The following is a 325,197-nucleotide window of genomic DNA, read 5'->3' on the forward strand; positions in this document are numbered from 1 at the left end:
ACGCAGACCACAATCCCCACCTCCGGCAGTTCGAACGCCCAGCAGGACAGCGCCAGCGCCTTCCTGTGTTTTGCACCCGGCAGCATGATCGCGACGCCGGACGGCAATCGCGCGGTCGAGACCTTGGGGATCGGTGACACCATCCTGACGCAGGACGGTCGCCCTGTGCCGGTCCGGTGGATCGGGAGACAGGCCGTTTCGGTGGCAACCGCTGGCGCACGGATGCAACCTGTCCGCCTGCGCGCAGGGTGCCTGGGAGGCGGGCTGCCGGAACAAGACCTGACCGTCACCGCCGACCACGGCATGGTGATCGACGGGCTGGTCGTCAACGCCTCGGCGCTGGTAAACGGGTCGACGATCGACTGGCTCCCTGCCTCGGAACTGCCGGAACAACTGACCGTCTACCATGTCGAGACAGAGGCCCATGACGTGATCCTGGCCAATGGCGCGCCCACGGAGACCTTTATCGACTATCGTGACCGCCAGTCCTTCGACAACTACGGCGAATACCTGGACCTCTACGGCTGTGAGCGGATCATCCCCGAGATGCCTCGCCCACGGATCTCGTCCCGCCGTCAGTTGCCCACCGCGATCCGCGAACGGCTTGACCAGGGCATTGCGGCGCAAAGGGATGACAGAGAAACACGGCGCGCCTGACAGAACTGTGCGATTGGCGGTAGGGCCTGCCAATGTCCCCCGAACCTTGGGTAACGAGAGGACGTAAAGGTCATGGGAACCTTCCAGTTTCAAAGCTCGGGGTTTTACGCGGGCACCTCCGGGACCGTCACCTTGGGCGGATCGGGCACGGAACCCAGCCTGCTGGAAGTGGTCGAGCTGGAGGTCGATGACAGCTTTGAGACCGGGGATACGCTGATCTACCGGGTCAATGGCGTCAACAACAGCAATTGCACCTATCTTGGCAATGTCGACGTGGCCAAGGCCGGGGGCGGCACGGTGAACCTGCCGGTCTTTGCGCTGAGCAACGGGTTCAGTTTCATTCCGATTCCGCTGACCGACAATATCGCCGACTACACCTTTCCCAGCCCGCTAAACCTCGACACGCTGGATACCAGCGACTACCCCGACTGTTTCGCGCCCGGCACCATGATCACTACCACAGACGGCCCCGTCGCGGTCGAGACCCTGCAGATCGGCGCCCGTTTGCCGACCGCCACGGGCGGGGTCGCGCGGGTGCACTGGATCGGTCGGCAAAGGCTGGCCGCCCCTCACAGGGGGCAGTGGCTGGTGCGCATTGGTGCAGGCGCCCTTGGCGCCGGGCTGCCTTTGGCGGACCTCACCGTGACAGCCGACCACGGCATGATGATCGACGGGCTGATCATCAATGCCTCGGCGCTGGTGAACGGGGGAACGATCGACTGGGTGCCGTTGCGGGACCTGCCGGACAGCCTGACCGTCTACCATGTCGAGACGGAGGCCCATGAGGCGATCCTGGCCAACGGCGCGCCCTCGGAGAGCTACATCAACTACCGTGACCGGCAGCGGTTCGACAATTTCGACGAATACCTGGCGCTCTATGGCTGCGAACGGATCATCCCCGAGATGCCTGCGCCTCGGATCTCTAGCGGACGCCACCTGCCAGCGGACATCGCGTCACGCCTGGGCCTCCGGAGACAGACCCGCTTTGCAGGAGATCTGCCAGCCTCGGCACGTTGTCGCTAATGAGCCCAAGTCAGGCATGGCGACTGGCTCAGCGCAAGTGGCTCAGCGCAAGACCCACACTTCGATTGGCAAGTAATCGTCCCCTTGGCAGGATGATGTGGCGGGCGCCCGTTCTTGACGCGGTCGATGATGTCCCTCGTCGAGACGTCTGTCCGAAGGGGCACCCTGGGCTGTTCTTGTAGGCGTTGGCTCATGAGCCGGTATCTAAACCGACCTATCCGTCTGAAATTTCCTCTCCCCGCCTGAAACTGGGGCTCGCACCGCGAATGCGGCCAGGATGCTATGCCTTTTTTTCATTGATCCCCTTCACAAGAAGCCACGTATACCCGATAAGATTCAAAAAATCAAATACAATCCCTGATTGCCACTAGGTTTTCAACGATCAAGGTCACGCTCCGGCACAGCCAACAAGGCGTGAGATGTGCCCACCTTAGACGGCGTGTCAGATTTCCACATACTCCAACTGAAGCAAAAAATTTATGAATATTTTGCAACATTAAACATCAATAGACCCAACTGCCTCTTTAGTGAACACAGACCTTAGTACCAATAAACTATCAAACTAAGATACACCTATAAGATTGACCGCGTGAAGACCACTGGGTAATTCTTCTTATGCGGGAGCGAATCTTTGCCACTCCGAAGGTGCCAGCACAATCTTCGGGATGTGTATCGGCGTGTCTGCGGGACAGGTCTCTTCGGGGCCCTGCGCTTTCTGGTGTGACGTATAGGAGAATTTCATGTCCACAATCGACCTTAACAACGTGCACGAGTATACGGGCGCCGTAGCTCTTTCCGTCGGCGGCGTCCTGGACGTCGGTCTGCTGCCTTACGGTCCTGAACTGGGCACGGCCACATTCGTCGACGATGACGACACATTCGAAACCGCCGATACCGCCACGTTCAATGGCAGCGGCTTTTCCTACATCGGTCAAGGCACCGCAGCGACAATCGGCATTGGCGGTATCGAGCTCGACTCGAAACCCGTGGTGGCCTTCTCGCAGGGTGGGACGACATACCTTTGGTACCCCGAAGGCGAGCCGCTCGCGGGGATTCTGACCTCGACCATCAACCTGACCAGCGACGCACCTTACGCCTACTGCTTTGCAGAAGGCACCCTGATCGACACCGCACAGGGTGAGCGCCCGGTCGAGGAACTGGCCATCGGCGACACGATCCGGACGGCAGACGGATCCGAAACGACGGTCAAGTGGGTGGGCGTCCAGACCCTGAGCAGCCTCTTCAGCGAAACCGGCAAGCAGATGGTGCGCATCACCGCGGGCGCGCTTGGCGACGGTCTGCCCCACAGCGACCTGACTGTCACCGCGGATCACGGCATGATCCTGGACGGGCTGGTCGTGAATGCATCGGCCCTGGTCAACGGTTCGACCATCGACTTCGTGTCGGCCACGGAACTGGGTGGCCGTTTCAAGGTCTACCATGTCGAGACCGAGAGCCATGAAGAGATCATCGCCAACGGCGCGGCGGCGGAAACCTTCGTCGATTACGCAGCGCGCAAGAACTTCGACAACTACGACGACTATGTGGCGCTTTACGATGGTGTGGAACGCCTGATCCCGGAAATGACGAAGCCGCGCGTTTCGTCAAGCCGCATGCTGCCTGCACACCTGCGCGCGCAACTGGGCATGACTACCCCCGTCCCCCAGTTCCGCAAGAGCGCCTGATCCCCAGAACGCCCTAGTCTTCCGAGGCGCGTTTCGTACAACAGGCACTCTGGACGGGCCCTGCGATTTTCGCAGGGCCCGCTTCTCTTTCATCGTAGCCGAATGCCAGAACCTGCAACTGGCCCGATGCTCCGGCAGGTGCGCCCCCCCGGGAGATAGGCCAAAGGATGCTCATTTCCCGGACATGGTTGCAGGTTTCCGCGCAAATCACGCGCACTGGCGGATTTCCTGACCTGCGCGGCGTCCAATTCCCCCTGTAAATCAGCCTCGAGATCCCATGTCTTGGACAGAAAGACAAAAGAGGCAGACCCATGAAAACCCTGACCATTCTTCAGGCCGCGGCCTTGCTGATGCTGGCAGTGATCGGCGCCTATGCCGGGCAGGACGCCGCCGCACAGCCCTGCGCCGCCCCCCAGCAACTCACCGCACCGGCAGAGGCCTGCGATCTCTGACCGACAGGCCCCTTTCACCGGTTTGACGGCCCCGTTCAGCCCGCGTCGGGCAGCGGCGGCAGGCTGCGCAGGTAGAGGATGATGGCCGAGAGGTCATCCCCCGTCATCTGCGACAGGTATCCGTAGGGCATCGGCGGCATCATCGGGCTGCCGTCGGGCCGCATCCCCTTCGTGATCATGTCAGCCAGTTCGGCGTCGGTATATCCCGCCAGACCATCCTCGTGCGAGGTCAGGTTGGCGGCGACAGACGTCCCCCAGGGGCCGTGGAACTCGAACCCACCGGCGCCCAGGCGGCTGTCCAGCATCGGCCCCTTCTCTCCCATCGGGGTATGGCATTCCATGCAATGCGCCACTGGCCCGGCCAGGTAGGCGCCGTATTCGACGCTCACCGCCTGCTCGGGATGCGGCACGCTGTCGATGGGCGGGCCATAGGCTGGCGGCAGCGGGATGTTGTAAGTGCTTTTGCCCGGGTCGTTCTCGACCGCGGGCAAGGTGCGCAGATACATGACAATGCTCATCACGTCGTCATCCGACAGGCCGCGGTACATGGGGAATGGCATCGGCGGACCGATGATCGTGCCGTCGGGGCGCAGTCCTTCGCGGATGGCTCGTGCCAGTTCAGCATCGGACCAGCCCGCAACAGCCCCGGCGGGCGTGATGTTGGGGGCAATGGCGGTAAAGGCAGGGTTCTTGTCCACCAGCCGTCCGGCTAGGTTCTGGTCCATTACCGGACCCTGCGGCCCCATCGGTGTATGGCAATTGCCGCAGCCCGCCGGTCCTTCGACCAGGTAGCGTCCGCGGTCAAGGCTCGGTTCCGCATACGCCGTGGCGCCGGCCATCGCCAGCCCCAGGCATAGCCCTGTCAGTCGTGGAAACATGTCCCTCTCCCTGAAAAATCGCTTCTTTTTGTAGACATTCGACTCGCACGCAGGGGCGAGTGTAGCGCCTTCCAAAGAAGTTCCTCAGGGAAATCTTTCAGCGGCCCAGAGCCTCGTTCAGTTCGGGCAGGAACCGCTGTTCGTAATCCGACCCCACCAGGGGGCCGACGAACTTGAACAGGACGGTGCCCTCGCCGTCCAGGATAAAGGTCTCCGGTGGGCCGGTCACGCCCCAGTCGATCGCCGTGCGCCCGGCAGGATCGAAGGCCACCGCCATGAAGGGATTGCCATCGTCGGCCAGGTACTTGGTGGCATTGCCCGCCTGGTCCTTGATGTTGACGCCGACAAGGCGGATGCCCTCCTCGCGCATTTGCAGCAGGACAGGGTGTTCGGCGCGGCAAGGCGGGCACCAACTGGCCCAGAAGTTGACCACCGTCACCTCTCCGCCGGCCAGCATCTCTGGCGTGATGGCCGCATAGCCCGGCAGTGCGGCCTCGGTCATCGCCGGGGCAGGTTTGCCCTCGAACATGGATTCCAGCTTGTCCGGGTCCTCGCGCCCAAGGCCGAAGTAGAACAGCGCGCCAAGTGCCGCAAAGATCAGCGGCGGCGCCACCATGAGGGGAGAAACCTTAGCCATTCTTCTTCTGACGCTCCTCGATGCGCTGCAACTCGGCCTTGATCCGGCGGGACCGCAGGACGCTGACCACGATCAATAGGACAATCAGGACCAGCGAGACCGCGTAAGAGGACAGCACCGTGCCCGCGTATTTGCCCAGTTCCGGCATCATGCGCTGCGCTCCCGTGCCAGCAGAGCGCGCGACCGGCGTGCCCGGATTTCCGTCTGCGTCCGCAGCAGGACCAGCGCCAGGAACAGCAGGACGAACCCGATCCCGGAGACCAGCAGCGGCATGAAATAGACGTTCGAGACCTTCTCGGTGGTGTCCACCCCGGTCACCGCCCCCGCGCGCAGCACCGACGATCCCTGGTGCAACCCCTGGTTCCAGAACTGCACGGCATAGCGGCTGAGCAACGCAAAGACCGATCCGACAAGGCAGAGGATCGAGGTCAGGTCGGCGGCGGTATCGTCATCCTCGATCGCCTCCCAGAGCGCCATGTACCCCAGGTAGAAGAGGAACAGGATCAAAAAGACCGTCAGGCGCGGGTCCCAGGCCCACCAGGTGCCCCACATGGGCTGGCCCCAGATCGCGCCGGTGACAAGCCCGATCACCGTCATTGTGGCGCCGATGGGCGCGGCGGCACGGGCGGCCAGCGCGCTGACATGATGGCGCCGCACGATCCAGATCAGCGAGGCGATCAGCATCATCAGCCAGGCGTTGATCGCCATCATCGCCGCCGGCACATGCAGGTAGATGATCTTGACGGTCGAGCCTTGCCGGAAATCCTCGGGCGTGAAGAAGAAGCCCCAGACCAGCCCGGTGACCAAACAGATCACCGCAGCCACCGTCACCCAGGGCAAGAGCACATCCGCGGTGCGGATGAACTTGACCGGATTGGCATATTCCCAGATCGACATGGTCCTTGGCCTCCCTTTCGCAGGGTTACAGCGCAAATATCGTGCGGGCGCAATACGTCACGGGCGCGCGCTCACCGGAGGTTGATCCGCAGGACCGCCGCGCTGGCAAAGGGCAAGAGCGCCGCCACCCCGAAACTGATCCCCGCCAACATCAAGAGAGGCGTCTGCACCGCCAACCCCTCGGCTCCGCGCCGCGCGACCTCGGCGCCGAAGATCAGCGTGGGGACATAAAGCGGCAGCACCAGCAACGACATCAGCAGGCCGCCGCGCTTCAGCCCCACGGTCAGCGCCGCGCCGAAGGTGCCGATCACCGACAGCGCGGGCGTCCCCAGCGCGAGGCTGACGAACAGCCACAGGTATCCCGGCCCGGCCAGGTTCAGCAGCACCCCCAGCACCGGCGCCGCCAGCACCAGCGGCAAGCCGGTGGTGATCCAATGCGCCAGCGCCTTGACGCTGACGATGCCCTCCATCGGCAGGGGCGCGGTCGCCAGCAGGTCAAGCGAGCCGTCCTCCCAATCCAGCGCAAAGATCCGATCAAGCGAGAGCAGGCAGGCCAGCAGCGCGCCGATCCAGAGGATGCCCGGCGCGATCCGGGTCAAAAGGTCGGTCTGCGGGCCGACCCCAAAGGGCACCAGCACCGTCACGATCAGGAAGAAGGCCAGGCCAAGGCCGAACCCACCGCCGGCGCGCACCGCCAGCCGCAGATCCCGTGTCAAAAGCGCGATCACAGAAAGGCCTCGTCCCGAAGCGCCCCGCGCGGTGTCGCGCGATAGGGCGTCACGTCGAAATCATCCGCCTCCGGAATGCCAAGGTCGATATGGGTGGCCATCAGCGCCGATCCCCCCTGCCCCAGATGCGCGCGCACCGCCTCGGCAAAGAGCGCAACAGAGGCAGTGTCTAGCGAGACGGTCGGTTCGTCCAGCACCCAGACGGGGCGCCCCGTCACCATCAGCCGCGCCAGTCCCAGCCGGCGTTTCTGCCCGGCAGACAGCGTCCCTGCCAGCCGCTCCTCCAGCGAGTCGAGATTGAAGGCGGACAGCGCCGATCCAATCCCCTCGGTGCCAAAGACCCGCGCCCAGAACTGCAGGTTCTCCGCCACGCTGAGCATGGATTTCAACCCGTCCGCGTGCCCGGCATAAGCGATGCGTTCACCGGCGCCACTGACCTCTCCGGCCATCGCGGGCTGCAATCCCGCCACGGTGCGCAAGAGCGTGGTCTTGCCCGCGCCATTGGGGCCGCGCAGCACCAGCGCCCGGCCCGGCGCCAGCGCAAAGCTCACCCCGTCCAGTACCGGCACGCCGCCCCGGGCCACCGTCAGATCGCTTGCCGTCAGTTCCATGTCTTCGCTTACCGCAGCGACCGCGCGGGAAAAAGCCCCAAGCGCCCGCCGCGACGCGATGCCCCCGGCTGCGCGGAACCGCTGCTTCTTTGGTTTGAAAAATACCTCGGGGGTGAATGGTCCCGGACTTGATCCGGGATCAGAGGGGGCAGCGCCCCCTTTCGGCATTCGCCGCTCAGACCGGCAGTGCGGCCAGCGCCACGCGGCGGCCTTCGCTGAGCAGAACATTATAGGTGCGGCAGGCCGAGGGCGAGTTCATCGCCTCGACGCCAAGTCCCGCCTCTTCCAGCCGGTCACGCAGGTCCTTGGGCAGATGGGCGGTTTCGGCCCCCGTGCCGACAAAGATCACGTCGACGAAGCCGATCATGCTCAGCAGCGTCTCGTGATCCTCCAGCCCGCCCCAGTCGGCGCGGCCCCGGTCCCAGATCAGCAGCGCGCCCTCGTGAACCTCGCCGCCGACACGGAAAAAGCCGGGGCCATAGCCGTCGACCGGCAGCGCATCGGTGAATGTGATCTCGTTCAGTCGCATGGCTGCTACCTACTCCCAAATGGGCAGGCCGGACAAGGCCGCCAGTGCGATCAGGACATAGGCGATGCCGCGGTAGAAATGCTCCTGCTCCGGTCGGAACAGCCATCCCCCCACCATGTTGCCCGCCATGTTCGGCAGCGCCATGAGCAGCCCCAGAAGGGCAAAGCCTGGCTCCAGCCGCCCGAAGGCCCCCATGTAGCCCACCAGCAGCACGTCATAGGAGAGGAGAAACAGCAGGATCGTCGCGCGGATGATCCGGACCGGCAGCGGCCGCGACATGTAGAACAGGATCACCGGCGGCCCCGGCAGGCCGGCCACGCCGCCCAATGCGCCGGCCGCACCGCCGATCCCCGTCACCATACGCCGACTGACCGTGCCGCGATACCGCAGCCCAAGCGACAGGATGCCCAGCATCGCAAGTGCCAGCAGACCCACGGCAAGCTGAAACACCTCGGGCGGGATGCGGGTCAGCGCCCAAAGTCCCAGCGGCAGACACAAGATGCAGCCAAGCACCAACCGCCCCAGGTCGCCGCGATCAACGTCGCTCCAGGCGCGGCGCAGGATCGGCAAGGGACCGAACAGGTCCATCAGCGTCATCGTGAGGATTGCACCGAAGGGCGGCAGGACCTGGGCCGCAACCGGCAGAAAGACCAGCCCAGAGCCAAAGCCCGTAAAGCCACGCACCAACCCGGCGAAAAAAGCCGCCAGGACGATCCAGCCCGTCTCCATCGGAGACAGGCTGAACCAGGCATCAGGCATCGATGTCGCCGAACTGGTTGCCGGTGGTGTCCGTCGGCTTGGACCAGTCGCGTTTCACGCCAAGGCGCAGCAACATGACCGAGGCCACGAAGATCGAGGAATACGTGCCGACGATCACGCCCCAGGTCATCGCAAAGACAAAGCCCCGGATCACGTCGCCGCCCAGCACCAGCAGCGCGATCAGCGCAAGCAGGGTGGTGGCCGAGGTCATGAAGGTCCGGCTCAGCGTCTCGTTGATCGAGAGGTTCAGGACTTCCTTGAGGTCCTTGGACTTGTACTTGATCAGGTTCTCGCGCACGCGGTCAAAGACGACGACCGTGTCGTTCAGCGAATAGCCGACGATGGTCAGCAGCGCCGCGATGATCGCCAGGTCAAACCGGATCTGAAGTTCCGAGAAGATGCCGATTGTCAGGATCACGTCATGCACCAGCGCCACAACGGCGCCGAGGGCGAACTGCCATTCGAAGCGCAGCCAGATGTAGATCAGCACGGCGCCGATCGCCAGCGCCACGGCAATGGCCGCGGTCCGGATCAACTCTCCCGAGACCTTGGGCCCGACGGATTCGACCGAGACGAACTTGATGTCCGGTGAGATTTCCAGCAGCGCGGCCTCGGCGATTTCGATCACCTCGGTGCTCACCGCCTCCTCCCCGTCCTGCGCGCCGATACGGATCATGGCGACGTTCTGTTCGGGGCCAAAGTTCGGGTCGAAGACCTCGGAGATCACCACGTCGCCCAGTTCCAGCGCCGCCAGCGCATCGCGGTAGGCGCCCACGTCCACCGGCTGCGCGCTTTCGGTCCGGATCGTGGTGCCGCCGCGAAAGTCGATGCCGTAGTTCAGCCCGCGCAGCCCGAAGCTGCCAAGCGCCAGCAGGATCAGGACCGCCGAGATGCCCAGCCAGAGCACCGGCCGCGAAAAGAAATCGAAGTTGGTCTGTTGGGGTACCAGTCTCAGGCGCATGTCAGACCTCGATCGTTTTCGGACGGCGGCGTTCGAACCAGATGACGATCAGCAGCCGCGTGACAAAGATCGCAGTGAAGACGGAGGTCAGGATGCCGAAGCCAAGGGTCACGGCAAAGCCGCGCACCGGGCCCGAGCCCATGACATATAGGATCACCGCCGTGATGAAGGTGGTGATGTTCGCATCGACGATCGCCGACAGGGCCTTTTCATAGCCCAGTTCGATCGCCCGTGCCGGCCCGCGCGCAGTGCGCAGTTCCTCGCGGATCCGTTCGAAGACCAGCACGTTTGCGTCGACCGCCATACCCACGGTCAGCACGATGCCCGCGATACCCGGCAGGGTCAGAGTGGCCCCGATCATCGACAAGAGGCCAAAGATCAGCGCGATGTTCAGGATCAGCGCGACGTTGGCGAAAAGACCGAAGAGACCATAGCTGAGCGCCATGAAGACCAGTACCGCGACAAAGGCCACCATCGTGGCGATCTTGCCTGCGTCGATGCTGTCCTGACCCAGTTCCGGCCCGATGGTCCGTTCCTCGAGGAAGACCAGTTCCGCCGGCAGGGCGCCGGCACGCAGGAGCACCGCCAGCTGGGTCGATTCCTCGACCGTGAAATTGCCGGTGATGATGCCCGAGCCGCCCGCGATATGGGCCTGGATGACGGGGGCGGAAATCACCTCGTCGTCCAGCACGATGGCAAAGGGAGAGCCGATGTTCTGCGCGGTATAATCGCCAAAACGCCGCGCGCCCGAGGGGTTGAAGCTGAAGTTCACCGCCGGGCGACCGTTCTGGTCAAAGGCGGGCTGGGCGTTGGTCAGGTCCTCGCCGGTGACGACGGGCGCCTGTTCGAGGATGTAGTAGACACCCTCCTGGTCCAGCGCGGGCACCAGTTCGTTGCCGACGCCGGGGCGTTCGCTGCTGTCGGAGGTCCGGCTGACCACGGGCTGAAAGGTCAATTGCGCGGTGGTGCCGATGATCTCTTTCAGTTCGGCGGCAGAGCCGATGCCCGGCACCTGGATCAGGATGCGGTCAAAACCCTGGCGCTGGATCGTCGGTTCGCGGGTGCCGACCTCGTCGATGCGGCGCCGGATAATCTCGAGGCTCTGCTGCATGGTGCGGTCGTCAAGCGCCTGGCGCTCGGCCTCGGACAGGGTGATGACCAGCACGTCATCCTCGCCCCGCACTTCCAGGTCCGTCGATCCGGCCCCGGTGAGAGAGACCACCGGCTGTGCCAGGGTGCGCACCAGTTCGATGGCGCGATTCATGCCGGCGGGTTCGGAAATCTTGATGCGCAGTTCGCCCAAGGGGGCGTTTGGCTGCAGGCGGATGGTGCCGACCTCGTCCCGCGCATCGCGCAGCAGATCGCGTACTTCGGGCCAGAGCGATTCCATCCGTGCCTCGTAGACGTCCTGTACCTGGACCTCTGCCAGCAGGTGCGCACCACCGCGCAGGTCCAACCCCAGGTTCACCAGCCCCGAAGGCAGGTAAGAGGGCCAACCGGCGGCAAGGTCACGGTTTTCAGAGGTGTCGAACCCCGCCTCGATGGCCTTGACGGCATCGTTGTGGGTTTCGACCCGCGAATAGAATGCGTTGGGCATGGCGAGCAGCAGGCCGACCACGACGGTGGCCCAGATCAGCACGCGCTTCCAGAGATCGACCTGCAGCATGCCCGATCAGCTTTCGGCGGGTTCGGTCTTGGACAGGACCTGCGCGATGGTCTGCTTGACCACGCGCACCTTGACGCCCTCGGCCAGTTCGACCTCGATTTCCTTGTCGTCCTTGACCTTGGCAACCTTGCCGATCAGGCCGCCCTGCGTAACCACCTGGTCGCCACGGCGCAGGGCGCCGACCATCTTCTGATGTTCCTTCATCTTTTTCTGCTGCGGACGGATCAGCAGGAAATACATGATCGCGAAGATCAGGATGAGCGGAAGAAACTGGCCGATTGCGCTTGCGTCCATTGGGGATGCTCCTGTTGGAATACGGCGGGGCATCCCCCGCGAAATTTGGCCGGAACCTATGCGCGGTACTGGCCAGATGCAAGAAGGCCGGGCACCCTGCGTTGATTTGTTCATCTGCCCCATTTGTTTCGTTTCACCGCGGCGCCGGTCGCAGAGGTCCGCCCGTACAGGGCCCGACGGGTGCAACCTGCCTTGCCCAGGCGCTGCGCAAAGCCTACCGTGCGCCTTGCGAACAGGGCCAAAGCGAAAGGCCCGCTCATGCTGCGCATGGCTCTGACCCTGATTTTGCTCCCCCTGCCCCTTCCGGCCGGGGAGCCCTCGATCGGGCGGTTGAACACCGCCGGTTACCGCATGACCGAGATGTGCACCGCCACGCTGATCGCCCCCGACCTGGCCCTGACTGCCGCCCATTGCGTCACCCGGCCAGAGGACGGCTATCTCAAGCGGATCACGGACATGGTCTTTGTCGCTGGCTGGGACGGCGAGGAACACACCGGCGCCGCCCGCATCCGTGAGGTCCGCGTGCACCCCGGGGCCTTTGCCGAAGGCCGGTTCGACCTGCGCCATGACATTGCCGTGGTCAAACTGGAAGACAGGCTGACCCCGCCGCCGCTGGCCCTGGGCAACGCGGCCCTGCCCGGCCCCCTGACGCTGATGGGCTATCGCCGCTCACGGCCGCACAGGCTGACGGTGACACCGCTCTGCTACGGGGACGCCTATCGCGGCATCTGGCGGATCGGCTGCCGGGTGGAGCCGGGTCAAAGCGGCGGGCCGGTCATGGCGGGCGAAGGCGCGGCACGGCGCATTGTCGCGGTGATCGTCGCCGTCACCCGCGACGAAGAGGCGCTGGCCGTGCCCGTCGACGGCTGGCTGCGGCGGGAATTCGCGGCAGCGGGCCGGGATTGACACACAAGCCCCGCAGCCCCTCTACCTTCCTTAACCAAGATGGGGCATAACCCCCGCGACTCACACTACCTTCTGGAGGATACGATGCACGACATCCGCGCCATCCGCGAAAACCCCGCCGCCTGGGATGCGGCACTTTCCCGTCGCGGGGTTGATGCGATGTCGTTGCAGGTCCTCGACCTGGACCGCGCGCGCCGCGCCGCCATCACCGCCGCCGAAGAGGCGCAGGCCGAACAGAACCGCGCCTCCAAGGAAGTCGGCAAGGCAAAGGCCAGCGGCGACGAGGGTGAGTTCGAGCGGTTGCGTGCACTTGTCGCCGCCAAAAAAGCCGAGGTCGGCGAGATGCAGGAAAAGGCCAAGGGCCTGGACGCCGAGCTGGACACCCTGCTGGCCGGCATCCCTAACCTGCCGCTCGACAGCGTCCCCGAAGGCGCCGACGAGAACGACAACGTCGAGATCAAACGCTGGGGCACGCCCCGCAGCTTCGATTTCACCCCGAAAGAGCATTTCGACCTCGACGGCGTGAAACCGGGCATGGATTTCGAGGTGGCCGCGAAACTTTCGGGCAGCCGCTTCGTCGTGCTCTCTGGCGCGGTCGCGCGCATTCACCGGGCGCTGGCGCAGTTCATGATCAACACCCATGTCGACGAGAACGGCCTGACAGAGACCTGGGCCCCCGTGCTGGTGCGCGAGGAGATGATGTATGGCACCGGCCAGCTGCCCAAGTTCGGCGAGGACAGCTACAAGACCACGAATGGCTGGTGGCTGATCCCCACCTCCGAGGTCACGCTGACCAATATTGTCAACGGGCTGATCGTGGACGAGGATTACCTGCCCCGCCGCTACACGGCGCATTCGCAGTGCTTCCGCTCCGAGGCCGGCTCGGCGGGCAAGGACACCTCGGGCATGTTGCGCCAGCACCAGTTCGAGAAGGTCGAGATGGTCTCGGTCACCCATCCGGACAAGTCGCTGGAAGAACACGACCGCATGACGGCCTGCGCCGAGGGCATCCTGGAAAAGCTGGGCCTGCCCTATCGCACGGTTGTGCTCTGCACCGGCGACATGGGGTTCGGCGCGCAGAAAACCCATGACATCGAGGTCTGGCTGCCGGGTCAGGACACCTACCGCGAGATCAGCTCGGTCTCAACCTGCGGCGATTTCCAGGCCCGGCGCATGAACGCCCGTTTCCGTCCCTCCGCCGGCGGCAAGCCGGAGTTCCTGCACACGCTGAACGGCTCGGGCCTCGCGGTGGGGCGCTGCCTGATCGCGGTGCTGGAAAACGGCCAACAGGCGGACGGCTCGGTCGACCTGCCCGAGGCGCTGCATCCCTACCTTGGCGGCAAGACCCGGCTGACTGCCGAGGGTACGCTGGCATGAGCCGGACGCCCCCCTGTCCGGAGGCGGTCTCTTGACCCGCCTCTGGGCCCTTCTCTGTTTCCTGGCCGCGCTCTGTTTCGCGGCCGCGCCCTGGCTGGTGCCCGGGTTCAACGGATATGAGCCGTCGCAATTCCCCGTCGTCCTGGAAGATCCCCCGGTTCAGCCGGCGGGCTATGCCTTTGCGATCTGGGGCTTGATCTATGCCTGGCTGGTGGTCGGCACGGGCTTTGGCCTGTTGCGGCGCAGCGATGACGTGGATTGGGCGCCGATGCGCCCGCCGCTTTTCGCCAGCCTCGCGGTGGGGGCGATCTGGTTGCCGGTGGCGCAATGGTCCCCGGTGCTGGCCACCCTGCTGATCTGGGTCATGCTGGGCACCGCGCTGGTTGCGCTCTGGCGGGCGGGCGACACGGACCGTTGGCTGCAACAGGGTCCGGTGGCAGTCTATGCCGGCTGGCTTTCGGCGGCGGCCTGCGTCGGCACCGGCGTGGTGATCGGCGGCTACGGCTGGATGCCGCCCACCCCGGCGGCGCTGCTGTCGCTCTCGGTCTGCATGGCGCTCTCGGTGACCATCCAGTACCGACTGCACCGGGCGCCGGAATACGGCATGACGGTGATCTGGGCCCTGGTCGGCGTGGTGGTGGCCAATGGCCAGCCCTTCAACGCCGCCGTGACCGGGCTTGCCCTGGTGGGCATGATCGCCATCCTCGGCGTGCGCGGCACCGACACCGAGTAGCGCGCGGCGGGCCTCTCCGTTCTGGACAGGGGTCCGCCCCGGGCCTAGGCTCCGCGCATTCGTTTCAAGAGGTTTCCACAATGCGTGCCCTGCTTCTCTCCGCCTGCCTTCTCTCGCTGCCGTTTCTCCACGGACCGCTCACCGCCCAGGAAAGCCTGCACCTCGAAGCGGGGGCCGACATCACCGGCGCCTACCGCGTCGCGGGCCGCAACCCGGATGGCTCCGCCTATACCGGCACACTGGAGATGACCGCCAACGGCGCCCAGTACCAGCTGGCCTGGACCATCGCCGGCCAGGTCTTTCGTGGTACCGGACGGCTGGAGGGCCGTATCCTGACGGTTGACTGGCAGGGCGACAGCAACCCGGTGGTCTATGTCCTGATGCCCGACGGCGCCCTGCACGGCACCTGGGCCGACGGCCACGCGCTCGACCGCCTCGAACCGCTCCGCTAGCCCCCGGCACCGCCCCCACCAGAATCGTCCCGCGCCCCAGCCTGTTCCCCGGAGCCCTCACTCGCTTGAGGCCGATCAGAGTCGGACGACGCCGAGTCGCAAGGGGGCGCAGCCCCGCGCTTTGCGCGGCTTGCCCTTGCGACTCGGGGACGGCTGGCTCAGGCCCTCAAAAAGCGAGGGAGGACTCAGGGGCGCAGGCGATGCGTGTTCCCTGGTGACTCATGAAGCAAAAAACAGGCGCAGCCTGTCCAAGGGGTTGGCGGGCGGGCGCCTTTGCGGCGCAAGCCGCAAACAGTCCCGTCCCGGCGCCCCCGCCTCAGTCCTTCTTCGACTGCAGCTTGCCCAGGTGCTTCTTCAGCGCGCCCGCGTTCTTCTTCTTGCGCCCCTTGTAAGGGTTGCGGTCGCCCTGCCCGCGCATGGTCAGGCGGATCGGCGTGCCCGGCATGTCGAAATCCTCGCGCAGCCCGTTCACCAGGTAGCGCGAATAGCTCTCAGGCAGCTTGTCGGGGTGCGAACACATCACGACAAACCCCGGCGGCCGGGTCTTGGCCTGAGTCATGTAGCGCAGCTTGATGCGGCGGCCCTGCGGCGCGGGGGGCGGATGGCGGCTCACCATGCCTTCCAGCCAGCGGTTCAGCTGCGCCGTGGGCACGCGGCGGTTCCAGACGTCATAGGCCTGCATGATCGCGGCCTGCAGCCGGTCCAGACCCTTGCCCGTCCGGGCGGAAATCGTCACCAGAGGCGCACCGCGCAGCTGCGGCAGGACATGCTCGAACTGCTCGCGCAGCCATTTCAGCTTGTCCTGTTTCTCGTTCTCCACGTCCCACTTGTTGACCGCCACGACCACGGCCCGCCCCTCGCGCTCGGCAAGGTCGGCAATCTTCAGGTCCTGGGTCTCGAAGGGGATGGCCGCATCCAGCAGCACGACGACCACCTCTGCGAATTTCACCGCCCGGATGCCATCCGAGACCGACAGTTTTTCCAGCTTGTCCTGGACCTTGGCCCGGCGCCGCATCCCTGCCGTGTCGAAAATCCGCATCGGCACGCCGCCCCAGTCCATCTGGACCGAGATCGCGTCGCGCGTGATCCCTGCCTCAGGCCCGGTCAGCAGCCGTTCCTCGCCCAGGATCGCGTTCACCAGCGTCGACTTGCCCGCGTTCGGGCGCCCGACCACGGCGATCTGAAGGGGCTTGTCCCGCGTCGGCAGGCGCATGTCGCCCTCGCCCGCTTCAGCCTCTTCCTCGCTCAGCGTGACCTCGACTTCCGGCGCCTCGGCGGCGGCCCGCTCCGCGAACCCTTCGGACAGGGGCAGAAGTGCGGCATAAAGCTCGTTCATGCCCTCGCCATGCTCGGCCGACAGGCGGATCGGCTCGTCCAGGCCCAGAGAATAGGCCTCGATCACGCCCGCATCCGCCGCGGACCCCTCGGCCTTGTTGGCTGCAAGGATGACGTGTTTCGCCCGCTTGCGCAGGATCTCTGCAAAGACCTCGTCATCGGGCAGGATGCCGGCGCGCGCGTCGATCAGGAACAGGCAGATGTCCGCCTCGTCCACGGCCCGTTCGGTCAGCCGCCGCATCCGCGCGGGCAGCGACTCGTCGGTTTCGTTCTCAAGCCCGGCGGTGTCGACGACGGTGAACCGCAGGTCGCCCAGCCTGGCCTCGCCTTCGCGCAGGTCACGGGTCACGCCCGGCTGGTCGTCGACCAGCGCCAAGCGCCGCCCGACGAGACGGTTGAACAGGGTCGACTTGCCCACGTTTGGGCGGCCGACGATGGCAAGAGAGAAACTCATGGCCCGGCTCCAAGGATCAAGGGCGCCGCTTAACGCATTTCAAAGCAGGGGGAAAGGGGCATCCCGGCGCCCCGGTTCACACCGGGGGCCATTGTGCCCGGTCCGCTGGCGCAGGGATCGGAGATCGGACGGCGGAATCCTAGCGGTAGGCGTGCAGAACGCCCTTGCGGGACACGACGTACAGCGTGCCGCCCGCCACCACGGGGCGCGTCGTGGCGCCGCCGGGGATCGCGATTTCCTGCAGCAGATTGCCGTCCACCGGGTTGAAGGCCCTGATCTTGCCATCCGAACTGGCCACGATCAGGCGCCCCCCCGCCAGCACCGGTCCGTGGTTGGCATAGGCGCCGTCGCGGCGGCGGTTCGGGTTGCGCGTCGGGCGATAGCCCGGCAGGTCACGGCTCCAGATTTCCTGGCCCGTGCCCGCGTCCAGCCGCACCAGCTGGTTGAGATCCGAGACGAAGAACACCGAATCGCCGGCGGGCCACATCGGACCCAGAGCACCGTTCTTGGCAGTCCAGATGCGCTCTCCGTTGTAGACCGACAGCGCCACCGCGCGCCCCGAGTGGTTGCCGGCAAAGACGCGGTCGCCCGCGATCACCGGATCGCCGGTGATATCGTTGATGCCCGCGATGGTGACGCCGGTCCGGCGGCCCAGCAGCTCGGCATTCCAGACCTGCAGCCCGCCCTGCCGGAAGGCCGCAGACACAGCGCCCGATCCGAAGGCGAAGACAACGTACTTGTCGTCAATCGCGGGGGCGGGCGCCCCGGCGATGTTGTTGAAATCCTTGGTGCCGTCGAACTGCCAGCGGACGCGGCCATCGTCGCTTTCGATCGCCCATGCGGTGCTGTCACCCGAGACGACGTAGACCAGCCCGTCGCGATAGCTTGGCGCGCCGGTGGCGGTGTTCTTGAGGTCCTGCTCCCAGAGCTTGCGCCCCGTGGCCGGGTCCAGCGCGGTCAGCATGCCGAAACCGGACGAGACGAACAGCTTTCCCTCGCCGTAGGCCAGCCCGCCGCCCTGTCCTTCGGGCGCCTTGTCGCGCTGCGGGACAAGGGTCGCGGACCACAGTTGCTGACCCGAGGTCGCGGTTGCCCGGACCTGGTGGTTGGCGTCCATCGTGAAGATGCGGCCGCCCGCGACGATCGGATCGGCATTCAGCCGCGTCTTGCGCCCATCGCCCGCGCCGATCCCGACCGAAAACAGCGGCTTCAGCGCCTGTCCCAGGGCCGGGTTGGTGACCCGGACCATCGGCGACACGGGGCTTTGCGCCCAGTCGGTGTTGGTCACGCTGGCAGGTGTGGAAAAGGCGCGGGCCTGCGGGCCGGTCGATGCCGGGGCGGCGCCGTCATCGTAACCGCCTGTCAGCACGTCCCGGACGTTCAGACGTTCCCCCGGAAGGATCTGCTCGCTCTTGGCACAGGCCGTCAGCGCCAGCGCGGCCAGCGAAATCAGCAGAGAGGTCTTGCGCAGCATCACCATGCCCCTTTTCGTCACTACCCGGGGCCCTGCCCCCCGCCGTGCGCCCCGCCTGCGCGGGCTCAGTTTCCGGGCGCGTCGCCGCCCAGTGCCACAATCAGTTGCCCGGCCCGGCGCTGCAAGCCCTGCGTCGCCTCGGCATCTTCTGCCAGGCGTTCCAGCCGTGCAATCGCGGCGTCACGCTCGCCGGTTTCGATCTCGATCAGGGCCAGTTGCTCTTCGGCCAGCAGGCGCAGCGGTTGCCCCGGCACGGCCAGCGCCTCGAAGCCCGCGCGGCGCTCGTCGACCGGCAGGACGGATGCGCCGCGGGTCAGGGCCTTGTAGCTGGCGATCTGGCGATAGATGGCCGGGATCTCGGTATTGTCGGCCACCGCCTGCAGGCGGGCGACCGCCTCGGCGTCATCGCCTGCGGTGCCTTCCTCGGCAGCGGTCAACATCGACAGAATCGCCGCGGCGCCGGTCGAGGGCGCGTCGATTGCGGTCAGGGCGTCGATACGCTGCGCCGGTTCCTCTGCATCCAGCGCGTCAAGCACGCTGTCGCCAAAGGCCTGAGCCCGGGATTCGGCCGAGGCGATGCTCCATTCACGCCAGGCGGTGCCGCCGACGATAAGAAGCACGATGACCACGCCAACCCAGCCCCACTTGCGCAAAGTGGCGAAAAGACGGTCGCGTTTGACCTCTTCGGTCACCTCGTCGATAAAACTGTCGGCGTCGCTCAAACGGGCCCCCTCCGGTTGGTTTTCTCCCTCTTACATGTCCCGCCGCGCAGTGCCAAGGCGAGAAGGCATACCGGCAAGGGCCCTTTGCAGGCCCCAAACCGGACCAGCGAATTGTCGCGTAGATGCCCGTTAATCGCGAAACTCTCGCAGAATTGTCGAAAAACCGCCGCTTTGCAGCGCAAAAACCGGCCCCGTGCTTGAAGCCTCCGTCGCGGCACCCTAAAACTGAACGGAACAGTTCAGCCCGGAGTCGCCCGGGTCGCGGGGTTCGGGTCGGCTCGGCAACGTAACGATTAACAGGATGTGCGGCGGGCCACGTGGCTCGGCGCCGAAGGGACGAAGACGATGCGCATCATGTCTATCCTGACCGCCTGCCTTGTGGCCGCGGTCCTATACGGGGTTGTGTTCGAACGGGACCGACTGCTGGAATTCTCCCGCGAGGTGGCCCCGGCAGCGCAGGGGAACGTTGCGGATGGCGGGCCTGATCCTGCCGATGGCGCGGACCCGGCGCTAGAGGCCGGTGCCCCCGATGCCCTGCCCGAAGGCGCGGTGCGCGTGATGGCCAAGCGGTCGGTGGCGCAGGTTGTCGACAGCGAGGTGATCCTGCGCGGCGAAACCCAGGCCGTTCGCCAGGTCGAGGTGCGGGCCGAAACCTCGGGCAAGATCGTGTCCGAACCGCTGCGCAAGGGATCGCTGGTCGAGGCCGGGCAATTGCTGTGCGAGATCGACCCGGGCACCAGCCAGGTTTCCCTGCAAGAGGCGCTGGCCCGCCTGGCCGAATCCAAGGCGCGCCTGCCCGAGGCCAAGGCCCGGCTGGCCGAAGCGCAGGCACAGCTTCCCTCTGCCCAGGCGCGCATCCTTGAGGCCGAGGCTGCCGTGCCCGCCGCCGAGGCACAGCTGGCCGAGGCCCGCGCCAACATACCCGCCGCCGAGGCCCGGCTGGCAGAGGCCAGGGCACGGGTGCCAGAGTTCGAGGCCCGGCTGGAAGAGGCAGAGGCCCGCGTCCCCGAGGCCGAGGCCCGGCTGGCAGAGGCGAAGGCTGCTGTGCCCGCCGCCGAGGCCCGCCTGAAAGAAGCCGAGGCCGGTGTCCCCGCCGCAAAGGCCCTTCTGGCCGAGGCGGAGGCCCGCGTGCCCGAGGCCGAGGCGCGGTTGAAACAGGCCCAGGCGCAGGTGCGCGAGGCGGAAATCAACCTGCGCGCCTCGCAGGAACTGGCCCGCGACGGTTTTGCCGCGCAGACCCGGCTGGCCGGGGCCGAAGCCGCCTATGAAACCGCGCTGACCGCCGTGCAGACCGCGCAACTGGGGCTGAAATCCGCCGCCTCCGGCATCGAGGCGGCCAAGTCTCAACTCCAGGGGGCGCTGGCCGCCGTCCAGACCGCCAAGAGCCAGGTCGAGACGGCAAAGGCCGCCGTGCAGGCGGCCCAAAGCGGCATCCGCAATGCCAGCGCCGGGGTGATCTCGGCCAAGGCGCAGATCCAGAACGCCCTGGCCGGCGTGCAATCCGCGCAAAGCCAGCTTCAGGGGGCCAAGGCCGCCGTGGCCTCGGCCCTGTCCGGCGTCGAAGGCGCCAAGGCGGCGGTCATCGCCGCCCGCGCCCAGCTTGAAACCGCGACGGCGGGCATCCAGTCCGCCAGGACCGGCGAAGAAAGCGCCTTGAGCGCGATCCAGTCCGCCGAGGCCGCCGTGGCCTCGGCCCGGCGCGAGATCGACCGCCTGAAGGTGCACGCCCCCTTTGCCGGGCTACTGGAGACCGACACGGCGGAACTGGGCGCCTTGCTGCAGCCCGGATCGGCCTGCGCCACCGTGATCCAGCTGAACCCGATCAAGATTGTCGGCTACGTGCCCGAAACCACCGTCGCGCGCGTTATGGTGGGCGCCAAGGCGGGCGCCCGGCTGACCAACGGGCGTATCGTGCAGGGTGAGGTCACTTTCGTGTCGCGCAGCGCCGATCCGACCACCCGGACCTTCCTGGTGGAACTGACCGTCGACAACGCCGATCTGTCGATCCGCGACGGCGAGACCGCCGAGGTCGCCATCGAGGCCGAGGGCGCCAAGGCGCATCTGCTGCCGCAATCCACCCTGACCCTGAACGACCAGGGCAAGCTGGGCGTGCGCACGGTCAAGCCGGACGACAGCGTGCAGTGGATGGATGTCTCGATCCTGCGCGACACCCGCGACGGGGTCTGGATCACCGGCCTGCCGGATGAGATCAACGTGATCACCGTCGGCCAGGAATATGTCACCAACGGCGTGACCGTGGTTCCGAGTTACGAGGATATCATACAATGACCGGCATCATCGACTGGGCCGCCGCACGGGCCCGAATGATCATCGCCTTCATCGTGCTCAGCCTCGTGGTCGGGGCCTATGCCTATGTGTCGTTGCCCAAGGAGGGCGAACCGGACATCGAGATCCCGGCACTTTTCGTCTCGGTCCCCTTCCCCGGCATTTCGGCCGCCGACTCTGAAAAGCTGCTGGTCAAGCCGATGGAGACAGAGCTGTCGGACCTCGACGGGCTGAAGAAGATGACCGCCACCGCCGCCGAGGGCTATGCCGGTCTGGCGCTGGAGTTCGAGTTCGGCTGGGACAAGACCAAGATCATCGCCGACGTGCGCGACGGCATGAACAACGCCGAGGCCGAGTTCCCCGAGGGCGCCGAGAAATACTCGATCAACGAGATCAACTTCTCGGAATTCCCGATCCTGATCGTCAACCTGTCCGGCCCGGTGCCGGAACGCACGCTGAACAAGGTGGCCAAGGACCTGCAGGACCGGCTCGAAGGGCTCGATTCGGTGCTGGAGGCCGGGATCGCGGGCAACCGCGACGAGATGCTGGAAGTGGTGATCGACCCGCTCAGGCTCGAAAGCTACAACGTCACCGCCGACGAGCTGATCCGCGTTGTCCAGAACAACAATCAGCTGATCGCCGCGGGCGAGGTTGAAACGGAAAACGGCGCCTTTTCGGTCAAGATTCCGTCCAGCTTTGACGATGCACGCGATGTCTATGACCTGCCGGTCAAGGTGAACGGCGACCGCGTGGTGACGCTGGGCGACCTGGCCTCGATCAACCTGACCTTCGAGGACCGCAAGGGCACGGCGCGCTTCAACGGCGCGCAGACCGTGGCCCTGCAGGTGGTCAAGCGCAAGGGCTTCAACATCATCGACACCGTGGCGCAGGTGAAGGCCGAACTGGCCACAGCGCAGGAGACCTGGCCCGACGAGCTGCGCGCGGTGCTGGACGTGGGCACCTCGAACGACCAGAGTCGGCAGGTGGCCAGCATGGTCAGCCAGCTCGAAGGGTCCGTTCTGACGGCCATCGCGCTGGTGATGATCGTGGTGCTGGCAAGCCTGGGCCTGCGGCCCGCGCTGCTGGTGGGCTTTGCCATTCCGACCTCTTTCCTCTTGTGTTTCGTGCTGCTGGCGATGATGGGGGTGACGATCTCGAACATCGTGATGTTCGGGCTGATCCTGGCCGTGGGCATCCTTGTCGACGGCGCCATCGTGGTGGTGGAATACGCCGACAAGCGCATCGCCGAGGGCACCGGCCCGATGCATGCCTATGTCGAGGCCGCGCACCGGATGTTCTGGCCCGTGGTTTCGTCCACCGCGACGACGCTTTGCGCCTTCCTGCCGATGCTGTTCTGGCCCGGTGTTGCGGGCGAGTTCATGGGCATGTTGCCGATCACGATCATCTTCGTGCTGACCGCCTCGCTGGTGGTGGCGCTGATCTACCTGCCGGTCATGGGCGGCGTCTCGGGGCGGTTCTCGCGCAACGTGCACCGTGCGGGCGACTGGCTGCGCGCGCGCCTGCACTGGAGCCTGCGCATCCTGCTGGTGCCCGTCGCGATCCTGGGGCTGTTCACCGGCGCCATGATGGTCCTCAACCCCAGCTACCTGGGCCCGACAGAGGCGACCGGCTGGGGCGCGCACATGCCGGGCGTCGTGGTCTTCGTGCTCTTTGCGGTGATCTCTTCGGTGGTGATGGACGCCGCCGAAATCCGGCGCAAGCCCAAGCGCGTCGACGCCCGCAGCCGCCGGACCTTCTTCGGGAGTTTCACCAAGCTGATCGCCGGCAACCCGATCATGCCGCTGGTGACGGTCTTTGCCGTCGTCGGCTTTGTCATCAGCGTCTTCGCCTATTACGGCGAGAACAACAACGGCGTGGACTTCTTCGTCGAAAGCGAACCGGAGCAGGCCATCGTCTATGTCCGCGCGCGCGGCAACCTGAGCCTTGCGGAAAAAGACGCGCTGGTGAAGCGGGCCGAACAGATCGTCCTGACCCATCCCGGCATCCTCAATGCCTTCTCCTTTGCCGGTGAAGGCGGGCTGGACAACAACACCGGCGGCGCCGCGGCGCCCAAGGACACCATCGGCCAGGTCCAGTTCGAGACGATTTCCTGGGACAACCGCCCCGCCTATGCCCGTGCCAACGGCATCCCGCTGGCACAGCTGGACGGCGACGTTATCCTCGACGACCTGACCGAAAAGCTGGAGCGCATTCCCGGCGTCGAGATCGAGATCCTGGCCCAGGCGCGTGGCCCGGCCAGCGCCAAGCCGGTGCACCTGCAACTGCGCGGAGACGACTGGACCGCGCTGCTGGAGGCGGCTGGCGTCGTGCGGGCCAAGTTCGACAGCACCCCCGGCCTGACCCTGGTCGAGGACACGCGCCCCCTGCCCGGCATCGACTGGCAGATCGACGTGGACGTGGAAAAGGCGGGCCGCTACGGCGCCGACGTGGCCACCGTGGGCGCGATGGTGCAGCTGGTGACGCGCGGGCTGGCCATCGGCAGCTATACCCCCGGCACCTCGGACGAGGAAATCGACATCCGCGTGCGCCTGCCCGAGGAAAACCGCGTGCTGTCGACGCTGGACAGCCTCAAGGTCCGCACCCCGGACGGGCTGGTGCCGCTGGTGAATTTCATCACCCGCGAGCCGGTGGCCAAGCTGGCCGAGATCGAGCGTGTAGACCAGACGCGCTTTTTCGACGTCAAGGCGGGTGTCCGCGAAAGCCTGATGGAGATCGGCTGGGACGTGACGACGACCGGCCCCGACGGTACGGACAAGACCGAGTTCGTGCCGTTGATGACCGGCGTCGAGCTGGATCCGGAAACCTCCGATATCTCGGCCGCGGACTGGAGCCATGACTTTGGCCGCTCGTCGGGGTTCTTCGAATGGCTGATGGGGGACAACCTCCGCCACTTCGGCGACGTGCGCTGGCTGACCGACATGTCGCCCGAGGAGGTCGCCGCCCGGGCGGGCACCGGCGAGATGTCGCGGCTGAAGGTCGTGCCGGTGACGGGGACGGAACGGATCGAGGTGCTGACCGAATGGCTGCAGACCGATCCCCTGCCCGCGGGCATCGAATGGGAATGGACCGGCGACCAGGAGGACCAGGAGGAAAGCCAGGCCTTCCTGCAATCGGCCTTTGGCGGCGCGCTGTTCCTGATGTTCATCATCCTGCTGGCGCAGTTCAACAGCTTCTACAACTCGGTGCTGGTGCTGCTGGCTGTGATCCTGTCCACGACGGGCGTGCTGATCGGCATGTTGGTGATGGATCAGTATTTCTCGATCATCATGACCGGAACGGGGATCGTGGCGCTGGCGGGGATCGTCGTGAACAACAACATCGTGCTGATCGACACCTACCAGGAGTATTCGCGCTTCATGCCGCGGATCGAAGCCATCGTGCGCACCGCGCAGGATCGCATTCGCCCCGTCCTGCTGACCACGATCACCACGATGGCAGGCCTTGCGCCGATGATGCTGGGGCTCAGCCTGGATTTCTTCAACGGTGGCTATTCGATCGACAGCCCGACCGCGCTGTGGTGGAAGAACCTGGCAACAGCCGTGGTGTTCGGCCTGGGGATCGCGACCGTGCTGACGCTGGTCTTTACCCCCGCGATGCTGGCGATCCGGGTCTGGTTCACGACCTACGTGCTGTGGTTCGCGCGCCTGCTGGCAAGGTTGAGTTTTGGCCGTGGCAGTCGGGCGGCGCGCGACTGGGCGCTGAACCGAGCGGCACGCCAGGTGAAATCGCCCGAGATCATCTGGGAAGATGCGCCCGCGACCACGATGGAACTGACGCCGGACCTGCGCGCGGCGGAGTGACGTGACATGGTGTCGGCCCGCTGACGCGGGCCGATCCGCGCGCCTTGCGGCGCGCAAGCGGGGGCGCTGCCCCCGTCGCGCAAAGCGCGACTCCCCCGAGGTATTTCAAGCCCAAAGAAACACTGTGCCGGTCAGGGCCGGCCCGCGTCCTCCTTGGCGGATTTGCGGGTACGGCGGCAGCGATCGGAGCAATAGCGCACCTGATCCCAGACCCTTTCCCATTTCCTGCGCCAGGTGAACGGGCGACCGCAAGTGGCGCAGGTCTTGACCGGCAGGTCGCCCTTGCGGGTGCCGCGCGGCATCAGAAATCAAAGCTCTGCTGGCGGCTGTCGTTGGCGGGGCGCCGTTTGCGCGGCGCGCGGTCGTTGACGAAATGGCGTTGTGGATCCTTGCGCGAGGCGTGCTTGTGCAGGACCCGGGCCGCCTCGTCGCGGAACCCCTCCTCCTTGCGGACCGACCAGATGGCCTCGCGGGCCGCCTTCGCCGCCTGTTTCACATCGACGATTGGCGGCGGATAATCGGCCTGCCCGTCCCAGCGCCAGGGTTCCTGCAGGTATTGGTCCGGCACATCCGCCAGGTCCGGGCACCAGCGGCGGGTGAAGACGCCGGTCGGATCCTGATCGTGGCCCTGTTTGACGGGATTGTAGATGCGCAGGCTGTTGATCCCCGTGGTGCCGGACTGCATCTGGACCTGGCTCCAGTGGATGCCCGGTTCGTAATCGGTAAAAAGCCGGGCCAGATGCTGACCCGTGCGCTGCCAGGGCAGCCAGAGATGGTAGGAGGCGACGCTCATCAGCATCGAGCGCATCCGGAAATTGAGCCAGCCGGTGGCAATGAGCGAGCGCATGCAGGCGTCGACGAAGGGCAGCCCGGTTTCACCCTTTTCCCAGGCGGCAAGACGGGCGGCATCCGGTTCGGCGGGGCGCAGGCCCTCGTAGGCGCGATGCAGGGCGCGCCATTCCAGGTCCGGCTCGTCCTCCATTTTCTGGATGAAATGGTCGCGCCAGGCGAGGCGGGACTGAAAGCTCTTCAGGCTGCCGGACCAACCCGTCCGCGTGCCCTTGACCGCGCGTTGGCGGGCGGCGGTGGCGCGCACCGCCTCGCGCGGGCTGAGTGCCCCGAGGGCCAGGTGAGGCGACAGCCGCGAACAGGCGCTTGCGCCCTCCAGCGGGGTCGACATGGCCTTGCGATAGGTCTGGCCACGCTCTGTCAGGAAGCTGTTCAGCAGGGCCTCGGCCTTGGCGCGGCCGCCATGCTGGCGCCCCGGGCAGGGATCGGCCCCCAGCCCAAGGGCGGCGGCATCCGGCAGGGGATCGGAGCACAGGGGGACCGGCGGCAGCGCCGGGGGCGCCGGCAGCAGATCCTGCGCCATCAGCCGGTTGCGGTGCGCGGCCCAGCCGTCGCGATCATGCCGCCCGCGCCGCACCGCCGACTGCGGCAGTTCCTGCCAGCGTACCCCCTGCCCCGCGGCCCAGGCGGCCACGGCCCTGTCGCGGGCAAAACTCCAGGCGTTGCCGGTTTCCTCGGTGCTGACCAGCCGCTCTGCCCCGGTTTCCCGGCGCAGCGCCTCGAGCACCTCGACCGCCGCGCCGACCCGGATCACCAGGTCGCTGCCCAGAGCACGCAGGTCCGCGCGCAGCCCTTGCAGCGTTTCGCAAAGAAAGGCGTACTGCCGGGCAGAGGCGTCGGGCTGCGCCCAGAGCCCCGGTTCGACGATGTAGAGCGGCAGAACATCCCCGAGTTCGCAGGCGCGCAACAGCGCCGCGTTGTCGGTCACGCGCAGATCGCGCTTGAACCAGAGGATCACGGGCATCGGCTCTCCTTTCCGCTGCGCTGCCATTGCAGCCCCCTCGGCTCCGACCTAGGGTCACGGGCAAGAGCTTCCAGCCCCGCGAGGACCCGATGAAAGACGCCGCCCCCGAGACCATCTATCTCAAGGACTACACCCCCTTCGGCTGGCAGGTCAGCGACGTGCACCTGACCTTTCGCCTTGCGCCCAAGTCGACGCGGGTGATCTCGAAGATCCATTTCGCCCCCAACCCCGAGGCCCCCGTGCAGGAATTCTTTCTGCACGGTGAGGACCTGAAGCTGATCCGCGCCACCATCGACGGGGTCGAGGTGACGCCGGAGGTCACGCCCGAGGGTTTGCGCTATGCCGTGCCGGACGGCCCCTTTCTGTGGGAGGCAGAGGTGGAAATCGCGCCCGAGGACAATACCGCGCTGGAGGGCCTTTACATGTCCAGCGGCATGTATTGCACCCAGTGCGAGGCCGAGGGCTTTCGCAAGATCACCTATTATCCCGACCGCCCCGACGTCATGAGCGTGTTTTCCGTGCGGATCGAGGGCGATCTGCCGGTGCTTTTGTCCAACGGCAACTCGGTCGACCGGGGTGAGGGCTGGGCCGAATGGCACGATCCCTGGCCCAAGCCGGCGTACCTCTTCGCGCTGGTGGCGGGCGACCTGGTGAATTTTCCGGATCGGTTCACCACCCGGTCGGGCAAAGAGGTCAAGCTGAACATCTGGGTGCGTCCCGGCGACGAGGGCAAATGTGCCTTCGGCATGGAGGCCCTGAAGACCTCGATGAAATGGGACGAGAATGTCTATGGCCGCGAATACGACCTGGACGTCTTCAACATCGTCGCCGTGGACGATTTCAACATGGGCGCGATGGAGAACAAGGGGCTGAACATCTTCAACTCCTCCTGCGTCCTGGCCTCTCCGGAAACCTCGACCGACGGCAATTTCGAGCGCATCGAGGCGATCATCGCGCATGAGTATTTCCACAACTGGACCGGCAACCGCATCACCTGCCGTGACTGGTTCCAGCTCTGCCTCAAGGAAGGTCTGACCGTCTTCCGCGACCAGCAGTTCACGGCGGATGTACGCTCGGCCCCGGTGGCGCGGATCGAGAACGTGGCGCAGTTGCGCGCGCGTCAGTTCCCCGAGGACCAGGGGCCGCTTTCGCACCCCGTCCGGCCCGAAAGTTTCCAGGAGATCAACAACTTCTACACCGCCACGGTCTATGAAAAGGGCGCCGAGGTGATCGGCATGCTCAAGACGCTGGTCGGGGATGAGGCCTATGCCAAGGCGCTGGACCTCTACTTTGACCGTCACGACGGCGACGCGGCGACGATCGAGGACTGGCTCAAGGTGTTCGAGGATGCCACGGGCCGCGACCTGACGCAGTTCAAGCGCTGGTATTCGCAGGCCGGTACGCCGCGCGTCGAGGTGACGGAGGACTGGGCCGACGGCACCTATGCGCTGACCTTCAAGCAGCACACGCCGCCCACGCCTGGGCAGGAACAGAAGGAACCTCAGGTGATCCCGATGGCGGTGGGGCTGCTCAACCCCAACGGCGACGAAGTGGTGCCGACCCGCGTGCTGGAGGTCACCGAGGCTGAGCAGACCTTCACCTTTGACGGTCTGGCCTCGCGCCCCGTGCCCTCGATCAACCGCGGATTCTCGGCGCCGGTGGTGCTGGACCGCGCGTCGAGCCGCGAGGAGCGCGCCTTTTTGCTGGCCCATGACACCGATCCTTTCAATCGCTGGGAGGCGTCGCGCCTGCTCGCCCGCGAAAGCCTGATCGCGATGATCTGCGAGGATGCCGGCCCGGACGAGGCCTGGCTTGACGGGCTGGAACGGCTCTTGCGTGACCGCGACCTGGACCCGGCCTATCGCGCGATGATGATGGGCACGCCGACGGAGTCGGAACTGGCGCAGGTTCTGTTCGAACGCGGGCAGACGCCGGACCCGGATGCGATCCATGCCGCCAAGGAGGTGCTGGCCCAGGTCAAGGCCGAACGCTGGGCCGACCTGCTGCCCGGGCTGGCCGCCGAGGGAACGGTGGACGCACCTTTTGCGCCGGACGCGGAACAGTCGGGCAAGCGCGCGCTTGGCGCGGCGGTTCTGGCCCTGACCTCGCGGCTGGATGGTGGCAAGGCGGCGCGGGCGCAGTTTGCCAGCGCCGACAACATGACGCTGCAACTGTCGGCCCTTGCCCAGATCATCCGCGTGGGCGAGGATGCCGAGGCCCTGGCCGCCTTCGAGATCCAGTGGCGGCATGACCGTCTGGTCATGGACAAGTGGTTCGGCCTGCAGGTCGGAGCAACGGCACCGGAAAACGTGGTGCCCCGGGCCGAGGCCCTGACCCGGCATGCCGATTTCGACTGGAAGAACCCCAACCGCTTCCGCGCGGTGATGGGCGCGCTGGCGATGAACCACGCAGGGTTCCATCGCAAGGATGGGTCGGGCTACCGCCTGCTGACGGACTGGCTGATCAAGCTGGACGACCTGAACCCGCAGACGACGGCGCGCATGACCTCGGCCTTCCAGACCTGGAAACGCTACGACGCCGAGCGCCAGGTGCTGATGCGGGCGGAACTGGAGCGGCTGCAAGCGAAACCCAAGCTGAGCCGGGACACCGGCGAGATGGTGGCCCGCATCCTGGGCGCCTGACCCCGAGCGGCGGCTGAAACGGCAAACGCCTGCAAGAACGGCGCCGGGCACGCAAGCAATCTTGTGGCCCGCGCCGAAACCGCGATAGCCTGAGGCCGAACCACTCCGGAGACCGCGATGCGCCCTGACCTATCCTTCGCCGGCCGCTGGCCGTGCCTGTCCCTTTGCGCATGGGCCCTCTGCACATGAACGGCGTGCTGATCATCACCGGCGCAAGCGCCGGGATCGGCGCGGCCACCGCGCGCATGGCGGCCTTTTCCGGATGGCAGCGGATTGTCATTCACTACGGCCAGGACAAGGCCGGGGCCGAAACGACGGCGGCAATGGTCGAAAGCATGGGCGCGCAGGCCTACCTGCTGCAGGCCGATGTCTCCAAGCCCAAGGCAATCGAAAAGATGTTCGCCAAGCTGCGCGAGCTGAAACCCGGCCCGGTCGGGCTGGTCAACAATGCGGGCATCGTCTCTCCCCACGGCAGCATAGGGGACCTGACCCCGGAAAGGGTGCAAAAGGTCTTTGCCGTCAATGTCTTCGGCGCGATCGAGGTGGCACGACAGGCGGTCGGCCTGATGCGTGACTGGGGCCAGGGCGGTGGCATCGTCAATGTCTCGTCTGCGGCTGCACGACTGGGGTCGGCCCACCAGTACATCGATTATGCCGCCAGCAAGGGGGCTATCGACACCTTCACCCTGGGGCTTGCCGATGAACTGGCGCCCGAAGGTATCCGCGTGAACGCCATCCGCCCCGGCCTGATCGAGACGGAAATCCACGCCAAGGGCGGCCAGCCCGACCGGCTTGAACGGCTGGCGCCGACCACGCCGATGGGCCGTGCGGGCACGACCGAGGAATGCGCCGAGGCGATCCTCTGGCTGCTGTCGGAACGCGCCTCTTATGTCACGCGCTCGATCCTCGACGTATCGGGGGGGCGGTGAGCGCCCCGCTCGAACATGCCTCCTCGGGCCGGTCGCTGCGGGCCTTCCTGGTTCTGATGCTGGTCTGGCTGGCGGCCATGACGCTGTGGTTCGCTCTGCAGGCTTCTGTCTGGATCGTCGGCGCGCTGCTTCTGGTCAGCCTGCCCGCGCTGATCGATTTCAGCACCGGGCGCAGCGCCTGGTTGCGGCTGGACGACAGGATGCTGCGCTGGGGATCGGGCGGCGCGACGGGCGAGGTTGCCTTGACTCGGATCGCGCTGGCCCGCTTCGAAACGCGACTCGATTTCTCGATCCGGGTGCGGCTGGTGCTGGACGACGGGCGCCGCATCACTCTGCCGCAGGACAGCCTGCCGCCGCATCCCCGCCTGCAAGAGGCCCTGCAGGCGCGGGACATCAAGACAGAGCGACATCATTTCGGCTTGATCTGAGATCAGGCGCGCGCGCCAGATAACCCGCTGTTTAAAAACACATTTCAAAAGAAAAAGACCGCCGAGGCAGTACCTTGACATGCCTTTTGTCACGGTAGAACCGCCCGAAACGGCCCCGGCCAGAAACCCGTTTTGTCCCGCGAATGGCAAGCCATCGCCGAAAGCCTACGTCAGAGGCGTGCACCCGCCGCGCCGGTGGTGTAAACTGCCTATGGAAGAGGCGCGCCCGTCATGGAAGTGTCACGAAATTATGATCTTGGGGCTAGAATGAAAGACCGCATCGACCCGCTGATCGCCGAACGCGCGCCCTGGTTGTTTTCCAGTTCCCCGGTTGTCCGGCCTGCCCGGGCCGTGCTGAACCGCATGCTGGGATATGAAAAGACCATCGAGATCGGGACGCTGGTCAAGGACATGAGCGCTGACCAGATCATGCAGGTCATGGCGGAAATGCTGGCCAAGGACCTTGAGGTCACGGGCCTGGAACACCTGCCACGGCAGGGGCCGGCGCTGATCGTGTCGAACCACCCGACCGGCATCGCCGACGGGATCATGCTGCATCACGTCATCGGACAGATCCGGCGCGACACCTACTACTTTGCCAACCACGACATCATGCGTGTCCTGCCGCAATACGCCGAGATGATTGCCCCCGTCGAATGGCGCAAGGAAAAGCGCAGTCACGGCAAGACGCGTGAGACGATGGCTTATACCCGCAAGGCGGTGGACGAGGGTCGGCTGGGCGTGATCTTTCCGTCGGGCCGGCTGGCGAAACGCCGTGGCCTGTCGCTGCATGAACGCCCCTGGATGGCCAGCGCGGCGATGATCGCGCGCAAGTTCGACTTGCCGGTGATCCCGGTGAACATCCGGGCGCGCAACTCGGTCCTGTTCTACCTGTTCGACCTGCTGCACCCGACGCTGCGCGACATTACCCTGTTCTACGAGACGCTGAACAAGGCCCGCCAGCCCTACCGCATCACCGTGGGCGAGGCGATCTCTCCCAAGGCGCTGCCGGCCAAGTCCGAGGACGGTATCGAGATGCTGCGCCGGGCAACCCTGGCCCTGGGCGGCCCCAAGGCACCGGCGGTGTCGCTGCTGGATGCAACGCGCCGCCCCAGCTGGCTGAAGGCCTGAGGTTCAGTCCTCTGCCGCCACCGGGGCGTCCGCGACGTCCTGGGCGGGGCCCAGTCCCTCTGGGCGCAAGACCGGGCGCAGCGACCGCGCAAGGCCCGTGCAATAGGGCTGCGACCGGGTCCAGGCCATGATGTCCTCGCGCTTGCGCCGGGAATGGAACGGTCCCCAGTCCGCGGCCACGCCCCGCATTCCGCGGCTGATGACCTTGTCGCGCGGCACCGTGACCGCCATGATCCGCAGCGCGCAGGACAGGTTGTCCTCGGGATCCTTCAGCGCCGCGCCACTGCGCGCCTTGCACTTGTAGAAGCGCGCGGTCGGCGGATAGATCTGCACCAGCCCGAACCAGCGCCCGCCCCCGCCCACGGCCCAGGGGCGATGCGTGCTTTCATGCCAGGCAAGGGACGAGATCAAGCCCACCCAGAAGGCCTCTCGCTGCACACGGCCCGCACTGGGATAGGCGGGGCAATAATCGGCGATATCACGCGGCACGAGGTCCGGCAGGTGGTTGGCCTGCGCACGCAAACCGCGCAGGGCCGCGATGCTCCAGCTGCGGCTGCCCTCGATATTGTCCCAGCGCGCCTTGGGCACGACGATTTTCTTGCGGGCCTTGGGCCGCAGGGACACCGGCACCGCGAGGCGCGAGATCTCTGCCGCGGGCGGGCTGACCGGCGGATGCAGGGCAACGGCCCCGGCGGGATCGGGATTGGCGAAAGCGGCCTGGCCCGCGAGGGCGAGACCGCAAAGAAGGGCGGCAGCTTTTTTCATTTGTCCTGAAATTTCGCCCGTGACCCCGAACGATGCAAGCGTCGCTGCCGCCGCAGGGCCATGAACCGCCAATGACAAGGCGGAACTCTGCCAATCGCCCCAGTCTTGGCGATGCATTGTTCGTCCGCCCGCAACATGTTGTCCCCTGCGCGGCATCAAAGCCGGACCTTCGCCGGGAGAAAGACAGCGCAATTCCCGCAAGCCGCCGGATTTTGGCCCCGAATCGCGGGCAGATTGAGGTCATGACGATACGTAATCTGTTTCCCTCGATGCGCGCCGTAAGTGCACGTTTGTCCTCTCGCCCGGCGGTTCCCGTCGGGACCTCTGTCGCGCCAACACCGGCGCCCCGGCACGCACCGGTGGACATCCCCATCTGCGACCCCGGCCCGGATGCCCTGGCCTGTGAGACGCTGCGCGCTCGCGGGCAGTTCCTGGCGCGGCAGGACGACTGGGAACAGCTGGCCAAGGAAATCGCCACGGCCGAGGCCGCACGGCAACAGACGCCGGGCCTGCGCTCGGCCGCGTCGATGCTGGCCGAGGGCGCCCGACGCGACATGACAACGGCGATCGCCGAGGCCGTGGCCCGGGGAAAACCGCGCGAGGTGCAGGCCGCCGTCGCGGCGCTGGAACCGCTGCTGGCCGAAATGCCCGCCTGCCCCGTGATCGCCCAGATCATCGCGATGGTCCATGTCGAGACGGCCCGCGCCTGGCGCGCGGCCCCGGACACAGGCCTCCCCGCCTCGGACCGTCAGGCCGCCTTTGCCCGGCACATGGCCGCCGCGACGCGGCTGAACGACCGGTTCGACCCGTTCGAACATCAGTCACCGCTCTGGGCGGTGGTGCGGTGTGCGGTGCTGGAGGCGGACCCGGCGCCACAGGACCGCGTGGCCGACGATTTCGAGGACCTCATCGACCTCGACCCCGGCAACCCCTGGCACATGTGGCAGTTCGGCAAGGCCCTGCGTCCGGCGCGTTTCGGCAGTTGGGAACAGCTGGACGCACAGGCGCGGCGCACGGCGGCGCGGACCGGCGATCTCTGGGGCAGCGGCGGCTATGCCTGGATCTACCTTGGCGCGCTCTGCGAAGAGGCGGGCGCCTTTGCCCGGCTGGATGCCGAGCTCTTCGTGGAGGGGCTGCACGATATCCTGACACGCCACCCCACGCAGGACATGGCGAACCGGATGGCTGCCTTGGTCGGGCACACGCTGGGCGGGCCGACCAGGGCGGGCAGCACGCGCCGCCGGGTAGCCGATTGCCTGGGCTGGATCGCCCAGGACCACTTGCGCGAATTGCACCCGCAGGTCTGGGCCGAAGCGCCCGAGCGCAGCCCTGGCGCAAGGCTGGATTGCAGCGCGGCCAAACCGGGCGAAGTGCGCGCGCTGGACTGCCTGACAGAGTTCTATGCCCCCGCGCTGGAGGCCGGTCGCCGGCTGCGCTTCGGTCCCGATGGAATGCGGATGATCAAGGGCGACTGACGGGCGGGCCTTGCCCCCTGCCCCGCGCTGTTCTAGACCGCTCGGCAACCCGTTTTCCGATGAGGACCGCCATGCTGGATCTGACCTATGAAGCGCCCAAACCCAAGGTGATCGCCGGGGCCAAGCACGACTGGGAGCTGGTCATCGGGATGGAGGTGCACGCGCAGGTGGCCAGCCAGGCCAAGCTGTTCTCGGGCGCCTCGACCAAATTCGGCGCCGAGCCGAACTCGAACGTGTCGTTCGTGGATGCGGCGATGCCCGGCATGCTGCCCGTCATCAACGAATACTGCATCGAGCAGGCGGTGCGCACCGGGCTTGGCCTGAAGGCGGACATCAACCTTGTCAGCGCCTTCGACCGCAAGAACTATTTCTATCCCGACCTGCCGCAGGGCTACCAGATTTCCCAGCTTTATCATCCGCTTGTGGGCGAAGGTGAGATCATCGTCGACATGGAGCCGGGGATTGCACGAAAGGTACGCGTCGAACGCATCCACGTCGAACAGGACGCGGGCAAGTCGATCCACGACATGGATCCGCACATGTCCTTCGTCGATCTGAACCGGACCGGCGTCGCGCTGATGGAAATCGTCAGCCGCCCCGACATCCGTGGCCCCGAAGAGGCCGCCGCCTATATCGCAAAGCTGCGCCAAATCCTGCGCTACCTGGGCACCTGCGACGGGAACATGCAGAACGGCAACCTGCGCGCCGACGTCAACGTCTCGGTCTGCCTGCCCGGACAGTACGAGAAGTACCAGGAAACGCAGGACTTTTCGCATCTCGGCACGCGCTGCGAAATCAAGAACATGAACTCCATGCGGTTCATCCAGCAGGCCATCGACTACGAGGCCAAGCGCCAGATCGGCATCCTCGAGGCCGGCGGCAAGATCGACCAGGAGACCCGGCTCTACGATCCGGACAAGGGTGAAACGCGGTCGATGCGGTCCAAGGAAGAAGCCCACGACTACAGGTACTTCCCCTGCCCCGACCTGATGCCGCTGGAGATCGAAAAGGGCTGGGTCGATGACATCGCCGCCAGCCTGCCGGAACTGCCGGACGAGAAGAAGGCGCGCTTCGTCAAGGACTTTGGCTTGTCGGAATACGATGCCAGCGTGCTGACCGCCGAAGTGGTGAACGCCGCCTATTTCGAGGAGGTGGTGACCGCCTCGGGCGACGGCAAACTCTCGGCCAACTGGGTCATCAACGAGCTGTTCGGTCGCCTCAAGAAGGACGACACGGAGATCACGGACAGCCCGGTGAACCCGAGCCAACTGGCTGCGATCATTAAACTAATCAAGTCCGATGCCATCAGCGGCAAGATCGCCAAGGACCTCTTCGAGATCGTCTATACCGAGGGCGGAGACCCGGAAAAGATCGTCGAAGAACGCGGCATGAAGCAGGTGACGGACACAGGCGCCATCGAGACGGCGGTGGACGAGATCATCGCCGCCAACCCGGCACAGGTGGAAAAGGCCAAGCAGAACCCGAAACTTGCGGGCTGGTTCGTGGGCCAGGTCATGAAGGCCACCGGCGGCAAGGCAAATCCCAAGGCGGTGAACGAGATCGTCAGCGCCAAGCTGGGCCTCTAAGGGGCCTTCCGCCTCCTCGGGGTCTTGTACAAAACGTACGTTTTGTACGGCTTTTCCAGCATTTTGTACAAAACACGCGACGCGGCCCCCAAGGGCCGCGTTTCGTCTGTCTGCGCGCGAGTCCGACCGAAGATTTGACCCGAGCCGTTCCCTGCCCTGACCCAAGGTAAGGAATCCCTGACTGCCGCAGCGTCAGCGCAATTTGTTAACGTTCTGTTACCGGGGGTTGCTAGATCTCCAGAGCGTCAGGATTGATCGGCGCGACACGCAAAAGATTGAAACGGGGGCTTTCATCCGTTTGTTCACAGAAAGTCGGGGCGCGGTCCGCATGGACCACGCCCCTTTTTCTGCCAAAGGGCGTCAGTTGGTACCGCTGGTCGAACTCGTTGAAAAAATCTGCGACAGGACGCCGCTTGCCACGGTGGAACGCGGCGGCTCTGGCACCTGGTTTCCGGACGGAACGCCCTTACCGGGCGCGGCGCCGGATACGAAACCGCCAAAGCCAAGGCCTTTGCCCTTGTGCGCCCCCTGCACCACCGGAAACGGATCGTCTGCCTGCACGGCAGTTGCCGCAAGGATGACCGCCGCGACGGTACAGGTGAGTCTGGATAGTGACATAAGTTCGCCTCCTTTGAACCGGGCACGATGCCCGTGCACCTCATGTCCAAAGTTGAGCCGAAACTTACAACATCACCTTAAAGGGGAAGCAGAATCCGGTCCAAACCCGCCGGTTGGGCCGGATGCCGACGGTCATTTCCCGCCGACATCCGAGCCCGGCAATGTTACGCCTGCACATCAAGCGACAATGCGTGGATTTCCGCCACAAGGTCCGGCCCCAGGGCCGCGTGAACGGCCCGGTGCCGGGCGATGCGGCTTTGGCCCTCGAAGGCGGGCGCGCGCAGCATTACGTGGAAATGGCTTTCCCCGCTGCCATCGTCGCCCGCATGGCCGGCATGGCGCGCGCTGTCGTTGCGCACCTCGATCAGGCTGGGCTCGAAGGCCGCCTCTAGTTTCATCTGGATTTCATCGGCTCGCGACATTTTTCGCAGGACCCCCTGTATCTCGTTCCGCGATAGTCTATGCTCCGGTGTCCGAGTCGAGAAGAGGTGCGAGATGAGCAAACCTGACCCCTTCGGTTTCGACATGTCCGTTAAGTCCGCGAAAAAGAAAAACCCGCGCGGACGGAAGGGCATGACTGGCGCACAGGAGACATCCACGCGCATCTGCGACCATGACGGTTGCGAGGAACCGGGCAAATTCCGCGCGCCCAAGGCGCCTGACGTGCTGGATGATTATTTCTGGTTCTGCAAGGACCACGTCCGGGAATACAATGCCAAGTGGTCCTTCTTCGACGGCAAGACCGAGGCGGAGATGAACGCCCAGGAATCCTCGGACAAGGTCTGGGAGCGCAAGACCAAGGACTGGCGCGACCCTGAGGCCAAGGCCTGGGCGCGGCTGGGCATCGAGGACCCGCACCAGGTGCTGGGCGACAAGGCCACGCGCAATCCCGGGCGCAAGCAGGGCGGCGGGCGCAAGCTGCCCCCGACCGAGCGCAAGGCGCTGGATATTCTCGAGGCCGAGGATCACATGTCCAAGGCCGAGATCCGCAAGGTCTACAAGTCGCTCATCAAGGTGCTTCACCCGGACATGAACGGCGGCGACCGCAGCCAGGAAGAACAGCTGCAGCAGGTCGTCTGGGCCTGGGATCAGATCAAGGACAGCCGCAGCTTTAAGTAGACAGCGCGGGGCCGGGTAACAGGCCGGACATGTTCAGGAATTAATGGCTGGGTCCGGGTATTCCGGACCCATTTTTGTCCCGGTTCCGGTGATAGGCTGGGTCAAACCGCCAGGAGTTCGATTCGCATGTTTGCCACCCGCCGTTTGACCCTTGCCGTCCTTGCCGCCTGTTCCCTTGCCCTGCCCCTGTCGGCGCAGGAGTTGCCATTGGGGCCGCGGTCGGATTTCGGCAAGGTGGTGCTGACGAACAAGCAGGTCTCCGGCGGCGGCGTGCAGGCGGTGAATTTCGTCGCCGGTTACGTCGAGAACGGCGTGACGGAGAACACGCGCATCTACTCGGTCAACCCGGACCCGGTCGAAATCAGCCCGGCGGCGGACCTGGATACCCCCGTGACGCTGCGGATTTCGCTGCAGGGCTTTACCCGAACGATGACACGGGTTTCCACGCTGAATTGAGCCGCCTTGGCCGGACACGTCCGTAAGGTTGCGAAACCCTCTGGACAGACAATCCGACGCGACCTAACGTCAATTTCGGGCAATTTTTCGACCCGTTCGACCCACCAAAGGAAACGGGCGCGTGGCCCTAGTCCAGCCACACGCCCGTTTTTCTTTGTGTTTCCCGCCCGTCAGGCCGGGCGGAATGTCAGGCTGACACCGTTGATGCAATGGCGCTTGCCCGTGGGCGGCGGCCCATCGTCAAAGATGTGCCCCAGGTGCGAACCGCAGCGGCGGCAATGGCATTCCGTCCGGGTCACGAAGAGCTTGCGGTCGGGCTTGGTCTCGATGGCGTTCGGCAGGGCCTGGTAGAACGAGGGCCAGCCGGTGCCGCTGTCGAACTTGGTCTCCGAAGCGTAGAGCGGCAGGTCGCAGCCCTTGCACAGGAACGTGCCTTTCCGCTTTTCGTCGTTCAGCGGCGAGGTAAAGGCGCGTTCGGTGCCCTCTTCGCGCATGACGCGGTATTCCGCGTCGCTCAGCATGGCGCGCCATTCCGCCTTGCTGCGGGTGATCTCAAAATTGCCACCGGCGGCCAGGGCGCTGCGCGTGAAGAACGGCAGCACAGCCCCGGCGGCGATAAAGTTGCGTCGTTTCATCGGGGCCTCCTCTTATCTCGGGGAAAGGATGCGCACCCAGGCCTGCGGGGGCAAGCACAGGATGCGCACGATTGCGCGAGGCTCGAACTGGGGGTTACTTTACCTCGCGCAACCGATCACATTACTGCTTGGGCAGCAGGACGCGGTCGATGACGTGGATGACGCCGTTCGACTGTTTGACGTCCGCGATGGTGACGGTCGCGGTGCGCCCGTTCTCGTCGGTCAGGGTAATCTCGTCCCCGTCCATTTTGGCCTGCAGGGTGCAGCCGCCCACGGTCGGCACGGGGTGCATGCCGCCGTCATCGGCGATCATCCCGGCAATGGCGTCGGACATGGCATTGGCCGCCACCACGTGACAGGTCAGGATCGTGGTCAGCTGATCCTTGGCCTCGGGCTGCAGCAGCGCGTTCAGGCTCTCGGGCTTGATCATGCCGAATGCATCGTCGGTCGGTGCGAAGACGGTGAAGGGACCTTCACTGGACAGAGTGTCGACGAGGCCGGCGGCCTTGACCGCGGTCACGAGGGTTTCGTGGTCGGCCGAGTTCACGGCGTTTTCGACAATGGTCTTGTCCGGGAACATCGCGGCGCCACCGACCATCGGGTTGCCGGTGTCGGAATGGCTGGCCGCGAAGGCGGCGCCGGACACGGTCACGAGGGCAACGGCTGCGAAAGTCTTGAGGGGTTTCATTTGGTGGTCCTTCCTGTTTGTCTGTCGGTTCAGGCTGCACCTCTTTGGTGCGGCTGACCGGAGTCACGCGACAGGCGGTCGAAAGTTTCGCCCCGGACAGTCACAAGCCGTTCACGGAGTCGTGAGCGCCCAAGGGTCAAGCGCGCCTTTGGCAGACGTCATGTCGTTTTCGGCGTCGGCATCGCGCGGGCGCTGCGCTACATGAGGCACAAGAATAAAGGGAGCGCAGATGTTTCTTTCGGTCTTCGAGATGTTCAAGGTGGGGATCGGCCCGTCGTCCTCGCACACGATGGGCCCGATGGTCGCGGCGGCCCGCTTTCTGGACAAGCTGCGGGCGGCGCCCTTTGCGGTGCACGGGCTGCGCGCCTCGCTGCATGGGTCGCTGGCCTTTACCGGCGTCGGCCATGCCACCGACCGCGCCACGGTGCTGGGGCTGGCCGGTTTCGTGCCGGAAACCTACGACCACGAAAAGGCCGAGGCGGCGCTGGCCGAGATCGCGAAGACCCACAGAGTGACGCCCGACGGCCTGCCCGCGCTGCAGTTCGATCCGTCCAGGGACCTTGTCTTTGACTACGACGAGTCGCTGCCCGGCCATGCCAACGGGATGATCCTGCGCGCCACGGACGCCCAGGGCGACGTGATCCTGCAAGAGGTCTATTACTCGGTCGGCGGCGGTTTTGTCCTGACAGAGGCGGAACTGGCCGCCGGCAAGGACACGGATGAGGGTGCCCCCGTCCCCCACCCCTTCAAGAGCGCCACGGAAATGCTTGAGATGGCAAAGAAATCCGGGCGCAGCATCGCCGAGATGAAACGCGCGAACGAGGTGTCGCGCGGCTGTGCCGACAGCCTGGAAAAGGGCGTGGCACGGATCTGGCAGGTGATGGAGGATTGCATCGACCGGGGCCTGACCTCGGACGGGGTGCTGCCCGGCGGGCTGAACGTGAAACGCCGCGCCAAGAACATCCACGACCAGTTGCAGGCCGAGCGGGGCATGAACCAAAGCGCCCCGCACACGATCAACGACTGGATGAGCGTCTACGCGATGGCGGTGAACGAGGAAAACGCCGCCGGGGGCCAGGTGGTCACCGCGCCCACCAATGGCGCGGCCGGTGTCGTTCCGGCGGTGATCCGCTACTGGCTGGACCATGTGCCCGGGGCAACGCGCGCCCGCATACCCGAATTCCTGCTGACCGCCGCCGCGATCGGCGGGCTGGTGAAATACAATGCCTCGATCTCGGGCGCCGAGGCCGGCTGCCAGGCAGAGGTCGGCAGCGCCAGCGCTATGGCGGCGGCAGGTCTGTGCGCGGTCATGGGCGGGACGCCGGAACAAGTTGAAAACGCCGCGGAAATTGCGTTGGAGCATCACCTTGGCATGACCTGCGACCCGGTCAAGGGGCTGGTCCAGGTGCCCTGTATCGAGCGCAACGGATTGGGCGCGATCAAGGCGGTTTCGGCGGCCTCGCTTTCCCTGCGGGGCGATGGCACGCACCTGGTCCCGCTTGATGCCTGCATCGAGACCATGCGCCAGACCGGCCACGACATGAGCGAAAAGTACAAGGAAACCTCGCTGGGCGGGCTGGCCGTCAACGTGCCGAATTGCTGACCCGGAAAAGGGGCGTCACGCTCAGCTGGTGACACTCACCAGCATGAATTTCGCCCCCTGCCCGCGATCCGTGACCAGCCGCACCTCGCCGTGTTCGCGATAGCGCAGCGAGTCCCCGGCGCCGAGGTTATAGCCCGATCCGTCCAGGCTGACGTGCAGATAACCGCTCAGCAGCACGATATGATGCTCCTGCCCGACGACCTCGGGCGACTCCTGCACCATCTCGGAATTGGGCGTCATCTTGCATTCCACGACCTCGCCCGCCAAGGCCGATGCCGCCGGAGAGACAAAGCGTTTGGCCAGCCCGGTCTCGCCGTCGCGCCAGACGGCCTGTTCCTCGCGCGTGACATGGGCGGAGAACCCGTCCTCGATCATGGCAAAGAGGCGGGACAGGGACATTTCATGCGCCGCCGCCAGGCGCGAAAGGACATCCGCCGAAGGACTGACCTCGGCATTCTCGAGCCGCGACAGCGCCGCGCGGCTGACACCGCTGGCAGCGGCGAGTTGATCCAGCGTCCAGCCACGGGCAGCCCGTAGCGCCGACAGGCGCCCGGCGAGGCGGACCGTCAGATCGCTCTTCATTTCTATCCCCCCGGGAAACTATCCCGTATCTCGAATTAGATACAGATTCCCGCTGAAACGCAAGAATTGCAGGGCTGCGGGCCTGTTAGAATTTGGCATATATCCAATCGAGCCGCCCTGTCCCGCAGACGCCAATTGCGGAATTTCCAGTGTTTCCAGAGACCAATCCGGCAAAGCTCAGGCAGAGTGTCAGGCGTTCCAGCGGATCTTGCCAAGCTCCGCGATGTCATAGCCACCCAACCGGGCAGCCTGTTCGCGCAGGGCATCGCCGGTGCAGAAGTTCAGAAGCGCCTGGATCGGTGCCTCGAAATACTGCCGCCGGTCGATCAGCAGGTCAAAGAACTCTTCGATGAGGGGCAGGAATTGCAGGCCGAAATCGCGGGCCAGCGTCTCCAGCCCGAAGGTCGCGTCGGCTTCGCCCCGGGCCACGGCCTGCACGGCCTCGGTCTCGGTCCGGGACACCGGCGCAAGATCAAGCGCCGCGTGGTCCAGCCCGGCCTCTTCTGCCAGGTCTCCGAACAGCTTGGCCGTGCCCGAGAGCGGCTGGCGTGGCGCAAAACGGCGTCCGGCGAGATCCTCCAGCCCGGTGATACCCGTCTCGTCCGGGCGCACCACCAGCCCGCGACGGCGGCGGGCAAACCCCACCAACACGGCATCGCGAGTCTTGTCGACGCTGGGCACGTTCCAGTCGCTGGTCTCGGAATGATAGACATGCAGCCCGCAGGCCACGCCTTCGCGGGCCTTGAACCTGTCCAGCCCATCAAGAGACCCGTCGAAATAGGTGGCAAGGCCGCAGCGGCTTTCGCGGACGGCCCAGTCCAGCAGCGGATCGTGGCTGCCCAACAGGATCGGCGGGCGGGCCTCGGTCTCTTGCGGGCCGGTGGTATGCGAGGCGATCCAGGCATAGACGTCGCGCGCGGGAAACAGCAGCTTGCCTGTGGCGCGCGAACAGGGAACCCCGCCTGAGGCGGCGAGGTCGTAGATCTTGCGTTCTTTCAGTCGCAGCAGCTCTGCCAGCTCTGCGACAGTAAAATATTCAGGCGTATTGACGCTGGACATCGGGCCTCCTGGCCCAAAGATCTAGTGTATGCGGGCCGCCTGGCGAATTGTCCTAGATCAATCCGGGGCGTTCGGGAAGAAGAGTTGTTGCCCGTCGACCTCATAATCGGCGATGGCGGCCTGGCCGTCATCCGACAGCAACCAGTCGGCAAAGGCCTGCGCGCCTTCGATGTTCACTGACGGGCATTTCTCGGCGGAAACCGGGATGACGCCGTACTGGTTGAACAGGTCCGCATCGCCTTCGACCAGGATCTTGTAATCCTGCTTGTTCTTGAAGCTGATCCAGGTGGCGCGGTCGGTCATGACATAGGCCCCCATGCCGATGCCCGCGTTCAGCGTCGCGCCCATGCCCGAGCCGGTTTCACGATACCAGTCGCCCGAGGCATTGGCCGGATCGACCGAGGTGGCGCCCCAGAGAGAAACCTCTTTCTTGTGGGTGCCGGAATCATCCCCGCGCGAGGCGAACAGCGCCTGCGCCGCGGCGATCTTTTCCAGCGCCGGCTGGACATCGTCCATGCCCGCCACGGCGGCCGGATCTTCCGCGGGGCCGACGATGACAAAATCGTTGTACATCAGGTCTGTACGTGACGCGCCGAACCCATCGGCGACGAATTTCTCTTCCGCCGGCTTGGCATGGACCAACAGCACGTCACCGTCGCAGTTGCGGGCGTTGCGGATCGCCTGGCCAGTCCCCACGGCCACCACGTTGACCTGGATGCCCGTCGCTTCGGCAAAGATCGGCAGCAGGTGATCGTAGAGCCCCGAGTTCGCGGTCGAGGTGGTCGACTGCACAAGGATGTCATCGGCCAGCGCCGCAGAGGGCAGCGACACGGCGCAGAGCAGCGCCGCAAGATGAAGCGGTTTCATGGAATATCTCCTCCGTAGGGTATTGAGTGAGGTCAGAGCACGAGGCCGCCCGAGACATGGGCCCGGGCCGCCGGCGTTCGGGGGCCTGCGAAAAAGCGGTCGGCGGCGGCCTGTTCGGCCACCCGTCCGCCATGCAGAAAGACGATCTCATCGGCCAGCCGGCGGGCCTGTCCGATATCATGTGTCACGAGAATCACGCGGGTGCCGTTGCGCACGGCCTTCAGCACGATTTCCTCGATTCGGTTGACGGAGGCCGGGTCGAGGCTGGCGGTGGGTTCGTCCAGGAACAGAACCTCGGGCTCCGTTGCCAGCGCACGGGCCAGAGCAAGGCGCTGCGCCTCGCCACCGGACAGCAGTCGGGCGGGCTGTCGCGCCTTGTCGCCCAGGCCGACGTGATCCAGCAGGGCATGGCGGCGGGCACGCGGCAGGTTGCGCGACTTCAGCACGAAATCGACGTTCGCGGCGACCGACCGGCGCAGCAGAACGGGTTTCTGGAACACCAGCGCCTGTCGCGAGGTGACCTGCCCGGGCGCGGCGCCATTCCAGTCGACCTCTCCCGCGTCGGGTTCAAGAAGACCATGCAAAACCTTGAGGAGTTGCGTTTTTCCCGCCCCGTTCGGCCCCAGAAGGACGGTGCAGCCCGCCGGTCCCAGGTCCAGGTCCAGGCTGTTCAGGATACGGCGCCCGCCCAGTGTCAGGCACAGGCCCCGCACCCGCAGGGGAAGCAGGTTGGAGGCCGGGACAGCGCCCGCTGTCAGGGCCTCGGGTCCGTGGATGATGGCTTCACGCATAGGCTTGTCTCACGGCGGTCAGGCGCAGGCTGTGGACCAGGGCGTTGACCCCCAGCGCCAGGACCATCAGCACGATGCCCAGCCCCAGGGCCAGCGGCAGGTCCCCCTTGGAGGTCTCCAGCGCGATGGCGGTTGTCATGACACGGGTCATGTGGTCGATGTTGCCACCGACGATCATGACGGCGCCCACCTCGGCCACGGCGCGACCAAAGCCGGCCAGCGCCACGGTCAGCAGCGCGTAGCGCGCATCCCAGAGCAGCGCCTGCACGGTCTGGCGGGTGTTCAGGCAGAGAGAGCGGAAGTGGTCGGCATATTCCGCATGCATGTCCTCGATCACCTGGCGCGACAGCGCGGCCACGATGGGGGCGATCAGGATGGTCTGGGCGATGATCATGGCGGCGGGCGTATAGAGCAGCCCCAGGAACCCCAGCGGCCCGGCCCGCGACAGGTGCAGGTAGACGATCAGCCCCACGACCACGGGCGGCAGGCCCATCAGCGCGTTCATCACCACCAGGACCGCCCCCCGCCCCGGAAAGCGGTTGGTGGCGACCAGCGCGCCGATCGGCAGGCCGATGGCACAGGCGGCGACCGTGGCGGTCAGGCTGACACGCAGCGACAGTCCGACGATCTCGACCAGGTCGCCATCGCCCGAGAGGACAAGCGTCATCGCGACGGCAAGGGCCTCTCCCATGTCCTGCATGTCATCTCCTGCAAAATTTCCGGGGCATACGCCCCGCTCTGTTCAGAAGGTATGAAAAGACAAGCCCCACCCGCAAGGAGAAAAGCGAGACATATTGGCCATAGCCTCAAGAAAACAAGGGGGCTGGCAGGTCAGATTGACCCGCCAGCCCATATGTAAATTATGCTTAATTTTGCAACCACCAGAGGACGTGTTCCACTGGGTTCACTCGCCCCAGGTTGCGACCTTGCGATCCACGGTCTTGCGCGAAACGCCCAGCCGCCTTGCGGCTTCGGCCCGGTTGCCGCCGGACAGTTCCAGGACATGCATGATGTGCCGCTGCATCACCAGATCGAGGTTCTCGATGGCCTGCACGCCGGTGACAGACCCGCTGCCGGCGAAATCCTCGGGGAAACTGCCCAGGATGACCGAGCGTTCCACGAGGTTGCGCAGTTCACGCACGTTGCCGGGCCAGGGATAGCGGCTGAGTTTCAAGAGCGTCTCGTCGTCCAGTTTCAGTTCCGGCAGGCCAAGCGCGCGGGAGAAATGCTGGATGAACAGCGCGGCAAGCTCGACGATGTCCTCGGATCGGTCGCTCAAGGGCGGCATCTCGATCCGCAGCACGTTGATGCGGTGATAGAGGTCCGCGCGGAACCGCCCGTCGTCAACCGCCTTGTCGAGATCGGTATTGGTGGCAAAGGTCAGGCGCAGATCCAGCGGGATCTCGCGTTCGGCGCGCAGGGGGCGGATGCGCTGATCCTCGATCACCCGCAACAGGGCCGCCTGCAGGGTTTCCGACATCTGTGCGACCTCGTCGAGGAACAGGGTGCCGCCATCCGCCAGCAGGAAAAGACCCGGGCGCAGGCGGTCCCCCTCGACCTCGCCAAACAGTTCGGCCGCGATGCGGTCCGGCGCGATGGCGGCACAGTTCACCGCCACGAAGGGCCGTTCCGCCCGGCCGCCCATCTGGTGCAGCGTGCGCGCGGCCAGTTCCTTGCCCGTGCCGGTCGCGCCGGTGAACAACACCGGCGTCGGCAGCGGCGCCAGCTTTTCCAGCATGGCGCGCACCGCCTGCATCGGCGCCGAGCGGCCCAGCAGGCGGGTTTCCCCCTCGGCCTGAAGGGCATGGCGCAACAGCCGGTTGTCACGGCGCAGCGCGCCGCGATCCAGCGTCCGCGCCACGGCGCCGATCAACTGGTTGGCCCGAAAGGGTTTAAGGACGAAATCGCTGACCCCGGCCCGCAGCGCGGCAATGGCGGTTTCCAGGTCGGCATAGGCGGTGATCAGCACGGTTTCGGCATAAAGCCCCTTGCGCCGCTGTTCCCTGACCCAGTCAATGCCAGACCCGCCCGGCATCTTGTTGTCGACCACGATGACGTCGAACTGCGCCTCGTCCAGCCGCTCTGTCGCCTCGCGCGCCGATCCCGCCTCGGCCACGGTCTTGACCCGGGGGCCCAGCGTCTTGGCCAGGAAGTTGCGCATGCCCGGTTCGTCGTCGACGACCAGCACCGAGGCACCGCTGAGGGCCTGTCCATAATCATCCAGTGGGCTCATGGCTGACAGTCTAACCCGCCCGCCGGATCAGTCGAGCCGCACGTTGACGCCGGTCTGCTTGTCGGCGCTCGAGAATTTCATCTCGTTCAGCCCGTACCAGGCGCCGACGGCCAGCAGGATCATCGCGGCGAACCCCGAGAGCATGGCTTTCATTTGCTGTTTCCTTCACTTGCGGATTTGAGAAAGGCGATCAGGTCGGCCCGGTCCGAGCCTTTGGCGATCACCTGCATGGGCATCTTGGAGCCGGGAATGTAGTGGTCCGGGCCTTCGTCGAACAGGGCGTCTATGGTCTCTTCCGTCCATGCGAAGCCGGCTTCTGTCAGGGTGTCGGAATAGCTGTAGCCCGGCAATGTCCCGGCTTGGCGGCCAAAGACACCGTGCAGAGACGGCCCCGCCTTGCGCGACGGCCCCGGGGTCAGTGCGTGGCAGATCGAGCATTTGCGCATGAATTGCCGTTCGCCGTTGGACATGGTTTCGGGGTCGCGCAGAAAGCTGCGCTGGCCCGAGCCTTCGGGCGCGTCGAGTTCGTCCAGCAGGGCCACGGGCCAGGCATAGACGACGTCGTCCAGCCCCCCCGCGTAGATCACCTGCCCGTCCGGGGCAAAGGCCAGCGCCCAGACCGGCCCATGCCGCATGGCGCGGAAATCGCGGGTGATGCGCCATTGCTCCGTGTCGACCATCATGATGTAGCCATGCCCGTCCCCGACCGCCAGTTGCGCCGTTTCGGCGTGCCAGGAGAGGGCGAGGATCGGGCGGCGGTCGAGCGTGAAGTCGGCGATCTGCACGCCGGTCGCCGCGTCGATCACGCGGGTGCCGCCATCCACGGCACCATAGGCGATCCAGCCGGGGCCAATGACCAGCCGGTTGATGCCAAAACCATGTTCGACCAGCGGCAGGGGCGATCCGCCCGTGTCGAGGTTATATTGCAGCAGCACACCCTTGGAGGTCGCCGCATAGAGGAAACGCCCATCCGGCGAATGCGCCACGGCGTTCACGCCCGCACCGGGATAGGGCAGTTCCCCCGCCCTGGCCGCCTCTGTCAGTGGCCAGAGCCTGATGCTGCCGTCCCAGCTGCCACTGGCGGCATGGCTGCCGTCGGGCGCGACGGACAGCGACGTCACCTTGCCCATGTGTTTGCCCAGCAGGCGGTCAACCGGGCGCCATTGGCGCACCGCGAAATCGTCGCTGCCAGAGACCAGTGCGCCCCCCGCCCCCCAGGTCAGCGCGGTGACCGCGGCCGCGTGTCCTTCCAGCCAGGTGGGCGCGCGCCCCGACCACAGCCCGACCGAGTTGTCGAAGCTGGCGCTTGTCACCTCACCGCCGGGAGAGATCGCCAAGGCCATGACGGGGCCGCCATGCCCCTTGAGCGTGGTGAATTCCTCCGCGCCCGCGGGCAAGGCCGCGAGCGCGAGGGCGAGCAGCGCGGCCCGCATCATTCCGCCGGGGTGGCCCCGGACTCCGGGGTCTTGCCGTCCTTCGCCTGGCGCGCCTTGACCTCATCGAGCCAGAGCGAGTGGTGTTGATGCGCCCAGGCCTCGTCGACCTCGCCCGAGCCCATCGCGTCAAAGGCGCCCTTCATTCCGATGGAGCCGATGTAGATATGCGCGATGATGATCGCCATCAGGACAAAGGCCACGATCGCGTGCCAGAGCTGTGCCAGCTGCATTTCTTCCTGCGGGGCCAGATCGGTCGGCAGAGCGCCATAGCCCAACCACTGGGGGATGCCGGTCTGGTTGACGATGCCAAAGGTCTTGGCAAAGAGCGGCAATTCGAACGGAAAGAGCAGCGACAGGCCCGACAGAGAGATCGAGGCGCCCAGCAGGATCACCGACCAGAAGATGATCTTCTGCCCGCCGTTGAATTTCTTGGCCGGCGGGTGGTTCTTGCCGATGATGCCGCCCGCCTGGGCGAACCATGTGATGTCGGTGCGGTCGGGGATGTTGTGCCAGACCCACATGACAAAGACCATGACCAGCCCCAGCATGAAGGGCCAGGCCAGGTTGTTGTGCACGAATTTCGACGCGATCAGCAGCTGCGAGTTCAGCTCGGGGCCAAAGGTCGGCAAGATGAAGAAGCGCCCGAAGAGCGTCAGCAGGCCGGACAGGCCCAAGAGGACGAAGGACCCCGCCAGCAGCCAGTGCGCAAAACGCTCGATCGCCTGGAACCGGGTCACGGTGCGCCCGGTCATCGGCTCGTCGATGCCGATCCGGCCGCGCAACAGGTAAAAGACGGCCAGCGCGACGATGGTGCCGATCAGCAGCCAGCCGCCATAGGTGGCCAGCGGCCCCTTGCGGAATTCGTACCAGGCCATGCCGCCATCCTGCACCAACACCTTGGCCACGTCCCCGCCGGCGGAGACGTTCACATCCGCCGCGTCATAGCGCAGCGCGCGCCACAGGTCGGGGTCCGAGGCGCCTCCAAGCGGGGCCAGCGCCAGCGGTGCATCCGGATCGGCGCCCGGCTGGCCGAACTCGCGCCGAAAGCTGAGATCGACCTCTTCGCCCCGTTGCCGGGCCAGGATGTCCTCCAGCGTCTGGGCGCCGCCGGTGGCCTTGCGCGCCTCGGCCAGGGTCGCCGGGTCGGTGCCCGTCTCTGCCGGCGCGGGCGGCCGGAAAATGAAGGTCAGCACGGCAAGGCCGGCCACCAATAGAATGAACCATCCGAAACCGCTGGAGCGTTGTGACATGACTGTCCCCGTCGAAAAGACACGCCGTGGACGCGGCAGCCGAGTTGGCGGCGCCGGAGGCCCGAGGCGTCATATTCTGCCATTGGCCAGAGGCCCGTGGATCACGGGCCCCTGCCATGAGATGGAATGATAGGGCGGGACAGGGCCCCGCCCAAAGGAGGCGTCAGCCGCCTTTCTGGTCGTAGGCGGTGCCCCAGCCCCAGGCGCCCGAGCCGAAGCCACGGGCGACCACGCGTTCGCGGTAGATGCCCGAGACCACGTCGCCGTCACCGGCAAGCAGGGCCTTGGTGGAACACATCTCGGCGCAGATGGGCAGCTTGCCCTCTGCGATCCGGTTGCGCCCGTACTTGGCGAACTCCGCGGTCGAGTGGGTTTCCTCGGGGCCGCCGGCACAGAAGGTGCATTTGTCCATCTTGCCGCGCGAGCCGAAGTTGCCCGCCTGCGGGAACTGCGGCGCGCCGAAGGGGCACGCGTAGAAGCAGTAGCCGCAGCCGATGCAGAGGTCCTTGGAGTGCAGGACCACACCTTCTTCGGTCTGGTAGAAGCAATCCACCGGACAGACGGCCATGCAGGGCGCGTCGGAACAGTGCATGCAGGCCACCGAGATCGAGCGTTCGCCCGGCGTGCCATCCTGGATCGTCACCACGCGGCGGCGGTTGATCCCCCAGGGCACCTCGTGTTCGTTCTTGCACGCGGTCACGCAGGCGTTGCACTCGATACAGCGCTCGGCGTCACAGAGGAATTTGGATCTTGCCATGTCTGTTTCTCCTTACGCTGCGGTGATCTTGCACAGGGTACATTTGGTTTCCTGCATCTGGGTCACCGAGTCGTAGCCGTAGGTCTGGGCGACGTTGGTGGATTCCCCAAGCACATAGGGATCCGCGCCGTCCGGGTACTTGGACCTCAGGTCTTCGCCCTGGAAGTGGCCGCCGAAGTGGAAGGGCATGAAGGCAACACCTTCGCCCACCCGCTGGGTGACCATCGCCATGACCTTGACCTTGCCGCCCTCGGGGCCTTCGACCCAGACATCCGAACCGTCGCGGATACCCAGGTTGTTGGCGTCCCGCGGGTTCACCTCGACGAACATGTTCTGCTGCAGTTCGGCCAGCCAGGGGTTCGACCGGGTCTCGTCCCCGCCGCCCTCGTACTCTACCAGTCGGCCGGAGGTGAGGATGATCGGGTAGTCCTGGCTGAAGTCCTGCTTCTGGATCGACGCATACATGGTCGGCAGACGGTAGAACTTGCGGTCCTCGTAGGTCGGGTAGTCGGCCACGAGGTCGCGGCGGTTGGTGTACAGCGGTTCGCGGTGCACCGGGATCGGATCCGGGAAGGTCCAGACGACCGCACGGGCCTTTGCGTTTCCGAAGGGGGCGCAGCCATGCTTGATCGCGACCCGCTGGATGCCGCCCGAAAGGTCGGTTTTCCAGTTGGTCTTGGGCCCGGCGATGCCGTCGATCGCCGCGCGCTCTTCCTCGGTCAGGTCACCGTCCCAGCCAAGATCCATGAGCATCTGCATGGTGAACTCGGGATAGCCGTCCTGGATTTCGGATCCCACCGAGTAAACGCCATCGGCCAGCAGGTTGTCGCCGTTACGCTCGACACCGAAACGCGCCCGGAAGGTCAGACCGCCCTCTGCGACAGGCTTGGACATGTCGTAGAGATTGGGCGTGCCCGGGTGCTTCATGTCGGCTGTGCCCCAGCTTGGCCAGGGCAGACCGTAATAGTCGCCGTCGGCCGGGCCACCCACCGCCTGAAGGGTGGTGCGGTCAAAGGTGTGCTGGTTCTCCATGTGCAGCTTCAGCCGCTCCGGAGACTGGCCGGTATAGCCGATGGTCCACATGCCCTTGTTGATCTCGCGCAGCGTATCCTCGACATTCGGCGTGATGCCGTCGTCCTCCAGCGCGATGTTGCGGAACATGCGATCATGAAAGCCGAACTTCTTGGCGAAGAGACCGATGATCTCCTGGTCGGGCTTCGACTCGAAGAGCGGATCGACAACCTTCTGACGCCACTGCAGCGAGCGGTTGGAGGCGGTCACCGACCCGTAGGTCTCGAACTGCGTGGCTGCGGGCAGCAGGTAGACACCATCCTCACGGTCATGCAGCACGGCGGAAACGGTGGGATACGGGTCGACGACGACCAGCATGTCCAGCATCTCCATCGCCTTCTTCATCTCGACCATGCGGGTCTGAGAGTTCGGCGCATGGCCCCAGAGCACCATGGCCCGGACCGTGTTCGGCTGGTCCATGTTCTCGGGGTCTTCAAGGACACCGTCGATCCAGCGGCTGACCGGGATGCCGGTCTCGAACATCAGGTTCTTGTCCTTGCCGTCCGCGCCCTTGAGCGTGTCGAACTGGGCCGAAAGCCAGTCGAAGTCTTCCTCCCAGACGCGCGCCCAGTGCTGCCACGATCCCTTGGCCAGGCCGTAGTAGCCGGGCAGCGTGTGCGACAGAACGCCGAGATCGGTCGCGCCCTGCACGTTGTCATGGCCACGGAAGATGTTGGTGCCGCCTCCAGAGGTGCCCATGTTGCCCAGCGCGAGCTGCAGGATGCAGTAGGCGCGGGTGTTGTTGTTGCCATTGGTGTGCTGGGTGCCGCCCATGCACCAGATCACGGTGCCGGGACGGTTGTTGGCCAGCGTCCGGGCCACGCGGCGCAGCTGCGAACCGGGCGTTCCGGTGACGCGTTCGACCTCTTCGGGGGTCCACTTGGCCACTTCCTCGCGGATCTGGTCCATGCCCCAGACACGGGTGCGGATGAACTCCTTGTCCTCCCAGCCGTTCTCGAAGATGTGCCAGAGGATCCCCCAGACCAGCGCCACGTCGGAACCGGGACGGAAGCGGACGTATTCATCCGCATGGGCCGCCGTGCGGGTGAACCGCGGGTCGCAGACGATCAGCGGCGCATTGTTCATCTCCTTGGCGCGCAACACGTGCAGCAAGGACACGGGGTGCGCCTCGGCGGGGTTGCCACCGATGATGAAGATCGCCTGGCTGTTGTGGATGTCGTTGTAGGAGTTGGTCATGGCGCCGTAGCCCCATGTGTTCGCAACACCCGCAACCGTGGTCGAGTGGCAGATCCGCGCCTGGTGGTCGACGTTGTTCGTGCCCCAGTAGCCGGCGAATTTGCGGAACAGGTAGGCCTGTTCGTTGGAATGCTTGGCCGAGCCCAACCAGTAGACAGAGTCAGGTCCGCTTTCCTCGCGGATCTTCATCATGCCGTCGCCGATCTCGTCGATGGCCTGCTCCCACGAGATGCGGACCCATTCGCCGTTCTCTTTCTTCATCGGGTACTTCAGGCGGCGCTCGCCGTGGGCGTGTTCGCGCACAGAGGCCCCCTTGGCGCAATGGGCGCCCAGGTTGAACGGGCTGTCCCAGCCGGGCTCCTGCCCGACCCAGACGCCGTCGCTGACTTCGGCGATGACGGTGCAGCCCACGGAACAGTGGGTGCAGACGGATTTCTTGAGCTCCACCGCGCCGAGGGCGGCGGCAGAGGCGGCGCTGGCCTGTTTCACGGTGCCGCCGGTGGCGGCAATGGCGGCAATCCCGCCGATGGCCAGACCCGAGCCGCGCAGAAAGGCGCGGCGGTCAACCGAGGCGTTGGCGGCCTCGGAAAGGATACTTGTCCGCTGGGGGCGTCGCGCAACCCCGTTGGTCTTTTTCCTCAACATGGTTTTCTCTCCCTTGCGCGCCTTTTGAGGGGCGCGGGACTCTGACGATGGCCTGGGGCAGTCGGGCGTCACGCAACCAGTCGCCTTGGGCCGTTACATGCTTTGACCGGACGCTGCCGGACAGAGCGGGCGCCGCCTCAGAAGCGGGCGCTGTCGTAGAAGGCGCGTGTATGCGCCGTGTCCTGCATCTTTTCCGAAGTCAGGTCAGGCTCGGCGGGACCGGCTTCGGCCGCCTGGCCGCTGGCGATCGCAACCGCGGCCGCGGGGGCCGAGACGCTTGCCAGCTTGAGGAAATTCCGGCGCGAGGCCTTGGGTTCCTGGGTCATGAAAGTTACTCCTTTCACGGGTTGAGGGACGGTCACCCGCCCCGGGATGGGTGCGTATCCGAACGCACCCGGCGAAATCCTCACTCGCCGCTCATGCGGAACCCCTCGGACTCGATCTCCATGAAGAGCCGTCCGACGGTACCCACGGGGGCGTAAAAGACAGAGTTCTTGGCGCCTTCGAGGTCGGCGTAGAAATGCCCCGCCCAGGGGCCGATGTGCTTGTTGAAGAACTGGCGCTGCGCATCCAGGCTGGCCGGCGCGCCAAAGCGCCCCACGATCATCGCGCCCATCATCTCCATCAGCGAGGCGATGTTGTCCTCGGGTTCGAACACGTTGTCGGCGCGTTCCAGCCCCTGCCGCACCATGTCCTGCCGAAGCAGAGCCAGCGGTTTCTCGTTCAGGAAGCCGGTCAGGTAATAAGAGGCGTAGGGCAGCAGTTCGCCCCGGCCCAGGCCGATGAACAGCTTGTTGTATTCGCTGGTCGCGGTCTTGGGTTTTGTCACCTTGGCCAGTTTCGCCAGGGTGCCGATGGCCTGCCCCATCTCTGTCGCGTCGCCGGACAGGCCGGCGGTCTGCGCCAGCAGCATTTCGTCCGGCGGCCCGGCCAGTAGCAGCCCGAGGAAATTGTAAAGATCGGCGCGAAGCCGGTCTTCTTCGGCGATCTGGCGGGTTTCGGCGGTGTTTGTCATCTGGTCCTTGTCGGTCGTCATGTGCTGGTCTCGAAGCGAAAGCGCATCCGGCGCGGGGCGGCGGCATAGGTCTCTGGTTCAACTTTCGGTTCGGAATGGGCCAGAGGCGCCGGTTCGGGGGCCGGGGCCGGTGGTGCCACGTTGGCATCGCTGTCATCGCTGTCGTCGGCGTCTGTGGCGACCGCGTCCCGGACCTGATCCGGCGACTCGTCGATCGCATCCCTGTCGGCATTGGCGGCGCGGGCCTCTGCCTCGGCCTGTTCCACCGCCTTGTCGAACATGCCCTTGCCGACCTGGTAGAGCGATTGCAGGTTCTCGACCACGCGGGCGGCATCGGTGAAGTCATCGCCGTAATCGACCAGCCCATCGACATTGGCCAGCACCGGGTTCAACCGCCACAGCCGCCGCAGGGCGCGGGTCTTGAGCCGTTGCGGCGCCACCGCCTTGAGCAGCGCCTGCACCTGGGCGGGATCCTCCATGTCTTCGGGGGCGGGCAGGTTCAGCTCGGCAAGGATCTCCTCGTCCGGGCGGTCCTCCAGCGCGCGCTGCTGCTCGGCCTCGGCGGCCTGCTGTTCGGCCCGGGTCTCGGCCCTGTCCTCGGCGGCAACGGCTGCGCGGCGGCGCGACCAGAAATCTGCGGGCGACCGGCTCAATTCATGCGCCTCCGTTGCTGCGCGGGCGAGGCATAGACATCCTCCAGCTTGCCGATACGCGGATCGCCCACGCCATCCTCGACAAGGTCGATGCGCTTCTTGTCCCGCTTACGCTTGATGAAGATCTCTTCCTCGTGGAATTCCTCGACGAAGTTGGCCACCAGCGCATAGAGCGCGGGCGGCATCGGGACCTTCTCGATGATTTCCTCGCCGCTGTCGGAATAGTCCTGCGCCTCGTAGGGCGAGGCGGTCACGGTCAGCACCTCCAGCGGGGCCTCTCCCTCTGTCGCCTCGCGCAGGATGACGTAGACGCTGGGCTGCTTGGCCGAGAGTTCGTGCAGGTAGGCGTCCGTATCGGCGCCGTGCAGTTCCAGCGGCACGGTCGCGGCATGGTACTCGGTCACCTCGCCCTCGGTGCGCAGGACGCGCCAGTCGGCTTCGCCGGCGCCGGGCATGACGGCGGATGCGGTCCAGACCCACTTCGCCCATCGAGTCACGCCAGGGGCGCGTCTCAGCACGATGCCCAGCGGCATGGTCCGGTACGCCTTCGGATTGTGGATCACGGTGGTCCTCCCTTGACAGGAGTTTGATCCGGCAACCTTGCCGAACGAAAGCGAAAAACGGCGTACCGCGGTATTCCGCGCCCGAAACGGTCAATTTGGGCAGCCCCGACAGGGGCGCCACCGGGCCACGGACGTTTTGTCCAACCTGACATTTTTGCTCGGAAAAGCGGCGTTTTGAGAATGCTCGAATCAGCCGCAGCGCAGCATCCCGAATGCGTCCGTTTCGGCGGTTTGGCTGACCGGGATAAACGGTTGTGGAGGGCCGCGAATCATGGCTAGGCTCCACCGGCGCAGCACGAAACAGGCACCGTCAAGCGTGCTTTGAGGGGAGGGCAAGACAATGGTCAAGTCATTGATAACATGCGACTGCCTGGGGACGCAGCAAGTCGATTCCCAGGCCCTGTCACGGACCACCGGGCTGGAGGTATCCCCACCCTGTTCGGCCCTCTGCACCAGCCAGATCGACCGGGCCGCCGCCGCCCTGCAGGGGGGTGACACGATTTTTTGCTGTACCCAGGAGTCCCGGATTTTCGAGGCCCTGGCAGAGGAAATGGACCTGCCGGCGCCGCCGGTACTGGACCTGCGCGACCGGGCCGGGTGGAGCGCGGAGTCCGCCTCTGCAGTACCCAAAATGTCCGCCCTGATCGCAGAGGCATTGCTGCCCGCCGCGCCGGAAAAGACGCTCGACGTGATTTCAGAGGGGCTGTGCCTGGTCCTCGGGGCGCCGGATGTCGCCCTGCCTGCCGCCGAACAGCTGGCGCCGCATCTGGGGGTGACGGTGCTCTTGCCCGAGGGATCGGAAGTTCCCGACAGCCGCGCCTATGACGTGGTGACGGGCCGCCTGCGGCAGGCACAGGGCGCGCTGGGGCAATTCCGCGTGGTGATCGACGCCCTGCGGCAAGTCGAACCGGGCGGGCGCGGTGCCTTTGTCCTGACCGATCCGCAAGACGGCGGCGCCTCGGACTGCGACGTGATCCTCGACCTGCGGGGCGACACCCCGCTGTTCCCCGCGCATGAAAAGCGCGAGGGTTACCTGCGGGCAGATCCATCTCACGCCCCCTCGGTGGCGGCGGCGGTCATGGCCGCGTCGCACCTTGTCGGCACCTTCGAAAAGCCGCTGTACGTGCGCACGGAGTCGCTGCTCTGTGCCCATTCGCGGGCCGGGCAGACGGGCTGTACCCGCTGCCTCGACCTGTGCCCCACCGGCGCGATCTCGCCCGAGGGCGATCACGTGACGGTCGATCCGATGATCTGCGCGGGCTGCGGTGCCTGTTCGGCGGTCTGCCCCTCGGGCGCCATCAGCTATGACGCGCCGCCGGTCGACCTGACCTTTCGCCGGGTGCAGACACTGGCCAAGGCCTACCTGGATGCGGGCGGCAGCGCGCCGCGCCTCTTGGTGCATGACGCGCATGGGGCAGAGATGATCCGCCTCTCCGCCCGGCACGGGCGCGGACTGCCGCGCGACGTGATCCCGATGGAACTGCCCGTCGTGGGCGCCTTCGGACATGCCGAAGCCGTGGCCGCGCTGGCGGCGGGCTTTGCGTCAGTCACCTTGCTGTCCGGAGCGGGGGCGGACCGCGATGCCCTGGCGGCGCAGCTGGCGCTGGCCCAGGCAATCGCGGGCGGGAACCGGGTGCACCTGCTGGACACGCCCGACCCCGACGCGATGAGCGATGCACTTTATGACGAAACCGCCCCTGCCCCGGTGGCAGAGCCGGTGCGCCCCCTTGGCACCCGGCGGCAGGTGACACGGCAGGCTGCCCGCGCACTGCACGGCGACCAAGCGCAGTTGCCCCTGCCCCAGGGCGCCCCCTATGGCGCCGTGCTGGTGGATACGGATGCCTGTACGCTCTGCCTGTCCTGTGTTTCGCTCTGCCCCTCTGGTGCGCTTGGCGACAACCCGGACCTGCCGCAGCTGCGCTTTCAGGAGGACGCCTGCCTGCAATGCGGGATCTGCGCCACGATCTGCCCGGAAACGGCCATCACGCTGGAACCACGCCTGGACCTGACCGAGACGGCCCTGCGGCAAGAGGTGCTGAACGAGGAAGAGCCCTTTGCCTGCGTCGACTGCGGCACGCTCTTCGGGTCGAAATCCGCCATCGACCGGATCACCGAGAAACTCTCGGGGCACGCCATGTTCCAGGATCCGGAGAAGCTGCGGATGATCCAGATGTGCGACGATTGCCGGGTCAAGGCGCAGATGGGCGCTTCGGACAATCCCTTTGCGATGGGAGAGCGGCCCAAGGTCCGCACGACCGAGGATTACCTGTCCAAGCGCCGGGATCACTGACCGTGACGGACCCCGCCCTGCCCCGGACGCTACTGGAACTCCAGCGGCGCGCCCAGGTCCGCGGCCTGAATCGCGGCGACATAGGCGACGATGGCCTCGACCTCGTCCAGCGTCATGCGGACCGGCGCGATGGGCGAGGGCCGGTTGTCGGGAAAGGGCAGTGTCACCCCCTCGACCACGGTGAAGGCCGGGTGCGGATTCAGCGCGTAGAAGGCATAGAACCGATCCTCCCAGTCCGGCAGCGCCCGCAGCACCATGAAACTGGGGGTCGAGCCGATGCCGAAGCCGCGCGTCTTTTCGTCGATCACATGGCAGCGGACGCATTTGGCGCGGCTGACCCTGTGCCCCAGTTTCGCGTCGCCGTCGATCACCACGGTCTCGACATCTCCGGTCTCGTCCGGCGGCGGGCCGAACAGCGGCGCACCGTCGGGTGCGAAACTTGCCACCGTGTTGAGGCCGACCTCGGATGTCAGCCAGTCCGCGAAACGCCCGGTGCCCGCGTGATCCGCAGAGCTCACCTCAAGGTGCCAGACCTGTTCCGGCCCCGCGAACAGCGGATCCCCCGTTGCGCCCAGCACGATATCGGCCTTTTCCGGGTCCTCGACCAGTTCCACCCGCACCCGCGTCTTGAGCGTGAAGCGCGGAAGGATATGTTGGACAAGACCGCTGTCGACAAGTGCCGCGGGCGCATGCAGGCGGACGGGGCGCGGGTCGTCCTGGGCGACAAGCGCGAGGGGAACAAGCGACAGGCCAAGCGCAAGTGCGCTGGAAATGAAAGAAAGACGCAGGGTCATCGGGTCATGCTAGGCCCCCGCCCTGCCATGCGTCAAATGAAAGGGACCAGACCATGAGCGAAGACTTCAACATGTCGATGCGCAAGTTTCTGAAGCAGGTCGGCGTGACCTCGCAGCAGGCCATCGAGGAAGCGATGCGCAATACCGATACCGCCGGCAAGACCTATGCCGTCAAGGCCGTCGTGACGATCCCCGAACTGGGCCTGAGCCATGAGGTCACCGGCGAGATCAAGGGCCAGGAATGACCCGGACGACGCTTGGACGCGACGCCGTCCTGGAAGTGCTGAAAACCGTCGCCGACCCGGTTGCGGGCGGCAACATCGTGGCCAGTGGCGTCATGCGAGCTCTGAATGTCGAGGATGGCAATGTCCGCTTCGTCATGGAAATCGCGCCGCAACACGCCGAGGCCTATGGCAAGGTCAAGGCCGAGGCAGAGGCCCGGCTGGGCGCGTTGGACGGGGTCGAAAAGGTCGCCATCGTGCTGACCGGCCACTCCGAGAAGGCGCCGCCGGACCTTGGGATGAAGAAAAAGGCCGAACCGCAGGGCCCGCAGAAGATCCCCGGGGTGGACCACATCATCGCCATTGCCAGCGGCAAGGGCGGCGTGGGCAAATCCACCGTCTCGTCGAACCTCGCCTGTGCGCTGGCCGCGCAGGGGCGGCGCGTCGGCCTGCTGGACGCGGACGTCTACGGGCCGTCGCAGCCGCGGATGCTGGGCGTCTCGGGGCGGCCTGCCTCGCCCGACGGCAAGACGATCCTGCCCCTGCGCAATCACGGCGTCACCATGATGTCGATTGGCCTGATGACCAACGAGGACCAGGCCGTGGTCTGGCGCGGGCCGATGCTGATGGGCGCGCTGCAACAGATGATGATGCAGGTGCAATGGGGCGCGCTGGACGTGCTGCTGGTGGATCTGCCGCCGGGCACCGGCGACGTGCAGATGACGCTGAGCCAGAAGGCGCATGTCGATGGCGCGATCATCGTCAGCACGCCGCAGGACGTGGCGCTGCTGGACGCGCGCAAGGGCATCGACATGTTCCGGCAGCTAAATGTCCCGATCCTTGGTATGATCGAGAACATGAGCACGCATATCTGTTCCAACTGTGGACATGAGGAACATGTCTTTGGCCACGGCGGCGTGGCGGCCGAGGCCCAAAAGCTGGGCGTGCCCCTCTTGGCCGAGGTGCCGCTGGACCTGCAGATCCGGCTGGCAAGCGACGGCGGCGCGCCGATCGTGACCTCGAAGCCCGACAGCGCCCAGGCGCAGGCCTTCCACGCCATCGCCAGCGCGCTGGTGGCAGAGGGCGTCGCATGAGCGGGATCACCGAGCCGCTGACCTTCCCGCCCGCGATGAGCGGCGAGGAGGTCGGCGGCGATCCCTTTGACGGCGCGGTGATGCGGGCGATCCGGGGCTGCGACGCGGGCCTTGTCTGCTACCGCATCGCCGCGGACCGCATGGGCGCGGCGCTGGTGATGACGCCAGAGGTGCCGCTGCAACAGGCGATGGTCATGCTGCCGCTTTGCGGCGTGGGGTTCCAGAACGCGCTTGGCGCGCTGGCCCCGCCCGAGGTGGCGGTGCACCTGGCCTGGGCGGGCGGCATCCTGGTCAACGGCGCCGCCTGCGGCGCCTTCCGAGCCTGTGCCTCGACCCAGGACCCGGAGGCAGTCCCGGACTGGCTGGTGGTCGGGTTCGAACTGCCCCTGACCCTGGCCGCCATTCCGGGCGAGGTGCCCGACCAGACGGCCCTGTTCGAGGAAGGCTGCGCCGAGGTCGCGCCCGAACGTCTGGTCGAGGCCTGGGCGCGGCACACGCTGAACTGGATTGCCCGCTGGGAAGACGAAGGCGCCAAGGCGCTGCATTCGGAATGGCGTGGTCTTGCGCATGGATTGGGGGAAACCGTGGTGCAGGACGGCTGGCCCGGCACCTTCCTGGGCGTGGACGAGGCGTTCGGGATGCTCCTGCGCGACAGCGAGACCACCCATCTGATCCCCTTGACGACCCTTCTGGAGGAGGCCCCATGAAACTGGCCCGTGCCATCCATTTCGACGAAAGCGACCAGCATGTCTTTGCCAGCCCCGCGCGCACAGGCGAGTGGTGCATCTCCGGCGGGTTCGAGTTTTCCAACTGGACCGAGGGCGACCTGGCCGGCAAGGCACGGCAGGCCTTTGCCAACGGCTGGTTCGGGCTGGAAACCGGCGGGCGGGCGACATTCGTCGCCGTGACCGAGGCCGAACCGGCAGAGGTCAATGCCTTGACGGACCTGCTGGCACAGCATTTCGTGACCTACTACGGCGCGCCCTCCGTCGAGGCGGCACGACCCGTCGCACAGGACGAGATTGCCCACATGGCCGATCTCTGCGAGGACCACCCGGCCAATACCCTGCTGACCGTCGCCCGTGAACTGACCGACTCCGGCGTGCGCGAGGCCTATCGCGTGATCGAGGCGCAGGCGGCCGGGCTGGAACAATTCGCGATTCATGGATCGCTCGACGAGTAATCAGCCAAGGCGCGGGCGCGTGCCCGCGCTGTCGGTGCGCCTGCGCCTCCTGGTGCTGGCGCTGGCACCGCTGACGGTGCTGATGCCGCTGTTGCTGGTGCTGGGCATGACGCGCTGGACCAGTGACTACGACGAACTGCTGATCGCCAACGTCGAATCCGACCTGCGCATCGCCGAGCAATACCTGGCCCGCATCATGGAGACGACCGGCGATGAGCTGACCGGCGTCGCCGAAAGCGCCGAGTTCGGGCGCGTTCTGGCGGCCAGCGGCCCGGCGCTCGACAGCTACCTTGCCGAAAAGCGCGAGGCGCTGGAACTGGATTTCCTCTATTACCTGTCAGAGGAGGCGACGCTGGGCGATGCCTCGCGCTGGCCGGTGATCGTGGCGGCGCTGGATGGCCGCCCCGCGACCGAGATCGACATCCTCTCCGGCGCGGACCTGTCCGCCCTGCCCGGTCTGCTGGATGCCCGCGCCCGTATCCCGCTGATCGAGACGGAGGCCGCCGTCCCCACCGAACGCGAGGTCGAGGATCGCGGGATGGTGGTGCACTCCGCGGCGCCGGTCCTGCTGGACGGTCATCATGGCGTGCTGGTGGGGGGCATCCTCTTGAACCGCAACCTGCAGTTCATCGACACGATCAACGCGCTGGTCTACCTGAATGCCGTGACCGGCGGCGAACGCCAGGGCACGGCGACGCTGTTCCTGGACGATGTGCGTGTCTCGACCAACGTGCGGCTGTTCGAGGACGTGCGCGCGCTGGGAACGCGGGTGTCGGCGGTGGTGCGGCAACAGGTTCTTGGCGAGGGCAAGACCTGGCTGGACCGCGCTTTTGTCGTCAACGACTGGTATATCTCGGGCTACCTGCCGCTGACCGACAGTTTCGGCGAGCGCGTGGGAATGCTCTACGTCGGCTTTCTGGAGGCGCCCTTCGCAGCGGAAAAACGCGACGCGATCCTGTGGATGCTGGCGGCCTTCGTCGGCGTTCTGGTCCTGTCGGTGCCGCTGTTCCTGACCCTGGCGCGGGGCATCTTTGCGCCGCTGGAACGGATCACCCGCACCATGCAGCGCGTGGGCCGCGGCGACCTCTCAGCCCGCTACGGCGATGTGGGCGCGCGCGACGAGATCGGCCAGGTGGCGGCGCATCTGGACGACCTGCTGGGCCAGGTCCAGGACCGCGACAAGCGCCTTCGCGCCTGGGCGGATGAGCTGAACCAGCGTGTCGAGGAACGCACCGCCGAACTGCGCGAGGCCAATGCCAAGCTGGAAGAGACCTATCGGCAACTGGTCATGAACGAGAAACTCGCCTCGATCGGGGAAATCACCGCTGGCGTCGCGCATGAGATCAACAACCCCGTCGCGGTCATCCAGGGCAATGTCGACGTGATCCGCGAGACGCTGGGCGACAAGGCGCAACCTGTCAAGACAGAGCTGGACCTGGTCGACCGGCAAGTCGCGCGCATCGACGCGATGGTGGGCAAGCTGCTGCAATTCGCCCGCCCCGGAGAATTCCACGCCTACGAGGACTCTGTCTCGCTTGGCCCGCTGGTCGAGGATTGCCTACTGCTGGTCGAACACGTCCTGTCCAAAAGCGCCATCCGGGTCGAGACCGATTTTCACGAAGCGCCCGAGGTGCATGTCGATCCCGGCGAGATGCAGCAGGTCATCATCAACCTCGTCATGAACGCCACGCAGGCGATGGGCCATGACGGCACGCTGACCCTGACCCTGAGCGCCGAAGACAGAGACGGCAGGCCGGGCGCCTGCCTGAGCGTGCAGGACAGCGGCCCGGGCCTGTCTGAAGGCGCGATGGAGGCGGTCTTTGACCCGTTCTTCACCACCAAGCAGGGCGAAGGCACCGGGCTGGGCCTGTCGATTTCTCAGACACTGGTGCAGCGGGCGGGCGGGCTGATCACGGCAACCAATGCCCCCGAGGGCGGCGCCCTGTTCCGGGTCTGGCTGCCCGCGGCATGAGCCCCGCGTATTTCACCAAAGCGGCCCTTTGCGGCCCTGTACCCGCCACTTTCCCGCGCCATGACGGGTCCAGGACATGCGCAAGGATCGCGGGATGACAGGACAGGCCAGCCTTCCCCAAGGCACCCTGCCGGGTGCGACCAGCCCCGCCGGGGCGCTGGCCGCCGACCTGCGCACCCTGACCGCCTTTCGCTTTTTCGCCGCCTTCTGGGTCTTTCTGTTCCATGTTCGCGTGCGGATCGAACCGGGCACGGGGCTGGGCTGGGACATCGTCGAGAACGGCGCGCGGGGGGTGGATTTCTTCTTTATCCTGTCGGGGTTCATCATCGCCCATGTCTACGAAGGGCAGATCACCTCAGGGCGGTTCTCTTTGCGGCGGTTCCTGTGGAAACGCTTTGCGCGCATCTATCCGCTGCACCTGGCGATGCTGCTGATCTTCCTGGCCCTGGCGGTGCTGGGCAACAACCGGCATGACGGGGTCGTCGCCTCTGTGCTGATGCTGCACAGCTGGGCGCTGACAGAGGGGCTGGTGCTGAACGGGCCCAGCTGGACGATCTCGGCCGAGATGTTCGCCTACCTGCTTTTCGGCCTGCTCGCGGTGCGCCGCTACCCGACATGGGCGCTGCTGATCGCCCTGGCGCTCAGTGCTGTCGGGGTGCATCTCTTTGCGCTCAGCCTGGGCAAGACGGCATTCCTGCACCTGACCTGGGATTTCGGCGCCCTGCGCATCCTGCCCCTGTTCATCCTGGGCATGGTGTTGCGCCGGATCGCGCCGCAGGTGTCGATGCGGCTTGGGCTTGTCGCCGGAGCGGTCGGGCTGCTGACGCTGCCCCTGCTGGCCGGCCAGCGCGACCCTGGATATGAGTTGCTCCTGCCCTTCTGCCTGCTGATCGTGGCGGGCGCGCGTCTGTCCGAGGCACCCTGGCTGCCCACAAACAGCCGGGTCATGGTCTACCTCGGAGAGATTTCCTACTCGACCTACATGATCCACGTCCTGGTGATCAAAGCCTGCTATGACTACGCGCCCAAGCTGGGGCTTGCGACCCCCGGCTGGCCGCTGGTGGGGGTGATCGTGATCGCCGGATCGGCGCTCAGCTACCACCTGATCGAACGCCCCGCGCGCCGGTTTCTCAACCTTTTCCTATGAACACCGCTGCCGGGGCATCCCGGTGGAAACCGCACTGATTCCGTGGGGTTGCCCGCGGGCTTTTATCCGACCAAAATTGTCGGATTGACAAAACATACAGAAATAGTCAGCTTTAAGTCATCCCAGCCAGCCCCTCGAATCCGGGCCAAGCCAACGATGTATTCCGGCACGCGGAGACCCATGATGCTGAATGCCAGCGACATTGCCGCAGATCCCCGGACGCCCGGCGAGGGCGACCGGCGGCCCGTGACCCTTGGCTTTTCCACCCTGTTTTCCCTCGAACGCCTGTTCGACCGGATCGAAGGCAAACCGGAGGGACGGACATGGGCCTGAGCACAGCAACCGACACCGGGCAGGCGGACCCCCTGCCCGTCTATGACGCCCGAGACCTGACCGAGGGCGGCGACCTGGCCCGCATCCGCCTGGCCGATCAATTGTACATCCTGCGCATCACCCGCGCCGGCAAACTGATCCTGACGAAATGAGCGGCATGGTCGAAAGAGGCGGCGCGCCGGTCGGTTACCTGTCAGAGCTTGGCCCGGTCGAGGCAGGCGCGGTCCTGTACCTGCGGCTGTGGAACGACGGCGATGCCGCCCGCACCGAGGTCTGGAGCGATTTCGCCCGACACCTGGGCAGCACCGAGGGCCGCCATGCCCTGGGCGTCTTCGAGGACCTCTGTGCGCTTTGCGCGCGCCATTGCCGGCGCCCGCTGATGCGCCACCACGTCACCTGCAAATGCCTGGGCGCCGACGAGTCCTGCTTTGCCACCTTCATCGGATACGCCAGCGAAGGCCAGCGCGAGGATGCGCTGTTGCTGGCGATGACGCTGGTGCGGCCCGACATCGCCCCGATCCTGGCCGCGTTGGCCGAGGATTTCGGCCTGGCGCTGCGCCGCATGACCAGCCGAACCCCCGCCGGGACACCGCGCAAAGCGGGCCCCAACGCTCCGCGGACACTGCACTAGCAAACGCCAAGAGGACAAAGACAGTGAAGATCAAGACCACCCGGACCCTTGCGACCAGCGCGCTGGCGCTGACCCTCGCCGCCGGTTCCGCCCTTGCCGAGGTTTCCAGGACCGAGGTTCTGGACAATTACGCCGATATTGCCGAGGCCATCTACGGCGACAGCCTAATCGCTGCCCAGCGCCTGCAATCGGCCGTCGATGCATTGATCGCCCAGCCTTCGGCGGACACCCTTCAGGCGGCGAAATCCGCCTGGCTGGCCGCCCGCGTCCCCTATCAGCAGAGCGAAGTCTACCGTTTCGGCAATGCAATCGTCGACGACTGGGAAGGCAAGGTGAACGCCTGGCCGCTGGACGAAGGCCTGATCGACTACGTTGACGTGACCTATGGCGGCCCGACCGACGAAAACGCGCTGGCCGCGCTGAATGTCGTCGCCTCGCCCTCGCTGACCATCTCGGGCGAGACCGTGGATGCGGCCGAGATCACCCCTGCCCTGCTGTCCGACACCCTGCACGAGGCCGACGGCGTCGAGGCCAACGTGGCCACTGGCTATCACGCCATCGAGTTCCTGCTCTGGGGCCAGGACCTGAACGGCCATGCACATGGCGCCGGCAACCGCCCCTGGACCGACTATGCCCGGGGCGAGGCCTGCACCAACGACAACTGCGACCGCCGCGGAGACTACCTCAAGGCCGCGACCGACCTGCTGGTCTCGGACCTCGAATGGATCACCGCGCAATGGGCCGAGGGTGGCGAGGCCCGCAGCACCCTGATGGCGGACGAGGCTGCCGGGATCACGGCGATGCTGACCGGCATGGGCTCGCTCTCTTACGGGGAACAGGCAGGCGAACGCATGCGCCTGGGCCTGATGCTGAACGACCCCGAGGAAGAGCACGACTGTTTCTCGGACAACACGCACAACAGCCACTACTACGACGGATTGGGCATCCAGAACGTCTATCTTGGCGAATATGTCCGCATCGACGGCACGCTGATCAGCGGCCCGTCCCTGGCCGACCTCGTCGCCGAAACCGATGCCGCGCTGGACGCCGAGATGCAGGGCAAGCTGGCGCATACGATGATGGCACTTGGCCGGATCAAGTCCGCCGCCGAGGCCGGGTTCAGCTATGACATGATGCTGGAACGCGGATCCGAGGCCGGTGAGGCGCTGGTCATGGGCGGCGTCAACGGGTTGATCGACCAGACCCGCAGCATCGAACGCATCGTTGCCCTGCTGGGCGCCGAGGGCACCGCCATCGAAGGCTCGGACAGTCTCGACGACCCCGACGCCGTCTTCCAGTAAAACCAACCGGATCCGCCGCCATGATCATCTGTCATTGCCAGAACATCACCGATCACGACATTCATTCCGCCATCGACTGGATGCGGGCGGCGGACCCTGAAACCCTCATCACACCGGGCAAGATCTATCACGCATTGGGAAAGGCCGCGGATTGCGGCGGTTGCATGCCGCTTTTCCTTGGCACCATGCGCAAGAATCAAAACTTGGAAGTCCCCATGCACCTCCGTACCCTCAGGGATGGAGCAACACAGGAAACCCGACCATGCAAGGCGACCCGAAAGTCATCGACTACCTGAACCGCGCCCTTCGCAGCGAGTTGACGGCGATCAGCCAGTACTGGCTGCATTACAAGCTGCAAGAGGACTGGGGCCTGGGCCACATGGCCAAGAAGAGCCGCGAGGAAAGCATCGAGGAGATGAACCACGCGGACAAGCTGATGGAACGGATCGTCTTTCTGGAAGGCCACCCCAACCTGCAAAAGCTGGACCCGCTGCGCATCGGCCAGACGCCCAAGGAGACGCTGGAATGTGACCTTGCCGCCGAACAGGAGGCACGCGCTCTCTACAAGGAGGCCCGCGAATACTGTCACGAGGCCGGCGACCACGTCACCAAGGAGCTGTTCGACCAGCTGCTGGCCGATGAAGAAGGTCATATCGACTTTCTCGAAACCCAGCTTGACCTGCACGACCGTGTCGGCGCCGAGAATTATGCCCACCTCAACGCATCGAAGATGGATGAAGCCGAGTAAGCTGGCCTGTCTTGCTGTCCTCATCGGGCCCGCCGCAATGGCGGGCCCGCTTGATGAACCGCATCTGAACTTCACGCCGCGCACCCCGGCCGAGGCCGCGCGCATCGCCAAGGTGCTGGCGCCGCCCCCGGGTTTCGACGCGCCGGAACGGTTCGAGTACAAGCCCGCCGGCGCCGCGACGGTGCGGGTGACGCCGGATGCCAACGCCTTTTCCCTGCCTTCCGCCAGCCTCGATTTCGAGGATGAGCTGACCTTCAAGGTCGGCAACGGGCTGTTCCGCAAGATCTGGGTGTCTTCGCCCTCGTCCACGCTGGCCTCGGACGGGTTGGGGCCGCTGTATAACGCGCGCTCCTGCCAGCGCTGCCACATCAAGGACGGGCGCGGCCATCCCCCCGAAAGCCACGACGACAGCGCAGTGTCGATGTTCCTGCGGGTCTCGGTGCCCGGCGGTCCCGACGACATGATCCCCGAGATCGAGGGCTATATCGCCAGCGCGCCAGAGCCGACTTACGGCACGCAGTTGCAGGATTTCAGCCTGCCGGGCCATGCTGCCGAATACCGCCTGCAGGTGGATTACAAAGAGATCACCGTGCCATTGTCGGGGGGCGAAACCGCCACCCTGCGCAAACCGACTTATACCGCCGCCGACCTGGGCTATGGACCGCTGCACCCAAAAGCCATGCTCTCGCCCCGCGTCGCGCCGCAGATGATCGGACTGGGCCTGTTGGAGGCGATCCCGGCAGCGGAGATCCTGGCCAGGGCCGATCCCGGTGATGCCAATGGCGACGGCATTTCGGGGCGGGCGAATATCGTCTGGTCGGTCGAATTCGACATGCCGATGCTGGGCCGGTTCGGCCACAAGGCGGGCAATCCGACGATCCTGGAACAGACGGCGGCGGCCTTTGTCGGCGACATCGGCATTTCCAGCCCCCTGTTCCCGGCGGGCGCGGGCGAATGCACCGACCTTCAGGCCGACTGTCAGGCCGCGCCGCATGGCGGCGGCGACGCGCGCGGTTTCGAGGTGGACGCCGAGGGGCTGGAACTGACCGCCTTCTACAGCCGCAACCTGGGCGTACCCGCGCGCCGCAACATGGATGACCCTCAGGTGCTGCGCGGCAAACAGGTCTTTTATGACACGGGTTGCGCCGCCTGCCACAGGCCGAAATTCGTGACCCACCGCCTGCCCGACCGGCCGGAACACAGTTTCCAGCTGATCTGGCCCTATACCGACATGCTCTTGCACGACATGGGCGCCGGTCTGGCGGACGGTCGGCCAGAGGCGCGGGCCACGGGCCGCGAATGGCGGACCGCGCCGCTCTGGGGGATCGGTTTGACGGAACAGGTCTCGGGGCATACCACATTCCTGCACGATGGCCGCGCGCGGTCCCTGCTGGAGGCGATCCTCTGGCATGGGGGCGAGGCGCAGGCACAACGCGACGCCGTCACCCGGATGCCGCCGCCTGACCGCAACGCCCTGATCGCCTTTCTGGAAAGCCTCTGACATGCGCAACAGCCTTTTCGCACTCGTGTTTGCCGCCTCGCCGGCCTTGGCCCAGGCGCCCGACGTCAGTGCCATCGTCGATGCTCATATCCTGCCCGGCTACCATGCGCTGGCCGAGAGCACCGCCGCGCTGGCCACCACGGCAGAGCAGCACTGCTCGACAGACGATCCCAAGCTGCAAGAGGCCTATGGCGCGGGGTTCGACGCCTGGATCGCGGTCAGCCATCTACGGTTCGGCCCCTCCGAACAGGGCGACCGGGCCTTTGCCCTGGCCTTCTGGCCCGATAGCCGGGGCGCCACGCCCAAGGCGCTGGGACAGTTGATCCGGGACGAGGACCCGGTGGTTCAAAGCCTCGACAGTTTCCAGAACGTCTCGATCGCGGCGCGCGGCTTTTACGCGATGGAGTTCCTGCTCTACGACGACCAGTTCAGCGCCGCGGGCAGCGAGGCCTACCGCTGTGCGCTGGTCCAGGTCATGAGCGCGGATATCGCAGCCACTTCGGCGGCGATCCTCGCGGACTGGGAAACCGGCTATGCCGACCTGATGCGCCAGCCCGGCAACGAAACCTACCGCACGGCGGAAGAAGCAGCGAAACAGCTGTTCACCGCGTTGGCTACGGGCCTCGAATTCACCGGCGACACGCGGATCGGGCGCCCGATGGGCAGTTATGACCGCCCCCGCCCGATGCGCGCCGAGACCCGCCGCTCTGGCCGGTCGCTGCGCCATGTCGTGCTATCGCTGGCGGCGCTGCGCGACCTTGGCGCGCGGCTGTCCGGTGGGGACAAAGCGCTCGACACTGCCTTTGCCCGCGCCCTGACCCGCGCCGACAATCTGGACGATCCGGTCTTTGCCGGGGTCAGCGATCCGCAAGGCCGCATCCGCATCGAGGCCCTGCAACAACGCATTTACGAGATTCGCGAGATCGTTGCGCAGGATCTTGGCCCCCGGCTGGGCATCGCGGCCGGGTTCAATTCCATGGACGGGGACTGAAATGGCCAACCGACGCCACTTTCTGGCCGGGTTGCTGGCCGCCACCGCCTGCCCGCGCCCGACATGGGCCGAGGCGGGTTCGCCCGCCTTTCTCTCGGCGGCGATGACCCGCGACGGGCGCTACCAGCTGTGCGGGCTGAGCGCCGCAGGTCAGATCACCTTTGCCTGCCCCCTGCCCGACCGAGGCCATGCCGCCGCCGCCCATCCGGAACAGCCCCTTGCCGTCGGGTTCGCCCGCCGTCCGGGGCGATTTGCGGTGGTGCTGGATTGTGTGACCGGCAACGAAATCGCCCGGTTCGACGCCCCCGAGGGGCGGCATTTCTACGGCCACGGCGCCTTTTCGCCCGACGGCACGAGGCTCTATACGGCGGAAAACGACTATGCCGCCGCGCGCGGCGTGATCGGCGTCTGGTCGCTGGACGGCAAGCGGCTGGGTGAGTTCGACAGTCACGGCACCGGGCCGCATGACATCCGCCTGATGCCGGACGGCCAGACGCTGGTGGTGGCAAACGGCGGGATCGAGACCCATCCCGACGCCGGACGGACCAAGCTGAACATCCCGCTGATGGAGCCTTCGCTCGCCTTCCTGTCGCTGGAGGGCGCGTTGTTGGACCAACAGCGGCTGGAGCGGTCCCTGCACAAGAACTCGATCCGTCACCTGGCGGTCGGGCCGGACGGCACCGTGGCCTTCGCGATGCAATGGCAAGGCGATCTGTCCGAGGACCCGCCGCTGATCGGTGTCACCAGACGGGGCGGCACCCCGCGCCTTTTCACCGCCCCGCCCGAGCGGGCCACGCGGATGCAGGGCTACGCGGGCAGCGTGGCGCTGTTGGCCGATACCCAAGAAGTTGCCATCACCTCTCCGCGCGGCGGGCTGGTACAGGTCTTTGACCTTGGCAGCGACGCGCTGAAACGAACAATCGACATGGTGGATGTCTGCGGCGTGGCCGCGAGCGGCACGGGCTTTTTGCTGACCTCCGGCACCGGAGAGGTGCGGGGCGAAACCCATTTCACCCACGACCTGCATTGGGACAACCACCTGGTCCCGATCTGAGAGCGGTCAGGCGGCCCCCAGATCCATCGCGGCGCGGGCGATCACCAGTTCCTCGTTGGTGGGGATCACCAGTACCCGCACCCGCGACATGTCAGAGCTGATGACCGTCTCGTTGGCCACGTTGCGCGCCTCGTCCAGCTCGATCCCGATCCAGCGCAGCCCCCGGCAGACCTGCGCCCGCACCGGCGCGGCGTTCTCTCCGATCCCGCCGGTAAAGACCACCGCGTCCAGCCCTTCCAGCGCGGCGGCCAGCCCGCCCAGTTCCCGCCGGATGCGAAAGCAGAAATAGTCCACCGCCTCGCGGGCACGCGGATCATCCGAGGCCAGAAGCGTTCGCATGTCGCTGCTGATGCCCGAAAGGCCCAGCAGGCCAGAGCGTCGGTAAAGCAGCTCGGATATCTCCGCCGCGTTCATCCCCTCGCTGTCCATCAGGTAGAGCACGACACCGGGGTCGAGTTGCCCCGACCGTGTCCCCATCGGCAAGCCGTCCAGCGCCGAAAATCCCATCGACGAGGCAATGGACCGCCCGCCAAGCAGCCCGCACATCGAGGCGCCATTACCCAGGTGCGCGACCACCACCCGGCCCGCGTGCAGCGTCGGCGCCATCTCGGCCAGAGCGCCCGAGATGTAGTCATAGCTCAACCCGTGAAAGCCGTAGCGCCGCACGCCCTTTTCGTAATAGGCGCGCGGCAGGGCGAAAGTGTCGTTCACGAAGGGATGGTTGCGGTGAAAACCGGTGTCGAAACAGGCCACCTGCCGCGCCTCGGGAAAGGCCCTGAGCGCGGCCCGAATGCCGGCAAGGTTGTGCGGCTGATGCAAGGGCGCAAAAGGTTCCAGCCGCTCCAGCGCGCGCAGGACCTCGGGCGTGATGCAGGTCGGCGCGGCAAACTCCATGCCGCCATGCACGACGCGATGCCCAACGACACCGATTTCGGCCTCGGGAAAGCGCCCCTTGACCTCGTGCAGGACAGCGGACAGCGCCCCGGCGTGATCGGCGGCGGCATGGCCCGGAAGGGCCGTATCCGCCAGTGCGGTGCCATCGGCATCCCGCAGATGCAACTGCGCCGCGCCGCCGATGCGTTCGACCTGGCCGCGCGTCACCAGTTCCGGGTGGCGTCCGCGGAATAGCCCGAATTTCAGCGAGGACGACCCGGCGTTCAGGACCAGCGCATGCGCCATCACCGCGTCCCCGTGATGCGGGCATGGTGCAGCGCCGCCACCGCGCAGGAGGCCAGCCGGGACATGTCGTCGTCGGCGCGGCTGTTGAGGATGATCGGCACGCGCGCGCCCAGCACCAGCCCTGCCCCCTCGGCATGGCTGATGTAGGTCAGTTGCTTGGCCAGCATGTTGCCCGCGTCGATATCCGGCACCACCAGCACCTCGGCCCGGCCCGCAACCGGCGAGGAAATCCCCTTGGTCCGCGCGGCGGCGATGTCGACCGCGTTGTCCATCGCCAGGGGGCCGTCCACCAGCCCGCCGGTGATCTGTTTGCGCTCGGCCATCTTGGACAACAGAGCCGCGTCCACCGAGGATGGAATATCGGGATTCACCATTTCCACCGCCGACAGCACGCCGACCTTGGGTTCCTCGATGCCGATGCTGATGGCCAGGTCGATGGCGTTCTGGACGATGTCCTTCTTGGCCTTCAGGTCGGGCGCGATGTTGATCGCCGCATCCGTCACCAGCAACGGATGCGCCAGCCCGGGCACGTCCATCACGAAGACATGGGTAAAGCGCCGCCCGGCGCGCAGGCCGGTCTGCTTGTCCAGGGCCGCGCGCAGCAGGTCATCGGTGTGCAGGTGACCCTTCATCAGCGCCCCCGCCCGACCCTCTGTCACCAGCGCCACGGCGCGGCGGGCGGCAGTGGCGTGGTCCGGTTCGGCCACGATTTCGACCCCGTCAAGGCTCTGCCCCAGCTCTGCCGCCGTGGCCCCGATCTTGTCCGGGCAGCCGACAAGGATCGGCGTGATCAGCGTTTGATCGCGCGCCAGCAGCGCCCCGCCCAGCGAGTTCGGCTCTTCGGGTGCGATCACCGCCGTCACCAGCGGCGGCAAGGGCGCGGCACGGGCCAGCAGTTTCTCGAAATGCCGATGACGCTGGACGATCAGCCCCGGCAGATCGTGGCTGGAATAGCTGATCTTGCGGCGCGGCGCCTCGACCTCTGCCACACCGGAGAGGATCAGCGCGCCATCCGCCGGACGCGTGACCTCTGTCGCAAGGGTCACGATGCCGGTCTGTTCATTGCGGTCGGTGACGGTGACGCGGCTTTCCAGTTCGTCCCCGGCATGGGCGCGGTTGTGAAAGACAAGGCTTTGCGCGTGGTACAACGTCCCCGCCCCGGGCAGCATGTTGCCCAGCACCGCCGAGACCAGCGCGCCGACGAACATGCCGGGCGCAACGGCCTCGGGCGCACCGTCGCCATCGCCGTCCACGTTGAACACATGCATCGGGTTGTGATTGCCGGAGACATTGGCAAAGACGATCAGGTCGTCCTGCGTACACAGACGCCGCAACGAGGCCGTGTCCCCCGGCTGCAACTCGTCGAATGTCCTGTTTTCAATCTTCATGGCCTGCAATCCCTTTCCTCGAACCGCCCACGGACCGGCCCAGACCTAGAGGAGGTGGCGCCCCGCGACATGACGCAAGTCAATACCGGCCCAATGTGACGGGAGTTTCCGCAGGCGCGCAACCAGAGGGGCACAGGAAAAAGGCCCGGCACATGTGCCGGGCCTTTTAACGGTCTTTCGCGATGACTTACCGCAAGTCGTCTGGCAGGAGGGCGTCGGGGAGGTTCTGGTAGCAGACCGGGCGCAGGAAGCGGCGGATGGCCAGGGTTCCGACCGAGGTCGCGCCGAAGTTGGTCGAGGCCGGGTAAGGCCCGCCGTGGACCATCGCGTCGGCCACCTCGACCCCGGTCGGAAAACCGTTCACCAGCAGCCGCCCGGCCTTGCGCTCCAGCACCGGCATCAGGCGTTGCGCAAGCCCCGTGTCGCCCTCGTCCATGTGCAGCGTGCAGGTCAGCTGGCCCTCGAACCCGCGCGCCAGCTGCGCCATCTCGTCGGGGCCGGACACCCGCACGACAAGGCCCAGCGGGCCAAAGACCTCTTCGCCAAGCGCATGATCCTGCAGGTAAGTCTCGGCGTCCGTCTCGTAGAGATTGGGCGAGGCATTGCGCCCCTCGCTCTCCGTCGTCAGCACCGGGCGCACCGGGTTGCGGGTGTCGAAGCGCTGTTTACCGTTCTTATACGCATCGGCGATACCCTCGGTGAGCATGCACTGGGTCGTGACGCCCTTCAGCGCCTCGGCGGCGGCTCTGACAAAGGCGTCGCCGGCCTCTCCCATCTCGACCACGGCGATGCCGGGGTTGGTACAGAACTGCCCGGCGCCCATGGTCAGCGAGGCGGCCCAGCCTTCGCCGATCGCCGCGCCGCGGGCCTTCACGGCCTCGGGCAAAAGGAACATCGGGTTGACGCTGCCCAGCTCGCCGAAGAAGGGGATCGGTTCGGGGCGCTGCGCGCAGAGGTCGAAAAGCGCCCGGCCCCCGCCCAGCGAGCCGGTGAAGCCCACGGCGCGGATCAGCGGGTGCTGGACCAGCGCCTGGCCCACGTCGCGCTTGCCGCCCTGGATCAGGCTGAAGGTGCCGGGGTGGACGCCGGTCTTCGTGATGGCCGCATGGATGGCCTCGGCGACGATCTCGCCGGTGCCGGGATGGGCCGAATGGCCCTTGACCACGACCGGGCAGCCCGCCGCCAGGGCGCTGGCGGTGTCGCCGCCGGCGGTGGAAAAGGCGAGCGGGAAGTTCGAGGCACCGAAGACCGCGACCGGGCCGATCGGGCGCTGCACCATCTTGAGGTCCGGGCGCGGCAGTGGCTGGCGGTCGGGCAGCGCCTCGTCGTGGCGGCGGTCGAGGTAGGCGCCGTCCAGGATGTGGCTGGCAAACAGGCGCAGCTGGCCGGTGGTACGGCCGCGCTCGCCCTGCAGGCGCGCCTCGGGCAGGCCGGTCTCCTGCGTGCCGATCTCGGTGATCTGTTCGGCGCGGGCCTCGATCTCGTCGGCGATGGCGTTGAGGAAGGCGGCCCGGGTCTCGCGGCTGGCATAGCCGTAGGACCAGAAGGCCTCCTCGGCGGCCTCGCAGGCCCGGTCGACCAGCGCCGGCGTGCCGACGCTGTAGTCATGCGCCGGGCCATGCGCCGGCTCAGAGGTGAAGGTCGTCTCGCCAGAGACCCACTCCCCTGCGATCAGGTGACGGCCGTGCGGCGTGAAGGTGGATTTGTCGAGCATGTCGAGAACTCCTTTACTTGCCCCATTTCAGGGCGATGAGGTCCAGGTCGCCTGCGAGTTGCAACAGGCGCTCCCGCGTGCGCGGGGTCATGGGTTTCAACGGATGGCGGACGTGATCGGATCCGATCACGCCGCCCTCTTTCATCACCACCTTGCAGGCGCGCAGCCCGCACTGGCGGTTTTCATGGTTGATGAGGGGCAGGCACTTCGTCCACTGCGCAAGGGCCGCGTCCTTGTCACCGGCAAGATAGCTGCGGATGATGACGCCGATATGCTCGCACTGCAGGCCCGAGGTCATGGTGCCGGTACACCCGGCGTCGAGATCGGCCAGCAGCGTCACCGCCTCTTCACCATCGAAGGGGCCGATGATGTCCTTGCCCCCGGCCTCGATGAGCGCTGCCAACTTGTCGGCGGCAAAGGGCATTTCCATCTTGAAATAGCTGACGTTTTCCAGCTCGCGCGCCATGCGCGCCAGAAGCGGCACAGACATCTGACAGCCCGACAGCGGGGCGTCCTGCACCATGATCGGGATCGAGATCGCGTCGGAGACCGCCCGGAACTGCTCATAGATCCCGGCCTCGGAGGGGACCAGCCCGACACCGTGATAGGGTGGCATCATCATGACCATCGACGCGCCCAGGGCCTGCGCGGCCTTGGCCCGGTCGACCACGATGCCGGTGCTGAAATGGCTGATCGTGACGATCACCGGCACCCGGCCCGCGACATGTTCCAGGCTGATCCGCATCAGCGTGGCGCGTTCCTCGTCCGACAGCACGAACTGTTCCGAATAGTTGGCGAGGATGCAGATCGCATCAACCCCCTGGTCGATGATGCAGTCCAGAACACGGCGCATCCCCTCTTCGTCGACGCGGCCGTCATCATGGAAGGGCGTGGGGGCAACAGGAAGAATGCCGGTCAGCGGCGTTTTCATGGCGGGTCCTTTCTAGGTATCGGATGCGCGCAGGCGCTTATTCGTGGAAGGGGGCGACGGTCTCGCGCCGGCCCAGCAGGAAGGCATCGGCCACATGGCGCATGGGCGAGAGATCCACATCGCTGCCGCCCGAGGCGACAAGCTGTGCCATGCGGGCGTAGAGGCGCGGGTATTCGCCGGCCAGCGCCGGGCCATCGGCGCTTTGCTCGATGCCGTCGATCACCATGCGGGCGCCACCGTCGTGCAGTTCCAGCCTGCCCCGGTCGGTCTCGGCCTCGATGGTCCAGATCTGATCACCGTCCTGGCGCCAGTCGAAGACGGCACCCACCTCGGCCCCCGCCGGGTGGGCAAAGCGCAGGCTGGCCGCGATCGGCCCCTGCTTGTTCTCGGGCACCTCCAGCGTGGCGTCCGTCAGGTGGATGGCATCGGGCAGGATCTCGGTCAGGATCGACAGCGCATTGATGCCCGGATCAAAGACCCCCAGGCCGCCGGGTTCCCAGATCCAGTCCTGGCCGGGATGCCAGCGGCGCACGTCCTCTTTCCAGGTGATCTGCAGGCGGCGCAGGGTCTTGTCCGCCAGCCAGGCCTTGGCCGCAGCCACCATCGGCGCCTCGCGCGAATGCCAGGTGGCATAAAGCGAGACCCGCTGCGCCTGCGCCATGTCGATCAGCCGGTGACATTCCGACAGCGAGGCGCCGGGGGGTTTTTCCAGCATGACATGCCGTCCCGCCGCGATGGCGGCAGCGGCATAGTCAAAGCGCGGCACCGGCGGCAGGCAGAGCGAGACCACGCGGATGTCGCTGCGCCGCTCCAGCAGTTCGGCGAAGTCGGTAAAGCTCTCGACCCCGTCGACGCTACCCTTGCGCGAAACGGTGGCGGCCAGATCCCAGTCCGGCGAGGCGGCAATGGCCGGAACGTGCTGATCGAGGGCGATCTTGCCGATCCCAACAAGTGCGATTTCCATCAATGCGAGTCCCTTCCGACCGGGGCGCCGCGGCACCCCTTGAGAAAATCCAGGTCGGCGCCGGTGTCGGCGCCCTCGACATGCTGCTGGTGCAGCCAGGCATAGCCGCTTTCGGGGCGTTCATGGGTCGGGGTCCAGTCCGACAGGCGCGCCTGCAATTCCTCGTCGGACACATCCAGGTGCACACGACGCGCGGGCACGTCAACCTCGATCATGTCGCCGTTTTTCACCACGGCCAGCGGTCCGCCCGCCGCCGCCTCGGGCGAGGTGTGCAGGATCACGGTGCCGTAGGCGGTGCCGGACATGCGCGCATCGGAAATGCGGATCATGTCCTTGATGCCCTTTTTCAGCACCTTGGGCGGCAGGCCCATGTTGCCGACCTCGGACATGCCCGGATAGCCCTTGGGCCCACAGTTCTTGAGCACCATGATGCAGGTTTCGTCGATGTCCAGGTCATCGTCGTTGATCTTGGCCTTGTAGTCGTCGATGTCCTCGAAGACGACCGCCCTGCCCCGATGCTGCATCAGGTGTTTCGAGGCGGCAGAGGGTTTCAGCACCGCACCCTTGGGGGCAAGGTTGCCCTTCAACACGGCGATCCCGCCCTGGTCGGTCAGCGGCTTGTCGACCGGCAGGATCACATCCTCGTTCCAGTTCTTCGCCTCCTTGACCTCGTCCCAGATCGTGCTGCCGGAGACGGTCAGCGCGTCCTTGTGCAGCTTGCCGCCCTCGCCCAACCGTTTCAGCACGACAGGCAGGCCGCCGGCGTAAAAGAACTCTTCCATCAGGTATTCACCCGAGGGCTGAAGGTTGAGGATCGTGGCGATGTCTCTTCCGCAGCGGTCCCAGTCGTCCAGCGTAATGTCCACGCCGACGCGGCCCGCGATGGCCAGCAGGTGCACCACCGTGTTGGTGGACCCGCCAACGGCACCATTGGTGCGGATTGCGTTTTCGAACGCTTCGCGGGTCAGCACGTCCGAGGGTTTCAGATCGTCCTTGACCATCTGCACGATGCGACGGCCCGTCAGCTGCGCCATGACGCGGCGGCGCGAGTCCACCGCCGGGATCGCGGCGTTGCCGGACAGGGCCATGCCCAGCGCCTCGCACATCGACGCCATGCTGGACGCCGTGCCCATCGTGTTGCAGGTGCCGGAGGAACGCGTGACGGCCGCCTCGGCCTCAAGGAACTCGTCTTGTGTCATCTCGCCGGCCTTCACCGCCTCGGAGAAGCGCCAGAGGTGCGTGCCCGCGCCGACGCGTTCACCCTGGAACCAGCCGTTCAGCATCGGCCCGCCGGTGACGACGATCGACGGCAGATCGCAGGAGGCGGCGGCCATGAGCAGCGAAGGCGTGGTCTTGTCACAGCCCACCATCAGGACACAGCCGTCCATCGGCTGGCCGCGGATCTGTTCCTCGATCGACAGAGCGGCAAGGTTGCGGAACATCATCGCCGTGGGGCGAAAGGTGTTCTCGGAGGCGCTGAACACCGGCACCTCGACAGGAAAGCCACCGGCCTCCCAGATACCCGCCTTCACCTTTTCCGCCAGTTCGCGCAGGTGACCGTTGCAGGGCGTCAGTTCCGACCAGGTGTTCAGGATGCCGATGATCGGGCGCCCGTCGAACAGGTCCTCGGGATAGCCCTGGTTCTTGAGCCAGCCGCGATGATAGATCACGTCCTTGGTGCTGCCACCGTACCATTCCTGGCTGCGCAGTTTGCGGGGCCATTCTGCCGGTTTGAACGCCATCTGCTTGCCTCCTTCCCTTGGGGAGATACGCCCGAAGGCGCACCGTCACCCCTGTTTCGATTTGTTGTAGACGTCGAAGATCACGGCAGCGAGCAGCACCAGCCCCTTGATCACCTGCTGGTAGTCGATGCCGATGCCCATGATCGACATGCCGTTGTTCAGCACGCCCATCAGGAAGGCGCCGACGACGGCCCCCACGATCTTGCCGACACCGCCCGACATCGAGGCCCCGCCGATGAAGACCGCCGCGATCACGTCGAGTTCCAGCGCGAAGCCCGCCTTGGGCGTGGCCGAGTTCAGGCGCGCCGCAAAGACCATGCCCGCGATCCCGGCCAGCACGCCCATGTTGACGAAGGCGAGGAAGGTCAGCCGCTCGGTCTTGATGCCCGAGAGTTTGGCCGCCTTCTCGTTGCCGCCCAGCGCGTAGATGCGCCGGCCCGTGACCGTGCGTTCGGTGAAGAAGGCATAGATGATCGTCAGCACGCCCATGGTGATGAGCACGTTCGGCAGGCCCCGGAAGGTCGACAGCTTGAACAGGATGAAGATCAGCGCAACCGCGATGATGCCGATGCGGGCCAGGAAGAAAGCCTGCGGTTCGCCGGCCATGCCATAGGCCTTGTTCTGGGCGCGCGCCTTGAGTTCCATCCAGACGATCAGCCCTGCAGCCACGAGGCCGGTGCCCAGCGCCAGCACGTTCACCCGGCGCTGGCCAAGCAGGTCGGCAACGCCCTGCGAGATCCCCTGCGGGAAGATGTCCGGCACAAAACCGTTGGCCAGCATCTGGAATTCGCGCGGGAACGGGCCAAGCGACTGACCTTCAAGCAGCCACAGCGACGCGCCCCGGAACACCAGCATCCCCGCCAGCGTCACGATGAAGGAAGGGATCTTCCAGTAGGCGATCCAGTACCCCTGCGCCGCGCCGATCAGCCCACCGGCGACAAGGCAGGTGATCATGGTGACGGCCGTGGACATTTCCCATTCCACGATCATGACGGCGGCCAGGGCGCCGACGAACCCCATCACGGACCCGACCGACAGGTCGATGTTGCCCGAGACGATGACGATCAGCATCCCCAGCGCCATGATGACGATATAGCTGTTCTGCAACAACAGGTTGGTGACGTTCACCGGCTTCAGCAGCGTGCCCTCGGTGACGATCTGGAAAAAGGCCATGATCGCGATCAGCGCGAACAGCAGCCCGTATTCGCGCAGGTGGCGGACGAGGTATTCGCCGATCCCCTGCTTTTCGGGCGCCTCGGCCCCGTGCTCTGCAAAGTCCATTACAGGCTCCCTTATTCGGTCACGATGAGCGACATGATGCGCTCCTGGCTGGCGTCCTCGGCACTCAGTTCGCCGACGAATGCGCCCTCGTTCATTACGTAGATGCGGTCACACATGCCCAGGAGTTCGGGCATTTCGGAGGAGATCATGATCACGCCCTTCCCCTGCGCGGAGAGGTCGTTGATGATCCCGTAGATCTCGAACTTGGCGCCGACGTCGATGCCGCGCGTCGGTTCGTCCAGGATCAGCACCTCGGGCTTGGCGAACAGCCATTTCGAGAGGACAACCTTTTGCTGGTTGCCGCCCGAAAGGTTCATCACGCGCTGGAAGACACCCGGCGTGCGGATGTTCAGCGCCTTGCGATACTCCTCGGCCACGCGCGTTTCGGCGCTTTCGTTCAGCACCTGGCCGCGCGCCACCTCTTCGAGGTTGGCCATCGTGATGTTGCGCTGGATCGTCTCCTCGAGGATCAGGCCCAGCGACTTGCGGTCCTCGGTGACATAGGCCAGCCCGGCCTCGATCGCCTTGCTGACGGTGCTGACGTCGACCGGCTTGCCGCTGATCTCGACACTGCCGGAAATGTTGCGCCCGTAAGAGCGGCCGAAGATGCTCATGGCGAGTTCGGTGCGCCCGGCCCCCATCAGGCCCGCGATGCCCACGACCTCGCCGGCGCGGACGGCCAGGTTGATGTCCTCGATCACCTGACGGTCGGCGTGCAGCGGGTGCCAGACGTTCCAGTCCTTGACCTCCATCAGCACTTCGCCCGCGCGGCGTTCGCGCGCCGGGTAGCGGTGCGCCATGTCGCGGCCCACCATGTCGCGCACGATGTTGTCCTCGGTGATTTCCTGGGTCCTGGCGTCCATCGTGGAGACGGTGGTGCCGTCCCGGATCACCGTCACAGAGTCCGCGACGCGGCGCACCTCGTTCAGCTTGTGACTGATGATGATCTGCGTGACGCCCTGCTGCTTGAGTTCCAGCATCAGGTCCAGCAGCGCCTGGCTGTCGCTTTCCGACAGCGCCGCCGTCGGCTCGTCCAGGATCAGCAGGCGCACTTCCTTGGACAGCGCCTTGGCAATCTCGACCAGCTGCTGTTTGCCCACGCCCAGTTTGTCGACCAGCGTGCTGGGCGGTTCCTTGAGGCCGACCTTGTGCAACAGGTCCTCGGTGCGCCGGTTGGTCTCGCGCCAGTTGATGATGCCGCCGCGTGCGCGTTCGTTGCCCAGGAACAGATTTTCCGCGATCGACAGAAGCGGCACAAGCGCCAGTTCCTGGTGGATAATGATGACGCCCTTCGCCTCGGAGTCCGAGATGTTGCCGAACTCTGCCAGCGCGCCGTCATAGTGAATTTCGCCGTCGTAGCTGCCCGCCGGATAGACCCCGGACAGGACTTTCATCAGGGTCGACTTACCCGCGCCGTTTTCCCCGACCAGCGCGTGAATCTCGCCTTCCTTCACCGTCAGGTTGACCGTGTCCAGCGCCTTGACCCCAGGAAACTCCTTGGTGATCCCGCGCATTTCCAGAAGCGCCGTCATCCCCACTCCCCAATTTTCTGGTGGTTGCCAAGGCCCGCCCGCCGCCGTGACGCCGGACGGGCCCCGGGAGTAACCGGTTACTGGACCTGGTCCATCGTGTAGTAGCCGGAGCCGATGATCACGTCTTCCCAGTTGGACAGGTCGACCGAGACCGGTTCCAGCAGGTAGGAGGGCACGACCTTGACGCCATTGTCATAGGTGGTGGTGTCGTTGATCTCGGGCTCGCCACCTTTCAGCAGGGCCTCGACCATGCCCACGGTCACGCGCGCCAGTTCGCGGGTGTCCTTGAAGACGGTCGAATACTGCTCGCCCGCCAGCATCGACTTGACCGACCGGATCTCGGCGTCCTGGCCGGTGACGATCGGCATGTCCAGGTCGCCCGAACCATAGCCCACGCCCTTGAGCGACGAGATGATGCCGATGGACAGACCGTCGTAGGGCGACAGGACACCGTGCACGCGGGCATCGGTGTAATGCGCCGACAGCAGGTTATCCATGCGCGCCTGCGCCACCGCACCGTCCCAGCGCAGGGTGCCGACCGTGTCCATGCCCATCTGGCCGGAGACGATGTTGATGGTGCCGTCGTCGATCAGCGGCTGCAGCACCGACATGGCGCCATCGTAGAAGAAATACGCGTTGTTGTCGTCCGGCGAGCCGCCGAACAGCTCGACATTGTAGGGGCCGTCGCCGAAACGCTCCTCGAGGCCGGCGACAAGGCTGGAGGCCTGCTGCACGCCGACCTTGAAGTTGTCGAAGGTGGCGTAATAGCTGACGTATTCGCTATCGCGGATCAGGCGGTCATAGGCGATGACCTGGATGTCGGCGTAATAGGCGTTTTCCAGCGCGCTCGACAGGGTTGTGCCGTCGATGGCGGCGATCACCAACACGTCGACGCCGTTGGTGATCATGTTCTCGATCTGCGCCAGCTGGTTGGGAATGTCGTCCTCGGCGTACTGCAGGATCGTATCATAGCCTGCGGCCTTGAACTGTTCGACCATCGACTCGCCATCAGAGATCCAGCGCGACGAGGATTTGGTCGGCATCGCGATGCCAACGGTTTCGGCCACGGCGCCATAGCTGGACAGCGCCACTGCCGCCGAAGCGAGCAGAAGTTTCATGTTCATTGGTAGCCTCCCAAGGTCGGCGCGCGCCCTCCTGCGGCGACGCCTGATCTGTGTTTCGGACCCAGTGGATCCGGGCGTGACCGTAAGACGGGGCTGTATACCTGTAAAATTCCGATTATGATGATCTGCATATCAAGAACGATATGAGGCTCCCGCGATGGACATCGCCCGCCGGATCAAACCCGCGCACCTGGACCTGGTCCTGAAGATCGCCGAGACGCAGCAGTTGCAGCTGGCCGCACAGGCGGTTGCGATCTCGCAGCCCGCCGCCTCGCGCATCCTGGCCGAGATCGAGACCAACATCGGCAGCCCGCTGTTTGTTCGCCACCCCAAGGGCATGGTCATGTCGCAGGCCGGAGAGGTCTTTGTCCGCCACGCGCGGGTGATCCTGGCCGAGGTGCGCACGCTGGAGGACGAGTTGCGCCACATCCAGTCCGGAGACCTGGGCGAGGTCCGGGTTGGATCGGTCACCGGTCCGGCGGTGGGCGTCCTGATGCCCGCGGTTCAGGCGGTGCTGCAGGAAAGTCCGGACCTCGAGATCAGCGTTGACGTGGCGCCGTCACGCGTATTGATCCGTGATCTGGAGGAAGGGCGATACGATTTTGTCCTCGGGCGGATTCCACCGGGCCACGACAGCCGATTGTTCCGCGTTCACCCCGCAAGGACCGAGGTCGTCGCCCTGCTGGTGCACGACACGCATCCGCTGGCGTCGCGCCAGGACGTCGAGGTGTCGGAACTGACCGGCTACCCTTGGGTGATGCAGGAACGCGGCATGCCGATCCGCGAATCCGTCGAGGCCGCCTTTCACACCGCCGGGGTTGCGATCCCGCCACGGGTGCTCAACAGCTCTTCCCTGCTGGTGGCGCTGGCGCAGGTGGCGCGCGTTCAGGCCATCGTGCCGCAGTCGAACGAGGTCAAGGAATTGCTGGTGCATTCAGACATCGGAGCCAACCTGACCGCGTTGCAACTGCGCCGCTCGATCGTCGTGCCGCCCTATTTCGTCCTGCGCGACGGCAGCCGCAAGCTGTCGCGCGCCGCCGAACGCCTGTTGCAGGAGGTGCTGGCGCGGATCTGACCGCGCCAGCGGTTTGTCAGGTCTTGCTCAACGTGCTCGTCCCGCCGGAGAAATGCACCAGAGGCCGTTGCGCGGTGTCCTGGGTCACGGCCTCGATCCGGCCGAACAGCAGCAAGGTGCCAAAGGCCACCTGCTCCTGTTCCAGGCGGCAGTCTATCGCGCCCAGGTTGCCCGGCAGGATCGGCGCGCCGGTCGCCATGCGGCCCAGCTCCAACCCGTCGAACCGGGCCGCGCCTTTGGGGGCGTCGCCCCCCCGCGAAACGGTCTAGAATGGCCTGCCCGCCCTGCTCTGCCAGGTAGTTGATCGCGAAAGCGCCAGCCTTGCGGATCACCCCCAGCGCCGAGGTCGTCGGCATCACGGCCACGCTCATGATCGGCGGGCTGGCGGTCAGATGCGTGGCGGAGAGGGCAAGGAATCCCTCCGGGCCGTCCTCTGTTTCCGCTGTCACGATGGCAGAGCCGATGGCGCGCATCCCCTGCGCGCGCCGGAAGTCCTTGATCGACAGCACCTCAGACATGCTGATCCCGCCGCCGGGCCGCGGTGCCGATGTCCTCAAGCCCCAGGACCTGCCCCGCGCCGGAGGGCGTGATGACGCTGACCCTGGACAGGCCCAGCGCAGCCAGCAGGTCGCGCAGGGTGCCCCCGTAGCCACCCGCAGGCGTCCGGATCGGTTCACAGATGACTGCGTCGCGCATGTTCACTTCCTCTTGTCAGTCGGGCGCCCGGACCCATCCGGGCGCCCCTTGTCCGTCTCAGGCCGGGGTCTTGCCCGCCAGCGACCGGCCCAGGCCGCTCACCGGCGGCAGGCCAAGCGTCCTGGCGACATCCCAGAGGCTGACCTGGTTGGTGGTCAACACCGGCGTGCCGGTCCTGGCTTCCAGCTCTTCGTTGATCGGAAAGGTCTTCCAGTTGCCGCAGGCCTGCATGATCGAATCCGCGTCGGGGCGGTCGATCTCGGCGCCCAGGTCCAGCGCGGTAGAGGCGTCCAGGCGGCCCACCTCGCGGTTTGCCACGATGCCGATGGCCTTCTGGTCCAGCACCTCAAAGCCGTTGTCCTCGATGAACATGGCGCTGCGGGCGTTGACCGCATGGCTCAGCTTGCGGGCGCCTTCCTCGATTTCCTCGACGATGCGCAGGGTCGAGTTTTCCTCGATGTTCTCCAGCGTCAGGCGCGTCACATGCAGGCTGCAGCCTTCTGGCAGCGAGGTGTAGAACTCCGGCTCCTGGGTGGAATTGGACGACGGGACAAGCAAACCGATCCGCATGTCGGGACTCCTGTTTCTGGAACTTGGGGACGGCGGACCGGCCATCGGTCGCATCCGCGTGTTTGCCGGCAAGGAATTCGTCGCGCAGCTGGAACTTCTGGATCTTGCCGCTGGCGGTCATCGGGAATTCCGACAGCTTGTATTTCGCCACACCCCGGGATTCGAGAAAGCCCACCACGTCGGCCAGCGAACTGGATTGGCCCGGGCGCCAGACAAACAGACATCCCTTTTCGCGCAGGCGGGAATCCGGAACGGCCACCAGCGCCACCATGCTGAAGGCCCCATGCGCCAGCAGCATTTCCTCGACCTCGCGCACGCTGATCTTGAGCCCGCCGCGGTTGACGATCTCTTTCTTGCGGCCGATCAGCTTGACATATCCCAGCTCGTCGATGGTCGCCAGGTCGCCCGAGAACAGCCAGCCGTCCTCGCGGAACGTCTCGCTCGTGCGTTCGGGATCGTTGAAGTACCCCAGCGCCACATGCCGATCAGCATGCAGCCGGTTTTTTCGCAGAAGCTCTGGCCCAGTTTTCCGGGATCGCCGCACCGGCGCAGTCGAAGATGCGGAAACTCGACAGGTCATGCGGATCGCCTCGACGGGTCCCAGATGTTCTGGTTGACCAGCGTCGCGCCCAGCGTCACCGCCATGCGCAGCCCCCACTGAAAGCCGGTGCCGTGGCTGAGCGGCGGCGGCCCCCAGATCACGTCATCCGAGGTCAGTCCGATCAGGTCGCGCATGGCATGGGTGCCATACAGCATGGTGTTTTCGCTGTGCACCACGCCCTTGGGCTTTGACTCGGTCCCCGAGGTGAAGGCCAGCAGGGTCTCCGCGTTGCAGTCGTCGGGCGGTGCCGACACATCGCTGCCGTGCAGGTCGGAAAGGGCCACCATGCTCTCTGCCGGGCCACGTGTATCGCCGACGACCGCGATCACCTCCAGCGCGGGCAAATCCGCGCGCAGGCCCTCGAACATCTCGACATAGTCGTGACAGCGGTACTGGTCGGGAATGATGACCGCCATGGTCCCGGCAAACCCCAGGATTTAGGACAGTTCCTTGGCGCGGTAGTTGGTCAGCAGCGGGTTCGCCACCGCCCCCAGCTTGAGCGCGGCGATGTGCACGATCAACAGTTCGCCGCAGTTGGGCAGTTGGACCGAGATCACGTCGCCGGCGCTTACGCCCCGGGCCGACAGGCTGCCGGCCAGCGCGCTCGACCTCGGCATAGCTGCGCCGGCTGCCGTCCGGGTCGACCGTCGCGGTCTTCTCCGGCGTGGGTTTCACTGCCGCCGTGAAGGCGGTCAGAAGCGACTGGTCGCTCCAGGCACCCGCCGCGCGGTATTTCGCAATCGTTTCAGGGATTACCGTCGGGTCTATGGGCACCGCCATTTCCTCCTCTGTCTAGCGTGTCGTGGCGGTCAGCTCGGGTCCTGGTCCCGGGCGGACTCGTAGTCGAATTCGAAGTACTCCGGGCGTCCGGCAAACCAGGGATCGCCCCAGTTCTGCTGCCCGCCGTCAACGACGATCACCTCGCCATCGATGTATTTCCCCGAGGGCGCCGTGAGTTAGAGGATCGACTCCGCGATGTCCTGCGCGTCGCCCGCCCTCTTCATCGGGTTGGCCTGGTAAAAGCTGGCCTGGCCCTGGGACGAGTCGTAGTTGAAGGCATCCGTGGCGATCGTGCCGGGCGCGACACAGTTGACGCGGATCTTGTAGGGCGCCCATTCGGTGGCGACCGTCTTGGACAGGTAGATCTGCCCCGCCCTCGCCGCACAGGTATGCAACACCTGCGGCAGCCCGCGCCAGACAACCGCGACGATGTCGACGATGTACCCCGGCCCGCCTGTTTCGCGCCAACGGCGGGCGGCGGCCTGCATCATGTGGAAGGTGCCGTTCAGGTTGATGTCGACAACCGCGCGCCAGCCCTTGGGCGAAATGTCCAGCGTCGGCTGTGCGAACTGACCACCCGCGTTGTTGACCAGGATGTCCAGCTTGCCACACGCGGCGTAGACATCGTCGAACAACTTGTCGACCTGTTCGGGATCACGGATCGACATGGCATGGGATGTGACCTTGGTGCCAAAGCGGCGCAAGAAGGTCACCGCCTCCTACAGCCGGTCACCATCACGGCCACAGATCGCCAGATCGGCGCCCAGCCGGGCATAGAGCGCGGCGGTCGCCTTGCCGATCCCGGTGCCTCCCCCCGACATCAGGACAACCTGCCCCTTGAACGGCTCCGGCGCAAAGACGGTCGGCAATTCGGCAAGCGCATCGTCGGCCATCGAATAATCGGGCATGTGTGCCTCATCCATACAGAAGATCAAGCCCTGGCCGGAACATACAGACCAGTTTTCTGCTCTGAAGCTCCAGTAAGTGAAATGCACCACACAACACCCATGATGTTCTTTATCAACAGGCCATAGCTGGCTCTCAGATTCCGATGCCTCGCCCTCTTTTCACCGATCCCGGGCCGCCCCACGCCGGAACAGCGGGGCCGGAGACACGATTCGGCACACCCGCAAATGAAAAAGGCCCGCCGGAAGAACGGGCAGGCCGCCCCCCATTCCAGGGGGCGAGGGAAAGGCAGGCGCGTCAGGCGCCCATCATCGGCGTCAGACCCGTGCACATGTGCGCAAGGCGTGGACCGATGTCCTTTTCAAACACCTCGGCGTCGATCTGGAACGAGGGCGCCACGCAGTTGATCGCCATCACGGTACTGGAGTCCGGCGATACGATCGGAGCAGCCACCGCCCGCGTGTCCTTTTGCCATTCGCCGTCGACGAAACAGAAGCCCCGCTCGCGCACCTGGGCCAGGCTCTCCTCGATCCGGGCCTTCAGGTCCGGCCAGGCATCGCCGTGGCGACGTTCGAAATGCTGGTAGAAAAAGGCGCGTTCCTCATCTGCAATCCCGGCCAGGAAGGCGCGCCCGATGGCCGAGGTCTCGATCTCGACCCGCGTGCCGACATCGTGGCGCATGGTCCGAAGGGGCGAGCCGTTGACCATCGAGACATAGATCATCGACAGCCGGTCGCGGCTGGCCAGGCCGACAGTGGCCCCGGCATGATTGGCCAGAAGCTGCATGTCGTCCCGCGCAAGCTGGCGGATGCGGGTGTTGGTCAGCACGCAATAGCCCAGCGCCAGGATCGAGGCGCTGGGTTCATACTTGCCCGAGGACTCGATGTGGTTGAGATAGCCCAGCGCGGTCAGCGTATGCGTCAGGCGCGACACGGTCGCCTTGGGGATCTGCGTCGCCGCCGACAGTTCCGCGTTGCCCAAGGGGCCGCCGCCGGGCTTGAAGGCGCGCAGGATCTCGAATGCCCGGCCGATGGTCGAGACGAACTTGGCGTCCTTTTCCATCGCCTCCGGCACAAGACTGTCGGCCGCCACGCTTTTGGAGGTCTTTGCAGAGTCACGTTTCGGCATGACACACCCTCATGTCTGTTCCCGCCCGTGCAAACCGCCTGCAAATTGGCAGCTTCGGGCGTTCGGTCTGTCTCATTTCAAGAACACGTACCGCGTCGAACGGAACATGTCGACCACTATGCGGGGCGCCCGGATCAAAGAAGCTCCGGTGTCCGTCGCACGTCACGCATCGCGCCTTACCGCACCATAAGTCGCGAGATTTCGGCCAGGGCATCAGGCCGGCTGTCGACCTCTCGCAACACCTGCAGGAAGGCCGCAACCCGGTCTTCGGGCCAGTCCTGCATGGCATCGCGGAACTTGGCCTCTGTCGCCCGGGGCGACATGGGACGGTCCGGGCTGCCAAGGGCCGCCTCTTCCGAGATGTCGGTGACGATGACACCCGCACTCTCGGCGCCGAGGCGGCAGGCATCCGCCGCCTCCTGCCCGCGGCGGCGCCCGTCACGATGGCGACTTTCCCGCCTACCCTTGCCATGTTTCTCCTCTTTCTTGGATCGCGCGGTCCGAGCCGCGTCTTGTTGTCCGATTCATCGCTACATCTGGCTTGGCAGCCAGAGCGTCAGCGCCGGGAAGGCCACGATGATGACCAGCGTGATGATTTCGAAAATCAGCAGATAGCCCGTGCCTCGAAACACCTGCGCCACGGGCACACCGGTGGTGGCCGAGACGACAAAGACGTTCAGCCCCATCGGCGGGCTGATCAGCCCGATCTCGACCAGCTTGACCACGACAACGCCGAACCAGATCGGATCATAGCCCAGCTCCGACACGACCGGGAAGGTCAGCGCCAGGTAGAGCAGCAGGATCATCGAGAGGATCTGCCAGTTCTCCAGCCCGCTGCCGCCGCTCCACTGCAGCAACTGGTCGGGCGCGCGGCTGATGGTCAGGGTATAGCCAAAGACCGGCGCCCCCATGACGATCAGAAACTCATCGTGGACACGCGGATCGACCACAGCAACGCGTTCTTGAAACCCTCCACCGTCATGCGCCCGCTCAGGGTGATTTAGGTGAAGGCCGATAAGGCGCCGATGGCGGCGGTCTCGATCGTGGTGGCGATCCCGCCATAAAGCGAGACGAAGACGACGGCCACGGTGACCAGGAAGCAAACCCCGCCGCCGCCAGCACCGTGGAGATGGACAGACCAAACGGCGCCAGGGCGCCCTTGGCGCCGGCACGAAACATCTGCATTTTCCGGAGTGAAATGGTGCGGTCGAGAAGACTCGAACTTCCACGGGAGTTACCCCACAGCGACCTCAACGCTGCGCGTCTACCAATTCCGCCACGACCGCACTGTCCTGACTTGGTGGGAGGGTCTCTAGCGAAGCGCGGGGACGATGTGAAGAGGAAAAACGACAAAATCCCGCTCCACACACAAACTCTCCCTGCCCGGCCTGTTGCGGTCGCCCGCTGGTGGCGCCTTGCACGGAATGTCATTATGTGATCCTCCGCAAAGCGCGGGGATTTGAACGGCCGTCGAGGCCACACTCGGACAGGATCTTCGCAGCGCACAGCACGTCGGCCGACCAGGTCCAGAGGTTGCATCGGGCGGCCAGGGATCTGGAAGGCACCGCGCAGGAGACCGGGCGGATCTGCCCAGGATCAGGGAGGCGGGGCTCTGGCCCCGGTGACAGGCATGGAATGGAAGATCAGCGACGGACTGGTGCCCTACGAAGAGGCGCTTGCCTTCATGGAAGACCGCGCCGGCGCCATCGCCGAAGGGCGCGCGGACGAGTGCATCTGGCTGCTTGAGCACCCGCCCCTTTATACCGCTGGCACCTCGGCCAGGGTGGAGGATCTGAAAGACCCTGACCGCTTTCCGGTCTACACCTCCAAGCGCGGCGGGCAATATACCTATCACGGCCCCGGCCAGCGCGTCGTCTATGTCATGCTGGACCTCAACAAGCGGGGCCGCGACATCCGCCGCTTCGTGCAGGACCTCGAGGCTTGGGTGATCGCCACGCTGGCGGAATTCAACCTTGTCGGACATATCCGCAAGGGCCGCGTCGGTGTCTGGATCGAACGCCCCGAGAAGCCGCCGCTGGCGGACGGGCGCATGGCAGAAGACAAGATCGCCGCCATCGGCATCCGCCTGCGCCGCTGGGTCAGCTTTCACGGCATCTCGATCAACGTGGAACCGGAGTTGGAGCATTTCGAAGGCATCGTGCCCTGCGGCATCAGTGATTTCGGCGTGACGAGCCTGGTGGATCTCGGTCTGCCGGTGGCGATGGACGACCTGGACGTGGCGCTGAGGACGCAGTTCGACGCGGTCATGGCCGAGCCCGCCAAAGATACGGCCTGATCCGAAAGACACGGCCGGGCAGCAATCTGCCGCCCGACCGGTCCTTCACGGGTTCAGCTGCAAATGCGCAATTTCGAAAGGCAGCCCTTGGTCGTCCGTCGGCCGCCTGGACATTTCCCGGAATCCCAGCGCCGCGTAAAAGGCACAGGCCTGATCGTTGCGCGTATAGACATCCAGTGAAAGCGAGCCCTTGAGCGTCAGTGCCCGGTCAACCAGGCGGCGGCCTATGCCCCGCCCGTGGTAACCGGGGCTGACAAAAAGACCGCCTATGAACCTGTCCAACAGGCTGATGAACCCGACCGGGGTTTCCTGCCGACAGGCAACCCATGTTTCGGATGAGGGCAGGTAAAGATCCTCGATCAGCTTTCGCTGTTCGAGAAGGCGCGCACGGCCAAGAAAGGAATGCGCGGCGAGAGACGCGTCAAACCAGATGGCCGACAGGGATTCGATGTCCGTGGCCATGTCGAAAGGCCGGATCACGCAGGTTTCGTTCTTCATGAGAACTCCACAGAATTTTGGATACGCACAAAGGTCCGGCACGTCTGGTGCCGGGGCAAGCCGCCCGATGCGGTTCAGACTGGGGCGCTGCGCATATCTCTCCTTCTGCCGATGGTCCGAAGGTAGGCCGCCCAGGTCGCGGACGCAATGGCCGGGGGAGACATGCGGCCCCTGCAGGCATGACGCGGACATGAAAAAGGGCAAGGACTGCTGTCCTCGCCCCCGGGGGCAGATCAAATTTCCCCCGCCGATGTCTTAAATGTTCAGGTGCTTGCAAATCATTCCTCGGTCAGGGCCGGAGCGGCAGCAGGCCCGGACCGGCTGTCTCAGGGTTTGCCGGAAAAGACGTGGAACAGGATGTCTTCGCGGGCGATGCCCCGCTGTGCCAGTTCGGCATCCGACAGCGCGCGCAAGGCGTCGATGCGGGCGGTGCGCTGGCGATAGCGGCGGTCAAAGGGTGTCTCGAAGGCACGCGCGAGGCGCTGGCGCAGGGTGGCACGGCTGGAAACGAAGCTGTTGTCGAAATAGGCCATCTTGAATTCCCCCGTTTGGGTGATGCGGTGTGCGGCAGATGGGTTCAATCTAGGGGGTGGCCATCCGCCCCATAAGTCGGGAATGCCGGACCGTCGGGTATACCGGACCCCGTGCCCGGTACAGACGGCAGTCGCGGGAGCCGGGCATGAAAAAAGGGGGCGCACTCACAACGCCCCCTTAGACAATCATGGAAAGAATGGATGGGCGGAAAGCCCGGAAAAGGATTTGGTCAGTGAAACCTTGTCGCCGCGTCGCGCGGCGTCACGTCGGCGGATCAGGCCTTGCCCGAAAAGACGTGAAAGAGGATGTCCTCGCGGGCGATGCCGCGCCGGCACAACTCGGCATCCGATAGCATGCGCAGTTCATCGATGCGGGCGGTGCGCTGGCGGTAACGGCGGTCGAAGGGGGTCTCGAACAGACGCGCAATGCGCTGGCGCAGGGTGGTGCGGTTGGCGTCAAAGCTGCTGTCGTAGTAGGCCATCGTGATCCCTCCCCTCGGGATGTTCATGTTCTCGATGACCGGACATTAGGCTGGCGGCCCCGACGGACGAAAGTCGGGAAACCCTGACCGTAAGGAATACCTGACCCTCCGAGGAAAGGTCGCGGAACAGGCAAACCCGTGACGGCAGCCGGACCACAAGCGCCCGGCCTGTCACTCTGGCAAACCATGACACTTCGACAGCGGTTGCCAGGGGTGATCGGGAAGGGGCCTTGCAGGAAGCGGACAACGGTCCGCATGGAGGCGACCTCGGTTTCTGACGAAACACCGCCCGCGCATGTGACCAAGGTGCGACAAAAAGATTTGATCTGCGTCAAATCCGGCCATTGCCGCCCTATTGGTCACATTCTAAAACGTGAAACGAACGTCGCGCGCGGGTGGATTCCCCGCCCTTGTGCGACGCCTAGGGATCAGCAGGAGGCAAACAATGGCAGATGCAGCCATTCACGGCCACGAGCACGAAGACAACCGCGGGTTCTTTACCCGCTGGTTCATGTCGACGAACCACAAGGACATCGGGATTCTGTACCTGATCGTCTCCGCGTTCGTCGGGCTCATTTCGGTCGTTTTCACCGTTTACATGCGCATGGAACTCATGTCGCCGGGCGTTCAGTACATGTGCATGGAGGGCATGCGCTTCCTGCCGACGGCGGTCGAGAACTGTACACCCAACGGCCACCTCTGGAACGTGCTGATCACCGGTCACGGCATCCTGATGATGTTCTTCGTGGTCATTCCGGCACTGTTCGGCGGTTTCGGCAACTACTTCATGCCGCTGCAGATCGGCGCGCCGGATATGGCGTTCCCGCGGATGAACAACCTGTCGTTCTGGCTGTATGTCGCGGGGTCCACCCTGGCGGTCTGCTCTGTCTTCGCACCGGGCGGCAACAACCAGCTGGGCTCCGGCGTGGGCTGGGTGCTTTACCCGCCGCTCTCGGTCAACGAAGGCGGCATGTCGATGGACCTGGCGATCTTCGCCGTCCACGTCTCGGGCGCGTCGTCGATCCTGGGCGCGATCAACATGATCACCACCTTCCTGAACATGCGGACCCCGGGCATGACCCTGTTCAAGGTGCCGCTGTTCTCCTGGGCGATCTTCGTCACCTCCTGGCTGATCCTGCTGTCGCTGCCCGTTCTGGCCGGCGCGATCACCATGCTGCTAACGGACCGTAACTTCGGCACGACCTTCTTCGATCCGGCCGGCGGCGGCGATCCGATCCTGTACCAGCACATCCTGTGGTTCTTCGGTCACCCCGAGGTCTACATCGTGATCGTGCCCGGGTTCGGCATCATCAGCCACGTCATCGCCACCTTCTCGCGCAAGCCGATCTTCGGCTACCTGCCGATGGTCTGGGCGATCATCGCCATCGGCGCGCTGGGGTTCGTCGTCTGGGCACACCACATGTACACCGTCGGCATGTCGCTGACCCAGCAGAGCTACTTCATGCTGGCCACAATGGTCATCGCGGTGCCAACGGGCGTGAAGGTGTTCAGCTGGATCGCCACCATGTGGGGCGGCTCGATCGAGATGAAGACCCCGATGCTCTGGGCCTTCGGCTTCCTGTTCCTCTTCACCGTCGGCGGCGTGACCGGCGTGGTGCTGAGCCAGGCGGGCGTCGACCGTGCCTACCATGACACCTATTACGTCGTGGCGCACTTCCACTACGTGATGAGCCTGGGTGCCGTCTTCGCGATCTTCGCGGGCGTCTACTTCTACTTCCCGAAGATGAGCGGCCGGATGTATTCCGAGTTCTGGGGCAAGATCCACTTCTGGATGATGTTCATCGGTGCGAACCTGACCTTCTTCCCGCAGCACTTCCTGGGTCGCCAGGGCATGCCGCGCCGGTACATCGACTACCCCGAGGCATTCGCCACCTGGAACTACATCTCCAGCTGGGGTGCGCTGCTGTCCTTCGCATCGTTCCTGCTGTTCTTCGGGATCATGTTCCACGCCCTGACCCGTGGCGCCCGCGCCAACCAGGCAAACCCCTGGAACGAGTACGCGGACACGCTGGAATGGACCCTGCCCTCGCCGCCGCCGGAGCACACCTTCGAGCAGCTGCCGAAGCAGGAAGACTGGGACAAGGGCCACGCGCATTAAGCGCTAGGGCTTGACCAAGACAAGAAAGGCCCCGCCAACGCGGGGCCTTTTCACATGAAAGGGGCCTGTCATGATCTTCTACTATGCCCTGCTATTCGCGCTTGCCATCATTCCATGCGCCCTGGCCCGGCGTCGCTGGCCGCATGTGCTTGTGTTCTGGACGGTGGGCGTGTCGCTGGTCCTGGCGGTTCTGGTGGTCATCGGGGCGCCGGTGGCCCCCCGGATCGTTGTCGATGCCGGCCTGATCGAACCGCAGGATCCTGAAGTGCTCCAGCCGGTCTTCATGCGCAACGCCATGCTGACGGTGGGCGGCGCTGCGATCTACGTCGGGCTGGCTCAGACGCAGGCATTGCGAATGCCACATGCGCTCGCGCTGTTGATGCTGGGCACGCTTTACACGCTCACGGAACACGACCTCGTCTATGGTCTTGGCACCCCGACGTTCAGCCATATCCCGGCGGAAATCCAGGACGATTTCGCCCGCCGCATGGCCGACCACACAGCCAAGATGAGACAGGCGGTCCGCATCACCAGCTTCGTCGGCATAGCCGGGTTCCTTGGCCTTGCGGCCTACCAGGTCTGGCTTCGTCTCAAACGCGGGCCGGTCGGAAGCTGACCCCGATATCCCGCCCGCGGACCCGGAGCGACCGCGGCCCGCGAAAGGACTCCGCGACCCGCGGGAACCTGTTTCAAGGCGTGTCGCTCACTCGCGCCATTCATAGACGTAACGATAGCAGCCCAGCGGCTGCAGCGTGACCGTCATCTGGAAACGGCCATCCTTGTAGCGCGCGCCCTCGGGCGGCGCGAACGTCCCGCTCCACGCGGCAGAGGGCGCCTGGTTGTAGGCGGTGCCGATGAACCCGTCGGTGCGGTCCTTGACGATGTCCACCGTGGCCCGAGAGCCCTTGGCACAGTTTTCGCCCTCTGTGCCGTAATAGTAGAACAGCCCGCCATGCCCCCAGCCGGCGGCATAGTCCCCCTGCACGCTGGCCGAGAGCGGCACCTCCTGCCCCGGCACGAGGTAAGCGGGCGGCGCGGCCCAGGTATAGGTCACGACATAGGCGTCCCAGGCATCGCCACAGCGCGGCTTGCTGTGGGAAAACTGACCGCTGCCGGCACCGACCGATCCTTTCGGCTCGTAACAGCTGTTGTTGTCGGTAAAGGTCGTCATCCCCCCCTGCGAGACCATCGCCCAATGCCCGCCCTGCGGCGCGGCCGGGCCCGGATCGTCCCGCACCGGCTGTGGAGCCGGATCGGCCAGGCTCATGCGCTGCGCAATCTCGGCGCAGCGCCCCTCGATGATCGGCAGGACGTAGTGCGACAGCGCAAGGCTCTGCAGCCGGGCCTGCGCCACCTCCTGCAGGTCGATGCCGACCTCTCGGTTGCGCCGCGCCTCTATCTTGGACAGGGCCGCGTCAAAGGCCCGATCCGCGACGGCCCTGGCGTCGTCGCGGACGTTTTCGATGATGCGCAGCCGCTCATCGTTGCCGACGTCACGCTCGGGCACCGCGCCCTGCACGTCCGGCGGACCGAATATTTCCTCGTAGGACTTGCGAAACTGCCGGTCCGCTTCGGCATAGGCCGCATCGCGTGCTGCCAGCGGCGCCTTCATCGCCTCCGCGGCGAGCATCATTTCGGCCTCGATCTCTGCCACGTTGCGGGCAGCCTTGTCGCGCAGCATCTGCTGCGCGCGCTGCACCACGTTCCCGTCCCAGCCGTTCATCAGCGCGTGCTGCACCATCTCCTGAACCCAGCGGGCCCGGTTCTGGGCCACGCGCTGCCGGTTCGCCTCCAGGATCGCATCCGGGGTCAACACCAGTTTGCGCCCGGTGTTCGCCCCGTCCAGCACAACCTTGGTCCAGCCGGAAGCCATGAGTGACAGCAGGTCCCATTCGTCCGGCATCTTCCAGATCGCCAGCAGGGACATGGCGTAATCGTCGAACAGGACATCCATGTCCGGCGGCAGATGGGCATCCAGGTAGAGCGCCGTCATCACCGCCCTGGCGCAATCGTCGCCCCCGGTCATGTCCAGCACCTGCTGCAATTCCATCAGGTCGTCGCCGTGATAGCGATCGAGGTCGCGCACCCCCGGCATCACCCATCCCTGCGCAAAGGCACGCGCGACGTGATCGTCTATCTGGCGTCGCGCATCGACCACATCCGCGCAGGCCGCGCCCCCTGCCAGGGCCAGCACAAGGGCACCTGTGGCCAGCCCGCGAGCCCAATGCCGCCTGTCATGCCTTTGTTCCGTGACGCACATCCTGTCATCCTCCCGGGTCTGCGACACCGACCTTAGCATTTCCCCGGGAACCCGGACTTTGACCCACAACAATTCTGCTGTATATCCAGCCTGATGAATTCAACCCGGGGTGAGACCGGGCCCATTTTCCGACGGATCCATGCCTTACCACTGGACAACGCCCCCCCGCGAAGCTTCACAGGTCCTGCAGCTCTGGCCGCATAATTCCCTGTCGGCCGAAGGCTTTGCCGCGATGATCCTGGGCTTTTTCCTCTTTGCCTCGGTGCCTCTCTACAGCGTGATCGGGACGGCGGTGCTATGGGGCCTCCTGCCCTTCATGCTGGCGGCAACGGGAGCGCTCTATTACGCGCTGCGCCGCAACCAGCGCGACCGCCGTATCCTGGAGGTGCTGACCGTCACGCCCGAGGTCACGCATCTGACCCGCACCAATCCCAAGGGCGACACCCAGGACTGGGAAAGCAACACCTACTGGGTCAAGGTCGCCTGCCACGAGGCCGGAGGGCCGGTGCCCTACTACGTCACGCTCAAGGGCAATGGCCGCGAGGTCGAGATCGGCGCCTTCCTGAGTGAGGACGAACGCCGTTCCCTGTTCAACGACCTGACCGACGCGGTGCGCCGCGCGGCCAATCCCTGAAGGGCAAGAGCATGGCGCAGGTCCCCGCTACCCCGAAATGGCACCGGGCCGCGATGCGGCTGTCGGTGGCCCTGAACCGCGAAGCCTGGATCGACCGGCTGACCCCGGCCCCCAGCGAGGCCGCCGCCCTGCGCCTGCGCGATGCGCTGGCCGCCCGCGTCCCGCCGCTGCGCAAGCGCGTGGTCTTCCTGATCCCGCTGGTGGGCCCGGACCATGTCGGCGACTGGGAGGCCGTGGCCGACAGGCTCTCGGCGACCTTGGACTGTTTCATCGCGCAGGATGATCCCAACTGGCAGGCGGTGATCTGCTGCCAGGAACGCCCGCCCCTGCCCGACGATCCGCGCATCACCTTCCTGCCTTTCTCGGCGCCGGAACCGGGAAATGACAAGTGGCTGAAGCTGGCCGCGCTGACCGCCCACCTGGACGAGATGGACCTGCCGCCGGCCTATGTCATGAGCTTCGACGCCGACGACCTGCTGCGCCAGGGCAGCGTGCGCGAGATGCTGCGCCGCCAGGCGCCGGGCGGCTACCTGGTGCAATCCGGCTTTGTCATGGACGATGCGACCGGGACTATCGCCCTGGCCGACCGCCCTTCGCTACGCCAGCCCCTGCGCAAGCCCTTCTGGAAGCTCTGCGGTTCCTGCGCGGCACTGGCCCATGACCCGGACCTGCAGCAAAGCACCGCCTTCCTGCAGGCGATGACACAGCACGAACACCGGATGTTCCCTTACCTTGCCGCGCTGGCCGGGCGCACGCTGGCACCACTGTCGCAACCGGCGGTCCTCTATGTCCTGAACCACGGAGAGAATTTCGGCGCGCGGCGCGGGCGGGTCAGCTTCAAGACGCGCTTCGTGGAACGCTTCCGCATCGACGACCCCTCGGAACTCGCGCTGATCGCCGATGGCTTCCCGGTGCCAGAGATCGGCGACGACACGGCCGAAGCAACCGCCTGACCGGGACGTGCCTGACCCGGACAAGAAAAAAGGCCGCCCCGAAAGGCGGCCCTTTTTGATTCCGTCGGACCGCCTTCGGTCAGGCCGACAGCCGGTCCTTTACCCGGGGGCCGACAGACCCGAAATCCATCTGGCCGGTGTATTTCGACTTGAGCACGCCCATGACACGGCCCATGTCGCGGATCGATTCCGCGCCGACCTCGGCCATTGCCGCGTCGATCGCCTTGGCGACCTCCTTGTCGTTCAATGCGCGCGGCAGGAACTCCTCGATCACCTCGATCTCGGCGGTTTCGCGTTCGGCCAGGTCCAGCCGGCCCGCCTCTTCATAGCTTTTGGCGCTTTCGCGGCGCTGCTTGACCATCTTGCCAAGGATGGCCAGCACCTCGGTGTCATCGACCCCGGTCTCGTTGCCTTCCCCGCGGACGGCGATGTCGCGATCCTTGATGGCGGCGTTGATCAGGCGCAGCGTCGACAGGCGATCCTGCGCCTTGTCCTTCATCGCCTGCTTGACCGCCGCGTTCACCTTTGCACGCAGTTCCATGACCTTATCCCCTCACGGTTCATGAATTTGTGACACTACTTCAGGACGCCCCCTGTTGCAAGCGCAGCATTTTTGCGCCAACCATCTGATAATCAATGACTTTTGTTTTCCATCAAGCACTTGACCAGCGCCCCGGGCGGCCTTAGGTTCCGGCCAATTTGCCGCCACCCGGAGATCTGCCATGCCTGCTGCCCACGCACGCCCGACCGCCTGCCTTGCCCTTGCCGACGGGACGCTTTTCTATGGCACCGGCTTCGGCGCCACCGGCCAGACCACGGCAGAGCTGTGCTTCAACACCGCGATGTCCGGCTACCAGGAAATCATGACCGATCCGTCCTACGCGGGCCAGATCGTCACCTTCACCTTTCCACATATCGGCAACGTCGGCGTGAACCCCGACGATGACGAGACCGGTGACCCGGTGGCGGCGGGCATGGTCGTGAAATGGATGCCGACGCAAAGCTCGAACTGGCGCGCGGCGCAGGAACTGGGCGACTGGCTGGCGGCACGCGGACGCATCGCCATCGGCGGCATCGACACCCGCCGCCTGACCCGCGCCATCCGTCAGCAAGGCGCGCCGCATGTGGCGCTGGCCCACGATCCCGACGGCAACTTCGACACCGAGGCGCTGGTTGCCGCGGCGCGCGGTTTCCCGGGGCTTGAAGGGCTGGACCTGGCGCTGGATGTGACCTGCGCACAAAGCTATCGCTGGGACGAGATGCGTTGGGCCTGGCCCGAAGGCTACCAGCGGCAGGACCAGGCACGGCACAAGGTCGTCGCCGTGGATTACGGCGCCAAGCGCAATATCCTGCGCTGCCTTGCCTCGGCCGGTTGCGAGGTCACGGTCCTGCCCGCCACCGCCACCTTCGACGACGTCATGGCGCATGAGCCGGACGGCGTTTTCCTGTCGAACGGCCCCGGCGACCCTGCGGCCACCGGCGCCTACGCGGTGCCGATGATCCAGCGGCTGCTGTCCGACACCAATTTGCCGGTCTTCGGCATCTGCCTCGGGCACCAGATGCTGGCCCTCGCGGTGGGCGCCAAGACGATCAAGATGAACCACGGCCACCACGGCGCGAACCATCCCGTCAAGGACATGGATACGGGCAAGGTCGAGATCACATCGATGAACCACGGCTTTGCCGTCGACAGCCAGACCTTGCCGCAAGGGGTGCTGGAAACGCATATCTCGCTGTTCGACGGGTCCAACTGTGGCATCCGCCTGGCCGATCGCCCGGTGTTCAGCGTGCAGCATCACCCCGAGGCAAGCCCCGGCCCGCAGGACAGTTTCTACCTGTTCGAGCGCTTCGCCGCCTCGATGGACGCAGCCTGAGCACCGGCTTTTCGGAAAAAAACGCGGTCTGTTAATCGTTTGGCGGCAGTTTGCCGCCAAACTGCCTTTTTTGGTTAAGCATTCGTTTACCAAAGGCGTGTGAAGGTTCCGGTAACCGAGTTTACCGGGACGCGGCATGTCAGAGCACCGCCTGCATCTGGCCGAGGCCAAGCTGGCCCAGGCAAAGGCCCGACGAGGCCAGCCCATCAGCCATATCCTGATGGAGGAGGGTCGCGTCGCACCGACCGAGATGTTGGGCGCGATGGCCGAGGCCAGCCGCATCGGCCAATCGGTGCCCCAAGTCGTCGTGGCAGAGGCCATCGCCTCTCGCGAGGAGGTGCTGGAGGCGCAGGCGCAGCATTTCGGCGCCCTGGTCCTGCGCCGCCGCGACAGCCCGCCCGACCCCGCCGTCATCGACCGGCTGCCGCCGGAGTTCTGCCTGGAGCACGGGGTCCTGCCCTGGATGCGCGTGGGCGACACTCTGCTGCTGGCCACCTCCCGACCGGATGATTTCCCCGACCTGCTGCCGCTCTTGCCGCCCGACATCGGCCCCGTCGTCATGGCGCTGGCGTTGGAGGCCGACATTCACGCCGAGATCTCGGCCCGTGCCGGCGCCCGGCTGGCAGAGGCTGCCGAGACATGGGTCCCCGACGAGGACAGCTGCCGCGACCTGAACCGGATGACCCCGCGCACGCGGATGCTGGCGATTGGCGCGGGCCTCCTCTGCCTGGTGTTGCTGCTGTTGGCGCCGCGCCTGCTGTTCGGGGCCGCGCTGCTTCTGGCGCTGGGATCCCTGGTGCTGGCGCAACTGATGAAGCTGGCGGCCCTCGCCGCCCTGCCCCGGCGCGCTCCGCCGGTCCATGCCACCTTGCCCGCCGACCCGCCGCTGGTCTCGATCCTGGTGCCGCTCTTTCGCGAAGAGGACATTGCCCAGACGCTGGTCAAACGCCTGTCGCGGCTCTCCTACCCCAAGGCCCTGCTGGATGTCGTTCTGGTGCTGGAAGCAGAGGATCAGCTGACCCGCGAAACCCTGTCCCGCACCCGTCTGCCGCCCTGGATGCGCACGATCACCGTGCCGCCGGGCCGGATCACGACCAAGCCCCGGGCGCTGAACTATGCCTACCGGTTCACGCGCGGCCAGATCGTCGGCATCTACGATGCCGAAGACGCGCCCGCGCCCGACCAGATCACCCGCGTCGTGGGCCATTTCTACCGCGCCCCGCCCGATGTCGGCTGCCTGCAGGGCATCCTCGACTACTACAATCCGCGCGCCAACTGGCTGTCGCGCTGTTTCACCATCGAATACGCCAGCTGGTTCCGCATCCTGCTACCCGGCCTGTCCCGGTTGGGTTTTGTCGTGCCACTGGGCGGAACGACGGTGTTCTTTCGCCGCGCGGTTCTGGAAAAGGTCTGCGGCTGGGACGCGCATAACGTGACCGAGGACGCCGACCTTGGCGTGCGCCTTGCGCGGCACGGGTTTCGGACCGAACTGATTTCCAGCGTCACCCGCGAGGAGGCCAATAACCGCTTCTGGCCCTGGATCAAGCAGCGGTCTCGCTGGCTCAAGGGCTACGGGATCACCTGGTGGGTCCATACCCGCAACCCGCGCAGGCTATGGCGCGATCTCGGGCCGAAACGCTTTGTCGGGGTGCAGTTGCTTTTCCTGACGACACTGGTGCAATTCGCGCTTGCACCGGTTCTGTGGTCCTTCTGGCTGATCCTGATGGGGCTGCCGCACCCGCTGGACCCACACCTCTCGCGCCCCCTGATCCTGGGTCTGACGACGCTCTTCCTCAGCGCCGAGGCGGTGTCGATCTTGATCGGCCTTGCCGCGCTGGCCCGTAGCCCGCACCGCGCGCTCTTTGCCTGGGTGCCGACGCTCTTCGCCTATTTCCCGCTGGGAACACTGGCGATCTACAAGGCGCTTTGGGAAACCCTGCGCAATCCCTTCTACTGGGACAAGACCCAGCATGGCCGCTCGGCCCCGGACCGCCCCGGATCGGACCTGCCGCCCGAGGGCTGAGGCCGAGGTCATACCGTCATGTGCTCGGCATTGTCCTGTTTCAGGCGGGTGATGAACGCGGTCGAGATATGGTCGCGCAGCGCACGGTAGGCCGCATCCTCGTCCCGCTTGGAAACCGCATCGACAATGGCCTGGTGTTCGCCCAGCGCGATCTCGCCCCGCCCCTTCGCTGCCAGCGAGGTTGTCGCCATCAGCGCCATCGACCGATAGACAAGGTCCAGTTGCTGCACCAGGTAGCGATTGTGCGAAGCCAGGTGGATCATCCGGTGGAACCGCCGGTTGGCGCGCGCCATCGCCGCCGGGTCGTTCAGCAGCGCGCGATCCTCCTCGATCATGTCGCGCAGCACCCGCACCTCTTCCTCGGTGGCGTGCCTTGCCGCCAGCCGCGCGGCCAGCCCCTCCAGCTCGGAACGTACCGCGTAAAGTTCGGCCATCTGGTTGTGATCCAGCGAGGCCACGATCAGCGACCGCCCGTCGCGCGCCAAGAGCGACTGGGTTTCCAGCCGTTGCAACGCTTCGCGGATCGGCGTGCGCGACACGCCGAAACGCTCTGCCAACTCGCTTTCCACCAGGCGGTCTCCCGGCTTGTAGATACCTGAATCGATGGCTTCGAGTATCATCGTATAGGCATCTTTCTGTGCCGGCTTGACCTCGCTCATAGAACCCTCCCTGCGTCCACCGCGCCACGATAGCGCCAGCAGCATGGCAGGTTCAAGCTGCGCGGATTGCCGCGCGACCGAGCAAAAGGTAGGCATTCGACATGACCAAGGACAGATTTGCCCATGTGCGGGCCTGGGTCTTCGACCTGGACAACACGCTCTACTCTCCTGCCGTGCGCCTTTTCGACCAGATCGAGGCGCGCATGAACAGCTATGTCATGCGCGTGACCGGCGCCGCCCGGGACGAGGCCGCCCAGCTGCGCCGCGACTACTGGGCGCGCTACGGGACCACCCTGGCCGGGCTGATGACCCATCACGAGGTCGACCCCGAGGACTACCTGGTGGACGTGCACGACATCTCTTTCGACGCGCTGACGCCCGATCCGCACCTTGCCGAGCTGATCGCCACCCTGCCCGGCCGCCGCATTGTCTACACGAACGGCAGCGCCCCCTATGCCGCCCAGGTGCTCAAGGCGCGCGGGCTGGAGGCCGCCTTTGACGCGATCTATGGCGTCGAAGACGCAGGATACACGCCCAAGCCCCGGCCCGAGGCATTCGAGCGCATCTTTGCCCGCGACGGGCTGGACCCGGCAGTAGCGGCGATGTTCGAGGACGACCCGCGCAACCTGGCCGCCCCGCACGCGATGGGCATGCGTACGGTTCATGTCGCGCCCGAGGCGGCCCCGGCGGACCACATCCACCACCACACAGATGACCTTGTGGCGTTCCTGCGCGGGTTGAAATAGCGCGCCGCCACGGCGGGCCGGGAATTGATCCACAAAAGCTTCATGTGGCATGCGACATTAAGCACCTGTTCGGCAGGCACCGAAGTGTTATCTCCACCATTGGAATAGATCAGGAGATATGAATATGTCGAGTGCCGAAACCGCCGCCGCCCAGGACATGCCCCGCAAGGCGATCTCGCCGGAACAGGTGGCTTACCTGATCGCCGCCTTGCTGGTGGGCGCCGGCGCCGCGATGACCGCGCTTTTCGGCCTTCCCGGGCTTGCGATGACGGCCCTGGCCCTCGTTCCGGTGGTCTACGTCGTGCTGATCCTCATCTCCGTCGGCAAGTAACCCCGCGACCGCAAACCGCGCCCCGCGCGACACCGATCCCGATACACATTCCCCCGCACCCGCCCTAGGGTCCCGGCAAAGGAGTCGTGAAGATGGATTACGATATCGTCATTTCGGGCGGCGGCATCGCGGGTCTGACCGCGGCTGCGGGCTTTGCCTCGGCCGGGTTCTCGACGCTCTGCGTCGACCCCACCCCGCCGGTGACAGAGCGCGAGGCCGAAGGTGCGGACCTGCGCACCACGGCCTTCCTGCAACCGGCCCAGGCCTTTCTCGACGAAATCGGCCTCTGGTCCCGGCTGGCGGATCACGCCATGCCGTTGCAGGTCATGCGGATCGTCGATGCGGGCGGCCCGGTGGCCGAGCCGCGCGTGACCCGCGATTTCGACGCCGCCGACCTTTCGGACCGCCCCTTTGGCTGGAACCTGCCCAACTGGCTGCTGCGACGGGAAATGGCGGCCCGCCTGGGCGAACTGGCCAAGGTCGATTTCAGACCCGGCACCGGCACGACCGCGCTCTTCACCCGCGAGGGTGAGGCCCGCGTGACGCTTTCGGACGGCAGCAAGGTGCGCTGCCGGATGGTGGTGGCGGCGGACGGACGCGCATCGCCCATGCGCCAGGCGGCGGGCATCGGCGTCAAGACAACGCGGTTCGGGCAAAAGGCGCTGGCCTTCGCGGTCACGCATCCGATCCCGCATTGCAACGTCTCGACGGAAATCCACCGCACCGGCGGCCCCTTCACCCTGGTTCCCCTGCCCGACCTCGATGGCCGCCCCTGTTCCGCCGTGGTCTGGATGGAGGACGGCCCAAAGGCGCAGCGCCTCTTCGATCTGGACCCCGCGACTTTCCGGGCGGAAATGTCGGAACGGTCGTGCTTTCTCTTCGGTCCGCTGGAACTGGCCTCGCGTCGCACGATCTGGCCGATCATCGCGCAAGAGGCGGAACGCCTATCGTCCCAACGCCTCGCACTGGTGGCCGAGGCGGCGCATGTGGTGCCCCCCATCGGCGCACAGGGCCTGAACATGAGCCTCAAGGATCTCGCCGCCCTGCGCGACCTGGCACAGGCCCGCCCCGAGGGTCTGGGCGATGCGCAGATGCTGTCCGCCTACCACCGCTCCCGCATCACGGATATCCGCGCCCGCGTTGCCGGGATCACCGCGCTGAACCGCATTTCTCAGCTCTCGGCGCAGCCGCTGCGCGACATCCGCGCCAAGGGGCTGGACGCGCTCTATGGACTCAAGCCGGTGCGGACCTCGCTCATGCAGATGGGACTGGGCGCGCGCGGATAGGGGGACAGGGGGCGCTGCCCCCTCTGGGCCCAAGGCCCATTCACCCCCGAGGGTATTTCGAAAACCAAAGAAGACTGGCGCGCGGCCTTTGTTTCTTTGGGCCCAAAATACCTCCGGGGGAGTCGCCAGGGGCGACGGGGGCAGAGCCCCCTCCTACAGGACCTCGTCCACCACCTTGCGCAACCGCGCCACCGTGGCCTCGACATCGTACAGCTTGTCCAGCCCGAACAGACCGATGCGGAAGGTGGAGAACTCCGGCGGCTCGTCGCATTGCAACGGCACACCCGCCGCGATCTGCATGCCGTGGGCCGCAAAAGCCTTGCCCGTCTTGATATCCGGATCAGCGGTATAGCAGACCACCACGCCCGGTGCGCCGTAGCCATCTGCAGCGACGGATGTCACGCCCTTTTCGGCGAACATCGCCCGTACCGCGTCCCCAAGCGCCCATTGTGCAGCCTTCAGCTTGTCGAACCCATAGGTGCGGGTTTCGGCCATCGTGTCGCGGAAGGACCGCAACCCGTCTGTCGGCATGGTGGCGTGGTAGGCATGGCCGCCGTTCTCGTAGGCCTGCATGATCTGGTACCATTTCTTCAGGTCGACGGCGAAACTGTCCGAGGTGGTTTCCTCCAGCCGCGCAAGCGCGCGGTCCGACATCATCACCAACCCCGCGCAGGGGGTCGAGGACCAGCCCTTTTGCGGCGCAGAGATCAGCACGTCGACCCCGGTGGTGCGCATGTCGACCCAGGCGCAGCCCGAGGCGATGCAGTCGAGCACCATCAGCGCCCCCACATCATGCGCGGCCTTGGCCAGCCGGGTGACATAGTCATCCGGCAGGATCACCCCGGCCGAGGTTTCGACATGCGGAGCAAAGACGACATCGGGGCGCGTCTCGGCGATCTTGGCCTCGACCTCTTCGATCGGCGCGGGGGCAAAAGGCGCATCGGGCGCGTTGCCCGTGCGGCGTGCCTTCATCACCGTGGTCTCGCCTGCGAAAGCACCGGCCTCGAAAATCTGCGACCAGCGGTAGGAAAACCAGCCGTTGCGCACCACCAGCACGTCAGCGCCGCGCCCGAACTGGCGGGCCACCGCCTCCATCCCGTAGGTGCCGCCACCGGGCACCACGGCCACGCCATCGGCGGCATAGACTTCTTTCAGCATGGCCGAGATGTCGCGCATCACCTCCTGGAAAGCGGCGGACATGTGGTTGAGCGAGCGGTCGGTGAAGACGACCGAGAATTCTTCCATCCCGTCGGGATCGACTGTGTCTAGCAAGGCAGCCATAGGGTCCTCCATGTTTGCCCAAAGCTCTATCCCGCCCGGCGCGCGGCGAAAAGACCAACCAATGGGGCAGATACGAAAAACGGCGGCGCAAGGCATGCGCCGCCGTTCCCAAAGTCTCGGGCCGTGACCCGCAGGATCAGTTGCTGACCAGCTCCGTGCGGGGCGTATGGCCGGCCACCACCACGACATCGCCGGTGCGGATGAACTTGAAGGTCGCGTCCGGCGCGTCCGGCAGGCCGAAGGTGACGTTGTCACCGTCCTGCAGCAGCATGACCAGGCGGGCGGGCTCGGCGGTTTCATCGGTGACATAGGTCGCGACCAGCTCAAAGCCGGCCTCTGCCTCGGTCCAGTAGAGGCTCATATCGATGCCGGCCTCGTGCAGGGTGGCACCCTCGGCGGCCTTGTCCAGGGTGACGGTGCCGGCCAGCGCGGCGGAAGAGGTCAAGGCGATGGCGGCGGCGGTCAGGATCGTTTTCATGATAGTCCCCATGATGTCTGCGGTTGCGCGGCGGGTCCGCCGATTGCAGGCCCGTTCAATTCTGCACCGCAGCATAAAAGACGACATCCGGAAAAAACCACGCACAATATCGCATAGCCGTCATGAGAAATCCGGCCAAGTATCTGTATGCAAAGGAATACTATGCAAACATCGGCAAGACAAGACCTGTTTAGCCCAGCGGCCCGGGCCGCCGTTCCTCGCTCAGCAGCACGTTGGCGTCGAGGTTTCCCACCCCGGGCAGCGTCATGATGCGGCGGCGCAGCACGCGCTCGAAATCCGACAGGTCGCGCGCCACCACCCGCAGGCGGTAGTCATAAGCGCCCAGGACATGTTCCACCGTCTGAACCTCGGGGATGGCGCTGACCGCCCGTTCGAAATCCTCGAGGCTGACCCGCCCCTTGGTCGCCAGCTTGACCCCAAGGAAAACCGTCACGCCGAAGCCCAGTGCCGCGCTGTCCACATCCAACCGGGTGGCACGGAACACGCCCGCCTCGCGCAGGCGCTTGATCCGGCGCCAGCAGGCGGGCTGCGACAGGCCCAGATCGCGCCCCAGTGCCCCGGCCGAGGCAGTGGCATCCTGCGCCAGCGCGCGGATCAGCGCGCGGTCGGTCTCATCCAGAGCGATCACAGCGGCAGCGCCTCGCGGTCCTTGACCCGGGCCACATGCATCAGCGCCTCGATGTCGGCGATATGCGGCAGGGTCAGCAGGCGCTCGCGATACAGTTGCTGGTAATGCGCCATGTCCCGCGCGATCACCGACAGGCGCACGTCCACCTGCCCCAGGAAGGTCTGGATCTCCAGCACCTCGGGCACCTCCCGCGCGGCGGCGATGAACTCGTCGAAGGCGCGCGGCTGGGTCTTGTCCAGCGTCACCCGAAGGCTGACCTCCACCTCGTAGCCCAGCGCCCGCCAGTCGATCACCCCGCGCAGCCCGTGCAACACGCCGCGCGCCCGCAGCCGCTCCAGCCGCCGTGCCAGGGTCGAGGCCGTGACCCCTGCCCGTTCGGCCAGAGCCCCACCGGCCATGTCCGGCTCTGCCATCATGTGGCGCAGAATGCGCCTGTCCGTATCATCAAGCATGATTTTCGCAACATCTCCCAATCATGCGAATGCCTATGCTTCTTCTTGGCGAAAATACCCGAAAAACGCAAACACTCTCGCGCCGCCGGGCGTAGAGTGCGCGTCAGAACAACAAGACCAAGGAAGGAGCGCCGACATGCGCGTTTACTATGATCGCGATTGCGATGTGAACCTGATCAAGGACAAGAAAGTCGCCATCCTGGGCTACGGCTCCCAGGGCCACGCCCACGCGCTGAACCTGCGCGACTCGGGCGCCAAGAACGTCTGCGTGGCGCTGCGCGAAGGCTCGCCCTCGCGTGCCAAGGCCGAAGGCGAAGGCCTGCAGGTCATGGGCATCTCCGAGGCGGCCGCCTGGTGTGACGTGATCATGTTCACCATGCCCGACGAGCTTCAGGCAGAGACCTACAAGAAATACGTCCACGACCACCTGAAGGAAGGCTCCGCCATCGCCTTTGCCCACGGTCTGAACGTGCACTTCGGCCTGATCGAGCCCAAGCCCGGCGTCGACGTCATCATGATGGCGCCCAAGGGCCCCGGCCACACCGTGCGCGGCGAATACACCAAGGGCGGCGGCGTGCCCTGCCTTGTGGCGGTTCACAACGACGCCTCGGGCAAGGCGCTGGAAATCGGCCTGTCCTATTGCTCTGCCATCGGCGGCGGCCGGTCGGGCATCATCGAAACCAACTTCCGCGAAGAGTGCGAAACCGACCTCTTCGGCGAACAGGCGGTTCTCTGCGGTGGCCTCGTGGAACTAATCCGCATGGGCTTCGAAACCCTGGTCGAGGCCGGCTACGAGCCGGAAATGGCCTATTTCGAGTGCCTGCACGAGGTGAAGCTGATCGTGGACCTGATCTACGAAGGCGGCATCGCCAACATGAACTACTCGATCTCGAACACCGCCGAATACGGTGAATACGTCTCCGGCCCGCGCATCCTGCCCTACGATGAGACAAAGGCACGGATGAAGGCGGTCCTGACCGACATCCAGACCGGCAAGTTCGTGCGTGATTTCATGCTGGAAAACGCCGTCGGCCAGCCGTCGTTCAAGGCGACCCGCCGCATCAATGACGAACACCAGATCGAAGAAACGGGCGAAAAGCTGCGCGCCATGATGCCCTGGATCTCGGCCGGCAAGATGGTCGACAAGTCCAAGAACTAAGGCCCTCGCCGGACTCTTCCGGTTTCGGAACAGCGCTGGAACGCCCCCATCGCGGGGCGTTCCTTTTCGTTTGAACAACCGAAAAAGATCGCCCCCAGGCAACGCACACCGATGACGCACATCATTTCTTGATCCGGAACGCCCAATCATGAAGGTTAATCAAATGTAAATTTTACGCCGACGGCAAATGTCGGCCAATATTGGAGCGACCATGTCCGTCAACATCATTGGCAGCAGCACGTCCACAGTGACCCTTTCCGGGTCTGCCCTCAGCCTCCTTCCCGAAGGCAACACCGTCTTCCCCAGTTCCGGCAATGGCGTCGTTTTAACCAACACCACTTTTGCGGATGTGGTCATCCGGGGCGCCGTGACAGGCGCGACCGGGATCTCTGCCCCCGACGTCATCAGCGGGCGCGTGACCATTGTCGTCGGTGAAACCGGCACCGTCGACGCCGACAATGGCATCGTCAGCGCCCGGTTCGCCACGGTCATCGACATCCAGGGGGCGGTGACAGGAGTCTTCTCGAACGGTGTGGTGATCGACACCCCCGCAACAGGGTCGTCCATATTCCCCTCCGTGATCTCGGTCTCGGGGTCTGTCTTTGGCAACAACAACGGACTCCAAATCGATCAGGCCCGAACTGTGGTCCACAATTCGGGGCGCATCGTGGGAAGCACGGGCATTCAGATCAACGAGCCGGACACCCACATCACCAACAGCGGCGAAATCATCGGAAACAGCCGCTTCTCCGGCCCGGGTGACTTTGGGCGGGCGATCGAAGGCAGCGCCGCGCTCGACATCAGAAACTCCGGTCTTCTCAGCGGCACCGCCGTGGACGTCGTCCTGTCGACCTCGTCCACGGCCACCGACCGCTTGCTGAACACGGGTCTTGTCGATGGCAGCGTGAACCTGGCGGGCGGCAGCGACGTGGTCATCAACACCGGTCAGATCCTTGGCAACGTTACGCTCGGCGATGGAAGCGACGGCTATCACGGGTTCGGTTCCGGGATAACCACGGCTCTTGTCGCGGGTGGAAATGGCAACGACACGCTGGCCGGCGGCGACCTGGCCGACGACCTCGATGGCGGCCCCGACGACGACAAGCTGGTGGGCCGGGGCGGCGACGACACCTTGACCGGCGGCGGCGGCGCGGACCTGATTTTTGGCGGGGCGGGCAGCGACAGCGTGATTGCCGGCACCGAGAACGACACCGTGCGCGGCGGCGCCGGTGACGACACGGTCTTTGGCGGCTCGGGCGATGACGACATCTTTGCCAACGCGGGTGACGACGACCTGATCGGCGAGGCCGGCAACGATTTCATTCAGGGCGGCGCGGGCAACGACTATATCGAAGGCGGCGCCGACAACGATACGCTGAACGGCAACGCGGACGGTGACAGCATCTATGGCGATGGCGGCAACGATGTGCTGATCGGCCAGGATGGCAGCGACGAACTTTACGGCGGCGACGACAACGACACGATGGACGGCGGCGCGGGCGACGACATCCTGGAAGGCGAAGGCGGCGATGACATCCTGCGTGGCCGGGCCGGCGAGGACGAGCTTGCGGGTGGGCTGGGCCGGGACTTCCTGTCCGGCGGTCAGGACGCGGACCAGTTCGTGTTCCGCGCGCTTGCGGAAACCGCCGTGGGTGCCAATCGCGACCAGATCCTCGACTTCGAACAGGGCCTGGACAGCATCGTGGTCGCAGGCCTTTCGCCGGGTGTCTTCGAGTTTCGCGGCACGGCCGCTTTTGCGCCGTCCGGGAACCCGGAACTGCGGCTGGTCGAAACGGCGACCGGCTCGACCATCGTGCAGATCGACGCGAACGGCGACGGCACGGCGGACGCGGAAATTCGCGTTGCCAATGTCACCGGGCTGACAGCGGATGATTTCGTGCTCTGACAACCAAGTCGAACCGGAGCCGCGCGCGCCCGCAAGCTTGTCTCGGCTCCCTCCGCTCTCTGAAACGTAATTTTGCGCCCAATGGCGCTTTGGACAAAGGGATAGACCAATGGCAGATTTTGTTATCACCAGCTACAACACGACCGCGCGCAGCATTATTGGCGGCGAAGACGGCTATATCACCAAGGACGGCGAGCTGGTGGTCAGCGGCAGCGATGTCATCACCGGTTCGGGCTCAGGCACAAGCTACATGGGCGTCAACGGCAGTGTCGTGGCAAGGGGCGGCGGTGGCTTTGAGGCAATCCAGGTTACGACGGAGGCATTCGTCATTCAGGTCGGGCCTAACGGTTATATTGCCACGTCGTCGGGCGAAACCATCGACTATCGTGGCACATTCGGATTTTGGCTGATCAATCACGGTACGATCGAATCTTACGGCAATGGCGTGATCGGCTTCGCAACCGATCCAGCAATCATAATAGAAATCGTGAACCACGGCACCATTGCGGCGCGGCTGGACGGCCTGGATCTGGTGAGCGGCACGTTACAAACCAAGATCTTCAACACCGGCTTGATCGCCAGTGCGACCGACACAGGCATCAGAAGCAACGTCGCGGAAACCGGTGGCACTTTGTTGCAGAACTCGGGCACGATCACCGGCGAGGCGGGATCCTACAGGGGCGGCGATGGAGCAGATATCATTTTCAACTCGGGGCTGATGGACGGTGACATCGACCTCGACGACGGCAACGACCAATACGATGGATCCCTGGGCAGGGTGCGGGGCACAGTCGATGCGGGCACCGGCAATGACACGGTGAAGGGCGGCGAAGCTGTCGATCACCTGCAAGGCGGAAGCGACGACGATACGGTGTTGGGCCGCGGCGGTGACGACCTGCTCGAAGGCGGGTTCGGCAATGATTTCATCCTCGGCGGCGCGGGAAATGACGAGATCTCGGGCGGTCAGGACAATGACACGCTGAACGGCAACAGCGGCGACGACACGATGCTGGGCAATGACGGCAACGATATCCTGGTCGGACAGGACGGGTCCGACAATCTCGATGGCGGCGACGGCCTGGACACGATCGACGGCGGCAATGGCGACGACGTGCTGGAGGGCGGCGACGGCAACGACATCCTGCGCGGCCGCGCCGGAGAGGACGAACTCGCGGGCGGTCTTGGCCGCGACTTTCTCACCGGCGGACAGGATGCTGACCAGTTCGTGTTCCGTGCCCTTGCCGAAACCGTCGTCGGCGCCAACCGCGACCAGATCCTGGACTTTGAACAGGGGGTGGACAGCATCGTGGTGGCCGGCCTTTCGCCGGGCGTCTTCGAGTTCCGCGGCACAGGCGCCTTTGCCCCCTCCGGCAACCCCGAACTGCGCCTTGTCGAGACCGCCACGGGGTCGACCATCGTGCAGTTCGATGCGAACGGCGACGGAGCCGCGGATGCGGAAATCCGGGTGGCGGGCGTCACCGGACTGACGGCGGATGATTTCGTGCTCTAGGCTAGAACCGGCCCTTGCGGCACAAAAACATTGACGGATGGTTAATCCGCGGCGAGACTCCGCGCCGGAGCAACATTTGTGTTCCGGAGATTTTTTCGATCCCTTTCGACCTTTTTTTCAGGAGACTTCAAATATGGCAGATTTCGGACTTGGCGCGTTTTCGACTATTGCGCGCACCCTCGACGGCAGCCAATCCGGCTTTCTCGACCGCGACGGAACTCTCTACGTTGACGGCGACGCCGCCGTCACCGCCACAACCGGCACAAACTGGCTGAGCAACCACGGCTTTATCTATGCTTGGGGGGCCGGGCATCAGGCGGTCGATGCAAACGGCTCGGTCTTTGAACTGCTCAATGGGGTCGATGGGGTCATTGACGCCGAAAACCCGTCGGACGGCACCGTGGACATCGACGTCACGATCTCGGCGAATGTGGTCAACCACGGCACCATCCATTCGATGAACGACGACGCCATCAACTTTCAGGACAGCGATGGCGCCGCCCGGTTCAACCTGGTCAATACCGGCAGGATCACCAGCAACGACGCCGACGCCGTGGATGTCGATACCGGCAACACCTACATGTACCTGAGCAATTCCGGGTTCATTTCGGGTGAGACCAACGGCCTTGTCCTCACTGCCGACATCGGCAATACATCGACCCAGGTGCTCAACAACACCGGCATCATCGAAGGCCTGGAGGGTACCGCGATCAGCTTCTCCTTCGGCACTGACAGCAATTTCCATCTCAGCAACTCCGGCACGATCAGCGGCTGGAACGGTGCCCTCAGAACGTCTCGGGACACCGATGTCCGGATCCTGAACTCCGGCCTGCTCGAGGCGCGTGGCTTCGGCGGAGCGATCGACCTGGACGGCGGCGATGACGTGATCATCAACACCGGCACGATCCAGGGCGATATCTACCTGCGGTTTGGCGCCGACTACCTCGACAACAACGGCGGCGTGATCAACGGCGCCGTTGATGCCGGCGCCGGCAACGACACGCTGGCTGGCAGCGACAACTCGGATGATTTCTCCGGCGGCACCGATGACGACACCATCGTCGGCCGTGGCGGCGACGATCTGCTGAAAGGGGACGACGGGAACGACTTCATCCTCGGCGGTGCCGGCAACGACGACATCGAGGGCGGCATCGACAATGATACCGTCAACGGCAACGCAGGCGACGACACCATCCTGGGCGATGACGGCAACGACCTGCTGGTCGGCCAGGACGGCAGCGATTTCCTCGACGGCGGTGCCGGGCTCGACACGATGGACGGCGGCAACGGCGACGACGTGCTGGAAGGCGGCGCCGACAACGACATCCTGCGCGGGCGCGCGGGCGAGGATGAACTGGCGGGCGGCCTGGGTCGGGACTTCCTGACCGGCGGCCAGGATGCGGATGTCTTTGTCTTCCGCAGCGCGGCAGAGACGGTCGTGGGCGCCAACCGCGACCAGATCCTCGACTTCGAACAGGGCGTGGACCTGATCACCGTCGCGGGCCTGTCGCCGGGTGTGTTCGAGTTCGTGGGCACCAATGCCTTTGCCCCCTCCGGCAACCCAGAACTGCGCCTGTTCGAGACGGCCACCGGGTCGACCATCGTGCAGCTGGATGCCAATGGCGACGGCACCCCGGACGCCGAGATCCGCGTGGCCAATGTCACCGGCCTGACGGCGGACGACTTCGTGCTCTGACGCTTGCCGCAGAGGGGTAGCCCCCTGCCCACAGGAACCCAAAGGCCCGGAGGCACACTCCGGGCCTTTGTCATGTTACCAGAAATTCACTCTGCCCGCCCGAGGCGCATGACCCGCGCGGACGCCCGCCCATCGTGCAATCCGGTGACATGTCCGCCCGGCCTGCTCGACATATCGCTGGGAAGGCGGGCGCGGCCGTAATAGGTGAAATGGTTAACAATGGGCCTGAACCCCGGAGTTCATATTGCCCAAAGGGAAAACTGAATAGCACTTATCTTCCGAACGAGCTCGCAAGCGACTGGCGATACGATCAGCAATGGCGACGATTACATCCTGGCCCAAGGCGTGATCGTCTCCGACCAGGATTCCGACGCGCTCCGGATCGACACGACCGGCAGCAACACCGTTCAGATTGTCGGAAGCCTCTTCCCCGCGGTTTTCGCCGAAGGACTCAAGATCGACGCCAATGCGGTCACCGTCAACATTCTGACCACGGGAACGGTTGCCGGGGGGGCTACGGCATCGAGATCATCGGAGCGGAAACAGCTGTCGACAGCGTCGTTACGAACGCCGGGTCGGTGACCGGGGACTACGGGTTCATCGTCTTCGCCGATGGAACCGGCGTGTCCAACAGCGGCACCAACACCGGGCAGATCGACGGCAGCCTCGCGCTGAATGCCGGCAACGACGTCGTGGTCAACGGCGGCGCCATTGTCGGTGATGTCGATCTTGGTAGCGAGAACGACTTTTTCCGCGCCACTGGAGACGGCGTCGTCACTGGCCGGGTCATCGGCGAGACTGGCGACGACACGCTGATCGGCGCCAATGGCGACGACGTTTTCGCGGGCTTCGACCTGCTGGCGGGCCACTGAGGGGACGACACGCTGTTCGGAGGCGTCAATGACGACACGATCTTTGGCGGTTCGGGCGACGACAGCATCGACGGCGGGACCCAGAATGACACGGTCAACGGCGGCTCGGGCAATGACACGATCCTGGGCGGCACCGGAGACGACCTGTTGGTCGGCCAGGACGGCGCGGACCGGCTGGAAGGCGGCGACGGCAACGACATCCTGCGCGGTCGCGCCGGAGAGGATGAGCTGGCCGGCGGCCTTGGCCGGGACTTTCTCACCGGGGGCCAGGGCGCGGATTTCTGTGTTTTCCGGTCGCTGGCGGCAACGGTCGTGGGGGCCAACCGCGACCAAATCCTGGATTTCGAACAGGGCGTGGTCCTGACCTCTGTCGCGGGCCTCAGCCCCGCTGTCTTCGAGTTCCGCGGCACGGCGGCCTTCGCGCCGTCCGGAAACCCGGAACTGCGGCTGCTGGAAACGGCCACGGGGTCGACGATCGTGCAGCTGGACAATGACGGCGACGGACTTGCGGATGCCGAGATCCGCGTGGCCAATGTCACCGGGCTGACGGCGGACGACTTCGTGCTTTGAACCTGATCCTTGTCGGGAAAGGCAGTTCAAGCGATCCTTGCAAGCACTTGCCGCCTTTGACAGCGGCGCACCTCAATACTGGCTAGGCCGACGGGCGCCTCCGTGTAGAGAGCCCGCGGCCGCATTTAGGGAGCACACCTCTTATGGCGACCAATTACGTGATATTTTCTACTGATACCGTGCAATCCTCGGCGTTTCGTACATCCCTGGCGACCGATCAGGACCACATCCTTGTGCGCGAGGGCGTCGAGTTGATCGTCGACACCTTGGTGTCCGCGTTTAGCACCAGCGGCTCTTCGACCGCCGCCACCGAGCTGACTTTCAGCAACCACGGCACGATTTTGTCCGGCGCCACTGGGGTGAACAGCTTTTTCGGCCAGGGTACCTTCAGCGTCTACAACGGCGCGACAGGCGTCATTGGCAGCTACCTGAACCACGGCGATGGCATCTCCACGCGGACAGATTTTAGCCTGATCCGGAACCAGGGCGAAATCTATGGTCGGCGCGGGATTACCCTGTCCTATTCCGAAGGCTCAACCGTCGAAAACTCTGGAACGATCACCGGCTCGGGCACCGGGGAAAATGACGCCGCAATCTCGCATTATTCGGCAAACGGCATTTCGACCGATCCAGCACACCGCATCAACAACTCGGGCACGCTCTTCGGGGCCACGCGCTCCGAGGCGAACGGGGGCGGGCAATGGGCGATCGATTTCTATTCCTATGGATCCTTCGACTCCTTTGCCCGCGCGCATGTGGTCAATACCGGCGCCATCTTCGGCAACATTTCCCTTGGGCAATATGATGACACCATCGGCAATGGCGGCGATATCATTGGCGACGTGGTATTGGGCGATGGGAATGACAGGATCGCCAACAGCGGATTGATCGGCGGCGAGATCACGCTGGGCGATGGCGCGGATGTCTACTTCGGGATCGGCACCGGCGTCACCTCCGGCCTTGTTCTGGGCGGCGTCGGCAACGACTCGATTGTCGGTGGCGACAATGCCGATCTCTTTCGGGGCGGCGATGACGCCGATCTGCTGGTGGGTCGCGCCGGCAATGACACGATGTACGGAGAGGCGGGCAACGATACGTTGATCGCCGGAGATGGTGACGATTATCTCGAAGGCGGTACCGGCGATGATGTCGTCAACGGCAATGCGGGCTCGGACCACATCTATGGCAATGACGGCAACGACGCGCTCGTCGGTCAGGATGGCAGCGACTTCCTCGATGGCGGCGACGACAACGACACGATGGATGGCGGCAACGGGGACGACACGCTTGAAGGCGGTGACGGCAACGACATCCTGCGCGGTCGCGCCGGCGAGGACGAGCTGGCCGGCGGCCTTGGCCGGGACTTTCTCACCGGAGGCCAGGGCGCGGATTTCTTTGTTTTCCGGTCGCTGGCGGAAACGGTCGTGGGGGCCAACCGCGACCAGATCCTGGATTTCGAACAGGGCGTCGACCTGATCTCTGTCGCGGGCCTCAGCCCCGGTGTCTTCGAATTCCGCGGCACGGCGGCCTTTGCCCCCTCGGGCAACCCGGAACTGCGGCTGCTGGAAACGGCCACGGGGTCGACGATCGTGCAGCTGGACAATGACGGCGACGGACTTGCGGATGCCGAGATCCGGGTGGCCAACGTGACCGGCCTGACGGCGGACGACTTCGTGCTCTGACCTTGCACAGGCCATGAAACCGCCTTCCGGTTCAACGAACTTGTCAGATTTGACTCCGTGCCGGTCAATCACGGGCTTGGCCAACCGAGGCTTGCTTTCGGTGTCTGTCACAAAAAAATCTGCCAGCCAAAGACCCCGATATGTTTGGCTGGTAAGAGTGATAGCGCTTCCCGTTTTCCAAGTATGCCGCATTTCGATCAAGAAGAGCGCCCTTGCTTCGTAATTAAAAACGAGAGGACAAAACGATGGCTATTCTTACGATAACCGTGGACGACGTCGCGGCGGGCGACCGCATCCTGCCTGCCAGCTTTGACACGGTCATTATTTCAGATGGCGTGATTGTCGGTGCAACCGGCACCGGCGGCGACGGGATTTACGGCTTTGGCGTGGTGGACGTCACAATGATCGTGAACGGGGTTTTGTCCGGCGAGAGCACCGGCGCCAAGTTGGGCGCCGGCTCTTCTATCGCCATCGGGGCCAACGGCACGGTCAGCGGCTATCACGCAGCCATATACTCGAACGGCGACGGAGCATCCATCAACAACCTTGGCACAGTCGTCAGCCAGGGCGTTGTCTATGCTTCGGCGATCTACCTCAATGCCACCGCCACCGACAATATCGTCTCCAATGGCGGGTCGATTACCTCGGCCACCAACGGAGTCCGGATCGAGGGCACAGGCGCGACGATCACGAACTCCGGTATCCTGAGCGGTGTCGACAGCGGCATCCTTTCCATTGTGGAGGCTGATATCGACAATTCCGGCTCGATCATGTCGAGCCAGGGATCGGCGCTTGATTTCAGCGGTGCCAATGGCGACGTCGTGTTGGTCAACTCTGGCCTGATCAGCTCCGAACTGACGGTCGTCGCCATCACCGGCGGCGGAAATTCCATCGTGAATGCCGGTATGATGACGTCCGACGCGGGAGGTGGCATCGCGCTGAGCGACCCGACTTCAGGTACCATCGGCGACAACTTCGACCCCAGCCAGATAACCAATACCCCGACCGGCGTGATCAACGCCGAGGGCATCGGCATCTCGACCGAGGCCCCCTCCTCGACCGTGATCAACGATGGTCAGATCATCAGCCGAACCGACCAAGGCGTCGCCATGTCCGGCGCCTATACCACCGTGTTGAACAACGGCGTGATCTCCGCCTTCGAGGAGGGCGTTGTCGTTGACGGCTTCTCAATGAAAGTCATCAACAACGGCGAGATTTCCTCCACCCGCGCCGTCGGCGTGACCCTGAACACCACTGGCGGGTTCGGAGCGCCCACATCCGCCACCCTGATCAACAACGGCACGATCACCTCTGGCGAAACGCCGGCGCCGCCCCTGGGGTCCTCGAACATCTTCCCCGCCGTGCAGGGCGCCTTGAATGTCAATGCCATCGACATCATCGTCAACCGCGGTGTGATCTCGGGAAATGTCGATCTGGACGACGGTGGCGACCGGATAAGCAATTCGGGAGAAATCATCGGTGACGTCAACCTTGAAGCGGGCAACGACCTCTACCGGGGGATCGACCAGGGGGCGGTCAGTGGCGATGTCCTGGGCGGAACAGGCAACGACACCCTGCTCGGCAGTGACGGCAACGACAGCCTCAATGGCGGGGACGATTCCGATCTTGTCGTCGGTCACTCGGGCAACGACACCTTGCTCGGCGAGGCCGGGAACGACACGCTCTTTGGCGGCGCGGGCGATGACAGCCTCGACGGTTCGGCCGACAATGACGTTCTCAACAGCGGCGCGGGCAATGACACGGTGTACGGCGGCACCGGGAATGACGCCCTCGTCGGTCAGGGCGGCTCGGATTTCCTCAACGGCGGCGACGGCCTGGACACCATCGACGGCGGCAATGGCGACGACGTGCTGGAAGGCGGTGCAGACAACGACATCCTGCGCGGCCGCGCCGGAGAGGACGAGCTGGCGGGCGGGCTTGGCCGCGACTTCCTGACCGGCGGCCAGGATGCGGACCAGTTCGTGTTCCGCGCCCTGGCCGAAACCGTCGTCGGCGCCAACCGTGACCAGATCCTGGACTTTGAACAGGGGGTGGACAGCATCGTGGTGGCGGGGCTGTCACCGGGCGTCTTCGAGTTCCGCGGCACGGCGGCCTTTGCCCCCTCGGGCAACCCCGAATTGCGCCTGCTCGAGACCTCGACAGGTTCCACCATCGTGCAATTCGATGCCGACGGAAACGGCAGCGTGGACGCAGAGATCCGCGTGGCGGGGGTGACCGGCCTGACGGCGGACGACTTCGTGCTCTGACACTTCCGCTTCGGAATACGCCTTAATCGACGCCGGGCTTTTTGCTATGATGATCGGCACCGCATTGCGGTGCCCGTTACCCGTGGCGCAATCGTTTTGAACCTTTTCCTGCGCCGCCACCGCGTCTTGCCTTGTCTTGCGCGCGACACCGCAATCCCGTTCCGAGTGACCCCGTTTCCAGCACCTGACCGCATTTCATCAAAAGGAGCCTCTTTTTATGGCCAACTTCACGATCACCTCGTACGACACCGTCGCCCGGGACCTTAACGGCGGCGAAACAGGTATCCTGACGGATGCGGATGCCCAGCTGCGTGTCGCCTTCGGCGATGCCGTCGATTCCACGGCTGGCAGCAACCTCCTTTACGTCAACGGCACGATCCTGGCCTTCAACAGCTCCACGGCCAATGCCGTCCACCATACAGGCGTCAACCTGGAGGTCTTTGTCGGGGCAACCGGCCACCTCGCGTCTCTGCAGGATGACACTTTCAACATCCAGGGCACCGGCAACTTCCTTCTCATGAATGCCGGCACTATTCTCGCGGCCGAAGACGCCCTGGATGTGCGCACAGCCGACGGCTCCTCCTCCAATCGTCTCATCAACAGCGGTACCATCATGGCCGAGTCCGATGCCGTTCTCTTCGAAGGCGGATCGGGCACCCAATACATCTCGAACTCTGGCACGATCCAGGGCGGCGACCGGGGAATCTGGGCGAATTTCACCAATTCCTCCTCGACCGGGTCGAGCGTCCTGAACAACTCCGGGATCGTCTCGGGCCGGCTGGATTCCTACAACGCCGGGTCCGGCGCCGGGCGTGATTATATCTACAATACCGGTGTCATGGACGGCGACATCCGGACCGGCGACAACGACGACATCTACGAAGGCCCCGGCCTGTTGCGCGGCACCTTTTTGGGCGGCGATGGCAACGACACGGCCGCGGGCGGGGACTCGACCGATGTTTTCCAGGGCAACAACGACGACGATCTGCTTGTCGGGCGCGGCGGCGACGACAGCCTCTCCGGCGGCAACGGGCTCGACACGATCCTCGGCGGCGAAGGCAACGACTACGTGAGCGGCGGAAACGACAACGACACGCTCAACGGCAACGCCGGCGACGACACAATCCTCGGCGGGTCAGGCAACGACATCCTGGTTGGTCAGGACGGGAGCGACCTGTTGGAAGGCGGCTCTGAAAACGATACGATCGACGGCGGCAATGGCGACGACGTGCTCGAAGGCGGCGACGGCAACGACATCCTGCGCGGTCGCGCCGGAGAGGACGAGCTGGCGGGCGGTCTTGGCCGCGACTTCCTGACCGGCGGACAGGATGCGGACCAGTTCGTGTTCCGCGCCCTGGCCGAATCCGTCGTCGGCGCCAACCGTGACCAGATCCTGGACTTTGAACAGGGGGTGGACAGCATCGTGGTGGCGGGGCTGTCACCGGGCGTCTTCGAGTTCCGCGGCACGGCGGCCTTTGCCCCCTCCGGCAACCCCGAATTGCGCCTGCTCGAGACCTCGACAGGTTCCACCATCGTGCAATTCGATGCCGACGGAAACGGCAGCGTGGACGCAGAGATCCGCGTGGCGGGGGTGACCGGCCTGACGGCGGACGACTTCGTATTGTGATCCTCCCCCTGTCCGTCTGGAGGCAGAAAAGCCCCGACAGTCAAGGCGACAGGTCTTGACTGTTTCGGCTATAGTCGTTGAGCACGACGCGCATTTTAGCAAGAACATGTGGGGATTTTCATCATGGCACTGACCGTCATCACGACATCCGGTCTCGTCTCGGGCACGGCGCATACCTTTGTCGCCGCCGGGGACGAACTGTATGTTCCCGAAGGGATCTACTGGGGGTCGAACGACAACGCTCTTTGGAGCACCTCTCTGGAGAACCTTTCGGTCACCATCGCCGGGCAGGCGATCACCGCCGCAGGCGTCACCAACCAGACCGGTGACGGGTTTTCGCTGACCATCACCGAAACCGGATCGCTCGTCAGTTTCCAAAACAGCGCAAACCTCACCGTGCTGGGCTTCAATGGCGGCGTCGGGGCCGAGCAAACCCTTGTCAATCATGGCCTTATCTCCATCGAGAAGGGCACGGCGATTGTCAGCAGCGGCGGCACCACGGTGACCAACACGGGCCAGATTTCCGCCGCTTCCCCGATCTTCTTTTTCAATGGGTCGGGCGACGTGCTCGTGAATTCAGGCACGATCGCCGCCAATTCCTATGATGACGCCGTTCACAATGAACGGTTCAACAACGCGGTCATCGTCGAGAACATAAACAGCCGGGTCACCAACCTGGCCGGGGGCGTCCTGTCGGCGGTCGGGACCGAAGCCGCCGGCCTGCGCCTGGACGGAAGTGCAGACGGGACGCTCATCATCAACGCCGGGGAAATCAGCTCTGCCAACTGGTGGGGTGTCGATATTTCGAACACCGTCATCGATCCAACCTTCGTGCTGAACAATTCCGGTATCATTTCGGGCGACCAAGGCGCGCTGCGCGGCCATGACGGCGGCATCGACCGTGTCAGCAACTCGGGCCAGATGCTGGGCGATGTCGATCTGCGCGGCGGCAATGACAGGCTCTTCAACTCAGGCCAGATCATCGGCGAAGTCTACCTGGGCGACGGTTCCGACGTCTACAACGGCAATGGCGGCCTGGTGAGCGAGGACGTCACCGGCGGCGCAGGCAATGACACGCTGATCGGGGGCAGCCAGGGCGATTACTTGATCGGCAGTGGCGGCGGCGATCTTCTGCTCGGAAACGAGGGCAATGACACGCTCTATGGCGCCGACTCCACCGCCAGCGATACAGCCGCCGATATCATCCGCGGCGGCGCCGGCGACGACCAGATCCTTGGCGCCGCGGGCGACGACACGCTGATCGGCGGCGATGACAACGACACCGTCTTTGGCGCGGCGGGGAATGATCTGATCGTGGGCAACGCCGGGGATGACTCTCTTGTTGGGTTCACGGGCGAGGACACGATCTTTGGCGGCGCGGGCAACGATGAAATCAACGCGGGCGCAGACAACGACACCGTCAACGCCAATGCGGGCGACGACACGATCGATGGTGAAGGCGGCAATGACCTGCTGATCGGCCAGGACGGGCGCGATGTCATCGAAGGCGGCGACGGCCTCGACACGATGGACGGCGGCAACGGCGATGACGTGCTGGAAGGCGGCGCCGACAACGACATCCTGCGCGGCCGCGCCGGCGAGGATGAACTGGCGGGCGGGCTGGGCCGGGATTTCCTGACCGGGGGCCAGGATGCGGATGTCTTTGTCTTCCGCAGCACGGCGGAAACCGTGGTCGGTGCCAACCGCGACCAGATCCTGGATTTTGAACAGGGCCTGGACCTGATCACCGTGGCGGGCCTGTCGCCGGGTGTCTTCGAATTCAGGGGCACCAGTCCCTTCGATCCCTCCGGCAACCCGGAACTGCGCCTGCTGGAGACGGCGACCGGCTCGACCATCGTGCAGCTGGACAACGACGGCGACGGAATCGCGGACGCGGAAATCCGCGTGGCCAATGTCACCGGACTGACGGCAGAGGACTTTACGCTGTAGTAATAGGCCGCCCCACAGGAGGTCCCCTTAAGGGGCCCCCTCAACCAGAATCCCCGGGGGCCGGCGCGGCCCCGGCCTTCGGGGTGATTGCGAAAGGGGCATCGATGGCCCTGATCGAGACAGGCCCTCCGGCTTCTCGGATCGGCCTTAAAATGTGCAAATGGGATTTACCAAATGGCAGACTTTACCCTGACCGGCTTTTCGACCACGGCGCAGACCCTGACCGGCAGCGAAACCGGTATCCTCACCGATGCCGATGCCAATCTCGTCGTCAACGGCGATGCCATCACGTCCAGCGGTAGTTTCAACAACCTGAGCATCAATGGGTCCGTGATCGCGAGTACTTTGGTTAACAACAACGCCATTGAACACGATGGTGGGACGTTCACGGCCTTTGTGGGCCCATCAGGCTACGTCAACTCAATCGAAGGCGACACGTTCTTCCTGTCGGGAACCTCCACGATGCGGATCCAAAACACCGGCACCATCCTGGCCGGCGCGGATGCGATCGACGCACGGGCATCGGACGGAGGTGCCCCGATCGACATCATCAACAGCGGCACGATCATCGGGGAATCGGACGGTCTTGTCCTTGATGGTGGGACAGCCAATGTCACGATCGTGAATTCGGGTACAATCGAGGGCGGCTCTGGCGGGATTTTTTCGAACTTCTTTAGCGGAAGTACAGGCACAACCATTCTGCGCAACAGCGGCACGATCTCGGGCGGCACAAGTTTCGCCTACACTTCCGAATTGGGGGGCGGTGTCGATCGCATCTTCAACAGCGGCGTCATGAACGGCGACGTCGAGATGGGCGTTGGAGACGACCGGCTCGACAACACCGGCGGCGTCATCAACGGCACCGTCTTTGGCGACTTCGGCAATGACACCCTGGCTGGCGGCGAGAACGCGGATGATTTCAACGGTGGCGCGGATGCCGACACCATCGTCGGTCGCGGCGGCGACGACCTGCTGGATGGCGAAGGGGGGGATGACTTCATCCTCGGCGGCGCGGGCAACGACGACATCGAGGGCGGCAGCGAAAACGATACCATCAACGGCAACGCCGGCGACGACACGATCCTGGGCGACAGCGGCAACGACATCCTGGTCGGCCAGGACGGCAGCGACTTCCTGGACGGCAGCGACGGCCTCGACACGATGGACGGCGGCAACGGCGACGACATCCTTGAAGGCGGCGCCGACAACGACATCCTGCGCGGCCGCGCCGGCGAGGATGAACTGGCGGGCGGGCTGGGCCGGGATTTCCTGACCGGGGGCCAGGATGCGGATGTCTTTGTCTTCCGCAGCACGGCGGAAACCGTGGTCGGTGCCAACCGCGACCAGATCCTGGATTTTGAACAGGGCCTGGACCTGATCACCGTGGCGGGCCTGTCGCCGGGTGTCTTCGAATTCAGGGGCACCAGTGCCTTCGACCCCTCCGGCAACCCGGAGTTGCGCCTGTTCGAGACGGCCACCGGGTCGACCATCGTTCAGATCGACACCGATGGGGACGGCACCCAGGACGCCGAGATCCGCGTGGCCAATGTCACCGGTCTGACGGCGGACGACTTCGTGCTTTGATCCCCTCCCCACTGCCGGGTGACGTAAGACAGGCCCCTGCGGGGGCCTGTTCGGTTCCGGACGTTGGGGATTCGTGCCCGTTGCCCTATGATGGCACGCATTCACCAGTGCCCCCCTGCCCTTTCGCGCGCTCTGCTGGCGCATTTTTTTAAGGGGTCCTGCCACAAGGCCGGGCGCTCGAAGGGCGTTAGTCCCGGCATTTTTCAAGGGAACCGATCATGACACTAGTGTTTCAGAACGTAAGCCAGAACAGCGGCGTGACCGTCAACAACGGCGACACCCTGGCCATTCGCGATTTCGTCGACCTTTATTCGGCCGGAACGATTGTCACGCTGTCGAGCGGCACCAGCACAACCGGCGTCGTGAACGACGGCGACCTCTACGGCTATCTTGTCTTCAACGTGAATTCGGACCATTCACGGATCGTCAATAACGGCACTGTCTCGGCCATTATTTCCGACGGCAACACCGGCGAGGCTTTCAACCTTGGCGGGGCCGGAGGAATTCACAGACTGACGAACTTCGGCACCATCACCGCTCAGGGTTCCCTGCTGGCCACCTACGAGGCGACCGGGCCGGTCACCATCGTCTTTACCAACCACGGCGAGGCGTTCACGGATTCCCAGATCCTCACCACTCTGCGCGCGAACCTGAACAGCTTTTACCTGAACAATGCCGGATTCCTCGCCGGCGGCACATTGGACATGGCCGGGGGATTCCTGGCTCGGCTCATGAACACCGGCACGCTTCATTCCAGTTTCATCGACATGGATGCGACATCCGGCGCGACACTGGTCAATCACGGCATCATCGCCGATGAGAATGACCCCACGACGGTCCTGACCAGCAACGTTGGAGACTCCGTCGTCAACTCCGGCGTGATCACCGGGAACCTCAACCTGTTGAACGGCAACGACCGCTACGAGGCCCTGAACGCAGGCATCGTTTCCGGCGGTATCCAAGGCTCGAACGGCAACGATACGATTTCCGGCGGCAGCGGCGATGATAGCCTGGCCGGCGGCAACGACCAGGACCTGCTGGTGGGCCGGGACGGAGAAGACACGCTGGAGGGCGGTGCCGGGTTCGACACGCTGCTGGGCGGCAATGGCAACGATCTGCTGGACGGTGGCAATAACAACGATACGCTGAACGGCAACGCGGGCAACGACACGTTGAACGGTGGCTTCGGCAACGACCTTCTCGTCGGACAGCAGGGCGAGGACCTGCTCGAAGGCGGCCCCGGCAACGACACGATGGATGGCGGCGCGGACAACGACGTGCTCGAAGGCGGTGCGGACAACGACATCCTGCGCGGTCGGGCGGGCGAAGACGCCCTGGCCGGCGGCCTGGGAAGGGATCTGCTGACCGGCGGGCAGGATGCGGACATCTTTGTCTTCCGCAGCGCTGCCGAGACCGTGGTCGGCGCCAACCGCGACCAGATCCTGGATTTCCAACAGGGCGTCGACCTGATCTCTGTCGCGGGCCTCAGCCCCGGTGTCTTCGAGTTCCGCGGCACGGCGGGCTTCGCCCCCTCGGGCAACCCCGAATTGCGCCTGTTCGAGACCGCCACCGGTTCGACCATCGTGCAGCTGGACGTGGATGGCGATGGCAACGCCGATGCCGAGATCCGGGTGGCCAATGTCACCGGGCTGACGGCGGATGACTTTGCCCTCTGAGTTTCGGCCCCGGTCATCCTGCTGTGCGTCCGGGGCCCCTGCCCTGTGCAAGCGCGCAAGTTGTTATATCATAACATTCGGCCCATCTGGGTCGCATGACCTACGACATCGAGACCCGCAGCGGTCTGCCCACTGAAATGCAGACCCTGCTCCGGGACCTGCCACGCGATGGCTGGCAGGCACACCCGGGACTTGCCGACAGCACCCGCAACTGGATGCGCGCCCACCAGGGCTTTCGCCAGCTTGGAGAGATCCTGCAGGAGGATACAGAGGCTTTCCTGGACAAGGAGATAGAGGACCAGGCCTATGCCGGGCGTCTGGCGCATTTCGGCAACCTGCTGGTGCGCAACCTGCACGGGCACCACAGCTGGGAGGACCGCAGGTTCTTTCCAGAGCTGGAGGCCGCCGACCCGCGCTTTTCCGCCGGGCTGGAGATGCTGGAAAGCGACCATGTCGCGCTGGACGACCTGCTGGACCGTTTCACGCGGTCGGCCAATCGGGTGGTACAGCTGTCCTCGCTGGAGCCGCGCCAGATGGCAGAAGAGGCCCGCCCGGTGCGTGACCTGTCGGAGACGCTGCGCGGGTTCCTTGCCCGGCACCTGACCGACGAAGAGGACCTGGTGGTGCCGATCCTGCTGCATCACCGGCTGCGCGGCTAGGCACCGCACGGTGCGGAAACCAAGGGTTAACCGGGATCGGGCAAAACCGCTCCCGGTCGACCAGCAAACCGGATCAGCACCCCTCCCTCGGGGTCCGTTCGATCTGCGCAGAACGGGGTGTTTCGACGCCCCCAGGGCCTGGATTGGCACTCCGGCGCTTGCGATCCGTTTCCGGCGGCCGCCGGCCTTGCATCCGCCCAAATGGGCAAAGGCACAAAGAAAACCGCCCCGGTCAGACGACCGGGGCGGCATTCGCGCTGCGCATTCGGCAGGTTTACCAGCAGCTGACAAGCACCGTCATTTCGGCGGCCAGGTTGGTCAGGTCCTCGGGCGCCAGCGGGGTCAGACCGCCGCGCGCCACCGGCTGGATGCCGTTGTCGCGCAGGAAATCCAGGATCATCTCGCCCTTGGCGGCAAAGCTCACCTGCTCCGGCAAAACACGCCCGCCGGGCGCCTCCTTGGGCAGCAGCATCCCCAGCACCGTGCCGCCACTGTCGAAGACGGGGCCGCCGACATCACCAGGCAGCGCCGAAAGCGCCAGCCGCTTGATGCGGTCCTCGCCGCCCAGGCCGCGCAGATCCTCGAGCGTGCCGAAGGTCAGCGTCGGCGCGGTCAGCACGCCACCAAAGGAAAACCCGGCCACGGCCACCTCGGATTGCAGCCGCAACTCGCCGGAGCGGAACTGCGCCACGCGGCGCGGCGCAAGCTGTTCGACCGGGGTCAGCACGGCGATGCCCAGTTCCTCGTTCACGACCAGCACGCGTGCGTCATGCACGCCGTTCAGCGTCACCCGCTCGCAGCCGGCAACCAGCGCGGCAGAGGTCAGCACCGTGCCGCGCGCCTCGATGAAAAAGCCTGTGGCGCTGGCCTTGGCGGTGCGCACCTTCAGGCCCGAGACCAGGTCGACCGCCTGGCCATCGTCGCTGACCAGTGCCGGGTCAAGCACGCCGTCGATGCGGGTATAGCTGTCCTGCATGATCTTCAGGACGCGGGTGCGGCGTTCCTCGTCACCGGCGGGCCAGACCAGGCCAAAGCCCTTGATCTCGCCGTTCTGCAGGCCGACCTCGAACCGGGTCACGATACGGTCGTTCTGGCCGGTGATGGTAAAGCCCCGCGCATCGCGGCGGCGCTCGCCCTCGACCGGGATGATCTCCAGAGTCTGCATGATTTCATACAGGCCCGCCAGGTTGCCCGCGTCGCCGGGCTGGCTGACCAGGATGACCCGCGCGCCCAGGTCGCCCCTGGGCTTGTAAATCGCGAAGGGCGACTCGTAGCGGTCGAACTCGACCACGCCCAGCGGCAGTTCCATCGCGATGCCGGTGCGCGCATCCTGCACCAGCTCCATCCCCATGCCGTCCAGAACGGCGTTGTACTGGCCCAGCAGGACCGCGCGCTGGCGTGTGCTGAGCACGCCGGTCGGATCAAAGTTGTTGGCCTCCTGCCAGCGGGACATGGACCCGCGCGTGCCGGGGCCAAAGGCGCCGTCGATGGCCCCTTCGTAGAACCCGGCCCATTGCAGGGCGATCTGCAGCGCATCGCGTTCCTCGCGGGTCAGCGCACGTTCAGAGGCGCGGGCCTCCTGCAGGGTTTCCTCGGGGATCGCGGGGACCACGGGCTCGGGCGCGGTGACGGGCGCCTCGGCGACCGGGTCTGCCTGCGGCGCGGGCGTGGGCTGTGCCGCCGGATCGGCCGTGTCCTGCGGCACCGGCACCACGGGGGCGCCGTCGTTGTTCACGCCGACCGGCCAGAACTGCTGGCCAAAGGTCTCGCGCGGCTCGATGTAGCTGTCCGCCGGGATGCGCCGCGCCTGCAACAGCGCGTTCAGCTGCGCCTCGGCCTGCGCGCGGGTATAGGGCCCCAGCGCGATCCCGTACCAGCCGCCGCCCAGCGCAAAGCCGTTCACGTCGGGCAGACGGCCCGAGTAATCGCGCACGCTGTCCTGCGCGCTGGCCAGCGAGGTGCGCGCCTCGACCTGGATGAAGACGATGTCATCCGCCGCCTGCGCCGAGGCACCGTGCTGCGCCAACGTCGAGGCGACGACCAGCACCATCGCGAAGAAGACCGAAATTAGTCTTTGTATCATGGGAGTTAGGGACCCTTTGGCTCTGAAATCTCAACCTTATCCACCGACCGAGTCTTAACAGAAGCCCCGGCATATGCACGCCAAAAGGACGTGAGGCGCAGACCTCCTATCAGATTGACCCCGCCCGCGCACCGCCCTAATCAGGCGCCAGCCGAAAAAAGGAGCCCTGACATGGCCGGGAGCCCGCAAAAGCCTCGCAGTTTCCAGGAGATCATCCTGCGCCTCCAGACCTATTGGTCGGGCAAGGATTGCGCGATTCTGCAGCCCTACGACATGGAGGTCGGCGCCGGCACCTTCCACCCGGCCACGACGCTGCGCGCGCTCGGGCCCCGCCCCTGGGCCGCGGCCTATGTCCAGCCCTCGCGCCGTCCGACCGACGGGCGCTATGGCGAGAACCCGAACCGCCTGCAGCATTACTACCAGTTCCAGGTGCTGATCAAACCCAGCCCGCCGGACCTGCAGGCGCTTTATCTCGGGTCGCTCGAGGCCATCGGCATCGACATGGCGCTGCATGACGTGCGCTTTGTCGAGGACGACTGGGAAAGCCCGACGCTGGGCGCCTGGGGCCTGGGTTGGGAGGTCTGGTGCGACGGCATGGAAGTCAGCCAGTTCACCTATTTCCAGCAGGTTGGCGGGCATGACTGTACGCCTGTCTCGGGCGAGCTGACCTATGGCCTCGAACGGCTGGCAATGTATGTCCTGGGCGTCGATCACGTCATGGAGATGCCCTTCAACGATCCGCAAAGCCCGCAGCCGCTGACCTATGGCGACGTTTTCCGCCAGACCGAAGAGGAATATTCGCGCTGGAACTTCGACGTGGCCGACACAGAGGTTCTGCTGCGCCACTTCGAAGAGGCCGAGGCCGAATGCGCCCGCATCCTCGACCAGGAGGCGCAGGACCCCAAGATGGACCGCCGCATCGTCATGGCGCATCCCGCCTATGACCAGTGCATCAAGGCCAGCCACATCTTCAACCTGCTGGATGCGCGCGGCGTGATCTCGGTCACCGAACGGCAAAGCTACATCGGCCGCGTCCGTACGCTGGCCAAGATGTGCGCCGATGCCTTCACCCAGACCGAGGCCGGGGGGTACGCCGCGTGACCCTTGGCAAGCTCATGGCCATCGCCATCGTCCTCTGCGGCCTGATCGCGGGGGTCTCGATCTATTACCTGCAGGTCTACCACTTCTACGAGGACGTGGTGCCGACGGGAACGGATGACGTCATGCTGACCACGCAGGACGGCAGCCGCACGGCGATCCCCTATGCCGATTTCCGGGGCATCGACGCCGACAGCTCGCCGATCCGCTACCGCGCCTGTTTCACCACCACGCTGACACCCGCCGAGGCGGCAGAAACCTACAAACCCTACGAGGGCGCCGAGCCGCGCAATGCCCCCGGCTGGTTCGACTGTTTCGACGCCGATGCCATCGGCGACGCGATCGAGGCTGGCACCGCCCGCGTCTTTACCGGCCACCGCAACATGGAATTCGGCATCGACCGTGTCGTGGCGATCACCGACGATGGCCGCGGCTATGTCTGGCACGAGATCAACGATTGCGGCGACAAGGCCTATGACGGCACGCCGCTGGGGGACGATTGCCCCGACCGCGACAGTTTCGAGAAGGATCAATAAATGCCCGATCTTCTGATCGAACTCTTCTCCGAAGAGATCCCCGCCCGCATGCAGGGCAAGGCGGCCCAGGACCTCAAGAAACTGATGACGGACGGACTGGTCGAGGCCGGGCTGACCTATTCCGGGGCCGAGGCCTTTTCGACGCCCCGCCGCCTTGCGCTGACCGTGCACGGGCTGAGCGCCGAAAGCCCCACCCTGCGCGAGGAACGGCGCGGCCCCAAGGTGGGCGCCCCGGACAAGGCGCTGGAGGGCTTCATGCGCGGCGCCGGTGTCACCCGCGACCAGCTGGAAGAGCGCGAGGAGAAAAAGGGCGCCTTCTACTATGCCACCGTGGTCACGCCGGGCCGCCCGGCCGCCGAGATCGTGGCCGAGCAGCTTGAAAAGACCGTGCGCAATTTCCCCTGGCCCAAGTCGATGCGCTGGGGCGCCGGATCGCTTCGCTGGGTGCGTCCGCTGCACCGCATCCTGTGCTTGCTGACGGATGAGGCCGGCGATCATCCGATCGACCTGGACATCGACGGCATCAAGGCCGGCCAGACCACCGAGGGACACCGCTTCATGGGCGACGGCGCCTTCGAGGTGACGGGTTTCGAGGATTACGAGACCCGCCTGAAACGGGCCTTCGTCATCCTTGACCCGCAGGCGCGCGCCGATGCGATCTGGCATGACGCCACCAACATGGCCTTTGCCCGCGGGCTGGAGGTGGTCGAGGACGAGGGCCTCTTGCGCGAGGTGGCAGGGCTGGTGGAATGGCCCGTTGTGCTGATGGGCGACATCGCCGAGGAGTTCCTGGGCCTGCCGCCCGAGGTGCTGCAGACCTCGATGAAGGAACATCAGAAATTCTTCTCGGTGAAGAACCCGGCCACGGGCCGGATCGAGAAATTCGTGACCGTCGCCAATATCGAGACCTCGGACAATGGTGCCACGATCCTCGCCGGCAACCAGAAGGTGCTGGCGGCGCGTCTGTCGGATGCCAAGTTCTTCTGGGAAAACGACCTGCGCGTGGCCAGGTCCGAAGGGCTTTCGGCCTGGACGGAACGGCTGGGCAACGTGACCTTCCACCATGCGCTGGGATCCCAGCGCGACCGGATCGCGCGGATCACCGCCCTGGCGCGCGGTATCGCGCCCGCCGTCGGTGCCGACCGGCACCTGGCCGGCGAGGCGGCGGATGTGGCCAAGGCCGACCTGTCGACCGAGATGGTCTATGAATTCCCCGAGCTTCAGGGCCTGATGGGGCGCTACTACGCCGAGGCCGCGGGCCTGCCGGCCGAGGTCGCCGCCGCCTGCGAAGACCACTATGCGCCGCTTGGCCCGTCTGACGCGGTGCCCACGGCGCCGGTCTCTGTCGCCGTGGCGCTGGCGGACAAGCTGGACACGCTGACCGGTTTCTGGGCCATCGACGAGAAACCCACCGGTTCGAAAGACCCCTATGCCCTGCGCCGTGCCGCCCTTGGCGTGATCCGGCTGGTGCTGGAAAACGGGTTGCGGCTCAACCTCGACCGGTTCATCGACGCGCAGCTGGTGCGCCACAAGATCGCGCTCAAGAACGGCGACCTGGACGACACCCAGCTGGCCGAGCTTGAGGAACTGGTGGACGAGATCGCCGATCACGGCGTCTTTGGCGCCGCCTGGGCCGCCCTGCGTGAGCGTCTCTCGACCGGGGGCAAGGAGATCGCCCCGGTCGTGGCCCCCGTCCCCGACCTGAGCGACGACCTGCTGGGCTTCTTCCACGACCGGCTCAAGGTCTGGCTGCGCGACCAGGGTATCCGCCACGACGTGATCGACGCCTGCCTTGCCATGCCGGGCACCGACGATCTGCGCCTGCTGGTCACCCGGGCCGAGGCGCTCTCCGCCTTCCTCAAGACCGACGACGGCGAGAACCTGTTGCAGGGCTTCAAGCGCGCCAACAACATCCTGGCGCAGGCCGAGGAGAAGGACGGCGTCGAATACAGCTTTGGCGCCGACGTGAAGTTCGCCGAGACCGACGAGGAACGCGCGCTCTTTGCCGCGCTCGAAGCCGCCGAGGCCCGCATCGCGCCCGCGATGAAGGACGAGGATTTCGGCGCCGCGATGGAGGCGATGGCCGGCCTGCGCGCGCCCATCGACGCCTTCTTCGAGGCGGTGCAGGTGAACGCCGAGAACCAGGTGGTCCGCCGCAACCGGCTGAACATGCTGGCCAGCATCCGCCAGACCTGCCTGCAAGTCGCCGACCTGACGAAGATCGAGGGGTGAGCGGCGGTCCGGGCGCAGCCCGACAAAGGCGCCAGTGGCGCCTTTTAGCCGCGAAAGGGCGGAGCCCCGGTCAGCCTGAACCTGCGCTTAAGGCGCCGGCAAGGACTGACACGGGCGGCCCCCGGGCCGCAGGCATAATTCGACCCCCGCAGGGGGCTCTGCCCCCGTCTCCCTGCGGTCGACTCCCCCGAGGGTATTTGGAAAACCAAAGAAGCCGGGGGCCGCTCCTCTCCTCCTGCGCCCGGCGCTTCGGCATCGGTCACGGAGGCGCAGCCCCGCGTGGATTATCCTTGACGGGCGGCGGCTTGTCTTGAGGCTCGAGAGGGCGCGCTGAGGGCAGACCTGCCTCTCAGACGCCTCCCGGCAGGAAGACGAAAACCCGTCCAAGGGCGTGACATTCCCAGGGTTCCCTGCAGGTCCCACCAGCGGCGCGGCGTGGGTGGGCGGGAGCGACGCCGCGCGCCCGCGCCCGCGTCGGAGGCGCGACCAAGATCCCGGCCGGAGGCGCACAAAGCCCTTGTTCCAGGGGTGCGTCACGCCCCCGTCGCACCCGATCCGGTTTCCCGCCTTGCCAAGCGCCGCTCAGCGCGTATTCTGCCCGCCAACACAGAGGTGCTGCAGTGCAGAAACCCGATATCCAGAACCCGCATGTGACCCTGATCACCCAGGACGCGCCCATGTCCACGCCGACCCACGGCGGGCGGGCCAAGTGCCTGCAAAGACTGGTCCGTCTCAACCTGCCGGTGCCACGCACGGTGGCGCTTTCTTTCGACGCGGTGCATCGCATCGCCGCCGGCAGGTTTCCCGACATGGACGCGCTTATCGCGGCCTTCGATCCGGGCGCCCTGCTCTGCGTGCGCCCCTCTTCAGAGGATCCGGACTGGGGCGGGCCTGGCGCGATCCTGAACATCGGCATGAACGACGCCCGTTTCGTGGACATGTCCGACGAAATCGGCAAGGAGGCCGCCGCCGGGCTCTACCTGCGCTTCGTGCAGGCCTACGCGATCCATGTCGCCCGGCTCGACCCGGATCTTTTCGACGAGATCGAGGACAATGGCACCGCCGGCCTCTCTGCCGCGCTGCGCGCCTACGAGGAAGAGGCCGAGGAGCAGTTCCCGCAGGACCCGGCGCGCCAGCTGCGCGAGGTGCTGCGCAGCATGGCCCGCGCCTGGGAAGGCACCTCGGCCCGGCTGTTGCGGCAGGCCAAGGGCGCACCGGTGGACGCGGGACTTGGCCTTGTGGTGCAGGAAATGGCCTTGGGGCTGGGGCATGGCGAATGCGGCTCGGGTGTCTTGCAACTGGTCAATTCGGACACCGGCAAGCGCCAGCTGACCGGCCGTTACCTCAGCCAGAGCCAGGGCCGGGAGGCTCTGCAGGGCGGCGCCGCCAGCCTCTACCTTGAACGCGACCCGCGCGGCCCCTCGCTCGAAGAGCTGGCACCCAAGGCCTTTGCCGATCTCAAGGCCCAGGCCGACCTGATGCGCCGCAAGCTGCGCGCCGAGATGCAGATCGAGTTCACCATCGAGGACGGCGAGGTCCACATCCTCGACGGGGTGCGCGTCAAGGCAAGCTCGCGCGCGGCGCTGCGCATCGCGGTGCGGCTGGCCCAGGACGGGATCATCACGCCCGAGGACGCGGTGCTGCGGATCGAACCGCGCGCCATCAGCGAGCTCTTGCACCGGCAGGTCGCCCCCGAGGCCCGGCGCGAGGTCATCGGGCGCGGCATCGCCGCCAGCCCCGGCGCCGCCACGGGGCGGATCGTCTTTTCCGCCGCCGAGGCACAGGCCAGCGCGGCGCGCAACGAACCCTGCATCCTGGTGCGCCGCGAGACCTCTCCCGAGGACGTGCGGGGGATGCATGCCGCCGTGGGTGTGCTGACCGAACGTGGCGGCATGACCAGCCACGCCGCGGTGATCGGACGGGGCCTTGGCCTGCCCTGCGTGGTGGGCGCGGCGCGGATGAACTTCAACCTGCAACGCAAGACCATCCAGGGCGAGGACGGGCGCATCTACCGCGAGGGCGACACGGTCACGCTCGACGGGACCTCGGGCCAGATCCTGCGCGGCGCGCCGGAGATGATCGAGGCGGCGCTCGACGATGCCTTCAACACGCTGATGGGCTGGGCCGACGAGGCGCGCGACATCGGCATCCGGGCCAATGCCGACACCCCCGCCGATGCCGCCACCGCGCGCAATTTCGCCGCGCAGGGGATCGGGCTGTGCCGGACAGAGCACATGTTCTTCGAGACCGACCGCATCACCCCCATGCGCGAGATGATCTTTGCCGACACGGTCGAGGACCGGCAGGCAGCGCTGGCCCTGCTTCTGCCCATGCAGCGCAATGATTTCACGGAACTTTTCCGCATCATGGAGGGCCTGCCGGTGTGCATCCGCCTGTTCGACCCGCCCTTGCACGAATTCCTGCCCAGCGACCGCGCAGGGCTGCGCGACCTGGCCGAGGCGCTGGACCTGCCGGTCTCGGACGTCACGCGGCGGGTGCAGGCGATGGGCGAATACAACCCCATGCTGGGGCTGCGCGGCGTACGGCTGGGCATCACGGTGCCGGAAATCTACGACATGCAGGCGCGCGCCATCTTCGAGGCGACTCTGGACGCCAGCCGCGAGGGCGCGCCGCCGGTGGTGCCGGAAATCATGCTGCCGCTGGTTTCGGCCAAGCGCGAGGTCGACCTGATCCGCACCCGGATCGAGGCCGTCGCGGCAGCGGTGCGCACCGAACGCGGGCGTGACATCACCTATCGCCTGGGCGTCATGGTCGAGACCCCGCGGGCCTGCCTGCGCGCGGATGAGATCGCGCCCTATTCGCATTTCCTGTCCTTCGGGACCAACGACCTGACCCAGATGACCTACGGGCTGTCGCGCGACGATGCGGGCCGGTTCATGTCCGACTACGTCAGCCAGGGCGTGTTCAACGAAGACCCGTTCCATGTGCTCGACATCGACGGCGTCGGAGAGCTGGTGGCCACCGGCGTGCAGCGCGGGCGGGCGACCAATCCATCGGTGACCCTGTCGATCTGCGGAGAACACGGCGGCAACCCCGAATCGATTGCCTTTTGCCGCTCGGCAGGCATGGATTACGTCAGCTGCTCGCCCTTCCGCGTGCCGGTCGCACGGCTGGCGGCAGCACATCTTGCGCTGCGTGACCGCGGGCTGGACGGGCCGCGCAAACGCTAAGCCTGCAAGGCCGGAATCGCCCCGGGCGCGGGTCAGGGGTCACAGTCGGGGGGCAATCCGCCGATGCGTCCCCCGGCATTCTTTACCCAATTGTCATTATTCGGTATGGCTGGGCCCGTCGCGTGACGTGAGGCACCACGCGATGCATGTTCGATTGGGGGATTTTTTCGACATGAAACTTCTGACCACTGCCCTGCGCCGTGGCCTTGTTCTTGCGGCATTTTCGCTCGTTGCCGCACCTTTGGCCCTGACGTCCGGCCCGGTTTCTGCCGACCCGGCCCGGAGTGCGCAGACTCTCCTTTCACTCGAAAGCCGCGCGCTGGCGCGCGTCGGCAACACCCACCTGAAAGGGCTTGTGACGCCCGTGAAACCGACACCTGCCGCGGCCGGCACGGTGACCGGTGGCGGCGGCTTTCTCTATGACAAGACCTGGCTGTCCCGTCAGCCCGCGCCCGAGGGCGGCCCGCAATGGCGCTGCCTCGCGGAGGCGCTGTACTTCGAGGCCCGGGGCGAGACCATCGAGGGGCTGTTTGCGGTCTCCGAGGTGATCATGAACCGGGTCGCGTCGAAACGCTTTCCGAACTCGGTCTGCGGCGTGGTGAACCAGGGCACGGGGCGCAAGTTCGCCTGCCAGTTCACCTATACCTGCGACGGCCGCCCGGAACACATCGACGACAAACGCTCCTGGAACCGGGTGGGCAAGGTCGCCCGCGCCGTGCTGGACGGCAAGGCCACCGGCCTGACCAAGGGCGCCACGCATTACCACGCCACCTGGGTCTCGCCCGACTGGTCGCGGAAATACACCAAGACCTTTGCCCACGGGGTCCATATCTTCTACCGCCACACTTGGCGCGGCGAATAATCCGTCGCCAACGGTTCGCAAAAGGGCGCCTGCGGCTGGCCGTGGGGCGCCCTTTTCGTTACCACGAGCCATCATACAACAGACAGGGGCCGCCATGCCCAGCGATATCCGCCTAGCCTTTGCCCATCCTTCCGAACGCAGCGTCGCCACCGCCGGCGACACGCCACATGACCGCATCTCGGTGCGCGACCATGTGGTCGAGGTCGACATCGGCGCCTTCCAGGCCGAACGCGGCCAGAAACAACGCGTGCGTTTCAACGTGGTGGTCGAGGTCATCCCCTTTACCGGCACGCTGGACGACGACGTGGACCGCATCCTGTCCTACGACCGCGTGACAGAGGCGATCAGCCACGAGCTTGAGGCAGAGCGTCTCAACCTGCTGGAAACGCTGGCCGAACGCATCGCGGAACGTATCCTGCTGGAGCCGCAGGCCCTGCGCGCCTTCGTGCGGGTCGAAAAGCTGGACCGTGGTCCCGGCGCGCTTGGCGTGGAAATCGTGCGCTCGCGCCGCGACGTGGCCGACCAGCTGGGCGAAATCGCCGAGGAAATGGCCCAGGAGCGCCCGCACGCGCGGGTCGTCTACCTGTCGAACGCGGCGATGGCGGATCCCCGGCTGGCGTCCTGGCTGGACCAGCTCGAGGCGCGGCGGGCACCGCTGATCCTCTGCGTCGGGCGCCCCGACACCGAGATTCCCCAGACCGGGCACAAGATGACCCAGCGCCGGGTCGACCTGCTGTCGATCGAGCAGAACGCCTGGTGCCTGGCCGCGCGCGACGACCGGGCCAAGGTGGTCGCCACCCGCACGGAACTGGACTGGGCGATGAAGAACGGCCAGATCTGCGTCTGGGCGCCCTCCAAGGTCGTGCTGGACGCAACCCAGGGCCCGCAGGCGCAGCCCCGCGATTCCGTCGCGCTGGCGGCTTGGTTCGCGGGCGAACTGGATGCCTGCGAACTGCTGGTGATCGGCGAAGACCTGCCGGAAGAGGCCACGGTTCCGGCCCGTGCGCTCCCCCCGAGCACCTCGCTGTTCTAACCGCTTGCCAAGTCTTTCCGGATCGGTCAGTCACCCCGCATGAGCGTCTATTTCCGTCCCGTCGTCCGTTTTGACAGCCCCCGCCCCGATGACGCACTCGACCTCGCGGGCGGGCCGGGCTGGTTCGCGCAGGCCGTCCGTTACAGCCGCGAAGCGCCGCCGCGCAGCGTTTCCGTCTCCGAGATCCCCGAGGACTGGCGCACGCGCCTGTCCGCGCCCCGGGCCGCCATCGCCGGCATGGTTCTGGACAGCCCGCGCATCATGGGCATCCTCAACGTCACGCCGGACAGTTTCTCGGACGGCGGCAGCCACCAGAGCGCCGCCAAGGCGGTGCAGCGGGCGCGCCGCATGGTCAGCATGGGCGCACATATCATCGACGTCGGCGGCGAAAGCACGCGCCCCGGTGCCCTGCCCGTCCCGAACGAGGCCGAGATCGCGCGGATAGAGCCGGTGATCACCGCCCTGTCGCGCGAACTGGCCACGCCGATCTCGATCGACACGCGCAAGTCCTCGGTGGCGGATGCGGCGGTCACGGCCGGCGCGGCGCTGGTCAACGATGTCTCGGGCTTCACCTACGATCCGATGCTGGCGCATTACTGCCGCGACCGGGGGTTGCCTGTCTGCGTGATGCACGCGCGCGGCGACCCGGAAACCATGCAACAGGACCCGCGCTATGACGACGTGCTGCTGGACGTCTACGATTTCCTGGCCGCGCAGGTCGCAATGCTCGAAGAGATGGGCATTCCCCGTGCGCGGATCATCGTCGATCCCGGCATCGGCTTCGGCAAGACGATCGACCACAACCTGACGCTCTTGCGCGACGTGGCGCTGTTCCACGGTCTCGGCTGTCCGGTATTGGTGGGCGCCTCGCGCAAGGGGTTCATCGGCAAGATTTCCGGGGTCGAAACCTCTGCCGAGCGGGTCTCCGGCTCTGTCGCCGTGGCGCAGGCGGTGGCTGCGCAGGGGGTGCAGATCGTCCGCGTCCACGATGTTTCAGCAACCGCCCAGGCGCTGGCCATGTGGCGGGCCATTTCGAGAGGTAGTTTTCCATGAGCCGCAAGCTGTTTGGCACCGACGGTGTGCGCGGAACCGCCAACACCTACCCGATGACGGCCGAGATGGCCTTGATGCTGGGCGCGGCCGTGGGGCGTTATTTCCGCAACGAACACTCGGGCGTCCACCGTGTCGTGATCGGCAAGGACACGCGCCTGTCGGGCTACATGTTCGAAAACGCGCTGACCGCCGGGCTGACCTCGACGGGCATGAACGTGCTGCTGCTGGGGCCGGTGCCGACGCCCGCCGTGGGCCTTCTGACCACCTCGATGCGGGCCGACCTGGGGATCATGATCTCGGCCAGCCACAACCCCGCCGCCGACAATGGCATCAAGTTCTTCGGCCCCGATGGCTTCAAGCTGTCCGATGGCGTCGAAGCCGAGATCGAGGCGCTTGTCGAGGCTGGCGTGCGCCCGGCTCAGCCCGACAACATCGGCCGCGCCCGCCGGATCGACGATGGCCGCTTCCGCTACCAGGAGCGGGTCAAGAGCACCCTGCCCCACGGGCTGCGGCTGGACGGGATCAAGGTGGTGGTCGATTGCGCCAACGGCGCCGCCTACAAGACCGCGCCCGAGGTGCTGTGGGAGCTGGGCGCCGACGTGGTCCAGATCGGCACCGCGCCCAACGGTCTGAACATCAACGACAACTGCGGCTCGACCAAGCCCGCAGCCGCCGCCGAGGCGGTGCGCCGGCATGGCGCCGACGTGGGGCTGTGCCTGGATGGCGACGCCGACCGGATCATCCTGATCGACGAGAACGGCCAGGTGGCCGACGGCGATCAGTTCATGGCGCTGCTGGCCGCCCGCTGGGCCGAAGAGGACCGGCTGAAGGGCGGCACCCTTGTGGCGACGGTCATGTCGAACCTGGGGCTGGAACGGTTCCTGGATGACCGGGGCCTGCGGCTGGAACGCACCAAGGTCGGCGACCGCTATGTCGTCGAGGCGATGCGATCGGGCGGGTGGAACCTGGGCGGAGAACAGTCGGGCCACATCGTGATGACCGATTACGCCACTACTGGCGACGGGCTGATGGCCGGGATGCAGTTCCTGTCGGAAATGGTCCGCACCGGCAAGCGCGCCTCGGAGCTGACCCACAGCTTTACCCGCGTGCCGCAACTGCTCAGGAACGTGCGCTATGGCGCCGGTGCGCTGCCGCTGGATGTCGACAGCGTGAAAAAGGCGATCGAGGACGCCGAGGGGATGCTGACCGGCAAGGGCCGGCTGCTGATCCGCAAGTCCGGCACCGAACCACTGATCCGCGTCATGGCGGAATGCGAGGACGAAGACCTGCTGAGCCAGGTCGTCAACGGCATCGTGGCCGAGGTCGAGGCGGTCGCCTGACCGCCTTTGCGACCGCGTCCAGGGCCTGACACCGGACCTCTTGCCACCTTGGCGTGCCCTCTGCCTCAGGCTTCGCCCCGGTTCGGCGTCTCGCCCCGTCCGCGCAGGGGTGCGGTCATGATCCGCCAGGACCTCCGCAGGATGGCAAAGCCCAGCGCCAGAACCGCCCAGCCCGCAAGGAAACCCGCCCCGGCAAAGACCGCGCCTTCGAAGGTTGCGGGCACCGCGGGCCTGTAGGTCTCGAAGGCGCGCGCGGCCACCTCGCTGTCGGGCAGCACCTCGAAGGCCAGTTTCGCGCGCATGAAGGGCCCGGCCCCTTCCAGCCGCGCCAGCGCCGCCGACAGGCGTTCGTGCCGGGCGATGTCGCTGGCCATGTTCCCTGCCTGGGTCCGCGCCATGTCGCCCTCTTCGGCCAGCGCGGCCAGGTAGGCGTCCAGGTCCATCCCCACCCGGGCGGCGTCACCCTCGTAGCGCGTGACCTGGCGCGCCAGTTCATCCACCGTACCGCCGAGGCGCTGCATGTATTGCTGGGAATACTCGGGGAATTGCGACAGGCCCGCCGCGCCTGTCAGCCCGGCTGCAAGGGTCAATACCCGCAAGAACATCTGCCTGTGCCTCCCGTCGCGTCTGCTGGCGATCTTGGCCCCAGAATGCCAGAAAGCGCAGCCTTGGACGAGGGGAAAGCGTGCGCCGGGGGTCAGTCGGCGAAAACCGCCCGCGCCAGCGCCGCGTCCAGTCCCGCCATCGCCTTGCCGTCGACACAGGCGCCATAGGCCGCGACCACGGTGTATTTCCCCGCCCAGTTGACCGCAAAGGCGCCCAGGCCCGCGTCCTCGAAACAAAGCGCGCCGAAATGCCAGTGGTTGGCCGTGTCACGCCCGGTGCGGAACAGCATCCCCAGCCCGTAGAAGGCGCCGCCGCCCAGACTGGCCGAGGGGGTGTCCCGCGGGTCCATCGTCGCGAAACCGCCGCGCATCAGCCGCGCGTAGTCGCGCACCGACATCTGCCAGCCGCCCCAGGGGCCATAACCGCCATACTCGGGCGAGAGCCGCGCCGTGGTGATCCCCAGCGGTTCCAGCACGCGGGAGGCGCAGGCCTTATCGTACCACTCCCCCGCGACCTCCTCGATCACCAGGCCCAGGATCGCGTAATTCTCGTTGTTGTAGCGGTAGCTGCCGCGCCTGCCCCCTTGCCGGTCCCGGTCGAGCGCATTGGCCGTCACCTCCTGCCAGCGGCGGGTGGTGTCACCGCGCCACAGGGCCATTGCACCCTGCGTTTCATCCGGCCAGAGGCCCGAGGTATGGGTCACGAGCTGGGCCAGCGTGATGGTGCCGCCCCCCTCGATCCAGCGGTTCAGCAGATCGTCCCAGGCCATCAGCCCCTCGTCCACCAGGGCCTGGGCGCAGAGCCCGGTGATCCCCTTGGACAGGCTGGCAATGGGCACCGCCAGATCGGGGTCAAAGCCGCTGTCCTGCCCCAGCAACAGGCTGTCCCCGATCAGGAAGACCAGCGCGCCGGGTGGATTGCCCTGCGCCTTCAGCCACTTGTCCCATTCCTGCGCCACGCGGTCGGACTGGGCCAGAACCGGTGCGGCGGCCACCCCCAGGACCAGTGCCAGGACCAGTGCCAAGGCCCTCAGCACGGGCCGAACCCTAGCGAACGCGCAATGCCCGCGATCAGCGGATCGTAGCGGGCGCGCTGCGCCTCGGGATAGCGGATTTCCAGGTAGGCCAGCGCCTCTTCGCCGCCGCAGGTGCGGCCCGCCTCGACCCGCAGATAAAAGATAGTCTCGCCGGCGTAGCCCGAGAGCACGAACCAGTCCGCCCCCGCCGCGTCATAGGTGATCTCGGCGCCGTCCTGTAAGTAGTATCCACGCCGATTGGCGCGCTCCACGGCCAGCGGCTCCATCACCCAGCCGCCCCAAAGACGGATTTCGGCGCCATCGGGATAGAAGAAAGCACGCCCGTCGTCATTGCCCGGGCGAGGGCCGATTTCGTAGCCCTGGGGCAAGCTGGCCGAGACTCCGAACCGGCCCACGGTTTCAGAAAGGGCCGGACCGCAAAGGCCCAGCTCGATACACAGTGACAGGACTATGTGACGCATGAAGTCTCCCGGGGCTGACGCCCGCGGATCATGCCCCCGGCAGCACCTTGTTGTAAATCGCCGCGATCCGCGCCACCGCCTCTTCGGGGGGCAGCTCTTCGCTTTCGCCGGTGCGGCGCGAGGTCAGTTCGACAACGCCGTTTTTCAGACCGCGCGGCCCGACGGTGATCCGCCAGGGCAGACCGATCAGGTCCATCGTGGCGAACTTGCCGCCCGCCCGTTCGTTGGTGTCGTCGTAGAGCGGCTCCAGCCCCAGCGCGGTGATCGAGGCATAAAGCGCCTCGCAGGCGGCATCGGCCTCGGCGTCGCCGGACTTGAGGTTGACGATCCCGCAGTGGAACGGCGTCACGCCTTCGGGCCAGATGATGCCCTTGTCGTCGTGGCTGGCCTCGATGATCGCGCCCAGCAGGCGGCTGACACCGATCCCGTGGCTGCCCATGTGCACCGGCACCTTGTTGCCCTCGGCGTCCTGCACGGTCGCCCCCATCGGCTCGGAGTATTTTGTGCCGAAGTAGAAGATCTGGCCGACCTCGATGCCGCGCGCCTGCCTGCGGCGTGCCTCGGGGACCTTGGCAAAGATCTCTTCGTCGTGGGTTTCATCCGTGCGGGCATAGCGCGAGGTGAACTCCTCCAGCACCGCCTGGCATTCCGCGTGGCTGTCGTAGTCGATTGCGCGGTCGCCGAACTTCAGGTCGGTGATCTCGCTGTCGTAAAAGACCTCGGACTCGCCCGTCTCGGCCAGCACCAGGAATTCATGGGTGTAATCGCCGCCGATCGGCCCGCCGTCGGCGCGCATCGGGATCGCCTGAAGGCCCATGCGTTCGTAGGTGCGCAGGTAGCTGACGAGGTGGCGGTTGTAGGCGTGCAGCGCATCTTCCTTGGTCAGGTCGAAGTTGTAGCCGTCCTTCATGTAGAACTCGCGGCCCCGCATCACGCCGAAACGCGGGCGGATCTCGTCGCGGAACTTCCACTGCACATGATACAGCGTCAGCGGCAGGTCCTTGTAGCTGCCGACGTGGCTGCGGAAGATGTCGGTGATCAGCTCTTCGTTGGTGGGACCGTACAGCATGTCGCGGTCATGCCGGTCCTTCATGCGCAGCATCTCGGCACCGTAATCGTCGTAGCGGCCGGATTCCCGCCAGAGATCGGCCGATTGCAGCGTCGGCATCAGCATCGGGATATGGCCCGCGCGGATCTGCTCCTCGTGGACGATATTCTCGATGTTCTTGAGCACCTTGAAGCCCAGCGGCAGCCAGGAATAGATGCCCGCACTGGCCTGCTTGATCATGCCGGCGCGCAGCATGTAGCGATGACTTACGATCTGCGCCTCGGAGGGCGTTTCCTTGAGAACGGGCAGGAAGTAGCGGGACAGGCGCATTTTGGTCCTCTGGAACAGCGGTTTTGCCTCTCGTAGCGGGTTGGATCATGGCGGGCAAGAGGCGCGCGGGGATGGCCTGGCGGGCAGTGGCGGGAGGATGGGTGTGAAACGCCATCCAAAGGGATCACGAGCGGGCTGACAGTGGGGGCACAACCGGATAACCTGCCCGACGGCAAGGCGGGAGGACCGAGTGCACAAGAAGGACATCGCGCCGAGGATGGCGGAGGTCTGGGAGATGATGCCCGAGAGCACGCGGACAAGCGCGCGGGCCGAGATGGTGCTGGTGCAGGACTTCCTGGAGGGCACTCGGCACGTGCCAGACCGGGAGATGCCCGCGCTGAGGCGCGAGTTCGACCGTTGCCTTGCCCGATATGTCACCCCCACCCCGCGTTCGTCCGAAGAGGCGCCCGAGGCGGCGGCCCCTCCGCCCCCTACAGACGCAGAGATCTACGAAACCGTCGCGCGCACCGCTCTGTCCTGTTTCGACACCACCGTCGACGGGTCGGTCGAACGGGCGGATTATCTGGCGGATCAGGCCCGGATCCGGGGACGAGAGGCGCTGCGCGGGCTGACCCGCAACCCGCTGAAGCGCCGCCGCCTGATGCGCCGGTTGGAGGCAGAGATCGCCGCTGAACGCGGCAAGGTGATATCCTAGGGCATTCATCCACCGAACACTCCCCAGTTTTCGCAGGGCCGTGACGTGCAAATCCTTGAATCCCGGCCATATACGGGCGATGAAGGACATGTTCGAAAGGATAGCAAATGGCCCTGCCCGTAAGGGATCAGATGAAGTACTGGGGGATCGCGGCAGCGGTCTTTTCTGTCGTGCTCTGGTTCCTGGGAGACGTGCTGTTGCCCTTCATCCTGGGCGGCGCCATCGCCTATTGCCTGGACCCGGTGGCCGACGCGCTGGAACGCGCCGGGCTGAAACGCGGGGCGGCGACGGCGGTGATCACCGTGGCGGCGCTGATCCTCTTTGTCGTCATGACGCTGGCGGTAATCCCGCTGCTGATCCAGCAGGCCATCGCATTGTTCGAATTCGCGCCGCAGCTGTTCCGCGACCTGCAGGCCTTTCTGACCGAACGGTTCCCCAACATCATGGACGAGGGCAGCGTGGTCCGGACCACGCTGATCGACCTTGGCGACACGATCAAGCAGCGCGGCGGCCAGCTGATCCAGGCGGCGCTGGCCTCGGTGGGCTCGCTGCTCAACCTGGTCATGCTGCTGCTGATCACGCCGGTCGTGGCGGTCTACCTGCTGATGGACTGGGACCGGATGGTCGAACGGGTGGACGACATGCTGCCCCTCGACCACAAGCCGGTGGTCCGCCGCCTCGCGGCAGAGGTCGACCGGGTGCTGGCGGGCTTCATCCGCGGCATGGGGTCGGTCTGCCTGATCCTGGGCGGCTACTACGCACTGGCGCTCTGGGCCGTGGGGCTGCAGTTCGGGCCGGTGGTGGGCGTGATCGCCGGGGCGCTGACCTTCATTCCCTATGTCGGCGCCATCGTCGGCGGGGTGTTGGCGGTGGGGCTGGCGATCTTCCAGTTCTGGGGCGAATGGTGGTGGATCGTGGCGGTCTACGCGATCTTCCAGTTCGGCCAGTTCGTCGAGGGCAATATCCTGACCCCCAACCTGGTGGGCAACTCGGTCGGGCTGCACCCGGTCTGGCTCTTGCTGGCCCTGTCGGTCTTCGGCACGCTCTTCGGTTTTGTCGGCCTCCTGGTGGCGGTGCCGCTGGCGGCGGCGCTGGGTGTGTTGATCCGCTTCGCGATCCAGCAATACAAGGGCTCGCGCCTGTTCCTGGGCATCTCTGCGCGCGAGAGCTTTTTCGAAAGCGACGACAGATGAGCACGGCCAGCCAGTTGCCCCTGCCCCTGCCGTCGCGGACGGCGCTGGGTTGGGAGGATTTCTTTGTCAGTCCCGCCAACATGCTGGCAGTCGCCCAGATCGAGGGCTGGCGCGCCTGGCCCTCGCACAAGCTGGTGCTGGTCGGGCCGCCGGGATCGGGCAAGACCCACCTGGCACATGTCTGGGCAGCGCAGTCGGGGGCGCGGATCGTCAAGGCCCGCGATCTCACCCCCGAGACCATCCCCGCGCTGGCGGGCGGCCCGGTCTGCGTCGAGGACATCGAGGAGATCGCCGGCGACCGCCCCGCCGAGGAAATGCTGTTTCACCTGCACAACCTGGTGCTGGCGAACGGCGGCACGCTGATGGTCACGGCGACACGGGCGCCCGCGCACTGGCCGCTTGTCCTGCCCGACCTGGCCAGCCGCATGATGCACGCCCAGCTGGCCCAGATCAGCGAGCCGGACGATTCCCTGCTGGCGGCCCTGCTGGCCAAGCTCTTTGCCGACCGCCAATTGCTGCCCAGTCCCGAGGTCCTGTCCTACCTTGTGCGCCACATGCCGCGCAGCTATGCCACGGCGGCGCGGCTGGTGGCGGCGCTGGACGCCGAGGCGCTGGCCCATCAGCGTGACATCACCCGCCCGATGGCGGCGCGGGTGCTGTCGCGGCTGGTGCCGCCCGGGGCCGAGGATCGCGGCACCTCGCGGCACGATCCCGGTGGCGCGCAGGACTGATCCGTCCGCACCGGCACCTGTCGGGCACCACCGGCCACGATCTTCAGGCACGTCACCCGCGCGCCGTCATAAACCTGTTTCACTTGCGGAGGCATAAGCGCCCCATGACTCAAGCCGACTTTCTCAAAGCCCCGCTGCCGCCCGCCACCGACCTGCCGGACCTCGATCCGGCCGGCCCGGGACGTTTCCACAACCGCGAGCTGAGCTGGCTCGGTTTCAACTGGCGGGTGCTGGAAGAGGCCGAGAATCCCCGTGTCCCGCTGCTGGAGCGGATGCGCTTCCTGTCGATCTCGGCGGCGAACCTGGACGAGTTCTATACCGTCCGTGTCGCAGGCCTGCGCGAGCTGGCCCACAACGGCAATACCACCCCCGCCGCCGACGGCCTGACGCCGGCCGAACAGCTGGTGCTGATCGACGAAGACGCCCGCAGCCTGATGGCCGAACAGCAGCGCGTGCTGACGCTGCTGCGCGACCTGATGGCCGAGGAAGGCATGTCCATCGTCACCCGCTCCGACCTCACCGAGGCGGATGTGAAATATCTGGCAGAGGCCTTCCTGGCGCAGGTCTTTCCGGTGCTCTCGCCGCTGGCGATCGACCCGGCGCACCCCTTCCCCTTCATCGCCAACATGGGGTTTTGCCTGGCGCTGCAACTGGAACGCATCCGCGACAAGCGGCCCTTGCAGGCGCTCCTGCCGATCCCGCAGCAGATCGACCGGTTCATGGAGCTGCCCACCGGCGACCGCGAACACCGCTTCATCCAGCTTGAGGACGTGCTGCTGCTGCACATCGACAGCCTGTTCCCGGGCTACCGGGTCAAGGATCACTTCGGCTTCCGCGTGCTGCGCGACAGCGACCTGGAAGTCGAGGAAGAGGCCGAGGACCTGGTGCGCGAATTCGAGGTGGCACTGAAGCGCCGCCGCCGCGGCGAGGTCGTGCGCCTGACCGTCACCAAGGGTGCCCCCGAGGGGCTGCGCAAGATCGTCATGGACGAGCTGCACGTCCGCCCCGAGGAAGTGATCGAGCTTGAAGGCATGATCGGCGTGGCCGACACCAAGGAACTCGTGATCGACGCCCGCCCCGACCTTCTGTGGCCCTCCTTCACGCCACGGGTTCCGGAACGGGTGCAGGACCACGACGGCAACATGTTCGAGGCGATCAAGCAGAAAGACATGCTGCTGCATCACCCCTACGAGACCTTCGACATGGTGGTCCGCTTTCTCAAGCAGGCGGCGCTGGACCCGGACGTTGTGGCGATCAAGCAGACGCTTTACCGGACCTCCAAGAACTCTCCCATCGTCGAGGCGCTCTGCGAGGCGGCGGAGGACGGCAAGTCGGTGACCGCGCTGGTCGAGCTCAAGGCGCGGTTCGACGAAGCCGCCAACATCCGCCAGTCGCGGCGGCTGGAACGCTCGGGCGCGCATGTGGTCTATGGCTTCCTCGACTGGAAGACCCACGCCAAGATTTCCCAGGTCGTCCGGCGCGAGGGCGACCGGCTGGTGACCTATACCCACTGGGGAACCGGCAACTACCACCCGATCACCGCCAAGATCTACACCGACCTGTCGTTCTTTACCTGTGACGCGGCGCTGGGGCGGGATGCGGCCAAGATCTTCAACTATCTCTCCGGCTACGCCATGCCCGCCGGGCTGGAGAACCTGCTGATCTCGCCGCATTCGCTGAAGACCGGTATGATCGCGATGATCGACCAGGAGATCGAACACGCCAAGGCGGGCCGCCCGGCGCAGATCTGGATCAAGATGAACTCGCTGATCGAGCCGGACATGATCGACGCGCTCTATCGCGCCAGCCAGGGCGGCGTGAAGGTCGATTGCGTGATTCGCGGCATCTGCGGGCTGCGGCCGGGCATCAAGGGCCTGTCCGACAACATCCGGGTCAAAAGCATCGTTGGCCGGTTCCTGGAACATTCGCGGATCGTCTGTTTCGGAAACGGGTCCGGCCTGCCGAGCAAGAAGGCGCGGGTCTTCATCTCTTCCGCCGACTGGATGGGCCGCAACCTGAACCGCCGGGTCGAAACCGGGGTCGAGATCCACAATGCCACGGTCAAGGCGCAGATCGTCAGCCAGGTCATGGCGGCGAACCTGGCCGACACGGCACAAAGCTGGGTCATGGAGCCCTCGGGCAAATTCACCCGTTATCCGGTGCCCGAGGGCGAGTTCTCGTTCAACTGCCACCGCTTCTTCATGGAGAACCCCTCGCTCTCCGGGCGCGGTTCGGCGGGCGCCTCGGACGTGCCCAAGCTGACCCATACCAGCGACTGACGCGGCACTGTGCTCATGAACGGAAAGCGCCCCTGCGGGGGCGCTTTTGCGTTTTGGGGGGACCCGGAAGACTTGCGCTATATCAGGCATGATGCTGCTGGCGGGATTCACCAGCCCGTCCATCACCCGCTTCACGCCCTGACGGTCACTTGCTGCAATTGGCAGAACGGTCGGCGTTTCGCCTTGATGCGCCGACGATGAGCGCAATGCCCAGAGCGGCCAGCCTCGACGGAAATGCCCCGTCGCGATAGGATGCACGGCAGACCCGTTGCCTGCGACCCCCAACGGGTTGCGGTCCGTTCGCTCCTTGTGACACCGATGTTGAACTTGCATGGAATATTGCTCGCCTGCCTTCTCCCCGGACTTGCCGGTCCGGTATTGGCCGAACGCGAGGTTCATGTCGTATCGGTCGGCGATGGATACCAGACCGAAGATTACTATGCGCTGCCCGAGGCCCGGCTCGTGGTGGACCGCCCGGGCGAGGAAATCGGCCTTGTGTTGCTGGACGGCGGCGCATTGCACTGGAAAGTTGAAGCCACGGCCGGAACCATCATCGGCGAAATCATCAGGAGTGGCCCTGGCCCAACGGACAGCAAAGTCACTCTCAACGGGATTCCGATGGCTGGCGTGCAGGTCTCCGGGTTGCCCCTGGCATTCCGCCCGCTGGGGAGCGAGTTCCGAACGCTGGTCGAGGCCGTGACGGACAGTATGAAAACAGAGCGCCTCAGCAGCTTCCAGGGGGTGCACAAGGCAACCGACGTGCCGGTCAGGGTGGATCATGTCGACACGAGAACCGAGGGGCTCTCGCGTGACTACCTTTCACGGCGCCTGGGCGAAAACGACGATCTGCCGCCGAAGATCCGCGACTGGACCCGGAACCGGGGAGAGAAGACAGATTTCACTCTGGTCTTCGATGAAACCGGGATCACGCTTTCCAGCCCGACAGGCACACGACGGTTTGCGGTCTCACCCGGTGTCCCCGATGTCCTCTTGCCGGCAACGGCGGTGTACGACCCGGGCTCGCAGATGATCTATAGCATCACGTACGGCGACGAGGGCTACCTGTACTCTGTCGACGGTCAGACCGGGGTATGGGCCGTCGTGACCGACCTGGACGAGTATGATGCCGCGGAGATGCTCTATGACGCGGAAAGCCGCTTGCTGATTGCCACAGGCGCATTTTCCCGACCAGGCGAGATCAGGATGTTCGGGTTGGACGGACGTCGTTCTTCGATCTTCATCCCGACCACCTCTTTTCCCGGACTGACGGACCTGTTCGACTACGGCAACGAACACGGGCCTCCGCTGAAACCCTACATGTTCAGCGACGGATGGCTCCTTCTCGAAGCGGTCGCGCGCCGCGACGGCAACACTCCGGTCGCGGGGGATTACCGGGTCTATGCCGTCCAGGTTGACACCGGGGAAGTCCGCTTGCTGACCTATGGCAATGACTGAGCGGCCAACGAGACAGGATCGTCGAAAGACTGATTTGTCCGCCGAACCGACACCACGAGCAGCTGCATCGCGCATGCTTTCACGGGTGTTCTAGGGTCAAACGCCGCCGCGCGAAGGCAATTGCCCGGCACGTCGTTACAGAAATTGGCGGCACACCCCTCCCCTGTTTCGAAATCGGCAACCTCTGTTTCCAGATCCTCAATAAACCGCGGACAATTCGCGCCATAGTCTTGCCCCAGTATCACCCCGGCAGCGCCGCAAATCGTTAAAGACGGGTTAAAGACAGCCGGGCAATAGTCACCCTGCACGAGCTTTTCGTGGCGCGGGCGACCCCCTGTCGTCCGCAGCGTCAGAACGGCGGCCATGATGCCGGGCGCGAAACGCGCCCTCTGACGAGAAAGGCGAAAGCGAATGTCGAGTATCAATTCCAATCCCGGGGCCACGGCGGCCCTTCAGACGCTGAAAGCGATCAACGCCTCGATGGGCGACACCCAGATGCAGATCGCCACCGGCAAGAAGGTGGCCTCTTCGCAGGACAATGCGGCGGTCTGGGCGATTTCCAAAGTCATGGAGGCCGACGTCCAGGGCTTTCAGAAGGTGTCCGACAGCCTGAGCCTGGGCCAGGCGACGATTTCCGTCGCCCGCCAGGGTGCCGAGACGGTGACCGAACTCCTGACCGAGGTGAAGGGCAAGATCGTCGCCGCGCAGGAGGAAAACGTCGACCGGGCCAAGATCCAGACCGATATCGACGCCCTGCGCGACCAGATCAGCTCGATCGTGAGCGCGGCGCAGTTCAACGGCCAGGCCATGCTGACCAACACCGACCAGACCGCGGGGTCCGGCGGCATCAACGTCCTGTCCTCGCTCAACCGGACGATGGACGGCGTGACCTCCAGCGACATCCGGGTGTCCAAGCAGGACCTGGGCCAGGGCCAGAGCAGCATCGGCAGCGGCCTGACCGCGCTGGCCGGCGCGGCCAATGACATCACCGGCACCGGCGACGGCGCGGCGGCCACCATGACGGGCAACGCCACCGCCCCCACCGGCACAACGACCTTTGGCGCCGCAGCCACGACAACCGTCGCCGCCGGGACCGGCTTTTCGGTCGAGATCACGGCCACGGCGGGCAATGGCCCCTCCAACACCGCTGATCGCAACGACATTTCCTATGTCGCCCGCGATGGTGACACGATGGAAGACGTGGCCGCGGGCCTCGCCGCTGCCTTCAACAAATATGTCAGCGACGACCTGGGCGCCGGCAACGCGGGCACCATCGACGCCACGGCAAGCGGCAACCAGATCACCTTTACCGGCGCGGACCAGGGCGGCGACAACTTCTCCATCACCGTGCAGCAGTACGACCCCGATGCCACCACGACAATCGGCGGCGGACTGGCGGAACTGGGGAACATCGACGTCACCACCCAGGCCGGCGCCGACAGCGCCCTGGCCGAAATCGAGGGCCTGATCCAGACCTCCATCGACGCAGCCGCCGCCTTCGGCTCTGCCGAGATGCGCCTGGATACGCAGAAAGACTTTGTCGCGGGCCTGACCGACGCGCTGAAATCGGGCATCGGAACGCTGGTGGATGCCGATCTCGAAGAGGTTTCCGCCAAGCTGCAGGCACAGCAGGTCCAGCAGCAACTGGCCATGCAGGCACTGTCGATCGCCAACCGCGCACCGCAGTCCCTGCTGTCGCTGTTCCGCTAAGCAAGATGCACCAGACCTTGAGAACGACACGTCAGTGCCGCGCAAGGTCTGGTGCTTTTGATTGACCCCCCGGGTTCGATAGGGCCATAACCCCGCCGAGAGACAGCGGGATTCGGATGGACGGGCAAGAGGAAACGCACGGGCACTGGGACCCGTTTGGCAGGCCGCTCTTCAACGATCCGAAGGCGCGGGCCCTGTCCCGGGTGGGTGTCGTGGACATCGGCTCGAACTCGGTCCGGCTGGTGGTCTTTGACGGGGCTGCGCGCAGCCCGGCCTATTTCTACAACGAAAAGATCATGTGCGGCCTGGGCGCCGGGATGGCCGAGACCGGCCGCCTGAACCCCGAGGGACGCGAGCGGGCGCTGCGCGCCATGCTGCGCTTTCGTGCCCTGGCCAAGGGCATGGACCTGCCCGACCTGACCGTGGTGGCCACCGCAGCGATGCGCGACGCCGAGGATGGCGAGGAATTCCGCCGGGTGCTGGAATCCGCCACCGGCCTGCGGGTCTGGGTGATCGACGGCGCCGAAGAGGCGCGGCTGTCGGCGCAGGGCGTTCTGCTGGGCTGGCCCGGCAGTTACGGCCTTGTCTGCGACATCGGCGGGTCCTCGATGGAACTGGCGGAAATCCACGACGGAGAGGTTGGCCGCCGCGTGACCTCGCCGCTGGGACCGCTGAAACTGCGCGATATCGAAGGCGGGCGCAAGGCGCGCGACAAGCAGATCAAGCGCGAGCTCAAGGCCCTGGCCGAACACATGGGCACCCAGCGCGACCGGCTGTTCCTGGTCGGTGGCAGCTGGCGGGCGATCGCACGGATCGACATGCACCGGCAGGGCTATCCGCTGCAGGTGCTGCACGAATACCGGATGGACGCGGATTCGGTCCGCGAGACCGTCGCCTACATCGAGGCCAACGAGGATCACGACGCGCTGCGCAAGGCCTGCGGCGTCTCGGCCGCGCGGATGGCCCTGGTCCCCTTCGCCAGCGAGGTCCTGTTGCGCCTGCTGGAATGTTTCGAACCCAAGGACATCGCGATTTCCAGCTACGGCATCCGCGAAGGCATGCTGTTTGAACAGATGCCGCAGGAACTGCGCGACCGCGATCCGCTGATCGAGGCCTGCCGCTTTGCCGAGGCCAAGGACGCGCGGATGCCCGGTTTCGGCGCCGCGCTCTATGATTTCGTGCTGCCGCTCTTTCCCGATGCCAGCGCCTCGCGGCGGCGGCTGATCCACGCGGCCTGCCTGCTGCATGACGTCAGCTGGCGCGCGCATCCCGACTATCGCGCCGAGGTCTGTTTCGACAACGCCACGCGCGCCAACATGGGCGGGTTGAAGCACTGGGAACGGGTCTACCTGGGGCTTGCCCTGCTGCACCGCTATCGCAACAAGCGCGAAGGCACGCGGTTCGAGGATCTCTTTGCCCTGCTCGACGCCCCGCACCAGACAGAGGCAGAAGTGCTGGGCAAGGCGCTGCGTTTCGGCGCGATGCTCTGGACGCTGAAAGCGGACGGCACCGGCCCGCGGCTGGCCTGGGATGCCGAGACCAGGGCGCTGGAACTGCACCTCGACGGCACCACGGCCCCGCTTTACGGCGAGGTGGGAGAGGCCCGGCTCAAGGCCCTGGCCGACGCGCTGGGGGCAGACAGCCGCGAAGTCATGATCGTCTGAGCCCGCATCCGGCCCGGCGATCCGACCGCTCTTACAGGTCGATCTTTTCGTCCGGCGCCGCCTGCGGCTCTGGCAGGTCGGGCGCCTCGGGCACCAGCGGAACCCGGCGGCGAATGATGATGTCGCCGTTTTCCAGCATCTCGGGCGGGTGATAGAGCGTCCAGTCCTCGACCTTTTCCAGGATCTCGCCCAGGGCGGGCCCCATCTCGGCGGCGAAATCGCGCATCATGGGCTGCATCTCGCGCAGGGTCCTGTCCATCTCCTCCAGCGCCGGTTCCATCTCTGTCATCAAGCCGCGCAGAAAGAGCTTGGCCCCCTCTTCCATCAGGTTGAGACCATCCGGTTCCTCCTCGGCGGCCAGCGGCGCGGCGACAAGGGTCAGGACAAGGGCGGGCAAGGCAAGCTGTCTCATGTCCATAGATATAGGCACCGGGACAGGGCCTGGGAAGGGTTCAGAGGTCGATGTCCAGCGTGACCGGGAAATGGTCCGAGGCCACCAGCAGCGAGGCGCGCAGGGCCTCGTCCTGCCAGCATTCCGCGTCGTCGAAGGGATGCCAGATGCGCCAACGCGGGTTCCGCGCCCGAAGCCCCGGCGAGATCATCACGTAATCCAGCAGCGCCTGCAGGTAGCGTTTCTCGTCGTAGAGGAAAAAGCGCGCGGTGGTGGGCTGCGCCCCCAGCCGCCGCTGCAGCGCCTCGGCCGCGTGCGGGTCGTAAAGATGCAGCTCTTCGCCGTCGCCATCGCCCAGCAGGATCTCGACCGAGCTGCGCCCGAACAGCCCCTCGTAACTGTCGAGGCCGGGGCCGTCGTTCAGGTCCCCCATCAACACCAGGTCCTCGCCCGCCTCAAGGTGTGCTGCCACCCGCCGGCGCAGCCAGACCGCCTGGGCCAGTTGCTTGCGCCGGTTGGCGATGGCCAGTTTCATGACCTCGTCCTGGCCCTTCGCCCCATGCGGCGCCTTGGATTTCAGATGCGCCCCGATGAACCGCAGGCTGTGGCCCGACATGGTTTCGACCGCCAGTTCCAGCGGCGGCTTGGAAAAGACCACGCGGTCGGCGCGGGCGTCGATGTCCAGGTCGATCTCGAACTCGGTGTCAAAGCGCGGCGCCACCTTGCTGTCCTGCGGATCGTGACGCACGCGCAGCTTGTCCGCGTCATAGAGCAGCGCGATTTCCTGCTGGGTGTTGTTGACGAACCCCGTGGCCACCTCGCGCGTGCGCAGCCCCGCGGCCTCGGCGAAATTGGCCAGTGCGCGGGTGGTGGACCGGCGGCGATTGGTGTCGGGCGCCTCGATCACCATGATCGCATCCGCCTCCATTCGCCGAAAGACGTAGCCCAGCGCCTCCAGCTGGTCGCCCCGGGCGATGCGATGACGCCCGCCCAACTCGTTGTCGATCAGCGGGCGGCCCTTGTCATCGAACAGCGAGTCGAACCATTCGACGTTGTAGCTGGCCAGGCGCATGGCCCGTCAGGCGGTTTCGCGCGCGGAAATCTCTTCCCAGGCGCGGTTGATGTCGATCAGCCGTTTCTCCGCGATCTTGACCGCCTCCTCGGGCACGCCCCGGGCGATCATCGCGTCCGGGTGGCTTTCACGGACCAACTGCCGCCAGGTCTTGCGGATCTGGTCCAGCGGCATCTCCGGGCTGACCCCAAGAACCGTGTAGGGATCGGGCGCCGCATCGGGCACGAAACGGCTGCGCAGGGTGCGGAACTGTCCCTCGTCCATGCCGAAGATGACGGCGACATCGGCCAGGAAGGCATCCTCTGCCGGGTGATAGGTGCCATCGGCCAGGGCGATGTGGAACAGACCTTCCATCAGGTCGCAAAGCGTGCCGGTGCCCTGCCCGAACATGGTCGCGATGCGGCGGGCGTAATCCTCGTATCCGGCCACGTCCTGCCGGGCGAGGTTGAAGACCCGGGCTGCCCCGGCCTCGTCCTCGCGCGCGATGTGGAACACCTCGCGAAAGGCCGTCACCTCGTCACGCGTCACCAGCCCGTCGGCCTTGGCCATCTTGGCCGACAGGGCGATCACGGCGATGGTAAAGGCCACGCTGCGCTCGGGCGGCGCGCGCAGCCGGTCAAAGACGGCGGTCAGCCCCTCGCCCGAGGTCAGGGCCTGCAAGGCCCGCGATATGCGTGTCCAGATCGACATGGTGGCAAGTCTACGCGCTCCGGCAGGCGCTGTCAGGGGCGGATCGGGGAAAATTCTGCACCTGCGAACACCCGTCGCGGGTCAGAGGCGGATCGCGTCCTCCGGGCCGGTCATCTCTGCCGACAGACGCGGGCTGTCGGCGGGCTCGAACCGCACCAGCGGCGCCTGCAGATGCGGCGCCAGCAATGCCTCCAGGGCCGCTGCCTCGGGATGCACCACGGTCAGGCAGGTCAACGTCAGCCCCGAAGGCGGCAGGCTTTGCCCCGGCGGGCTCGGCACATGCCACTGGATCAGCGCCGGGAACAGCCCGTCAAAGGGCAGCCTGCCATCCTCCGGCACCGCCATAGACCAGCGCAGCCCGTCGCGTTCCAGGTCCACCCGGCGCCCGGCCACCGGCAAGGCGGCGATGGCGGCGTCGATGTCCGGCACCCGGCAGATCCACTTGTCGAGCCGCGCCGGCCCGCTGAAATCATCCAGCCCGAACCAGCGTGCATCGGGTGGCGACGGGGCATCGGGGTCGATGGCGATGGCCTCCAGGTAGAGGTGCGGCGCCAGGCCGATCAGCCGGTTATGGGTGCCATAGCGCGCGTGTCGTCCGCCCGGCCCCATCGGCACGCCCAAGGCCGCCTCGCAACAGGCCACGGCCGCCGCCAGGTCCGTGCCCGCCACGGCAATATGATCGAGTTCCATCATCGCGCAGGCCCTTTCATCCTACTCCGACGGCGACGATAGACCCGCGCCAAAGGGATGAACAGGGGCCACCGTCCGGCCTGCTCCTTCCGCTGCAGGCCCAGGAGCGCCCCTTGCTTCTTCTTGGTGTAAATACCCCCAAACGGGGGCGCAGCCCCCGACGCGCGCGCCCGACAGGGCGCGCGCGGGTCGGCCCGCGTCAGCGGGCCGAAACCTCTCTCGAACCGTGGCTCAGGCCGCGTCGGCGCGGGCGTCGCGGATCAGCCTCAGGATGTCCTGTGCCGCCTCGGGAATGTTGGTCCCTGGGCCAAAGATCGCCTTGACCCCCGCGTTGTAGAGGAACTCGTAATCCTGGTGCGGGATCACCCCGCCGCAGATCACGATGATGTCGCCTGCGCCCTGCGCCTGCAGCTCCTTGACCAGTTGCGGCGCCAGCGTCTTGTGGCCGGCAGCCTGGCTGGAAATGCCGATGACATGCACGTCGTTGTCGATGGCGTCCTGCGCCGCCTCTTCGGGCGTCTGGAACAGCGGGCCGACGTCCACGTCGAACCCGATGTCGGCAAAGGCGGTGGCGATCACCTTGGCGCCCCGGTCGTGGCCGTCCTGGCCCATCTTGACCACCAGCATGCGCGGGCGGCGTCCCTCGGCCTCTGCGAAATCCTCGACCGATTTCTGGATCGCGGCAAAGCCCTCGTCGCCTTCGTAGGCGGCGCCGTAGACGCCCGCCAAAGTCTTGACCTCGGCGCGGTGACGGCCGAATTCCTTTTCCATTGCCATGCTGATCTCTCCGACAGAGGCGCGCGCGCGGGCCGCTTCGACCGCCGCGTCCAGTAGGTTCCCCCCTTCTTTCGCCCGGCGCGTGAGCTCGTCCAGCGCCGCCTGACAGGCCGCCTCGTCGCGGCTGGCCCGGATCTTTTCCAGGCGCGCCACCTGGCTTTCGCGCACCTTCTGGTTGTCGATGTCGAGGATGTCGAGGTCATCCTCCTTGTCGAGCTTGTACTTGTTGACGCCGACGATCACGTCGGTGCCGCGGTCGATGGCGGCCTGCCGCTGAGCGGCGGCCTCCTCGATCCGCAGCTTGGGCATGCCGGACTCGACGGCGCGGGTCATGCCGCCCATCTCGTCGACTTCCTCGATCAGTTTCCAGGCTTCCTCGGCCAGGTCATGGGTCAGTTTCTCGACGTAGTAGGAGCCGGCCAGCGGGTCGACCACCTTGGTCACGCCGGTTTCCTCCTGCAGCACCAGCTGGGTGTTGCGGGCGATGCGGGCGCTGAAATCCGTGGGCAGGGCGATGGCCTCGTCCAGGGCGTTGGTGTGCAGCGACTGCGTGCCGCCCAGGACCGCCGACATCGCCTCATAGGCCGTGCGGATGACGTTGTTGTAGGGGTCCTGTTCGGCCAGCGACACACCCGAGGTCTGGCAGTGCGTGCGCAGCATCTTCGACCGCGGGTTCTGCGCGCCCAGTTCCGTCATGATCCGGTGCCAGAGCATCCGCGCCGCGCGCAGCTTGGCCACTTCCATGAAGAAGTTCTTGCCGATGGCAAAGAAGAAGGACAGCCGCCCGGCGAACTTGTCGATGTCCATCCCTGCTTCCATCGCGGTTTTCACGTATTCCTTGCCGTCCGCCAGCGTGAACGCCAGCTCCTGCACCAGGTTCGCGCCGGCCTCCTGCATGTGGTAGCCGGAGATGGAAATCGAGTTGAATTTCGGCATCTCGTTCGAGGTGTACTCGATGATGTCCGAGATGATCCGCATCGAGGGTGCCGGCGGGTAGATATAGGTGTTGCGGACCATGAACTCCTTGAGGATGTCGTTCTGGATGGTCCCGGACAGCACCGACTTGTCGTGGCCCTGTTCCTCACCCGTGACGATGAAATTGGCCAGCACCGGGATCACCGCGCCGTTCATGGTCATCGACACCGAGACCTTGTCCAGCGGGATGCCGTCGAAGAGGATCTTCATGTCCTCGACGCTGTCGATGGCGACACCGGCCTTGCCCACGTCGCCGACCACGCGGGGGTGGTCGCTGTCATAGCCTCGGTGGGTGGCCAGGTCGAAGGCGACAGAGACCCCCTGCTGACCGGCGGCCAGGCCACGGCGGTAGAAGGCATTGCTCTCCTCCGCGGTCGAAAACCCGGCATATTGCCGGATCGTCCAGGGACGGCCGGCGTACATCGTCGCCTTGACGCCACGGGTAAAGGGCTCTGCCCCCGGCAGGGTGCCCATGTGGGGCAGTCCCTCGATGTCGGCGGAGGTATAAAGCGGCTTGACCGCGATGCCTTCGAGCGTGTTCCAGGTCAGGTCGTCCAGCGGGCGGCCCCGCAGTTCCTTTTCAGCCGTCTCGCGCCAGCTTTCGGGCAGATCCGTCATCGTCTCGTCCTCTCTTCAAGTCTTCATGGCAGCCGGGTCCGGGTCTCTGTCCCGGTTGACGGCTGCGGGGTCTCTGTCAGTGTGGCCAGCCCGTCGGCGCCCGCGCGCAGCCAGGCCAGGTCCTGTTCGTAGGCATGGCGCAGGCGCGCCGATTGAACCTCGTCGAAGGGCGACCAGCGCGTCGGCACCGGGGCCTCTTGCAATCCGCCCGTGTCCTCGCCCCGCGCCTCCAGCGCCGCGTGCAGCGCGGCGGTGTCGGGGCGGCGGTTTTCCAGGAACCGCCCGGTGTCCGCCAGCGGCAGGCCCGGTTCCCCGGTCATGACCTGCAACAGCAGGTCGGGACGGTCGGCGAAACATTCGAAGGGCGTGACCTGGATCCTTGCATCAGGACAGGCGCAGGCCAGGTCGGTGATGACAGCGCGCCAGCTGCGCGTGCCCCGCGCCAGCGCGGCAATGGCGTCGGGCGCCGGGCGCGACTGCCCGCGCGGCACCAGGTAGGCCGCCACCGAGGCCCACCAGTGATCCAGCGAGCGGATCTGCAGCGTGATCTTCACCACGCCCCCGGCCGCTGCCGACAGCCGCGCCATCCTCTCGCCGATCGCCGGGTAAAGCGCCTGCTGCCGCAGGCAGTTGCGCGCGGTGCCGATCATGTTCTCATCGGTGATGACCAGGTGGCGCAGGCCGAGACCCCGGGATTTTTCCAGGTTCACACCCAGACGCCCGGCGGCGCGACGGGCGGCCTCGGGCGACTCGGGGCGTTCGACCACGTCGAAGAGCAGGCCGTTGCGTGTCCTGCGCGGGCCCCAGAAGCCGATACCGCGCGGCTTGAGCGCGGCACCATACGTGCGCAGGTAGGCCTGGAAACTGGTGGTGGCGGTGCGGTGGGCACCGGCGTGCAGGATGATGTCCATCAGGCAATGCCCCCCGGTCGCGACCCCGAGGCGCGGACTGCGCCGGGGTCCTGGAACGGGCGCGAGACTGCGCCGGGACAGGTGAGAATGCCGTTAAAGGTAAAATTTTTCCGGGCACTGGCGCGGGAAAGCTGTGCAGCCCGCCGGTCCGCGCTTATATCTTTTGTCATGCATGGTTTGACCCGACTGATCGCCGCTGCCCTGATGGGCGCCTTTGCCAGTACCTCGGCCGCCCAGGGGGCCGAGACCACGGATGATTTCGAGATGATCCGACCCGCGGCCGAAACCTCACTGGAGGACTGGCTGTGGATCAAGCGGCCCGTCGTCGTCTTTGCCGACAGCCCCGCCGACCCGCGGTATGTCGAGCAGATCAACCTGATCACCGAACGGCTGGACGCGCTGGAAGAGCGCGACGTGGTGGTGATCACCGACACCGATCCCGGGGCGCGCAGCTCGGTCCGGCAGAAACTGCGCCCGCGCGGGTTCATGCTGGCGATCCTCGCCAAGGACGGCAGCATCGTGACGCGCAAACCCGGCCCCTGGTCGGTGCGCGAGATCTCTCGCTCGATCGACAAGCTGCCCCTGCGCCAGCAGGAGGCACGCGACAGGTAAGCCGCATCGCCGGTCAGACGTTGCCGCGCAGGAAAAAGGCGATCTGCGAGGGCCGGTGCAGCAGCGCCAGCGCGTTGGTGGCGGGATCGTAGATCATCACCGTCTCGTCCGACATCAGCGCCAGGTAGACATCGGCCTGGAATGTCGCGTCCATGCAGGCGCGGGCCGGGCCGACAAAGCTGGAGATCAGGCCCAGCCCCTCGTAGAGATTGACCGACATCAGCCCCTCGGACACCATGTTGGGTGTCATGCCGGGGATCTCGAAGGCCACCGCGCGGCCCTGCGACAGCAGGCGCTGACCGGCGTGCAGATCGTCCACCCGCCGCAACGGACCGGAGGCCCGCACCTCGCCCGAGATCGTGTCGAAGATCGCCGCCGTGCAGGTCCCGTGCGAGGTAAAGGCCCGCGTCTGTGCCAGGAAGACCCAGGTGCCCAGCTGCGCGCGCACCGCCTCTTCGGTGTCGAGGCGGAAACAGCCCGTCAGCAGCCCCCAGAGGGCCGCAAGAACCAGCATCCGCCGAAGAAACCGCACCAGACCGCCCTGCCCCCTTGCCCGTACTCGTTGCGGGCAGGTTAGTGCCAAGGCGTTTAGGATCCGTTGCCGAGAGCCGGGTCATCCGCCGTCCCCCGTTTCTGCCCGCGGTTCGTCGCCGCGCAGACGCAGGTGCAGGGCAATCCCGCCGATCCCGAACATCAGGGCATAGCCCAGCAGGCTGCCAGCCCCGGCCGCCAGCATCCGGAAATAGACCGCGCAAAAGACCAGCGTCATGACCGCCAGCACAACCAGCGGCCCGCCAAGGTAAAAGCCCCAGCCGGGCAGCAGGTCCAGAAGCGCCGCCAGCAGGGCCAGGTAAACGGCATAACCGGTCCCCACCGAAACGATGGAGACCGCAAGCGCGCTGCCGACGAACAGCGCGTTGCCGCCCTCTGTCGGCACCACGAACCACAGGCCGACCGCCACCACCCCCGACACCACCAGCCCGGCGAGAAACGCCAGGCTGTGCATGAGCCAGATGCGGAGGGCGCGGCGGACCATGCCTTATTCGAACTCCATGATGACGTCGTCGACGGCCAGGCTGTCGCCCGGTCCGGCGTTGATCTTGGCCACCACGCCCTTCTTCTCGGCGCGCAGGATGTTTTCCATCTTCATCGCCTCGACAGTGCAGAGCGCTTGCCCCTCCTGGACCTCGTCGCCCTCGGCCACGTTGACCTTCACGATCAGGCCGGGCATCGGGCAGAGCAGCATCCTGGAGGTGTCGGGCGGCAGTTTCTCGGGCATGAGCCGGGCCAGTTCCGCCTGCCGGGGTGAGCGGACATGGACGCGCATATCGGCGCCACGGGTGCGCAGGCGGAAGCCATGCGTGACCTTGTCGACCTTCAGCACCAGCGGCGCGCCGTTCACCGTCATGTGGGCCAGCGTGTCGCCCGGGGTCCAGCGGCCCTCGACGCGCAGGCTGGAGCCATCGGCGAAATTGACGGTCGAGCCATCGGGGTCGGCGTCGATGACGACGTCGTAATCGACCCCCTGCAGGCTGACGACCCAGTCGCTGCCGACGCGGCGTTCGTGGTTGCCAAGACGCCCGGTGACACGGGTGCGCCGGATCTCGGCCACGCGGTTCATCGCGGCAGCAGCGGCGGCAACGCGCTTGAGCTCATCCTCGCCCAGGGTCACGCCCTCGAAGCCCTCGGGGTATTCCTCGGCGATGAAGGCGGTGGTCATGTCGCCCGAGATGAATTTCGGGTGGTCCATGACGGCGGCGACGAAGGGCAGGTTGTGGCCGATGCCCTCGACCTCGAAACTGTCCAGCGCGTTGCGCATGGTCTCGATGGCCGCGTCCCGCGTCTTGCCCCAGGTACACAGCTTGGCGATCATCGGGTCATAGTACATGCTGATCTCGCCGCCCTCGTAGACGCCGGTATCGTTGCGCACGATGCCCTCGCTCAGTTCGCCCTCGGCGGGCGGACGGTAGCGGGTCAGGCGGCCGATGGAGGGCAGGAAACCACGATAGGGATCCTCGGCGTAAAGCCGGTTCTCGATCGCCCAGCCGTTGATCTGCACGTCGTCCTGGGTGATCGACAGCGGCTCGCCATTGGCGACGCGGATCATCTGTTCGACCAGGTCGACGCCGGTGATCAGTTCCGTCACCGGGTGTTCCACCTGCAGGCGGGTGTTCATTTCCAGAAAGTAGAAGTTCTTGTCGCCGTCGACGATGAATTCCACGGTGCCGGCGCTGGCATAGCCCACCGCCTTGGCCAAGGCGACCGATTGTTCGCCCATCGCCTTGCGGGTTTCGGGGTCGAGGAAGGGGCTGGGCGCCTCTTCGACGACCTTCTGGTTGCGGCGCTGGATCGAACATTCGCGTTCGTTCAGGTAGATGCCGTTGCCGTGGGTGTCGCAGAGCACCTGGATCTCGATGTGGCGCGGCTGGGTGACGAATTTCTCGATGAAGATCCGGTCATCGCCAAAGCTGCTGGCGGCCTCGTTCTTGGACGACTGGAAGCCCTCGCGCGCCTCTTCGTCGTTCCAGGCGATGCGCATGCCCTTGCCGCCGCCGCCGGCACTGGCCTTGATCATGACCGGGTAGCCGATCTCGTTCGAGATCTTCACCGCTTCCTCGGCGTCCTCGATCAGGCCCATGTAGCCGGGGACAGTGTTGACCTTCGCCTCCTGGGCGATCTTCTTGGAGGTGATCTTGTCGCCCATCGCCTCGATTGCGCCCTTGGGCGGTCCGATGAAAGCGACGCCGGCGGCTTCGAGGGCCTCGGCGAATTTCGGGTTCTCGGACAGGAAGCCATAGCCCGGGTGCACCGCCTGCGCGCCGGACTGCTTGATGGCGCCCATGATCTTGTCGATCACGATATAGGACTGGTTCGCCTGCGGCGGACCGATGTGCACGGCCTCGTCGGCCATTTCCACATGCAGCGCGTTCTTGTCGGCGTCCGAGTAGACCGCCACCGTCTTGATGCCCATCTTGCGGGCGGTCTTGATGACCCGGCAGGCGATCTCGCCCCGGTTCGCGATCAGGATCTTGTCGAACATGTCTGTCCCTTCTTCTTGGCCCGCTGGGGGGCTGCGTCTGAACATGCAAACGCCGCCCGGGGCAAAAACCCCGGACGGCGTTGAAACGGATCTGTGGCGGCGCCGGTCCGGCGCGCGCGGGTCTGATCAGCGGTTGCGGCAAACCTCTGGCGTGACGTCGTCGCAGACGACACCGGCCGCGCCGCCGATGGCGGCACCGGCCGCCACGTTGCGGCCCGTGGCCGCGGCGCCAGCGGCACCGATGCCAGCACCGATGACGCCACGTTCGATGTCTGTGCCTTCACAGGCAGCCAGGCCGAGGGTTGCGACAAGTGCCGCGGAAATCGTGAGTATACGCATGAGGACCACTCCTTCTCCCATGTCAGTGCGTCGGGATCATTACCCGACAACGCGGCGCGGGAAAGTTGGTTCCAGTGCGGATGGCCAGGGGCGGCAAGAACCGGCGCAAGGCCGGCGAAGAGCCGCCGAAAGGCAGGGTCAGCAGCGCGAAGGGTAGCGGCTGCAATAGTTGATGTTGTTCGCGACCCCGACCCGCGAGCCGGAGAGCACGTTGACGTCGAGCGCCACGGCGTCCTCGCTCTGCTCGCCCAGGTTGTCGCCGCAGGCCGCAAGCGCGACCAGTGCGACCAGCGCAAGGGATGTGCGGTGCGTGTTGATGTCCCGTCCGTGCATGTGAGGCTCTCCTCATCGTTCTGCGACTGCTCGGGATGCAGGGAACACCATGCAAGGGGGAAAATCCAGTCTCTTGTCCCAACGTCACCCGTAGAGCGCGAATATCCGCCAAGCCATTGACTCGGAGCGTGTTTCGCGAGGCAAGTACGGAAATGGGGCGGCCGGGCCGGGGACTGACCTGACCGCCCCCTAGGGGGTTGGGTACCGCGGAGACACAGGGACGAAATAGGACCTTCGCCGCGACCCGTGATCACGCTTGCAGAAACGCCGCGATCTGCAAAGCCCGCAATCCGTGCAAAATTTCCATCGGCAATCGCCCGCGCAATCTGGCGGCGAACTGGCAAGAAAGCGCCCAAGCTCATTCCCAGTCCTCCGACGGTTCGAAGGCCTCGGGAAAAGCCGCCCGTGCGGCACTCTCGTCGATGACCAGGAGCGCGTCGTAGCTCTCCGGGTCGAAAGGGTCGTCGTAGGGCAGGACCTCGCGGCCAAAGAGCCAGGACAGGCGGCCCGCGTCGAGGTTGCCCCGTTCAAAGGGTTCGTCCCCGAAATGCTGCCAGAGCGCGGCCATGAAGGCGGTGTCTGCGCGACGGTCGGCGGGCCGGCGGTCGCGGTAACGCTCGCGGCGGGTGATCGGCGTGACGCCCTTGGGATTGGCGCGGCGGATCGTGAACTGGAAGTCGGTGCCGGTCAGACGGCCCGGGAACCCGCGGTGCTTCAGCATGTGCCCGCCTCCCCGACAGGGAGAGACGGCACAGCAGGTGATCGCGCGCCGGGACGGCGCGCAACGATGGCATTGCTCGTCAATCCTCCGCCTGCTGCCCCGAACTGGCGGAAAGGCGGGACGGACGCGCGCGCCCGCCCCGATAGGTTCTTACTTGTACTTGCCCGTGTAGACCGGCTCGACCGAGATGGGCTCGGGATCGACCACGATGTACTCTTCTTCTTCCTGCTGTGCGCAGGCGGAAACGCCGGCGATGACAGCAAACATGGCAAGCAGTTTGATGCTCTTGGACATCTTCTACTCCTGTCTAGTGCAACGAAACATTCAGCGCGCGAGCGCCCTGCCTGTCCCCGTTCAGAGGTTTCGATTGCTTGGGTGCAATCAGTCACGAACCTACCCGACTGTCGGGGAAAAAGATACGCACCCTTGGGCAACGAATCGGGTTGTGACTCAGAAGCCTCATAAACTTGTCCACATGAGAGTCGTATCGCAAGATATTGTGGGACCATCAGAAAGCCTCCCAAATGCAGAGGTCGCTTTGGACAAAGAAACTCTCGAAAAACTGCGTTACATCGGGGGTCATGATCCCGAAATCGACCGGTTCGGACATCAGCGTGATGACAATGGTGGCCGGTTCGCCGCCCGCGTCGGTCACACGGCGCAACGCGTCCTGCGTGCACAAGAGCTCGATATCGCCCGCCACTTCCTCGAAAGGCAGTTCGGCGGTGTCCAGTGCGGGCACGACGTAGCGAACCCGCCAGAGCGGCGGTTCGGCGATGACGTCATGATACGTGAATTCCAGCCCCGAGGTCGGCAGGATGTCCTTCAGGACCGGCGCAGCTTCTTCCTGTGCGCGCAGCGGCCCGCAAAGGACCGCCAAGGCCAGGATGGGTGCGAAGAACAGGCGGCAGCCCCGGTACCTGCGAGCGATGCTCGCGGCTCCTCCCACCGGGGCCGCCAAAGCCCCGGGCACACCCGGGGCGTAAACTCTGGACCGGTTCATGAGCGGTCCTCCCCTGCCCAGCGCAGCCAGCGGGCGCGGTGCGCCGGGCTGTCGAGCAGATCGCGGATGCGGCTTTCCGTGCCTTGCGGCGCCCGCCCCTGAAGGCGACCGCCGGCGCGCACGGTCAAACCGCCTTCCGCCGCGTCAATCTGTATCACCGGTGAAAAACCGCGCAACCCCTGAAGCGCGCGCCAGAGGTCCTGCCGGATGTGGCGCGCCAGCCGCGAGGGGCGCACCGGCGGAAAGTCGCTGACCGCCGAGACATCGAACCGTGGCGGCCAGTGCCGGGCCAGGACGTATTGTTCCGGGTCGCTCCGGATATGCCATGCGTCGCGTTTCATGCCCTCACCCATTTCCGCAACCGGGCCATCAGACCGCGGGATTGCGCCGCCGCCAGCGCGGCGGCCTGTGCCCGCTCCTGTTCCGCCCGCTCGATGAAGATCAGCGCATACGGGCGAAGGGCCTCTTCGGGCCCGCCTTCCAGACGCTTCATCACCTTGTTGTAGGGCACCGCGCTCAACCCGCCTTCGCGCAGGATAAGCGGCTCACCCCGCGCGCCTGCCACCCAGCTCCCGGCCCCGGCGCGGATGATGACCTCGCCGACATAGCAGGAGGCCGCCTGCAGCAGCAGCCGAAACCCCGACCCGCCGCCCTCGCCCTGGGCGAGGTCGTCCAGGATTTCCTCGACGAGGCCGAGGCTGTCGAGGCTGAAATCCATGTCACGCCCATAGACGTCGCGCGCCGTCTTGACGAAGGCAAGCGCGACCTGGGGCGCCCGTTCCGGACCGGGGATCATGCGCGGGCCCTCCAGCACTCAAAGCGGGATATTGTTGTGCTTCTTCCAGGGCATCTCGCGTTTCTTGTCGCGCAGCATGGCAAAGGCCCGCGCCACGCGCCGCCGGGTCGAGCGCGGCTGGATCACCTCATCGACAAAGCCGCGTTCGGCCGCGATGAAGGGGTTCGCAAAACGGTCTTCATATTCCGCCGCGTGCCCGGCGATCTTTTCCGCATCACCGAGGTCAGCACGGAAGATGATCTCGGCCGCGCCCTTGGCGCCCATGACGGCGATCTGCGCCGTGGGCCAGGCATAGTTGACGTCGGCGCGCAGGTGTTTCGATGCCATCACGTCATAGGCGCCGCCATAGGCCTTGCGGGTGATGACGGTGACCATCGGCACCGTCGCCTCGCCATAGGCAAAGAGCAGCTTGGCGCCGTGCTTGATGACGCCGTTGTATTCCTGGGAGGTGCCGGGCAGGAAGCCGGGCACGTCCACAAGCGTCAGGATCGGGATTTCGAAACAGTCGCAGAAGCGCACGAACCGCGCCGCCTTCTTCGAACTGTCGATGTCCAAAACACCCGCCAGCACCATCGGCTGGTTCGCCACCACGCCGACGGTCTGCCCCTCAAGGCGGATGAACCCGGTGATGATATTGCCCGCGTGATCGGCCTGGATCTCGTAGAAATCGCCTTCGTCCGCGACCTTCAGGATCAGTTCCTTCATGTCGTAGGGCATATTCGGGTTGTCGGGGATCAGCGTGTCGAGGCTGGGCTCGATCCGGTCGACGTCATCGAAGAAGGGACGGACCGGCGGCTTTTCGCGGTTCGACTTGGGCAGGAAGTCGACCAGGCGGCGGACCTCGGCCAGCGCCTCGACGTCGTTTTCAAAAGCGCCGTCGGCGACCGAGGATTTCTTGGTATGGGTGCTTGCGCCGCCCAGTTCCTCGGCGGTGACGACCTCGTTGGTCACGGTCTTGACCACGTCGGGGCCGGTCACGAACATGTAAGAGGTGTCCTTCACCATGAAGATGAAGTCGGTCATCGCGGGCGAGTAGACCGCGCCGCCGGCACAGGGGCCCATGATGACGCTGATCTGCGGGATCACACCGGAGGCCTCGATGTTGCGCTGGAAGATCTCGGCATAGCCGGCAAGGCTGTCGACACCTTCCTGGATGCGGGCGCCGCCCGAATCGTTCAGGCCGATCACCGGCGCGCCGTTCTGCACCGCCATATCCATGATCTTGCAGATCTTCTGCGCATGGGTGGCAGAGACCGACCCACCCAGAACGGTGAAATCCTGGCTGAAGACATAGACCATGCGGCCGTTGATCGTGCCGACGCCCGTCACGACCCCATCACCGTAGGGGCGGTTCTTTTCCATGCCGAAATCGGTACAGCGATGGGCGACGAAGGTGTCGTATTCCTCGAAGCTGCCCTCATCGACCAAAAGCTCGATCCGCTCGCGCGCGGTCAGCTTACCCTTGGCGTGCTGGGCGTCGATACGTTTCTGCCCCCCGCCCAGGCGGGCGTTCTCACGGCGGTCGTGCAGTTCCTGGATAATGTCTTTCATCTGGCGGCCCCTTTCGCTTTGGCGCGAAAATACAGGGGAATCCCTGCGCCTCAAGGATTTCCTCGCAAATTTGCAAATCCGGAAAATAACGACCGCCGCATAATGCAAATATGGAAATTACATGTCGGCAGCATGTAATGTATGGACATTTCCCACGGTGCGCCCTACCCCATTCCGCATGAGCCCGAATTCTCCGGCGCGCTTTCTCGACCGAAGCACCCCGCCACATATCGCAACACTTGTCCTGATGGCCGGCATGTCCGCGCTGGCCATGAACATCTTCGTGCCCGCGCTGCAGATCATGGCAAACTGGTACGCGGTGGATTACGCCCTGATGCAGGCCTCTGTGACCGGATACCTGGCCGGGAACGCGGTGCTGCAACTCTTTATCGGGCCGATCTCGGACAAGCTGGGCCGCCGCCCGGTGATCATGGGCGGCATCGCGCTGTTCATCCTGGCCACCATCGGCTGTCTGCTGGCAACGAACATCACGGTCTTCCTGATCTTCCGCATGCTGCAGACCACCATCGTGGTGACGATGGTCCTCAGCCGCGCGGTCGTGCGCGATCTCTACCCGCCGGATGAGGCCGCCTCGATGATCGGCTACGTGACGATGGGCATGTCCCTGGTGCCGATGCTTGCGCCGGTGCTGGGCGGCCTGCTGGCCGAATCGTTCGGATGGCAGTCCAACTTCTGGCTGATGCTGGTGATGGGCGTGCTGCTCCTGTGGCTTTGCCACAACGACCTGGGTGAGACCAAGGCCAGCAGCGGGCTGAGCCTGGCACAGCAGTTCCGCGAATACCCCGAGCTGTTCCGCAGCCCCCGCTTCTGGGGCTATGCCCTGGCCTGCGCCTTTTCCTCGGGCGCCTTCTTCTCCTATGTCGGCGGCGCCTCCTTCGTGGGGATCGAGGTCTTTGGCCTCTCGGCCAGCCTGCTGGGCCTGCTCTTCGGCGCGCCGGCGATCGGCTATGCCCTGGGCAACGGCCTGTCCGGGCGCTTCTCGGCCCGGTTCGGGGTGAACACGATGGTGCTCTGGGGCGGGCTGATCGTGGCCGGCGGCGTCGGCCTGTCGCTGATGCTCTTTGCCATCGACATGGGCAACGCCTTTACCTTCTTCGGCTTCATGACGCTGGTCGGATTGGGCAACGGGCTGACGATCCCCAATGCCACCGCAGGCGCACTGTCTGTCCGCCCGCATCTCGCGGGCACCGCCTCTGGCCTTTCCGGCGCCATCATGCTGGGCGGCGGCGCGGCCCTGTCGCAGCTGGCCGGTGTCCTTCTGACAGAGGATGCGGGCGTCTGGCCGCTGCTCTGGATCATGTTCGGCTCCGGCGTGGCTTCTGTCGTGGCGGCGATGCTGGTGATCCGCAGGGCACGTCGCGTCGGGGGGCTGGACGCGGCCTGACAAAGTTTGCATCTTTGCCCGACTCGTTCGCAAAGATGCAAAGATGGCCACCCAGAAACTCTATGCCGGCGCCAAGCTGCGCGACATCCGCACCCGCCTGAACCTGACGCAAAAGGATTTTGCCGCCAAGCTCGGCATCTCCCTGCCCTATCTCAACCAGATGGAGAACAACAACCGGCCGGTCAGCACCACCGTCGTGCTGGCCCTGGCGCAAGAGTTCGGCTTTGACGTGACGGAGCTGGGCCAGGGCGATGCCGAACGGCTGGTCACCGACATGCGCGAGGCCCTGGCCGATCCGATCTTCGGCGAACACAGCCCTCAGCTGGCCGACCTGCGCCTGACCGCCTCCAACGCGCCGGTGCTGGCGCGGGCCTTCCTGGCGCTGCACCGGGCCTACAGGCAGACCCATGAACGCCTCGCCTCGCTGGACGAGGCGCTGGGGCGCGAGGGGGCGCAACTTCAGCCAAGTCCGTGGGAAGAGGTGCGCGACTTCTTCCACTACTGCGACAACTACATCGACGCCGTGGACCGCGCCGCGGAACATTTCGCCAAGCTGCACGGCAGCGAGACGGACATGCGCGCCGCCGCCATCGAGCGGCTGGAATCGCGCGGCATCACGGTGCGGCAATCGCAGGGAGCCCCGATGCGCGCCTTCGACGAGGACCGCCAGGAACTGGTCCTTTCCTCGCTGCTACCGGTTGAGACCCAGACCTTCCAGCTCCTGGTCCAGGTGGCACTTCTGCGCCAGAACCAGCTGCTGGAAGCGACGCTGGATCTCGCCCGCTTTCAGAGCGACGAGGCCCGCGCGATCGCCAAGCTCGGGCTTGCCAACTATTTCGCCGGGGCCGCGATGATGCCCTACAAGGCCTTCCTCTCGGCGGCGCAGGAAACCCGGCACGACCTGGAACTGCTGGCCGCGCGTTTCGGCGCCTCGATCGAGCAGGTCGCGCACCGGTTGTCGACGCTGCAACGGCCCGGCGCCAAGGGCGTGCCCTTCTTCTTTGTCCGGGTCGACCAGGCCGGCACCATCACGAAACGCCATTCCGCCACCCGGCTGCAATTCGCCCGCTTCGGCGGCGCCTGCCCCCTGTGGAACGTGCACCGCGCCTTCGAAACGCCCGGCCGTTTCCTGCGCCAGCTTGCGGAAACCCCGGACGGCGTGCGCTACATCAGCCTCGCGGTGGATGTCTCGAAGACCGGTGGCCACTTCGGCGCCCCCGTCCGCCGCTACGCCATTTCCATCGGTTGCGAGGTGCGCCACGCCGCCGCCCTCGTCTATGCCGACGACATGGATTTCACCCGTCCCAGCGCCTTCGAGCCCATCGGGATCAGTTGCCGTATCTGCGAGCGCACCCATTGCCACCAACGCTCTGTCCCGCCGCTGGAAAAACGCCTGACCACCACGCCCAACCACCGCGACGTGCTGCCCTACCGCCTAGATTGAGCCTGATCTTCGTTCCGGAGCCATCCCTCGTCCCGCGTGCCGAAAGACGGCACCGGGCGACCGGGACAAGCTAAATCGCGGAGGGGCCCCGCTTGCGGGGAGACCGCTATTTTACTTGGCGCGGGCGCACGGGGCTGTCAGGCACAAAGCGGGATGAGGGATGGATCAGGGACGAAGATCTTCGTTCTGGTGAATTGCGAAGTTCCGGACCACCAAGCCACCAGCGACCGATCACACAAAGGCGTCACGCGCCCAAACGCGGATAAAAGCGCGCGGAAGCGCTCAATTCAGCAACCGGCTCAGACGTCCCGACAGGGAAACCGTCGCGCCAGATCCGCCATGATCGCGCAGTCCTCACCATCGTGCGGCCCCTTCGCCCAGGGGCGAAAGCGCATCCGCACCGCAGCGAGCACCGCGCCCTGCGTCTCCGGGGTCACCTCATAGCCGAAGCTCCGGCAGTCCTGCCAGAACCGCGCCTCGTCCAGTTCCTCTGCGCCCGCTTCCGGCCAGACGGCCAGTCCGCACAATGCCAAGCGACGCCAGTCGAACCGCGCGCCGGGGTCGATCTTGCGTCCAAGCGCGGTGTCCGAATGGCCGACGACACGCTCCGGCGGCACCGTCCAGCGGGAACAGATTCCGCGCAGCAGGTCCTCCAGGACCGCCATCTGCGGCTCGGGGAAGGGATGAAACCCGGTATTCGCAAGTTCGATCCCGATGGAATGCGAGTTCACGTCCGCCACGCCCCCCCAGCAGCCGCGTCCGGCGTGCCAGGCACGATCTTCCTCGCGGACCAGCTGCCAGCAGCGCCCGTCTTCGGCGATGACGTAGTGACAGGAGACTTCGCTCTCGGGATTGCACAGCCAGTCGCGCGCCGCTTCGGCGGAGGTCATGGCGGTGTAATGCAGAACGACCATATCCGGCGCGGAGACACCGCGCCGGTCACCGAAATTCGGCGATGGATACCATTCGGGGGTGGGCGTCACCGCAGGGGTCAGCCGCCGCGCACGGCCCGGAAAGGCGCCGGGGTCCAGGTGCAGGCAAAGCCATCGCCGTCCGGATCCATGCCCTTGCGGTCCTTTTCCGGTCCGCCCAAGCGCAGGAAATCCTCCTGCGCCAGATCGGCCGAGGAATATGTCGAACAGGCCCGCTGATACCGTGCCTGCGCGTTAAAGCTCGACCGTTTGTAGAGCGCCGTTCCGACCGGGTTGGTCGTGCGCAGGGCATATTCGACGATGTTCGGAGCGTCGGTGCCGGGACGCTTGGGCAGGGCCTCGGGTTGAACCACGGTATATTGCGCGCGGTTGCGTTCGATCAGGCGGGCGTCGGCGTCGATGTCGCGGGTACGCGAAACGGCGCTGAAGTCGTTCTCACCCGAGATGCCGCGGGCATTCGACACGATTTGCGGCGGCGGGTTCGACGGGTCCGCCTCGACCGGGGCCACACCGGAGTTGGCCTGGCGGGCCGCTGCCGCTGCGCGGGCCTCGTCCCCGTCGATGGGGCTGGACTGGACGTCCGGCGCCACGGGAATAGGCCCGGCGTCGCCATTCAGCTGCGCCTCACGGCGGGCGGCATAGTCGTCATAGTTGCCAAAACCAACGCCGGTGCCCGGGTCAGCCACCCCGGCACCGCTGTCGGGAACACTGGGTTCGCAAGCCGCCACGGCCAAGGCCGCCACAACCAGTAGATAGTTCCGCATCGTCTGTCCTGCCTGTGCTTTGGCCGCAGGCCTTACCACCATTTCGACGGTTTTGCCACAAATCCCGCAGCCTGTTCGAGCGCATAAGCGGTATTCAGCAGGTCGCCTTCTTCCCAGGGGCGGCCAATCAGTTGCAGGCCCAGCGGCAGCCCCTGCTTGCTCAGCCCGGCGGGCACCGCGATGCCCGGCAGACCGGCCAGGTTGACCGTTACGGTGAAGACGTCGTTGAGATACATGGCGACCGGATCGGCCTCGGTCATCTCGCCCAGGCCAAAGGCGGCAGAGGGGGTCGCGGGCGTCAGGATCGCATCCACGCCTTGGGCAAAGACATCCTCAAAGTCCTTCTTGATCAGCGTCCGCACCTTGCGCGCGCGGTTGTAATAGGCGTCGTAGAAACCCGCCGACAGGACGTAGGTCCCCACCATGACGCGGCGCTTGACCTCATCGCCGAAGCCTTCGGCGCGGGTTTTCTCGTACATCTCGACGATGCCGTCGCCCTGGCTCAGCTTGGCACGGTGTCCATAGCGCACCCCGTCATATCGTGCGAGGTTCGAGGAGGCCTCTGCCGGCGCGATGACGTAATAGGCCGGCAGCGCGTATTTCGTGTGCGGCAGGCTGATGTCGACGATCTTTGCCCCCGCGTCCTCCAGCATCTTGCGGCCCTCGGCCCAGAGCGCGTCGATCTCCTCGGGCATGCCGTCCATGCGGTATTCGCGGGGAATGCCGATGGTCTTGCCCTTGATGTCGCCGGTCAGCAGGGATTCGAAATCCGGCACGGCGAGGTCGGCGCTGGTCGAATCCTTGGGGTCATGCCCGCACATGGCCTGCAGCATGATGGCACAGTCGCGCACGTCCTTGGCCATCGGCCCGGCCTGGTCCAGGGACGAGGCAAAGGCCACGATCCCCCAGCGCGAACAGCGGCCGTAGGTCGGCTTGATGCCGGTGATGCCGGTAAAGGCGGCGGGCTGGCGGATCGACCCGCCGGTGTCGGTGCCGGTCGCCCCAAGGCAGAGGTCCGCTGCCACCGCCGAGGCAGAGCCGCCCGAGGAGCCGCCCGGCGTCAGTTGCGCGTCGTCATTGCCGCGCCGCCAGGGGTTCACCGCGTTGCCGTAACACGAGGTCTCGTTGGACGAGCCCATCGCGAATTCGTCCATGTTCAGCTTACCCAGCATGACCGCGCCCGCATCGAAAAGCTGGCTGGTCACGGTGCTTTCATACTCGGGCTTGAAGCCGCCAAGGATGTTCGAGGCGGCCTGCGACGCCACGCCCTTGGTGCAGAACAGGTCCTTGATCCCAAGGGGAATGCCGCAAAGCGCGGGCGCCTCACCCGCCTTGATCCGCGCATCGGCGGCAGCAGCCTGCTCACGCGCGATCTCGGGCGTCTTGTGCACGAATGCGTTCAGTGCGCCGGCCCCTTCGATGGCCGTCAGGCAGGCTTCGGTCAGTTCGGCAGAGGTCACGTCGCCCTTGCGCAGCGCATCGCGCGCCTCGGCGATCTTCAGCTTGGTCAGTTCGGTCATCACTCAACCACCTTCGGAACCGCAAAAAAGCCTTCGCGCGCATCGGGCGCGTTCGAGAGGACCTTGTCGGCCATGCCGCCATCCGTCACCCCGTCCTTGCGGCGCTTCAGCCGCATCGGCGTGACCGATACCATCGGCTCCACGCCCTCGACGTCGACCTCGTTCAGCTGCTCGATAAAGACGAGGATGTCGTTGAAGGCATTGGCCAGCGCCGGAAGCTCGTCTTCTTCCACCTTGATGCGGGCCAGGTGCGCCACGCGTGCCGCGGTCTCGATGTCGATCGACATGGGGGCCTCTTTGACTGTGAATTCAGCGCAGGCTTTACCGCCCCGCCCCGCGCGCCGCAAGCACATGCCGCGTCCAGACCTCGATCATCCAGCCCAGCATCACCGCATTCAGCACATGCCACAGGAAATGCGTGCCCAGCGGGATCACGTTGCACAAAGGTTCATCAAGGGTGCGCGCCAGCATCGAGGCCAGCAGGATCGCCACCCCGATCGCCAGTCCCCGCGCAGTCCCGGGCGCCCGGTTGCGCAGGAGGGCGGCATAGATCGCGATCAAGAACGGCACCGGCGCATAGCTGGAGGTCCCTCCCAGGCCCGGGATCATGCCGAACAGCGGCGCGGTGACGGCCGCATAGGGAATGAACAGCGCCGTCAGGGCCAGCGAAGCCCAGCGCCCCAGCCCCCAGAAATCGCGGTTGGCGCCGTAGATATAGACAAGCACGTAGACCAGGATCGGCAGAACATCCGCCAATCCCGCCCAGGGCTGCGCAAAGGTGTGGAACAAGAACGAGCCGATCCCGATCGCCGCAAGGATCGCGCACAGCACCCGGCCCAGCCCGAATGTCCGCCGCCACATCACCAGCGCCGCCAGGACAAAGGCGGCATTGGTCACCGCATTCACCGGCTCGGCCCAGAACTCCGGCCCCAGCCGCTCGCAATACCCGTCCACCGCCCGTGTCCAGTCCATGTGTTTTTTCTCTCCGAAAATACTCACTCGTTCCGTGCCGCGGGCGCCCCCGGCGGGATCTGGTCTCGCCGCGCCAAAATGCTAGGCTCCGGACAGAACAACAACGGGAGTCCACCATGCAAATCATCTGGCTCGGCCACGGCAGTTTCCGCATCGAGATCGGCGGCGAGGTGCTGCTGATCGACCCCTGGATCAACGGCAACCCGATGATGGAAGGCCAGGACACGGAGGCCGCGCTGGCTGGCGCGACGCAGATTCTCGTCACCCACGGGCATTTCGATCACACCAACGACATCGTCGAGATCAGCCAGAAGACCGGCGCGCCGGTCTCGGCCATCTTCGAGCTCGCTGCCCTGCTGACAGGCCAGGGCGCCAAGGAAGGCCATGCCTTCAACAAGGGCGGCACCGTTCGCTTCGGAGAGGCCTCGGTGACACTGGTTCCCGCCTCGCACAGTTCCTCGATGCAGGTCGAGGGCAAGACCACCTACACCGGCATGGAAACCGGCCTCGTCATCCGGGGCGACGGCCACACGATCTATTTCTCCGGCGACACCTGCATCATGGCCGACATGGCCTGGATCGGCGAGTATTTCCAGCCGGACATCGGCATCCTCTCGGCCGGCGGCTACTACACGATGGACATGGAACAGGCGGCCTGGGCCGCAAGGAAATACTTCGACTTCAAGACGGTGATCCCCGGTCACTACCGTACCTTCCCGGCGCTGGAACAATCGGCGCAGGTGCTGGCCGAGGGCCTGCCCGGCGTGGATGTCATCGAACCGCAGGTGCTGCAGCCGATCACCGTCTGAGCCGAACCTGTTCCCCGGAGCCGCCTGTCGCTGATGCCGGACCGCGACAGACGGCAGAGGGATGCAAGGGGCCGCAGGCCCGCGCGCAGCGCGGCTTGCCCTTGCATCGCTCTGACGGCTGGCGCAGGCATCTTCGGCGACAGGGGGAACCGGGGAAGAGGTTTGTTCCCTGGTGAGCCTCGAAGCGTTGAAACGCGCGCAAGCGCGTCAGATTCGGGTCGGCGGGCACGGGTCGGCGGGCGGGCGATGCGGGCCCGCAAGGGACCGCGAGTCCCGTCCCCGACCCGCACGCGCCTCAGGGGATCAAGGCGCCCGTCCGGTTGAAGGTCGCCCGGTCGATGCTCAGGTCGTCGTAGATCAGCTCCACCGTCATCTCCTCGACCGAGTTCAGCGCAAACGCCCTGTAGGGCAGCTCGTCCGCCGGCATGGCGTTGGGTGCGGGGCTGTCCTCGTTGCAGGCGGGCAGTGGCCAGGGCTCGGGTTGTGCCCCGTTGATGCCGATGTGAATGGCCACCAGACCGCAACGCCAGGACCACAGATGCGTGACATAGACCAGGTCCTGCCCGTTGAACTCGCGCACCGCGATCCAGTTCGACCGGGTGGCATTCAGGATCGGCTTGACCTCGACGGCGGTGGTGAACTTGCCCGAGGGCACCTGCTGTTCGGCGACATAGGGCAGCTCGCGCGGCGGTGCCGGGTCCGCCTCGGCACTGGGCGGGGGCGCTTCCGAGGAAAAGGGCCGCGCCTCGTCGGTTTCAGCCCGGGGTGCCACCGGCACCTCGGTGACGGCGGCGGCGGGCGGGGCCTCGGCGGTTTCCAGGCGGGCCGCGTCCCCCGCCCCCCCGCTGGCCACGGCAATGACGAGAAGAACAAGATCGAACATCAGGTATTTCCTTCAAAAAATTCCCCGGGGCCTTGCGGCTTCCGGCGCCCGTCCGCCCTGCCTATAGTGGCGCGCAACAGGCAGCGGGCAGGTTCATCATGACACGCGAGGGCGCGGCGGCTCAAACCGTAAATATTCTCATCGTCGCCCAGGCCGGGCGGCTCTCTTATGAGGCCGTGCTCTTTGCGGCCTCGCTCAAGGCACGGGGCGGCACGGGCTTTCGCCTGGTCGTCGCGGAACCGGCCCCCGGCCCGCTCTGGCCCGAGCACCCCGGAATCCGCCAGCCGGAGATCCGCACCCTGCTGGAGGATCTGGGCGCACAGATCCGCTCCTTCGAGAGCCGGCATTTCGGCGCCGCCTACCCCTATGGCAACAAGATCGAGGCGCTGGAGGTCCTGCCCGAGGGCGAGCCATTCGTCTTTTTCGACACCGACACGCTGGTGCTTGACCGGCTCGACCGCGTGCCTTTCGATTTCGACCGCCCCACGGCCTCGTTGCGGCGCGAGGGCACCTGGCCGCAGATCGAGCTGTACGGTCCGGGCTACACCCAGATCTGGACATCGCTTTACGACCGCTTCGGGCTGGACTTCGCCAGCAGTCTCGACCTCACGCAACCGGACGAATACTGGCAGCGCTATCTCTACTTCAACGCCGGGTTCTTCTTTTACCGTTGCCCTCGCGTCTTCGGGCAGCGGTTCCGCGACTACGCGCTGTCGGTACGGGATGACCCGCCACCGGAACTGGCCTGCCAGAGCCTCGACCCCTGGCTGGACCAAGTTGTGCTGCCGCTGGTGATTCACGGCCTGGGCGGCGGGCGCGACACGCTGCCCGCCGGACTTCTGGACGGGGATGTGACCTGCCATTACCGTCTGCTGCCCCTGCTCTATGCCCGCGAGAGCGACGAGGTGGTCGACGTGCTGGAAGAGGTCACCGCCCCGAACCGCATCAAGAAGGTGCTCAAGGGTCATGAGCCGTTCAAGCGGATGATCTACCAGGGGCGCGGCCGGAAGGTGCGCGCGCTTTTCGACCGCGAGAACCTGCCCCGCAAGGAACAGGCGATCCGCAACCGCATCAAGCGCGAAGGGTTCTGGATGCGCTGAGCGCGGAATTCCGCTCGCCCCATGCGCGTGTCATGTTACCCTGCCCTCGCGTTCAGGAGGGTGTCTCATGTCACAGGTGATCACGGTGCTGGTGGGCACCAGCAAGGGCTTGTTCCTGCTGCAATCGGATGCGGCGCGAACGGACTGGTCGGTCAGGGGGCCGCTTTGCGATGGCTGGGGAATCAACCATGCCATCGGCGATCCCGAAACCGGTACGCTCTGGGCCGGGGGTGGCGGCGAATGGTCGGGGGCCGGGGTCTGGCGCTCTGTCGATGGCGGCGACAGCTGGGAACTGGTCAAGCTGGCCGACGGAACCGTCGACGAATGGATCCGAAACGACCCGGAAACCGCCGCCTTTTTCGGCACAGAACCCAGGCCCCCGGCGGAGTTCACCGGCCGGGTCGAGGCGATCTGGTCGCTGGGCCAGGTGGGCGGCAAGCTCTATGCCGGGGCCAAGCCCGCAACGCTGTTCGTCAGCGAGGACGCGGGCGCAAGCTGGGCCGCGGTCGAGAGCCTGACGGATCACCCCTCTGCCGACAGCTGGCAGCCCGGCGCGGTGGGGCTGACACTGCACACGATCGTTGCCAGCCCCGCGGACGCGGACAAGATGTGGCTGGGGATCTCCGCCGCCGGGGTCTTTGCGACCGAGGATGCGGGTGGCAGCTGGGAGCGGCGCAACCGCCTGTCCAACGCCGAGGCCTGCGGCCATGTGCATCACCCGGCAGGCCCAAAGGACGGTGAGACCGGGCATTGCGTGCACAACATGGTCCGCGCGCCGGGCGATCCGGACCTCTTGTACCAGCAGAACCATCACGGCGTCTGGCGGTCGTCGGATGGCGGGCGCAGCTGGGATGACATCACGGCAGGCCTGCCTTCGACCTTCGGCTTTCCAATCGCGGTGCATCCCGGTCAGCCGCGCACCTTGTGGACGCTGCCGCTGAACGGCGACATGGCCGGACGCTTTCCGCCCGAGGGCAAGGCCGCGGTCTGGCGGTCCCGCGACGGCGGCGACAGCTGGGAGGCCTGCCGCGAAGGTCTGCCAGCCGAGAACTGCTTTTTCACGGTGCTGCGGCAGGCAATGGCCACCGACCGGGCCGAGGCGCCAGGGGTCTACTTCGGCACCAACTCTGGCTCTGTCTTTGCCTCCTTCGACGAGGGCGACACATGGTCGGAAATCGCCCGCCACCTGCCCACCGTGCTTTGCGTGGAGACGGTGACGACGGCCTGACCTGTCAACCTTCCGGGTCTTATGCCCAGGCTGCAAGCGCCGCGCGCGCGACGTCTGCGCCGTGGGTTTCCTGCACGAAATGACCAGCCTCCGAGAGCATCAGCGGTGGCCGCGTGATCCCGAGGATCTCGTGCATCCGATTCATCAGCCAGGGCGGGATCAGTTCGTCGCGCTCACCGACGGCCATGAAGCTGTCGCCCCGGAATTCCGACGACCACCAGCGAGCGGCTCGGCGTGAGATTTCCACCCCTTCCATGTCGGGATCGGTCATGACGAGGAAGGGAAAGCGGCGGGCGCCGGCGCGGTAGCGGGCGTCGGGAAATGGCGCGGCATAGGCGGCGGCCACCTTGTCGCTCATCCCCGGAACGTATTCCATGAACAGCGCGGCCATGTCGTAATCCGGATGCTCGCCATGCATCCGCCGCCATGCGTCGAAACCATCCGTGCTGCCGCCGCCCAGGCCAAGCACGGTGTCCATGACCAGCAGCCGGTCGAACCGATCCGCCATGTCTGGCGGGATCGTCAGCCCGAGAATCCCGCCCCAGTCCTGCACGACAAGCGTGATCCGCCTCAAGTCCAGCGCCTCGATCAGCGCGACCAGGCTTTGCCGGTGAAAGCCGAAGGTATAGGTGCCGTCGTCGACCGGCTTGTCGGAGCGTCCGAACCCGTAAAGATCGGGCGCGACGACGCGCGCACCCGTGTCCAGGAAAACCGGGATCATGTGGCGGTAGAGAAAGCTCCAGGCCGGCTGACCGTGCAGGCAGAGAAAGACCCGATTCGCGTCTTCTGGACCTTCGTCGATGCGCGCCATGCGCAGGCCCTCGTAGCCGGCAAGATCGTCGCGATACCGCGGCTGCCACGGAAAATCCGGCAGATCAGTGAAACAGGCATCCGGAGTGCGTATTGCGTCAGGTCTCGGCATGGCTGATCTCCCCCAAGCGTGGCAAGAGCAGACCCCGGGTGGGTCTTTCCTGTCAACGGCGACCTGCGCGCGCTGCCCTTAGATCCGCATGCGCGGCACGTCGTTCGGATCCAGCCGCAGGTCGATCAGCACCGGCTTGGTCCGCGTGTCGAGCGCCGACAGCGCCAGTTCAAGGTCATCGGCAGAGCGCACCTCGATCCCCTGCCCGCCCAGTGCGGTGGCGACCTCGGCAAAGGACGGCCAGTCGAACTCTGTCAGGCTGGGGTCCATCTTGCGGTCTAGGAACTGGATGTGCTCGGCGCCGTAGGCGCTGTCATTGGCAAGGATCACGATCAGGTCCAGCCCCAGCCGCACGGCGGTGTTGAATTCATTGATGCCGCCCATCATGAAGCCGCCGTCGCCGGTGAACATCACGACCGGCCGCTCGGGCGCCGCCAGCCCCGCGCCGATGGCCTCTTGCAGCCCCAGACCGATGGAGCCGAAATTCGCCGTCACCACGAAGCTGCGCGGATCGGGAGCGGAAATCCGGCACCAGACCTCTGTCATGAAGCGGCCGCCGTCCGTGACCAGAACGCGGTCCTTTGGCAGCGCCTGTTCCAGACGATCAAGCGCGTGGACGTAGTTGACGCAGCCCGGCGCCGTCTTGTCAGTGCCCAGCGGATGCGCAGTCAGCGTTGCGCCATCCAGTTCCCTGGTAAAGCCGCTGCCGGGAATCTCGGCCTCGTCCAGCCAGTAAAGGATGGTTTCGGCGGTCAGGCCCGCGTCGGCGACAAGGGCCGCGTCGGGGTGGATGCTGCCGCCGATGGCGGTGGCCTCGATATCCACCTGCACGATGCGCTTGTCTTTCATCAGCTTGCCACGATCGGATGTGAAATCATGCAGGCCGGTGCCGAAACAGACGATGCAGTCGGATTTGGCGATCAGGTCATAGGCGGCGGGCGTCGAGAGGGTTCCGAAGATGTCCATGTTGTAGGGGTGGTCGTTGAACAGACCCTTGGCCTTGAGCGTGGTGGCCAGCGGTGCCTCCAGCCGGTCGGCGAGCTTGATCAGCGTATCGCGCGCCGCCACGGCGCCGCCGCCGGCAAGGATGATCGGACGGCGGGCAGAGGCGATCATGCCGATGGCCTGATCCAGCGTATCGCCCTCGGCCACGCCGCCGGGGTTTGTAAAGACGCTGAGAGGGCGGCAGTCGTGCGCCACCTCCTGCCACATGAAATCGGCCGGCATGTTGAGCACGATGGGGCGGCGTTCCACCTGTGCACGGTAAAAAGCGCGGGCCACGTCGGCGCCTGTGGTCTCGGGCGCGCGCAGCTGCACGAAACCGGCGCCTGTGGATTTGACCAACTCGCGCTGGTCGATGCCCTGAAGATGGCGCGGGTTCGACACCGGCGTGTCCCCCGCCAGCAGGACCATCGGGATATGGCCGCGCACACCCTCTGTCAGGGCGGTGGTGCAGTTGGTCAGCGCCGGGCCATGCGTGACCGTGGCCACGCCCACCTTCCCCGAGACATGGGCAAAGGACAGCGCCATCAGGACCGAGCTGCCCTCATGCGCCGCCGGAACAAAGCGCCCGCCACAGTCGCGCACGAAACTGTCGACCATGAAAAGATTGGCGTCCCCCATCAGGCCGAACATCGTGGTGATGCCGTGATCGCCCACGGCACGGGCAATGGACTGGTGTACGTGCATCAAATCGGTCATCGCGCGGGTCTCCTGTGTCTGTCCCGAAGGGAATACCGGAGACCGGATGCGGGTTTCACGCGAATCCGGCGCCAGAGGCACCGATTTCGCGGAATTTTCCGCCATTTGCAAAATTTCATGCGCAAACCCCGCACGCCCAACCTTACCAACGTCAAAGCCCCGCAGACCGCGACCGGGGCCGCGAAGAATCTGGCCCCCGGCCCGGCAATCGCTTACTCCTGTGCACAACACATGAAAGGGAGACCACTGAATGACCCAGGACGCGCCCAGCTTCGGCTTTGACACGTTGCAGATCCACGCCGGTGCCCGGCCCGACCCGGCCACCGGCGCGCGGCAGGTGCCGATCTACCAGACGACGGCCTACGTGTTCCGCGATGCCGAACATGCCGCCGCGCTCTTCAACCTGCAGGAAGTGGGTTATATCTATTCGCGCCTGACCAACCCGACTGTTGCCGCGCTGCAGGAACGCGTCGCGGTGCTGGAAGGCGGCGTGGGCGCGGTCTGCTGTTCCTCGGGACACGCGGCGCAGATCATGGCGCTGTTCCCGCTGATGGCGCCCGGGCGCAACGTGGTGGTGTCGACGCGCCTTTACGGTGGCTCGATCACCCAGTTCAGCCAGACCATCAAGCGCTTTGGCTGGTCTGCGAAATTCGTCGATACCGATGACCTCGCCGCCGTCGAGGCCGCGATTGACGACGACACCCGCGCCGTCTTCTGCGAAAGCGTCGCCAACCCCGGGGGCTACATCACCGACATCGACGCGCTGGCCAAGATCGCCGACAAGGCGGGCCTGCCCTTGATCGTCGACAATACCTCTGCCACGCCCTACCTGTGCCGCCCGATCGAACACGGCGCGACGCTGGTCGTGCATTCGATGACCAAGTACCTGACCGGCAACGGCACCGTGACCGGCGGCGTCGTCGTGGATTCCGGCAACTTCGACTGGTCGGCCAGCGACAAGTTCCCCTCGCTCTCGGCGCCCGAACCCGCCTACCACGGGTTGAAGTTCCACGAGACATTCGGCCCGCTGGCCTTCACCTTCCACGGGATCGCCGTGGGCCTGCGTGACCTTGGCATGACGCTGAACCCGCAGGCGGCGCATTACACGCTGATGGGGATCGAGACGCTGAGCCTGCGCATGGCGCGTCACGTCGAGAACGCCGAGAAGATCGCCGCCTGGCTGGAAGGCCACGCGGCCGTCGAAGGCGTGACCTATGCCGGGCTCGACTCCTCCCCCTACAAGGAACGGGCGAGCCGGATCTGTCCCAAGGGCGCGGGCGGCCTGTTCACCGTTGCGCTCAAGGGCGGTTATAATGCCTGCGTCAAGTTCGTGGACTCGCTGGAGATTTTCTCTCATGTCGCGAACCTGGGCGATACCCGCAGCCTGGTGATCCACTCGGCCTCGACCACGCACCGCCAGCTGACCGAGGAACAGCAGATCGCGGCGGGCGCGGCTCCGAACGTGGTTCGGATCTCGATCGGGATCGAGGACGCGGACGACCTGATCGCCGACCTCGACCAGGCGCTGAACAAGGCCTCTGCCTGAACCGGATCGACATGAATGACAAAGGCCGCCGCAGGGCACCTGCGGCGGCCTCTTGGTTGAAAAGCGCGGGAAGCCGCCTCACTCGCTGACGGAAAAGACCATCGTGACCTCGGCCCGCACCTCGATCTCGCCGGCGGCGACCGGCACGTCGCGGGCGGCCGGCGCCTCTTCCACTACCATCGGTTCCGGTTCGACGATGGAGCGCACCAGCGGTTCGGCAGAGTCGCGCAGCTCCAGCACCGGGCCGAGGGTCACGCCAGCGGCATCGGCGTAGAGCTTGGCCTTGGCGATGGCATCGGCGACCGCGCGGCGGCGCGCCTCGTCCTCGACCTCGCGCGGTTCCTGCACGCCGAAAGTCAGGCTTTGCAGCTGGTTGGCGCCGTCGTCCAGGACTGCCGACAGCAGCGCGCCGATCCCGTCCATGTCACGGATGCGCACGCGCACCGTGTTGGTCGCGTAGTAGCCGACAAAGATGTCCTCGTTCCGGTCGCGGTCCCAGCGGGTCTGCTCGTTGACACGCAGCTGGGTGGTCTGGATGTCACGCGCCTCGACCCCGAGGTCGGACAGCCGGGCCAGGATCGCATCCACCGCCGTCGAGGTGGCGTTCATCGCCTCGACCGCGGTCTTGCCCCGCCCCGTCGCCCCCAGCGAAATCGTTGCCATGTCGGGCACCGCCGCGATACGGGCCTCACCCGAGACGGACAGGCGACCTTCCGCCGATGCCGCATGTGGCGCGCCCAGGGGCAGTGCCAGGGCCAGGATCGTCAAGAATGCTGAAATTCGCATAAAATACCTCACAATCAGCAGGAATCTGCGCCGACTGTCTCGCGAGAGGGGAAAATCGGCAAGAGGGCAACAGGCGCTTTCTTTTCTTCGGCAAAGAGTTGCCCTATATATTTTAGGCAATGCCTTAGGACTCCCGCAGGCATGGATGGCCTGATAAGACACGCTTCATGATACCTAATTTCGCGCTCTCGCTCTCTTTCGAAGGCATCGCCCTGCTACGGCGCATGGGCCCCCGATGGGCCCGGATCGACGATGTTCCGCTCGATGATCCGGATTTCGATTCCCGCGTGATCGCCCTGCGCGACCGCGCCGAAAGCCTTGACCCGACCGGCGCCCAGGTGGCGCTGATCATCCCGAACGAGCAGATCCGCTACCTCGACCAGCCCGACCTGGGCGGGGACGAAACGGCGCGCGACATCGCCATCCGCACCTCGCTGGACGGCGCGACACCCTATGCCGTGTCCGAGCTGAAATACGACTATGTCGTGACCGACGGCCATCTGCAGATCGCCGCCGTCGCGATCGAAACGCTGGACGAGGCGCAGAGCTTTGCCGTCGAACACGGGTTCGATCCGGTCAGCTTCATGGCGCAGGCCCCCGAGGGGGCGTTCGACTCGGCGGTCTTCTTCGGCAAGGCCAAGGGGTGGAGCAAAGCCGCCTCGCGTCCCGCGCGGGCCATCAGCATCGTCGAGGCCGACGAGACCGCGCTGCAGCCGCTGCCCAAGCCGGAACTGGTTGCCCCCGCCGCGCCGAAACCGCAGGCGGCAAAGCCGGACGCCCCCAAGCCCGAGGCCGCGCAACCCGAAACGCCCAAGCCGACAGCTCGGCCCGCCGCAACGCCGGACGCGCCACGTGCCGCCCCGGCCCCGAAATCCGCTACGCCGACCGAAACGCCCGCTCCGACCGCGAAACCGGACGAGAGCGCGCAACCGGCGGCGCCCAAGGCGGACGCCCCGGCACCCGAGGCACAGGCCCCCAAAGCGCCCGCCCCGCAGGCCCCGGCACCAAAACCGGCCACCGGTGTGTCGGCGCCCAAGGCTCCGGCACCCAAAATGGCAGAGCCCTCTGTCCCGGCGGCCCCCAAGGCACCGTCGGCGCCGCCACGACCCACGACAGCATCCCCTTCTCCGGCTCCGAAGGCGCCCGCAATCCCGTCCCCGGGTCCCGCCGGCCAAGGCGCACCAAAGGCCCCGGCGGTTCCGGCCAGATCCGCCCCGGCGCCGAAAGCCCCTCAGACACCCGGGCAGCCGACTGCTCAGGCGCCGGCGCCGCGTCCCGCCGCACAGGTGCAGCAACCCAAGCCCCCTGCCGTCCCGGCCGAGCCCGACGCAGAGCGGCCCTATACATTTTCGACCATCCGGGCGACGCGTCCCGGTGCAACGGGGGCATCAGACGATGCCACCGCGCCGCGCCCGCCTGTCACGGGCGAACTGAAAGCGCGGTTTACGCCCGTCGCTCCGTCCGCGGACAGCAAGACAGAGATGCCGGATCAACCCGCCAAATCACCGGCCCCCAAGGCGCGCACCGGGTTCTTTTCGGCACCCACGGCCTCTGCCTTGCTGGCGCAAGCCTCTGCCGCCGCGGACGAGGCCGAGGCAGCGCGACCCGCTGGCGGCACCGCCGCCCCGGCACCCGCGCAGGCCAAGCGCCCGGTCCTGCCGCCCAAGCTGAAAGGCAAGACCAAGGCTGCGGCGAAACCCGGCGTCAAACCCATCCCGAAAGTGGCCGCCGCCCGCGCCGCAGGGCTTGCCGCCGCGCCCGCGCGCGAGGCCAAGGAAGACGAATTCCTCGCCACGCCCGCCGCCGCGCGCAAAGCCGTTCCGGCAGCGGGCAAGGGGCAAAAGCCCGGCGGCATGCCGCGTCCGAGCCCTCTGGCCAAGCTGGCCGCCCTGCGCGGCCCCCAGGGGCAGGACCGCATTGGTGGACCTGCCGTGACCGGGGCGGGCAGCGCAGGTGCCGCCGCGATCCCCGCCGGAATGGCCTTCAACCAGCCAAGCGAACGCGACCGCATGACGGTTTTCGGCGCGCGCGACCGGGACATGACCGGCGGAAAGCCGCGATACCTGGGCCTGATGCTCACCGCGATCCTGCTGCTGTTCCTGGCCGGTGTTGCGGCCTGGGCCACCGTCTTTCTAGACGACGGGCTGGCGCGGCTGTTCCGCTCGGCCGACGAACCGGCCAGCGCGATTGCCTCGCTGCCCGATGGCGATACCGATGTGGCTCCGGCCCCGGGCGACGACGGCGTGATCCTCGAATCCGCGACACCTCCGGCCAGCGCGGCACCCGCGATTTCTGCGCGCCCCGTGGCGCGCCCCGAAGGAGAGGTCCAGATCGCGGCATTCGACCCGCCTGCAACCGCGCCCGATCCACTGGTCGCGCCACTGGCTGTCCCGACAGATCCGCGCCAGCTGACCCCCGAAGAAGCAGCGGCCAGCTATGCCGCCTCGGGCATCTGGCAGCGCGCGCCCGCCAAGCCGCACCGCCCGCCCGAGGACGGGGTCGATGACGTCTATGCCGCCTCGATCGACCCGAACATCCAGATTTTCGATGCCGTCGCCCTGCCCCAGTCCAAAGACCTGGCCCGAGAGCCCGACTTCCAGGATCCGGGCCTGCCGCCGCCTGCCGGGCTGACCTTCGACTTCGACGAGCGTGATCTTATTCGGGCCACCCCCGAGGGCGCGCTGACGCCGGACGGGCTGCGCATCTTTACCGGCCGTCCCCCGGTCATCCCGCCGCTGCGCGGCGAAGTGGCCGTGAGTCCGGACCCCGAGCTTGACGCACCCGGCGCGATCCGCACGCGGCTGAACGCCATGCCGCGCATCCGTCCGCAGACCCGGCCCGACGACCTGATGGAACTGCGCGAGCGCAGCCAGCTGGGCGGCATTTCCCGGTCGGAACTGGCGGCGATCCGCCCCGTGATGCGTCCGCCCACGGCGCAGGAACAGGCCGAGATCGACGCCCCGGAGGCAACGGACCAGGCGGTGCGCCGCTCTCTGGTTCCGGTTGGCCGGCCGCGCAACATGGCCGCCATCGTCGACAACGCGGACCGCAGCCTTGTGCCTGCGGAACCGGTGCAGACCGCCGCCGCCGTGGCGCCGCGCACCGTCGCCCCGCAGGTGCCCTCCAGCGCCAGCGTCGCCCGCGCTGCCACCTCAACCAATGCGATCAACCTGAAAAAGATCAACCTGATCGGCGTCTACGGCACTGCGGAAAACCGCCGCGCCCTGGTTCGGCTGGCCAATGGCAAGTACCAGAAGGTCAAGGTTGGGGACCGGCTGGACGGTGGCCGCGTGACCGCCATCGGCGAAGAGGCCCTGCGCTATACCAAGGGCAGCCGCAACCTGACGCTGACCATGCCGCAGACCTGAGCCGGTTTGCCCTTTACGGCGCGCCGCCCGGCACGCATCATCCCCGCATGACCAACGCTGTGCGCAAAACTCACGCACAAGAAGGGCTAATCATGCGGGAAAGACGCACCCCTCTGGATGAAACGGACATAGCCCTGCTGGACGCGGTCCAGCGGGACGGCCAGGCCACGGCGCAGCAACTGGGAGACCGGCTGCACCTGTCGGCCAGCCAGGCGGGACGTCGGCGGCAACGCCTGGAAGAGGCGCAGGTGATCCAGGGCTACAGCGCGCGGCTGGACCCTGAAAAGCTGGGCCTCGACGTGCAGGCCTTTGTCCAGGTGCAACTTGCCCGCCACGGTGCCGAGGAAGGAATGGGGTTTTCCCGCCTCCTCCGCCTGCGTCCCGAGATCGTCTCGGCCTGGACCATGACTGGCGAGGCGGACTACCTGCTCCGGGTCTATTGCCCCGACCTGCCGGCGCTCAACACGCTGATCCACGAGGTGTTACTGGCGCATCCGGTGGTGGCCCGGGTGCATTCGCAGATCGTCATGGACCAACCCAAACCCGACGCGCCGCTGCCGATCGGCTGAGACCTGCGAGGAGGACCAGGCATGGAAACATTGCGGGGCAGCGTCCTGACCGAAAGCGGATGGATCGCCGGAGAGCTTGGCTTTGCGCACCGCGTGGACAGGATCGAGGGGCAGCCGACAGAAACGCCAGAACCACCCTTTGTCCTGCCCGGCTTTGTCGACCTGCATGTGCATGGCGGGGGCGGCGCGGACATGATGGCCGGGGTCGAGGCGATCCGCACAGCCGCCCAGCTGCATGCCCGGCATGGCACGACCGCGATGCTTGCCACCTCCGTCACCGCGCCCTTTGCCGAGATCGAGAGCTTCCTTGGGGCCGTCGGGTCCGCGATGGCGGCGGACTGGCCCGGCGCGGCCCGCGTGCTGGGCGCACATCTTGAAGGCCCTTTCCTCAACCCAGACAAGCTGGGCGCCCAGCCGGATTTCGCCGTGGCGGCGGATGTAGACGCCCTGCGCCGCTGGCTGACGCTGGCCCCGGTACGGGTGATGACCCTAGCGCCGGAAATGGACCCGGATGACCAGGTGATCGCCGCCGCGCAGGCGGCGGGGGTCAGGGTGCAGCTGGGGCACTCTCTCTGCGACTATGCCCGCGCGGCCGCCTGCCTGCAGGCGGGCTGCGGCGTGACACATCTGTTCAACGCGATGAGCCCGGCAGCACATCGCGGCAACGGGCTGGCAGGTGCGGCACTGGCCCATGCCGATTATGCCGAGATCATCCCGGACCTGCTGCATGTGGAACCGGGCGCCATCCTGGCTGCGCGTCGGGCGATCCCGGGGCTTTACGGCGTGACGGATGCCACTGCGGGCGCCGGGATGCCGGACGGGATGTTTCGCCTGGGCGCGCAGCACGTCCACAAGGCCGAGGGCGCCATGCGGTTGGCGGATGGCACGCTGGCGGGGTCCGCCCTAACGATGGACCAGGCACTGCGCAACCTGGTCGGCATCGGCTTACCTCTGGCCGAGGCGGCGGCGCGGCTTGCCACCTTGCCCGCCGACTGGATCGGACACACCGACATTGGCCGCATTCGCGTCGGCGCCGCTGCCGACCTGTTGGTTCTGGACGGGGCGCTGGACCTCACGCGTGTCTATATCTGCGGTCAGCCCCTGCCCGTCTGAGCGCAACAGGCGCTAGAACGGCACGTCGTCGGCGGCGTGGATGAACCGCGCCACAACCTTCTTGGTGCCCGCCTTCTCAAATTCGATTTCCAGCTTGTCACCCTCGATCCCAAGGATCGTGCCGTAACCGAATTTCTGGTGAAAGACGCGCTCTCCCACCGTGTGGGCCGAAACGGCGTCCAGGTCGATCACCTGGCTGCGGCTCTCGCGCGGCTGGCTGATCGGGCGTTCTCCCTGGCGGGATTGCAGGCGCTTCCAGCCCGGGGAATTGTAGACATTGGCCTCTGCCGCGCGGCTTTCCAACCCCGAGGACATGCCCCCCATGCCGCCCGCGGCACCGTAGCCACCGCCATACAGGCCCGGCGGCGTCAGAACTTCGACGTGCTCTTCGGGCAGTTCGTCGACAAAGCGCGATGGCATCTGTGACTGCCACTGGCCAAAGACCCGCCGGTTGCCCGCGAAAGAGATGGTACAGACCTCTTCGGCGCGGGTGATGCCGACATAGGCCAGGCGCCGTTCCTCTTCGAGGCCCTTGACCCCGCTTTCATCCATGCTGCGCTGCGAGGGGAACAGCCCGTCTTCCCAGCCCGGCAGGAAGACCACCGGAAATTCCAGCCCCTTGGCCGCGTGCAGCGTCATGATCGAAACCTTGGCCCCCTCGGCGTCGGATTCATTGTCCATGACCAGGCTGACGTGTTCCAGGAAACCTAGCAGGTTCTCGAAGCTTTCCAGTGCCTTGACCAGTTCCTTGAGGTTTTCCAGGCGGCCCGGCGCCTCGGGCGTCTTGTCGTTCTGCCACATGGTCGTGTAGCCGGACTCGTCAAGGATGATCTCGGCCAGTTCCATGTGGCTGAGATCCTTGTCCCCGGTCATGCGGCCCCAGCGGGCAAGACCGACAACAAGCTCCCCCAGAGCCTTGGCGCCCTTGCCCTTGATCGCCCCCTGTTCCACCGCCAGCGCCGCGCCGTCCAACAGGCTGACACCGTTTTCGCGGGCGATACGCTGGATGGTCTGCTGCGCCTTGTCGCCAAGGCCGCGTTTCGGCGTGTTGACGATGCGCTCAAAGGCGAGGTCATCGGTGGGCGAGACCACCAGCCGGAAATAGGCCATCGCGTCCCTGATCTCCATCCGCTCGTAAAAGCGGGGGCCGCCGATGACGCGATACGGCAGGCCGATGGTCAGGAAGCGGTCCTCGAAGGCGCGCATCTGGTGGCTGGCGCGGACGAGGATGGCCATGTCGTCAAGGCTGTAGGGGCGCATCCCCCGCGTGCCGCCCTGCATGGATTCGATTTCCTCACCGATCCAGCGGGCCTCTTCCTCGCCGTCCCAATGGCCGATCAGGCGCACCTTCTCGCCCTGCTGTGCCTCGGTCCAGAGTTCCTTGCCCAGACGGCCCTGGTTGCCCCGGATCACACCGCCGGCGGCGGCGAGGATATGCGGGGTCGAACGATAGTTCTGCTCCAGCCGCACCACATGCGCGCCGGGAAAATCCTTTTCGAACCGCAGGATGTTGCCCACCTCGGCACCACGCCAGCCATAGATCGACTGGTCGTCGTCGCCCACGCAGCAGATGTTCTTGTGCCCGCTCGCCAGCAGGCGCAGCCAGAGATACTGCGCCACGTTGGTATCCTGGTATTCGTCCACGAGGATGTAGCGGAACCAGCGCTGGTATTTTTCCAGGATGTCCGGGTGGGTCTGGAAGATGGTGACCACATGCAACAGCAGGTCACCGAAATCGACGGCGTTCAGTTCCAGCAGGCGGCGCTGGTAGGCGGCATAAAGCTCTGGCCCGCGATGGTTGTAGGCGCCCGCGTCAGAGGCGGGGATCTTGTCCGGCGTCAGAGCGCGGTTCTTCCAGCCGTCGATGATATTGGCCAGTTGCCGCGCGGGCCAACGCTTGTCGTCGATGCCCTCTGCCTGGACCAGCTGCTTGAGCAGGCGCAACTGGTCATCGGTGTCGAGGATGGTGAAGTTCGACTTCAGGTGCGGGCCTGCGCCTTCGACCACCGAATCGGCGTCGTCGGTGATCAGCTCCGCGTGGCGACGCAGCAGCTTCACGCAGATCGAGTGGAAGGTGCCCAGCCAGGGCATCCCCTCGACCGTCTGGCCCAGCATCCCCGAGATGCGGTTCTTCATCTCGCGCGCGGCCTTGTTGGTGAAAGTGACCGAGAGGATTTCGTTCGGGCGGGCGCGCCCGGTGTTCAACAGGTGCACAACGCGGGCGGTCAGCGCCTTGGTCTTGCCAGTGCCGGCGCCGGCCAGCATCAGGACAGGCCCGTCGAGCGTTTCCACCGCCTCGCGCTGCGCGGGGTTCAGCTCGTCCAGGTAGGGGGCCGGGCGCGCGGCCATTGCGCGCGCCGACAGCGAGGACGCCTCGAATGCGTCGAATTCATCGAAACTGCTCATGACGCCAATCTAGCGTCAATGCGCGCGCAGGGAAAGCCGTGTTCGCCTTGTGTTCCTTGCCCCGGCGCGGATTTTCAGGCCCCGCCGGGTTCTGCCTGCGCTCAGGCGTGCATGGCCACCTCTGTCGGCATGACAGGTTTTCGCCGCGTGGTCGAGAAGACCGGCAGCGGCACCTCTTGGGCCGGCTTTGGCGCGGCATCGGCGCGCACCGGGGTCATCTTGCAAGCCGCGCGGCCCGCGAGCGAGGCCTGCGCCATGCGCGCCACCATGCGCGGGGACACGCGCCCGTCCAACACGCAATGCAGCGAGGTCACGGCGTCGGAATAGAGATCCGTCGCCTCCCCCACGTCGCGGGCCAGCATCAAGGTGACAAGCCGCGGATTGCGGCGCTGCGCCAGCGCGGTCAGCGCCGCGATTCGTTCCGGACCGCAGTCATCGTCCAGCACCAGCACATCGACCACCGCCCGTTTCAGACAGGTTTCAGCCACGGCATGACTGCCGGACCCGGTGACGTGAATCCCCGCCTCCAGAAAGGCGATCTGGCTGCGTTCAAGCCGGGTGGCATCGTGGTCGACGATCATCGCGTGCATGGGCTGTCCTTTCCGTGTCGATGCCCACACACTCCGTCACGGCACTTAAAATAAGTTGAAGATTTGAGGCGAATGCAGGCCAGGCCGCTTGCGGACCACGGCTTTCCGACGCCAGATACCCGCATGGACCTGCACAGCCGCTACATGACTGTCGCCGATCTGCGCCGCGCCGCGCGGGCTCGCGTGCCACGATTCGCCTGGGCCTACCTGGACACGGCGACGGGAACAGAGGCCACCGCCCGGCGCAATCGCGCGGCGCTCGATTCGGTCCTGTTCACGCCCTCGATCCTCGACGGCGAGGTTGTCCCGGATTTCGCTGTCTCCCTGTTCGGGGAAACCCACCCCCTGCCCTTCGGCGTTGCGCCCGTGGGCCAGTCCGGGCTGCTTTGGCCCGGCGCCGAACGGATGCTGGCACGCGCGGCGACAGGGGCCGGCCTGCCTTACACGCTGTCGCCCGTGGCCAATGCCACGCCCGAGGAGGTCGGCCCCGAGACCGGCGGCAAGGGCTGGTTCCAGCTTTACCCGCCGCGCGACCCCGAGATGCGGCGCGACATGTTGGCGCGTGCGAAGGCCAGCGGCTTTCACGTTTTGGTGGTGACGGTGGATGTGCCCGTGGCCTCGCGCCGGGAACGGCAGGTCAAGGGCGGGCTGGTTCAGCCACCCCGGATCACGCCCCGGATCGCGCTGCAATGTGCGATGCGCCCTGCCTGGTCCCTGGCCCGCCTGCGCGCCGGGATGCCGCGAATGAAAACGCTGGACCGCTATTCGCAGGACATGGCCAGCCGAGACCCGACCGCGCACATCGGCTACCTGCTGCGCACGGCGCCGGACTGGGACTACCTGCGTTGGCTGCGCGAGGCCTGGGACGGGCCGCTGGTGGTCAAGGGTGTGCTCAAAGCCGAGGACGCAGAACGGCTTGAGCGCGAAGGCGTGGATGCGATCTGGGTCTCGAACCACGGCGGGCGGCAGTTCGACGGGGCGCGCAGCGCGGCCTCTTGCCTGCCCGCAGTGCGGGCCGCCACGCAGTTGCCGGTGATCTTCGACAGTGGAATCGAGGGCGGGCTGGACATCTTGCGGGCCGTGGCACTGGGTGCGGATTTCGTCATGCTGGGCCGGGCCTGGCACTATGCCGTTTGCGCGCTTGGCGCTGCGGGCCCCGCGCATCTGGTGGAAATGCTGCGCCGCGACATGGCGGCCAATATCGGGCAGCTGGGTGCCGCGCGGCCTGTCGATCTGCGCGGGAAAGCCGAGTTTGCAAACGCGACCGTCGCGCGGGAATAATTTGCAAACCCCCCTTGCGCTGCGTCGCGGCATCCTCTCAAAGTAATAATATTGCGCAAAACACGCGCAGCTGTGCCGGAGAAGGACCCTCGACACATGGCAGATTTTGAAAAGATCCTGGTAGCGAACCGGGGCGAAATCGCGATCCGCATCATGCGTGCGGCGAACGAGATGGGGAAGAAGACGGTGGCCGTCTTCGCGGAGGAAGACAAGTTGGGGCTGCACCGCTTCAAGGCGGATGAGGCCTATCGCATCGGCGAAGGGCTTGGCCCCGTTCAGGCCTATCTGTCGATCGAAGAGATCATCCGCGTGGCCAAGGCCTCGGGCGCCGACGCGATCCACCCGGGCTATGGCCTGCTGTCGGAAAACCCCGATTTCGTGGATGCCTGCACCGCGGCCGGCATCACCTTTATCGGGCCCAAGGCCGAAACCATGCGCGCCCTGGGCGACAAGGCCAGCGCCCGCAAGGTGGCTGTTCAGGCCGGCGTGCCCGTGATCCCCGCGACCGAGGTGTTGGGCGACGATTTCGAGGCCATCGCCAAAGAGGCGGAGGAGATCGGTTATCCGCTGATGCTCAAGGCCTCCTGGGGCGGCGGCGGACGCGGGATGCGTCCGATCGAAGGCCCCAAGGAACTCAAGGACAAGGTGCTTGAAGGCCGGCGCGAGGCCGAAGCCGCCTTCGGCAACGGCGAGGGCTATCTTGAAAAGATGATCACCCGCGCCCGCCACGTCGAGGTGCAGATCCTCGGCGACAAGCAGGGCAACATCTACCACCTCTATGAGCGCGACTGTTCCGTGCAGCGGCGCAACCAGAAAGTCGTGGAACGCGCCCCTGCCCCCTACCTGTCCGAGGCGCAGCGCGAGGAGCTTTGCGAGCTGGGCCGCAAGATCTGCGCCCATGTGAACTATGAATGCGCGGGCACCGTCGAATTCCTGATGGATATGGAGACGGGCAAGTTCTACTTCATCGAGGTGAACCCCCGCGTGCAGGTGGAACACACCGTCACCGAGGAAGTGACCGGCATCGACATCGTGCAGGCACAGATCCTGATCGCCGAGGGCAAGTCGCTGGCCGAGGCCACCGGCAAGGCGTCGCAGTACGATATCCGCCTGATGGGCCACGCGCTGCAGACCCGGATCACGACCGAGGACCCGTCGAACAACTTCATCCCCGACTATGGCCGGATCACCGCCTTCCGCTCGGCCACCGGCATGGGCATCCGCCTCGATGGCGGCACCGCCTACGCGGGCGGCGTCATCACCCGGTTCTACGATTCGCTGCTGGTCAAGGTGACGGCCAAGGCCCCGACGCCTGAAAAGGCCATCGCCCGGATGGACCGGGCGCTGCGCGAATTCCGTATCCGGGGCGTGACCACGAACATCGAGTTCGTGATCAACCTGCTGAAACACCCGACGTTCCTGAACAACCAGTACACGACCAAGTTCATTGACACGACGCCGGAGCTGTTCGACTTCAAGAAGCGGCGCGACCGCGGCACAAAGGTGCTGACCTATATCGCGGATATCACGGTGAACGGTCACCCCGAGGTACAGGGCCGTGCCATGCCGCACCCGGACCTGAAACCTGCGCGCCCGCCGAAGGTGCCGCTGGAGACGCCGCCCGCAGGCACCAAGACCCTGCTGGACGAACAAGGCCCGCAAGCGGTCGCCGACTGGCTGGCAGCACAGAAACAGGTGCTGATCACCGACACCACCATGCGGGACGGGCACCAGTCGCTCTTGGCGACGCGGATGCGCAGCCTCGACATGATCCAGGTGGCGCCGGCCTATGCGCACAAGCTGCCGCAGCTTTTCAGCGTCGAATGCTGGGGCGGGGCGACCTTCGACGTGGCCTACCGCTTCTTGCAGGAATGCCCCTGGCAGCGCCTGCGTGACCTGCGCGAACGGATGCCGAACCTGATGACGCAGATGCTGCTGCGCGGTGCCAACGGGGTGGGCTATACCAACTATCCCGACAACGTGGTGCAGTTCTTTGTCAAACAGGCGGCCGAAACGGGCGTCGACGTCTTCCGCGTCTTCGACAGCCTCAACTGGGTCGAGAACATGCGCGTCGCAATGGACGCGGTGCTGGAAACCAACAAGATCTGCGAAGGCACGGTCTGTTACACCGGCGACATCCTTGATCCCGACCGGGCCAAGTACGACCTGAAATACTATGTCGCGATGGGCAAGGAACTGCGCGACGCGGGCGCACATATCCTTGGCCTCAAGGACATGGCCGGTCTCTTGAAACCCAATGCGGCGGCGGCACTGGTCAAGACGCTCAAGGAAGAGGTCGGCCTGCCGATCCACTTCCACACGCATGACACCTCGGGTGCGGCCATCGCCACCATCATGGAAGCGGCCCGGGCGGGCGTGGACGCGGTGGATGCGGCGATGGATGCGCTCTCGGGCAACACCTCGCAGCCGACGCTGGGCTCGATCGTAGAGGGCCTGCGCTTTACCGAGCGCGACACCGGGCTGGACATGGCCGCGATCCGAGAGATCTCGAACTACTGGGAGGCGGTGCGCGGCCAGTACGCGGCCTTTGAATCGGGGATGCAGTCGCCCGCGTCCGAGGTCTACCTGCACGAGATGCCGGGCGGCCAGTTCACCAACCTCAAGGCGCAGGCACGGTCCCTGGGACTTGAGGAACGCTGGCACGAGGTGGCGCAGACCTATGCGGACGTGAACCAGATGTTCGGCGATATCGTCAAGGTCACGCCCTCGTCCAAGGTGGTGGGCGACATGGCCCTGATGATGGTCAGCCAGGGCCTGACACGGGCGGATGTCGAGGACCCCAAGAAGGACCTCAGCTTCCCCGACTCGGTCATCGACATGATGAAAGGCAACCTTGGCCAACCCCCGGGCGGCTGGCCGAAGAAGATCCAGAAGAAGATCCTCAAGGACGACAAGCCCTTTACCGAACGTCCTGGTCTGAAGGCGGCGCCGATCAACATCGACGACGCCCGCAAGGAACTGGAAGGCAAGCTCGAAGGTGTCGTCTTCGACGACGAGGACCTGAACGGCTACCTGATGTATCCCAAGGTCTTTACCGACTACGCAGCCCGGCACGAGACCTACGGCCCGGTGCGCACCCTGCCCACGCGGACCTTCTTTTACGGGATGGAGCCGGGCGAGGAGATCACCGCCGAGATCGACCCGGGCAAAACGCTGGAAATCCGCCTGCAGGCGGTGGGCGAAACCCATGACGATGGCGAGGTGCGGGTCTTCTTCGAGTTGAACGGCCAGCCGCGCACCATCCGCGTGCCCGACCGCAAGGCGCAAGGGTCCAGCGCGGCACGCCCCAAGGCAGAGCTGGGCAACCCCTGCCACATCGGCGCCCCGATGCCGGGCGTGGTCGCGACGGTCGCCGTTTCTGTCGGCCAGCAGGTCAAGGAAGGCGACCTTCTGCTGACCATCGAGGCCATGAAGATGGAAACCGGCCTGCACGCCGAACGGGACGGCACCGTCAAGGCGGTGCATGTCACCCCGGGCGGCCAGATCGACGCCAAGGACCTGCTTGTCGAGCTGGAGTGAGTGCCGGCCTCATCCAAGATCTGAGAACAGCCCCGCAAGGGGCTGTTTTTCTTTTCCCCTTCGGGATATCCACAACGTGACGGCACAGGGTCCCCGCCCTGTGGACAAGCCGATTTCACCCGACAGCCCAAGACGTTGCCGCACGCGGGTCCGACGGCTATGATCCCCCTGCTGACATTCCAGAATCGGGAAGGATTCCCGCATGCTCTTTCGCCGGACGACCGCCATGCTCTGCGCCCTGATGGCGCTTGCGCTCGCGGCTCGCAGCGCGACCGACGGCGAGATCCCCTTCGACACCCCCGGCCCGGTCATCGAGATCCCCGAGGACGCCCTGCCCCCGGGGGAGCTGGACGTGCTGAAGGTCCGCAGCAGCGACCCGGCGATGAACCGCGCCTTCGGGCTGGCCCGCGCGTCCTTGCCTGCCGCGCTCTCGGGCACGGAAAAGAAATACGGGTTCTTCTCGCCCTCGCTTGCGCTTTACGTTGCGGTGCGGGTCGATGACCCGGACAAGCGGATCGAATTCGTCTGGGTCGACAATATCCGGCGCAAGGGCAAAGGCTTCACCGGCAAGCTGGCCAGCCAGCCGCGTTTCATGCCCGGCAAGCGCCTGCGCGCCCCGATCGACTTTCTGAACCCGCAGATCGCGGATTGGGCCGTGCAAGCCCGGGATGGACGCTATTACGGCTATTTCACCACGCGCGCGCGACTGAAACGCATCGAAGAGCCGCTGGCCAGTGAATTGCGGGCCTTGCTGGTGGACACCCCCGTTCCGCAACTCTGGCAATAGGCCATGCACCTGGCCCTTGTCGCGATCCTTGTCCCCTCCTACGACTCGGGCCTTGCCTTTTTCGTCGACGGGCTTGGCTTTGAACTGATCGAGGACAGCGACCTAGGTGGCGGCAAACGCTGGGTGCGCGTGGCCCCGAAAGCTGCACAGACCCAGTTCCTTCTGGCCCGCGCCGTGGGCCCACAGCGCGACCATATCGGACAGCAAGGCGGTGGACGGGTCTGGCTGTTCCTGCACACGCAGGATTTTGCAGGTGATCGTGACCGACTGGTCGCAGCCGGCGCGCAGTTCGAAGAAGAGCCAAGGCACGAAGCCTACGGCACCGTTGCCGTCTTTCGCGATCCTTTCGACAATCGCTGGGACCTGATCGAACCCGCCGGGGACTGAGCCGCAGCACCTGTCAATTCTGCCAGTCTCGGGAAATCCCTACTGTCCTTTTCGACGCCGCTACGGAAAGTGTCTGCATGACACATTTCGACGGCACCGCCTTGAAGGGCACCGAAAAATTCATTCCCTCAAGACTGCTGGATTTCCTCGTCCGGCTGGAAGCAACGACCACAACCGAAGACGTCTGGGACCTGATCGTCTGCCTCGCCGACGGCATGGGGCTGGAGGTGGTCGATTATGTCTACGCCACTGATTTCCGAAACTGGGAGCAGACGCAATTCATTCGCACGACGATCGACTCGCGCTGGTTCGACTACCTGCGCCGATTTCCGCATATCCGGCACACCTCTGCCTTTCGGATGCATGGCTGCCGCTACCTGACCCCCATCATGGTGGGCGAGGAATACCTCGACGAGATGGGCGAGATTTCGGAGGATCGGCGCCGCCATGTCCGGATCGGCGCCGAGATGGGGATGCGGGCCGGGATCTCTATCCCGCTGCGCATGGGCGATCCGGGTCAGGCCGCGCTGATCACGCTTGGCGGTGATCTGGACAGGGCCGATTTCGACGCCCTGCTGGAACGGCACGGCTGGACCATCCACGCCGCCATGTTGAGCGCCCACACGCGCTATACCGAGCTGTTCAAGCTGGAATTCATCGAGCGCAACCAACTGACCGACAAGCAGAAAGAGATGCTGCGACTGGTCGGACAGGGCCTGATGGACAAGCAGATCGCCCATGAACTGGGGATTTCGTTTTCCGCCGTGCGCCAGAGGATGGCCACGGTGCAGCAAAAGACCGGCGCACAGAACCGTGCCGACCTGGCGGCACTTGCGGCACGGGCCGGACTGGTCTCGGATCCGCTGCTGCGGGCGCATGGCGATGACCTGACGGTGTTCCTGTGCACCGGTGACGGCAAGACCGGGACAGAGGTCCGGCGCCCCGGTGCAAGCCCGCCCGCGGCCGCCGAATAGCCCTATGACAGGTGCACGGATCAAAAGCGACGGGCACGTGCATTTTCCTCTTGCACCCCCGCGCCGTAGAGGCTAATTCCGCGCTCACCATTTGGCACGCGGGCGTAGCTCAGGGGTAGAGCATAACCTTGCCAAGGTTAGGGTCGGGCGTTCGAATCGCCTCGCCCGCTCCAAATGGCCGGATTTCCTCGGGCGGCACCCACCGCCAAGACACGAGGGACCGGAACGACAAGATGGTTTCGCGGGCGTAGCTCAGGGGTAGAGCATAACCTTGCCAAGGTTAGGGTCGGGCGTTCGAATCGCCTCGCCCGCTCCATCTGTCACTTTCTTCTGATCTTGAAATCCCAGTCCCGCATCCCACCTGCGGTGCAATGCGCCGTAGATATCCCTCAGGGAATTGCCCGCAACTCTGTCGACGCTGAAGCTGTCCGCACCTGAACCGCGTGCGCCATCAGTGGTTTACATGGCGCGCGACGCTGGTTAGCGTCACAAGGTTCATTCTAGGGGTATCGTGATGAAGGTAATTTTCCTGGCTGTCGTTCTTGGCACCTGCGCGCTCACTGCCGCTGCAGATCCCATGCGCTTTGAAAAACGCTGGTTGGGCGGAAACTGCATCAGTTGCGCGTGGACCTCTGCCGAGGGGGAAATCACCGAGGAGACGCCAGAGGCGTTCCGGACGTATCTCCGGGAAAACGGCATTGGCTACAGTCTCAACCTGGATTCCCCCGGCGGCAATCTCGGCGCCGCCATCGCCTTGGGGCGTTTGTTCCGCGAAAAGGGCATTCGCACAACCGTCGGTCGCAGCGCGCCCATGCCGGACATGCCGCAATATGACCAGCGGATCGACGGCGGCACATGCGAATCCGCCTGTGTCTTTGCCCTGATCGGCGGAACCAGCCGCCAGGCAGACAGCGGCGAACTGGGCGTGCACCAGTTCCACAGCCCCGATGGCAGCAACATCCCGACCGCCGCCACGCAGCAGATCATGGGCCAGCTTGTCCTCTACCTGATCGAGATGGGGGTCAGCGCCGAACTCTTGACCCTGGCCAGCAAGATCCCGGGTGACCAGATGCACTATCTGTCCGAGCCGGAACTAGCGCGCCTCGGCATCAGCACGGAAAGCAGCCGTTCGCCACTCCGCCTCGAAACCGGGGATGGGGGGCTGGTGGCCCGCTGGGACTCCCTTGGCTCGGACGGCCATCTCGACAGGGCCTATAGCCTGCGATGTTCGCGTGGGCATTCGGGCTGGTTGCTCTCGGTCCTCGATACGGGAATCCGTGCAAACAACGGCGTGCCCGACCGGCAAAGAGGGGCACCGGACATGCAGGTCGCCCTGGGGGGCACGGCCTACCCGATGCCTTTTGACACTGTCATCGAACTGGGTCCCCGAGGAGACGACTATTTCCTCACGGTCCGCCTGCCCGCCGATCTGCATCGCCACGTCGGCAAAGACCTTCGCTTCCAGACCAACCGGATGACTAATTTCAAATACGTCCTCTCGGCGCAGGGAACCGTCCCGGACAAGACGACGCTGGATGTTCTCACCCGCGCTTGTGGGGACTGACGGACGCGCCTCGACAGTCCGTGCCATCAGAAGTTTACAGCGCACCCGACGCTGATTAACGTCAGCGCGATTTCGACACCCGGAGTTTCCATGATGCGTTTCCTTCTTGCCACCGCCCTGTGCATTGCCACCTCCGCCGCCGGTGCGGATCCGATGACCTTCAAGCGGGCCTCCAGCGGCGGAATGTGCGTCGGCTGCACCTGGGTCGCCGCCGCAGGAGAGATCACCGCCGATACCCCCGACGCCTTCCGCGCCTTTCTCGAAAAGACCGGGGTCGAAGGTCACATCGAGCTTGATTCACCGGGTGGGAACCTTGGCGCGGCCATTGCTCTCGGACGGTTGTTTCGCGAACATGACCTGTCTGTCAGCATCGGTCGCACGGAATTCTTCGACGGTTTTGCAGAAACCCTGCAGGGCGAAGGCACCTGCGAATCCGCCTGCGCATTCGCCCTGCTCGGCGGCCGGGAACGCTGGGTCGAACCGGGCCAACTCGGCGTGCACCAGTTTTATGCACCACAAGGCCAGGAATTGCCCACTTCGGCGACGCAGCAGATCATGGGGCAGATTGTGCTCTACCTGGTCGAAATGGGCATCAGCGCCGAACTTGTGACTCTGTCTAGCCAGGTTGCCCCCGGCGCCATGCACTACCTGAACGCGGAGGAACTGTCGCGCCTACGCATCGCGGCGGCCCGGCAGGACACAACCCGCGTCGAGGTGGCCGAGGGCGGGTTGGTTCTGCGTTGGGACATCCTGTTCGACAATGGGGCGCCGGAAACGGAATTCACCCTGCGCTGTTCGCAGGGACAGGAAGGCTGGCTGCTGACCATTCGTGACCACTCGGCAAAAGAGTACATCTATTCCTTTGACCCGGCCAAGGCGGACGACATGACTCTGACCATCGGTGAAGAGCGTATTCCCATGTGGCAGGCACACCATATCGCCAGCGGCGTCGACGACGATGTGCATTGGATGACCCTGGGCCTGCCGGTGAATCCCAAGGACCACACCGGCAAGCGTTTCTTCTTTGAAAGCAACGACCTGCCCCGCGAACGCGGCGTGTTGTCCGGAGGAGGTCAGTTCCCCGACGCCGCCACGCTGGACGCGATGCTGCGCGCCTGTGGGGACTGAGCGCCCTCCCCCTTTGACGCCGCCGCCGCCATGCCTATAAGGGGCCGACTTCAGGGGACAAGATGATGCGCACCGCCAAGATCACCCGCAAGACCGCCGAGACCGAGATCAGTGTCGAGGTCAACCTCGACGGCACCGGCACTTACGACAATGAAACCGGCGTCGGTTTCTTCGACCACATGCTGGACCAGCTTTCGCGCCACGCGCTGATCGACATGACTGTACGGGCCAAGGGCGACCTGCATGTGGACGATCACCATACGGTCGAGGACGTGGGCATCGCCCTGGGTCAGGCACTGACCCAGGCGATGGGCGACAAGACGGGCATCGTGCGTTACGGCTCCTGCCTGCTGCCGATGGACGATGCGCTGGTCCGCGCCGCGCTGGACCTGTCCGCGCGCCCCTTCCTGGTCTGGAACCTGGACCTGCCCAGCCAGAAGATCGGCACCTTCGACACCGAACTGGTGCGCGAGTTCTTCCAGGCGCTCAGTACGCATGGCGGCATCACCCTGCACATCGACGGCCTGCACGGCGTCAACAGCCACCACATCACAGAGGCCGCCTTCAAGGCCGTGGCACGCGCCCTGCGCGACGCGCTGGAAACCGATCCGCGCAAGGCGGATGCGGTGCCCTCGACCAAGGGCGCGCTCTAGCCTGCCCCCCGAAACGATCCGCTGACCAAGGAGGCCGCGATGCTGACGGCAATCATCGACTACGAAAGCGGCAACCTGCATTCCGCCGAAAAGGCGTTTCAGAAGATGGCGCTGGAAACCGGGGCGGGCGAGGTGCGCGTCACCGACGACCCCGACATGGTGGCCCGGGCCGATCGCATCGTGCTGCCCGGCGATGGCGCCTTTCCCGCCTGTGCCTCGGCGCTGCGCAACTCTGGCTGTTTCGAGGCGATGATCGAGGCGGTGGAAACCCGCGGACAGCCTTTCCTGGGCATCTGCGTGGGCATGCAGCTGATGGCACGAGTGGGCCATGAATACGCCGAGACGCCGGGCCTGGGCTGGATCGACGGCGAGGTCGAGGTGATCGCACCAACAGACAAGACGCTGAAGGTCCCGCACATGGGCTGGAACGACCTGGTGATCGACAATCCGCACCCGGTGCTGGACGGGATCGCCACCGGCGAACACGCCTATTTCGTGCATTCCTACCAGATGCGCCTGAACGACCCGGCACAGCGGGTCGCCCATGTCGATTATGGTGGCGATGTCACCGCCATCGTGGCGCGCGACACCATGATCGGCCTGCAGTTCCACCCGGAAAAAAGCGCCGGGGCCGGACTGCGCATGATTGCAAACTTCCTGACCTGGCAACCCTGAACACGCCTTCCCGGCCCCTGCCTGGTCGGAACGGCTTCTTTGGTTTGAAAAATACCTCGGGGGAGTCGACCGGAGGGAGACGGGGGCAGAGCCCCCGCCCCGGCCTCAGTTGGCGCGGACCCAGGTCTGGCCGTCGCAGACCAGCCCCTTGCAGCCCGTCACGCGCAGCCTGTTGCCCGACAGTTCCGCCTTGGCATTGGCCTGGACATTCAACAGCGGCACATGGACGGTTCCGCCCGCATAGTTGCCCGATCCTGCGGGCTTGAGATCCCAGAACAGCCGCTTGCCGACATTCGCAGTCTGCACCTCGCGCCCCTGCGGATCAAAGGCCTTGAGCACCGTGCCGCAAAGCGCGGCGCCGCAGGTGTCGATGCGGATCAGGCTGGTCAGGTTCTTGCGGTCGGGTTCCGTGTGCCAGAGACCGACGGCCGGATCGGCAAGAGCGGGGGCCGCCAGGCTACCGAGAACAAGCGGCAGAAACAGGCGAAAGCGGGGCATGAGATGCGTCCTTTGATACAGAAGTTTCGGGACTGAACCCTAGCACGCATGTGGTAGCCGCGCGGCGCATTTCCAGAGGCCGAACGCCCGTCCGCAAGATATTGCCGGTCACGGCCCTCTTATTGTACCCGTCGCCAGGTCTGCGCCGAACAGATCAACCCGCCCGCCACGCAGCCGCGCAGTTTCAGGCGGCTGCCGTCCAGGGTCATCTTGCCGAGGTAGATCTTGTTGTTCGACGGGCGCCAGACCTTGCCCTCGTACTTGCCGTTGCCCTGCGGGACCATGTCGATCACCAAGGTCTTGCCCCTGGTCGGAGAGGCATATTCGCCGCCCGCGTTGAAGGTGCGCGCGATCTGCCCACAGATCTTGCCCCCGCAGGGCGCCATCACGATATGCGCATAAGAGCCGTCGTCGGGTTCGGTCTGCCAGGTGCCTTCGATCGGGTCCGCCGCAGCCGCACCGGCCGCCAATCCGCAAACTGCCGCAATCTTGAGTAATTTCATGCCCGTCTCCTCCCGTTCAGGTCATTTCGACTGTGTCGGCGGCGCAAGTCCCCGATCAAGCATGACGCAAGGTCGCGTTGCATCTATCGTGGCGTCATACTAAGGCGCGGCAAAACTCTGAAAGGGCAGCCCGAAATGATCCTTTATCCCGCGATCGACCTGAAGGACGGCAAGGCCGTGCGCCTGCTGCGCGGCGACATGGACAAGGCGACCGTCTTCAACGACGATCCCGCCGCCCAGGCGCTGGAATTCGTGGCGCAGGGCTGTGAGTGGCTGCACCTTGTCGACCTCAACGGCGCCTTTGCCGGAGAGCCGGTGAACGCCGCCGCCGTCGAGGCGATCCTGAAACAGACCAAGACGCCGACCCAGCTGGGTGGTGGCATCCGCGACATGGCCACCATCGAGATGTGGCTGGGCAAGGGCCTGTCGCGGGTCATCCTGGGCACCGTTGCCGTCGAACGCCCCGAGCTGGTGCGCGAGGCGGCGCGCGCTTTCCCCGGACAGGTGGCCGTGGGCATCGACGCCAAGGACGGCCGCGTGGCCACCAAGGGCTGGGCCGAGGTCACGCAGGTGGATGCCGTGGACCTTGCGCGCAGCTACGAAGACGCGGGCGTGGCGGCGATCATCTACACCGACATCAACCGCGACGGCGCCATGCAGGGCCCGAACGTCGAGGCGACGGCGGCCCTGGCCAACGCGGTGACGATCCCGGTGATCGCCTCGGGCGGCGTGTCGTCGATCAAGGACCTCAAGGCCCTGCGCGACTGCGGGGCGCCCCTGAACGGTGCCATATCGGGGCGCGCGCTTTATGACGGCGCCATCGACCTCAAGGCCGCGCTCGAGGCGCTCAAGGCATAAGGTCTGGAAATCCGGACTGCCAGTACCGCTCTCACTGGGCGATGTTGCGCCCATGAGCCTCTCCACGCTTTACTCGTGCCTGCCGTTTATCGCGCTGATCCTTGCCTGGTTGTGCCGGTTGGCATTTGCACGTGTTGTCCTGATCCCGGTGGCACTCCTTATTCTGTCAGGGCACGCGCAGGTACTTTGGACAGATCGTTACCTGCGCAGCATCGGTTGCCATGGCAACGTCTTGAAGGGCATGACCTGCCCAGAATGGCCTTTGCTCGCACGCATCGCCTATGCCCATCAAGAGTGGGGCCTATTTTCCGCCCTCGCCGGCATGACCCTGCTGCCAACCTTGATGCTGGTAGTGGTTGTCGCCGAAGGGTACGAGAGAGTCGTTGCACGCAAGGCCAATCCCTGACCCCGCACTTGCCAACACCACTGATCTAAAGTAACTCGCCCGTGGCGGAGGAGGTCAGCTTGCCCAGCGCCCAAAGGACCAGGTCGGGACTTCCTGACTGCGCCGCCTTCCGGCGGCTTGGTAAACATCCTTCCCAGACAAGTTCCCAAAAGGACCGTTTCATGTTCATGGCCGCGATCTGGATCGTAAACGTGATCTTTTCCGTGCTGGAAAACCCGGAAAAAGGCGGGCCTTTCCGTCCGAACGACCTGTTGTGGAATGCGCGTCTGCCGCTGGGCTACTACCTTGTCCCCGCCACCACCCTGCACCGCGTTGCCCGTTCACGGCCAAGCGTTTTCAGACTGCAGGTCTCCCGGGGCGCGCCCTCGCTTTCATGAGCGGCCCGGGGCGTGCCCGCCAGAGCGGTCGCGCCCGGCCCTCTCCCCCCTTCCCTCGCCGGTCAATTCGCGCTAACGCAACGCCATGCTCAAGACCCGCATCATCCCCTGCCTCGATGTCGCCGACGGACGTGTCGTCAAGGGCGTCAATTTCGTCGACCTGCGCGATGCGGGCGATCCCGTGGACGCCGCCCGCGCCTATGACGCCGCCGGCGCGGACGAGATCTGTTTCCTCGACATCCATGCCACCCATGAGAACCGCGGCACCATGTTCGACGTGGTCACGCGCACAGCGGAACAGTGTTTCATCCCGCTGACCGTGGGCGGCGGCGTGCGTACGGTTCAGGATGTCCGCGCCCTGCTGCTCGCGGGTGCGGACAAGGTGTCCTTCAACTCCGCCGCCGTCGCCGACCCGGACGTGGTGGCCGAGGCCGCCGACCAGTTCGGCAGCCAGTGCATCGTCTGCGCCATTGACGCCAAAACGGTCGAACCGGGCCGCTGGGAGATCTTCACCCACGGCGGGCGCAAGTCCACAGGGATCGACGCGGTGGAATTCGCCAAGACCATCGCCGCCAAGGGGGCCGGGGAAATCCTGCTGACCTCGATGGACCGCGACGGCACCAAGGCAGGCTTCAACCTGCCCCTGACCCGCGCCATCGCCGATGCGGTGGACATTCCCGTCATCGCCTCGGGCGGTGTAGGCACGCTCGATCACCTTGTCGAAGGCGTGACCGAAGGCCATGCCAGCGCGGTGCTGGCGGCCTCGATCTTTCACTTCGGCACCTTTACCGTGGCCGAGGCCAAGGCGCATATGGCGGCCGCCGGCATTCCGGTCAGGCTGTAAAGGGGGCAAGCGTGTTCAGCGACGGCTCTGACGTCACCCTCCGCGAGGGCGAGATCGAAGAGACCGCCTGCACCTGCTGCGGCGCCCCCACCACAGTCGTCACCGGCTATCTCGAGGTTGGTGACATGACCGCCGGGTGGTACACCGTCGGCGTGACGCTGGGGACAAAGGATCACCTGCCGCTCGTCCGTCTCTACATCGGTGACTGGACCGAAGGCGCGGGGCCGGATGAACGCTGGGGCCTGCGGATCGGCATCTCGCGCGATGGTCCCAGCCTGCTGGACTGGCCCGAGGCCGACATGGCCGAAGCCCGCCCGGTCTTTACCCCGCTGAATCGGGCACAGGTGCTGGGCACGCCGATGGAGGCACAGCTCTGGTCCCTGCTCGACACCATTCTGACCGGGGACAGCCGTCTCTGACGACCGCCTGAAAAGGAACCGACATGACCCTGGACGATCTCGAACAGATCATCGCCACCCGCGCCGCCGCCTCGCCGGACGAAAGCTGGACCGCCAAGCTCCTTGCCAAGGGGCCGGAGAAGGTGGCCGAAAAATTTGGCGAAGAGGCCATCGAGGCGATCATCGAAGCGGTCAAGGATGACCGCGCGCGGCTGGTCTCGGAAACCGCCGACGTGCTGTTTCACCTGCTGGTCATGCTGAAATCGCGGGACGTGGCGCTGAGCGAGGTCATGGCGGAGTTGGCCCGGCGCCAGGGGCAATCCGGCATCGCCGAAAAAGCGGGGCGCTGAGACGATACCATGTCCGACAGGCTGCACTTCACCGGCACTGTCCGGGATCTGAAACACGCAGCGATCTGCGCCCGCCTGCGCCGCCGCCACCAGCCCTGGCTGATGCGATGGGGGGTGCTGGCCGCCCTTGTCGTCTATGTCGCGGTCTTGCTGGGGCTGGTCATTCTCGCCAATGCGACCGACATGCGCCTGCCGGAATGGTCGTCGTACCTGCCCTTTGCCGCACTCATGGCCGCGCTGATCGGCTTGTTCACCTGGCGCCGCCGCCACGTCTGGGAGTCGGTCCGGAACGCTCCGGTCCGTCAGGCGCCGCTGCATTACCAGCTCTCCGCAGAGGGCCTGCGCATCACCGGAGAGGTGAGTGAGAGCCTGTTGCGCTGGCCCGCCGTGCTGGAGGTGATCGAAGACCCCGAGGGCCTGCTGTTCCTGACCGGGCAGATGGAGTACATCGTGATCCCGACAGCGGCCTTTGCGGATGCCGCAGAAATGCGCGCGGCGCGCGAAGATTGCCTGGCCTGGATCGCCGCACATCGCTGAGGCAACCCGGGGCCGTCATGCCGCGTTGGCCTGTCAGACATTCGCGAAAGGACCCCGGATGCAGGTTTTCAACTGCCCTGCTTGCCAGACCCCGCTCTGGTTCGACAATGACCGCTGCACGTGCGGACAGGAGGTCGGTTTCGACCCTCAGGCGCAGGTCATGGTGGCCGTCACGGCGCGCTGCGCCAATCACCCCGCCATCGGATGCAACTGGCTGCCCGAACCGGAGGCAGACAGCCTGTGCCGGTCCTGCGCGATGACGGAAACCGTGCCGGACCTGCGCGAGGCGGACAACCTGCCGCTCTGGGCGCGGACAGAGGCGGCCAAGCGCTGGATGCTGGCCAACCTTGCCCGCTGGGGCTGGTTTACCGACACGGACCCCGGCCCGCGTCCGGTGTTCCGCCTTTTGTCGGAAGATACCGCCCAGGGCGAACAGCAGGTCACGATGGGCCATGCCCAGGGCGTCATCACCATCAACGTCAGCGAGGCCGACGAGGCCACACGGGCGGAACGCCAGGACGACCTTGGAGAGCTCTACCGCACCATGCTGGGCCACATGCGCCATGAATGCGCGCATTTCCTGTTCGAACGCCTGACCGTGCGGCCCGCATTTTTCACCAGTTTCCGCAGCCTCTTCGGGGACGAACGCGCCGACTACGCCAAGGCGCTGGAACGCCATTACGCCGCGCCGCGCGATCCGGGCGAAACCCATATTACCCCCTACGCCACCGCCCACCCGCACGAGGACTGGGCGGAAACCGTCGCCCACCTTCTGCATCTGGTGGATATCGCCGACAGCGCCGCCGCGGCAGGGCTCTCCCTGCCGGAGGGACCACCGCCCGGCTATAACGCCTATGCGGATGCCGACGCGGATCGCGTCTTGAACCACGCGGTACGCCTGTCCCTGGCCGTCACCCACGTGAATCGTGCGCTGGAACTGCCAGATCTCTATCCGTTCGTGTTGACCCCATCGGTGCGCGGGAAACTGGGCTTCGCCCACGACCAGCTGCGCGCCGCCTTCAGGACCTAGCGCAGGCGGTCAAGGCGCCCCATCACAGCTTGGACGAGATGATCCCGGTGTTGAAACCGCCCATGCGCAGTTCACCGAACAGGCGCTGGTACTCGATCTTGGGACAGCGATCCATCACCACGTCGACGCCGCGCGCCTCGGCCATCTGTGCCGCCTCTTCGTTGACGACACCGATCTGCATCCAGACCGTGCGCAGATTCGGAAAGACTTCCAACGCCTCTTCGACGATGGGCGGCACATGTTCCGGCCTGCGAAAGATGTCCACCATGTCCACGGTGTCAGGGCAATCGGCCAGCGAGGCGCGCACCTCTTGCCCGAACAGGCGTTTGCCAGCATGTCCCGGATTGACCGGGATCACCTTGAAACCCTTCAGCGAAAGATATCGGGCGACGTAATAGCTGGGCCGTACCGGATTCATGGATACGCCCACCACCGCGACGACCTTGGTCCGCGTCAGAATCTCTTTCAGCTTGTCATCCGAATAGCTCATGCCCTCTCAAATATACCGGGTTTAGGAAAAGAAAAAGCGCCCGGGCAAAAACCCGGGCGCCAGTCACGGAACGAGGGACAGTGAAGGTCTCACGGGGGTTCCGGCCCCGCGATCCTGATAGAAAGATAGGCACCAAAGCCACAGTTCCAAGGTCTGTAAAGAAACTGTGAACATTCTTCTTGACTACCCCGTCAACCAACAGCCTGCGCCCCTGCGGGCGCCATCGACCCAACAAGGGTGGGGTGCAGGCTCTCCGAAGCATCCCGCCCGACACGACGCGCCCCGCGCAGGATGAACAGCTTGCTGACCCCCATCCAGGTGCCGACCGAGGGCGCATTTACATCGCAGGGGAACCGCGTCTTCCACCCTTCCGGCAGGGCCACGCCGCGGGCCTCCAGCCGGTCAAGCATCCAGACGAGCGGAATATTGGACAGGGGCCGCGCCGCATCGAAACCGCCCAGTTGACCGCCGATGTCCCCGTGTGTCCCCCGGAACCACACCTGTTCGACCTTGCCCGCCCAGCCCGGCGGGCATTCCCAGAGCACAGGCGCATAGGCGGCGCGCGTTTCGTCATGGGCCAGCGCGTGATAGCCGTGCCGGATCGCGGGACCCAGCGAGTGATTGTGAAACTCGTGCTCGGATTCGGTCAGCCGCCAGAGCAGCGGGAGGCGCAGGCCCAGCGCCTTGACCGTGTCCCAGACCCCGATCATCTCGACCGGCGACTCGGCATGGCAATTGCGCGCCGCAAAGGCCCGCGCGGCGGCCCCCTTGGGGGCGTATTGGTACAGGCGATAGATCTGGCGGATATTGCGTTCGGTGGCGCATTCCGCCCGCAAGAGCCCGACCATGTCGATGATCCCAGCCAAAGAGCGGACGGCGTAGGCGCCCCGCGAATAGCCCATCAGGAAGATGCGGTCGCCCGCGCGATAGCGCGAGGCGAGATAGCCATAGGCGCGGCGGATCTGCCGGTTGATGCCGCGGCCCAGCGCCACGTCGGTGGTGGCGCCCCAGTCCGTCCATTGCACCCCGGCCTCGTAATAGAGTGAGGAATGCCCGGCCTCTTTCAGCAGCAGGTAGGTCAGCCCGGCGTTGGTTTCCTCGCCGGGCGTGAGCGAGGACATGGTGCCATCCAGAATGAGGACATGATCGACCGGCCCGCGCCGCCGCGCGTATGCGGAATGGTCCGCCGAAGACTTGCGGCGGAGCCAGCCGAAAACAATGTCACTCAGCTGCGATCGCATCACCTTCCAGCATGGCCCAGACGCGCGCCGGCGTGAAGGGCATGTCCACCTGTTTGATTCCACGCGCCCAGAGCGCGTCCTGAACCGCATTCGACACCGCAGCCATCGACCCGACCGTCCCGGCCTCGCCGCAGCCCTTCATTCCCATCGGGTTTGCGGTCGAGGGCACCGGTTCTGTCTCGAACCCGATCATGGGCATATTGTCGGCCCGCGGCATGGCATAGTCCATGAAAGAGGCCGTGAGCAGCTGCCCATCCTCGTCGTAGACCACATGTTCGGTCAGCGCCTGGCCCAGCCCCTGCGCCACGCCGCCATGCACCTGCCCCTCGGCCAGCATCGGGTTGATCAGGTTGCCGAAATCGTCGACCACGCTGTAACGGTCGCAGATCGTCTGGCCGGTTTCCGGGTCGATCTCGACCTCGGCGACATGGCAGCCGTTGGGATAGGACCGCCCCGGCAGGGTCGAGGTCGCCTGCCAGACAAGCAGATCCTCGCGGCCCGCCTCACGCGCCATCTGCGCGGCCTCCAGCATGGTCGGCGTCAGGTTCGATCCGTCCGCGCGGAACGTCTCACCGTCGAAGGTGATCGCCGCCGCGTCCACGCCCATTTCGCCTGCGAGGAAATCGGAGAAGCCCGCAACCATGTCGCTGACCGCCTGCAGGGTCACGTTTGTCTGCACGGTGACGGAACGGGACCCGCCGGTGCCGCCGCCCGAGGCGATCAGGTCACTGTCGCCCTGCACCACCTCGATCTTTTCGGCGGGAATGCCGGTCTGATCGGCCAGGAACTGGCGGAACACGGTTTCATGCCCCTGCCCGTTCGACTGGGTGCCGACATAGATCCTTGCGCCGCCGTCTTCGGTGAACTCCACCTTCACATCCTCGTTCGGGGCGCCCAGGATAGACTCGATGTAATAACAAACCCCCAAGCCGCGCAGCTTGCCCGCCTTCTCCGAGGCGGCGCGCCGGGCCGCAAAGCCCGCCAGGTCCGCCGTCGTCTCGGCATGGCCCATAACGCGCACGAAATCGCCCACGTCGTAGTTTTCGCCGGTCACTGTCTTGTAGGGAAACTGGTCGGGCTTGATGAAGTTGATCCGGCGCAGCTCCAGCGGATCGATACCCAGTTCGCGCGCGGCCCGGTCCATCACACGTTCCAGGACATAGATCGCCTCTGGACGGCCGGCGCCGCGATAGGCGTCCACCTGTACGGTGTTGGTATAGAAGCCTTCCGAGCGGTAGAAAGCGGTCTGGATGTCGTAGGTGCCGGTCAGCACGCGGGCAAAGAGGTTCGACTGGATGAATTGACCGAAATGCGAGTTGTAGGCACCCAGGTTCGACCGCGTGTGCAGCCGGTAGCCGGTGATGCGGTTGTCCGCGTCAAAGGCCAGTTCTGCCGTCGTCACCAGGTCACGCCCGCCGTTGTCGGACAGCATCGCCTCTGTCCGGTCGGACATCCAGCGCACCGGGCGGCCCGTTTCACGCGCCGCGTAGGGCAGCACGAAATACTCCGGGTAGGGAAAACCCTTCATGCCGAAACCGCCGCCGACGTCGGGGTTGGTGGTGTGGATCTGCTCGGGCTCCATGTGATAGGCGCGCGCCAGTTCGGCCTTCATGCCCCAGACGCCCTGCCCGCCAAAACCCAGGTGGATGCGCCCGTCGGTCCATTCGGCAAAGGCGCCGCGCGGCTCCATCGAATTGACGATGATCCGGTTGTCGCCGATTTCCAGTTTGACCGTCTTCGCCGCCGCATCGAACGCGGCGTTCGTGGCGTCCTCGTCTCCGATGCCGAAGTCATAGGCCCGGTTATCGGGGGCCTCGGGGTGAATCGTATTTTCTCCGGGTGCCAAGGCCATCGCCACCGGCAGCTCGTCGTAGTCCAGCTCGATCAGCTCGGCGGCGTCGCGCGCCTGTTCCAGAGTCTCGGCCACGACCAGCGCCACCGGTTCACCGACATAACGCAGACGCCCCTCTGCCAACACCGGGCGCTTGGGCGCCGCGCCCTTGCTGCCGTCGCGGTTGGGCGCCAGCGCACCGGACATTCCAGTGTCGATGCCCGCCGCCAGCAGATCGTCCGACGTCACCACCAGATGCACGCCTTCCGCCTCGCGCGCGGCGCTTACATCCAGCGTCGTGATCTCGGCATGCGCCACGGGGGAGCGGAAAACAAAGGCCCGCAAGGCCCCCTCGGGCGCAACATCGTCCACGTAACGCCCGTGCCCGGTCAGGAAGCGCACATCCTCGACCCGTTTCACCGGCTGGCTCTTGCCGAACTTGTCCATGAGTGTCTCCCTCGCAATTGTCCTGTCGCGGCGGAGATTAGTCGTCATGGCGCGGGTGTCCAGAGGGCGCACCGCAGCCCGCCCCCGGTTTTCCCGGAGCGGCCGATTATCGCGCCAAAGTCACGATGCGCCGGGCACCGTAACCATTGAACCGGGTGGCCAGCGCCGTGGAATAGGCGCCGCAGGCGTGGAACAGCAGATAGTCCCCCTCGGCCAGGTCCGCGGGCAGATCGACACGGTCCGACAACCGGTCGAGGCTGTCGCAGGTCGGCCCGAAGACCTCTGTCGCCCGGATGGCTCCGGCCCTGGGCAACCCATCCGGAGCCAGGGCGCTGATCCGCGTTGCGGGGCCAAGATCGCGCCATTCGCTGAGCCCGCCATAGATGCCGTCGTTCAGAAAGACCGCGTCCCCGTCCCGCGCCTTGACCTGCAAGGCCAGCTCAAAGGCCTCGGCCACCATCGCCCGGCCCGGCTCGCAGACCAGCGCCGGACGGTCCGCGCCGAAGGCTGCTGCGACGGCCTCGTCGATGGCTCTGAAAAGCGCGGGCAGGTCGGGGGCCGGGTCCTCACGGTGCGCCGGAAACCCGCCGCCGACGTTCAGCCGATGCAGGCGGATGCCATTGGACTGGGCGATCTCGGCCGCTGCCTGAATGTAGGAGACCCAGGCCCCCGCCGCGCGGCATTGCGTGCCCGGATGAAAGGTCAGCGAGGGGCGCCCGCCCCGGGCGACAACCGCGCGCAGCAATGCGCCGCACGCCTCTGGCCCCGCTCCGAATTTCGACCCGAAATCATAGACCGCCCCGGCCACCGGCAGCTTCAGCCGCACCGCGACCTCGGCGCCCTCCAGCGGCCCCAGCTTGTCCAGTTCCGCCATGCGGTCAATCGACCACGAGGTGATGCCATAGCCCCGTGCCGCCGCCACCTCGGACCGGGCCCGGACCGGGTTGTGATAATGCAGTCGCGCGCGCGGCGCGACCGCCCGCACCAAGGCCATCTCCTCGGGAGAGGCCACGTCAAAGGCCTCCATCCCCGCCTCTGTCAAGGTCTCGATCACGCCCCGGTCGGGATTGGCCTTGACCGCATAGGTCACTTCGCCCGGAAACCGGTCAAGGAACAACCGCGCCACGTCGCGCAGCCGCCTGGGATCGTGAAAGAAAACCGGATCTTCGGGGCGCTCGCGCGCCAGCCAGAGCGCGGGATCGCGCTGGAATGCCTCGTGCAGCACCATTGCTCGTGCCTCCTGTTCGCCTGTGAAACCAGTCTGGCCCTTGCAACGCACGGATTCACCTGCAACTCTGTTCGAAATGCACGTCAATTATGGGCAAACTGACGACATGGACCAACAGATCGACGAAACGGACCGCGCCCTGGTGGCCGCCCTCGCGGAAAACGCGCGCGCCCCGGTGGCCGACCTGGCCCGCCGGCTGGGACTGGCGCGCACCACGGTGCAGGCCCGGCTCGACCGACTGGAGGCGCGTGGCGCCATCGCCGGCTACACGCTCAAACGCGGTCCGGGCCTGCGCCCCGCCCTGCGCGCCACGGTGCTGATCTCGGTCGAGCCGCGCGCCACGCCGGCGGTCCTGTCACGCTTGAAAAGCCTCACGGCGGTGGAAACGGTGCACACGACGTCGGGAAGGTTCGACATGATCGCCCAGCTCAGTGCAGAGACGACAGAGGCGCTGGACCGCACGCTGGATGCCATTGGCGAGGCAAAGGGCGTCAGGGCCTCGGAAAGCCTGATCCACCTCAGTACGAAGATCGATCGTGGGAGTTGAGGGGGCAAAAGCCCCCGGTCACTCTTCGTCCGCGTCCTGGGTGCCGTATTGTTTGAACAGACCGCCCTGGAACATGAAGAACAGGAAAATCGCGACCGTGAGACCGAAAGTCTTGAAATAGACCCAAATCTCTGTGTCCATCGTGCGCCAGATCACCTCGTTCAGCACCGCCAGCAACAAGAAGAACCCGGCGACCCGCTTGGTCAGGATCATCCAACCCTCGCGCTGCAGGGGTACCAGCCCGTCCATGACGTATTGCAACCAGCTCTCGCCGCGCATCAGGCCGATCGCCAGTGCACCGCCGAAAAGGAGGTAGATCAGCGTCGGCTTCATCTTGAAGAAACGGTCGTCATTCAGCCAGACACTGAGCCCACCAAAGACCACGATCAGCACCGCCGTGACCACCTGCATCCGGCTCAGATGTCCAGTCAGGGCCCAAAGCGCGCCCATGCAGACGAGGAACACCGGGATGAACCCCGCCGTAACCACGATGAACCCTTCGTATTCAGTGCCCCCGATCACGAAGGTCCGGTCCTTCAGCCACAGGTAAGCCGCGAAGAACCCCAGGATCGGGCCGAACTCCAGCGCCGTCTTCAGCATCGGGTTGACCTGGCGTTGTTCCATTGCGCGCTCCTCTGACTTTGCCTGCGTCACATAGGTCTTTCAGCCGCCAAGCTCAACGATCACCGCCCCTGCCGCGATCAGGACCATCAGCGCGATGCGCCTTGGACCCACTGTCTCGCGCAGGATCAGCCAGCCGATGACGGCGGCAAAGACGGTCGAGGTCTCGCGCAGCACCGCTGCCTCGCCGACCTTGTCCAGCCGCGTGGCCATCATGACCGACCCGAAGGAGCCGTAGGCCACCAGCGCCCCCGCCAGCCCGCGCAACACCAGGGGCCGCAGGGGAAAGCCCGACACCCTGTGTCGCATGGGGGTCAGGAACAGCAGGGCCGGGAAATCCAGCGCCGACAGGAAAAAGAACCAGGCGAGGAAGGTAAAGGGATCGGCGGTGGCGCGGATGCCGTAGGCATCATAGGTGGTGTAGAGCGCCACGAAAAACCCCGTCGCCAGCGCGTAGGCCAGGGCCGGGCCCAGCGTCTCGCGCGCGGTTTCGAGAAAGATGAAGTTGTAGACCGCCAGCCCAAAGATCCCGGCCAGCACCACGCCAAGACCCAACCACTGAACGCCGGTAAAGCTCTCGCCAAAGATCAGCCAGGCACCGATCACCGTGAACAGCGGGCCCGTCCCACGCACGACCGGATAGACCACCGTGTAGGCACCACGGGTATAGGCCATCGCCTGCAACAGCTTGTAGGTGAAATGGATCACCATGACCCCGGCAAAGATCGGCCACATGTGCGGTTCGGGCCAAGGCACCAGGAACAGCAGCGGAAAGCTGAGCACCACAAGCCAGCCGTCGATCGCCGCACGCGACACCCAGGGGTCGTGCCGTCCCTTCTGCAGCGCGCCAAAGACCGCGTGCAGCAGGGCCGCCGTCAACGCCAGCATCAGCGCCGCCTGTTGGCCTGTCTCGGTGCCCTCCAGCGAAACCAGCCAATCGCTCACCGACGGCCCCCCGGACGCGCCCCATCGCGCAGGCTGCGCGTTGGTGCTACGGTGAACGCAAAGAGGTCCCCATGCTCGACAGCCTGACATCCGAACTGTACGGCGATTTTGCCGTGGTTCCCGCCTGGTCCGCCTTCGTGCGGCTCTGCGGAGCCGTGGTGCTTGGCGCCGCCATCGGGTTCGAACGGGAATGGCACCACAAACCGGCGGGCCTGCGCACGCATATCCTGGTGGCCGTGGCCGCCTGCCTCTTCGTGCTGATCGGGCGCGAGCTGAGCGCGCTGGATTTCGGCGGCGCGGGTGAGCAACGCAACGATCCCCTGCGCATGATCGAGGCCGTCACCGCGGGCGTGGCCTTCCTCGCGGCGGGCGTGATCTTCCGCTCGGCGGACAAGGTTCACAACATCACCACCGGGGCCTCTATGTGGCTGGCCGGAGCCGTGGGCCTGGGCTGCGGCGCGGGGCGCCTGACGCTTGCGGCAATGGCCACGGTGATTGTGGTCATCGTCCTTGCGCTTCTGAAATGGATCGAGGACATCGCCCACGACCGCTAGGCCGCTCATTCCGTGTCGAGGCCGGTCAGCGCCGCGGCGAATTCTTCGGGGTCGAAGGGGGCCAGGTCTTCGATCTGCTCGCCCACGCCGATGGCATGGATCGGCAGGCCGAACTTGTCTGCAAGCGCCACCAGCACACCGCCCTTGGCGGTGCCGTCCAGCTTGGTCATCACCAGGCCCGAAACATCGGCCAGCTTGCGGAAGGTCTCGACCTGGCTGAGCGCGTTCTGGCCGGTCGTCGCATCCAGCACCAGCAGCGTGTTGTGCGGCGCATCCGGGTCCTTCTTGCGGATCACCCGGACGATCTTGGCCAATTCCTCCATCAGGTCCTGGCGGTTCTGCAGCCGGCCCGCGGTGTCGATCATCAATAGGTCCGCACCGTCCGCCTGCGCCTTGGTCATGGCGTCAAAGGCCAGGCTGGCCGGGTCGCTGCCCTCGGGCGCGGTCAGCACCGGCACATTGGCCCGTTCGCCCCAGACCTGCAGTTGCTCGACGGCGGCGGCGCGAAAGGTATCGCCCGCCGCGATCACCACCTGCTTGCCCGCGGCCTTGAACTGGCTGGCGAGCTTGCCAATGGTCGTGGTCTTGCCCGACCCGTTGACGCCGACAACCAGCACCACCTGCGGCTTTTTCGGATAGAGCGGCAGCGGACGCGCCACCGGCTCCATCACCCGGGCGATCTCGGACGCCAGCGCCTGCTTGATCTCCAGCGAGGACAGACGCTTGCCGAAACGCCCTTCGGCGATGTTCGAGGTCACGCGCAGCGCCGTGTCCACCCCCATGTCCGAGGCGATCAGCAACTCTTCGAGCTGCTCCAGCATCTCGTCGTCCAGCACCCGGCGCGCCACCGTGCCCTCACCCTGCGACCTCCCCATGATCCGGCCCAGCAGGCCGCCAGAGGGTTTTGCCTCGGCCGGGGTCTCGGGTTCATGCACCGGCACCGGTTCGACCGGGACGGGTTTCGGCGCCGGGGCCTGGAGGCGAGGCTCTACCGCCTCGGCCTTTGGCTCGGGTGTTTCGGCGACGTCTTCCTCACCGCCCTCCTGGACAATTGCGTCCAGCCCCTCGTCCAGCTTGGAGGAGGATTTGAACAACTTGTTCTTGAGCTTGCCGAAAAAAGACATGGGCCGCGCCTGATGCTTGAGTTGTCTTCACCTAATACGCTTGCGCGCGCAATGAAAGGTGGCTTTCACCACGACACCAGACCGGAACCCCGGCCACAGACCACTGTACACTTATCCCAAGCCAACAAAAAATCGTCCACAGGTGCCTGTGGACGATTTCAATTTGCACCTTCCCGACAATACCCGGGAATTCAGATCTCTTCCGGGAAATGCTTGATCGTCAGCCGGATCGGGTTCGGCGCCGCCTGTCCCAGGCCACAGATCGACGCATCGCCCATCGCCTGGCACAGTTCCTCGAGCAGGTCGGTGTTCCAGCTTTCCGCGCACATCAGCTTGACCGCCTTCTCGCAGCCGACCCGGCACGGCGTGCACTGGCCACAGCTTTCGTCCTCGAAGAACCGCAGCATGTTCAGCGCGGCATCCCGCGCGCGGTCCTGATCCGACAGCACGACAACGGCGGCGGACCCGATGAAGGATCCATGCGGCTGCAAGGTGTCAAAATCCAGCGGCACATCGCTCATCGAAGCCGGCAACAGGCCCGAAGACGGCCCGCCCGGTTGATAGGCCTTGAGGACATGCCCCTCGGCCATGCCACCGGCGGCCTCGATCACGTCCAGGATGGTCGATCCGGCGGGCAGGAGGTAGACGCCCGGTTTGGCCACCCGGCCAGAGATCGAGTAGGACCGCAGGCCCTTGCGGCCGTTTTTTTCGATTCCCGAAAGGATTTCAGGACCTTCCCGGCAGATCTTCGCAACCCAGTAGAGCGTCTCGACGTTGTGGACCAGCGTGGGCTGATTGAAGATCCCGACCTGCGCGACATAGGGCGGACGGTGGCGCGGCAGACCGCGCTTGCCCTCGATCGACTCGATCATCGCGCTCTCTTCGCCGCAGATATAGGCGCCTGCACCACGGCGCAGGTCGATATACCCGGGTTCGACGATCCCCTCCGCTTCCAGCGCGGCGATCTCGCGGCGCAGGATTTCCAGCACGGCGGGATATTCGTCGCGCATGTAGATAAAGCAGCGATCCGCCTCCACGGCCCAGGCCGCGATCAGCATTCCCTCAAGGAAAACATGAGGTTCCCGCTCGAGGTAAAAGCGGTCCTTGAAGGTGCCCGGCTCGCCCTCGTCGCCATTCACGGCCAGGTAGCGCGGTCCGGGATTTCCGCGGACGAAGCCCCACTTTCGGCCCGACGGGAAACCCGCTCCGCCAAGGCCACGCAGGCCGGAAGAGAGGACCGTTTCCTGCACCTCTTCCCAGTTTCCGCCCTCGCGCAGATCCTTGAGACGGGCATATCCGCCATCTGAGTAATATGCAGCAAACCCTTGATATTCCAGGACATGTGCGTGTGTATCGCCCGCTTCGATCGCGGCATGCACCTTGGCCACGTCGGCGTGGTCGATGTGGTTGTGCCCCAGCTCCAGCACCGGCGCCGTGTCACAGCGGCCCATGCAGGGCGCGCGCAAGACGCGGACCTGCGTCGGATCCATGCCCTCTTCCAGCGCGGCGCGCAGTTGCTCGGCCCCGGCCAGTTCACAGGACAGCGAATCGCAGACCCGGATGGTCAGCGCGGGCGGCGGCGTCTCGCCTTCTTTCACGATGTCGAAATGGGCGTAAAAGCTGGCCACTTCGTAGACCTCGGCCATGCTGAGGCGCATTTCCTCGGCCAGGGCGCGCAGATGCGCGGCCGAGAGATGGCCGAATTCATCCTGGATCAGGTGCAGGAATTCGATCAGCAGGTCGCGGTTGCGCGGGCGGTCGCCCAGTAGCGCCTTCACCTCGGACTGGGCCGTGTCGTCGACCTGGCGGCCTTTCGGCGTGTGACGCCCCTTGCCCTTACCCGATTTCCAGACGCCCTTGCGTTCGTCGAGTGCCATGCGTGCCTCCATTCGTTCCGCCAGACCCTAACGCCGAAAGCTTCCGGGCAAGGGGTGAAAAACGACCGAATTGGGCAGGCGAACGCCCAGAAAACCCCTCGATTTCGTCGCAAGGGGAACGGAAAGTTCCGATATGTTAAATTCCGGATCGTATTGGAGCGGTGATGCTGCGTTTCACACTGGCAACCCTGGGCATGGTCGTGCTGCTGGCGCTTGCGCTGGTGGTGGGTGGCCCTTTTCCGGCGCTGGCGCTGGTCTACATCACCGTCTTTACCTACGCGATGGACAGGCTGTCGGCACTGGCTGCCCCCGACCATCCGGAACAGGAATTTCCCGCCGGGGACGGGTTATCAACGCTGCTGGCACTTGCGCATTTTCCTCTGCTCTACGGCGGCGTCTGGGCCTTGGTGCATTCCACCGCAACAACGACCGACAAGATTTTGATATTCCTTTCTCTTTCACTGTTTATCGGTCAGGCTGGAAACTCCAACGCGCATGAGTTGATCCACCGCTCGTCCCGCATACTGCGGCGCCTGGGAACGGCGGTCTATGCCTCCTTCCTCTTCGGGCACCATGCCTCGGCCCATGTCCGGGTCCACCATGTCCACGCCGCGACGCCGCGCGATCCGAACTCTGCCAGACCGGGAGAGAGTTTCTACGCCTTTGCGCCGCGCGCCTGGATCGGCGGGTTCCGGGCAGGATTGCGTGCCGAATCGCGGCTGCGGCAAACCCGCGGGTGGCATCCCTATGTCGGCTATGTCGGGGGTGCAGCGGCATCCGTGTTTGTGGCGGCCCTCATCGGTGGGGCCGGTGGCGTGCTGGCACTGCTGGCGATTGCGGCCTACGCCCAGGCGCAATTGTTGCTCAGCGACTATGTCCAACACTACGGCCTGCGCCGGCGCGAACTCACACACGGGAAATTCGAGCCGGTCGGGCCGCAGCACAGCTGGAACGCACCGCAGAGTTTTTCCTCGGCGCTGATGCTGAACGCGCCGCGCCATTCGGATCACCACGCGCATCCCTCCCGGCCCTACCCGGGGCTCGACCTGGACCGGGACAGGATGCCGATCCTGCCGCACTCCCTGCCGGTCATGGCGGTGATCGCCCTGGTGCCCCCGCTCTGGCGGCGCCTGATGGACAGGCGCGCCCGAAAATGGCGCGAGCCGGAGCCCGCCTATGGTTAACCATTCATTAATACCCGACTTCCGGTAGCGCGGGGATTCTGGCAGGCTCCGGCGCATGAAACAGCTCTACGCCATTGCCCTGACCTGCCTGACCGCTCTGCCCGCGTTGGCGGCCGAGCCGATGTCGGCCACTGATTTCGAAAGCTATGTCACCGGAAAGACGCTCTATTTCGGCCTCAACGGTGAGGCCTACGGCGTCGAGAAATACCTGCCCGACCGCAAGGTGCAGTGGTCCTTCCTGGATGGAAAATGCAAGGACGGCTTCTGGTACGAACAGGCGGGCCAGATCTGCTTTGTCTACGAGGACAATCCCGATCCCCAGTGCTGGAGCTTTTTCCGCGAGAGTTCGGGCCTCAGGGCCGTGTTTGAAAACGACCCTTCCAGCACGGTGCTCTACGAGGCGCAGCAGAACGACGACCCGATGCTGTGCCACGGGCCGGACGTCGGTGTCTGACCGCTAAAGCGACGCCATGCTCTGCCGGATGTCCTCGCAAAGCGCCCGCGTATAGGCCGCCTGCCCGCTGCCCTGATAGAGGTTGACCTTCATCATCCCCAGGTCAGGAAGGTTGTGGCAATCGACATAGGCAAGGTAGGGCGCCAAGTGCCCTTCCAGCCGCGCGGCAATGGCCAGGTCGGCGCTGACGGTCGCGTCGATGGTTGTTTCGCTGTCGGAATCTACCGCCAGTTCCCAGGGAATATCCGCCTCGTCGAGGCGCCGCATAGCCTCGTCCCGAAAGACGCAGGTGCGCGCCATTGCGATCCGCAGCGGGCGTTCCCGCCAGGCCTGCCCCTGCGGCGCCCCGACCCAGCGGACCGGCACGTCCAAAAGGGTCTCTCCGCCCGCCTCGACCCCGGTTTCCGTGGTCAGGATCACGTCCATCTCGCCGCGCGCGAACTGCGCTTTCAGAACGCGCGTGAATGAGCTGACAAGCTGCACCTTCACCCGTGGAAAACTGCGCGCCATGCGTTGCAAGACCAGCGGAATCACCGGGTAGACGATGTCCACCGGCACGCCGAGGCGAATTTCGCCTTCCCAGCTCTGGTCGGTCAGCCGGGTATAGGCCTCGTCATTCAGCGACACGATCTTTTCCGCGTAGCCCAGCAACTGCCCCCCCGCCGGTGTCAGGGTCACGCCCCGCCCCGTCCGGTCAAGCAACTGCAGGTTCAGCATTTCTTCCAGCCGCTTGATCTGCATCGAGACGGCGGATTGCGTCAGGTTCAGGAACCCGGCGGCACGGGTCACGCCCCCCGCCTGGGCCACCGCCACGAAGGATCGCAGCGTCGTTACATCGAGATTTCGCATTCATCACCCCTTGTGATGAGAGAGGTCACATACATTCACTTCCAATATCAAGCACGGATCGCCACATTCATCAACGAAGAAGATACCAACCCGGCCTGCAATCATTTCTCGTGAAGGATGCCATGATGATCCGCGCCCTGCCCGCCCTGTTCCCCCGCCCGTTCTTTCGCGCTGACCACTCGGCGCAGTCCGCCCAGCCGGTCCGCCACCTTGCGCGGTTGCGCCACCCTTCCGCCGCGTCGGTTGCTGTGGGGAAACCTGCTTCCGAGGCGCCGCGCTGGGACGCACCGGCCCATTGGATCGAGCCTGAACGCGAATGGTGACAAATCGGGGAATCTTATTGACCCGTTTCCGACCCGAAGTTCTTGAAAATCCCCTGCGTTCCTCCAATATCTAGCGTGAAGTGCGGGGGCCTTGGGCCCCCGGACCTATGTCAACATCGGAGGCTTACATGGCAGAATATGATACAGTCCGGGCAGCTGGCGTCTCCGGCGCACGCGCTGCCCAGATTGACGAGGGGCTGCGCGCCCATATGAACAAGGTCTACGGCACAATGTCCGTGGGCACTTTCATCACCTTCCTGGCGGCCTGGGCCATTGCCGGGCTTGCGGTCACCAGCGATCCGTCGGGCGCCACCGCGATGATCCGCGACGGCCAATACCTGACCAGCTTCGGCGAGGCGATCTACATGTCGCCGCTGAAATGGGTGATCATGTTCGCGCCGCTGGCCTTCATCTTCTTCGGTTTCGGTGCCGCCGTGAACCGCCTGTCCGCCGCTGGCGTACAGCTTGTGTTCTACGGGTTCGCCGTGCTGATGGGTCTGTCGCTCAGCTCGATCTTCCTGGTCTTCACCGGCTTCTCGATCATCCAGGTCTTCCTGACCACCTCGATCGCCTTTGCCGGCCTGTCGCTCTGGGGTTACACCACCAAGAAGGACATCTCCGGCTGGGGATCGTTCCTGATCATGGGTGTGATCGGCCTTCTGGTCGCCTCGATCATCAACATCTTCCTCGGCTCGCCCGCGATCCAGTTCGCGATCTCGATCCTGGGTGTGCTGATCTTCGCCGGCCTGACCGCCTATGACACGCAGAACATCAAGAACACCTACATCGCCCATGCTGCGCATGGCGACAAGGAGTGGCTGGGCAAGGCCGCCATCATGGGCGCGCTGAACCTCTACCTCGACTTCATCAACATGTTCATGTTCCTGCTGCAACTGCTGGGCAGCCGCGAATAAGCCCCCGGGCAACATCGCGACACAAACATGCTATAGCGAAAGGGCCGGTCGTCTGACCGGCCCTTTTTCGTGTTGGGCCAATGGGCCGTGGGGGACAACATGCCAATCATCACCAAAGACTCCGTCCAGAGACGATCGGGCGACGGCGCGCTTGGCAGTTTCGAGGCGCTGCTGTTCAGCGAATCGGGTGGACTGACGCAGTTCGGCGCACTGGTCGAAATCCTGGCGCCCGGGTCCGCCTCTTCCTTTGCGCATTGGCACGAGGCCGAGGACGAGATGGTCTACGTGCTCGACGGCACCGTGGTACTGGTCGAGGGCGACAGCGAGCAGGAGATGGGCACCGGCGACGTCGCCACCTTTGCCGCCGGGGTCGAGACCGCGCATCGCCTTGAAAACCGGGGCGACAGGCCCGCGCGTGTCCTGGTGATCGGCACCCGGGCCACCCGCGACCGGGTGCATTACCCCGGCCACGACAGGGTGCAGCTGATCGAACGCAGCCACGGCGAGGAGCGCCGCTGGACCAAGGCGAACGGCGCCCCGGCAGAGCCCCTGAAAGGCTAAGTCCGGAGCGGGCAGGTCATGAAGACCGCCGGAAAGGCTATGCCTCCCCCGAGCGGCACGCTGATCTCATGCCGTGGCTGGAACCCCATGTTTTGATAGAAGGGGCGCGCGGTCAGCGTGCTCTGGCAATGCATCTCCTGCAGCCCTTCGGCCCGGGCCTCTTGCAGAATATGGCCCAGCAACTGGCGGCCGACACCGCGCCGTGTCGCATCGGGATCGGTGGCGACATGGCGCACATGGCCGATCCCCGGTACCGCAGGCCGTCCACCCGGCGCCTGGACAGACCAGCCGCCCGCGCCCAACAGGCGCCCGGCATCATCCTCGACAACGTAGAACCGGCCAGAGGCGACAAGCGCGGGCTGCGCCCGTCCGATCACCGGGACCGCCGTAACCAGGGTCGAAGGCGGATAATCAGGCACCAGCAGCCGCGCGTAGCTGCGTTGAAACAGGTGATCCAGCGCGCCGATGTCCCCTTGTCGGGCGCTGCGCAGCGTTGTCTGGCCGGACATGGCACGACCTCCTGCCGAACATGTTCCAAAGACGAAAAGGCCGCGTGGGGCATCCCCCGCGCGACCCGAAAAAAGACCTTCGGCCAGAATGGCTTACTTGATCTTGCCTTCTTTGTACTCGACGTGCTTGCGCACGACGGGGTCGTACTTCTTGATCGTCATCTTCTCGGTCATGGTCCGAGCGTTCTTCTTGGTCACGTAGAAGTGGCCGGTGCCCGCGGTGGAGTTCAGGCGGATCTTGATGGTGGTCGGCTTCGCCATGTGTCGTCTCCTGCAACACCGGAAGATCGCCCGGTGTGAAATCTGTATGAAGCCCGCCTTTTACCGCGTATCGCCCGCGAGTCAACACGGGATCGGGCCAAAAACTCATGCGCGGAAGGCCTGTAAGCCGGATTCTGTTCTTGGGCGGGTTTCCCCGCCCTCAGACGACCATTCCTCTAGACCGCGCGTTGCCACGCGGCTCTAGCTGCCAACCCGGATCGCCAAGGCCGAAGCGGCCCTGCGCCCGAGGGCGCGCACGATCCCTATTCGGCATTGCTCCCGGTGGGGCTTGCCATGCGGGCGCTGTTGCCAGCCCCCCGGTGGGCTCTTACCCCACCGTTTCACCCTTACCGCCACAGTCTCCTTCGGTTTCACCAGAAGCGGACTTCCGGTGCGCACCTCCGGTGCGACGGCGGTTTCTTTTCTGTGGCGCTTTCCGTCAGGTTACCCTGCCCGGGCGTTACCCGGCACCGGTGCTTCGGTGAGTCCGGACTTTCCTCTCGCCAATGGCAAGCGGCCGTCCGGCCTTCCGCGCACGCCCCACATAGGGACGCCGCCCGCGCCGGTCAATCCCGCAAACTCAGCGCAAGAGCAGCGGTTTCGCCAGCCAGTCGCGCAGCGCCTGCGTGACCTCTTCGGGCTGTTCCAGGGTCGGCATGTGGGCCGCCTCCTCGATCACGCGCAGCTCGGCCTTGGGGATCATCTCGGCCATGAAGGTGTGGCGCTTGATCGGGCAGATCGAATCCTCTGCCCCGCAGAGAACCAGCGTCGGCACGTTGATACGCCGCAACGTGCCCTGCTGATCGCGCCGACGCTGCATTGCGCGGGACTGGCGGACGAAGACCTCCACCCCAAGGCCCAGTGCCATGTCCATGACCAGTGCGCCGATCTCGGCACTTTGGGGGCCATGTGCCAGGTATTGCGGGAGCAGGTCATTCGACACGACCTCTCGCAGCTTGCCGGATCGCGCCCTGATGATCTGCGGATCGCGCAGCGCCGCCATCTGGGGCGGCTCGGGCAGCGGGCTGGTGTCCATCAGCGCAAGCCGTGTCACCCGGTCGGGGGCGCGGCGGTAAAGCTCCATCGCCACCATGCCGCCCATGCTGAGCCCGGCCAGGGCAAAGCGCATCGGCGCCACGTCCAGCACGGACGAGGCGATCTCCTCGATCCTCTCGCCCTGCGTGATTGGCACCGTCATCACCGCGTGATCGCGGGACAGATCCGTGATCTGCGGACCGAAAAGCCGCGCGTCGCACATCATCCCGGGCAGAAAGACCACCGGCTCCGTCATGATCCTGCGGTGCCTGAACTGTGCTGCATGTCCTGCATCTGTATGGTTTCACCCCTGCCCGTGCGGCGGCACCCTAGGCCCCGCCCGGGCGCCGTGCAAGCAACAGCGAATGCCCGTTGCAGGCCGGGTCCTCGGGCACGAAATCCTCGACCGGAGCGCCTGCCTCTGCCAGAACCTCCGCGTAGTGCTCCGGAGACAGCGAGGCATGGTAGACGGGTTCCCCCCCGACTTTGCCCCAGGCCTCTCCGGCCTCCGGCCCCACCGTTAGCAACAGCCGCCCGCCCGGCGCCAGGTGCGCCACGATACGCGGCAAGGCGGCGCGCTGCTCCGCCTCCGTCAGGTGAAAGAAACTGCCCCAACCGATGATCGCGTCGAAGGTCCGGCCCAGGTCCAGCGCGCGCATGTCCGCCAGCAAGGCCCGCGCACCGGGGACGTTTTGCGAAAACAGCGCCAGCATGGCCGATGAGAAATCGACACCCGTCACGGCAAACCCCTGCCCCGCCAGGAAAACACCGATCGGCCTGCCCGCCCCGCAGCCCAGGTCCAGAACAGATCCGCCCGCAGGCACATCCGCCAGCGCCCGGTCCAGCCAGGCGCGTTCGAACAGAGTCTGTCCACGCTCGGCATCATAGCGCGCCGCCTGCCGTTCGTAGGTCTCGCGCAGGCTCACCCGGTCTGGGCCACGATTTGCGTCCAGACCGCCGCCTCGTCGTACAATGTCCACTCCCGGCGCAGCCCGCCGGGGCCGAATTCCGCGTGGCTCATGCCCATGACATAGATGTCCGCGCCTGTTGGTGCCCCGAAGGCCCCCCAGCCTTCGTGCCGGCCCTTGAGCGACCAGCGCAGCGCGGCGCGCGGCGGCATCAGCGGCTCTTCCATGCCGATCCGGTGATGGACCTCGAACCGGGCCGAGGGCAGCGCCGCCCGGAGCCCCAGCCAGAAGCGATCTGCCGCCTCCGGCCCATGCGCCTCGACCCCGCAGGGATAATGCAGGTGGCAGGCCCGGTCGTACTGGTCGGGGATGATCGAGAGGTCGCCCTCCATCACCCGGATCAACACGTTGGCAAAGCCCTCTCCCCACTGGTCCGCATTGCCCGGGCCGGTATAGGGGCCGGTGACGTCGACGCGGGGCGTGAAGGGCTGCGTATCGGGGTCCAGATGCGGCAGCCGTGCCCGCGCCCATTCCTCTGCCGTGCGGTCCAGCTGGCGCAGCAGCGCGCCGCTGTCGATCACCCGCCAGACATCGCTGATCTGGTCACGCTTGGCATAGCTGTCCACGATTTCGCGGTACTTCAGAGTGCGCCCCGTCGCGGGGCCAAGGGGGCCGTCCCCGCTATGGGTGGCGAGGGTCAGGATGCGTTGAGACCCCAGCATGCCCACCCGGTCATGCCCCGACCAGATCACGTCCTCGCCCAGCAGGCGCCGGTCCGGCAGGCTGACCAGCGTGGCCATCGCGTCCTCGGCCACGGCACGGGCGCCGAACTGCACGCCTTCGGCGCCGCGCAGGATCACGTCGGGATGGTAATAGGCCTGCGCGCGGGCGGTCAGGCCCCGCCCCTCCCAGATCTCGCGGGTCGCGGTCAGCAGGAAATCCGCGAAATCGCGGTTTTGTGGATCAAGGCCATGCATCAGCTGCGGTCCCCCGGGCGGGACATCAGAACGGATCTCTGCGGCGCGGGCGCCATCGCATCTCTCATTGGTTGTGTTTTCCGCACGCTAGCCCCGGTCCGCGGTACTGTCCAGCACGGCTCACCCCGGATAGGCAATGCCGCGGAACGGCGGAAAATCCCGGTAGCGCGCAGTCCGAACATCAGGCGATGCGACGGGTGATGCCCCGGGTTTCAGCAGGCAACCCCTGGGCGCGATGTAACTGTCGATCCGGCGCAAGGGCCTTGGCCGCCAGACGATGTTGAAGGCGCAAAGTTTGGGAAAGAACCAGATTTCCGAGTAGTCGAGGTGGTCGTGCAGCCACCAGGCCAGGTCGCGCCAGTCGCGGCCCTGCGCATGACGGTCCGCAAACCACGGGATCACGATCGAGGCGCCGGCGACAGGCCGGTCGGGCAGATCCCAGATATGGCATTCCAGCGGATAGTCGTTGCGCGCGCAGTTCAGCCGGTGCGCGTTGCCAAAGGCATTCAACCGGGCCGAGCGATAGCCCGACCGGACAAAGACCCGGCCAAAGGTTTCCTCCAGCGGGTCCAGCAGGGTCGTGGCAAAGGCCCGCCCACGTTCCAGCGCCAGGTCGGGATTGTCCGGGATGTTGCTGATCTCGTGAAAGTTGCCGATTTCCGAACCGAGGAACTCGCGCATCCAGAAATGCCGTGACAGGCGTTCGCGCCCCAGGGTTTCCAGGGACCACATGGAGCGCGGGCGCCTCATCGCGCTGCCCGGTCAACCATCGCCGTAGCCTTCCCAGCGGAACTCCCCGTTCGGCCCCAGCGTGGAAAAGGGGTTGTGCGCCACCTCCCAGACGTGGCCATCGGGGTCGGCGAAATAGCCGATGTGCCCACCCCAAAAGACGTCATGCGCCTGTTTCAGGATCGTGGCGCCCGCTGTTTCGGCCGCCGCCAGCACCTTGGCCACCTCTGCCTTGTCACGGACATTGCAGGCCAGGGTCGCCGCCCCGGTGCCCAGGTCCTCCGGCGCGCGCCCCATGTCGCGGGCCAGATCCTCCAGCGGATAAAGGCCCAGCGCCTGCCCGACCAGGTCAAAGACCACGATCCCATCCGGCGTCTCGACCCGGCTCCACCCCAGCGCCTCGTAAAAGGCGCTGGCGCGCGCCATGTCCCGGCATCCCAGCGTGATAAGACTGACCCTCTGGTCCATCATTCTCTCCTTGTTCGACGTCATCTTACAGCCTGCGCGCCCAGTCGAGCATGGCCCCGGCCACCGGTTCTGACATGCGCGGCGACAGGACATCCCCGGCCACGAGGTGACGCGACGGATCATCCTGCGGCCCAAGGTCCAGTTCGTGCAGTTCGGCCCGCGCGCCCCAGCGCGCGGCGACTTGGCGAGTTACACCGTGATCGACGATCCGGTCGCCGGGGTCGAAGACAAAAAGGGCGGGCACGGACAGGTCCCGGTGCCGTCGCCGATGCACCTCGCGCACCGCGGCCCCCATCGGCAGAACGGCCAGACTGGGATAGCGCGAGGTCCAGTATTGCCCGTGCGTCTCTCCGCGCGGCTCAAAGCCGATCTCGCGTCCGGCCAGCCAGGGCACCCACCAGCGCGCGCCCGGCCATGTGATCAGCGCGCTCTTGGGATCGGCCAGCTTGTAGTTGGGAGAGACGAGGATCACACCCGTGACCTTCGCGCCCATCGCCTCGTGCAGGGCCAAGGTGGCAAGCGTGGCGCCGGTGGAACAGCCCATCAGCAACACGCGGCGTCCGATACGGTGCCCGATGGCCAGCGCCTCGGCCATGTCCTCCATCCAGCCCTCGACCGTGGCCTCTGCCATCGCGGGGCCGTCGCGGCCGTGGCCCTTGAGCCGGGTAAAGACAAGGTTTGCCCCCAGCCCCTGCGCGACCATGTCCGGCACCGGCCGGATTTCCTGCGGGGCGGCGGAAAACCCGTGCACATAGACCAGTGCCCAATCCGTCTGCACCTCGGGCGCGCCAGCCCAGATCACCTGTTTCTGCGCGCCGGGCCGCAGGTTGGGGACCTCTGCCTCGCTCTTTGCCAAGAAGGCATCGACACCGCCCTCAAGCTGTGCTGCGTCAAACCGGACGTCCGTCACCACGGGTTCGCGGGTGGCAAAGGCGCCATAGGCGCCACCCGCCGCCGCCAGCGCACCCAGCCCCCAGAGCAGCGCACTCACCCCAGGACCTCGCGGATGGCCCGTTCGATCTGGGTCAGGCAGGCGGGCGAGGAAAAGCGGTGATCGGCGCCCTTGACCAGCGTCAGACGCACGTCCGGCCCCTCGATATGGTCCAGCAGACGCAGCGCTGTTTCGCGGCTGACCGCCTCGTCCAGAGTGCCCTGCAACAGCCGCACCGGCCAGTCCATCGGCAGCGGAGAGCGCAGGACCAGGTTTCGCCGCCCGTCCTCGATCAGCTTGCGGGTCACGACATAGGGGTCCTCGTAGGCGGAGGGCATCAGGATCTTGCCTTCTTGCATGACCTGACGCCGCGCCTGTTCGGAAAACCCGGCCCAAAAGCCGTCCTCGGTGAAATCCGGAGCGGCGGCAATGCCGACGAACCCGGTGATCTGCGGCAGGCGTCTGGACAGGATCGACGCGATCCAGCCGCCCATCGAAGAGCCGACCAGCACCACCGGCCCCTCAACCGCATGGGTGATGACCGCCTCGGCATCCGCGGCCCAGTCGCCGATACACCCCTCTTCGAAGACCCCGCCGGATTGACCGTGCCCGGCATAATCCAAGCGCAGAAAGGCCCGACCCTCCGACTTGGCCCAGCCTTCGAGATGCACCGCCTTGGTGCCTTCCATGTCCGAGCGATAGCCGGACAGGAAGACCACGCAGGGTCCCCGGCCCGAAGTCTTTGCATAGACCAGCCTGTCGCCGCGCGGACCTTCGACATGGGATACGACCGTCATTCAGCCCCCTTTCTCTTCGCCCCGAACCATAGCGTCAGCGTTTCGGGATCGAAAACGGCTTTCCGGTTTCCTTTGGGGCAAGGCGGCCCCCCTGCCCTCAGGCGTCGACGCTTTGCGCCAGGACGCGGCTGATGACCGTCAGGTTTTCGCCGCTCTGGTCCTTCCAGGTGTTGAAGGCCGCCTGCACGGCCTGCATCGCCTTTTTCGACGTGGGCGCCTTGTCCACCACACCCTCTGCCACCAGCCGGGCGACGACCGACGGCGACATGATATAGCTTTCCTTGCCAAGGAACCGCAGCGTATAGGCGCCGGTGGCCCCGCCCAGCCGGGCGCCGTTCGTTTTCATCCAGTCCAGCAGCCCGGCGAAATCCTCGGCCGGCCAGTCGCCCACCTTGCGCCCGAACGATCCCGCCTCGGCAGCCACCTCCTGGATGAAAACGGCATTCTGCTGGATCGCCTGCACCTTGGGCGGGCTGCGCACGATACGCGGATCGGCCAGCAAGTCATCGAACCAGTCCTCGGACATCATGGCGGCGCGGCCCACGTCGAAACCGTGGAACGCCTCCTCGATGCCAGGCCATTTGTTTTCCACGACCTGCCAGCTGATCCCGGCCTGAAAGATGCCGCGCGCCATCTGGGCAAGCCAGCGGTCATCGGGAATGGCCGCCAGCGCATCCGCATCCAGAACCGGCGGCATGTCGGCCAGTACAGCCGCGCGCCCGCCCTTGCGATCCGCCGCGAGATCGAGAATCTCTTCGTATGTCCGCATGACGCCTCCCCCTGCTGGGGTCAGACTGCGCCGCGCGGCAAGGACAGGCAAGCGCCTATCGCTCGACCTCGTCGAGGCCCAGCGACAGCGCGGCCCCCAGCAGGCTGAGCAGCGCGAACCCCGCCAGCGCCACCTGCGGCCCGAGCGCCGCCAGCGCACCGCCCAGCACGCCCACCACCAGAAGCAACAGGCCGATGGAGGTGTTCGCCAGCGCGGCATAGGTCGAGCGTTGATCCCCCGGTGCGAAATCGACCAGGTAGACGGACCGCCCTTGGCGCACCCCGTGATAGGCCAGCATCAGGCCGAACAGCAACGCAGGGATGACCCAGGGTGCCCGCGCCCAGCCGGCAAGGTCGGCCAGCACCGCCAGTGCCATGAACAACGCCGCCAGCACGCCCGAGGCCGCCAGCACCAGCCGCGACGACCGATCCGCCAAACGCCCCCAGACATAGGACGACAGGAAAGAGGCCGCAGACGAGGCCAGAACCAGCGCCCCCAACGCCTGCAGGGCGCTTTGCTCCCCGCCCAGCAGGACGAAATAGGGCGGCGCCAGCGCGGTCACGGTCAGCGCGCCACGGGCGGCAACGAAGCGACGCAGTCGCGCGTCCTCACGCAGCGGCGACAGGTTCAGCCCCGCGCCCTTTTCCGGCTCCGAGGCGCTTTCCTCCAGTGTCGAGAACAGGAGCGCGCCCAGCAGCCAGAGCGCCGAGGCCAGGCCGATCGCCGCCATCACCGGCCAGAGCGCCTGCCCCGGCCCCACCATCAGGATCAGCGCGAACCCAAGCACCGCCAGCGCCGAGACCGACCCCGCGATCCCCGTCACCGCACCACGCCGGGTCTTGCCCACCGTCTTGCCCAGGATGTCCTTGAAGCTGACGGAACACAGCGATCGGCTGACCGCCAGACCGCCCAATGCCAGCGCCATCGCAACACCCGCCACCCAACCGGACAGCAACACCGCCGCCAACACGATCAGCGCGGCACAGATCCCCTGTCCCGCCGACCCGGCAACCCAGGCCCATTTCCGGTGCCGCATCGCCTGCACCCGCCCCGCCAGCACGATCTGCGGCAAGAGCGCGCCCGCCTCGCGGATCGGTACGAACAATCCGACGATACCGGCAGGCACACCAAGGGCGCCACCCAGCCAGCTCAGCACCAGCTTGGGGTCGATCAGCCCGTCGGCGATCTTGGTCATGGTCAGGCTGGTAGCGTGGCGCAGCCCGTTGCGGGCCTCGCGCGCCTTGACCTCCTCGGCCCCCGTCAATCCTTCGTAGACTTCTGTTGTGCTATTGCTCATCCCGCCCTCTTCCCGCTTGACTTCACCGACCCCGAGGGCCATTGCCCTTGGCATAACGCATACCCGCAACCGGGCGTTCCGTGGGCGCCAAACCGACGAGGAGACTAGGCCGATGAGCCAGATTTCCCTGACATTTCCCGACGGCTCGAAACGTGACTTCGACAAGGGCGTGACCCCTGCCGAGGTGGCGGCGAGCATTTCCAAATCGCTTGGCAAGAAAGCGATCTCCGCCACCCTGGGCGAGGCCCACTGGGACCTGCAATGGCCCATCGAGGAAGATGCGCGCATCGCGATCAACACGATGGCCGACGACGCGCCCGCGCTGGAACTGATCCGGCACGACCTCGCGCATATCATGGCCCGCGCCGTGCAGGAGATCTGGCCCGACGTGAAGGTCACCATCGGCCCGGTGATCGAGAACGGCTGGTACTATGACTTCGACCGGGCAGAGCCCTTCACGCCCGAGGATCTGGGCGCGATCGAAAAGAAGATGAAAGAGATCATCAACCGCCGCGATCCGGTGACCACCGAGGTCTGGGACCGCGAGCGGGCGGTGAAATACTACGAGGCCAACAACGAGCCCTACAAGGTCGAGCTGATCGAGGCCATTCCCGGCAACGATCCGATCCGCATGTACTGGCACGGCCACTGGCAGGATCTCTGCCGTGGCCCGCACCTGCAGCACACCGGCCAGGTCCCCGGCGACAGCTTCAAGCTGATGAGCGTGGCGGGCGCCTACTGGCGCGGCGACAGCGACCGGCAAATGCTGCAACGCATCTACGGCGTCGCCTTCAAGAACCGTGACGACCTGAAAAAGCACCTGCACATGCTGGAAGAGGCCGCCAAGCGCGACCACCGCAAGCTGGGCCGCGAGATGGACCTGTTCCACATGCAGGAAGAGGCGCCGGGCCAGATCTTCTGGCATCCAAACGGCTGGAAGATCTACACCACGCTGCAGGACTACATGCGGCGCCAGCAGACGCGTGGCGGCTATGTCGAGGTGAACACGCCGCAGGTCGTCGACCGCAAGCTGTGGGAACGCTCGGGCCACTGGGAAAAGTACCAGGAAAACATGTTCATCGTCGAAGTGGACGAGGAACATGCCCGTGAAAAGGCGATCAACGCGCTCAAGCCGATGAATTGCCCCTGCCACGTCGAGATCTTCAAGCAGGGCCTGAAGTCGTACCGCGACCTGCCCCTGCGCATGGCCGAATTCGGCTCTTGTGCGCGCTACGAACCCTCGGGCGCGCTGCACGGGATCATGCGGGTGCGCGGCTTTACCCAGGACGACGCGCATATCTTTGCCACCGAGGACCAGATCGCGGCAGAAACCGAGCGTTTCATCGGGTTCCTGGCCGGGATCTATCGCGACCTCGGCTTCCCCTCGTACAAGATCAAGTTCTCGGACCGGCCCGATACCCGCGCCGGATCGGACGAGATCTGGGACAAGGCCGAAGAGGCGCTCTTGACCGCGACGCGCAAGGTGACCAACGACATCGAGCTGAACCCGGGCGAAGGCGCCTTTTACGGGCCCAAGCTGGAATTCGTTCTGACCGATGCGATCGGCCGTGACTGGCAGTGCGGCACCTTCCAGGTGGATTTTGTCCTGCCCGAACGTCTGGACGCGCATTACATCGGCGCCGACGGCAACAAGCACCGGCCCGTGATGCTGCACCGCGCGACGCTGGGGTCCTTCGAGCGTTTCATCGGCATCCTGATCGAGGAACATGCCGGCAAGCTGCCCTTCTGGCTGGCGCCGCGGCAGGTGGTCGTGGCCTCGATCACCTCGGAGGCGGATGACTACGTGGCCCATGTGGTCGAGACGCTGACCAGGGCCGGTGTCCGGGCAGAGGCCGACATTCGCAACGAAAAGATCAACTACAAGGTCCGCGAGCATTCGGTCGGCAAGGTCCCGGTCATCCTGGCCGTCGGCCACCGCGAGGTCGAGGAGCGCACCGTCACCGTGCGCCGACTGGGTGAAAAGCAGACCCAGGTCGCCACGCTGGACGAGATCACGGCCGAGCTTGGCCGCGACGCGACCCCGCCCGATCTGCGCGGCTGACAGCCGCGCCGGTTGCAAGGATGACGTTGCAAGGATGACAAGGGCCGTCCCCTCGGGGGCGGCCTTTTTTGCATTTCAAGCGACGGAAACCCCGACTTGACACGTTACAGCCCTGACGAAACCCGTGAAGAGACCTGCCCGCCTGCCCGCGCGGGACATGCGTCCTGTAACATTCTGCCATGCAGCATGGGCACACGGACAGCTATCGTTACAAATCCCCCCTTCCAGCGGCAGGAATCCCCCCTCTGACCTCTCGGGCACGACACGGGGGCTGACGGGCGCGTGATGCACAGGCCCGTGTATCGCGGCAAACCTTCCAGCGCGGCACCCTGCAGTCACCGACGGGCAAATCGGCCCGCGGCCAAGTTTCGCAACGTGCAAACACCGGAGGAACCCACATGTCCTACACTCTGAAATCCGCCGCCCTCGTCGGCGCCGTCGCCGCCGCCATCGCCGCAACCGGCGCCCATGCCGACGAAATGGCACAGGAAAAGTGCTACGGCGTCAGCCTCGCCGGCGAAAACGACTGTGCCGCAGGCCCCGGCACGACCTGCGCCGGCACATCGACCGTCGACTACCAGGGCAACGCCTGGACGCTGGTCGACGCGGGCACCTGCACCGAGATCGAGCTGCCGGAAATGGCGGACGGCACCGCGCGCATGGGCTCGCTGGACGCGCTGGAACGCGACCTGCCGATGGACTCGTAAGGTCCATGTCACGGGGCGCCGCCGCGCGCGCGCCCCGTGGCCTCTTGCCCTTTCACGCCCCGATCCGAGTCAGAGCGATGTTCGACACGACCAGCCCCCTCCCCCCCTTGCCCGGTGTCGGCTACAAGCCTCAGCACTATTCGGCCATCCACAACGATCCCGCCCCCGTGGGCTGGTTCGAGGTCCACGCCGAGAACTACATGGGCGATGGCGGCCGACCGCTGGCACAGTTGCGCGCGCTGTCCGACCGCTTTCCGATTTCCGTACATGGTGTCGGCCTGTCCATCGGCGGGCCGGACAGGCTGGACGGGGACCACCTTGCCCGGCTGAAACACCTCGTCGGCTGGCTGAACCCGGCGAGCTTTTCGGAACATCTCGCCTGGTCGACCCATGACAGCGCCTTTCTGAACGACCTGCTGCCGCTGCCCTATACCCCTGCCACGCTGGCCCGCGTCTGCGACCACGTCGACGAAGTTCAGGAGGCGCTGGGGCGGCGAATGCTGCTGGAAAACCCCTCGAGCTACCTGGCCTTTGCCGAAAGCACGCTGGACGAGACGGATTTTCTGAACGAGGTCGTCCGACGTACCGGCTGCGGGCTTTTGCTGGATGTGAACAACGTTTTCGTCTCGGCCACCAACCTGGGATACAGCCCGCAGGACTACATCGCGCGCTTTCCGATGGCGGCGGTGGGCGAGATCCACCTGGCGGGCCATGACGAGGATCACGACGATTTCGGCGCGCCACTGCTGATCGACAACCACGGACGCGAGGTGGCGGACCCGGTCTGGGCCTTGCTGGACATGGTGCTGGATCGCGCCGGGCCGCTGCCGCTGCTGATCGAATGGGACAACGACGTGCCGGACTGGCCCGTGCTGGCAGCTGAGGCCGCGCGGGCAGCCGGGGCGCTGGCGCGCTTGACGGCGTGAAGATCGCGGCTCTGCCCCCAGGGTATGCGAACAAAAAAAGAAACACGAAGGAGCGCGCAATGGCCAGCCAAGCCGAGACAGGTTTTCGCACTGCGCTGCTGCGCGGGGACACGCCTGTTCCCAAGGGCCTGACCGATGGTGCGGGGCGTCCCGCCGGGCGGCGGTTCAACGTCTATCGCAACAACGTGGCCGTGGCCCTACGCGAGGCGCTGGAGGTCGGCTTTCCGGCGGTGGCGAAACTGATCGGACCCGAGAATTTCGCCCGCGCGGCAGGGATGTTCCTGCGCGCCCATCCGCCCGCCAGCCCCTTGATGATGCACTACGGCGCGGGTTTTCCCGAGTTCCTGGAACGGCTCGAGGCGCTGCGCGGGACCGGCTACCTGGGCGATGTGGCGCGGATGGAACTGGCCCTGCGCCAGAGCTATCATGCCGCCGACGCGCCGGCACTGGATGCCACGCGTCTGGCGGGCATGGATGAGGCTGCGCTCATGAGGGCGCGCCTGGTGCCGGCGCCGGCCCTGCGGCTTCTGCGATCAGACTGGCCGGTTTTGTCAATTTACCGATTCACGATGGAACCGGGCCAGCCCAAGCCCCCGGCCCGGGCCGAGGCGGTTGTCATCACCCGCCCGGATTTCGACCCCTTGCCACATCTTCTGCCGCCGGGCGGGGCCGGTTTCCTTGCCGCGCTGATCAAGGGCGGGACATTCGGCGCGGCGGTCGAAACCGCAGGCCCCGACTTCGACCTTTCCGCCACGCTCTCGCTGCTGTTGCAGCAGGGCGCCTTTTCCGACCTGCTCACCGATTGAGGATTCGATGGACCGTCTCATCTCCCTTCACAATGCGATCTTTGCCCCTGTCGAACGCCTGGGCGATCAGGTGATCCCGCTGCTGGCGCGGCTGATCTTTGCGGCGACACTCTTGCGGTATTACTGGAATTCCGCCGGAACCAAGGTCTGGGACCGCAAGGGCGAAGAGGGGATCCTGGATTTCTTCACGCTGGAATCCGGCACCTATGCGCAGATGTTTCCCAAGGCCTTCGAGGCGGCGGGCTACAATTCTGCCAACATGGGGTTTCACCATGATCTGATTGCCATTGCCGGAACCTACGCGGAATGGCTTTTGCCGCTGTTGATCGTCCTCGGCCTGTTCACGCGGCTGGCGGCGCTGGGGATGATCGGCTTTGTCACCGTGCAGACCTGGGTCGACGTGACCGGGCATGGCGGCACGCTGGGCGCGCTCTTCGACACGCGCTATGGCCTGATCGACGAGCGCGCGCTCTGGATCGTCTTGCTGATGGTCATAGTGATCCGCGGCGCGGGTGTTCTGTCGCTGGACCGGCTGTTCGGACTGGCGCCTGTCGCGCGCCAGGTCCCGGCCTGAGCGATCAGAAATGCGCCTTGGGCTCGTCGGGTTTGCCCGCCGCGAGCGCCAGCACCCCGCCCAGCCCCGCGAAGGCGATGGGGAACATGGTGAAGACGTTGAAGCCGAAGGCATGGAACATCGCCGCCGCCGAAAGCAGCAGCAGGATTCCGCCCCACAGTGCGCGCGCCTTGGCCATCGCGCCACCGGCAATGGCCAGCAGGGGTGCCAGGATCGACACGATGCGCACCGTCTGGGGATCGTCGAACATGCCGAACATTTCCTCGACCTCGCCCACGTTCTTGACCAGTTCCGTGTAGCCGAAGCCGAAGAAGCCCACGATGATGCCGATCACACCGGCGATGATGCCCAGTGTCAGTGCCGCGTTGCGCATTTTCCTGCCTCCTTCAAACCACGCCGAGGGCCGACTGGGCCGCCTTGTCCCACCCCAGCACCATGCGCTGATCCTCGACGAAAAGCGGACGTTTCATCACCGTCGGATGGGCCGCGATCAGCGCGGCGGGCTCCATAGCGCGCGTATCCTCGTCGAAATCCCGCCAGGTGGTCGAGCGCGTGTTAACCAGCTTGTCCCCGAACTGCGCCAGGGCGCGATCCAGGATCTCGGCCGGAACGCCCTCTTCGCGGACGTCGACAAATGTTGCCGCCGGCAACGCCTTGCGTGCCTTTCGGCAGGTATCGCAGGTCTTCAACCCGTAGATGATCATGCACAATCCCTTGGCAGTCCGCGGTTCAGGATCGTCAGATAGGCAAGTTTTCGTCGAAATGCGAGAGTGGGACTCTTGTAATTCCCCTATCTGCGCTAATCTCACCTGCGTGATATTCGTACACCGGATGCTTGACGCCCCGGCGTCCTGCGGCCCTGAAAGGCGAATGTGACCTTCTCCGATCTGCACGGGGATGAACGCTAGGACTTGAATAGGAGCACGGGGATTATGCCGAACGGCACCGTGAAGTGGTTCAACACCACGAAAGGCTATGGATTCATCGCGCCGGACGAAGGGGGAAAGGATGTTTTTGTCCATATCTCCGCTGTCGAACGCTCGGGCTTGACCGGGCTCGCCGACAATCAGAAGGTCAGCTATGAGCTGCGAGAGGGACGCGACGGCCGTACGATGGCCTCGGACCTCAAGATCCTCTGACCTGGACGCCGGTCACGAGCCCCGGCATTCCGAATTAAAAACAGGCCGGGCGGTCACGCCCGGAGCCCTATTTTTTGACTGTCTGCACATCCGAACAGGATGCGGCTGCCATTAGATTTGTCCCAAAATTCAAGATACTTGGCGCTTCGCCAGCACCGAAGGTCATAGTACCCTCACGGGGCCGGCGTGGGGTCCGGCCCGGGCGATCCGCCTGCCTTCTCGTGCACCCCTTCTGGAACCCGTGATGCCGATCAGATGGATCACCGCTGCCACCGTTCTGGCGACCGTCGCCTTGCTGGTCGTCGGGGTGAACCAGCTGCCGCCCCTGACCGAAGGCGGGCTGCCGCGCAGTGGCCCGCCGCCCTTTGGCGCCGCCTCGGCCCCTGCCGACCCGGTCGGCTGGTGCCGGGCCAATCTGCCCGGCGTGGACTGCGGCTGTTTCGCCCAGAAGGCGGACGAGGTCATGAACGCCCGCCATGAACCGTTACAGGGCGTCGCCTATGTGAACCGATGGGATCTGGCCCTTGCCCAGGCGGACAAGGGCTGTTGAGCACTTACGCGGCCTGCAACCTGCGCGCCTCTTCCCCTGCCAACCGGATCAGCAACTTCATGAAGGGTTTGTCCAGGTCCTCGGTCCGCACGGCCGCGTAAAGGCGCCGCGTCAGCCCCTCTTTCGTCAGCGGCCGCGTGACATAATCCGAGCTGTATTTCACCTCGCGGACGACCCAATCCGGCAGGACCGACACGCCACGGTTGGACGCCACCAGCAACAGGATCACCGCCGTCAGTTCCACCTGCCGGATCGCCGCCGGTTCCACCTTGGCCGGGGTCAGGAGCTGGCTGAAGATATCCAGGCGTGAGCGGTCCACCGGGTAGGTGATCAGCGTCTGGCCCCGGAAATCCTCGGCCTCGATGAACTCCTTTTCCGCCAGCGGATGCTGAGAGGAGGCGACGAAAACCGGGCTGTAGTCGAAGAGCGGCACGAAGGTGACGCCAGCCAGGTCTTCGGGATCCGAGGAAATGACCACGTCCACCTCTTCCTTCATCAGCGCGGGCAGCGCATCGAAGGCCAGACCGGGACGAATGTCCACGTCCACGTCGCCGAATTTCTTTCGGAACCCTTCCAGCACCGGGAACAACCATTCGAAACAGGCGTGGCATTCAATGGCGATGTGCAGCCGTCCGGATTTACCCTCGCGCAGCCCCGCGAACTCGGCCTGCACCGCCTCAACCTGCGGCAGGATCTGTTCCGCCAGCCGCAACAGGCGAAACCCCGCCGCCGAGAGTTTCATCGGCTTGGACCGGCGCACGAACAACTCGACCCCGGCCTGGTCCTCCAGCCCCTTGATCTGGTGGCTGAGCGCCGATTGGGTGATGTTCAGCATCTCCGCCGCCCGCGCCACGCCGCCCGCGTCATGGATCGCCTTGATGGTCCGAAGATGCCGGAATTCGATATGCATGGGGGCTTCCCCTCATCCGCCTCATGTTGATCTTGAAATTTATGAGTTTGTCTCACAATGCTGCACGTGCGACAAGGGCTCCAACGTCATAGAGGACACCCCGGATCATGCAGCGCCCCGAAATCTCCTTCGAATTCTTCCCGCCGAAAAACATCGAGGCCACCTTTCGCCTCTGGGACGCGGTGCAGGTTCTGTCGCCGCTGGCGCCGCGCTTCGTCTCGGTGACCTACGGCGCAGGTGGCACCACCCGGGACCTGACCCGCGACGTGGTGGCCACGCTGCACAAGCATTCCGGCCTGCGCACGGCAGCGCATCTGACCTGTGTCAACGCCACCCGCGCCGAGACCCTGGCCATCGCCGAAGGCTTTGCCGAGGCGGGCGTCACCGACATCGTCGCCCTGCGTGGCGACCCGCCCAAGGGCGCGGCGGGCTTCACCCAGCACCCCGAGGGCTTTGCCAACTCGATCGAACTGATCGAGGCACTGGCCGAGACCGGCAAGTTCACCCAGCGCGTCGGCGCCTACCCCGACTGCCACCCCGAGGCGGCGGACATGGACGCCAACATCGCCTGGCTCAAGCGCAAGCTGGACGCCGGCGCGGACGAGGCGCTGACCCAGTTCTTCTTCGAGGCGGATACCTTCTTCCGCTTCCGCGATGCCTGTCAGAAGGCCGGGATCGACGGCGACAAGCTGGTGCCGGGCATCCTGCCGATCGAGAACTGGAACGGCGCGCGCCGCTTTGCCGAAAGCTGTGGCACCTACATCCCGCAATGGGTGTCGGACGCCTTCGAAAAGGCGCAGCGCGACGGGCGCGAGGATCTGCTGGCAACGGCGATCTGCACCGAACTGTGCAGCGACCTGCTCGAAGGCGGCGTGGACAAGCTGCACTTCTACACGCTCAACCGCCCCGAGCTGACCCGCGACGTCTGTTTCGCACTGGGTGTCACGCCCGAGGTGGCACTGGAACAGGTGGCCTGACCACCCTTCCCCGTTGACTGAAGCGCCCCGCCCGGCCCCGCCGCGGCGGGGTTTCTCGTGCCCGGCATTTGCCTTGGTGAGACACGCCGGAGAAGATAGTGCCGCAGGCGCGCCCAAAGGGACGGTGGGCGGGGCGTCTTTCGCGCCGCGAGGCGCGGAACAGCGTCCGCCCCCGTCCCATCCCCAACGCCTCTCAGCGCATCATCGGCGGTCGCGCCTCCACCCAGGCACCCTCTGCCTTGCCGCTCTCTGCCACCGCGAAGACCGCCGCCATGGACCGCAACCCGTCCTCCGCCCGCGGATAGAGATCCGCCGCCGGGTCGATCGCGCGCCCCTCGGCCCGCGCCCGGATCGCCTCGGCCAGGTCGGCGTAGATGTTGCCAAAGGCCAGCGGCATCCCCTCGGCGTGGCCCACCGTCACCCGGCTGGCCCGCGTGGCCTCGGGCGACAGGCCCGGCCCACCGCGTTCGATCACCTCCAGCCGCCCGCCCAGCGGCATCCAATACAGCTGGTTCGGCTGCTCCTGTGCCCAGCGCAACCCACCCTTTTCGCCAAAGACCTGCAAGGTCAGCCCATGCTGCCGCCCCAGCGCAATCGACGAGGTCCAGAGCCTCCCCACCGCGCCGCCGTCAAAGCGCAGGTTCACCTGGGCGTCATCCTCCAGCACCCGGCTTTCGATACAGCTCACCGTGTCCGCCGACAGCCGTTCGACCTCTTGCCCGATCACGAAAGAGGCCATGTGCAGGGCATGAATGCCGCAATCGGCAAACTGCGCCGAAACCCCGGCCTGCGCCGGGTCATAGCGCCAGCGCACGCGCGGGTTGTCCGCATCCCCCGCATCCGCGTGATGGCCGTGGGCAAATTCCGCCACCACCATGCGCACACGGCCCAGATCCCCCGCCGCCACCATCGCCCGCATCTGCCGGACCAGCGCATAGCCCGAGTAGCCATAGTTCACCGCGCAGATGCGCCCCGTCTCGCGCGCCAGGCCCACAAGTTCCTCGCCCTCAGCGACCGTCATTGTCATGGGCTTTTCGACCAGAACGTGAAACCCACCCTCCAGGAAGGCCTTGGTGATCTCGAAATGCGTGGCATTGGGCGTGGCCACGGTCATCAGGTCCACCCGGTCCGCGCGCCCCCGCTCGCTCTCCAGCATCTCGCGCCAATCGCCATAGGCCCGGTCCGCGGCCAGCCCCAGCCGCCGGCCAAAGGCGCGGCCCTCCTCGGCACGGTGATCCAGCGCCCCGGCGACGAAATCAAACGCCCCGTCCAGCCCGGCGGCCAGCCGGTGGGCCGGGCCGATCTGGCTGCCCTCGCCGCCGCCGATCATGCCCCAGTTCAGTTTTCCCATTCCCTCGTCTCCCGGTCTCAGAAATCCGCCACCCGCGCCCAGGTCCCCGACACCGCCGCCGCGCGCGCCGCGGCCATCACCCGGTGCACCTCGACCCCGTCAGCGAACGTCGGCCAGACCGGCGTCCCGCCGTCGATGGCCTGCAGAAAATCCTTCGCCTCGATGATGATCTGATCCTGGTAGCCGGTGCCATGCCCCGGCCCCGGACAGAATCCCCGGTAGTCGGGATGCGCCGGACCGGTCAGGATCTTGGTAAACCCCGCCCGTTCCGCCGGGGCCGTCCCGTCACAAAGCCAGAGCGCGTTCTGATCCTCCTGGTCAAATCGGATCGCGCCTTTTTCCCCGGTCACCTCGTAGGCATAGCCCATTTTCCGGCCCGTCGCGACGCGGCTGGCGAAAAGCTGTCCGCTGGCCCCGTTCTCAAAGCGCAGGGTCATCAGCACCTGGTCGTCATTGGTCACGGTCACGCCGTTGCGTTCGGGAAAGACCGTCTCGATCACTGCCGAAACCTCGGATATCTTTCCGCCCAGCGCCAGGGCGGCATTGATCGGATGCGGTGCGAGGTCGCCAAGACAGCCGTTGGCCGCGCCCTGCGATCGCCAGGGCGGCAGGATCGAGGTCAGGTGGAAATCCTCGGTATGTTCGATGCGCAGGTGATGCACCCGCCCAAGATCACCCCCGGCAATCAACTGTCGGGCAAAGCCTGTGGCGGGAGTCCGGCTATAGTTGTAGGCCACCATATGCGCGACCCCGGCGCGCTCTGCCGCCGCCAGCATGGCCCGTGCCTCCTCCAGCGACAGCCCAAGCGGCTTCTCGCAGAGCACCGGCTTGCCCAGGGCAAAGGCGGCCTCGGCGATCTCGCGGTGCGTCGACTGCGGAGAGGCGATCACCACCGCCTCCACCTCTGGGTCCTCGACAAGCGCCCGCCAGTCGCGGGCAGCGCGATCGAAACCATAGGCCTCGGCATAGCGGGCCCCGCTTTCGGGCGTGGACCCGGCGATCGCAACAAGTCGCGGTTTCAACCCTGTCTCGAACACCGTGCCAACGGCGGCGAAGGCGGCGGAATGCGCCTTGCCCATGTATCCGCCGCCGACGATTCCGATCCCGATGCTGGCCATGCCCCCTCCCCCGATGTCAGCGCGCGACAACCCTGCGGCGCCGACCATCGGGGCGACAAGCGTTATCTGGGCGCGCGCTCGGTCAGACCCAGTTTTTCTCTCACCGCTGAGGGACCGATGACCTTGGCACCGAGAGACTCGACGATCCCCACGGCACGCTCGACCAGCTGGGCATTGGTCGCCAATACGCCCTTGTCCAGGAACAGGTTGTCCTCCAGCCCGACGCGCACGTTGCCCCCCGCCAGCACCGAGGCAGCGACATAGGGCATCTGGTTGCGCCCCAGCGCAAAGGCACTGAAACACCAGTCATCGGGGACGTTGTTGACCATTGCCATGAAGGTATTGAGATCGTCCGGCGCGCCCCAGGGCACGCCCATGCAAAGCTGCACCAGCGCAGGCCCCTCCAGCACACCCTCCTTCACCAGTTGCTTGGCGAACCACAGGTGTCCGGTGTCAAAGGCCTCAATCTCCGGCTTGACCCCCAGCGCGGTCATGCGCGCGCCCATGTCGCGCAACATGCCGGGCGTGTTTGTCATGACGTAATCGGCCTCTGCGAAATTCATCGTGCCGCAATCCAGGGTGCAGATCTCTGGCAGGCACTCGGCGATATGCGCCACGCGCTCGGCGGCGCCGATCATGTCGGTCCCGGCCGCGTTCACCGGCAAGGGCGCCTCGGTCGAGCCAAAGGTGATGTCGCCCCCCATGCCCGCCGTCAGGTTCAGCACCACGTCCACATCCGCATCGCGAATGCGTTCGGTCACCTCTCGGTAATAGGCCAGTTCCCGCGAGGGCGCCCCGGTCTCCGGGTCGCGCACATGGCAATGCACCACCGCCGCACCCGCCTTCGCGGCCTCGATGGCGCTTTCGGCGATCTCCCTGGGGGAGCGTGGCACATGCGGGCTGCGGTCCTGCGTCCCGCCCGATCCTGTCACCGCGCAGGTGACAAAGACCTCTCTCAACATCTCAAGCGGCATCGCCCTCTCCTTCCTGTCTTTCCGTCCTCAACCGGATCAGTGCATCCGCCGCCACCGCCCGGTCGGGCGTGACGATCAGCGGGTTGATTTCCAGTTCCTCGATCCTGTCGGCATGGTCCGCGACAAAAGCCTGCACCGCCAGAACGGCGGCCACAACCGCCGTTTCATCCGCCACCGGCGCACCGCGATAGCCTGCCAAAAGCGGCGCGATCCGCAGGCCCGCCAGCGCGTCGCGCACCTCCGGTTCACACACCGGCAACAACCGCACCTGCGTGTCGCCCAGGATCTCGGTCCAGACACCACCCGCCCCCAGCGTCAGGACAAACCCGTGCGCCGGATCGCGGACCACGCCGACCAGCAGTTCCGCCACCGTGCCACCGACCATTTCCTCGACGAGGTAACCCTGCGCACCCATCTCTTCCGCCGCCGCCCGCACCGCCTCCGGCGAAGCCAGGTTCAGCTTCACCGCTCCCGCCTCGCTCTTGTGAGCAAAGCCCTCGCCCTTCAGAACCACCGGGAAACCGATCCGCGCCGACGCCTCCGCCGCCGCCCCGGGCGTCGCGGCGCGCACGTGCGACGGCACCAAAAGGCCCGCGCCCTCCAGAATCCGCTTCGCCTCGGCCTCCTGCATGACGCCCCCGGCTTCTTCTTGGCAAAAATGCCCCGGGGGAGTCGCGGAACGCGACGGGGGCAGCGCCCCCTCCCCCCGCGCCAACAACACCGGCGCCGGGTCCACCGCCCGCCCGAGGAACGCCGCCGCCGCCAGCGCCGCCAGCGCCGCCGGCAGATCGCAGAGCGGCACGATCCCAAGTGCCATCAGCCGTTCCGCCACATCCTCCGGCAGCGTCTCGACCAGGCTCGACAGCACCGCCAGCGGAACATCGCCCCGCGCCCGGGCCAGGGCCTCGATCACCGGTTCCCAATCCGCCGTCGAACAGCGGTCACCGCGCGGGAAATCCAGCACCACCACTCCCGCGCCCAGGTCTTCTCCCCGCAGAAGGCCGGCGAAACAGGCCGTCATCGCGGGCACGTCGCCCCAGATATAGGTGTGGTAATCCAGCGGGTTGGCCAGCGCCACCTTGGGGCCAAGCGCCGCGCGCAGTGCCTCACGTTGGGAGGCGCCCAGGGGCGGAAACGCGATGTCATAACCCAGCCCGGTATCCGCCATCAGGCTCGCCTCGCCGCCCGAGCACGAGGCCGAGACCAGCCGGTTGGACCGCAAAGGCCCGGCCACGTGCAGGATCTTCAAACATTCCAGCAAGGTCGACAAGGAAGAGACCTGCGCGACCCCGATCCGCCGCAAAAAGGCCCGCGCACCCGCGTCGCTGCCGGTCAGGGACGCGGTATGCGACACCGCCGCCAACCCCGCCTGTTCGGAGGCCCCCAGTTTCAGCGCCACGATCCGCTTGCCCAGCGCCCGCGCCCGCGCCGCCAGCACCTCGAATCCCCGGACATCCGCGATCCCCTCGATGTAAAGCCCCAGCGCCGTGATCCGTGGATCCTCCAGCAGCGCCGTGCCAAGGGCACTCAGATCCACCTGCGCCTGGTTGCCCACCGTGCCCAGAAAGCCAATCGGCAGGCCGCGCCGCTGCATCGTCAGGTTCAGCGCCACGTTGGAGCTTTGCGACAGGATCGCCACGCCACGGTCCACCGGCACCAGCCCGTGCTGATCGGGCCAGAGCGCGACCCGGTCGAGCGCGTTCAACATCCCGTAACAGTTCGGCCCCAGCACCGGCATCTCCCCCGCCGCGTCCAGAAGCGCCGCCTGCATGTCCCGGCCATCCGCCAGTTCCGCCTGCGCCTCGGCAAAGCCCGAGGCAAAGCAGATCGCGCCGCCCGCCCCCCGTTCAGACAGCACCCGCACCGCCGCAACCGTGGCCGACCGGTTGATGCCGATATAGACCGCGTCCGGCGACCCTGACAGGTCTTCGATCCGCGCCACAGCCGGCAGTCCGCCAACCTCGGCGCGCGTCGGATGCACCGGCCAGATCGGCCCGCCGAACCCCATTCGGCGGCATTCGCGGATGACATTCGCGCACCAGCCCCCGCCGCCGATCACCGCGATGCTTTGCGGGCGCAACAGCCGCGACAATCGTCCGACCCCTGTAGGGTGGGTCATCGACCCACCACCCCCCGCCGCCATCACGCCCCCAGGGGGCGGAAGATCTCCCGCCCGATGATGTGGCGCTGGATCTCGCTGGTCCCGTCCCAGATCCGCTCCACCCGCGCATCGCGCCAGAAGCGTTCGATGGGGAAATCATCCATCAGCCCCATGCCGCCGAAGATCTGCAAGGTCGTGTCCGTCACCCGTGCCAGCATCTCGGTCGCGTAGACCTTGGCCGAGGCGATCTCGCGGTTCGCCGGCAGGCCTTCGTCCAGCCGCCAAGCCGCGGCCAGGGTCAGCCAGTCGGCAGCGTCGATCTCGGTCACCATGTCCGCCACCTGGAAGGACACTCCCTGGAACTTCGCGATCGCCTGCCCGAACTGCTTGCGCTGTGCCGCGTAATCCACCGCCATGTCGAAACAGCGCCGCGCCCGGCCCACGCTAAAGGCCGCCACGGTCAGCCGCGTGGCATAGAGCCAGGTGTTCATGACCTCGAACCCGCCATCGACCTCGCCCAGCACCTGGGCATCCGGCAGCCGGCAATCGGAAAACTCCAGGATGCTGTTCTTGTAACCCCGGTGGCTGACAGACCGATAACCATCGCGCACCTCGAACCCCGGATGGCCGCGATCCACCAGGAAACAGGTGATCCGCTTTTTCGGCCCCTTCGGCGTCTCGTCCACCCCCGTGGCGATGAAGACGATAAAGAAATCCGCGTGATCGGCGCCCGAGATGAAGTGCTTGGTCCCGTTCACCACCCAGTCGCCGCCCTGCCGCTGGGCGGTGCACTTCATGCCGCGCACATCGCTGCCCGCCTCCGGTTCCGTCATGGCCAGCGCATCCATCCGCTCGCCCCGCACGGCAGGCAACAGGTATCGCTCGCGCTGCGCGCCCTCGCAGGCCATCAGGATGTTCTGCGGCCGGCCAAAGAAATGCGTCAGCGCCATGCTGCCGCGCCCGAGTTCGCGCTCGACCAGCGTGAAATCGAGGTGGCCCAGCCCCGCGCCGCCCACCTCCTCGGGGAAGTTGCAGGCGTAAAAACCGAGATCGATCACCTTGCGCCTGATCTCTTCGCCCAGGCCCGGCGGCACCTCCCCGCTCCGTTCGACCTCGGCCTCGAAAGGATAGATTTCCTTTTCGACGAAGCTGCGCACCGTCGAGACGATCATCTCCTGCTCGTCGCTCAATCCGAACTGCATCGCGCCCTCCCTGCTTTGGCCCCATCCAAGTCGAGTTTGGCGCGACCCTCAAACCGAAAACGCCCGATCCTCTCCTGAATGCGACAAAGCAGGCGAAGAGCTCTTGCCTTGACGTAGCGTCTTCTGGAAAATGGTATACCAAATCGGACGAGGGAGGAGACCATGTCCACCGAAACGCAACACGCGGGCGCCAATGTCAGCCTCGCGCGCAGGGCCTGGTCCATCCGGCGGCTGGCGCTGCGCATGGCCGAGGTGCAGGGACAGGGTTATATCGGGCAGGCGCTCGGCGTGGCCGACGTGCTGGCCGTCAGCTATTTCCACGCATTGAATTACAAGCCCGAAGACCCGGAATGGGAAGGGCGCGACCGGTTCTACCTGTCGATCGGCCACTACGCGATCGCGCTCTACTCCGCGATGATCGAGGCCGGCATCCTGCCCGAGGACGAGCTGGAAACCTACGGCATGGACGACAGCCGGATGCCCATGTCGGGCATGGCCGCCTACACGCCGGGCATGGAGATCACCGGCGGCTCGCTGGGCCACGGCCTTGGCATCGCCGTGGGTGCGGCGCTGGGGCTGAAGCGCAAGAAGAACCCCGCCTTCGTCTACAACTTGATGTCGGACGGCGAACTGGGCGAAGGCTCGACCTGGGAGGCGGTCATGTCCGCCAGCGCCCACCAACTGGACAACCTGATCTGCGTGGTGGATTTCAACGACCAGCAGGCCGACGGGCCGACCACGCAGGCGCTCGCCCGGGGCGACGAGGCACCGAAATGGGCCGCCTTCGGCTGGCACGCGCAAGAAGTGGACGGCAACGACCTGGACGCGCTGGTGGCGGCATTCGACACCGCGCGCACCCTGTCTGACCCGCGCCCCCGCGTCATCATCTGCAAGACCCAGATGTGCAAGGGCGTCCCCTTCCTCGAAGAGCGCGAGATCACCCATTTCGTCCGCGTGGCCCCCTCCGAATGGGCGCGCGCTATCGCCATCCTCGACGACGCCATCCCGGCCTGAGCCGGACCGACAAGGAGCCAGAGACATGCAAGACGCCCCCATCGGCCCGACCTCGCGCCGCAAGTCGAAATACACCCCCCGCGCCGTCCCCGTCTCCGAGGATGGAGAGCGCCTGACCACCTCCGCCATGATCGCCTCGCTGGACGCCGAGGGCCGCGACACCGTCGCCGCCCCCTTCGGAAACGCGCTCTGCGACCTGGCAGCGAAGCGGGACGACATCGTCGGCCTGACGGCGGACCTGTCGAAATACACCGACCTGCACGTTTTCGCCAATGCCTACCCTGACCGGTTCTATCAGATGGGCATGGCCGAACAGGTGATGATCTCGGCCGCCGCCGGGCTGGCGCGCGAGGGCTTTACCCCCTTCGCCACCACCTACGCCGTCTTCGCCTCGCGCCGCGCCTATGATTTCATCATCATGGCCATTGCCGAGGAAAACCTGCCGGTGAAAATCGTCTGCGCCCTGCCCGGCCTGACCACCGGCTACGGTCCCAGCCACCAGGCGACCGAGGACCTCGCGATCTTCCGCGGTATGCCCAACCTGACCATCGTCGATCCCTGCGATGCGACAGAGATCACCCAGGCCACCCACGCCATCGCGGATTTTCCCGGCCCGGTCTACATGCGCCTCCTGAGGGGCAAGGTGCCGGACGTGCTAGGCCAATACGGCTACAGGTTCCAGCTGGGCAAGGCGCAGGTGATCCACGGCGGCAGTGACGTGCTCTTCATCTCCACCGGCTTCATGACCATGCGCGCGCTGGACGCCGCCAAGGCGCTGAAGGCCGAGGGCACCGATTGCGCCGTCCTGCATGTGCCGACGCTGAAGCCGCTCGACACGGAAACCATCCGCAAGGAAGCCGCCAAGACCGGGCGCCTGGTCGTGACGCTGGAAAACCACACCATCGTCGGCGGCCTGGGCGAGGCGGTCGCGGCCGAGTTGATGCGGGCCGGCATCCACCCCGCCTTCGACTCGATCGCGCTGCCCGACGAGTTCCTCGACGCCGGCGCATTACCCACGCTGCACGACCAGTATGGCCTCAGCGTGCGCGCCATCACGGCCCGCGTGAAGACAAGGCTCTGACGCCGCATCTTCTTTGGTTTTTCAAATACCCTCGGGGGTGAATGGCCGCAGGCCAGAGGGGGCAGAGCCCCCTGCCCCCGACAACCACAGGACACCCACATGCTTCTCAAGGACAAGACCGCCGTTATCACCGGCGCCGCCAGCCCCCGAGGCCTCGGCAAGGCCACGGCGCAACTCTTTGCCGAACACGGCGCCCGCATCGCAATCCTCGACCTCGACGGCGAGGCCGCCCGCGCCGCCGCCGCCGACCTGCCTGGCGAAGGCCACATCGGCCTGGCCTGCGATGTCACCAGCAAGCCCCAGTGCGAAGCGGCAGCCAAATCGGCCATCGACGGGTTGGGCCAGGTCGACATCCTGGTCAACAACGCCGGCATCACGCAGCCGCTGAAACTGATGCAGATCGAACCCGAGAATTACGAGGCGGTCACGGACGTCAACCTGCGCGGCACGCTCTACATGAGCCAGGCGCTGATCCCGCACATGCGCGCGCGCAAGACCGGCTCCATCGTCAACATATCGTCCGTTTCGGCCCAGCGCGGCGGCGGCATCTTCGGCGGGCCACATTACTCGGCGGCCAAGGCGGGCATCCTCGGCCTGACCAAGGCGATGGCCCGCGAACTGGCCCCCGACGGCATCCGGTCGAACGCGATCTGTCCCGGCTTCATCGCCACCGACATCACCGGCGGGGCACTGACCGACGAGATGATGGAACAGATCCTGTCCGGTATCCCGATGGGCCGCGCGGGACAGGCCAGCGACGTGGCGGGCTGCTGCCTGTTCCTGGCGTCGGAGCTCTCGGCCTATGTCACAGGCTCCGAGGTCGACGTGAACGGCGGTTCGCTGATCCACTAAAAGGAAAGGGCCTTCAAAGGCCCTTTCTCAACGCTTTTCCAAAAGCGTTTCCAAGCGGCTTCGAAGCCGCTTGGATGCCCCGGCTCAGCTGGCCGCGACCGTTTCCTGCCGCTGTTCGCCCAGGCCCTCGACACGCACTTCCATCACGTCGCCCGGCTTCAGGAAGCGCTGCGGCTTCATGCCCATGCCGACACCCGAAGGCGTGCCGGTGGCGATGATGTCGCCCGGTTGCAGCATCATGAATTGCGACATGTAGGAAATGATCTCGGCCACGCCAAAGATCATGTCCGAGGTATCGCTGTCCTGAACCGTCTCGCCGTTCAGGTCGAGCGAGAGCTTCAGCGCCTGCGGGTCCGGCACCTCGTCGGCCGTGACAAGCCAGGGGCCGGTCGGGCCGAAGGTCGGGGCAGACTTGCCCTTGATCCACTGGCCGCCCTTCTCGATCTGGAATTCGCGCTCGCTCATGTCGTTGATGACGCAGTAGCCCGCGACATGGCTCAGCGCGTCCGCCTCGCTGACGTAGGAGGCGGCCTTGCCGATCACCACGCCCAGTTCGACCTCCCAGTCGGATTTGACCGAGTTGCGCGGGATCACCACGGGGTCATAGGGTCCCGACAGCGCCGAGCTCGCCTTGGAAAAGAGGATCGGCTCCTTCGGCGGCTCCGACCCGGTTTCGGCGGCATGCTTGGCATAGTTCAGACCGATGCAGAAAAAGTTCGGAACGGAGGCCAGGCATGAGCCGATGCGGCCCGGCTCGGCCACCAGCGGCAGGCTGGCCGGGTCGATGGCCCGCAGCGCCTCCAGCGCTTCCAGCGAGACGGAGGCCCCGGCAAAATCGGTCACGTGGGCCGACAGGTCACGCACCTGGCCGTCGCCGTCCAGCATGCCGGGCTTTTCCTGGCCCGCCGGGCCAAAACGCAGTAGTTTCATTGATCTCCCAATCCTTGTTCCTTGGTCTTTCTTCTCTGGCCGCTCATTCGACCGGCTCCGGCGCCTCGCCGCCTTCGTCCTTCACGGACTCGAAGAAATCGGCCACGTTGATCAGCAGGTGATCCAGATGCGCCTGCACCTGGGCCTGGGCGGATTCCGCATCGCGCGCTCGCAGAGCGGCGACGATCTCGGCATGTTGGCGCAGCACCCGCTCGCGCGAACGTTTGCGACTGGCAGACAGATACCGCGCCCGCCACAGACGCGCCAGCAATGACTGGTGGACCTCTGCCAGAACAGGATTGCCCGCCGCGCGCGCGATGGCGAGGTGAAAACTCATGTCGATCTCGAAGATGTCCAGCATGTCGAGGCTGTCGTATTGCCGGTCCATGCGGTCCGCGACCTCGGCGATGCTCTCGATCTCTTCGGCGCTGGCCCGCTCGCAGGTCAGCCGGGCCGACAGCACCTCCAGCGCCGACATCACCTCGATGTTGTGCGCCACTTCCTCGAAACTGGGCCTGGCCACGATCGGCGACCGCGCCGGGCGCAGCTGCACCAGCCCCTCTTTCGCCAGTATCCGAATCGCCTCGCGCAGGGGTGTGCGGCTGACGCCGAGTTCGGCGGCATGGTCGCGTTCCTTGACCGCCGTGCCCGGCGGCAGCACGCCCCGCAGAATGTCCCGGCGTAGCCGAGTCGCGATCTGTTCGGGCAGAGTCTCATCCGTCATGGCGCAGTTCACCTCCCTGAATCCGCACCTTTTTTCCACCCGGAAGGGCGGCCTCCCATGAAGCAAATTTGGTATACCAAAAATCCTTGCCTGTCGACATTGCTTTGGTTAGCTTGCCTTTACGGGATGGTATACCATCCGGGTACGGGGTCCGACCCCGATAACCATCGGCGGGGGGGAGCCCGCCACAGGGAGGAACATATGAAAAAGATCCTGACGACGGCCGCGGCCGTTGCCATTGCCGCATCCGCGGCCCACGCGCAGGACGTGACCCTGCGCATCCAGACACACTATGCGTCCGAGCACCCCTCGGGTGTGCTGGCGGCGCAATTCGCGGATGACGTGCAGGTGATGTCCGGCGGCGAAATCGCCATCGAGATGTTCTACAGCTCGTCCGTCGTGGCCACGACGGAAACCTTCGACGCGGCCATCAACGGCATCCTCGACTGCGACATGACCGGCGGCGCCTACCAGACCGGCAAGAACCCGGCGTTCCAGTTCGTCGGCGACATCATGGGCGGCTACGACACCCCCTGGCAGCAGATTTCCTGGCTGTACTACGGCGGTGGCTACGATGCCGCGCAGGAACTGTACAACGCGCAGGGCATGCAGCTGATCGGCTGGTGGCTCTACGGCCAGGAGTCGCTGTCGTCGTCCAAGCCGCTGGCCGGCCCGGACGATCTGAAAGGCTGGAAGTTCCGCTCGCCCCCGGGTCTGGAAACCGAGATCTTCACCGAAATGGGCGCCACGCCCATCGTGATGGACTTCACCGAGATCTTCACCGCGCTGGAAACCGGCATCATCGACGGTGCAGACGCCTCGGGCCTCTACAACAACGTTGGCCTGGGCCTCTACGACATCGTCAGCCATGCCACCTACCCCGGCTTCCACTCGATGCCGTCGGACCACCTGGCCTGCAACCAGGCCGTCTGGGACGGTCTGAGCGAAAAGCACCAGCGCATCATCGACACCGCGATGCAGAAACTGACCCTGCACACCGCCCTGTCGAACGAGAAGAAGAACGCCGAAGCCGCGGCAGAGCTGCAGGCCAAGGGCGTGACGCTTCACAACTGGTCGGCCAAGGACCGCGCGGACTTCCGCAAGGCGGCGCAGACCTCCTGGGACCGCTGGGCCGAAAAGACGCCCGAAGCGGCTGCCCTGGTGGCAAGCCACCGCGAGTACCTGACGGCGCTCGGCCTGATCGCCGAGTGATCGCCGGGCTGACCGCCTCGTGACCTCGCGGCGAGCCTTTCGCAAGGCTCGCCGTTTTCGTCTCTGCCACATGCGCCCGCACGCAGGACGCGGAACGGCCAGGGGGACGGCACGGGCGACAGGCCAACTGCCACTCTTCACATCGGGGTGACCGCGCATGCAACAGGACAGCGTCTGGCTGGGACCGCTCAGAAAGCCGGTTCAAATGGCCATGATCGGGTTTTCGGGCCTGACCATCGCACTCTTCATCTTTCTCGTCTTCAACCAGTTCATCTCGTCCGATGCCATCGGCATGCACGACATGATCCGCCCCCAGGGCAAACCGATCGTCACGGTGACGCTGTTCAGCCTCGCGCTTGCGCTGCTGTTCACCGCGCTTTTCCTCAGCGATGACAAGGGCACGATCGAGGTCGACCGCACGGGGCCCTTCGACATCCTCTCACTGGTCTGCGCCCGCCTGGCCATGATGTCGATCGCCTATATCGTGATCGTCATGTTCTACGAGGTGGTGTCGCGCTACGTCTTCAACCAGCCGACCATGTGGGCCAACGAACTGTCGCTCTGGATCGCCAGCTTTCTCTTCCTGCTGGCCGGTCTCTACGCGATGCAGCAACGCAGCCACATCCGCATCTACGTCATCTACGACATGATGCCCCGCTGGATGCAGAAGGCCGCGGACTGTGTTTCGGTCTTCCTGATCTGGGTCTTCACCTTCTGCCTGGTCTGGGGCGGCTACAACGACGCCATGCGCCGGATGCTGCGGATGGAAACCTTTGGCACCGCCTGGGATCCGCCCATTCCGGGGACGGTGAAACCCGCCATCCTGTTCATCATCGTGCTGGTCGCCATCCAGGCCCTGTCGAACCTGATCGCCGACTGGAACAAGGCACCCGAACACCACAACCCGGCCGACGAGATCGACGAGCACGAGATCGAGGCCCTGCGCCGCACCCTGGAAGAGGACAAGAAGTAATGGTCGACATCGGCACCCTCTCCCTGATCCTTCTGCTGGCGATGTTCGCGCTGCTGGCCATCGGGATGCCCCTGGGCTTTGCCTCGGCCTTCCTCGCGGTGGTCACGCTGGTCCTGAAATTCGACGTCGATATCCTGTTCCGAACCTGGGGACAGGGGCCGCTCAGCGTGCTGGGCCAGGCCGTCTACCGACAGATGACGAACTACGTGCTGATATCAGTACCACTCTTCATCTTCATGGCAGCGCTGTTGGAACGATCCGGCATCGCGCGCGACATGTATTCCTCGCTGAACGTCTGGCTCAGCCGGGTGCGCGGCGGCATCGCCATCGTGACCTCCGTCATGGCAGTCATCATGGCCGCCATGTCCGGCATCATCGGCGGCGAGGTGGTCCTGCTGGGCCTGATCGCCCTGCCCCAGATGCTGCGGCTGGGCTACAACCAGAACCTCGCCATCGGCACGATCTGCGCCTCCGGCAGCCTCGGCACCATGATCCCGCCCTCGATCGTCCTGATCTTCTACGGGCTGGTGACGGAAACCTCGATCAAGGCGCTCTTCACCGCCTCTTTCCTGCCCGGTTTCATGCTGGCATCCTTCTTCATCATCTACATCATCGTGACCACGCAGCTGTCGCCGGAAAAGGCGCCGCTGCCGCCCGAGGATCCCGACGCGCCCAAGGGCGGGGAAAAGGGGCTGATGTTCCTTGGTTTCCTGTCCCGCTTCGGCATCTGGATCACCGGCGTGCTGATCCTGCGCGCGCTTTTCTTCACCGTGACCGGCGTCAACGAGGTGGTCGAGGGGGTCGATCCGATCCTGCTCGGCATGGTCTCGGACATTCCCTGGCTTGCGGGCGCGCTGGTGATCTTTGCGCTGATCGTCTTCTTCGTGGTCGGGCGTGAACGCACCGCCGCGGGCTGGGAGATGGGCAAGGGCCTGATCGCACCCATCGTCGTCATCGGCGTCGTGCTGGGGTCGATCTACGGCGGCATCACCGGCATCACCGAGGCCGCCGGCATGGGTGCTGTGGCGGTCTTCGTCATCGGCCTGATCCGGCGCGAGATGACCTGGGACATCGTCTATGACAGCCTGATGCGGACGCTGAAATCCACCGGCACGATCATCTGGGTGACCATCGGCGCCGCGGCGCTGGCCGCCGCCTATACGCTGGCGGGCGGGCCGCAATATGTCGCCAACATGATCGTCGGCGCCGACATGCCCACCATGAGCGTGATCCTGGTGATGATGCTGATCTTCCTCATCATGGGGATGTTCATGGACTGGGTCGGCATCGTGCTGCTTGTCATGCCGGTCTTCCTGCCCATCGTCGTCCGCCTGCCGGCGGAAGAGATCGGCTGGTTCGCCCATGTGGACGCACGCTATGTGCCGATCTGGTTCGGCGTGGTCTTCTGCATGAACATGCAGGTGAGTTTCCTGTCGCCCCCCTTCGGGCCGGCCGCCTTCTACCTGAAATCGGTGGCCCCGGCGCATATCTCGCTCACCGACATCTTCCGCGGCTTCCTGCCCTTCATCGCGCTGCAACTCTGCGCGCTGGCGGTGCTGCTGGCCTGGCCGCCCATCGTCACGATCTTCCTGTGACCCCGGACCGGACCGAGGCCCCCGCGCCCCGGTCCGGTCCCCTTGCGACCCCCGGGCTTCTTCTTGGCGAAAATACCCCGGGGGGCCGCGGCCCTGCCGCGGCGGGGGCAGAGCCCCCTCCCCCCGCGCCCCTTAGCGAAAGGACAGCCCATGCCCTTGATGTTGACCCAGGACCAGGTCACGCAGTTCGACCGCGAAGGGTATCTCGTGGTCGAGGATGTTCTGAACCCCGATCTGCTGGCATCGGTGAAGGCCGAATATGCCGCGCTGCTGGATGCGCTCTATGCCCGCTGGCAGGACGAGGGCCGCGTGCCCGCCGCCGAGGGCATGGATTTCTGGCAGAAGCTGCTGACCTCCTACAAGGCGGGCTGCGACTGGTTCCAGCCGATGGACATTTCCCTGCCCGGCGGAGAGATCGCCGCCGATACGCCCTTTCACTTCGGCCCAGCCGTATTTGACATGCTGACCGATGCCCGCCTGCTGGACATGGTCGAGGATCTGATCGGCCCCGAACTGACCTCCAACCCGATCCAGCATGTCCGCCTGAAGCCCCCCGCCACCCATCTGCACGCGGATGAGCCGCGCGCCCATGTCACCGCAACCGCCTGGCACCAGGACCGCGCCGTGGCCCATGAAGAGGGCGACGAGACCCGCATGGTCACCGTCTGGCTGGCCATCTCGGACGCGACCGTCGAAAACGGTTGCCTGACGGTGGTGCCGGGCAAACCGCGGATGTACCCGCATTGCCCGCAGAAACAGACCGCCATCGCGCCCGGGTACCTGGACGAGGACAAGGCCGTGGCCCTGCCGGTCAAGGCGGGCGGCGCGGTGCTCTTCCATCCGCTGACGCCCCATGCCTCGCTGGAGAACCGCTCCGAGAATTTTCGCTGGAGCTTTGACATCCGCTACAATGTCACCGGTCAACCCACGGGCCGCGCCCATTTTCCCGCCTTCATCGCCCGCTCGCGCAGCGCCCCGGAGGCAGAGTTGCGCGACTGGAAAAAGTGGAAGACCATGTGGGAAGAGGCCCGCGCCCGGCTGGCGCCGGCACCGCATATCCCCATTCACCGCTGGTCGGGCGACAGCCCGGTCTGCGCGTGACCGCCACCGGAAACACCCGCCCCGGCCCCGCGCCGGGGCCTCGTGCCATGACGCCCCGGCACCGGGGCCGATCAGCCACCTGAGAGACCAAGATGAAAAAGACAGTCCGCCTTTCCGACGCCGACAATGTCGTCACCGCCGTCACCCCGCTTGAAATCGGCCAGGAAGGCGCGACACAGCTGATCCCGCGCGGGCACAAGCTGGCCACGCAGGCGATCCACAAAGGCGCGCCGGTGATCAAATACGCGCAGGTGATCGGCTATGCCGCCGAGGACATCGCGCCGGGCGCCCATGTCCATACGCACAACCTCGAATTCCGCAACGTGGATACCGAGTATGACTACGGCACCAACCTGCGGCCCGCGACCCCTGCCGACACGCCGGACACCTTCATGGGCTATCGCCGCGCGACGGGCCGCGTCGGCACGCGCAACTACATCGCCGTGCTCACATCGGTGAACTGTTCCGCCACCGCCGCCCGCAAGATCGCCGAACATTTCACCGACGAAAAACTGGCTGCCTATCCCAATGTCGACGGCGTCGTGGCCTTTGTCCACGGCACCGGCTGCGGCATGGCCGGTCAGGGGTCCGAGGGGTTCGAGGCGCTGCAGCGGGTCATGTGGGGCTATGCCCGCAATCCCAATGTGGGTGGCGTTCTGATGGCGGGCCTCGGCTGCGAGATGAACCAGATCGACTGGCTGGTCGAGGCCTATGGGCTGACACCCGGCCCCCTGTTCCAGTCCATGAACATCCAGGACGTGGGCGGGCTGCGCAAATGCGTCGAACTGGGCATCAAGAAGATCGAGGCCATGCTGCCCGTGGTAAACGAGGCCACGCGCACCGAATGCCCCGCCTCCGACCTCATGGTCGCCCTGCAATGCGGCGGCTCGGACGCCTGGTCGGGCATCACGGCGAACCCCGCCGTGGGCCATGCCTGCGACCTGCTGGTGGCGCAGGGCGGCACCGGCGTTCTGGCCGAAACGCCCGAGATCTACGGCGCCGAACACCTGTTGACGGCCCGCGCCGTCGACCGCGCCACGGGCGAGAAACTGGTGGAGCTGATCCGCTGGTGGGAGGATTACACCGCCCGCAACAAGGGCTCGATGGACAACAACCCCTCTCCCGGCAACAAGAAGGGCGGGTTGACGACCATCCTCGAAAAATCCCTTGGCGCGGCGGCCAAGGGCGGCACCACGCCTCTGACCGGCGTCTACAAATACGCCGAGCCGGTGACGGCCCGGGGATTCACCTTCATGGACAGCCCCGGCTACGACCCGGCCAGCGTGACCGGCCAGATTGCCTCGGGCTGCAACCTCGTCTGTTTCACCACCGGGCGCGGTTCGGCCTTCGGGGCGAAACCCAGCCCCTCGATGAAGGTCGCCACGAACACCGAGATGTTCAACCGCATGACCGAGGACATGGACGTGAACGCCGGCACCATCCTGACCGAAGGAAAATCGGTCGAGGAGGTGGGCCGCGAGATCTACGAGATGTGGCTGCGCATGGCCTCTGGCGAACAGACCAAGTCCGAAGCGCAGGGCCTGGGCGATTACGAGTTCGTGCCCTGGCAGATCGGGGCGGTGATGTGATGGGCAAGCCATTTAGAAAAGGCTTGAAAGCGATTTCCAATTCGCTTTGCCCGCGCAGGCGAGGACGTTCCGCGTGAGTGTCCCCCTCCCCCTCTGCATCATCGGCGCGGGTGCCATCGGGCGCCGCCACATCGAGGTGGCCAGCGCCTCGCCCGCGATCCGGATCACGGCCATCGTGGAGCCGGACGCAACCACGCGCGCGACGCTCACCACCGAGGGCCTGCCCGCCGTCGCTACGATTGACGACGCCCCGGCAGAGACCCGCGCCTGTGTCATTGCCACGCCGACACCGGACCACTGTCCCTCGACCCTCGCCGCGCTGGCGCGTGGCTGGGCGGTGCTGGTGGAAAAGCCCATCGCCGACACGCTCGACAACGCGCAGCTCATGGCGGAGACGGCTGCGGCCAAGGGCATGCCCCTGATCGTCGGTCATCATCGCCGGTGCCATCCCTTCGTGCAGGCCACTCGCGCCGCCATGCCCGAGATCGGGCAACTGGTCGGCTTGCAGGGCATGTGGTCGCTGCGCAAGCATGACACCTATTACGACGTGCCCTGGCGCCGCCTGCCCGGCGCCGGCCCGCTAGCCACCAACCTCAGCCACGAGATCGACCTGCTGAACGTCTTTGCCGGCCTGCCCGTTGAGGTCACTGCGCTGACCTCCAACGCCGCGCGCGGCCATGTGATCGAGGACACCGCCGCGCTCGCCTTCCGCTTCGACAGCGGCGCGCTGGGGTCCTTCCTGATCTCGGACGCGGGCGCCTCGCCCTGGTCCTTCGAGGCCGCCAGCGCCGAGAACCCCGCCATCGCCGCCTCGGGCGAGGATTACATCCGCATCACCGGCACCCTGGGCGCGCTGTCCTTCCCCTCGCTCACCCGCTGGGGCGCCTCCGGCCCGGGCGAGGTGGAATGGTCGAAACCGCTCAAACGCTTTGACCCGCCCGGCTTCGACAAGGTCGACCCGCTGCTGGTCCAGATCGACCGCTTTACGGCTTTCCTTGAAACCGGCGCCGACGACAATCTCTGCCAGCCCAGGGACGGCATCGCCGCGCTGGAAATGACGCTGGCCACCGCCTTGTCCGGACAGACGCACCGCCCCGTCAGGCGCGGCGAGGTTCCGGGAGATTTCACAGGAGTTCTGACATGAGATTAGCCGGCAAACGCGCCTTCATCACCGCCGCGGGCCAGGGCATTGGCCGCGCCATCGCCGAAGGCTATGCCCGCGAAGGCGCCGAAGTCACCGCGACCGACCTCAACCCCGACCTGCTGGAGGGGCTGACCGGCACCACCTTCGCACTGGACGTGACCGACAAGCCCGTGCTGACCCGCGCCATCGAGGCCGCCCAACCCGACATCCTGGTCAATTGCGCGGGCTTCGTGCATGCGGGCACGCTGCTCGAGGCGACCGACGCGGATTTCGAATTTGCCATGATGCTGAACGTCCGGTCGCAATTCCATTCCATGCAGGCCGCCCTGCCCGGCATGATCGAACGCGGCGGCGGGTCGATCGTCAACATCGCCTCCATCGCGGGCAGCATCGTGGCCGCGCCCAACCGCTGTATCTACGGCACCTCCAAGGCCGCTGTGATCGGACTGACGAAATCCGTGGCGCTGGACTATGTGACCAAGGGCATCCGCGTGAACTGCATCTGCCCCGGAACCGTCGACAGCCCGTCATTGCATGACCGGCTGCGGGCAATGGGCGACTACGAGGAAGCGCGCCGGGCCTTCAACGCGCGCCAGCCGATGGGACGGATCGGCACACCCGAGGAGATCGCCCATCTGGCCATCTACCTCGGGTCCGACGAAAGCGCCTTTACCACCGGACAGGCGCATGTGATCGATGGCGGATGGGCGGTCGGCTGACCGCATCCGCCCAGCCCTTTCCTTTGCCCAACCGCCAAGTACTCCCCATGTCCGAAGCTCTCCCCCGCGAAGACCGCACCGCCGCCGGCGTGCTGATGATGGCCCTGGCCGTGCTGGGGTTCACCTTTATCGACAGCACGGCAAAATGGCTGATGCTGGCGGGGCTGCCCGCGCTGCAGGTGGTCTTTGCCCGCTACGCGGGGCATTTCCTGGTTGCCGTGGTGATCTACGGCGCGCGGGAGGGGCGCCAGGCCTTCGTCTCGAATGCGCCCTGGCGCCAACTCCTGCGCAGCTTCTTCCTGCTGGGCAGCACCGTGTTCAACTTTTCGGCGCTGAAATACCTGCCGATCACCGTGACCACGACCATTACCTTTGCCGGTCCCATCGTCGTCACCCTGCTGGCCATCCCGATCCTTGGCGAAAAGGTTGGCCTGCGCCGGATCATCGCCGTCTGCGTGGGTTTCCTCGGCGTGATCGTGGTGATGCAGCCCTGGGGCGTCGATTTCCACCCCGCCATGTTCCTCTCCATCGGGGCGCTCAGCATGGCGGCGCTCTACTTCATCATGACGCGGCTCCTGGCGGGGATCGAAGGCAACGCCACGCAGCAGATCTGGTCCAGCGGCTTTGCCGCGCTGGCGCTGCTGCCTTTCGTTCTGGGCGGCTGGGTCTGGCCCGAGGGACCGGTCTGGATCGCCTTCTGCCTGATCGGCATCTTCGGGGCCAGCGGCCACATCGCGGCCGTGATCGCGCACCGCTGGGCGGATGCCTCGATCCTGGCGCCGGTGATCTACATCCAGATCTTCCTGGCCGCCGTCGCCGGCATCCTGCTCTTCGACACCTGGCCGACGGTCTGGACGCTGGGCGGCGGCGCGATCATCATCGCATCCGGTCTCTATATCTGGCAGCGCGAGCGCGTGGTGCGCGGGAGGGTACGCCGCCCGGTGCCGCATACGCGGTAGATGCGCCGGGGGCTCTGCCCCCGGACCCCCGGAGGTATTTCGGGCCCAAAGAAACATGGGCCCGGGACAGTATTCAGCCCCGCCCGATATAGGGCATCGCGCTTGCCATGACGGTCATGAACTGCACGTTGGCCTCCAGCGGCAGGGACGCCATGTGCAGCACCGATTTCGCCACGTTCGACACGTCCATGACCGGCTCCACCGCGATGGAGCCATCGGCCTGCGGCACGCCCTTGGTCATCTTCTCGGCCATGTCGGTCAAGGTGTTGCCGATGTCGATCTGCCCACAGGCGATGTTGTAGGGCCGCCCGTCCAGCGACAGGGACCGCGTCAGCCCGGTGATCGCGTGTTTCGACGCCGTGTAGGGCGCCGATCCCCAGCGCGGCACATGGGCCGAGACCGACCCGTTGTTGATGATCCGCCCGCCCTGCGGGTCCTGTGCCCGCATCCGGCCAAAGGCCGCGCGCGCACAGATGAAAGACCCGGTCAGGTTGATCTCGATGCAACGTCGCCAGTCATCAACGCTGATCTCGTCCACCGGACCGCCCATGACCGACACGCCCGCGTTGTTGAACAGCGCGTCGATCCGGCCCCATTCCGACAACGCCTTGTCGAAAGCCGCGTCCACCTGTGCCTCGTCCACCACGTCGCAGGGCAGCGCCAGCGCGTTCTCGTGGCTACCCGCCATCTCGGCCACCGATGCCTCGGTCCGCCCCACGATCCCGACTTTCCAGCCCGCCGCCAGGAAGGTCTCGGCGCAGGCCTTGCCGATCCCGCGCGCCCCGCCGGTGATGATGATTGTCTGGCTCATATGTCCCTCCCCCATGTTTCTTTGGGCAAATATATACCTCCGGGGGGAGCCGAAGGCGGGGGGCAGAGCCCCCCTCCCGCGTCACCGCCCCGAACCGTGTTCAGTGATTGTCGCGGGGCAGATCCTTGGCGATGCGCTGATAGGCCGTCGCCAGTTCCAGGCAGCCGCCGTCGCCAAGCTGGCCGACATGGGTGCGATAGATCTCTTCCCAGGGCGTCTGGCTGACGATCTCCGGCGCCTCCCAGGCCGCTTGCCGCGCGGCCCAGTCCTCGTCCGAAACCAGCGCATCCATGCGGCTGGCATTCAGGTCCAGCCGCACCCGGTCACCCGTCTGCAGGAAGGCCAGCCCGCCGCCCACCACCGCTTCCGGTGAGGCGTTCAGGATCGACGGGCTTTCCGAGGTCCCGGACTGGCGCCCGTCCCCCACCGTCGGCAGATGGGTGATCCCCGCCTTGATCAGCGCATCGGGCGGCTGCATGTTCACCACTTCGGCCGAGCCGGGATAGCCGACGCAGCCCACGTTGCGGATGAACAGCACCGTGCGTTCGTCGATGCCAAGACTCTCGTCATTGATCCGGTCGTGGTAATCCTCGGGGCCTTCAAAAACCACGGCGCGGGCCTCGAAGACCCCCTCGTTGCCGGGTTCCGACAGGAAACGCTTGCGGAAGTCCTCGGAAATCACGCTGGTCTTCATCAAGGCACTGTCGAACAGGTTGCCCGAAAGCACCTTGAACCCGGCATTCGTGCGCATCGGCGCGTCGTAGCGCTTGATCACTTCGGTATCCAGACTGTCACACCCGGCTAGGTTCACCCCCACATTGTTGCCCGTGGCCGTCATCGCCCCGGCGTGCAACCGCCCGGCGCTCATCAGTTCACCCATGACAGCCGGCACGCCCCCGGCGCGAAAAAAGCTCTCGCCCAGGTATTCGCCCGCAGGCTGCATGTTGACCAGCAAGGGCACGTCAAAGCCGATGGTCTCCCAGTCCTTGACGTTCAGTTCCACCCCGGCATGGCGCGCGATGGCCTGCAGGTGCGGCGGCGCATTGGTGGATCCGCCGATGGCGCTGTTGACCACGATGGCATTCTCGAAGGCTTCGCGGGTCAGGATGTCCGAGGGTTTGAGATCCTCGTAGACCATCTCGACGATGCGCTGCCCGGTCTCATAGGCCATCGCCATACGCTCGCGGAAGGGCGCGGGAATGGCGCTGGAGCCCGTCAGGGTCATGCCCAGCGCCTCGGACATGGCGTTCATCGTGCTGGCGGTGCCCATCGTGTTGCAATGGCCCAGGCTGGGCGCGCTGGAACAGACGCGGCCCATGAATTCCTCGTAGTCGATCTTGCCCTCGGCCAGCAGGCGGCGGCTTTCCCAGACAATGGTGCCCGAACCCGCGCGCTTGCCCTTCCACCAGCCGTCCAGCATCGGCCCGCCGTTCAGCCCGATGGCGGGAATATCCACCGTCGCCGCGCCCATCAGCATGGCGGGCGTGGTCTTGTCACAGCCGGTGGTCAGCACCACGCCGTCGATGGGATAGCCGTGCAGCACCTCGACAAGGCTCAGGTAGGCCAGGTTGCGGTCCAGCGCGGCTGTGGGCCGCTTGCCGGTCTCCTGGATCGGGTGGACAGGAAACTCCATCGGGATGCCGCCCGCCTCGCGGATGCCCGCCTTGATCCGGTCCATCAGGAAGACGTGGATCTTGTTGCAGGGCGCCAGATCGCTGCCGGTATTGGCGATGCCGATGATCGGCTTTTCACCCTGCAGTTCCTCGCGGGTAAAGGCCTGGTTCTGGTAACGCTCGACATAAAGCGCGGTCATGCCCGGGTTGTTGGGATTGTCGAACCACTCCTGCGATCGGAAGCGCTTGTTGGCGCGGGTATCTGACATGTCCTTCCTCCCCTGGCACGCCTGCCGATTCTGGCAGGTCTGTTCTCTTGTGCGAGTGTTCCAATTTGGTATACCAAATGCAAGCCGCTCGGCGGGAGGCCGGGCAAGAGAGGGCGCAAACCGCCCCCAGGCCGGGAGGACTTGACCATGACGACACGCCCCGCCGCGCAGCGGATGGCGCCCCTGACGCTGGCCGCGCTGCTGCTGGCAGCCCCCCTGCAGGCTGAGCCGCGTCTCGACCTCGACAACCTGCGCAGTTGCGTCGAGACGGCGGTGGACCTGGGCAAGGCCCCCACCGCCTGCGTGGACATTGCGCACGCGCCCTGCCTTGAAATCTCGACCGAAACCCCCGCCGTGGCGGGCCTCTGCTTTGCCGAGACGCGGCAGGAATGGTCAGAGGCCATCGCCACGCGCATGGCGGATCTGGGCGAAAAGGCCCCTGAACGCATTGCAGCACTTGCCGGGATCGAGGTGAAATACGACCTGCTCTCCTCGCTGGTGCAATGCGACCGGATGGAGGAACTGGCCCTTCTGCGCGAATTGCCCGCCGAAGAAATCCAGCTGCAGAAGGCCCGCTGTACCGCCACCGCCTCGGGGCTGGCCTATATCCGCCTGCTCTGGCGCCTGCCCGACCCGGACACACCACTTGCCAAGGAGACTGACCAATGATCGGAGAACCGCCCCGCCTGACCATCGTCAAGGGTGCCCCCCGCCCGACAGAGGCGCAGATTGCCGCCCTGCAAGGAGTCGAGACCGCCTTCCTCTGCGACGCGATGGGCGGCATGGGGGCAATGGCAACACCCATCGCGCCCATCGGCTTCGGGCGTGACCTCGACTGTCACGCGGCGGGCCCCGCACTGGTGGCCGACAGCGGCCCCGCGGACATCATCGCCACACTCGCAGCGGTCAACCTGCTGACGCCGGGCGACATTGTGGTCCATGCGGCCCACGGCAACCAGGACCGCGCCACCATCGGAGACCAGCTCTCGGGGATGCTCAAAAACGCGGGCGCCGCCGGTTTCGTCACCGACGGGCCGATGCGCGACTACGCCGGCATCGTCGCCGCCGGCCTGCCCGCCTGGTGCACCGGGCTGAACCCCAATTCGCCCTATACATCGGGTCCCGGCACCCTGGGGGCAAGCGCGACCGTCGGCGGCTGCCATGTCGCCACCGGCGACATGATCGTCGCCGACCGCAACGGCGTCGTGGTGATCCCCTTTGCGCGGATCGACGAGGTCATTGGCCGCGTCCAAGAGGTTCAGAAGCTCGAGTCCGAGCTTGAGGCCAAGGTCAAGGACGGCTTCAAGGCGCCACTGGACATCGAGGCGATGCTGGCGGACGGCTCGGCCGTGGAAATCGGGTAAGGGGGCGCTGCCCCCGTCTCCCTCTGGTCGACTCCCCCGAGGGTATTTGGACCAAGAAGAAACATCAGGGACGCGCCTGAAGCTTCTTCTTGGCCCAAATACCCAGGGGTGAATGCGCAAAGCGCAGAGGGGCAACGCCCCTCCCCCGCGTGTCTCAGCACGCAGGACCCTCAGGCAAAGGCGCTCTTGGCGCCGCCGCTCATCTGGGTCTTGAAGATCGAGGTATTGTCCGGCGCCGGGGGCAAGGGCAGCGTCACCGGCACATCCGCCAGCCGTGGCGTGAAGACCGGCGCGCCGGTGATCATCCGGTCCTGGAAATCCTCCCAGAACTTACGCTGTCCGAGCGAATGGATGTAGCTCGACCCGCCCAGCAGCGGCCAGGCATCTGCGCTGGCGCATTCGTAGAACAGGATCTTGCGCGCCCGGTCCGAGACATTGGGCGCCGAGCCGTGCAGCAGGCGCACGTGATGCACCGTCATGTCCCCCGCCTTGCCGGTCAGCGTGACGATCCTGTCCTTTTCGAACAGCGGATCGTCCGGGTCGATCGCCCCGCAGAACACGCCGCCCGCGTGATGGCTCAGCACCGGCCCCTTGTGTGATCCCGGGATCACCAGCAGCGGACCGTTGTCCTCGGTCACATCCTCCAGCATCAGCCCGAAGGCCAGGAGCGAGTCGTTGGTGGCCGGGTAAAAGGCCCAGTCCTGGTGCCATTCCACCGCCGCGCCGCCACCCGGCGCCTTGCAGTTCAGCTTGGCGGTGTTCAGCACCGTGTCCGGGCCGAGGAGGTCGTTCAGCACCTCCGTCACCTTCGAATGTTTCAGGATGCGGTCGTAAACGGGGTGCTGCTTGTGCGGCAGCTTGATCCGGGTCAGGCGCGGAGTGTCGGCGCAATGGCCGGTATCGAGGTCGAAACGCTCGTCGCTTTCGGTGATGCCCCGCGAGGCGTCGATCAGCCCGTCGGTCACGGATTGCAGCTCTGCCAATTCCTCGGGCGTCACCACCTGCTCGACCTTGAGATAGCCGTTCTCGGCGTAGAAATCCTGTTGTTCGCGGCTCAGCATCGCGTCTCCTCCCCTGTTGCACGCTTGATGGCTCGACAGATGGTATCGATACCATGACTTGCGTGGTATCGATACCACCCTATCCTGAGCGCTGTCAAACGAAGGAACGGACATGAACCGCAAATGGGTGACGATGGGCGACGTGGCGCGGGCGGCGGGGGTGGGCAAGATCACCGTCAGCCGCGCCCTGCGCACCCCGTCCAAGGTCAGCGCCGACACGCTGGAAAAGGTGCAGAAGGCGGTCATGGAGCTGGGATATGTTCGAGACGAGACCGCCGGCGCGCTGTCCTCCCAGCGCTCGCGCGTCGTTGGGGCGCTGGTCTCGACGCTGGAACAGCCGGTCTTTGCCTCGACCATCCGGGGTCTTGAAGAGGGGCTGAGCGCGGGCGGTCTGCAACTGCTGCTGGGCAGCACGCGCTACCAGCCCGAGAAAGAGGCGCTGATGGTCTCGACCCTGCTGGGCCGCCGGCCCGATGCGCTGGTCCTGACCAGCAGCGACCATACCGAGGACACCCGCCGCCTATTGTCCGGCGCCGGCCTGCCGGTGATCGAACTCTGGGAGCTGCCGGAGGTGCCGATCCACGCCGCCGTCGGCTTTTCGAACCGGCAGGCGGGGCGCGACATGGCCCGCCACCTGATCGCCTCGGGGCGCCGCGCGCCGGTCTTTCTGCGGACAGACCGCGCCAGCGACACCCGCGCCGACATGCGCGAGAAAGGCTATCTGGATGCGCTGGAGGGGCACGCGCCGCGCATCCATTCGGTGCCGCCCCGCGAGGACCAGGGCGGGCCGGACTACGGGGCCGAGGGGCTGGCGCAGGTCCTGCAACGCTGGCCCGATACGGACGCGGTGATCTGTGTCAGCGATGCGCTGGCGGTGGGCGCGCTCTGCGAGGCGCGGCGGCGCGGCATCGACGTGCCCGGCGCCCTGGCGGTGACCGGCTTTGGCGACATCGACGTGGCGGGGGCCGCCGCGCTGGACCTGACGACCGTGCGCATCGACGGTGCGGCCATCGGGCGCGAGGCCGCGCGCCTGACCCTCGCCGCCTGCGACGGCGAGGACATCAAGGGAACGCGGATCGACCTGGGCTACCAGCTGATCCGCCGCGCGACGGGCTAGTCGCGGCCCTTCTTCGCCTCTTCCTCCAGGTCCAGCCCGTTCATCCGCGCGATGTGATCGGCGATCCAGGGCACGTAGTCCTCGGCATGGCCCTGTGCCTCGATCTGGGTGAAATACTGCCGCGTGGCAGAGGCCATCGGCGACAACGCCCCCGCCTCTGCCGCCATCGACAGGGCATAGCGCACATCCTTCGACGCATTGGCCACGGAAAACTTGTGCGCGTCGCGGTTCCGATTCACCGCGTAGTCCATGAAGGTGTCGAAGAACCCGTTGCCCAGCCGGGACGAGCCGATGACCCGCTGGATCGTGGCAGGCGGGATGCCGACTTTGGCGCCCAGAGAGGTCACCTCGGCATAAAGCGCGGCATAGCTCATGGCGATGGTGTTCATGATCAGCTTCATCTTGTGGCCCGCGCCCACGGGGCCGACGTGGTTGATGTTGCCGGCCCAGCAATCCAGCACCGGCAGGATGCGCTGGAAGACCTCCGGGTCGGCGCCGACCATCGCGTCCAGCGTGCCGGCCTCGGCCTCCTTGGGGGTACGGCCCAGCGGCGCGTCCACCATGTGCCCGCCGCGTTCGCCCAGCTCGGCGGCCAGCGCCAGGGTCACGTTGGGATCGGAGGTGGAACATTCCACCACGATCAGACCGTCGCGCATCCCCGCAAGGATGCCGTCCTCGCCGCGAAAGACGCTTTCGACCTGCGGCGCGTTGCCAAGGCAGATGTGAATCACATCGCAAGCGGCGGCCATCTCGCGCGGGGTCGCCACCTCGACCGCGCCGCGCGCCACCAGGTCCTCGACCGGGGCACGGTTGCGGTTGCCCTTGACGACCAACGGGTGGCCCTTTTCCAGCAGGTTCTTCGCCATCCCGTGGCCCATGAGACCCACCCCGATGAACCCGACCTTGACCTTGTCAGACATGCGCTTCCTCCCCTTTTTGAGCGCGCCGGGGCGAGTCGGCGCACGGGGCAAGGCGGCACCTGGCCGCAAACGGCCTCCCGCCGTCCCGCACGCCGTTGACATTCCCGCCCCGGCTGGTTTGATTGCAGATGGTATACCAAACCGGCCGCCACGCAAGCAGGCCGGACATCAGCCGGATCAGGAGGAGAACATGACAGCGACACGGGCGCCTGCCCCATGCTGACCTTTGCGCTGGCCGTCCTTTTCCTGATCATCACGCCGGGTCCCGGGGTGTTGTCGACCGCCGGGCTGGGCGCCGCCTACGGGTTCCGTCCCGGGCTGGCCTATGTGCTGGGGCTTTTCATCGGCACCAACCTCGTGGCGCTTGCCGTGATTTCCGGCGTCGCCGCCGTCGTGCTGTCGGTGCCGGTGGTGCGCACTGTGCTGATGGTGGCCTCGATCGCCTACCTGCTTTACCTCGCGGCGCGCATCGCCTTTGCCGGCAGCAAGATCGCCTTCATCGAGGCCAAGGCGCCCCCGGCCGTGATGGCCGGCATCCTCTTGCAGGCGATCAACCCCAAGGCCTACGCCGTCAACACCACGCTTTTTGCGGGCTTTCCCTACGCGCCCGACAACATCATGTTCGAGACAGTGACCAAGCTGCTCATCGTCAATACGATCTGGATACCGATCCACCTGGGCTGGCTTCTGGCCGGGGCCACGCTGCACCGGCTGAACCTGTCCGACAGGGACCAGCGCCGGATCAACTACGTCATGGCCGCCTCGATGCTGGCGGTCGTGGTTCTTGCCATCTTCGCCGCCGGAGACGCTGCCAATGCCCCATGAAACCGCCATCGCCAGGCTGCAGGAGCTGCTGGGAGACCGGCTGAGCACCTCGAACGCCGAATGCACGCTGCACGGCCAGAACGAGACCTATTACCCCAATACGCCGCCCGACGCGGTGGCCTACCCGGAGACAACCGAGGAAGTCTCGCAGATTCTGCAGATCTGCCACGCAGAGGACTGCCCGGTCACCGCCTATGGCGCCGCCAGTTCGCTGGAGGGCCAGCACCTGGCCCTGCACGGCGGCATCAGCCTGGACATGGGCCGGATGAACCGCGTTCTGGCGGTCGACCCCGAGGACCTGACCTGCACCGTGCAGCCCGGCCTGACCCGCAAGGCCCTGAACGAAGAGCTGCGTGCCACCGGCCTCTTCTTCTCGGTCGATCCCGGCGCGGATGCCAGCATCGGCGGCATGGCGGCCACCCGCGCCTCTGGCACTACCGCCGTCCGCTATGGCACGATCCGCGACAATATTCTGGCGATCGAGGCGGTCATGGCCGACGGCACGGTGATCCGCTCGGGGTCGCGCGCGCGGAAATCCTCGACCGGTTATGACCTCACGCACCTGCTGATCGGCTCCGAGGGGACACTCGGCATCCTCACCGAACTGACCCTGCGCCTGCACGGGACGCCAGAGACCGTGACCGCCGCCACCTGCCGTTTCGAGAACGTGGAACAGGCGGTGCAATGCGTCATCACCACCATTCAGTGCGGCATCCCGATGGCCCGGATCGAGCTCTTGGACCACATGATGGTGCGCGGCTTCAACGCCTATGCCGATGCGGGCCTGCCGGAGAAACCGCACCTGTTCCTGGAATTCCACGGCGCGCCGCAGGCGGTCGCCGAACAGATGGCAAGTTTCGAGGAGATCGCGGCCGATTTCGGTGCCGAGGGCTGGCAGACCGCCACCACGACAGAGGACCGCAACGCGCTCTGGGCCATGCGTCACAACGCGCATTACGCCTCTGCCGCCCTGGGCCGCGGCAAACACATCTGGCCCACGGATGTCTGCGTGCCGATCTCTCACCTGGCCGAGGCCGTTGCGCAAAGCCAGGCCGATGCCACCCGCCTCGGCCTGACCGCCACCATCGTCGGCCACGTCGGCGACGGCAATTTCCACGCCGGCCTGTCGGTCGATCCCAATGACCCGGATGAAATGGCCCGCGCGCATGAGTTCACCCATGCCCTTGGCGAAACCGCCCTGCGGCTGGGCGGCACCGTGTCGGGCGAACATGGCATCGGCATCGGCAAGCAATCGTTCATGGATGCCGAACACGGCGCGGCGCTGGCCTATATGCAGGCCATCAAGCAGGCCTTCGATCCCAGGGGCATCCTCAACCCGGGCAAGCTTTTGCCCGCCCAACCGCAGGCAAGGGCCGCCGAATGACACGCTTTCTTTCCCTTGGCGAAATCATGGTCGAAATGGCCCCGGCGCCGCAAAACCCCGGCCTGTTCCGGCTGGGCTATGCCGGCGACACTTTCAACACGGCCTGGTACGCGCGCCGCCTTCTGCCCGCCACATGGACCGTCAGCTATGGCACCGTGCTGGGAGAGGACGCCATGTCGGATGACCTGGCCCGGTTCATCGGCGCGCAGGGTATTTCCAACGACGCCATCCGCCGCCACCCGACCCGGACGCCGGGCCTCTACATGATCCAGACCCGCGACGGCGAACGCAGCTTTTCCTACTGGCGCGGCCAGTCCGCGGCCAAGACGCTCGCCGATGATCCCGCCTGGCTGGACGAGGTCATGGCCGAACGCGACGTGATCCAGTTCTCGGGGATCACCCTGGCCATCCTCGCACCCGAGGCCCGCAGGACGCTTTGCGCCGCGCTGGGACGGGCGCGGGCGGCGGGCGCCCATATCGCCTTTGACACCAACCTGCGCCCGCGTCTGTGGGAAAGCGCCGAGGCGATGCGCTCGGGCCTGCTCATGGGCGCTGCCGTCTCGGATACCGTGCTGCCCAGTTTCGACGAGGAACAACTGGCCTTCCAGGACGCCACGCCCGAGGACACGCTGCAACGCTATCGTGCCGCCGGGGCCAGTTGCGTGGTGATCAAGAACGGCGAGGCGCCCTGCCACGGCTGGTCCGAGGCGGACGGAAGCGTCACCACCACCCCGCCCGAGGTGACGAAAATCACCGACAGCACGGCGGCGGGCGACAGTTTCGGCGCCGGGTTCCTGGCCGCGCGCGCCACCGGCGCCAGCCTCGGCACCGCCATGTCCCGCGCCGCCCATCTGGCGGCAGAGGTCATCCAGCACCCCGGCGCGCTGGCGCCGCAGATCTTCGACCAAGGAGAGACCCCATGAACATCCTCATCATCGGCGGCGCCGGTCTCGTCGGCCAGAAACTCGCCCGCCTGCTGGCAAAGCGTGGCACGCTGCGCGGCAAGCCCGTCACCCGCCTGACCCTGGCCGATGTCGTCACCCCCGCCGAAATCGACGCCCCCTTCGAGGTCGCGTACCAGAAGGCCGACATCACCGATCCCGTTTCCGCCGCCGAAGCCATCGCGCCGGACACCGACGTGATCTACCTGCTGGCAGCGGTCGTCTCGGCCCATGCCGAAGAGGATTTCGACTTCGGCTACAAGGTCAACCTGCACGGCCATCTCAACGTGCTGGAACGCGCCCGCGCGCTGGGGACACAGCCGGTGGTGGTCTTCACCTCCTCCATCGCCGTCTACGGCGGCGAGGTGCCCCAGCCCTTCACCGACGACAGCTTCCTCAACCCACAGATCAGCTACGGCACGCAAAAGGCCATCGGGGAACTGCTGTTGAACGACTACTCCCGGCGCGGCTTCATCGACGGGCGCGGCTTTCGCCTGCCGACAATCACGGTCCGCCCCGGCAAACCGAACCGCGCCGCCTCGGGCTTCATGTCCTCGATCTTTCGCGAACCACTGCAGGGCCAGGCCGCCAACTGCCCGGTGGATATGGATTTCCACCATTTCTACCTCAGCCCCCGCAAATGCGTGGAAAACCTGGTCAAGGGCGCCGAAATCCCGCGCGAGGACCTGGGAATGAACCACTGCATGACCATGCCCGGCCAGGTCTGGACCATACGCCAGATGATCGACGCCATGACCGCCGTTGCAGGACCGGAACCCGCCAGACTCATCACCTGGGAGCCCCAGCCCGAGATCGCGGGCATCCTCAAGGGCTGGCGCAACGACATCCGCCCGCAAAAGGCCGCGCGCCTCGGTCTCGAACCGGACACCAGCTTCGAGGACAACATCCGCTACTTCCTCGAAGACGACCTGCCCGCCTGAAACAGGCCCCGGGTTTCTTTGGTTTGAAAAATACCTTGGGGGTGAATGCGCGGAACGCGCAGAGGGGGCAACGCCCCCTTCCCCGCCAACCACGGAGAACAACATGCCAGATTTCGCGATCTATCCCAGCCTCAAGGGCAAGACCGTCTTCATCACCGGTGGCGCCTCGGGCATCGGCTCCGAGATGGTCCGCGCCTTCGCCGCGCAGGGCGCCCGCACCGGCTTTGTCGATTTCGACCGCGAGGCCGGCGAAAAACTCGCCGCCGAGACCGACGGAGAGGTCATCTTCGACTTTTGCGACCTGCGCGAGATAGACCAGCTCAAGGCCAGCTTTGCCCGTCTCGCCGACAAACTGGGCGCCGCCACGGTGCTGGTCAACAACGCCGCCCGCGACGACCGCCATACATGGCAGGACGTGACCCCCGAATACTGGGACGAGCGCATGGCCACCAACATCCGCCACCAGTTCTTTGCCATCCAGGCCGTCGCGCCCGGCATGATCGAGGCCGGCGGCGGCTCGATCATCAACATGGGATCGAACAGCTGGTGGGAAGCGGGTGGCGGAATGCCCGCCTACACCACCGCGAAATCCGCCGTGCACGGGCTGACCCGGACGATGGCCCGCGACCTCGGCGAGCACAACATCCGCGTCAACGCCATCGTGCCCGGCTGGATCATGACCGAACGGCAGAAAGAACTCTGGGTCACGGCCGAGGCCATCGACAAGCACCGTCAGCGGCAATGCCTGCCGGACCTGATCGAGCCGGTCTACCTGGCACGGATGGCGCTGTTCCTGGCCTCCGACGACAGCGCGATGTGCACCGCGTCGAACTACATGGTCGAGGCCGGGTCCATCTGATCGCCCGGACCGCTACCCCTTGCGCGCCGCGCGGATGTCGCGCGGCGTGGCGTCATAGTGTTTCCTGAAGGCCCGGTTGAAATAGGACACATCCCCGAACCCGGCCTCCAGCGCGATGCGGCTGATCGGGACGGCGTCCCGGGCCGGGTCCGACAGGGCTTCGAACGCCAGGTCAAGGCGGCGCGCCAGCACAAGCGCGGTGAAAGTATCGCCCTCGCTGGCCAGCAGCTTGCGGATATAGCTCGGCGTCACGCGCATGGCGCCTGCCACCTCGGCGATGCCGAACCCCTCGTTCGCCGCGCCGAACCGGATCGCCGCATGGATCTGGCGCAGGCGGGCGGCCGCCAGGCCGCGCTGGTTGGCAATATGCCAGTCATCGCGGCGGGCACCGATGGCACAGCCGGCCAGGTCCGCGATATGCAGGCTGATCATCTCCAGCGTCGCGGGATCGATCCGGTCCTCTGCCATCAGCATCCGGACATAGCCGGTCAAAAGGCTCAGCCCGTTGGTTCCACGGGGCAGCACGGTCATGGTCAGCCGGTCGATGTCGGCCACCCGGCATTCCATCGCTCGGGCCGGCAGGGTGACGGTCATGTAACGGCCGCTGCTGGACAGGGTGCGGCCCGCATCGTCGGACCGCCGCACCAGCACATCACCGGACCGGGCCACCAGCTCTGCCCCACGCTGTTGCAGGCTGACGGTGCCTTCGATCGGGATCAACAGGATGATATCGTTGTTGCCATCGCCCAAGAGTTCGGGTGTCCGCTCGCAACTGATCGAGGAAACGACGCCCAGACCAAGCGCGGCCGAGCCGAAATCCCGGAACACCGCGTCATGAAAGATCGGGCCGTCCTCCAGCGGCGCCATGTCCAGCCGGATCACCTCGCGGCCAAAGACCTCGCGCCAGATTTCCATCCGGTGCGCGGGCGGCAGGTGACTGGCCGAGAACCGCACAGGCGGCGCCCCGGCCAGCTTCGTATCGGACCGAATCTCCGTCATGACGCTAGGTTAACACGGCATCGGCTGCGCCGCGTTTCAGATATTGGCATCCGGATCCAGGAAACCGCAGTAGTCGCGATCGCTGCCTTCGTCATCCGAAACGTCCGCAAGGGTCCGGCACTCGCCGGGCGCCGACTTCGGATTGAAGTTGTGCGGCGTGTAGGACCAGGCGATGCAGCCCTCGGTATCGCGGCAAAGCTGCTCGCAGGCGGCGGGGCCGACCTGCTCATAGTTGAACACGGCAGAGGTGGACCCGGGCAATAGCTTGCAGTGCTCGTAGTCCTCGGCCAGGGCCGGCACAGCGGTCATGCAGACCGTGGCCATCAGGAAAAGCGTGCGGAACATGGTCGGTTTCCTCTCGGTTCAGCGTGCGATCTTGCCGCAAAAGGCGCGGTCTGAGGCTTCGGTCTTGTAGACATCGCCCAGCAACTGGCAGTGCCCGGCCATCGAAGAGTCAAAGCTGTGGGGGCGGAAATTCCAGGCCGCGCAGGCCTCGTCCGCCTCGCAGGAGGCAAGACAGGTCGCGTATCCGGTGTGATTGTCGTTGTCATTGGACAGGATGGTACTGACCGCCGACTGCCAGCACTTCTCGGGGGCGTCCTCTGCGAAGGCCGGAGCCGAGAAACAGATCAGGGCTGCGGCTGCAAGTGTCGAAAATCGTTGCATGAATGCTCCTGGGAACAGTGAATTGGTTCCCAGATCTTAATCCTGCGGTCGCGCGGCAGTCTTGGACTGACCGCGCCAGGGTCTTGGCCTCAGCGCGCCTTTTGACCGACATCCGCGACAATCCGCCGACGAGCCCACGCCGCGCCCCTGCGGAATCCGGGCGCCCCGGGTCATGCCCGGGGCGCGCACCACGTTGCTATTCCGCGGCCATCTGCGCCGTGGGGGTCGACAGCGAGATCGCCATTTCTTCTTCGGTCATGTCCTCCGGCAGCCCTTCGAACAGCGGCGTCGACAAATAGCGTTCGCCTGTGTCCGGCAGCATGACCAGCATGACAGAGCCTTCCGGCGCGCTTTCTGCCGCCTTCATCGCCACGGCAAAGCTGGCCCCGCCGGAAATGCCGGTAAAGATCCCCTCTTCCGCGGCCAGCCGCCGCGACCAGGCGATGCCATCGGGTCCCGGCACCGGCACCAGGTCATCGTAATACCCCTTGTCGATGCTTTCCTGCAGCACCCAAGGGATGAAATCCGGGGTCCAGCCCTGGATGGGGTGCGGTTCGAAATTCGGGTGGCTCTCGGTGGGCTGATGCGCCTCGTTGCGGGTGTTCGTATAGCCAGACCCGACAATCGCCGCATTCGCCGGTTCGCTGAGGATGATCTTGGTGTCCGGGCGTTCCGCGCGCAGCACACGGGCCACGCCGGTCACCGTGCCCCCGGTGCCGTAACCGGTGACGAAGTAATCCAGCCGCTCGCCGTCGAAATCGGCCATGATCTCGCGCCCGGTGGTGCTGGCGTGGATGTCTGCATTGGCTGCGGTCTCGAACTGGCTGGCCAGGAACCAGCCGTTCGTCTCGGCCAGTTCCTTGGCCTTGGAATACATGCCAAAGCCCTTCAGCGCCTTGGGCGTCAACACCACCTTGGCCCCCAGGAACCGCATCAAACGGCGCCGTTCGACCGAGAAACTCTCGGCCATCGTCACCACCAGCGGATAGCCCTTGGCGGCACAGACCATCGCCAGCCCGATCCCGGTATTGCCGCTGGTCGCCTCGACCACGGTTTGCCCCGGTTTCAGCGTGCCATCCCGTTCGGCCTGTTCGATGATCCCGATGGCCAGACGGTCCTTGACCGAGCCCGCCGGGTTGAAGGACTCGAACTTGACATAGACCGTGACGTGGTCCGGCGCGATGCGGTTGATGCGGATCGCGGGTGTGTTTCCGATCGTGTCGAGCACGCTGTCGTAGCGGCGCCCCCGGCCCTCGGTGCTGCGCTGTGTCATGGTCTTCCTCCCCTTGTGCCCCCGCCTTGCGCGGGTTCCTAGGGGCAAGCCTAACCGATTCTGCCCCCTGGGTGTCAGCCCTTGGCGGACAGCCAGTCATCCAGGGCCGCGCCCAGCGCCTGCCAGTCTGTGTATTCGTGATCCTTGTCCGGGTCGGCCTGCGGATCCTTGGCCGCCACGATGCGGCGCATGACGAAACGGCGAAAGATGTCGTACTCCGAAGGCCGGTAGGCGCCCGCCACTTGCACCACCTTCTTCGGGTGCCAGTCGGTCGCCTGCGCGAAATCCGACACGATCCGGTCGAGGTCGGCCCATTCCTCGGCGTCATGCCCGGCAGCGGCCAGCGAGACAGAGACGAAGAGCACCGGCAACCGGTCCAGCGCGGCCCCATGCCTGGCCGCGAATTCGCCCATGTCCTTCTGGTATTGCCCGAGGTGGACCGAGGCCGCCAGGATCACCCGGTCGAACCGGGCCAGATCGATGTCCCCGGCCTCAGTAACGGGCAACAGCTCGACCGAATGTCCCTGATCGGCCAGCCGGTCCATGAGAAACCGGGCGATCCTGCGGGTCTGCCCCTCTGTCGAGGCATAGGCGATGAGCATTTTCATGGGCGTCCCTCCTGTTGCGCGCAAGATGGCGCAACAGGCGACCCGCTGCCTTGACCGAGGTCATGTGAGACCCGGCGGATCCGTCACCGTAGGGTGGGTTGTTTCAACCCACCCCTCCGAACGCCCTCAGTTGACCGGCGTCACCAGCGGTTCACCCTTGAGGAAGGCTGCCACGTTGGCCAGTTGCAGTTCCGCCATCGCGGTCCGCGTCTCGACGCTCCCCGACCCCTGGTGCGGCTGCAACACCACATTGTCCAGCTTCAGGAAGCGCGGGTCGATATTGGGCTCGTTCTCGTAGACGTCCAGCCCCGCCCCGGCGATCTCGCCCGCTTCAAGCGCATCCAGCAACGCGCCCTCGTCCACGGTCGTCCCGCGCGAGATGTTGATGACCACGCCGCGCGGTCCCAGCGCCTGGATCGCCTCGCGGGTCACATGACCCTTGGTCTCGGCCCCGCCGACCAGCGCGATCACCAGGAAATCCACCGCTTGCGCCAGCGACACCACGTCCGGGTGATAGGTCCAGCCCGGTGTCTCCTTCTCGGAGCGCGAGGAATAGTGGATCTCGCATTTGAAGGCCGCCAGACGGTCCGCAATCTCGCGCCCGATACGGCCCAGACCCACGATCCCCACACTCGAGCCGGACACCTTGCGGTTGAGCGGGATCTCTCCTTCCTTCGCCCAGCGCTGCGAGGCGACATGCGCATGGCCCCGGATCATCGTCCGCGCCTGGGCGATCATCAGCCCAACCGCCAGGTCGGCCACGTCGTCCGACAGAACGTCCGGCGTGTTGGTCACCGCGATGCTGCGGGCGCTGGCGGCCTCGACGTCGATGGCATCATAGCCGACACCGTAATTGGCGATCACGCCCAGTTGCGGGAACAGGTCCATCTGCTCGGCCCCGAAGGGCGCATGCCCCTTGTAGGCCACCGCGCGGATGCTGGCGCGCAGGGTCGAATCCAGCCCCGCCATGTCGCCCGGCCCGTCGACGAAGACCGCCGGATAGGCCGTGCTCAGCCGGTCACGCTCGTCTTGCTTGAAGCTTTTTCCGCAGATCAGCAGTTGCGTATCGCTCATGGCATTGGCCTTTCGTCACAGAAGTTTGCGGATGCGCGCCAGCGCCTCCAGGATGTTCTCGGTCGAATTGGCGTAGGAAAAGCGCAGATAGCCCTCTCCCCAGGCGCCGAACGATGTGCCGGCCACCGTGGCCACGCCCGCCTCTTCGAGAAAGCGTGTCTCGGCCTCTTTCGAGGTCAACCCCGTGCCCTCGACATTCGGGAAGGCATAGAAGGCCCCCGCCGCATCGGCACAGCGCACGCCGGGCAGCGCGTTGAGCTCTCGCACGATCACCTCGCGCCGCGCGTCGAAGGCGGCGACCATCTCGCGCACCGCGTCCTGCGGCCCTTCCAGCGCGGCGATCCCCGCGTATTGCGTCGCAGCGTTCACGCAGGAATGGTCGTTGATGCACAGCCGCGTGGCGTGATCCACCAGCGCATCCGGCCAGACCGCGTAGCCGATGCGCCAGCCGGTCATGGCATAGGTCTTTGACCAGCCATCCAGCATGATCAGCCGGTCACGGATCTCGGGATAGTTCAGCAAGGACACATGCTGACGCCCGCCATAGAGCATGTTGGAATAGATCTCGTCCGACATCAGCGCCACATGCGGATGGTCAGCCAGACCGGCCACCAGCTTGTCGATCTCTTCCTTGGGCGTCACGCCGCCGGTCGGGTTGGCGGGCGAGTTGATGATGATCAGCCGCGTCTTGTCGGTGATCTGGCCCAGCACCTCCTCGGCGGAAAAGGCGAAATCGTTTTCCTCTTTCAGCGCGATGGGAACCGGCGTGGCGCCGGAATACTTGATGACGCTTTCGTAGATCGGAAATCCCGGGTTCGGGTACATGATCTCCGCCCCCGGTTCGCCGAACATGAGGACGGCAAAGAACATGGTCGGCTTGCCACCCGGCACCACAACCACGTTGTCGGGGTTCACCTCTGCCCCGTGGCGGCGGTGCAGGTCGGCGGCCACCGCCTCGCGCAGGGCGGGAATGCCATTGGCCGGCGTATAGCCGTGATGGCCGTCGCGCAGCGCCTTGATCCCGGCCTCGACGATGTGCTCGGGCGTGGCGAAATCCGGCTGCCCGATGCCCAGGTTGATGATGTCGCGCCCCTCGGCGGCCAGCTTTCCGGCCCGCGCCAGCACGACAAAGGCGGATTCAGTGCCCAGCCGCGACATGCCCGCGGCAAGTTTCAATTCGGTCATGGTTCCTCCCGTCGGGCGGATGATGCCCGCGTCTTGCGCGTTTTGGTATACCAGAAGCCCCGCAAGGAAAAGCGGTTATGCCAACAGCCCAAGGCGCAAGCCCGATTGACTCCGGCGGTGGAAATTGTTTACTTGGAAACGAATTTACCGCCAGCGCGGCACCCTGGGGAGGAGTTTTCCGACATGACGGCACAACCGGAAACGATGGGCGACGGCCTGATCACCTATGAACTGGACGGCGACATCGCCGTCATCGGGCTGAACCGCCCGGACAAGCGCAATGCGCTCTCCGACCGTTTCGTGATCGCGCTGGGCCAGGCCGTGGCCCGCGCCACCACCGAGGCCCGCGCAGGCGTGATCCACGGTCACGGCAAGAACTTCAGCGCCGGGCTGGACCTGGCCGAGCATTCCGAGAAACCGCTGTTCGAGGCGGTCAAGGGGTCGCGCCTCTGGCACCGCACCTTTGAGAGCATCGAACTGGGCGAGATCCCCTTCGTCGCCGCCATCACCGGCGCGGCCGTCGGCGGCGGGTTCGAGCTGGCCTCCAGCACCCATATCCGCGTGGCCGAGGAAAGCGCCTTTTTCGCCCTGCCCGAGGGGACGCGCGGCATCTTCGTCGGCGGCGGCGGTTCTGTCCGCATCTCGCGTCTGATCGGCCCGGCGCGGATGGGCGACATGATGCTGACCGGGCGGTCGGTTTCGGCCAGTGACATGGAACGCTGGGGCGGCGTGTCCTACGTCGTCGAGGACGGCACGGCCCTGACCCGCGCGCGTGAGATCGCGCACCGCATGGCGGAAAACGCCGAGTTCACCAATTACGCCATCCTCAACGCCCTGCCCCGCATCGCGGACATGTCCGCCGACGACGGGCTCTTCACAGAGGCGATGGTCGCCTCGCTGGCCACCATGACGCCCGAGGCCAAGCAGCGCCTCAAGGACTTCCTGGAAAAGCGCGCCGCCAAGGTGCAGGCGCCCACCAGCTGACCGAAGGCATAGGAGAGAGACCATGATGAACGTTGACGACCTGGTTGCCATCGACATCCACACCCATGCCGAGGAACCCTGCTGTGGCCCCCGCGACGACGGTTATGACGAGTTCCAGGCCGGCATGGCCAGGTATTTCAAGAACCCGGCGGGCGCCTCCGGCATGCTGCCCTCGGTCCAGCAGACGGCCGAGTATTTCCGCGAACGCAAGATCGGCGCGGTGATCTTTCCCGTCGATGCCGAACGTGAGACCGGCTTCCGCCGCTACTCGAACGAGGAAGTGGCCCAGATCGCCGCCGAGAACGACGACATCCTGATCCCCTTTGCCAGCATCGACCCCTCCAAGGGCAAGGCCGGCGCCCGCGAGGCGCGCCGCCTGGTCAAGGAGTTCGGCGTCAAGGGGTTCAAGTTCCACCCGACGATGCAGGGCTTCTACCCCAACGAACGCTGGGCCTATCCCCTGTACGAGGCGATTGCCGAGGAAGGCGCGGTCATGCTGTTCCACACCGGCCAGACCGGCGTCGGATCGGGGATGCGCGGCGGCATGGGGATGCGGCTGAAATATTCGAACCCGGTGCATGTCGACGACGTGGCGGTGGATTTCCCGGACACGCCCATCGTGCTGGCGCATCCCTCGTTCCCCTGGACCGAAGAGGGCCTGATGGTCGCCCAGCACAAGCCCAACGTCTACATCGACATGTCCGGCTGGTCGCCCAAGTATTTCCCGAAGATCTTCGTGCAATACGCCAACACGATCCTGAAGAAAAAGATGCTCTTCGGCTCGGACTGGCCCGCCATCACGCCGGATCGCTGGCTGAAGGATTTCGAGGAGCTGGACATCCGCGACGAAGTGCGTCCACTGATCCTCAAGGAAAACGCCAAGCGCCTGCTGAGCCTCTGAGGCGGCCCCGGGCTTCTTCTTGGCAAAAATACCCCAACCCGCGCGCCACAGGCGCCGCGCGGGCTTTGGGCCTTGCCCCCGGTCACCGGGCCGATACGCTCCGGTGATCGGCACGGCTGGGGAGGCAGGCCATGACAGACGTGGCACTCATCACCGGCGCCAGCCGGGGCATCGGGCGGGCCTCTGCCCTGAGACTGGCCCGGGCAGGCATGAATGTTCTGTTACATGGCACCGATACCGCCAAGCTGGAAGAGCTAGCCCAGGAGGTCACCGCATACGGCGCACAGGCAGCGATCCTTGCCGGTGATGTGGCTGACCCAAAAACGGCGAGCCGCGCCGTCGAAGCCACTTTGGCTCGGTTCGGACGGATCGACGTGCTGGTGAATAACGCCGGGATCAACACCCGGTCCTCCACGCTGGAAATGCCGCTGGACGACTGGCAGCGGGTCATGGACGTGAACCTGAACGGAACGCTGCATTTCTGCCGCGCGGTCCTGCCGACGATGATCGCACAGGGGCACGGCAGCATCGTCAACGTCAGCTCTACCACCGCCAAGACGCCACATCGCAACGCCGCCCCGGCCTATGGCGCCTCCAAGGCGGCGGTCAATTACCTGACCATGCACCTGGCGCAGGAAATGGCGCCGAATGGTATCCGGGTGAACGCGGTCTGCCCCGGTCCGGTTGAAACCGATATGTCCGACCAGTGGAGTGCGGAGTACCGCAAGACCGTCACGGCGCGGGTGCCACTGGGCCGCCTGGGCACACCCGAAGAGATCGCCGAGATCGTCGCCTTTATCGCCTCCGATGCCTCGGGCTTCATCACCGGAGAGACGATCAACGCCAATGGCGGAACCTACATGAACTGAGCCGGGACAGCTGCCCGAAAACCTTACACATTCAAGACAACAAGGCCTTGACCTAAAAACAAAATCGTAAGAAGATCAGACAAATTTACCTGGCCCGTAGCAGATGCAGGACACCGCCATCATCGCCGACGACCTGACCGGCGCGCTCGACAGCGCGGCGCCGCTGGCCGGGCCTGCGCGGGTCGTTGTCGCCACCAGCGTCGCGGCGCTGGATCGGGCGTTGGAACATCCGCACGATATCCTCGCCGTTTCGACCCGCTCCCGCGAGATCCCGGCAGAGCAGGCGCGCGCAAGGGTGGCCCGTGTGCTGGCCTCGCTGCCCGGGGGCATCCGCCTGTTCAAGAAGGTGGATTCGCGGCTCAAGGGCAACATCGCGGCAGAGCTTTCGGCCCTTCCGGACCGCCCGCTGCTGGTGGCCCCGGCGATCCCCGATTTCGGGCGGATCGTGCGCGCGGGCCAGGTCAGCGGCTTTGGCGTGGACACCCCCATCGACGTGGCCGCCGCCCTTGGCGGACGGCCCGCCACGATCCCCGACACCCTCACGGCAGAGGACATGCGCGCCGCCCTTGCCGCCGCAGCCCCCGGCACGATCCTTGTCGGCGCGCGCGGCCTCGCGCTGGCGCTGCGCGGCGACCAGCCGCCTGCGCCCGTGCAGCACCTGGATGGCCCGCTGACCATCGCCGTCGGCTCTACCGATCCGATCACGCTGGAACAGGTCGCCGCCGTGCGCGCCGCGCGGCCCGCCCTTGTGCATGTCACGGCGCCCGCCGGGGTCGTTCCGCCGCCCCCGAACAACGCTGCGCCGGTGACGCTGATCCAGATGACGGACGGCCCCGAAACTCCGCCCGCCGAAGCTGCCCAGCGTTTTGCCGGCGGCCTCGCGCCCTGGCTCGACCGGGCGGGCACGGTGGTCATCACCGGCGGCGCCACCGCCGAGGCGGCGCTGGATGCAATGGGCATCGACGTCATGACCGTGGCGGGCGAGATCCTGCCCGGCCTGCCCTGCTGCCGGGTCGGTCCCCGCAGCATCGTGACCAAGTCCGGCGGTTTCGGCACCCCCGACACGTTCCTGCGCCTTGCCGCCATGACTGAAGGAGCGCGGGCGCATGGCTGACAAGACCACCCGCACCAAGCGCAAGAGCCTGTCCGAGGACGTTTTTGACAAGCTCGTGCGTTCGATCAAGTCCGGCGCCTATGGCGAGAACGAGCGTCTGCCGACGGAAAACGACCTCGCCGCCGAGTTCCAGGTCTCGCGCCCCACGATCCGCGAGGCGCTGCGCAAGCTGCGCGAACAGGGGTTCATCTATTCCCGGCGCGGGGCGGGCAGCTTCGTGCGCCAGTCCGGCCTGCGCGAACCGCTGGGTTTCGGCAACCTGCAAAGCATCGCCGACCTGGAACGCTGCTACGAATTCCGCCTGACGCTGGAGCCCGAGGCCGCCGCCAGCGCCGCGGACCGCCACGATGCCGCCGGGCTGGCGGCGATCGAGGCCGCGCTGAAACTGATGCGCGACGCCACCGAACAGTCGCGCCACCGCGAGGACGCGGATTTCGCCTTTCACTGCGCCATCGCACGCGCCAGCGGCAACCAGTATTTCGCCACCGCGATGGAAGCGCTGGAGGAACATATCGCCGTGGGGATGCAGTTCCACGGCATCTCGCTCAAGGCGTCGAACAACGGCCTGGCCGCCGTCTATGCCGAGCACCGGGAAATCTACGAGGCGATCCGCGACCGCCGCGCCGAAGAGGCCCGCACCCTGATGCGCGCCCACCTGCAAGGCTCACGCGACCGGCTGTTCACCGGCCGCCCGCATCGCGGTGAGGCTGGTTGAGGGCTCAGAACGCCGCGCGATAGATGGCTTCGACCTCGTCGACGCTCATGTCGCGCGGGTTGTTGTCCATCAGGCGGCGGATGCCGTGGGCCTCTTCGGCCCAGGCGCGCAGGTCGCTTTCCTTGGCGCCGTTGGCCTGCATCGACATCTCGATCCCCAGGTCCGCACAATAGCCCGCGACACTGGCCCGGATCTGTGCCGGGTCGTCGGTGGCAGGCAGGCCGAGTGCCGCCAGCACTTCACCCGTCTTGCCCGGCACGGCGGGCGCGTTGAAGGCCAGCACATCGGCAAAGAGCAAGGCCACCGACAGCCCGTGCGGAATCCCCGCCCGCGTCCCCAGCGGATAGGCCAGCGCATGTCCCGCGGCGGTGTTGACCGGCCCAAGGCAGAGCCCGCCGTAAAAGGACGACAGCAGCATCCCGGCCCGCGCCTCGCCGTCGGTGCCATCCGTCACCGCACGGCGCAGGAACTGCCCGGCCAGCCGGATACCCATGCGGGCGTAATCGTCGATCAGCGGATGGGCGTTGATGTTGGTAAAGGCTTCGACACAATGGGCCAGCGCGTCCACCCCGGTGGCGGCGGTCACCGCGGGCGGCACTGTCATCGTCAGGTCGGGGTCCAGGATGGCGATGTCGGCGGCCATGTGCGGGCTTTCGACCGCCACCTTCATGCCCGTCTCTGTCGAGGTCACAAGCGCGCGGATACCGCCCTCGGACCCGGTCCCGGCAGTCGTCGCCACCTGCGCCAGCAGCGAGCACTTTTGCGCCACCTTGTTCGGCCCCGCCACCTCGGTCAGCCCCTGGTCGGAATCCCAGAGCGCCGCCACCAGCTTGGCCACATCCATGACCGATCCGCCGCCCAACCCCACCACGAGGTCAGGCCGGAAGTCGCGCGCCACCACCAGCGCCGCGTCCAGGTCCGTATCCTTGGGTTCGGGCTGTACCCCGTCGAAAACCTGCACAGCGCCCGCCAGGCCCAGCCTGTCCACCATCCCGGCAGTCACAGGCTGCGCGATGACAAGCGTCCGGACCTCACCGGCCCAGGCGCCCAGCCGGGCCGCCGTGCCCTGCCCCACCTCAAAGCGTTTGGGCAGATGCAAGGTGATTGCGCGTGAAAGTTCCATGAGTGCCTCCCTCAGCCGCCCAGTTGTTCCATCTTGAGCCAGACCGCCCGCCGCTCTGCCTCGCCCAGTTCCACGAGGGGCGGCATCAGGTTCAGCCAGCCCAGGTCATCGCGCGAGCGCGCCAGCATGGCCTTGACCGTGGGCAGCTGGACATAGGCATTGGTCAATGTCCGCCAGTCGTTGATCCGGTCCTGCGCGGCAGCGACCTCATCGGCCTTCGCCGGATCGTTCCACCCCTCCCAGACGACGCGCAGCGCGTCGGACCGCAGGTTCGACGTGGCGGTGATGCAGCCCGCGCCGCCGACCTTGAGCAGGGGCAGCATCAACGGGTCCGCGCCCGCCAGAACACCGAGATCGGGAAAGCGGCGGCACAGCTCTGTCATGTTGTCCATGTCGCCGGAACTGTCCTTGATCCCGCAGACGATCCCCGGAAAGCTATCCATCAGCCGCGCGATCAACTCATGCCCCAGCGGCACCTGCGTCACCTGCGGGATGTGGTAGAGCACCACCCGCAAAGCGTCCGAACCGATGCCTTCGATCACCCGGGCATAGAAACGGAACAGCCCCTCGTCGCTGACCCCCTTGTAGTAGTAGGGCGGCAGCAGGACGACGCCCTTGCAGCCCGCCTCCACCGCGTGCCGCGTCAGCGTGATCGTGTCCGCGACCGAGGGCGAGGACGTGCCGGGCAACAGCGCCCCGGCGGGCACGCCATGGTCGACCGCCGCCTCGACCAGCGCCATGCGGTCCGCGATGCCGAAACTGTTCGCCTCGCCCGTGGTGCCCAGCATGGCGATGCCGTGACAGCCCTCTTCCAGCAGCAACCGGCAGTGCTCGGCAAAGAGCGCAAGGTTCGGCTGCCCCTCGGGCGTGACAGGCGTGGCGGCGGCGCAATGCACCCCCTCTATGGCATGGGTCATTGTCCCCTCCCCGCGGCCAACTTGCGCGCGTAGGCGATGGCCTTTTCAAGGTTCTCGTGGCTCGCGATGCCCTTGCCCGCGATGTCGAAGGCGGTGCCGTGATCGACAGAGGTCCGGTCGATGGGCAGGCCCAGCGAGACGTTCACCGCCGTGTCGAAGGCCACCAGCTTGACCGGGATATGCCCCTGGTCATGATACTGCGCGACGACCAAATCGAACTCGCCCGAATAGGCGCGGTGGAACAGCGTATCAGCGGGCACCGGGCCGGCCACGTCGATGCCCTCGGCCTGCGCCGCCTTGACCGCCGGAACGACCTGCGTGTCGTCCTCTGTCCCGAAAAGTCCGCCTTCGCCACAATGCGGGTTGATCCCCGCCACGGCGATACGCGGCGCGTCATAGCCCAACCGCTTGAGATGCGCGTTGCCCACCCGGATCGTCTCCAGCAGCGCCTCGGGCGTGGCGCGGTCGATGGCGTCGCGCAGGGACACATGGGTCGAGTTGTGCACCACCTTCAGCCGCTCGGAGGCCAGGATCATCCAGGCCTTCGGCGTGTCGGTCAGATGCGCCAGCATGCCCGTATGCCCGTCATAGTGATGCCCCGCCGCGTTCAGCGCCGCCTTGTTCAGCGGTGCGGTCACGATGCAGCCGATCTCATCCGTCAGCGCCGCCGCCACCGCCGCCTGCATGAAGCGGAAGGCCGCATCGCCGCCGCGCGCATCCGCCTGCCCCCAGGGCAGCGGCGCGCCTTCTACGGGGATGTCCGTCACCGCCACGTCGCTATCCAGGTCAAGGCCGGAATAGACGGCCTCCTCTGCCGCGCGCAGCGTGGTCAGGCAGCCGAATATCCGGGTCTGCGCCCGCTCCTCGGGCGACATGGCCGCCACCGCCTTGAGGATGATTTCCGGGCCCACCCCCGCCGGGTCGCCCATCGTGATGCCGATCATTCAGCCCTCCAGCCAGTCTGTGCCCAGCCGCACGTATTTGATCGCGCGCCGGTGGTATGTATAGGCGAGATGCAGCGTGCCGTCCGCGTCCTGCAGCAGCGCGGGATAGGACATCTCGCTGTTCTCGCCGTCTATGGAATTGTTGGACAGGCAGGCGCCCGGTCCCTCTTCGACCACGCGCCGGTCGGGGAAGGTCAACCCGCCATCGCTGGACAGGGCAACGACCATGGGTGCACGCGGCACCCCCCAGATCGGGTTGCAGCCGCCCGCCGCATTGGGCCGGTCGTCGCCCGCGCCAAGCTCGTCATAGAGCGACTCGCGTCGCGCTTCGGGATACATCTCGGCGTTGACCGGGTTGCAGGCCATCGCCAGCCGCCCGTCCGCCAAGCGGATGACGGAGATCGAGGAATTGTTGTTAGGCACATCCGTGGCGACAGGCGCGCTCCAGCTTTCGCCGCCATCCCGGCTTTCGGTGCGATAGACGTGATCCGACTGGCGCCGGCGAAAGAAGGCGGCCAGGTGATCCGGCCCCAGCACCACCGGCGTCATGTGCACACACCCCATCGAGCCGGGCACATCCACCACGCGCCATGTCTCGCCCGCGTCCTCGCTGATCGCCAAGGCGGCAGTGTCATGGCTGCCCGTCCAGCGTTCGCCGGGGCGCGAGACACAGCGGAACAGTCCCATCAGCCAGGCGCCGTCCCCGCGCACGACGATGGGCGCGCGGATGAAGGTGCCGCGCGGCAGCGACAGGTCGCGTGGCGCCCCGCCCTCCTCGCGCATCCGCACGACGCATTGATCCTGGTTTCCGCCGGGCTGCGCCGTGTGCAGGATCAGCCGCCGCCCGTCCGGCGCGTCGAACTGCACCGGGTTCTGCTCGGACCGGTCGGGATCGTCGGTCAGTCTCTCCGCCGCGCTCCATGTCCCGTCACGCAGCAGCGACCGCCAGATCGAGATATCCGATTTCCCCTCCAACGAGCCGCCGAACCAGAGGCAGGACAGACCGTCATCGCCCAGCGACAGGAACGCGGCGTGATTCTGGACACAGGGTGAGGGCAGGAGCGCCTGCGCCCCACCAGCCGAATCGGGCCGAAGGAGCCCGTCCATGCCAGAGGCGATTTCCTGCGGGGTGGGCGTGGCTTGCATGATCTCGCCGTCCTTTCTCCGGGGCCTCGATAGGCGCAAGAGTTCAGCCAATTTTCCAAAGTTGTCAAGTTGAATGAGGCGCTCACGCAGCGCAGAAATCCGGGAACGCATTACACAAAACATTGTTTTTAAACACTCTTTCTGAGTAAAAATTTCTCAATCCACCTCCTCTCTCGAAATAATTTGACAATTCAAGGCAACGCTGTGACAGTCAGCGCCATCAGCCGGGCGGCCCATCCGTCGCCCGCTGCCAAGCCTGGCAGGAGGAGGCCGGTGGGGGTTGAGAAGCGATCAGAAAGAGCTGCTGGGTGTCAGCCTCATGATGCTGGCCTCGGCGCTGGGGGCCGTGGACGCGGTGCTCGTACGGCAACTCAGCCCAGAGGTGCACCCCTTCGTCATGGGGTTTACACGTTCACTCTTTGGCTTGCTGGTGGTCCTTCCGTGGATTCTGTCACGGCCCGGGATGCTGAAATCCAACTATCATTTCCGGCACTTCCTGCGCGCGGCGCTGAAACTGGCCTCGCTGCTGGCCTATTTCGTGGCCTTCGCCACAGCGCCGCTTGCGATCGTGACCGCCATCGCCTTTACCGCACCCATCTTTGTCACCATCGGGGCCTGGCTGTTCCTGTCGGAACGGCCCCGCGCGCTGCGGATCGCCGCGGTGGCGGTGGGATTCGCCGGGGTGCTGATCGTGCTGAACCCGGGCAGCGACACGGGCATCTCCCTGGGGCTGCAATTCGCGCTGCTGGGCGCCCTGCTGACGGCGCTGATCCAGCTGATCCTCAAACCCATGTCCGCCCGCGATTCGACGGAAACGCTGGTCGCCTGGAACCTGATCGCCACCGTGCCCGTCGCCGCCATTCCCGCCGCCTTCGTCTGGTCCAACCCGACGCTGGCGCAATGGGGGCTGCTGGCGGTGCAGGGTGTGCTGGGGGCGCTGGCCATGACCTGCGTCACCCGCGCCTTTTACTACGCCGAGGCCTCCTTGATCGGGCCGGTGGATTTCCTGCGCCTGCCCTTCGTGGCGGCACTGGGCTACCTGTTCTTCGGGCAGGTGGTGGCCATGTCCACCTGGATCGGGGCACTGGTGATCTTCGTCGCCACCATCCTGATGGCGCAAAGCGCGCGCCGGCGGCCCGTCCTATGAGCAGCGCCTCAGCGAAACGGCTCCAGAGACCGCAGCGTCGCCGCTTTCAGCCGGTGGTACAGCGGCGTTTCCAGCCGCTTCGGCCCGGCAGTCAGATAAAGGGTCGAGCGCAGCTGGTCCGGTGTCACGATCTCGCGGTAGGCCAGGTTGGCCATCTGCACCGTCTGCGCCGACTTGGGCACCAGCGCCAGCCCCAGCCCCCGGTTGACCAGGGCCAGCACGGAAATCGTCTGGCTGACCTCCAGCACGGTCGTGGGCGTCACCCCCTCGGTCGCCAAAGCCGCGCCCAGCATCTCGCGCAGGAACCCGCCGCGGTCGGCGGAATAGCCGACGAAGGGCAGCCCGTCGAGATCACCCAGACCGGGCTGCGCCTTGCCGGCCAGCGGATGATCGGCCGGAATCGCCAGCACGAAGGGCTCGCTGACCACCAGCGTGCTCTCAATCTCGGCATGGCGGCGCGCGGTTCGCGTCAGCCCCAGGTCCAGCCGCCCGGACAGCAGCGCCTGGTTGATCTCGTAGCTCATCATCTCGATCGGCTTGACCGTGACATGCGGCAGGGTCCGGCGCACCTCCGAGACCAGGCGGGGCACAAAGTCGATGGCCGCCGAGGGCACAAAGCCCAGCGCCACGTCCCCCGCCTCGCCCCGCGCGGCCTGACGCACCATCAGCGCCGCGTGTTCGGCCCGCTGCAGGATGTCACCGGCGCTGGCCAGCAGACTGTCCCCCGCCGGGGTCAGGCGCACCGCGCGGTTGGACCGCTCGAACAGCTGTTCGCCCAGCGCGTGTTCCAGCATCTGGATCTGCCGCGACAAGGGCGGCTGGGTGATGTTCAAACGCTCTGCCGCGCGGCGAAAATTCAGCTCTTCGGCCACCGCCACGAAACAGCGCAACTGGTAAAGATCGAAACCGGCCCTGGCCAAGACGACGCCTCCTGCAGCCTTGCAGCGTGTTGCCATACAGTGATCCAATTTGTGGATCATATCAATTCAAGATTGGAATATACATCGGGGCGCAGAGGCGTACCCTGAATGAAATACCGATCCCGGCAGTGAACCGGGTCGGAAAAGAGGCGCCCGTCAGGGGTGCCGGTATTCGGGGAATAGGGAGGAGAACCATGACCCACAAGTTCGGCCGCATCAGCGCGGCGCTTCTTGCATCAACCATCGCCGGTTCGGCGCTGGCGCAGGACAATTCCGTCACCATCGTCCTGTCCGAGGAACTGGACGTTGTCGAACCCTGCATGACCTCGCGGTCCAACATCGGCCGCGTCATCCAGCAGAACATCTCTGAAACCGTGACCGAGCTGGTTCCGGGCGAGGGCCTGCAACCGCGCCTGGCCACCAGCTGGGAAGACATGGGCGGCGGCACCTGGCGTTTTGCCCTGCGTGAGGGTGTGACCTTCTCGGACGGCACCACATTCGGCGCCGAGGACGTGGCCCATTCCATCGCGCGGACCACCGGCGACGCCATCGTCTGCGAGATCGGCGCCAAGTTCTTTGGCGGCATGGAAATCACCACCGAGATCGTCGACGAACACACCATCGACATCACCGCGGACCCGGCCCAGCCGATCTTGCCGCTGCTGATGTCGACCATGACGGTGGTGCCCTCGGAAACCCCGATGGACAGCTTTGTCGACACGCCCATCGGCACCGGTCCCTATACCTTCGACGAATACAACGTCGGCCAGAACATCAAGCTGAGCGTGCGCGACGACTACTGGGGCGACGCGCCCGTGGTGCAAAGCGCGACCTATGTCTTCCGCTCGGACAGCGCCGTGCGCGCCGCGATGGTCAAAACCGGCGAGGCCGACATCGCGCCGAACATCGCCCTGCAGGACGCCACCGATCCGGACATGGACTATTCCTATCCGAACTCGGAAACCGTCTACCTGCGGGTCGACAACATGACCGCTCCCCTGAACGACGTGCGGGTGCGCCAGGCGCTGAACCATGCCGTCGACCGCGAGGCATTCATCGGCACGATCCTCGCCGATGGCACCCTCTTGGCCACGGGCATGACACCGCCCTCGACCATTGGCTACAACCACGACCTGACGCCCTATGCCTATGACCCGGACAAGGCCAAGGCCCTGCTGGCAGAGGCCGAGGCCGACGGCGTGCCGGTCGACCAGACCATCACCCTGATCGGGCGGACCAACAACTTCGGCAACGTGCTGGAGACGATGGAGGCGATGCTCCAGATGTTCCAGGATGTGGGCTTCAACATGGAGCTGCAGATGTACGAGGTGGCCGAGTGGGAGAACTTCTACTCCAAGCCCTTCGCCGAGGATCGCGGCCCTACGATGGTGCAGGCGATGCATGACAACGCCAACGGCGACCCGGTCTTCTCGATGTACTTCAAGTACCATTCGGACGGCCTGCAGTCCGGCACCACCGACGCCACGATCGACGACATGATCGCCGCCGCAACCGCCGCAACCGGCGACAAGCGCGAACAGCTGTGGAGCGAGCTTTTTGCCTATATCCACGGCGAGGCCGTCACCGACGTGCTGCTGTTCCACATGGTCGGCTTTTCCCGCGTGAACACGCGCCTGGACTTTGCCCCCACCATCAAGACGAACAGCGAACTCCAGCTGTCGCAGATCGCCTTCAAGTAAGGTTCCCGCAACGCCGGGGGCGGGTCCCCTGCCCCCGGCACAGCATCAAGGCCGCCCCCATGAAAAGCTTTCTCGGACAACGCGCCATTGCCAGCGCCATCTCGCTTGTCGCCTTGATCGTCCTGGTCTTCTTCCTCTCGCGCCTGACCGGCGATCCGACCACGCTCTACCTGCCGGTCGATGCCTCGCTTGAATCGCGCGAACAGTTCCGCGAGCTGCACGGGCTCAACGATCCGCTGATCGTCCAGTTCGGCCGCTATGTCGGCGACCTCATCCGCCTCGATTTCGGAGAGTCGATCCGCCGATCGGAACCGGCGCTGGACGCGGTCCTGCGCGCCTTTGTCTGGACGCTGCAACTGGCCGTGATCACGATGGCGCTTGTCACCGCCGCGGCCATCGTCCTGGGCAGTCTTGCCGCCTTCAAGGTCGGCGGCCTCTTCGACCGCATCGCCACCTTCTTTTCCCTGATCGGCGCCAGCGCCCCGGATTTCTGGATCGCCATCGTCGCCATCGTCATCTTCTCGGTCAACCTGGGCTGGGTGCCGACCTCCGGCACGGGATCGGTCTGGCACTGGATCCTGCCGATCTCGGTCCTGTTCATCCGCCCCTTCGGCCTGATCCTGCAGATCGTGCGCGGCTCGATGATCACCGCGCTCAGCTCGGCCTACGTCAAGACCGCCCGCGCCAAGGGCGTCAGGAACCGCCCGATCATCTTTGTCCACGCGCTGCGCAACGCCATGCTGCCGGTCATCACCGTCATCGGCGATCAGGCGGCGGCACTCTTGAACGGCGCCGTGGTGGTCGAGACGGTCTTTGGCTTTCCCGGCGTCGGCAAGCTGATGATCGACTCGATCCTGCAGCGCGATTTCACCGTGGTGCTGGCAGCGATCTTCGTCACCGCCGTCGCCATCTTCCTCATGAACATCCTGATCGACATCCTCTACGCGGTGCTCGATCCGCGCATCCGGTACTGATCCAATGGCCGTCTCCGAGAACTCCGGGACCATCCCCGAGACCCCGCCCGCCTGGCTGTCGATCCTCAAGATGCTCTGGCGTGACAAGTTCGCGCTCTGTGCCGCGATCTTCCTGACGGTCATCGTGCTCTGCGCGATCTTCGGGCCGATGTTCCTTGAAGATCAGGCCATGCGCAACAACCTGCGCGGCCGCAATGCGCCGCCCTTCGACTTCTCGAAGGACTGGAAATTCTGGTTGGGCGGCGACGCCCTGGGCCGCCCGCTGCTGGCCCGGATCATCGTTGCGGCGCAGAACACCATGATGGTGGCCGCCGGCGCGGTCCTGTTTTCGATGGCCATCGGCACCGGGCTGGGCCTGATCGCCGGCTACACCTCGAAAATGGGCAGCCAGGTCATCATGCGGCTGGCGGACGTGATCATGTCCTTCCCCTCGCTGCTGCTCGCCGTGATCGTGCTCTACATGCTGTCGCCCTCGGTCACGAACCTGATCATCGTGCTGGCGATCACCCGCATCCCCGTCTACCTGCGCACCACCCGTGCCGAGGTGCTGGAGATCCGCGAACGCATGTTCGTGCAGGCCGCCCAGGTCATGGGCGCCTCGACCTGGCGGATCGTCTTTCGCCACATCCTGCCCGTCGTCTTCCCGACGCTGGTGACCATCGCGACGCTGGATTTCGCCTTTGTCATGCTCGCCGAGTCGTCCCTTTCTTTCCTCGGCATCGGCATCCAGCCGCCCGAGATCACCTGGGGCCTGATGGTCGCCCAGGGCCGCCCCTACCTGACCAACGCCTGGTGGCTGTCCTTCATGCCCGGCCTTGCCATCATCCTCACCACCCTGTCGCTGAACCTGCTGTCGAACTGGATGCGCACCGCGCTGGACCCGGTGCAACGCTGGCGGCTTGAAATCGCGAGGAAGAAGAAATGAGCCACCTGCTGGAGGTCCGAAACCTCACCGTCGATTTCCACACCGCCCAAGGCACCGTCCATGCCGTCCGCGATGTCAGCTGGCACCTCGACCGCGGCGAATGCCTGGCCATCCTGGGCGAAAGCGGCTCGGGCAAATCCGTCTCGGCCTCGGCGATCATGAACCTGATCGACTGCCCGCCGGGAGAGATCGTCACGGGCGAGATCCTCTTCGAGGGCGCCGACCTGCTGAAGAAGTCCGGCGAAGAGCGCCGCCAACTGAACGGCAAGCGCATCGCCATGATCTTTCAGGACCCGCTGAGCCACCTGAACCCGGTCTATACCGTCGGCTTCCAGATCGAAGAGATCATGACGGCGCACGGCTGGCCCGCCGACAAGGCGCGCGCCCGGTGCCTGGAACTGCTGGAACGGGTCGGCATCCCGGATTTCGCCACCAAGGTCGACGCCTACCCGCACCAGTTTTCCGGCGGCCAGCGGCAGCGCCTGATGATCGCGATGGCGCTGGCGCTGAAACCCGACATCCTGATCGCGGACGAACCCACCACCGCGCTGGACGTGACCGTGCAGGCGCAGATCCTCGCCCTGCTGGAGGAGTTGCAGCAGGAGACCGGCATGGGCCTTCTGCTCATCACCCATGACCTTGGCGTGGTGGCGGAAATCGCCGACCGCGTGGTGGTGATGAACTCTGGCCAGATCGTCGAGACGGGCAGCGCGGCAGAGGTTTATCGCAACCCCGCCCACCCCTACACGAAAAAACTGATCGGCGCCGTGCCCGGCGGCGGCGACATGGCCCAGCCGCTGGACACCGGCATCGCGCCGATCCTCGAGATCAACGGGCTGAGCAAGCACTACGGCGCCTTCGCCGCGCTGGACAACGCCAGCCTGACGGTCCTGCCCGGCGAAACGGTGGCCATCGTCGGCGAAAGCGGCTCGGGCAAGTCGACCCTGGCGAAATGCCTCTTGCGTCTCGAAGAGGCCAGCATGGGCGAAGCGCTCTGGCAGGGCCGCGACCTTGTCACCATGCCCGCGCGCGACCTCTTCGAGATGCGCCGCGACATCCAGATGGTGTTCCAGGACCCGACGCAATCGCTCAACCCGCGCATGTCGGTCTACCAGATCATCTCCGAGGCCTGGGCCATCCATCCCGACATCCTTCCCAAACCGCGGTGGAAGGAACGGGTGCGCGACCTCCTGGAACAGGTGGGGCTGAGCGCCGATCACATGTATCGCTACCCGCACCAGTTCTCGGGCGGACAGCGGCAGCGGATCGCCATCGCCCGGGCGCTTGCGCTGGAACCCAAACTGATCGTCTGCGACGAGGCGGTTTCGGCGCTGGACGTGTCGATCCAGGCGCAGGTGATCGAGCTGCTGACCCGGCTCCAGGATGAGCTGGGGTTGAGCTATCTCTTCATCGCCCATGACCTGCCGCTGGTGCGCGATTTCGCGCATAGGGTGGTGGTGATGCAGGGCGGGCGGATCGTCGAACAGGGCCCCGTCGCCCAGATCTTCGACGCGCCGCGCATGAAATATACCCGCAACCTCATGGCCGCCTCGCTGCACCCCGACCCCGAGGTACAGGCCGAACGGCGCGCGGCGCGGGACGCAATGAAGGAGGCCTCGTGATGAGCAAGGAAGACGTTCTGGTTCTCTACCCCGCCCGGCCCAGGGCGATGGAACAGCTGGAGGCCGCCTATACCCTGCACCGGCTCGACGAGGCCGAGGACAAGGCGGGCTTCCTGGCGGAACACGGTCCGCGCTGCCGGGGCATCGTCACCAACGGCCATGCCGCGCTGACCCGCGCCGACCTTGAACATCTGCCCAACCTTGAAATCGTCTGCTGCTCTTCGGCGGGGTTCGAGTCCATCGACGACGCGGCGCTGCGTGAAAAAGGCATCGCCCTGACCAACAGTTCCGACGCGCTCTGTGACGACGTGGCCGATACCGCCGTGATGCTGACGCTGGCCTGCCGCCGCGATCTGGTGGCCGCGCATGACTATGTCAAATCCGGCGACTGGGGCCGCAAGGGGATGTACCCGCTTCTGTCGGCGCTCAAGGGCAAGAAGGTGGGCATCGCCGGGCTGGGCACCATCGGCAAAGCGATCGCCAGCCGCCTGACCCCTTTCCGGGTCTGCCTAGGCTATCACAGCCGCAGGCCCAAACCCGTCGATCATGCCTATTTCGAGACGGTGACGGAGCTGGCCCGATGGGCCGACATCCTGATCGTCATCGTCCCAGGCGGGCCGGAAACAGAGGGGATGATCAATGCCGAGGTGCTGGAGGCACTGGGACCGCAAGGCACGCTGATCAACGTCGCGCGTGGATCCGTGGTGAACGAGGCCGACCTGATCGCCGCGCTGACCTCCGGCACGCTGGGCAACGCGGGCCTTGATGTCTACCTGAACGAACCCAACCCCGACCCGGCGCTGACCGCCCTGCCCAATGTCACGCTTTACCCCCACCACGCCAGCGGCACGGTGGAAACGCGGGACGCGATGGCACAGACGGTCGTCGACAACCTCAGGGCGCATTTCGCCGGTCAGCCTTTGCTGAACCCGGTCTACACCCTGCCCGAGAGCGTCGCATGAAAGACCTCCTGCCCTATTTCAAATGGCCGGTCGGGTTTACCGTGATCGGGCTGATCCTGTCCTTCTGGCTGGGCTGGCAAAGCACCGGCCACCTGGGCGGCGCGCTGTCCTTCCTGATGATCGGCGCGGTGCTGGCGGTGCTGGAAATCTCGCTGTCCTTCGACAATGCCATCGTCAATGCCAACAAGCTCAAGGACATGACGCCGGAATGGCAGCACCGCTTCCTGACCTGGGGCATCCTGATCGCCGTCTTCGGGATGCGCATCGTCTTTCCGTTGCTGGTGGTGGTCATCGCCGCCCGCATCGGCCCGATCGAGGCACTGATCCTCGCCGCGCGCGAGCCGCAGGAATACGCGCACATCATGGAAGGGGCGCATCTGTCGATCTCGGCCTTCGGCGGCACCTTCCTGATGATGGTCGCGCTGAGCTATTTCATGGACGAGGAAAAAGAGGTCGACTGGGTCAAGGCGCTGGAAAGCCGCCTGCGCGACTGGTCCGAGATCCGTGGCATCGAGGTGGCGCTGGTGCTGGCCGTCGCCGTCGGATTCACCGTCAGCCTTCCGGCGGGCCAGGGGGCAGAGTTCCTCTTTGCCTCGGTCTGCGGGCTTCTGACCTTCCTCGCCGTGGAACTGGTGGGCCATGTGCTGGATGCCAGCGAACAAAGCCGCAGCACCGCCGCGACCGGGGGCCTCGGGGCCTTTCTCTACCTCGAGGTGCTGGATGCCTCGTTCAGTTTCGACGGGGTGATCGGCGCCTTTGCCCTGACCCAGAACCTGTTCCTGATCGCCATCGGCCTGGGCATTGGCGCCTTCTACGTCCGGTCGATGACCCTCATGCTGGTCGAACGCAAGACGCTGGCGCAGTTCCGCTACCTCGAACACGGGGCCTTCTATTCCGTGCTGGTGCTGTCGATCATCATGTTCGCCCAGTCGCTGACCCATGTGCCGGAGGTCATCACCGGCCTTCTGGGCGCCTGCCTGATCGGCCTGTCGCTGCTGGCCTCGATCCGGCATGAACGCCGGGCGGAGGGCAACGGATGAGTCACGCCACCTCCCGCCGCGCGCTCTGGATGCAAAAGATCGCGGACCAGGTCGCCGATACGCTGGCCGAAAAGATCCGCGCCGGGACACTGGCGCCGGGCGACAGCCCCGGCAGCCGCGAGGCGCTGATGGCCGAATTCGTGACCGTCGGCTCGGTCATCGACAAGGCACTGGACGACCTGACGGAGCGGGGCCTGCTGCGCCCAGGCGCGGATGGCGCGCCCGTGGTGGCCGATCTGCCGCCCCGCGCCGAAGCCTTCGCGCTGCCGCCCACGGAGACCCTCTCGGACGTCAAGGCAGTGCTGGAACTGCGGCTGGGGCTGGAGGCGGTCGCCGCCTCGCTGGCCGCCGAGCGGCGCAACCCCGCGCAACTGGCCGCGATAGAGGCGGCCGCAGAGGCCTTTGCCCATGCCGCGCCCGCCGAGACCGCGCAGGCCGATTTCCGGTTTCACAGCCAGATCGCGGCGGCCAGCGGCAATGCCTACATGTCCGACCTTCTGGACTACCTTGGCCCGCTGCTGATCCCGCGGATGCGGCTCACCCTGCCCGCCGCGCCCGGCGAGACGGGCGACCGCAACCGCGAACGCTCGATCACCGAACATGCCGCCATCGTCGCGGCCATCGCCGCGCAGGATGCCGAGGCGGCGCGCGCCCGGATGCGCGACCACCTGCTGCGGTCGCTGGCGCTGATGGAACAGATCCAGACCGCCGGCTGAGCCACCCTCACACGCGCAGGCTGCACGGGGCGGCGCACAACTCGCCCCGACGTAGCAACCAATTGCTTCGGCTGGATTTTTGGCATACCAGATCAGCGCCCAGCAACGGAGAGCGCAATGACCCGTGTCATCATCGCAGGCGGCGGCATCGGTGGTCTTGTCACCGCGCTGACGCTGCACCAGATCGGCCTGTCCTGCACCGTCTACGAGGCAGTGCGCGAGCTCAAACCGCTGGGCGTGGGCATCAACCTGCAACCCAACGCGGTGCGCGAGCTGTTCGACCTGGGCATCGGCGAAGAGCTGCTGGACCGCTGCGGCGTCCCCGCCCGCGAATGGGCGCTGGTCGGGCTCAGCGGAGCCGACATCCATGCCGAACCCCGCGGGCTGGAGGCCGGGTACAACTGGCCGCAATACGCCGTCCACCGTGGCCGGTTCCACATGGCGCTTTACGACCTCGTGCTGGACCGGCTTGGCCCCGACGCAGTGCAGACGGGCAGCCGCGCGGCGGGCTATACGCAGACCGAGGACAGCGCGACGCTGTACCTGGAATGCGCCGGGGGCACGCGCACCGACACCGCCGACCTGCTGATCGGCGCCGAAGGCATCCATTCCGCGATCCGCGCGCAGATGCATCCCGACCAGCCGCCGATCCACTGGGGCGGCGCGCTGATGTGGCGGGGCACAACGCGGGCGAAACCGATCCGCACCGGTTCCAGCTTTGTCGGCCTCGGCACGCACCGGCACCGCATGGTGATCTACCCGATCTCCGCCCCCGACGAGAACGGGCTGGCCGAGATCAACTGGATCGCCGAACGCACCCTGGGCGAGGACGAGGACTGGACCGAAACCGGCTGGTTCCGCGAGGTGCCGATCGACAGTTTCGTGCATCACTTCGACCAGTTCCGCTATGACTGGCTGGACGTGCCGGCGATGATCCGGGGCGCCTCGCGCGCCTTTGAAAACCCGATGATCGACCGTGACCCGGTGCCGACATGGGTGCAGGGCCGGGTGGCGCTGATGGGGGACGCGGCGCACGCCATGTATCCCACCGGATCGAACGGGGCCAGCCAGGCGGTCATCGACGCCCGCACACTGGGCGCCAGCCTGCTGGAGCACGGCACCGGACCTGCCGCGCTGAAGGCCTATGACGCCCGCCTCTGCGAACCGGTGTCCAAGCTGATCCTGCGCAATCGCGGCGCCGGTCCCTTTGGCCTGCTCAACCTTGTCGACGAACGCTGCGGCGGGCATTTCGACGACATCGACGCCGTGATCCCCCCGGCCGAGCGCGAGGCCTTCCTGGCCGATTACAAGGCCGCTGCCGGTTTCGCCATCGAGACGCTGAACGCCGCGCCGCCGCTCATCGGGCGCGAGGCAAGGGTTTCCGCCACTTCTGCCTGAAATGATGGAATCCTCTCAGGATGCGGGGTCACAGCCCCTCATCCATGAGGGAATTTTGCCGCCGACCGGCCCGAAATCCTCGACGCAGCGACCTTGGGTCGTTAGCGATAACGCCACCCGCCGCGGGGGGACGGGAGGAGGCATCAATCCATTGCTGACAACTCCCCGGGGCGTTGCTAGGCTTTCTACCGGAAAACAGCTCCGGAAGAGAGCCGATCCGCACCAAATGCCCGGAAAAACGGGCAATTGTCCAATGGAGGAGACACCATGAAAAAGATCCTGCTTGCCACCGCGGCCCTTGCCGCAATGGCATCCGCCGCGTCGGCCGAACGCTATGTCATGATCACCCACACCCAGGGCACCGACCCGTTCTGGCCGGTGGTCGAGAAAGGCGCAAAGGACGCCGCCGCCGCCGTCGGCGCGACGCTGGAATACAACTTCGACCCCTCGGGCGACATGTCGGCGATGGCCAAGCTGATCGAGGCCGCCGCCGCGACCGACCCGGACGGCATCATCGTCTCGCTGCCCGATGCCGATGCGCTTGGCGGCGCGATCCGCGATGCCGTCGATGCGGGCATCCCGGTCATCACCATCAACTCGGGGCTTGAGAACTCCAAGGACGTGGGCGCGCTGATGCACGTCGGCCAGCCGGAATACGACGCCGGCAAGGCCGCCGGTGAGCGCGCCAAGGAAGAAGGCGTGACCAACGGTCTCTGCCTCAACCAGGAGGCCTACAACACCGCGCTGGTGGACCGCTGCACCGGCTATTTCGATGCCTTCGGACAGGAACTGAACCAGATCGACGTGTCGAACGACGTCACCCAGATCAAGACCCGCACCGCCGCCGCCCTGCAGGCGGATGAGAGCATCGACGGCCTGCTGGCGGTTGGCCCCCACGTCTGCGAAGCCGCCTGGGAAGCGGTCGAGGAAGTGGGTGCCGACGTGCACCTGTCCTGCTTTGACCTCTCTCCCGGCGTGATGGACCTGATCGAGGCGGGCCACGTCTCCTTCACCATCGACCAGCAGCAGCGCCTGCAAGGCTACATGCCGGTCATCGTCCTGCACCTCTACAATACCAACGCAGGGATGCTGCCGGGTGCCAACGTGACCTCCGGCCCGGGCTTCGTGGATGCCTCGAACGCCGCCGACGTGAAATCGCAGGCGGGCGTGAACCGCTGATCGCGGGCACATTCGGAAACATCGCGGGGACAGGCGGCAACACCTGTCCCCTTTTTCGATACATCCTTACAGAATGGGGGGTCTCATGTCTGACCGCAGCGAAGCGGACCGACTGACGCAGGAATCCACCTTGATGCGCCTTGTGCGCCGTCCCGAGGCCGGGGCCTTCATCGTCATGCTCGTCGTCGTGACCGCGATCACCTTTGCCTCGGACTTCAAGGCGTTCAACGCGTTGGGGCTGAAGAATAACATCGCCATCATCTCGCAGTTCGGCATCATCGCCACCGGCGCCGCCATGCTGATGATCGCCGGGGAATTCGATCTGTCCATCGGCTCGATGATCGGCTTTGCCGGCATGTCGATGGCCATGATGCTGAAATGGGGGCTGCCCTTCGGCATGGGAGAGGCGACGCCGCTGACCGCCTTCATCCTGACCCTGTGCATGACGCTGTTCATCGGCTGGATGATCGGCACCATCGTCGTGCGATCCGGCCTGTCCAGCTTCATCGTGACACTGGCCTTCCTGTTCTTCCTGCGCGGCCTGACAGAGGTCTGCTTCCGCCTCATCAACCAGTCCACCCAGATCTCGGGCCTGCCCGATTTCAAGGAGGAAAGCTGGGTCGCCTGGATCCTGGGCGGCGAGGTCTTCGGCTGGTTCTACGATCTGTGGTTCCAGCTGGGTGGCAACATCAACCGTCGCGGAGAGCAATGGGTCGACGGGTTCGACGCGCGCTTCCTGTGGTGGATCGTGATCGCCTTCTGCGCCTGGTTCGTGCTGTCGCGCACCCAGATGGGCAACTGGATCTACGCCACCGGCGACAACAAGGACAGCGCGCGGGCCAACGGCGTGCCGGTGAACAAGGTCAAGATCAGCCTGTTCATGTTCACCGCCTTCTGCGCCACCATGTTCGCCGCCTGCCAGGTCTATGACACCAACACCGCCGATGCGGCCAAGGGCAACCTGATGGAACTCAACGCCATCGCCATCGCCGTCGTGGGCGGCACGCTGATGACCGGCGGATTCGGCTCGGTGATCGGGGTGGCCTTCGGCGCCGTGACCTTCGGACTGGTGGCCAACGCGGTCTTCTACATTCCCTGGCTCGACGGGTCGTTCTACCGGGTCTTCGTGGGCCTTGTCCTGCTGGCGGCGGTCTTTGCCAACGAACGTATCCGCAAACGCATCACGGGGGGGATCTGACCCATGACCGAACCCTATCTCCGCGTCGAAAACGTCGTGAAGAAATTCGGCCCCTTCATGGCCCTGAACGGCGTCAACCTCGAGGTCTACCCGGGCGAGGTCCACGCCTTGCTGGGGGACAACGGGGCCGGCAAATCCACCCTCATCAAGACGCTGGCGGGCGTGCACCAACCCACCTCTGGCCAGCTGTACATCGAGGGCAAACCCGTCAACTTCCGCTCGCCCCGCGATGCCTCGGATGCCGGGATCGGCACGGTCTACCAGGACCTGGCCGTGAACCAGCTGATGAGCGTCACGCGCAACTTCTTCATGGGACGCGAGCTGAAAGGCCCGCTGGGCACCCTGCGCATGGCGGAAATGGACAAGATCGCCCATGACGAGATGCTGAAAATCGGCATCGACTTCAGCGATCCGACCCAGGCGGTGGGCACCATGTCCGGCGGTCAGCGCCAGACGCTGGCCATCGCGCGCGCCATCTACTTTGGCGCCAAGGTGCTGATCCTCGACGAACCGACCAGCGCCCTGGGGCAAAAGCAGCAGATGGAGGTCCTGAAGACGATCAAGCGCGTGCGCAAGCGCGGCGACATCGCCATCATCTTCATCACCCACAACGAGATCCACTCTCAGCTGGTGGCCGACCGCTATACCTTCCTTGCGCTGGGGCAGGTGATCGGCGCGGGCAAGGCCGGAGAGCTCAGCCATGACGAGATCCGCCGCCTGATGGCCGGCGGGGCCGAGATGAAGGACCTCGAAGGCGAACTGGCGGCGATCTGACGCCGCCCCTGCAGGGACCCGCCGGCCCAACGGCGGGTTCCTGCCATCCAGCGCAAGACGCCGTTGCAAAGTCAATCATACAGCCATACGATGAAACACTCTCTGATTTCATCCGCTAAAGGCAAGTGATGACAAGGCTGATCCCGCTGGGGCACGACCTCTGGACAGTCGACGGCCCGCCGATCCGGGGCGCCGCAGGTTTCGATTTCCCCACCCGCATGTGCGTCGCCCGCCTGCCCGACGGCGGTCTGTGGGTGCATTCGCCCATCGCGCCCGATCCCGCCCTGGCCCGCGACCTGGCCAGCCTGGGGCCGGTGCGGCACCTGGTGGCGCCCAATGACCTGCATCACAGCTTTCTGGCGCACTGGGCCTCGGCCTACCCGGCGGCGCAGGTTCATGCGGCGCCGGGCGTGCAGGCGAAATCCCCCGGCGTGGCGGTCGATCACCCGCTGGACGAGGTGCCCCCGCCGGACTGGGCCGACACGCTGGACCAGCTTGTCTTTGCAGGCAACCGGATCACCACGGAGGTGGTATTCTTTCACCGTCCCAGCGGCACCGCGATCTTTACCGACCTGTTGCAGCAACTGCCCGAGGGGATGAACCGCGGCTGGCGGGCGACGGTGGCACGCATCGACCTGATGACCGCGTCCGCGCCCACGGTGCCGCGCAAGTTCCGCATCGCCTTTACCAATCGCCGCGCCCTGCGCCACTCGCTAAAGCGGTTGCGCGCCTGGCCGGTGCGCCAGATGGTCATGGCGCATGGGCCTGTGGTCACGCAAAACGCGGAGCGGCTGCTGGCGCGGGCCTTCGACTGGGCCCGTTGAGCGCAACGCACGCCGTGCTCATCTTTCGTCAACCTGCCCGCCGCATCCTCTGCCCCGCTAGCACTGAAAACCGGATCACGACCCCGCTCGGGGGCCTTTTGATCTGCGCGGAACAAGGGGGCGACGCCCCGAGAGGACCGGGACTGACACCCCGGTTCGGCACGATCCGTCCGGCGGCCGCCGTTTTCAGCCTTTCATGACAGGGTTGCCCCTCCCCGCCCGGCCACTGCGCCGACGGCGGGCAAAGGCGCGGCCCCTGCCCGCCTAGGTATAGCCCGAGGGAACCAGCCGGGTCAGGTGGGCGAGGTTCTTCAGCCCGATCTTCAGATGTGCCAGTGGGCGGGCGCCGACCAGCTTCTTGTTCATGTAGGCCTCGAAGGTCAGGCTCTGCACGTCGACGTCATGACAGAGCGAGACGAAACGCTCTCGCCGCTCGTCCGAGCGGTAGTAGGCCCGCTGCATCGACCCCAGCACCCGGAACACCGTCTTGTGCTCGCGCATGAAAAGGCGCCGCGCCAGCCGCAGGTCACGCACCCGGCCGCTGGCCAGGCAGGCGGCGGCGGCGGTGGCGGCCACGCGGCCGCCAACCATCGCGTAATAGATCCCCTCGCCCGAACTGGGGGCGACCACGCCGGCGGCATCGCCCGCCAGCACCACGTCGCGCCCGTTGTCCCAGCGCGCCAGCGGCTGCAAGGGGATCGGCGCGCCCTCGCGGCGCAGGGTGCGGCAGGCGCTCAACCCCGAGGCGGCGCGCAGGTCGGCGGTGGCCTGTTTCAGGTCCACCCCCTGCACCATCGACCCCATACCGACGCTGGCAGAGGCCCCGTGCGGAAAGACCCAGCCATAGAAATCCGGAGAGATCCGCCCGTCATAGACCACGTCGCAGCGGCGCGGATCGTATTGCCCGGAGGCCGCGGGGGCGTCGATGATCTCGTGGTAGGCCATGACATAGGGGATGCGATCGCCGCCCGGCACCTCAGCCCGGGCCACCAGCGAGCGCGCGCCGTCGGCGCCGATCACCAGCCGGGCGCCCAGGCGGCGCTCTTCGCCGCTGGCCTTGTCGCGGTAGACGACCTGCGGGCCCGCCGCGTCGCGGGTGATCCGGCGAAAGGTCCCCGAGAACAGCCGCGCCCCGGCCCGGCGGGCACGGGCGCGCAGGAAGGCGTCGAAATGCTCGCGGTCGACCATGCCGACAAAGCCGTTCTCGATCGGGATATCCACCCGCCGTCCGGTGGGAGAGATCATCCGCGCGGTGGTGATCCGCGCCACAAGCTGATCGTCGGGGATGTCGAAATCGGCGATCAGCCGGGGCGGGATGGCACCGCCGCAGGGCTTGATCCGCCCGGCCCTGTCCAGCAGTGCAACCCGGTGGCCCGAGCGGGCCAGGTCTTCGGCGGCGGTGGCCCCGGCGGGGCCGCCGCCCACCACGATGACATCGAACATGATCTATTCCCCCGGCGTGATCCGGACCGCCACGTGGCGACGGTCCGGGATGACCCGCAGCGCCATCAGCGCGGCAAGGATGAAAAGCCCGGCCTCGGCCAGGAAAACGAGCCCGAAGGCAGAGGCGTCGGGCACCAGAATCAGGCGCAGCAGGTCGACCGCCGCCGCCCCTGTCAGACCGCCAAAGCCCGCCGCAATGGCCTGTGCCGCGCCCCAGAGGCCCATGCGCGTGCCCTCGCGCGCGCCGCGACCCTGCCCGGCCAGCGCCATCATCGACCCGATGGCCGCCACCGCAAACATGCCGTTGAACAGGCCCAAAGCCACGACAGCGGGCATCAGCACCGCCGCGCTGCCGGTGGCGCCGGTCAGGGTGATCGCCGCCAGGCTGGCCGCCGACCCCAGACAGCCCGCCACGACCCAGGCACAAAGGCTGCCGATGCGCAGCCCCGTCGCCGCCACGCCCACCGCCAGCATCCCCAGGAAGACGCCGCCGTTCTGTGCGCCGCTCAAGGTGGTGGACTGTCCGGGCGTGAAACCGAAGACGAGGCCCGCGTAGGGTTCGAGGATCAGTTCCTGCATGAAATAGGCGATCATCGAGAGAAAGACGAAAACCGTGAAGGCGCGCGCATCCGCTTCGGCCCAGACCTCGCGCAGGCCCTCGATCAGCGAGGGCGGCGCGGCCTGAGGCGCGGGCGGGGCCAGGTGGCGCTCGATCCCCCAGGTGGCCAGAACCGTCAGCACCAGCGCGCCCAGCGTGACGCCCGCCACGATGCGCAGCAGCAGCGCCGGGCTGTAGGGATCAAGCAGCGCGCCGATGCCGCCCGCCGTCAGCGCGATGCCCGCGATCATCATCAGCCAGGTGATGGTGGCGGCGGCAGCGCGGCGGCGCGGTTCCGTCGCCGTCGCCAGCAGTGCCAACAGCGAGGTGCCCGAGGCCCCCACCCCCAACCCGATCAGCGCGTATGACAGGATCGACAGGATCAGCGCGGCGGCAAAGGCGGTGTCGAACAGGGCCACGCCCAGCGCCGCCCCGACGGCGCCCAGACCCAGGACCGCCATGCCGCCGATGATGAAGCGCTTCCGGCGCCCGCCGATGTCGGACAGGAACCCCCAGTTCGGGCGGGTGATCTGGATGCCGTAGTGCAGCGCCACCAGAAGTCCCGGCAGGACCGCGGGCAAGGCCAGTTCCACCACCATCAGCCGGTTCAGAACCGAGGTCGTCAGAACGACGATGGCGCCCAGGCACATCTGCACCAGTCCCAGCCGGACAATCGACAGCCAGCCCAGCGTCATGCCCCTGCCCCCAGGCTCCGCAAGGCGAAGGCGGCGACCATCATGCCGCTGACATACATCAGCACGCCGGTGCCATTGTACCAGGGCGCGCGGCCCTCGGGATCACGCAGGAGGACGGTCATCGCCCAGACCTGCCCCGCCAGCAACGCCGCGATGACCAGTGCCAGCACCGGCGCACCCCAGAGCGTCAGCAGCGCAATCACCGCCACTTGCGGCAGCGCCATGACAACACAGGCCACGCGCGCGGCGCGCTCTGGCCCCAGGGTGACGGGCAAGGAGTTCACCCCCATCTGGCGGTCCCCCTTCAGCGCCTTGAAATCGTTGAGCGTCATGATCCCGTGCGCGCCCGTTGCATAGAGCGCCGCAATGGCGATCACCTGCGCCGAGGGCGCCCCGGCGGACAGAACGGCGGCGCCGGTGAACCAGGGCAGCCCCTCGTAACAGAGCGCCACCAGCCCCGGCCCCCAGACGCCGGAGCGTTTCAGCCGCACGGGTTCGGCGGAATAGGCCCAGGCCGCCAGCACGCCAAAGACCGTCGCGCCAAAGCCCCAGGGCCCCAGGAATGACCCGATCCAGAGCGCCAGCAGTGTCATCGCCAGCGCGATCCACAGCCCCCAGCGACCCGGGATGCGCCCCGAGGGGATCGGCCTGTCGGGTTCGTTGATGGCGTCGACATGGCGGTCGCACCAGTCGTTCGCGGCCTGGCTCATGCCGCAGACCACCGGGCCGGCCAACACCATGCCCAGGATCACCTGCCCCGGCGCCGCGCTGACGGCAACACCGCAGGAGACCGCGCCGCAGAGATAGGCCCAGATCGGTGGAAACCAGGTGATCGGCTTGACCAAGGTCAGCACCGCCCGCGGGTGCGGGGTGCGGCGCGCAGCATGTAAACCTGACGATACATCCATACCGTCAAGTAAACTACACACATCGAGTCGGAGAAAGGGTTTTCTTTGACCGAACCCCTGCCGGCCTAGCCCGACCGGCCCGCCTGGTCGCCCGAGCCGGCGTCCGACGGCTCGCCGTTCAGCATGTCGTACTTGCGCAGCTTGACGTAAAGGCTTTGCCGCGACAGGCCCAGCATCTCGGCGGCGGCGACGCGGTTGTTCTTGGTCAGTTGCAGCGCGGTGTCGATGCACATGCGTTCGATCACGTCCGACGTGGCCGAAACCAGCTCCTTGAGAGAGGCGGTGCCGACAAGGTCCATGACGTTCTTGAGCGCCTCTTCGCTGACCGCCGCCCCGGCGGCCCCGTCGACCGCCAGATCGCCGCTCGAGACATCGCGCAGTATCAGCCCGATGCCCTGGTCACGCCCGCCCTTGCGCAGTTGCGCCGTCGAGATGTCGACGGTGGTGCGGGTGCCCACGACGCTGCGGAACTGCGCCATGAAGCTGCGGATGCGTCCCTCGCGCTGGGTGCTGTCCATCAGCAGGCGGCTGTTCACCCCGCCGCGCACCAGGAAATCGGAAAAGGGCCGGTCCTTGACGTCACGCAGTTGCGCCGCATCGGCCATGACAAGGAAGGCCTCGTTGGCCTCGCGGATCATGCCGTTGACGTCCAGCAGGACGATGGCATCGCTGGTGGCGTCAAAGAGGGTCGACAGCGCCTGCCCCACCTCGGTTCCGCCGCTGGCTTCCTCGCGGGTCGCGGCAAGCCGGCAGAGCAGGCCCAGCTCTCCGGCGGCGCGGAAGAACTCGGGGAACAGGACCACGGGCTTGTCGTTGCGGCGCGCCACCAGGTCGATGCCGGGGCGGTCGTCCTGCCCCCCCGCCGCCTGCAGCGCCTCCATCAGCTCGGACCGGCGGCGGCCCTCGAAGGCCTGGTTCAGCGCGCTGCCGGGCAGCGTGTCGGGCTTGGCCCCCAGCAGGGCGGCGGCGGCGCGGTTGGCGTCACGGATGCGCCCGGTGTCCGGGTCGACCAGGATCAGCGGGGTCTCGGCCGCCTCCAGCACCACGCGGAAAAACGTCTCGGCGCTGCGGATGCGCAGTTTGTCCCGCTCGCGGGCCAGTTGCTCGTTGACCAGCCGCTGCTGGACCTCGGCCACCGGCTGCATGTCGCGCCCGATCAGCAGCAGCGTCTCTCCCCCGTTGACCGGCAGGGGCACGTAGCGCACCGGGAATTCCCAGTCGGCATTGTCGTAGTGATTGAGTTCAAGCGGGCCGCCGAAATGCTGCGGGCTTTCGGCCAGGCTCTCGCGGCGGGCGGCGTATTTGACCTTGCTTTCGACGTTCAGAAAAGTGTCGAACTTGCGCCCCACCCAGTGATCCAGGCACCCGAAGGCCGGGCATTCGGGACTGACGAAGATGCCGATGACCATGTCCCGGGCGTCGACGTGCACGGCGATGTCGGAGGTGTGCTCGATGATCTGGCCGACCGAAGACGCGTCCGGCAAGATGCCGACGTGCTCGAACTCCGATGACGCATCCTGCCGTGTCAATGTGCATCCTCACTTGTCTTACATGCGTCAGCTCCTAACGCAGTAGCTACGCAAGCGAGTCGACGGTCAGCGACTTGGCCACAGAGGCAAGTCCGCATCCCTCTATTGCCTCACGCGCCGACCGGACCGCAAGGTCAGCCCCGGTCAGAACCTCGACACCGTCGGAATCAGCAACATATTTGCCGCCAACGACAATCGGAGGGCACCGATCAAGGCTGGACTTCAGATTCTTTATGATTTCCTGAACGTTTTCAACAGATTTGTAGGTCGCCATCGAGATCCCGAGCATCGAGAACCGGCCTTCTTCGACGACGCGCAGCAGTTCGGCGTTCGAAAGACGGATCGCCATGCGCACCCAGAGACCGTGCCGGCGGAACTGGTCGGCGGCAACGAAGGCGCCCAGGGTGTGGTCCTCGACCGCCGGGAGAATCATCAGGATCGACTGTCCCAGCGGCACGGTACGGTCCAGCCAGGTGCCCCTGGGCAGGTCGGTGCGGTTCTGGAAGAGGGCCTGCAGCCGCGCCGCGCCGATCGTGACCTGGACGAACGTGGCCTTGTCCTGCACCCAGAGCTCGCCGATCCGCCGCGCCACGGCGGGCACGTAATCGCCCAGCACCTCGTCCGAGGTCACGCCAGTTGCGATCAGGGACGAGAGGACCGCCTGGTGGCTGGTCTCGGACGCGGACATGATCTCTTCGCAGAGACGGTCGATCCAGTCATCCTTGGTTTGCGGAGACCGAATTCTGCGTTTGTCCGCAACGGATTTGAGCGCCGCCTCGACGAGGAACCGTATCGCCGTGTCCCGGTCGTCGGACTGGTCGCGCCCACTCATGCTGTGCTCCATGCGACCATCCCCCCTCCTGGATGGTGGCGCCGGCGGCTTTCGCTATAAACGAGTCGCCAGCGCATCTTATGAGTGTGCGGGCGGCACAGGCAGCTGTCAATTTTTATTGACATCGAGTTTCCCTCACGGTCATCAAGCATATGAAAACACCGAACATTATCTGAGATAGTGCGTTTTTTCACAGGACAAGACCTGCTCTGCAGCTTCTGGCGGCCGCCCACCAGTGTCCAGAAATTCTGCCAACATCGGTGTAAGTTTTAGTTGACACTTCGCGAGTCCGAACCCTAGCATCGGGGGTGATTTCTCCGCTGGGGAGGGCGAAGATGCTGCGACAGATCCAAGAGGACGCCGGCCGCGAGACGCTCTACACGCAGGCGCAGAAGCAACGCCGCGACGAGAGCGCCTGGACCCTTGTTCAGGGCATCCTGGCGCCGCTGCAGTTCCTGGCCTTTCTGATCTCGCTGGCACTGGTGCTGCGCTACATGGCGACGGGCGCGGGTTATGAGGCGGCGACCGTCTCGATCCTGGTCAAGACAGGGTTCCTGTACCTGATCATGGTCACCGGGGCGATCTGGGAAAAGGTCGTCTTTGGCCAGTACCTCTTTGCGCCTACCTTCTTCTGGGAAGACGTCTTCAGCATGGTCGTGATTGCCCTGCACAGTGCCTATGTATGGGCGCTGCTGGCGGGCAGCCTGACACCGGGCGGGCTGATGCTGCTGGCGCTGGCGGCCTACGCCGCCTATGTCATCAACGCCGGACAATTCCTGCTGAAACTGCGGGCCGCACGGCTGCAGGCGGCGGTGCCCGCATGAGTGCACCCGCCCCCTCAACAGGATGCCGTGACGTCCCCGTCCTGGCCGAACGCGGCCAGCACGAGGTGTTTTGCGGACTGACCGGCATCATCTGGCTGCATCGCAAGATCCAGGACGCGTTTTTCCTGGTGGTCGGCAGCCGGACCTGCGCCCACCTGCTGCAAAGCGCCGCCGGGGTGATGATCTTTGCCGAGCCGCGTTTCGGCACCGCGATTCTCGAAGAGACGGACCTCGCCGGGCTGGCCGACGCGCAAGAGGAACTGGAACGCGAGGTCGACCGCCTGCTGTCACGGCGCCCTGACATCCGCCAGCTGTTCCTGGTGGGCAGTTGCCCGTCAGAGGTCATCAAGCTGGACCTGTCGCGCGCCGCCGAACGGCTGTCGGCGCGACATGCCCCCAAGGTGCGGGTGCTGAATTACTCGGGCTCGGGGATCGAGACGACATTCACCGAAGGCGAAGACGCCTGCCTGGCCGCGATGGCCCCGGTCCTGCCGGACACCGACCGGCGGCAGCTTGTCATTGTTGGCGCCCTGCCCGACGTGGTCGAGGATCAGGCGCTGGACCTTCTGAGCAAGCTGGGGATCGAGGACGTCGCCGTTCTGCCCGCGCGCCATGCCGACAGCGGCCTGGCCATCGGGCCGAACACCGTCTTCGCCCTCACACAGCCGTTCCTGGGGGGCACGCTTGCCGCCCTTGAACGGCGCGGGGCGCGGCACATTCCCGCGCCGTTCCCGTTTGGCGAGGAGGGCACCACTGCGTGGCTGACCGCCGTGGCGCGGGAATTCGGCGTTGATCAGGCGCATTTCGATGCCGTGACCGCCGCGCCCCGTGCCCGCGCCACCCGCGCCGTGGCCCAGGCCGCCGAGGGCCTGCGCGACAAGTCGGTGTTCTTCTTCCCCGACAGCCAGCTGGAAATCCCGCTGGCCCGTTTTCTGACCCGCGAATGCGGGATGCGGGCCATCGAGGTCGGCGCGCCCTATATTCACCGCGCCGTCGTCGGCCCCGAGCTGGACCTGCTGGCCGAAGGCCCGCAACTGGCCGAGGGACAGGACGTCGAACGTCAGCTGGACCGCTGCCGCGCCGCGCGCCCCGATCTGACGGTCTGCGGGCTTGGCCTTGCCAACCCGCTGGAGGCCGAGGGGCTGGCCACCAAGTGGGCCATCGAACTGGTCTTTACCCCGGTGCATTTCTACGAACAGGCGGGCGACCTGGCCGGGCTCTTCTCGCGCCCTCTGCGCCGCCGCGCGGCCCTGCGGTTGGAGGCGGCGGAATGAAGCTGTCGGTCTGGACATACGAAGGCCCGCCGCATGTGGGCGCCCTGCGGGTCGCGACGGCGATGAAGGGGCTGCACTACGTCCTGCATGCGCCGCAGGGCGACACCTATGCCGACCTGCTGTTCACCATGATAGAGCGGCGCAATCACCGTCCGCCGGTGACCTACACCACCTTCCAGGCGCGCGACCTGGGCGCCGACACGGCGCAGCTGTTCAAGACCGCCTGCCTGGCCGCCTATGACAGGTTCCGGCCGCAGGCGATGATCGTCGGCGCCTCCTGCACCGCGGAACTGATCCAGGACGATCCCGGCGGCATGGCCGAGACGATGGGCCTGCCGGTGCCGGTGATCCCGCTGGACCTGCCCAGCTACCAGCGCAAGGAGAATTTCGGCGCCGATGAGACCCTGTTCCAGCTTGTCCGCGCCCTCGCCCGCCCGATGGACAGGTCGGCCCATGTCACCTGCAACCTGATCGGCCCGACGGCGCTGGGGTTCCGCCACCGCGACGACATCACCGAACTGACCGCCCTTCTGGGCGACATGGGGATCGGCGTGAACGTCTGCGCGCCCTACGGCGCCACCCCGCAGGACCTGACCCGGCTGGGGGCCGCGCATTTCAACGTGTTGATGTACCCCGAGACCGGAGAGGCCGCCTGCCGCTGGATGGAGCGAGAGCTGGGCCAGCCCTATACCCGCACCGTGCCCATCGGCGTCGGCGCCACCCGCGATTTCCTGGGCGAGGTCGCGGCCCTGACCGGCCGGTCGCTGGCGCTGGACGAAAGCCGCCTGCGCCTGCCCTGGTATTCCGCCAGCGTCGACAGCACCTACCTGACGGGCAAGCGCGTCTTCATCTTCGGTGACGGCACCCACGTGGCCAGCGCCGCCCGCATCGCCCGCGACGAGATGGGGTTCGAGGTGGCGGGACTGGGCTGCTACAACCGCGAACAGGCCCGGATGATCCGCGCCCTGGCACGCGACTATGGCGTCGAGGCGCTGATCACCGAGGATTACCTCGAGGTTGAGGCCCGCATCGCCGAGCTGGCCCCCGAGATGATCCTGGGCACCCAGATGGAACGCCATATCGGCAAGCGCCTGGGCATTCCCTGCGCGGTCATCAGCGCGCCGGTCCACGTCCAGGACTTTCCCGCCCGCTACTCGCCCCAGATGGGGATCGAGGGCGCCAACGTGATCTTCGACACCTGGGTGCATCCGCTGGTCATGGGGCTGGAGGAACACCTGCTGACCATGTTCCGCGAGGATTTCGAGTTTCACGACGATGCCGGGGCCAGCCACCACGGCGGCGCCGCCACGCCGCGCGTTGTCGATCCCGCCCCCGCTCCCGCCGAGGCGCCTGACACCGGCGGCGAGGTCATCTGGCTGGACGAGGCGGAACGCGAGCTGCGCAAGGTGCCCTTTTTCGTGCGCGGCAAGGCGCGCCGCAACACCGAGACCTATGCCAGCGAACGCGGGCTGACCCGGATCGGGCTGGACACGCTTTATGACGCAAAGGCCCATTATGCGCGATGACGGGTTCATAGGCGGCCCCGGCGCCCCGGACGGCTACAGCGTCGTGATCCTGACGCTGGACGCTCATGCCGCCGGTCCCTGCGCCCGCGCCGCGGATCGGCTGCGGGGCGAGTTTCCCGGCCTGCGCGTCGCGATCCATGCCGCCGCCGAATGGGGCGAACACCCCGAGGCGCTGGAGGCCGCGCGCCGCGACATCGCCACGGGCGACATCATCGTCGCCAGCCTCCTGTTCCTCGACGAGCACATCCGCGCGATCCTACCCGACCTGCAGGCGCGGCGCGAAAGCTGTGACGCGATGGCGGGGCTGATCTCGGACGCGCGCATCGTCAAGCTGACCCGCATGGGCGGGCTGGACATGGCCGCCCCGGACAGCGGCGTGTCGAAGCTGATGAAAAAGCTGCGCGGCAGCGGCAAGTCGGGCGTGCAGGACGGCGCCCGCAAGATGCGGATGCTGCGCCGCCTGCCCCGCATCCTGAGGCTGATCCCGGGCCGCGCGCAGGACCTGCGGGCCTGGTTCCTGTCCATGCAATACTGGCTGGGCGCGTCCGACGACAATGTCGAGGCGCTGATCCGCTTCCTGATCTCGCGCTATTGCCGCCACGCGGACTGGCGCGGGGCCGAAGCCCCGGCACCGCAGGACTATCCCGAGGTGGGCCTGTATCACCCCGACCTACCCAACCGCATCGCCACCGATCCCGCCGCCCTGCCCGGCCCGGCGGCACCGCGCGCCACCGTCGGCCTGCTGATGATGCGCAGCTATGTCCTGTCCGGCGACACGGCACATTACGACGCCGTCATTCACGCGCTGGAAGCGCGGGGCCTGCGCGTCCTGCCCGCCTTTGCCGGGGGCCTGGACGGGCGACCCGCCATCGAAGGCTATTTCCAGGACCAGCACGGCGCCAGGATCGACGCGCTGCTGTCGCTGACGGGGTTCTCGCTGGTGGGCGGGCCGGCCTACAACGACAACGCCGCCGCCACCGCGCTGTTGCAGGCGCTGGACGTGCCCTATGTCGCCGCGCATCCGCTGGAGTTCCAGACGCTGGGCGAATGGGCCGCCTCGGCGCAGGGGCTGGGTCCGATCGAGACCACCATGCTGATCGCCCTGCCCGAGCTGGACGGCGCGACCAACCCGACGATCTTTGCCGGGCGCCACGGGCCGTCGGGCTGCGACGGGTGTGCGCGGGCCTGCCAGGCGGCCTCGACCGTCAAGGCGCTGGCCCCCTGTCACGACCGGATCGAGGCGCTGGCCGCCCGGGTCGATCGGTTGGCGGCGCTGCGCCGTTCACGGGTGGCCGAACGGCGGGTCGGCATCGTCCTGTTCGGCTTTCCGCCCAATGCGGGCGCGGCCGGGACAGCCGCTTACCTGGACGTGTTCCAATCGCTATTCAACACGCTGCACGCGATGGCGGACCGCGGCCATGACCTGACCCCGCCCGACAGCGTCGAGGCGCTGCGCGAGACGGTGCTAGGGGGCAATGCCCGCCAGTACGGGCAAGAGGCCAACGTGGCCGACCACGTCGGCGCCGAACGGATCGTGACCGACACCCCCTGGCTGGACGAGATCGAGGCGCAGTGGGGTCCCGCCCCCGGCAAGGTCCAGAGCGACGGGCGCGGGGTGTTCATCCTGGGCGCCACCTTCGGCAAGGTCTTTGTCGGGCTGCAACCCGCCTTCGGTTACGAGGGCGACCCGATGCGCCTGCTCTTCGAGCGCGGCTTTGCCCCGACCCATGCCTTTGCACAGTTCTACCTCTGGCTGCGGGACCAGTTCCGCGCCGACGTTCTGCTGCATTTCGGGATGCATGGCGCGCTGGAATTCATGCCCGGCAAGCAGGCTGGCCCCGGCCCCGCCTGCTGGCCCGACCGCCTGATCGGCGACATGCCGAACGTCTATCTCTATGCCGCCAACAACCCTTCAGAGGCAACGCTGGCCAAGCGGCGCTGCGGCGCGGTGACGGTCTCTCACCTGACGCCGCCGCTGGCGACGGCGGGGCTCTACAAGGGGCTGGCCGAGCTGAAGGACAGCCTGACCCGCTGGCGCGGCGCCGCCCCCGGCGATCCCGCCCGCGACGAGATCGCCGCGCTGATCGCCGACCAGGCAGAGGCGCTGGACATGGTGGACACCGACCCCGAAGCGCTCTGGCTGCGCCTGCTGGAAACCGAAGAGGCGCTGATCCCCGAGGGGTTGCATGTGGTCGGCCGCGCCATGTCGCCCGAGGCGTGCAACAGCTACCTGGACCTGCTGCCGCCCGAGGCCGACCGCGAGGGGATCGCGGCGCAACTGGGGCGTGATACTGAACTGCCCGCGCTGATGCGGGCGCTGGAGGGGCGCTTTACCCCGCCGGTGCCGGGCGGCGACCTGATCCGCTCTCCCGAGATCCTGCCCACCGGGCGCAACATCCATGCCTTCGATCCCTTCCGGATGCCCAGCGCGCTGGCCTGCCGCGACGGCGCGGCGCAGGCAGACCTGCTGCTGGACACGCACAAGACCCTGCCGCGCAGCATCGCCGTGGTGCTCTGGGGGTCCGACAACATCAAGTCCGACGGCGCGCCCATCGGGCAGGCCCTGGCGCTGATGGGTGCGCGGCCCCGGTTCGACGGGTTCGGGCGGCTCTGCGGCGCCGAACTGATCCCGCTGGAGGACCTGGGCCGTCCCCGCATCGACGTCATCATGACCCTGTCGGGCATCTTCCGCGACCTGCTGCCCCTGCAGACCCGGATGCTGGCCGAGGCGGCGCTGAAGGCGGCTGAGGCCGACGAGCCCGCCGACCGCAATTTTATCCGCGCCCATGCGCTGGCCTGCATCGAGGAAACCGGCTGCGACATGGCCCAGGCGGCGCTGCGGGTCTTTTCCAACGCCGAGGGCGCCTACGGGTCGAACGTCAACCAGATGGTGGATTCCTCGGCCTTTGGCGACGAGGACGAACTGGCCGACGCCTACGAGGCGCGCAAGAGTTTCGGCTATGGCACCGATGGCAAGGCACAGGCCCGCCCGGCGCTGTTGCAACGGGCGCTGGCCCGCGTCGACCTGGCCTATCAGAACCTCGAATCCGTCGAGCTGGGCGTGACCACGGTGGACCATTATTTCGACACGCTGGGCGGGATTTCCCGCGCGGTGAAACGCGCGCGCGGCGGTCAGGGCGCCGCCGTCTACATCTCGGACACGACGCGGGGCGCGGGCAAGGTCCGCAGCCTGGCCGACCAGGTGGCGCTGGAAACCCGCGCCCGCTCGCTGAACCCCAAGTTCCACGAGGCGCTGCTGAAACATGGCGCCGAAGGCGTCCGCCAGATCGAGAGCCACGTCACCAACACGCTGGGCTGGTCGGCCACCACCGGGGCGGTCGAACCCTGGGTCTATCAGCGGATTTCCGAGACCTTCGTGCTGGACGAGGAGATGCGCAACCGGCTGGCGGCGCTGAACCCGGCGGCCTCGTCCCGGATGGCGAACCGGCTGCTGGAGGCGCACGACCGCGCCTATTGGCAGACCAGCGCCGAAACCCTGGCGGCGCTGCGCGAGGCGGCGGATGCGCTGGAGGACCGGATGGAAGGGGTGGCCGCGGAATGACCGGGCATTGCGCATCCGGCACGGTCGGACCGGGGCTCTGCCCCGGACCCCGAGGTATTTCCGGCCCAAAGAAACAAGGGGCATTGCGCCCCGTTTGGAGGACTTCATGAGCCCGAGAGACGACATCCCGCAATTGCGGCGCGGTCAGGACGGTGAAGGATCGGTGCAGGTGCACCAGGACGCCGACGCCAGGATCGAGGGGGCCAAGGTCTTTTCCGTCTACGGCAAGGGGGGGATCGGCAAGTCGACGACCTCGTCCAACCTCTCGGCGGCCTTTGCCAAGATGGGCAAGCGGGTGCTGCAGATCGGCTGCGACCCCAAGCATGACAGCACCTTTACCCTGACGGGCCGGTTGCAGCCCACGGTGATCGACATCCTCAAGGAGGTGGATTTCCACGCCGAGGAGCTGCGCCCCGAGGACTTCGTGACCGAGGGCTGGGGCGGCGTGCATTGCGTCGAGGCGGGCGGCCCGCCCGCCGGCACCGGCTGCGGCGGCTACGTCGTGGGCCAGACGGTGAAGCTGTTGAAACAGCACCACCTGCTGGAAGACACGGACGTGGTGATCTTTGACGTCCTGGGCGACGTGGTCTGCGGCGGCTTTGCCGCGCCCCTGCAGCACGCCGACCGGGCGGTGATCGTGACCGCCAATGATTTCGACAGCATCTACGCGATGAACCGGATCATCGCCGCGGTGCAGGCCAAGTCGGCCAACTACAAGGTGCGGCTGGCGGGCTGTATCGCCAACCGCTCGCGCGAGACCGACGAGGTCGATCGCTACTGCGCCAGGGTCGGCTTCGACCGGATCGCGCATATGCCCGACGTGGACGCCATTCGCCGCTCGCGGCTGAAGAAGAAGACGCTTTTCGAGATGGACGACGAAGACGACATCATCGCCTGCCGGGCGGAATACCTGCGGCTGGCCGAGACGCTCTGGCGCGGGACCGAACCGCTGGCGCCGGCGCCGATGGAAGACCGCGACATCTTTGAAATGCTGGGGTTCGACTGAATGAGCTACGAGGCCACCAGATCCCGGGTCGAGACCTATTTCGACACCACCGCCACCCGCACATGGGAGCGGTTGACCAGCGATGCGCCGGTCAGCCGCATCCGCGAGACCGTGCGGCGCGGACGGGACGCGATGCGGACACAGATCCTGTCGCGCCTGCCAGGTGACCTGCGCGGGGCGCGGGTGCTGGACGCGGGCTGTGGCACCGGACAGATGACCGCCGAACTGGCGGCGCGCGGGGCCGAGGTGGTGGCCGTCGACATTTCCCCGGCGCTGGTCGGGATCGCGCGGGACCGCCTGCCCATCGACCTGCGCGGGCAGGTACATTTCACCAGCGGCGACATGCTGGACCCGGCGCTGGGCCGGTTCGACCATGTGACCGCGATGGACAGCCTGATCTACTACGCCGAAAGCGACATCGCGCAGGCCCTGCAGGGGCTGGCCCGCCGCACCGAGGGCCGCCTGGTCTTTACCGTGGCGCCGCGCACGCCCCTGTTGATGGCAATGTGGCGCATGGGACAGCTGTTCCCGCGCGCCGACCGGTCGCCGGTGATGGTGCCGCATGCCCCGGCCCGCCTGTCGCGCGCGCTGGGACGCGCCGGGGCGCCCGGGCGGCTGGCGGTGCTGGAGCGGGTTTCGGTCGGCTTCTACATCAGCCAGGCGATGGAGCTGGCCTCATGATCCTGCGCCCCGCCCATCTCAAGGCCCTGACGGCGCGGCTGTTGCCCTTTGCGGATGCCGCCAGCCCCGGCCTGCCGATGGGCCAGCTGTTGCGGTTGTCGCTGTTCCAGGTCTCGGTCGGCATGGCGACGGTGATGCTGCTGGGCACGCTGAACCGGGTGATGATCGTCGAGCTGTCTGTGGCGGCCACGGTGGTCGCGGCGATGATCGCCCTGCCGGTACTGATCGCGCCGTTCCGGGCGCTGCTGGGGTTCCGGTCGGACACCTACCGCAGCGCGATCGGCTGGAAACGCATTCCCTACCTCTGGTTCGGCTCGCTTTGGCAGATGGGCGGGCTGGCGGTCATGCCCTTTGCGCTGCTGGTTCTGTCCGGCGACGCGGTGCACCAGCTGCCCTTTGCCGGAGAGGTGCTGGCGGCGCTGGCTTGCCTGATGACGGGCCTGGGACTGCACATGACCCAGACCGCCGGGCTGGCGCTGGCCACGGACCGCGCCGATGCGGAGACGCGCCCGCGCGTGGTTGCCTTGCTTTACGTGATGTTCCTCTTGGGCATGGGGGTTTCGGCGGTGGTGATTGGCTGGCTGTTGCGGGACTTCAGCCCCCTGACGCTGGTGCGCGTGGTGCAGGGCGCGGCGGTCGTCGGCATCCTGCTGAACCTGGTCGCGCTGTGGAAACAGGAACACATGCGCCCGATGTCGCGCGCCGAGCGCGAGGCGCCCCGCCCGCGCTTTGCCGAGGCCTGGTCCGACCTGCTGGCTGGCGGAGAGGCCGGGCGGCTGCTGGCGGTGGTATTCCTGGGCACGCTGGCCTTCAACATGCAGGACGTGCTGCTGGAACCCTACGGCGGCGAGATCCTGGGCCTGAGCGTGTCAACCACGACGCTGTTGACCGCCATCTGGGCGGCGGGCGCGCTGGCGGGCTTTGCCCTGGCTGGCCGGGCCCTGGCGCGCGGGCGGGACGCCATGCGCATGGCGGGCACCGGGATGCTGAGCGGGATCGCGGGTTTCTGCGCGGTGGTCTTTGCCGCACCGATGCAAGCGCCCGGACTGTTCTTTGCCGGGGCCGGGCTGATCGGCCTGGGCGGCGGGCTTTTTGCAGTTTCGACCCTGCTGGCGGCGATGCGGATGCCCGCCACCGGCCGGGCCGGGCACGGCCTTGCCCTGGGCGCCTGGGGGGCCGCACAGGCCACAGGGGCCGGGCTGGCCATCGCCCTGGGCGGAGGCCTGCGCGACTGGATCGGGGCGCTGGCCAGCGCCGGCGGCCTGGGCACCGCGCTGCAATCCCCCGCCACCGGCTATGCCTTTGTCTACCACCTGGAAATCGGGCTGCTTTTCGTGACCCTCGCGGCCCTTGGCCCGCTGGTGCGCCTGCGCAGGCCGCCCCCCACCCCGCAATCGGAGACCCGCATCGGACTTGCGGATTTCCCCACCTGAGACCCCGAGTCGAGAGCACGGACACCCTGGAAAGGACAGACCAATGGCAGACCCCTTCTTCGGCAACTTCGACCTGGCGAGCCTGGCGCTCTGGCTGTTTCTCGTATTCTTCGCCCTGCTGATCTACTACATCCAGCGCGAGAACATGCGCGAGGGCTATCCGCTCGAAAACGACGACGGCGACCCGGCGCCCAACCAGGGCATGTTCCCGGTTCCCGACGACAAGACCTTTACGCTGCCCCACGGGCGCGGCACCGTCACCGTGCCGTCGGGCCAGAACAGGGAACGGGCCGACCTGGCGCTGGCACGCACCGCCGCCTCGGACGGGTTCCCCTTTGAGCCGACCGGCGACCCGATGGCCGATGGTGTCGGGCCTGCTTCCTGGGCGGCACGGCGAGACGTGCCGGAACTGGATGGCCACGGACACCCCAAGATCGTGCCGATGAATGCCACCGGAACCTTTCACGTCGCCGCCGGGCGCGATCCGCGCGGGCTGCCCGTTGTGGCCGGGGACGGCGCCGTCGTCGGCAAGATTTCCGACATGTGGGTGGACGCGCCGGAACAGCTGGTCCGCTACCTGGAGGTGACGCTGGACGACGAGGCGGGCAAGCGGTTGATCCCGATGACGATGGCCCGCATCCGCAAGGACAGCGTGCGCGTGCGCTCGATCTTTGGCGCGCAGTTCGCAGGCGTGCCGCAACATGCCTCGCCCCGGCAGGTGACGCTGCTGGAAGAGGAAAAGATCTGTGCCTGGTACGGCGGCGGCACGCTTTACGCCAGCGCCGCGCGGCAGGCCCCGCAACTGGGCTGAGACCGGGAAAGGAAGAGCGCCATGAGCCATGACGATTTCGCCTTCGAGCCGGTCCGCGGCCTGCCCGAACGCCCACCGGAGGGAGAGCAGATCCTCTGGCAGGGGCGCCCGGACTGGTGGGCGCTGACGGTTGAGGCGCTGAACCTGAAATGGGTGGCGCTCTACTTTGTGGGGCTGGCGGCCTGGCGCTTTGTCACCCTGGTCGACCAGGGCAGCGCGGTTCAGGCCTTTGCGGCCTCGTCCCCCTTCCTGGTCCTGGGCGCGATCGTCTGCGTGCTGCTGATGATCGTGGGCTTTGTCCAGGCCCGGGCCACGGTCTACACGATCACCAATCGCCGGGTCGCGATGCGCATCGGCGCCGCGCTGACGGTGACGCTGAACCTGCCTTACAGCCAGATCCGCAGCGCCGACCTGTCGCTGCGACGCCGGGGCACCGGGACCGTCGCGCTGGACCTGCTGCCCGGGGACGTGCGCCTGTCCTACCTGGTGTGCTGGCCGCATGTGCGCCCCTGGGTGCTGCGCCGCACACAGCCCGCGCTGCGCTGCATCCCCGAGGCCGAAAACGTCGCGCGCCTGCTGGCTGACCAGGCCGAGGCCGAGATCGCAACGCCCCGCGTGGCCCGTGGCACCCCTGCCCGCCCCGCGACCCTGGCCGCAGAGTAGAGGTTTCGCAATGTCCCGCACCGCAATGCCGCCCCGCCTGAGACGCCCCGCCGACGACAAGGAGCTTGTCCCGCGCGTCATGGTGCGGCTGGTGGGCCTGCTGATGCTGACGGTGCTGGCACTGGTGACCGCCGCCCGCCTGACCGACCGCCCGCTGGAGGCACTGCCGCCGGGCGGCGCCGTGACCCTCAGCCGCGAGATCGTGCTGTCCGGCGACATGGCCGGTGCCGCGCGGGTCCACACGCCCGAGGGTGTGCTGATTGCCGATCTTACGCCCGAAGTGGGTGGATTCATCTCCGGTGTCTACCGGGTCCTGCTGCACGAGCGTGGCAAACATGGTGTCGCGCCTGACGCCCCCGTCACGCTCTTGCAACGCGATACCGGCAGGCTCGAGCTGCACGACAGCAGCACCGGGTGGCGCGCCGACCTGATGGGGTTCGGCGCAGACAATGCCAGGGCCTTCGGGCGTTTGCTGGCGCAATGAGGGAAGGAGGCCAATAAATGGGATGGCTGACACATGAATTGGAAAGGGCGCCCTGCACGGTAGAGATCTCGCACAGGTTCGAGAGCCTGCACGCGCATGTGCGTTTCGATAACGGCACCACCGTCTACCCCGGCGACAGCGTCCGGGTCCACGGACCCGAGATCATGGCGCCCTACGGCGAGGTGATCCGCGAGGCGCGCGAGGCGACGATCGTCCGCGCCTCCGGGCTGGAACGGCTCTGGACCCGGCTGACCGGCGATTTCGAGGTTATGGAACTCTGCGAATTCTCCTTCTCCGAGGAGGTCACGCTATGAACGTCCAGAACATGCACAGCGCCGACGCCACCACCGCCGAGGAAGGCCTGGCGATCCAGGCGGAACAGGCGAAATTCGACAGCAAGGCCGCCACCGAGACGGCGATGCAGAACACCCTGCTGACGCCGCGCTTTTACACCACCGATTTCGACGAGCTGGACGCCATCGACGTCAGCCCGGTGCGCGACGACTGGGACCGGCTGATCGCGCAGATGGTCAGCGACCCGAACAAGGGCCATTTCAAGAAGAACGAGGACTGGGACCGGATCGACTGGGACGGGATGGAGCCGCAGTTGCGCAAGGAATTCATCGACTTCCTGATCTCCTCCTGCACTGCCGAATTCTCGGGCTGCGTGCTTTACAAGGAGATGAAGCGGCGCGGCACCAACAAGGACGTGACCCAGCTGTTCCAGCTGATGGCGCGGGACGAGGCGCGGCACGCGGGCTTTATCAACGACGCCCTGCGCGAGGCAGGCGTGGCGGTGAACCTGGGCTTCCTGACGCAGAAGAAGAAATACACCTATTTCCGGCCCAAGTTCATCTACTACGCCACCTACCTGTCGGAAAAGATCGGCTACGCGCGGTACATCACCATCTATCGCCACCTCGAGGCGCACCCCGAGCACCGCTTTCACCCGATCTTCAAGTGGTTCCAGGAATGGTGCAACGACGAGTTCAGCCACGGCGAGGCCTTTGCCCTGCTGATGAAGACCGATCCGAAACTGACCTCGGGCGTCAACGTGCTGTGGATCAAGTTCTTTCTCACGGCGGTCTTTGCCACGATGTATGTCCGCGACCATCAGCGACCCGCCTTTCACAAGGCGCTTGGCGTCGATCCGGACTGGTACGGGCAAGAGGTCTTTGCCAAGACCAGCGCCCTGTCGAAACAGATCTTTCCGATCACGCTGGACATCGACAGCCCGCGCTGGTCGGCCGGGCTGAAGCGGCTGCAAAAGGCCAATGCCGATCTTGACCGCGCCCGCAAACAGGGCGGCGTGGCCGGGTTCGCGCGGCGGATCTCGGCGCAGGTGCGGGCGGTGACGGCCTTTGCCGGGCTCTATTTCATCCCGGCGATAAAGCATCGCCTGCCGGCCAGCACCCGGCTGGAGCCGGCCTATTGAGCGACCGGGCGCATATCCCCCGGCGCCCCTGTGCAGACAGCGCCTTTCGGGTGTGCCCGTCATGACGGGCGCGCCCTGGATCGCTGCGCTGGCCGCGCTGTTTCTCTGGTGGTTTTCCACCGGGGCGATCCTGGTCGTCGTGCGCATGGCGGACCGGCGCGGGGCGCGGGCGCGGCGGGCGGTCACGCTGGCGGGCCTGCCCCTGCTGGCACTGGGCGCCTGGGGCATTCACGTCACCCAGGCGCTGGCAGGCCCCGGCGGCGCCTACTGGGCCTTCCTGTCGGCGCTGGCGGTCTGGGGCTGGATCGAGCTGTCCTTCATGACCGGCGCGATCACCGGCCCCAATCCCTATGCCTGCCCCCGTGGCCTGCCGGAATGGGAACGCTTCATCCGCGCCTGGGGCACCATCGCCTACCACGAGATGCTGCTGGCCGCCGTGCTGATCGCGATCTGGCTGCACGGCCATGACGCCGCGAATAGCGTTGCGCCCTGGACCTTCACCATCCTCTATTTCGCGCGCATCTCGGCCAAGCTGAACCTCTATTTCGGCGTGCCCCGGATAAACACCGAGTTCATCCCCGAGGCGCTGTCGCACCTGGCCAGCCATTTCCGCGTGCAGCGGCTCAACTGGCTGTTCCCGGTGTCGGTCACGGCGCTGAGCCTGGCCACCGCCTGCTGGCTGGAACGGCTGGTGGCGGCGCCGACGCCGGGGGCGGCCACGGGGTTCGCCCTGCTGGCGGCCCTGACCGCGCTGGCGCTGCTGGAACACTGGCTGATGGTGCTGCCCCTGCCCGATGCGAAACTCTGGCGCTGGATGCTGCCCGCGCCCCGCCCTGCCACGACGACACGACACCCGGAGGAACCTCATGGAATTTGACGCCCTGTTCACCGCCCAGCTCGACGCGCTCAAACAAGAGGGCAACTACCGGATCTTCGCGGAACTCGAACGCCGCTGCGGGGCCTTTCCCGCCGCGCGCAGCCATGACGCCGACACGCCGGACGAGGTGACCGTCTGGTGTTCGAACGACTACCTCGGGATGGGCCAGCATCCGGCGGTTCGTGCGCGGATGAAGGAGGTGGTGGATCAGTGCGGCACCGGGGCGGGTGGCACGCGCAACATCTCCGGCACCAATGCGCATCACGTCGCGCTGGAGGCGGAACTCGCCGACCTGCACGGCAAGGAGGCGGCGCTGCTCTTCACCTCGGGCTATGTCTCGAACTGGGCCGCGCTTTCGACCCTGGGCAGCCGTTTGGCGGATGCGGTCATCCTCTCGGACGCGGCCAATCACGCCAGCATGATCGAGGGCATCCGTCATTCCCGCGCCCGCAAGGTGATCTGGAAACACAACGACCCCGAGGACCTGGACCGCAAGCTGGCGGCGCTGCCCGCCAACGCGCCCAAGATCGTCGCCTTCGAATCCGTCTACTCGATGGATGGCG

319 protein-coding genes, 3 tRNA genes, 1 other RNA gene and 3 pseudogenes (1 of these 326 only partly in view) are annotated in these 325,197 nt (G+C 66.0%); 171 read left to right on the forward strand and 155 right to left on the reverse strand.

Annotation, left to right across the window (positions count from 1 at the left end):
• From G9Q80_RS18465 to G9Q80_RS18480, 4 genes are all read left to right on the forward strand, one after another.
• Nucleotides 1-657, forward strand: the 3' portion of a protein-coding gene (locus G9Q80_RS18465; RefSeq protein ID WP_088714101.1) for a Hint domain-containing protein. It extends 318 nt beyond the left edge of the window; only the last 657 of its 975 coding nucleotides appear in the window; its start codon lies off the left edge, out of view; its stop codon occupies nucleotides 655-657.
• A gap of 72 nt (nucleotides 658-729) precedes the next feature.
• Complete coding sequence (locus G9Q80_RS18470) at nucleotides 730-1,680, forward strand: Hint domain-containing protein (protein ID WP_088714102.1); 951 nt, start codon at nucleotides 730-732, stop codon at nucleotides 1,678-1,680.
• Nucleotides 1,681-2,420: 740 nt separating this feature from the next.
• Nucleotides 2,421-3,365 (forward strand): Hint domain-containing protein, encoded by a 945-nt coding sequence (locus G9Q80_RS18475; RefSeq protein WP_168246568.1) that lies wholly within the window; start codon nucleotides 2,421-2,423, stop codon nucleotides 3,363-3,365.
• A 311-nt stretch (nucleotides 3,366-3,676) separates the two neighbouring features.
• Nucleotides 3,677-3,817 (forward strand): hypothetical protein, encoded by a 141-nt coding sequence (locus G9Q80_RS18480; RefSeq protein WP_157903777.1) that lies wholly within the window; start codon nucleotides 3,677-3,679, stop codon nucleotides 3,815-3,817.
• A 35-nt stretch (nucleotides 3,818-3,852) separates the two neighbouring features.
• Here G9Q80_RS18480 and G9Q80_RS18485 read toward each other — a convergent pair whose 3' ends face one another.
• The 11 genes from G9Q80_RS18485 to yajC all read right to left on the reverse strand — a co-directional run bounded on the left by G9Q80_RS18485 (nucleotide 3,853) and on the right by yajC (nucleotide 11,777).
• Nucleotides 3,853-4,695, reverse strand: a complete 843-nt coding sequence (locus G9Q80_RS18485; protein ID WP_074620724.1) for a cytochrome c — start codon at nucleotides 4,693-4,695, stop codon at nucleotides 3,853-3,855.
• Between the two features lie 97 nt (nucleotides 4,696-4,792).
• The gene (locus tag G9Q80_RS18490) at nucleotides 4,793-5,332 is read right to left on the reverse strand and encodes a DsbE family thiol:disulfide interchange protein (protein ID WP_088714104.1); all 540 of its coding nucleotides are present in this window, start codon (nucleotides 5,330-5,332) and stop codon (nucleotides 4,793-4,795) included.
• A complete protein-coding gene (gene ccmD, locus G9Q80_RS18495; RefSeq protein ID WP_172429616.1) occupies nucleotides 5,325-5,483 on the reverse strand; it encodes a heme exporter protein CcmD in 159 nt (52 codons plus the stop codon). Before ccmD ends, G9Q80_RS18490 begins: the two co-directional genes overlap by 8 nt.
• Nucleotides 5,480-6,229, reverse strand: coding sequence for a heme ABC transporter permease CcmC (gene ccmC / locus G9Q80_RS18500; protein WP_043143279.1), 750 nt, complete (start codon nucleotides 6,227-6,229; stop codon nucleotides 5,480-5,482). Before ccmC ends, ccmD begins: the two co-directional genes overlap by 4 nt.
• 71 nt (nucleotides 6,230-6,300) lie before the next feature.
• Complete coding sequence (ccmB, locus tag G9Q80_RS18505) at nucleotides 6,301-6,957, reverse strand: heme exporter protein CcmB (RefSeq protein ID WP_088714105.1); 657 nt, start codon at nucleotides 6,955-6,957, stop codon at nucleotides 6,301-6,303.
• A complete protein-coding gene (gene ccmA, locus G9Q80_RS18510; RefSeq protein ID WP_088714106.1) occupies nucleotides 6,954-7,568 on the reverse strand; it encodes a heme ABC exporter ATP-binding protein CcmA in 615 nt (204 codons plus the stop codon). Before ccmA ends, ccmB begins: the two co-directional genes overlap by 4 nt.
• Nucleotides 7,569-7,743: 175 nt before the next feature.
• Entirely contained in the window at nucleotides 7,744-8,097 is a 354-nt protein-coding gene (locus tag G9Q80_RS18515) for an Mth938-like domain-containing protein (protein WP_043143273.1), read from the reverse strand.
• Nucleotides 8,098-8,106: 9 nt separating this feature from the next.
• Entirely contained in the window at nucleotides 8,107-8,856 is a 750-nt protein-coding gene (locus tag G9Q80_RS18520; protein WP_043143272.1) for a sulfite exporter TauE/SafE family protein, read from the reverse strand.
• Nucleotides 8,849-9,817 carry a protein translocase subunit SecF gene (secF, locus tag G9Q80_RS18525; protein ID WP_043143270.1) on the reverse strand — a complete coding sequence of 323 codons (969 nt, stop codon included), beginning with the start codon at nucleotides 9,815-9,817 and terminating at the stop codon, nucleotides 8,849-8,851. Before secF ends, G9Q80_RS18520 begins: the two co-directional genes overlap by 8 nt.
• A 1-nt stretch (nucleotide 9,818) precedes the next feature.
• A complete protein-coding gene (gene secD, locus G9Q80_RS18530; RefSeq protein WP_043143269.1) occupies nucleotides 9,819-11,483 on the reverse strand; it encodes a protein translocase subunit SecD in 1,665 nt (554 codons plus the stop codon).
• A 6-nt stretch (nucleotides 11,484-11,489) separates the two neighbouring features.
• Nucleotides 11,490-11,777 (reverse strand): preprotein translocase subunit YajC, encoded by a 288-nt coding sequence (yajC, locus tag G9Q80_RS18535; RefSeq protein ID WP_043143267.1) that lies wholly within the window; start codon nucleotides 11,775-11,777, stop codon nucleotides 11,490-11,492.
• A 258-nt stretch (nucleotides 11,778-12,035) separates the two neighbouring features.
• On the opposite strand from yajC, the gene G9Q80_RS18540 reads away from it, so the two are divergent.
• The 4 genes from G9Q80_RS18540 (at nucleotide 12,036) to lfb1 (ending at nucleotide 15,245) form a co-directional block, all read left to right on the forward strand.
• Nucleotides 12,036-12,683, forward strand: coding sequence for a trypsin-like serine peptidase (locus tag G9Q80_RS18540; RefSeq protein ID WP_088714107.1), 648 nt, complete (start codon nucleotides 12,036-12,038; stop codon nucleotides 12,681-12,683).
• An 84-nt stretch (nucleotides 12,684-12,767) separates the two neighbouring features.
• Nucleotides 12,768-14,060, forward strand: a complete 1,293-nt coding sequence (serS, locus tag G9Q80_RS18545; protein ID WP_088714108.1) for a serine--tRNA ligase — start codon at nucleotides 12,768-12,770, stop codon at nucleotides 14,058-14,060.
• A 31-nt stretch (nucleotides 14,061-14,091) separates the two neighbouring features.
• Entirely contained in the window at nucleotides 14,092-14,793 is a 702-nt protein-coding gene (locus G9Q80_RS18550; protein WP_074620719.1) for a TspO-related membrane protein, read from the forward strand.
• An 80-nt stretch (nucleotides 14,794-14,873) separates the two neighbouring features.
• Nucleotides 14,874-15,245: an LIC10280 family protein gene (lfb1, locus tag G9Q80_RS18555; RefSeq protein WP_232788141.1), complete on the forward strand. Its 372-nt coding sequence runs from the start codon at nucleotides 14,874-14,876 to the stop codon at nucleotides 15,243-15,245.
• Between the two features lie 316 nt (nucleotides 15,246-15,561).
• Here the strand turns inward: lfb1 and der are convergent, their stop codons facing one another.
• From der to G9Q80_RS18570, 3 genes are all read right to left on the reverse strand, one after another.
• On the reverse strand, nucleotides 15,562-17,034 hold the full coding sequence (gene der, locus G9Q80_RS18560) for a ribosome biogenesis GTPase Der (protein WP_043143262.1): 1,473 nt from the start codon (nucleotides 17,032-17,034) through the stop codon (nucleotides 15,562-15,564).
• Nucleotides 17,035-17,173: 139 nt separating this feature from the next.
• Complete coding sequence (locus G9Q80_RS18565; protein ID WP_088714168.1) at nucleotides 17,174-18,508, reverse strand: PQQ-like beta-propeller repeat protein; 1,335 nt, start codon at nucleotides 18,506-18,508, stop codon at nucleotides 17,174-17,176.
• Between the two features lie 65 nt (nucleotides 18,509-18,573).
• Complete coding sequence (locus G9Q80_RS18570; RefSeq protein WP_088714109.1) at nucleotides 18,574-19,230, reverse strand: tetratricopeptide repeat protein; 657 nt, start codon at nucleotides 19,228-19,230, stop codon at nucleotides 18,574-18,576.
• A 558-nt stretch (nucleotides 19,231-19,788) separates the two neighbouring features.
• Here G9Q80_RS18570 and G9Q80_RS18575 point away from each other — a divergent pair.
• Both G9Q80_RS18575 and G9Q80_RS18580 read left to right on the forward strand, forming a co-directional pair.
• Nucleotides 19,789-21,519, forward strand: a complete 1,731-nt coding sequence (locus G9Q80_RS18575) for an efflux RND transporter periplasmic adaptor subunit (RefSeq protein ID WP_082024677.1) — start codon at nucleotides 19,789-19,791, stop codon at nucleotides 21,517-21,519.
• Entirely contained in the window at nucleotides 21,516-25,337 is a 3,822-nt protein-coding gene (locus G9Q80_RS18580; protein ID WP_088714110.1) for an efflux RND transporter permease subunit, read from the forward strand. Before G9Q80_RS18575 ends, G9Q80_RS18580 begins: the two co-directional genes overlap by 4 nt.
• 131 nt (nucleotides 25,338-25,468) lie before the next feature.
• Here G9Q80_RS18580 and G9Q80_RS28480 read toward each other — a convergent pair whose 3' ends face one another.
• Nucleotides 25,469-25,639 (reverse strand): DUF2256 domain-containing protein, encoded by a 171-nt coding sequence (locus G9Q80_RS28480; protein ID WP_088668805.1) that lies wholly within the window; start codon nucleotides 25,637-25,639, stop codon nucleotides 25,469-25,471.
• Nucleotides 25,639-27,177, reverse strand: a complete 1,539-nt coding sequence (locus tag G9Q80_RS18590; protein WP_088714111.1) for an FAD-binding domain-containing protein — start codon at nucleotides 27,175-27,177, stop codon at nucleotides 25,639-25,641. The genes G9Q80_RS28480 and G9Q80_RS18590 overlap by 1 nt, the downstream gene beginning before the upstream one ends.
• 62 nt (nucleotides 27,178-27,239) lie before the next feature.
• Between G9Q80_RS18590 and pepN the strand changes: the two genes are divergently transcribed.
• The 4 genes from pepN (at nucleotide 27,240) to G9Q80_RS18610 (ending at nucleotide 32,280) form a co-directional block, all read left to right on the forward strand.
• A complete protein-coding gene (pepN, locus tag G9Q80_RS18595) occupies nucleotides 27,240-29,792 on the forward strand; it encodes an aminopeptidase N (RefSeq protein ID WP_088714112.1) in 2,553 nt (850 codons plus the stop codon).
• A gap of 170 nt (nucleotides 29,793-29,962) precedes the next feature.
• Entirely contained in the window at nucleotides 29,963-30,721 is a 759-nt protein-coding gene (locus G9Q80_RS18600; RefSeq protein WP_246870554.1) for an SDR family oxidoreductase, read from the forward strand.
• The gene (locus G9Q80_RS18605) at nucleotides 30,718-31,149 is read left to right on the forward strand and encodes a hypothetical protein (RefSeq protein WP_074620712.1); all 432 of its coding nucleotides are present in this window, start codon (nucleotides 30,718-30,720) and stop codon (nucleotides 31,147-31,149) included. Before G9Q80_RS18600 ends, G9Q80_RS18605 begins: the two co-directional genes overlap by 4 nt.
• Before the next feature lie 267 nt (nucleotides 31,150-31,416).
• Nucleotides 31,417-32,280, forward strand: coding sequence for a lysophospholipid acyltransferase family protein (locus G9Q80_RS18610; protein WP_043143247.1), 864 nt, complete (start codon nucleotides 31,417-31,419; stop codon nucleotides 32,278-32,280).
• Nucleotides 32,281-32,283: 3 nt separating this feature from the next.
• Here G9Q80_RS18610 and G9Q80_RS18615 read toward each other — a convergent pair whose 3' ends face one another.
• Nucleotides 32,284-33,045: a transglycosylase SLT domain-containing protein gene (locus G9Q80_RS18615; protein ID WP_069086694.1), complete on the reverse strand. Its 762-nt coding sequence runs from the start codon at nucleotides 33,043-33,045 to the stop codon at nucleotides 32,284-32,286.
• 242 nt (nucleotides 33,046-33,287) lie between these two features.
• Here G9Q80_RS18615 and G9Q80_RS18620 point away from each other — a divergent pair, with 242 nt between their 5' ends.
• Together G9Q80_RS18620 and gatB are read left to right on the forward strand one after the other, a co-directional pair.
• Nucleotides 33,288-34,520 (forward strand): hypothetical protein, encoded by a 1,233-nt coding sequence (locus G9Q80_RS18620; protein WP_133066360.1) that lies wholly within the window; start codon nucleotides 33,288-33,290, stop codon nucleotides 34,518-34,520.
• 71 nt (nucleotides 34,521-34,591) lie between these two features.
• A complete protein-coding gene (gene gatB, locus G9Q80_RS18625) occupies nucleotides 34,592-36,106 on the forward strand; it encodes an Asp-tRNA(Asn)/Glu-tRNA(Gln) amidotransferase subunit GatB (RefSeq protein WP_168246569.1) in 1,515 nt (504 codons plus the stop codon).
• 360 nt (nucleotides 36,107-36,466) lie between these two features.
• Here the strand turns inward: gatB and G9Q80_RS18630 are convergent, their stop codons facing one another.
• Both G9Q80_RS18630 and G9Q80_RS18635 read right to left on the reverse strand, forming a co-directional pair.
• A complete protein-coding gene (locus G9Q80_RS18630; RefSeq protein ID WP_043143243.1) occupies nucleotides 36,467-36,724 on the reverse strand; it encodes a hypothetical protein in 258 nt (85 codons plus the stop codon).
• Between the two features lie 164 nt (nucleotides 36,725-36,888).
• The gene (locus G9Q80_RS18635; RefSeq protein WP_043143241.1) at nucleotides 36,889-37,146 is read right to left on the reverse strand and encodes a BolA family protein; all 258 of its coding nucleotides are present in this window, start codon (nucleotides 37,144-37,146) and stop codon (nucleotides 36,889-36,891) included.
• 73 nt (nucleotides 37,147-37,219) lie between these two features.
• On the opposite strand from G9Q80_RS18635, the gene G9Q80_RS18640 reads away from it, so the two are divergent.
• Nucleotides 37,220-37,843, forward strand: coding sequence for a J domain-containing protein (locus G9Q80_RS18640; protein WP_088714116.1), 624 nt, complete (start codon nucleotides 37,220-37,222; stop codon nucleotides 37,841-37,843).
• A 126-nt stretch (nucleotides 37,844-37,969) separates the two neighbouring features.
• Nucleotides 37,970-38,299, forward strand: a complete 330-nt coding sequence (locus G9Q80_RS18645) for a hypothetical protein (RefSeq protein ID WP_088714117.1) — start codon at nucleotides 37,970-37,972, stop codon at nucleotides 38,297-38,299.
• A 170-nt stretch (nucleotides 38,300-38,469) separates the two neighbouring features.
• On the opposite strand, the gene msrB is transcribed toward G9Q80_RS18645, so the two are convergent.
• Complete coding sequence (msrB, locus tag G9Q80_RS18650) at nucleotides 38,470-38,934, reverse strand: peptide-methionine (R)-S-oxide reductase MsrB (protein WP_069208549.1); 465 nt, start codon at nucleotides 38,932-38,934, stop codon at nucleotides 38,470-38,472.
• A gap of 121 nt (nucleotides 38,935-39,055) precedes the next feature.
• On the reverse strand, nucleotides 39,056-39,622 hold the full coding sequence (locus G9Q80_RS18655; RefSeq protein WP_052244553.1) for a fasciclin domain-containing protein: 567 nt from the start codon (nucleotides 39,620-39,622) through the stop codon (nucleotides 39,056-39,058).
• Between the two features lie 229 nt (nucleotides 39,623-39,851).
• Between G9Q80_RS18655 and G9Q80_RS18660 the strand changes: the two genes are divergently transcribed.
• Entirely contained in the window at nucleotides 39,852-41,225 is a 1,374-nt protein-coding gene (locus G9Q80_RS18660) for an L-serine ammonia-lyase (RefSeq protein WP_088714118.1), read from the forward strand.
• Nucleotides 41,226-41,246: 21 nt separating this feature from the next.
• Here G9Q80_RS18660 and G9Q80_RS18665 read toward each other — a convergent pair whose 3' ends face one another.
• The 15 genes from G9Q80_RS18665 to G9Q80_RS18730 form a co-directional block, all read right to left on the reverse strand.
• Nucleotides 41,247-41,807 carry a helix-turn-helix domain-containing protein gene (locus G9Q80_RS18665; protein ID WP_043143224.1) on the reverse strand — a complete coding sequence of 187 codons (561 nt, stop codon included), beginning with the start codon at nucleotides 41,805-41,807 and terminating at the stop codon, nucleotides 41,247-41,249.
• A gap of 189 nt (nucleotides 41,808-41,996) precedes the next feature.
• On the reverse strand, nucleotides 41,997-42,866 hold the full coding sequence (locus G9Q80_RS18670; protein WP_088714119.1) for a substrate-binding domain-containing protein: 870 nt from the start codon (nucleotides 42,864-42,866) through the stop codon (nucleotides 41,997-41,999).
• 57 nt (nucleotides 42,867-42,923) lie between these two features.
• Nucleotides 42,924-43,733 carry an ABC transporter substrate-binding protein gene (locus tag G9Q80_RS18675; RefSeq protein WP_043143220.1) on the reverse strand — a complete coding sequence of 270 codons (810 nt, stop codon included), beginning with the start codon at nucleotides 43,731-43,733 and terminating at the stop codon, nucleotides 42,924-42,926.
• A gap of 32 nt (nucleotides 43,734-43,765) precedes the next feature.
• Nucleotides 43,766-44,524, reverse strand: a complete 759-nt coding sequence (locus tag G9Q80_RS18680; protein WP_083342134.1) for an ATP-binding cassette domain-containing protein — start codon at nucleotides 44,522-44,524, stop codon at nucleotides 43,766-43,768.
• Nucleotides 44,517-45,224, reverse strand: coding sequence for an ABC transporter permease (locus G9Q80_RS18685; protein ID WP_043143218.1), 708 nt, complete (start codon nucleotides 45,222-45,224; stop codon nucleotides 44,517-44,519). Before G9Q80_RS18685 ends, G9Q80_RS18680 begins: the two co-directional genes overlap by 8 nt.
• 204 nt (nucleotides 45,225-45,428) lie before the next feature.
• On the reverse strand, nucleotides 45,429-46,757 hold the full coding sequence (locus tag G9Q80_RS18690) for a sigma-54-dependent transcriptional regulator (RefSeq protein ID WP_069208555.1): 1,329 nt from the start codon (nucleotides 46,755-46,757) through the stop codon (nucleotides 45,429-45,431).
• 27 nt (nucleotides 46,758-46,784) lie between these two features.
• Nucleotides 46,785-46,910 (reverse strand): hypothetical protein, encoded by a 126-nt coding sequence (locus G9Q80_RS28485; protein WP_261394718.1) that lies wholly within the window; start codon nucleotides 46,908-46,910, stop codon nucleotides 46,785-46,787.
• Nucleotides 46,907-48,190 carry a c-type cytochrome gene (locus tag G9Q80_RS18695; protein WP_088714170.1) on the reverse strand — a complete coding sequence of 428 codons (1,284 nt, stop codon included), beginning with the start codon at nucleotides 48,188-48,190 and terminating at the stop codon, nucleotides 46,907-46,909. Before G9Q80_RS18695 ends, G9Q80_RS28485 begins: the two co-directional genes overlap by 4 nt.
• A complete protein-coding gene (locus G9Q80_RS18700; protein ID WP_043143215.1) occupies nucleotides 48,190-49,443 on the reverse strand; it encodes a formate dehydrogenase subunit gamma in 1,254 nt (417 codons plus the stop codon). The genes G9Q80_RS18695 and G9Q80_RS18700 overlap by 1 nt, the downstream gene beginning before the upstream one ends.
• Before the next feature lie 163 nt (nucleotides 49,444-49,606).
• Nucleotides 49,607-50,200 carry a formate dehydrogenase FDH3 subunit beta gene (gene fdh3B, locus G9Q80_RS18705; RefSeq protein WP_043143213.1) on the reverse strand — a complete coding sequence of 198 codons (594 nt, stop codon included), beginning with the start codon at nucleotides 50,198-50,200 and terminating at the stop codon, nucleotides 49,607-49,609.
• 12 nt (nucleotides 50,201-50,212) lie between these two features.
• Nucleotides 50,213-53,113, reverse strand: a complete 2,901-nt coding sequence (locus G9Q80_RS18710) for a formate dehydrogenase subunit alpha (protein WP_088714120.1) — start codon at nucleotides 53,111-53,113, stop codon at nucleotides 50,213-50,215.
• Nucleotides 53,114-53,250: 137 nt separating this feature from the next.
• Nucleotides 53,251-53,439, reverse strand: coding sequence for a twin-arginine translocation signal domain-containing protein (locus tag G9Q80_RS18715; protein ID WP_088714121.1), 189 nt, complete (start codon nucleotides 53,437-53,439; stop codon nucleotides 53,251-53,253).
• A gap of 80 nt (nucleotides 53,440-53,519) precedes the next feature.
• Entirely contained in the window at nucleotides 53,520-54,149 is a 630-nt protein-coding gene (locus G9Q80_RS18720) for a TorD/DmsD family molecular chaperone (RefSeq protein ID WP_074620704.1), read from the reverse strand.
• Nucleotides 54,146-54,781, reverse strand: a complete 636-nt coding sequence (locus G9Q80_RS18725; protein WP_088714122.1) for a DUF3306 domain-containing protein — start codon at nucleotides 54,779-54,781, stop codon at nucleotides 54,146-54,148. The genes G9Q80_RS18720 and G9Q80_RS18725 overlap by 4 nt, the downstream gene beginning before the upstream one ends.
• Nucleotides 54,778-55,314, reverse strand: a complete 537-nt coding sequence (locus tag G9Q80_RS18730; RefSeq protein WP_088714171.1) for a DUF3305 domain-containing protein — start codon at nucleotides 55,312-55,314, stop codon at nucleotides 54,778-54,780. Before G9Q80_RS18730 ends, G9Q80_RS18725 begins: the two co-directional genes overlap by 4 nt.
• 370 nt (nucleotides 55,315-55,684) lie before the next feature.
• On the opposite strand from G9Q80_RS18730, the gene G9Q80_RS18735 reads away from it, so the two are divergent.
• On the forward strand, nucleotides 55,685-57,634 hold the full coding sequence (locus G9Q80_RS18735; RefSeq protein ID WP_088714123.1) for a 4Fe-4S binding protein: 1,950 nt from the start codon (nucleotides 55,685-55,687) through the stop codon (nucleotides 57,632-57,634).
• 29 nt (nucleotides 57,635-57,663) lie between these two features.
• On the opposite strand, the gene G9Q80_RS18740 is transcribed toward G9Q80_RS18735, so the two are convergent.
• Nucleotides 57,664-58,428 (reverse strand): substrate-binding domain-containing protein, encoded by a 765-nt coding sequence (locus tag G9Q80_RS18740; protein WP_088714124.1) that lies wholly within the window; start codon nucleotides 58,426-58,428, stop codon nucleotides 57,664-57,666.
• Nucleotides 58,429-58,481: 53 nt separating this feature from the next.
• Here G9Q80_RS18740 and G9Q80_RS18745 point away from each other — a divergent pair, with 53 nt between their 5' ends.
• From G9Q80_RS18745 to G9Q80_RS18815, 15 genes are all read left to right on the forward strand, one after another.
• Nucleotides 58,482-58,673 (forward strand): DUF6494 family protein, encoded by a 192-nt coding sequence (locus G9Q80_RS18745; protein WP_043143199.1) that lies wholly within the window; start codon nucleotides 58,482-58,484, stop codon nucleotides 58,671-58,673.
• Nucleotides 58,670-59,743: an Mrp/NBP35 family ATP-binding protein gene (locus G9Q80_RS18750; RefSeq protein WP_088714125.1), complete on the forward strand. Its 1,074-nt coding sequence runs from the start codon at nucleotides 58,670-58,672 to the stop codon at nucleotides 59,741-59,743. The genes G9Q80_RS18745 and G9Q80_RS18750 overlap by 4 nt, the downstream gene beginning before the upstream one ends.
• Nucleotides 59,744-59,748: 5 nt before the next feature.
• On the forward strand, nucleotides 59,749-60,450 hold the full coding sequence (locus tag G9Q80_RS18755) for a biotin/lipoate--protein ligase family protein (RefSeq protein ID WP_088668862.1): 702 nt from the start codon (nucleotides 59,749-59,751) through the stop codon (nucleotides 60,448-60,450).
• Nucleotides 60,447-60,926 (forward strand): DUF6505 family protein, encoded by a 480-nt coding sequence (locus G9Q80_RS18760; protein ID WP_088714126.1) that lies wholly within the window; start codon nucleotides 60,447-60,449, stop codon nucleotides 60,924-60,926. The genes G9Q80_RS18755 and G9Q80_RS18760 overlap by 4 nt, the downstream gene beginning before the upstream one ends.
• Entirely contained in the window at nucleotides 60,907-62,898 is a 1,992-nt protein-coding gene (locus G9Q80_RS18765) for a sensor histidine kinase (RefSeq protein ID WP_088714127.1), read from the forward strand. The genes G9Q80_RS18760 and G9Q80_RS18765 overlap by 20 nt, the downstream gene beginning before the upstream one ends.
• A 76-nt stretch (nucleotides 62,899-62,974) precedes the next feature.
• Nucleotides 62,975-64,045 carry an acyltransferase family protein gene (locus G9Q80_RS18770; RefSeq protein ID WP_088714128.1) on the forward strand — a complete coding sequence of 357 codons (1,071 nt, stop codon included), beginning with the start codon at nucleotides 62,975-62,977 and terminating at the stop codon, nucleotides 64,043-64,045.
• A gap of 180 nt (nucleotides 64,046-64,225) precedes the next feature.
• Nucleotides 64,226-64,378 carry a hypothetical protein gene (locus G9Q80_RS18775; RefSeq protein ID WP_157903779.1) on the forward strand — a complete coding sequence of 51 codons (153 nt, stop codon included), beginning with the start codon at nucleotides 64,226-64,228 and terminating at the stop codon, nucleotides 64,376-64,378.
• Nucleotides 64,369-64,530 (forward strand): hemin uptake protein HemP, encoded by a 162-nt coding sequence (gene hemP / locus G9Q80_RS18780; RefSeq protein ID WP_088714129.1) that lies wholly within the window; start codon nucleotides 64,369-64,371, stop codon nucleotides 64,528-64,530. Before G9Q80_RS18775 ends, hemP begins: the two co-directional genes overlap by 10 nt.
• The gene (locus tag G9Q80_RS18785) at nucleotides 64,527-65,009 is read left to right on the forward strand and encodes a hypothetical protein (protein WP_088714130.1); all 483 of its coding nucleotides are present in this window, start codon (nucleotides 64,527-64,529) and stop codon (nucleotides 65,007-65,009) included. The genes hemP and G9Q80_RS18785 overlap by 4 nt, the downstream gene beginning before the upstream one ends.
• Nucleotides 65,010-65,038: 29 nt before the next feature.
• Nucleotides 65,039-66,310, forward strand: a complete 1,272-nt coding sequence (locus G9Q80_RS18790) for an imelysin family protein (RefSeq protein ID WP_184757090.1) — start codon at nucleotides 65,039-65,041, stop codon at nucleotides 66,308-66,310.
• Between the two features lie 80 nt (nucleotides 66,311-66,390).
• A complete protein-coding gene (locus G9Q80_RS18795) occupies nucleotides 66,391-66,606 on the forward strand; it encodes a (2Fe-2S)-binding protein (RefSeq protein ID WP_308421222.1) in 216 nt (71 codons plus the stop codon).
• A complete protein-coding gene (gene bfr, locus G9Q80_RS18800) occupies nucleotides 66,573-67,058 on the forward strand; it encodes a bacterioferritin (RefSeq protein WP_043143194.1) in 486 nt (161 codons plus the stop codon). The genes G9Q80_RS18795 and bfr overlap by 34 nt, the downstream gene beginning before the upstream one ends.
• A 37-nt stretch (nucleotides 67,059-67,095) precedes the next feature.
• Complete coding sequence (locus G9Q80_RS18805; RefSeq protein WP_088714131.1) at nucleotides 67,096-68,559, forward strand: di-heme oxidoreductase family protein; 1,464 nt, start codon at nucleotides 67,096-67,098, stop codon at nucleotides 68,557-68,559.
• Between the two features lies 1 nt (nucleotide 68,560).
• Nucleotides 68,561-69,550, forward strand: coding sequence for an imelysin family protein (locus G9Q80_RS18810; protein ID WP_088714132.1), 990 nt, complete (start codon nucleotides 68,561-68,563; stop codon nucleotides 69,548-69,550).
• A 1-nt stretch (nucleotide 69,551) separates the two neighbouring features.
• Nucleotides 69,552-70,604 carry a DUF1513 domain-containing protein gene (locus tag G9Q80_RS18815; RefSeq protein WP_088714133.1) on the forward strand — a complete coding sequence of 351 codons (1,053 nt, stop codon included), beginning with the start codon at nucleotides 69,552-69,554 and terminating at the stop codon, nucleotides 70,602-70,604.
• A 6-nt stretch (nucleotides 70,605-70,610) separates the two neighbouring features.
• Here the strand turns inward: G9Q80_RS18815 and G9Q80_RS18820 are convergent, their stop codons facing one another.
• The 9 genes from G9Q80_RS18820 to chvE form a co-directional block, all read right to left on the reverse strand.
• Nucleotides 70,611-71,783 (reverse strand): acetate/propionate family kinase, encoded by a 1,173-nt coding sequence (locus G9Q80_RS18820; protein ID WP_088714134.1) that lies wholly within the window; start codon nucleotides 71,781-71,783, stop codon nucleotides 70,611-70,613.
• A complete protein-coding gene (locus tag G9Q80_RS18825; RefSeq protein WP_088714135.1) occupies nucleotides 71,783-73,171 on the reverse strand; it encodes a bifunctional enoyl-CoA hydratase/phosphate acetyltransferase in 1,389 nt (462 codons plus the stop codon). Before G9Q80_RS18825 ends, G9Q80_RS18820 begins: the two co-directional genes overlap by 1 nt.
• Before the next feature lie 187 nt (nucleotides 73,172-73,358).
• The gene (locus tag G9Q80_RS18830) at nucleotides 73,359-74,885 is read right to left on the reverse strand and encodes an aldehyde dehydrogenase (NADP(+)) (protein WP_168246570.1); all 1,527 of its coding nucleotides are present in this window, start codon (nucleotides 74,883-74,885) and stop codon (nucleotides 73,359-73,361) included.
• A 13-nt stretch (nucleotides 74,886-74,898) separates the two neighbouring features.
• On the reverse strand, nucleotides 74,899-75,816 hold the full coding sequence (locus G9Q80_RS18835) for a dihydrodipicolinate synthase family protein (RefSeq protein ID WP_043144358.1): 918 nt from the start codon (nucleotides 75,814-75,816) through the stop codon (nucleotides 74,899-74,901).
• A 37-nt stretch (nucleotides 75,817-75,853) separates the two neighbouring features.
• Nucleotides 75,854-76,780, reverse strand: a complete 927-nt coding sequence (locus G9Q80_RS18840) for a Gfo/Idh/MocA family protein (protein WP_043144356.1) — start codon at nucleotides 76,778-76,780, stop codon at nucleotides 75,854-75,856.
• Complete coding sequence (araD, locus tag G9Q80_RS18845; protein WP_088670383.1) at nucleotides 76,780-78,522, reverse strand: L-arabinonate dehydratase; 1,743 nt, start codon at nucleotides 78,520-78,522, stop codon at nucleotides 76,780-76,782. Before araD ends, G9Q80_RS18840 begins: the two co-directional genes overlap by 1 nt.
• 45 nt (nucleotides 78,523-78,567) lie before the next feature.
• Nucleotides 78,568-79,803: a multiple monosaccharide ABC transporter permease gene (gene mmsB / locus G9Q80_RS18850; protein ID WP_043144354.1), complete on the reverse strand. Its 1,236-nt coding sequence runs from the start codon at nucleotides 79,801-79,803 to the stop codon at nucleotides 78,568-78,570.
• An 11-nt stretch (nucleotides 79,804-79,814) separates the two neighbouring features.
• A complete protein-coding gene (gene mmsA, locus G9Q80_RS18855; RefSeq protein ID WP_043144353.1) occupies nucleotides 79,815-81,335 on the reverse strand; it encodes a multiple monosaccharide ABC transporter ATP-binding protein in 1,521 nt (506 codons plus the stop codon).
• Between the two features lie 77 nt (nucleotides 81,336-81,412).
• The gene (gene chvE, locus G9Q80_RS18860) at nucleotides 81,413-82,459 is read right to left on the reverse strand and encodes a multiple monosaccharide ABC transporter substrate-binding protein (protein ID WP_043144352.1); all 1,047 of its coding nucleotides are present in this window, start codon (nucleotides 82,457-82,459) and stop codon (nucleotides 81,413-81,415) included.
• 157 nt (nucleotides 82,460-82,616) lie between these two features.
• On the opposite strand from chvE, the gene G9Q80_RS18865 reads away from it, so the two are divergent.
• Complete coding sequence (locus G9Q80_RS18865) at nucleotides 82,617-83,534, forward strand: LysR substrate-binding domain-containing protein (RefSeq protein WP_088715869.1); 918 nt, start codon at nucleotides 82,617-82,619, stop codon at nucleotides 83,532-83,534.
• Nucleotides 83,535-83,550: 16 nt separating this feature from the next.
• On the opposite strand, the pseudogene G9Q80_RS28490 reads toward G9Q80_RS18865, so the two are convergent.
• The 4 genes and pseudogenes from G9Q80_RS28490 to G9Q80_RS18885 form a co-directional block, all read right to left on the reverse strand.
• A pseudogene (locus tag G9Q80_RS28490) lies at nucleotides 83,551-83,763 on the reverse strand (flavin reductase family protein); the annotation flags it as partial.
• Nucleotides 83,764-83,791: 28 nt separating this feature from the next.
• Nucleotides 83,792-84,052, reverse strand: a pseudogene (locus G9Q80_RS28775) (flavin reductase); the annotation flags it as partial.
• The gene (locus tag G9Q80_RS18880; RefSeq protein ID WP_088715867.1) at nucleotides 84,045-84,230 is read right to left on the reverse strand and encodes a hypothetical protein; all 186 of its coding nucleotides are present in this window, start codon (nucleotides 84,228-84,230) and stop codon (nucleotides 84,045-84,047) included. The pseudogene G9Q80_RS28775 and the gene G9Q80_RS18880, both read right to left, overlap by 8 nt.
• A gap of 57 nt (nucleotides 84,231-84,287) precedes the next feature.
• Complete coding sequence (locus tag G9Q80_RS18885; protein ID WP_232788244.1) at nucleotides 84,288-84,800, reverse strand: maleate cis-trans isomerase family protein; 513 nt, start codon at nucleotides 84,798-84,800, stop codon at nucleotides 84,288-84,290.
• On the opposite strand from G9Q80_RS18885, the gene G9Q80_RS27925 reads away from it, so the two are divergent.
• A complete protein-coding gene (locus G9Q80_RS27925) occupies nucleotides 84,799-85,461 on the forward strand; it encodes a hypothetical protein (RefSeq protein WP_198549998.1) in 663 nt (220 codons plus the stop codon). The genes G9Q80_RS18885 and G9Q80_RS27925 overlap by 2 nt on opposite strands.
• Here G9Q80_RS27925 and G9Q80_RS18895 read toward each other — a convergent pair.
• From G9Q80_RS18895 to G9Q80_RS18925, 7 genes and pseudogenes are all read right to left on the reverse strand, one after another.
• Nucleotides 85,377-86,018: pseudogene (locus tag G9Q80_RS18895) on the reverse strand (AMP-binding protein). The gene G9Q80_RS27925 and the pseudogene G9Q80_RS18895 sit on opposite strands and share 85 nt — an antisense overlap.
• Nucleotides 86,019-86,357: 339 nt before the next feature.
• A complete protein-coding gene (locus G9Q80_RS28265; protein WP_232788243.1) occupies nucleotides 86,358-86,894 on the reverse strand; it encodes an SDR family oxidoreductase in 537 nt (178 codons plus the stop codon).
• A gap of 6 nt (nucleotides 86,895-86,900) precedes the next feature.
• On the reverse strand, nucleotides 86,901-87,089 hold the full coding sequence (locus G9Q80_RS28270) for a hypothetical protein (RefSeq protein WP_232788242.1): 189 nt from the start codon (nucleotides 87,087-87,089) through the stop codon (nucleotides 86,901-86,903).
• A gap of 295 nt (nucleotides 87,090-87,384) precedes the next feature.
• Nucleotides 87,385-88,215, reverse strand: coding sequence for an IclR family transcriptional regulator (locus G9Q80_RS18910; RefSeq protein WP_088670387.1), 831 nt, complete (start codon nucleotides 88,213-88,215; stop codon nucleotides 87,385-87,387).
• A 176-nt stretch (nucleotides 88,216-88,391) separates the two neighbouring features.
• Entirely contained in the window at nucleotides 88,392-88,538 is a 147-nt protein-coding gene (locus G9Q80_RS18915; protein ID WP_157903853.1) for a hypothetical protein, read from the reverse strand.
• Nucleotides 88,539-88,745: 207 nt separating this feature from the next.
• Nucleotides 88,746-89,165 carry a TRAP transporter large permease subunit gene (locus G9Q80_RS18920; RefSeq protein ID WP_088715862.1) on the reverse strand — a complete coding sequence of 140 codons (420 nt, stop codon included), beginning with the start codon at nucleotides 89,163-89,165 and terminating at the stop codon, nucleotides 88,746-88,748.
• A 249-nt stretch (nucleotides 89,166-89,414) separates the two neighbouring features.
• Nucleotides 89,415-89,501, reverse strand: a tRNA-Leu gene (locus G9Q80_RS18925).
• A 344-nt stretch (nucleotides 89,502-89,845) separates the two neighbouring features.
• Here G9Q80_RS18925 and lipB point away from each other — a divergent pair.
• The gene (gene lipB, locus G9Q80_RS18930) at nucleotides 89,846-90,511 is read left to right on the forward strand and encodes a lipoyl(octanoyl) transferase LipB (RefSeq protein ID WP_088715861.1); all 666 of its coding nucleotides are present in this window, start codon (nucleotides 89,846-89,848) and stop codon (nucleotides 90,509-90,511) included.
• A gap of 45 nt (nucleotides 90,512-90,556) precedes the next feature.
• Here lipB and G9Q80_RS18935 read toward each other — a convergent pair whose 3' ends face one another.
• From G9Q80_RS18935 to G9Q80_RS18945, 3 genes are all read right to left on the reverse strand, one after another.
• Nucleotides 90,557-91,009 (reverse strand): GNAT family N-acetyltransferase, encoded by a 453-nt coding sequence (locus G9Q80_RS18935; RefSeq protein ID WP_069210174.1) that lies wholly within the window; start codon nucleotides 91,007-91,009, stop codon nucleotides 90,557-90,559.
• A 326-nt stretch (nucleotides 91,010-91,335) separates the two neighbouring features.
• Nucleotides 91,336-91,542 (reverse strand): hypothetical protein, encoded by a 207-nt coding sequence (locus G9Q80_RS18940; RefSeq protein WP_043144334.1) that lies wholly within the window; start codon nucleotides 91,540-91,542, stop codon nucleotides 91,336-91,338.
• 275 nt (nucleotides 91,543-91,817) lie between these two features.
• Nucleotides 91,818-92,024: a hypothetical protein gene (locus G9Q80_RS18945; protein ID WP_088715860.1), complete on the reverse strand. Its 207-nt coding sequence runs from the start codon at nucleotides 92,022-92,024 to the stop codon at nucleotides 91,818-91,820.
• A gap of 445 nt (nucleotides 92,025-92,469) precedes the next feature.
• On the opposite strand from G9Q80_RS18945, the gene ctaD reads away from it, so the two are divergent.
• Both ctaD and G9Q80_RS18955 read left to right on the forward strand, forming a co-directional pair.
• Nucleotides 92,470-94,143, forward strand: coding sequence for a cytochrome c oxidase subunit I (gene ctaD, locus G9Q80_RS18950; RefSeq protein ID WP_043144332.1), 1,674 nt, complete (start codon nucleotides 92,470-92,472; stop codon nucleotides 94,141-94,143).
• A gap of 70 nt (nucleotides 94,144-94,213) precedes the next feature.
• Nucleotides 94,214-94,759, forward strand: coding sequence for a hypothetical protein (locus G9Q80_RS18955; protein ID WP_088715859.1), 546 nt, complete (start codon nucleotides 94,214-94,216; stop codon nucleotides 94,757-94,759).
• 87 nt (nucleotides 94,760-94,846) lie between these two features.
• On the opposite strand, the gene G9Q80_RS18960 is transcribed toward G9Q80_RS18955, so the two are convergent.
• Complete coding sequence (locus G9Q80_RS18960; protein ID WP_088715858.1) at nucleotides 94,847-96,403, reverse strand: hypothetical protein; 1,557 nt, start codon at nucleotides 96,401-96,403, stop codon at nucleotides 94,847-94,849.
• A 139-nt stretch (nucleotides 96,404-96,542) separates the two neighbouring features.
• Here G9Q80_RS18960 and G9Q80_RS18965 point away from each other — a divergent pair, with 139 nt between their 5' ends.
• Together G9Q80_RS18965 and G9Q80_RS18970 are read left to right on the forward strand one after the other, a co-directional pair.
• Entirely contained in the window at nucleotides 96,543-97,037 is a 495-nt protein-coding gene (locus G9Q80_RS18965; protein ID WP_088715857.1) for a DUF2244 domain-containing protein, read from the forward strand.
• A gap of 11 nt (nucleotides 97,038-97,048) precedes the next feature.
• A complete protein-coding gene (locus G9Q80_RS18970; RefSeq protein WP_069210179.1) occupies nucleotides 97,049-97,990 on the forward strand; it encodes a hypothetical protein in 942 nt (313 codons plus the stop codon).
• A gap of 79 nt (nucleotides 97,991-98,069) precedes the next feature.
• On the opposite strand, the gene G9Q80_RS18975 is transcribed toward G9Q80_RS18970, so the two are convergent.
• A complete protein-coding gene (locus G9Q80_RS18975; protein ID WP_043144328.1) occupies nucleotides 98,070-98,531 on the reverse strand; it encodes a GatB/YqeY domain-containing protein in 462 nt (153 codons plus the stop codon).
• 181 nt (nucleotides 98,532-98,712) lie between these two features.
• On the opposite strand from G9Q80_RS18975, the gene carA reads away from it, so the two are divergent.
• Nucleotides 98,713-99,864 (forward strand): glutamine-hydrolyzing carbamoyl-phosphate synthase small subunit, encoded by a 1,152-nt coding sequence (carA, locus tag G9Q80_RS18980; RefSeq protein ID WP_088715856.1) that lies wholly within the window; start codon nucleotides 98,713-98,715, stop codon nucleotides 99,862-99,864.
• 136 nt (nucleotides 99,865-100,000) lie between these two features.
• Nucleotides 100,001-101,887 carry a glycosyltransferase gene (locus G9Q80_RS18985; protein ID WP_232788241.1) on the forward strand — a complete coding sequence of 629 codons (1,887 nt, stop codon included), beginning with the start codon at nucleotides 100,001-100,003 and terminating at the stop codon, nucleotides 101,885-101,887.
• Nucleotides 101,888-101,895: 8 nt separating this feature from the next.
• On the opposite strand, the gene G9Q80_RS18990 is transcribed toward G9Q80_RS18985, so the two are convergent.
• Nucleotides 101,896-102,546 carry a GntR family transcriptional regulator gene (locus G9Q80_RS18990; protein ID WP_043144324.1) on the reverse strand — a complete coding sequence of 217 codons (651 nt, stop codon included), beginning with the start codon at nucleotides 102,544-102,546 and terminating at the stop codon, nucleotides 101,896-101,898.
• A gap of 101 nt (nucleotides 102,547-102,647) precedes the next feature.
• On the opposite strand from G9Q80_RS18990, the gene G9Q80_RS18995 reads away from it, so the two are divergent.
• From G9Q80_RS18995 to G9Q80_RS19005, 3 genes are all read left to right on the forward strand, one after another.
• A complete protein-coding gene (locus tag G9Q80_RS18995) occupies nucleotides 102,648-103,292 on the forward strand; it encodes a pyrimidine 5'-nucleotidase (protein WP_088715855.1) in 645 nt (214 codons plus the stop codon).
• Nucleotides 103,293-103,416: 124 nt separating this feature from the next.
• Complete coding sequence (locus G9Q80_RS19000; RefSeq protein WP_043144320.1) at nucleotides 103,417-103,623, forward strand: hypothetical protein; 207 nt, start codon at nucleotides 103,417-103,419, stop codon at nucleotides 103,621-103,623.
• 92 nt (nucleotides 103,624-103,715) lie between these two features.
• The gene (locus G9Q80_RS19005) at nucleotides 103,716-104,909 is read left to right on the forward strand and encodes a UbiH/UbiF family hydroxylase (RefSeq protein WP_088715854.1); all 1,194 of its coding nucleotides are present in this window, start codon (nucleotides 103,716-103,718) and stop codon (nucleotides 104,907-104,909) included.
• A 153-nt stretch (nucleotides 104,910-105,062) separates the two neighbouring features.
• Here the strand turns inward: G9Q80_RS19005 and G9Q80_RS19010 are convergent, their stop codons facing one another.
• The 4 genes from G9Q80_RS19010 to G9Q80_RS19025 form a co-directional block, all read right to left on the reverse strand.
• Nucleotides 105,063-106,190 (reverse strand): aminotransferase class V-fold PLP-dependent enzyme, encoded by a 1,128-nt coding sequence (locus G9Q80_RS19010; RefSeq protein WP_074621395.1) that lies wholly within the window; start codon nucleotides 106,188-106,190, stop codon nucleotides 105,063-105,065.
• Nucleotides 106,191-106,326: 136 nt separating this feature from the next.
• Nucleotides 106,327-106,668: a hypothetical protein gene (locus G9Q80_RS19015; RefSeq protein WP_088715853.1), complete on the reverse strand. Its 342-nt coding sequence runs from the start codon at nucleotides 106,666-106,668 to the stop codon at nucleotides 106,327-106,329.
• A gap of 190 nt (nucleotides 106,669-106,858) precedes the next feature.
• Nucleotides 106,859-107,317, reverse strand: coding sequence for an Lrp/AsnC family transcriptional regulator (locus G9Q80_RS19020; protein ID WP_088715852.1), 459 nt, complete (start codon nucleotides 107,315-107,317; stop codon nucleotides 106,859-106,861).
• Nucleotides 107,314-107,769 (reverse strand): Lrp/AsnC family transcriptional regulator, encoded by a 456-nt coding sequence (locus tag G9Q80_RS19025; protein ID WP_043144373.1) that lies wholly within the window; start codon nucleotides 107,767-107,769, stop codon nucleotides 107,314-107,316. Before G9Q80_RS19025 ends, G9Q80_RS19020 begins: the two co-directional genes overlap by 4 nt.
• Nucleotides 107,770-107,905: 136 nt before the next feature.
• On the opposite strand from G9Q80_RS19025, the gene ilvC reads away from it, so the two are divergent.
• From ilvC to G9Q80_RS19095, 14 genes are all read left to right on the forward strand, one after another.
• Nucleotides 107,906-108,928, forward strand: coding sequence for a ketol-acid reductoisomerase (gene ilvC / locus G9Q80_RS19030; protein WP_043144313.1), 1,023 nt, complete (start codon nucleotides 107,906-107,908; stop codon nucleotides 108,926-108,928).
• 211 nt (nucleotides 108,929-109,139) lie between these two features.
• Nucleotides 109,140-110,834 (forward strand): calcium-binding protein, encoded by a 1,695-nt coding sequence (locus G9Q80_RS19035; protein WP_157903852.1) that lies wholly within the window; start codon nucleotides 109,140-109,142, stop codon nucleotides 110,832-110,834.
• Between the two features lie 109 nt (nucleotides 110,835-110,943).
• A complete protein-coding gene (locus G9Q80_RS28495) occupies nucleotides 110,944-112,344 on the forward strand; it encodes a calcium-binding protein (RefSeq protein WP_088715850.1) in 1,401 nt (466 codons plus the stop codon).
• A gap of 133 nt (nucleotides 112,345-112,477) precedes the next feature.
• Nucleotides 112,478-114,040 (forward strand): calcium-binding protein, encoded by a 1,563-nt coding sequence (locus G9Q80_RS19045; RefSeq protein ID WP_088670406.1) that lies wholly within the window; start codon nucleotides 112,478-112,480, stop codon nucleotides 114,038-114,040.
• 345 nt (nucleotides 114,041-114,385) lie between these two features.
• Nucleotides 114,386-114,622 (forward strand): hypothetical protein, encoded by a 237-nt coding sequence (locus tag G9Q80_RS19050; protein WP_088715849.1) that lies wholly within the window; start codon nucleotides 114,386-114,388, stop codon nucleotides 114,620-114,622.
• Complete coding sequence (locus G9Q80_RS19055; RefSeq protein WP_088715848.1) at nucleotides 114,619-114,912, forward strand: hypothetical protein; 294 nt, start codon at nucleotides 114,619-114,621, stop codon at nucleotides 114,910-114,912. Before G9Q80_RS19050 ends, G9Q80_RS19055 begins: the two co-directional genes overlap by 4 nt.
• Before the next feature lie 12 nt (nucleotides 114,913-114,924).
• Nucleotides 114,925-115,482, forward strand: a complete 558-nt coding sequence (locus G9Q80_RS19060; RefSeq protein WP_157903854.1) for a calcium-binding protein — start codon at nucleotides 114,925-114,927, stop codon at nucleotides 115,480-115,482.
• A gap of 143 nt (nucleotides 115,483-115,625) precedes the next feature.
• A complete protein-coding gene (locus tag G9Q80_RS19065) occupies nucleotides 115,626-117,164 on the forward strand; it encodes a calcium-binding protein (protein WP_088715846.1) in 1,539 nt (512 codons plus the stop codon).
• Between the two features lie 245 nt (nucleotides 117,165-117,409).
• Entirely contained in the window at nucleotides 117,410-119,431 is a 2,022-nt protein-coding gene (locus G9Q80_RS19070) for a calcium-binding protein (RefSeq protein ID WP_088715845.1), read from the forward strand.
• 217 nt (nucleotides 119,432-119,648) lie between these two features.
• Nucleotides 119,649-121,058, forward strand: coding sequence for a calcium-binding protein (locus G9Q80_RS19075; protein WP_088715844.1), 1,410 nt, complete (start codon nucleotides 119,649-119,651; stop codon nucleotides 121,056-121,058).
• 123 nt (nucleotides 121,059-121,181) lie between these two features.
• A complete protein-coding gene (locus G9Q80_RS19080) occupies nucleotides 121,182-123,008 on the forward strand; it encodes a calcium-binding protein (RefSeq protein WP_133066432.1) in 1,827 nt (608 codons plus the stop codon).
• Nucleotides 123,009-123,182: 174 nt separating this feature from the next.
• Entirely contained in the window at nucleotides 123,183-124,592 is a 1,410-nt protein-coding gene (locus G9Q80_RS19085; RefSeq protein WP_052244628.1) for a calcium-binding protein, read from the forward strand.
• Nucleotides 124,593-124,810: 218 nt separating this feature from the next.
• A complete protein-coding gene (locus G9Q80_RS19090; protein ID WP_088715842.1) occupies nucleotides 124,811-126,268 on the forward strand; it encodes a calcium-binding protein in 1,458 nt (485 codons plus the stop codon).
• A 95-nt stretch (nucleotides 126,269-126,363) separates the two neighbouring features.
• A complete protein-coding gene (locus G9Q80_RS19095; protein WP_088715841.1) occupies nucleotides 126,364-126,927 on the forward strand; it encodes a hemerythrin domain-containing protein in 564 nt (187 codons plus the stop codon).
• 274 nt (nucleotides 126,928-127,201) lie between these two features.
• Here the strand turns inward: G9Q80_RS19095 and G9Q80_RS19100 are convergent, their stop codons facing one another.
• Nucleotides 127,202-129,010 (reverse strand): serine protease, encoded by a 1,809-nt coding sequence (locus tag G9Q80_RS19100; protein WP_043144308.1) that lies wholly within the window; start codon nucleotides 129,008-129,010, stop codon nucleotides 127,202-127,204.
• A 171-nt stretch (nucleotides 129,011-129,181) separates the two neighbouring features.
• Here G9Q80_RS19100 and G9Q80_RS19105 point away from each other — a divergent pair, with 171 nt between their 5' ends.
• The 8 genes from G9Q80_RS19105 (at nucleotide 129,182) to glmM (ending at nucleotide 140,355) form a co-directional block, all read left to right on the forward strand.
• On the forward strand, nucleotides 129,182-130,111 hold the full coding sequence (locus G9Q80_RS19105) for a glycine--tRNA ligase subunit alpha (RefSeq protein WP_088715839.1): 930 nt from the start codon (nucleotides 129,182-129,184) through the stop codon (nucleotides 130,109-130,111).
• 14 nt (nucleotides 130,112-130,125) lie between these two features.
• A complete protein-coding gene (locus tag G9Q80_RS19110) occupies nucleotides 130,126-130,644 on the forward strand; it encodes a DUF6446 family protein (protein ID WP_088715878.1) in 519 nt (172 codons plus the stop codon).
• Entirely contained in the window at nucleotides 130,645-132,876 is a 2,232-nt protein-coding gene (glyS, locus tag G9Q80_RS19115; RefSeq protein ID WP_088715838.1) for a glycine--tRNA ligase subunit beta, read from the forward strand. It abuts the gene before it with no gap.
• 677 nt (nucleotides 132,877-133,553) lie between these two features.
• Nucleotides 133,554-136,067 (forward strand): putative PEP-binding protein, encoded by a 2,514-nt coding sequence (locus tag G9Q80_RS19120; RefSeq protein WP_209037643.1) that lies wholly within the window; start codon nucleotides 133,554-133,556, stop codon nucleotides 136,065-136,067.
• Nucleotides 136,068-136,239: 172 nt separating this feature from the next.
• Nucleotides 136,240-136,929: a cell wall hydrolase gene (locus tag G9Q80_RS19125; RefSeq protein ID WP_052244643.1), complete on the forward strand. Its 690-nt coding sequence runs from the start codon at nucleotides 136,240-136,242 to the stop codon at nucleotides 136,927-136,929.
• A 94-nt stretch (nucleotides 136,930-137,023) separates the two neighbouring features.
• A complete protein-coding gene (locus G9Q80_RS19130) occupies nucleotides 137,024-137,962 on the forward strand; it encodes a dihydroneopterin aldolase (protein WP_069209920.1) in 939 nt (312 codons plus the stop codon).
• Between the two features lie 39 nt (nucleotides 137,963-138,001).
• Nucleotides 138,002-139,015 (forward strand): dihydropteroate synthase, encoded by a 1,014-nt coding sequence (folP, locus tag G9Q80_RS19135; RefSeq protein ID WP_088715837.1) that lies wholly within the window; start codon nucleotides 138,002-138,004, stop codon nucleotides 139,013-139,015.
• The gene (gene glmM, locus G9Q80_RS19140) at nucleotides 139,012-140,355 is read left to right on the forward strand and encodes a phosphoglucosamine mutase (RefSeq protein WP_043144296.1); all 1,344 of its coding nucleotides are present in this window, start codon (nucleotides 139,012-139,014) and stop codon (nucleotides 140,353-140,355) included. The genes folP and glmM overlap by 4 nt, the downstream gene beginning before the upstream one ends.
• A gap of 65 nt (nucleotides 140,356-140,420) precedes the next feature.
• Here the strand turns inward: glmM and G9Q80_RS19145 are convergent, their stop codons facing one another.
• From G9Q80_RS19145 to proS, 4 genes are all read right to left on the reverse strand, one after another.
• Nucleotides 140,421-140,960 carry a DUF2937 family protein gene (locus G9Q80_RS19145; RefSeq protein WP_043144294.1) on the reverse strand — a complete coding sequence of 180 codons (540 nt, stop codon included), beginning with the start codon at nucleotides 140,958-140,960 and terminating at the stop codon, nucleotides 140,421-140,423.
• A 92-nt stretch (nucleotides 140,961-141,052) separates the two neighbouring features.
• Entirely contained in the window at nucleotides 141,053-141,997 is a 945-nt protein-coding gene (locus tag G9Q80_RS19150) for a serine hydrolase domain-containing protein (protein ID WP_157903850.1), read from the reverse strand.
• On the reverse strand, nucleotides 141,991-142,458 hold the full coding sequence (locus G9Q80_RS19155; protein ID WP_157903849.1) for a hypothetical protein: 468 nt from the start codon (nucleotides 142,456-142,458) through the stop codon (nucleotides 141,991-141,993). Before G9Q80_RS19155 ends, G9Q80_RS19150 begins: the two co-directional genes overlap by 7 nt.
• A 28-nt stretch (nucleotides 142,459-142,486) precedes the next feature.
• Nucleotides 142,487-143,836, reverse strand: coding sequence for a proline--tRNA ligase (proS, locus tag G9Q80_RS19160; protein WP_043144292.1), 1,350 nt, complete (start codon nucleotides 143,834-143,836; stop codon nucleotides 142,487-142,489).
• 190 nt (nucleotides 143,837-144,026) lie between these two features.
• On the opposite strand from proS, the gene G9Q80_RS19165 reads away from it, so the two are divergent.
• The 5 genes from G9Q80_RS19165 (at nucleotide 144,027) to G9Q80_RS19185 (ending at nucleotide 150,149) form a co-directional block, all read left to right on the forward strand.
• Entirely contained in the window at nucleotides 144,027-144,491 is a 465-nt protein-coding gene (locus G9Q80_RS19165) for a hypothetical protein (RefSeq protein WP_133066431.1), read from the forward strand.
• Nucleotides 144,492-144,598: 107 nt separating this feature from the next.
• Entirely contained in the window at nucleotides 144,599-145,684 is a 1,086-nt protein-coding gene (locus tag G9Q80_RS19170; protein WP_069209927.1) for an AI-2E family transporter, read from the forward strand.
• Nucleotides 145,681-146,415 carry an HdaA/DnaA family protein gene (locus G9Q80_RS19175; RefSeq protein ID WP_052244625.1) on the forward strand — a complete coding sequence of 245 codons (735 nt, stop codon included), beginning with the start codon at nucleotides 145,681-145,683 and terminating at the stop codon, nucleotides 146,413-146,415. The genes G9Q80_RS19170 and G9Q80_RS19175 overlap by 4 nt, the downstream gene beginning before the upstream one ends.
• A gap of 104 nt (nucleotides 146,416-146,519) precedes the next feature.
• A complete protein-coding gene (locus tag G9Q80_RS19180; RefSeq protein WP_043144289.1) occupies nucleotides 146,520-148,694 on the forward strand; it encodes an RNA degradosome polyphosphate kinase in 2,175 nt (724 codons plus the stop codon).
• Between the two features lie 378 nt (nucleotides 148,695-149,072).
• Nucleotides 149,073-150,149, forward strand: a complete 1,077-nt coding sequence (locus G9Q80_RS19185; RefSeq protein WP_088715834.1) for a hypothetical protein — start codon at nucleotides 149,073-149,075, stop codon at nucleotides 150,147-150,149.
• Here G9Q80_RS19185 and G9Q80_RS19190 read toward each other — a convergent pair.
• Nucleotides 150,134-150,514: a hypothetical protein gene (locus tag G9Q80_RS19190; RefSeq protein WP_133066430.1), complete on the reverse strand. Its 381-nt coding sequence runs from the start codon at nucleotides 150,512-150,514 to the stop codon at nucleotides 150,134-150,136. The genes G9Q80_RS19185 and G9Q80_RS19190 overlap by 16 nt on opposite strands.
• Before the next feature lie 46 nt (nucleotides 150,515-150,560).
• Here G9Q80_RS19190 and G9Q80_RS19195 point away from each other — a divergent pair, with 46 nt between their 5' ends.
• Together G9Q80_RS19195 and G9Q80_RS19200 are read left to right on the forward strand one after the other, a co-directional pair.
• Nucleotides 150,561-151,859, forward strand: coding sequence for a flagellin N-terminal helical domain-containing protein (locus G9Q80_RS19195; RefSeq protein ID WP_088715833.1), 1,299 nt, complete (start codon nucleotides 150,561-150,563; stop codon nucleotides 151,857-151,859).
• A 116-nt stretch (nucleotides 151,860-151,975) separates the two neighbouring features.
• On the forward strand, nucleotides 151,976-153,523 hold the full coding sequence (locus G9Q80_RS19200) for a Ppx/GppA family phosphatase (protein ID WP_088715832.1): 1,548 nt from the start codon (nucleotides 151,976-151,978) through the stop codon (nucleotides 153,521-153,523).
• Nucleotides 153,524-153,554: 31 nt separating this feature from the next.
• Here G9Q80_RS19200 and G9Q80_RS19205 read toward each other — a convergent pair whose 3' ends face one another.
• The 6 genes from G9Q80_RS19205 to G9Q80_RS19230 form a co-directional block, all read right to left on the reverse strand.
• The gene (locus G9Q80_RS19205) at nucleotides 153,555-153,935 is read right to left on the reverse strand and encodes a hypothetical protein (RefSeq protein ID WP_088715877.1); all 381 of its coding nucleotides are present in this window, start codon (nucleotides 153,933-153,935) and stop codon (nucleotides 153,555-153,557) included.
• Between the two features lie 40 nt (nucleotides 153,936-153,975).
• Nucleotides 153,976-154,986 carry an endonuclease/exonuclease/phosphatase family protein gene (locus G9Q80_RS19210; RefSeq protein ID WP_088715831.1) on the reverse strand — a complete coding sequence of 337 codons (1,011 nt, stop codon included), beginning with the start codon at nucleotides 154,984-154,986 and terminating at the stop codon, nucleotides 153,976-153,978.
• A 6-nt stretch (nucleotides 154,987-154,992) separates the two neighbouring features.
• Nucleotides 154,993-155,676 carry a molecular chaperone DjiA gene (locus G9Q80_RS19215; RefSeq protein WP_043144284.1) on the reverse strand — a complete coding sequence of 228 codons (684 nt, stop codon included), beginning with the start codon at nucleotides 155,674-155,676 and terminating at the stop codon, nucleotides 154,993-154,995.
• Nucleotides 155,677-155,757: 81 nt separating this feature from the next.
• Nucleotides 155,758-156,369, reverse strand: a complete 612-nt coding sequence (locus G9Q80_RS19220; RefSeq protein ID WP_088715830.1) for a VOC family protein — start codon at nucleotides 156,367-156,369, stop codon at nucleotides 155,758-155,760.
• Nucleotides 156,370-156,597: 228 nt separating this feature from the next.
• The gene (gene scpA, locus G9Q80_RS19225; protein WP_088715829.1) at nucleotides 156,598-158,736 is read right to left on the reverse strand and encodes a methylmalonyl-CoA mutase; all 2,139 of its coding nucleotides are present in this window, start codon (nucleotides 158,734-158,736) and stop codon (nucleotides 156,598-156,600) included.
• A 23-nt stretch (nucleotides 158,737-158,759) separates the two neighbouring features.
• A complete protein-coding gene (locus G9Q80_RS19230; protein ID WP_232788239.1) occupies nucleotides 158,760-159,647 on the reverse strand; it encodes a hypothetical protein in 888 nt (295 codons plus the stop codon).
• Nucleotides 159,648-159,824: 177 nt separating this feature from the next.
• Here G9Q80_RS19230 and G9Q80_RS19235 point away from each other — a divergent pair, with 177 nt between their 5' ends.
• On the forward strand, nucleotides 159,825-160,259 hold the full coding sequence (locus G9Q80_RS19235; protein WP_373286030.1) for a DUF4174 domain-containing protein: 435 nt from the start codon (nucleotides 159,825-159,827) through the stop codon (nucleotides 160,257-160,259).
• 13 nt (nucleotides 160,260-160,272) lie between these two features.
• Here the strand turns inward: G9Q80_RS19235 and G9Q80_RS19240 are convergent, their stop codons facing one another.
• The 11 genes from G9Q80_RS19240 to G9Q80_RS19290 all read right to left on the reverse strand — a co-directional run bounded on the left by G9Q80_RS19240 (nucleotide 160,273) and on the right by G9Q80_RS19290 (nucleotide 168,042).
• A complete protein-coding gene (locus G9Q80_RS19240; RefSeq protein ID WP_133066429.1) occupies nucleotides 160,273-160,791 on the reverse strand; it encodes a hypothetical protein in 519 nt (172 codons plus the stop codon).
• Between the two features lie 81 nt (nucleotides 160,792-160,872).
• A complete protein-coding gene (locus G9Q80_RS19245; RefSeq protein WP_133066428.1) occupies nucleotides 160,873-161,265 on the reverse strand; it encodes a hypothetical protein in 393 nt (130 codons plus the stop codon).
• A gap of 33 nt (nucleotides 161,266-161,298) precedes the next feature.
• Nucleotides 161,299-163,299 (reverse strand): acetyl-CoA carboxylase biotin carboxylase subunit, encoded by a 2,001-nt coding sequence (locus tag G9Q80_RS19250; RefSeq protein ID WP_088715827.1) that lies wholly within the window; start codon nucleotides 163,297-163,299, stop codon nucleotides 161,299-161,301.
• A gap of 126 nt (nucleotides 163,300-163,425) precedes the next feature.
• Nucleotides 163,426-163,638 carry a hypothetical protein gene (locus G9Q80_RS19255; RefSeq protein WP_043144244.1) on the reverse strand — a complete coding sequence of 71 codons (213 nt, stop codon included), beginning with the start codon at nucleotides 163,636-163,638 and terminating at the stop codon, nucleotides 163,426-163,428.
• A gap of 138 nt (nucleotides 163,639-163,776) precedes the next feature.
• Nucleotides 163,777-163,971, reverse strand: coding sequence for a hypothetical protein (locus G9Q80_RS19260; RefSeq protein WP_088715826.1), 195 nt, complete (start codon nucleotides 163,969-163,971; stop codon nucleotides 163,777-163,779).
• A gap of 358 nt (nucleotides 163,972-164,329) precedes the next feature.
• Nucleotides 164,330-164,692: a hypothetical protein gene (locus tag G9Q80_RS19265; protein ID WP_069209938.1), complete on the reverse strand. Its 363-nt coding sequence runs from the start codon at nucleotides 164,690-164,692 to the stop codon at nucleotides 164,330-164,332.
• A 150-nt stretch (nucleotides 164,693-164,842) separates the two neighbouring features.
• Complete coding sequence (locus G9Q80_RS19270; protein ID WP_162846276.1) at nucleotides 164,843-164,986, reverse strand: hypothetical protein; 144 nt, start codon at nucleotides 164,984-164,986, stop codon at nucleotides 164,843-164,845.
• Between the two features lie 214 nt (nucleotides 164,987-165,200).
• On the reverse strand, nucleotides 165,201-165,695 hold the full coding sequence (locus G9Q80_RS19275; RefSeq protein WP_088670430.1) for a DUF6497 family protein: 495 nt from the start codon (nucleotides 165,693-165,695) through the stop codon (nucleotides 165,201-165,203).
• Nucleotides 165,692-166,036: a hypothetical protein gene (locus G9Q80_RS19280; protein WP_088715825.1), complete on the reverse strand. Its 345-nt coding sequence runs from the start codon at nucleotides 166,034-166,036 to the stop codon at nucleotides 165,692-165,694. The genes G9Q80_RS19275 and G9Q80_RS19280 overlap by 4 nt, the downstream gene beginning before the upstream one ends.
• A complete protein-coding gene (locus tag G9Q80_RS19285; RefSeq protein ID WP_133066427.1) occupies nucleotides 166,033-166,491 on the reverse strand; it encodes a hypothetical protein in 459 nt (152 codons plus the stop codon). Before G9Q80_RS19285 ends, G9Q80_RS19280 begins: the two co-directional genes overlap by 4 nt.
• Before the next feature lie 18 nt (nucleotides 166,492-166,509).
• Nucleotides 166,510-168,042 (reverse strand): acyl-CoA carboxylase subunit beta, encoded by a 1,533-nt coding sequence (locus tag G9Q80_RS19290; RefSeq protein ID WP_043144239.1) that lies wholly within the window; start codon nucleotides 168,040-168,042, stop codon nucleotides 166,510-166,512.
• Between the two features lie 178 nt (nucleotides 168,043-168,220).
• Here G9Q80_RS19290 and G9Q80_RS19295 point away from each other — a divergent pair, with 178 nt between their 5' ends.
• Both G9Q80_RS19295 and G9Q80_RS19300 read left to right on the forward strand, forming a co-directional pair.
• Complete coding sequence (locus G9Q80_RS19295; protein WP_088715823.1) at nucleotides 168,221-169,447, forward strand: multidrug effflux MFS transporter; 1,227 nt, start codon at nucleotides 168,221-168,223, stop codon at nucleotides 169,445-169,447.
• A 43-nt stretch (nucleotides 169,448-169,490) separates the two neighbouring features.
• Nucleotides 169,491-170,891 carry a helix-turn-helix domain-containing protein gene (locus tag G9Q80_RS19300; protein ID WP_043144237.1) on the forward strand — a complete coding sequence of 467 codons (1,401 nt, stop codon included), beginning with the start codon at nucleotides 169,491-169,493 and terminating at the stop codon, nucleotides 170,889-170,891.
• Between the two features lie 299 nt (nucleotides 170,892-171,190).
• On the opposite strand, the gene G9Q80_RS19305 is transcribed toward G9Q80_RS19300, so the two are convergent.
• The 5 genes from G9Q80_RS19305 to G9Q80_RS19325 are packed head-to-tail and all read right to left on the reverse strand — an operon-like array spanning nucleotide 171,191 to nucleotide 175,079.
• The gene (locus G9Q80_RS19305; RefSeq protein ID WP_463352348.1) at nucleotides 171,191-171,874 is read right to left on the reverse strand and encodes an N-acetylmuramoyl-L-alanine amidase; all 684 of its coding nucleotides are present in this window, start codon (nucleotides 171,872-171,874) and stop codon (nucleotides 171,191-171,193) included.
• Between the two features lie 8 nt (nucleotides 171,875-171,882).
• Entirely contained in the window at nucleotides 171,883-172,587 is a 705-nt protein-coding gene (locus G9Q80_RS19310) for a hypothetical protein (RefSeq protein ID WP_088670432.1), read from the reverse strand.
• 32 nt (nucleotides 172,588-172,619) lie between these two features.
• Nucleotides 172,620-174,107 carry an Asp-tRNA(Asn)/Glu-tRNA(Gln) amidotransferase subunit GatA gene (gatA, locus tag G9Q80_RS19315; RefSeq protein ID WP_043144233.1) on the reverse strand — a complete coding sequence of 496 codons (1,488 nt, stop codon included), beginning with the start codon at nucleotides 174,105-174,107 and terminating at the stop codon, nucleotides 172,620-172,622.
• Nucleotides 174,107-174,394: an Asp-tRNA(Asn)/Glu-tRNA(Gln) amidotransferase subunit GatC gene (gene gatC, locus G9Q80_RS19320; RefSeq protein ID WP_088670434.1), complete on the reverse strand. Its 288-nt coding sequence runs from the start codon at nucleotides 174,392-174,394 to the stop codon at nucleotides 174,107-174,109. The genes gatA and gatC overlap by 1 nt, the downstream gene beginning before the upstream one ends.
• Nucleotides 174,395-174,428: 34 nt before the next feature.
• The gene (locus G9Q80_RS19325) at nucleotides 174,429-175,079 is read right to left on the reverse strand and encodes a ceramidase domain-containing protein (protein ID WP_043144228.1); all 651 of its coding nucleotides are present in this window, start codon (nucleotides 175,077-175,079) and stop codon (nucleotides 174,429-174,431) included.
• A 116-nt stretch (nucleotides 175,080-175,195) separates the two neighbouring features.
• On the opposite strand from G9Q80_RS19325, the gene G9Q80_RS19330 reads away from it, so the two are divergent.
• Nucleotides 175,196-175,888, forward strand: coding sequence for a metal-dependent hydrolase (locus tag G9Q80_RS19330; RefSeq protein ID WP_043144225.1), 693 nt, complete (start codon nucleotides 175,196-175,198; stop codon nucleotides 175,886-175,888).
• A 295-nt stretch (nucleotides 175,889-176,183) separates the two neighbouring features.
• Here the strand turns inward: G9Q80_RS19330 and G9Q80_RS19335 are convergent, their stop codons facing one another.
• A complete protein-coding gene (locus G9Q80_RS19335) occupies nucleotides 176,184-176,771 on the reverse strand; it encodes a hypothetical protein (protein ID WP_088715821.1) in 588 nt (195 codons plus the stop codon).
• A 98-nt stretch (nucleotides 176,772-176,869) separates the two neighbouring features.
• Here G9Q80_RS19335 and G9Q80_RS19340 point away from each other — a divergent pair, with 98 nt between their 5' ends.
• Both G9Q80_RS19340 and G9Q80_RS19345 read left to right on the forward strand, forming a co-directional pair.
• Complete coding sequence (locus tag G9Q80_RS19340; RefSeq protein WP_088715820.1) at nucleotides 176,870-177,871, forward strand: GT-B fold glycosyltransferase domain-containing protein; 1,002 nt, start codon at nucleotides 176,870-176,872, stop codon at nucleotides 177,869-177,871.
• A gap of 67 nt (nucleotides 177,872-177,938) precedes the next feature.
• Nucleotides 177,939-179,099, forward strand: a complete 1,161-nt coding sequence (locus G9Q80_RS19345) for a WD40/YVTN/BNR-like repeat-containing protein (RefSeq protein WP_088715819.1) — start codon at nucleotides 177,939-177,941, stop codon at nucleotides 179,097-179,099.
• Between the two features lie 19 nt (nucleotides 179,100-179,118).
• Here G9Q80_RS19345 and G9Q80_RS19350 read toward each other — a convergent pair whose 3' ends face one another.
• The gene (locus G9Q80_RS19350) at nucleotides 179,119-180,021 is read right to left on the reverse strand and encodes a haloalkane dehalogenase (protein ID WP_088715818.1); all 903 of its coding nucleotides are present in this window, start codon (nucleotides 180,019-180,021) and stop codon (nucleotides 179,119-179,121) included.
• A gap of 78 nt (nucleotides 180,022-180,099) precedes the next feature.
• Nucleotides 180,100-181,722, reverse strand: a complete 1,623-nt coding sequence (locus tag G9Q80_RS19355; RefSeq protein WP_088715876.1) for a thiamine pyrophosphate-binding protein — start codon at nucleotides 181,720-181,722, stop codon at nucleotides 180,100-180,102.
• Nucleotides 181,723-181,972: 250 nt separating this feature from the next.
• Here G9Q80_RS19355 and G9Q80_RS19360 point away from each other — a divergent pair, with 250 nt between their 5' ends.
• Nucleotides 181,973-183,268 carry an O-acetylhomoserine aminocarboxypropyltransferase/cysteine synthase family protein gene (locus G9Q80_RS19360; protein ID WP_088715817.1) on the forward strand — a complete coding sequence of 432 codons (1,296 nt, stop codon included), beginning with the start codon at nucleotides 181,973-181,975 and terminating at the stop codon, nucleotides 183,266-183,268.
• A 78-nt stretch (nucleotides 183,269-183,346) separates the two neighbouring features.
• Here the strand turns inward: G9Q80_RS19360 and G9Q80_RS19365 are convergent, their stop codons facing one another.
• A complete protein-coding gene (locus G9Q80_RS19365; RefSeq protein WP_168246571.1) occupies nucleotides 183,347-184,036 on the reverse strand; it encodes an SIMPL domain-containing protein in 690 nt (229 codons plus the stop codon).
• A gap of 185 nt (nucleotides 184,037-184,221) precedes the next feature.
• Here G9Q80_RS19365 and G9Q80_RS19370 point away from each other — a divergent pair, with 185 nt between their 5' ends.
• The 3 genes from G9Q80_RS19370 (at nucleotide 184,222) to G9Q80_RS19380 (ending at nucleotide 189,104) form a co-directional block, all read left to right on the forward strand.
• Entirely contained in the window at nucleotides 184,222-187,422 is a 3,201-nt protein-coding gene (locus tag G9Q80_RS19370; protein ID WP_133066426.1) for a hypothetical protein, read from the forward strand.
• A gap of 92 nt (nucleotides 187,423-187,514) precedes the next feature.
• Nucleotides 187,515-187,991, forward strand: coding sequence for an Lrp/AsnC family transcriptional regulator (locus G9Q80_RS19375; RefSeq protein ID WP_069209949.1), 477 nt, complete (start codon nucleotides 187,515-187,517; stop codon nucleotides 187,989-187,991).
• Between the two features lie 21 nt (nucleotides 187,992-188,012).
• Nucleotides 188,013-189,104, forward strand: a complete 1,092-nt coding sequence (locus G9Q80_RS19380; RefSeq protein WP_088715814.1) for an N-acetylglucosamine-6-phosphate deacetylase — start codon at nucleotides 188,013-188,015, stop codon at nucleotides 189,102-189,104.
• A 12-nt stretch (nucleotides 189,105-189,116) separates the two neighbouring features.
• Here the strand turns inward: G9Q80_RS19380 and G9Q80_RS19385 are convergent, their stop codons facing one another.
• Nucleotides 189,117-191,510: an ATP-dependent helicase gene (locus G9Q80_RS19385; RefSeq protein WP_088715813.1), complete on the reverse strand. Its 2,394-nt coding sequence runs from the start codon at nucleotides 191,508-191,510 to the stop codon at nucleotides 189,117-189,119.
• A 101-nt stretch (nucleotides 191,511-191,611) separates the two neighbouring features.
• The gene (locus G9Q80_RS19390) at nucleotides 191,612-192,100 is read right to left on the reverse strand and encodes a hypothetical protein (RefSeq protein WP_069209952.1); all 489 of its coding nucleotides are present in this window, start codon (nucleotides 192,098-192,100) and stop codon (nucleotides 191,612-191,614) included.
• A 123-nt stretch (nucleotides 192,101-192,223) separates the two neighbouring features.
• Between G9Q80_RS19390 and G9Q80_RS19395 the strand changes: the two genes are divergently transcribed.
• The 11 genes from G9Q80_RS19395 to hisH all read left to right on the forward strand — a co-directional run bounded on the left by G9Q80_RS19395 (nucleotide 192,224) and on the right by hisH (nucleotide 203,089).
• Nucleotides 192,224-193,381 carry an alpha-hydroxy acid oxidase gene (locus tag G9Q80_RS19395; protein WP_088715875.1) on the forward strand — a complete coding sequence of 386 codons (1,158 nt, stop codon included), beginning with the start codon at nucleotides 192,224-192,226 and terminating at the stop codon, nucleotides 193,379-193,381.
• A gap of 96 nt (nucleotides 193,382-193,477) precedes the next feature.
• Entirely contained in the window at nucleotides 193,478-196,921 is a 3,444-nt protein-coding gene (pyc, locus tag G9Q80_RS19400; RefSeq protein ID WP_088715812.1) for a pyruvate carboxylase, read from the forward strand.
• A gap of 202 nt (nucleotides 196,922-197,123) precedes the next feature.
• Nucleotides 197,124-197,708: a DUF2314 domain-containing protein gene (locus tag G9Q80_RS19405; protein WP_088715811.1), complete on the forward strand. Its 585-nt coding sequence runs from the start codon at nucleotides 197,124-197,126 to the stop codon at nucleotides 197,706-197,708.
• A 3-nt stretch (nucleotides 197,709-197,711) separates the two neighbouring features.
• On the forward strand, nucleotides 197,712-198,095 hold the full coding sequence (locus G9Q80_RS19410; RefSeq protein WP_088715810.1) for a VOC family protein: 384 nt from the start codon (nucleotides 197,712-197,714) through the stop codon (nucleotides 198,093-198,095).
• Nucleotides 198,096-198,172: 77 nt separating this feature from the next.
• Nucleotides 198,173-199,069: a helix-turn-helix transcriptional regulator gene (locus G9Q80_RS19415; RefSeq protein WP_088715809.1), complete on the forward strand. Its 897-nt coding sequence runs from the start codon at nucleotides 198,173-198,175 to the stop codon at nucleotides 199,067-199,069.
• A gap of 98 nt (nucleotides 199,070-199,167) precedes the next feature.
• Nucleotides 199,168-199,242, forward strand: a tRNA-Gly gene (locus G9Q80_RS19420).
• Nucleotides 199,243-199,310: 68 nt separating this feature from the next.
• A tRNA-Gly gene (locus G9Q80_RS19425) sits at nucleotides 199,311-199,385 on the forward strand.
• A gap of 198 nt (nucleotides 199,386-199,583) precedes the next feature.
• Nucleotides 199,584-200,633, forward strand: coding sequence for a COG3904 family protein (locus G9Q80_RS19430; protein WP_088715808.1), 1,050 nt, complete (start codon nucleotides 199,584-199,586; stop codon nucleotides 200,631-200,633).
• A 90-nt stretch (nucleotides 200,634-200,723) separates the two neighbouring features.
• Nucleotides 200,724-201,761 carry a COG3904 family protein gene (locus G9Q80_RS19435; protein WP_088715807.1) on the forward strand — a complete coding sequence of 346 codons (1,038 nt, stop codon included), beginning with the start codon at nucleotides 200,724-200,726 and terminating at the stop codon, nucleotides 201,759-201,761.
• A 65-nt stretch (nucleotides 201,762-201,826) separates the two neighbouring features.
• Nucleotides 201,827-202,414: an imidazoleglycerol-phosphate dehydratase HisB gene (hisB, locus tag G9Q80_RS19440; RefSeq protein ID WP_069209959.1), complete on the forward strand. Its 588-nt coding sequence runs from the start codon at nucleotides 201,827-201,829 to the stop codon at nucleotides 202,412-202,414.
• 39 nt (nucleotides 202,415-202,453) lie between these two features.
• On the forward strand, nucleotides 202,454-203,089 hold the full coding sequence (gene hisH / locus G9Q80_RS19445) for an imidazole glycerol phosphate synthase subunit HisH (RefSeq protein ID WP_088715806.1): 636 nt from the start codon (nucleotides 202,454-202,456) through the stop codon (nucleotides 203,087-203,089).
• A 105-nt stretch (nucleotides 203,090-203,194) separates the two neighbouring features.
• On the opposite strand, the gene G9Q80_RS19450 is transcribed toward hisH, so the two are convergent.
• Nucleotides 203,195-203,587, reverse strand: coding sequence for a DUF2147 domain-containing protein (locus G9Q80_RS19450; RefSeq protein WP_088715805.1), 393 nt, complete (start codon nucleotides 203,585-203,587; stop codon nucleotides 203,195-203,197).
• A gap of 119 nt (nucleotides 203,588-203,706) precedes the next feature.
• Nucleotides 203,707-204,090 (reverse strand): DUF2147 domain-containing protein, encoded by a 384-nt coding sequence (locus G9Q80_RS19455; protein ID WP_074621447.1) that lies wholly within the window; start codon nucleotides 204,088-204,090, stop codon nucleotides 203,707-203,709.
• 135 nt (nucleotides 204,091-204,225) lie between these two features.
• On the opposite strand from G9Q80_RS19455, the gene hisA reads away from it, so the two are divergent.
• The 8 genes from hisA (at nucleotide 204,226) to G9Q80_RS19495 (ending at nucleotide 208,890) form a co-directional block, all read left to right on the forward strand.
• Entirely contained in the window at nucleotides 204,226-204,948 is a 723-nt protein-coding gene (hisA, locus tag G9Q80_RS19460; protein WP_043144179.1) for a 1-(5-phosphoribosyl)-5-[(5-phosphoribosylamino)methylideneamino]imidazole-4-carboxamide isomerase, read from the forward strand.
• A 52-nt stretch (nucleotides 204,949-205,000) separates the two neighbouring features.
• Nucleotides 205,001-205,354 (forward strand): hypothetical protein, encoded by a 354-nt coding sequence (locus G9Q80_RS19465; RefSeq protein ID WP_088715804.1) that lies wholly within the window; start codon nucleotides 205,001-205,003, stop codon nucleotides 205,352-205,354.
• A gap of 161 nt (nucleotides 205,355-205,515) precedes the next feature.
• Nucleotides 205,516-205,731: a hypothetical protein gene (locus tag G9Q80_RS19470; RefSeq protein ID WP_088715803.1), complete on the forward strand. Its 216-nt coding sequence runs from the start codon at nucleotides 205,516-205,518 to the stop codon at nucleotides 205,729-205,731.
• A gap of 85 nt (nucleotides 205,732-205,816) precedes the next feature.
• On the forward strand, nucleotides 205,817-206,575 hold the full coding sequence (hisF, locus tag G9Q80_RS19475) for an imidazole glycerol phosphate synthase subunit HisF (protein ID WP_088715802.1): 759 nt from the start codon (nucleotides 205,817-205,819) through the stop codon (nucleotides 206,573-206,575).
• A gap of 11 nt (nucleotides 206,576-206,586) precedes the next feature.
• Nucleotides 206,587-206,994 (forward strand): hypothetical protein, encoded by a 408-nt coding sequence (locus G9Q80_RS19480; protein WP_088715801.1) that lies wholly within the window; start codon nucleotides 206,587-206,589, stop codon nucleotides 206,992-206,994.
• A 23-nt stretch (nucleotides 206,995-207,017) separates the two neighbouring features.
• Nucleotides 207,018-207,323 carry a phosphoribosyl-ATP diphosphatase gene (locus G9Q80_RS19485; protein WP_088715800.1) on the forward strand — a complete coding sequence of 102 codons (306 nt, stop codon included), beginning with the start codon at nucleotides 207,018-207,020 and terminating at the stop codon, nucleotides 207,321-207,323.
• A gap of 9 nt (nucleotides 207,324-207,332) precedes the next feature.
• A complete protein-coding gene (locus G9Q80_RS19490; protein WP_088715799.1) occupies nucleotides 207,333-207,860 on the forward strand; it encodes a YcxB family protein in 528 nt (175 codons plus the stop codon).
• 58 nt (nucleotides 207,861-207,918) lie between these two features.
• The gene (locus tag G9Q80_RS19495; RefSeq protein WP_088715798.1) at nucleotides 207,919-208,890 is read left to right on the forward strand and encodes a zinc-binding metallopeptidase family protein; all 972 of its coding nucleotides are present in this window, start codon (nucleotides 207,919-207,921) and stop codon (nucleotides 208,888-208,890) included.
• 22 nt (nucleotides 208,891-208,912) lie between these two features.
• Here G9Q80_RS19495 and G9Q80_RS19500 read toward each other — a convergent pair whose 3' ends face one another.
• The 4 genes from G9Q80_RS19500 to G9Q80_RS19515 form a co-directional block, all read right to left on the reverse strand.
• A complete protein-coding gene (locus G9Q80_RS19500; RefSeq protein ID WP_043144160.1) occupies nucleotides 208,913-209,380 on the reverse strand; it encodes a CoA-binding protein in 468 nt (155 codons plus the stop codon).
• 191 nt (nucleotides 209,381-209,571) lie between these two features.
• Complete coding sequence (locus tag G9Q80_RS19505; RefSeq protein ID WP_074621455.1) at nucleotides 209,572-210,621, reverse strand: T6SS phospholipase effector Tle1-like catalytic domain-containing protein; 1,050 nt, start codon at nucleotides 210,619-210,621, stop codon at nucleotides 209,572-209,574.
• Nucleotides 210,602-212,899 carry a xanthine dehydrogenase family protein molybdopterin-binding subunit gene (locus tag G9Q80_RS19510; protein ID WP_088715797.1) on the reverse strand — a complete coding sequence of 766 codons (2,298 nt, stop codon included), beginning with the start codon at nucleotides 212,897-212,899 and terminating at the stop codon, nucleotides 210,602-210,604. Before G9Q80_RS19510 ends, G9Q80_RS19505 begins: the two co-directional genes overlap by 20 nt.
• A 106-nt stretch (nucleotides 212,900-213,005) precedes the next feature.
• The gene (locus tag G9Q80_RS19515; protein WP_088715796.1) at nucleotides 213,006-214,127 is read right to left on the reverse strand and encodes a type III PLP-dependent enzyme; all 1,122 of its coding nucleotides are present in this window, start codon (nucleotides 214,125-214,127) and stop codon (nucleotides 213,006-213,008) included.
• Nucleotides 214,128-214,203: 76 nt separating this feature from the next.
• Between G9Q80_RS19515 and G9Q80_RS19520 the strand changes: the two genes are divergently transcribed.
• Nucleotides 214,204-214,674, forward strand: a complete 471-nt coding sequence (locus G9Q80_RS19520) for an Lrp/AsnC family transcriptional regulator (RefSeq protein ID WP_229754836.1) — start codon at nucleotides 214,204-214,206, stop codon at nucleotides 214,672-214,674.
• A gap of 18 nt (nucleotides 214,675-214,692) precedes the next feature.
• On the opposite strand, the gene G9Q80_RS19525 is transcribed toward G9Q80_RS19520, so the two are convergent.
• Nucleotides 214,693-215,298 carry an inner membrane-spanning protein YciB gene (locus G9Q80_RS19525; protein ID WP_088670459.1) on the reverse strand — a complete coding sequence of 202 codons (606 nt, stop codon included), beginning with the start codon at nucleotides 215,296-215,298 and terminating at the stop codon, nucleotides 214,693-214,695.
• 39 nt (nucleotides 215,299-215,337) lie between these two features.
• Entirely contained in the window at nucleotides 215,338-216,240 is a 903-nt protein-coding gene (locus tag G9Q80_RS19530; RefSeq protein ID WP_088715795.1) for an EamA family transporter, read from the reverse strand.
• A 71-nt stretch (nucleotides 216,241-216,311) separates the two neighbouring features.
• Here G9Q80_RS19530 and G9Q80_RS19535 point away from each other — a divergent pair, with 71 nt between their 5' ends.
• Nucleotides 216,312-216,794 carry an MgtC/SapB family protein gene (locus tag G9Q80_RS19535; protein WP_043144147.1) on the forward strand — a complete coding sequence of 161 codons (483 nt, stop codon included), beginning with the start codon at nucleotides 216,312-216,314 and terminating at the stop codon, nucleotides 216,792-216,794.
• 5 nt (nucleotides 216,795-216,799) lie between these two features.
• On the opposite strand, the gene ftsY is transcribed toward G9Q80_RS19535, so the two are convergent.
• The gene (gene ftsY, locus G9Q80_RS19540) at nucleotides 216,800-217,918 is read right to left on the reverse strand and encodes a signal recognition particle-docking protein FtsY (protein WP_088715794.1); all 1,119 of its coding nucleotides are present in this window, start codon (nucleotides 217,916-217,918) and stop codon (nucleotides 216,800-216,802) included.
• Nucleotides 217,919-218,109: 191 nt separating this feature from the next.
• Entirely contained in the window at nucleotides 218,110-219,795 is a 1,686-nt protein-coding gene (locus tag G9Q80_RS19545) for an NAD(P)H-dependent oxidoreductase subunit E (protein ID WP_088715874.1), read from the reverse strand.
• 164 nt (nucleotides 219,796-219,959) lie between these two features.
• Between G9Q80_RS19545 and G9Q80_RS19550 the strand changes: the two genes are divergently transcribed.
• Together G9Q80_RS19550 and G9Q80_RS19555 are read left to right on the forward strand one after the other, a co-directional pair.
• Nucleotides 219,960-220,979 carry an alkane 1-monooxygenase gene (locus G9Q80_RS19550; RefSeq protein WP_088715793.1) on the forward strand — a complete coding sequence of 340 codons (1,020 nt, stop codon included), beginning with the start codon at nucleotides 219,960-219,962 and terminating at the stop codon, nucleotides 220,977-220,979.
• Between the two features lie 55 nt (nucleotides 220,980-221,034).
• On the forward strand, nucleotides 221,035-221,433 hold the full coding sequence (locus tag G9Q80_RS19555; protein ID WP_088715792.1) for a hypothetical protein: 399 nt from the start codon (nucleotides 221,035-221,037) through the stop codon (nucleotides 221,431-221,433).
• Between the two features lie 3 nt (nucleotides 221,434-221,436).
• Here the strand turns inward: G9Q80_RS19555 and G9Q80_RS19560 are convergent, their stop codons facing one another.
• The gene (locus G9Q80_RS19560; protein WP_043144142.1) at nucleotides 221,437-222,282 is read right to left on the reverse strand and encodes a LysR family transcriptional regulator; all 846 of its coding nucleotides are present in this window, start codon (nucleotides 222,280-222,282) and stop codon (nucleotides 221,437-221,439) included.
• Nucleotides 222,283-222,404: 122 nt separating this feature from the next.
• On the opposite strand from G9Q80_RS19560, the gene G9Q80_RS19565 reads away from it, so the two are divergent.
• The 3 genes from G9Q80_RS19565 (at nucleotide 222,405) to G9Q80_RS19575 (ending at nucleotide 224,080) form a co-directional block, all read left to right on the forward strand.
• Nucleotides 222,405-222,605, forward strand: coding sequence for a hypothetical protein (locus G9Q80_RS19565; RefSeq protein ID WP_074621463.1), 201 nt, complete (start codon nucleotides 222,405-222,407; stop codon nucleotides 222,603-222,605).
• 128 nt (nucleotides 222,606-222,733) lie between these two features.
• Nucleotides 222,734-223,519, forward strand: coding sequence for a Bax inhibitor-1/YccA family protein (locus G9Q80_RS19570; protein WP_043144139.1), 786 nt, complete (start codon nucleotides 222,734-222,736; stop codon nucleotides 223,517-223,519).
• A gap of 99 nt (nucleotides 223,520-223,618) precedes the next feature.
• Nucleotides 223,619-224,080: a cupin domain-containing protein gene (locus G9Q80_RS19575; RefSeq protein WP_069210091.1), complete on the forward strand. Its 462-nt coding sequence runs from the start codon at nucleotides 223,619-223,621 to the stop codon at nucleotides 224,078-224,080.
• Here G9Q80_RS19575 and G9Q80_RS19580 read toward each other — a convergent pair.
• From G9Q80_RS19580 to G9Q80_RS19630, 12 genes are all read right to left on the reverse strand, one after another.
• Nucleotides 224,077-224,589: a GNAT family N-acetyltransferase gene (locus tag G9Q80_RS19580; protein WP_088715790.1), complete on the reverse strand. Its 513-nt coding sequence runs from the start codon at nucleotides 224,587-224,589 to the stop codon at nucleotides 224,077-224,079. The two genes, G9Q80_RS19575 and G9Q80_RS19580, sit on opposite strands and share 4 nt — an antisense overlap.
• 93 nt (nucleotides 224,590-224,682) lie before the next feature.
• Entirely contained in the window at nucleotides 224,683-224,850 is a 168-nt protein-coding gene (rpmG, locus tag G9Q80_RS19585; protein ID WP_043144134.1) for a 50S ribosomal protein L33, read from the reverse strand.
• A gap of 107 nt (nucleotides 224,851-224,957) precedes the next feature.
• Nucleotides 224,958-225,383: RNase P RNA component class A (gene rnpB, locus G9Q80_RS19590), an RNA gene on the reverse strand.
• 47 nt (nucleotides 225,384-225,430) lie between these two features.
• A complete protein-coding gene (locus tag G9Q80_RS19595; RefSeq protein WP_088715789.1) occupies nucleotides 225,431-226,141 on the reverse strand; it encodes an alpha/beta fold hydrolase in 711 nt (236 codons plus the stop codon).
• 73 nt (nucleotides 226,142-226,214) lie between these two features.
• Nucleotides 226,215-226,811: a class I SAM-dependent DNA methyltransferase gene (locus G9Q80_RS28290; RefSeq protein WP_232788238.1), complete on the reverse strand. Its 597-nt coding sequence runs from the start codon at nucleotides 226,809-226,811 to the stop codon at nucleotides 226,215-226,217.
• Entirely contained in the window at nucleotides 226,808-227,770 is a 963-nt protein-coding gene (locus G9Q80_RS28295; protein ID WP_088715788.1) for an ester cyclase, read from the reverse strand. Before G9Q80_RS28295 ends, G9Q80_RS28290 begins: the two co-directional genes overlap by 4 nt.
• A 120-nt stretch (nucleotides 227,771-227,890) precedes the next feature.
• On the reverse strand, nucleotides 227,891-228,502 hold the full coding sequence (locus G9Q80_RS19605; protein WP_088715787.1) for a hypothetical protein: 612 nt from the start codon (nucleotides 228,500-228,502) through the stop codon (nucleotides 227,891-227,893).
• A gap of 30 nt (nucleotides 228,503-228,532) precedes the next feature.
• The gene (locus tag G9Q80_RS19610; RefSeq protein ID WP_088715786.1) at nucleotides 228,533-228,967 is read right to left on the reverse strand and encodes a VOC family protein; all 435 of its coding nucleotides are present in this window, start codon (nucleotides 228,965-228,967) and stop codon (nucleotides 228,533-228,535) included.
• A gap of 25 nt (nucleotides 228,968-228,992) precedes the next feature.
• Nucleotides 228,993-229,958 carry an alpha/beta hydrolase gene (locus G9Q80_RS19615; protein ID WP_157903848.1) on the reverse strand — a complete coding sequence of 322 codons (966 nt, stop codon included), beginning with the start codon at nucleotides 229,956-229,958 and terminating at the stop codon, nucleotides 228,993-228,995.
• Entirely contained in the window at nucleotides 229,955-230,695 is a 741-nt protein-coding gene (locus G9Q80_RS19620) for an alpha/beta hydrolase (RefSeq protein ID WP_088715785.1), read from the reverse strand. Before G9Q80_RS19620 ends, G9Q80_RS19615 begins: the two co-directional genes overlap by 4 nt.
• A 97-nt stretch (nucleotides 230,696-230,792) precedes the next feature.
• Nucleotides 230,793-231,464, reverse strand: coding sequence for a DNA-3-methyladenine glycosylase I (locus G9Q80_RS19625; RefSeq protein ID WP_088715784.1), 672 nt, complete (start codon nucleotides 231,462-231,464; stop codon nucleotides 230,793-230,795).
• 55 nt (nucleotides 231,465-231,519) lie between these two features.
• Entirely contained in the window at nucleotides 231,520-232,761 is a 1,242-nt protein-coding gene (locus G9Q80_RS19630; protein ID WP_088715783.1) for an MFS transporter, read from the reverse strand.
• A gap of 112 nt (nucleotides 232,762-232,873) precedes the next feature.
• Between G9Q80_RS19630 and thrS the strand changes: the two genes are divergently transcribed.
• The 5 genes from thrS to G9Q80_RS19655 all read left to right on the forward strand — a co-directional run bounded on the left by thrS (nucleotide 232,874) and on the right by G9Q80_RS19655 (nucleotide 237,836).
• Entirely contained in the window at nucleotides 232,874-234,823 is a 1,950-nt protein-coding gene (thrS, locus tag G9Q80_RS19635; RefSeq protein WP_069209980.1) for a threonine--tRNA ligase, read from the forward strand.
• A 398-nt stretch (nucleotides 234,824-235,221) separates the two neighbouring features.
• Nucleotides 235,222-235,530: a BufA1 family periplasmic bufferin-type metallophore gene (locus G9Q80_RS19640; protein ID WP_043144113.1), complete on the forward strand. Its 309-nt coding sequence runs from the start codon at nucleotides 235,222-235,224 to the stop codon at nucleotides 235,528-235,530.
• Between the two features lie 77 nt (nucleotides 235,531-235,607).
• Nucleotides 235,608-236,456 carry an MNIO family bufferin maturase gene (bufB, locus tag G9Q80_RS19645; RefSeq protein ID WP_043144111.1) on the forward strand — a complete coding sequence of 283 codons (849 nt, stop codon included), beginning with the start codon at nucleotides 235,608-235,610 and terminating at the stop codon, nucleotides 236,454-236,456.
• Between the two features lie 59 nt (nucleotides 236,457-236,515).
• Complete coding sequence (locus G9Q80_RS19650) at nucleotides 236,516-237,262, forward strand: HvfC/BufC N-terminal domain-containing protein (protein WP_088715782.1); 747 nt, start codon at nucleotides 236,516-236,518, stop codon at nucleotides 237,260-237,262.
• Between the two features lie 7 nt (nucleotides 237,263-237,269).
• Nucleotides 237,270-237,836, forward strand: a complete 567-nt coding sequence (locus G9Q80_RS19655; RefSeq protein ID WP_088715781.1) for a DoxX family membrane protein — start codon at nucleotides 237,270-237,272, stop codon at nucleotides 237,834-237,836.
• A gap of 4 nt (nucleotides 237,837-237,840) precedes the next feature.
• Here G9Q80_RS19655 and G9Q80_RS19660 read toward each other — a convergent pair whose 3' ends face one another.
• Entirely contained in the window at nucleotides 237,841-238,209 is a 369-nt protein-coding gene (locus G9Q80_RS19660; RefSeq protein WP_088715780.1) for a hypothetical protein, read from the reverse strand.
• Nucleotides 238,210-238,222: 13 nt separating this feature from the next.
• Complete coding sequence (locus G9Q80_RS19665; protein WP_043144103.1) at nucleotides 238,223-238,540, reverse strand: arsenate reductase family protein; 318 nt, start codon at nucleotides 238,538-238,540, stop codon at nucleotides 238,223-238,225.
• A 228-nt stretch (nucleotides 238,541-238,768) separates the two neighbouring features.
• Here G9Q80_RS19665 and G9Q80_RS19670 point away from each other — a divergent pair, with 228 nt between their 5' ends.
• Together G9Q80_RS19670 and G9Q80_RS19675 are read left to right on the forward strand one after the other, a co-directional pair.
• Complete coding sequence (locus tag G9Q80_RS19670) at nucleotides 238,769-238,975, forward strand: cold-shock protein (protein WP_043144101.1); 207 nt, start codon at nucleotides 238,769-238,771, stop codon at nucleotides 238,973-238,975.
• A gap of 244 nt (nucleotides 238,976-239,219) precedes the next feature.
• The gene (locus tag G9Q80_RS19675; RefSeq protein WP_043144098.1) at nucleotides 239,220-239,525 is read left to right on the forward strand and encodes a hypothetical protein; all 306 of its coding nucleotides are present in this window, start codon (nucleotides 239,220-239,222) and stop codon (nucleotides 239,523-239,525) included.
• A gap of 4 nt (nucleotides 239,526-239,529) precedes the next feature.
• On the opposite strand, the gene G9Q80_RS19680 is transcribed toward G9Q80_RS19675, so the two are convergent.
• Nucleotides 239,530-240,435 carry a LysR family transcriptional regulator gene (locus tag G9Q80_RS19680; protein WP_043144095.1) on the reverse strand — a complete coding sequence of 302 codons (906 nt, stop codon included), beginning with the start codon at nucleotides 240,433-240,435 and terminating at the stop codon, nucleotides 239,530-239,532.
• A gap of 107 nt (nucleotides 240,436-240,542) precedes the next feature.
• Between G9Q80_RS19680 and metF the strand changes: the two genes are divergently transcribed.
• Nucleotides 240,543-241,412 carry a methylenetetrahydrofolate reductase [NAD(P)H] gene (metF, locus tag G9Q80_RS19685; protein WP_043144092.1) on the forward strand — a complete coding sequence of 290 codons (870 nt, stop codon included), beginning with the start codon at nucleotides 240,543-240,545 and terminating at the stop codon, nucleotides 241,410-241,412.
• Between the two features lie 193 nt (nucleotides 241,413-241,605).
• Here the strand turns inward: metF and G9Q80_RS19690 are convergent, their stop codons facing one another.
• The 5 genes from G9Q80_RS19690 to G9Q80_RS19710 all read right to left on the reverse strand — a co-directional run bounded on the left by G9Q80_RS19690 (nucleotide 241,606) and on the right by G9Q80_RS19710 (nucleotide 248,158).
• Nucleotides 241,606-242,763, reverse strand: a complete 1,158-nt coding sequence (locus G9Q80_RS19690; protein WP_088715779.1) for a Gfo/Idh/MocA family protein — start codon at nucleotides 242,761-242,763, stop codon at nucleotides 241,606-241,608.
• A gap of 17 nt (nucleotides 242,764-242,780) precedes the next feature.
• Nucleotides 242,781-243,881, reverse strand: coding sequence for a Gfo/Idh/MocA family protein (locus G9Q80_RS19695; RefSeq protein ID WP_088715778.1), 1,101 nt, complete (start codon nucleotides 243,879-243,881; stop codon nucleotides 242,781-242,783).
• Between the two features lie 62 nt (nucleotides 243,882-243,943).
• The gene (gene bcoG, locus G9Q80_RS19700; RefSeq protein WP_088715777.1) at nucleotides 243,944-244,855 is read right to left on the reverse strand and encodes a 3-dehydrocarnitine:acetyl-CoA trimethylamine transferase BcoG; all 912 of its coding nucleotides are present in this window, start codon (nucleotides 244,853-244,855) and stop codon (nucleotides 243,944-243,946) included.
• Nucleotides 244,845-246,974, reverse strand: a complete 2,130-nt coding sequence (locus G9Q80_RS19705) for an acetate--CoA ligase family protein (protein ID WP_088715871.1) — start codon at nucleotides 246,972-246,974, stop codon at nucleotides 244,845-244,847. Before G9Q80_RS19705 ends, bcoG begins: the two co-directional genes overlap by 11 nt.
• Before the next feature lie 23 nt (nucleotides 246,975-246,997).
• Nucleotides 246,998-248,158 (reverse strand): acyl-CoA dehydrogenase family protein, encoded by a 1,161-nt coding sequence (locus tag G9Q80_RS19710; RefSeq protein ID WP_088715776.1) that lies wholly within the window; start codon nucleotides 248,156-248,158, stop codon nucleotides 246,998-247,000.
• 162 nt (nucleotides 248,159-248,320) lie between these two features.
• Here G9Q80_RS19710 and G9Q80_RS19715 point away from each other — a divergent pair, with 162 nt between their 5' ends.
• From G9Q80_RS19715 to G9Q80_RS19725, 3 genes are all read left to right on the forward strand, one after another.
• A complete protein-coding gene (locus G9Q80_RS19715; RefSeq protein ID WP_088715775.1) occupies nucleotides 248,321-249,172 on the forward strand; it encodes a transketolase in 852 nt (283 codons plus the stop codon).
• A 25-nt stretch (nucleotides 249,173-249,197) separates the two neighbouring features.
• Nucleotides 249,198-250,253, forward strand: a complete 1,056-nt coding sequence (locus G9Q80_RS19720; protein WP_088715774.1) for a transketolase family protein — start codon at nucleotides 249,198-249,200, stop codon at nucleotides 250,251-250,253.
• A 99-nt stretch (nucleotides 250,254-250,352) separates the two neighbouring features.
• Nucleotides 250,353-251,105, forward strand: coding sequence for an SDR family NAD(P)-dependent oxidoreductase (locus tag G9Q80_RS19725; protein ID WP_088715773.1), 753 nt, complete (start codon nucleotides 250,353-250,355; stop codon nucleotides 251,103-251,105).
• Nucleotides 251,106-251,189: 84 nt separating this feature from the next.
• Here the strand turns inward: G9Q80_RS19725 and G9Q80_RS19730 are convergent, their stop codons facing one another.
• A complete protein-coding gene (locus tag G9Q80_RS19730; RefSeq protein WP_088715772.1) occupies nucleotides 251,190-252,035 on the reverse strand; it encodes a fumarylacetoacetate hydrolase family protein in 846 nt (281 codons plus the stop codon).
• Between the two features lie 43 nt (nucleotides 252,036-252,078).
• The gene (locus G9Q80_RS19735) at nucleotides 252,079-252,759 is read right to left on the reverse strand and encodes a GntR family transcriptional regulator (RefSeq protein WP_052244610.1); all 681 of its coding nucleotides are present in this window, start codon (nucleotides 252,757-252,759) and stop codon (nucleotides 252,079-252,081) included.
• Between the two features lie 201 nt (nucleotides 252,760-252,960).
• Here G9Q80_RS19735 and G9Q80_RS19740 point away from each other — a divergent pair, with 201 nt between their 5' ends.
• The 8 genes from G9Q80_RS19740 to G9Q80_RS19775 all read left to right on the forward strand — a co-directional run bounded on the left by G9Q80_RS19740 (nucleotide 252,961) and on the right by G9Q80_RS19775 (nucleotide 262,051).
• Complete coding sequence (locus tag G9Q80_RS19740) at nucleotides 252,961-253,971, forward strand: TRAP transporter substrate-binding protein (RefSeq protein ID WP_043144068.1); 1,011 nt, start codon at nucleotides 252,961-252,963, stop codon at nucleotides 253,969-253,971.
• 157 nt (nucleotides 253,972-254,128) lie between these two features.
• Nucleotides 254,129-254,944, forward strand: a complete 816-nt coding sequence (locus G9Q80_RS19745) for a TRAP transporter small permease subunit (RefSeq protein ID WP_043144065.1) — start codon at nucleotides 254,129-254,131, stop codon at nucleotides 254,942-254,944.
• Nucleotides 254,944-256,539 carry a TRAP transporter large permease gene (locus G9Q80_RS19750; protein WP_043144063.1) on the forward strand — a complete coding sequence of 532 codons (1,596 nt, stop codon included), beginning with the start codon at nucleotides 254,944-254,946 and terminating at the stop codon, nucleotides 256,537-256,539. The genes G9Q80_RS19745 and G9Q80_RS19750 overlap by 1 nt, the downstream gene beginning before the upstream one ends.
• Before the next feature lie 150 nt (nucleotides 256,540-256,689).
• Nucleotides 256,690-257,640, forward strand: a complete 951-nt coding sequence (locus tag G9Q80_RS19755; RefSeq protein ID WP_229754838.1) for a phytanoyl-CoA dioxygenase family protein — start codon at nucleotides 256,690-256,692, stop codon at nucleotides 257,638-257,640.
• Between the two features lie 92 nt (nucleotides 257,641-257,732).
• On the forward strand, nucleotides 257,733-259,229 hold the full coding sequence (locus G9Q80_RS19760; RefSeq protein ID WP_088715771.1) for a UxaA family hydrolase: 1,497 nt from the start codon (nucleotides 257,733-257,735) through the stop codon (nucleotides 259,227-259,229).
• A 73-nt stretch (nucleotides 259,230-259,302) separates the two neighbouring features.
• Nucleotides 259,303-260,373: a Gfo/Idh/MocA family protein gene (locus tag G9Q80_RS19765; protein WP_088715770.1), complete on the forward strand. Its 1,071-nt coding sequence runs from the start codon at nucleotides 259,303-259,305 to the stop codon at nucleotides 260,371-260,373.
• Nucleotides 260,370-261,092: an SDR family oxidoreductase gene (locus tag G9Q80_RS19770; protein WP_088671681.1), complete on the forward strand. Its 723-nt coding sequence runs from the start codon at nucleotides 260,370-260,372 to the stop codon at nucleotides 261,090-261,092. Before G9Q80_RS19765 ends, G9Q80_RS19770 begins: the two co-directional genes overlap by 4 nt.
• A 47-nt stretch (nucleotides 261,093-261,139) precedes the next feature.
• Complete coding sequence (locus G9Q80_RS19775; RefSeq protein WP_043144050.1) at nucleotides 261,140-262,051, forward strand: DMT family transporter; 912 nt, start codon at nucleotides 261,140-261,142, stop codon at nucleotides 262,049-262,051.
• A gap of 73 nt (nucleotides 262,052-262,124) precedes the next feature.
• Here the strand turns inward: G9Q80_RS19775 and G9Q80_RS19780 are convergent, their stop codons facing one another.
• Nucleotides 262,125-262,862: an SDR family oxidoreductase gene (locus G9Q80_RS19780; protein ID WP_088715769.1), complete on the reverse strand. Its 738-nt coding sequence runs from the start codon at nucleotides 262,860-262,862 to the stop codon at nucleotides 262,125-262,127.
• Between the two features lie 100 nt (nucleotides 262,863-262,962).
• Nucleotides 262,963-264,744 (reverse strand): IlvD/Edd family dehydratase, encoded by a 1,782-nt coding sequence (locus tag G9Q80_RS19785; RefSeq protein ID WP_088715768.1) that lies wholly within the window; start codon nucleotides 264,742-264,744, stop codon nucleotides 262,963-262,965.
• Nucleotides 264,745-264,891: 147 nt separating this feature from the next.
• On the opposite strand from G9Q80_RS19785, the gene G9Q80_RS19790 reads away from it, so the two are divergent.
• Nucleotides 264,892-265,413 (forward strand): hypothetical protein, encoded by a 522-nt coding sequence (locus G9Q80_RS19790; protein WP_088715767.1) that lies wholly within the window; start codon nucleotides 264,892-264,894, stop codon nucleotides 265,411-265,413.
• On the forward strand, nucleotides 265,410-266,108 hold the full coding sequence (locus tag G9Q80_RS19795; RefSeq protein ID WP_088715766.1) for an RraA family protein: 699 nt from the start codon (nucleotides 265,410-265,412) through the stop codon (nucleotides 266,106-266,108). Before G9Q80_RS19790 ends, G9Q80_RS19795 begins: the two co-directional genes overlap by 4 nt.
• A gap of 170 nt (nucleotides 266,109-266,278) precedes the next feature.
• On the opposite strand, the gene G9Q80_RS19800 is transcribed toward G9Q80_RS19795, so the two are convergent.
• Nucleotides 266,279-267,169, reverse strand: a complete 891-nt coding sequence (locus G9Q80_RS19800) for a phytanoyl-CoA dioxygenase family protein (protein ID WP_088715765.1) — start codon at nucleotides 267,167-267,169, stop codon at nucleotides 266,279-266,281.
• Between the two features lie 112 nt (nucleotides 267,170-267,281).
• Between G9Q80_RS19800 and G9Q80_RS19805 the strand changes: the two genes are divergently transcribed.
• Nucleotides 267,282-268,286 carry a LacI family DNA-binding transcriptional regulator gene (locus G9Q80_RS19805; protein WP_088715764.1) on the forward strand — a complete coding sequence of 335 codons (1,005 nt, stop codon included), beginning with the start codon at nucleotides 267,282-267,284 and terminating at the stop codon, nucleotides 268,284-268,286.
• Here the strand turns inward: G9Q80_RS19805 and G9Q80_RS19810 are convergent.
• The gene (locus tag G9Q80_RS19810; RefSeq protein ID WP_088715763.1) at nucleotides 268,283-269,206 is read right to left on the reverse strand and encodes an NAD(P)-dependent oxidoreductase; all 924 of its coding nucleotides are present in this window, start codon (nucleotides 269,204-269,206) and stop codon (nucleotides 268,283-268,285) included. The two genes, G9Q80_RS19805 and G9Q80_RS19810, sit on opposite strands and share 4 nt — an antisense overlap.
• Before the next feature lie 216 nt (nucleotides 269,207-269,422).
• Here G9Q80_RS19810 and G9Q80_RS19815 point away from each other — a divergent pair, with 216 nt between their 5' ends.
• The 5 genes from G9Q80_RS19815 to G9Q80_RS19835 all read left to right on the forward strand — a co-directional run bounded on the left by G9Q80_RS19815 (nucleotide 269,423) and on the right by G9Q80_RS19835 (nucleotide 274,156).
• Nucleotides 269,423-270,031: a LysE family translocator gene (locus G9Q80_RS19815; RefSeq protein ID WP_043144025.1), complete on the forward strand. Its 609-nt coding sequence runs from the start codon at nucleotides 269,423-269,425 to the stop codon at nucleotides 270,029-270,031.
• Nucleotides 270,021-271,415 (forward strand): FAD-binding oxidoreductase, encoded by a 1,395-nt coding sequence (locus G9Q80_RS19820; RefSeq protein ID WP_088715762.1) that lies wholly within the window; start codon nucleotides 270,021-270,023, stop codon nucleotides 271,413-271,415. The genes G9Q80_RS19815 and G9Q80_RS19820 overlap by 11 nt, the downstream gene beginning before the upstream one ends.
• On the forward strand, nucleotides 271,412-272,338 hold the full coding sequence (locus G9Q80_RS19825; protein WP_088715761.1) for a sugar kinase: 927 nt from the start codon (nucleotides 271,412-271,414) through the stop codon (nucleotides 272,336-272,338). Before G9Q80_RS19820 ends, G9Q80_RS19825 begins: the two co-directional genes overlap by 4 nt.
• Nucleotides 272,335-273,297, forward strand: coding sequence for a D-erythronate dehydrogenase (gene denD, locus G9Q80_RS19830; RefSeq protein ID WP_088715760.1), 963 nt, complete (start codon nucleotides 272,335-272,337; stop codon nucleotides 273,295-273,297). Before G9Q80_RS19825 ends, denD begins: the two co-directional genes overlap by 4 nt.
• 103 nt (nucleotides 273,298-273,400) lie before the next feature.
• Nucleotides 273,401-274,156, forward strand: coding sequence for an SDR family NAD(P)-dependent oxidoreductase (locus G9Q80_RS19835; protein ID WP_088671689.1), 756 nt, complete (start codon nucleotides 273,401-273,403; stop codon nucleotides 274,154-274,156).
• 12 nt (nucleotides 274,157-274,168) lie between these two features.
• Here the strand turns inward: G9Q80_RS19835 and G9Q80_RS19840 are convergent, their stop codons facing one another.
• The 7 genes from G9Q80_RS19840 to G9Q80_RS19870 form a co-directional block, all read right to left on the reverse strand.
• Complete coding sequence (locus G9Q80_RS19840) at nucleotides 274,169-275,155, reverse strand: helix-turn-helix transcriptional regulator (RefSeq protein ID WP_052244609.1); 987 nt, start codon at nucleotides 275,153-275,155, stop codon at nucleotides 274,169-274,171.
• Between the two features lie 36 nt (nucleotides 275,156-275,191).
• The gene (locus G9Q80_RS19845; protein WP_043144011.1) at nucleotides 275,192-275,500 is read right to left on the reverse strand and encodes a PAN domain-containing protein; all 309 of its coding nucleotides are present in this window, start codon (nucleotides 275,498-275,500) and stop codon (nucleotides 275,192-275,194) included.
• An 18-nt stretch (nucleotides 275,501-275,518) separates the two neighbouring features.
• A complete protein-coding gene (locus G9Q80_RS19850) occupies nucleotides 275,519-275,821 on the reverse strand; it encodes a hypothetical protein (protein ID WP_088715759.1) in 303 nt (100 codons plus the stop codon).
• Between the two features lie 196 nt (nucleotides 275,822-276,017).
• The gene (locus G9Q80_RS19855) at nucleotides 276,018-277,094 is read right to left on the reverse strand and encodes a PLP-dependent cysteine synthase family protein (RefSeq protein WP_088715758.1); all 1,077 of its coding nucleotides are present in this window, start codon (nucleotides 277,092-277,094) and stop codon (nucleotides 276,018-276,020) included.
• 74 nt (nucleotides 277,095-277,168) lie between these two features.
• Nucleotides 277,169-277,702: a flavodoxin domain-containing protein gene (locus tag G9Q80_RS19860; RefSeq protein WP_088715757.1), complete on the reverse strand. Its 534-nt coding sequence runs from the start codon at nucleotides 277,700-277,702 to the stop codon at nucleotides 277,169-277,171.
• Between the two features lie 126 nt (nucleotides 277,703-277,828).
• Nucleotides 277,829-278,776: a 2-hydroxyacid dehydrogenase gene (locus G9Q80_RS19865; RefSeq protein WP_069210007.1), complete on the reverse strand. Its 948-nt coding sequence runs from the start codon at nucleotides 278,774-278,776 to the stop codon at nucleotides 277,829-277,831.
• A gap of 15 nt (nucleotides 278,777-278,791) precedes the next feature.
• Nucleotides 278,792-279,961: a pyridoxal phosphate-dependent aminotransferase gene (locus G9Q80_RS19870; protein ID WP_088715756.1), complete on the reverse strand. Its 1,170-nt coding sequence runs from the start codon at nucleotides 279,959-279,961 to the stop codon at nucleotides 278,792-278,794.
• A 183-nt stretch (nucleotides 279,962-280,144) separates the two neighbouring features.
• On the opposite strand from G9Q80_RS19870, the gene G9Q80_RS19875 reads away from it, so the two are divergent.
• From G9Q80_RS19875 to G9Q80_RS19895, 5 genes are all read left to right on the forward strand, one after another.
• Nucleotides 280,145-280,945 (forward strand): crotonase/enoyl-CoA hydratase family protein, encoded by an 801-nt coding sequence (locus G9Q80_RS19875; protein ID WP_069210009.1) that lies wholly within the window; start codon nucleotides 280,145-280,147, stop codon nucleotides 280,943-280,945.
• A 25-nt stretch (nucleotides 280,946-280,970) separates the two neighbouring features.
• Nucleotides 280,971-281,846 (forward strand): amidohydrolase family protein, encoded by an 876-nt coding sequence (locus G9Q80_RS19880; RefSeq protein WP_069210101.1) that lies wholly within the window; start codon nucleotides 280,971-280,973, stop codon nucleotides 281,844-281,846.
• 131 nt (nucleotides 281,847-281,977) lie between these two features.
• Nucleotides 281,978-282,715, forward strand: a complete 738-nt coding sequence (locus G9Q80_RS19885; protein ID WP_088715755.1) for an SDR family NAD(P)-dependent oxidoreductase — start codon at nucleotides 281,978-281,980, stop codon at nucleotides 282,713-282,715.
• A 103-nt stretch (nucleotides 282,716-282,818) separates the two neighbouring features.
• Nucleotides 282,819-283,829 carry a four-carbon acid sugar kinase family protein gene (locus G9Q80_RS19890; RefSeq protein ID WP_088715754.1) on the forward strand — a complete coding sequence of 337 codons (1,011 nt, stop codon included), beginning with the start codon at nucleotides 282,819-282,821 and terminating at the stop codon, nucleotides 283,827-283,829.
• Nucleotides 283,822-284,544, forward strand: coding sequence for a FadR/GntR family transcriptional regulator (locus tag G9Q80_RS19895; RefSeq protein WP_088715753.1), 723 nt, complete (start codon nucleotides 283,822-283,824; stop codon nucleotides 284,542-284,544). The genes G9Q80_RS19890 and G9Q80_RS19895 overlap by 8 nt, the downstream gene beginning before the upstream one ends.
• 4 nt (nucleotides 284,545-284,548) lie before the next feature.
• On the opposite strand, the gene G9Q80_RS19900 is transcribed toward G9Q80_RS19895, so the two are convergent.
• From G9Q80_RS19900 to G9Q80_RS19915, 4 genes are read right to left on the reverse strand one after another with little or no spacing between them, the layout of a single operon-like run.
• Entirely contained in the window at nucleotides 284,549-285,667 is a 1,119-nt protein-coding gene (locus tag G9Q80_RS19900; RefSeq protein WP_088715752.1) for an iron-containing alcohol dehydrogenase, read from the reverse strand.
• Between the two features lie 11 nt (nucleotides 285,668-285,678).
• On the reverse strand, nucleotides 285,679-286,584 hold the full coding sequence (locus G9Q80_RS19905; protein ID WP_088715751.1) for a dihydrodipicolinate synthase family protein: 906 nt from the start codon (nucleotides 286,582-286,584) through the stop codon (nucleotides 285,679-285,681).
• On the reverse strand, nucleotides 286,581-287,528 hold the full coding sequence (gene pdxA / locus G9Q80_RS19910) for a 4-hydroxythreonine-4-phosphate dehydrogenase PdxA (RefSeq protein ID WP_088715750.1): 948 nt from the start codon (nucleotides 287,526-287,528) through the stop codon (nucleotides 286,581-286,583). Before pdxA ends, G9Q80_RS19905 begins: the two co-directional genes overlap by 4 nt.
• Nucleotides 287,529-288,674, reverse strand: a complete 1,146-nt coding sequence (locus tag G9Q80_RS19915; RefSeq protein WP_088715749.1) for a sialidase family protein — start codon at nucleotides 288,672-288,674, stop codon at nucleotides 287,529-287,531.
• A gap of 280 nt (nucleotides 288,675-288,954) precedes the next feature.
• Between G9Q80_RS19915 and G9Q80_RS19920 the strand changes: the two genes are divergently transcribed.
• Entirely contained in the window at nucleotides 288,955-289,821 is an 867-nt protein-coding gene (locus G9Q80_RS19920; RefSeq protein ID WP_223306241.1) for a DMT family transporter, read from the forward strand.
• An 8-nt stretch (nucleotides 289,822-289,829) separates the two neighbouring features.
• Here the strand turns inward: G9Q80_RS19920 and G9Q80_RS19925 are convergent, their stop codons facing one another.
• On the reverse strand, nucleotides 289,830-290,741 hold the full coding sequence (locus tag G9Q80_RS19925) for a LysR family transcriptional regulator (RefSeq protein WP_168246572.1): 912 nt from the start codon (nucleotides 290,739-290,741) through the stop codon (nucleotides 289,830-289,832).
• A gap of 194 nt (nucleotides 290,742-290,935) precedes the next feature.
• Here G9Q80_RS19925 and G9Q80_RS19930 point away from each other — a divergent pair, with 194 nt between their 5' ends.
• From G9Q80_RS19930 to G9Q80_RS19985, 12 genes are all read left to right on the forward strand, one after another.
• Nucleotides 290,936-292,441 (forward strand): ABC transporter substrate-binding protein, encoded by a 1,506-nt coding sequence (locus G9Q80_RS19930; RefSeq protein WP_088715747.1) that lies wholly within the window; start codon nucleotides 290,936-290,938, stop codon nucleotides 292,439-292,441.
• 59 nt (nucleotides 292,442-292,500) lie between these two features.
• A complete protein-coding gene (locus G9Q80_RS19935; protein ID WP_043143968.1) occupies nucleotides 292,501-293,415 on the forward strand; it encodes an ABC transporter permease in 915 nt (304 codons plus the stop codon).
• Nucleotides 293,416-293,419: 4 nt separating this feature from the next.
• A complete protein-coding gene (locus G9Q80_RS19940; protein ID WP_088715746.1) occupies nucleotides 293,420-294,340 on the forward strand; it encodes an ABC transporter permease in 921 nt (306 codons plus the stop codon).
• Nucleotides 294,337-295,962 (forward strand): ABC transporter ATP-binding protein, encoded by a 1,626-nt coding sequence (locus tag G9Q80_RS19945; protein WP_088715745.1) that lies wholly within the window; start codon nucleotides 294,337-294,339, stop codon nucleotides 295,960-295,962. The genes G9Q80_RS19940 and G9Q80_RS19945 overlap by 4 nt, the downstream gene beginning before the upstream one ends.
• Nucleotides 295,962-296,924, forward strand: coding sequence for a 2-hydroxyacid dehydrogenase (locus tag G9Q80_RS19950; RefSeq protein WP_088715744.1), 963 nt, complete (start codon nucleotides 295,962-295,964; stop codon nucleotides 296,922-296,924). The genes G9Q80_RS19945 and G9Q80_RS19950 overlap by 1 nt, the downstream gene beginning before the upstream one ends.
• The gene (locus G9Q80_RS19955) at nucleotides 296,921-297,964 is read left to right on the forward strand and encodes a DUF475 domain-containing protein (RefSeq protein WP_088671703.1); all 1,044 of its coding nucleotides are present in this window, start codon (nucleotides 296,921-296,923) and stop codon (nucleotides 297,962-297,964) included. The genes G9Q80_RS19950 and G9Q80_RS19955 overlap by 4 nt, the downstream gene beginning before the upstream one ends.
• Nucleotides 297,961-298,680: a FadR/GntR family transcriptional regulator gene (locus tag G9Q80_RS19960; protein WP_069210020.1), complete on the forward strand. Its 720-nt coding sequence runs from the start codon at nucleotides 297,961-297,963 to the stop codon at nucleotides 298,678-298,680. Before G9Q80_RS19955 ends, G9Q80_RS19960 begins: the two co-directional genes overlap by 4 nt.
• Before the next feature lie 117 nt (nucleotides 298,681-298,797).
• A complete protein-coding gene (locus G9Q80_RS19965; protein ID WP_088715743.1) occupies nucleotides 298,798-300,078 on the forward strand; it encodes a flavin-dependent oxidoreductase in 1,281 nt (426 codons plus the stop codon).
• Nucleotides 300,079-300,345: 267 nt separating this feature from the next.
• Nucleotides 300,346-301,257 carry a sugar ABC transporter substrate-binding protein gene (locus tag G9Q80_RS19970; RefSeq protein ID WP_043143957.1) on the forward strand — a complete coding sequence of 304 codons (912 nt, stop codon included), beginning with the start codon at nucleotides 300,346-300,348 and terminating at the stop codon, nucleotides 301,255-301,257.
• 85 nt (nucleotides 301,258-301,342) lie between these two features.
• Nucleotides 301,343-302,455, forward strand: coding sequence for an ABC transporter permease (locus G9Q80_RS19975; protein ID WP_088715742.1), 1,113 nt, complete (start codon nucleotides 301,343-301,345; stop codon nucleotides 302,453-302,455).
• A gap of 3 nt (nucleotides 302,456-302,458) precedes the next feature.
• Complete coding sequence (locus tag G9Q80_RS19980; RefSeq protein WP_043143954.1) at nucleotides 302,459-303,229, forward strand: ATP-binding cassette domain-containing protein; 771 nt, start codon at nucleotides 302,459-302,461, stop codon at nucleotides 303,227-303,229.
• A 128-nt stretch (nucleotides 303,230-303,357) separates the two neighbouring features.
• Nucleotides 303,358-304,053 (forward strand): DUF4336 domain-containing protein, encoded by a 696-nt coding sequence (locus G9Q80_RS19985; protein WP_088715741.1) that lies wholly within the window; start codon nucleotides 303,358-303,360, stop codon nucleotides 304,051-304,053.
• Between the two features lie 264 nt (nucleotides 304,054-304,317).
• Here G9Q80_RS19985 and G9Q80_RS19990 read toward each other — a convergent pair whose 3' ends face one another.
• From G9Q80_RS19990 to G9Q80_RS20010, 5 genes are all read right to left on the reverse strand, one after another.
• On the reverse strand, nucleotides 304,318-305,496 hold the full coding sequence (locus G9Q80_RS19990) for a geranylgeranyl diphosphate reductase (protein ID WP_184757190.1): 1,179 nt from the start codon (nucleotides 305,494-305,496) through the stop codon (nucleotides 304,318-304,320).
• 3 nt (nucleotides 305,497-305,499) lie between these two features.
• On the reverse strand, nucleotides 305,500-306,789 hold the full coding sequence (locus G9Q80_RS19995) for a BCD family MFS transporter (protein ID WP_088715739.1): 1,290 nt from the start codon (nucleotides 306,787-306,789) through the stop codon (nucleotides 305,500-305,502).
• Nucleotides 306,786-307,697: a chlorophyll synthase ChlG gene (chlG, locus tag G9Q80_RS20000; RefSeq protein ID WP_088715738.1), complete on the reverse strand. Its 912-nt coding sequence runs from the start codon at nucleotides 307,695-307,697 to the stop codon at nucleotides 306,786-306,788. The genes G9Q80_RS19995 and chlG overlap by 4 nt, the downstream gene beginning before the upstream one ends.
• Before the next feature lie 65 nt (nucleotides 307,698-307,762).
• Nucleotides 307,763-309,226 carry a transcriptional regulator PpsR gene (gene ppsR, locus G9Q80_RS20005; RefSeq protein ID WP_210426224.1) on the reverse strand — a complete coding sequence of 488 codons (1,464 nt, stop codon included), beginning with the start codon at nucleotides 309,224-309,226 and terminating at the stop codon, nucleotides 307,763-307,765.
• A 46-nt stretch (nucleotides 309,227-309,272) separates the two neighbouring features.
• Nucleotides 309,273-310,058: a cobalamin B12-binding domain-containing protein gene (locus tag G9Q80_RS20010; RefSeq protein WP_229754840.1), complete on the reverse strand. Its 786-nt coding sequence runs from the start codon at nucleotides 310,056-310,058 to the stop codon at nucleotides 309,273-309,275.
• A gap of 335 nt (nucleotides 310,059-310,393) precedes the next feature.
• Between G9Q80_RS20010 and bchF the strand changes: the two genes are divergently transcribed.
• The 14 genes from bchF to G9Q80_RS20080 form a co-directional block, all read left to right on the forward strand.
• A complete protein-coding gene (bchF, locus tag G9Q80_RS20015; RefSeq protein ID WP_088715737.1) occupies nucleotides 310,394-310,882 on the forward strand; it encodes a 2-vinyl bacteriochlorophyllide hydratase in 489 nt (162 codons plus the stop codon).
• A complete protein-coding gene (locus G9Q80_RS20020; RefSeq protein ID WP_088715736.1) occupies nucleotides 310,879-312,156 on the forward strand; it encodes a ferredoxin:protochlorophyllide reductase (ATP-dependent) subunit N in 1,278 nt (425 codons plus the stop codon). Before bchF ends, G9Q80_RS20020 begins: the two co-directional genes overlap by 4 nt.
• Complete coding sequence (gene bchB / locus G9Q80_RS20025) at nucleotides 312,153-313,682, forward strand: ferredoxin:protochlorophyllide reductase (ATP-dependent) subunit B (RefSeq protein ID WP_088715735.1); 1,530 nt, start codon at nucleotides 312,153-312,155, stop codon at nucleotides 313,680-313,682. The genes G9Q80_RS20020 and bchB overlap by 4 nt, the downstream gene beginning before the upstream one ends.
• Nucleotides 313,672-317,244 carry a magnesium chelatase subunit H gene (locus G9Q80_RS20030; RefSeq protein ID WP_088715734.1) on the forward strand — a complete coding sequence of 1,191 codons (3,573 nt, stop codon included), beginning with the start codon at nucleotides 313,672-313,674 and terminating at the stop codon, nucleotides 317,242-317,244. Before bchB ends, G9Q80_RS20030 begins: the two co-directional genes overlap by 11 nt.
• 106 nt (nucleotides 317,245-317,350) lie before the next feature.
• A complete protein-coding gene (gene bchL / locus G9Q80_RS20035) occupies nucleotides 317,351-318,250 on the forward strand; it encodes a ferredoxin:protochlorophyllide reductase (ATP-dependent) iron-sulfur ATP-binding protein (RefSeq protein ID WP_088715733.1) in 900 nt (299 codons plus the stop codon).
• The gene (bchM, locus tag G9Q80_RS20040; RefSeq protein ID WP_088715732.1) at nucleotides 318,251-318,931 is read left to right on the forward strand and encodes a magnesium protoporphyrin IX methyltransferase; all 681 of its coding nucleotides are present in this window, start codon (nucleotides 318,251-318,253) and stop codon (nucleotides 318,929-318,931) included.
• Nucleotides 318,928-320,364 carry a PucC family protein gene (locus tag G9Q80_RS20045; protein WP_088715731.1) on the forward strand — a complete coding sequence of 479 codons (1,437 nt, stop codon included), beginning with the start codon at nucleotides 318,928-318,930 and terminating at the stop codon, nucleotides 320,362-320,364. Before bchM ends, G9Q80_RS20045 begins: the two co-directional genes overlap by 4 nt.
• A gap of 43 nt (nucleotides 320,365-320,407) precedes the next feature.
• The gene (gene puhA, locus G9Q80_RS20050) at nucleotides 320,408-321,175 is read left to right on the forward strand and encodes a photosynthetic reaction center subunit H (RefSeq protein WP_088715730.1); all 768 of its coding nucleotides are present in this window, start codon (nucleotides 320,408-320,410) and stop codon (nucleotides 321,173-321,175) included.
• Nucleotides 321,176-321,196: 21 nt separating this feature from the next.
• Nucleotides 321,197-321,838: a photosynthetic complex putative assembly protein PuhB gene (gene puhB, locus G9Q80_RS20055; RefSeq protein ID WP_088715729.1), complete on the forward strand. Its 642-nt coding sequence runs from the start codon at nucleotides 321,197-321,199 to the stop codon at nucleotides 321,836-321,838.
• Nucleotides 321,839-321,848: 10 nt separating this feature from the next.
• Nucleotides 321,849-322,322, forward strand: a complete 474-nt coding sequence (gene puhC / locus G9Q80_RS20060) for a photosynthetic complex assembly protein PuhC (RefSeq protein ID WP_088715728.1) — start codon at nucleotides 321,849-321,851, stop codon at nucleotides 322,320-322,322.
• Between the two features lie 17 nt (nucleotides 322,323-322,339).
• Nucleotides 322,340-322,636, forward strand: a complete 297-nt coding sequence (locus G9Q80_RS20065; RefSeq protein ID WP_043143925.1) for an O2-dependent cyclase accessory protein — start codon at nucleotides 322,340-322,342, stop codon at nucleotides 322,634-322,636.
• Nucleotides 322,633-323,757 (forward strand): magnesium-protoporphyrin IX monomethyl ester (oxidative) cyclase, encoded by a 1,125-nt coding sequence (gene acsF, locus G9Q80_RS20070; protein WP_088715727.1) that lies wholly within the window; start codon nucleotides 322,633-322,635, stop codon nucleotides 323,755-323,757. The genes G9Q80_RS20065 and acsF overlap by 4 nt, the downstream gene beginning before the upstream one ends.
• Nucleotides 323,758-323,818: 61 nt before the next feature.
• Nucleotides 323,819-324,634 (forward strand): putative photosynthetic complex assembly protein PuhE, encoded by an 816-nt coding sequence (gene puhE, locus G9Q80_RS20075; protein WP_088715726.1) that lies wholly within the window; start codon nucleotides 323,819-323,821, stop codon nucleotides 324,632-324,634.
• A partial coding sequence (locus tag G9Q80_RS20080) for an aminotransferase class I/II-fold pyridoxal phosphate-dependent enzyme (RefSeq protein WP_168246573.1) occupies nucleotides 324,624-325,197 on the forward strand: 574 nt, incomplete at its 3' end. The genes puhE and G9Q80_RS20080, both read left to right, overlap by 11 nt.

This window comes from Mameliella sp. LZ-28, from assembly GCF_012274245.1.
In the GTDB taxonomy this organism is placed as follows: domain Bacteria; phylum Pseudomonadota; class Alphaproteobacteria; order Rhodobacterales; family Rhodobacteraceae; genus Antarctobacter; species Antarctobacter albus.

What these genes read in the sequence shown, in the direction of transcription:
- G9Q80_RS19345 (WP_088715819.1), top strand. Translation starts at nt 177,939, where the DNA reads ATGTCACAGGTGATCACGGTGCTGGTGGGCACCAGCAAGGGCTTGTTC.
- G9Q80_RS18835 (WP_043144358.1), bottom strand. Translation starts at nt 75,816, where the DNA reads ATGAAAACGCCGCTGACCGGCATTCTTCCTGTTGCCCCCACGCCCTTC.
- G9Q80_RS19690 (WP_088715779.1), bottom strand. Translation starts at nt 242,763, where the DNA reads ATGGGAAAACTGAACTGGGGCATGATCGGCGGCGGCGAGGGCAGCCAG.
- G9Q80_RS19750 (WP_043144063.1), top strand. Translation starts at nt 254,944, where the DNA reads ATGGTCGACATCGGCACCCTCTCCCTGATCCTTCTGCTGGCGATGTTC.
- G9Q80_RS19065 (WP_088715846.1), top strand. Translation starts at nt 115,626, where the DNA reads ATGGCGACCAATTACGTGATATTTTCTACTGATACCGTGCAATCCTCG.
- G9Q80_RS19675 (WP_043144098.1), top strand. Translation starts at nt 239,220, where the DNA reads ATGCCGATCAGATGGATCACCGCTGCCACCGTTCTGGCGACCGTCGCC.
- der (WP_043143262.1), bottom strand. Translation starts at nt 17,034, where the DNA reads ATGAGTTTCTCTCTTGCCATCGTCGGCCGCCCAAACGTGGGCAAGTCG.
- G9Q80_RS19960 (WP_069210020.1), top strand. Translation starts at nt 297,961, where the DNA reads ATGAGTCACGCCACCTCCCGCCGCGCGCTCTGGATGCAAAAGATCGCG.
- G9Q80_RS19995 (WP_088715739.1), bottom strand. Translation starts at nt 306,789, where the DNA reads ATGACGCTGGGCTGGCTGTCGATTGTCCGGCTGGGACTGGTGCAGATG.
- G9Q80_RS18830 (WP_168246570.1), bottom strand. Translation starts at nt 74,885, where the DNA reads ATGCTCGACAAATCCACCTTCACGCCGCACGGCCGTCACCTGATCGCA.
- G9Q80_RS19490 (WP_088715799.1), top strand. Translation starts at nt 207,333, where the DNA reads ATGTCCGACAGGCTGCACTTCACCGGCACTGTCCGGGATCTGAAACAC.
- G9Q80_RS18470 (WP_088714102.1), top strand. Translation starts at nt 730, where the DNA reads ATGGGAACCTTCCAGTTTCAAAGCTCGGGGTTTTACGCGGGCACCTCC.
- G9Q80_RS18730 (WP_088714171.1), bottom strand. Translation starts at nt 55,314, where the DNA reads ATGCCGCTGGGCATCGTGCTGAGACGCGCCCCTGGCGTGACTCGATGG.
- G9Q80_RS27925 (WP_198549998.1), top strand. Translation starts at nt 84,799, where the DNA reads ATGTCGGGACTCCTGTTTCTGGAACTTGGGGACGGCGGACCGGCCATC.
- bchM (WP_088715732.1), top strand. Translation starts at nt 318,251, where the DNA reads ATGAGCTACGAGGCCACCAGATCCCGGGTCGAGACCTATTTCGACACC.
- G9Q80_RS19255 (WP_043144244.1), bottom strand. Translation starts at nt 163,638, where the DNA reads ATGCGTATACTCACGATTTCCGCGGCACTTGTCGCAACCCTCGGCCTG.
- G9Q80_RS18990 (WP_043144324.1), bottom strand. Translation starts at nt 102,546, where the DNA reads ATGAGCGAGGTCAAGCCGGCACAGAAAGATGCCTATACGATGATACTC.
- G9Q80_RS18590 (WP_088714111.1), bottom strand. Translation starts at nt 27,177, where the DNA reads ATGGCAGCGCAGCGGAAAGGAGAGCCGATGCCCGTGATCCTCTGGTTC.
- G9Q80_RS19955 (WP_088671703.1), top strand. Translation starts at nt 296,921, where the DNA reads ATGAAAGACCTCCTGCCCTATTTCAAATGGCCGGTCGGGTTTACCGTG.
- G9Q80_RS19450 (WP_088715805.1), bottom strand. Translation starts at nt 203,587, where the DNA reads ATGCCCCGCTTTCGCCTGTTTCTGCCGCTTGTTCTCGGTAGCCTGGCG.
- G9Q80_RS18975 (WP_043144328.1), bottom strand. Translation starts at nt 98,531, where the DNA reads ATGGAACTGCGTGCAAAGGTGAACGCGGCGGTCAAGCAGGCGATGAAG.
- proS (WP_043144292.1), bottom strand. Translation starts at nt 143,836, where the DNA reads ATGCGCCTGTCCCGCTACTTCCTGCCCGTTCTCAAGGAAACGCCCTCC.
- G9Q80_RS19175 (WP_052244625.1), top strand. Translation starts at nt 145,681, where the DNA reads ATGAGCACGGCCAGCCAGTTGCCCCTGCCCCTGCCGTCGCGGACGGCG.
- G9Q80_RS19965 (WP_088715743.1), top strand. Translation starts at nt 298,798, where the DNA reads ATGACCCGTGTCATCATCGCAGGCGGCGGCATCGGTGGTCTTGTCACC.
- G9Q80_RS18840 (WP_043144356.1), bottom strand. Translation starts at nt 76,780, where the DNA reads ATGGAAATCGCACTTGTTGGGATCGGCAAGATCGCCCTCGATCAGCAC.
- G9Q80_RS19800 (WP_088715765.1), bottom strand. Translation starts at nt 267,169, where the DNA reads ATGCTGAGCCGCGAACAACAGGATTTCTACGCCGAGAACGGCTATCTC.
- G9Q80_RS18490 (WP_088714104.1), bottom strand. Translation starts at nt 5,332, where the DNA reads ATGGCTAAGGTTTCTCCCCTCATGGTGGCGCCGCCGCTGATCTTTGCG.
- araD (WP_088670383.1), bottom strand. Translation starts at nt 78,522, where the DNA reads ATGGCGTTCAAACCGGCAGAATGGCCCCGCAAACTGCGCAGCCAGGAA.
- G9Q80_RS18795 (WP_308421222.1), top strand. Translation starts at nt 66,391, where the DNA reads ATGCGGGCGGCGGACCCTGAAACCCTCATCACACCGGGCAAGATCTAT.
- G9Q80_RS18765 (WP_088714127.1), top strand. Translation starts at nt 60,907, where the DNA reads ATGGATCGCTCGACGAGTAATCAGCCAAGGCGCGGGCGCGTGCCCGCG.
- G9Q80_RS19620 (WP_088715785.1), bottom strand. Translation starts at nt 230,695, where the DNA reads ATGACGGTCGTATCCCATGTCGAAGGTCCGCGCGGCGACAGGCTGGTC.
- G9Q80_RS19970 (WP_043143957.1), top strand. Translation starts at nt 300,346, where the DNA reads ATGAAAAAGATCCTGCTTGCCACCGCGGCCCTTGCCGCAATGGCATCC.
- G9Q80_RS20045 (WP_088715731.1), top strand. Translation starts at nt 318,928, where the DNA reads ATGATCCTGCGCCCCGCCCATCTCAAGGCCCTGACGGCGCGGCTGTTG.
- G9Q80_RS19245 (WP_133066428.1), bottom strand. Translation starts at nt 161,265, where the DNA reads ATGCACAGCCTGGCGTTTCTCGCCGGGCTGGTGGTGTCGGGGGTGGTG.
- gatC (WP_088670434.1), bottom strand. Translation starts at nt 174,394, where the DNA reads ATGTCGATCGACATCGAGACCGCGGCACGCGTGGCGCACCTGGCCCGC.
- G9Q80_RS19740 (WP_043144068.1), top strand. Translation starts at nt 252,961, where the DNA reads ATGAAAAAGATCCTGACGACGGCCGCGGCCGTTGCCATTGCCGCATCC.
- G9Q80_RS19300 (WP_043144237.1), top strand. Translation starts at nt 169,491, where the DNA reads ATGGCCACCCAGAAACTCTATGCCGGCGCCAAGCTGCGCGACATCCGC.
- G9Q80_RS18805 (WP_088714131.1), top strand. Translation starts at nt 67,096, where the DNA reads ATGGCGGGCCCGCTTGATGAACCGCATCTGAACTTCACGCCGCGCACC.
- thrS (WP_069209980.1), top strand. Translation starts at nt 232,874, where the DNA reads ATGAGCCAGATTTCCCTGACATTTCCCGACGGCTCGAAACGTGACTTC.
- G9Q80_RS20065 (WP_043143925.1), top strand. Translation starts at nt 322,340, where the DNA reads ATGGGATGGCTGACACATGAATTGGAAAGGGCGCCCTGCACGGTAGAG.
- G9Q80_RS18760 (WP_088714126.1), top strand. Translation starts at nt 60,447, where the DNA reads ATGAAACTGGCCCGTGCCATCCATTTCGACGAAAGCGACCAGCATGTC.
- G9Q80_RS19410 (WP_088715810.1), top strand. Translation starts at nt 197,712, where the DNA reads ATGCACCTGGCCCTTGTCGCGATCCTTGTCCCCTCCTACGACTCGGGC.
- bchL (WP_088715733.1), top strand. Translation starts at nt 317,351, where the DNA reads ATGAGCCCGAGAGACGACATCCCGCAATTGCGGCGCGGTCAGGACGGT.
- G9Q80_RS19885 (WP_088715755.1), top strand. Translation starts at nt 281,978, where the DNA reads ATGACAGACGTGGCACTCATCACCGGCGCCAGCCGGGGCATCGGGCGG.
- G9Q80_RS19220 (WP_088715830.1), bottom strand. Translation starts at nt 156,369, where the DNA reads ATGATGGAACTCGATCATATTGCCGTGGCGGGCACGGACCTGGCGGCG.
- lfb1 (WP_232788141.1), top strand. Translation starts at nt 14,874, where the DNA reads ATGCGTGCCCTGCTTCTCTCCGCCTGCCTTCTCTCGCTGCCGTTTCTC.
- G9Q80_RS19190 (WP_133066430.1), bottom strand. Translation starts at nt 150,514, where the DNA reads ATGGCCGCCGTTCTGACGCTGCGGACGACAGGGGGTCGCCCGCGCCAC.
- G9Q80_RS18695 (WP_088714170.1), bottom strand. Translation starts at nt 48,190, where the DNA reads ATGCGGGCCGCGCTGCTCGCCCTCGCGCTCGCGGCCTTGCCCGCGGGC.
- G9Q80_RS19630 (WP_088715783.1), bottom strand. Translation starts at nt 232,761, where the DNA reads ATGAGCAATAGCACAACAGAAGTCTACGAAGGATTGACGGGGGCCGAG.
- denD (WP_088715760.1), top strand. Translation starts at nt 272,335, where the DNA reads ATGAACATCCTCATCATCGGCGGCGCCGGTCTCGTCGGCCAGAAACTC.
- G9Q80_RS18770 (WP_088714128.1), top strand. Translation starts at nt 62,975, where the DNA reads ATGCGCAAGGATCGCGGGATGACAGGACAGGCCAGCCTTCCCCAAGGC.
- G9Q80_RS19465 (WP_088715804.1), top strand. Translation starts at nt 205,001, where the DNA reads ATGAGCCTCTCCACGCTTTACTCGTGCCTGCCGTTTATCGCGCTGATC.
- G9Q80_RS19705 (WP_088715871.1), bottom strand. Translation starts at nt 246,974, where the DNA reads ATGACCCACCCTACAGGGGTCGGACGATTGTCGCGGCTGTTGCGCCCG.
- fdh3B (WP_043143213.1), bottom strand. Translation starts at nt 50,200, where the DNA reads ATGGCAAGATCCAAATTCCTCTGTGACGCCGAGCGCTGTATCGAGTGC.
- G9Q80_RS19145 (WP_043144294.1), bottom strand. Translation starts at nt 140,960, where the DNA reads ATGTTCTTGCGGGTATTGACCCTTGCAGCCGGGCTGACAGGCGCGGCG.
- hemP (WP_088714129.1), top strand. Translation starts at nt 64,369, where the DNA reads ATGGGCCTGAGCACAGCAACCGACACCGGGCAGGCGGACCCCCTGCCC.
- bufB (WP_043144111.1), top strand. Translation starts at nt 235,608, where the DNA reads ATGTTCGACACGACCAGCCCCCTCCCCCCCTTGCCCGGTGTCGGCTAC.
- mmsA (WP_043144353.1), bottom strand. Translation starts at nt 81,335, where the DNA reads ATGACGGCGCTTCTGGAAATGCGCGGGATCACCAAGGAGTTTCCTGGG.
- G9Q80_RS20030 (WP_088715734.1), top strand. Translation starts at nt 313,672, where the DNA reads ATGCGCGATGACGGGTTCATAGGCGGCCCCGGCGCCCCGGACGGCTAC.
- G9Q80_RS19295 (WP_088715823.1), top strand. Translation starts at nt 168,221, where the DNA reads ATGAGCCCGAATTCTCCGGCGCGCTTTCTCGACCGAAGCACCCCGCCA.
- G9Q80_RS19975 (WP_088715742.1), top strand. Translation starts at nt 301,343, where the DNA reads ATGTCTGACCGCAGCGAAGCGGACCGACTGACGCAGGAATCCACCTTG.
- G9Q80_RS18675 (WP_043143220.1), bottom strand. Translation starts at nt 43,733, where the DNA reads ATGAAACCGCTTCATCTTGCGGCGCTGCTCTGCGCCGTGTCGCTGCCC.
- G9Q80_RS18715 (WP_088714121.1), bottom strand. Translation starts at nt 53,439, where the DNA reads ATGACCCAGGAACCCAAGGCCTCGCGCCGGAATTTCCTCAAGCTGGCA.
- G9Q80_RS19545 (WP_088715874.1), bottom strand. Translation starts at nt 219,795, where the DNA reads ATGGCACTCGACGAACGCAAGGGCGTCTGGAAATCGGGTAAGGGCAAG.
- G9Q80_RS19120 (WP_209037643.1), top strand. Translation starts at nt 133,554, where the DNA reads ATGTCCACGCCGACCCACGGCGGGCGGGCCAAGTGCCTGCAAAGACTG.
- G9Q80_RS18960 (WP_088715858.1), bottom strand. Translation starts at nt 96,403, where the DNA reads ATGTGCGTCACGGAACAAAGGCATGACAGGCGGCATTGGGCTCGCGGG.
- G9Q80_RS19770 (WP_088671681.1), top strand. Translation starts at nt 260,370, where the DNA reads ATGAGATTAGCCGGCAAACGCGCCTTCATCACCGCCGCGGGCCAGGGC.
- G9Q80_RS18785 (WP_088714130.1), top strand. Translation starts at nt 64,527, where the DNA reads ATGAGCGGCATGGTCGAAAGAGGCGGCGCGCCGGTCGGTTACCTGTCA.
- G9Q80_RS19775 (WP_043144050.1), top strand. Translation starts at nt 261,140, where the DNA reads ATGTCCGAAGCTCTCCCCCGCGAAGACCGCACCGCCGCCGGCGTGCTG.
- G9Q80_RS19785 (WP_088715768.1), bottom strand. Translation starts at nt 264,744, where the DNA reads ATGTCAGATACCCGCGCCAACAAGCGCTTCCGATCGCAGGAGTGGTTC.
- pdxA (WP_088715750.1), bottom strand. Translation starts at nt 287,528, where the DNA reads ATGATCGGCATCACGATGGGCGACCCGGCGGGGGTGGGCCCGGAAATC.
- G9Q80_RS19905 (WP_088715751.1), bottom strand. Translation starts at nt 286,584, where the DNA reads ATGACCCATGCCATAGAGGGGGTGCATTGCGCCGCCGCCACGCCTGTC.
- G9Q80_RS19610 (WP_088715786.1), bottom strand. Translation starts at nt 228,967, where the DNA reads ATGGACCAGAGGGTCAGTCTTATCACGCTGGGATGCCGGGACATGGCG.
- G9Q80_RS18660 (WP_088714118.1), top strand. Translation starts at nt 39,852, where the DNA reads ATGTTTCTTTCGGTCTTCGAGATGTTCAAGGTGGGGATCGGCCCGTCG.
- G9Q80_RS19510 (WP_088715797.1), bottom strand. Translation starts at nt 212,899, where the DNA reads ATGGACAAGTTCGGCAAGAGCCAGCCGGTGAAACGGGTCGAGGATGTG.
- G9Q80_RS19790 (WP_088715767.1), top strand. Translation starts at nt 264,892, where the DNA reads ATGACGACACGCCCCGCCGCGCAGCGGATGGCGCCCCTGACGCTGGCC.
- G9Q80_RS19125 (WP_052244643.1), top strand. Translation starts at nt 136,240, where the DNA reads ATGAAACTTCTGACCACTGCCCTGCGCCGTGGCCTTGTTCTTGCGGCA.
- G9Q80_RS19815 (WP_043144025.1), top strand. Translation starts at nt 269,423, where the DNA reads ATGCTGACCTTTGCGCTGGCCGTCCTTTTCCTGATCATCACGCCGGGT.
- G9Q80_RS19560 (WP_043144142.1), bottom strand. Translation starts at nt 222,282, where the DNA reads ATGCGAAATCTCGATGTAACGACGCTGCGATCCTTCGTGGCGGTGGCC.
- G9Q80_RS19650 (WP_088715782.1), top strand. Translation starts at nt 236,516, where the DNA reads ATGGCCAGCCAAGCCGAGACAGGTTTTCGCACTGCGCTGCTGCGCGGG.
- bcoG (WP_088715777.1), bottom strand. Translation starts at nt 244,855, where the DNA reads ATGCCGCTTGAGATGTTGAGAGAGGTCTTTGTCACCTGCGCGGTGACA.
- G9Q80_RS18965 (WP_088715857.1), top strand. Translation starts at nt 96,543, where the DNA reads ATGCCTTACCACTGGACAACGCCCCCCCGCGAAGCTTCACAGGTCCTG.
- G9Q80_RS19035 (WP_157903852.1), top strand. Translation starts at nt 109,140, where the DNA reads ATGTCCGTCAACATCATTGGCAGCAGCACGTCCACAGTGACCCTTTCC.
- hisH (WP_088715806.1), top strand. Translation starts at nt 202,454, where the DNA reads ATGCTGACGGCAATCATCGACTACGAAAGCGGCAACCTGCATTCCGCC.
- gatA (WP_043144233.1), bottom strand. Translation starts at nt 174,107, where the DNA reads ATGACCGAACTGACCAAGCTGAAGATCGCCGAGGCGCGCGATGCGCTG.
- G9Q80_RS19085 (WP_052244628.1), top strand. Translation starts at nt 123,183, where the DNA reads ATGGCAGACTTTACCCTGACCGGCTTTTCGACCACGGCGCAGACCCTG.
- G9Q80_RS19725 (WP_088715773.1), top strand. Translation starts at nt 250,353, where the DNA reads ATGCTTCTCAAGGACAAGACCGCCGTTATCACCGGCGCCGCCAGCCCC.
- G9Q80_RS19875 (WP_069210009.1), top strand. Translation starts at nt 280,145, where the DNA reads ATGACGGCACAACCGGAAACGATGGGCGACGGCCTGATCACCTATGAA.
- G9Q80_RS19265 (WP_069209938.1), bottom strand. Translation starts at nt 164,692, where the DNA reads ATGCTGAAGCACCGCGGGTTCCCGGGCCGTCTGACCGGCACCGACTTC.
- G9Q80_RS18865 (WP_088715869.1), top strand. Translation starts at nt 82,617, where the DNA reads ATGGACATCGCCCGCCGGATCAAACCCGCGCACCTGGACCTGGTCCTG.
- G9Q80_RS19565 (WP_074621463.1), top strand. Translation starts at nt 222,405, where the DNA reads ATGATGATCCGCGCCCTGCCCGCCCTGTTCCCCCGCCCGTTCTTTCGC.
- G9Q80_RS19755 (WP_229754838.1), top strand. Translation starts at nt 256,690, where the DNA reads ATGCCCTTGATGTTGACCCAGGACCAGGTCACGCAGTTCGACCGCGAA.
- G9Q80_RS18670 (WP_088714119.1), bottom strand. Translation starts at nt 42,866, where the DNA reads ATGTCCAGCGTCAATACGCCTGAATATTTTACTGTCGCAGAGCTGGCA.
- G9Q80_RS19940 (WP_088715746.1), top strand. Translation starts at nt 293,420, where the DNA reads ATGGCCGTCTCCGAGAACTCCGGGACCATCCCCGAGACCCCGCCCGCC.
- G9Q80_RS19670 (WP_043144101.1), top strand. Translation starts at nt 238,769, where the DNA reads ATGCCGAACGGCACCGTGAAGTGGTTCAACACCACGAAAGGCTATGGA.
- G9Q80_RS19290 (WP_043144239.1), bottom strand. Translation starts at nt 168,042, where the DNA reads ATGAAAGACATTATCCAGGAACTGCACGACCGCCGTGAGAACGCCCGC.
- G9Q80_RS19435 (WP_088715807.1), top strand. Translation starts at nt 200,724, where the DNA reads ATGATGCGTTTCCTTCTTGCCACCGCCCTGTGCATTGCCACCTCCGCC.
- G9Q80_RS18775 (WP_157903779.1), top strand. Translation starts at nt 64,226, where the DNA reads ATGATGCTGAATGCCAGCGACATTGCCGCAGATCCCCGGACGCCCGGC.
- G9Q80_RS19895 (WP_088715753.1), top strand. Translation starts at nt 283,822, where the DNA reads ATGGCTGACAAGACCACCCGCACCAAGCGCAAGAGCCTGTCCGAGGAC.
- G9Q80_RS19555 (WP_088715792.1), top strand. Translation starts at nt 221,035, where the DNA reads ATGAAACAGCTCTACGCCATTGCCCTGACCTGCCTGACCGCTCTGCCC.
- G9Q80_RS19525 (WP_088670459.1), bottom strand. Translation starts at nt 215,298, where the DNA reads ATGGAACAACGCCAGGTCAACCCGATGCTGAAGACGGCGCTGGAGTTC.
- G9Q80_RS19155 (WP_157903849.1), bottom strand. Translation starts at nt 142,458, where the DNA reads ATGCGTCACATAGTCCTGTCACTGTGTATCGAGCTGGGCCTTTGCGGT.
- G9Q80_RS19260 (WP_088715826.1), bottom strand. Translation starts at nt 163,971, where the DNA reads ATGCACGGACGGGACATCAACACGCACCGCACATCCCTTGCGCTGGTC.
- G9Q80_RS19350 (WP_088715818.1), bottom strand. Translation starts at nt 180,021, where the DNA reads ATGCCGAGACCTGACGCAATACGCACTCCGGATGCCTGTTTCACTGAT.
- secF (WP_043143270.1), bottom strand. Translation starts at nt 9,817, where the DNA reads ATGCGCCTGAGACTGGTACCCCAACAGACCAACTTCGATTTCTTTTCG.
- G9Q80_RS19430 (WP_088715808.1), top strand. Translation starts at nt 199,584, where the DNA reads ATGAAGGTAATTTTCCTGGCTGTCGTTCTTGGCACCTGCGCGCTCACT.
- G9Q80_RS28270 (WP_232788242.1), bottom strand. Translation starts at nt 87,089, where the DNA reads ATGCCCGATTATTCGATGGCCGACGATGCGCTTGCCGAATTGCCGACC.
- G9Q80_RS18575 (WP_082024677.1), top strand. Translation starts at nt 19,789, where the DNA reads ATGGCCAAGCGGTCGGTGGCGCAGGTTGTCGACAGCGAGGTGATCCTG.
- G9Q80_RS19745 (WP_043144065.1), top strand. Translation starts at nt 254,129, where the DNA reads ATGCAACAGGACAGCGTCTGGCTGGGACCGCTCAGAAAGCCGGTTCAA.
- G9Q80_RS18710 (WP_088714120.1), bottom strand. Translation starts at nt 53,113, where the DNA reads ATGTTGAGGAAAAAGACCAACGGGGTTGCGCGACGCCCCCAGCGGACA.
- G9Q80_RS19205 (WP_088715877.1), bottom strand. Translation starts at nt 153,935, where the DNA reads ATGAGACAGCTTGCCTTGCCCGCCCTTGTCCTGACCCTTGTCGCCGCG.
- G9Q80_RS19310 (WP_088670432.1), bottom strand. Translation starts at nt 172,587, where the DNA reads ATGCGGAACTATCTACTGGTTGTGGCGGCCTTGGCCGTGGCGGCTTGC.
- G9Q80_RS19715 (WP_088715775.1), top strand. Translation starts at nt 248,321, where the DNA reads ATGTCCACCGAAACGCAACACGCGGGCGCCAATGTCAGCCTCGCGCGC.
- puhA (WP_088715730.1), top strand. Translation starts at nt 320,408, where the DNA reads ATGGCAGACCCCTTCTTCGGCAACTTCGACCTGGCGAGCCTGGCGCTC.
- G9Q80_RS19230 (WP_232788239.1), bottom strand. Translation starts at nt 159,647, where the DNA reads ATGGACATCATCCTGCACGCCGGTGCCCACCGCACCGCCACCACCAGT.
- puhC (WP_088715728.1), top strand. Translation starts at nt 321,849, where the DNA reads ATGTCCCGCACCGCAATGCCGCCCCGCCTGAGACGCCCCGCCGACGAC.
- hisF (WP_088715802.1), top strand. Translation starts at nt 205,817, where the DNA reads ATGCTCAAGACCCGCATCATCCCCTGCCTCGATGTCGCCGACGGACGT.
- G9Q80_RS19070 (WP_088715845.1), top strand. Translation starts at nt 117,410, where the DNA reads ATGGCTATTCTTACGATAACCGTGGACGACGTCGCGGCGGGCGACCGC.
- G9Q80_RS18815 (WP_088714133.1), top strand. Translation starts at nt 69,552, where the DNA reads ATGGCCAACCGACGCCACTTTCTGGCCGGGTTGCTGGCCGCCACCGCC.
- G9Q80_RS18635 (WP_043143241.1), bottom strand. Translation starts at nt 37,146, where the DNA reads ATGTCGCGAGCCGATGAAATCCAGATGAAACTAGAGGCGGCCTTCGAG.
- G9Q80_RS18810 (WP_088714132.1), top strand. Translation starts at nt 68,561, where the DNA reads ATGCGCAACAGCCTTTTCGCACTCGTGTTTGCCGCCTCGCCGGCCTTG.
- G9Q80_RS19845 (WP_043144011.1), bottom strand. Translation starts at nt 275,500, where the DNA reads ATGTTCCGCACGCTTTTCCTGATGGCCACGGTCTGCATGACCGCTGTG.
- G9Q80_RS18720 (WP_074620704.1), bottom strand. Translation starts at nt 54,149, where the DNA reads ATGACGACCGACAAGGACCAGATGACAAACACCGCCGAAACCCGCCAG.
- G9Q80_RS19080 (WP_133066432.1), top strand. Translation starts at nt 121,182, where the DNA reads ATGGCACTGACCGTCATCACGACATCCGGTCTCGTCTCGGGCACGGCG.
- puhB (WP_088715729.1), top strand. Translation starts at nt 321,197, where the DNA reads ATGAGCCATGACGATTTCGCCTTCGAGCCGGTCCGCGGCCTGCCCGAA.
- G9Q80_RS18985 (WP_232788241.1), top strand. Translation starts at nt 100,001, where the DNA reads ATGTCAGAGCACCGCCTGCATCTGGCCGAGGCCAAGCTGGCCCAGGCA.
- G9Q80_RS19025 (WP_043144373.1), bottom strand. Translation starts at nt 107,769, where the DNA reads ATGCTTGATGATACGGACAGGCGCATTCTGCGCCACATGATGGCAGAG.
- G9Q80_RS18645 (WP_088714117.1), top strand. Translation starts at nt 37,970, where the DNA reads ATGTTTGCCACCCGCCGTTTGACCCTTGCCGTCCTTGCCGCCTGTTCC.
- G9Q80_RS19575 (WP_069210091.1), top strand. Translation starts at nt 223,619, where the DNA reads ATGCCAATCATCACCAAAGACTCCGTCCAGAGACGATCGGGCGACGGC.
- G9Q80_RS18910 (WP_088670387.1), bottom strand. Translation starts at nt 88,215, where the DNA reads ATGCCGAAACGTGACTCTGCAAAGACCTCCAAAAGCGTGGCGGCCGAC.
- G9Q80_RS18615 (WP_069086694.1), bottom strand. Translation starts at nt 33,045, where the DNA reads ATGAAAAAAGCTGCCGCCCTTCTTTGCGGTCTCGCCCTCGCGGGCCAG.
- G9Q80_RS19415 (WP_088715809.1), top strand. Translation starts at nt 198,173, where the DNA reads ATGACACATTTCGACGGCACCGCCTTGAAGGGCACCGAAAAATTCATT.
- G9Q80_RS19090 (WP_088715842.1), top strand. Translation starts at nt 124,811, where the DNA reads ATGACACTAGTGTTTCAGAACGTAAGCCAGAACAGCGGCGTGACCGTC.
- G9Q80_RS19980 (WP_043143954.1), top strand. Translation starts at nt 302,459, where the DNA reads ATGACCGAACCCTATCTCCGCGTCGAAAACGTCGTGAAGAAATTCGGC.
- G9Q80_RS18750 (WP_088714125.1), top strand. Translation starts at nt 58,670, where the DNA reads ATGACCCGGACGACGCTTGGACGCGACGCCGTCCTGGAAGTGCTGAAA.
- G9Q80_RS18690 (WP_069208555.1), bottom strand. Translation starts at nt 46,757, where the DNA reads ATGAGCCCACTGGATGATTATGGACAGGCCCTCAGCGGTGCCTCGGTG.
- G9Q80_RS19550 (WP_088715793.1), top strand. Translation starts at nt 219,960, where the DNA reads ATGCTGCGTTTCACACTGGCAACCCTGGGCATGGTCGTGCTGCTGGCG.
- G9Q80_RS19820 (WP_088715762.1), top strand. Translation starts at nt 270,021, where the DNA reads ATGCCCCATGAAACCGCCATCGCCAGGCTGCAGGAGCTGCTGGGAGAC.
- msrB (WP_069208549.1), bottom strand. Translation starts at nt 38,934, where the DNA reads ATGAAACGACGCAACTTTATCGCCGCCGGGGCTGTGCTGCCGTTCTTC.
- G9Q80_RS19005 (WP_088715854.1), top strand. Translation starts at nt 103,716, where the DNA reads ATGGATTACGATATCGTCATTTCGGGCGGCGGCATCGCGGGTCTGACC.
- G9Q80_RS18480 (WP_157903777.1), top strand. Translation starts at nt 3,677, where the DNA reads ATGAAAACCCTGACCATTCTTCAGGCCGCGGCCTTGCTGATGCTGGCA.
- G9Q80_RS19470 (WP_088715803.1), top strand. Translation starts at nt 205,516, where the DNA reads ATGTTCATGGCCGCGATCTGGATCGTAAACGTGATCTTTTCCGTGCTG.
- G9Q80_RS18935 (WP_069210174.1), bottom strand. Translation starts at nt 91,009, where the DNA reads ATGAAGAACGAAACCTGCGTGATCCGGCCTTTCGACATGGCCACGGAC.
- G9Q80_RS18540 (WP_088714107.1), top strand. Translation starts at nt 12,036, where the DNA reads ATGCTGCGCATGGCTCTGACCCTGATTTTGCTCCCCCTGCCCCTTCCG.
- G9Q80_RS18885 (WP_232788244.1), bottom strand. Translation starts at nt 84,800, where the DNA reads ATGCGGATCGGTTTGCTTGTCCCGTCGTCCAATTCCACCCAGGAGCCG.
- G9Q80_RS18580 (WP_088714110.1), top strand. Translation starts at nt 21,516, where the DNA reads ATGACCGGCATCATCGACTGGGCCGCCGCACGGGCCCGAATGATCATC.
- G9Q80_RS19285 (WP_133066427.1), bottom strand. Translation starts at nt 166,491, where the DNA reads ATGATCCCCGGTCCGGAACGGGCGCCCCAGGTCGCGCTTGCCTTCGTC.
- G9Q80_RS18475 (WP_168246568.1), top strand. Translation starts at nt 2,421, where the DNA reads ATGTCCACAATCGACCTTAACAACGTGCACGAGTATACGGGCGCCGTA.
- ilvC (WP_043144313.1), top strand. Translation starts at nt 107,906, where the DNA reads ATGCGCGTTTACTATGATCGCGATTGCGATGTGAACCTGATCAAGGAC.
- G9Q80_RS19455 (WP_074621447.1), bottom strand. Translation starts at nt 204,090, where the DNA reads ATGAAATTACTCAAGATTGCGGCAGTTTGCGGATTGGCGGCCGGTGCG.
- G9Q80_RS18740 (WP_088714124.1), bottom strand. Translation starts at nt 58,428, where the DNA reads ATGACCCTGCGTCTTTCTTTCATTTCCAGCGCACTTGCGCTTGGCCTG.
- G9Q80_RS19890 (WP_088715754.1), top strand. Translation starts at nt 282,819, where the DNA reads ATGCAGGACACCGCCATCATCGCCGACGACCTGACCGGCGCGCTCGAC.
- G9Q80_RS18610 (WP_043143247.1), top strand. Translation starts at nt 31,417, where the DNA reads ATGAAAGACCGCATCGACCCGCTGATCGCCGAACGCGCGCCCTGGTTG.
- G9Q80_RS18880 (WP_088715867.1), bottom strand. Translation starts at nt 84,230, where the DNA reads ATGCGCGACGCAGTCATCTGTGAACCGATCCGGACGCCTGCGGGTGGC.
- serS (WP_088714108.1), top strand. Translation starts at nt 12,768, where the DNA reads ATGCACGACATCCGCGCCATCCGCGAAAACCCCGCCGCCTGGGATGCG.
- secD (WP_043143269.1), bottom strand. Translation starts at nt 11,483, where the DNA reads ATGCTGCAGGTCGATCTCTGGAAGCGCGTGCTGATCTGGGCCACCGTC.
- G9Q80_RS19605 (WP_088715787.1), bottom strand. Translation starts at nt 228,502, where the DNA reads ATGTGGTCCCTGGAAACCCTGGGGCGCGAACGCCTGTCACGGCATTTC.
- G9Q80_RS19110 (WP_088715878.1), top strand. Translation starts at nt 130,126, where the DNA reads ATGGCCATCGCCATCGTCCTCTGCGGCCTGATCGCGGGGGTCTCGATC.
- G9Q80_RS28485 (WP_261394718.1), bottom strand. Translation starts at nt 46,910, where the DNA reads ATGAAAGCCATGCTCTCGGGGTTCGCCGCGATGATCCTGCTGGCCGTC.
- G9Q80_RS19825 (WP_088715761.1), top strand. Translation starts at nt 271,412, where the DNA reads ATGACACGCTTTCTTTCCCTTGGCGAAATCATGGTCGAAATGGCCCCG.
- G9Q80_RS20010 (WP_229754840.1), bottom strand. Translation starts at nt 310,058, where the DNA reads ATGAGTGGGCGCGACCAGTCCGACGACCGGGACACGGCGATACGGTTC.
- puhE (WP_088715726.1), top strand. Translation starts at nt 323,819, where the DNA reads ATGACGGGCGCGCCCTGGATCGCTGCGCTGGCCGCGCTGTTTCTCTGG.
- G9Q80_RS19930 (WP_088715747.1), top strand. Translation starts at nt 290,936, where the DNA reads ATGACCCACAAGTTCGGCCGCATCAGCGCGGCGCTTCTTGCATCAACC.
- G9Q80_RS20020 (WP_088715736.1), top strand. Translation starts at nt 310,879, where the DNA reads ATGAGTGCACCCGCCCCCTCAACAGGATGCCGTGACGTCCCCGTCCTG.
- G9Q80_RS19370 (WP_133066426.1), top strand. Translation starts at nt 184,222, where the DNA reads ATGATACCTAATTTCGCGCTCTCGCTCTCTTTCGAAGGCATCGCCCTG.
- G9Q80_RS19405 (WP_088715811.1), top strand. Translation starts at nt 197,124, where the DNA reads ATGCTCTTTCGCCGGACGACCGCCATGCTCTGCGCCCTGATGGCGCTT.
- G9Q80_RS18940 (WP_043144334.1), bottom strand. Translation starts at nt 91,542, where the DNA reads ATGGCCTATTTCGACAACAGCTTCGTTTCCAGCCGTGCCACCCTGCGC.
- G9Q80_RS18680 (WP_083342134.1), bottom strand. Translation starts at nt 44,524, where the DNA reads ATGCGTGAAGCCATCATCCACGGACCCGAGGCCCTGACAGCGGGCGCT.
- G9Q80_RS19900 (WP_088715752.1), bottom strand. Translation starts at nt 285,667, where the DNA reads ATGGAACTTTCACGCGCAATCACCTTGCATCTGCCCAAACGCTTTGAG.
- G9Q80_RS19195 (WP_088715833.1), top strand. Translation starts at nt 150,561, where the DNA reads ATGTCGAGTATCAATTCCAATCCCGGGGCCACGGCGGCCCTTCAGACG.
- G9Q80_RS19390 (WP_069209952.1), bottom strand. Translation starts at nt 192,100, where the DNA reads ATGCACGCGATGATCGTCGACCACGATGCCACCCGGCTTGAACGCAGC.
- ftsY (WP_088715794.1), bottom strand. Translation starts at nt 217,918, where the DNA reads ATGTCTTTTTTCGGCAAGCTCAAGAACAAGTTGTTCAAATCCTCCTCC.
- bchF (WP_088715737.1), top strand. Translation starts at nt 310,394, where the DNA reads ATGCTGCGACAGATCCAAGAGGACGCCGGCCGCGAGACGCTCTACACG.
- G9Q80_RS19355 (WP_088715876.1), bottom strand. Translation starts at nt 181,722, where the DNA reads ATGACCGATTTGATGCACGTACACCAGTCCATTGCCCGTGCCGTGGGC.
- G9Q80_RS19395 (WP_088715875.1), top strand. Translation starts at nt 192,224, where the DNA reads ATGGACCTGCACAGCCGCTACATGACTGTCGCCGATCTGCGCCGCGCC.
- G9Q80_RS19520 (WP_229754836.1), top strand. Translation starts at nt 214,204, where the DNA reads ATGCACGTCAATTATGGGCAAACTGACGACATGGACCAACAGATCGAC.
- G9Q80_RS19870 (WP_088715756.1), bottom strand. Translation starts at nt 279,961, where the DNA reads ATGACCGAATTGAAACTTGCCGCGGGCATGTCGCGGCTGGGCACTGAA.
- G9Q80_RS19105 (WP_088715839.1), top strand. Translation starts at nt 129,182, where the DNA reads ATGGCCGGGAGCCCGCAAAAGCCTCGCAGTTTCCAGGAGATCATCCTG.
- G9Q80_RS19010 (WP_074621395.1), bottom strand. Translation starts at nt 106,190, where the DNA reads ATGGCTGCCTTGCTAGACACAGTCGATCCCGACGGGATGGAAGAATTC.
- G9Q80_RS18995 (WP_088715855.1), top strand. Translation starts at nt 102,648, where the DNA reads ATGACCAAGGACAGATTTGCCCATGTGCGGGCCTGGGTCTTCGACCTG.
- G9Q80_RS18915 (WP_157903853.1), bottom strand. Translation starts at nt 88,538, where the DNA reads ATGTCGCCCCGGGCGACAGAGGCCAAGTTCCGCGATGCCATGCAGGAC.
- hisB (WP_069209959.1), top strand. Translation starts at nt 201,827, where the DNA reads ATGCGCACCGCCAAGATCACCCGCAAGACCGCCGAGACCGAGATCAGT.
- G9Q80_RS19210 (WP_088715831.1), bottom strand. Translation starts at nt 154,986, where the DNA reads ATGCGCCTGGCCAGCTACAACGTCGAATGGTTCGACTCGCTGTTCGAT.
- acsF (WP_088715727.1), top strand. Translation starts at nt 322,633, where the DNA reads ATGAACGTCCAGAACATGCACAGCGCCGACGCCACCACCGCCGAGGAA.
- G9Q80_RS19215 (WP_043144284.1), bottom strand. Translation starts at nt 155,676, where the DNA reads ATGTCGATCTGGACACGCATATCGCGGGCCTTGCAGGCCCTGACCTCG.
- pepN (WP_088714112.1), top strand. Translation starts at nt 27,240, where the DNA reads ATGAAAGACGCCGCCCCCGAGACCATCTATCTCAAGGACTACACCCCC.
- G9Q80_RS19535 (WP_043144147.1), top strand. Translation starts at nt 216,312, where the DNA reads ATGCTCGACAGCCTGACATCCGAACTGTACGGCGATTTTGCCGTGGTT.
- G9Q80_RS19720 (WP_088715774.1), top strand. Translation starts at nt 249,198, where the DNA reads ATGCAAGACGCCCCCATCGGCCCGACCTCGCGCCGCAAGTCGAAATAC.
- G9Q80_RS18515 (WP_043143273.1), bottom strand. Translation starts at nt 8,097, where the DNA reads ATGCGACTGAACGAGATCACATTCACCGATGCGCTGCCGGTCGACGGC.
- G9Q80_RS19945 (WP_088715745.1), top strand. Translation starts at nt 294,337, where the DNA reads ATGAGCCACCTGCTGGAGGTCCGAAACCTCACCGTCGATTTCCACACC.
- ccmD (WP_172429616.1), bottom strand. Translation starts at nt 5,483, where the DNA reads ATGATGCCGGAACTGGGCAAATACGCGGGCACGGTGCTGTCCTCTTAC.
- G9Q80_RS18565 (WP_088714168.1), bottom strand. Translation starts at nt 18,508, where the DNA reads ATGCTGCGCAAGACCTCTCTGCTGATTTCGCTGGCCGCGCTGGCGCTG.
- G9Q80_RS19835 (WP_088671689.1), top strand. Translation starts at nt 273,401, where the DNA reads ATGCCAGATTTCGCGATCTATCCCAGCCTCAAGGGCAAGACCGTCTTC.
- folP (WP_088715837.1), top strand. Translation starts at nt 138,002, where the DNA reads ATGAGCGTCTATTTCCGTCCCGTCGTCCGTTTTGACAGCCCCCGCCCC.
- G9Q80_RS18600 (WP_246870554.1), top strand. Translation starts at nt 29,963, where the DNA reads ATGGGCCCTCTGCACATGAACGGCGTGCTGATCATCACCGGCGCAAGC.
- lipB (WP_088715861.1), top strand. Translation starts at nt 89,846, where the DNA reads ATGGAATGGAAGATCAGCGACGGACTGGTGCCCTACGAAGAGGCGCTT.
- G9Q80_RS19015 (WP_088715853.1), bottom strand. Translation starts at nt 106,668, where the DNA reads ATGAAAACGATCCTGACCGCCGCCGCCATCGCCTTGACCTCTTCCGCC.
- hisA (WP_043144179.1), top strand. Translation starts at nt 204,226, where the DNA reads ATGATCCTTTATCCCGCGATCGACCTGAAGGACGGCAAGGCCGTGCGC.
- G9Q80_RS19375 (WP_069209949.1), top strand. Translation starts at nt 187,515, where the DNA reads ATGCGGGAAAGACGCACCCCTCTGGATGAAACGGACATAGCCCTGCTG.
- G9Q80_RS19515 (WP_088715796.1), bottom strand. Translation starts at nt 214,127, where the DNA reads ATGGTGCTGCACGAGGCATTCCAGCGCGATCCCGCGCTCTGGCTGGCG.
- G9Q80_RS18825 (WP_088714135.1), bottom strand. Translation starts at nt 73,171, where the DNA reads ATGAAGATTGAAAACAGGACATTCGACGAGTTGCAGCCGGGGGACACG.
- G9Q80_RS19935 (WP_043143968.1), top strand. Translation starts at nt 292,501, where the DNA reads ATGAAAAGCTTTCTCGGACAACGCGCCATTGCCAGCGCCATCTCGCTT.
- G9Q80_RS19335 (WP_088715821.1), bottom strand. Translation starts at nt 176,771, where the DNA reads ATGTTCGATCTTGTTCTTCTCGTCATTGCCGTGGCCAGCGGGGGGGCG.
- G9Q80_RS19075 (WP_088715844.1), top strand. Translation starts at nt 119,649, where the DNA reads ATGGCCAACTTCACGATCACCTCGTACGACACCGTCGCCCGGGACCTT.
- G9Q80_RS19325 (WP_043144228.1), bottom strand. Translation starts at nt 175,079, where the DNA reads ATGGACTGGACACGGGCGGTGGACGGGTATTGCGAGCGGCTGGGGCCG.
- G9Q80_RS19000 (WP_043144320.1), top strand. Translation starts at nt 103,417, where the DNA reads ATGTCGAGTGCCGAAACCGCCGCCGCCCAGGACATGCCCCGCAAGGCG.
- scpA (WP_088715829.1), bottom strand. Translation starts at nt 158,736, where the DNA reads ATGACGGATCTGCCCGAAAGCTGGCGCGAGACGGCTGAAAAGGAACTG.
- G9Q80_RS19595 (WP_088715789.1), bottom strand. Translation starts at nt 226,141, where the DNA reads ATGACGGAGCCGGTGGTCTTTCTGCCCGGGATGATGTGCGACGCGCGG.
- G9Q80_RS19950 (WP_088715744.1), top strand. Translation starts at nt 295,962, where the DNA reads ATGAGCAAGGAAGACGTTCTGGTTCTCTACCCCGCCCGGCCCAGGGCG.
- G9Q80_RS18685 (WP_043143218.1), bottom strand. Translation starts at nt 45,224, where the DNA reads ATGCAGGACATGGGAGAGGCCCTTGCCGTCGCGATGACGCTTGTCCTC.
- G9Q80_RS19330 (WP_043144225.1), top strand. Translation starts at nt 175,196, where the DNA reads ATGCAAATCATCTGGCTCGGCCACGGCAGTTTCCGCATCGAGATCGGC.
- G9Q80_RS19360 (WP_088715817.1), top strand. Translation starts at nt 181,973, where the DNA reads ATGACCCAGGACGCGCCCAGCTTCGGCTTTGACACGTTGCAGATCCAC.
- G9Q80_RS19865 (WP_069210007.1), bottom strand. Translation starts at nt 278,776, where the DNA reads ATGAGCGATACGCAACTGCTGATCTGCGGAAAAAGCTTCAAGCAAGAC.
- G9Q80_RS19170 (WP_069209927.1), top strand. Translation starts at nt 144,599, where the DNA reads ATGGCCCTGCCCGTAAGGGATCAGATGAAGTACTGGGGGATCGCGGCA.
- carA (WP_088715856.1), top strand. Translation starts at nt 98,713, where the DNA reads ATGCCTGCTGCCCACGCACGCCCGACCGCCTGCCTTGCCCTTGCCGAC.
- G9Q80_RS18700 (WP_043143215.1), bottom strand. Translation starts at nt 49,443, where the DNA reads ATGTCACAACGCTCCAGCGGTTTCGGATGGTTCATTCTATTGGTGGCC.
- G9Q80_RS19665 (WP_043144103.1), bottom strand. Translation starts at nt 238,540, where the DNA reads ATGATCATCTACGGGTTGAAGACCTGCGATACCTGCCGAAAGGCACGC.
- G9Q80_RS19680 (WP_043144095.1), bottom strand. Translation starts at nt 240,435, where the DNA reads ATGCATATCGAATTCCGGCATCTTCGGACCATCAAGGCGATCCATGAC.
- G9Q80_RS19380 (WP_088715814.1), top strand. Translation starts at nt 188,013, where the DNA reads ATGGAAACATTGCGGGGCAGCGTCCTGACCGAAAGCGGATGGATCGCC.
- G9Q80_RS19880 (WP_069210101.1), top strand. Translation starts at nt 280,971, where the DNA reads ATGAACGTTGACGACCTGGTTGCCATCGACATCCACACCCATGCCGAG.
- rpmG (WP_043144134.1), bottom strand. Translation starts at nt 224,850, where the DNA reads ATGGCGAAGCCGACCACCATCAAGATCCGCCTGAACTCCACCGCGGGC.
- G9Q80_RS19840 (WP_052244609.1), bottom strand. Translation starts at nt 275,155, where the DNA reads ATGACGGAGATTCGGTCCGATACGAAGCTGGCCGGGGCGCCGCCTGTG.
- G9Q80_RS28295 (WP_088715788.1), bottom strand. Translation starts at nt 227,770, where the DNA reads ATGCATGGCCTTGATCCACAAAACCGCGATTTCGCGGATTTCCTGCTG.
- G9Q80_RS19500 (WP_043144160.1), bottom strand. Translation starts at nt 209,380, where the DNA reads ATGAGCTATTCGGATGACAAGCTGAAAGAGATTCTGACGCGGACCAAG.
- G9Q80_RS19505 (WP_074621455.1), bottom strand. Translation starts at nt 210,621, where the DNA reads ATGCGATCGCAGCTGAGTGACATTGTTTTCGGCTGGCTCCGCCGCAAG.
- G9Q80_RS28495 (WP_088715850.1), top strand. Translation starts at nt 110,944, where the DNA reads ATGGCAGATTTTGTTATCACCAGCTACAACACGACCGCGCGCAGCATT.
- chvE (WP_043144352.1), bottom strand. Translation starts at nt 82,459, where the DNA reads ATGAACATGAAACTTCTGCTCGCTTCGGCGGCAGTGGCGCTGTCCAGC.
- G9Q80_RS18745 (WP_043143199.1), top strand. Translation starts at nt 58,482, where the DNA reads ATGAGCGAAGACTTCAACATGTCGATGCGCAAGTTTCTGAAGCAGGTC.
- G9Q80_RS19735 (WP_052244610.1), bottom strand. Translation starts at nt 252,759, where the DNA reads ATGACGGATGAGACTCTGCCCGAACAGATCGCGACTCGGCTACGCCGG.
- G9Q80_RS18520 (WP_043143272.1), bottom strand. Translation starts at nt 8,856, where the DNA reads ATGCCTGATGCCTGGTTCAGCCTGTCTCCGATGGAGACGGGCTGGATC.
- pyc (WP_088715812.1), top strand. Translation starts at nt 193,478, where the DNA reads ATGGCAGATTTTGAAAAGATCCTGGTAGCGAACCGGGGCGAAATCGCG.
- yajC (WP_043143267.1), bottom strand. Translation starts at nt 11,777, where the DNA reads ATGGACGCAAGCGCAATCGGCCAGTTTCTTCCGCTCATCCTGATCTTC.
- ccmC (WP_043143279.1), bottom strand. Translation starts at nt 6,229, where the DNA reads ATGTCGATCTGGGAATATGCCAATCCGGTCAAGTTCATCCGCACCGCG.
- G9Q80_RS19340 (WP_088715820.1), top strand. Translation starts at nt 176,870, where the DNA reads ATGACACGCGAGGGCGCGGCGGCTCAAACCGTAAATATTCTCATCGTC.
- G9Q80_RS19660 (WP_088715780.1), bottom strand. Translation starts at nt 238,209, where the DNA reads ATGCGCAACGCGGCACTGACACTGGGCATCATCGCCGGTGTGATCGGC.
- bchB (WP_088715735.1), top strand. Translation starts at nt 312,153, where the DNA reads ATGAAGCTGTCGGTCTGGACATACGAAGGCCCGCCGCATGTGGGCGCC.
- G9Q80_RS19730 (WP_088715772.1), bottom strand. Translation starts at nt 252,035, where the DNA reads ATGAAACTACTGCGTTTTGGCCCGGCGGGCCAGGAAAAGCCCGGCATG.
- G9Q80_RS19200 (WP_088715832.1), top strand. Translation starts at nt 151,976, where the DNA reads ATGGACGGGCAAGAGGAAACGCACGGGCACTGGGACCCGTTTGGCAGG.
- G9Q80_RS19915 (WP_088715749.1), bottom strand. Translation starts at nt 288,674, where the DNA reads ATGCAAGCCACGCCCACCCCGCAGGAAATCGCCTCTGGCATGGACGGG.
- G9Q80_RS19385 (WP_088715813.1), bottom strand. Translation starts at nt 191,510, where the DNA reads ATGAGCAGTTTCGATGAATTCGACGCATTCGAGGCGTCCTCGCTGTCG.
- G9Q80_RS19485 (WP_088715800.1), top strand. Translation starts at nt 207,018, where the DNA reads ATGACCCTGGACGATCTCGAACAGATCATCGCCACCCGCGCCGCCGCC.
- G9Q80_RS19495 (WP_088715798.1), top strand. Translation starts at nt 207,919, where the DNA reads ATGCAGGTTTTCAACTGCCCTGCTTGCCAGACCCCGCTCTGGTTCGAC.
- G9Q80_RS19780 (WP_088715769.1), bottom strand. Translation starts at nt 262,862, where the DNA reads ATGAGCCAGACAATCATCATCACCGGCGGGGCGCGCGGGATCGGCAAG.
- chlG (WP_088715738.1), bottom strand. Translation starts at nt 307,697, where the DNA reads ATGGATGTATCGTCAGGTTTACATGCTGCGCGCCGCACCCCGCACCCG.
- G9Q80_RS19095 (WP_088715841.1), top strand. Translation starts at nt 126,364, where the DNA reads ATGACCTACGACATCGAGACCCGCAGCGGTCTGCCCACTGAAATGCAG.
- G9Q80_RS19695 (WP_088715778.1), bottom strand. Translation starts at nt 243,881, where the DNA reads ATGGCCAGCATCGGGATCGGAATCGTCGGCGGCGGATACATGGGCAAG.
- G9Q80_RS18945 (WP_088715860.1), bottom strand. Translation starts at nt 92,024, where the DNA reads ATGGCCTACTACGACAGCAGCTTTGACGCCAACCGCACCACCCTGCGC.
- G9Q80_RS19625 (WP_088715784.1), bottom strand. Translation starts at nt 231,464, where the DNA reads ATGCGGACATACGAAGAGATTCTCGATCTCGCGGCGGATCGCAAGGGC.
- G9Q80_RS19640 (WP_043144113.1), top strand. Translation starts at nt 235,222, where the DNA reads ATGTCCTACACTCTGAAATCCGCCGCCCTCGTCGGCGCCGTCGCCGCC.
- gatB (WP_168246569.1), top strand. Translation starts at nt 34,592, where the DNA reads ATGCTGGATCTGACCTATGAAGCGCCCAAACCCAAGGTGATCGCCGGG.
- G9Q80_RS18485 (WP_074620724.1), bottom strand. Translation starts at nt 4,695, where the DNA reads ATGTTTCCACGACTGACAGGGCTATGCCTGGGGCTGGCGATGGCCGGC.
- G9Q80_RS19990 (WP_184757190.1), bottom strand. Translation starts at nt 305,496, where the DNA reads ATGTTCGATGTCATCGTGGTGGGCGGCGGCCCCGCCGGGGCCACCGCC.
- G9Q80_RS19810 (WP_088715763.1), bottom strand. Translation starts at nt 269,206, where the DNA reads ATGTCTGACAAGGTCAAGGTCGGGTTCATCGGGGTGGGTCTCATGGGC.
- G9Q80_RS19795 (WP_088715766.1), top strand. Translation starts at nt 265,410, where the DNA reads ATGATCGGAGAACCGCCCCGCCTGACCATCGTCAAGGGTGCCCCCCGC.
- G9Q80_RS19860 (WP_088715757.1), bottom strand. Translation starts at nt 277,702, where the DNA reads ATGAAAATGCTCATCGCCTATGCCTCGACAGAGGGGCAGACCCGCAGG.
- G9Q80_RS19760 (WP_088715771.1), top strand. Translation starts at nt 257,733, where the DNA reads ATGAAAAAGACAGTCCGCCTTTCCGACGCCGACAATGTCGTCACCGCC.
- G9Q80_RS18955 (WP_088715859.1), top strand. Translation starts at nt 94,214, where the DNA reads ATGATCTTCTACTATGCCCTGCTATTCGCGCTTGCCATCATTCCATGC.
- G9Q80_RS18970 (WP_069210179.1), top strand. Translation starts at nt 97,049, where the DNA reads ATGGCGCAGGTCCCCGCTACCCCGAAATGGCACCGGGCCGCGATGCGG.
- bfr (WP_043143194.1), top strand. Translation starts at nt 66,573, where the DNA reads ATGCAAGGCGACCCGAAAGTCATCGACTACCTGAACCGCGCCCTTCGC.
- G9Q80_RS18620 (WP_133066360.1), top strand. Translation starts at nt 33,288, where the DNA reads ATGACGATACGTAATCTGTTTCCCTCGATGCGCGCCGTAAGTGCACGT.
- G9Q80_RS19570 (WP_043144139.1), top strand. Translation starts at nt 222,734, where the DNA reads ATGGCAGAATATGATACAGTCCGGGCAGCTGGCGTCTCCGGCGCACGC.
- G9Q80_RS19180 (WP_043144289.1), top strand. Translation starts at nt 146,520, where the DNA reads ATGACTCAAGCCGACTTTCTCAAAGCCCCGCTGCCGCCCGCCACCGAC.
- G9Q80_RS19805 (WP_088715764.1), top strand. Translation starts at nt 267,282, where the DNA reads ATGAACCGCAAATGGGTGACGATGGGCGACGTGGCGCGGGCGGCGGGG.
- G9Q80_RS19275 (WP_088670430.1), bottom strand. Translation starts at nt 165,695, where the DNA reads ATGAACCGGTCCAGAGTTTACGCCCCGGGTGTGCCCGGGGCTTTGGCG.
- G9Q80_RS19270 (WP_162846276.1), bottom strand. Translation starts at nt 164,986, where the DNA reads ATGTCCAAGAGCATCAAACTGCTTGCCATGTTTGCTGTCATCGCCGGC.
- mmsB (WP_043144354.1), bottom strand. Translation starts at nt 79,803, where the DNA reads ATGGACTTTGCAGAGCACGGGGCCGAGGCGCCCGAAAAGCAGGGGATC.
- G9Q80_RS18820 (WP_088714134.1), bottom strand. Translation starts at nt 71,783, where the DNA reads ATGGCGCATGCGCTGGTCCTGAACGCCGGGTCGTCCTCGCTGAAATTC.
- ccmA (WP_088714106.1), bottom strand. Translation starts at nt 7,568, where the DNA reads ATGGAACTGACGGCAAGCGATCTGACGGTGGCCCGGGGCGGCGTGCCG.
- G9Q80_RS18665 (WP_043143224.1), bottom strand. Translation starts at nt 41,807, where the DNA reads ATGAAGAGCGATCTGACGGTCCGCCTCGCCGGGCGCCTGTCGGCGCTA.
- G9Q80_RS28480 (WP_088668805.1), bottom strand. Translation starts at nt 25,639, where the DNA reads ATGCCGCGCGGCACCCGCAAGGGCGACCTGCCGGTCAAGACCTGCGCC.
- G9Q80_RS19710 (WP_088715776.1), bottom strand. Translation starts at nt 248,158, where the DNA reads ATGCAGTTCGGATTGAGCGACGAGCAGGAGATGATCGTCTCGACGGTG.
- G9Q80_RS19655 (WP_088715781.1), top strand. Translation starts at nt 237,270, where the DNA reads ATGGACCGTCTCATCTCCCTTCACAATGCGATCTTTGCCCCTGTCGAA.
- G9Q80_RS19130 (WP_069209920.1), top strand. Translation starts at nt 137,024, where the DNA reads ATGCCCAGCGATATCCGCCTAGCCTTTGCCCATCCTTCCGAACGCAGC.
- G9Q80_RS19850 (WP_088715759.1), bottom strand. Translation starts at nt 275,821, where the DNA reads ATGCAACGATTTTCGACACTTGCAGCCGCAGCCCTGATCTGTTTCTCG.
- G9Q80_RS18655 (WP_052244553.1), bottom strand. Translation starts at nt 39,622, where the DNA reads ATGAAACCCCTCAAGACTTTCGCAGCCGTTGCCCTCGTGACCGTGTCC.
- G9Q80_RS18630 (WP_043143243.1), bottom strand. Translation starts at nt 36,724, where the DNA reads ATGTCACTATCCAGACTCACCTGTACCGTCGCGGCGGTCATCCTTGCG.
- ctaD (WP_043144332.1), top strand. Translation starts at nt 92,470, where the DNA reads ATGGCAGATGCAGCCATTCACGGCCACGAGCACGAAGACAACCGCGGG.
- G9Q80_RS19280 (WP_088715825.1), bottom strand. Translation starts at nt 166,036, where the DNA reads ATGAAACGCGACGCATGGCATATCCGGAGCGACCCGGAACAATACGTC.
- G9Q80_RS19100 (WP_043144308.1), bottom strand. Translation starts at nt 129,010, where the DNA reads ATGATACAAAGACTAATTTCGGTCTTCTTCGCGATGGTGCTGGTCGTC.
- G9Q80_RS19855 (WP_088715758.1), bottom strand. Translation starts at nt 277,094, where the DNA reads ATGACACAGCGCAGCACCGAGGGCCGGGGGCGCCGCTACGACAGCGTG.
- G9Q80_RS19580 (WP_088715790.1), bottom strand. Translation starts at nt 224,589, where the DNA reads ATGTCCGGCCAGACAACGCTGCGCAGCGCCCGACAAGGGGACATCGGC.
- G9Q80_RS18735 (WP_088714123.1), top strand. Translation starts at nt 55,685, where the DNA reads ATGGTCAAGTCATTGATAACATGCGACTGCCTGGGGACGCAGCAAGTC.
- G9Q80_RS19045 (WP_088670406.1), top strand. Translation starts at nt 112,478, where the DNA reads ATGGCAGATTTCGGACTTGGCGCGTTTTCGACTATTGCGCGCACCCTC.
- glyS (WP_088715838.1), top strand. Translation starts at nt 130,645, where the DNA reads ATGCCCGATCTTCTGATCGAACTCTTCTCCGAAGAGATCCCCGCCCGC.
- glmM (WP_043144296.1), top strand. Translation starts at nt 139,012, where the DNA reads ATGAGCCGCAAGCTGTTTGGCACCGACGGTGTGCGCGGAACCGCCAAC.
- G9Q80_RS18640 (WP_088714116.1), top strand. Translation starts at nt 37,220, where the DNA reads ATGAGCAAACCTGACCCCTTCGGTTTCGACATGTCCGTTAAGTCCGCG.
- metF (WP_043144092.1), top strand. Translation starts at nt 240,543, where the DNA reads ATGCAGCGCCCCGAAATCTCCTTCGAATTCTTCCCGCCGAAAAACATC.
- G9Q80_RS19985 (WP_088715741.1), top strand. Translation starts at nt 303,358, where the DNA reads ATGACAAGGCTGATCCCGCTGGGGCACGACCTCTGGACAGTCGACGGC.
- G9Q80_RS19250 (WP_088715827.1), bottom strand. Translation starts at nt 163,299, where the DNA reads ATGTTCGACAAGATCCTGATCGCGAACCGGGGCGAGATCGCCTGCCGG.